The sequence below is a fragment of the Vibrio sp. 2-1-2a genome (assembly GCF_032648565.1).
Taxonomy (GTDB): Bacteria; Pseudomonadota; Gammaproteobacteria; order Enterobacterales; family Vibrionaceae; genus Vibrio; species Vibrio diabolicus.
The window spans coordinates 1-398,553 of record NZ_WBOH01000006.1 but is presented as its reverse complement, the minus strand read 5'-3'; the positions used below and the strand labels follow the sequence as shown (position 1 = coordinate 398,553).

Sequence of the window (398,553 nt, the reverse complement as noted above, 5' to 3'; positions counted from 1 at the left end):
TTGCTTGGCGACCATAGCGTTTTGGACCCACCTGATTTCCATGCCGAACTCAGAAGTGAAACGAAATAGCGCCGATGGTAGTGTGGGGCTTCCCCATGTGAGAGTAGGACATCGCCAGGCTTTAAATATCGCTTTCAAGTTTTCTTTTTAATTAAGATAACTGAAGGCAAAACTAAAAATTAGCATCGATAGTATAAGACTAAGTTTTAGTGACAATTTGTGGAGAGATGGCTGAGTGGTTGAAAGCACCGGTCTTGAAAACCGGCATACGTTAATAGCGTATCTAGGGTTCAAATCCCTATCTCTCCGCCACCTTTAAAAAACCGCTGTTCTTACAGCGGTTTTTTTGTATCTGCTGTTTTTTAACAGTTGTTATCGAAAACTTCTAATTGGCTTTTCTCCGGCCCTTTCTCTAAGTTCTTTAGCGTACTCACTTTGGGTGTAGTTTACGCAGTAATATCTTCAATCGAAGACATTTCCATAGGTCATTTGGGCTTTAAGTAGAGCTGTGTTAAGTCTCAACGTGGGATGCTTAAAAGCATTTTGATAGAGTTTCAGTCTAAATACTGCTGATGTACTTGGAGAAAAAATGAAGCTACTTTACTGGTTAGATGAATGGCAAGCGTTTACTCAAAAAGAGCAAAATGCTGCTTTACCAATTTCTGGCTACGATTTACTTGATGATGTTTTTGTGAAGTATGAATTCGTCGATCTTAACAAGCCATTGTTGTTCACATTTTCTCCTTCCGGTACTGATGCTCAGGTACAAGACTTAACTCCGGATTTTTCTCCTTGGGGCTACGACCTCGGAATACAACAACAAGTAAACATTATTGCCTTTCAACATTTAGGTAAAAGCAATTGGTTCCGTAGCCGGAATTTGATTTTCTTTCTGGAGCAGTTGTCTGAGTTGCTTAAGCCCTTCAAATGTCGTTTGGGTTATGGGCAGAGCCGAGGTGGTTTTGCTATTGGCGCATTCGCTGACTTACTGAAGTTGGATCATCTTTTGTTGTTTTATCCTGTTAGCTCAAAAAATAAAGCGTTAGTGCCATGGGATGATCGGCCCAGCACTGAGCTTGCTCAACAGTTCGATTGGGAAAGCGGCTACCATGATCGAGATTTGGGCAATGCCAAAGGTTACATTATTTATGACCCCACCAATCGTATTGATCGTCTTCATGCTGAACGTTACCCAGAGCTAACTCATTTAAAAGTCGTCGGTATGGGGCACGGCACTCAATCCACACAATTAGATAAATTAGAATTTTTTAATCTGGTGGCGAAGGAGTTTGTTCGTCATCAAACCATAGATATTGACCAATTTAATAAGCAAATTCACGCTTTGTTTTAAAAGAGGACTGATATCAGAGTCCCCTGTAACCAGGGGGAGATGATCACACACTAAAAACTAGATTTTTAACACAATTGCTAGGCGCAATTTAGATGGAGGATTAATGAAGTTACTGTACTGGTTGGATGAATGGCTGGCTCTTTCTCGTGAAGAACAGCAAACCAGGCTACCGATGTCCGGGGAGGACTTACTTGATGATGTGTTTGTTAAGTATGAGTTTGTCGACCGCAATAAACCGCTGTTGTTCACCTTTTCCCCAGCTGGTACGAATCTACAAGTACAGGACTTACACTCAGACTTTGCGCCTTGGGGCTATCGATTAGCCCAGAAACAAAAAGTAAATATTATTTCTTTTCAGCACCTTGGGAAAAGTAACTGGTTTCGCAGCCGTAATTTGATTTTCTTTCTAGAGCAGTTATCGACATTACTTGAGCCTTTTGAATGTCGTTTAGGTTATGGCCTTAGCCGCGGTGGTTTTGCTATTGGCGCTTTTTCCAATCTATTAAAGTTGGATCAAGTATTGATGTTTCACCCGGTCAGTACAAAAAACAAAGTGCTAGTGCCATGGGATGACAGGTCAAGTACTGAACTTGCCCAACAATTTGATTGGGAAGGAAAGTACCACGACCTCGACCTTGGAGATGCAAAAGGTTACATCATTTATGATCCAACCAATGAAATCGACCGCCTTCACGCCAAACGCTACCCAGAGCTCACTCACTTGAGAGTCTTCGGTATGGGACATGGTACCCACGCGACGTATTTGAATAAATTCGGTTTTTATAAGCAAGTGGCTGTAGACTTTATACGTTATCAGAAGATAGATATAGCGCAGTTTCGTCATCAGACTAAAACGCTGCGATTAAAAGAAGATTACTATCAGTGCCTTAACAAGGCGAATGCGAGTTCACAGCATCGTTTGAACTTACTGAGTACCGCTCATAATGTGTTAATTGAAGAAAAGAAAGAACATGTGAAGGAGCATCAAGCGCAAATCGATATTCAGCCACTTGTTGATATTGCGATGAAGCATGAGCATGACAATCCGCAAGATGCAGTACAACTTTTGGAAGTGGCTCAGCAGTTAGTTCCGAATGATCCCGTTGTGGAGCACAAGTTGCAGCAACTGTCGTAGCGTTGAGATGTAATGCAGACTGGCATTTTGAATTTGGTCAGTGGCTTTTGTCGCTGGCCTTTTTAAGAGCTTATGGGTTGATATTTCGATGAAATTTAATGAAGCAGTACAAAATAAAAAGCCCAAGCAAATTCTTAGGCTTAACGAGTATTAATATGAGTTTAAAACTCTTTTGGCGCAAAGCCTGTCATGACATCGAGGCGAAGCTCTTTACCAACTTTTGTTAGTGGGTGAACGATTACTAAGCCGCGTACGCGTTTTTTCAGTTTGCCGATGTCCGCTTGTTCTGCTTTGGTGATTTCACGAGAGAATGGCATATCAAGTAAGCTTTTACGTTCTTTGTTCAGCTCATAGTTTTGCTTATGCTTTAACTGGTTAAGCTTTTTGGTTAGCTGTTCTACTTCATCCGTGAACTTTGTAATCATTTCGTGATCACCACGAGAACGTGCCGCATCAAGTTTACGTTGGCATGTATCTAAACGGTTGTGCAGCTTTTGAATATCAGTTTTTATGCTCATGGTAATTTGGCTCAAATTTTAAATAGTCGAGAAGTATAGCATAGCTGAGATCACACGCTCTACTATACTTCTCAATTGTCTGGCTTTAGTTAATCAGCTCATTGCCCGATACGTTGCCAGAGAAGAAGGCTTCGACGTTATCAAGCGTCACAGAGGCAATGTTATTAAGTGCTTCGTGAGTCAAGAATGCTTGGTGGCCAGTAAAGAGCACGTTATGACAAGCCGATAAGCGACGGAAAACATCGTCTACAATGACATCGTTAGATTTATCTTGGAAGAACAAGTCTTTTTCATTGTCATACACGTCTAGACCAAGCGCGCCAATCTTACCTTGTTTCAATGCCTCTATCGCTGCTAGTGAATCCAGCAACTCGCCTCGACTGGTGTTAATGATCATCACACCATCTTTCATTTGCGCGAAGGCTTTTTCGTTCAATAGGTGATAGTTTTCTTCACTCATTGGACAATGGAGAGAGATAATATCCGCATTAGCGTAGATTTCTTCAAGCGAACAGTAACGCGCTCCCATTTCTAGTGCTAATGGATTTTCGTAAGGGTCATAGCAAAGCAGCTCCATGCCAAGCCCTTTGAAGATACGCATCGTCGCGATACCAATCTTACCTGTACCAATGACACCAACGGTTTTCCCGTAAAAGTTAAAGCCAACTAGGCCCTCTAGCGAGAAGTTGGCGTCACGTGTGCGTTGGTAGGCTTTGTGAAGGCGACGATTTAGGCACATCATCAAACCGACTGTGTGCTCTGCCACCGCCTCTGGTGAGTAAGCTGGAACTCGAACTACTTGTAAGCCAAGTTCTTTGGCAGCTTGTTGATCAACTTTATCAAAACCCGCGCAGCGCATGGCAATAAGCTTAGTTCCGCCTAGAGAAAGCTGTTTAAGAACGGGAACTGAAAGGTCATCATTGACGAAAGCACACACGACATCGCAACCATGTGCCATTTTGGCGGTTTTTTCGGTTAGCCGGAAGTCGTGATAGTGGAATTCAAAATCTCGGTTATTTTTAATTTTATTAAAAGAGGCCTCGTCGTAGGATTTTGCACTAAAAAAAGCAATATTAATCATGGTTCCCTCTCAAAAAGTGCGGACTTTATAAATAAATATACTTATAAAGTAATGCAACTTAGGCGGAATGAATAGAGAAATCTTCTCTTTAACTTTTGCCATATCAAACAACGATAACGATCACGTCTTTCAATGAGTATTATCTTACGACTCTGCACTTGTGCGTTCATCACATTAGCTCCTGGGGTAATACAGGTTCTACCCTAGATACTGTTTGCTTTACGGGCGCTAACTGACTAGCATAATCGCTCTTTTCTTGTTCACTTTAGTTAGGTTAGGCGTTCCGGCAATGTCAGTGAAATGGTGCTCTATGTTCTTGTGTTGCGTGTTGGCTTCTGGCGTCCATGCAGCTGTAGATCTTGTTAAAGTCGACAAGTCAAAGCGTCGAATGTATTTAATGGAACAAGGCACAATACTAAAAGAATACCGCATTGCTTTAGGGGCGAGCCCTAAAGGGCATAAACAAGAAGAGGGAGACAATCGTACACCTGAGGGCGAATACACCTTAGATTACGTTATAGAAGACTCTGCTTTTTATCGTTCTGTGCATATTAGCTACCCTGATGCGATTGATACGTTGGAAGCGAAGCGCCGAGGTGTGTCCCCAGGAGGGAACATCAAAATTCATGGTTTAAAAAACGGTGAGAGTCAGTTGCCGATTTATATCCAAAGCTTTGATTGGACCAATGGATGTATTGCGATTACCAATGAAGAGATGGATGAATTTATCCAGCTTGTAGAGATGGGGACACCAATTCAGATTGAGTGGTAACGAAATGGTGCCTCTAAAGCTCAAGGTGGTATGTGCTATGGCATAAAGCGTTGTGGATGATCACTGAATATACCGTCTAACTGAGGTAGGTACTTCAGTTTGTTTGGATTGTTCACTGTATAACACATCACTTTGTAACCCGCCTGCTGGAGTTTGTTTATTTGGCGCGAGCGAACCCAGTTAATGTTTAGGTTGCAGCTATAGGCGTTAACTTCTTCCAAAAGGCGTTTATCTTTTCTCGTTAAGAATTCACTCAATACACCTAATCGATACTCATTGCAGTATTTATGCAGCGCTCTAATGACATCATGACTAAAACTGGAGAGTAGTACCTTCTCTTGCGGCATGGGACTTTTTGCTAGTACGTTGGCGAGAGCTTGTGCCACTTCTTCTGCTGGGTGGCGATCTACCTTAACTTCAATATTCAAGTTAAGCTTGTGCTCAGTAGCTAAAGTGAGCAGCTCATCTAATGTCATGATTTTCTCACCTGAAAAATCTGCGCTGAACCAGCTACCAAAATTCAACGCCTTTAACTCTTCCAGAGTCAGTTCATCGACACGCCCTTGTCCATTACTGCATCGATTTATGGTGTGATCATGGCAAACCACTAAAACATTATCTTTGGTCGGTTGTACATCAACTTCAACCCAATTTAATCCGAGGTCAATGGCGGCCTGAACGCTCACTTTTGTATTTTCTGGGTATGAGCCAGCAACACCACGATGACCAATTACTAATGTTTCCATGTTCTTCATCTTCTGCTTTGTGTTGAGCAGATTGTACTCGTTTTTTGCTTTGAAGATATACCTCAAGGTGCATGTTGTCAGATCGTCTTAATAAAAGCCAAATCGCCCATTCGTCAAGGTAGGTCGTTGGAAGAACTCCTGTCGAATCATGAACCAAAGTTGGACTTTTATTCTCCTGCCGCTCATTTTTAAAGAGCAAGGTAGTTGCGAGTGCATCATGGTTATCGGGAGAGAGAAATATGAAGATCGGTGTTATTGGTGCAGGGGCTGTCGGTGTGGGGGTGTGTAATTACCTACTCACTCTGGGTGGTTTTAGTGAGCTTGTTCTACTTGATAAAAATTTAGAACGTGCCGAGGGTGAAGTGTTTGATTTTCGTCACACGATGGCACTGGCTTTTTCAAAAAACACACGCATTATGCCGTCGGATGATTACTTAGATTTACTCGAAGCCTCTCTTGTTGTTATCACCGCTGGTACGCAGATTAAACAAGGACAAACTCGTTTAGATATTGCTGAGGTTAATGCTCAAATTGGAGTTGATATTGCGCGTCAAATAGAACGCGTAGCGCCAAATGCGGTGTTGATTGTTGTGTCAAACCCATGCGATATCGTGGCGCACTTTATTGTCACCAACACCGGTTTTGAGCCGAGTAAAGTTATTAGCAGTGGCTGTGTAGTTGATACCGCTCGTTTAATGAGTATTGTTGCTGGCCGTGTAGACCTAGACCCGAAGAACGTGTTTGGTTATGTATTAGGAGAGCATGGTAGCCATTGCTTTACTCCTAAGAGCTTAATTTCTATCGCTGGGCAACCGGCCGACTATTACTGCGATACCCATAACATTGAGAGAATTGATCCGCACGCACTTCTTGAGGCGGTGAAACAGGCGGGATACGAAATCTTTCGGCGTAAGCAGAACACGGTTCATGGCATTGCCGCCAGTGTCTTTCGAATCATTCAAGCCGTGACGATTAACGAACGATCGGTGTTGCCCGTCGGTACGATGATGTCGGGGCAATATGGTTTGCATGATGTTGTTCTCAGCCTACCTACGGTTATTGGAAAAAACGGAGCAAATTCAGTTCTGATGCATCCCTTCACTGAAGAGGAGCTTGTCACATTAAAAACGATCAGCACCCATTTAAAACACATCGTGGAAAATGTCTCTAAGGAGACGAAGCTAAAGCCCTGATCTACCCTCATTATCAGGTGCTAGTTAGCTTAGCACTCCGGGCTACTGCTATAGAGCTATTTGTACTAAAGCCCTAGGGTGTGTAGTTGTTTAATTTGTAAATGAGTAATAGAATGCGAACCATTTTTATTTGAATGGTGAGTGGTAATGTCTCGAGTTTTGATAGTGGATGATGACGTTCCTTTGTGTGAGCTATTAGAAGCAGTTTTGCAAGAGGAGGGCTATATTGTCTCTTCTGTACATTGCGGTGAAAGTGCTTTGCAATATATGGAAAAAACGCCGGTAGATCTTGTATTGCTTGATGTCATGTTACCAAACCTTAACGGCATGCAAGTTGCCCGTAGAATCTGTCAACGCTTCGCGACACCTATTCTAATGCTTACTGCGCTTAATGATGAAAACTCGATGCTTGATGGCTACCAAGCGGGAGCCGATCAGTACATAGGAAAGCCTTTTAATGTTGCTGAGCTTCTGATGCGCATCAAAGCGATTCTTCGTCGTGTTGGTTTAGAGCGCCAACGTCAGGCGATGTGCAGTACCGTTCAAACGATCAGTGCTCAGCTCAATAGCTTACCACTCACAAGCACGGAAGCCGAATTACTGAGCTATTTAGTCAAAAACCAAGGTGTGGTGATTTCAAAAGCGGAACTCCAAACCGAAGTATTAAAGAAAGAGCTAAGCCCTTTTGACCGCAACCTTGATATGCACATCAGTAATATACGTCGCAAGCTAGTAGAAGCAGGGCTCTCTAAGCAACATATCAAAACCTTCCGTGGCAAAGGTTACAGCTACCTAGAGGCTGTAAACAATTAATGAAGCTCACGTGCCCACTTTTTATCGCGAAACGTAAAGATAGCTTAGCGTTTAAGTTGTTTAGTTATATGACTGCAATTGTGATAAGTATTTTGGTCGTACAAGCAATGGCTGAGCAAGCTCTCGTGAAAGCCATGCTAAAAGTGCCGGACAGTGTGCGAGAAGAAATGCTCGATCTTGCACATCAAGCCAATGTGCTGATTGAGCACGGAGATATGGACGAACTTGCGGATTGGGCGAACGCGCAAAACTTTTATCTGTTTGTGCTGAATGAGCACCAGCAACCCGTCACTCACCGTTTAATGCATCCACACTTCGAGTTCAAACTTCAATTTAAAAGAAGTATTGATGATCAACTTGAGGGAAAGGTAAATCGCCCGATTATCAATATCCCTTTGGTTAGAGATAATAGCTTGGTGATTCAACTGCCACATCGACTGCATCCCGCACATGACTTCATTTTATATTTCTCTATTCTCAAAGTGGTGATTGCGGTAGTTATTTTGGCGTTGTTCTCATTGCTAATGGCACGCAACTTACAACAGCCGCTTGATCGCTTAAGAGAAGCAAGCAAAAAGCTATCTAACGGAGACTTTAATGTCAGTGTGGTGAAAGAGTTAAAATCGAATACGCGCGAGTTTAACGAGCTGGCGCAAGACTTCGACCACATGACACAGCAAATTCATTCTCTTGCCGAAAAGCAGCGATTGCTTATAAGAGATGTCTCCCACGAGCTCCGAACGCCGTTAGCAAGACAGAATTTAGTTCTACACCTTTTACGGAAGCGAGTTGGGGAGAACGAGCAAAGCTTGGTGACCAGGCTAGAAGACGAAGCTAAAGAGCTAAACCATTTGATAAGCGATATCTTGGAGTTCAGTCGCTTGGAAAATGCGCGTTTCGACAAAGGTGCGAAGCGCCGTGATTTAGAGGTATTGCTCGCACCGCAAGTAGAGCGGTGCAAAATCGATTTAAAACCAGAACAAACATTGTCATTCCGTTCAGAAGCAACATGCGCCAAAGCTTTTTGCGAAGAAACGCTCATCATTCGTTGTTTGAATAACCTTGTTGGAAATGCCATCAAATATTCAGGGCAAGCATCTCAGATAGAAGTTTCTCTGGCTAATCATGTCAAAGATGGGCAGCAATTGATTTCCATGTCTGTATCCGACGATGGGCCTGGTATTCCAGAGAACAAGTTGGTCGATATTTTTGACCCATTTACTCGCTTAGATGCATCAAGAGATAAGAAGCTTGGCGGCTACGGCTTAGGTCTCGCGATTGTCAAAGAATCCATGCGCATTATGGGTGGATCCGTTACGGCGAAAAATCGTGAACAAGGAGGTCTGAGTGTTACTTTGGTGTTCAAGCAGTAAGTATGGTTAAGTCTTATTAACCGTGATGTTGATCACGTTATTGTGGCTCGTCATCAGAGAGTACTTTACAAAAGTTTGCAAATGCAAAGAATGTAAATTTAATGCAAATGGTAATACTTATCACTTATATTCACCCGCGAAATAATTAAGAGGGAATCGCATTCAACAAGCATGTGACCCGAAAAATAATAATCGGAGTGAAAGGATATGTTTACTAAGAGCCATTTGGCGCTAGTGATCGGTGCGGTGTTAGCAACACCTGCAGTGGCGGACGTTCAAACAGACGAACATGTAGTTGTAGAAGGTCGAGAGTTCGGCTACAAGGCGGATACAAACAGTACAGCAATGCGCATGGAAATGACGCAGCTGGAAACGCCAGGACAAGTAGCGGTTATCGATGAAACGGTAATTGATGAGCAGCGTGCAAGTACACTTGGTGAAGTGCTACGTAACGATGCAAGTGTTAGCGCGGGTGGTACAAGCCGTAACCGCGAACGTTTCTCTCTACGTGGTTTTGAGCTTAGCAGTTCAGACGGTTTTCTTCGTGATGGCCGTCAACACTGGTCACACTACCGTCAGCCAATTGAGCTTTTAGAGCGTGTTGAAGTGCTTAAAGGTCCATCAGGCCTGCTATACGGTAAATCTGAGCCGGGTGGCTTAGTAAACATGGTTTCGAAAAAACCAATAACTCAAACACAAGCTAGTTTGAGTCAAGATCTAGGTTCGAATGATCACTCACGTACTGTGCTTGATGTGAGTGGCGCGCTAAATGATGCAGAGACACTGCGCGCGCGCGCAATTTTTGCCAAAGAAAGCTACGGCTCTTGGCGCAGCTACGGCGATGGTACCGAGCCAGAAACGGATCGTACGGTTGCGGGCCTAGTGGTTGAGTACGACATCACCGACAACTTTATGGTGTCAGCGCATTACGATCGCACGAAAGACGATGGTAGCGTGGATTCTGGTGCTTACATTGTGGATGGTAAAGCGGTTCGCGGTGACAAGCACATCTGGGATGCCCAGTGGTCAAAGATTGACAACGAAGTAGAAAACTACGGTATCGATATTAATGCTCAAGTGACTGACAATGTAAACGTAAAAGCGGGTTACAACCGTCAAGACTTTAAGCGTTTTGATGTGGAGTCTTACCCTAAGTTTGACAATTATGACAAAGACGGTGTGATTCGACACAAAGGGAATGATCGCTCCGATAATTGGGTATTTGATACTGCATATATAGATGTGACGACGGACTTTACTTTGTTCGGTACGGAAAACACGTTGTTAGTGGGCGCTAACTACTTAGATTACAGTTATGATCGCTTTATGGCATTTCATAATGAGGCGAGTATTGCGCCAGGAGAAACGGTGCCTAAGCCTGGCTATCGTAGTTCGAAGAAATCACCAACAACTGAGTACGATACTTGGGGTATCTACGCGCAAAACATGATGACTATTAACGAGTCTTGGCAAGTACTTGCAGGGGTTCGTTATGATGAAAAGCGTGATGATGACCTGACAGAGAATCAAGTTTCTCCAAAATTTGGTGTAATTTTCCACCCAGCGACAAATGGCTCGGTTTACGTTCAGTACTCTGAAAGCTTTATGCCGCAAGGTGAAGTCAGCAGTGGTCGTGGCAAAACTTACGTGAACGATGGCGAGAAGCTAGACGCAGAGCGTGGTATCTCTTACGAGATCGGAACTAAGTGGGAACTGTTTGATCAGCGCTTATTTGTATCCGGTGCAGTGTTTGATATCACATTAGAGAACATCTCGCTGGATGTTGAAAGCGGCAAAGACGCGGGCGGTAACCTCCTATACAAGAAAACGCAAGGTGGTGAGCAAGTTCACAAAGGTGCTGAGTTAATGGCTCAAGGTTTTGTGACCCCAGAGTTGTCGCTAACGGCTTCTGCAATGTATTTGGATGCAGAGTTGACGAAAGCGGATAAAAAATTCGAGGGTAACCGCCCTGTAGACGTGCCAGAGTTCTCGGCAAGTCTATGGTCTAGCTACAAGGTTCAAGACAACACTAACTTAAACCTCGGTTTGATTTATGAAGGTGATCGCTACGGTGATGCAAAGAACACCTTCAAGAAAGATGGCTACGCTCGCGTTGATATGGGCGTGTCATACAAACATAAGTACGATGAAAACTTGGATATCATTGCTCGATTCAATGTCGAGAACTTATTCGATACCGACTACTTCGCAGGTGGCGGTAGCACGAATAGCGAGCAAAAAGGTGCGAGTGGGGTTGTGGTTGGAGAAGACCGCAACTACATGGCAACAATCCAGTTCAAGTACTGATAACAATTTGATTATTAAAGGGGAAGGGTAGTCTTCCCCTTTGGTCGTTTTTGGAACACAGAAATATAACTCGTATGAATCTAATGAAATCAAGTATCGCTCTGTTGATATCATCGGTTTTGATTCCCGCTCACGCGGCGAACTTAAACGATGCACAAGCTGTGCAGAGTAAAACAAACCAGTCGTCGGCGGTAAGCCAAAAACGTATTGATGCAAGCGCAGAAAAATCACTTACTCTAGAAGCTGAAATTGAGCAGCTGCAAGAGGAAGTCGGTAACTTGAAGATTTATCGCGATCATCTTGCAAGCCTTGTTGAGAGCCAAAATCAAGAAGTTGATAGCTTGAACGAGCAAATTGAGCAGATTGCTCAAACTCGTCAAGGTGTCGTGCCTTTGATGTATCACATGCTTGAAGGCTTAAAAGTGCTCGTCGCTAACGACAAGCCTATACGCAAAGCGCAACGTGAGGAGCGAATTGCAAAGCTGGATTCCATGATGACGCGTGCAGACGTTGCGGATGCAGAGAAGTTTCGTCGTATTTTAGAAGCGTACCAAATTGAAATGGATTACGGCACCAAGCTTGGCGTTTACCAAGGCAAGATTAACCTGGGTGACAATGAAGCTGTGGAGGCGGACATTCTCTATTTAGGGCGTTTGTCTTTGGTAGCACGTAGCTTATCTGGTGAGACATTCTGGAGCTGGTCACAGCAACAACAAGCATGGCAACAAGTGGGTTCTGAGCAAAAATCAGAGCTAGATAAAGCGTTCGCTATGGCGAATAAACAGATCGCGCCGAGTATGTTAACTCTGCCAGTGTCGTTAACCGCTGCGGAGGGCAAATAAATGATGAAAAAATGGTTATCGGTTGCACTAATCTCGACAGCCGCATTAATGCCTCATACAACTGTTGCTAGTGATGCGTTGTTACAAAAGGCGCAGCAAGAAAATCGTCAACAGCAATCGCACAATGTCACGCGTGAATCAGGTTTTAAGAAAACAGAGCAAGAGCTACAGGCTATAAAGAATAAATTGGCTGCAGAGCGGGCTGCTCTTCAAGCAGAAGCGGACTCATTAAGTGTTACTTTCGGTGAAAACGAAGCGGAACTGGCGCAGCTAGAAGAAAAGCTACGTCTAGAAACCGGGAGCTTAGGTGAGCTATTTGGCGTCGTTCGCCAGAACGCAAAAGAGCTAGAGTCAGAGCTCAAGAGTTCAGTAACGGGTGTAGATGCAAACTCATATCAGAAAGATATCGATGCTATTGTTGCGGCTAAATCACTGCCAACGTTGACCCAACTTCAGGCGATGTGGCACAGCATGGAAGAACAAATCAAAGCAAGTGGTGAGATGGCAAACGTCTCTTTCACACTGCTAAATGGCGAAGGTCGTGAACAAACGGTTAATGGTGTTCGTCTTGGTTCTATGGCGCTGCTGCATGACACTGGCTACGTTAAGTGGAATGGTCAACGCGGAGATGCGGTAAACTATCTTCGTCAGCCTGAAAGCGGTCCAACAGCGAATACTATTTCCTCTGGTGACATTGATGCGCTTGTCATTGACCCGTCACGCGGCATTCTTCTTGAGCAGCTCGCAAACTCACCGACTTTGGCTGATCGCCTAAATGCAGGCGGCGTTGTCGGTAAAATCATCCTTGGTTTATTAGCTATCGGCCTATTGATTGCTCTCGTACGTGGTGCATCTCTGATGATTTCGCGCCAGAAAATCATGAAGCAACTGAAAACTCCAGCACAGCCAGGAGACAACCCTTTGGGTCGTGTGCTTGCGGTGTATCAGAAAGATAAGCATCGCAGCGTAGAAGCGTTAGAGCTACGTCTTTTGGAAGCCGTTGTTGATGAGCAAACCCACCTAGAAAAAGGGTTGTCGATGCTGAAGCTTCTTGCTGCGCTGGCCCCTATGCTTGGTCTACTGGGCACGGTAACGGGTATGATCGAAACCTTCCAAGTCATCACTCAATTTGGTAATGGTGATCCGAAAGTAATGGCGGGTGGTATTTCGATGGCGCTTGTAACTACTGTACTTGGCCTTGTTTCAGCCATGCCATTGTTATTGGCGCACAACGTATTGAGCTCTCAAGCAGAAAATATTCGCAGTATCTTAGAAAAGCAAGGTATCGGTTTAGTTGCAGAACAAGCTGAGCGTGATATGCCGAGCAACAAAAGTCACTCTAACACCTTAGCGGAGAACGCAGCGTAATGGAGCAGATCCTACTCAACACATTGGGTTTGATCAGTGAGGATTGGGCCACAACCTTGATGAGCTTTATGCAACAAGGTGGTCAAATCCTATGGTGGCTGGCTGCCGTCGTGGCGGTGTGCTGGCTGTTGGTTATGGAGCGAGTTATTTATCTCACAACGGTTTTCCCTGGGGTAAAGAAACAGCTTTGTGAGCAGTGGCAAGAAAGATCAGAGCACCACTCTTGGTACGCACATCAAATCCGTGAAGGATGGATTGCAAAAGCGCAAATCGAACTGCGCCAAAACCTATCGACCATTAAGCTACTTGTGGCGGTTTGCCCAATGCTAGGGTTGTTAGGGACGGTGACGGGCATGATTACGGTGTTTGACGTAATGGCATCGCAAGGCAGCAGCAATCCGAAATTGATGGCTTCTGGTATCTCACTTGCTACGCTGCCAACCATGGCGGGTATGGTGGCAGCGCTGGCGGGCATGTTTATTCATGCTCGCCTTAGCAAAGTGTGTGAACGAAAAGCTATCCAGTTAGAACAATCTTTAAGGAGTCAAAAGTGAGACTCGGACGCAGACCTAACCAACAAGATGAAGCTCAAGTCGATTTAACGTCGATGCTTGATATCGTCTTCATCATGTTGATCTTCTTCATTGTGACCAGTTCGTTTGTACGTGAATCCGGTGTAGAAGTGAATCGCCCTCAGGCTTCTAATGTAGTAAGCCAAAAAGACGCGGGCATTTTTATCGCAGTAACGGCAGCGAATGATGTGTACATCGACAAACGAGTGGTTGATATTGAGCGTGTTGAGGCCTCTATTGAGCACCTGTTACTTGATCAGCCTGATGCCTCGTTAGTTATCCAAGCTGACGAGCATGCTTACAATGGCACTGTCGTGAAAGTGATGGACGCTGCAAAAGCGGCGGGCGTGAAAAACATCGCATTGGCGGCGGAGAAACCTTAATGGGCAGGCTGTTACTTGCACTACCAGCATCATTGTTAATTTCCGTGAGCCTGTTTAGCTTTATGGCGTGGATGGTTGATAAAGGCAACCAGCGAGCGCCAGAAGCTTCGGAAGCGGTTCGTTTTGATATGGTGATGGTAGAGAATGAAGCAGACGTGCAGCGTCGTCAACGTTCAGTGCCGGAGCAACCAGAACCACCCCAAGCGCCGGAGCCAATGGATCTGTCTCAAGCTGACACTCAAATGGAGCCAATGAGCCAGATGACGCCAGTCAGTGCTTTAGGTTTGAACACTGCTCTTGAAGGTATCGCGATCAGCGCGCCAAACTTGAAGGGAACAATGGGCAACCAACAAGCACTGCCGTTGTATCGTGTTGATCCTCGTTATCCAAGTAAGGCGCTGAAACGTAGAGTTGAAGGCTATGTCATTATGCGTTTCACGATCGATGCAACAGGACGACCAAAAGATATTGAAGTGATCGAGGCTGAGCCACAGCGTATGTTCGAAAGGGAAGCAATCCGTGCGCTTAAAAAATGGAAGTATCAGCCAAAAGTTGAGGATGGTGTGTCAATTGAGCAGTATGGACAAACCGCTAAAGTGGAGTTCAAGTTAGCCAAATGATGAAAAAATTCTTAATCGGTACGGTATTAAGCCTGAGTGCACTTTCAACCATTGCCAGTGAGTTAAGCCAATACACTGCCGCGAGAGTTCAACGAGCACACAACTTGGCTCAAGAGGAGAAACTAAAAGAAGCGATTTCATCTCTTGAAGCTATGGAGCTTTCTCGTGGATATGACCAAGCTTATGTCGCTCGAATGTTGGGTATTTTTTACTGGCAGAATGAACAAACTCAAGCAGCAATTAAGCAACTTGAGTTGGCAGTCAATAGTGGTTTGCTACAAGATGAGCAAGCATGGCAAACCCGAAAGATGTTGGCAGATATACTGCTGAACGAGCAACGCTTTTCTAAGGCGTTACCTCATTACTATGCCTTGAGCAAAAACATTCCTAAAGGTCAAAAAGCGCATGAGCTATGGCTGCGTATTTCCCAATCTCATTATCAACTGAGTCAGTGGCAGAAAGTGCTTTCAGCAATGGCTCGTTATGAGAAGTTTGGTCAGCCAGACAAGCTTGGCGCATTGTCGATAAAGCTTTCTGCTGAGCTAGAACTGAAAAAGTGGAAGCCGGCAATCTCGACCATCAAACGCTTGATCGCGATTGAACCTGAGCGAATTGAATGGTGGCGTCAGCTTGTTGCTCTTTACCTGCGTGTTGATGACAACAAACGTGCTCTGGACTCTTTGGCGTTGGCAAAACTGAAAGGATTACAACTTAGCCAAGATGACTTAAAGCTGCTGGCACAATTGTACGCGAAACGAGGTATTCCTGAGAGAGCTGCGTTGGTGATGAACGAGCTAGAGGATGTAAACTCGAATAGTAAACTGAAAGCTCAGCAAGCGACGTATTGGCAAATGGCAAAAGAGTGGGAAGAGTCTATCGATAGTTGGCGTGTTGCTGCTCAGTTAGACCGACAGTATTACTGGAACTACTCTCAATTATTGGTGCAAGAAGGCCACTATAAAGATGCCCTTGCCGCGCTCGATAAGGTCAGCGGTCGTAAAGCGGATGTCGCACTTATCAAAACTCGCGCTTACTACAAGCTTAAGCGGTTTGACGATGCACTTGTTAATGCCAAAAGAGCGGATGAGATAAAACCGTCGAATCAGGCAAAAAGTTGGGTTAAGTATCTATCTCAGCTACGCAAAGTAGAATCGACGCAAAACTCATAGCGAACATTTTTATTAAATACCCGAGCTCAGTCTCGGGTATTTTTTGTCTAAAGTCATAAAGGCTATTTACCGTATGAGCTTTTCATAAAAAGCTAATGCATCAAATGGTCGGGAGAAAAAAGGGCTTTTCTCTATATATTCTTGATGTACCTTGCTCAGTGTTTCAAACTTTTCTCTCGATGTAGGTTCGATATGAAAAGTAAGGCTTTCAGTCGATTCTACAAGCTTTAATGTTGAGGTTCTTGAAGCGTTATTTTTTGCTATTAATAGATAATATGCTAGCTCTTGCTTCTCTTTTAATACACAAGCCTCAAAAGCTTTCTCGCTTAAAAACGGCAGAACAGGAGTAAATGCTTCTATGTGCTTCTTTGAATACTCTAGAGTTTGTTTGTCAGGTGTATTCTGGTCTGCCATAGATTCGCACTGCTTTATTTTCGCACCATAATTATCGATAGATTGGCTTACGTTGTTAAACAAACTGGCTTCAAACTTTTCACTTGCGAAAGTGACACTTGAGAAAAGTGATAAGAGAATTATTACAACATTCTTGTTCATATTTTCCTTCTGAACTGCACCATAGCGTTTGGCTAGCATCAGAAAATCTTCTCTATCTAACCCAACACTAACTTCTTAGCTTACCTTTTTAATCTAGCTTATCGATAGCTTTTAAGTTTTTCATTAAATATACATAAAGGCGCATTTTGGTGGAGTCTATCCCACTTTTTAGTATTGGAAATATCATTAAATTTTGAGTCATTAAAATTGATAGGGTTATTATCTAGAGGGTAGGCAATCGGTAACTCACATTGGCTCAAATAGTTACAACATGCGCCAGCCAAGCTGAATTGAAAAAGTAAACAATGTAAATTAAATGCCAATACGAATGATTATCACCTAAATTATGCCCCACATTTATTGGTGATGATTGTTTCTATGTTGCTTAAAAGCAAAGGTGTTCAAACTTGGGCTCGCCGCCTACATATCTATATTTCGATGGCTCTTCTCTTAGTTACGCTGTTTTTTGCAATAACTGGTATTACCCTTAATCGCCCCGAATTATTTGAACGCCGTGAACCTATCATTCAACAACATACTCTTACGGTTCCACACTCAGTTCTATTCTCACATTCAGATACCTTTCAACCTAATCGTGAAGGGCTGGTGGCTTTCTTGACTAAAGAAACCGAGCTTCGCGGCACTCCCTCCGCACTAGATGTGTATACCGAAGTTGAGCAAGGTGAGTTGTTACTCGGAGAGCTGTCTATGGATTTTAAAGGCCCAGGTTATAACGCTACGGTCTTTATTGATATGACCACCGGTGCGGCAGAGGTTGAAACGACGCACTACGGTATTGTTGCGCTGCTGAACGATCTACATAAAGGACGCAACAGTGGTGGGATTTGGAAGTGGTTTATCGACGTCACTGCGCTTTTGATGGTGTTTTTTGTTCTAACAGGTGTGTGCTTATTACTGCCTAAGAAGAAGACGCTTAGAACGTCAATGCAATGGATGAGCTTTGGTACGTTACTGTCGCTCGTGATTTATTTTGTTGCTGTTCCATAACAGCTTTTTTAGAGAACACTTATGTTGAACACAGGAAGATTTTTCCGCCGTAATCACTTTTGTAAAGCCGCTTTGATCGCGGCTTTTGCTCCTTTCTCTCTTTCTGCGGCTCCTCTACCAGATAACGCGAAGATCGATTTCGAATTCGAACTTCCAAAGATAGACACTTCAATGTACGCACGCCCTTATGTGGCGGTGTGGGTTGAAAATGACCAGCGTAAACCGGTTAAAACCATTCAGCTATGGGTAGGAAAAGACGAATGGCTAAAAGACCTGCGCAACTGGTGGAGAAAAGCGGGTCGTTATGATCGTGAACTTGTTGATGCGGTGACGTCTGCAACGCGCCCTGCTGGACAGTACCGTTTTGTCTGGGACGGAACCAATGATGCAGGAAAGCGTTTGGAGCAAGGAAATTACACGTTGTACGTCGAAGTTGTTCGTGAACATGGTGGGCGAAACTACTTACGTCAAAAAATAACGCTAGCGGACAGTGACGTGCGCTATGAGCTTAAACCAACACAAGAGACGGGTGTCATCACCGTCAATTATCAAGTTAAGTGATTAAAGGACACAACAATGAAAACCAAAATCAAAGCAGTGGCATTGGCGAGTGTAATGGCAATGGGATTGGCTGCAACAACCACCGCACAAGCGCATCCACGTTGGGTTCTGCCTTCTCACTTTACGGTTTCAAAAGAAGGCGGTGACTGGCTGACATTTGATGTTACTGCTTCTCACGGAACGTTTGTTTTTGACAAGCCTGCGGGTAGTGACCAAGCATTCGTGGTGATGCCGGATGGCCGTTCTGAGCGTCCTAACTTTGTTGTTCGTGGCAAACGTCGTTCTATGTTTGATTTCTTTTTTACGGAAGAAGGTACGCACAAAGTCGCGATCAATAATCAGCCGAGTTACTACACCCAATACAAAGCGGGTCGTCGTGATACGGTGAAGTGGGCGCGAGCAAACAAAGCTGAGCGTGGTGATGTGCTTCCCGAGCAAGCACGTGATGTGGTTACTCAACTAAGCTACACCCGAGCAGAAAGCTACATTACGGTTGGTATGCCAACGGACAAAGCGTTGGAGATTGAAGGCAAAATGCTGGAGATGAAACCGATCACGCATCCATCGGACATCATTGAAGGTGAACCAGTCACTTTCCAGTTTTTCTTCAATGGTGAGCCACAAGAGGGCGTCACAGCGGAGATCACACGTGAAGGCACCATGTATCGAAACCATCAAGAACAAATCGATGTGGTGAGTGATAAAGATGGCAAAGTGATCTTCACGCCAGAGGTCGCAGGGCGCTACTTAATGAAAGCGAACTACAAAGGTGAATTAAAAGATAATCCATTAGCGGATAAAGCGAGTGCCAATGTTCACCTTACGTTTGAAACTCAACTTAACTAATCGAATTAGGCTCAGCAATCGCTGGGCCATTTTGGAATCATCATGAATAACACTTCTCTTCTCAAAGCTGCTTTGATTTTTTCTGGATTTACTTCTTTTCACGCTGCTGCACATTTCCCTCTGATGAGTTGTCACTTGGCGCAAGATAAAGTGATTTGTGAAGCGGGCTACTCGGATGGATCGACAGCGGTCGACTACGATGTCGAAATGTACGATTACGACGACAATCTGATCGCCAAAGAGAAAACAGATAAGCGTTCCATCGCAGAATTTAATCACCCTGAAACAGATTTCTATTTGGTATTTGATGCCGGACATGAAAGCCCGGTGGAAGTGGATATCGTTGAGCTGAAAGAGAAATGAGTGTACAGAAAGTTCGCCCTGATGATGGTAACCGAGAAGGAAAGTGGGTCGCACTGACTATAGCAGTGATTCTCGGTTCTGCAGCCATACTTATGCCCTACCATCAGGTCGCGACTGAAAAGCCAGACATACAGGCTCATCAAGTTTTAATCACGGACTTACATCAAAACGAGTTGGGCTTGATCGCTGAACTTAAGCTTGCTCATGAAGAGATTCGTGATTTGCAGCTAGAAACTGGAACTTGGCCTGAGGTCTCTGACATGGAGGCGCTTTGGATTGCTCCATTCGTAAAAGACCAAAATTGGAAGCGAAAAGGGTCTCATCAGTGGAAACGAATCGATGACGGAGTCTACATTGGCATGAAGAAAAATGCCCAAGGTTCTGCCTCTATGCTTCTGGATAGCCGTGGCTCTCAAGCTGATATTTGGTTTAGTGATTCTAGCCGATCGTTAAATGCGGAGGTACTAATCGATCTAGCAAAACGCCGCCAGCATGGCTGGCAACAAATCGTTCTGTCAGATTCCTCTTCTTCCCATTCTCACGCCCATTAAGACAACATAATTGATAAGTACTATGATCAAACGCACTCTTTTACGTCGTATTCTTACAGCCACCGTGTTATTGACGGTGTCTTCTACTGGCTTTGCTGCCGATAAACTCAGTATTGGTATTACGCTTCAACCTTATTACAGCTATGTCAAAGCTGTTGTTGATGACAAGGCGAACATCATTCCTCTGGTCGATGCTGGTTTTAACCCTCATAACTATTTACCGCAACCCAATGATCTTAAACGTTTGAATGAAATGGATGCGATAGTGATCAATGGTATTGGCCATGACGATTTTGCACTGAAAGTGATCAAAGCCTCTCAGCGTGATGATCTCTTGGTTATCGAAGCGAACAAAGAAGTGCCTCTGTTACCGGCGATGGGGCAGTCAGTTGGTCAAGGTGCAGTGAACCCTCACACCTTTGTTGGTCTATCGACCACTATTCAAAAGGTTTACACCATCGCGAGTGAGCTAAGTAAACTGGACCCAGACAACGCTACTTTTTATCGCCAAAATGCTCGTAAATACGCGAAAACTTTCCGCCTGATGAAGCGTGATGCAATGTTGTCTCTTGGAGAGTTGGACACGGCTGGTATGAAGGTGGCGACAACCCATAATGCTTACGGTTATATCCTTCAGGAATTTGGTGTTGACGTCGCAGCTGTCATTGAGCCTGCTCATGGTGTTGAACCAAGTGCCAGTCAGTTGCAGGAAACGATTGAGAAAATTCGTGAATCGGGTATTGATGTGCTGTTTTATGAGCTCAATATGCCGAACCGTTTTGTTGATACCATCGAAGAGGCGACTGGGGTGCAGCTTTATCGCTTTTCTCACATGACTCACGGTGAGTATGAGGCTGATAAAGTCGAACTTGAGATGCTAGATAACGTGGAAACGCTCATTGAGGCAATGAAGTTTGTTGCGAGCAAGCGAGCAGGGGAAAAGGCGTAATGACTGGACCTTCCGTTTCCTTAAGTAACGTGGGCCTAAAATACGCCGACAATATTATTTTGCAGAACATCAGCGCTGAATTCGAGAGCGCTAAATGCCACGTTATCATGGGGCCGAATGGTGGTGGGAAAACCTCTTTGCTTCGTTCGATACTTGGGCTAACACCATTTTCGGGAAACATTGCACTCAATTGGCCAGAGCAATCAGCTGCATCGGGTAAGATAGGATATGTACCACAAAAGGCGATGTTCGAGGCAAGCCTCCCGTTAACCGTGATGGATTTTGTGCTGCTTAATCAAACCCGTATCCCTCTATTTTGGCGACGTAAAACTAAACAAACTCAACATGCCCTGGCCCAGTTGGATCGCGTGGGCATGGCAACGCGTTGCGATCGTCGTATGGGGCAACTCTCTGGCGGTGAGCAACAGCGTGTTTTGTTTGCGCAAGCTTTACTGGATGAGCCCAATTTATTGGTTTTAGATGAACCTACAACTGGTATGGACGAGCAAGGTGTTCGGTATCTTGAAGGTTTGATTCATGAAGTCGTTGGAGAAGGCAAAACGGTACTGGCAGTACACCATGACGTGACCGCAGTGCGCCGTTTAGATGCTCAGGTCCATGTCGTAAATCGTCAAATTGTGGCGTCAGGTCACCATTCAGATGTGCTAAGCCCTGATCGTATAGAAACATTATTTAAGCACTACACAGCAAAAGTGGAGGCTGCATAATGGATTGGTTACGAGAGTTAGCGGTTAGCGGCGTTGAAGCTGGATGGTTAAGCGATAGCTTTTCTTATGCCTTCATGGTGAACGCAATTGTGGCTGCGTTGATATTAGGACCATTACTTGGTGGTCTTGGGACATTAGTCATCGCCAAGCGACTGGCTTTTTTCTCTGAAGCGGTTGGGCACGCTGCGCTTACCGGAATCGCGATTGGTGTGTTGCTCGGTGAGCCGCCAGAGAATCCGATCATCGGCTTGTTTAGCTTTTGTATGATTTTTGCGCTGTTGCTTCACTTTGTTCGTAATCGTACCAATGTACCTTACGATACACTGGTTGGGGTTTTTCTTGCACTAGCGTTAGCGGTTGGTGCTGCGCTGTTAATGTACGTCGCTCGTAAGATCAACATTCACATGTTGGAGAACGTGTTGTTCGGATCGATCTTGACCGTGACGGACAACGATATCCTTATTTTAGCGATCAGTTGTTTGATCATATTACTGCTTCTTATTCCTACGTTTAACCGCATTTTGCTGACTTGTATCAGCCCGGATATTGCACGTGTACGCGGCTTTAATACCAGCTTTTATGATTACTTATTTGTCATGATGATCACCTTGGTCACCATCGCCGCGGTAAAGATTATTGGCGCGGTATTGGTTGGTGCATTGCTACTGATTCCTGGTGCAACGGCTAGGTTATTGACTAAACGCATGGGCAGTTTCGTTCTCCTTTCTTCTTTATTGGCAACCATTGCGTGTTTAGTCGGAACCATACTGCCGATGGAGCTTGAGCTACCAGTGCCATCAGGCGCATCCATCATCATTGTTTCTGCGGCCTTTTTCCTAACTGCAACGGTTTACCGAATTATCCAAAAAGCGTAACCCTTTTTATAAAGTAATGAACATGAAGATAAAAAAATTAGCGATAACTTTTGGTTTGGTTATAGCGACGACACTTCCATCGTTGGCAAGCGCCAAAGACATTTTAACCAGCACTCCCGTCACGTACATGTTGTCTGAGCAACTCATGAAAGGTACAGGGATAGAGACTCAGTATCTGCCTCCAAAGCGTTACGGCGTTGAGCGTCTTGAGAACTGGTTCGCAAATAAAGGTACAGAGCAAGTTAAGCAAGCGGGTCAAGCCGCGACGGTTGCTATTACTCTTGGTGCGATTTGGAAACAAGACCCGACTTATGTTTACGCTCGACAGGGCAACATTCACTTGATTGAAATCGATGCATCGCAGGCCATTTCTCCTAGAGCTCAAGGAGTTGCAGCACTGACATTGGAAAACGGGTCAACATCGAAGTACGCGTGGCTGAACCCTACAAACTTAATCCGAATGGCGGGCATTGTTGGAGAGGATCTACAACGTGTATATCCTGAACACCAAAAGGCGATTCAAACGAATCAACAGGCTTTTATGCTCAATGTGCGTGAACTGATCAACCAACAACAGGCAGAGATCTTCGATAAAGGCATCGATTCAGTGGTACTGATGAGTGAGTCACTAGAGGACTTTGCCTCTGGCAACCAATTGTTTGTGGTTGGGCGCGAATTTAAGCCAGAACTCGAGTGGACAGAAGAAGACAAATTATCTTTAAAAGCTCAGTTTGAACAAGATAAAACGCTATGGTTAGTGACGGATAAACGACCGTCGAAAACCTTGACATCGCTTATTAAACCGAGTCGTATACTGCAAATTGATGTTATTGACCGCTGGGGCAGTAAGGGTATCAAAACTGAGAAGCCACTCGCACGTTGGGAGATGTGACACGTAAAAAGCCACAGATTTTATGATGGGGAATGAAAAGTTCCCTATTTTTTTGTGACTTAGTTCAAAACGTGAGCATTAATACCACTGGTTGCATAAGAAAGTGTTTGTTTCATTTCTATTTCATTACTACTTTGTTATGTGTTCGTTGCGATTGATTCGGATTTAATCTGTTTCTAAGCGAACCGGTACAAACAACTATACGGATGTTAACAATGAAAATGAAAACTCTAGCCGTTGCAGTGGCGGCACTAGCATGTGGTTCACAGGCCTTCGCAGCAGAAGTTTACAACAGCGATGGTACATCTTTATCGATCGGCGGTCACGTTTCAGTTGGCGTGGGTGAGTATTTCGAAGAAGAAGTAAAAGTTCACCAAGTATCTCCACGTATCAATGTTGCGGGCAAGAAAGACATTGGCAATGGTATCACTATCGACGCTAAAGGCGAATGGGCACTTAACTACCTTGACGGTGGTGATCAGTCATTTTCTACGCGTCTAGGTTACATCGGTGCAACTCATGAGCAGTACGGTCGCCTTGTTGCGGGTACTCAATGGTCACCGTACTACGATGTAGCTGGCGTTGCGGATCTACCAATCGCGTTTGCGAACGATTTCTTGTACAGCAACCACGGTAGCCTAGGTTCAGCTCGTGCTGATAAAATGCTTAGCTACCGTAAAGGTTTTGAATTTGGTGAAGGTTTTGCTTTCAACCTTGGTCTAGGTTGGCAGGGTAAGCAAACTAGCGAATACAAAGTAACAGACCAACTTAAGCCTAAAACAGTATTTGAAGATCGTGGTCAAATCGCACTAAGCGGTTCTGTTGCGGGCTTCGGTCTTGGCTACGTATACAGCGGCGGTGATGTTGAGAACTCTTCTATAGGTACTAAGACAGCTGAATCACACTTATTCTCTGTAAACTACGGTCAATACGGTTCAGGCCTTTACGCAGCGGTAGTATACGGTATGAACGAGTACTTCTACCAAATGCGTAAAGATACTTCTCAACTTGAAGCTCTTTTGGCATACGGTGTAAACGATTGGACATTCAGCGTTAACTACGAAGGCGTAGAAGACGAAGAAGACAACAAGACAGTTTCAAGCGAAACTGCGCTACAAGCAGAGTACGCAGTAACTCCTGCTTTCGTAACGTTTGCTGCTTACCAGTTTGACCTAGGTAACGATTACACTAGCGAAGAGAACGACTACTGGACTCTAGGTGCTCGTTACTACTTCTAATAAATAGGCCAGTTTCTACTGCCTAAACACATTTATTGTGTTAACGCCTACTCGTTGTGAGTAGGCGTTTTTCTTTCTGCTATCCGTTGGCTATAAGAGACACTGGTAATGATGTGCTTAGGTACCCCAACTCTCTGTTTAGAGAGCACGTCTATAAAAAATGCCCGCAACTGCGGGCATTTTGTTGTTAGAGATACAGTTCAATTGAAACGATTATTTTTTATCGAGTAAATCGAGAAAGAACGCATACTCTAGCGCATCTTCTTTTAAGCGTTTAAATCGACCAGATGCGCCGCCGTGTCCGGCTTCCATATCGGTTTTGAACAACAAGACGTTATCGTCTGTCTTCATTTCACGAAGTTTGGCGACCCACTTCATTGGTTCAAAGTACTGTACTTGAGAGTCGTGCAAGCCAGTCGTTACCAACATGTTTGGGTAGTTTTGTTCCTTAACGTTGTCGTAAGGCGAGTAACTCAACATATAGTCATAGTATGTTTTGTTATTTGGGTTACCCCATTCATCATACTCATTGGTGGTTAGTGGAATCGATTCATCGAGCATGGTGGTTACCACGTCCACAAACGGAACGTGTGAACCGATACCGCGATACAGTTCTGGTGCTTGGTTGATGACAGCCCCCATTAAGAGACCACCTGCAGAGCCACCAACGGCGAAGACTTTGTCTTTCGCGCCGTAGCCTTGCTCAACCAAACCTTTAGTCACATCGATAAAGTCGTTGAAGGTATTCTGTTTGGTGAGTTTTTTACCATCCTCATACCAAGGACGGCCAAGCATTTCAGAACCGCGAATGTGAGCGATGGCGTAAACAAAGCCGCGGTCTAATAGACTCAAACGTGTCGAGCGGAAAGTTGGCTCAATGGTTGCACCATAAGATCCATAACCATATTGGTAGAGTGGATTCGTACCATCCTTCTTAAATAAGTCTTTACGATACACCAAAGAAACGGGTACTTCTTTACCGTCACGGGCTGTGATCATAATGCGTTCTGATTGGTAATTGTCAGGATTAAAATCACCAAGTACAGGTGTTTGCTTCATGATTTCTGACTCGCCCGTTTTTAGATCGAAATCGTAGTAGGTTCCTGGAGTGGTTAAACTGCTGTAATAAATACGAACTTTCTCGTTATCCAGCTCTAGGTTACCTGTCAAATAGGCAGCAAACGCATCGTCATTAAATGTGAGGGGGAATTCTTTTCCTGTTGAGAGCTGACGTACAGTGACGCTTGCTAGGCCGTTAGAGCGCTGCTCATAGACGAGGTGATCATCGAATAGCTCGAAGTCTACAAGTTGAGTGTTGTCATCTGCGGCAATCACGTCTTGCCACTTAGAGCGATCGTGCATCTCTTCTTGCTTAACTTTCATCAAACGGAAGTTCACGGCTTGATAGTTGGTATAAATGTAATACCAATCGCCTAGCTTAGAAATGCTGTATTCAATGCCATTTTCACGAGGATAAAAAGGCTTCGCCTTTGCTTTAGGGTTGTTCGCATCGATGATGGAGACGCCGCTGGTTTCTGTACTGGAATGCCAGATATAAATATCTTCGCCATCTTTGCTTTTGCTTAGTGAGGTGTAATAGGCGCTGTCGGTTTCTTCAAAAATCAACTCATCACTGCTTTGTGGCGTGCCTAAAACATGACGATACACTTGGTAGCCCAGCAAGGTCTGTGGATCTTTTTTGATGTAGTAAAAGGCGTTGTTATCGTTCTGCCATGCAATCGCGCTTGAGGCGCCTTCGATTTCATCTTGTAGGTAATTGCCTGTTTTCAGGTCTTTGATCTTAAGAGTGTAAACGCGGCGGCTTAATGTATCTTCGCCATACGCTAGTAAGTTTTCATTCGGACTAACGTACAAGCCGCCAATACTGAAGAACTCATGTGCTTTTGCAAGTTCATTGACATCTAAAATGACTTGCTTGTCTTTGCCTCCAAAGTCTTTAGCTCGAAGGTGAACTTCGTATTCGTTATCTCCGGTCACTTCACTTGAGTAGAAGTAGTTGCCTTTACGCACAGGAACGGAGTTGTCGTCTTTTGCTATACGACCTTTAATTTCTTCAAATAGCTCATTTTGAAGAGCTTCAGTGTGCTTGAGAACGGTTTCCGCATACTGATTTTCTTGCTCTAGGTGCTGCAAAATTTCCGGATCTTTACGCTCGTCGTCACGCATCCAGTAGTAGTTATCAACGCGAGTATCACCATGAGTAGTCATCGCGTGAGGGACTTTCTTCGCAACCGGAGCTTGAGTTTGTTGAGCAACGATCTGTGATTGGGAGTATTGAGTCATGCTGGGGGTTCCTTGATTGCTGCATCCGGCGACAAGCGCGACCGAGACGGCCAACGTAGTTAAAGTGAAACGCATCTGTTTTTATCCTTATTGTACACCCAAGTGGCCTCATCCTGAGGGCTGGGCTTTCATTTCGTTAGTGGTTTTCAGTTGTCCATTCTTTGTTATGGGGTGTGCCGAAAAAGTGAGAATTCTCAATATTTCCGAGTTGGCTACTCAATTTGAAGGGAACTGAAAACACATTGTGTAAGCAGCTGTTATTTTTAACAAATATCAATTCGAAAGTTAAATCATTCTCATCGGTAAATCGATATAGTGTGATATGAAAAAAGGGACACACTTGTTGAGTGTGTCCCTTTTGGATTTTGAACGTTAGTCGATAATGATCAGATGACTTGCGGCACTTCGTTTGAGTGGTTGTGCGCTCGATTTACCCACATGAGCCCAAGCATTGCAATTACCGACATTGCCATCATCAAAACACCAAGCGGCATTTGGTTATGCGCTGGGAATAGCGATGCAAGCAAGGTTGCAATACCGGCGCCCAAGTTCTGCATGCCACCCAGAGTCGCACCAGCTGTCCCCGCGTGGTAAGGGAATGGCGCAATTGCTCCGGTTGTTGCGGCTGGGAATAGGATACCCGCACCCAAAAAGTACACGGTTGCGCCACCAACCAGCGTTAACGCCGTGGTTAAACCAAACAAGCCAGGGATGAGCACAATAGCAGAGCCAACAAAAATCGATACCAAGCCCACATTTAAAGCACGACGCTCAGAGCGACGCTGCGCGATGTAGCTAGATAAGCCGGCACCCACCAAGTAACCCGGGATCGGTAAGATAAACAGCAAACTTACCGTTGTTGCTGGTAATGCCAATACACCACCTAGCAATACCCCAGCTGCTGCCTCGAACACACCTACGCCAGCAAACGTCGCAACTAGGCAGATCAAAAAGCCTTGGAAGCGGCGGTCAGACAAAACGTGTTTGTAGCTTTTGGCTACTGGTTCGAACTTGCGTTTATCTTTTGGTAGCGTCTCCATCATGCTGGTCATCATGGTAATCACCACTGCAATGCCAAACAGCGCTAAGAATAGGTAGCTAGAGCGCCAGCCAAACGCTTCGGTTAAGTATCCGCCAAGCACGGGAGCCAACAATGGTGAGAAAATCACACACATGCTGATTAAGCTATTTGCTCTGTGTAGCTCAGAACCTTCAAAGCAGTCGCGAGTCAGAGTGCGTGACATCGCACCACCGCAGCCAATACCTAAACCTTGGATGAAACTACCAATCAAGAACCATTCAAATTGGTGTGCAAAGAGCGCCACCAATGTACCTACGATGTAGATAAGTAGGCCTGCTATGATGATTGGCTTGCGACCTAAGCGGTCCGATAACGTACCGTACACGAATTGCGATAAGCCATATGGAATTAGGTAACAAGCCATCACAGCTTGAAGTGATGACGCAGACACCAAAAACTCACCCGCCATATGACCGATTGAAGGCACGTACATTGTTTGGGTCATTTGACCCACGGCAGTCAATATTGCGATTAAAAAGGTAAGTTTCGCTAATGGAAACGAAGCAGACATTTGCGTATCTCTCCAAAAAATTTAAGACGTAAAAACCCTTAGCGCTCTAATGCAGAGTGCCAACAAACTTTTGGTGTTACGGGGCTATTTGCGCGAGATATTAGTCTTTGCGTGTACAATTAGCAATCGAAAAGTGTGAAGTTGAGCAAGATAAAAATCTATAATATGCATTAGAAAAACTAATCTTAATTTGCGTTCGGAAATAGGCTGCTTTTCTTTGTTGAATTACGTTAAATCTCTTATTTGTTGTGAATGTAAACCCACTTATAGGTCATTGGTTTTTATGGTTAAAACCGAGGGGAGAAGAATTGTTTTGGTTAGCCAGAGCAAGACATGGTTCGAACGAAGAAAAGACTGGAGAAGGCACCATGAACAAAAAGGGAGCCGAAGCTCCCTTAGAAATGATTATGTTTATTCGCGGCCAGATGCGTATGCGTAAAGCATTTCTAGCGCGATGGTTGCTCCCGCTAATGCGGTAACATCACTGTGGTCGTACGGAGGCGATACTTCTACAACATCCATACCCACAATATTCATACCGGCTAAGCCACGAATGATCTTCAGTGCTTTGTCTGAGTTCAAGCCACCACAAACGGGTGTACCTGTTCCTGGTGCGAAGGCTGGATCCAAGCAGTCGATGTCAAAAGTAACATACACTGGCTTGTCTGCGACGGTGCGACGAATCTCTTCTAAGATCTCGTTCACCGACATGTCATTCGCTTGCATCGCATTAATCACATTGAAGCCGTGATCTTGCTGTTTGTATTCAGTACGAATACCGATTTGTACTGAGTTCTTCGCAGAGATCAAACCTTCTTTCGGCGCATGGTAGAACATTGTACCGTGGTCGTATGAACTGCCATTTGCGTAGGTATCCGTATGAGCATCAAAGTGAATCAGAGCCATTTGACCATGATGCTTCGCGTAGGCACGCAGGATAGGCAGTGTGATGAAGTGGTCACCGCCCAATCCCAACATGGTTTTACCGCTTTTTAGAATTTCACTGGTTGCTGCCTCTAGACGGTAAGTGAAATCTTCCGCATCACCACAGTCAAACACGAGATCGCCCGCGTCGATCACTTTCAGCTTATCCAATACGTTGAAGTCCCAAGGGAACTTCTTACCTTCCCATGCCAAGTTGACTGAGGCACGGCGAATCGCATCTGGCCCCATGCGTGCGCCTGGACGACCAGATGTAGCCATGTCCAGAGGAACCCCTAGCACCACAACGTCTGCGTCTGCCGATACCGGATTACGAATGTACGGTAGACGTAAAAACGACATAGAGTTGGAGTAAAGCGAATAATCGGTTTTAGTAAACAAATCATTCATATCAGAAGTCCTCTAAATAGGTGTATCCCGCTAGACCTTGTTCTAGTTCTGCTAGGATTTGTGCTTGTTCATTGGCTTCAACTCGTTGGGAAACCAATTGTTTGTAATTGTCACGAATCGCATCCACGTCGATATGAACGTAGCGCATCATGTCTTCTACACTATCACCTTCATTGATGTAACTGATCTCAAATTGACCGTGTTCATCAACATTGACTACTGCACTGTGGGTGTCACCAAATAGGTTGTGCATGTCACCAAGGATTTCTTGGTATGCGCCTACTAGGAAAAAGCCCATTAGGTATGGTTTGTCTTTGCTCCAAGCTGGTACAGGTAGCGTGCTCTCGATGCCTTGACCATCAACGTAGTGATCGATCGCGCCATCAGAGTCACAGGTGATGTCCAACATTACCGCACGACGCTCTTCCGCATCGCCAAGGCCAGAAAGTGGTAGAACAGGGAACACCTGATCAATACCCCAAGCATCTGGTAGAGATTGGAAGAGAGAGAAGTTCACGAAGAACTTATCTGCAAGACGTTCGCTCAACTCGTCCAGAATCGGACGGTGGAAGCGATTTTTAGTGCTCATCTTGCGGCTTAGTTCGAAGTAAATGCGCAGTGACAGTTGTTCTGCCCACGCACGTTGCTCCAAGTTAAGCACGCCAGTTGCGAATTGAGAGTGTACCTCTGCCAAATCACTTTGGGTATCGTTGTAGATCTCAATTAACGCACGAGCGTCTGTACCATCTTGTAAGTTTTCCCAGTTTCGCCACATGTTTTGTAGTAAAAGTGGAGCATCTGCGCCAAGTTCATGCACTTCTTCCGGTTGGTATGTTTCTGTACCAATTACGTTAGAAATCAACACAGCGTGGTGCGCTGTCAGTGAACGACCGGATTCAGATATGATCACTGGCATCGGTTGTTCGTATTGCTGACACACGTCGCCCACTGTGTTGACGATATTACGTGCGTACTCTGCAAGGCCGTAGTTCATCGAGTTCGATGATTGGCTGCGTGTGCCGTCGTAGTCGACTGCCAAACCGCCGCCCACATCGAAGTATTCGATGTTTGCACCCAGTGCGCGCAGTTCGCAGTAGAAACGTGCAGACTCATTCACACCATTACGTACATCACGGATGTTTGCCATCTGTGAGCCAAGGTGGAAGTGAACCAGTTGCATCGCATCTAGGCTGCCTTCGCGTTTCAGACGTTCAATAACGCTAAGCACTTGCGATGCAGACAAACCAAATTTCGATTTTTCACCGCCACTTGCTTGCCATTTCCCCGCACCTTGAGAGGCGAGGCGAATGCGCAAACCAAGGCGCGGTTTTACGCCCAAGCTTTTCGCTTCTTCTAGCACCAGATCCAGCTCAGAAAGCTTCTCTAGTACGATGAATACTTTGTGACCCAGCTTTTCACCGATCAGTGCAAGACGCACATACTCACGGTCTTTGTAGCCGTTACACACGATCACGGAGCTGCCTTGTTGAGCCAATGCAAGTACTGCCAACAATTCTGGCTTGCTACCCGCTTCAAGACCAAGCTGTTTGGTTTCTAGTTGAGCTTGGCTCGCTAGAATTTCATCCACCACTTCACGTTGTTGGTTGACTTTAATTGGGTACACCAACAGGTATTTGTTTGGATATTGGTATTCTTCAATTGCTTGGTTGAAAGCGTGGCAAATTCCATGCACACGTTGGTGCACGATTTGCGGGAAGCGCACTAATACAGGCAGATTTAACTGCTGCGCTTCTAGCTCATTTACAATGGCACTGAAAGGGATTTGATGTGCACGATCACTACGAGGTGATACGTAAACCTCGCCTTGGTCATCAATACCGTAGAAACCTTGGCTCCAGTAGTGAACGTTGTAGTCCGCGCGGATGCGGTCTAATTTAGTTGCTTTTTCCAACTCGATTCTCACAAAAATGTACTTAAGTCCTTAATTAATTAGAAGGAAAAGTACAAAAAAGCAAATCATGAGGTATTAACCTCATACCCTGACACGAACTCCGTGTGCGCGCATTAACGGATAAAAGTGCCGCTGAGTCTAATGATTAAAATCTATCATCTCGATTATGATTTCTTGTCGTGCGCTGATGTGAACATTTGTTTACCAGTGCGTCCATTCAGCTGTTATAGTTGGTCTGACCAGCATGGAAGCGGTCATGAAAAATCTCACTCAAATAAGGACATATTTTGCAGCTGCACAGAATTCAGGGATACATTCAGACCATGTATCTCGCCGAATATCCCGATAAATTAATGTTGCTTGATGGTGCAAGTCGAGCAGATACTCCTCACCTTAAAGATTTTATTGAACATCAACTCCATCGTCCTTTTTCTGACCTAAAGTTGGTCGTTGTAACTCACATGCATCCAGACCACGCTGGCGGCGCACACAAACTGCGTGATTTAACGGGATGTAAGCTATTGGCCGCAAAGCGAGAGAGCCAATGGTATAGCGGTGTAGATGGTTGGCTAATGCATTTGACCGATTTGATGTTAGCGCGCTGGATGGCGAACCGGATGCGTAAACCAAAGCAAAACCTGTGGTATTCGCGCAAGTTAAAGCCCGATATCGAACTCATCGATGGTGAGTGTATTCCGGGGTTTGATGATTGGCAGGTGCTAGAAACGCAGGGACATACCGATAGAGATTTGTCGGTTTATCATTCTGAACAAGATGTATTGTATGTGGCGGATTTGATGGTGCAGGTTAAGAAACACCTGATTGCGCCGTTTCCCATATTTCATCCAAACCAATATCGCCAATCATTAAAGCGTGTGTTTGAGATGAATCCGCAATGTTTGCTTTTGGCGCATGGGGGAGAGGTGACTTTTGATGAGAAAGCGTATCAGCACATTCTGCATACTGCGCCGACTAAGCCGATGACCCATTGGCGCGTCACAAAGGTTAAAGCGAAGGGATTGTTGTTTGCGCTATTTCGTAGGAAGTAGGCGAAGATAAAGCCAGACGAGTGATGCTCAACAAAGATGCTCGATCACTCATCTGAAGCTACGGGGTTAAGATGCCAATAAGTGAGATTGGCTAGGGTCGACCAGCACTTTGTCTGCCATACCCTGACGGCCTAACAACATCATGTAAGTCATTTTTTCACGGTTGGTCAACGTAATGTCGATTGGCCATTGTTTGTCACCCATGCGCAGCATGGTGGTGATAACGCAGCGATGCTCAAAGGTACCGTTTGAAGATTTAACTTTACGGTTTGCCTTTAGCTTCGCTGTGCAGCGAACCACTTGTTCTAAATGATAAACATCCGGGTGTAGATCGAATGCAACGTAAGACTGACCATCTTTTTCAAAGCAATCAATGTTATCTACATGCAATGAAGAGGTTTGTGCGCCCGTATCAATGCGCGCTTCAAGGTGAGTAATCCCTAACTCAGGTAAGCAAATAGCTTCGGCGTTCCCAATGATCATTTTCTGATTCATAGTGTCATCCTAGCGATGAGTAATACGAGAGCCTACTGAGCAGGCTCTCACTCAAACAATTATCAACCTTTACCACGAGTACGGTTTGCGTGTGGTTTTGCGTTTTTCTCGATAAAGTCGAAAATCATACCAGCAACGTCTTTTTCTGTAGCGAGCTCGATACCTTCAAGACCTGGTGAAGAATTCACTTCCATTACCACTGGGCCGTTTTTAGATTGAAGGATATCGACACCGCATAGGTTTAACCCCATGACTTTTGCCGCGTTAATCGCAGTAGCGCGTTCTTCTTTGCTTAGTCGCACTAACTGTGCAGAGCCGCCGCGATGTAAGTTAGAGCGGAACTCACCTTCTTTCGCTTGGCGCTTCATCGCTGCAATCACTTTATTACCGACAACAAAGCAACGTATGTCAGCGCCTTTAGCTTCTTCGATGAACTCTTGCACCATGATGTTTGCTTTCAACCCCATGAATGCTTCGATCACGCTTTCTGCTGCTTTGTTGGTTTCAGCAAGCACAACACCGATGCCTTGAGTTCCTTCTAGTAATTTAATCACTAGAGGTGCGCCACCAACATTTTTGATCACGTCCTGAATGTTATCAGGGTGGTGAGCAAAGCCAGTGCGCGGCAAGCCGATGCCTTTACGCGATAACAGTTGCAACGAGCGTAATTTGTCACGAGAGCGGCTGATCGCGACCGATTCGTTGACACAAAATGTGCCCATCATTTCAAACTGACGTACAACCGCGGTACCGTAGAATGTGATGGATGCACCGATGCGAGGAATCACAGCGTCGTATTGTGGCAATTCTTCACCCTTATAGCGGATCTTAGGGTTGTTGCTCGTAATGTCCATATAACAGTGCAGAGTATCGATGACGTCTACTTGATGTCCACGCTCTTCACCTGCCTGTTTTAGGCGCATGGTTGAATATAAATTCTCATTACGAGAGAGAATAGCAATACGCATGGCAATTCCTTAGTAAGTCAGTACCAAATTAAAAATATAAGTATAGAGTATAGAATGCAGCAGGTATGTGATATTTAGGTGATATTACCTACTGACTTCAACGATTTAGATGTGTGGTTGGACAACCACTTCGTTAGAGGTGCGCACCTTAGGTTTTTTTCTCGCGAGAAGAAAACGAAAAAAACTCGTCGTTACGACAAAAATAATTTGTTGAATCATCGGGCATTCTCAGCGTCGTAAGCCGGAAGTTGTCTGTGGACTTTTTTAAGCAAACGGATTATGACGAGTTTAAAACGTTAGGCTATTCTGTAGTTTGTTTTGAGTTTGTGATGACGTCCAATAACACATCTTTAATTGTTTGATAGCGCAGTGGCAGAACACGGCTGCGTTTGCGAACTAAAAATAACTCTTCACACACGGTGTTTTTCAGTTGTGCGATGTGCAAGGTATCTTTTTGTGGGAAATTGTCGACAGCACTTTGAGGCAGTACGGTGAAGCCGAGTCCTTTACTCACAGGTAGTAAAATTTGGCTTAATTGATTCACGTAGCCGGATAATGGTAAATCGCTCATCTTAATTTCTTGGAGCTCTTGTTCCGCGCATTGGTCAAAAAACAGCGTCATGTAGTGCTTGGCATCAGGATGGGCAATGACACCACAGTCGTGCAAGAGTTGTGGTGTTATCTGCTTTTCGCGGTATTGATTAGGTAGGACTAAGCACAACTGCTCCTTACCAATTCTTTCACTGTGAAATAAACCTTTGTGAGGAACATCAGTTACGATACCAATATCAATGCTCCCTTCCGTTATTGCATTGAGAATCGAGTGATTGGGTGCGGCTTCTAAATGCAGCGATAAGCCTGGGTGCTGTTTTTGCTTTTCTAAAAGAGGGCCATACAGCATCAATGCCATTGCGCCAGAACAGGCCAGTTTACAGTGACCTGAAAATGCATCATCAAAACTGAGTTCTTCGAGCAACGCTTTCTCTCTTTCTTCTAACTCCAGCGCGTAGGCGTAAACAATCCGACCTTGCTCTGTTAATTCGAAGCTTTTGTTTTCACGTTTGATCAGCGCATGCTGACAACTTTGCTCTAACTTTTTGATGTGTTGGCTGACACCAGGTTGGGTCATAAAAAGTTTTTCTGCCGTTTGTGTGAAATGACCGACTTCAATCAATGTCTTAAATGTATGTAACCAAACAGGATTAAGCATAATGTGAGATTTGCTGTGAGCTTGCTGAAAGACGTAGAGAAAATGATAGCACGGCACGAAATAAATCGACGCAAGAGAATCGGGTGCCTCGCGAATAATAAATAGCAGACAAAATAAAACCCCGCCTGGTTTCCCAGACGGGGCTTATTCTTTTTCGCAGCAATCCGGCTACTATAGGTGCTCCCTGCATCTATCCTTGATTGTGGTTAAGTCCTTTAACCGAGTTCCTTGTTCATCGCCTTCCTAGCGGTGTCCATTCTTGCCTATCATCCTGACGGGCGAACTCTATCCTAGAGCTTAACTACATCCTTGCTGATAACTCATCCTAAGCTACCAAATCTTCATCCTGAAGATACCTAGTCCATTAGGTTTTTTTCCTGTTCCCGCCAACATCCTGTCGACACAATCAGTATTGATGTTTTGCTGATTACTCTCAATTAGCTAGGTAAAAAAACTTTGGCAGCGAATATTGTTTGAAATGATATAACTGATAATTTTCAATGGCTTATGTTAATTTTTCGATTTTGTCTTAGTCAATGATGGTCGTTTTGCTTACATTGCTTGTAAGAGATCTCGCACAAGGTGTCGAGCAAATGTCCGAATTGGCGTCGTTTACATCCTGTTTAAGAATTTGCTCAAGATCACAACTCGATTTGTAGCCATAAAATTTGGTGATAGTGTCAGGTGGAATTTCCATTTCTTTGATGGCGAATGTTGCCCATTCATCACGTGTTTTGTGCAGGGCTTGGCGTAGCTTGACAGTGAAGTGACTCATGAAAGCCTCCTTAGTTATCTTGTCTTTCAAGGCAACAATAAGGAGCGTGACGACACAAAGTTGATAGTATGCCGCTTAATATCAATACTATTTCGGCGTGATGAAGATTAAGCTGGCAATACTGATATTATTTGAGCGTGAAACAATACTATTTTGTGGAGTAGCCAATGGCACACATTGAAAAAGTACCACAAAGACCAGGTTTTTCTTGGCGCTATCGTCGCATTGATGAGCCAGAAAAAGAGTACGATCTCCATTTTCACGATGATGTGTTTGAATTAGTCATCCATCGCCACTTCACTGGCAGTTTGCATATTGGTCATCACGAATTAGAAGTGACTCACAACCAAATGCTATTGATCGCGCCAGGTGTGCCTCACTCTATTCATTCCACATTGGTCGAGAGCAAGTGCGAGACTCATGTGATCTGGTTTAAGCGTGAGTGGATTGCCAATTTGATGTTCTATTGCGCAGAGCTTAGAAAGCTTGATCCGCTTTTAAAGGCGGCCAACAAAGGTGTGGTGTTTTCTGAGCGGACAGCTCAGCACGTTGTGGATCTTCTGCATGAGCTCATAACGTTTCCTGCAATGGAGCAACTCTCGAGATTTCTCCATGTTTTGTCTTTGATTGCTCACGATGAAGGGGCGAAAACACTGATGACTCACTCTTACTTATCGATGAGTGAACACGAATTACAGGAAAGAGAACGAGTGGCAAGTGTCAACGCGTATCTCGAACAGCACTTTGCTAGCAAAGTGACGCTCGCGAACTTGGCGAACCATTTATCACTGAGTGACAGTGCGGTCACAAGATTGTTTCAAAAGCACTTTAAAGAGCCGTTTAGCCAACGCCTAATGAAATTGCGGATCAATCATGCCGCAGATTTGCTGCAATCAACGCCTTTGCCGATTGGAATTGTGTTTGAGAGAGTAGGGTATCGAAACCAAGCCCTGTTTAATCGTCACTTCAAAACGTATAAAGGGCTTACGCCACGCGAGTACCGTCAGCAATATCAGCAGCGAATCCAGCCTTAATTGGGTCGTACACAACTGCGATCACGAACGCGAAAAGAGTTACTCGGCTGAAAGTGATGGGCAATTGATATCTTACTTGCAAAATTTTTCAGGAATCATTATTAAGATTCAGTGACAGATAATCTAGGGAACTTGATTGCCATTTTTCTGTCATATCTGGTGAGTAAGTTAACCGTGTCAGAGAGATAATACGCCGTTTACTAGTCAAAGGTGACTGCAAGAAATCGGTAATTATCATTATGTTGTGAAATTGGTCACGGTTAAATAATTGGTTCCCTTATAGATTGAAGGGGATTCGACCTTAGACAATAAGCTCCATAAGGAGCGTTACTTATATAAGATGAGGGATTTTACTATGAAAAAGACTAGAAGAGCTCAGCTACATCGTGTGCGCATTCAATACTGGAAAGACACGAAAGACGCACCAGCTAAAAAATCATAGTTAATGATACCTAAAGGCATGAGCTGGCAGTGGAACGCCGTTTCCCGCTGATTGCCAGCTCAAAAACGCCACAATCACATTCACTCCGCACAACCTCCCAGCACTCTACTTTTACTATCACACACTTCCAAAAGTAAAAAAGCCAGTCCGGAGACCAGCTTTTTATTATTGTCAGTATGACTCTGTTACTTACAGGTAGTTTGCGTCAACCAAGTCGCCAGCTTTTGCGCTTTTCACTTCTGGACGTGCTTCTAACCATGCAATAACTTGTGTTTTTTGCTCTTCAGTAGCACTGCCGTAACGGTCAGTAGAGCATAGGAAGCCTTCAAACAGTTCTAGACCACCGCCGCCGAAGCAAAGGCCAAGCCCATCAATGTAGTCGATAAAGTCATCAACGAATGCATCGTAACGGTCGAAGTCGTTGATGTCTGTTTCACAGCTGATCTCGAAACCTAGGATTGCGAACTCACCTAAGAACAGCTTTTTACGGATACGACGGCTCTTGTTATCGATCTTGTCTAATTTCATGATTATCTCTCGTAGATGATTTGAATTCGTACACCTTATACCTTCTATCACACTTTAGCCCAAGTAAAATCAGAATGAAGCGATACAGTTGGTGATTATGTGACCAAAACTTAATTGCTCAATTGGTAACGCTGCTGAGTTTGCTGCACTGCTGAAACACAAGTTTCATATGTTTTAAGCACTTTTGTCATTTTTCTTCTCCAAACTTCTTGCCGTTCAACTAATCACTTATTTATTAATTAAACTATAAGATCGGGAAAGTAAAAATGAGCAAGGAAACCTTTGACGCGACGCGTTATAACCAAAGTGAAAACAAACCATTTGAAGAAGTATTAGAAGCGAGCCTATCTCGACGCAGCATTCTAAAAGGTGGTTTAGGTATCAGTGCGATGACAGCGTTTGGTGCTTTCGGATTGGCTGGTTGTAATTCGTCTGACTCAGGAAGTACAGTAAGCAGTGGCTCGGGCGTATCTAAAGCCGTTCTTAACTTTGAATCTATCCCTGGCTCACTCACTGACGCCGTTTCAATTCCACAAGGCTACACCGCACAAGTACTGGTACCTTGGGGTACACCGCTGAATGCTCAAGGCAGCGCGTGGAAAAATGATGGCAGCAATACCAGCTCAGACCAACTTAACGCGTTGGGCATGCACCATGATGGCATGCACTTTTTCCCATTAAATGACAGTACGACCGACGGTCTGCTTTGCATCAACCACGAGTACATTGATACATCAGCACTGCATCCAAACGGTCCGACGGTTGAAAATGGCGTACGTACCATTGTAGATGAAGTGCGTAAAGAGATTAATGCGCACGGTGTGTCAGTGGTTCGAATTCAACTGGAAGACAACATGTGGAAGTTGGTTGATACCGATCCACTAAACCGCCGTTACACTGGTGCGACAGCAATGGACTTATCTGGCCCAGTCGCGCACACGTCACTAACCGTCACTCGTTTCTCGCCAGATGGCAGCCAAGCACGTGGTACGTTAAACAACTGTGGCAACGGCTACACGCCATGGGGCACTTACTTAACTTGTGAAGAGAACTGGCCTGGTTACTTTGTTAACGCCGGGACTCGTACAGAAGAACAAGATCGCATTGGTGTTGATGACCAAAGCACACGCTACTTGTGGGAAACACTTGCAGGAAATGCAGAAGAGCGTCTTGATGAGTTCTCTCGCTTTAATGTGGCTCCAACAGGAGCAAGTGCAATGGATGATTACCGTAATGAAGCCAATGGTCACGGTTACATCGTCGAAATTGACCCTTACACGCAAAACTCGCGTGCGAAGAAGCGTACTGCACTAGGTCGTTTCCGTCACGAAGGCTGTACTTTTGGTAAGCTTGAAGAAGGCAAACCAGTGGTATTCTACTCTGGTCACGACTCTCGCTTTGAGTACCTATACAAATTTGAATCTGCGGCAGCGTGGGATCCAGCAGATGCAAACTCGGAAAACCGCCTAGCGACAGGCGATAAGTATATGGACGAAGGCACATTGTATGTTGCGCGTTTCAATGAAGACAGTACAGGTACTTGGTTGCCGTTGACGCTTGATAGCGTAACAAAATCTGGTGGTACGCTAGCGGAGCACTTTAACTCATTGGCTGAAATTATCATTAATACGGCAGGCGCGGCTGATCTCGTTGGGGCAACTCCAATGGATCGCCCAGAGTGGTGTACGGTTGATCCATTCACAGGCTCGGTTTACTTAACATTGACGAACAATACGCGCCGTACAGATGAAACCAATCCTGCGAACCCACGTCTGAATAATAAGTTTGGTCACGTTATTCGTTGGGATGAAGGGGCTTCAGCTACAGACTTTACTTGGGATATTTTTGTCTTTGGTTCGCCAGCAAATGGTGATGCAGATACCAACCGTTCTGGCCTGAATGAGCTAAACCAGTTTGCTAGCCCTGACGGATTAGCGTTTGATGGCCGTGGTATTTTGTGGATTCAGACCGATAACGGCGCAGATGAAGTTACGTCTTACACTAATGATCAAATGTTGGCCGTTGTGCCATCTAAGCTAACAGATGAGAATGGTGACCAAGCAGTGATTGGTGCGGATAACCAAGCAGAGCTTAAACGTTTCTTTGTCGGACCAAATGGTTGTGAAGTGACAGGCTTTACTATCAGCCCTGATTACAAATCATTGTTTGTGAATATTCAGCACCCAGGTAACTGGCCATACAGTGAAGATGCCGCCGAAGAAACGCCTGCTGGTGTTTCTGTGCGCCCAAGAGCGGCGACGGTTGTCATTCGACGTGAAGACGGTGGAGAGATTGCAGTTTAATCTCTAAATGCATTAAAACCTTAAAATTCAAGCCCTGCAAATGCAGGGCTTGATGGTTTAGGCGAATGCCTAGTCGCACTTTATATCCAGACAACAGGCTTAGCTTTTCAATGAACCGCCTGAAGTACGAATCACGTCTTGATACCAGTAGAAGCTCTTCTTGCGTTTACGTTCTAGCGTTCCTTGCCCATCATCATGACGATCGACATAAATATAACCGTAACGCTTGCTCATTTCGGCTGTTGAGTTAGCCACCAAGTCGATAGGCCCCCAGCTGGTGAAGCCCATCAACTCAACGCCATCAAGAATCGCTTCGTGTGCTTGAACCAAATGATCATTAAGGTATGAAATTCGATAATCGTCTTGGATTTCCCCGTTTTCATCGAATTCATCGCGAGCGCCTAAGCCATTCTCGACGATAAATAGCGGCTTTTGGTAACGATCGTGAAGGAAGTTAAGCAAAACGCGCAGGCCTTTTGGATCGATCAACCAGCCCCATTGGCTCTTTTCAAGGTATGGGTTTGGTACGCTATCGACGATGTTACCCACTTCTTTCTGTTTCGGATCGGCACTCGCACAGCCACTTGCGTAGTAGCTGAAGGAAATAAAATCGACACTTGCTGAGGCAATTTCTTCTAAGTCGCCAGCTTCCATTTGTATTTCAATGCCGTTTTCACGGAAGTAACGTTTCATGTAGCCTGGGTACTGACCACGAGTCTGCACATCACCGAAGAACAACCACTTATTGTTTTCATGCATAGCAGCAAGCACATCATCAGGGTTGCAGGTGTATGGGTAGTTGATTGCGCCAAGCAGCATGTTACCAATCTTGCCGTTTGGTACGATTTGCTGACACAGTTTTACCGCTTTCGCGTTTGCGACTAGCTGGTGGTGAATCGCTTGATAAATGTCTTGTTCACTGGCGTCTTCTTGCAAGCCCACTCCCGTAAATGGCGCATGCAGTGACATGTTGATTTCGTTGAACGTTAACCATAGCTTCACTTTGTCTTTGTAGCGTTCCAGCACGGTGCGAGCGTAACGCTCGAAAAACTCTATCACTCGACGATCGCCCCAACCACCATAATTCTCAACCAAGGCGTAAGGCATCTCGTAATGAGAAAGCGTCACAAATGGTTGAATGTCGTGTTTGGCTAGCTCATCAAAAATTTTGTCGTAAAACGCCAGTCCTTCTTCATTTGGCGCAAGCTCATCGCCATTAGGAAAAATACGGCTCCAAGCGATGGATAAGCGCAGGCAGGTGAATCCCATCTCTTTAAACAGGGCAATATCTTCTGGATAGCGATTGTAGAAATCGATAGCAAGATCTTTGATACCAGGCGTTCGTTCTTCACGCGTTTGATGCGGGCTCAGAATGCCGTTTGGCAACATATCTGATGTTGATAAACCTTTCCCCCCAAGGTTGTATGCCCCCTCTACCTGGTTTGCCGCAATGGCACCACCCCAAAGGAAATTATCTGGAAACTTAATCATGTTTCTCACTCTTTATATTTAGGAAATGTTTGTGGATTTATTGCTTGAGAATAGTGTAGGAGACATCTCGATACTTGTAGCGAGATCGTGTTTTTATCAGTTCATCACCAAACGTCAGTAATGATAAACATTGAGATATAGGATGGTTGTTAACAATGCCAACCTAAGTGAATTTAGGTTGGCATTCGTATTCAAAACGTAAATGCTAAATTCGCCGCCGCGCCAAACTGGTTATCGCCAGCGTAAGACCCTGCTAGGTCTACACTGATCACATCAAAAGGACTGATGCCAATGCCACCTGTCACCGAGTTATCGAGGTTATTTTCTAGGTCAACTTCATAACCAGCGCGGAGTTGAGCCCATCCCCAAGCATTCCCCTCGATACCAACGCGAATAAACTGCGTGTCATCGTCGAGCTCTTTAAAGCGCTTTTGTTTGGTGAGATCGGCGTCTAGGCTCAGAGCTATATAGTCCCCGACATAGCCGATACCAAGGGTCGCTTGTGGCGTGAGTTCGTAGGTATAGTTGCCTAGTTTTGTTTCTATATCTTGTTCGAAGACGTCTTTTAACGAGAGACCAGCTCTAAATGCGTTGTGATACCAAGCGACCCCAAGATCCATATTGAACGTGTTCTTTGATACTTCACTTTTGTCTTAATCCTCGATATCAAAGTCATCTAGTGTTGTACGCTGCGTATAGGTTTTAAGCTGTTGGTATTTGGGCGTAATACCAAATGCGAATTGCTGCCCACCTATCGTGTAAGCGCGAGCCAAGGCAACGCCATATTCCGCACTACCGAAAGCCGCTAGGTCGACGGCAGAATTGAGGTATCGATCTGCGGTGTTTGTTGAATCTGAGATATCGGGTGCCGCAAGTATCTCCACATAACCAGCGCTAAAAAGGTTTACCGACATGTAGCGTGTCGGAATCGCAATCGCGAGGCTCAGACCTCCGTTAATGACGACTGGAGCACTCTTATCTAATTGATCGAGTAGTCGATTAAGTTCGGCTTCGTTCGCAGGTGTGGGAATGCCCTGAATACTATCGTAAAGGTCTTGAACATCATCAACGGCTGATAAAGCTTCATCCTCATCGTGAATATTGACGCCGAGAGCAGGAATGAGTAGGCCGATATCGTCATTTTCTCGATAGAGAGCACCTAGGGCTGGGTTGTGTAGAGGAGCGGTTAAATAGTCAGCGGAAACGACGCCTGTATTTCCCATTCCGTGACTTCGAGCGTCTGCTGCGTAAGGTGCTGCAAAAGCGTGAGGTGATAAAATAAAAAGCGCCCCTGTTGCTGCTAAAGTTAGTTTTCTCATAACGCATCCATTCTTACTTTAAATAATTACTTATCAATAAATTAGATGGTGGGAGCTAAAACTTGGTGTCAACCACCAAAAATTGCGCTGATGAATAGCATGTGGCGATTCATCAAGTTAAGCGTAGGTTAGGCAACTCGCTTTATAAAGTTGATCAGGGTTTATTGCTCTTTAATTGCGTGGAGAAAAGCTGGAGAGGTAGATGGCGTTGGATTAGCTACGATGAGGAGCGAGCTCAAACATTAAGGTGAAGGACATGCCTTTATCAGCGTTGAGCTGCGCACTGACTTTCCCTTGCATATCTCGCATATTGTTGGCGGTAATGGAAAGCCCTAACCCCAGTCCTTCACCAATTTTTTTACTGGTTTGGAAAGGCTCGAACATGGTATCGAGTTGGTCTGAAGGTACCCCACACCCATTATCACTTACCACGACCTCGACATTATCGGAAGTGGGTGTAACGGCAATCATTAACTGTGGATCTTGGGTCTCTTTCATCGCATCTAATGCGTTGGAAATTAGGTTGCCGAGCACTTGTTGTAGGCGTTGCTCTTCGCCAATGATATTGGGTAAGTCGTTGGGAATGCGTACCCGAACATCTACCTTCGCGAGTTGAGATTGATAGACGCGTAGCGTCTCTTCTAAAGCGTTTGTCAGCGATATCTCGTGCAGTGTCTCTGGTTTATTGTAGGCAAACGTTTTTAGCTGACTGGTCATGCTTGCCATGCGGTCAATCAACTTTTGAATCAACTTGTTATTGGCTTTCATCATGTCTGTTTGTCCACGTTCTGCTAGCAACTCGTTGGTGGTTAAAAGGGTACGCAGGCCAGTCAATGGTTGGTTTAACTCGTGGGTAATCGCGCTCGACATTCTGCCCAATGCTGCCATTTTGCTTGATTCAATCAATTGCTCTTGGGCTTGTTTTAAAGCTTGAGTTCGCTCTTCCACTCTTTGAGCGAGCTCTTGGTTAATCAGTTGCAGCGATTGTTCCGCTTTTTTACGTTTGCTAATGTCGATTATGGTAGCAAGGAAATACTGCTCACCGTGCCATGGGAAGCTAGTGAGTGAAAATAGTACAGGAAATACGCTGCCATCACTGCGTCGCGCCATGGTTTCTACAGCGCTAATCTCTGCTAGTTCCTTATGCTTTGGCAGATCTCTAAGCAAAGTGAGTGTGGTCGAATTTGAATTACCCGCATCAAATAACTCCCAGGCGAAGGTATGACGATTCACACTTTCAGGAAGACAAAAAAGGCGTTTTGCCATTGGGTTGAGGTCGAACAATAGACCTTGTTCATCAATCAACAACAAACCAACATGTGTTTTATTGATCATCTGTTTAAGTCGGCGTTGCGATTCTTCTAGTAAGGCTTGAATACGCTGCTGATTGAGATGTTTTTGTCGACGCTGTAAACCAATGATGACCAACAGGATAAGGAGCAGGAGGAGCGCTGCGATGCTCCATCCAATGACACTAATCGTTTGCTGAACAGGTTTGGTCGGAATAAGGTAACTGACAAACCAGTTTAAGTCGTCCAGCTTTACTGTGTGTGCAAAGTAGCGCTGCTGATTGAGAGTCCAGAAATGAATCACCGTATTGTCATACAGCGTTTGAGTTTCGACTTTGACTTGGTTATTCGGTTCATTAAACCAGTCGGCGTTATAGTTTGTGCTGCTGGAGAGGAAGAAGCGTTGATGGCGATTTTGTAGCGTGATGATGTCTTGGCTGGTGATGGTCTGCTCTGTTAGCAAACTCAGGTTGATTTGAACAACAACGATGCCCGCTATCTCCAAACCATCAAAAATTGGTGCAGAGAGGTAGTAAAGCGGACTAGAACCTTTTGTTTTATTCACCAGTGAGACGCCTTCTCCCTGACGTTGTATTTGTTCGACAATCGCACGGCGGTCAGAGCGGCTGAACCGTTCATCGATCAGACTCGATACCAACACTTCTCCCGAGGTTGAAAGTATCAACCAACCCTCTGTATTCGCGGCTTTATCGAGCTGTGTCAGTTGTGCTTGAAGTGGCTCGTAGTAGTTTAAATTGCCTTTCACAAACGCAATTGTTTCTGGGTTATTCGTGACGAGATAGGGAAGGTGATAGAAACGTTTTAATGCTCGGCGGACTTCACCAATGTAGTCGAGGAGTTTCTGTTGTGCTTCTTGTTGAGTTTGGACGCTCAGCCATTGATGGGCCACCTCTCGGCTAGCACCGTAGAAAAAGATCACCAGCGCACTGATCAATACGGCGGTTAGCCACATTTTCCCATTCTTAGTGCGCTGCATACGAGCTCCGTTTGGCTGAACATAGTTATCGTAGTTGGTAGTGAAAGAGTGCGCTTAACTGATTGGATGTTAAAGAATTGTGATTAAGAAGTGGGATCTAGCTCCTTTTCTATAGCATGGTTTTTGCTAACTTTAGCAAAGACTTCTATCACCGATCAGGCAGTAACTCATGACTTTTGACGACATTCCGCGTATCGCCCTAATTGAAGATGATGACATCGTTCGTCAAGCAACAAGCCAATGGCTGCAATTGGCAGGGTTTGACGTCACAGCTTTTAGCTCGGGAGAGGAAGGCAAAACCGCCATTCTGAACCAAGAGTTTGATGCGATAGTTAGTGATGTTCGTTTGCCAGATACTGATGGAATTTCGATTTTAGAGAGCCTTATTGCGAATCACATTCCAACACCAATGATACTAATTACTGGTCATGGTGATGTGGATATGGCGGTGAATGCGCTACAAAACGGCGCGTTTGATTTTATTGAAAAACCTTTCCAGCCGGAGCGTTTGTCTCAACGCGTCACAGATGCGGTCGAGAGCCACCGCGCGCAAACATCGACGCTTCACCGCCAAGAGTATCTAGCTAGCGTGAGTGGTTTAGAAGAGGTGCTCATTGGTCAAAGTCGAGTGATGCAGCAATTACGCGAGCAAGTTGCGAAATTGGCGAAAATCGATACTAACGTGATCATTTACGGCGAAACAGGTAGTGGTAAAGAGCTGGTGGCGACCAGTTTGCACAATGAAAGCCAAAGAAAACCTCATCACTTTGTGCCGATAAACTGTGGTGCGATTCCAGAACACCTTTTCGAGAGTGAGTTGTTTGGTCACGAAGCTGGGGCCTTCACCGGTGCAAACAAACGACGCATCGGCAAGTTGGAATACGCCGATAAAGGCACGTTGTTTTTTGACGAGATAGAAAGCATGCCGCTGTCCATGCAGGTGAAAGTGCTGCGTTCATTACAGGAACATACAGTTGAGCGCGTTGGAGGCAATCAACAGATTTCGGTTGATTTGAGAGTGATCGCCGCCGCGAAAGAAGATCTCAATGATCATGATGAGTTTCGTCAAGATTTGTATTATCGACTCAATGTGGCGCAGATCTATTTGCCACCATTACGTGAGCGAGAAGAAGATTCACTGATTTTGTTTGAGCACTTCACCTTGCAAACTAACCCTGAAACCAGACCATTGAGTGATGCCGACAGAAACGCTGTGCTTTCCTACGCTTGGCCTGGGAATGTTCGAGAGCTGCGAAACGTGGCTATGCGTTTTGCTTTGGATGAAACGGTATCTGTGATGGAAATTCTCTCTAGCCGTCCTTCGTCAACCACGGAGGAGACGCAAGTGGGTGTTCCTCTGGTTATTCAATTACATAATTTTGAGCGTAAGGTGCTGCATGATTCATTGGTCAGGCATCACGGACGCATTAACGAGGTGATGCAGGAATTGGATTTACCTCGTCGAACTTTGAATCAAAAGATGCAAAAGTTTGGTTTAAATCGCTCTGATTATACTTAATGCAATTTTTAAGCTGATTTACCGCTATGGGCGTCACAAATATGATTATGCGCTTTTCGAGGGAGTCGGGACAAACTTATAAGTTAGGCCTTTCCCTTCTCCAAACAAGGTGACTTGGTTTCTGCCCGTATGTTTAGAGCTATACAGCGCTTCGTCTGCTTCAGCAACGACCTCGTGAAGCGATTGTCCCTCAGATAACTCACTGATTCCAAAGCTCATGGTGATCTCATTTTCGAATGACTGCAGTGAGGCTTCTGTTTCTACCGCTAGGCGAATTTGCTCGGCAACAATTTTGGCTCGGTGTGCTTTTTCAAGTAAAACAATCATGAACTCATCACCACCAAATCGTACTGTGCAAGCTGACTCCGGGAGGTGTTTCTTAAAGATAGCGGCAATCGTAGCCATGACGGAATCGCCTACCGTATGGCCGTAGTGATCATTAATTACTTTGAACTCGTCCATGTCGGTCATGATGATGCTTATTGATTGGTTCCGTTTGTGCGCTTGATTAACAAGGTTTGGAACAATTTCTTCCATCGCGCGACGATTATGAAGCCCTGTGAGAGCGTCTAAATGTGAGAGATCATTGATTGACTGTATCAAGCGGCCATTAATTAGCCACAACATGCTAAAGCTCATAGCGACAATCAGACAGATGCTAAGTAAAAACGTCATCTGGTGGATAAAACCTGCGGTCATAAAATTTGGCACTTCATTGGCGAAAGCGCTCCAAAGTGCTCTGAAGCCCATAAAAATACTGAAGCAAAAGAAGGAGCACGCCATCACTATGGTTGGGAGTTTTTGGTCTTGCTTGGTACCTTTCAGCATGGCGATCCCACTAAAAAACGTAACGATGCAGATATAAACACTTAAGCAAATGATACGGCTTTTAATTGAATGGTCATGGAAGGTGAAATAATAAAACGAACCGCTGAAAATGGGCGTTAAAAAAGCGAGTGAGTGGGCCAGTTTTAGAGGGAATTGACGAAAAATGCTCACGCTGTAAAGCGTAAGCAAGAAGCCGATTAATATGAGCGTATTCGCTATGACGATGGTAAGCCAATCTGGTGCGGAGCCTCTAAATCCCAGTAAAAAAGGCCCAAAGCCAATAAATAACAGCGAGAGAGAAAAAGTTTTTAAGCCTTTGATTTTTTTCTGTGTGTATTGGTAACAAAGTAGACTGATTGAGTAAATGCAAGAGAACAGAATAACGATAAAGTTGAGCGTTCTGATGTCTAAATACTGATTGTCCATAAGCGCTCCACATCAATCCATAGTTCAGGCAACTCCTTTGCCTGATATCAATAAGCGAACTACATATTAACTTACTTATTGAGTGATGTCTTATGTTAAACGGCTATTCATTTACCAGCTCGAATTGTTCGGTTTGGTTGGTTTTCGCCGTAAACAGCAGACCAACAATCATCATAAATACGCTAGGTATAATCCAGCTAGCAAAGTCATTGTACAGAGGCATGTAATTACCCATCCACTCATCGGTGGAATCTGGCATGTAACCTAGGATGTGCAGCGCATCAACACAACCAAACGCTAGAGCAGTGAACGCCGTCGCGACGACCATGATTTGCGACATCTTGTTGCGCACTGGTGCCATGATCATCAACGCAATCGCTACTGGGTGAAGCGCCACAACCGCTGGCAATGTGATAGCCAATAGTTGCTCTAGACCTACGTTAGCGATTAAACCTGCCAACACCATGGTCGTGATCACGCAGCCTTTGTAGTTCACTTTGCTGAAAGTGTTGTCGTAAAACTCACTGCCTGCGGTGGTTACGCCGATAGCAGTAGTCAAACACGCCAATACCATCACGGCACCTAGTAATAGTGAGCCAAATGCACCGAAGTGGCTGAAGGTGAACGCTGTTAAGATGTCGCCACCATTGCTGAACTCAGAACCCAAGTACGAGCTCGTCGAACCAATGTAAGCCAATGAGATGTAAACAAATGCCATGGCAACGGCGTACATCAAAGCTGCGATTAGCGTGTATTTTGCGGTGGCTTTCGGACAATCCACCCCCATGCTGCGAATCGCTCGGAAGATGATCCAACCAAAACCGATAGAACCTAACGCATCCATGGTCATGTAGCCTTGCGTCAAGCCTTCAGCAAATGCGCCAGATACGTATGGTCCCGTTGCGGCAGTTAGCTCGCCGGTTGGGTAAATCAGAGCGGTCACAGACATGATCACTAAAATAGCCATCAATGCAGGGGTTAAGATCTTGCCTAGGTTGTCGACCAATTTGCCCGGGTATAGCGCAAACAAAATGGTGATAACACAGAAAGCAATTGTGAAAGGCACCAAAGCGGCATCACCAAACATTGGTGCAAAGCTAAATTGGTAAGCCACGGTAATCGCGCGTGGTATTACGAATGCAGGACCAATCACGATAAATACCATTACCCAAAAACTGGTCGCCAAAGGTTTAGGTAGGGCTGCGGTTAATTTATCTGAACCGTTTACGATAGCGACCATCACCAGTGCCATTGCAGGCAGACCTACGCCCGTTAAGAGGAAGCCAGACATCCCGCTCAGAAAGTTTTCACCTGCTTGGTAACCCAAAAATGGAGGGAAGATCAGGTTACCCGCGCCTAAGTACATGGCGAAAGTCATGAAGCCCAAAGCGGCGATATTGCGTGCGCTTAACATTGTTATTCCTCTTATGTTTCGCTTGGAAGAAACTGAAAGGAATGGGAGGAGTATGTGGTGTTCCCGTCAGCTTCTTCTCAAGCTGACAGAAAGTTTAGATATAGCCTGTCAGCTCTGAATCAGTTTCAGAGAGAGCAGGAGGATCGCAGCAGCAACGCCAGATGGGCGTTTTAAAGCGAATTGTAATTGCGCAGTTGCTGACATGGGTGATCCTTAATGACGAAAAAATACCAAGGAATAGGTTTGCCTTGGCGTGTTGTTACCCTAACGAACATGAGGCTATTGGCACAACCCCGAAGTAGAAAATAAGTTGATACGGTTAATGTTTGTTTCTGAACTGGTGGATCGAACTGCTTTTTTAATTCAAAATTAGAATAAATGACTTATCAATTCTGTAACATGGCTTGTTTTGCTGTATTTTTGTGCTATTTGTAGTCGTTTAGGCTATAAACTTCCGCTGATAAAGTGAGCAGTTTAGAATGATGCGCTTTTTCTTCTTATTGTTAAGACGCTCATTAGTTGCAGTTCAATCCAAAATTGCATCGGCAAAATATTGCTTATCAGCCAATCGTGCATTTATTTTGTCTTGATCACATTTTATTAACCTTTTGCGCTCTAGGCGTGCAACCTCCTTCTCTTCAATGAGCAAGATCTTGCTCATTACTTTGCTATCAAATCAGCATGATTTTGCTCATTTTTGATGTCTTTCAGCGCTTAGTTCAATAAATACAAAGGGTTAAAAGTTGGCATTTCAATTGCTATAGGGAATTTGTTGTTAATAAGGATTTAACATGATGTAAATCCCCAATCGTGAAACGACTACACGGAGAGTAATAATGAAAATGAATAAGCTGGTAAAAGCTTTGGCTGTCGCTGTGACTTCTTTTGGTATTGCGGCTAACGCTGCGGCAGAGGACCGTAGCTACATTCTTGCTACGGCATCGACAGGTGGTACTTACTACCCTGTGGGCGTAGCGTTGGCGACGTTAAGCAAAGTGAAATTGGCACCAAAGCACCACTTCTCCCTTTCTGCAATCAGCTCTGCGGGCTCTGGTGAAAACGTCAAACTGCTGAACGAGAACGAAGCACAGTTCGCGATCCTACAAGGTCTTTACGGTGCTTGGGCTTGGTCTGGTGAAGGTCCTTATGAGAAGAGCGGTCGTCAAGAACAACTGCGTTCAGTCTCTATGCTGTGGCAAAACGTTGAGCACTTTATTGTTCGCTCTGACTTAGCAAAAACTGGCACGGTGACAGATCTGAACAACCTAGACGGTAAAAAGTTCTCTATCGGTAAGAAGAATTCTGGTACTGAGAACTCGGGTCGCCAAATCATGAAAGGTCTGAAGGTAGACCCTGATAAATTCAACCTTGCTTACATGGGTTACGGCGGCAGTGCGAGCGCACTTCAAAACGGCACCATTGACGGTATGAACACGCCTGCAGGTGTACCTGTTGGTGCGGTCACTCAAGCTTTTGCTGCGCTGGGTAAAGACATTTCGATCCTTTCGTTTACTGACGAGCAAATCAAAGAGGCGAACGGCAACTACAACCTATGGACGAAGTACGAGATCCCTGCGAACACGTATCCAGGTCTAGATAAGCCGATCACCACCATTGCACAGCCTAACTTCTTGGCAGTTCGTGAAGATATCTCGGAAGAAGACGTTTACCAGCTAACCAAAGCGATCTACGAGAACCTGCCTTTCCTACAAGGCATCCACAAAGCAACAAAAGCAATGGCGATTGAGAAAGCGATTGCTGGCTTGCCAGTGCCTCTTCACCCAGGTGCGGCGCGTTACTACAAAGAAATGGGCATCGAAATCCCATCAGACCTAATGGCGAAATAACGCCAACTTCGCCCTGAGTTTCGGCTCGGGGCATTTTATCCCTACCGATATCTAAGATGGAAAAAGCCGCCAGAGCTTGGAGTATGAGATGAGCGACTCAATAGAAAAGGAATTGCAGAAATTTGAGCTGCCCACGCGCACAGATTTTCCGTGGGTAACCACCACAATCACAGTGTTTGGCGTGGTGTTGTCTGCTTTGCACATTTGGTTTAATACCTTATCGACGTTACCGGAGTTATGGATTTCCGCGACCCACTTTGCTGGTTTTGCGGTGATTTGTGCGCTTTGGTATCCGGCTCATATCTCTCTCAAGCAGAGTAAGGTTGCGCTCGGCATTGATGTGTTAATTGCTACGGGCGCGGTCGCGTGTTTGCTCTACATTCCCTATGCCGAAGATGCGCTGTATGAACGTGGCGTCAAGTTCGTGACCAGCGATTGGGTCTTCGCCATCATGGCAATTTTGATTGTTATCGAACTGATTCGACGCACCATGGGTTGGTTTATTCCAGTGCTGATTGTGGTGTGTTTAAGCTACGTTGTGCTTTGGGGGAAGTGGGCGACAGGTATTTTCCACTTCCCGGGGTTGAGCATGGAAACCTTGCTCTACCGTAGCTTTTATTCTTCTGAGGGCATGTTTGGTTCTATCTCGCGCATCAGTTGGACTTTCGTATTCATGTTCATTCTGTTTGGTGCGTTTCTTGTTCGCTCAGGTGTTGGTGATTATATCATCAATGTGGCACGTGCTGCGGCTGGCAAAATCATCGGTGGTCCGGGTTTTATCGCAGTTATTGGCTCCGGTTTGATGGGCTCAGTGTCTGGCTCAAGCGTGGCAAATACGGTTTCAACCGGTGTTATCAGTATTCCTTTGATGCAAAAAGCAGGTTTTCCTTCGCGCTTCGCGGCGGGCGTTGAAGCTGCGGCGTCGACAGGTGGTCAGTTGATGCCACCAGTGATGGGAGCGGGCGCTTTCATCATGGCGTCTTACACGCAAATTCCTTATGTTGATATTATTGCCGTTTCTTTCATTCCTGCTCTTATCTATTTCTTGTCTGTGGCGTTCTTTGTGCGTATCGAAGCCAAACGCAGCGGCGTTCAAAAAATCACGACTAGCGATGAATCTCTACTGAAAGTGTTGATCAGCGGTTGGCACAACCTTATCCCACTGGCGGTATTGGTCACTTTGTTGGTTCAAGGTTTTACGCCAACTTACGCTGCGGGCTTGTCGATCATTTCAGTGGTGGTGGCTTCTTGGTTTTCGAAAGATCATAAGATGGGACCAAAAGCGATCATCGAAGCACTTTCGCAAGGCGCGAAAAACATGGCGACAACCGCTGTATTGCTGGTGGGTATTGGTTTGGTGATCAACGTGATCAGTACAACGGGCATCGGCAACACGTTCTCATTGATGATCGATGGTTGGGCGAATGGTGACTTGTTCATCATGATCGTTCTGATTGCACTCGCTTCTCTTGTTTTGGGTATGGGCTTACCCGTGACAGCGGCGTATATTGTATTGGGCACATTGTCTGCCCCTGCGCTTTACAAGTTGATTGCGGAAAACCAATTGCTTGAATTGATGGTGTCAGGTCAATTGCCAGAGCAAGCAAAAGCGATCTTTATGTTGGCAGCGCCAGAAAAGCTGGAACTGCTTAATGCACCAATGGCGTTGGAAACGGCGAAAGAAATGGTGGCGCTAGTACCTGCGGACTTTATGGAAACCCTACTAGAGCAAAGTTTGGGTATGGAAGCGGTAGGTTTAGCACTGCTGGCTGCTCATCTCATCATCTTCTGGCTATCGCAAGACAGTAACGTAACACCACCAGTGTGTTTGACCGCTTTTGCAGCAGCGACCATTGCTAAAACACCGCCAATGCGCACCGGTTTAATGGCGTGGAAAATCGCCAAAGGTTTGTATCTTGTACCGTTGTTGATTGCTTACACAGGCTTAGTCAGTTGGGATGTAACGTCGGTAATTACCGTGGGCTTCTTCGCCATCATCGGTACTTATGCATTGATTGGTGCGATTGAAGGCTACTTGGAAGGTCCTCTAAACATTCTGACGCGGCTCTTGTTGGTAGTGGTGGGTACATTGCTGGTTTGGCACGACATCCCAATGTTGGTTCGTGTGGCAAGCTGCGCGGTATTTGTCGCGGTGTTCATTTACAGTGGTCGCAAGTTCAAATTGCAACAATCTCAACTATCGGTTTTATAAGAGGTCGTATGAAATCAGTCTATGACTACATCATTGTTGGTGGCGGTATCGTTGGTGTGTCGACAGCATGGCAACTGCAGCAACGTCACCCAGACAAATCCATTTTATTGGTTGAGAAAGAGTCCGGTTTTGCCAAGCACCAAACCGGACACAATAGCGGCGTGATTCATGCCGGGGTGTACTACGCACCGGGCAGCTTAAAGGCGGATTTTTGTAAGCGTGGAGTAGAGCGAACCATTTCGTTCTGCGCCGAGCACGATATTCCGGTGGAGAACTGTGGCAAGTTACTGGTTGCGACCAACGAGCAAGAAGTCGAACGCATGAATGCCCTCTATGAGCGCTGCCATGTCAACGGCATCGACGTAAAGCTACTCGATGAAGTCCAACTCAAGCTGGCTGAACCAAACATCACAGGCTTGGGTGCGATTTATGTCAAAACTACCAGTATTGTCGATTATCGTTTGGTCACAGAGCAGATGGCGGAAGAGTTTAAAAAGCTCGGCGGTCAAATCAGTCTGAGAACCAAAGTGGTGGCTGCCGAAGAGAAGGATGAAGAAGTTCAACTGACCTGCATTTCAGACGGTCAAACCATGCAGCTTAATACCAAGTTCTTGGTTACTTGCAGCGGCTTGATGGCGGATCGTATGACTAAGATGATGGGTATTCCAACTGACTTTCAGATCATCCCTTATCGTGGTGAATACTACCGCTTAGATAGCAAACACGACCAAGTGGTGAATCATCTTATTTATCCAATTCCCGACCCTGATTTGCCATTCTTGGGCGTCCACCTGACTCGCATGATTGATGGCAGTGTGACCGTAGGTCCAAATGCGGTGCAAGGCTGGAAGCGAGAAGGGTACGATAAGGTCAACTTTAGCCTGCAAGATACCATGCAGATGCTCAGCTTCTCCGGTTTCTGGAAGGTGACACAAAAGCATCTAAAAACCGGATTGGATGAGTTTAAGAACTCGTGGTGGAAGCCGGGCTATCTCAAACTGGTCAATAAGTACTGCCCAAGCATCAAGGTCGAAGACCTCAAACCATATCCTGCGGGTATTCGCGCGCAAGCAGTGTTATCCGATGGCACTTTGGTTCATGACTTCCTGTTTGCCGAGAGCGCAAGAAGCCTACACGTTTGCAACGCCCCCTCTCCCGCAGCGACATCGGCAATGCCTATTGGGGAGTACATTTGCGATAAAGTGAATAAGAAGATAGAGGCGAAAGCCGAGTTGGTTTAACAGTAAAAAGCCATATTAAAATATATGAGCGAAAAGAATGCTTTTCTAGAATATTGACTGGTATGTCATTTGCCGCACAATAATGTAATTAGTATGTAAGAAATGGTTTTAAAGTGTCGTAATACAATGTCAACTTCAAATTTTATAGGTGATTTTTTGTTCTTTCAGTTTTAATCTTCATCAGATGGAGGGACTATGATTACAAAACGGCACCTTAGAAAAGTATGGAAGAATGAAACTAAAGTTTCAGAAGACTATTTAGTGATTATTAGCAAAGAACTTTCTATGAAGATCTCTGAATGTAAGTTAGACAGTGAACTGAGACTGTCACACTTTGTCGCTCAATTAGTAAAAGAGGTTGGTCCTGGAATGAGAATGGAGGAAAACCTGAATTATTCAGTTCAAGGATTGAAAAGCACTTTCAGAGTCTATCGGAATAGGCCGGAGTTAGCTGAAAAGCACGGGAGAAAAAATGCCATCAATCAAAAAGCAAACCAAGAAGCGATAGCAAATAATGCCTATGCCATGAAAATAGGCAATGGTGATGCAAGTACCGGAGATGGATGGAAATATCGCGGTAGAGGAATGATACAGTTAACAGGGAAAGGAAACTATTTAGCGACAGAAAGCATACACGCAAATATTTGGAACGAAAATACGAGCTTCTCTTCTTCGCCCCAGTTAGTTGCTCAACCTAAATATGCCATCAGGACTGCTATGATTTTTTGGCTGAAGAATAAACTATATTTAAAAGCCGATAAGGGAGCATCTAGAACGGTAACTGATAGTATTACTAGGGTTATTAATAAAAATACAGATTCATATGGACAACGACATGAGATATTTACCGAACTGTATAAAAAAGGTATTTTCAAAGAAATTTTTAAGTAGGGCTTTTGGAGCTTGTTTGATAGTACATTACCCTGCATTTTCCTTTCAGTTAACTAGTGTCGACGATGGTTATTTGCTGACTGATAATAAGTTTGAATCGGATTATATGGTATATACTCCGGGCGCGAAGGAAGCAGAAATTACTGATGCATATGACTTCGCTTGTGTTGGTAGCAAAATCGAAGTGGTTAAAATTAGAAGTGAAATTAACAATGCCGTGACTCATGGAGAGCAGCTCCAATATTACTTTTTTCTTGTTACTGAGAATAAAGCTTACTGGCCACTTAGAATTGTTGAATCTTTCCAGACCGTGGACAAAGATTCCCAGGAATTAGTATCAGAACATTTACCTTTCACAAAGCATGATGACCTTGGGTTAGCTTGTGATTTGATTAGACCTCAGGTTAAAAGCTATTACTTTTCCCAAGCTTTTGAAGCGATACCTAAACATACCCACAGTAAAGGCGACTGACTCAGTCGCCTTTACTGTTTTGACTGTAGAGCTGTAGTGTTTATTGCTCTTTGGAGCAAAGTTCGCCTTTCTTTGCGTGTCTTTCTATCATGTAATCGCCTCGGGCACTGTGCAATACAATTGCATTCCAGACTTGGCCATCTTGCAACTCGAACTCAAACGCATAATGGGTGCCGCCGACCATTTTCGTTCTCACCTCATGAATTGCTTTCAATTTATCATCGGCATTCATTTGATAAAGCACCATGTTGAGTGAGCGTCTTGCGTCAGGAGTTGCCTCAGCAAGTTGCCAATGGCTCTGTTCGTTTGTTGCGGAGCAAATAGACCGCATTTTACTTTTCATGGCGGATGACATTTGCTTGTCTACGGCCAATGCATTTGGTGAAAACAGTGGAACCGTCAAAAGAATCAAAGTTACCAGAAACTGCTTTAAGGTCATAAAAACACTCCGTTGTTTTACTCTTGCTTGAGTATAGACCTCAATAGCTTCAGATGTGGTGCAGTTGACTCCGGGCCTACAATATCGCAGTTCGTATCAACGAACTGATAACAAACAAGGCGACCACGCTTGCCAGCCAAATGCCAATGAACCACAAAATGGGTTTTAGTTTCATCAGTGATATCCTTCTCCACGTTTCATCTTGCCGCGGAAAACCCAGTACGAATAAGCCGTGTAGGCTATGATCAGAGGAAGTAATACCACCGCACCGGCAAGTAAAAATGCCAAACTTTTGTCTGGCGCGGCGACGTCTTGATAAGTGAGTGCGAATGGGACCAAGTAAGGGAATGTACTGACACCGAAACCCATCGCGGACACAAGAAACAGGCCGATCGCAAGAACGTAGGCTCGGACGGCTTTGTGGTCGAGTAAGGCTTTGAATAGCTGCCAAATGAGTGCCGCTGCAATAATTGGTAATATGAAAAACAGTAGTGAGTTTGGTAATGAGAACCAACGTTCAAAGACGATATTTTGGCTTAATGGCAGCCACAAACTGGCGATGAATATACAGGCTACCATCGCTAGTCCCCATCGTCGCGCGACCACGTAATAGCGCCCCATCAGCTCTTCTGGAAGCTTGATTAATAACCAGCATGAACCGAGAAGAATATAAGCACAAACAAGCGCCAGGCCACAAAATACGCTAAATGGTGAAAGCCAATCAAACCATCCACCTGCGTATGCTCGTTCACTAACCTCTATACCTTGGAGCAGGGTTCCGAGCATAATGCCTTGCATCAATGCCGCGGTGAGTGAACCAATGAAAAAAGCGCTATCCCATAAAAACTTTCCGCGTTGTGTTCGGAAGCGATACTCAAAAGAAACCCCGCGCAGAATTAACCCGAGCAGCATTAAAATCAGAGGAGCATAGAGTGCTGGCATAATGACCGCGTAGGCGAGGGGGAACACGGCAAAAAGCCCACCACCGCCAAGAACTAGCCAAGTTTCATTCCCATCCCAAACAGGAGCGATGCTGTTCATCATCATGTCGCGCTCTTCATCGTCATTCGCGCTGAGGAAGAGGATACCAATACCGAGATCAAAGCCATCTAACACGACATAAATCAGAACGGCGAGCCCAATCAAAGCGTACCAAATTAATGCGTAATCCATGAGTTAGCTCCTACGTTAGATGGTTAGAATGTGTGATGGCATCAGTTTTCGTGCCATCAGGAAGTCGGCTATCTAGACCTTCTTCATATCGAGTTGGAGACTTGCGCATCAAACGTAGGAGATAGAAGAAGCCAGCTCCAAAAACCACAAAGTAAACCACGATGAACGCCGTCAGGGAGACGCTCACCGCGGCGGCATCAATAGGCGATGCCGAATTGGCTGTGGTTAAAAGACCGTATACGGTGTAAGGCTGGCGACCGACTTCGGTGGTTATCCAGCCTGCTAAAACTGCAATGAACCCCGCTGGGGCAAACAGGACACAAATACGTTGAAGTGCCCTTGAATCAAAAAATTTGCGACGTTTTCTAAGCCATAGGCTCCACAAACCAATAACAAGCATGCCAAAACCAAGCGCGACCATTACTCGGAAAGACCAGAAAACGATAGAGACAGGAGGGTGTTCCTCCTCTGGAAAAGCATCTAATCCCTTCACTTCACCGTTGAGGTCATGAGTTAAAATCAAACTACCGAGTTTGGGGATTTCCAGTGCGTATTCCATACGTTTTTCGTCATCGTTAGGGATACCGAAGAGGATCAATGGCGCGCCTTGGTGAGACTCATAGTGCCCTTCCATCGCGGCGACTTTGGCGGGTTGATGTTCAAGGGTGTTTAATCCGTGCATGTCTCCAGCAACGATTTGAATTGGTGTCACGATGGCAGCCATCCACATTGCCATCGAGAACATAATTCTGGCTAGAGGGTTATGGTTTGATTTTAGCAAGTGATAAGCGGCAACGCCGGCTACAACAAAAGCAGTAGTAAGGTAAGCGGCGAGCAACATATGAACGAGCCGGTAAGGGAAGGAAGGGTTGAAGACAATCGCCCACCAGTCTTCTGGGATAAACTGTCCGGCTTCGTTGATACTGTAGCCCGCTGGTGTTTGCATCCAACTATTAACCGAAAGTATCCAAAACGCAGACAAAAACGTCCCGAATGCAACAATACAAGTCGCGGTGAAGTGAAGCTTCTTACCCACCTTATCCATACCGAAAAGCATCACGCCTAAAAACCCCGCTTCGAGGAAAAACGCAGTAAAAACTTCATAACCCATTAACGGGCCTAAGATTGGGCCTGTTTTGTCGGCAAATACGCTCCAGTTGGTCCCGAATTGATAGCTCAACACGATGCCACTTACCACACCCATACCAAAACTGATGGCGAAGATTTTGAGCCAGTATTTATAGATCTGCATGTACTGTTTGTTGCCCGTTTTTAAGTACAAGCCCTCTAACACGGCGAGGTAACTTGCCAAACCAATCGTAAACGCTGGAAAAATGATGTGGAAAGAGACAGTAAAGGCAAATTGGAATCTGGCTAAATCGATGGCGAGTGTGTCCATGGGCATTCCCTTTTAAGTTTCGAATTAACGGTTCGCCGAATTAGAAAATATGAGGGAAGAGCGACGAACAAAATGGAATACGAAGAGGGAAGGCTAAGAGATTAAAAAACGATCGCTTTTTACGGCAGTGCGTACCATCTTTTAGATAAAGGAGGAGTTGTTATGAGCCTTAAACACTACTTTGAGAAAGCGACACCTAAGTTTGGCCCTGGTGGGAAGTATCACAAGTTCTATCCATTGTTCGAAGCTGTCGAAACCATTTTTTACACGCCTGGTAAGGTTAACCAGGGCATGACTCACGTTCGAGATAGCATCGATTTAAAACGTATTATGATCATGGTGTGGCTGGCGGTCTTCCCAGCCATGTTCTGGGGTATGTACAACATAGGTCAGCAGTCCAGCGATGCTTTGTTGTATGGAATGGATCAAGCCTCAGCTCATCAAGCGCTGGCTTCTTCGTGGAAACTGAGTTGGGTATGGGGCTCGTTAGATGCGGTTTCACAGGCGGGGTGGGCAAGTAAAATGTGGCTTGGTGCTACTTACTTTCTCCCGGTTTATGCGACGGTGTTTATCGTTGGTGGTTTCTGGGAAGTTCTGTTTGCTATTGTGCGAAAGCATGAGGTAAATGAAGGCTTTTTTGTCAGCTCTATACTTTTTGCGCTGATCCTTCCACCGACAATTCCACTGTGGCAAGCGGCTTTAGGTATCACTTTCGGTATTGTTGTGGCGAAGGAGATTTTCGGTGGTACGGGGAGAAACTTCTTAAACCCGGCACTAGCAGGGCGAGCCTTCTTGTACTTCGCTTATCCCGCTAACATGTCTGGCGGGGCTGTTTGGGTTGCGGCAGATGGTTACTCTGGCGCAACACCGCTGAGCCAATGGTATGAAGGTGGACAAAGTGCCTTGATAAATAATATGACGGGACAGCCAATTTCATGGGGAGATGCTCTTGTTGGTAATTTGCCAGGCTCGATGGGTGAAGTCTCCACGTTATTGATTGCACTAACAGGCTTGGTTCTTATCTTTATGAAGATTGCGTCGTGGCGAATCGTTGCAGGCGTGTTGGTTGGTTTAGTGGCGGCTTCATTATTATTGAATGCGATCGGTTCGGACTCTAACCCAATGTTCTCCATGCCGTTTTACTGGCACTTCGTGATTGGTGGGGTCGCGTTTGGTACCTTCTTTATGGCGACAGATCCCGTCTCGGCGGCTTTTACCAATGGCGGTAAATGGGCATACGGACTATTAATCGGTGTGATGACGATTTTTATCCGAGTGCTGAACCCAGCGTATCCAGAAGGCATCATGTTAGCGATTCTATTTGCTAACTTATTCGCGCCACTTTTCGATTATTTAGTCAAAGAAAGTAATATCAAACGCAGAATGAAAAGGGCGAGACCTTCTTAAAATGAGGGTGACTTCACTGAAAGTTGATTGAAAACTGCACTATATTGAAAAGGTCAGAAACATGGGGTTTCTGGCTTTTTATTTTTATCAGGAGGACGAAGACGATGAGAATAAAGGATATTCTCGATAGCCGTTTGGTGCTGTCGTTCTGGTACAACCTAGACTACTGCTTGTCTCTTCTTAGTAAAATCTCTTCTCGTTGATTTCCTCAATGCAACCGCATTGAAAAGCATTTTATCTATTTGTTTTTTTAGTCTTACGTGATAGCGCGTAGGGCAATGCGTATAAGGAAATTAACAATGAAACGTATTCCAGAACCTTTCCGTATCAAAATGGTTGAGCCAATCAAAATGACCACTTTGGCAGACCGTGAAGTCGCGTTAAAAGAAGCGGATTATAACCCATTTCTTCTTCGTAGTGATGATGTTTATATCGATTTGCTGACTGACTCTGGCACTGGTGCCATGAGTGATAATCAGTGGGCTGGCATCATGATGGGGGATGAATCCTATGCGGGTAGCCGAAATTACTACAACCTGTGTGATGCAGTAGAGCACTTCTTTGGTTACAAGCTCACCGTGCCTGCGCACCAAGGGCGTGGTGCCGAGCAAATTTTGTTCCCAGCTTTGATTGAGCGTATGCGTCAAGTGCGTGGTGGTGAAACGCCAGTATTTATATCGAACTACCATTTTGATACCACCGCGGGTCACATCGAGCTCAATGGCGGTAAAGCAATTAACGTGGTAACGGAAGAAGCATTCGACACCACTACGCCTTATGATTGGAAGGGCAACTTTGATATCGATAAGCTGGTGGCAACAATTGAAGCGCACGGTTCACATAACATTTGTGCGATTATCACCACGATTACTTGTAATAGCTCCGGTGGCCAGCCTGTGTCGATGGAAAACATGCGCAGCGTGTACGAGATTGCAACCAAGTACGATATTCCAGTGGTGATTGACTCGGCTCGTTACTGTGAGAACGCCTACTTTATTAAGCAGCGTGAAGAAGGGTACGAAGATAAATCGATTCTGGAAATCATTCGCGAGATGTATCAATACGGCGATATGCTCACCATGTCGGCTAAGAAAGACCCGATGGTAAACATTGGTGGTATGTGTTGTATTCGTGATCATAAAGAGTTGTTCCAAGCAGTGCAGACACGTTGTGTACCCATGGAAGGGTTTGTGACATACGGTGGTATGGCTGGGCGTGATATGGAAGCGCTCGCTCGCGGTTTGTATGAAGCGGCGGATGAGGATTTTCTTCACTACCGAATTAGCCAAGTTCAATACTTAGGTGAGCGCTTACGTGAGGGCGGTATTCCAATTCAATACCCAACGGGTGGTCACGCGGTGTTTGTGGATGCCGCTAAGATTTTGCCACATATTCCAACGGATCAGTTCCCTGCGCAGGTATTGTGTAATGCCTTGTACTTGGAAGCGGGCATTCGAGCAGTAGAGATAGGATCGCTGCTGCTTGGTCGTGACCCTGATACGGGTAAACAAAAAGCGTCAGAGTTAGAATTAATGCGTTTGACCATTCCACGTCGTGTCTACACAAACGATCATATGGATTACATTGCGGATGCGATTATCGAGCTGAAAAATCGTGCACATGAGTTAAAAGGGCTCACTTTTGAGTATGAACCACCAGTGCTGCGCCACTTTACTGCTCGGTTTAAAGAAATCGATTAATTAAGGTTTGAATATAGAAAAGCAAAAGGCCGCGAGTTTCGCGGCCTTTTTCGATTTGTTTCTTAGCGTTACAGTTACGCCAACTCTAATGTAATGCGAACGAACTGATCGTCCTGGTACTGCACTTCATAATTGAAGGTTCCACTGGCGTAAATGCTGCCAAGGAAAAGTGAGCGTTGACTCATTGGTCCACGGAACAGCATCGAAATAGGAGCGATTAGGGCGTTATTATCATCGAAGTGCTGATTTAAGTTCTCAGAAAGCACACACAGCAAACAGCCGTGTTGGTCGTGAGATAAGTCGACGTCTTCCGGTCGAGATAATAATACGGTAGTCCCCAACTTCTTCTCAATCTCGTTAATCAACAGCAAGTAGCTATCTAGATCAGGTTGAGGGTTACTTGGTTTATCTGCACCCACGCAACGTTCGAGTAACGCTTCCAGATTTCCGTTCTCACCTTTTGCCTGTTGAGTCAAAGACTTTAACGGCTTTTTAATCAGCTTATAGCGATTACTCTTCAGTTTTGGCTTCAGCCATTTCTGCAGTAAGTCGTTACGCTCTTTAAGGGAGAGACCATCTGAGGACGCGTGAATTTTAAAGTGCAGGTGCAATAAAGCGTGAACCGCAAGCTCACTCAGAAGTTGGTTAGCATCTGTAGACTGTCTTGCCTGCTTAGAACTTTGCATTACACTCGAACAAAATTAGGGAAGAAGGATAATGGTGCCGAGAGAGGGACTCGAACCCTCACACCAAAGGCACTAGCACCTCATGCTAGCGTGTCTACCAATTTCACCATCTCGGCATCATGATGCTCTGAATACTCAGAGGCCTCGAAAAGAAGCACCGCGAATTGTATAACCAAAATCCATCTGTTGGCGAGAGCAAAATGACGAATTTTGGATCTTTCGAGTTTGATTGCGTATTTATTGGTCACTTTTGCGTTTTTTACCATCAAAGTCTGTCCTTATGCCCTTACTTTTATTAACAGTATGACGACAAAAGAACGTTTTTGCCTAAATTTTGAACGCTTGAACGTTTGCGTAAATAAATGTGATGAATATCTCTTTTTGTTGGCTATACTTGCGTCCCGTTTAAGCGGGAATTAGGGTTTAGTTGTTCAGGACCCTTACCCATACAAGCCGTCACATGGAGCAGGCCAAGCAATACGCTCGCCAGCAGTGAATGACCCCACGGACCGGACCAGCTACGTTCAATTGCTTGTATAAGGTAAAAATAAGATGTCGAACTATTCGTTCTGTCTACATTCTGGATCTGAAGGCGAGTTATCACTCGCTGCGTTGTCCCTTTCTTCTGCCAATTCCTTTGGCTCTTTTTTCTTTTTCAACGTTCAGTAGGTCCAGCTCATGAGTGTTCTATTTAGTCTATTTGGTATTGTTGCACTGCTAGGTTGTGCTTTCCTACTTTCTGAGGGCCGTTCTTCCATTAATTGGAAAACCGTATCTCGCGCCTTGATGCTACAAATGGGATTTGCTGCCTTAGTGCTTTATTTCCCGTTAGGTCAGGCGGCGCTGGCGAGTTTAAGTAATGGTGTCGCGGGGCTACTCAGCTTTGCTGATGAGGGGATTAAATTCCTCTTTGGTGACCTCGCTTCTTCTGGCTTTATCTTCGCTATTCGTGTCCTTCCTATCATCATCTTCTTCAGTGCTCTTATCTCCGCCCTTTACTACTTGGGCATCATGCAAAAAGTGATTCAATTTATTGGCGGCGCTATCCAGAAGTTCTTGGGCACTAGCAAAGCAGAGTCTCTGGTTGCAACAGGTAACATTTTCTTATCTCAAGGCGAGTCCCCACTTCTTATTCGTCCATTTCTTTCGAACATGACTCGCTCTGAACTGTTTGCTGTGATGGCTGGTGGTATGGCTTCAGTGGCGGGCAGTGTGCTTGGTGGTTATGCCGGTTTAGGTGTCGACCTAAAATACTTGATTGCGGCAAGCTTTATGGCAGCTCCAGGTAGTTTGATGATGGCAAAAATCATTGTTCCTGAACGCCAAACGCCAAGCGATTACAACGATATTGAGCTAGATAAATCAGAAGAAAGCAACGTTATTGATGCGCTAGCAAGCGGTGCCATGGGCGGTATGAAAGTGGCCGTTGCTGTTGGTACCATGCTTATCGCTTTTGTTAGTGTTATCGCGATGGTGAACACGGGACTAGAAAACTTAGGTGACATACTTGGCTTCTCTGGTGTGACGCTACAAGCGATTTTTGGTTACTTGTTTGCACCTCTAGCGTGGTTGATTGGTGTGCCAAGCCACGAAATCCTTGCTGCGGGTTCATACATTGGTCAGAAAGTGGTGATGAATGAGTTTGTTGCGTTCATCGATTTTGTACAGCACAAAGCGACGCTGTCTGAGCATACTCAAGTCATCATCACTTTTGCGTTGTGTGGCTTTGCAAACATTGGTTCAATTGCTATTCAGCTGGGTTCTATCGGCGTGATGGCACCTGAGCGCCGCAAAGATGTAGCAAGTTTAGGCCTAAAAGCGGTTGCTGCTGGCACACTCGCTAACCTGATGAGTGCGTGTTTAGCGGGTATTTTCATCTCGCTCTAATTTAGATTGAAGATGCGCACTAAAAACCCGCCTAAATGGCGGGTTTTATTATTTCTAAGGCTTAGGTATTAAGCCGTAGGGTATTGATTTAAAAGCGTCAGGGTGCTCTTGATAAGTTGGCGCTTTATGTACCCCTTTCCAATCGAGCAGCATGATGGCTAGCACGTTACGGTGCTCGCCGTACTTGAGAGCAAAACTCCCATCGACCGATGGAATCATTCCTTTTTCAGCGTTGATTGCGTGACGAATGGCTTGGCGGGTTTTCTCGACGACCGGATCGTGATCCAAGCCTGCTAACAAAAACGAAATGCCGACTTCTGCAATTACGTCTTCTTTGGCGCGCAGTAGGATAGTGTCGATGTTGTTGCGAAAGTAATCATAAATCCATTGGTGTTTCTTTTCGCTTACTCGTTCTTGATAGTACTGTGAGTCGGCAAAGATGATGTGCGTCATACCATAGAGTTTATTCCAATACTGCTGCGCTGAAAGCATCTTATCTTTATCGTCAGGGTAGGTGTTACGGAAGGTTTGAGTGAATTCGTCGACCACATCTTGCTCGCCTAGCTGGCGAAGCCAGTAGACTTGGTTTGCGAGCTGAGCTGCCCACGCCTCTATCATTTCTTTGTCCGTAACGTAACGCGAGAAATCGTAGCGCCTCAGGATCTTTCTTAGCGTCTTGTCTTGCTTATGTTTCAGACCATATTCGTTTGCTCTTGCCATTGCGCCAATCAAATCCACGCCAAGATAAAGATATTCAGGATGGTGCTTAGTGACGGTATAGCGTCGTTGCCCTCGCTCACTTTCTTTCTCTTGATACGCGGTCAATCTTTGTGATGAATAAAGAATAATATCTTCAGGTTCAACGACTTCATTAGCAAATCGGTTTAATCGGCTAGCCACTTGTGCCATGTCGGTCCAAACGGCAGCGTGATATTTCTCATCTAACGTCTGGCGGTACATGCGTAAGCCAAAGTGCCCCTCTTTAAACGCAGGTAAAGTGAACAGTTCCTGCTCGTAGGTATTACGAATCAACTGTGCTGATTGAGCATTATCTAGGAGCGGTATCTCTTCCTGTGATGCCTGAACAGCAAAGGTAAGTGAGCAAGAGAGTAAGACCGCTAAGCTAAGAGGTTTGATACGCATAAATCCATTCCCTATGAAGTCCTGAATCTAAACCTACCATCAATATTAATTAAGAATGTAAAAGCTGAGTCAATAGTTAAAAATCTGTCGAAAAGTCAGATTGATACGTTCACCTTTGGTTTTCGCGGTTTTTGGTACACAGTGTTTCCAGTGATGTTGGAGCTCGCCAGCCATAACCAGTAAGGAGCCGTGAGAAAGCTCATATTCAATCTCAGTTTTACAATGTAAATTTCTGAGCAAAAATCGACGTGTTTCACCTAAATTCAAAGAGGCGATAACCGGGTTTCTACCTAGCTCTGGTTCATTGTCTTGGTGCCAGCCCATCGAATCTTGGCCGTGTCGGTATAGGTTGGCAAGTACAGAGTTGAAGGCTACATCCGCAATCGACTCACAGCGCACTTTGAGCTGAGTTAATTCAGGAGTCCAAGGGTGAGGCTGCATGGTTAAGCCTGAGTAAGTATATGCTGCATCACCGTGCCACGCTTGTAAACGAGGTTGAAGTACTGACTTGCCGAACATGGTAATGCGCTCTTGATGCCATGGCAGTGTTTCCAGAAGTTGGTCAAAGTAGTGATCCGCTTCTAGATGGCTAAGAAAGTAAGGATCGTAATAGAGTTTACCCCTTTCTACTTCTTGCCACTGAGTACCGCCAAATAAATCGCCTTGTTGATGCATCATCTCATACCTAAAACATAAAAAATTTTAATCACTGTTACCTTTCCGATTGGGATTGGTTATTCTTGTGATAATAAGAATTTTAACAATAAATAAAAATCTCGTAACGATATACGAGTTGTGGGGAGAAAATGCGTTATTTACCCAGAAAGCGATGCTATTTTGCATTGTTCTTCCTCAGTTTTTTCGCTTTATGCGTTGGGGTTATTGAGCTGTTGCATCGAAATCAGCAAGAGCTTCACCAAGAGCGAGTTCAAGTTGAGGCCAAAGAACAACTTTCCACCCTCCGTTCCAATTTGGAAGCGGTACTTATGGCGGATATCTATAAAGCCAGTACCTTGGCGACACTCATTACTTTACTGCCTAAAAACCAAGAAGACGAATTGAACATTGCGGCTCACCGCATCCTGAGCAAAAGCAAACATATTACGATCATTGGCATTGCGAAGAATGATGTTATCAGTCATATATTTCCACGCCAAGGTAATGAGCGTTTAATCGGCCTCGATTACCGAACGGTGCCACAGCAGTGGGTACAGGTGCAAAAAGCTAAGGATATACAAGAAATATTTATAGCAGGGCCTGTCAACTTGATTCAAGGCGGCAAAGGCTTGATCGTGCGGGTTCCGGTTTTTCTTGATCCACCGTTGAACCAGGATTATTGGGGTGTGATCAGTGCGGTGATTAATTTTGATGCTCTGATGCGAGAAACTGGCGTGATCGATTTCTCTTATCGCTATCCTTTGATGATTCGTGGTTACGACAGTGGCGGTGCTTTTGGTGACGTTTTCTTTGGCGCACTGAGTGAAACCAAAACGCCATACGCGAAAGAAATGGTTCATTTTCCTTATGGTGGGTGGAGTATGGTGGTTTTCTCCGGAGACAAACTCGACCATAAAATTCCTTGGCATCAGCTTTATTTAGCAAGGCTCATCGGTTATCCCATTGTTTTTGCACTGAGCCTCGCGCTTATTGCGATTTATCGCTTGTACACCATTGCGGATGATAGAGCACTGCATGATGAACTGACGCACTTACCAAACCGTCGCTATTTTATGAAGTTTTACAAGCAGCAGTTTGAAATAGCGAAACGTTACAAAAAGCGTTACAGCTTCGCCTTAATCAATATAGATCTGGATAGGTTTAAACATATTAACGATACCTATGGTCATGACGCAGGCGACAAGGTCTTAGTCGCTACGGCTGAAAGAGTGAGAAGCTCTCTGCGTAAATCAGATATAGTGGCCCGAATGGGAGGTGATGAGTTTTTAGTTGTCGTTCATAACCCTGGGACGGAAGAAAATGTTCAGTCTCTGCTACAAAAGCTCAGGTTAGCTTTATGTTCGACGCCCGTGATTTACGATGAAGCGCTCATCTACCTGAGAACCAGCATTGGGTACGCGATATTTGATCCGGACATGTCATCTCCAGAGCAAATGATGAAAATAGCCGATGAGAGAATGTATCAACAAAAACATGGCGGATGAACCTGAGCCCAGTTTCAATCAGGGCTTTGGAGCAGTGGTAAGGTTAAGAATCCGAAATCTCACCATCATTTGGGTATAAGAATATATGACTTTACATGTCAATAGACTCTTTGCTGAGAGAGTCATTATTAGCAGTGCATAAAGTGGCATATTTGCATATTGTTGCATTTTGCAAATGCAGTTTGCGAAATTTATGGTTAATAAAGCAACGATATGCATCTGGTTCTATTAAAAAACGGCCTTTTTAAAGTTGGCACGCATCGTGCTTTATCTAGAGTGACCCTTATTAAGCCGAGGGTCACCTAGCCAACTGACGTTGTTAGTGAATACACATTGTTCACAAGTATATACCGCCAATCACGATTATTGTGATTGGCGTTTTTTCTTTCTAGAGACCAATAATATTCACGTCGTCACCTGTCTCATCGGCTTCTCCGCACTTACTGTAACAACTAGGCTGCCTTGGGCAAACGGCCCCTCTTGAGCAGATTAGCCTAGCTTGGGTTTGAATACCTCGTTCTATCCAATTGATGTTTAATATCTTAGCGATGGTTGTTAAGTCTTTTTTGATGTGGGGAGGAATGACACTACTTCCGCCGGAAGCGACACAAAGTGACTTCAGCTCTTCCGCAATAGAAACCGCATCACCACCTTGTGCAGAAATCGCAGGGTTTAAATCTATCCCCGCGCACAACACTCGGTTGTTCCCCGCAGGGTCAAATACGTTGACTGATTCACAACAGTAAATACGTGGCTCGTCGCCCACATTCAAAATCGAAATTTGCGCTGAACTGGTATCCAAAGGTTGGGCTAGACGTCTAAATACAGCCCAGTGTTGGCAAGGATCGTTCACTTTGCGCATATTGCCCCAAGGAAGCGGGATGCCATTTCCACGATATACCGCTTTCAACTTGCCCGGACCATAGGCATCAAAGTAGTGCCAATGAGGGTACGGAGAAACCACGGTCATACGACGCATCGCAACGGAAGGAGAAACGCCAGCCTTTTTGTGAACATCAATTTCATAACCGGAACGGTCAAGCAACTGACGAAATGGTACTTTGGGACAAAGCAGGGCACCAGCAAAAAAGCTGGACTCAAAATCGCGCCAAGCTTGTAGGATATCTTGCGAGTTGAGCTCAGAGTTGGAAACTGGGCTGTCCATTTGCTCCCAGTTGTTTTGATGCCCAATAGATAAAACGTTATTCATTGCATCACTGCTATGGAGCACGCGATGGCCGATGTATACCGCCAAGTCATATTTCAATCGGGTTGGGTAGTCTCGCATTCGTTTATTGAGATAAATAGTCCCAGGTGGCTCCATGAAAGACGTAATCAACTGTTTGGCGCTGACGCCCAGTTCATCAATCACATCCTGTGGTGCTCGGTCTACCCAGCGAATATCCAACCCCATGCTTTTCGCAATATCTATCAGATCTTCTACCGATAGATTCAGGCGTTTCAAGCCGACCTCTTCGGCTGCGCGTTCTAAATCAGGAAAATGGTTTTGATGGTTCTCTTGGTGCGCACGGATCAACAAGTGGGCGAATTGACGTCCAGTAATACCTGTTTGAGACAACATCTCTGGAATCGCGATTTGGAGAATATCATTGGAGAACAAAAAGCTCGGCTCCAATGCCATACCGTTGATACCGCCACGATTCCCTTTGTTGGGTGTAATGGCTTCTAATTCCGGTTCATCATCTAAAAACCACGCAGGATCTTTTTGAAAAACTTCCGCGATTACTTCGAGCATATCAATACTCGGAACGCGTTTTCCGCGCTCTATCATCGAAAGGTAAGATACCGACGGTGCGTACTCAGGATTGATCCTTACACAGCGTGCAGATAAATCCTCCATAGTTAAATGGTTGTTTTTCCTTAGGTTGCGAATTTTCGTACCTAGAAAATGGGACTGACGAATAAGGCTTTTTGACACAGACATTTTGTAAAATTCACATTGTAAAATTTTTGTTGTGAAATTGTAGTCAATATTTCGCTAGTCTACATAATAAGCAGGCAAGGAAATTAACCATCAACTTCACAGAATTGCCTGAAACTTAAACGAAGGAATTAAGTTTTTACTCTAGGACGAGTTTTTTTAAGTGCGAGGATATGACGATGAATATGCTGAACTTCGATAAAAAAGAGATGCAACAACAACAACGCCCATTTATCGCTGAAGCTGTATTTGCCGTCGAAGCGGTAAGTGCTGAGCAGCAGAGCGAGAAGCAAGTAAAAGCGAAGCAACTACTAGACCGCATGTTCCCATTGGAGAACGGGTCGCACCAAGATGTATCAAGTTACGTAATTGATTACCGCCATGTATTGGCTTACTTCAAAGACGGCACACACAGCGGCCTGAAAAGCCCAAAACACTTTGTGGCGTATACGGGTGAGAAAGAAGATCCAAAATCGATCTTGTTTAAAGACGATTCAGGTAACCACGTAGAAGTGCTATTTGGCTGTCATAAAGGCACCGGTTGTGTGGAGTTGATGGATATTGATGACATTCAACTGGAAACACGCACTACGTTTAATCCTGAACTAACGGGTAATGCGCCGACGGCGATGCGCCACTGGATCAGCTTAATCAAAGGCGACAAAAAAGGTAAGCCGATGGCATGCAGTGAAGATAAAGAATACACTGCGAAAAACGGTGACGACTATATTCTAAGCTACTGCTACAGTGTCGATTAAGATGTGAAGCGCCAGATAAATAGACCCCGCACTCAATAGTGCGGGTTTTTTATTCTATTTCGAAAAAGTCGGTCCTATTAACCAGCTTACATAACAAATTGATTTAAATGGGCATCACGCGGTTACGACCGAGTTGTTTTGCCTCATAAAGTTGCTTATCGGCTTTATTGACCAGAGCTTCAGGTGTATCACCCACCTCATATTCTGCTACCCCAAAAGAAGCAGTAATGCTGTGAACTTGTGTACCAGAACGCTTATCTCTGATGCGCAGTTTTTCTATCATGCGGCGTAGTGTGTCTGCATATTGGCGAGCAATTCGCAGAGATTTATTGGGCACAATTAAAGCGAACTCTTCACCACCAAAACGATACGCGCATATTCCATCTCGACAGCTTTGTTGTAGTCGACGGGCAATGGCTTTTAGTACCGTATCGCCGAAAAGGTGGCCATAATTGTCGTTAAATGACTTGAAATGGTCGATATCAAGCATGATCAAGGTCATTGCTTGATTTGATGCGATAAGCGAAGACAGATCTTTATCAAAAGCTCGACGGTTGTAAAGGTTGGATAGACCATCAAACAATGCGTCTTGCTGTACTTCAGCCAGCTGATTTTTGAGGCGAGAAATTTCTTCACTCGCATTAGTTAATTGGCTATTCAAAAACTTTGTCGAGTGACGAATTTCGTGTGACTCTGCGACAAGTTGACGAATCACCACCATCACTTCTTCAATACTTAAGCTGTTGTCTTCAACTTTTTCTAGCTTATTAAAACTTTTGTCTACCATTTCAGAAAAGGAAGAAGTATCTGAAAGTGTATCGCTCATCGAGCTGGACACTTCATGCAGCAGAACTTCTACATTGGTTCTAAGATCTTCAAGGCTAGTTTCTGCTTTACTGGCAACATAGTTGTTATAAAGCTGTTTATTGGTTGCAGGCGGGCAGATACCGTAGTTTTCTAACACCGTATCCAACTCAAAGTTGAGTTCAGGAATGGTCTTGTCAACGTAGGTATACCAAAGCGCATAGTTGGCTGGCGTGGCAGCAACATGATTTTTGATCATTAGTGGGACCGCTTTTTTCAAATTAGCGGTCGATTTTTTAAACTCGTCGGTCATTTCTGCGATGGTACTAGCAAAATGGAATTGGACTTAGATTAACGGATATTAACCAATATCGCTTTAATTTTTATCATTTTTGCATGGTTTATATAAAAAATGAGTGATTAAGACCGTTATCAATATCGCCAAATTTTAATTTTATAAAATCTTAGTATGAAACATGTGCAAACGATGTTTTGGTGTTAAGGGCTCTAAGATGACCAGCCAATTGGTTTAGTGAGATTGTCAGTAACCTAATGATCGTAAAGCTCTATTGCCCGTACAACAACGAGTGGAATAAAAGACTTAACGCTTAGGCTATTTGCAACAAGAACGCGGGACTCCGAGTTTACAAAAAACGAGTTTACAAAAAGAGGGTGCGACTTGGATAAGAAAATAGGACTGTATTGGTTCACTAATGACCTGCGTTTGCATGACAACCCGCTGTTGATAGACGCTTGTGCAGAAATGGATGAGTTAATTTGTTTGTATTGTCGCCCCTCGGTGACACCTTACTTGCAGCACTTTGCGCAGGAGACCTCTTTAGGGCGTGCGAAATTGCAGTTTCTCGAGGCATCGCTTAATGAACTTAATCAATCTTTAGCTAAATTGGGGCAACGATTATGGACGGTTGAACTGACGCCCTATCAAGCGATCAAATATGCCATCAGTCATTTCGGTATCACTCATATTTATGCTGATGCGTTTGCTGGTTCGGATGAGCAACAGGCACTAGAGCGTGCAATTGAAGGCACTCCTCATGTGAACATCAAACAGCAAGCGATCCGCACTTTGTTGTGCGAAGAACAGTTGCCATTTGAATTAAGGCAACTGCCTGTGACCTTCACGAAATTTAGAAAGCAGGTCGAAGGTTTAGACCTCTCTCAACCTTACGAGAGCGTTCATGCTTTACCGCCAGCACCTTCAGGTATGAATTTTCCTACCGCTACGACATATTACTTTGACACCAAACCAGCATTTGATGGCGGAGAACTGAGCGGTCTTGAACATTGTCGACGCTATTTTGCTTCAAGTTTAGCGAGCGAATATAAACAGACGCGCAATGGGCTCGATGGGATGGAGTATTCAACCAAATTTTCACCTTGGTTAGCTCATGGTTGCGTCTCGCCTACAATCATTTATGCCATGCTCAAACAATATGAGCAGAAGAACGGAGCAAATGATTCAACCTATTGGATCTATTTCGAGTTGCTGTGGCGAGAATACTTTTATTGGTACGCAAGAAAGTATCAACAGACGTTGTTTCGATTTGGCGGTATCGCCAACCAGCCACCACTGACCAGTTTTTATGCGCAACGCTTTAAGCAGTGGAAGAAAGGCGAGACACCTTTTCCAATCGTTAACGCATGTATGCATCAGCTTAATAAAACGGGTTATATGTCTAATCGAGGGCGCCAACTGGTCGCGAGCTGTCTGGTTCATGAACTCGGACTCGACTGGCGCTACGGTGCTGCTTATTTTGAAACTCAGTTGATTGATTACGATGTCGGCTCTAATTGGGGCAACTGGCAGTATTTGGCTGGTGTTGGCGCTGACCCACGTGGCTCACGTCAGTTTAATCTAGAAAAGCAGACACAAACTTATGATCCAGATTTTTCATTTATCGACAAATGGCAGGGGAGATGCGTAGGCGTACATCTTGATAGTGTCGATATGGTGGATTGGCCGATTGCGCCAAAAAAAGAGAGCGGGAGATAACCAATGCATTACGAGACGGTTCGGCTCATTCTTGGTGACCAACTTAATAGCGAGCATTCGTGGTTTCAACGTGTAGACGACTCGGTGCTTTACCTTGTTGCTGAGTTGAAACAAGAAAATACTTACGTTACGCATCACATTCAAAAGGTGTGTGCTTTTTTCTCTGCGATGGCGAATTTTGCCAACGAGCTGCAGGAAGAAGGGCATCAAGTTTTGCACCTTACGTTGGATGACACACAATCTTTCGAGGATCTTGCGCAAGTCTTACAACACTACGTTAGTGAAGTTGGTGCAAGTAAGTTTGAATATCAACGCCCCGACGAATACCGTTTACTAGAGCAGTTAGCCAAACTAAAGCTTGATGGGGTCGTGATGCGTAGCGTCGATTCGGAACACTTTTTGTTACCGTTTGAGGAAATAGAATCGCAGTTTCCTCAAGGTAAACACATCATGATGGAGCACTTTTATCGCCGGATGCGTAAGCGCTTCGACATCTTGATGCAAGACGGTAAGCCTATTGGTGGAAAGTGGAACTACGACGCCAATAACCGAAATAAACTTAAAGCAAAAGACATTGAACAGCTGCCAAAGCCATTAATGTTTAGTCATGACGTCAGTGATATTGTCGAGCGCTTAGGTCGGCACAACATTCAAACCATAGGTAAATTAAATGGTGATTTACTTTGGCCAGTAAATCGCTCTCAAAGCTTGTCTTTACTCGCGCATTTTTGTCAGGTCTGTTTGCCACTGTTTGGTCGTTTTCAAGACGCCATGACAGGTCAGCACGAGGCTAAATGGAGCTTGTATCACAGCCGGATTTCGTTCTCGCTGAACAGCAAGCTGCTGAATCCGCGAGAGGTGATTGACGCTTCACTAAAGGCATTTCATGCCAATGCCGATATAGACATTTCTCAGGTAGAAGGTTTTATTCGTCAGATCTTGGGATGGCGAGAGTACATCCGAGGCGTTTATTGGGCGAACATGCCTCATTACCCGAAAAAGAATGAACTGGAAGCGAGTAGAAAGCTGCCAGACTTCTTCTGGAACGGCGAAACCAAAATGGCCTGTATGCGAAACGCGATTGGCCAGTCTCTTGATTACGCTTATGCGCACCACATTCAGCGCTTGATGGTCACTGGTAACTTTTGTTTATTAACCGAGATCGACCCAGACCAAGTGGATGAATGGTATCTCGGTATCTACGTTGATGCGATTGAATGGGTCGAAATGCCGAACACGCGCGGTATGGCACTGTTTGCAGATGGTGGGATTGTTGGCACCAAACCTTACGCGGCGAGTGGCTCTTACATCAACAAAATGAGCGACTACTGTAAGGGTTGCCACTACGAAAATAAGGCTAGGAGTGGAGAAGGCTCTTGTCCGTTCAACAGCTTATATTGGCGCTTTATGAACAAACACGACAAACGCTTAGCAACGAATCCACGTATTGGGATGATTTTCCGATCTTGGGACAATATGGAAGAGCAGCAACGCCAAGCGATATTAGATACTGCTGAGCACTATATGGAAAACTTGGAGAGCTTGTAATGGACATACTGATCGTTGGTGGAAATGGCGGCATTGGATTGGCGATGGTTCAACAAGCGCTAGCTCGCTTTCCTCAAGCTCGCGTGCATGCCACTTATCGTAAGCATCAACCAGACTGGCAACACCCAAATGTAGTTTGGCATCAAGTGGATGTATCGCAGGATGAGCAGGTGAAAGCGTTCAGTGAGCAAATTGAACATGTTGATTGGTTGGTGAACTGCGTTGGTATGTTGCACACCCAAGATAAAGGTCCTGAGAAGAATCTTAGCTCGCTCGACGCAGACTTTTTTCAGCAAACCATCTTGGTTAATACTTTGCCGAGTTTACTGTTGGCGAAATACTTCACGCCCAAGTTAAAACGCAGTGCCAATCCTAAGTTTGCGACCATTTCGGCCAAAGTTGGCAGTATTAGTGATAATCACTTAGGCGGTTGGTACAGCTATCGTGCATCGAAAGCCGCGTTAAATATGTTCCTCAAAACCATGTCGATTGAATGGCGGAGAATGGTCAAACATGGGACTGTACTCGCTCTTCACCCAGGCACAACAGATACGGCTTTATCGGCACCTTTTCAAGCGAATGTACCTGAAGGAAAGCTGTTTAGCCCAGAGCGTGTCGCGCGAGACTTATGGGGATTGATTGACAAAGCAACCCCGCAGGATAGTGGGGCATTTTTGGCTTATGATGGTGCCTTGTTACCTTGGTGAAGCGCAGCTTGGCCTGAGCCACGTTACCTTGGAAAATAAGGCTAGCAGTGCGGCATAAAGTTTTTGTGGTTCTAACTTTTGACTGATTTGTTTCTTCGGCAGCGCTCAGAACAGTAAACGACTTCGTCCCAATTTCTTGCCCATTTCTTTCTCCATGAAAATGGGCGATGGCAAACAGAGCAGATTTTGGTTGGTAATTGTGTTTTAAAACCTTTCATCTGGTACTCCGCATTCGCCATCGTATGCCCTTGAAGTTGAATGAGTACGAATTATTTATCAAAGAGATACAGATACTCTTCATACCCCTGCTCTTTCATTTCACTTATAGGGACAAACTTCATTGCCGCAGAGTTCATGCAGTAGCGTAATCCTGTTGGCTTCGGACCGTCTTTAAACACATGACCAAGGTGAGAATCACCAAACTTACTGCGAACTTCCGTTCTTGGATAAATCAGCTTGTAATCGGTTTTTTCAACGATGTAACCTGGGTTGATTGGCTTAGTGAAACTTGGCCAACCCGTCCCCGATTTGTATTTATCGGTAGAAGAAAACAACGGCTCACCAGTTACGATATCAACGTAAATCCCCGCTTCTTTGTTGTCCCAATATTCGTTGTCGAACGGACGTTCGGTGCCTTCTTCTTGTGTTACGTAGTATTGCAACTCCGTTAAGTTTGATTTGATCTCGGACTTAGCAGGCTTACTGTACTCTTTCACTTTTGATAGCAACTTTTTTTCTTCGATCAACTGACGAAGCGTTTTTGGGGTCTCTTTACGATAATCACCAAATACTTCATCCAAGTATTTATCTCGACCAGACGCATAGCGGTAATACTTATACTTTAAGCTGCTCTTTTTGTAGTAGTCTTGGTGATACTCTTCTGCGGGATAAAACTTCTCAAACTCGATCAGTTCTGTTTTCAACGGTTTTGGATAGATCATCGCCTTGTCGATTTCCATTATAAACTGTTCTGCGATCTGCTTTTGTTCAGCGTTATGATAGAAAATAGCAGGGCGATACTGTGGGCCACGGTCGACAAAAGAGCCTTTATCGTCAGTAGGATCGATATGACGGAAAAAGTAGTCCAACACTTGCTCGTAACTAACCACTTTAGGATCGTACTTAACTTCGATCACTTCTATGTGACCTGATTTACCTGATGAAACTTGGCGATAAGTTGGGTTTTCAACATGACCACCAGAATAGCCTGATACGACATCGACTACGCCAGTCAACTGTTCCAAATCCGATTCTGTACACCAGAAACAGCCGCCAGCCAGTGTCGCGATTTCTGCATTCTCTGAAGCCTTCATCTTATCCATCGTATCGGCGGTGCCTGCTTTACTCAAAAGTAGGAACAAGACAGGAAGTGCGAAAGAGAATCCGACCAATAACTTAGATATATTCTTCATAGCTACCTCAACGTTGTTTTCCGTAGAAAGTGTGACTGAAATAAAAAGTGTTACGTATAGAGAAAGGCAACCGAGCGAAAAAATTACAGCAATGTTGAAAATTCCGTTGCCCTTTTATGCGAGAAAGCTAAAGTATCGACACGAAATACACCGCTTGATAGGGCAACGATGTCTTCAACGAGCGATGCTAAATGAGGTAAATCATGCAAGCAGAAGTTAAATGGGTAGAAGATTTTAAATTCCTTGGGCAATCTCAGTCGGGTCACTCCGTAGTGATGGATGGTAATGGCGGTGCAACGGCACCAAGCCCAATGGAAATGGTACTAATGGCCGCTGGTGGCTGTAGCTCTGTCGATGTTGTCGACGGTTTGAAAACGGCAGGCCAAAAGGTCTTGTCAGTTAATGCCAAGCTAACCACAGAGCGTCGTGAAACCGCACCACGTATCTTTACGCAAGTGAATATCCACTTTGAAGTTTCAGGTGACGAGCTTGACCCAGAAGTCGTAGCAAAGGTGGCGGCTGACTCGCTAGAAAAATACTGCTCGGTTTGCTTAATGCTAGGTGAAGGTGTTGAAATGACCCACAGCTGGGAAATCGTGTAAGTCGACAGACTCCACAAAATATAAAAACAGGAAAGAGAAAAGTGCAGGCTTTTCTCTTTTTTTATTCCGCAATTCACGTACCGTGTGACTAATCGAAAGTAGTAATTGCAGGTTGTAGGAGTCTCCCAGTGACAGAACTCGAAAAAATGATGTCTGGTCAAATCTTTGATGGCATGGACAAAGAAATTGACGCCATTAGAAGTCATGCTCTTCAAGCACTTAGAGCGCTCAATAACAATACCGACGAAAGTCAGCGCGACGAATTACAAAAACAGCTGTTTGGCAAAGCGGGTCTTTGCATTGTTCAGGCACCTTTCCATTGCGAGTTCGGTAAAACCATCGAAATCGGCGAAGAAACCTTTATCAACATGAATGTGGTCATGCTTGATGGCGCTAAAATTACCATCGGGAACCACGTGCTCATTGGCCCGTGCGTGCAATTGTATACCGCTTCTCATTCTGTTGATTACCGAAGTCGCCGACGTTGGGAGACGTTTTGTAAACCTATCACGATTGAAGATGATGTGTGGATTGGCGGAAATTCCGTCATTAACCAAGGTGTAACGATTGGTGCTCGCTCGGTGATTGCGGCGAACTCGGTCGTCAACCATGATGTGCCGCCAGATTGTCTATACGGAGGCACGCCAGCTAAGTTGATTCGTCGTCTCAACGAAGAAGAATTATTGTAAGAGAGCAAGCGTCGTTGTGACAATTATATAGCTTTCGAGAAGAATATAGCTTATTCGAGTTACATTAAGCCCAAATAAGCTATTTCTACATTATTCAACTTCAAAGTTTCAACTTGATCTTGAAAAACAATAAGGTATTAAGCATTTAAACTATCTACTAATGCTAGTATTCCAGCTGAAGAGAATACGACTATTAGCATAGAAGAGTTTATAATAATTATTCCTATTAATAGAATTGATAGTGAGCGGTACCATCTAGGCACTTCTTTGGATATATCGGGTAACTTTCGCTTTTTACCTGAGCTAGGTTGGACGATTAAACGAACAAACATCAATGTTCGGAAAAATGCGTAAGGCCATCCCGTAAATAGAGCTAGTTCGAAAGTGTTAAAATAAGGTTCTGTAAAGTAGCTATTGACAATTTTTTTTGGCATTAAAAAATGCATGATACCTATAAATAATGTCTGGATAAAAATAATCAATATTCCAGAAAACATTAAGTATCCAATAATATTCCAAATTAATTGCATATGGCGCCCAAGTGTGTCTTTGAAACTAAGTCAGGCTGAGAGCCAAAGTTATTGTATGCAAGTACAGCTGTTTTACCGGAGGCGTACCCAATAGCGGTAGTCCCCGCAGCGAGTACAATAGCAGTCCCCCAACCAATAGGATTTGATACTAAAAATAGACCGACTAACGCACTAGTGCCCATTCCTACAGCTGTGCTAGTTATTGACTCAACAAAAATTTCATTCTTCTCATGTTGGTCTTGTGTATTCGCGATCTGAATACAGGAAGCCGTTAGACCGACACCTACTAAAACATGTCCGCCAACTTTAGATGCCTGAGCTATTTTATTCAGTTTTTCGGCTTGTTTAACTATATGAGCATTAGCTGGTAATCCTCCACTTCGAGCAATACGAATAGACTGGTGAGTCGTTTTGTTGCCAAACAACAGCTTTTCCATAGGGCCAACATTTTTCTTTAGTAGGTCTAGATGTTTCTTACGTCGAGCATCATATTGTCCTTTACTTATTACTCCGTTTTTATAGTTTGCGTAAAGGTCGTTGATGTTCTCAATGAGCTTAATATTACCTTTACTCATCAAGTTTCCTGTAGCACCCATCAAGGTACCTCCTGGAATAGTAATCATATTGGCGTTGTTTTCTAACCATGCTAACGCCCAAAACATATCAGCATGTTGTGGTGGAACTTGATTTGAGATCGATTTTGGAGGTTGATTGTAGCTGAGAATATTGGGAGGCAAAACTTTATGGGGCGGAGAACTAGACATTTGAGGTTTAGACGCTGGGTATGTCCCTAGCTTCGCGATACTTTTAGGAGGTAAAGCATTGTTACGTTGAGTGTTAAGTTGGGTGCTTGATTTGGGTAGAGCTGATAACCAAATGATATCGCCTGCTTTAATGCGGTTAGGATCTGAAATATGCTTGTTCAATGTCATTATATGAGTCAGTACTCTCTGATAGTCCTTGCTACCATATGGAGCGCCATACATGTTTAATATAATTGATGATAAGTTATCATGAGTTTTTATTTTATACTCAAACAATCCCGACACAGAGCACCTCTAGCTAATAATTTATTTGTGCAGATACTAACAAAAAACCATATTTAGAAAGTTCATTTTTTTGAATTCTAGACCTTCATTTTAAAAATATAAAAAATTGCTGATATATTTGTTATTTTCATGAAAATGTTAATGTCATTATTTACATTCAAAGTGTGATGGTGGATTTAACTGGATAAGTCAATATCATATATCAACCGTTAGTGCTAAAAACCTGCGATAAAAAATATAAGCGCTAAAATTTAAGAGTTTATGACAATTACCCATATTAATACAAAGGATAATATGCGGTACTATTTAGGGAGCTTTTTAGAGATGCTGGGTAACTTTCGCTTTTCACCTGAGCTAGGTTGAACGATTAAACGAAAAAACATCAATGTTCGGAAAAATGCGTAAGGTCAACCTGTAAATAGAGCTAGTTAGAAAGTGTTAAAATAAGGTTCTTAAAAGTAGCTATTGACAATGTCTTTTGGCATTAAAAGATGCATTATACCTATAGAGAATGTCTGGAAAAAATAACTAATACACCAGAGAACATTAAGTATCTAATAATGTTCCAGATCAATTGCATATTGCACCTGTCCTTATAATAAACCGATGCTTTTTCAAGGTTTTATCCTAATCTTTATTATGAAGAAATAAAGAGATTAACAGATAACCTATATCTTATCTATGAATGGAAGGGCGCTTTAGAAGAATGTCGAGAATGAAAATAAGAACTATCTTATTGTTTTTTGTAAATATAGGTGGTCGTATATAAAATTGATAACGTGTAATGGCGAGATGTAAGCCTTGCGTAACTAACAAAGGTTGGTTAAACAAGGCTAATAGTCGGTTATGGATGAATAACGATTTGTTGCTCCTCTGTCATCACAAGTGTCGCTTTGCTTTGTTCGATAAGTTGGGCAGCATAAGAAGGGGTAACGGCCTGCATATCACCTTTAGATCGAAGAGTTAAAGACTCCCACGCTTGATCTCGATATTTCCCTGCTTGGGTGTATTGAATCAGTACTTTCATAGCTTCACGCTCCGGTGTGGTTGACGTGCTACTTAAGTTAACGATCTTAAGTTGGTTGCGCATCTGTTAAAAATGAAACATTAGTTTAACCAAATGTGCCTTTCCAAATATCGCGCATTGAGCAGAGCAATTTAGAATCCTTGTGATGGAGGGATGAAAAACACTCAATCTTTCGATTCATACTGCGCAATATAATGTTTGAGAGATTTGGTTTCCGCACTCTGAAACTCTTCATCGTGCATACGCAGTGCTTGGATACGGTCGAGGCGGAACTGGCGGTAGTCATCGCGCAATTCGCACCAGGCGACCAGCGTCCAGACTTTGCCCCAAAAGAACTGGCCTAACGGTTGGATTTTTCTTTCGGTCACTTGTCCGCTTTCATCTTGGTAATCCAAACTGACCTTAAACTGATGATCAATCGCATGGCGCAGAAGCTGCCCTCGTTTGGCAGTCTCGGATTGGGTGTGATAATCGGGCACAATCAGCGGACAATCTTCCACTTGTTGCTTGAGCTTATCGGGCAATACCGAAAGTATTTTGGTGGACGCAGAGTGAGACGCTTCGGCGAGTTCAACATCCGACCAGGCTCGAACCATCCGCATACCCAGTTCAAGCGCCATCATCTCTTTTTCTGAGAACATCAAAGGCGGCAGATGAGAGCCAGCTTGCAATAGGTAGCCAACACCTGCTTCACCCTGAATAGGAACACCAGAACTGAGCAACGACTGAATATCGCGATAAATCGTACGTTCGCTGACTTCCATTCTTTCTGCGAGCTCTTTCGCTGTCACGGCGTAACGCTTTGCGCGCAGAAGCGTCAGTAGCTCAAACAGTCGTTCTGATTTGCTCATGATGTTCCTTATCTAGACCTACTGGTTGTTAGTGGTAGTGTGGCTGATTACTTCTCTAGCTCACTGCACATTTTTAAGTTGTGATGTTTAAGCTCGAAGCTTTCGCAGTCAATCATTGATAACAGAGGCTGAAATTCAGCGGCTTGCTTAATCTGTTTTCCCGCCTGTTTTGCATCGTCCATTGAACGCCAGTAAATGATGTCTGTCCACACATCGTCCGTCGCTTCGTGACTGAGTGAGCGATACAAAAAGCCCGGCAGATTCTTCACAAACGTTTGTGACTGTTTGGCAGCGGCGATCACGTCTTGCTCTGTTGTGCCTGCGGTTAGACGAAATTGCACAGTTTCGATAACGGTTTCCATATTGTGATTCCTTATTGGTTTTGGCGGATTGCCTGTTGAGTTCCAAATAAGGTTACGCGGATGGAATGTCAGAACATGTCAGTAGTGAAATCTCACTCACTTATCATCAATATGGTTATTTTTCTGGGCTGTTGTAACGATCCCAATAAGGTAAATCTGTGCCGAGTTTTTCGCTGATAAAATCGATAAAGGCTCTTACTTTCAACGGCATGTGCTTGCGCTCAGGAAAAACCGCATAAATGGCGTGTTCTGGTAGAGAATACTCTTCCATCACCGGTTTTAGATTTCCTGCGGCAAAGTCTCTCCCTGCAATAAATGTTGGCAGTTGCGCAATGCCCGAACCTCTTAACAGCAACTGGCGAATGGCTTCGCTGTTATTGACGATAAAGTTTCCTTTTGGAAGTACCTTGTATTCGCTGCCGTTGTTGATGAACATCCATTCGACGCCGCCACGGAAATAGGAGTAGCGCAGGCAGTTGTGACTGACTAAATCACTTGGTTTTTGTGGTGTTCCAAACTCCGCTAAGTAATCTGGCGAGGCACAAAGCACACTTTTACAAGGGGCGAGACGTTTTGCGATTAGATTGGAAGAGGTGAGTTCACCAATACGGATCCCCAAATCAAAACCGTCTTTAACCAAATCGACCATTTTGTCTTCGAGGTTTAAATCCACTTCAATTTTCGGGTAACGAGCGAGAAACTCGCTGATCAAAGGCGCGATATGCAGCACACCGAAAGACATCGGCACGGTAATTTTGAGCCGACCTTGTGGAGAGCCTTGCAGTTCCGATACCGCGTCCACGCCTTGCTGGGCCAGATTGAGCGCTTGAGAAGCGTACTCAAAATAGCGTTCTCCCGCTTCGGTCAGGCTCAGCTTACGCGTGGTTCGGTTAAGGAGACGAATGCCCAAATCGTCTTCTAGTTGGTTGATGCGTTTGCTGATCGCCGATTTCGTCAGATTCAGCTGTTTGGCCGCAAGGGAAAAGCTGCCGCATTCGACAACAGCAACAAAAACGGGCAGGGAGGCAATCGCGTTCACATCAATCTCCTATTATCGTGAAGCATTTATTGTTGAGCACAAGGATACAATTAATTTCCAATTATAGAGATTATCTTCAAGAAGAAAACAATCTAGACTATGCACCAGTATTACGACCTTGATTTTGGGAAGAAGAAAATGAAGTACGATTGGATCCTGTTTGACGCTGACGAAACCTTATTCCACTTTGATGCTTTCAAAGGTTTGCAGCTTATGTTTTCTCGCAAAGGCGTAGATTTTACTGAACAAGATTTTGCTCATTACCAAACCGTAAACAAACCGCTTTGGGTGGATTACCAAGACGGCAAAGTAACGGCAGATGAGCTAAAACATAAGCGTTTTACCGAGTGGGCTGAGAAGCTGAATACCACAACAGCAGATCTCAATAGCGCATTTTTAGAAGCAATGGCCGATATTTGCAGCTTGTTGCCAGGTGCAAAAGAGCTGATGGAAGCGCTGCAAGGCAAAGCTAAAATGGGCATCATCACCAACGGTTTTACAGAGTTGCAAGCAATTCGCCTTGAGCGCACAGGGATGACTGAGTACTTCGATAAAGTGGTGATCTCTGAACAAGTGGGCGTAGCAAAACCGGACTTAGGTATTTTTGAATACGCGATGCAGCAAATGGGCAACCCATGCAAAACGCGCGTACTGATGGTGGGTGACAACCTGCATTCCGATATTCTGGGTGGTAATAATTTTGGTATTGAAACTTGCTGGTTAAATACCACAGGCGCAAGCGTCGATGAGCGTATCGCACCAAATTACACCGTTGAGTCTTTGAGTGAACTAAAGAACATTTTGGTGGCGTAACCGAATCGGGTATTATTCCGCTGTAACCCTCAGAAAAATCAAGGAATAACCATGTCAGACATCAAACAGTTAGACAGCAAAGTCGTTTACCAGAATAAGTGGATGACAGTGCGTGAGGACAAAATTTTACGTCCGAGCGGCGCAGAGGGCATCTATGGTGTGGTCGACAAACCTGATTGTGCTGCGATTCTGGCTATCGATAACGGGATGATTCACTTGGTTCAGCAGTACCGTTACACCGTAGGTCAACGTTGTTGGGAGATCCCACAAGGGGCGTGGGAATCAAATCCAGATGCGGATCATCTTGAGCTTGCCAAAGGCGAGCTGCGTGAAGAAACGGGCATGCAGGCGAGCGCCATGGCGTATGTCGGCGCACAGTTTATCGCATACGGCTTTTTGAATCAGACATGTCACGTCTACTTCGCCAGTGACTTAACGGACGTGGGCAATCAACTCGACAGTGAAGAAGAGGATTTGATCACTCGCGCTTTTTCTGTTGAGGAGTTCGAACAGATGATGATCGACGGTACGATTAAAGATTGTGTCACCATCGCTGCTTATGGTTTGGCGAAGCTGAAGAAATTCATTTAGTTATCCATGATGATTTTTTAATGAAAACAGCGGCCTAGTGCCGCTGTTTTTAGTTTGGGTGAGCTCGTTGAGCCATCGCTTACTCGTCGATTTTCTTACCTAAGATTTCCACTTGCGCTTTTTTGGTCACCCCCGCGACTTGCAGTGCAGTGCTGCCAACCGATTCATAGTTCAACTCGATTTTGTCTAATTTCGCGTTATCTTTTGTTGGTAGGCTTAAACTTCTTGATGACATGCCTTTAGTCAGAACAACTAAACTGTCGAACGTCTTTTCCTGACCATCTTTCATGATTACTTTAACGCTTTTCAGATCGACCGTACCTTGCGTACATTTGATTTTGATGTGGCTAAAACGAGCGTTAGCAAATGGGGACAGTGGATTGACTGTGTCGGTTTCCGATTTAAAACTGACGGTCTTATCTGCAATCTTATCCCAATCGTTGTCTCCTGCAACCGATTGAAAAGAGGCTACAGCCGCTAAAAGACAGAGTGCGATGGTGTTGAACAGTTTCATAGCTTTTCCTTACCTTAGGTTTAGATATTCTGTTTAATCAGTTCGATGACGTGTGTGACTTCGTCTTGAGTTAAAGCCCCTTCTTTCACGAATAAAATTTCGCCTTGTTTATTTTGTACGATAATCGCAGAACTTTCTTGCTGCAGATCCCAAGTTGTTGCTAATACGCCATTTTTGTCTAACACCATGGAAGACCAAGAGAATGTCTTTTTGCTGTCCTCTGCCGACGATTTAACAAATGTACCGGTTCCCCAAATGGCGTCTTCTTGGTTGATCACGGTTGTGGTCTGATACTGATCTTCAGGAAAGTGAGCGGCAGTGATTGCTGACATCAGCGGCGCGTTCATCTCTTTGGCTTTACTACGACCTGCAATGGCTTGTATCACACGGACTTTGCCTAACATCTGCTGAGTTGCCCAAGGTTGATAAGCCACATCGTCTCCTTGCAGCGTCATTTCGCCATAGGTATCAATGCTGACGGAAGGGGTGGTTTGACCGACAGAAAGGTTATGAGAGAAGGCGAGTGTCGGGGCGAGTGCGAGTAAGAGTGACAGAACAGATGGAGTTTTCATTGGGGGTTCCTGTAACGAAGTGAGGTTAGAGCGAATCAAAATAAGGGGCAAATACGATGCCCCTTATCGAATGTGGCGATTAGTTAGAAAGTACAACGCGCGCATTTAGCGGTTGCAGCGGACGATTGTTTTGTCCCATGACTTCCATCAGTTTCGCGGCTTGATCTTTGGATAAGGTTTGAGTGTCTTTAAGCACAAACCAGCGCACACCTTCTGAACATGGTGGTGTGGTTAAAGAGCCGTTAAATCGATAGTAGTTTGCAGTTTTTGGCAGTAAGTCGTTAATCTCAAACGTATCTTTAAAGAACGTGGTTTGATTCTCTTGTGGGATTGCGCTGATCAGTTTAGACAGTGCTGCGTTGTGATCGCCAGCATCAAACATCACCGAAATTACCGCCAACTCGCCGTCTGCGTTGGCGTGCACAAAGTGCGCTTCAAGTGGATACTGGCGGCCTTTGATTTGGTTTTCTGAAGGTGTGTGGAAATGGAACTGTTGCAGCTCGAACGTCTCGCCATCGATGGTGAAGCTGTTACGTCCGTTCACTTGCGCTTGCAGCGTATGACCATTGTTGGTTAAACCAATGACCTGACCAGTGTACGAAAGGTTCAGTGCTTCCAGTTTTGCATCGGCTGGGTTGTCGATGTTGATTGGGCTTTGGTTTTTCGTGGTTGCGCAGTCTTTGGCGATTTCTCCCCAGTGTTCTGGCCCGTGTTTGTCATTGCCATAGCCCCATTCAGAAGCCTGAGCAGCGCTTAGAGTGAGAAGTGAGAGTGAAAAAGCAAGTAGTGTTTTGTTCATAATAATGTCTCTGTTCGGTCGCTTTGATAAGCGTTGTTACAAGGCAATGACCTAGAGGTTTGATCACTGCCTGACAAATTAGAAACGGTGGCTGAGTTGGGCACCAATTAGGAACGCATTTGAATGGGTCACGCCCGTTACCATCGGTGCAGGAACACCTTCATACGCGTACTCTTCTACGTTGACATCTTCACCAATCAAGTACGTCATGCCGATGTCAACCGTGGTATCTGATGACCATTGGTAAGAGGCCCCCGCGGATAACCAGTGACGGTTCGAATCTGGGATAGAAAGCGAAGTCAGCTCATCGACAGGTGTTTTGTCGAACATGTAACCCGTGCGCAGTGTCCAACGTTCATTGGCGTACCAAGTCGCACCGATGGAGTAGTGCGCGGAGTCTTGCCACTGAAAATCTTTTAGCAACTGATCATCAGCTTTCAAGCTGTCAAATGCTGACCAACCAATCCACTGCACAGAATAGTGCAGGGCAAATTTAGGTAAGACGCGGTGATAACCGGAAAACTCCGCAATATCCGGTAGCGGCATAGCAAGCGAGTCGTACGATTCGCCAGCAAAGTGGATGTCACCCTTGGCATCTATGTTAGGGCTGTGCTTGTAGCTTAAACCTAAGCGATGACGTTCGTTAAACTCGTACATCATGCCAATGTTCGCGCCAAACCCAATGCCGCCAGCTTCCACATCAAGTGCGTTGCCTTTTACGGATCCACAGCGTTGTTCTAGTTCGTTTCCAAGTATGTTCCCACCAACGCAAACACCCACGTCCATATCGCGGTACAGCTCACCAGAGCCGTAAATCACATCAATACCACCACCGATACTAAAACGATCGTTCACCTTGTATGCCAAGCTTGCGCCAAGGTTGACACTCGCTACGCTGGTGACACCGCCAAAAACAGGTGCGCCATAGTTTGGTTTAAACTCCATGTCGGTTCCGAAGTTGGAGTATGCCGATAAGCCTAGATACCAGTCGTCGTTGATAGGGTGAATAAAGTAAAAATTGGGTACAACGGCTGGTTGACCAACGCCATCGACGTCATCAATGTCGGTCACGGTTTGAGAAAAGGACGGGGTAATGTCAACTTGAGGGGACGGAGGAAAACCGCCCATACCAACATTGACATCCGCATTAATGTTAGCTCGATGATATTGCGCATTTTTAACGGTAACGTCAGGTTTGACGTAAGTGACACCGAACGATAAGGCATTTTGTTTAAACAGCGTCATCGCTGCGGCGTTGCGGCTGACTACAGACGCATTATCACCAATAACAGCATCACCAGCAAAAGCACGACCAAGACCCGTCGCCGAATGTTCGTTAATTTGAAAACCACCGGCATACGCCGTCGATGAGGCTAAACCGATTAATAAATAAATCGGTGAAAGAGTTAATTGTCGCTGCATGTTTTTTCTCATGAATTAATTAGAGGTTGTATTGCAACGAAAAGCAGTAAAATAAACAAATCTGACCAGTATATTTAGGAGTAAAACTAACAGTATGTTGACAATAAATAAATTTAACTTAATAAATATTTATTGATAAATTTATTAATGGTTCATGTCGTGAATGTGGTGATTATTTTACGTGTAAATTAAACTCAGAGCCTCTATTTTTATTTTTGCGGTATTACTTCTCTATTTTTATTGTGCTGACTGTTCCCTAACAAACAGAGGCAAATCCAGCGATAAAGTGTCCGTGATGGAAACTCTGAGTCATTTGTATTTCCATTGCATCCCAACGTTGGTAGTTCGAATCAGCAAGAGAACTATCGTTTTAAACCCACATGACACACTCCTCTCGGTCTTACCTGTGTTATGTGGGTATTTTTTATTTAACTTGTCACTTAACTCCTCTTGAAATTCAACAATTTAAAAATGGCCATAATGAAATCTAAATGGATGGCATATTGAATAAGTTTAGATTTTACTGGTTTGTTGGTATTTGAAAGTTTTGTTTATAATGCTTATAACTTGAATTTTTGTATTTTAATTATTGTTCATCTATATTTAAATATAAAAGTAGACTCATGTATATGAAAACAAAATGGCCACGATATTTCGTGGCCATTTTTAATCATCAACGTATTTATGATGATTAAGAGTTTAACCTATAAGAAAGTCTTATTAAAAGCGAAACTCTTCTAAGTTATTGCTGCTTTCCAACATTTTTTCAGCAACATAACGATGCGTGGCTGTGGTTGGGTGAGTCACATCCCAGAACACAAACTTATCTGCGCCAGATGCCGCACACTCAGAGCGTAATGAATGGGTGTACATGTAATCCACAGAAGATGAGCGGTTGATGTCCAGACAAGGATCACTTGCATTCACGAACCCGTGTTCTTCTGGTGCCGAGGTTAACGTCTCAAACAGCGCGTGCGTATCAAACAATGAAATGTTGTAACCTTGAGCTTTATAGTACATCGCTTGTGCTTTGATGAACTCGTTCATTTTCAATACTTTCGCGCGAATCGTTTCAATTTCTTCCTGCGTTGAGTATTTGAACTGTGGTGCTTTGGTTGCGTCTGGCAGAGTCATCAACATGAAGTTCTTCGCGCCCGCGTCTGTTAGACGAATCAGAGCTTCAGCGTAATCCGCTTTTACTTCCGGCACGCTACGGTTGTAGTTCATGAAATCATTTAAACCAAACTCCAACGTAAACAATGTGTTTGCTGGGTTGTAGTTTTTCGCCAGTTTTGTGTAGGTCAAGTAAGAAGAAACTTGTTCGCCGACACCTGTTAGCGCAATGTATTGGTTCTCACCTGCTGCGCCGCCAACTGCCCAGTTATAAAGCGGTAAGTTTTTGGCTTTAGCAACGTATTCCGTCCAAACAAAACCGTTCGAGAAGTGACCTAAGAACCAGCTGTTTGGGTTAGGGAAGCGCCATTGGGAAGCGTTAAAGATGTTGCCTGTATCAGATAAGCTGTCGCCCAAAGCCACTACTTTGTTGATTTGATCTGGTTGCATTGCAGCATCATTGCTCCAGATCGTGTGGTTATAAGAATAGCGATTGTCAGCAGCAAAAAACGTAATGTCTGCGTTCTCGTTCGCCAGATCTAGTGTTTCTTCACAGCGCTGGCGAATCACGTTTTGTGAAGTGTTGGTGTAGAACATGTTTTTAAATGAAACAGAGCTCCACCAATAACCGTCGATAGTGAAGTCACTACCATCTTGGTTTTTCGCCCATTTCCAGTCGGTAGCCGCATCATCCTTAGAGTGGCTCGTACGATACCAGCAGCGAACGTAAGTATAGGTTTGATTTTCTTGCGTGCTGACCACTTCAGACGCAGAAACCATTTCTGGTGATAATGTTGGCTCCTCTGCAACGGCAGAGGCAAGCGGAAGTAATGCAGTTAATAGTGTGATTGTTTTTTTCATCATTCACTCTTCTTGTAATGGTTATGGTTCCGAATACGTGAATACGCTCGGCTATAACAGTATTTAGATGAGAATTTTTCTCACTAAACCTTCTAATTCTGAGTAAATACTCAAGACAGTCAACAACTAAATATTCAATATTTCAGTTTTGGCACCACGGTCAAAAAATCCATTCAGCATAGCAATCGATTAAATGTGTATTATTTAGAATAATTACTCACTAACATTAATTTAACATGCACTTTTTGTTAATTAAGTGATTGCTTTATAAGGCTTTGTTTATGCTTTTTGATGTTAACTAAAAATGTTTATTGAATGATCTTTTGTACAAAGTTGTATATTCATGAAACAAATTGTTTGGCATTTTTGGCCTATAAACTATAGCTGAAGCTCTCATGCGAACATCATAGTGATGACTTTTCATGAGAATATAGTGAATAAAAATTAGCTCAAATAAGGAATAGGGCAAATGCACTACACAACAAGTAAAAAACAAGGCTTATTTTCGTTGTCTGCCGTAGCGATAGCACTGACCACTTCTATGTCAGCGTTTGCGGCTCCACCAATGGGATTTGATGAATCTAAGTTACCGACGAAGTACATCGTCAAATTCAAAGAAGATGCAGTCAGCCGATCTTCAATGGGTGGTAACTCTTTTTGGGGACCACGAATCGCGCAGGAGTCTGTTTTAGAACAGGTGAAGGCACGTAAGGTGGAAAAACTGGGTAATCGCGCCATTTACAGCGTTGAGTTGGATGGTGATGACTTAGAACCACTTCGTAATCGCAGTGATGTGGAATATGTCGAAGTCGATCCGCCTCGCTATTTGCTCAGCGAAACTACCCCGTGGGGTTATGAAGCGGTTAATGCTCAACAGTTAGACGACTTCAATGCTGGTAATCGCACTGTATGTATTATCGATTCAGGGTACGACATCTCGCACAACGACCTAAGCGGTAACCGCGTTGCAGGTACCAACGATAGTGGTACAGGATCATGGAGCGATCCGGGTAACAATAACGCCCACGGTACTCACGTAGCAGGTACTATCGCAGCGATTGCCAACACCGAAGGTGTGAAGGGTGTGATGCCAAACCAGAATGTGAATTTGCACATCGTGAAAGTATTTAACGAATCAGGTTGGGGTTACTCATCTGGGCTTGTTAAAGCGATCCAAACGTGTGCAGATAATGGTGCCAACGTTGTGAACATGAGTCTTGGTGGTAGTCAATCAAGCCGAACTGAGCAAAATGCACTGCAAAACATTTACGATCAAGGCGTTCTGCTAATCGCCGCAGCTGGTAATGACGGTAACACCGCACACAGCTACCCAGCTTCTTACGATTCAGTTATGTCTGTTGCTGCTGTCGATAACCAAAATGATCATGCGGCGTTCTCGCAATCTACTGATCAAGTTGAGATCTCTGGCCCAGGTGTGGCGATCTTATCAACGGTTACGGTAGGCGAAGGTAAACTTTCTGATATTACCTTGAATGGCGTAAGCCAATTTGATCGCGGCATTGTCCCTCACAATCGTTTGATTAATAACGGCTCTTCGTATGTGCCAGATCCAATCGTTGGTTCAGTAACAGCAATGCTAGATAGCTGTGATGTATCTGGCGGTAACTTTAACTGTGGTGATATGTCGGGCAAAATTTGTTTGACTGAGCGTATTGGCAACCAGTCTTCAGGTAACTACCCAGAAGTGGATGCAGTTCAAGCTTGTTACAATGCAGGTGCACAAGCGGCAATCGTATACAGCAACTCTGAACTACCTGGTTTACAAAACCCATTCTTGGTTGACACAAACAACGCTTATCGTATGGTTTCGGTGACGGTTGACCGTGCATTTGGTCAAGAGCTGTTGGGGTATGTTGGTCAAGAAATTACGGTTTCAACCACCTCTGGTGAAGATTACGAGTACTACAATGGTACATCGATGGCAACACCTCATGTAACTGGCGTAGCAGGCTTGGTGTGGAGTTACCACCCAACGTGTACAGCAGCGCAAGTACGTAATGCCCTAGTTCAAACGGCAACAGACATTGATGTCGCTGGACGAGACAACCGCACAGGTCACGGCCTAGTGAATGCGGAAGCGGCGAAACTGTTCTTGGATGCGGGCTGTAACGGTCCTGACGGTGGCGGTAGCTCTTCGGACTCTAGCTTCTCAAACACCAGCCCTGTTGCGATTCCTGACAACAAATCTTCTGGCGCAATCAGCGCAGTAGATGTCGATCGCTCTGGTGATTCAGGTACAGTAAGTATTGACGTTGATATTAGCCACACTTACATCGGTGACCTACGAGTGACGCTAACTTCACCTACTGGTGGAGAAGTCGTGCTTCACGATAATACTGGCGGCAGCGCTAACGATATCAAAGCCACTTTCCAAGCGGATTTCTCTGGTTTTGAATCACAAGGTTCTTGGGAACTAAAAGCGGTAGACAGTGCCAGAAGAGACACAGGCACAATCAACAGTTGGACTCTGACTTTTCAATAAGGAGTGGCTATGAAGAAGTTGACCTTACTTTCTTTGTCTGCGGTGAGTGCTACCGCACTATTGGCAATCGGACTAAGCTCGGCCAGCTTGGCGAACAATCAAGGGTTTCCGCTCGTGGATGAACGTTCCGAACAAGCTGAGCAACAACCTACGCGTTACTTTGTTAAGTATCACAAAGGGAAAGAGAGCGAAGTGAGAGCGCTTCTTCGTCAACATAACCTTAAAGTGGTTGATGCGTTGGTGAAGCAACAGGTACTGGTGGTGAGCGGCGAACAAGCGGACGTCGATAAGCTATCTGGTAACGAATCCGTTGAATACACCGAGCAAGAACCAACGAGAAAGTTGTTGTCTCAATAAGATAGCCTCAATATGAAAAACGCCCCTCACGTGAGGGGCGTTTTGTTTGAGTGCTTTTCTTAGAGATGAATGCCGACGAGCCTAATTCTGCATTCATAAGAATAAAAGCTTAGCGCACAATCAGGCCAAGTAGGATACCTACAATGCCGAAGTCAGCATCACTGAATGTTGTGTTTGCAAAGCCAAGATCACCCAGTACTGGCATTAGGAAGACAGGTAGGAAAGTAATCAGTAGACCTTGTGCAAACGCACCTAGAATTGCACCGCGACGACCACCTGTTGCGTTACCAAATACACCTGCAGCCGCACCCACAAAGAAGTGTGGAACTACACCAGGGATAATCACAGTAAGACCCATCACGTACAGCAGGAACATGCCCACTAGACCGGCTGCAAAGCTCGATAGGAAGCCCACCAATACCGCATTTGGTGCGTATGGGAACACAACCGGACAATCCAGTGCAGGTTTTGCGTTTGGTACTAGCTTGTCTGAGATGCCTTTAAACGCTGGAACGATTTCTGCGATAACCATACGTACACCTTGCAGGATAACGTACACACCACCTGCAAATGTGATGGATTGCATTAGCGCAAACATAGACCAATGTTTACCGCCACTGACTTCACGGACAAAATCACCGCCAGCGAATAAACACGTCACCACAAAGATGATGCCCATGGTGAACGAGATTGCCACTGGCGTATCGCGTAAGAACAACAAGCTCTTAGGGACATTCATCTCTTCAGTTGAGTGCTCTTTGTTACCAAACTTGCTGCCAATGAAACCAGCTAGGACGTAAGAAAGCGTTGAGAAGTGACCAATCGCAACGTCGTCTGAGCCTGTTACTTGCTTCATGTATTTGTGCGCAATTGCAGGGAAGAACACCATTACAGAACCCACAACCACAGAGCCAAGAGCGATCAGTGGAACACCTTTCATGCCGCTAGAGGCCAGAATCGCCGCCACCATCATCGACATAAATAGCGTGTGGTGACCCGTTAGGAAGATGAACTTCCATGGCGTGAAGCGAGCGATCAAGATGTTCACTAACATACCGAAGAACATGATCATCGCCATCTCTTTACCAAACGCTTCTTGCGCGATAGAGACGATAGCTTCGTTGTTTGGAACTACGCCTGTGATGCCAAATGCGTGTTGGAAAATGGTCGCAAAGTCACCCAGAGAAGTCACAACTAGACCTGCACCCGCGCCAAGCACGATGAAACCAAGAATGGTTTTTACCGTGCCTTTAATGCACTCGGTGACCGGTTTTTTCTGGGCAATTAAGCCGATTAGAGCGATGAGACCGACCAGAACCGCTGGCTCTGATAGGACATCGTTCATTAAGAAACTGAAGAATTCCATAACGCCACCTTATAGAGCGCCAAGCTCTTGAAGTGCCACAGATAAACGCTCTTTCATTGCGACTTTGTCGACCATGTTATCAAGCGCTACGATACGTTGTTCAACGCCAAGTGCTTCCAACTGTTCTGCAATGTCTTTTGTGCCGATGAAAATGTCGCAACTTGTGCCTTTTGCTGAGCCAAGATCGATGTGATCTACAGCGGCATCGACGTTCAACTCTTTTACGATGCTTTTGATGCTCATTTCCATCATTAGGCTAGTACCAAGACCGTGACCGCAAACAACCATAATTTTCATAATTCAGACCTTTTCTTTTTTATAGGGGGTATACCCATTTGTGAATGGGGTATGTCAGGAGTAAAACTTAGTATTTGTCGATGATCGCAAGAACATCTTCTTTGCTTTGAGCGTTGCAGATGGCCTCTACATGCTCTTCATTCATAAACAATTCCGCCAGTTTCGAAATCGCATCAACGTGGCTATTACTGTCCGTTGCCGCTAGCGTGACCAGCATTTTTACTGGGTCATTTTCTTCAGAGTTAAAGTTGACGCCGTTTTGGATCACCGTGATCGCCAATGACAAGCGGTTAACGCCATCTTCAGGGCGAGCGTGTGGCATCGCCATGCCCGGACCTACCACGTAGTAAGGACCAAGCTCTTCGTGCGAGCGGTAAATTGCCTCAACGTAACTTGGTTCTATCGCGCCATTTTCAATCAAAGCTTCACAAGATTTGCTGATCGCATCTTTCCAGTCGGTTGCGTCAGAATGGATGCGAATGACATCAGAGGTAATCAGTTCACGTAGCATTGGAATGTTTCCGATTTGTTGTTTTGTTGCTGCGTACTTTATCGATCAATTTGCCATAAAAACCTGAGAGTGATCACAAATGGTAGCGCTATCTGATAGCGCTACCATTAATTGTGATAGCGCTATCATTTTTATCAGGCATCGAAGTTTCATGTGCTGGTGTTCGAGTTCTAATGCGCTAATATCAAAACCATTAAAGCGCTGTGATAAGATGTCGCAGCTGAAATTAGAGAACATTAAATAAAAACAATGAGCGAACCTCGCAAACGAAGAAGTACCGGCAATGTCACTTTGGCTGATGTCGCCAAACAAGCAGGCGTAGGCACTATGACGGTGTCGCGAGCATTACGAACGCCAGAGCTGGTATCCGATAAGCTGAGAGAAAAAATTCAACAAGTGGTTGATGAGCTCGGCTATATCCCGAACAAAGCCGCAGGGGCACTCGCATCTGCAGAAAGTTATTCCATCGCTCTTATCATTCCGTCACTATTTGAAAAAGCATGCGCGCATTTCTTACCAAGCTTCCAACAGGCGTTAAACAAAGCGGGTTATCAATTATTACTGGGTTACAGCGACTACTCGATTGAGCAAGAAGAAAAGTTGCTTTCGACTTTTTTAGAGAGCCGTCCTGCGGGCGTGGTACTGTTTGGAAGTGAGCATAGTCAGCGAACGCATCAACTGTTAGAGGCATCAAATACGCCAGTGTTAGAGATTACCGAACTGAGCTCAAAGGCCAGTTATCTCAACATTGGCGTGGATCACTTCGAAGTGGGTAAGGCCTGTACCAGACACCTGATTGAACAAGGTTTTAAGAACGTTGGTTTTATTGGGGCGCGCGGGAATCACTCAACGTTGCAACGCCAGTTACACGGTTGGCAAAGTGCGATGATTGAAAACTATCTCACCCCAGATCATTTTCTAACGACTCATGAAGCGCCATCTTCACAATTGGGTGCGGAAGGGTTGGCGAAGTTATTGCTGCGCGATTCAAGCTTGAATGCTTTGGTGTGTAGCCATGAGGAGATAGCAATTGGTGCGCTCTTTGAGTGCCATCGCCGCGTGCTCAAAGTCCCGACCGACATTGCCATTATTTGCCTTGAAGGCTCTTCTATGGGGGAGCATGCTTACCCAAGTTTGACATCGGCAGAATTTGATTACGAGCGCATGGGCACCAAGGCGGCAGAAAAACTGTTGCATGCCATCAAAGGTGAGCCAGAAGAAAGACCAACCAGTATGGGCTTTAAGCTAAAGCGTCGAGCAAGTACTGCGATTAACTGACACTTCCTCTTTCCATAAATGTAAAAAGCCTCTCAATATGGAGAGGCTTTTTACATTCTGAATTCGCGAGCGAAAACTACGGACGTTCGCCCGCGGCTAGGCGACGTTCGATATCTGCAACCACTTCTGGGAAGTCAGCAATGGTGTCGATGAGGTAATGCGGTGAGCTCTTGAGCAATTTTGCACGCGCCTTTTCACGAGCGGCATTAAGCGTTGCTTCATCCGCAGCTTGATATTCTTCAAACGTTAGGCCTGCTTCGTTACCAGAAAGCAGCAAACCAACGGTCCACATGCCCGCATTGTGACCTTCAAAGATGCCTGGTGCTGAGTCGTCCACTTTGACGCATGCTTTAACGTCGGTTACACCAAGCTCAATCACGTTTTTCAGTGCCATAAACGGCGCAGGGCGACCACCTTGTGGCAGATCGTCTGTCGCGACAACGTAATCTGGTTTGTAGCCGTAATCCGCTGCAACAGGAATCAGTACATCCATCACTTCGCGAGGGTAACCAGAACAAGAACCGATCTTGATGCCTTTGTCTTTCAGACCGTTTACCACTTCAACTGCGTTGAGGATTGGTTCTGCGTGGTCAGCCACTTTTGCTTTTTGCAAAGGCATAAAGGCTGCGTAGATAGCGTCGATGTCTTCGCTGGTCATTGAGCGACCAAACTTCTCATTCCAACGCTTATCAACGGCAGGGATGCGACCCACAGCTTGGATGTGATCCCACTTACCAAGACCCATTGGTTCGCGCGCTTCTTCAAGGTCGATATCAAAATCAAAGCCTTGTTTGAACGCTTCCACAAAGATACTGGTTGGCGCAAAAGAGCCGAAATCGACGATAGTACCAGCCCAGTCAAAGATCACTGCTTGAATTGGTGAGTTGCTCATGTTCAATCCTTTTTCTTGCTTGCCAGAGCGCTTGCCTACACGTTGGAATCGCGCTCTGGATAAATTGGTTTTGTTGAGGTCTATTGACTCTAGGTTTTGTTGACCTTTTGCGGTTAAATTTTGTTCGAGATAAAAGCGTTTTAATCGCGGCGAGAGGTTTGTAGCCTAGTCATTCTAAGCACAACACCTCACAACAAAGAGTAAAACGCTTTTAGCCGAACCCTTCGGGCAGCGTTTGTGGTTCCTTTCTTCTGCGTTATCGGCTTATCAGGTAGGACAGCTACAACTCAAAGCCTCTGCCTTGCATAAAGAACCCACAAACTGCTGCAAAAATCAGCTCAAAAGGTCAACAAAACCTAAATGTAGTTAAAGTCTTTACACACTTTGGCGATGGCTTCTTCGAAGATCGCCAACGCTTCTGTCAGTTGCTCGCGAGTGATGATCAGCGGTGGACTGAGTTGAATCACATTGCCTTGTGACACCTTGAAGCTCACGCCATTGTTGAGGCATTGGTACAGCACAGCTTCCGCTTCGTCATACGCGCGCGCTTTGCTTTCGTGGTCGGTGACCAGTTCAATGCCCCACAACATGCCGATGCCACGCACATCACCAATCACTGGGTATTTGGCTTTCATCTCTAACAGCTTTTCACGCATGAACTGGCTGTCGGCTTTGGCTTTATCTAGTAAGCCGTCTTGCTCAATGGCTTCCATGGTTGCCAGTGCTGCAGCACAACCGATAGGGCTTTTCTCATGAGTGTAATGACCCATGGAGATTTGCTCGGCAGTGTTGTATTTGTCTTTGGTTACCATGGCTGCGATAGGCACTAAGCCACCACCCAAACCTTTACCGATGCAGAGCATATCTGGCTCGATGTCGTAAGCTTGGTAGGTAAACCATTCACCGCTGCGACCCATACCGTTAGGGATGTCGTCGATGATCAGCATGACATTGTGTTTGTCACAGATTTCACGGATGCGTTTCCAGTAGGCTTTACTTGGCACTTGAACATCCGTGTTGCGAACCGCTTCTGCGATAAACGCGCCCACGCCACCTTCTTTCTCAATCACGTACTCAAGGTAGTCGGCATAATGCACATCGCTACCGTCGGCAACTGGGAAAGCGCCTCGGTAAGATACGGCTGGTGGAATGCGCTCAACGCCTGCCATTAATGGTCCCATGCCTTGACGGAAACACGCTTCACCACCTACTGAGATGGCATCCAACGATGCGCCGTGGAAGGAATCCCACAGAGAGACCACCTTATAGTTGCTCGTGATGTGGCGCGCTAGTTTAAGTGCCATGCCAACCGCAGATGTGCCACCCGGAGCAAACAGCACGCGGTTCAATTCGCCGCCACAGATTTGGGTGAGTTTTTCGGCACATTCAATCGCTGTCTCGTTGGTAAAACGACGTGGTGAAAACGGCAGTTTGGCAATTTGCTCTTGCACACGTTTAATCACATGCGGATGACCGTAGCCCAGCTGATGGACGTTGTTGCCATGGAAGTCCATGTACTTTTTGCCGGTAGCATCTTGGATGTAGATGCCTTCTGCTGCTTCCAATGTATCTAAGCAAGGCGTTGACATGGCTTGATGAAGAAAGACTTCCGAATCACGCTTCAATAATGCTTGCGTGCGTTCGTCGTCCATCGATGCATTCCAAGCTTGGCGCGCTGGCGTCGTGTTGACATCGCCTTCACTACGAAAATGAGTCGGTTTGATATTCTGAGTCATAACGCTTTCTCAATCAGAAGGCTGCTTTACGCAACTTGCCAATACATTGCTTTTTCAATCGCACCGATTAAGCGCTCGATATCTGCTGGGTAAACTTCACCAATGTTGCCGATGCGGAAGCAATCTGCGTTCGATACCTTACCCGGATAGATCACGAAGCCCTGCTCTTTCAAACGTGTGTAGAACGCTTTGAACTGGTAATCACTGTGCGTCGGAGAGTAGAAAGAAGTGATGATTGGCGAGTGAAGGTCATCACTCAGTAGTGGCTCGAAACCCAGAGAACGCATACCAGCAACCAGTGTTTTCTGGTTAGTTTGGTAACGATTATGACGCGCTTCAATGCCGCCTTCTTGTTCCAGTTCTAACAAGGCTTGATAGAAAGCGCGAACCGTGTGCGTTGGAGATGTGAAACGCCATTTGCCGTGGTTCACTTCCATGCACTGCCACTGGTCGTAAAGATCAAGACTCAAAGAGCGTGCCTGACCTTTGCACTTTTCGAGTTCAGTTTGTTTCGCAATCACAAAGCCAAAGCCCGGCACGCCTTGAATACATTTGTTTGCAGAGCTGATCATAAAATCGATGCCTAGCTCTGCGATATCAATAGGAATGCCACCAAAGCTCGACATGGCATCGAGAATCACCACTTTACCGTGTGCTTTTGCCGCGGAAGCAAATGCCTCAATTGGATTCAGCATGCCAGTGGTTGTCTCGCAATGAACAATTGCCACGTGTGTGATAGCAGGATCCGATGCCAATGCAGTTTCCACCTCGTTCAAGTGTGGCTGTGATGTTTCGCCTGGGGAAACTACATGGCATGGAATATTTAGGTATTCAGCGATCTGAGCGATACGTGCACCGTACGCACCGTTGTCGACAACCAACAATTTTCCATCTTTGCCAATGGCGCTGCCAATCGTAGCTTCTACTGATGCGGTGCCGCTACCTTGCATTAGTACACTGGTGTAGCCGTCTTGCTCCGTCGCCAGTTTTACAAGCTTAGTGCGGATCACTTCTACGATGTCTTTGTTGTATTCATCATCCCAAGTACACCAGTCTTTAAGCATGGCTTCACGTACCGTTTCAGAAGTAGATAGAGGACCTGGAGTCAGTAGTAGGTATTCGTTTTTCATCTCGATTTCCATTAGAATAGGCTAATTGGTCTACACCAAGTTTCGAGTTCACTTTAGCGAGGAAGAAAAGGGCAGTAAATAGGCGAATATCCAATTTCATAAAACTTTAATATCCAGAAAATGGCGGATCAATTGAACGATTATTCATCGCAAATTTTCGTAAAACTGCCATTTAATGGTCATGATTTCGTCACAAAGGCTCAGTAGGGTGTATATCGTCAACTGGTACAGACCAAATTTAAACTTAGCCAAATTAACTGGAGAAAATGATGAAAAACCGTTTGATGAAAGGAACGCTGGCTGCACTTGTCTCTCTGCTAGCTACGAATGCAATGGCAGCACAGGAAGTCACGGTTTACACCGCTTTCGAAACTGACATTCTTGCTAAATACAAGTCTGCGTTTGAGAAAGATAACCCAGATATCAAGATTAAGTGGGTTCGCGATTCCACCGGTATCATGACGGCGAAATTGCTGGCCGAAAAGAACAACCCTCAAGCGGAAGTGGTTTGGGGTCTGGCTGGCTCGTCAATGGCACTGCTTAAAGATGAAGGTCTTCTTAAGCCTTACACACCAAAAGGTTTGGAAGAGCTGCATGCGAACCTAAACGACCCTCAATCAAACCAAGCTTGGTTTGGTAACGATGCGTTCTTTAACGCAGTTTGTTTCAACGAAGCGGTAGCGAAACAGCTTAATCTGCCTAAACCAACGTCTTGGGAAGACCTAACAAAGCCGGTTTACAAAGGTCACATAGCAATGCCTAACCCAGCTTCTTCAGGCACTGGCTACATGCAGGTTTCTGCTTGGCTACAAAACATGGGTGAAGATCAGGCATGGAACTACATGCGTGACTTAGACAAGAACATTGCACACTACACGCACTCGGGCTCTAAGCCATGTGTTCAAGCGGGTATGGGTGAAGTGGCTATCGGTATTTCGATGGCGAGCCGCGGCGCGAAGCTGAAAACACAAGGTGCACCACTAGCGGTTATCACGCCAAAAGGCATCGGCTGGGAATCAGAAGCCGTTGGTCTAGTAAAAGAGTCTGATGCAGCGAAGCGTGTTGTCGACTGGTCAATCTCTAAAGCAGCAAACGAGCTTTACGTAGAAATGTACCCAGTGGTTGCACATAAAGAAGTGAAAGCGACCGTTTCTAACTTCCCGAACGTTCAAGAGAACATGGCGAAGATGGACTTCGCGCAAATGGGCAGCAAGCGTGCAGAGATTCTAGCGGCATGGTCTGAGAAATTTGACGCGAAATCAGAGCCAAAGTCTTAATGGAATTTGCTCTAATTTGAATGCTGAAATCCACCTCGGTTGAGGTGGATTTTTTGTTTTCTCTTTTATTTCAGAGTTTACTGCAAGTAGATTCCTAGTCTCACCTAGGTTCGTTGGAATGACGGACTTAAGAAAGTTGGGTGCTTCTATCCATCCGCACTCACAACGTCATTCTCGAGAGTGAGGAAGGAGTGAGTCGGGAATCTCTAATTACCACTTGAACAAACGTCATCGCCCTTCATCTATTTGTCATCTTCTGGCTATAAATTTGTCATTGGAACGTAACACTCCAAAACTAAAGTTGGTATATACCATTTGGAGCGTGTGTTATGTCAACTAACCAACATTACCTAAATATCGAAAATGTAGTGAAGCAATTCGGACAGTTCACTGCATTAAAGAAAATCTCGCTAGCGATTGAGAAGGGCGAGTTCGTTTGTTTTCTTGGTCCTTCTGGCTGCGGTAAAACCACTCTGCTACGTGCCATTGCAGGTTTAGACTTGCCAACGTCTGGTGCGATTTTTCAAAACGGTCAAGAGACCACATTCTTACCACCAGAGAAGCGTGATTTTGGCATCGTATTCCAATCTTACGCGCTGTTTCCGAACCTAACTGTGCAAGAGAACATTGCGGTGGGTTTGAAGAACCAAGGCATGTCGACCAAAGAAGCGTTAGAGAAGGTGGATTACTGGTTAGAAACCATTGGTCTTCCAACCTCTGGCGAGAAATTCCCTAACCAACTTTCTGGTGGTCAGCAGCAGCGTGTTGCTTTGGCTCGTGCATTGGCGTTGTCACCGGGTCTACTGTTACTTGATGAGCCGCTGTCAGCGCTAGATGCAAAAGTACGTGTTCACTTACGTGATGAGATTTGTAAGCTGCAACGTAAGCTTGGCATCACCACCATCATGGTTACGCACGATCAGGACGAAGCGCTGTCGATGGCGGATCGTATCGTGGTGATGAACCATGGCGTGATTGAGCAAGTTGGCACACCTCAAGAAATCTACCAACAACCAGCAACGCGCTTTGTCGCTGAGTTCGTCGGCAGTATGAACTTTATTGAAACCTCAGTCGCAACGGACTCCCAAGTACGCATTGCCGAAACCTTGATGCCAGCGCCAAGCTTGACCAATCGTAAGATCCAACGTGGTGACCGCTTCGACCTTGCGGTGCGTCCTGAAAGCATCAAGTTCGTTGAAAACTACAACAACTCTTTACCTGTGCGAGTTACGGCAACCGAGTTTCTAGGGGCGTTTTTCCGCATTGATTGCGTATTGCAAAACGACAGCTCAACGAAAACCATCGTCGTGGATGTGCCTGTGGAAACGGTTCAAAAACTCAATATCAAAGCGGGCGATGTACGTTACATCCAGTTTGCTGAAGAAGGGTTGCATGGTTACGCCGTGCCCTCGGTTGATAAAGCGCTAGCGGCGTAGGTGTAAACATGGATGCGAAGACAATGACGATGAATAGCCTGATCACACAAGACAAAGCAAAATCCCTACTCGGACGTGTTAGCCGCGATAACCTAGTGTTGTTCGGCTTGCTCGCTGGCTTGTCGACCATGATGGTGCTGTTCATCTTAATGCCGCTTTGGGCAATGTTGACCAAGAGTGTGCAAAATGCCAATGGCGAATTTGTCGGTCTGGCAAACTTTGCGACGTACTTTTCTTCTTCAAGCTTGTGGGTGTCGGTGGGAAACACCTTCACTTTGGGCGTGATTGTGACCTCGGTAGTGGGTGTGCTTGCGTTTGGCTATGCCTACGCGCTGACTCGTTCATGCATGCCCTTTAAAGGTTTGTTTCAAATCCTAGGTACCGCGCCGATCCTCGCGCCTTCGTTGTTGCCGGCAATCAGTTTGATCTTCCTTTTCGGTAATCAAGGTATTGCCAAAGAGATGTTGTTAGGAAACTCGATTTACGGGGTGATTGGTATTTCGATGGGTTTGATTTTCTGGACTTTCCCTCATGCATTGATGATTTTGACCACTTCGCTGCGTACTTCAGATGCCCGCTTGTATGAAGCAGCCCGCGCACTGAAAACTTCACCAATCAAAACCTTCTTTATGGTGACGTTACCTGCGGCGAAATACGGTTTGATCAGTACGCTTATCGTGGTCTTTACACTGGTTATCACGGACTTTGGTGTGCCGAAAGTGATTGGTGGCAGCTACAACGTTCTGGCGACTGACATCTTCAAACAAGTTGTGGGACAACAAAACTTTGCCATGGGTGCGGTGACCAGCATTATGCTTTTATTCCCTGCGGTAATGGCATTTGGTGCAGACCGCTGGGTACAGAAAAAGCAAAAAAGCTTATTTGACACTCGCTCGGTGCCTTATCAGCCAGAACCTAACAAAGCGCGCGACAGCATTTGTTTGGTTTACTGCAGCATCATTTCTATCGCAGTGCTGGCGGTGCTTGGCATGGCGGTGTATGGCTCATTAGTTACGTTCTGGCCTTGGAACAAAGCGCTGACGCTAAACAATTACAACTTTGCTGAAATGAGCACTTACGGTTGGAGCCCATTCTTCAACTCGCTAACGCTGGCAGGTTGGACGGCAGTTATTGGTACAGCCATCATCTTTGTCGGTGCTTACTGCATTGAGAAAGGGCGTGCGTTCGGTCCAATTCGCCAAGTGATGCAAATGCTCAGCGTGGTGCCAATGGCAGTTCCGGGTATGGTGCTTGGCTTGGGTTACATCTTTTACTTCAACGATGCGAACAATCCTTTGAATGTGCTTTATGGCACCATGGCATTCTTGGTGATTAACACGGTAGTGCATTACTACACCGTGGGTCACATGACCGCCCTGACAGCGCTAAAGCAGTTGCCATCGGAGATTGAAGCCACGGCGGCATCGGTGAAGCTTCCTCAATACAAGTTGTTCTTTAAAGTGACATTACCTGTGTGCTTACCTGCGATTTTGGACATTGCGACTTACTTGTTTGTTAATGCATTGACCACCACTTCTGCGGTAGTATTCCTTTACTCAACCGATACGATTCCGGCTTCGGTCTCGATTCTGAATATGGACGATGCCGGTCAAACTGGCGCTGCTGCGGCAATGGCGGTGATGATCATGATTGCTGCCGCAATTGCGAAGATTGTTCAGATGACTTTGGGTAAATTGTTAGAGAGTCGCACACAAGCTTGGCGCAAAAGATAAGGACACTTCGTGCAATACGTAAAAATTAAAGATTCGATTGTTGAACAGATTGAAGCGGGCATGCTATCGCCGCGTCAAAAACTGCCAGCAGAGCGTAAGTTGGCGGAGTCGTTCGATACTACACGTGTCACTCTGCGTGAAGCTTTATCACTGCTCGAAGCGGAAGGTCGAATCTATCGCGAAGATCGCCGAGGTTGGTTTATCTCACCTGAGCCATTGCGTTACGACCCTACCCAAACGCTAAACTTCCCGAACATGGCGAAAGCGCAAAATCGCGTGCCAAAAACAGAAGTGATAGCCGCAAAAGGCACCTTGGCTAATAAATTGGCCGCTCGTTTGTTGGACCTTCAGCCGTTTTCAGACGTATTTCGTGTCGACCGCGTTCGTTACCTAGAAGAGCGTCCGGTGGTTTATGTTACGAACTACATTCGACCAGACATATTTCCCAACTTATTGTCTTATGATTTATCAAACTCGTTAACCGACATTTATCGTGAACACTACGGTGTGACGTATCAAAAAATTCGTTACCGAATTTCGACTAGTACTTTGTTGGGTGAGGTGGCACAGGCATTGCGCGCGACTTCTGGTACGCCTGCAATGGTGGTTGAACGTATCAACTACAACCAACATGGCGAGTTGATTGACTGTGACATCGAATACTGGCGTCATGATGCCATCAGCATCGAGTCTGTCGCGGAGCTGAATTAATCTCTGTTTGCTGGGCATCTGTCTAGTTGGCGGCGAGCAATTTATATCTCAAATTCAAAGGCTCCATATTGGGGCCTTTGTTGTACCCAAGCACCTTGAGGGTATCTAAATATCATAAACAGGAAAACGGAATGGATCTCTTGGCAATCGCACTCGTTGTATTGTCTGCAGTTATGCATGCTGGCTGGAATATTCTTGGTAAAAGCAATGCTGGTTCAGGGCTCGCGTTTACGATGGTGGCAAGTTTATCTGCATGCCTTCTGCTCACGCCTTATCTTATTTGGTATCTCTTTAACATTGGCTGGACGACGTTGCCCAGCGTGTTTTGGGGAATGCTGTTTATCAGTGGTTTATCTCAAATCGTCTATTTGGTTGGTTTGATCGTGGCCTACAAGCACGCTGATGTGGGAGTTATTTATCCGATTGCGAGAGCACTTCCTGTAATGATGGTGGGCGCACTCACCGTCGCCTTAGGTTATGAGTTGAATGCTCAGCAGTGGTTGGGTTTCCTGCTTATTACTTTAGGTTGTGTCCTAGTTCCAGTGACCAGTTTTCGTCAAATTACTCTTGGGGAGTACCTGAATGTTGGTGTGTTTTGGGCCTTGATTGCGGCGTTTGGCACGACGGGTTACTCCGTTGTGGACAAGCAAGCACTGAATCTGCTAACTCAACAAACATCGACCATTCTTAACGACCACTATAGCGCGATTTTTTATCTAGGCGTGCAGTTTTGGGTTATGGGAGTACCGGTTTTATTGTGGTGTATTGTTTCGGGTAGCCAGCAAGAACTACAAACCGCTTGGATGATTCGCAAAAGTGCGAGCATGGCTGGCATCATGATGGCTTCAACCTACGGCTTGGTGCTGTTTGCGATGACTATGACTGATAACGTCAGCCTTGTTGTGGCTTTGCGACAAATCAGCATTGTATTTGGTTTATTAATGGGCGTTTGGTTGTTGGCTGAAAAATGGTATTTCACGCGAGGCGTCGGGGTGCTGTTGATCCTGAGCGGAATCATTCTGTCATTGAGCCCTGCTTGAGCTATAAGGCACCGATGTCGATTCGGTGCCTTGGCACAGCTAAATTTTTAAAATCGCAATTGTGCACCAAACATCACACCGCCAGAATCAAAATCGCTATTCTTGGCGTAGTTGTACTCTAAGTTCAAACCAAAGTGTTTATAGGCCCAAGCGACACCAGCAGCGGCTTCTCCGCCAAGACTAGACTCGTCATATTCTTTATTCTGACCATTGTTTTTAAGCGTGTAACTTAACGTGTAGTAAGTGATACCGCCTTTCCCGTAAAGCTCAAAGCCAGCTCCCAGAGGGTAACTTGCGTAACCGCTGAGTCGAGGTCCGCCATAACTGACATCGGTGATTTCTGTTAAGGGACTGATAAGTACGGAGCCAATGCCGTTAAATGCGCCCTTATAGCCAGCTTCAATGCCAAAGTTGTGATCGAACATGTAACGGTAATATACATCACCAAGGAACATGTCACCTTCATCATGGCTATTGTTCACATCGTAACTAACATTACCGTAGCCTAAATTTGCTCCAACAACATGTTGGGTTGGTTGTGCATGAGCCGTTAAGGAAAGTGCGGATAGTAAGCATGCAACGGCGTACTTGTAAGACATAAAAACTCCGAATCATAAAATGAAAAAACAAAACGTCATGTGGTGCGTTGGGTTAACGTAGCCTTGTCATGAACTCCGCTTTGGTATTGTCTAACCATTCGTAACGACGTCGATACATCGAACGCTTAGAACGCGACATGCCTTCGATATCACGACGCGGGGCATTCACATCGAGTGAGTAGAAATGACGGTTGTATTCGGTGCCGCCCAACTCTTGCCAGAGTGCATCGTAATCCGTTTTGATTCGTCCTTTACTGTAGCGTCGTGCAGCATAAGTATGGGATTGTGTTTTTACCGCTAGAATCGTATTCACCTCCCAAATTTGCGCGAGTAAAGTGAGCAAACTCACCATCAAGCTTTTTGGTCTTTGCCCGTAAAGTTTACGAGTTAACTTTTTAATTTTCGCGTTGTTCTCTTCACTGCTGCGTGGCCCTTGTAAGCCGCCAATCATAATGCTGCGTCCAGATTCGATGTGACCTAGCGTAAAAGAGAGCGTGTAGAAGTTGCCATCTTCAGCGCTGTGTAGCACTAGGCTCATGTCGCCTTCTTTTTGATAACGTGCTTCGTATACTAATCTCACCGAGTACAGTATTTCGTCAATTTCAAAAGAGGCTAATGTTAGGCCTTTCGAGTCTGTGTAGATTTCTTCGATTGTTTGTTTAGAAAACAGTTCTGAAATCGTTTTGTAGTGATCAACCACCAAGTTGGAGCGATCAAAGGCGGAGTTATTCTTGATGATGTAGGGACGAAACGGTTTTTCTAAAAATCGGTGCGTACGAGCACAAAGCATCTCTAGCAATGACGATTCAATATTATCTGACAGGTGCTTAAACGCTCGTTTGTAGTAAAGTGCGCGCAAGATGAACTTAGCTCTGTAGGTCCAAATTGGCTTATAGACATCAGCATAATCATCTGAGTAAATTGATTTGCTGTGGTAAAAAATGGATTTGTTCGCGGTCATTTTCACTCCAGATTAACGTGTGCTCAACAGCCACAATTAAGAACCGACGGACGAGCAGCGAAAAACCCGAAAAAGGGGAAATACAAAGCACTACTAAAAGGGGAGGTTTTGCTGTGCCCGACGTTTATATAAGGTTTTGAACACTGTTCTTTTGTTGGGATTCTAAGAGAAAATTGACCTTAGGTATTGTATGGGTTGGTAAGGAAATGTCAGTTTGGAAGCCACTTTGAACGTTGTGATTACGAGGTGGAAAAATGCTCGTGTTGGCAGAGTATGATGCCGTGTTGCTAAGTTAAAGTGAAATGAGTTGAACAAGAATTGAACGTTATTTGAAATTATTTTGACGTGTTTCTGGTCTTTATACGTACGTTATAAATATCGAGCCAATTTAGGTCCGATATAAAGGTAAGTAAGGAGAGGTTTATGAAACGCTTAATGACTTTAGCAAGTATGATTGCTCTGACTGCTGCACCTTCTGTTGTTTTTGCTGGTGGCTATCAGTGGACAAACGATACCGAAACGATCCATGGTGATGTTATGGATAGCAAACAAGCGGCTTATGAAATGGGTCGTGACATGATTCAGAACTATCAAAGCAAATCACCAGGTCAGCTTCGTGACGAGTTTACAAGCCTTACAGAGTATGTTGATCGCCAGTCGTTTTCTATCACTGACTCAAAAGTCATGGTGAATGAGTTCTTGCAAAGTGACGGGCAAGTTGTATACCAGCCTATTCTCAATGTTCAATACGAGTACCGCATGCGTGAAACCGGTAAATACTAACCACTAAGACGGTCTCGATTTTCCGATAATTTATATCCTTGCTGTTTGTTTTGGGGAGCGCTGCTCCCCATTTTTGTATTCATTGATAGCGGAAACTTCCACTCTCTCAGCGCAACATTTGCTATCGCTCAGCGTTAGATATTCTTGCTCGTTGATTGTGCTCATCGTTTGTAAAGTGTTTACAGAAACGATGCAACGCACTAACAAGGATATCCGATGACACATAGTTCATACTGGTTCAAACAGGCCATTGAAGCTGAACAGCCAGAAATGCCGCAACCATTACATCAAAATATTGATACCGATGTTGCTATTGTCGGTGGTGGCTACACCGGACTTTGGACAGCGATTATGATTAAGCAGCAATCTCCTGAAAAACAGGTGGTTGTTATCGAAAAGGGGTTGTGTGGCAGTGGGGCATCTGGCGCGAATGGCGGCTGTATGCTGACATGGTCGACAAAGTTTCCGACGTTGAAACGGTTATTCGGTGAAGAACATGCTGTTTGGTTGGTAAAAGAGTCGGAACAAGCGGTGTTGGAGATTGACGACTTTTGTCAGCAATACAATATCGATGCGCAATTATCTTTAAAAGGGGTTTATTACACCGCAACCAATCAGGCTCAGAAAGGTGGAATGCAGCCAGTTGTCGACGAGTTACAACGGCTAGATGTGAACAGTTGGCGTCGTTGCTCGGTGAAGGAACTGCGTGCCAATGCGGGTTCACCTCGCCATATTGAAGGCTATCACTCTCCGGTTGCTGCTAACGTACAACCCGCCTTACTCGCGCGAGGGTTACGCCGTGTTGCTATTGATCTGGGTGTAGAAGTTTATGAGAACACGCCAATGACGCGTCTAGATTATGGAAAACCTGCCACCGTCTGTACACCTAAAGGAAACATTCAAGCACAGCAGGTGGTGCTGGCATTGAACGCATGGATGGTTGAGCAATTTAAGCAGTTCAAAAACAGTATCGTGGTGGTGTCTTCGGATATGGTTATTACCAAACCGCTTGGTGATACTTTGTCTCAATCTGGTTGGCAAGCGGGTTCGAGTGTCTTGGACTCACGCATCTTCGTACATTATTACCGAGATACGCCAGATGGCCGTTTGATGCTAGGTAAAGGCGGTAATCAGTTCTCTTTCAACAACCAAGTTGATGCGATGTTTAACAAGCCGACGCGTTATCAAACGCTACTAAAAAAATCATTCGACAACCTTTTTCCTCGCTTAAAAGGGACTGAATTTGAGTACTCTTGGACTGGCGGTTCGGATCGTTCCGCAACTGGGTTTCCTTTTTTTGGCCAATTGGATGAGCAAAGTAATGTCTTTTACGGGTTTGGTTATTCAGGTAACGGCGTTGCCCAAACTCGAATGGGTGGAAAGATTTTATCGTCGTTGGTGTTAGGGCTAGATAACGAGTGGACGCGAAGTGGTTTAGCGCAAGGACCGCTTGGGTATTTTCCACCTGAACCAATACGTTGGCTGGGAGCAATGATGGTACGAAATGCTGTTCGCCGAAAAGAGGAAGCGGAAGACAATGAGAAACATCCGTTTGTTTGGGATAAATGGCTAGCGAAACTCGCAGGACCAGCAGGCAAAGCGGATAAGCTCGACTAAACTGAAGACTTTAGCCACAAACGAGACAGTTTGCAGTGAAAGTCATTGGGGGGCGATGTAGCCTTGTGTTAGCCTCTGTCTTTCAAGCTCAGATTTAAAAGGTGAGTAATATAATGAAAGTATTCAGCAACTTCGATAGCGGCAGCATTCACGTAGTGAAAGCGGACGACAAAAATGACATCCAACTTAAAATCCCTAATGACAATATGTCGGAATTCTACCAGTGGTTCCATTTCCGTCTAGAAACCGAAGCCGAGCAGTCGCACACGATCAAACTGCTTGATTTGGCTAAGTCGGCTTATCCAGAAGGGTGGCAAGGTTATGATGTCGTAGCGTCTTACGACCGTGAAGAATGGTTCCGTATACCAGCAGAGTTCGATGGCGACACGCTGACTTTCACTGTTATCCCTGAGCGTAGCTCAATTTACTTCGCGTACTTTGCGCCTTACACATACGATCGTCATTTAGACTTGTTACACATGGCACAAAGCGCGCACCACTGCCAACTAGAAACATTAGGCCACACATTAGACGGCAATGACATGAGCTTGCTAGCGTTTGGTGAGCCGGAAGAAGGCAAAAAGAAAATCTGGATGATTGCACGCCAACATCCGGGTGAAACCATGGCTGAATGGTTCATGGAAGGCATGATCCAACGTCTACTGGACGAAAATGACACGGTTGCGCGTGCATTACTGGAAAAAGCAGTGCTTTACGTGGTACCAAACATGAACCCAGACGGTGGTATTCGCGGCCACTTGCGTACGAACGCGGTAGGCGTGAACTTGAATCGTGAATGGCAAACGCCATCAATGGAAAAGAGCCCAGAAGTCTACCTTGTGCGTCAGCGCATGCTGGAAACGGGTGTTGACATGTTTTTAGATATCCATGGTGATGAAGCGATACCGTATAACTTCGTCGCTGGCTCAGAAGGTATTCCTTCTTACGATGAAAATCTTGCCGCTTTAGAGGCATCATTTAAGCAAGCGTTACTGACTATTACACCTGAGTTCCAAGATGAGATTGGTTATGATAAAGATGAGCCGGGTAAAGCGAATTTGACGGTAGGCTCAAACTGGGTCGCGGAGCAGTTCAAATGCCTGTCGTACACGATCGAGATGCCATTTAAAGACAACAACAATCACCCAGATCCGCTTTATGGTTGGTCACCAGAACGCAGTGTATTATTTGGGCAAGATGTCTTAGCTGCAACGCTTACCGTGGCGGATAAAATCTAGTTCGATAACTTAACGTCTGTTAATTATTTCGAAAACAGCTCATTTTAAATGAGCTGTTTTTTTATGCCTTCGATATCCATTCTCTCCTGTAAAAATTTGTTGCCATTCACAGGCTTAAATGTCGATTCTTAAATTTGAGAATATGGGTTTTTATGGTGATTTGCGTCACAGAAAACTGGCTATTTTGTGATATTCTCCGCAACGAATTGACTATGGCTAAACCAACGCAACGAGACTTTATTTCTCGGTTGGGTATGCGGATGAAGCTCATGAATAGATGGTCTTGAGGTTATCTTTCTCCGTTTTACGTCATTGGCGTTTGAATATCATTTTTTGATTCTTTCCTACGCTATTTAGCTATTTCTGTTCGAAGAAAAGAGAAAGTTACGGCTTCATATTTTACGGCAGTATGCTGTCTCGATGTGTTGCTTTGTGTACAAGAAAAAGGAAAAGAATAATGAAAAAAATCGCTATAGCAGTGGCTACTGTACTTGCTGGTGGTGTGATCTCAAACGTTGCACTTGCTGACACTTACATGGGCGGTAAAGTAGGTTACAACTCTCTAAATGATGCGTGTTACCTAAACGAACCTTGTGACGACGACAGTTTTGCAGCATCTATGCACCTGGGCTACAGCTTCAACGAGTACGTTGCAGCAGAGTACGGTGTTGATTACCTTGGTGACTTCACTGCAAACTTCAAAAAGCCGGGCCTAAACACCGTTGACGGTGATCTTTGGGCGTTGACTCTTGCTCCTAAATTCAACCTACCGCTAACGGATTCTTGGAATCTATTCGCGAAAGTTGGTGCTGCATACATGATGGCAGGTGATGAAAAAGATTTCGTACCAACAGGCTCTCTAGGTGCTGAGTACAAAATCAACTACAACTGGAGCCTACGTGCTGAATACCAACGTTACCAAGATATGTCTGATGACGTGATTGAAGATATGGATTCAGATTTCTTCGGTATTGGTTTTAACTACAAGTTCGGCTCTGAGCCAGTAGTTCAAGAAGAAGTGGTTGAGGAAGTAGTAGAAACACGCCCTGCAACACGTATTGTTGAGCATGTTTACCCTGCTCAAACAACAGCGACAGTACAATTCGACCTAGAAAGTGCAGAAGTGAAAGATGCATCGACCCTTTCTGGTACCGTTGATCTGATGAACACTTACCCACAAGCTCAAGTTGAGATCACGGGTTACAGTGATACGACGGGTTCTGCTGCGTACAACCAGCAACTTACAGAAAAACGCGCAAAAGCCGTTGCTGACGAGTTCCAAGCAAAAGGTATTGCGGCTGAGCGTATGACAGTGAAAGGCATGGGTGAAGCTAACCCAGTAGCAAGCAACGAAACACGTCAAGGTCGTCAAATGAACCGTCGTGTTGAAGTAGTTGTCCCTGCGTTTGAATACCAAACCACTGAGAAAGCAGAATAATTCCTGCTTAAGAGACAGTTCCAAAAGCCAGCGTGTATCACGCTGGCTTTTTTGATCCCACTTAACAAACTCAGCACTTTCATCAATTTGTCATCACCAGTTCATACCATGGCTGCCAAGTATTTGGGAGAGTGTTATGCAAAGTTTACCGCCGCTTAATTTGCTCCGAGCGTTTGAAGCCACGGCGCGATTACAGAGCTTCACTAAAGCCGCAGAGGAGCTAAATGTGACCCGTGCGGCCGTCAGTCAGCAGGTGAAATCGCTAGAACTGCAGTTAAATGCAACATTATTCGAGCGCAAGGGTACGCACCTTACGCTAACCAGCTCAGCAAAAGAATATTGGCCTGTGGTTAACCATGTGCTTCAAACCTTATCAACCTCGACCCATCATTTATTTACTCGCCCACAGAACAAGCAAATTACCTTACATGTCGCCCACAGTTTTTGCTCGCAATGGCTAATGCCAAGGCTGGCCGATTTTCAGCGTCAATTTCCAGATGTTTCCTTTAAGATCTCGACAACCGCGAATACGGTTCCAAACGCCAGTGCGATTGCAGATATAGAAATTATTAACGGAGATGGCGATTGGCAAGAACAACAAGCTATTCAGCTTACCCAAGAAAACTGGATCGTTGTAGCAAGCCCCGGCTTTATTCAGTTAAATCCGATTGATGACCTCACGAAGTTGTCTCAAACACCTAAAATCTGCACCGGCGGTTATCATGAATCTTGGCCGGTGTGGTTTGCGTACCAAGGTTATCAAGGCAAGGTGAGCAAAGTGATAGCCGAATTTGAACATTCACTGCTTGCTATTCAAGCTGCAACCAATCAACTTGGTGTCTTGCTGGTGAGAGACTTTCTTGTTGAGGATGAGTTGCAACAAGGGATATTAGTACAAATCGGAGATTGGCGTATGCCCAGCTCCGGCGCACACTATATGATGGTTAGAGCATCAGAAAAGTCACACGTAAACACCTTTGCCCAATGGTTAATACAAAGCCTTTGATGTTTACGGTCTATTTTTACAGCGGTACTTATTCTTGCGATTTACCTAACAAAATGCGCGGTTTCTTATAGGGTCAGTCAACCTTCTCTAAAAGCTTTGAGTGTATGATGATCTAGCTTTACGTTATCTGATGCGCACTTAATCCACACAGGATACTGTTATGGAAACAATGCAAGGCGGTAGAGAAAATGCCATCTATCGAAAAGGGAATTTGATATCTCGTCCTGCCAGTTATTGGACGATGACTATCCATCAGCTACTTACCTATCTTCATTCACGAGGCTTTACGGCATGCCCTAAAGCGGTTGGTATTGAGAAAGGAAAAGAGTGGGTTAGCTATGTCGAAGGAGAGACTTACAACTATCCATTGATTGGCAACATTGCTTCTGTTTCCGCGCTCCAATCTGCGGCAAAAATGTTACGCGATATGCACGATGCATCTGAGGGTTTCCTTAAGCAATATCAAAATGAAACGCTGCACTGGATGCTGCCACCACGAACACCACAAGAGGTGATTTGTCATGGTGATTTCATGCCATATAACGTGGCACTCCATGGAGAGTTTGTCGTTGGTGTGTTTGATTTTGATACGGCGCATCCGGCGCCAAGAGTTTGGGATGTCGCTTTTTCGGTCTATGGTTGGGCACCATTTAAAACCGATGAGCACGATAAAATGGGCTGTTTGGAGCAACAAATTCAGCGTGCAAAACTTTTCTGTGACGCTTATGGCTGTTCGAGATTGGAACGGGAAGAGCTGGTGGAGGTGATGACACATCGACTCTCCGCATTAGTTGATTATATGAGAGGGGTCGCAGCTCAAGGTGATGATAGGTTTCAAGCGAACCTAGAAGATTGCCATCATACCGCTTACCTCAACGATATCGAGTACCTAAGAAAACATAGACAAGTCATCACCCTAGGACTTTTAGGTTAGGGCTGGGCGATATCTTTAATGACATTGAATAACCACTGGTTTATCGGGGCTTGCTGTTGTGATCGACGACAGCTCATCACGTAGCGAACATCAAGCTCTAACCCGCCAGGAAGCGCGATACTTCGGCAGCCCTTAGGCACATGTCCACTCATGGTTATACCAAAATGATCCGTTTGTAGGAGCACTTTTTGAATCATCGCAGGGTGTTCAATTTCTACCTTAGGTGTGGTTCGGAACCCCATATGGTTGAGCCTTTCCAACAACGGGTATCGGTAGTCGTTCCATCCCGGCGTTTTGAAAAGTAAAAAGGGATAGTTTTCTAGCTCTTGGAAATGTTGAGCGGGATGCTCATCTCGAACAAAAAATACGGCTTTTCCTCGACCTAGTTCGTTTTGAATAATTGACTGCGGAAGATCCTCATCAAAATAATGAATCGCAATAGCGTTTTCACCCTCAGTTAATCGCTTTTTCGCGTCGCTCCCCCAACGTAAACAAGAGAACTTTGCTTTTGGGGCGTGTTTTAGTAATTCTAAGTAAAACTTGTCACCAAAGTAATCCCAAAACAATGTGTTCGCATAAATAGTGATCGAGCCGTCAAAATGAGCGGGTGAAAAACTCTGTGGTTTGATGGAATCAATACTGGTGAGTATTTGTTCAAAATGTGGCATGTTCGCTTCGACAAAAGCGGTCGGTTCAAAGCCATTTTTAGTCTGAATGAACAAAGGATCATCGAGCTGCGCTTTCATTTTTGTCAGGTTTTTGCTGATTGAACCTGAGGTCTTTCCGAGTGAATCTGCCACCAATCGGACGCTACGTAACTCATACATCCGTTTTAGTACCAATACGTTTTGAATGTCCAGATTAATGCTCATACATCGTCTCATTTATCTTCTGCCGAGAAATCATATCTCTGAATTTCTGAATAAAAGACAACGTTCGGTCAATTTAAGCATGCTGTCGTATCTTATGGTTTATTGAAGGCGACGGTGGACAGCAAATAGGCTTGGTCATATCAATTTAGTGGTTTGGATTTCCATTTGGTAAATGATGACTTTCCTCGTATGAACATGTTTCTGTTGTTACAGTTTTTTCATCGAAAGAAAGTAAGAACAAAAACAGAGGTGACGTATGAAAAAATTAATCGCACTTGGTTTGATGGTTTGCTCAACAAACATAGCATTAGCTGGCGATGGGTCATACACGGGCACGATTGATATGACGATGGCTACGAAAAATCAGGTCGACGTCGAGCGCGCAGATTCTCAACTGACGCTGAAAGGTCGGAATGAAACGGCCTATGGCGGGGTAATCATCCAAACGGATGCTGCTACACAAAAAATTGAACTTCGTGGTCGACGTGATTAATCGAACATGTTGTTGTTAAGAAAATGCCGCGAATATCGCGGCATTTTTTATATTTTGAGATAGGTAAATCATCAAACTCAGCTTTGAACTTCAACCCCAGCTTCGATCTCGACTGGTTGCGCTTGAGTATCGCTTTCTTTCGCCGCATCAAGCATCTTGCGAATAATGAGTGACGCTGCCATTGCGATAGCGACCATCACGACAGCAAGGACAGTGAGTAATTGGAAATAATCACCATATACGTTTTGTACAATGTCTTGTGTGATGGTCTGTCCTTTCTCTAACGCGATAGAGGTTGAGAATGCAGCACCAATAATACCGCTTAATGCGATTGCCACAGAAAATAGGCTAACAGAGAAGTTTTCGATGTGCTTCGGCGCGACGGAAAGAATAAACGCTACGACCATCGAACCCACGATGACTTCTGCAATCGCCTGGAAGAAGTGAATAGCGAGAAAGATTTCTGGCATGATCACGACATCTTCACCCACGGTAGTCACGGCAAACGTCAATATACCAAACGCTATCGCGGTCAGTACAAATGCCAAGGCGATTTTTGTCGCGGTAGAGAGGTAGATATCGCGCTTTTCCAGCAACCCAAAAAAGCCAGCTACGATAGGACCACCAACCATACACCAAAGCGGGTTCATTGCCATTGCTGCTTCTGGTTCGAGCGGAATAAAACCAAATAGAGAGCCTTTTAATGTGTTGATAGCAACCATGTTCATCGAGGTCATCATTTGTCCGTAGTAAACAAAGAAACAGGTTGTCAGCAAGGTCACAATTAAGATGGTCCCCATCTTCAAAGACTCAGCTTTGCTTGCTTTAAGCATCAGAGATATGAAGTATGCGATCGCCGCCCCTCCGATGGCGTATACGATATTTTGGCCAATATCCATGTTTGAAAACATGAAAAATACCAACGCGATCATTGCCAATGAAATCAATGCAAAAAGTACCCAGTTTTTTAAACTTACGGTTTTTTGATCAAGCTCAGAGGCTACGCCAACAAGATCTTTGCGGAATACCAATAGCATGATCAATGCCGCTGCTGCCATAACAGCAGAGATGGTAAAACCGCCATTAAAGCCGATCACAAGGACAATCATTGGGAACAAATATTGACCTAAAAAGGCGCCAACATTATTCACTGAATAATTGATTGGGTATCCTTTTTCAAAATCTTCTTGTGATTTGAACGTTCGTTTATAGAGGCTAGGGTAAGAGGGTGACATCAGGCCGCGGCCATAACTGGCGAGCGCAATACCACACATTGAAAGTGGAACGTTAGAAGCAGAAGCCCCCAACACGAGTAATACGTAACCGGATGCAAAAGCGAAATATGCGATAGAAAGTGAGCGATAAGCGCCTAAAAACTTATCTGCAATAAAGCCGCCCGCGATCGCGAAAAGTGGCCCGATCGCCGAAAAAGCACCAACGATCATCATCGTATCGGCTTCGTTGTAATTTAGATCCTCTAGAAAAAATCGAGTTAGACTTACTAATACACCGTAAAATGATAAGCCAAACATCATTTGGCAGAACATCATGGATTTATTGAGTTTATTCCACATAATTTTGTACTCACATTAGCGGAGAAAGGTAGGTATTGTTATTTCTATTAAATAGTAATGAAACGAAAGATTGAGTATTGAAATAATTGTCGCATAACGTGGAAATGCTGCACTATATTTTCTAATGCTTATATGGCTAAATGCTAATGTGTTGTTCTAGATCAATTTGAATAAAGCAGTGCTTAATTCTATTTTTGTTTAATTTTGTTGTATTTGTTACTGATTGGGGCTGGTGGGGTTTTATAGGATTACTGGCAAATAAAAAGAGGTCTTGCGAGAAAGGAAATTGCTGACGAAGTGCATCGCCAGCAATGATATAGCGGGCTTATTTGACTATTCGCATGGCGGTGCCATATGAATGACGGCCAAGCCACCTAAGGAAGTTTCACGGTATTTTTTGTTCATATCTTTACCAGTTTGATACATGGTTTCGATAACTTTATCTAATGAAATAAGGCATTTGCTCGTGCGCTTTAATGCCATACGTGAGGCATTAATGGCTTTCATTGCGCCCATGGCATTTCTTTCAATGCAAGGCACTTGAACCAAGCCGCCGATCGGGTCACAAGTCATTCCTAATGAATGCTCCATCGCAATTTCCGCAGCAATACAAATCTGCTCGTTACTGCCGCCTCTGAGCGCCGTTAAACCAGCGGCTGCCATGGATGAAGAAACCCCGACCTCTCCCTGACAACCCACTTCGGCGCCGGAAATTGACGCGTTAGTTTTGTATAAGATGCCGATAGCGCCAGCGACTGCGAGAAAGTCTTTCAGCTGTTTAATATCAAGCTCTTTGATGAAGCGATGGTAGTACATCAATACCGCCGGAATAACCCCTGCAGCGCCATTGGTTGGAGAAGTAACGACTTGTCCTCCAGCTGCATTTTCTTCGCTAACCGCAAAGGCAAAGAGGTTAATCCAATCCATGATCTCCATTGGATCATTCTCAACTGCAGCGTTGGCTTCGAGCTTTTTCAAAAGGTTTGGTGCACGACGAGTGACATTGAGACCACCTTCTAAAATCCCTTCCGTATCGAAACCACGTTGCATGCAGAGCGACATCACTTTCCAAATTTGTTCTGCTCTTTGGCTAATTTCTTCATCTGAGCGGAATGCCAGTTCGTTTTGTAGAATCATACCTCCCAAACTAAAACCGTTAGTCTCGGCTTTTTCCAGCATCTCATCCGCTGATGTGAAGGGAAATGGTACCGCGACTTCATCTTGTTGCGTGCCGTTTTCTAGTTCGTCAGCGGTGGCGATGAATCCGCCTCCGATGGAATAATAAATTTCAAACGCCACTTGGTCTCCCGCAGCGTCTAGTGCGGTAATCGTCATTCCGTTTTCATGCAGGGGAAGGTTGTCACTATGAAAGACGATGTCATGGTCGTAGCTAAACTCAATCTGGTGCGTACCAGCGAGCAGCAGCGTGTTGTTGTCTATAGTATTTTGTAGCGCACTTTTAGCGCTACTCATTTTGATGGTATCGGGTTTATTTCCCATCAAACCAAGGACAGTGGCTCGGTCTGTGTGGTGCCCTCTACCAGTAAGTGATAATGAGCCATAAAGGTCCACTTGCACCCGATGCACTTTCGCCATAGAGTCGCTAACTAGTTGAGTGAAATGGAATCCGGCAAGCATAGGACCATTAGTGTGGGAGCTAGAAGGCCCGACACCAATCTTAAATATATCGAAAATCGACAGCATAATTGACTTCCTTTAGCAGTGAACCTTTATAAAGGTCTCTAGAACAGTGTTGTTAACTAGATGTTAAGGCCTGTGGGCCGGGAGTGAAAGAAGATTTTTGTAACACTGCCAACTAAGCGCGAGATTTTGAAATGAAGTTAGACAATGTGGTCATCGTTTTAGGTAAACGCCTCGTCAATAGCAGATTGACCGTTGAGGGGGTAACAAGAGTCGAAGCGTTATCTAATGTGATTGCGTCATTGCCGACAGAGCGAACGGCGATTATTTTTTGTGGTGGATTAACGCAAGGTCAACGCATTTCTGAAGCAGATGCAATGTACAGTTATTTTAAATCTCTAAATGCGGCCGCTGTGCATCCGTTCCCTGAACATCAAGTACTTTTAGAAAATCGATCTTTGAATACGTTTCAGAACATGCGTTACGCTTCTCGCGTTTTGTGTGATAGTGGTTTGTTCCAGTTATGGTCAGCGCGTTCGGTTGAGATCACCTTGTTGTCGAATGACTACCACCTTGAGCGAATCATAGAAATCCAAACCTTGATGGATGAGCAGGGATTATTACGAGTACTAAAATCTGAGTGCGCCTCCATGGGCGTTACTCTCAACTTACCATTAGATATCAACAAACATATCAGCGTACCATACCCACATAAAGGGCCTGTGGCGGCGGCATTTTTATTACTGGATGAACTCACGACTTACCGAGTTTATTTAGAAGGAGTCAAGCAGGGAGCATTTTTACGAGACTTATCGGTTGTCCGAAAGAAGCCGCTTATGATCGCGAGACATGCCATTCAGCAATTGCTCGCTTTACCACTCGATAAAGATAGTTTGCAACAGATTGAAGACATGAAAAAGGCCGTCGAAATGACGGCCTTGGATGAATCTGTAGGAGCTGCGGAACAAGCGTTAAGGATCGTTCATCCGATATTAACTGCATTGAACCGCCGCTTGGATCCTGAGTCTATTCATTAAGTTCGCGTTTTGTACGGACTGCGCTCAATGCGATCAAACAGTAGCAAAGGAGTTCCATGCCTTCTTCCGAAATATTTTTAACATCACGGATGTAGTTCTCGTCCATCACTTGTTGCCAAAAACTGCCCATGCCATACAAGCGAGAGAAGACCAACAATAGCATCACGGCACCAATTAACAGTTTCATGTGGGGCACCGTTAAGATGGTCGCCATTTCGTTCATGGTACCTTTACCACCTTGGTAAGCTTTGGCGCAAGCCAGTGCGGTGACAGCGAGCGCAGGGAAAACCCAAGAACCATGACGAATCATGTCTGTCCAATAGTCTGTTTCACGAATAATGAGCACCGCGAAAAAGCCGGCAATCAAAATGGCCGCATGCTTTAGCTGAGGCTGTTGTTTAGATAGGCTAAAAAATGACCATGATGCAATCGCGAGCATCACAAGCTGGAGTGTTTCTGTTATGGAAAGCTCACCAAGGCTTGAACCCAACACGACATAATCAAGGCGAAGACTGAGGTTAACGAGAATACTGATAGCGACAATCATCAATGCACTTAAACTCGATTTATAAATGATGCGCTTTGACTCTTCAGTAACAACGTTGCTTGGGGCTGACTCGGCTTCTTTTACTATTTGTGTTTTCATCTTGCTCACCTGTTCCAGAAAATGTGGAAGAAATGTGAATTAGTGTGATCTGTGCTTGGGATTTTATTGTCCAAGTGGAAAGTTATGTCAGAGGAATGTCAAGAATAGAACACTGTTCGATATAGTATCGATGTGCGGTAAAGTCAGAGGTATGTAAAAATGAAGTGAGAAAGTTTTGATAAATCAAATAAAAAAGGAGCCTAAAGGCTCCTAAGTGATAGAGGGAATCTGACGTGTCGACAAAAAAATTTAGTAGTCGCCACTCTCACTTTCTTTATGATTGTCGCGATAGTATTCCCATTGCTCGACACGATTATCGTCAGACAGCACGCAGTAAGTCACACGTTCGCCATTTTCCGAAACGGTATCCAACTCACCACCTTGCTGAACACAGTAAACGGCTGCAGGATTTGCGACGGAGGTATACTCAGTCGAGCGAGTGGCACCTTCGTAAGTTGAACAACCAGCCAGTACCAACGTTGCAGCCATAGCCATCATTAAATTTGTCTTTTTCATTCTTTATCTCCGCATGGGGTGGGCGAGTATTGTATTGATTATAGGCAACTTTCAGAGATTATTGTCTTATCGATGTTAAAAGTAAGAGGGACGTATAAGAATTTAGATATTCTCATCTTTTACTGGTTATCATGTCACACTTCTATTTGTTGCGGATTGTTACGAAGGTTAGAACCGTTGCGTTCAAACCAATGTCTTGAACGCATTTGGACCGACAACGATGATTTAAAGCGTGAAGTTCGGTAATATGCGCGCAAAACATGACAGTGGTATTTTCGATGAGACACTTAAAATCGACCGTTCATCCGGACATTGAGCACTTGGACGACAAAATTATTTTCCAGCGCAATGCGGCACGCGCCATCGTACTAGATGGTGAAGATGTGTTGTTGCTCTATACAGAGCGTTACCATGACTACACTTTGCCTGGTGGTGGTATTGATGATGGTGAAGATGTGATTGCTGGACTAGTTCGTGAACTAGAAGAAGAAACCGGCGCGCAGAATATCCATGGTATTAAGCCTTTCGGGATCTTTGAGGAATTTCGTCCTTGGTACAAAGACGACGCTGACGTAATGCACATGGTGTCGTATTGCTATACATGTAAAATCGATCGTGAGTTAGGCGAAACGGCTTATGAAGACTATGAAGTTAAAAATGGAATGCGTCCAGTATGGATGAACATTCACGAAGCGATAGCGCACAATGAAAAGACCATGGCAGAAAGCCCGAAAAAAGGCATGAGCATCGAGCGCGAAACGTTTTTGCTTCAGTTGATTTCTAAAGAATTACTATAAATAACTTAGCTTGCCTCATAGTGACTTACCTACTCGTTGTTCTGTTAATAGGTCAGCTTTTAAATCGATAAAAAAAGTCCGGACTCCCCCCCGGAACCCGGACTTATTCCAGACGCGCAAGCGAAGCGTCATCTTGATATTTTAAATTTGTTTCGAACTATGAAAACAATAGCTGTTTTACATTTAGTGTGTAAATAATTATTAGGTCCAACCATTGGTTTTCATGTTTTTTGCAAACGCAATGTGACGCATATCTACCCAATTGGCAAGCGCAATTTGGGTACCTGTTAATAAACCACTACTCTTTCTTATCTTTGAGATACCTTACCTCAACTTTTTTGCACACGTTTGCATAGAGATCACGAGTTTTCAAATTGGCCGAACACGATCTTGTAATTTTACGTTTTTCTGACATTGGATTTTGTCGTGATTTTTATCACAAATTGACCAACGGAGGTAGTGGACTAAAGTCGATCAGCGGTTGCGAAACCATCGGAGCATCTGAAGCAAATAAGAGTAAAGGTTGAAATGATGAGGATTGTAACTGACCGATATCTATCAACTTTTCCAGCGCGAAGAATCGACTAACGTATTGGCGAGTCTCTTTAGGTAGTGTGAGCTTCTGAAAGTCGTTACTGCCTGCTCGCTGAATAGCGCGTGCGACACGCCCTTCGCCTGCATTGTAGGCCGCTAATGTCAGCGCCATGTTTTGATCGAATTTGTTGTATAAAAACGTCAGATACTTGAGTGCTGCAGCTGTGCTTGCTTCTGTATCAAAGCGATCGTCTTGTTTAGTATCTACAGTCAACCCGAATCGTTGAGCGGTTGCTGGTATCAGTTGCCAAAGTCCGGCGGCGTTGGCATGAGAAACGGCTTTGGGGTTGTAAGAGGATTCCAACATTGGCACTAAGGCTAGAGTCTTTGGTAAAGAGTGGCTTTGCAGTTGTTTGAAAATGTGATGAATCACCGAACTGGATGAATCGAGACGCTTGGCAATTTGTGGCTTGTATGGGGCTAAAACTTGATATTGCGTTTGAATATCAGCTGAGCTTGGTTTCGCCTGGCAGGTGATTGAAAGGCAGGATAGTAAGGCGATAAAAATAAAAAGGCCTACAGTACTCAGCCGAGATGGCGACTGAATCTGTAGGCAAGACGAACATCGTTTAGAACGATTTATCTTCATAAGTGTGTTGCACAGGTTGTTTGAGTTGACTGACCAACTCATGGAACGCCGCAGAGCTGTGGCCATTGCTCTGATTGTATTGTTGGCACTGACTTACCAACGTTTCCAATAGCGCCCATTGTTTTCTAGCTTGCATACCTATTTGGGCAGGCAAAGCATTGAAAATTCGTTTTACGCTGGCGTCATTACACGCTAACCCCAGCTCTCGCATACACTGGCTTCTATCACTGGCTGAGCGGCTAAGTTTATTGAGTATTGGCATTTGTTTCTGAACATTGTTACTCAGTGCCTCACCATCAAACTTTAAGTACAACGTTTTTTGCTGTTGAAGCAAAGGGATAAGTTGTTGATAGAGCTTGATATCCTCAGGTATTGAGCGAATAAATTGTTGAATTCGCTGCGATACTGCGCTTGCCATGATCTCTTCCTAGTGTGTTATTACTCGTGACCTGTATGGAATTGCATGATCGCCTTTGATAGTGCTTTTGTATCTAGGCTAAGTTCGCCACGCGCTAATGCGTTACGTACTTGTTCTACTTTTTCCATATCAACATCAGGTAGTGATGCCATTTCAGCTTGAGCGCGATCTATCGCTACGGTATTCGCTTGAAATGCAGGCTCGTGTACCTTGCTCTGTTCGACGACGTCGACAGGCTGTTTGTTTGCTTGCTGTAATTTTGTTTGTGGGACATGACCGCCCGCGACTTTGTCGATTTTCATGCTGTGGTCCTCATCATCATGTTCTAAATTAAGTAGGCGGTTAGGATGTGATAAACATTAAATATTTTTTTTGTACTCGAAATTCAGCGTTACTGACGAGAGCCAAAATTAAAAAATGTTACTCTGAGTCCAAAATCAAAATTGAGTATGAACCTGGTTTAACCCGGTTACGACAGCTCTAATGACCTTGCCAGAACTTAGGTTTTCTACTTCAATTTGTTGCCCTTTCGCACCATCTTCTAAGGCGACTCCTTTCGTGCTGGCGCTAAATCCATTTTTGCTCGCAATCACTATGACTTCATTGCCTTTTTCGATTAAAGGTGGAGCCGATAAATTGGATGGGTTGACCACTTGCCCTGCACGTAAACGGCGAGAGGTTTCTAAGCCTATTGCTTGTCCTGGGCGAGTATAAAAATCGTCTTGTCGCGAGATGGTGCGCGTTTCCAGTTTAACGTGCTTGGCAGTCACAACTTCATTTCGACCGACCGTGGTTGTGGCAACCAAGACAGGCAGTGTCAGAGAAGATTTTATCGTGACGTTAATTCGCCAGGGTGAAGCGATGTCATCGCAACTTACTGAGCGCTTAAGGTTTCCAACTGGCAACGCTTGATTGTCGCGACCAGTGATGACCAGAGGCGACTCACACTCAGGTAGGTGATTCGCCGAGCCTGGTACCCACATGCCGAAATCCAGTTGGTATTCTCCCCACTGGTTAGAGTGAGCATTTTGGGCCACTTCTTGTTTGAAATGCTCTGCTACAACAGATTTTATCTCCTCAACGCTTAGGGTTCTGCCAGAGGTGTTGGCGAAAGTTTGTCCTGGTATTAGAGCAAGCAGAGTTAGCATTAATGTTGAGGAAGTAAGCACTTTCCCCTTGCTTTTAATGCTTTCCGTGAGCCGGAAGTTTGGCTTCCATCCTTGTTTGTAAATCATTGATATATATAACTATTTTTTATGGCACGCATCTTGTTTGTATGTTGGCGTATTCGAGCCAACTGTAAGGAAGATGCATGGCGATCACATTTGAAAATGCTTTAGGTGTACATCCAGAGGTACTTAATTTTCGCGTTCAGCGTACCAAAGTCCTTGCCAGTAACCTAGCAAATGTTGACACCCCTGGGTATTTGGCGAAAGACCTAAGTTTCACCACCGTAATGAACCAGGTGGCTGCAGGCGGTGTGAACAAACCAGTGCCTAAGTTTCAGGTTCAGGCCCAATACTCGGTGCCTTACCAGAACAGCAAAGATGGCAACACTGTAGAACTGGGTGTTGAACAAGCGAAATTCACGCAAAACAACATGGACTTTCAAACTAGCCTGACGTTTCTCAACATGAAATTTAATGGCTTAACGAAAGCGATTGAGGGACGTTAATTATGTCATTCACTGATATTTACTCGATCACTGGATCCGCGATGACGGCACAAACTGTGCGTCTTAACACGGTCGCCAGTAACTTAGCTAACGCGGATGCGGTGTCTGCAAATCCAGATGACGCTTATAAAGCGCTGAAGCCCGTATTCGCGACTGTGTACCAAAAAGCGCAGCTGACAACGGAAAACGGGGTTTATCCCAATGCTGAAGTTCGCATTGTTGACGTTGTGAAAAATGCGGGAGAAGCCGAGAAACGCTTTGAGCCAAACAACCCGTTGGCCAATGGTGAAGGTTATGTGTATTACCCAGATATCGATGTCGTGGCTGAAATGGCAGACATGATGTCAGCGACACGTAGCTTCGAAACCAATGTTGAAGTGTTATCAAATGTGAAAAGTATGCAGCAAGGTCTGCTTAGATTAGGACAGGGCAGTTAATGAGTCTCGCACAATATACCCCTTTATCGTCTGATGCTCCTGTGAGCACTAAAGCAAAAGAGAACAATGGCATTGCACCAAATCCTAAAGATATGAACAGTGCTTCTTCATTAGAGAACGAATTCATTTCTTTGATGGTGGCGCAGATCCAAAACCAAGATCCACTTAACCCACTTGATGGCACGGAATACGTTGGTCAGTTGGCTCAATTCTCTCAAGTTCAAAGTACCGAGAATATGTCCAAGACAATGCAACAGAGCATGATTCTCCTCGACAACATGCAAGTGCTATCGACAGCGGGGCTCGTCGGACAAACTGTTTACGTCAACTCCAAAGAATTTGAGCTTGGTGAAGGCGTACAGAACGGAAAAATCGAACTCGCTCATAGCTCAAACCAAGTGACGTTAGTTGTGAAAGATGAGTTTGGTCAATCTACTAAAGTGCCATTAGGTGCTCACGGCAAAGGTGACGTCGACTTTTCAATTAATCCTGAAGAACTTGGTCTTAAACCAGGCAAATACTCAGTGGCAGTAGAAGTGCAAGAAGGGCAAGCAAGTCCAAATGTGCTCATGGCTGGCACTGTTGAGCAAGTGCGTATTCCAAATACTGGCGGCGCAGCATTAGTCAATGTCCATGGCGTTGGCAACGTTCCTTTCTATCAAATCACTCAGTTTGGTGCTTAACCAAATAGGGAAATCAGAGGTCTTTTTATGAGTTTTAACATCGCACTAAGTGGTCTGGACGCGACCAACACAGAGCTAAACACAATCAGTCACAACATTGCCAACGCATCAACGTATGGTTTTAAAGGTGGCCGCACAGAATTCTCCGCAGTATACAACGGCATGCAACCTGGTGGTGTAGAAGTCGCGTCAATTTCACAGAACTTCGACAAAGACGGCAGTATCTCAGGAACTGGCCGTGCGATGGACTTGGCTATCAACGGTGGCGGATTCTTTGTCACTAAAGACAATATGGGTCAAACGCTATACACGCGTTCAGGTGTATTCGCGACAGATAAAGATAACTTTGTTACCGCTAACAGTGGCGCAAAACTGCAAGGTTACAGTGTGGATAGCAACAACAACCTGATGACAGGCTCTGTGGGCAATATCCAAGTATCTACGTCATCACTGAATGCAAAAGCGACAGACGGTCTTGATTTTGTTGCAAACTTTGATGCAAGTGCGTCTGCCATTGATAAAACGGTAACGCCGTTTAATCCGGACGATCCAAACTCATTCAATTCGTCTTACACCACAAAAGTCTATGACTCGCTGGGTAACTCGCACACGGTAACCCAGTACTTCACTAAGACCGCTTCTAACTCTTGGGAAGTGAATGTTCAAGTGGATGGTGGCGCAACACCAGTGACAACGGTACCAGTAACGTTTGACAAAGACGGTTCGCTTTCTTCACCGACGGCTCCGTTTAATGTTTCATTCCCTGCGGCAGGCGCAAACGCGATGAGTGTCGACATTAACTTGAAAGGCAGCACGCAGTTTGGTGCGAAATTCGGCGTAAGTACTAACAGCCCGAATGGTTACACATCCGGTGAGCTTGCAGGTGTGCGCGTTGAAGGTAATGGCATGGTTTACGCGACCTACACTAACGGCCAATCACAGCTGCAAGGTCAAGTTGTACTTGCAGACTTCGCCAACACACAAGGTTTAGCAAAAGTGAGTGGTACGGCATGGACTCAAAGCTTTAGCTCTGGTGCGCCAATCACGGGTGTCCCTGGTTCAGGTACGTTGGGTGATTTAACCCCAGGTGCGCTAGAAGGTTCTAACGTTGACCTAACCAGTGAGCTTGTGGCGCTTATGACCGCACAGCGTAACTATCAAGCAAACGCGAAAACCATCTCTACCAGCGACAAGCTAACTCAAGCTTTGTTTAACGCGGTGTAATGGGAGTTTTGCATGGATAGCTTGTTATTTACTGCAACGTCAGGTGCGAGTCGAGTTCTTAAGGCTCAGCACGTGCGTTCAAACAACTTATCAAACGCTGATACTGCTGGCTTTCGAGCGGATATGGAGCGCGTGCGCAGTGTAGAAATGCAAGGCCCAGGTTTTGATGGTCGCACTATGGTTGTGACCAACTCTGCCTCAACACGCTTTGATTCTGGCGACATTATGAAAACGGGACGCCCGTTGGATGTCGCCATCATGGGTGAGGGTTATCTTGCTGTTGAAACCCCTGCGGGTAACGAAGCGTACACGCGAGCGGGCAATATCCAAGTCGACACTTTTGGTGCCATGACCATCAATGGTTTCCCTGTTCTTGGTGAAAATGGGCCTTTGGTTGTGCCTGATTATCAAAAGATTGAAATCAGCGAGCGTGGTCAAGTATCCGTGATTCCGCCAGGTGGTGGCGCAGAAATCGTCGCGGGAACGTTGAAGTTGGTTAAACCAGAAATGAACCAACTTCAAAAAGAGAGTGACAGCCTACTGCACAGTGTAGATGGCGTGCCATTCGCTGCCGATGAAACCGTGCAACTTTCTCCTGAGCACATTGAGGGCAGTAACGTATCTGCCATTGATGAGTTGATTAGCGTGATGTCGTTAACGCGTAACTTCGAGATGCAAGTTCGCATGATGAAAACGGCCGAGACGTTGGCACAAGCTGGTAATAAATTAATGGCGGCGAGATAAGTCTCGCCCCGCAAGGAGTAATAAAAAATGCATTCAGCATTATGGGTAAGTAAAACAGGCATGGCAGCGCAGGACACGAAGATGACTGCCATTTCTAACAACCTAGCGAACGTAAATACAGTTGGCTTTAAGCGCGACCGAGTTGTATTCGAAGACCTTTTCTACAGCATTCAGCGTCAACCTGGTGCTCAAGTAGATCAAGTTAACGAATTGCCAAGTGGTATTCAGCTAGGTAGCGGTGTTCGCGTAGTCGGCACGCAAAAAGTGTTTACGCAAGGTAACACTCAAAATACAACACAAGAGTTGGACCTTGCCGTTATGGGACAGGGTTTCTTTCAAATCGAAAACTCGGATGGACAGATCATGTACACACGTAATGGTCAGTTCCATGTCAACTCTGAAGGCTTGATGGTTAATAGCCAAGGCTTGCCGTTAGAGCCACAAATTCAGATCCCAGATAATGCCTCTTCATTCTCTGTTGGTGTTGATGGCACGGTAACAACAACGACTGCGGACGATCCAACGCCACAGCAGCTTGGTCAAATCACGCTCGCAAAATTCATTAACCCAGCAGGCTTAGAGGCCGTGGGTGGTAACTTGTTCCGTGAAACGGAAGCCAGCGGCCCGGCAGATGAACTGATTGCTGGTGAAGATGGCGCAGGCCTCATCAAGCAAGGTGCATTGGAAGGTTCAAACGTACAAGTAGTGGAAGAGATGGTCGACATGATCACGACTCAACGTGCGTATGAGATGAATGCGAAAGTGGTCTCTGCTGCAGATGACATGCTGAAGTTTGTTTCGCAATCAATGTAAGTATGAAATTGGTGATGATGAAGGAAAAAGCAATGAAATGGCTTTCTAAGAGTTGGGCAGTAGCCGCCGTGTTGCTGGTGGGATGTGCCGGCCGTCAGGAATTTATTCCGCCTGAGCCAAATGCCGAGGAATACGCACCACCAACGCTCGATTACACGTTGCCGGAAACCCAGTCTGGTAGCCTTTATCGTCACCAATACACGATGACCCTGTTTCAGGATCGTCGTGCTTACCGAGTTGGCGATGTGTTAACGGTTCAACTATCAGAAGAAACCTCATCGAGCAAAAAAGCGGGTACTAAGTTTGGCAAAAGCTCAGCGGTTAATTTCGCGGCGCCGACCATAGGAACGAAAACGTTCGATGAGTTAGGGGTTAGTGTCGATGGCAGCCGCAACTTTGATGGCAGTGCTTCAAGCTCACAGGGCAATAAGCTGCAAGGTGCAATCACCGTAACGGTACACGAGGTGTTACCTAATGGTGTATTGCGTATCAGTGGCGAAAAATGGCTGCGCCTAAACCAGGGAGATGAGTTTATTCGTCTCACTGGCATTGTTCGTGTGGATGATATTAATCGCAGCAACCAAGTTTCTTCTCAACGAATTGCTGATGCACGAATTACCTACGCAGGTCGCGGAGCTCTGGCTGACAGCAACGCAGCCGGATGGCTAACTCAATTCTTCAACAGCCCATGGGTACCTTTCTAATGAAGACAATGCAATCTTTCTTTACGTCTTTCCTATTGGTGTTGACCTTGGGATTACCAACCACTTCACATGCTGAAGTGGAAATTCCGATCATGGACTTGGTCGATGTACGCGGCATTCGAGAAAACCAATTGGTTGGTTATGGTTTGGTGGTTGGCTTAGCTGGCCAGGGTGACCGAAACCAAGTGAAGTTTACTTCTCAATCTATTACCAACATGCTCCGTCAGTTTGGGGTTCAAATTGATGACAGTATGAACCCTAAGCTACGAAATGTGGCTTCTGTGAGCGTGACAGCAACCGTTGATCCAATGGCGGGCCCTGGACAAACTTTGGACGTGGTCGTGTCTTCAATTGGTGACGCGAAAAGCCTCCGTGGCGGTACGCTATTGTTGACGCCTTTACGCGGTATTGATGGTGAAGTGTATGCCATTGCACAAGGAAACGTCGTGGTGGGCGGTTTATCTGCAGAAGGGCGAAGTGGCTCCAAAGTCGAAGTTAATACGCCAACGGCAGGTCGCGTCCCGAATGGCGCGACGTTAGAGAGAGAAATCAAAACTGATTTCAACCAGCGTGATGAAGTCACCTTAAACCTGCGTAAACCAAGCTTCACGACGGCAAAAAATATCGCGCGTGAAATTAACAATACTTTTGGGCCTAACGTTGCTGTTGCGATCAATAAAGCGCGCATTGATATGCGTGCGCCAAAAGATACCCAACAGCGCGTAGTGATGATGTCGATGCTTGAAGAAATGAGCGTCGTGGAAGGCCGCAAGCCGGCTCGAATTGTCTTTAACTCTCGTACGGGAACGGTCGTGATCGGTAAGAGCGTCAAAGTGAGTGAGGCAGCAGTGAGCCATGGCAACTTAACCGTGCGAATTTCTGAATCACAACAAGTCAGTCAGCCAAATGCGTTTGCAAATGGCGATACGAAAGTCGTTAACCAAACGGATCTTGATGTGAACGAAGATTTAGCTCAAATGGTGATTTGGCCTCCAGGCACGGAGCTCAACACTATTGTGACTGCGGTAAACAGCTTAGGTGCCACACCTACTGACTTAATGTCTATCCTGCAAGCACTGAGCGAAGCGGGTGCATTGAACGCTGAATTGGTCGTGATTTAAGGAGTTAAGGATGAAACTAGACAGTACCAATGAACAAACTCAACTGAATTCGATGCTGTATCACGACAACAGCGCACTTGCCAACATCAAGCAGAGTCGAGATCAGGAAGGCGCGCTTGAAGTAGTGGCGGGTCAATTTGAGGCGATGTTTTTACAAATGGTGCTGCGTCAAATGCGCAGCAGCAGCGATGTTCTAGCGGATAAAGACAGCCCGTTTGCGAGCCAACAGCAAGGTGTTTTCCGCGATATGTACGATGGGCAACTGGCAATGGAACTGGCAAAAAAGCAGAGCTCTGGCATTGCCAATATGCTCATCCAGCAACTTAGCCCCTCTATGCGCGAAGTCGCCTTTGATGCTGCGCGTAACATCTCATCTGCAAACGATGGTAAAGGTGCGAATTCTGAATCTATCTCACAGCTTGATGCTAACGAGATTGAGGGGAACTCAAGCTTATTTAATACCGCCTCTCAAGCCGTCGCCTCTGTAAAACAGGTGCTCGGTGAGGCCGGTATGACTACCGCGTTTTCTCAGCCGTTGATCAGGAAAATGGAGCTGTAAATGAACCTAGTTAATATTGCCCTTTCAGGTTTAGGCGCGAACCGCGTGGCCTTAGACGTAACGGCACAAAACGTGGCGAACGTGAATACTGTGGGCTACAGTCGTCAACAAGCGTTGATGGCATCAGTTGATGACGGAAAAGCCAACCGCTTAAGCCCTGGTTTAGGGGTAGAGGTCACCAGCATTCGCCGCGTTACAGACCAATTTCTGATTAAGCAAACGTGGTCAACTAACAGTATGGCGGCGTACGCTTCTGGTTACACCAGCAACATGAGCCAATTGGAAAATACGCTAGGGGCCGATGGCTTCAGTATTTCTGCTGGTTTGGACTCTCTAAACGCTGCGCTTAACGATGCTACGGTTAAGCCTGAGTCGATCCCTTACCGTCAACAAATCATCAACGAATCTGAAGCGTTGGCGCGCCGCTTTAATACGCTTACCGAGTCTTTGCACAACCAACATAAAGATATGAGCGACCAGCGTAATGCGGCACTCAACCACGCGAATAGCCTCATGGAAAACATCGCGAAGGTAAACAAGCAGCTGGTTGAAATGCAAGGAACAGGTGGCAACCCATCGCAACTTATGGATGAACGAGATAAATTGATCGGCGAGTTATCTCAAACCATCGAAATCAGAACAACAGAACAGCCTGACGGCAGTGTTCAGGTGACGTTGACCTCTGGTCAGCCACTTGTGATGGGCACGGACCATGGCAAACTCGCAGCCGTTCCAGACCCTAGCGACCCTTACGTAGCAGACTTACACGTAACATTCTCAAGCCAAAGTTTTGCGATTGGTGACTCTCTTGGTGGCAAATTAGGTGCGATTAACGATTATCAAACCGATGTATTAAAACCAAACCAATTGGCTTTGAATGACATGGCGAAAGCGTTAGCGGATGAATACAACGCTGTGCTCGCTACTGGACAAGATTTAAATGGTAACCCAGGTAAACCATTGTTCAGCTACGACCCTGCCAACCCAGCGGCAAGTTTGGATATCACTGAGTTAACTCCAGGTGAGCTTGCTTTTTCAAGTGATGGTACGCCAGGTAATGCGGATGTGTTGCAGTCGTTGATTAATTTAAGCAACAAGCCTGTTTCTGTGACTGGCTATGGCTCTGTGAGCTTGAATGACGCATTCAGTTCTATGGTGGGTCAAACCGCGATTAAAGCACGCCAAGCAGACGCCGATTACCAAGCTAAGTTAGCCATGAACAAGCAAGCACATGCGGCTCGTGACAATGTGAGTGCCGTTAACAGTGATGAAGAAGCGGCTAACTTAATGACGTTTGCTAATGCACACAATGCCAACATGAAAGTGATCAGCACAGCGAATCAGCTGTTCGATTCTGTATTGCAGTTATTCTAAAGGAAACCCAGATGCGAATCAGTGACAATCAATTTAGCCAAATGATGCTGCAAAGCCTGCAAGGTAACAATGCAGGTTTGGGGCACGTGCTACAACAAATGACGACAGGTGAGCGTCTAACTAAGCTATCTGACGATCCAATGGCATCGATTAAGCTGCTTAATTTGGATCGTGAAAACAGTGCCATCGCCCAATATCAAAACAATATCGCAAACGTCAAAACCACGCTTTCGAGTCAAGAAACACATTTAGACTCAGTGAAAGAGAGCCTAATGAGCATGCGTGATATTGCATTATGGGGCGCGAATGGCTCACTGACTGATCAAGACCGTACCGGTATGATCACGGAGCTAAAGAGCTATCGTGATTCAATTGAGTCGTCTTTCAATGCTCAGGATGAAGAAGGACATTACCTATTTTCAGGCACCAAAACTGACACCCCTGCTATAAACAGTGCAAGCGGTAGTTATGTCATCGAGGGCAACAGCGATAAACGTGTCGTGACGATTGCGAAAGGCGTAACGATGGATTCCAACATGACGGCAAAGGACATTTTGGACCTTGGTGGCGGCAAAAACGTACTGGATCAAATTAATAATCTAATTACAGAATTTGAGAACCCGAGTCCGAATTTCCAAGCTGAAGTGGACGCAAGCCTTAGTGCCATTGATGATACGTTGGCAAGCGTACTTGGCACGATGACGGAGATTGGTGGCCGACACAATAACCTAGATTTGGTTGGCGGTGCTCATGGTGAGAATAAACTGTTCGTCGATAAAGTATCAGGTGACCTCTCAGCTCTGGATTACGGTGAAGCATCGGTACGCTTGAGCAATTACATGGCGGCTTTGCAAGCAACGCAAGCGAGCTATGTAAAGATCAATGATCTATCGTTGTTTGACCGTCTATAAGGCTAGGAAGTTCTTTTATGGTAATGAGTACAGTAGAGGTTAGACCCCATAGCATACGCTTGGGTGGGCAAGAACAAGCCTCTATCATGCCGACCCGTTCTGCAGACTCAAGTACTGCAATTAAACCGCGCCCGGCGCAAGTTCAGGCTGACACTGCGTCAGCCTACTCTGTCTCTGGGATTCAACTGACCCAGGGTCAGCAGCAAGCGACGGCAGTGCAGATCGCATCGAAATCGTTGCAGGTGATAGGCAAAGAGCTGACTCAAATTAAACGTGGTTTGACGCAAGCGGTGAATCAAGGCGTGCAAAATGTACCTGGCTTGCAGGATACATTGGTTCGTTCTAAAGCCACCATTCAGAACGTTGTGGAGCATGCTCGGTTCGACGGCCAGAAAGTGCTCAACAACGAACTGCATTTAAAGCTAGATAAAGCAGACATTCGTCGCTTTTCTATTCCTGGCTTGAATGTGCATCGCTTAAGTGACAAAGCTGAGCAAATTCGTTTGGATTTCCCTCAGGGTCAAGCGGTAATGATTCAGTTCGATGGACAAGCCGATGGTGCTCGAACTGTCAAAATGCTTGACCGAAGCTTGATTGCTTTAGGGATGCGTGCCTCATTAGCTGACGATGGCAGCATTTTATTTGAAGCCAGAGACAACGCTTATCAGCAAATGCAGCAGAAAGTGATGGTCACGGGCGAAGGGCACCGTTTTCCTGCGGGCCAGCCGAACGTTCTAAATCTAAAGTCAGAGCCAGATGGTATTGCAGAACTTGGGTTCGATTTGGCATCACGCGATGGTATGAAACAGACGATTGCCAAAGTGAACCAGCACCTAAGACAAGTGCAAACGAGCTTGCAGGAAGCGAAAGCATTTCATGGAGAGTTGAATACTCAAATGCGCTCAATTCAAAATAAAACCGCGCAGCTTTCTGTGGATGATGTGAATGCAAAACTGGATGGTTTTGTGCAGAAGTCTGGTGAGTTTACCTCGACTTTTCAAGCGTTGAATGCACAAGCAAACGTGCGTCGTCATACGGTTGTTGCGTTGCTAAAATAACGAACACTCCAATGATTCCCGGCTTTGCATCGCTATCGCCCCCCAATAACGAGAACGGTGCATTGTCGGGAATCTCTCTTTAATTCGTTTATGGTTCGAGTGCTTTTGCCACCGAGCGATTCAATTTCTGGAATAACCACCCAAGCGCGATTAAAGATGCTCCTAAACCTAAGAAGCTGATTGCTCTCCAGAACCCATCCAGAGAACTAACATCCCATAAGAATACTTTGAGTGCGACAAAAGCTAAAACCACTAGACCCACGCGCTGCATCATCAACCCTCTGTGTGTCACACCGCGCCAAGTAAGCAATCCACCCACGAGCAAACCTGCTACTGAATAACTGAACAGTTCTGCCATGCTGGTCGGTTGGTACAACATCATGGATGTGGTTTGCCAGAATTGACGGATAGACATACCTAACCAAATAGCAGCAAGTGCAAAGCCTAGGCTAGCAACCGCAAATCGATGAACCTGTAACGTATTCCAGCCTCTAAAGGTTGCGATAAGTAGGATGCAAGCTGGCAGCAACCAGCCGACGCTTAGCATATTAATGACGGGAAGAGCTTGGGCTGAGACGTTGTCAGTCACCAATGGCGACTCTGCCGTATTAAGCAAAATTATCAGCAATGCGAAGGCACACCAAAGCAGGTAGCTGTAGGCTTCATAGATGCGGCTTAAGCGTTGTGCAAATTGGCTACGGTAGCTGTACACCAAACCCATAACCAACGCTTGGTTAGCAAAAACGATGGCGCTTGTGAAATCAAGGTGTCCCAAATAGCCGTACTGCCCAGTTAACCAGTAGTTGGTTTGGGTGAATAGCGCCATTAAGAATACATGCAAAAATGCACCTTCAAACCAGTTGGTCAGTTCGAGGTCCACTTGCTTTAGCGTTGCTCGAGCATAGAGCAGGATGATGAGAGACGGTAGGTAACTCACAATAACCCAAGCCCAATATCCTGCTTCGACGGGTTGCCATTCAGGGATGAAGGGTAAAAGTGTGAGGCGGATGACCAGTATCCCCATCGCCACTTTAATCGCCCAACTTGCGGGGCGAAATAACCCTGATTGCGTCTGCAACGCCATTACCGCAACTTGTATCGAGATTGCTGTCGTCAACCAGGTATCGCTTAACCAAACAAAGGCGACGCCTACGATTAAAGCGTGCATGACGGCAGAGCATTCCAATGCTAGCGAATGTAAGCGTTGACCAAGTACAACGTAATAAACGGTCACCAATGCGCAGAATGCAGTCCAGTGCCACAGGTAGCCTTGCATAAATTCGTCGACATAAAACAACGTAATCAAACTCATCGCAGGAGCCAGTACCAACAGAAGCACGCCACTGAGTTGCGATCGGTCACTGAGTGACTGGCAATAAGTTCGACAGCAGATCAGTGCAATACTGGTGGCCAATGCGAGTAAGATACTGGCACCATGTTCTGGCATATACAAAGCGTCAAACGCGACAGTAAGGACAACAAGTGCGGTCGCAGAGACCAATATGGAAGGCAAAAATACGCGCAATGACCAGCTTGTGCGAACTGCTGGGAGCCATACTGTCGCAACGAGCAGCGCATAACAGTACACCATTTGTAGTGTGTCCAATTCTGGCATTCTGGTGACAGCCGAAAAGGTCAATAACGCAATCGCGAGAGAGGTAGCGGTCGGCGGATTTGTCCACTTATTCTGGCAGTGATGATAACGAGGGTTAAGTGTCCAACCCAGTCTTGGAACGGCGAAAATAAGATAAAGAGTAATGGAGAGATAAATAGCCAGCCAAGAAAAAAGCGTCTCAAGCGGCATGCTTTCAATGAGCAACAGCATCCAAACAACATGTGGAAGCGCGATGCTTGGAGAAATCCATGCACTACGCACTTTTTGCATTAGCAATGTTGCCGCGACCGAGATCGCGCTGATATACCCAGCTAATAAGAAGTAATTAGGCTCGCTTCCACCAATCCATAACGGTGCGGTATATCCACCAATCAGACCAAGCACCGCCATCAACGGCCCTTGCTGTAAAGATAGAGCCAAGCTACAAAATGCAGCAGCGGCTAAGATGATAAGCGAGACACTAGGCGTCAGCATTTGATAAACAACAAACGCAAAGATAACCGTGCAGTAAATGCCAGTTAGCCCGGTTCCGGTAACGGCGGCAGGCACATAAGTAAAGCCTTGGGCTCGTGTTGCTCGTTGAGGATTTTGTTGTTCTTTGCGGTGGAACCATTCGCCAACAAGCACCATAAGTAACGAGAGTACAAACGCAAAGGACACACGCATAAGTGGCGAAAATTCAATGTGACTACCAATAACCTGTACTAGATACCCCCCACCAATTAGCATTGCCAGCGCGCCCACCCAAACCAACCAGTTTTCTTGAATGTTGTTAAGCAGGCTCTGAACTTTACTTGGCAATATAGACTCTTGTTCTTGACTAAAAACGTCCAGTTGAACTTCGCTTGCCTGGTATTGAGCTTGATGTGTTGTGTTTGGATAAGATGCTCGGTCGGTAATCGGGTCATGCTCCTTATAGGATGAGGAGTTTGCCTCTTTTGTTACCTCTTCAATGCTGGATTGTTGACGCGTTGGTTGGTTCGAGTCCTTATTTAGACTGACTCGCAGTGATGTTACCTCTTCACGAAGTTTGGTTAGCTCTTTTTCTAAAAGTGCTGCTCGGTTGGCGGCTTTCACTCCGATGAGGATGGCGAGCAACGCCATGAACAGTGCTAGTATTACGTACAATCCATTTCTCCTTGCGTACGTCGCGTGACACACGATTCTTAACTTTGAGCACGTACGCTAAAGCTTAGTCCAAGCGCTTTGCCTTAGCTTCATATAGTGCTAGGTTCCGCGCTTTCTTTAAGAATCATTCTACATAATGAAACTCAATGCGTAATGATGAATTCGACGAAGCGACATACTTGTGTGTCACTTTAAGATCTGATGAACAGAAATGAGTCGTTAAGTCATTGGGGTTCAACTATATTCATAATTCTGATGCGATACCCAAGTGACCTCAAAAATGTGCATTTCAGAGGCATGCTGTCGAAGAGTCGAAGGTAAGCCGTTTAGTCTGCATGCCAAGTCATGCTTATTGAACCGCACGCCCGAGGTTATTTGGGTATAGCGCATTCACGCGAAAAAAGACAAAACAGGTAAATGATTAATGCAAGTGGGTAATGAAGCGCTGGTGCTATCAGCGGTTGGGGTCATTGGTTTAGGTTGTCAGTGGTTGGCATGGCGATTGCGCTTACCAGCGATTTTATTTTTGCTGCTAGCCGGGTTGATTGTCGGGCCATTTATGCAGTGGTTAAATCCAGATGAGATTTTAGGGAATTTGCTCTTTCCGTTGGTTTCATTGGCGGTTGCGGTGATTCTTTTCGAAGGCAGCTTGACCCTAAACTTCAAAGAAATTCGCGGTGTGAGTGGCTCAGTCTGGAGTATCGTTTCCATCGGGGCCATCATTTCGTGGGCAGCAACCAGTATTGCGACGCACTATTTCCTCGGTTTTACTTGGGAGCTCGCCATGTTGTTCGGCAGCTTAACCGTGGTCACAGGTCCGACGGTGATCGTGCCACTTCTTCGGACGGTAAGGCCTAACAGTACGCTTGCTAATATTTTGCGTTGGGAGGGGATCTTGATTGATCCACTCGGTGCGCTTTTTGTTGTGATGGTTTATGAGTTCATCGTATCGCACAGCGCTATAAATAGCGTCGAAGTGTTCGGGACGCTCATTGCCGTGGGCGTCATTCTTGGTGCGGCCTCTGGCGCAGCAGTCGCAACGATTATGCGCCGTGCGTGGCTACCGGAATACTTGCAGCCATTTGCGGTTTTGATGATCGTGCTCGGCGTATTTTCCGTCTCCAACCATATTGAGTCTGAAGCCGGATTACTCACGGTTACTGTAATGGGTATGTGGCTTGCCAACGCAAAGGGCATCAATATTCAACAAATTCTGCACTTTAAAGAGCACTTGACCATATTGCTGATCACCGGCCTATTTATTTTCCTTGCTGCACGCATCAGCTTGGATGATTTTGCTGCGCTGGGTAGCGGCGCGTTATTGCTGTTTGTATTTATGCAGTTGGTGTCGCGTCCGTTGTCGATTTTCCTCTCAACCATCCGCAGTAACTTGAGACTTAAAGATAAACTGTTTCTGTCTTGGGTTGCACCGCGCGGTATTGTCGCTGCCTCTATTTCGTCTCTTTTCGCGATCAAATTGACCGAATACGGTATTGATGAAGCGATTTTACTGGTTCCTATGACCTTCATGGTGATCATCGGAACGGTTGTTTTACAAAGTGCAACGGCACGTCCTGTCGCATTGATGTTGGGCGTCGCGGAGCCAGCGCCACGCGGCTTCTTGTTGATTGGTGCTAACCGAGTAGCCAGAGAAATTGGTCAAGCGTTGGCACGCTATGACCGCCGTATATTGATGACCGATTCTAACTGGGAGTACATCAGTCAAGTTCGTATGTTGGGGCTGGATTACTACTACGGGAATCCGATTTCTAGTCACGCAGATGACAATTTGAACCTGATAGGGGTGGGACAAGTCGTTGCATTAACGCCTGACCAGCATTTCAACATTATGGCTTGCATGCAATTTGTCGACGAGTTTGGTGAAGATAAAGTTCACTGCTTGCAAAAAGTGAAAACCAACGGCAATGGTAGCGAGAAGCACTCCGTGGCTCAGGAGTACCACGGTAAATTGCTGATGGGCGGTAACGTAAGCTATACCCAACTGGCCAGTTTGTTGAGCCGCGGTGCAGAGATAAAACACACGAAATTGAGCGACAACTTTACGTATCAAGACTATTTAGCGCACCACAAAGGGAACTCGGTAGTACCGTTGTTCCACGTTGAAGAAAAAGGGAAAATTCAATTCTGTGATGATCCTGAGCAGTTTGCTCCAACCACCACAAGCACCGTTGTGTCTCTGATTCTGTCAGAAAGCGCAAAGTAAATTAGAGAAGTATGCGGCTCTTTTATCGTGGTTTCTCGCACGCTGATTACTTCAACTTGGAGAAACACTCGCCTGCTTGTTTAAAACAGAAGGCGAGTTTCTCTTTCTATAATGTCAGAGTAAGTCGTGATTCATTACTGGTTTCGGAAAAGTAATCTCGTGAATTCAGAAAATTCGCATTGACGTTACTGATAAGGATCGCAATACTGCGCGACTGTTTTACTTTAGGGTGACATTATGGCTCCGCAAACTAACCGAAAAGATTTACATCTAGACGCTGTTTTACATCATGACATGAGCATGAAGCATAAAACGGCGGGCTTTGAGTCTGTCGAGTTTGAACACTGCGCGCTGCCAGAATGTGACTTTCAGGCGATCGACCTGTCGACAGAGTTTCTTGGCCACCGACTGGCGCTGCCGTTTCTGATTAGCTCAATGACAGGTGGAGCAAAAGACGCAGAAGTGATCAATTGTCGTTTGGCTGAAGCTGCCAGTGAATTAGGCATTGCGATGGGCGTGGGTTCGCAGCGTATTAGCTTAGAAGAGCGCCAACACGCAGGTCTAGGCAAAACCATTCGTGATTTAGCCAAAGATGTGCCGCTTTATTCGAACCTTGGAGCCGCTCAGTTGCGCGACAAAGGTAAACTTGATAATGCGCAGCGTGCGGTTGAATCCATTCAAGCGGATGCGTTGTTTGTACACGTAAACCCAATGCAGGAAGCGTTTCAGAAAAATGGCGACCATAATTGGATTGGGGTCTTACACGCTATCGAGCAGCTTAAATCTCGCGTGAATGTTCCGATCATTATCAAAGAAGTCGGTTTTGGTATAAGTGGTCACGTTGCGCAGCGATTGGTTGATGCCGGTGTGGATGCTATTGACGTAGCGGGCGCGGGTGGCACAAGTTGGAGCGCGGTTGAAGGCTATTGCCAAGATAACCCGAAAATGCAGCGTGCAGCCGAGCTTTTCCGCGATTGGGGCATCCCAACGGCAAAATGTTTGACTCAAATAAGAGCACAGCATCCTACATTACCTTTGATCGCCTCAGGTGGTGTGCATAACGGACTTGAAGCGGCGAAAGCCATTCATCTGGGCGCCAATCTCGTTGGGCAAGCGGGCGCAGTCTTGAAAGCGGCTACCATAAGCACTCAAGCGGTGGTCGAGCACTTTGAGCAAATGGCGTTAGAGTTACGTTTAGCATGTTTTGGCACGGGGTCTTCTAAGATCAGTGCATTAACGCAAGCGCGCTGCCTATAGGTGTTTATGGTGTCATTTCCGCAGCTTGGCTCAATAATTTTTCGGTGTCTTAACACGTAGACTGATAATTTCGTTATAGTTGATACAAAAGTCACTTCAACAAGTGACTGCTTAGTTCAGACAGTTGAATGGGCATTTGTTGAAGCGATTGAGTTTTATTTTAATATTGTTTGCAACTGGAACCTTAAATTTATGAAAAAACTAGTCATGCTGATGTTGGCGGCTTCTGCTTTAACCGCTTGTAGTGATGAAGTGGGCACTGAAGGCTGGTGTAACGACATGCGCGATAAGCCAAAAACAGAATGGACAGCAGACAACGCAGTAGACTTTGCGAAGCACTGTGTTCTTCAAGATGGTGTGGGTAGCGAGCAATGGTGTGAGAACTTGAAAGATAAGCCAAAAGGTGACTGGAGTGCGAACGAAGCCACCAGCTTTACTAAGCACTGCATTTTCTAAGCACTACACTTTCTCAACACGGCGTCTCTCATTAAGAGTGATGACTGTGTTAGACAAAATATTAAGAAAACACCAAGCGTCTTGCTTGGTGTTTTTGTATCGACAATAGCTTGAGCTCTCACGTGCTGAGCACACCTATCTTTCCTCTGAGTAGAGTGTTTTACATTTTCGTTTCATTTTTGAAAACCTGTATTACCTGCCTTTAATTTTTCGCATTGCAGTGGCATGGTGTCGGTGTATTCGTCTAATTCAATTAGATTCATAACAAAAAGGGACTCAAATGGAAGTACTCAAAGGCTCATGTCTGTGTGGTAAGGTGAAATTGGAAGTGGCAGATGAATTCAAGTACATGGGAAATTGCCATTGCTCGGAATGTCGAAAATTTACTGGCTCTGACTATTCATCGGCGGGCGGTATTGCTCTAGATAAGTTGCTAATTATCCAAGGAAAAGAGGATATTCAAACTTATCAGAAAAGCGAAAATACCATGTTATGTTTTTGTCGCCATTGCGGGTCGAGCCTGTATTCGAAAAAGAACAATGGGATTGTCAATATTCGCCTAGGTGTCTTGGATGATGCACCATCCCACAAGCCAAATTTCCATATTTTTGTCGCGTCCAAAGCGCCGTGGCTTGAGATATCGGATAACCTGACTCAGTTTGAGGCCGGGCCCAAATAGAGTAGTAGCGGAAGAGAATTATTTAGTAACAGAGGGCGTTGCAATAAGTCTGCAACGCCCTCTGCGCTTTTATTTTTGAAATTAGAACAGAGATGATTATTTGGCGTCTTGCAGATCTTCTAAGCCACCTGCATTGTGCAGATTCGTGAACCCTTGTGATTGCAAATATTGATACGCTTTACCAGAGCGGTTACCACTGCGGCAGTACAATACGATCGCTTGATCTTTATCGACGTCTTGGAAATGTTTATCAAGCTCAGATAGAGGGAAATTGACCGCATTGTCTAAATGACCCTCAGAGAACTCTTGCGGAGTGCGCACATCGACGATCATTGCGCCTTGTTCTATCAGCTGCCATCCTTGTTCCGCGCGTTCAGAAGCCGCTACATTGGGAGAAAGCAAACCAACGCACAATGTTACAAGAAACAGAGATACGACCTTTTTCATTGTTTGATTATCCTTTTTAAGAGTATCTAACCACTCTAGATTTGATTGAACACATTTTCCATCATAAAGAGGTTTTAAGTGGTCGTGAATGTCAAAAGTTTCGATAGAAGATTTTATTCAATTCAATAAAAAATTTTTATGAAATCCACCTCTTGAACTCCAATTTTTCGACCTTATTATTCTCATCGAAAGCGAGCGGTCGACTCGCAAATCCATCTTGATGTTTATTCTGTCTTTTATTTTTGGTTCCAAGTAGGAGGCACTTAAAAATGAAAATTCGTCCTTTAAATGACAAGCTAATTGTTGAAAGACAAGAGGTGGAAAATAAATCTGAAGGGGGAATCGTTTTAACTTCTCAGTCGGTGAAAAAATCAAACCGCGGGAAAGTCATTGCTGTTGGTTTAGGTAAACGCCTTGAAAATGGCGAACGCGCTGCGATGGAAGTCAAAGTGGGCGACCAAATCATTTTCAATGACGGTTACGGCGTGAAAACCGAGAAAATTGACGGCGCAGAATACTTGATTCTGTCCGAATCTGATGTGTTAGCAATCGTTGAGTAATTATTTTTGTAGTAGTTTTTTGAGGAGATAATTATGGCTGCAAAAGACGTATTATTTGCTAATGACGCACGTCAAAAAATGCTGAAAGGTGTGAACTTACTGGCGGATGCAGTAAAAGTGACACTAGGCCCTAAAGGCCGCAACGTTGTGCTTGATAAATCTTACGGCGCGCCAACGATCACTAAAGATGGCGTGTCTGTAGCGAAAGAAATCGAACTGAAAGACAAGTTCGAAAACATGGGCGCACAAATGGTGAAACAAGTGGCGTCCAAAGCGAATGATGAAGCGGGTGACGGTACAACGACCGCTACTGTACTGGCGCAATCTTTCATCAATGAAGGTCTTAAAGCGGTAGCTTCTGGCATGAACCCAATGGACCTAAAACGTGGTATCGACAAAGCTACTGAAGCGGCGGTTGAGAAACTACGTGAAATGTCTAAGCCATGCAGCGACAAAGAATCCATCACCCAAGTGGGTAGCATTTCTGCAAACAGCGATCGCGCGATCGGTGAAATCATTGCAGAAGCGATGGAAAAAGTGGGTCGCAATGGCGTGATTACGGTTGAAGAAGGCCAAGGTCTAGACAACGAATTGTCTGTGGTTGAAGGTATGCAATTCGACCGCGGTTACTTGTCGCCATACTTCATCACTAACCAAGAAAATGGCAGCGTAGAGCTAGACAACCCTTACATCCTATTGGTGGACAAAAAAGTCAGCAGCATCCGCGAGCTATTGCCAGTGCTAGAAGAAGTGGCGAAATCTTCTCGCTCACTATTGATCATTGCTGAAGACATCGAAGGTGAAGCGCTAGCGACATTGGTTGTGAACAACATGCGCGGCATCGTGCGTGCGACTGCGGTGAAAGCACCTGGTTTTGGTGACAACCGTAAAGCGATGATGGAAGACATTGCGGTACTAACCGCAGGTACGGTCATCTCTGAAGAAATCGGCCTAGAACTCGAAAAAGCAACGCTAGAGCAACTAGGTAGCGCGAAGAAAGTGACCATCACCAAAGACACAACAACTATTGTGGGTGGCGCAGCAGAAGCAAGCGCGATTGCTGATCGTGTGGCTTCGATTGAAAAACAAATCGAAACAACCACTTCTCAATACGACAAAGACAAGCTTCAACAACGTGTTGCGAAGCTTTCTGGCGGCGTAGCGGTGATCAAGATCGGCGCTGCAACTGAAGTTGAGATGAAAGAGAAGAAAGACCGCGTGGACGATGCGCTACACGCTACTCGCGCAGCGGTTGAAGAAGGTATTGTTGCTGGTGGTGGTGTTGCCCTAACTAAGATCGCGAAAGAATTGGCGGATCTAAAAGGTGACAACGATGACCAAAACGTGGGTATCCGAGTTGCGCTACGTGCGATGGAAGAGCCTCTCCGTCAAATCGCAACCAACGCAGGTGACGAAGCTTCAGTCGTAGCGAATGCTGTCAAAGCGGGTGATGCCGATTACGGTTACAACGCTGCAACAGGTGAATACGGCAGCATGATCGAAATGGGTATCTTGGACCCTGCGAAAGTAACACGCTCAGCGCTTCAATTCGCGGCGTCTGTTGCTGGCTTGATGATCACGACTGAAGCGATGATCACCAACCACGTTGAAGACAAAGAACTTGATATCTAACGTCATCAATCGTTAGTGATTAAGTAGGCGTTAAAACAACAATAACATTGCAAAACCTAAGCGGGCTCGCTTGAGCCCGCGAATCAGTCATTTGAGGTAAGTGTTATGACCCGTTTACCTGCGTTTTCTTTCTCAATATCTGAGCCGGGCGTTAATGAAGCTTCGTCAACGTGGCCGACGGCTATTCACTTCCCCCTCGTTCCAGCTGGGCCAGAGTTTTCGATCGAAAATGCTCTGCCTAAACTTCCGACAGTGACGATATTCACTATCGATCTGTCTCAGTTATTTAAAGGGGACGCTCGGGTCATCCATTAACTGTATCGAAACAGCTAGCGTAAGTTGGCTGTTTTTTTTTATTTCTGGGTGTAGGTCAAATTATTGATAATGTGAATCGTTTTCGTTTGATTGTTGCTGCTTGTTCAATGTGTTAGCTTAAATTGGGACTGTTCCCAAGTAAGGTAATAAAATAATGAATAAGAAAATACTGCTTCCCTTAATGTTAGGGATTTCCGCTACTGCCGTTGCTTCTGATAACAAGGTTGTAGAAAGTGTCTTGATTGATGACATCGCGCTAGAAGGTTACGTGAAAAAAAGCTATGAGGTCGTGATGCAAAGCGAGCCTGAGCTTTTCCCGTACGCGTTTCGTGGTAGCCGTGTGCAAATGAAGTTACTGGTTGAGTTATTCCATAATTCAAAGAACGACAAAAAAGCGGCTCGCGTGATCACTCTAGGGAATGGTTATGTACCAGGTAATCCGGGTGTAAAACACACTTACGATGCTGCGATTGTGGATCGTTTTACTCAAAACTACCCAGTCGAGTTCGACTACAGTATCTATCAAGCTGGTGGCACGCCGGTATTTAGTGAGGATTACTCACCGCAAAACGAAGCCAATGATGTTTCCGTATCGACAACCACGGTTGCTCCGTCTATCGGCTTAACCGCGACTGCAACACCGGGCTCGGCACCAAGTTTTTCTGGCTCGTTGACGACCGACCTAGGTGTGGCTTATACGTCTCGCTACTCAAGTAAGGATTACGTCACCGCAGCCAAACCAAAGGCGTCCATGGAACGCGGTATGGGCGTTAAGTGGACCACCTCTCTTAGCCAAATTTACACCAACGATTACCAGTACTACGGTAAATGGGCGGGTGTTTACCACTACACAGGTTGTTCAAACGAAAACCTATTACCAGAAGAGAACTTGCCGCGTTTGATCTACGGTTTCAAACCGAAATTCCAGTACGTGTTCACACCAGAATTTGAGCGCGGAGAAGAGCCCAAAACGGAGATGATTGCGCGAGCGGGCATGAAAGAAGTTGACGAAGGTTTCTCTCGCAATGCGTGTAACTGGTACGATCAAGGCACAACGAGCCACTACACTGAGGCGCAAATTCGCTTCACGATTGATTGGGATAAGCTCACCGTTATCACTCAATAAACGTTTCACTTATCAGACCTAAGGTTTGTGGATTGTAATGCGGCTCCAGTAGCCGCATTTTTTGTGTTCAAACTCTGACCGAAAACGTATTAAGCCTTTAAGCCCAGCATCGCGCCGAAAATGACCAAACCCGCCCCACATATTTGATTGAGTCGATGCTTAATCTTCAACAAGAAGGCTTGTAATTGGGGGGACGTGAGTAAAACTGCAACGATAGAAAACCAAATGCCGTGCAGCGCAATCATATAAATCCCGTAAAACAAGGCGATATGTTGCTGACTAGAATCGGGAGAAATCACTTGGCTAAAAATACTCAGAAAAAACAGCATCGTCTTAGGATTGAGTAAATTACACAGAAATCCCTGCATGAAAAAACGCCACATTGAATGCTCGCTCTGTTGAATGGTTTCTGAGTTTGACGCAGGCTGCGAGGAGAATATTCCTTTAATCCCAAGGTAGACAAGATAAGCAGCCCCAAGATAGCGCACGAGATTAAACAACCATTCATTTTGTGAAATTAAGTAACTGATCCCCAGCATGGAGTAAGCGATGTGGATGCTTATCGCCATGCTGATACCAATCGCACTGTACACGCCAGCTTCTCGTCCTTGATTTAAACTGTTTCTTAATACCAAAACAAAGTCTGCGCCAGGGCTAATGACAATAAGCACACCCAATAGCGCAAGAGTTACAAATTCCATATCGGTTTCCTGTTTGAATGATGAAGTCTGTGATGTAGCGGAATTGTAGGCGTCTTTGTTACTGACTATAATCGAAAAATATTCCCATATTGGTGAGAAAAACTCACAGATGCGCCACCTAAAATCTTTCTATGTCTTTCACGTTGCGGCGAGCTCTTCAAGCTACACTGAAGCGGCTGAAAAACTGAACATCACCCACGGAGCCGTGAGTAAGCAGATAAAGCAACTTGAGCAATATCTGTCGCAACCTTTGTTTTTGAAAGAGGGCAGGAAAGCCGTGTTGACGGCAGAAGGTGAATTACTCAAGACATACACAAAAACGGCATTCCAAACGCTAGAAACAGGCGTGAATACACTCATTCAAGAAAAGCATCAGCATCTTGAAGTGTCTTGTGAACCGACATTAACCATGCGTTGGTTGATGCCAAGGCTTGCTGCGTTTAATGATGAACACCGTGCTGATGTTCGTTTGTCGATGGCTGGAGGCCCGGTAACATTAGGATCGACAGGGCTTTCGATGGCGATTCGTCGAGACGATTTTGCTCAGCAGCACGATTACAACAAAACCATTCTTGTGGAAGAGTGGGTGGGGCCAGTATTTTCTCCTGAGTATTGGCAATCCATTCAAGACGATTTGGATGCAGTTCGATTGTTGAATAGCCAAACTAGACCGCATGCTTGGGCGGATTGGCAGCAATCAACACGTTGTGAAACCTTCAACGGCAACACTCAGCAATCATTTGCGCATTTTTATTTTTGCATACAAGCCGCGGTGGATGGCTTAGGCGCGGCGATGGGATCGTATCCTTTTGTTATGGACGATATTAAGCGCGGTAATTTGGTCGCGCCATTTGGTTTTGTGCTATCAGGTTGCAATTATGTTTTATTGAGCCAAGATAAAAAGCGTACAGAACTCGAACATAAATTCATCACGTGGTTACAAACGCAAATGGTAGAGTGTGTACCACTACCATCGCAGCAAAATACGCAAGGCGAATAGAAGGCGTAGAGCGTGATTACGTCAGTCAGTTTGATGGAAAAGGGCTTAGGAAATTGGAAATGGAAAACCTCAATATTGTTGAAATCAAATCATTTGTTCCAGCGAAAGATTACGCGCTCTCAAAACGTTTTTATGAGGCGATAGGCTTTGATATGGCGTCAGACTTCGGTGATGTGGCGTACTTCTCTCAAGGCAGTTGCGCGTTTCTTTTACAGAATTTTTATGAGCCTGAACACGGCAACAACTTCATGATGCATTTGCTCGTAGAAGATGCAGAAAGCTGGCATCAACACTTATCCAAAGTAGGCCATGAGGAATTTGGTTCGCGTTTAACTGAGCTGGTCGAGCAACCTTGGGGTATGCGCGAATGTTGTTTGTTTGACCCTAGTGGCGTTTTATGGCGAATCGGTCAGAACATGAATACTGATTAACGCCAGTCCTCTTTTCACCACATCTATATCGCGCAGGTATTGAGATCTCGATACCTGCGCGTTTTGTTTTTGCTTAACCTTGCCAACGTTTCTCGCGCACTCACGCCTTTTTCGAGGTGGTGTGTGATGGACTGACCCCAAAAAGCTCCTCAAGCAGCATGGCTTTGAGTTCTGCTCTGACTTCTGCGCCACCGATTAACGCCAAAAGTGCGAGTCCTCCTGGAATAAGGATGACCATTAATATCGGTCTTAAAATATACGAAAAGCAGAAGATGGTCGGGAAGAAAATCAATCCTTGGCCTAGTTTGTTTAATACGTACATGAGTGATTCCTTTTGTTTTTATATAAAATGAGCATGCTCAATTTTATAAATGAGCGCGCTCAATTTGTCAATCTCAACCACGCAAGGTATGATCCTTTCAGGCTCATTAAGCAGACACATCAATGACGAAGCGACAACAAACCAGAGATAAAATTCTAAAAGCCGCATGGGCATCTTTTGCTCAAAATGGCTATGACATGACGACCACAAGGCAGATAGCGAGAGAAGCAGGAGTAGCCGATGGCACAGTGTTTAGCCATTTCCCGACTAAACTGTCGATTTTGCGCGAAGGGATGCTGGCGCAACTGCAACAGATCAGCCAAGAAACGCTAGTCAGTGTGGAAGGTAAGACAGATATCGACATTGGTTTGGCGCTGACGGAGAAATACTATCGCTACTATTTTGCGAACGTCGAGCTGAGCCGAGCCTTGTTGAAAGAGGTGATTTGGGATTTGGATTATTACCAGTCGTTTAACCAAGAGTTGTTTCAATCTGCGAGCGTAAGTTCTGTTCTTGAAGACAAAATGCCGTTGATTTTTGACTGCTACTTCATGACGCTAATCGCACATTTAAGCCGAGCAGAACCAGATGTTGAAGCCGCGCTTACAGATCTTCATGCTAAGTTTCAGCAAATCATTGCGACTGCATAACATGGCCCCAACGCAGGATCTGAAAGAATATACTGCCTGTCATTTTATTTGCTGGACTCCCATTTTCTCGTTTCAGTTGGCGTCTCACCAAATAGCCGCTTGTAGCTTTGACTGAACTGCCCGAGATGGAAAAAACCAAAGTCAAAAGCGATTTCTGCAATTGTTCGATTATCTTCAGGGCTTTGTAGCACTCTACGTACTTGATTCAGCCGCATTCGGTGTATGAATTGCTTTGGCGAAGTATTACAGCAATGTTCAAAGGTGTACTGCAGTGTTCGGCGACTGACGTGCACAGCGTCACACAGTTCACTGACGGTGATCGGAGTTCTGTAATCTAAGTCGTGTAGCTGTTGCTTTATGCGGCGCATCACATGCTGACGATGAGAGATGGATATCGGGTGGCTTGCGCTTGGTGAACTGATTGAGAACAACTCCAGTACAATATCTTTTAAGATTGCTTGATGTGTGGCTTCAGACCATCTTGGCTCGGCGGAACCAAGTAACGTGCCTAAGTAGTATTTAAGTTGTTGAATGTGTTTTTCCGTCAAACCCGTTAAGTGTAATGTGTTGTTTTGGATGCTCCCAAGCTCAAGTTGATTTTCTATGATGTGAACGAAGTTTTTGTCGAGCACTATCCCATAGATAGAAAACTGTTCAGGTGTCATTAACTCAAAATCTGCACCACCTTGTCTAAGCAAAAGCTGGCTTGCATTAAACTTGCTGTGATTTAGGTGTAGCGGTTTATTTTCCGCACTCAAACCCAACCAAATACCTCCCTGTTCAACCCTGCATTGCTGTCTTAGTGAGCGGTTACTGTCTTCACGAAATACATGGAAATTGGGAAATCGTCGTTCTCGAATTTGACCTAAAAATCGGCCATCGCTGAGTTGATCGTATTCCTGTTGCCAGTTTATTAGGCTTGCAGCTTGTTGGTTTGCATCCTTTGTGTGATGGATGCACAGCATTGGTGCGGTTTGGGGTGTTTGGTCACTCATCCTTGTGATGCTCATTCCTTTTTTGTGAGTCATGTTGGAGCAGTTTTTATGTAACTCATTGTTTATTAGTGTTTTATAAATGTTGCCAGTTTTTGATAACGCTACGGAACACATTTGGCAATACTTTCTTAAAGCTTATTGATAGTTCAGCAAAAAGCGAGCCAAATAGTGAAGAGGAAGAGCAATGACGGCAACTTATCGTCGGCAACAAGGAAGTAAAGTCTATACCTTTAAGTCATTAGCTGACTTGATGGCGAAAGCGACACCGGAGCGATCAGGCGATGCGTTAGCTGGGGTTTGTGCTCACTCAGCGGCAGAACGTGTAGTCGCACAAATGACGCTGTCTGAGTTACCACTTAAAACGTTTCTTAACGAGGCGGTCATTCCATACGAAAGCGACGATATCACTCGCCTAATTATCGATACGCATGACCTTGAAGCCTTTAAACCGATTGAGCACTTAACGGTCGGAGATTTTCGAAATTGGCTGCTGAGTGAAGAAGCCGATGGTGTAACGTTGGCTAAAATTCGTCAAGGTTTAACGCCAGAAATGGTGGCTGCAGTCAGTAAGATCATGCGCAACCAGGATTTGATTCTCGTTGCTAAAAAATGCCAAGTTGTCACGGCTTTTCGGAATACGATTGGTTTGCCGAGTCGCCTGTCTACTCGCTTACAGCCGAATCACCCCACTGATTCTCTCAACGGTATCGCAGCGACCATTTTTGATGGTCTGATGTACGGAAATGGCGACGCGGTTATCGGTATCAATCCGGCAACAGATAATGTGCCTCAAGCTATCAAGTTAATGAACTTAATGGATGAGGTGATTCAACACTATCAAATACCGACTCAGTCTTGTGTGTTAACTCATGTCACGAACACGATCGAAGCCATTGAAATGGGTGCACCAGTCGATCTCGTTTTTCAGTCGATAGGCGGCACGCAAGGAACGAATGATACCTTCGGAATAGACTTATCGATTTTGAAAGAGGCCCATGAAGCGGCATTGTCTTTGAATCGAGGTAGCGTAGGAAACAATGTGATGTATTTTGAAACCGGACAAGGTACAGCGTTGTCTGCGAATGCATTTCATGGGGTCGATCAACAGACTTGCGAAGCTCGTGCTTATGCTGTCGCGAAACAGTTCGATCCTTTGTTGGTTAATACAGTCGTTGGGTTCATTGGCCCAGAGTACCTGTTTGATGGCAAACAGATCATTCGTGCTGGGCTTGAAGATCATTTCTGTGGGAAGCTGCTTGGTTTACCTATGGGTTGCGACATCTGTTACACCAATCATGCCTATGCCGATCAGAATGACATGGATAACTTGCTGACACTATTAGGTGTTGCCGAGTGCTCGTTCATCATGGGTATTCCAGGGTCTGATGACATCATGCTCAACTATCAAACTACCTCATTTCACGATGCCCTTTATGCAAGAAAAGTACTCGGTTTGAAGCCCGCACCAGAGTTTGAACAATGGTTAATGGAGATGCAGATTTTCGAGAGCGTGCAAGACGTTCGGTTAAGTGAGCAAATCTCTCGCTCGTTTTCGGGAGCAATAAATCAACTGAATAAGGGGTATTCTCATGGGTAAAGTAATCACCATTGCTCAGTCCCCACAAGACGAGTCTGAAGTTGTCACACACAACCCTTGGGGCAAGTTACGCGACTTCACCTCTGCTCGGATCGCTCTGGGTCGTAGCGGGAACAGTGTACCAACCAACGAGTTACTCTCATTTCAGCTGGATCATGCCCAAGCTATGGATGCAGTGCATTGCAGTTTGAATATTGAGTCTCTCGTTGCTGGTTTGTCGGACTCTTACTCGATTCTTGAAAATACCTTAGAGCCTCCAGTGGTAGTGAGCAGCCAAGTGAGTGATCGGCTTATGTACCTGCAAAGGCCCGATTTAGGAAGGCAGCTCGATGAATCTTCTTGGCAAACGCTCAACTCGATAGCAAATGAGCATAACACTGACATTGATCTTGCGATTGTTATTGCTGATGGACTTTCTTCCGTCGCAATTCAAAACCATGCAGTGCCTGTTGTTACTCGATTGATTTCTCTTTTAAGCGCTGATGATGAACATCAATGGAAATTCGCACCTATCACAATCGTAAAGCAAGGAAGAGTAGCGGTAGGGGATGATGTTGGTGAATGTTTTAACGCTAAGGCCGTGCTGGTTTTAATTGGAGAGAGGCCAGGTTTAACTTCTCCGGATAGCATGGGTATGTATCTCACTTGGGGGGCTAAACGAGGCTCTAAAGATTCCCAAAGAAACTGCATTTCCAATGTGCGTCCCCAGGGGCTCAACTATGACGATGCCTGTGAACGCGCATTTTACTTGCTCAAGGAGGCTCGAAAATTACAACTGTCAGGAGTGAACCTGAAAGATCGCTCCGACATCAATGAGCCAAGTGGCGCAAGCGTTGAAGATAAACACAGCGACAACTTTTTAATTTCATCAAAGTAGAAGGATTTACTATGTCTAAACATCAGGAGTACTTGGCCAAAAGGCAGCTAAAAAGAGGCACCGCAGGTTGGATTTTACTTGCTGGCTTAGGTGTCTCGTATGTTATATCTGGTGACTTCGCCGGTTGGAACTTTGGCATCGCTCAAGCAGGATGGGGAGGCTTTCTTATTGCTGCTATCGCGATGGCAGTAATGTATTTCACGCTAGTATTGTCTTTAGCTGAAATGTCTGCGGCTATTCCTGCTGCGGGTGGTGGTTACAGCTTCGCAAGACAGGCGATGGGGCCGACAGGTGGCTTTTTCACTGGCTTATCAGTTTTGATTGAATATGCGCTCGCACCTGCTGCGATAGTAATTTTTATTGGCTCAGCAGTGAATGAATTGGTTGGTATCGATGGCCCTGTTGTTTACGCACTTTTCTACGCCGTCTTTATCGCTATTCACATGGCAGGTGTTGGCGAAGCTCTCAAAGTAATGATGATCATCAGCGGTTTGGCTGTGCTAGCTATTCTAATCACTGCTGCTGTGCTTATTGGTCACTTTGATGTTAATAACTTATTCGATATTGCTCCGGCGACGGCTCAGGCAACAGAAATCTTGCCGTTTGGGTGGTATGGCGTGTGGGCGGCGTTGCCATTTGCAATGTGGTTGTTTCTTGCGGTTGAAGGTGTACCTTTAGCGGCAGAGGAAGCAAAAAATCCGGCAAAAGATGTTCCAAAAGGCATCATTGGTGCGATGTTGTTTTTATTACTAACCGCAACTCTAGTAGTCGTTCTTTTGGCTGGTGCGGTTGGTTCACAGGTCATAGGCGATAGCTCGGTGCCATTAGTTGACGCGCTGAAGCTTACAGGCAATTCAACGGTAGCAATGGCCGTGAACCTACTTGGATTGGCAGGCCTTATCGCGTCTTTCTTTTCTATCATTTATGGTTACAGTCGCTTGGTGTTTGCGCTTTCCCGCGCGGGTTATTTACCGCAAACTTTGTCACTAACCAGTGACAAAAAAGTGCCTTCTCGTGCGCTTTTGGTTCCGGGCGTTTTTGGGTTCTTGGTTTCCCTTACGGGAGAGGGGGACTTAATCTTGGCGATGGCTGTTGTCGGTGCGACTGTATCGTACGCATTAATGTCCTTGAGCCATATTTTATTGCGAATTAAACAGCCGGAGTTAGCTCGCCCATATAAAACGCCTGGCGGGATAATTACTTCGAGTATTTCTCTGGTGCTTTCTTTGATCGCAATGACAGGTGTTTATGCTTTTGATCCCTCAGCCTTTTTCATGACAATGGGATTGTTTCTTATCGGTGGTGTTTATTATGGGTTGTACAGCCGCAACAAATTGGTTGCAGCAACCGCCGAAGAAGAGTTTGCCATGCTTTCTGTTGCAGAATTAGAGCTTGAATCAGATGTAGCACGATAGCCATTTCAATTCTTGTTCGCCACTATATCAAGGGAGCCATAGGCTCCCTTTGTCATTTCTATCAAAAGTGCATAGCGCACAAATGCATCACTTTAACTTTATAAGTGGTTAATCATGTGAAAGTCTAGTCTGGATAACTATGGCGCAGAGCCATCACAGGTAAAGGTTAAGTTTTCAAGGAAAGATCATGATAAACAAGGTATTTAATACACTTTTGGGAACAGAGTTACCGATTATTCAAGCGCCAATGGCCGGCGTGCAAGACAGCCAAATGACCATAGCTGTCAGTAATGTTGGCGGGCTTGGCTCGTTACCTTGTGGAATGCTGAACAAAGACGCCATCGTAAAAGAACTTCAACTTATCAAACAGGCAACCAACCGACCGTTCAACCTCAACTTCTTTTGCCATGAAATGCCGGAATATGACGCCAACAAGCACGAAGAGTGGCAAAAAACGCTGCAACCGTATTTTGCTGAAGTTGGTGCAACCGTACAGGCTCAGCCAAACGCTCCGACAAGAATGCCTTTCAATCATGATATTGCTGACGCGATTGAACCATTTGCACCGCCAGTGATTAGTTTCCACTTTGGTTTGCCAGACGATGAGCTGTTAGCTCGAATTAGAGGGTGGGGCGGGAAGATCCTTTCGTCAGCGACCACGGTGGATGAAGCACTATGGCTGGAAGCAAAAGGCGTTGACGGCATTATCGCCCAAGGCTTGGAGGCTGGTGGACACCGAGGCATGTTTTTATCGGATGATTTATCTACTCAATTAGGCTTGATGGCGTTGTTACCGAAAATCGTCAAGCGGGTGAATTTGCCCGTTATTGCTGCAGGCGGAATCGCTGATAGAAGTGGGGTGGAAGCCGCGTTGAGATTAGGAGCGAGTGCCGTTCAAGTTGGCAGCGCCTATTTGTTGTGTGATGAGGCGAAAACATCGTCTTTACATCGATATGCCATTGCCAGTGAACGCGCGCAACATACCGCTGTGACCAATGTTTTCTCGGGCCGACCAGCGAGAGGCATTGTGAATCGCGCGATGTCGGAGCTAGGTTACATCTGTGAGTCTGCGCCGAAATTCCCATATGCTTCCATTGAAATGACTCAGTTAAGAGCGCTTATGGAGAAGCAAAACCGAGATGAATTTACGCCGTTGTGGTGCGGACAAAATTCGTCGGGTTGCAAAGAAATTTCGGCGGCAGAAATGACACTGTCATTAGTGGAAGGGATTGATTTGAACTTATGTTCCTCAGACTGATTTGGCCTGAGGAACACATTTCAAGTGAAGGTTATTGAGGCGCTTTCATCGCTTCTGATTGATCGCCTGTCATCACGAAGTGCAACTCACCACCAGGTTTGAACTCGGAATGGTCGAAGAAGAAACCGTTATCCAAAGCTTTGCCATTGATGGTGACAGACTTGATGTACATGTTGTCATCGGCGTTGTTTTCTGTGGTGATGGTGAACGTGCCGCCTTTCACCGGAATTACCGCTTTGTCGAATAACGGGCGACCCACAGTGTAAATAGGTTCTGCTGCGTTCACTTGGTAGAAGCCTAATGCAGACATCACATACCAAGCGGACATTGCGCCCACGTCTTCGTTACCAATGACGCCTTCTGGCGCAGCGAAATACATGTCATCCAGAATGTGGTCGACGACTTGTTGTGTCTTCCAAGGTTCTGCTGTCCAGTTGAATAGGTAAGGAATGTGGTGCGAAGGTTCGTTACCAAACGCAACTTGACCAATCAAACCAGACATATCCGGTGTTTCTGTGCCTTGGCTTTCTGCGGTGAAGGTGGCTTCTAGGTTCTTCTGGAACTCAGCATCGCCACCCATGATGGTTTTTAAGCCTGCGATGTCATGCGGTACAAACCAAGTCCATTGCCACGCGTTACCTTCGGTGTAGTTGCCAGTCTCGTGTTCCGTACCGTATGGGTCGAATGGCGTCATGAAGGTTTCATCAATCATCACTGGGCGCATAAAGCCCGTCACGCCATGTTCTGCGTATTCCGTTAGGTTGTAATCGAAGTACTTCTTGTAGCCTTTCGAGCGTTCAAGGTATTGCTCTTCCGCTTGAGTATCACCGGCTGCTTTGGCGATTTGCGCGATAGCCCAATCGTAGAACGCGTTTTCTAGACCGTAAGAAACAGACTCAACCGTGTAGTCTTCAAATACTGGCTCACCATCGACACGTTGGATAGCTGGCGTGAAGCCGTTTTTCTCAATGTAATCGATGTGCTTGGTTAAAGTGCGATCCAATACGCCCTGATCCCAATCGGCTTGCAGTGCAGGGTAGTTGTCGTAAGTCGAAGAGTCGATCGCGGCTTTCAGCGCCAGGTCTTTCTCTTGTTGAGTAAACTCTTCTGGGAATTTGGTGATCGCATCCGCAATCACTGCTACCGCTGGGTAGCCGACCATGGTGCCTGTTTCGTCACCTAAGTGCTCCCATTTCGGCAGCAAGCCGCTTTCAGTGTACTTCTGAACTAGATTCTTCGCGTATTGCACCGCGCGAGTTGGCTCTGTGATGGTTTTTAGTGGGTGTAACGCGCGTTGGGTATCCCATAGAGAGTAAACCGAGAAGTTTGGCTGTTCTTCTGTTGCTTGACCGTAAGCGATGGAGTATTCCCCTTCGCCTTCACGAATTGAGCCTTTGCCCATGCCACGGAATCGACCATCTACGTCTTGATGCACCATCGGCGCAATTTTGGTGTGGTAAAGCGCAGTGTAGAAGATCTCTTTCTGATCTTCCGTGCCCCCTTCGATAGAGAAGTTGAGCGCTTTTGCCCATTTCTCACGTGCGTTGTTGCGCGCAGTATCGAAAGAGACATTCGCTTCGGCATCGTAGTTGTTTTCTGCACCTTGTGGGTCAACCGCAGATAACGCCACTTGCGCATTCAATTCTTGTGAGCCTTCATCTTCAAATTCGATGTAGGCAGTGACGTCCGCTTTGACACGCTTAACTGGATTACCTTGGTCATCGTAAATCAATTCAGAAACGTGCTCTGCCGTTAGGCCGTCAACAGGCTTACCATTAGCAAGGATGTAGACGTCTTTGATCTTCTTATCGAAAGTCGCATAGAAGAAGATTTTTTGGTTTTTCGCCCAGCCAGAGAAGTGCGCTGCATCGCGCTCGCCCGTGATGGTATGACCGTCTTCGCTCACCGTCAGTTTGTTGCGCAGAGAGGTCGAACCCCAGTCGCTGTTAAGGATGGAGTTGAGGTCTATCTTCAGACGTTGTGGTTGACCTTGCGGATAGGTGTAACGATGGAAGCCGACACGTTCAGAAGCTGTAAGCTCAGCTTTGATGCCGTTTTCTGCAATCTTCACAGAGTAGTAACCTGCTTCTGCCACTTCAGAGGTTTTGTCCATCTTGACCGAAATCGCTTCGCGGTAGTCGTCGCTGTCTTCGATGTATTTAGCTTTATCTTCGGTAAACGGCAGGAACAGAATGTCACCTAAGCCGCCCATACCCGTGCCAGATAGGTGAGTGTGGGAGAAGCCAAATAGGGTCTTTTTATCGAAGTGGTAACCTGATGAAGAGTGCCAGCCGATCAGCTCGGTATCTGGAGACAGTTGCACCATGCCTTCTGGCACAACAGGCCCCGGGAAGGTGTGTCCGTTAAAGCCGGTTCCAATGAATGGGTCGACGTATTTTAGGTTGGAAGTATCGACGCTTGGTGAGGTGTTATCGTCGTCATCGTTGCAGCCAGCCAAACCAATAACACTTGCAATCACTGCGGTGGCGATAGCGGTTTTCGTAAAGTTCATAATCTTGATTCCTTAGGCAGGAAGCGAGTTACGTCCTGCCTCTGAGTTAATCTATCTGTTTATTCTTTAAACACGAATTAAATAAAACGTTACTGAGCTTGAAGCGCTTCTTGCTTGTCACCCGTCATGACGAAGTGAAGCTCGCCACCCACTTTGATTTCGCTGTGTTTGAAGGTGAAGTTGGCATCCAGCGGTTTGCCGTTGATGGTTACGGACTTCACGTACTTGTTGTGTGGACTGTTGTTGTCTGCGATGACTGTGAATTCGCCGCCTTCCACTGGAATGGTGATTTCATCAAACATAGGACGACCGATGGTGTAGACCGGATCCGCAGGCGTCACTTGGTAGAAGCCCATGGCCGACATCAAGTACCAAGAGCTCATTTGACCTACGTCTTCGTTACCAATCAAACCAGTTGGTTCGCTGGTGTACATCTCTGACATGATGCGGTCTAGGTACTCTTGCGCTTTCCATGGCTCATCCGTTAGCGCGTATAGGTAAGGAATGTGGTGCGATGGCTCGTTACCGTGCATGTACTGACCGATGTAACCCGTTAGATCTGGCAGCTCTTCACCTGTGTTTGAAGAACGCGCATTGAATAGCTCGTCCAAGTCTTCACGGAAGGCTTTCTCTGGCGTGGTGTCTTTGCCTTGTGCCAAGTCTGCTTGGTAGATTTCTTGTTTCAGACGGTTGAAATCGTGCATTGGTTGGAACTTCCATTGCCACGCGTTCCCTTCGGTGTAGGCAAACTCGTCCACGTAGTAAGGGTCGAATGGTAGCAGTGGGCATTTCTCTTTCATCACACCTGAGCCTTCAGGCCATTCAACCATTTCACACTCATCCAAACGCTCTTCATCAATTGGTTGGTTGAACTCCAAAGGCGGTTTGTTTGGTGATGAGCTCAGCGGGTGGTTTTTCGGACGTAAGAAGCCTGTCTCTGCATCCCAATGGTTAAGCCAGTTGTCGGCACGAGTCATAAACTCTTCTTGCAGTTTTACATCGCCAGCCATGCGCGCGATTTCTGCCATTGCCCAGTCGCCATATGCAAACTCAAGCGTGTAAGATGCACTGTTCCAGTAGCCGTGATGAACAAAGCCGTTTTCTTCGTACACCTTCACTTGCACAACGTTTGCTGCGCCGATGTTGTTGTCTTCCGTCCAATCTGGGAATTCAGATGCCTCGTGGTAACGCACCGTAAACTCAGCCGCTTCTTTGGCCAGTTGTGGGTCGATGTCCAAACCTTTCGCCATCGCGTCAGCAATGATAGAGACCGCAGGGAAGCCGATCATAGTGCCAGTGTAATGGCTGTGCAGTTCCCATTTCGGCAAGATGCCACCATCTTCGTATTTACGAATCAAGTCGTTGGCAAACTCTTCGGCACGTTCTGGATCGATAATGGTTTTCAGTGGATGCGCTGCACGGAAGGTATCCCACATGGAGTACACAGAGTAGTTTGGTGTGTCGCCCGCGTCTTTTTGAATGCGAGTACGCATCGCAGGGTATTGACCGTCGACATCTTGGAAAATCATTGGCGCGATAGAAGCGTGGTAAAGCGCGGTGTAGAAGATTTCTTTTTGATCTTCTGTGCCGCCAGATACCATCATGCGGCTAAGCTCTTGGTGCCATGCGTCGTTGGCTTGAGCGCGCGCAGTATCAAATGACACGTCTTTTGCTTCTGCTTCTAGGTTTTTCTCCGCACCTTCTGTGCCTGTTGGTGACAAGCCTACTTGGATTTCTAGCGGTGTTGATGATGGGGCGAATTCTAGGTAAGCAATGGTTTTCACTGCGTCGATGTTGTCGTTGTTTACATCGATTTCCGTTTCTGCGCCGTCAACCAAAGCGATGGCTTTGACGATAGGTTGGTTGAAGGTGGCGTAGAAGTACACGTGCTGGTTGTTCGCCCAACCGTTCGAGCTACGTAAACCGCGAATGGTGTAAGCGTCGATGAACTCTAAATCACCCTTCATGGTGCGGTTGTTGAAGTGACCTTTGTTGAGGGTGTGGTCTAAATCGAACTTGATGTGTGGCGTGGTGCCTTCTTTGAAGGTGTAGCGGTGGAAGCCAACACGTTGCGTGGTAGTTAGCTCAGCTTTGATTTCGCCTTTGTTCAGTTCAACCGCGTAGTAACCCGCTTCTGCGGTTTCGTTGTCTTTATCGAAGGTGTTGAAAACGGCGTTTTCTTTCTTGGTGAAAGGCAGAACTAAGATATCACCAAGGTCGGTAATGCCTGTGCCAGAAAGGTGAGTGTGGGAGAAACCATACACTGGGATTTCAGTCAGCTTACCGTGGTCGAAGTAACCTGCAGCAGAGCCCCAGCCTTCCATTTCGGTATCAGGAGAAAGTTGTACCAAACCGTAAGGCACAACCGCCCCAGGGAAGGTGTGACCATCTGCACCTGTACCAATCAATGGATTGACGTATTGAGTTAGTGTGGTATCGAGGGATGGTGTACCAGATTTGCTGTTGTCGTCATCACTGTTACAACCAGCAAGACCAAACATGGCAGCGAGTATAGCGGTAGAGATAAGGGTTCTTTTTAGTTTCATTTTTATGGTTCCACTGAAGTGAAGTTTTTTAGGGGGCTAGATGCCCCCTTTCGTTATTTGGATAGGTCTCGACTACTGCGCTTTCATCGCTTCAGATTTGTCTGAAGTCATGACGAAATGCAGCTCACCACCGTCTTTCAAATCGCTGTGCGCGAAGCTGAAGTTGTCACTCAATTGTTTGCCGTTGATGGTCACCGACTTCACGTAGATGCTCTCTTGGCTGTTATTTTCTGAGGTGATAGTGAATTTACCGTCCGCGACTGGAATCACGGCTTTGTCGAACAGAGGACGACCGATGGTGTAGCTTGCTTCGCCCGGTGTGACTTGGTAGAAGCCCAATGCAGACATCACATACCACGCCGACATCTGACCGACGTCTTCGTTACCAATAAGACCTTCATGCGTTGGGTGGTAGAACTCGTTCATCGCTTGGTCGACAATTTCTTGTGTCTTCCAAGGTTCCGCCGTCCAGTTGTATAGGTAAGGAATGTGGTGATCAGGCTCGTTACCCATCACGAATTGACCGATGTAGCCAGACATGTCGTGTGATTGGCTCGTATCGGCGTTGGAGTCCGCATTAAACAGCGCATTCAAGTTGGCTAAGAATGCCGCTTTGCCTTGTTCGGTTACATCTTCTGGAAGAGAGAAGTCAGTACGGTCGATGTGCTCGCCACCCATCACGTTAGCCAGACCATTCAAGTTGTGCGGTGCAAACCATGTCCATTGCCATGTGTTGCCTTCGGTAAAGTCTTCACCACGGTGCTCGGCGCGGTAAGGCCAGAACACGTCACTTTCGTTGAGTGCTTTGCGGTCTTTACACGCGTTGTAGTCCATACCGTCTGGGATAGACAGCGCCATGTTCTCGTCCAAACATTCGGCTTTCAGGTTGTTTGCCCAAACTTTGCTGCCGCTGTTCATGTAAGCCGGACGCATAAAGCCCGTTGCTCCCAATGCATTGCCTTTGGTGTCTTGCAGTTTGCCGTATTGCTCTGGGTTGTAATCGAAGTAGTTCTTGAACGATTCAGAGCGTGCCATGTAGCGGTCGTACTGTTGGTCGTTGCCCGCAAGTTTAGCGATCTGAGCGATACACCAGTCGTAGTAAGCATTCTCAAGACCGTAAGACACCGATTCGTTCACGAGCTCGTCGTATTTGTCGACTTTCAAGCCTTCCACATAACCCGGTTTGTCGCCAGAATCCGGCGCCCATTTGGTATTGGCTGGAATAAAGCCGACGTCTTCTTGGTAGTCGTTATGACCCGTCATGACCGTGAAGCGTTTGTCACCGTTCCAAGCGTCTTGGTAAGGCACCCAGCTCTCTGTTTTATCAAGGTTGAAGTTGACTGTTTCGTCAGCGGCTTTCAGTGCCAAATCAAACTCAGCAGTGGTAAAGGCTTCTGGGTGTTTGACCATGATATCGGCAATAACCGAGACCGCAGGGTGACCGACCATTTCACCGGTGTAATCCGAGTGCAGTTCCCATTTTGGTAACACGCCGCCCGTTTGGTATTTGTTCAATAGATCGCGTGCGTGTTCAATCGCGCGGTCTTTATCAATGATGGTTTTCAGTGGGTGTGCGGCGCGGAAGGTATCCCACATTGAGTACACTGAGTAGTTCACTAAGCCATCTTCTGCTTGGTGCACTTTGCCATCCATGCCACGGTATTTTCCGTCTACGTCTTGGTATAGGAATGGAGCAACAAACGTACGGTAGAGCGAGGTATAGAACATGGTCTTGTCGGCTTTGTTGCCGCCTTCCAGTTCAAACTCGCCAAGGATGTTTTCCCAAGCCACGCGGTTTTGTTGTACGACGTTGTCGAAGTCCCAGCCGTTGGTGTCTGCTTCTAGGTTTTTCAGTGCGCCGTCAACGCCAGTGCCAGAAATCGCTACTTTGACGACCAATGGCTCATCGCTCTTACCAAAGTTCAAGTGCGTCAGGACATCGTTTGCGCGTTTTGCCAGACGTTCTGGATCAGGTTCTGGTTCGCCCGGCATTGGTTTGTGCTCTGCGTAACCACGGTAATCTTCCAAACCGACTTCGGTAGCGTCAGTTGGAGTGAGTTTGCTCTCAGAAGCCAGCTTGGTGTACAGGTTCTCTTCAATGATTGGATCAGAGAATTCTGCCGCGAAGAAGACAGTTTGCCATTGACCCCATTCGTTTGAGGTACGCGCGCCTACGACGGTAGTGTCGTTAACGCGTTTGTAGTAGATGCTGCGAGAGTGGTTGCCGTATTGCTCCAACAGTTCGTGTTGAAGATCGATACGTACTTTGCGGTCTTCACCCGGCTTGAAGGTGTAACGCTGGAACGCCACGCGGTCGGTTGCCGACAGTTCAGCTTTTACGCCAGTTTCTACAAGGTCAACCGAGTAGTAACCAACTTCTGCCACTTCCGAGCTTTTATCCATGGTCACGGCGTCGGTATTAAAACCTGTGTATGGCAAGAAGGCGAAGTCGTTTAGGTCGCCTTTACCTGCGCCGGAAATGTGGGTCATTGAGAAGCCAGAAAGCAAACTGTGCACAGGATCGTATTCAACAGGCGAGCCTTTGCCATTCCAACCGTTTGGATCGAAGTTATCTGGGGACGGTTGAATCATACCCTCTGGCATAACTGGAGACGGGTTGACGTTGCCAAGACCTTTAGTGCCAATCAAGGTATCAACGAATTCCAAAGTAGGGGTAGAGATAACTGGAGTTTCTGGGTCAGAGTCGCTGCCACAACCAGCAAGACCAAGCATGGCGGTTAACACTGCAGTAGAGAGTAGGGTTCTTTTTAGTTTCATTGTTTTTATTCCACGAGAAAAGGGGACACGAGGTCCCCTCAAAATCATTATTCGCCTAGGTTGGCTTGCATTGCTTCAGACTTGTCAGCCGTCATCACGAAGTGCAGTTCGCCGCCTGCTTTGAATTCGCTGTGCTGGAAGGTGTTGTACACATCCAGAGGCTTGCCGTTGATGGTCACTTCTTTGATGTACATGTTGTCTGGACCGTTGTTCTCAGCCGTTACCGTGAAGGTGCCAGAGCCAATGTCTACCGTCGCTTTGTCGAAGATTGGACGACCGATGCTGTAGGTTGGATCGGTTGGCGAGATTTGGTAGAAGCCCAGTGCTGACATCAAGTACCACGCCGACATTTGACCTACGTCTTCGTTACCGATGATGCCGTCTGGCGTCGGTTTGTAGAACTGGTCGTAAACTTGGTCTAGGTATTCCTGCGCCTTGTAAGACTCTTCAGTACGGTTGTACAAGTAGATGACGTGGTGCGAAGGCTCATTACCGTGAATGTACTGACCGATGTAGCCTGTCATGTCTTGGTGTGCTTCGCCGCCATTTGGATCGGCAGTAAATAGGTTGTTCAGCTTGTCGTTCAGACCTTGCGTGCCGCCCATGATTTCAGTCAGCTTGTCTAAGTCTTGCATGAATGCCCATTGCCACTGCCACGCGTTACCTTCTGTGTAGTAGAACGCGTCAGACTTGTAAGGGTCGAAGTCAGTTGAAGCGTATTTCAGTGCACATGGGTCGCCTTCTTTCAGTTCTGTTGGTACGAAGAAGCCCGTGCCGTCTGCGTTACCTGCTTTCGCATCCCAGTGTTTCAGAGAATTGTAAGAACGAGCTTTGAACTCTTCGTACGCGTCCATATCGCCAGCGGCTTTTGCCATCTCTGCGATCGTCCAATCGTAGAATGAGAATTCCAACGAGTACGACACTGAGTTCCAGTTCGGGTAACGAACACACTGTTCTTTCTCGTGGTAGTTCAACTGACCTGCCATGAGTGAGCTTAGGATGTCGTCATGAATCTGTGGGTATTCATGCGGCGTGTAACGTGCAGATTTTACTGACGCGGTGTAAGCTTGCTCTGCATCAATCAAGCCTTTGGTTACCGCATCGCCTAGAATTGCTGCCGATGGGTAGCCGATCATGGTGCCGGTTTCTGAGCCGTGACCTTCCCATTTCGGCAATAGACCAAACTCGTCGTTGGATTTACGAATCAAGTCTTTCACGTATAGCGTTGCTTGATCTGGGTCGATGATGGTCCACATTGGGTGAACGGCGCGGAACGTATCCCACGTTGAGTAAATCGAGTAGTTTGGTGTGTCGCCATCTTTCAGTGTGCGCACTGTGCTAAGCATATCCACGTATTGACCATCCACATCGTAGAACTCGATTGGTGCGATCATCATGTGGTACATGCCAGTGTAGAAGTTGGTTTTCTCTGCGTCAGTGCCGCCTTCAACTTTGATTTTCGCCAGCTTCTCAGCCCACGCGTATTCTGCGTCTTCTTTTACTTTTGCTAGGTCGAAACTTGGTGCTTCCGCTTCTAAGTTTTTCTGTGCGCCTTGCCAGTTAACTGGAGAGATACCCACGCGGATTTCAATTGGATCTTCGCCTGTACCGAAGTTTAGGTAAGCGGTCAGGTCATCGCCTGAGTAAACCGCACCATTACGCATTTCGCGCGTTGGTTCCAGGTCTTGTTCGCCCAACATTGCTTTGGCGATTGGTTGGTTGAATTTCGCGTAGAAGAAGATGTCCTGACCTTGGTGATCTTGCCCTTGGAACCAGCCTGTTGAGGTTTTACGACCGCGAATGGTGTATTCGTCCACCACTTCTACTTTGTTCTTCAAAGACTTGCCGTTGTTGTTCATTAGGGTATGGCCCAAATCGAACTTCACGTTGCGGTCTGCGCCATCAGCAAAGGTGTATTTGTGCAAGCCAACGCGCTTGGTTGCGCTCAGTTCCACTTCGATTTGACCTTGGTTTAGCTTGGTTTTGTAGTAGCCTGCGCTTGCTTCTTCATTGGCTTTGTCGAAAGAGTTCAGCTGTGTGTTCGCCATGTCTGCGTATGGCAGAACCAAGATGTCGCCTAAGTCCGTTGCGCCTGTACCTGAAAGGTGAGTATGGGAGAAGCCGTACAGCGGAACGTCAGTGTTAACCACTTCGCCAGTTTCGTAGTTGGATGAATCCCAGTAGCCAGAAGCCGAGTGCCAAGGGTTAAGTCCTGATTCATGGTCTGTGTTAGAGCCGATGAAAGTGTCTGGGGACAGTTGAACCATACCTGCCGGTACCGTCGCGCCCGGGAATGTATGACCAGAAGCTGCTGTGCCGATCATAGGATCGACGTATTTCAACACCGCAAGATCAACAATTGGATCGCCCGGTAGTGAAGAGGAAGAATCGTTGTCGCTGTTACAGCCAGCCAAGCCACCCGTCAGACCAACCAGGATAGCCAAAGAGATAAGATTACGTTTAAACATGTGCATACCGTTTTGTCGTTATTCGTATATAAAAGTGTTTATAAGAGACTGTTTCTAAAGAACTGCTTATAAAATTTGCTTGTAGGGATAGCCGGGAGATGCGCTCCCCCGGTTGAGTGGTCACTATTGGGATTAACGAGAACCTGCTGGCATCTCGTCTTCATGCAAGAATTCACCGATGCCTTGTGCTGGTGGAAGGTCTTGCTCTAGAGAGCCCCAACGTTGATTTGGTTTGTCGCCCATCACGAACTCCAACTCACCGCCGTACATGATTTCGTCATGAGTCAGGTAAGTACGGTTGAAGTCTTTGCCGTTGTAGCGAGCCGATTGAATGAAGATGTTTTCGCGGCTAACGTTTTTCGCGGTAACCGTGAACTTCTGGTTGTTGCCAACATCGATAGACGCGCTTTCGAACAGCGGAGTACCGATTTCGTAGATGCCAGAAGAAGCGTTCACTGGGTAGAAACCAAGCGCACGGAACACGAACCACGCAGAGAGCGTACCAAAGTCGTCGTTACCACAAATGCCGTCAGCGGTGTTCTTGTAGCAAATGTTGGTTGCTGCGGCGATGGCTGCCTGACCTTTCCAAGGTTGACCGACGTAGTTGTACAAGTACGGCACGTGGATATCTGGTTCGTTACCTTGTACGTGCTGACCAACGTTACCTGTGTTGAACACTGGGAATTGGTTGTCGCCTGCGTTGCGGTCTGGGTAGGTTGACCAGTACTCATCCAAGCGCGCTGCGAACAAGTCACCGTGTTCTGCTTCAGGGTTTTGTGTCTTGTCGAAGCGTGTCATCAGGTCAATCAAGCCATGAATGTCGTGCTGAACACTGAACGAGTATTGCCAGCCGTTCGATTCAGAGAATGCCCAGTTGAACATGTCTGGACGCCAGTCTTTACCCACCGCGCGACCAGTGATTGGGTCTACCCAACCTGCATCGATAAACTTGCCATCGTAGTCACGGGCTTTGAACCAACCTTGGTATTGCTTACCGCCGAAGTCGAACTGCGCTTGCCAGTTTTTAGAACGGTTAGCGAACTCGGTGTAGCGTGGGTCTTCTTCACCGAACACTTCTTTGATCGATTGTGCGATTGCCCAGTCATTCATTGAGTATTCAAGCGAGTAAGATGCTGTCCAAGAATCTTTAAATGGTGAGTGACCGCCGTAAGAATCTGGTGGAGTGTCGTGCAGTTGCGCTGGCACGTAACCTTGTTCTTCGTATTCTTTGATCCATGCTACGCCTTGGCTCGTTGCGGCACGCGCGTCAGTGATCATTGCTTCAACTAAGCGCTCTTTGACGTCTTTGCGTTCAGCTTCTGTGAAGCCAAGATCAATCATGCGTTTTTCTAGTGAGCCTTTCGACAACACATCATGAATCACAGGCGTTGAGTGCATGCCCATCATCATGCCGGTTTCGTTGCCTTTGAATGTCCACTCAGGCAGGCGACCTTTGCGCACGTTGCCTTTGTCATCCACCCATTCTTCTTCGGCGTAAGACAGCATAGACAGCACCACGTCTGCTAAGCGGTCTGGCTCAAGAATAGAAGACAACGGTTGAACTGCGCGGTAGGTATCCCACAAAGAGAAAGTGTCGTAGCGCGTGAAGTCTGCTTTGCCATCTTTGTTGGCATCGGCAGTGCGGATCGACTCTTTTAGCGTATCAATCTTATCGCCCCAAGGTGTGTTGCCATCTGGGTAAGCGTTACGACCTTGGTGAACTTGGCGGTAGCGACCATCTAAGTCAGAGTGAATGGTTTGACCTAGGTACGAGTGGTACATCGCGGTGTAGAACGTCTGTTTGTAATCCTCGTCGCCAGAGACTTGGATCTTGCCGAGTTCGTCTTCCCATTTCTTCGTTGCCGCTTCGCGTACTTGGTCGAAGTTCATGCCCGCAACTTCTGTCATGTTAAGAGAAGCACCTGACTTGCCGTTCTCGCCGATCTCAACGTTTGATAGCGCCAATTTTGCTTCAACCGTTAAGCCGTCTTTTGAGGTGTCGAACTCTACGTAAGCGCGCGCGTATTGGTACTTGCCGCGTGTCTCGTTACCGATTTCAGTGATGCCTTCTGGCACGTCCATGTAACGACCTTGCTCTTTATCGTAGTAAGCAAAGCGCACGTTTTTGATTGGTTGGTCGAATTCCATCACGAAGAATTCTTTTTGGCTTGGTGCCCAGCCGTCAGAGAAACGGTGACCTTCAAGACGGTTATTGTCTTTGTCCCATTTCAAGTAAGAATCTGAGGTGTAGTCCCAGTTAATTTTGAAGCCAGTGTTCACGATGATTTCTGACTTCTCATCACGAGGGAAGGTGTAGCGGTGAACACCAACGCGATCCGACGCCGTCAACTCGGCTTTGATGTCGTAATCCAATAGATCGACTTTGTAGTAGCCTGCCGTAGCTTGCTCGTCACGATGTTGGAAGCGAGACGCTTCTAGGTTTAGCGTTGCCGAACCTTCATCAATCATGTAATCCGAACGCGAGTTGATTGGCATGACGAGAATGTCGTTCAAGTCGCCAGCACCTGCTCCGGAAAGGTGGGTATGAGAGAAACCGGAAGTACGTGCGTCGTGGTAGTAGTAGCCTGAAATGTATTCCCAGCCGTTAGAACCGTTGTTTGGAGAAAGCTGCACCATGCCGTGTGGTGTGGTTGCACCAGGGTAGGTGTTGCCTAGGTTACCTGTGCCGATGAATGGGTTGACGTAGCGTGTTACGTCCATATCGGCGAAGTCTACTGGGATGTGAACGCCCATGTCGATTTCAGGTGTTTCTGGGTTTGGCTTGTCATCACAGTCGCCATCGCCAACTGGAGGACATACTGGCTTGCCGCCGTCAGGAATATCCGGCAGTGCAGGGTTGGTGTCACCGCCTTCATAAATGTTGGTTGTGTCGTCGTTACAGCCAGTCAGACCGACTAGACCACTGAGAACTGCGCAAGCGAGTAGGGAAGGTTTGAATTTCATTTTTAAAGCCTTGTAAGTTGTAGGTTTATGTAGTTGTTGAAAGCAGAGGTATTACTAAAACTTAAAAACTTGAAATAGAGCCCTTAGGGGGAAAGGGCTCTTAGGGGGAGGAGCTTAAGGTTTAAGCTTTCACAAGAGTCGCTGCGTTACGCATCGCTTCTTTCGTTGAACACTCAACAACGTTTGCTTTTGCAAAGCGGTGAGCGTCTTTTACTTGGATATCGTGAGCTAGAATAACCAGCTTCGCGTTTGCTACATCTAGGTCAGTGATGCGGTTCTGGATACCGTTTTGACCTTGAGTTTCTACTTTGATTTTCAGACCCGCTGCTGCACCTGCTTTCTCTAGTGCTTTCGCTGCCATGAATGTGTGTGCTACGCCAGATGGGCAACATGTTACTGCTACGATGTCGTACTCGCCTTCGCCTGCTGCTGGAGCCGCTTGAGCTTGTGCAGGTGCTGCTTCTGCGATTTCGTCTTCTGCTTCTTCTTCAGCAACTGGTTTCCAGAAGCCAACGATAACTGCTGTTGTTAGGGAGCCTAGTGCGATACCCACAACGTACATTGGGATGTTGCTTGATACAGGAGCTGTGATTAGACCGCCCCATGGTGCGTGTAGTAGTACGTCTGTTAGGAAGCCGAACACACAGCCAACGATACCACCAGCAACGATTGAAGGAAGAACGCGTACAGGGTCGTTTGCTGCGAATGGGATAGCACCTTCAGAGATACCGATAGAACCCATGATTGCTGCTGCTTTACCTGCTTCTTGCTCTTGCTTAGTGAACTTCTTCTTGAATAGGAATGTTGCTAGTGCCATACCTAGAGGAGGCGTACAGATTGCGATACCAACACCACCCATTAGCCATGGTTGAGTATCAACTTGAGTTTGTGCGAATAGCGTTGCTACTTTGTTGATTGGACCGCCCATATCGAATGCAGTCATACCACCAAGAATCGTACCTAGAACCACTTTAGAAGCGCCAGCCATAGAAGCTAGGAATTCGTTCATAGAAGCCATGAAGATCTTGATTGGCTCACCGATACCCCAAAGAACGATACCTGCAGAGATAAGCGTACCAACAAGCGGGTAGATAAAGTAAGCGCCCAACGCAGTCATGTTAGCAGAAAGAGGGATCTTCTTAAGTTGTAGAACTACACCACCAGCGATAAAACCAGCGACGATACAACCTAGGAAGCCGCCGCCCATGTCAGCCATGATGCCAGAAGAGATCATCGCTGGAGCAAGTGCCGGTTTGTCTGCAATTGAGTAACCGATGAAGCCACCAAGAATAATTGGGAACAACACCAGGCCTTTAATACCGATATTAGAAATATCCGCCAATAACCCGTCTGCAGGAACCGCACCTTTACCGGATGCCATTACCGCCAGCGCCAGTAGTACACCACCCGCAACGATAAATGGAAGCATGTGAGAAGTACCGAATAAAAGGTGACCTTTCATGGTACTTAGGAGTTTTTTGAAATCGCTATTATTGCTAGCTTGAGCTGTGATTGTACTCATAATTTCACGCCTTATGAATTAATTAAAATATTTAGTATTTGGTTTTCGTCTTTTGCGTTATGAATATCTTCAATAAACTCTTCGCTAAATTTTCCGAATAATTCTTGAAGAACATAAATATGGTGGTCGGCACCGTTATCAGGTGAAGCAATCATGAAGAATACGGTTGGTTTGACTCCCTCTTCGTCGCCATACTCGATGCCTTCGTGCTTTACGCCAACGGCGATTGCAGGCTCTGTAACCGCTTTGCTTTTTGCGTGTGGGTAGGCGATGCCGTCCATTGAAGTCACGCTTAATGCTTCACGTGCTTCGATGTCGGTTAAAAAAGCCTCTTTGCTACTGATTCGATTATTTTCGAATAGCATCTGTGCTAGCTCTTCAAAGACTTCTTTTTTATTATTTGCTTGAAGGTTGCCGTTAATTAAATTGACGTTTGTTAGTTCTGTAATCATTTTGTGACTCATTGGTACTGAAGTAATGAGTCAAATTTAATTAATGAAGTGGTTTTCGGAAATAGTAAAAAAAAACCAATAACTATACTTTTGTATCACTCAATCTTAAGTGTGATAGCCGTCATTAATAATGCGGAATATTATAAAATTTATTATGTGATTTATATTCCAGTTATTTTGAAATAAATAACTGGACATGAAAATGAACTGGAGGAGGATCAATAGCCCTGGTTAGGATGCAAAAAGAGGCGTTGCGCCTCTTAGTTTTGAGATAATAGAAACAGTGATAAAAGCTGGCCATTAATTTCTATATTTATGCAGCAAATCTAACGGGATATGGCAGTAGTCATTTGGAAAGCGCGTGAGTCGGTCTTGGTGCTCATCATCACTTGGCACGTAGTTTGTGAGTGGCAGCACTTCTACGGCGATTTTATCGGCATCCGGTCTTGCTGCGATAAACGCTTTAGCAATCGTTAGGTGTTGCTCGTTTTGGCTATAAACACCGGTACGGTACTTTTCACCGACGTCTTCACCTTGCTTGTTAACACTGTGCGGGTCGATGATCTCAAACAGATACCCCATTAAAGTTTCAACCGAAACTTGTTCAGGGTCGAATTGGGTTTTCACGCATTCTGCGTAGCCATCGTATTCGGATTGAGTGTTATCCGTCGTGCCATTTGCTCGTCCTGCTTCGGTGCTAATTACGCCGGGAAGGTGACGCATAAATTCTTGAACGCCCCAAAGGCAGCCGCCTGCGAAGTAAATCTCTTCCATCATTTTATCCTGTAAAACTTTGCGCCATTATGGACATCACTTTCGCTCAAACACAACTCCAACCATAGAGTTAATGACTCATCGATGAGCAGTTCGGACATAAAAAAGGAACAACTCGGTGATGATTTGCTCTCTTTTTTGTGCTGCTTTTCCTCGTTAGATTGAGCGCAGTTAAGAGCTAAGGGGAATCCTAATGAAAATTGAACATATCGCGATTTGGACAGAACGTTTGGAAGAGTTAAAAGCCTTCTATGAGAAATATTTTAACGCGGTGTCTAACGATAAATACCACAACCCAACTAAGCAGTTTTCATCTTACTTTCTTTCGTTTGAAAGTGGTGCACGATTGGAGTTAATGTCGATGGAAGGTGTGACCGCTTGTGAAAAATCTCATGCGATGCAGGTAACAGGATTAGCACACTTTGCCTTCGCTTTAGGATCAGAGCAGGCGGTGGATCAATTAACCAAAACCTTAGTAGATGATGGCTACCAATGGATCGACGGTCCGAGACAAACGGGTGATGGTTACTACGAAAGCTGCGTATTAGATCCGGATGGCAACCGTCTAGAGCTTACGGTGTAACGCGACTTAGCTTATTTCTATCGTTCACAGGCTGCTTTCATATGAAAGTGTTCGGGCGTATACTGCAAGCTCATTAATAAGGAGTGAGCCTGTGAACCCAAGACAAAATGAAATCCTGCAATTAGTGAATGATCGTAAACGCGTTCAAGTCACGGAGCTTTCTGACATTATCGGCGTGTCGGGCGTGACCATCAGGCAGGATTTGAATTTTCTGGAGCAACAGGGCTATCTAAAGCGCGTACACGGCGCAGCTACCGCATTGCAAAGTGATGATATTGATACCCGATTAGAAGTCCGTTTCGATATTAAACAATCACTTGCAAATAAAGCGGCGGACTTGGTATCACCAAACGAAACCGTATTGATCGAGGGCGGCAGTGCTAATGCGCTCTTGGCTCGCACTTTAGCTGAACGCGGCGATGTGACCATCATTACCCCATCGGCGTACATCGCCCATCTCATCCGTAACACCTCAGCTAACATCATCTTGCTTGGTGGTGTGTATCAGCATCAAGGTGAGAGCCTCGTTGGCCCGCTCACCAAACTCTGTATTGAGAACATTCACTTCAGCACGGCTTTCTTGGGTATAGACGGATTTCACCAAGACACTGGTTTTACTAGCCGAGACATGATGCGTGCCGACATCGCAGAGGCCATTCTGGCAAAGAATAGACGTAACATCGTACTGACGGACTCCAGTAAGTTTGGACAGATTTATCCTTCTTCAATTGGAAATACCAACGAAATATCGGTGTTGTTAACCGACAAAGCCGCTCCGAAAAGCGACCTTGAGCAAATCAAAAAGCTAGGTGTGGAAGTGGTGTTGGGGTAAGTACTAATTGCTCTCCGACCATACTGCGAATTCATTTCCACTTAGTTCGGTGAAGTGGAATCGGCAGCCGCCGGGAAATTCGAAAATAGGGCGGATAATTTTTCCACCATGCTGCTCAACTTTTATCTGCGTGGCCTGAATATCTGAGCTATAAAACACTAAAAGTGCGCCACCATTTGCGGTTTGGTTTACAAACTCAGATTTGAAGAATCCGCCATCTAACCCTTGTCCTGAAAATGCAGAGTATTCAGGACCATAATCGATAAAAGTCCAGTCAAAGGTACGCTCAAAAAATTGTTTTGTAGCGTTAATATTGGTGGAACCAAATTCGACGTAATTCAATTTTTCATGTTGATGCATAGTGAAATCCTTCTCGGTTACTATCGTCTCTAGGCGAATTTTTCTACGATGATGTTATCCGCTTTTTCGACAAATAATGCGCCTTGATCCTTGAGCTCTGTCAGCACATTTTCAACATTATCAGGCAGCACTGCGCGAGTTGAAGCAAGGTTGACCACCACATTGTAGCCAAGATCCAGTGCTTGCATGACGGATTTCTTCACACAAAAATCTAGCGCGAGACCACCGATCACTAGGGTATCAATCCCGTTGAATTTTAGAAATTCATGTGCACCTGTCGTTTTAGTATCGGCAATATCATGGAAGAAAATACCGTAAGGATGCGCATCAGGATCCATGCCTTTATTAACTTGAAAATCATAGTCCAAAACAGGTGGTAAACCGTCTAAAAGTTCAGAACCTGTTGTGCCAAGTACACAATGGCGGTTCCATTTTATATCCACATTGGGTAGACCGACGGGTTCAAGCATGTTGGCTGGTGTTTCGGCATCCCATTTTGCTTTTGGTGGGTGTAAGTCACGACTGACCAGTTTTAATCGGCCTTTGGCATGATTACTCAGAAGCTCCGGTACGATTTCCAACGCACCTGCAACGGGCAGTTCATTTGGACATAACTCGCTAAAGCCTTTCTCTGGATCAACGTCGATCACTGCTGTAGTTTGATAGTTTACTCGAACAGTCATGGCAGACTCCTTGTCTGTCTGATTGCCTGCGTTTATCCACGCAAACAGTTTTGAAAAAAGGTTACTTCGTCGCTGGTCAGCGTATATACCATTGCGGGTTTTCCACCTTTGCCTTTGTTGGTAGAAGCGACTTTATTGGTGGGCTTTAGTACGCCTGAATCTATCAAGCGGCGCTTAATCGTCATTCGGCTAATATCAATACCAAACTCTTGATAAGCAGAAATGATGTCCGCAACCAAAAACTCTTTGTCTAATGCAAACAAAAGAACCGATGTGTATTCAATGGATGCACGAAGCTTCTGCCACGCTTTTTCAATGGTTTTTTGATGGTCAAACGCGAGGGTCTCTTCTCCATTGAGTATAGCTTGTAGCGAAAACCATTTAAGTTGGCACTCTGGTACACCTGCATTGTTGATTTGCTCTACATTGTTACGATCGACTAAGGCGTAGTGCGTAATGTTTAAGCTCCAGTCTTCTGGATCACGTTTGGGATCGCCGTCGATAAACGCTTCACTAAAGTGACGAGGGTAGGTATGGATTTTCTCGCGGCAAATTCGGCGACGCGCCGCCTCAAAGTTTTCATCGGCCGGGCGTCCTCCTTCACTGGTTAAGTCTTTATCAAAGACAAATCCGCCCGGTAGTGCCCAGACTCCATGGTATGGCCGATTTGGATTTGAACGTTTAATCAACAACACTTCCAATCCCTTATCGGCACAGCCAGATAGCCTGAATGGAATAATGTCGACAGATACGATCATGGTTGGGTCCTAATATTGATTTGTAAGTAATCTAGCGCATAACAAGTGGTCAATCAATGGGTAAGTAACGAGTTGTGCGAAACGTTTTTGGTAGTGCTTCATAGTACGCCTTGAGTATAAATCTACGAATGAATCTGACTTATTCACAATCTGTGTGCGAATTCTAGACAGAAAAACCTTATAAAAATGAGTGGTTAGTAACAAAAGTTGACAAACTATAGATGGGTGTTTATTGTTTACGCAAATTAGTTAGTAACAAAAAGTTATATACCCAGGAAGGGCGTGTAGAAGGGCACCTAATGACCACCAAACTATTTTCTTCCCGCATCATTCAAAGCGCTTTGGATTTTGATGTTTACAAAGTCAATATGATGAGCGCAGTAACAGCGCTTTACCCTGATGCGATGGTGTCATACAAGTTTATTGTGCGTAGCGAGGAAGATCTCTCTGAACTGCTACCAGAGGTAAAAGCAGAAGTTCTTAAACTGCAAGACATTCAATTTACGCAAGAAGAAATCGAATATATTAAGCGTGTCGCGCCTTACCTGAATCCTGATTTTGTTGATGCATTGCGCCATTTCCGGTTTAACCCGCAAAGTGATGTCTCTTTCCATAATAAAGCCATGGCTGATGGCTCAAGCCAGTTACGCATTACTATCAATGGTTTGTGGCGAGATACTATTTTGTACGAAACGATCATCATGAGTATCGTGTCTGAAGTTCGTAGCCGTCAGCGTTGGTCTGATATCCCTGTAGCGCAATTTACCACCGTTTTAGAAGAGAAAGTTCGGTACCTAAAATCCGAACTAAAGCGTCGTAACATCACTAACTTTAAGTTTTCTGATATGTCGACGCGTCGACGTTTCTCTTTTCAAGCTCAGCGCACCATGCTGGAGTTCTTGTGCCAGGAGGTGCCGGAATGTTTGACAGGAACAAGCAACTACCACTTAGCAAAAGAACTGAATTTGACGCCTATCGGTACCGTTGCTCATGAATGGTTTATGGGCCATCAAGCTCTGGTGAATGTGCGAGATTCGCAAAAAGTGGCTTTGCAACGTTGGCAAAAAATGTTTAACGGTGCACTAGGTATTGCACTGACCGACACGATTGGTATTGATGCCTTCCTTAAAGACTTTGATGAAGAGCTAAGTAACGCGTATTTCGGTGTGCGTCACGATAGTGGTTGTCCTTATAGCTGGGGTGAAAAAATGATTGCACACTACCAGTCGCTTAATATAGACCCATTAACAAAAACACTGGTGTTTACCGACGGACTTAACTTCGAACAAGCGTTAGATATTTGCGAGTATTTCCAGGGACGTATTCAGGTGAGTTTTGGTATCGGTACTTTTCTTGCGAACGATATGGGTGATTATGTTAATAAAGAGGGTGAAGCCTACCAGCCACTTTCTATCGTGATCAAAATGGTCACGTGCAATGGTTCACCAGTCGCAAAAATCAGTGACGAACCTGAGAAAGCCATGTGTGAAGATATCTTCTTTTTGATGAACCTCAAGCGCCGCTTCGAGCAACCTCTTGATTTAAATGAGTGTCGTAAACTGATTGATCGTCTAGAAACTGAAGGTCAAAACTATCTCATCGACGCGTAGGCGTTATCCTCTCTCCTTGATAAGCACCCTCTATCGTTACGACAAATTTATATAGACAAACGTAGAGGGTGATTTCGTTATAGTAATACGCAGAAGTAACCAGATACAGCGTAGGAAAGCACTCGAAAATAAGGTTGTTTTTTTGATGTGCTATGTGCCTATGATTGGTGTAAATCGATACGTTACAGCATCGTGGAGGGTGTATTTTCATCGGACACTAAACTCAGTCTAATCACGTAGTTTATTCCCATGTACCATGAGGTCACTCGGGTATAGACGTCTATCTGCTTTTATGACTTTGGGCTTCGCGTAATTGCTTGAATCAGGAGTCAAAATGAACCTAGTAGTACATTTGCAAAAGAAAGCGATCCGAAAATATGGCTATGAGATGGCAACTCGGCAGGCATGGAAATGTGGCATCAAGGCAAATCTTGTTAAGCGCGTGATCGGCCTTTTTAAAGGACAAATTGTTTGTGTGGTTGAAGGCTGTCGCGCAGAGTTTTCTTCTCCTCTTAATAACCCCCTTCACGAAGATGACAAGCAAGGGCGATATGTGTTTGTTGGCGGTGTATGCTGGGAACCAAACAACATTATTGCTCCTGGTTTTCCTGACTTTATGTTTATGCACGTGCGTAACCTGAGTCACCGTCATAAGTATTTAACCGACGACGAACTGTTTTTAAGCTTGGCTTAAAAATAAGCCTCATAGGTTAATCAAGCCTAATCATAATCAGTAATGATACGGTTTTAGCTCAGTTGACATTCTGTTGAGTGTTTCTTGACGTACCTTTTATAAAACAGTGTTTCTTTACTCGTTAATGACAGAGGGTTTGTTTTCGCCTGATGTGATTTCCTAATTGCGATTTACTATACCGCTCATCAAAGCAAACCATACTGGGATGTAAATCATGAATATGAAATCTATCGCAATTGCAACGGCAGTTGTTGCTGTACTAGCAGGCTGTAAAGACAAAACGCCACCAGCTCCAACCCAAGCAAACATTACTTTGGTTGAAGCGGTGACTGAAACGGTGAAAAATCCACACCAAGTATGTAAAGACGTGGTAGTAACGGAGCAAGTTGCTCCTACGGATGATAATAAAATAATTGGTACGGTCGGCGGCGCAGCAGCTGGCGCGGCATTGGGTAACCAAATCGGTGGCGGCTCAGGTAAAGTGATTGCAACTGCAGCTGGTACGATCGCTGGTGCATTAACGGGTCGTAAGATTCAGGAGAACGTGCAACAAGGCGATGTAGTGACAACGACGAAAAAGCAGTGCCACACAGAATACACAACATCTGAAAAAGTAGTGGGTTACGATGTCACTTATGAAGTTTCAGGTGCGCCAACGACGGTTCGCTTAGCGAGCAAGCCAGCGACAAAAACGTTCCCAATTCAAGATGGCAAAGTTGTTCTTCCGCAATAACTAGCTCCTCAACCGAAGTAATTAACAAGCCCTTTTATCTTTGAGATGAAAGGGCTTTTTCACATAAGCGGTGTTTTCATCTATTTTCCCGCGGGAATGTGCAGCCAGAATTACCAGCTAATTTCAGCGTTCGATACAATCACTTTTCGAAAAGTACGAACGGAAAAAACATGGAAGATTTTTACCTGACCGATCGCGGTTTAGCTGGTTATTTCGAAGCGCAATGGTTCGACAAGTTCATCGAAGATAAGCAGATTGAGACGATAAACAGTCGCTCAAAACAAGTCCCACTCTCTTTTTTGTCATCACCTCACTGCTCCCAAGTTGCTGATTTTATTGCGCAGATGGCACTTGAGAGCGGCGTTCAGCCGTATTCCCTACTTGAGGTTGGCGCGGCGCTGGGAAGAAACTATTATGAGTTAGTGCAACGCTTACCTAACCTTAAAGAAGCGACGCTTGTGGAGCCTTCAAATAGGTTGATGGATGGCTTGAAGCAACTATTAATAGAAGAACAACGAGTCGAGCTAACTTATCTTCACGATGTGAACACCTTAAACGCTTTAGAGGTAGAGAATAGAGATATCGTACAGAAATGTGCTCATGTTGATTTGACGCTGATTAACCAACCTTTTGAGCACGATACTCTCCAGTCTAGCTTTGATTTAGTCGTATGTTTGAACGTGATTGATCAATGTGAGTCGCCACTTAGCGTGATCAACGCTCTAAAAGAAGCCACCAAGGTTGGCGGGCTGATGGTTGTCTCTTGCACTTATCAGTGGAACGCGAAACACATCAAAAATGAAGAAGAAGCGGTCGATGATATCAAAGAGTACTTTGCTGAAGGTTGGCGTTTAGTATCGGAAGCCGATCATGAATATCGCATCCGGTTTAATGATCGTTTTGCAAGGCAGTTTTTATCTCATGTGGTCGCTTACATCAGAATGGATTAGAGCTACATAAAAAAAAACGAGCACTTACGACTCGGTTTTTTTAGTCTTTGAGGTAGAGCGCGATTTTAAGTAACGTGCGCCTCTTTTTGTTCTCGCTCTTGCTGAGCTTGCAGCTTTTTCTTGCGACGTTCTCGTTTAGAAAGCCAAACCAGCGGCACAACAATCATTATTGTTCCTATCGCCATGAATATGTCTGGCACTTCTCCAAACCAGAATAATCCCACAAACACGGCACCAATTAAGCCACTGTATTCAGCGCTGGCAATTTTGTTGCTATCAATCGAGCGGTAAGCGATCACACATGTTGCCGCATAAATCATGATGAACAAACTTGAGCCAGCAGCGACAGGGAAAGCACTCCAGTCCCAAGGTTCCGCTTCGATCAGAACAAGTAAGAAAGCCACGGGAATACCTGCCAAGTTTGTCATCAATAACGTTTGCATGACAGATTGATTTTTTGGCAGTTTTCGAATGAGCAAGTTATTGATTGCCAGGGTAATAGCCACAACTAAAGCCGAAATCGCTGCCCAGTCGATTTGATCTGGGCGAATGATGACCAACACTCCAGCAAAGCCCATGATCGCAGCCGCGATCGATTGTTTAGACAGCTGTTCGCCAAAAAATATCGCGGCAAGCGGCAGCATGATTAATGGCGCGGCGTAGAAGATTGCGTTCGCAGTTGCGAGCGGTAAAGATGAAATCGCCAAAACCATAAATATAGCACCAAGCAACCACACGTGAGCGCGGACAGCATGCCATTTAAATCCTTCAAGAAAATGAGTCTTTTTTGTCAGCAAGCAGACAGGCAGTAGGAAAAGCACTGCGGAAATTTGTCGGAAAAAGACAAACTGAAAAATAGGCACTTCATTTCCGACACTTTTAATTAAAGAGTCCGAAAGCACCGCAATGAGATTCCCAACAATTAATAGCAGCATAGCTGCGCCGACCGATGTAACTTTCACTTATTTCCTCTCCTCTTTCTTTGCCAAAGAGTAGGTGATGTCATAGGATGAAGTGAAGTGATATTTATTAGTTTAAGTATGAGATTTTTAGATAATGAAATTGCCACCACTCAGAGCGGTTCACTGTTTTGAATCTGTCGCTCGAAACTCTAGCTTTTCGCTTGCGGCTGAAGAGCTCAATGTGACGCAAAGTGCCGTTAGTCATCAGATACGATTATTGGAAGATTATTTGGGCGAGTCATTATTTATTCGTCAAGGAAGAAAGCTCTCTTTATCGGATACTGGTGCTCGTTATTTAGAGGATATTAGCCCGGCAATTAGCTCTATTGCGATGGCCAGCCAAAAGGTGAGAGAAGGGGACAAAGGCAGCATACGTTTAGCGATTTATAGCTCGCTTGCCGTAAAGTGGCTTATTCCGCGTTTGTCTGATTTTAAGCGGTTACATCCGGAAATCGATCTGACACTCAATATGGTTGTTGGTGATCCTGAGCAGACAGATAGCGTTGGTGATTGTTTTATCACGGTAGAGAAGCCAAAGCGCAACTATATGTCGGTGAAGTTATACGCGGAAACGCTGTATCCGGTATGCAGCCATAAAATTTGGAAAGAGTTACAAGATCAACCCATTCCAGAAGCGCTTTGGCGATATCCTATTTTGTCGACAGACTCTATTTATCGTGAGAGAGGAAAAGACTGGGCAGAGTGGTGCAGAGCGGGTGGTTACACTTTGCCAAAAGATGTCGATGTTCAACATTTTAGTCATATGTTGTTGGCAATTGAGGCTGCACGTTATGACCAAGGCATCGCATTTGCGAATGATTTTATGCTCAATGAAAGAGATAAAGCGCATGATTTGGTGTATATCCCTTCTCATGGATTAGAGACGGGGGACAGCTTTTATTTTATTCATAAAAAGAGCCGAGCCAAGCAGGCGGAAATTATCAAACTCACTAATTGGTTGAAGCAACAGTGCTTGTGAAATGACTAAATTGTCATGATTAAGAAAGAAAGTGGCAAAGTTGTGTTTAAATATTTCATGTTTTATTGAGTTTTTATTCATTAACATCAACTTGGTTTTGAAACCGAGTGAAATGGATAGCATGACGTGCTTAAGGATGGGCAAAACACAACCTCAATAATTAACAGGCAGTGAAATACAATGTTTAAAAAAACATGGCTAATGACAGCCCTTCTAGCAACATGTTCTGTTGCAAACGCAGCTCCTTACGTTGGTGCATCGGTAGGTCAAGCATCGTTTGGTGATGTTAATGGCTCTATCAATGGTGGTGGTACCAACGCTAGCACTAAGCTTAAACTTGAAGATGACTCAAGCCTTTCAGGTAAAGTATTTGGTGGTTACAAGTTCAACGAATACATTTCTCTAGAAGCAGCCATTGGTGGCTACGACGCTTTAGACGGCAAAGTTGTTACTGTTGGTGATATGAAGTATCTATCGATTCAACCAAAGGCGACTCTACCTATTGGTGATCGTTTCAACCTTTTTGCTAAAGCTGGTCTTTCTTACTTCAATGCTGAATTCAAAATTAGCAACTCTGTGATTGACGGTAGCGCAGGCCATACCACCATTTCTGACAGCACTGTGACAGGCATGTACGGTTTAGGCGCAGAGTTCGCTATTACAGAAAATTTTGCTCTACAAGTTGAGTGGGAATACATGATGCCTGAGCTAGACATTGCGAAATTTGGCAATGAAAAAGTAACGGTTGATGCTGACATCAACGTGTTCTCTGTAGGTATGAGCTACCGTTTCTAAGAATACTTATTCAAGTTACCTCTTGGCTTAGTACACGTTTTTGACTTCTGTTGGTCGAGCTGAGTCCAAGCTTTGAATTTGTTTAGATATAGCACAGGAAGTTTAGTTGCTAAGCGTCCTGTGCTATTTTTTTGCTTTGGAATAACTCTTAGGAATCTTTGTGAACGATGTCAATCTTAGGTATCTGGATCTACTGTTAAAGCACTTTGAACCTCATCAATATCACTTCGTTACGCTGTCTGAGCTTGAAGTGGTAATTTGTACGTCAAGGCGCAATGTTTCTATTGTGATGAAAAAGCTTGCCTCTTACGGTTGGGTAGATTGGAAACCTGCAATTGGCAGAAGTAACGCCAGTCGTCTGAACATTACTATTTCCCTTCAACAAGCGATGACCGAGTTTTTGGTTGAGGAGCTTGGCAGAGGAAGAATGAACTCAATAACGAAACTTATTGATTGGTTCGGTCAAACCGCGGTTAGAGCACTGACTATCGCTTCTGAAAAAGTGAATCGATTGAACGAATCAAATAACGCTATTTTGATTTCTTCTTACCCTTGGGTATCCAAAATTGACCCTGCGAATACTTACCGTCACACTGAATTACACGTCGCGAAAAGCGTTTATGACGTATTGCTGACCCAAAATTCCAATGGTGGTATCGAGCCATCGTTAGCACACGAATGGAAAATGGAAGGCAAGGTAATGACGTTATGGTTGCGGCCAGGCATATATCGCCATGATGGCGAACCCCTTAACATACAGGATGTGGTTTGGAGTATAGAAAGACTCAGGGAGATAAAAGGACCAGTTCACGAGCTCTGGCAATGCATTGATAGCGTGGTTGCAGAAACATCTAACTGCTTAAAAATCATATTGAAGCATCCGAACAAGTTGTTTCCATACATGCTAGCAACTCCTCATGCGTCTATTCTGTGTCGAGATGTCGTCTCTTTCGGTTCTAGTTATTCCTACCACATAGGGACTGGGCCATTTAAAATCAGCGGCTGGAACCAGGAGAGTATGACTCTTGAAGCGCACAAAGAGTATTTTTCAGCACGCGCATTGTTAGATCAAATAACGCTGTCTCATGGTGATGTTAAAACCTTAAATATGTTGAGCTTTAACCAAAGCTCCGATCACGTTGAAGTGGAAAAAATTAGCGCATTTTCATATCTGACCTACCGCGAACGCGCGGAATCCCAACTCACAAAAGAAACTTGGTATCAACTCGCTGATTACATCCATGTGCAAAAGCGAATTTATGATGCGCCAAGTGCCGTTGACAGCATTCAGTTAGAGACTCATGAGCAAGATTTATCAATAACAGATGGTGGTGTGATACCTAAACTGAAAGGTAAAGTGGTATTAGCTGAACCTGTCTGGACGATACCGAGTCTAATTCGCCATTCCGAATGGTTGCACAGTGTGATTCGTGCAACGGGATTAGAGTTAGAGATCATTGTTATTGATGACATTAGTTTTCCTGAGGTAGTGTCTCACCAAGCAGACTTGCTCTTCATTGAGGAAGTCATGGAAGCACCATTTGAATATGGCATCTTCGAATGGCTGTCGATAGCAACTGGACTGCGTTTTAGTTTTGAGCAAAGCCAGATGTTAAGCCATAGAGAAAAGGTTCGCAGGGCGATGACAGATGATCACTCGCTACAGTCTTTATTAAACCTAGAGAAAGCGCTGCGTGATCAGTACCTATATTTGCCTTTGTTTGTTGGCTACGAAGAAGTGACAAAAACACAGCAAGTGCGAGGTGTGCAGGTGAAGAATACAGGCTATAGCGATTTACATAGGTTATGGATTGCTCATTCACACTAGAGTCTGTGTTCAAGATTATGCAAATGTCCAACGCATAAAGCCATCGAAATGATGGCTTTATAAGGGCGTATCGGATTAGAAGTTGTACGACACACTTGCGCCAACAACCCATTGGTTTGCACTATCAACAATCGAGGAATCGCTGATACCGCTGCCTAGGCGAGTGTATTGTGTCATTTGGCTCACTTGCCAGTTATCGTTGATTGGCATGACTAGCTTGTAGCCTAAACCATAGCTTACTGTTGAATCACCTTTGTACGCTTTGCGGTTTGCATTTGCTTCGCGTTGTTTTACGCCAAAGTAGTAATCTACGTAGTCTTCACTTTGATAAGTTAGGTTAGCAAAAGGAACAAAATCAACACTACCGAAGTTCATAATGTGGAAGTAAGTCGCGCCCGCTAAGTAACCTTTGTAAGCACCACTGATATCATGTTGAAGGTATGTTGAAATCACATTGTGTTGATCTAACGTAAAGTCAGTGTTCAAACCTAAATCGACAGCAAAGCGACGTTTATCCGTGCCTTTCAGGCTCTTTGCAATATCACCGTCACGCATGACACCACTGCCAACAAGGTAAGCACTCATGTTGATTAATTCATTGGTGTTACCGAAGAAGCGGTAGTTAATGCCACTTAGATCGGCGTTAAAGTCGTCACCATGGTAACCGCCATTTAGAATTGGAGCTGTATTGTATTTTTGATCTTTGAAAAGATCGCTGCCATGAGCCACTCCGACTTCCGCGTTCCAGCCACCTTCATTGTTGTAGATGTTACCGTTACGAATATAAGTATCACCAGCAACCGCTGAACCAGCAGCAGTCAGAGTTAGTAGTGCAATTAATGTCTTTTTCATCATTTTTCCGAGTTGTTCTGATTTGTTTTGAACACTGTACAAAATGAAGTTGTAAGCCTCTATCAGCAAAGCGTATGGAAATGTAATGAACCATCAGGATAAGAAGCGGAATGTAAGCTCAGAGAAGGAAGATAAGAAAGATAAGAAAGACAACCGCCGTCGATGGAAAGAAAAAATCCGAGCTGGGGTAGCTCGGATTTAGATTATTTATCAGGTATCGATACGAACTTATTGTTGTTTCGTTAAGTTGTATAACGGTGCTAGGTCACCTGTTACTTTTTCGCCATTCATGTCTAGTTTCATAAGTACATTTTCACCAACAAAGTATTGGTTTGGCGCATCTTCGTTTGTCAACGTTACGATGCTGCCGTTTGCATCCCAAGTGAACTGGCCTTCAGACTTTGAATGACCGTCTTCTTTGTCTTGGTTGCTTTCTTCAAGTACGTAAGTGCCATCTTGATTTAGTGTGATGGTCATGTCGATACCTGAACAATCCGCACATGGAAGCGTACCTTTGTATGTGCCGTTCCAGTCAAGGGCATTTTGTGCGTTATGCTCAGAGTCTACAAATGTTTCTTCAGTGATGACTTGTTCTTCTGCTACTGGCAGCGTGTCAATTGTCTCTGTAGTAACTTCTGCGCTAGTGGTGACTTCAGTTTCCGTCGCTTGAGGTACTTCAACTGCGCTTGTTTCGGCAGGTTTCTCATCTTGACAGCCTGCAAGAATGATTACCGCGCCTGTTAGTGCCAACATTGTTTTTTTCATTTTATCCCTCTTTAAATCAAGATTTTGTATGAGAGTAATAGTAGACATTTATCAGGTATTTGCGTCATCAAAAAGCAATAGAATGATCTATCTATGTCAATAAAACCGAATATGAGTATGAAATTGTCAGGAAAATCAGAACAATGTAAATGTTGATTGGGATATCAAGCTTGAGTCTACAAATAAATATCTAGAGGGGTGGGGGCAGAGATAGTGAAAACAGCCCACATTGCTGTGAGCTGTTTTATTAAATCAGTTAAGAGGCCTTATCGATGTTTGAACGTGAGGTGCTTCGTTTTGTGCTGTCTTCATCAGCGAATAAACCAGCAACAGTACGACGCTCTAATTCACCTTTCAAATGGCCATGCTCATCGACAACGGGCAGTGAGTATTCGCACGACATGGTTTCAGTCAATATTTGCTCAATGGCTGAATGGGGAGAGATGATAGGTACTTCTTCATAGATATCATCATCCCAGCTTGGGGTTTGAGCTAACTTCGTCGCGTCTAGTAACCCTTGTTGCGTTATCACGCCTTGATAGCCTGCATCGGTCACATGATAAGCATAATCACGTTTTACACGTTTCATCTCACTGAGCGCTTCTTCAATGGTTTTAGCGGCAATGCAATATGAAGGTGGCTGCATCACAGTCTCAACCGTCAATGCTCGCGCTCTGTTGACGTCTTTTACAAAGGCTTCAACGTACTCATCGGCAGGATGTAGCAATATTTCGTCTGGTGAACCTTGTTGGACAAGCTCACCGTCTTTAAGGATCGCAATGCGATCGCCAAGGCGCAGTGCTTCATCTAAGTCGTGAGTAATAAAAACAATCGTTTTGTGTAACTGCTGTTGCAGTTCTATTAACTGATCCTGCATTTCGCTCCGAATCAGAGGGTCCAATGCTGAGAAAGCCTCGTCCATCAACAGTATTTCGGCGTTGGTTGCCAATGCTCGCGCGAGGCCTACGCGTTGCTGCTGACCACCTGATAGCTGAGCGGGATATTGGTTCTCATAACCCGTTAATCCAACGGTATCCAACCATTCGTTTGCTTTTTCTAAGCGCGCTTCTTTACTTATTCCTTGAATTTCCAAACCGTAAGCGATGTTGTCGATAACAGTGCGATGAGGCAATAAGCCAAAACGTTGAAACACCATCGACATCTTATGACGACGAAACTGCTCTAACTCCTTGTTAGAAAGCTGCATGACATCTACCCCTTCCACCAAAATCTGTCCCATGGTTGGATCGATTAGGCGATTGAAGTGGCGAATCATGGTGGACTTACCTGAACCGGATAAACCCATGATGACGAAAATCTCGCCCTTTTTAATTTGGAGGTTGATGTCTTTTAGCCCGACCGTGTGCCCCGTTTCCGCCAACACGTGTTCTTTACTATGTCCCAACTTGACGCGCTCAATCACGCTGTTGGGTTTGGGGCCGAAGATTTTATACAGACCGCTGATTTCGATAAGTGGACTAGTCATGCTTTAAATCTCCTAGATGGGCTTGAGTGCGTTTCGCATACGCTTGTGAAGCGCGGTCGAAAAGAATCGCTAGGGCGACAATGGCTAGACCATTTAAAAGACCAAGAGTGAAATATTGATTGGTAATCGACTTAAGAACGGGCTGGCCCAAACCTTTTACCCCAATCATCGATGCGATGACAACCATCGACAGTGCCATCATTATCGTTTGGTTGATTCCCGCCATGATGGTTGGCATTGCGAGCGGAAGTTGGACCCCAAAAAGCCGCTGTTTACTGCTGGCACCAAATGCGGTTGCGGCTTCCAACACTTCTTTATCCACCAAACGAATACCCAAATTAGTTAAACGAATAACAGGTGGAATCGCGTAGATTACTACTGCGATGAGGCCAGGAATTTTGCCGATCCCGAGTAACATAACAACTGGGATGAGGTACACAAATGCCGGCATGGTCTGCATGACGTCGAGTAATGGCGTCACAACAGACTGAATACGATTAGAGCGCGCCATGGCGATGCCGATAGGGATCCCGAGTGTGATAGCCAGCATGGTACACACCGTGATAATACTGAGCGTGCGCATTGTGTCTTCCCACATGCCGAAGTAGCCAATCAGGATAAGTGAGCCAAAACATGCGATAGCCAGTTTCCAAGAGCGACTAGCGGCATAAACGAGGGCGGTGCAGACGCCTAAAACAACGACCCAAGGTGTTGAAATAAGCAGTTTTTCAAACCAGACAAGAAATGAAAGGAGCGGATCAAAGAGAGACTCGATAAGTTCACCATATTCACGAGAGAAATCTCGGTAGGCGCCATCGAGTGTTTTGCGAATCGCTCTAAGATCAGAGCGATCCATTTCTGGGAATTCGCTGAGCCAATTCGAGTCAGACATATTTACTTCCTTTTCTGATATATCTAGGTGCCCTCAAGAGACGTGATTCAGCAAGAATGGCTGGGATCGTAGACCAAGTAATGATTGGTGGTTCGATAGGTCCTCCATCTATTGTTTTACCCTTTAGGCTCATTTCAATGCAGTCGATCTGCACTTTATAGTTACTTAGGTAGACACCCTTTTAATAAAATAATCATTAGTGTTCAAATGAATGATTTGATCGGATTATAGTTTTTCTTCTCCAATAAAATGAATACATTAGCGCGTATTTGTATGAAAAGTCTGCGCAAACTAACGTTTTTATTATCTAGATAATTAGAATTGATCTTTTTGCTCGTTTGTCACCAAAGTTTGTAAATTTTTAGATGTCTAATTAATCCTGATGTCTTACGTATTTATCGTGTCGATTTTTGCAAACTTAGTTTATTGGCATATGCTAAAAATATTATTGGCATATGCCAGTTTAAGGCGTAATTTGACCCTGTGTTTTCGAGGGATAATGATGGCAAGACCAAAGATAGAAAGACGAATATGCGGACGTGCTGCACACCATTGTTTCAAACCCAATGGCGTGCCATTTCATCAGTTGGAGCAAGTCGCCATATTACCAGAAGAGCTAGAAGCACTGCGTTTGGCCGATTTAGAGGGTCTTAGCCAGCAGCAAGCTGCTGAACAGATGGGCGTCTCTAGACAAACTTTTGGTAACACAGTAAAAAGTGCAAGATTGAAAGTCGCAAAAAGTTTAGTTGAAGGTCATGCATTAGTTTTTCCGGATGAGGAGTCAAACTTATGATTTATGCTATTCCTAATGATGGTGAGCGGGTGGCAAGCCACTTTGTTAAAGCACCATATATTGCTATTTATTCTGATACTGACGGTATGCTAAAAAACTTAGCGAACATTGCTTCGATGCCACAAGCAGGTTGCAATGCGAAGTCTCAGTTAATTCAGTCTCTGCAAGAGTACAATGTGGATGCTGTACTTGTACGAAATATCGGTGAACGCGCACTAGCCAAATTACTTCGTAGTGGCACGCAAGTATTCAGGCTTTCTACCCGTAGCTCATTGGAAGATGTACTTGCGGTTCCAAGAGAGCCTCTCATTGAGCCGTCTCAAGGTCGTCCCTCAAACAATCATAAGAAAAGTGCTCACAAGCCAAAAGGCGGTTGCGGTTCCTGTGGTTGTGGTGGCAAAAAATCCAAACCCTCCTTGCTGGCAAGACCGAAAGCCCCAACAGGGCTACTTAAAGTGACATCTCGCCCTGCTATACTTAGGCTAAAGACGATGGCTAATAAGGCAGGTTAATATGGTTTGGTTATTTACCTTTCTTGGTTTTCTCGCAATCATTTTGTTGATGTCGCTTGGCGTCATTTTCCACAACAAGCGTATTCAAGGGAGTTGTGGCGGATTGAATAATGTCGGTGTTGATAAGGTGTGCAATTGTGAAACCTCTTGTGCAGAGCCTGAAAGACGTTTGTATCAAATATCCGAACCTAACTCGTCATCTGAGCGCTAAGATCTTTTGCCCATTTCGGTAAGGTTTGTTTAAACCAGTCAATGTATTTACTGGTCTGCGGGTTCTGTCTCGAGACCAGTATATTCACCACTTCTACCACCATCCACGTTTTAGCTATTGCAATCGTTCTTGCTAAATTACTCGCATCGCCTTGCTTTGCCGTCTTGGTATAGGTATGCGCCACACCAAGATAATCTTCGAATGTGCCCATGCCTTTGACTAGTGGCGCTAAATCTATCGCGATATGCCCTGTCGAAAAACGTTCCCAGTCGAACAGCACCAAATCGCCATTATCTCGTTGCCCCCAGTTCCCGGCATTGGTGTCTCCAGAGATCAAATTTTTGGCGTTGAAAAGCGGGCCGGATTGCTCTTGTAGCTGATAAAAGAACCGCTCTGTTTTTGCGTCTAGTTTGAGCGTGCTTAAAGCTTGGGAAGTGGCTGGTTGTGTCCACTGATGAGGATGATAAACACCATTTGATGTCGGAGATAGTCTATGTATTTTAGCTAGTTGTTCTATCACGCGCGGCTCTTCAAGCAGGAATTCTTGATTGACAGAGTGCGGGATATACTCGATTCGTAACGTATTTTGTTGGTGATCGTAATCAATGAGCTCAGGTACAAGAATGCCAAGTTCATTGAATGGTTTAGCCTGGTGTTGATAAAAAGCGACCTCAACCTGTTCTACCTGTTGCTTTTCAATGAATGAAATGCCGTGTTTTTCTACCAGATAAACTTTGGCACTGCCCATCTGGTTAAGCTCTTGCTTTGACATGAGACATCCTGTCTTTTGATGGTGGAATCTTCACTTACCTTAAACGCGAAAGGTGTGTGCTCCAAGAATACTTAAAGAGAACATTGAAACAAAATAATGCAATGGTTTGAGTATAAAATTGTCGCTGGTGTCTAAATTTTGCACAGTGGCTTTTACGCATCGTTAACCACGTTCTACGCTTAATATTCGATTTAAACAAGGAGAACCAATATGGCTGTAATAAAGCAGGATATTCCAAATCGTGTAACGGTTTATCATGACAATATCGACCAAGAACAAGAGCTGAAAAATGCGATGCTGCCAGAGAAACCGCGCTACTTTAACGGTGCTCCGACTTACAAAGCGAACAGCATCGAAGAGTTTGAAAGCAAAATCAGTCAGATCGGTTTGTCTCTCGATAAATAAATTTTAATTTACCTAAAAGCGCCCTCATTTTGAGGGCGCTTTTTTATTTGATTGATTTGAATCTTAGGGAATTAACCTTGTTGAGCACTGCCTTGGCAGACTTGTTTTTGCACTGCTGGTGGCGCGGGCTCGTAATGGCTCAAAGTCATACTAAAACTGCCTTCACCACCCGTGATAGCTCGCAATCGACGAGCGTAATCTTGCAACTCGTTTACTGGCGATTTGGCTTTCAACAACGTGAATTGGCTATCGATCGGTTCGGTGCCTTCTATTAATCCTCGATTACCTGACAAATCCCCAGACACGTCACCGACGTTTGTGGTTGGGACGTGTAACTCCATTTGGACAATGGGCTCCAGCACAATAGGATCAGCGTTGTTGATCGCATCTAAAAAGGCTTTCTTACCTGCGATGACAAACGCAATTTCTTTTGAATCGACGGAGTGATATTTACCGTCATAAACGGTGACTTCCACATCCTTGATTGGGTTGCCAGAAATCGCCCCTTCTTCGAGTACTTGTAAAATACCTTTTTCGACCGCGGGAATAAGCGCGGTTGGAATGGCGCCACCCACCACTTTGTTGATGAACTTAAATCCAGCGCCACGTTCGAGTGGACGAACCTTCAATTGCACTTCACCAAACTGGCCTGCACCGCCACTTTGTTTTTTGTGTCGATAATGCCCTTCGGCAGGCTTGGTGATGGTTTCAAAGTATTCTACGCTTGGTTGGCAGGTTTCGACGTCCAGTTTGTACACGTTAGCCATCTTTTCTAATGCGACTTTGAGGTGAAATTCCCCTTGGCCGCTGATGATGGTTTCGTTGGTGCGAGCGCGATGTTCGATGCGCAGCGAAGGATCTTCGCTGGCGATTTTATTCAGTACATCGCCTAATTTTTGCTCATCTCCACGCTTAAGAGGCTTCAAGCACAAAGAATACATGGAGTCAGGAAGGTCCAACGTCTTGAGTTGAACACCATCTTCTTCGTGAGAGTCATGAACGATTGAATCGAATTCGAGATCATCCACTTTGGCTAAAACGCAGAAGTCGCCCGCAAGCGCACGAGGGATCTCGGTTCTATCTTTGCCCTGCAGTTGATATAAGTGCCCAACTTTAAATGCCTTGTTGCTTTCGCCAATATAAAGCTGGCTGCCCGCATTGATTTCACCCTGATACACACGTAAGTAGGCAAGTTTTCCCATGTATGGGTCGACGCTGACTTTGTACACGTGTGCGACGGTGTGCTCTAAGGTTTCGCAATTTACTTTGATTTTTTTGCCGTTCTTTTCCAGTAGAGGAGGATTACCCTCGTTTGGCATGGGCATGATCTCCGCCAAGGTACGTAGCAGCAGCTCGACGCCCGCGCCGGTTTGTGCTGAGACAAAACAGACCGGAATCACATGTCCAGTTCTCAGTGCTTCTTCAAACGGATCATGCAGTTGCTCTGCGGTGAGTTCGGAGCCTTGTTCCAGATACAGTTCCATCAGTTCTTCATCGACTTCGATAACTTGGTCAATTAAGGTCTCATGAGCTTCATCTACCGTTGCAAGTAAGGTTTCTCGTCCCAATTCTGGTTCGAAATAGCAGTCAACTACAGATTCTCCGTCAGCCGAAGGTAAGTTGATCGGTAAGCAGTGGTCACCAAAATGCTCAACGATGTTCTCCATCAATCTTTCTAACTGATTACCGTGGTTATCGAGCTTATTGATGATGATCATCTGACATTTTTTCTGCTCTTTTGCAAAGGTGAATAAGCGATCGGAAGTTTGGTTTAGTGGTGTTTGAGGGTCGATAACAAGGGCGGATGTTTCAACGGCAGGAAAAAAGCTGATCGTACGGCCAAGTAACTCGTTTTGTCCCGGAGTGTCGATGATATTGAGCCGGTGTTTATTCCAGCGCAGTGCGACTGGCGTTGCTTCAATACTGTGTTGATATTGGATGGATTGAGGGTCGAAGTCGGTAACGGTATCGCCTTTTTCTACGCTGCCTAAATGGTGCGTGGCATCGCAGGTGAAGAGCAGTTTTTCTATCAGCGTGGTTTTACCGGTCCCGGTTTGGCCGACAAAAGCGATATTGCGTATTTTGTTGATAGGCATAGAGCCTCCTTGCAAGATGGCGTGAAAAACCTACGAATTGCTAGGAAGTGGGTCGCTATAGAAACCCACGCACTGCATTGGAGTAGGGCGGGATTACCGCCTATTCGTCTTCCATGTCATTTTCCGGATGACTCGATGCATAAGACCACCTTCTTGGACTACTGTAATCTTAGCATGCCGTAATAACCGTATAATTTATGTGACTTATTTCATGATGGGGCTGATTGTTTTTTAATCAAGATCATAAACTCAGAGGTTCTGACTTTTCGATCAAAACCTCGGGATTGTTTAGGCTACTTGGAAAGAACGATTTCGCCGTCGCTATAAACTAAGCTCGGCGTTACATCTTGTCCGAGCAACACCGGGCCATCAAGATCGACAACGCTTGCCTGAGCAGCAATGGGTAACGCAGTACGCATCGCCAGCGACGTCCCCAACATACAACCGGACATGAGGCTAAAACCGAGTTTTTTTGCATCGTCGGCCAGCAATAATGCTTCACTGAGCCCGCCTGTTTTATCTAGCTTAATATTCACCATCTCGTATTTTCCAAGCAGTTGATGCAATTGCTCTCTGGTGTGACAACTTTCATCGGCGCAAAGTGGAATGGGGTGCGGAATGCTGGCGAGTACGTCGTCGCAGTCTTGTGGCAACGGTTGCTCGATCATGGTGATATTAAACGGTTCGAGTTGAGCAAATACCGTCGCGAGGTCGAGGCTTTGCCATGCTTCATTCGCATCTAACACAATTTGCGCGTGCGGCGCGGCATCGCGTACTGCTGCAACGCGCTCAATCACGTTTTCACCATCCAGTTTTACCTTTAGCAGTTTTGCGCCTTGGCTAAGGTAAGCTTGCGCCTGTTTGGCCATTGCTTGCGGTGTGTCGATAGAAACCGTCATCGCCGTCACAATCGCCTCGGGTAACGTAAAGAGGTCGTGAACCTGCTGCTTGTGGCTCAAAAGCGCGCGAAGATGCCAAAGGGCGCAATCCAATGCATTTCTTGCCGCTCCTGCGGGCAATAACGATTGAAGCTGGCTTTTGAGAGCCATCACATCAGCTTCGCCTTTGGCGTACAAACTTTGCAGTTCATGCGCGGCGTGAGAAATCGCCTTAATCACCGATTCAACCGATTCACCATAACGTGGGTATGGTGTGCATTCTCCTTGGGCGATCATGCCTCGATGTTCAATTGTCACGCGGACTACGTGGCACTCTGTCCGACTGCCGCGAGATATGCGAAATGGTGTCGCCATGGCAATCGTGACGGGTTCTACATGAATTTTCATCTCACTAGTTTTCCCTAAACCGCAGTTATTTTCCAAACCGTAAATGTTTCTTAAATCGTAAGGAGCCTATCTGCAACCGCATCTACGCCAAAACGCACAGGGTCGGTGACGGGCACCCGATATTTGTCGCTCCAATCCTGGCATAACTGGGCAGCATCTTCTTCGCTGATCGCCGAAGTGTTTAAGCAAATACCCACTAATTGAGCTTTTGGATTTGTCAGGCGAGCAGCGGCCAGATTCGCTTCTATCGTTTGTTCAATGGTTGGCAAGCTCGCATGTGGTAAGTTGCGGATGTGCGGGCGACCAATCTCATGGCACAGTACCAGAGCGTCCGCTTGTGCGCCGTGAAGTAAGCCCAAACTTACGCCAGCAAACGAAGGGTTAAATAACGAACCTTGCCCTTCGATGATGTCCCAATCGTGGTCGGTGAAGTCGGGGCTGATCGCTTCTACTGCGCCGGAGATAAAATCGGCAACTACGGCATCAATTGAAATGCCACTGCCTGCGATGAGAATTCCCGTTTGACCCGTTGCTTTGAACTCTGCGCGACAGTTTTTACGCTTTAATGCATGCTCAATGGCAAGAGCAGAGTACATTTTGCCCACGGAGCAATCTGTCCCTACAGTAAGTACTCGCTTGCCTGCGCGTGCTTTGCCATTGCCGACCTTGAGCGGGGCATCATAATGGCGAACATCATACAGTTTGGTTAATCCGCGTCGTTCTAGATCGGCAAGAGGAGTAAACTCCGCCAGACGTTGGTGCATGCCCGATGCAATTTCAAATCCCATTTCTGCCGCTTCAAGTAAGGTAGCTTGCCAAGTTTCGGGAATGACTCCCCCCGGGTTTGCTGTGCCAAGTACCAGCGTTTTTGCTACTTGCTGCTGCGCTTGTTGTAGTGTCATGTCGGTTAAACCAAGTGATACGGTTTCTGGCGTCAGGCGGATTTGGCCAAGACAAATCTCAGGTCGCCATTGGTAAATGCCACGCGCAGTTTTTGCTGCGAGTGGATCGGTTACATCGCCAAGAAAGAGTAGGTAAGGTTGAGCAATTTGCATGATGGTTCCCTTCGTCATCGTTATTGCTCATTAATGTAGCCAGACTGATTTAGGAAACCGAATGCTTATTTGTTGGGCAGATATAACTTCAAGTTATACCTCTAAACCATCTGTTGTTTTAGGGCGGTGATAAACTGCTTTGTCGCAATGGATTGAGGCGTGTGCTCTGCGAATAAAATAGAGACAGAGAAGGACATGTTTGGCTCCAAAGCATGCACGGAAACGGCATCATCTTGGCGATATTGTTTTGCAGTCCATGGGTCTACAATGGCGAACCCTGCTTGGTGTTTCACCAGTTCAGCCGCCGCGGAGTAGCTGCGTACGGTGATGGCATGTTGATAATGCTCGTCACGCGCCGACAAGGTTTGATGCAGCAATAAGCCCAGAGGGTCTCGGCTATCTAAACCGATAATGGGTAAATCGTGACTGATGAGTTCTTCTAAAATAACGACTTTTTCTGCGGGTATCGCTGCGCTTTTAGGAGCGATCAGTGCTAAGTTTTCTTTCAATAACACGTGCCCCATGATCGCTGGTGGTGTTTCTTCACCGAACGCGATGGCGACATCCAATTCATGTTTCAGCAACCCGGAGCACAGCTCATCGCGATTGGCCGTTAAGAGCTCAAAGGAGATGCCGTGCTCTTTCGACAACAACGCGACAGTCGGCGCTAACAAGTGTGCGGCCAAAACAGGCGGGGCACCGACTCGTAAATGTTGAGTTCCCTGTTTGACTTTGTTGGTCAGAGAGCGAAATTGTCCGAGTTGTTGATAGACTTTTTCTGCCTCTGGCAATAAGGCTTTGGCTTCTTGAGTGGGAACGAGACGCCCCTTTACACGCTCAAATAAAGCGAAGCTCAGTTGTTGTTCTGTATGGGCGAGAACTCGAGTGACATTAGGTTGGGAAACGTGCAGTAAGCGAGCCGCGCCAGACACCGTTCCTGCTTGCATAATGGCGTAAAAGACTTCCAATTGTCTTAAGTTCACTGCGAATTCCTTCTGCTCATGTTGGTCACCTCAGAATACCCAACCTTGCTGATGAGCGATAGAGAAAAAAGTACTGGTGTAGAAAATTAGGAAGACGATTTTGGTTATCTTCTTATCTCGCTTTTTCAATTTCTCTACTTCTCAATTTCTATGCTTCACTTTGCCGCTGCATGAAGGGGCAGGTCGTTAAACGGCTCGACGTCTCGGCTGAGTAATCCCATCAAAACCACTGCTAACACCATGACAACAGCTGCTATTGCAAAACCGTATTGTGTTAGCTCGTAATGACTCAACATCGCGATTAATACATAACTGAGAGATTGAATGGTGGTGGAAAACATGCTGATGCCGCCATCAACACGACCACGTTGATGAACCGCTACGGTGTGATGCATCCAGTTGACTCTCGCAATGCGATTTAGCGCGTTAAACACACCAAACAGAGCCGTAAACAATAAGATGGTCAGCGGGCTTATCGCAAAACTCATTCCGATAAACGCCAGAGATACCATGACCATCGAAGCAAACATAATGTGGCTATGGGAGGCGCGACTCAGCACTTTGGTGACAATGAAGCCAGTTAGCAACGAGCCGAGACCAAAACTGATGTTGAACCCTGCAAACCAATCGCCAGAGATGCCTTGTTCAGAAAACCAAATCGGCACCAATTTGCTCAAAAACGTCAATGCAGGATAAGAGAGGCAAGAGAGCAGAATAAAGCCATAAAAGCGGGGTTCGAGACGGAATATTTGTTGGCTCTCTTTGAGTTGTGCGATGAAAGCGACAGATTTTGATGCTCTTAATTGTTGGGTATACGGCGTCAGAATATAAAACATCGCCGCCAAAGCGGATGCGCTGGCTGCAAACAAAGCAAACTCTTTCATTCCCCACATTTCAAGCAAAACAATACCCAACGCACCAGCGCCGAGGGTCGTGGATTGCATTACAATTTCTTGCTGCCCCGAAATTTTTGCGTATTCGTGATGCTGATAATTTTCTTGAGTGAAGGCGTTGTTGGTCGTCCATGCAAAGTTACTCGAAACCCAATACACCAATTGCGCAAAAGCCAGCAGCCAGTGGGACTCAAACCCTAACCAATAAGCAATGAACACCACCAAAGCCATTCCCGATTGAATCCATTGATTGAGTACGAGGAGTGCTTTGCGTGAGTTTCGGTCAACTAAAGTGGAAAAGAAAGGCGTTGCCAGAAAAGAAATCGCGGTGCAGCTCAGAGAAACTAAAGCGACGAATGTGCCCATTTGGGGCTCGGAAAGCATGACCCATGGCAGTGCCATCATAAACAAGCCAGAGGATATACTGTCGAAGAAGCGGCCTGCTAAGTACGGCTGAGTTTTATTTTTCATTATGTTTGCCTCAAATTCCCAATGGATTTCAAAACGTTGGCTTCTAGCGGTGCTGTGTTTGTCAACCAAGTTATGCGTCCTGAACGCAATCTTTCGAGACCGTCTGGGTTTAGCGTTAATTAAGATGGTGCAACTTTAAAACCTCAAGTAAACTTGAGGTAAAGCATTTTTTTAACAAAATTGATACACAGGGAGTCAAGTATGGAAATCAGCGTAGGAGAAGTGGCAAAACGTTCCGGAGTGAAAGTCTCTGCCCTGCATTTTTATGAACAAAAAGGACTGATTTCGAGCTGGAGAAATCAAGGCAATCAGCGCCGCTACCACCGTAGCGTTTTGCGCCGTGTTGCGGTGATTAAAGCGGCGCAGCAAGTGGGGTTGTCGTTAGAAGAAATCAAACATGCGCTAGATGAGCTGCCGAAACATCAAGCGCCAAACAAACAGCAATGGGAAGTCATGGCGAGCCATTGGCATGAACAGTTGGAGCAAAAAATTCAAAAGCTCAAAGCCCTGCAAAACGATTTGGGCGGATGCATTGGCTGCGGGTGTTTGTCGTTAGAAACCTGCGCACTGCGAAACCCAGAAGATGTGTTAGGCAAAGACCACTCGGGTTCTAATTTAACGTTAGAAGAGTAGGTGCTATTCCTATTCTTTGTCGAAACTGTCCACCACAATTGCACCCATTGACGCCGGCATTGTGATGACGATGACCCGTTTTATCGCAACCAAAGGCTCATTCATTAGTGGCAGCTTATCAAGACAGAAAAGAACTAACGCCACCACAACGGCCGCAATGAGGTACGCGATAACCACACGAAAAATAAAAATGGATACGCGATTTTTTATGTGGCTTTGGAACACGCTTTGATAGGCGAAAAAACTGAGGAAAATGACAGAAAGGCTTAACAGCATGAGCAGGTTTGCCATTGGCAAGCTTTCACCTAGTCGCCACGCCTCTTCAGAAAAAGAGATGGGGACGGCTAGGGCAAAAGCGCCAACCAACACTTGGCTGGCGTCTTCTAAATTAAAGTGGCTACTCATGCTGCTCATTCCATTATTCGTTTGCTAGGTGTAAGAGCTTTTCAAAGCGCTCGTTACCATGCAGCAATTCGAGGTCTCGCTCTTCGGCAAGCAAGTCACGAATAGATGGACTGTATTCAATAGCGCGTTCCAAGTCTTCAATGGCTTGCTCTTCAATGCCAAGACGAGAGTATGCACAAGCACGTTGATACAGTGCCGGACCATTGGTGTAATCGACTTCAAGTACGCGGTTACAGATGCTCAGTGCCCAGTGGTATTCGTTGATTTCCATCGCGGCGTCTGCTTTGTAAGTCAACGCTTCTAAATCACCTGGGCGAATCAGCAAGATCTCATCATAGATTTCAATACGTTGCTCTGGTGTTTGTGAGCTTTGCGCACGCAACCATAAGTTATGGATCTCGTTGATTTTCTCAATTTCTTTATTGTTTTCACTGATAATGCGAGTTTTGCGTTTTAAATCTCGCTCCAGTGCTACAAATTTCTTCTCGTATTCTTGGGCGATCTTTTCTAATCGTTTATCCGCCATCTCTTTGGTGTTGTGTTTAAACTCACGCAGAGATTGCCAGCCTACAAAGGCGATCAGCGATGCGACACCTGCGATGATGTAGAAGAAGTAGGTTACGGTCACGTTGGCATAGTTCAACGATTTATCCGCAACCGTCAGCTCGCGGTCGGTGATCTCTGTGATCATTCGTTTTTCTAGGCTCTGATAGTCCTGACGCAGTGCTTTTAGCTCATCTAAAATATAGCGTTCCATTAATGGTCTATCTAACAGATCCGATTCTGAATACTTTTCGTCCGATGCCATCGTCGGCAAGGCAAGTATCAGCGAGAAAAAAATACCAATAAATAAGCGCATAAAACGTCCTTTCACGAGAAGAGTACAGATAGACCATGCAACAATAGCAAATAGCACAAACGTTTAGCAAAGTTATTACAAAAGAAATAATTGTCGTCTACGTAAAAGTCATATTCTTGTTGTTTTTCAGTTTGTTCCTGGTGGTTATTTGCCGTGATATCTTTTATCCTCCTTGCGAATTTATGATTAATGGAGTGAGCATGGACGCGCGAGCTAAGGATTACTTAGAGCAGTATCTAAAATTATTGTCACCAGAACAAAGAGCAGCCGTACCATCAGTTAGTGCTGACTATTATTGTGCCGATGAATACAACGCCAACGTATGCGCCGATTTGGTTCGAATTGGACAGAAAACCGCCTCTTGCAGTATGGAGCTTTGGTATCGAGAGCATGGCGAAAGCATGCCACAAGTGGGCCATTTACAAGTCGTCACGAATTGGAACGGGGACCCCGTTTGTGTGATACGAATTACTGATGTCAGCACATGCAAATATGAGGATGTAACCGCAGAGTTTGCCTACGCAGAAGGCGAAGGTGATAGAACCTTAAACTGGTGGCGTGACGCGCATACTGCATTTTTTAAAGCTGAATGCGATGAGTTGAACATAGATTGGCATGAGAAACGTACGCTAGTTTTGGAGCGTTTTGAAGTGGTGTATCCAGTCAATTAATCGCTGATAGCAGCACTGATTTGAAGTGCTGCTTTCTTGAGAGACCGCTTTTAGCGCTTGCGAGCGGTCACACTAAACATGTGCCAGTGTTTTGGGCTTCCGACTACCGTGGTTCCGTCTTCATCTCTTTCATTCAATGAAATGAGTTCGTAATCCTCGAATAAACTTTCCACTTCCTTTTTCGTTAATGCGGTAATGTTCGGATGCATTTCTGATGCAACCCAGGAGTCTTTTACTCCTAAGAAATCACCGCAAAAGATACCGCCAGGTTGTAAGGCACTGTCTATTTTGGTCCAAACTTGCTCAAAGCCTTCGTCCGGGCAAAAGAACAAACTGGCATTCGCGATAACCAGGCTGCATTGAGGATAGTCAAACTCAGTAAAACAGCACTGTGAAATTGAGAAACGCTTGTGGCCTTCAAAGCGTGTTAAACAAGTTTTTACTGCATCTTCATGGCTATCAAATGCGTGAACGTTAAACCCCTGTTCGAGGAGAAAATGACTGTCTCGACCTATTCCGCAGCCAATATCAAGAGCGACTTTGCTCTCGAGTTTCAGTAGGTTTACGGCATTTTCTACGTTTGGGCGGTGAGGTTGGTTTAAAATTTTCTGATAGTACTCGTTCCATTGTGCTGACATTGAACTTCCTTGTATTTATTGTGTTTCCCCAAATCTAGTGTCCATTCTTGTATTGCTTTATCGGGGAGGTTTTGAAACATTGGCAATTGTTATAGCTGATCTTCAATTGGCAATATGCCGGAGAACCAAGCGCCCATTTTTCGCCATACTCCGGCCTCTGGTTCAGAATCATATTCTTTGCCTGTTTTTATGTCAGTCCAGACAATGTCTCCGTCGTGCAGAGTTAAGGCATAGGCGTTATTCGACAATTGATTCGGCAGTTGTTCTAGAAACATTTGCACATATTCTGGCTGTTCGATAACAACGGCCATTTCGGTATTCAAAGCGGCTGAACGTGGATCCCAGTTCATCGAGCCAACAAACAGAGTTTTGTCATCAATCGTCATTGCTTTTGCGTGTAAACTTGCTCTGCTGCTCCCCGTGAGGCTCCACTTGCTTTTGAGTTTCGCGCTCGCTTTTACTTCCCATAGCTTGACCCCAGCTTCGAGTAGGTCTGTTCGATATTTTGCGTACCAACCATGCACGGCAAACACGTCGTTAGAGGCGAGACTATTGGTCACTATCGTGATATCAACACCTCGCTTGGCCGCGTTACGCAATGCTTGAGTGCCGACTTCGGTTGGGACGAAATAGGGGGAGATAAGAACAAATGAATGTTCAACACTTTTAACCAGCTCCGTTAAATTATCAATAAGTTGGCTCTCTCGGGTCGCAACTTTATCGGGTAAGTCAAACCATACTTTTGCTTCTCCCCAGTAGAGCTTGAGATTGCCTTGTTTGAGAGCTTGGTACATATCCAGTTTAGTGAAGTCATAACGGCCGGTTGAGAACTTTTCCTCTAGCTGGAGTTTGTCGACCTGCTTTTGAATCGCCAGGTCGGTAATTTGCTGTGAGTCCGGTGTTATCCATTCCATTGGTATCGCATAGGCGCTATTCCAATAGAGGTCGAACTGATCTGCAGTTTGTTGTACCGCCTCACCATAGAGCAGTAGATCAAAATCACCAAATTCGACCTGTGATTCAAAAGAAAAGTACTCATTGCCGATATTCCTACCCCCGACAATGGCAGAAACACTGTCTGCAATCAGAGACTTATTATGCATACGACGATTAAGACGTTCAAAATCGCTAGCAAGAGCGAACCAGCGGGAGTCGCGATACTGATGCGGATTGAATAAGCGGATTTCGATATTAGGATGTGCATTGAGGGCAGCCATCACGTCATCGTTTCGCTTTTGCATATCGTCAAGCAACAGCCTTACTCGGACTCCACGCTTTGCCGCTTCATACAAGCGCCACGTTATTAGCTGACTCGTTTCGTCACCACGGTAAATATAGTATTGAAGATCAAGGCTTTTTTGTGCGGACTCGATTAAAGAGGTGCGAGCAAGAAGGGCATCGTGTCCTTGATTTAACGGGGAAAAGCCAGTTATTGACTTTGGGTCTTTCCCGTAAGCTTCAAAGTACTGTGCAAGCACAGAGTCACCTTGATACCCAAGTTGGAAGCTAGTGGATTTTTCACTGGGATCGTTCAATGACACGGATGAACATGCCGATAAAATTGTGAATAAAGAAGGGAAGAGCAGCTTAGCGAGTGTATGTAACAAAGTACATTTCCTTGTCTTACAGAGTGTTACTTATCAGAAATTATAGACCTAAGTTGCCGCAGCGTGCATCCAACAAGGTTGGATAACGGGCTATTAATCAATGAATTGTCATGTTCTCGGGATTAAGTTCACCTTTTTGAACGCAGATAATCATTTATTTTAATTATGATTGTGTCTGAATTGGTCATAATCACTAATATCTGGTGATTATGACCAATAGCACACTGGTTAAAATAGTTGAGTGATAATAACTATTTGAATTTTAATAAATAAATGCCTGGCACGTCCCTTGCTATTTAAAAGAAGAGTTAAGTCAGGGCAACTTGCGAAGTTAGTTAATTTTTTGTTAATTTTATTAACTTTGAATTGGCAATAACTCTGTAGTTAGCAACCGAAAAAGCAAGGTACGCGCTGCTTTGACGTCTATTCAAATGTAATTCCCTCACCATCATGCTTACAGGGAGTCAAAGATTTAATAAAAGCATGGTGATGAAAACAACAATAAAAAAGGATTTTCGATGTTAGCAAAACCCGTATTACGTTGGCTTTTACCTTTCGTTGTCGTTGGTGGCTCTTATGCAGGATATGCCGCAATCGCCGCGACAGCTCCGGAAAAAGAGTCAACCAAAGATGCCATTACAGAGCCTACCGTTCAGGCTTCTTCTCTTTTTCCTACCGATCATAAAGTGGTGATAACCAGCCATGGTGAGTTAGTCCCTTTTGAAAAAACACACCTTTCCGCGCAAGTCAGTGGTGAAGTGATAAGTTGGCACCCTAATTTTGTAACGGGTGGGATCGTGAAACGAGGAGAAGTGCTGTTCACGATTGAAAGTGACAACTACGAAGCGTCGGTTTTGCAAGCCGAAGCCAATTTAGCTAGCGCACGTGCGAGCTTGATTGAGGAGCAAGCCAAAGCGGAAGTGGCAAAACGCCAGGCCAAGAGACTGAGCGATAAGCAAGTGACAGACCTGTATTTACGTAAGCCTCAGGTTTTGAGCGCGCAAGCGCAAGTGAAGTCGGCTCAAGCGGCACTCAAACGAGCAAAAAGAGATTTAGAAAATTGCAAAGTCGTTGCACCTTACGATGCGCTGGTTGTTGAGCGTGATATTGGTGTTGGTCAATTTGTCACATCTGGCTCTCGAGTTGCCACGCTAAACAACATTGAAGTGGCGGAGGTGCACATACCAATTGCCGGTTTTGATAGTGCATTTTTACCCGAATCCATTGGTGAGCTCACTGCGACAGTAACGCAGCAAGGTGTGTTTTCTACCACTAGAGAAGGTCGAGTGGTTCGTGATTTAGGCATGATTGATAGCGCTACCCGAATGATTAACATGGTCATTCAAATCGCAGACCCATATGGTATTGATAATCAGCAGCCTCCAATTAAATTTGGCTCCTACGTTGAAGTGAGCTTTACAGGTAAGGAGCTAAAGCATATCTATCGCCTGCCACAGGAATTAGTCAAAAATCGCACGGTATGGGTAGTGAATGGTGAGAATCAACTTCAACCTCGGACGGTAACGGTCTTGAGAGCAGAAGGTGAGTTTTTACTTGTGGGGGAAGGCTTAGAGCAAAGTGATAAGTTGGTACTTACCTTGCCGGAGTACCCTCAAAAAGGCATGGCGGTACAAATCGCAAAAAAGAGTGACGACTCCGAAACCGTCGTACAGTAAGTAGGAGTTTGTCATGGAAGATACTAAACAAAAGGGCTTAATTGCCTATTTTGCGAATAACCCCGTCGCTGCCAACCTTTTGATGGTGTTCATCATCATCATGGGTGTGGTGAGTTTTCTCTTTATTCAAAGGCAGATGTTTCCGAACATTGAGGTGAACTACATTGATGTTCGTGCGACTTATCCTGGCGCTTCACCTCAAGAAATTGAAGAAAGTATTCTCGTTAAGGTTGAGGAATCGATTAAAGATGTCACCGGGATTAAAAAAACGGTCTCAACGGCCTCTAGAGGTAGCGCGTATGTCTCTATCGAGGTAGACGTTAATGCTGATATCAAGCGTGTCTTGGATGATGTAAATCAACGCATTGATACTTTATCCAACTTACCTGCCGGTATGGAACCGATCAATGTCTACCAAGTTGAGTGGCGTCAAGATGTGATAGAAATGGGGTTAGTTGGGGACCGACCGCTTGAAGAGCTCAAACCCATTGCTAAGCAAGTCGAGGATGAATTACTTCAACTCAAAAATGTCATGTTGGTGTATTTGAGTGCACCAGAAGAAGAGATAGCGATTGAAGTTGATCCACTTGTTCTTCGTAAATACGACTTGACGTTGAGCGATATCAGCAGCGCGATCAGTCGTTATTCTGCCAACTTTTCTGCGGGCGAAGTCAAAACAAACTCAGGGATGATCGCAGTAAGGATTGAAAATCAGTACTACCGTGGTGATGAGTTTAGGAATATTCCTGTAAAGCTTGGCGCAAATGGTGCGAAGGTTTTACTGCAAGATATCGCCACGATCAAAGATGGCTTTACGGAAGAAGAGCGCTACTTTGAGTACTCAGGGCAAAATGCGATCTACATGTCTGTTGAAGCGACTCGTGATCAGAACATTATCCCTGTTGCCGAGTCTGTTCGTAATTATATCGAAGCAAAAAATAAGACATTGCCGCAGGACGTTAAGCTCAAAGTCTTAGTGGATACGACCTATTATTTAAATGGTCGTCTCGACATGATGTTGAAAAACTTGCTGCAAGGCGCAGCTCTAGTGGCGATCATGCTGACCATTTTCTTGCGCTTTCGCTTGGCAATGTGGGTAATGATTGGGCTGCCAGTGTGTTTTCTTGGCGCGGTGATGATGATGCCTGCATTAGGGATCACGGTAAACATCGTATCTCTTTTTGCCTTCATTATGGTGCTCGGTATTGTGGTCGATGACGCCATCGTGATGGGAGAGAGCGCCTACAGCGAAATTGAAGAAAAAGGCGGTGGCGTCGAAAATGTGGTTCGCGGTGTCAAACGTGTTGCCACGCCAGCTACTTTTGGTGTTTTGACCACAATTGCCGTGTTTGCCCCTTTCTTGTTGTCTAGCGGTATTGACAGTGCTTTCTTCTATGGTATCGCGGGTGTTGTGATTCTTTGTTTGATCTTCAGTTTGATTGAATCAAAGTTAATCCTTCCTGCTCACCTCGCACATACCCACTTTAAGCCAGTTAAACCTGGTGGCTGGCGTGACCGATTTAACCAACGCTTTTTTGGCTTTGTAAACGGCACTTATCGTAATTTTGTCACGACATGTACGCATTGGCGCTGGACAGTGTTTGCTGTGTTTTGCGGTTTACTGCTGATCAGTGCGGCTTTGGTCAACGCGAATTATGTTCGGGTGATCCCTAACCCTAAAGTGCCTACTGATTATCCTGCGATCACTATTGAAATGAACGATACCGTTTCAAGTGAGCAAACAATCAGCGCTCTTAAGACCATCGAACGTGTGATGCAAAAAATTGAATCAGAGACCATCGCAGAACATGGTCAAGGCATGATTCGTGATGTGCTTTCGTACAACCGAAGCCGTACCGAAGGCCGTGTTTTAGTGCCATTGGTTGATGAGGAATTACGCCCGTTCAATACATTTGAACTTGCTCGACGTTGGCGTGAAGCTATGCCAGTTATTCCTGGAATGAAGAGCATCAAAATCCGCGAGCAGAGCGCGGGTGGCGGTGACAGAGATGAGTTTGGTTACTTGCTGTTTGGTTCTAATATTAATGAATTGAACGAGGCTGGGCGTTACTTGATAGAGCGTTTACAGCAGGAAGAAGGGCTATACGATATTTCATCTTCTATTGATTCAGGAAGCAAAGAAGTGCTCCTTTCTCTTGCGCCTGTAGCGTACGATCTCGGACTGGATCTCACCATGATCGCAGAGCAAGTGGGTGGCAGCTTCTACGGTGGTGAAGCACAGCGTCTTATTCGTGATGGTGAAGAAATCAAAGTTATGGTGCGTTACCCGCAACTGACACGTGAAGCATTTTCATCATTACGTTACGCTGTGATTACCACGCCAGCAGGTAAGAAGGTCATGCTGGGTGATGTGGTGAAGATTAACGAGCAGCCGGGCGTGAGTAGCATTCGACGTGAAGGTGGGTATCAAACCGTTTATGTCTATGGTTCGATAGACGAAGAATTGGTTGAACCTCAAGAAATCGTGAAGGTCATCGACGACAATATCTTACCGGACATGAAGCAAGCCTTCCCGAGTGTGAAAACGGAATTAGGTGGTGATATTGAAGAGCAGGCAGCGCAGCGTAATGAACAGATTTTGTTCTTTATTGCAGGCATGATCATCGTCTACATCTTGTTAGCCGTACCGTTAAAAAGTTATACCCAACCTTTGATTGTAATGTCAGTCATTCCATTTAGTCTGACGGGGGCGATTTGGGGCCACTTCTGGCTAGGTTTGGATATCAGTATGATGTCGACATTTGGTTTGATCGCCGCTGCTGGCGTGGTTATCAACGACTCTCTAGTTATGACAGATTACGTAAACCAAGTGAGAGAAAAGGGTATGAACATCAAACAAGCGGTGGTTGAAGCGGGCTGTGCACGCTTTCGAGCGATCACGCTCACCTCAATAACGACGTTTGCGGGTGTATTGCCGATTATGTTTGAAACGAGCTTGCAGGCGCGTTTTGTCATACCAATGGCTGTAGCTTTGGGCTTTGCGGTGTTGTACGCAACGGTTCTGACTTTAGTGCTGGTGCCTTGTTTGTATTTAATGCTTGAAGATATTAAAAATATTTTCAGATCGATTAAGGGGCTTCTTCATCGCTTTATCAATCGTTTCAGAAAGTCGCCAGTGACGTCGAGCGTTGAAGTAAATATATAGAGTTAACAAGCTTGATGTTAACGATTAGGAGCAGCCTTCGGGCTGCTTTTTTATTTCTGTATTTTGATTCAAAGCAGTTCTAGAGTGGGTTGTTACGTAATTTATTCGATGAAAGAACAGCGAGAAAATCTCCTGATAAGTTATTCTTTTTATGAATACCTTTTGCGTGTTTGATTCCATTGGTTAATTTAACACTTGGTTAGCGAAATTTACCAGAGGGAGATAATGATGAATATATGGATTTATTTAAGTTATTGAAAAATAACAAAATAAAAGTTGGCATCGTATGTGCAATATATAAATTGTAACTAAAACGAACTGCTAATCCTCAAGGAGCTTATTATGAAAAGCGTATTTCTATCTACTCTAAGTCTTATTGTTGTAATGTCATCACCAATCGCTGCTGCTAACACTTTAGACAAAGAGGAGTGGAGCTTAGATTTACGTCAGGACTTTTCTGAAATGAAGCATGAAGCTGTAGCAGATATTCAGCAAATGAATATGGATGCCATCCACGCACGCGATGAGCGTATCGTGAAAAACATTAAAGATGAGCAAGAACAGTTAGTAAAGGTAACGTGCCACAAAGAGAAAGCAAGCAAGTCATAACCGCCGATAAAGAGACTAACAGACGAAAATGAATCCAATACGAGTTCAGTGCTAGTTAGCAGTAAGCACTGACCTTGTTGCTCTACTTGCCAGCCTTTTAAGGCTGGCTTTTTTGTTTCTCATTTCATAGGTGGTCTCAGAGCCTCAAGCTTATTATCAATCGTTGGCGTGTTTGATGAGCTATCGCTGGAGCGGATGTAACTTTTAAAAGTGTAGATTTCAGTAAACTGGAGGCGATGTTAGATATTTTAAATTTAGAAAAGATCCGTTCTCCTTTTTGACCTTCATCATACCTTAGTATGTGCCTTACCTTTACTTGAATTAGAACTCATATTGCAGGCTCTCGTTTAAAGGTATTGATGCATATTTAAAGAACAAGAGTTAGAAATATGGGCCTTATTAAAACTTGTAAAGATGGCTTTCGAGGAAAACCAGATTTTTCAAACTTGCTACATAATGTATTCCAGATAGATGACTTAGTATTGTCATTTGAGTGTCCGAACAATATATATGAAGGGCATGTATACCAAGATCTTGTGGAGTTAAAACAATTCGATGTTGACTCAAAAGAAGAACGGCATGAAAAGTTAATAAAATTGGCTTCTATTTATTTCTCATTTCAAAAAAAAATATTAAACCCTCTATTACCTATAAATAAACAAGGTGGTTTATATATTAGACTAAGGATCAAGTCTGCCAATGAGAATATTAGATCTGTCAATCAATTATCTTCATTCATAGAAAAAGAGTATGTGGAGTTTTATCATGCTCTAGAGTCTCCTGAAGGATCTAAGAAAGGAGATCATACAGAGATGATGAATGATGCTAACGATTACGCAAATCATCGCTGGGGATTAGAGCCGATAAACGAAGAAAAAAAGAGAGCGAAAGAAGAGTTTCTCGTAGGAGAGTTTCTTCGCGGCTACCCCCCAATTAAATGCCAGGCTATTGATGTTGGAGAGAAAACGTACTCAAAATACGTAGAAGGTAACTTGGAGTATAAGAAGGACTATCGAAGAGTCTACAATTTGCATATCAAAAATGAGTTTTACTTTAGTATCGAGTTTTTATACGAAATCGAGCCTATGTTTGCTCAAAAAAAGTTTTTAGATTGGGTGAGAAGTGCTGATGAAACCTTTGAGAAAAAGGTGTTAGAGTTACTAGAATTGTCTCCGCTTGTTGATTCGTATACTACCTCCAAGGTAGAGAGATTGACCAAATAAAATTGATCCTGTGCGCTCTGACTTTCAACTTAAAGAAAAAAGCCCGCAAAGAATTTCCTCTGCGGGCGTAATAAAGGGCACCAAATTGGGTGTCTATTCATTTTGGAGGTGGTCGAACGTCCATATAAAACTGACAATAGGCTTGGTGAGAGGCTTACCACCAGCGCGACCAACGGAGCTAAAGTTAACATTGTTGCAATGATTGTTAAAATGTTAATTCTTCAATCAATGTTTTCATTATCGTTAGTCTGGATTGTGAATATGTTGTTCTATTGTTCCTGGAATGCTTGACTGTCGGATTTGAATACATCATGAGATATAGATGGCCCTTTCTTTATCCATTTTGGTTATATAAATCTTGTCATATCACACTGCTAAATCTTCATTATTTTTAATAATTCGACATGGATTACGCCATTTTGTTACTGGTGTGTTTGTTTTTCGATGGTCTCAAATTTGAGTTCACGTATAACCAGGCAATTAAAGGAAAAGAGCAGCAGTTCGCTGCCCTTTATTGCTATAAAGACCGAAGGCTAATTCCAACGTAATAGCGTCCAATGTGATCGATTCGCGTGTTCTTTGAGGCGTGGGCATGGATTTACCAGGTAGGTGTAATCTGCGTATTCACATAAAGGCAAATCGTTGATTGAATCGGTATAGAAATGGATTTCAGAATAAGGCTCAGGCTGATTTTCTAGCCACTGTTTTAAGCGCGTGACTTTACCTTCACGATAACTAGGGACACCGTCGATTTCAGCGGTATAACAGTTGTCTTTCTCAATTAAATCAATTCCGAGTACGGTTGGAATATTAAGACGGCGACCAACGGCTTCCACCAAAAAAGTGACGCTGGCAGAGATGATAACCATATCTATACCATCACGAGACAGTTGCTCAATCAGAGTTTTGGCTTGAGGAAACTGTTTAGCCAGAATATGGCTTTCAACACATTCTTCAACCAAGGCGTTTACTTCTTCAATCGGCATGTTTTCTAGTGGCTTCATGGAGAACGCTAGGTAATCTTCCATGTCCATTTTGCCTTCAGAGTACAAGGCCATTAGACGCTGATCTTCCTTAATAAATAAAGGATCAGTCGCGATGCCTCTCTCAACCATAAACTCGTTCCAAATCATTGCGCAGTCAGCGTTTATTAGGGTTTCATCCATATCAAAAACATACAAAGGTTTGGACATGTTTAGGCTCTCACTGGTTGTATTTCGTTTAGGTTAAAGAGTAGCTCTAGTTGGCTGCCATTCGCTAGTAAGCGTTCTGAAGAGCGGTTAAGTAAGTCAACAGTGAGCTCACACTCTTCAACGTTCACTTGATAGCGAATAACATTACCTAGAAGCTGGTGGTTGGTGATCGTACCTACTTGTGGCGCTGAGATGTGGCTATCATATTGACGACCTTGCTCTTTTACATATATAGACTCTGGGCGAATCGCTACTTTCCATTCGGTATCAATGTTGAAGAGTTGCTTGGCTTTATTGGCTTCTACAAGGTTGTAGTGTCCCATGAAACCGGCCACAAACTCGTTAGCAGGATGAGTATAAATTTCTTCAGGTGTTCCTGCTTGAACAATTTCCCCTTTACTCATTAGGAAGATACGATCAGACATAATCATCGCCTCTTCTTGGTCATGAGTTACGAAGATAGTGGTGAGATTCATCTCTTTCTGAATACCTCGGATTTGCTGACGAAGATGTTTGCGGATTTTGGCATCAAGCGCAGAAAGTGGCTCATCAAGCAATAATATGCGAGGTTTCACCACCAACGCTCGGGCGAGTGCGACACGCTGGCGCTGACCGCCAGAAAGTTGATGCGGATAATGTTTTTCTTTACCTGCCAGATCCACCAGTTTGATTACTTTAGCTACTTCACGTCGAATATCATCATTCGCAAGCTTTTTCATTTTTAAGCCAAATGCAATGTTGCCTTCAATGGTCATATTGGGAAACAGCGCATACGATTGAAAGACCATCCCAATACCACGCTCTTGCGGGACTTGATGCGTGATATCTTCTCCGTTTACCCAAATCTCGCCGCCATCGACAGGGTTAAGCCCTGCAAGGCTGCGAAGTAGCGTCGATTTACCACAACCGCTAGGGCCCAAAAGCGTAATGAATTCACCTTGCTCGATGTTAAAGTGAATGTCCTCAAATACGGTGTTATCACCAAAACGTTTAGTCAGATTTTTCGCTGTTACGTAGCTCATTGTTTGACTCCTCGGCTGAAACGACTTGCCAACCAAGTCAGGAAAAAAATAAATAGGAAGTAGGTCATCACTAAGGCAGACGTAAAGTGGCCGCTCGTCTGGCGCATGTTATACAAGTAGATTTGCAGGGTTTCATAACGTGTGCCAACTAAAATATTGGCGAACACAAACTCTCCCAACAGAAATGAAAATGAAAGGAAAAGCGATGCCATCAGCCCTTTCTTGAGGTTAGGTAAAATGACCATCAAGAACGCTTTGGTTGTGCTTGCCCCTAGTAAGTGTGCCGCGTCCATTAAATCATTGAGGTTAATAGCTTCGAAGCTATTGGAAATCGCACGATACATGAACGGTAACGCGATGGTGAAGTAAGTGCCTATTAAAATCCAAGGGGTACCGATAAGAGATATTTCACTGTCAGCATAAAGTTGAAGCAAGCCGACGGACGACACCACTGGTGGTACAGCGAATGGTAGCAAAATCAATACGTTCATGAGCTTATCGAGCTTCGGGAAGTAGTAAAACACCACGAATATCGCTGGCAGAACCAGAATCACACTGAGGGTTAGCGAAGCAATACAAATAAACAGCGAACGCCCAAATGCTTGCAAAAAACGTGGGTCGGTCAGCAATTTAACGTACCAATTAAAAGTGAAACCATCCGGAAGTACCGTGGCGCCCCAGCGTGATGAAAGCGAATAGACAAAGGTCGCTAAAATCGGGATGAGCATGATCCCAACAATGGAATAAACCACTGTTTTATGGAATCGTGTATTAACGTTGTGCATGACTACTTCCTACCTGCATAGCTTTTCGAAATGAGCCATTGGTTAATCACTGTGATAAAGGCAAGTAACGCCATTAGAATCACCGAAATCGCAGCGGCGAGATTAGGTTCAAGGAACAGATCTCCCGATACCAGACTCGCGATTCGAATTGTGATGACGTTATAGTTACCGGAGGTCAACGCATAAACACTCGCATATGCGCCAATCGCGTTGGCTATTAAGATAATAAAGGTACCGAATAAGGCTGGTGAGAGCACTGGCAGAGCGACTTTCGCCCAATACTGCGATGTTTTGGCTCCCAATAGCGCAGCAGCTGCTTGCCAATCATCACTCAACGCGTCGAACGCAGGGTAGAGCAACAACACCGCCAGCGGGATTTGGAAGTAGATGTAAATGGCCAGCAGGCCCCATTTACCATAAAGGTCGAAATCACCGAGTAAGCCATACTGCTTGAGCAAAAGGGTAATTGCCCCATTGGTGCCTAAAATAATAATAAAAGCGAATGACAGAGGTACGCCTGCAAAGTTGCTGCTCATGTTCGTAAACGCAATCACACCGTCGCGGACTTTAGAATCGACTCTGCGTAGAGAAGAGACCAACAAAGTCGCAATGGCTAAGCCAAAAATGCTCGACCACACAGCTAACCACAAGCTGTTGCCAAACGCCTGCATCATAAAGGCGGAGTCGAGCACTTCAATGTAGTTATCTAAGGCAAGCTCGTCATCGTAGATAAAGCTGTTTAACAATACCCAAATCATAGGTGCAAGTTGAAATAGGTAGAAAAACAGCGCGAAAGGCGCCAACCAAACGGCTGGCTTAAAGCGCTTTAACCAAGTACTTGCCAAATTTGAGCGTGATTCGCTAGAGCTTGGGGAGAGGACAGAACTGCTCATAGTGCTAACAATTCCTGAGTGTATGGCTTGGTGTGGTCAAGGTTTAGCAATTGACAAACGGTGCCACAAATATCAGTTTGCTTAATATGACAATCTTGATGGGTAAACTTATCACCAATGACAAACAGGGGAACTTCTCGCTCTTCAGGTAAAATCCCACCGTGAGAAAGATCGTTGTTCATGCCATGATCGCTGGTCACAATGATTTGATACCCATCAGCAAGCCATTGTTTGATGTAGTTGGAAAGAATAATGTCTGCACCTCGCGCACAATTGCGGTATTGGCGAGAGTCTAGGCCAAATTTATGTCCTGTATCGTCGATATTCATGGGGTGGATCAGTAAGAAATCAGGTTGATAGTTTCGACGTAAATACTCTGCGTCCAGGAACAAGGCTTCATCAGGATAATGATCCCAATGGTAAAAGCAGCCGTGCTGGATATTCAGAGTTTCATCATGCGTGAAACGATCGCGAACAGGTTCAAATGGCGCGCGATTATAAAGCTCACTTACCCAGTGGTAGGCAGCCGCAGCGGTCACTTTGCCTTGGGCTTTTGCCAAACTGAAAATGGAATCGTGTTTGGATAGACGAACGATATTGTTGTTTACGATGCCGCTTTCTACAGGGTGAACGCCCGTTAAAATGCACTCATAAAGTGGGCGAGACATAGAGGGCAGCTCACATTGCACAGGATAAAGCGTTGCGCGAGTTTCTTGTTGGGAGCGACTTTGTTCTAGAAGACCATTGAGGTAGCCCATGCAATCACGGGCTACCTGATAGTTCAGTCCATCTAGAACAACAAGGATGACCTTATTGCTCATAACGACTTACTCTTATTGCTGGTGGATTAAGACACTTTCTTGCCATTGACGTGGCAGCTTACGCGCGGACTTTTCCCAAGCTGAGAAGTCAGTCACTGGGTGAACATTGCTGTATTGGTCGTTAGCAATTAGCTTGTCTTGCACTGCTTGAGGCAGTGTGATGTTGGTGCGGATTGGACGCGCATAACCTTCTGCTAAGTTGATTTGCCCTTGATCGCTGAAGATGTATTCACGAGCAAGCTTTGCTGCATTAGGGTTCTTCGCATATTTATTGATTATGGTTGTATAACCAGAAATCACAGAGCCATCTTGAGGAATGCTCACTGTAAAGCGGTCGCGGTCAATTTTGTCGCGATAGTTCAACGCATTGAAGTCCCACATGATCGCCACTTCAACTTCGCCTTTTTCTAAGTTGGCGATGTTCGGATCGGTAAATGAAAGACGACCTTGCTTCGCGAGTTCAGAAAAGAACTTGAGCGCAGGCTTGAGGTTGGATTCGTCCCCACCGTTGGCGAACGCTGCGGCGAGAACCGCGTTGTTTGCCTGTGCTGCTACGCCGACGTCACCTACGGTCACTTTGTAGTCGCCTTTTAATAGGTCATCCCACGTTTTTGGCGCGTCTTTTACGAGGTTATTGTTGGAGATAAAAGAAATAGTGCCAGTGTAAGCAAGTGCCCAATGACCATCTTCGTCTTTTGCCCAATCTGGAATGTCATTCCAAGTTGTTGGTTTGTATGGTTGAGTGACGCCTTTTTTAACCGCTACACGTGCGAAGGCAAAGCCTACGTCACCAATGTCTGCGGTCGCGTTTTTCTTCTCAGCTTCGAATTTTGCGATTTCTTGAGCCGAGCTCATATCCGTGTCTTGGTGCTTAAGGTTGTAATTTGACTTTAAATCAGCCCAAGTGTCTTTCCAGTTCGCCCAACTGTCAGGCATACCTACACTGTAAACCGCCCCTTCTTTTTGTGCTGCGGTAACCAATGACTCAATATCGGCTTCTTTCGCTACTGTTGGTGCTGCGAGCGTTACCGCGATGATTGCCGCTGGTGCAGTAATTGAACGACTTAGCAAAGTTTTCATTGTCTCCATCCTTCTGGACTAGGTCAGTAAGTTCGCTTTGTATGCTATGGATGGAATGTGACGATTTAGAGCAAGTAATTTGACAGTTTTTATGAATTTCTATGGCACTTATATTTCATACGCTCAATATGTGTTCTGTTGATTAATGTCATATTTTTGTTACTTACACGCCTTATGTTGTTCATCAAATTATCGTTGGACTAGATCAGAATGAGAGCGACAGGCACCGGACAATTTGGTACCCAATTAGGAAAAATTAGAAGCAGCTTAAAGCAGCAGATTCTTTCCGGCATCATGTCGGAAGGACAAAAATTGCCATCAGAAAGAGAGCTCAGTGAACTATTTTCTACGACTCGAATCACTATCAAAGATGCATTGGTGTCTTTAGAAACTGAAGGTCTGATCTACCGAGAAGAGCGTCGTGGCTGGTACGTATCTCCAGAGCGGATCTGTTACAACCCGTTGTCTCGTTCTCACTTCCATCAAATGATTAGAGAGCAGCATCGTATTGCAGAAACCAAGTTACTCAACGTGCGAAGTGAAATGGCCGCAGGTGAGTATGCAAAATCGTTAGAGGTTGAGCGAATTACCCCAATTTATGTGATTGAACGGTTACGTTTTATTGATGGGCGAGCGGTATTGTTTGTTGAAAATATACTCAAATCAGCACTGTTTGAAGGTATATTGTCCGAGAACCTCATCATGTCACTGACGGGTATTTATCGTGAGAAGTATGGCTACGAGACAAAGCGCTCTCGTTTTGATGTGATTCCAACGTCAGCACCTGCTCATGTCGCTAAAGCGTTGAACTTGGCTGAAGGACAGCCGGTTCTGAAAATTCGTCGAGTAAACTACAAACAAGATGGCAAATTAATGGACTGCGAATTCGAGTATTGGCGTCCAGATGCAGTGATGATTCGCATTGATAGCGTAGGATAAAGTGCAGAATTAAAAAGAGCCCAATGAAGGGCTCTTTTTCGCATATTGGTTAGAGAGGCGGTTTAAACTAGTCCTTGCTCTTTTGCCATTTTACTTGCTATGCCAGGCGCTTTCCAAATGCTTGGCAGCAAAATGAAAGACACAGGTACGGCGGTAATTACAATGAAAGACTGCAATGCAGAAATACCACCAGAGCCCATTGATATAAGCGCAATAGCGACAATACCCATCATCAAGCCCCAGAATGAGCGAATCACTGCGTTTGGTTCCGTAGAGCCCGTCATTACCACACTGATTGTGTAAGTCATCGAGTCACCTGTCGTCACGATAAATGTTGTCGTTAAGATCAGGAACAGAACCGAAATGATCATTGGGTAAGGTAATTCACCGGTAATCGCTAGCAGTGCTGCAGGCAAGTTAAAGCCTTCAAACGCAGATGAAATCAAGCCAGGGTTATCAAGCTCAAACGCAAGGCCACTGCCGCCAACAATACTAAACCAGAAGCAAGTAATCAGCGGTGCTGCGATGCTAATAGACATGATCAGCTGGCGAATTGTACGACCACGAGAGATACGAGCAATAAAGATCGCCATCATTGGGCCATAACCGATAAACCAACCCCAGAAGAATACTGTCCACCAGCTTAGCCAGCCCGTATCACCACGGTAAAGCGCCATTGGGAAGAAGTTATCTACCATGCGACCAACGCCTTGTACATAGCCATCAACAATAAAGCTTGTCGGTCCAAAGAACAGGATGTAACCAATTAACAGCACAGACAAAATAATGTTGTAACGACTGACGATTTGAATACCTTTGCTCAAACCGCTTAGTGCGGAAAGGGTATACATCAGGATCGCTGCCATGATAACCATGCTTTGAGTTACGAACGTATCTGGCAGGCCAAACAATGAGTTTAGCGCGTAGCTAATTTGTAAACCTAAGAAGCCGATAGGACCGATGGTTCCTGCTGCTACGGCAATAATGCTACATGCGTCAGCAACATCACCAATCCAGCCTTTAATGGCTTTATCGCCAAACACAGGGTAAAGCAGAGTACGCGGCTTAAGAGGCAGGCCTTTATCGTAATGCAAGTGCATTAAGACAATGGAAGATAGACCACCAAGGATCGCCCAAGCTAAGAAGCCCCAGTGCATAAAAGACTGAGATAGAGCATTGATTGCGGCAGTTTTCGGAGAGGCTTCACCGTATAAAGGTGGGGCAGTCACAAAGTGCGCGATAGGCTCAGCAGCGGCCCAGAACACACCACCACCTGCAAGTAGGGTACAGAGTACAATTGACAACCATTTAAAGTTATCAATATCAGGTTTCGCTAGACCACCTAGACGCACATAACCAGTGCGACCAAACGCAAGAGCCAAACCAATAAGGAAATTCAGAAGAAGCAGTACTTGCCAGTAAGCTCCGAAATATTTAGTAGCAAAGCCGAAGCCGGTGTTAACCATTGCGGTTAGAGAGTCGGTATTCGTTAGGGCAAGTAAAACGAATAGAGTGAGGAAGCTACCACTTAACCAAAAGACAGGATTGGTGAGTTCGAGGCGCTTGAGCAGAGATGGGGGATGAATCGCAGAATAGTCAGCATCCTGAATAGGCGCTGTGTGGGAGGCGGCATTCGTCATATTTGACATAATTACTTCGCTTTTTAGGGCTATGAAGCCGTGCATTTCCCCTCACATCGTTTCGACGAAAAGTGTGAGGATGTTCAAAAAGCCGATGATGTTAACATGTCGAAGTTGCAAATATAACCTTAGATTTCGATTAATTTTTAACAGGTTAGCCAAGTTGCTGATTTTTGGGTAGAGATCAAAGGAAAGTGTTTTTACGTGAAGTGCACCGCATTTCGTATGTAAATAACATTTCCCTTGTTTTTGCATGGATTACTCAGGATTACATTGAGAAAGCATGTTTTTTCTCCAAACTGAGGTTTACTCAATGGCTCACTTCGAACTTAATGGACAGTGGTTACTTACCTCGCCACAGCGTCCCGATATTGAAATTCCAATGTCTATTCCGGGCGATAATATTTCGGCGCTTTTACAAGCAGAGCGCATTCCGGATCCTTATTTTGCCGATAATGAAAACAAAGTTCGTTGGATTGAAGAGTGTGAGTGGCATATCTCGCGTGAGTTTGAAGTCGACGCGTTTACGTTGTCTGCCAAGCAAGTGTGGATGACGCTAACTCGTGTCGATACCTTGGCAACTTTCTATGTTAATGGTGAGTTAGCACTAACTTGCAGCAACATGTTTACCCAGCAACGTGTGGATATTAAACCGCATTTAAAGCAAGGTACTAACACGATTCAGGTTGAGTTTTCTCGGGTGGATTTAGAAGGTATCGCAAGAGCAAAAAAACTACCATTTCCTATTCCATCGGCAATGGGCAACAACCAAATTCCACACATGAACTTGATCCGCAAAACACAATGCCATTCCGGATGGGACTGGGGCATTTGCTTGATGGTATCGGGTATTTACGACCCCATTCAAATCGACATTGTGAATGAGCTTTGGCTCAAAGGCTTCTCGACAGAGCAGCAATGGCAAGCCGATGAGAGTGTGTTTCTTGATGTATTAGTTGAAGTGGAAACGGACAGTCAACGCCATGAAATGATGGTTGAATTTAATGGCGAGCGTCAATGCATTCAAACAAACGGAAGTGGTCACTATCATTGCCAGTTCCACATTTCGGAGCCTCAACGCTGGTGGCCATCGGGTTATGGCGAAGCTTATCTTTACCCCATTACCATTTCTTGCATAGAGCAAAAGTTAACGCGCAACGTTGGTTTGCGTCAGTTAACCCTAAATAACCAAGCTGATGAACATGGCTCTGCGATGGAATTCATCGTCAATGGCGTACCAATTAATGCCAAAGGTGCCAACTGGATCCCTGTTGACGCAATGCCGGGGCGAGAATGCGAAACACGTTATCGCAACCTTTTGCAAAGTGCGGTTGATGCTAACATGAATATGATACGTGTGTGGGGCGGAGGTCAGTACGAGAGCGAGATCTTTTACAATCTGTGTGATGAGCTAGGCTTGTTAGTATGGCAAGACATGATGTTCGCATGTTCACTGTACCCATCTGATAATGACTTCTTAAAAGAGGTCGAAGATGAGCTTCGATACCAAATCTCGAGGCTTAAGGAGCACCCATCAATAGCACTTTGGTGTGGTGATAATGAAGTGATTGGTGCCATTGGTTGGTATGAAGAATCCAAGCACAACAAAGTCAAATACACGGTTAACTACGATCGCCTCAACCGCATGATTGAGCAGGTGATTACCGAACAAGATAGCGTTCGTCGTTTCTGGCCAAGTTCCCCGTGTAATGGTGAACTGGATTTCGGTGACGCGTGGCATGATGATAGTAAAGGTGATATGCACTTTTGGGACGTTTGGCACTCAGGAAAATCATTCAATGCCTACCTTGACGTGAATCCTCGTTTTTGCTCTGAGTTTGGTTTTCAATCTTGGCCATCTTTTGCAGAAGTTAAGCAGTTTGTCCCGGAGCAAGATTGGAATATCACGTCCCTAACCTTTGAACAACATCAGAAGAATCCTCGTGGTAACAGTATCATCACAGAGATGTTCACGCGTTATTTCCGTTTTCCCTCTGGATTCGAGAACATGCTGTATTTAAGCCAAGTTCAGCAGGCAATCGCGATCAAAACTGCGTGCGATCATTGGCGTGCCATTTCTCCAGTTTGTCGCGGCATGCTGTACTGGCAACTCAACGACAACTGGCCTGTCAGTTCTTGGTCTAGCTTGGAATACAGTGGTCGTTGGAAGCAGTTGCACTACCATGCAAAACGCTTTTTTGCGCCGCAGTATTTGGTATTTTCCGAGCATACAGGCAAGTTGAGCCTGCATTTGCTCAATGATGCCAAAGAGCCCGCAAGCGTCAACGCACTGCTCAAGTGGGTAGATTGGCAAGGGGAAGAAAAGCAATGTTGGGGCTTAGAACAAACGGTCATAGCAGACAGCAATACGATTTTGTGGCAATTGGATGAATCGATTGAGAAGGATGAACTTACGTCAGGCTTCCTCTATGTTGAAGCGCAAATCGGTGAAGACAGAATAAGCAACACATGGTTTAGTACTCACGAGCTAAAAACCTTGCCGATAGCGAAAGCCAATATTGATGTCTCGATTGAGGGTAGCCAAATTACATTGGTTGCGGATAAGCCTGCGTTTTTTGTTCATTTGGAGAGTGATGTTGATGGAAGGTTCAGTGACTCCAGTTTTACTCTGCTGACCAACGTTCCAATGACGGTTGAGTATTTAGGTGATGATGTTTTCGGCATGCAACAGTCGTTGAGGGTATACCACCTTAATGATTAAAACGGGCATAGAGCATCTATATGCTGATAACTAAAAAGGGAGCGTTTGCTCCCTATTTTGTGCTCTTTGTAGCCACGAAACTGTATACGGTTGCCTCTCTCACAACAATTTATGATTCATCTCTATTTTTTATCATTTATAAATTGTCGTTTTTGAGGTGTTGTCCAGAATGGCATTATCCACGTGCAACATAAGATTGCCGGGAATAAAAATAATTACAATACTGCCTTACTGGAAGATACATGAAAATCAAACCCCTCCCACCTTTAAATAGCCTCGTTGCGTTTGAAGCGTCGGCGCGGCACTTGAGTTTTACGTTAGCCGCTGACGAGCTAAACGTGACTCAAGGTGCTATCAGTCGCCAAATTAGACAATTAGAAGAATACTTAGGCAAGGCTATGTTCACGCGAGCCAACCGAAGCATTAACTTAACGCCTACAGGTCTTCAATATTATCAAGCTGTCAGTCAATCTTTGCTCGATATTGCTCAAATCACGGGTGAAGTGAAGAAATGGCAGGGCGAACAAAAGATCACGGTTGCGACGACAAATGCAATGGCAGCCTTGTGGTTGTTGCCTAAGGTTGCTCAATTTCAAAATGAACATGATGACATCGATATAAGGATATTGGCCTCAGATAATGTGTTGGACTTACGCCGATTAGATTGCGATATCGCCTTGTTTTATTGTCGCACTCCACCTGCGGAAATGGATGTGACAACGCTATTTTCAGAAGAAGTATTCCCTGTGTGTAGCCCGCTTTATTTAGAGAAAATAGGCCAGCCTAGTGAGCCAGAAGAAATCTTCAATAAAACGTTACTCTATCTGGAAGAGTCTCAAAGAGATTGGGTGAATTGGGAGCAGTGGTTTGCGAGTGTTGGATTGCCAAATATTTCGCCTCGTAATCGCATGAACATTAATAACTATCCAATGCTGTTACAAGCGGCTATTAATGGTCAGGGCATCGCGTTAGCCTGGGGCTCATTAGTGGACGACTATTTACAAAGCGGCGCTTTGGTTAGGCCAGTCGAGCATGTTCTTTCAACACCTTCCAATTTTTCTATGCTTGAACCTAAAAATAGAGGTTTAATCCCAGCCAGCGTCAAACGTTTTAGAGAATGGCTTTTGCATCAGTTGCCAGATGAGGTGGGTGATCGAGGCTTAGCTTAAATCAATAAGCAGAGAAAATAACAGAGTTTGGTAATGTTAAAAAAGCGGGAATATCAGTTCCCGCTTTTTTAATTGATTGATGAAACGACGCACTAACTTAGTACTGGTCCCTGATTAAGTGTGGAATCATCTTTCAGCGAGGATGTTGAAGCGATAGGCTCGGAAGCCACAGTTTTGCTTTCAACAAGCGGTTCAACAGGACCATCAAGTTTCTCTTGCTCTGGGTGAACATGCTCAGGAAGCATTGCCCATGGCTTAGGTTCGCGTCGAATACTATGGAACAGCGTTAAGCTCATCACCGCGATAAAAATCGCGATAGGGAAACCGGCAATAATGGAGGCCGTTTGCATTGCTTTTAACCCTCCTGCATATAGAAGCACTCCCGCAATGGCAGCGATCATGATTCCCCACAATACGCGTATAGACGTAGGAGGCTCACTGTGTCCAGCGGCATCGAGGGTACATAGAACTAAGGTACCTGAGTCAGCGGAGGTAATGAAATAAGTACCGAGTAATAAACACGCAAGCACGCTAAGGAGTTTACCAAACATACCTGTATCTAGGTTGTCGAATAGCGTAAACAAAGCGCGTGTCGTATCGGCTTTAGTCGCTTCAAGAATCGGGCCGCCAGAAAAATCCGCAGGTGGTGTTTGTTTAGCTTCTTGTGCCGTAGTGACTTGCTCTTGATGAGCAACACGAGCGTCTTGCTCTACCTTCAACGCTGCACCACCAAATACTGAAATCCATAAAAAGGTGATCAGCGTGGGTACGATGAGAGCACCGCCGATAAGCTCACGTATTGTGCGTCCTTTAGAGATACGAGCTACAAACATGCCAACGAAAGGGGCCCAAGTCATCCACCAAGGCCAGTAATAAGCCGTCCACCAGTTTTGCCAGCCAGAGTCATTCTGTGCATCGCTCCATAAGCTCATACCGATAATGTTTTGTGCATAAAGCCCCGTGCTTTCAAGTAGCGTATTTAAGATATAGCGAGTTGGGCCAATGTAAAGTACGACTAGCACGAGTGCGAGTGAAAGCAGCATGTTCCATTCTGATAAACGGCGAATACCTTTCCCTACACCAGATAGCACCGATGCAACCGCACAAGTACAAAGGGAAACGATAATAAAGAGTTGAATCCCCAAACTAATGTCTAGACCAAAGGCTTGATTCAAACCAGAGTTTATTTGGATAACTCCCATCCCCAAGGTTTGAGAGATACCGAAAGCAGTCACCGCGACTGTTAGGATATCAACCGTGTGCCCGATAGGCCCATAAATACGATCGCCAATCAAAGGGTACAAGATAGAGCGTAGGGTAAAAGGCAGATCTTTACGGTAGGAAAAGTAGGCTAATGCGAGTGCAACAATAATAAAGACAGACCAAGGATGTAGACCCCAGTGAAAGAATGTCAGTTTCATTGATGTTGTTGCGGCTTCATTGGTCAGGCCTTGAGTAAATGGGTTGTCAGCGTAATGCCACATCGGTTCGGCGACCGACCAGAAAATTAAGCCTATCCCCATGCCTCCGGAAAAAAGCATGGATACCCAAGACAAATAACTAAACTCTGGTTTTTCGTCATCTTTACTCAAACGAATATGTCCATATCGACTAACCATAAGATAAAGAAGAAAACCGACAACGAGTGAAACAAGTCCGATGTAAAACCACTTCATATTCTGTAACAAAATGCCGGAAATCGTTTCGAAGTATTGGCCCGCTTGGTTGGCGAGAATGGCGCAGAAAAGTACAAAACCGATAACGACGATCTTTGATGCGATAGTCACAGTCGGATTGAGTCCTTTCAATATCCCAGATGTTGCTCTCATAGGCATCCCTCACAGTGCTTTTGTTTTAGCGTTATTGTTTGTTGCGTTATTGTTAATTTTTGAAAGAGAGTAGAGAGAGGGCTTTTGTGTTTCAACTGATTAATACTCATCGGTTAATGAGTATTAATCATGACAAGAAGAACCTTGTTAATTAAAAGGTTATTTTGTTGTTTGAGATCAATGCACGAATGATAAAAACTCATCCAAACCCGGCGAAAAAGTCGTTTGTTTGTTGCTGGGTTGTTAATCAAAATCATCCCCACTAACACAACACGATGTTGTACGCACTGGATGCAACTCGACTCTCGGAGATAAGAATATGAGCAATGTCAACCAAACCATTATTCCTGTTGAACTTGTTGATAATGTACTGAACCCAATCAGTGAAGCAACAGGAATGCCGAATCAGGCCTACACCAGCGAAGAGTATTTTACCTTTGAGCGTGATCAGGTGTTTGGTAACACTTGGGTATGCATTGGTTTTGCATCAGACCTGCTTAAAAATGGTTATGTGATGCCACTTGATTTCATGAATCTTCCACTACTCATGATGAGAAATCGTCAAGGTGAAGTCCAAGTCTTCCACAACGTGTGTAGCCACCGAGGTATGAAGCTGGTGCATGAAGCAGGCGAAGTTCAAGGCATGATTCGCTGTCCTTACCATTCATGGACGTACGATCTTGATGGCAATCTAAAAGGCACACCACACATTGGTGGTATCGCAAAACACAAAGATGATCGATTTAAGTGTGAAAAACACGGCCTTAAGCCACTTCGTTCAGCCGTTTGGATGGACATGGTATTCGTTAACTTATCGGGCAATGCAGAAAGCTTTGAAGATCATATCGCGCCGCTAGAGCAACGTTGGCAGCAGTTCTTAGGTGAAGATGGGTTAGGGCTTCTTCGCCGCGTGAACATGGGTGGCAACTTAGAGATCGAAGTGAAAAGTAACTGGAAGCTTGCCGTAGAAAACTACTGCGAGGCTTACCACTTACCTTGGGTGCATCCGAGTTTGAACAGTTATTCTCGCCTAGAGGATCACTACAACATCATGTTTGCAGAGCGCTTTGCTGGTCAAGGTAGTCTCGCGTACAACCTTTCTGATACAGCAGGAACACACTTACCTAAATTTCCAAGCTGGCCAGAAGATAAACTGCGTCATGCAGAATACGTTGCACTCTTTCCAAACGTGTTGCTTGGTATTCAAGCCGATCATGCCTTTGCAATGATGATTGAACCAATCACTGCGAATAAGAGTGTTGAGCACCTACGTGTTTTCTATGTGGGTGATGAAGCAACGAAAGATGAGTTTGCTGCGTGTCGTACCGCTACCGTTGAGTCGTGGCGAGTCGTATTCGGCGAAGATATTGGAGCGGTCGAAGGTATGCAGGAAGGTCGTTACTCCCCTGGCTTTAGTGGTGGCGTGTTCTCACCAGAAATGGATGTTCCGACGCATTTCTTCCAAACCTGGTTGGCAAAGCAAGTGAAAGCGGCACTGGAGCAGTAATATGATGCATTACCTTAATTATATTGATGGTGAGTGGTGCGATTCAGAGCAAGCGCTGACCGTCATGAACCCTGGCACAGCCGAAGCGTATGCGACGATTGCAGAAGCCACTATCACCGATGCCGATCGCGCAATGGCAGCGGCACGCCGAGTGGTCAATCAAGGCCTTCTTTCGGACGTTCGTCCAGCCGTCAGAACCGAGTGGATGTTAAAAGCCGCCGCAGCTATTCGTGAAATGGTTGATGAAGGTGGGTTAGTTGCCTGTCGTGAAAATGGGAAATCTTTGCAAGATGCCAAAGATGAGTTTTTAGAGTCGGCACGTTACTTTGAATACTACGCAGGCATGGCCGACAAGCTGGAAGGCACGTCAATTCCGTTGGGTAAAGACTATGTCGACTTCACTCAATATGTGCCGTTTGGCGTGTCAGTGCAGATTGTGCCGTGGAATTTCCCTGTCTCTATTTGTGCACGCTCATTGGCACCTGCATTAGCCGCAGGTAACGCAGTAGTGATCAAATCGCCAGAGATTTCCCCACTTGCCATGACGCTGTTGATTCAAGCGATTGAAAAAGCGGGCTTCCCGAAAGGTACGATTAACCTTCTATGCGGTAAAGGCTCAGTCGTTGGCAGTCATTTGGTGCAGCACCAAGAGGTCGATCAAATTGTCTTTACGGGTTCCGTTCCAACCGGCCAACGCATCCTGCAAGATTCAGCGCAACGCGCTACTCCATCGGTGATGGAGCTGGGTGGTAAATCGGCTGCTATCGCGCTGAAAGATGCGAACCTCGAAACACTTTTGAAAAGCGTTCAGGTCGGTATTTTCTTTAACGCTGGTCAAGTGTGTTCGGCAATGTCTCGTTTGCTGATTCAAAAAGAGCGTTATGAAGAAGTAAAAGCGGCAGTAGTGGAAATGGCAAAAAGCCTAACCATTGGCCAAGGCGAAAGCCAGCCGGACATCACACCGTTGGTATCTGCTGATCAACAAGCACGCGTGCTTGAAATGATAGAACAAGCAAAAGCCGACGGCGCGAATATCCTAACGGGTGGCTATGCACCTGATCTATCGGGTTACTTTGTGGCACCAACAGTGATTGAAGCCACGCCAGATATGCGCATTGCACAAGAAGAAGTGTTTGGTCCTGTATTGGTGATTACACCGTTTGAAACTGAGCAAGAAGCAATCGAGATCGCGAATGGCACCGATTTTGGCCTGGTTGCTGGTGTCTTTGGTGAAAGCCTAAACCAAACATTGCGTGTGGCGCAGCAACTGCGTGGTGGGCAAGTGTTCATCAATGAATGGTTTGCTGGTGGTATCGAAACACCATTTGGTGGCGTGGGCTTGTCCGGTTTTGGGCGAGAAAAAGGACAAGAAGCGATTTATAGCTATGTCCAGACACGCAATATTGCCATTCGTTTGCAGCAAGACAGCAACGTATAGCTACCGTGTAACTTGATTTTCATCACCTCGCACCGGCTTGGATTTCAGACCACAAGCTAGGGCGAGGTTGATGGAATCGCTACAAATCTGACAGCGGTTTGTAAACACGGAAATTCTGAACAAGGTAGTTGGAGTAAAAGTGATGAGAAAGTGGCTCTGTATTATTTGCGGCTTAATCTATGATGAAGCACAAGGTTGGCCATCCGATGGCATTGCACCAGGAACAGCATGGGAAGATGTGCCGGATGATTGGTTATGCCCCGACTGTTTAGTGGGTAAGGCCGATTTTGAAATGATCGAAATCACCGACGATGAGCCAGTAGAAGAGGTCGCGGCAGTGTCTTCGGTGTCGGTAGGATCGTCTGTTCAGCCAAATGCGACTCAGCCACTTCCATCTGAAGTCACTCAGCCTATATTTTCAGCTGACCCTATTGTTATCATCGGTAGTGGCCACAGTGGTTACCAGTTGGCAGCGGCACTTAGAGCGCAATCTGAAACGGTTCCGATCACTGTCTTTACCGCTGATGATGGCGCACTGTACAGCAAGCCTGCCTTGTCTAATGCACTGGTCATGAATAAAGACGGCGACGCGCTACAAAGTGAAAGCGCGTTGGAGTGGGAAAGTCGTCTCAATATCCGCGTTTACCCGCATACCCGCGTTGAGCATATCGATCGTGCCAATTCAACGCTACACACCTCTATCGGCAAATACGCCTATAGCCGCTTGGTACTGGCAACAGGTGCATCACCGATTGAAATCCCAATTGAGGGAGATCGCTCTTGTGTTATGAGTGTGAACGACTTAGTTGATTACCGCCGTTTCAGAATTCAGCTACAGAACAAAAAGCGCATCGCAATCCTCGGCGATGGCTTAATTGGCTGTGAGTTCGCGAATGACCTGATCGAAAGCGGTTATGAAGTGACAGTTATCGGGTTAGGTCAATGGCCAATGGAGCGTTTGATCCCGCAACAGTTGGGTGAATCATTACAAAGTGCACTTGCAGATCGAGGCGTGCAATGGGCTCTACAAGACAGTATCGCCAGAATCGAGCCAATGTCCGAATCAAGCGCGGTTTTGCATCTAAACAGTGGCAAGCAAATTGAAGCAGACCTAGTGCTAAGCGCGGTTGGACTCAAGCCAAATGTATCGCTGGCTGAGCAAGCAGGGCTAGAAGTGAGCCGCGGCATTAAAGTGAATCAATTCGGCCAGACGAGTGATGAGAATATTTACTCGCTAGGCGACTGTGTTGAAACCGAGCAAGGTTGGCAGCCGTATATTGCGCCGATTAATCAAATGATTCCTTCCGTAGCGAAAAGCTTGCTAGGCGATGTCGCGTCAATCTCGTTAACGCCAACTCCTGTGATTGTAAAAACGCCGATTCTTCCACTCACTATTTTCCCGGTTGCCCCGAACGAACTGGGACAATGGTATATCGAGAGTCAGGCAGATGAATTGACCGCTGCGTTTTATTCTCCTGAGGGAACGATGCTTGGCTTTGCGTTGCTAGGAAGAAAAGTACAGTCATTACGTAGTCCTTGGCTAGATCAATTGTCATTGAAACTTTCAGCAGCGTAACGGAGAAAGAAGATGATTCATTTACCCAATGATGATGCAACATGTGGTTGGTACCATGCGTTGCCAAGTATTGCAGAAAAACCAGCGTTAAAAGGTAAACAAACTGCTGACTATGCCGTGCTAGGTGCCGGTTTCGCTGGACTAGCTATGGCAAGACGTTTAGCTGAACTTCAGCCTAACGCACGAATTATACTGATTGACGCACAACGTATCGGCCAAGGGGCGTCAGGGAGAAATTCGGGCTTTGTGATCGATTTGCCCCATAAGTTTTCACTTGAGCATCCCGATCCTGAGCACAAACAAAAGTTATTATCGCTCAACCGTTCTGCGATTGCTCAGCTAGACACTTTAGTGTCGAAGCACAGTATTTCTTGTCAATGGTCAGCAAAGGGCAAATATCAAGGAGCCGTAGGGGCGCGCGGTGAAGCGTATCTCGATCACTTTGAGCACCTAATGAAAGACCTTGGCGAACCATACTTCCATGTTAATGGCAGTGAGCTGGCGAAAGTCTTAGGGACAAATTACTACAGCCGCGCAATTTACACGCCAGGTGGTTATTTAATGCAACCTGCTGCTCTGGTGCGTGGGCTAGGGGAAAGCCTTCCAGAGAATGTCGAGGTGTTAGAAAACTCGCCAATCCGCAAACTCAGTAAAGAAAACGGTTACTGGGTATTACATGGAGATAGTGGTTCTGTTGAAACCACTGAACTGTTACTTGGCACCAGCATTTTTACTCGGGAGTTTGGTTACCTTAAAAACAGATTACTGCCAGTGATGACGTTTGCAAGCTGGACGCGTCCATTGACCGACGCAGAAATGCAACGATACGGAGGTGAGCTGAATTGGGGCCTAACCCCAGCTGATCATGCGGGAACGACGTTACGTATGACCGCTGATCGACGTATTTTGATCCGCAATACTTACAAACACGTGCCGAAGTATGGCTCAAGCATGAACGATAAAGTCAGAGAGCAAATCCGAGACGATCATCGTCAAGTCTTTTTGGCGCGTTACCCCGAGCTGGCCGACGTACCATTTACTCACACATGGGGTGGGGTATATGCCATCTCTCGTAACTTTACTAACTTTTTTGGTCAATTAAATGAAGGTGTTTATGCCAGCGCTTGTGACAATGGTGTTGGTGCTGCGTGGGGAACCATTTCTGGAACGCTGTTAGCTGACTATGTCGTTGGTGCGACATCTAAATCATTGGATGACATACAGCAAGTGACAGGAATGCCTTGTTTGAATCCGCCAGAGCCTTTTTTAGGCATGGGAGTAAAAACGCGTATCCAATTAGCAAAATGGCAAAGCCGGAGTGAATTATGAAGCAAGTCAAACTCGTTGATAGTAAAAACCTAGATTTTAATGTTCGTGGTGATACGCCGGGAATGGCGTACGTAGCCCGAGCGTTAAGCCCGGAAATTTCACCAAACATTGGCGTAGGCTTTGCTAAATGGGAAGGCGCTCAAGTGGCTTGGACGGTGCTTTATGATGAGGTTATTTTTGTGATTGAAGGTTGTTTCGAGCTGACCGCAAATGGTGAGACACATTTTGTGCACCCAGGTCAAATGTTGTGGATCCCGGAAGGAACCGAATTGGTTTATGGTGGGCATGCTCTATTCGGCTACGTGGTTCATCCAGGAAACTGGAAAGAGCTACACGGGATTGAATGATTTGTTTTACAGACGAGACAACGACTTGAAGTTCTACTCGTGCTAAATCAAAAATCGTTCACAGTGTATGTGAGCCAAATCAACTCGCCCGTCAAGGGCGTGTCACCGAAGCCTCCTTCTTGAAGTCATTTGGGTATATACATCAGTTTTAACGATAGCCATATCGAGATGCTTGGTATGGCTTTTATCGTTAAGGATAATAATCTCATTGGATCAAGGGGTATATAATCGTTAAATTGCACTTGCGACATCTTTGCGCTGTGACTGGCAATTCAAACTATTGTTTTAGCCAATAGAAACACTAAAAATTATCCACCAAATAATACGTTACTGAGTCTGGCCGTTGCATTTACGGCTGCCTATTTCGCAGCCGATGATTATTACTTAATATAAGAACTCACCATGCACACTCGTCGTGAACGCGTACTTGATCCCTTTCATCGTCTAACGGTATTTACAGATAAATGGCGACTTGGATCTAAATCTTATCTTACTGATCTCGCATCTATTGCCTTATTGCTGTTACCGCTGACGCTATCTAACGCACTTGCCATCTTTCTTGGTCACGCTTCTAGAATCCTAGGGATGTCAGAGGTTTCTCAGTTATTGTTCCATCTTTCTGATATTTTAATCAACTTATATCCCACAGCGTTTTGCATTGTGGCTGGTTACTATTTATCGCATAAAGTGAATGTGTCGAGCGCGATTATCATCATTTATTCGTTGGTCATGTTCTATTTAATTTCAATAGAGAATGACAGCCTTTCTAGTAATTACATGTTGCCGAATAACCCGTTATTAGCACTCTTTAGTGCAACGGTGTCATACGTTTATTGTAAAAGTTTCCGAATTGAGTTGCTTGATCCTCAAGCAATGGACTTCTCTTCTCGTCTTTTTAAAGATGTCTTACATTTTTTCGTATTCGTTTTATTTGCGGTTTGCTTATCTCACGTCACCGCAGCGGTGATGAATGCTTTTACTACAACAGTGGCTGGACTTAACTTTGATCCGCTGACGTTCACAGGAGGATTATTTTATCAATCCATCTTGAGCTTATTAGGAGCAGCGGGCATTAATGGTCACAACATGTTGTTTGCCATCAAGCAGCAAATATACGCTGCGACCGAAGCCAACATGGCTGCTTGGCAAACAGGCGAAGCGTCGCTTAACGTTATTAGCCAAGGTTTTTACGACGCATTTTTATCCATGGGCGGGTCAGGGAATAGCATTAGTTTACTCCTGTGTCTGTTATTGTTCGCTAAAGAGCGCAATCATATTTTACTGGCGTTAGCGGCAGCACCATTGGTGATGTTCAACATCAATGAAGTGCTGCTATTTGGCTTGCCTATCATCTTTAACCCTATTCTGGTCGTCCCATTTGTATTAGTGCCGCTGGTCAGTTTTATCATCACTTACTGTGCGATTGCCTCCGGCTTAATTGCGCCTGTTGAAAATATTGTGAACTGGATGACACCGCCTCTGTTGAGTGGTTATGTTGCAATGGGACATCATGCACAGGGGGCGATACTTCAACTGGTGGTGATTGCGATTGGTGTACTAATTTATCGACCTTTTTATCTAGCCTATGCAGGCAAATATGTGGGGCAGCTTGGTGTAAGTAATACTTACAATGGTTTAGAACAATCCCTATTTAAATCACTACTCAGTAGTGTGAAAGATGCGAACACATCGAGTATCAGCAAGTCATCCGCGCAGAAGCGTTTAACTTCCATTCTTCGTGAAGGCGAGTTGGTGATGTTTTATCAAAAGCAGCACTCAACAAAGGATGCGGAACAGTATTCTTACGAAGCGCTTATTCGATATAAAGATGAAGATGGAAACTTACTTTCACCAACGTTTATTGAAGATTTTCACCGGTTAGATGCCATGCCACTGCTCGATAAATTAGTACTCGAAAAGGTGTTGTCGGATATGAAGGAAATGGGATTATCTGAGCAGCGAAGAGTGGCCATTAATGTTTCTGTTGCTACCATTCAACAAGTGGATTTTGTTCAGCATTTACAAGACAGGTTGGTCTATTTTGGAATCCCGGCTGAATGGCTTGAAATTGAAATTACTGAAGAAGCCGTATTAGACAATGAAGTTTCTTTAACTAACACCATGAAAGCTCTACAGAGTATGGGAGTTCGTATTACAATGGATGATTTTGGTACGGGCTACGCATCGTTTCCTCATTTGTTCAAGTATCCATTTAACAAGATTAAGCTAGACAGATCGCTGCTATTGGACGCTAACGATCATCGTGGACGTCAACTGTATCGATTGGTTGCTAAGTTAGGACATATTGCAAATTGCGAGGTCGTAGCGGAAGGGGTGGAAACGCAGTCTGACTATGACTTTGTGCGGTCAAGTGGGGTTGATAAAGTTCAAGGATTTTACTTAGCAAGGCCTGTACCTTTGGATGAGATTATCCATCGACGTGCTTAACTAACGTGCAATAAAAAGGGAAGCGATGGCTTCCCTATAGTGAGTCTTGTTTTGACTTAGTTAGCTCTTATTTGAACTCAAATTTACCCTGCATGATCGCCCAGTGACCAGGGAACGAGCAGAAGAATGAGTAGTCGCCGCCAGCTTTCATTTTTTCAGTGCTGAAAGTAATGCTGGTGCTTTCACCGCCGCCAATCACTTTTGTGTGAGCGTATACACGGTCGTCATTTGGCTTCACGTAATTGTTTTCTGCACCTGCTGCCATGCCGTCCGTACCTACTGCTTGTAGATTAGCGGTATCTGCGATAACGACGTTGTGACCCATTGATTGTGCAGGCATTTTACCTGTGTGGTTTAGCGTCAGTTTTACTTCTTTACAAGTGGCTGGAACGCTCAGTGTTTTAGTAGAAAACTGCATCATATCGTTAGCATCTAGGGACACTTCACACTCGGCACTGGCTTGGGCACCAAAGCTCATTCCTACTAATGCGAAGGTTGCTGCTAATAAACGTAAAGACATATAACACTCTCCATTTTATATTTTGGGCTGACTTGGATTAATCTCATCCAATAGTTCTCATTATCAGCCAATTTTCACTCGAAAAACGTGCTTCAAGCGGTATATTGACGTTTTGTTGCAAAGTTGTACTGGTTAGTTCCACTATTTGATCACTCATAGGCCCTATTTCATGCGATGGCGTGAGGTAAATCAAAAAAGAAAGGAACACGCCCCGTACAGAGATAAGGTCTATCTTATTAAGCCTTTGGAGCAGTATCTTGGCATTTATTAGAAGTAGATTAGAGAAGGTGAGAGGAGAGGCTCAAGCATAAAAAAGCTCAGCCAAATTGCTGAGCTTTAACAGTTAGAGCGGCAGTTTACGTTTAGCGATTTTGCTTCAACGCATCTAACGCTTCATGTAATGACGGCACGATGGAATGACCAAATTGTTTTACCTCTTCGCAAGGTTCAACTAAATCCGGAATCTGATAAGTAACCATATTCGCTGCCACCGCTGCGCGAACACCGTTATTGGAATCTTCAAAGGCCAAACATTGGCTTGGTTCTACATCCAGACGATTCGCTGCCAACAAATAGATTTCTGGATCGGGTTTACCGTGGTTTACCTCGCAGCCTGTGGTGAGGTTGTCGAAGTACTTACTCAAACCCGCTAATTCCAGTTTGATTTTCGCCACCTCTTTTGCCGTAGAAGTCGCTACTGCGATTGGTAAGCCTTGTGCTTTCAGCCATTCTAGCAGCTCAACAACACCATTTTTCACTGGGATGGCTTGGTGTTTGACGACAGCATTGTAACGAGTACGCCATTCATGATGCAGGCGGTCTAGGTTCTCACCGTAGGCTTTGCGGAAAATTGCTTCAATACCTGCCGCATTGCGACCAATGATTGACAGGTAAACATCTTCATAAAACGGAAGGTTTTGGACTTCACATGCTTCTTGGAAAATACGCATACAGACGCGCTCAGTATCAAGGAGCAAACCATCCATATCAAAAATAGCAGCTTGGTAGTTCATTACATTACAGACTTTTCGATTGTGATGCTGCATTTTGACATAAGCGAGATAGATTTTCTTGCGGAATTCAAACCGTCCGTATCCTTTTTTACTTTATACCTAGCCGTTTGGCTAAGCGGTGTAAATTACCATTATCGAGTTCTAACTGACGTGCTGTTGCAGCCCAGTTTCCTTGATTCTGCTCTAGTGCTTTTAGAATCATGGCTTTTTGGAAGGTGTCAGTGGCTTGCTTTAAACCAGCGTCTGACAGTTCAAATGAAGAGCTAGGTATACCTGGCTCTTCAGTGATGGGCTGATTGTTCGACGCTTTGATATCGAAATCTTGTTCCACCAATTCGATATCCAGCGATTGAGTTCTAGCTTTGGCAAGCACGCCCGCTCGTTTGATGACGTGTTCCAGTTCACGCACGTTGCCCGGCCAAGAGTAATCTTTAAGTGCTTGAACTAGAGTGGGAGAGAGTCGAACACTGTTCAGCCCCAACTTGCTGCGTAGTTGCTCTGCAAAGAAACCAGCCAGTAGCACGACATCGTCTTCACGTTCACGAAGTGGGGGAACATGAAGAGGGAATACACTCAAACGGTGGTACAAATCTGCTCTGAAACGGCCAGCTTTTACTTCTTCATGCAGAACACGGTTCGTTGCCGCCACAATGCGTGTGTTGACTCGAATATGTCGGTCATCCCCAACACGCTGGATATCGCCATATTGCAATGCGCGAAGTAGCTTGGCTTGCAACTCCAGAGAAAGTTCGCCAACTTCATCCAAGAATAGTGTGCCGCCGTCGGCTTGCTCGAACTTACCTTTCCGATTACTGATAGCACCAGTAAAAGCACCTTTGATATGACCAAAAAGTTCACTCTCTGCGACAGATTCAGGTAACGCGGCACAGTTTAAGTACACCAAGGTATTATTGGCTCGGTGAGAGCGATGATGAATTGCGTTTGCGACGAGCTCTTTACCAACCCCTGTTTCACCCATTATCAACACTGATAGCTCGGTATCTGCCACCGCATCGATTTGCTCTTGAAGTGCTTTCATCCCAGCAGATTTGCCAATGATTTCGTTGCTTAGCGTACGTTTCTCAGTGTAAGACCCACGTGGCAAGCTTGCTTGTGTTTCTAACTGCTCCAGTAGTAGAGCTGTGTGCAAGCCCCCCGCGGCTAACGCACTTACAAAGCGTAGTTCTTGATTGAGTAAACCATCGAACTGATTCGGGTCGAAGGCATCAATAGTGATCGCGCCAATCAATTGATCGTCGATCAGCAAAGGGAGACCAATACATGAATGGACGTGCAGCTTGTCGTCGTGGTTCGGAATTAACCCGTCATAGGGATCGGGTAAGTCGCTATTCGATGGAAACCGTACGATATCGCCAGCGCGTGCAATGGCTTCCAATCTCGGGTGTTGGTTTATAGAAAAACGGCGTCCCAATACTTCCTTTGCTAAGCCATTGATAGCCAGCGGCTTAAAGTGCTGATCTTCATACAAAAGAAGAGCAGAAGCATCACATTTTAATATCTCGCGAATCGTTGTTAATAAGGTATCAAATCGAGCTTGCCGAGTGAGCGCTGAATTTAGGTCTTGCGTGATGTGTAGCCATTGCGCGATTAAAGAAGTCATAGCCAATACCAATTGTGTCAATATGACTATTGTAGTGTCTTAATGACAATTTTCAAATGTGTCTTAATGACAGTTGTTAAAGTTGTGTTTTAATTAAATTATTGAAATATATAGCAATTAAAAGTTGGCATGCCCAGTGCAATGCAAGAAGAAATTATTTTTGTTTATCCCGTCATTCAAGGTAGTAATTATGACAATTCACGTAAAAAACAACATCCACTGGGTAGGTCAACGCGATTGGGAAGTTCAAGATTTCCATGGTACAGAATACAAAATGACAAAAGGTACCAGCTACAACAGTTATCTAATTCGTGAAGAAAAAACGGTGCTGATCGATACGGTCGATCATCGATTCAGCCAGCAATTTATCCAGAACCTAGAAATGGAAATCGATCTTAAGACGATCGATTTTATCGTCGTGAACCATGCAGAAGAAGATCACTCAGGCGCATTGTCTGCATTGATGGAGAAGATTCCGAACACGCCAATTTACTGTACGGAAGCGGCGATTGATTCGATTGTTGGCCATCACCACCATCCCGAATGGAACTTTAAAACGGTAAAAACGGGTGACAGCATCGATATTGGTAACGGTAAGCAATTGGTGTTTGTGGAAGCGCCAATGCTGCATTGGCCAGACAGCATGATGACATACCTAACTGGCGATGCAGTGTTATTCAGTAACGACGCATTTGGTCAGCACTACTGCGATGAACGCTTATTCAATGATGAAGTGGATCAAAATGAGCTGATGGAACAGTGTTTGCGTTACTACTCAAACATTCTAACGCCGTTCAGCAGCTTGGTAACAGCCAAAATCAAAGAAGTACTGAGCTTCAACTTGCCTGTCGACATGATTGCAACTTCACACGGTATTGTGTGGCGCGATAACCCAGTCCAAATCATCGAACAGTATCTAGAGTGGGCGGATAACTACCAAGAAGATCGTATTACCATCTTCTACGATTCTATGTCGAACAATACCCGAATGATGGCGGACGCGATTGCACAGGGCATTCACGATGTCGACCCGGGTGTCGCGGTTAAAGTCTTCAATGTGTCTAAGCACGATAAGAATGAAATTCTCGCCAATGTGTTCCGCTCAAAAGGCATCTTGGTTGGTTCGTCTACCATGAATAACGTCATGATGCCGAAGATTGCTGGCATGCTGGAGGAGATCACAGGTCTTCGTTTTAAAGCCAAGAAAGCCGCTGCCTTTGGTAGTTATGGCTGGAATGGTGGTGCGGTAGACCGTATCCACGCACGGTTGACCGACGCGGGTTTTGAAACGGCAGTCAGCCTGAAAACTAAATGGCGACCAGATGGTAAAGCGATGCGTGAGTGTCGTGAACATGGCAAGAGCATCGCGAAATTGTGGGCGAAACATTCACTAACAAGTCCTGTTGCGTCTCCGATGATGGCTGCGTCTGCACCGCAAGTTCAATCACAGCCCGTTGTACAAGTAGAAACGCAAGCCGTGGTCGAAAGGGAGCTTATTAATCCAAGCTCAGAAGCACATCCATCAGATTGCCAGTGCATGATTTGCACCGTTTGTAACTGGGTGTATGACCCTGCTCAGGGTGAGCCTAATCAAGGAATTGAAGCGGGTACCACGTGGTCAGACGTTCCGGACTACTTCCTCTGCCCTGAATGTCACTTGGGTAAAGATGTATTTGTTGAGTTCAAGGGGTGAGGAGCTGTGATGCAAGCACCAATTGTAATTATAGGCAGTGGCTTTGCTGCCTATCAACTGGTTAAAACTGTGCGTCGAATGGATGCACAGGTGTCAATTCAAGTATTCACCGCTGATGACGGTGCGGAGTATAACAAGCCTGATTTGAGCCATGTGTTCAGTAGAAAACAGACCGCGAGGGATCTGGTGGTAAAAACGGGAGAAGCGTTTGCTCAAGAGCATCATATCGAGTTATTAACCCACACTAAAATTGATAGTGTGGATACGCAAGCCCAACAAGTGGTAGCAGATGGACAAGTTTATGCGTACTCCAAACTGATTTTTGCAACGGGCGCGAAAGCCTTTGTTCCTCCAATGCGAGGTGATGCTTCTGGCGATGTCCTAACGCTCAATTCGTTACAAGAGTATCAGCTCGCAGAAGAGAGAGTCAGTCAAGCAAGGCGCGTAATGGTTATCGGTGGTGGTTTGATTGGCGTTGAGATTGCCATGGATATTGCGAGCAGCGGTAAAGCCGTTACGGTGGTTGAGCCAAATTCCCGTTTGCTCGCTAACCTGATTCCTGAATTCGTCGCATTGCCGCTCGAAAACCAACTCAAGCAGCAAGGTATTCAACTTGCCTTGGAGACTGGAGTTGTCGCGATCAATCACTCGGATGATTCGCTGGTGGCAAGCTTGAGCAAAGGTAAAGCAATCGAAGCCGATGTAGTGATTTCAGTTGCGGGTTTACGTGCTAACACTTGGTTAGCGAAGGCTTGTGGGTTAGAGGTTGGGAAAGGCATTGCTGTCGACGCTAAGCTGCAGACTTCTACGAACAATGTATTCGCTCTGGGCGATTGCGCCGAGATACAAGGGCGCATGCTTCCATACCTTCAGCCAATTGTGTTGAGCGCTAATGTTTTAGGTAAGCAGTTGCTTGGGCAGGAAGCGCAATTGAAGTTGCCGCCAATGATAGTAAAAGTCAAAACGCCGAGTTACCCAATTCAGCTTGCCGGGGACTTCAGTGCTGTCGCGAATTGGAATGTGCAGATTTCTCAATCTGGCATCGTGGCAAAAGCTGAAAATGAACAAAGCATACTGACAGGGTTTGTTGTGACGGGTGAGCAAGTGGCTCAGGCTTTTCCGTTACTGCGTGAACTGTCTCAAGTCGCGCAATCGTAACTCGCTTCAAGCAGCACAATTTTATATTCAAAGAGGGTATAACCATGTCACATCTTCGTATTCCGAAAGACTGGACGGTTCAACGTTCGACGCCATTTTTTACCAAAGGCAGTGTGCCTCCAGCTCTTCTAACTCATCACAACACAGCCGAAGGCGTGTTTGGGCAGTTATGCGTAATGGAGGGGCAAGTCACCTACTATGGTTTTGCTGATGAATTCACGACAGAGCCTGAAATGGTCGTCGTGATCAACGCAGGTCAGTTCGCGACAAGCCCGCCACAGTATTGGCATCGTATTGAAATGAGCGATGATGCACAGTTCAATATTAACTTTTGGTCGAATAAAGATAAAAGTGGACAAGCGATGTTCCACGCTAAGCAGTAAACCTTTCTAGACAATTTGATTATTGCGTGAATTTATCGGGAAAAGCGCATATTAAGTAAAAGAGCAGAGACGTTTCTCTGCTCTTTTTTGCTTATTGGCAGTAACGACATGCAAACTTAATCAGCGATATTAACTGTAAGCCCGCGCCACACGACCTTCGCAATTCAAACTGTATTGTTTGGCGTAAGCTGGGATGAAAACAGATTGGCCTTTGTCTGCTACACACGTTTCACCATTTGCGTGTGTAATCACGAGCGGGGAATCTAGCGGCAACAGGATTTCTGCGGTTCTTACATCAAGCGTTCGTTGGTTGGCTTGTTTTACAATCGCGAATTTGAAATCGTCGACGGGAATTGGGTATTCCAACATGTCGTCGTTTTCGATTGGCGCAAGCAGTAGGGTGTCGAATGGCTTTTCTTCGAAGCGTGTGCATGCAACGAGTTCTTTTACGTCCATATACTTCGGCGTTAAACCGGCACGTAGCACGTTGTCTGAGTTCGCCATGATCTCAAGCCCCGTACCTTTCAAGTACGCGTGTGGCGTTTCTGCATTCAAGAACATCGCTTCGCCTGGTTTCAGCGTGATGACGTTGAGTAGCAAGGGCGCAAACAAACCAATGTCGCCCGGGTATTGCGTTTCTAACTCCAAGATCAGGTTGAACAGAGGTAAGTCGGTGATGCGAGCTTGTGCCAATAGCACCGTCAACGCCATCTCTTTCTGTTCGCCTTCTAGTGACAGTAGACCGGAGAAGAAGGTCGCTAAGCCCGTTGGCGTTTGGTTTGCGATAAGGTCATTCACCAAGCCTTGCAGCTCAGGAATCGCCAGCTCAGAGAAGAAGCTGATGATTTCACTTGTTGGGCGGAAGCCATTCATCGCTTGGTATTCGGTTAGCGCGTAAACCAATTCTGGTTTGTGGTTTGGATCTTTGTAGTTACGGTTTGCAGCGGTTAGGGGAATGTCTTGTTTTTCTTCCAGTGCAAAACCTAGTTCTGCTTGTTGCTTGTTTGGGTGCACCTGAATCGACAGCGCTTTCTCGGCGGCAAGCACTTTAAACAGGTATGGAAGTTCACCAAAACGGTTTGCGACTTCTTCACTCAGAAAAGCATTCATGTCTTGAGCAATCAGTGAAGAGAGTTTGGTCTCCTCACCGTTTACCATCACCAATGAGCAACCGTTTGGATGCGCGCCCATCCATACTTCTGCTTGTGGTTCGCCCGTTGGGTTTTCAATGCCAAACAGTTGGTTAACAGAAGTAGTACTTCCCCAAGCGTAGTTTTGAATCACGTTGTTCATCAGGAAAAACATCGGATGCTTAGCTTGAGTTTGAATCGTTTGTGTATCGGACATCGTTAAATCAGACATAGAGTGTCACCATGAGAGAAAATCATGGCTTGGGCGACATTGCCCAAGCCATAGGAGCCATTTGGGGTAGGGGTGATTAAGCGGCTGCTTGCATCATTTTTGCTTTGCGAACTTTCTTCAGAGTTACACACGTTACTGCGGTAACTACTGCGCCAGCTGCCATACAAATCAGAGCAAGGACTGGGTGGTTCATCGCACCAAGTAGAGCGACAACTGGACCGCCGTGAGCAACGCTGTTGGTAATGCCGAATGAGAACGCCATTACTGCCGATACCATTGAGCCAAGTACGTTTGCAGGAATCACTGACATTGGATCTTGCGCTGCGAACGGAATCGCACCCTCAGAGATACCAACCAGACCCATAGCGCCTGCTGCTTTGCCCGCTTCGGTTTCTGATTCTTCGAACAGGTTGAACTTACGACCAAGCGCCGTTGCCAGTGCCATACCTAGAGGCGCAACAGGGATTGCACACGCCATCGCACCCATAAATTGAGTTTGACCGCTCGCAATCATGCCCACAGAGAATAGGAAGGCTACCTTGTTGAATGGACCACCCATATCGAAGCCAGCCATACCTCCAAGTACGATACCTAGTAGAACGACGTTACCTGTACTCATGCTCGTTAGTAGCGCAGTCAGACCGTCCATTAGGCTTGCGATTGGCGCGCCGATAACGAAGATGAATAGACCTGCGATGAACAACGAACCTGTGATTGGCGCAATCATGATTGGCACCAAAGGTTGAATAAACTTGTGGTAGTTAATCGACGTAATCCACTTCACGAAGTAACCCACAAGCAGGCCTGCGATGATGGCACCGATAAAGCCTGTACCTGCGTCTGCGCCGTAGAAAGAACCGTTGTTTGCAATCCAACCACCGATCAAGCCAGGAGTTAGAGCAGGGCGGTCAGCAATCGCGTAAGCAATGTAACCCGCTAGAATTGGGATCATCAGCGTAAAGGCAACCACACCGACGTTGAGGATTTGGTTCCACATGCTGCCTTCAGGGATGGCCATGCCGGCTTCACTTGGCTGACCGACGATTGCAAGAGCAAGTGCAATCAACAGACCCCCCGTTACGACGAAGGGGATCATGTGTGATACGCCGTTCATCAAGTAGCGATATAAGTCAGAACGGGCTTGAGAAGCTTTGTTTGCAACTGACGCTTGCGTATTGCCATTGGACTCAGCTTGGTACGTCGGTGCGTTTAACGCTTCATTAATCAGTCCTTGAGCATCGCGGATTGGGGATTTTACGTTGGTTTTAACCACGCGTTTGCCCGCGAAGCGGTTCATGTCGACTTGTTTGTCACAGGCGACGATGATGGCATCTGCACGCTCGATTTCTTCTGCGGTTGGGCTGTTTTTCACACCGATTGAACCGTTCGTTTCAACCTTGATTTCGTAACCCATTGCCGCGGCGCCTTTCTCTAGCGCTTCTGCTGCTAAGTAGGTGTGCGCAACGCCCGCAGGACAACCAGTAACACCAATGATGAAACCTTGGTTTGCTGGAGCATCTGTCACTGGTTGCGGTTCTTCTTTAGCAAGAAGGAGTGCCAGTGCGTCTTGGCTGTTTGTTGCGCCTAAGAACGCATCGATGAAACCATCTTCAATCAGTTTTGAAGACAGCTCTGCAAGTACTTCGATGTGGTGGTTATCACCACCGTCTGGAGAAGCGATCATGAAGAACAGTTTTGAAGGTAAACCGTCTTCTGCGCCGTATTCGATACCTGATTTGCTTACGCCGATCACAACCGCCGGCTCAATCACAGCGGCGCTTTTCGCGTGTGGAATTGCCACGCCATTTTCAAATCCGGTATTTCCTAATTCTTCACGTTCTTTTATATCTGCAAGAAATTGTGTTTGGTCAGAAATACGACCTTGGGCATGAAGAACGGCAACCAGTTCTTTAAATACGTCTTCTTTTGAAGACGCTTTAAGATCAAGCTTAATTAAGTCTTCATTTATTAGTTTGGTGATCATTGTAGAACCCCTATAAATATAATTTTTATTTCAGGGATATTTTTAAATTAGTGAGAAAAAGACTGTAGTGAAGAAAAAATGCATTTACTGGAGGATTGTAACCGACTCACTATATTGTGATTTAGATCGTTCATTAGACAAATCTAGCTGTATATCTGTGACATGATGGATAAGAAGCTAAACGATAAGTGAAATGTGGCTTTGCTCCCATTTGAAAAGGGATTTAGTGTTGTTGATAGAGTTTTTGTCACTGGAAATTTGATGCGTTAACTGGATTTTTGTAACATTAAAATGGAAGTGTGATTTTGCTCAATAGCACAAAAATCCAGTCCGGTGTATATCTATAGTAAATAGCATCATTGATGCATATATAGAGTGTGAGACAATGATTTTTCATGATTTAATTTCAGCGGTATTAAATGAAAGAGAGCCATTTCATAATATTTGGTTTGCAGGAGATTTTCATACGCCGCCTGAATTTAGCTATCAAGTTAATTTTCCTCGCCTAGAGTTAGTTCTGGATGGGGAATATATTAATGAAATGGAAAGCCATGATCGAAAAGTAACGCACATCGTTGCTAAAAAAGGTGATGCGATATTTATTCCACCTAACTGTTGGAATAAACCAGACTGGGATACCAATTGCTCAGTGTTAAGTATTTTGTTTGGGCGTCGACAACTTGGGTTAAGTTTGGTGAGTAAACACAAAGGTGAGGCAAACTTTTACGATATTCAAAAGCATAGCATCCAAACGCGTTCAGGATTTGCGATAGATAACATCTTAGAAGCGCTGAGCTCACTGGCTCGTGAGAATACTAAAAAACCAATGGATGAGCTTTTACTGCAAGCATTGCTGCAATACGCGAAGACGATGTTGGATGCGCCAGTCGAGCAGCAGTCACATAGCCGTGTGCAAGATCTCTATCAAGGGATCTGCATCTACATTCAAGAGAACTTCCATCGCCCAATCACGCGTGACAGCATTGCGTCGAGATTCAGTATTTCCTCGAACCATTTGTCGCGCTTGTTCCGTCAGCAGGGGCACATGACCTTGGCAGACTACATTACTTGGGTACGCGTGGATCGCGCGAAGTTTATGCTCAAGAAATACAACTTCAAACTCAATGACGTGTCAGTGCGCTGTGGATTTAAAGACGTGAACTATTTCTGCCGAGTATTTAAGAACCGTACAGGCAGAACGCCGACGGAATATCGTGGTTCGATTTAAGCCTTCAGTCAGAGAGCGTAAATCATAGAGAAGTTTAGGCAAGCAGCCTCGACATGGCGTACATCAGCAGCGCTTGTAAGTCGACGCTGCTTTTTGTTAGTAGTAGGCGTTCCGCCATTTGATCGGTAAGCAGATTTCGTGTGAGGTTAGTAGCCGCAATGATCTGATCTCGGGTCGGCCTTTCTGGCATCACCAGTGCTATAGCCAGATGAACATCACCCATCTTTGAAGCCCAATCCATCGACTTGTCATTTGCAATAACGGCAATGGAAATATGGTCAACACCTGAAAACATCACATGCGGTAGAGCGATCCCCGGAGTCACGCAAGTTGATGAACGTTCTTCGCGTTTAATAAAAGCAAGAATCAGTTCGTCGGGATGAATGGGGTGGATCAGCTGAGCTAATCCTTTAAGGCATTCAAACTTGGTGAGCGCGGTATGCGCTTTGGCGTAGTGCCATTTGATTTCACAAGGTGGGCAAATTTGCGGTAAACGCTCGGCCAGTTGGCTAGAAAACTCATAGTTGATATGAGATCCCACCACCGTAAAGTGTTCAGCAATCATGTCTTTGATGACGAAGCAGGCCAGCTCTGCGTCAATGCCAATCGCTGTGATTTGACACAAATCACCTTGTTGTAGGCCTGCTTGCAAAATCGCCACGGACTTGGTGAGTTCCGCAACACGATTTTGCGTTACATTAATGATATGTAAGGTACTTTTGAACTTCTTTGCCACTCGATTGAGTGGCTGAGCAAGGTGCGCACTGGCATTTGCATTATCGACGAAAAAGGTGATTTGGTATTCGTTCATCTGCAAATTTAGTCGCGGCAGTGGACGAGGAATACTTTGTCGACGTTCAGCAAAACCTCTTCAATGGGGATTTGAATTTTGCGCGTCCCTTCGAATCGGCCAGGTTGTTCTATCTCAATATCCGACACAATCAAAACCCGATCCGCTTGAGCGATATCGTGAGGAGTGAGCTGATTCTCTATCCCCATCGCACCTTGCGTTTCTACTTTAATTTGCACGTTATGTTTTGGCGCAGCTTTCATTAGTGCATCTGCCGCCATATAAGTATGAGCGATGCCTGTAGGGCATGCTGTCACCGCTACGATTTTCATGTTCTATCCATTTTATTTTTTGTGGATATTAGCACAGCCACCGCAGATTGAATTGATTTGAGCTGGATTAACGCAAGAGCTCTATCACAGTTTGAATCTCATGTTACATTAATCCAGTTAATGCACTTTTAGTCCTATATATCAAAGGGTAGGCACTGGTTAATCTATGCCCAAATAAAATGAGTAGGAACGCACACGAGCCAAGGGATCCTGTATCTCAAACTCACTTGGGTATATATTCGAGCGTGAATATTGGAAGGTAAAACAATGGACATCACAAACCTAATTGAGCTGGAAACGATATGTTTAGATCTAAAAGCTCAAACCAAAGATGAAGCGCTCAAAGAGCTGGTCGAGATGCTAGAGGCCGCCGGCAAGCTCAATAGTCAAAGCCAGTTCTTGGCAGATATCTGGAAACGAGAAGAGATCGGTAACACAGGATTTGATGATGGTATTGCGATCCCTCATGCCAAAAGTGATGCTGTAGCGAAACCGGCTGTCGCGGTCGGGATCAGCCGTAATGGGATTGATTATGGTGCCGAAGATGGCGAGCTGTCCGATGTGTTTTTTATGCTGGCGTCTCCAGATGGTGATGATCATCATCACATTGAAGTATTGGCACAAATTTCCACCAAAATTATCGAAGACGGCTTTGTTGAAAAGCTCAAACAGGCTCAATCGCGAGAAGAAGCGCTTGAGATGCTGACTGATATTCAAACCCAATCCAATGAATTTCTCCCAACTTCTTTAGAATTTACATCAGAACCCCTGAGCCCTTGGGCGCAAAAACTTGGCCGCATTAAAGAGCACTTGCTGTTTGGCACATCTCACATGATCCCGTTTATCGTTGCGGGCGGTGTGTTGTTGTCGTTGTCGGTGATGATCTCTGGTCACGGTGGTGTACCACAAGAGGGCATTTTGGCCGATATTGCCCAAATGGGGATTGCTGGCCTGACATTGTTTACTGCCGTGCTTGGTGGTTACATTGCTTATTCCATTGCCGACAAGCCGGGCCTTGCGCCGGGTATGATTGGATCTTGGATTGCGGTCAGTCATTACAATACGGGTTTTTTAGGTGCGATTGTGGTCGGCTTTTTTGCTGGCTTTGTCGTTTGGCTACTAAAGAAAATTCAGCTACCAGACAGCATGAGTTCGCTTGGCTCGATTTTTATTTATCCGCTAGTCGGTACGTTTGTTACTTGCGGCGCGGTGATGTGGGTGATAGGTGCTCCGATTGCCAGCGCAATGACCACCATGAACGAAGTGCTGACGGGCATGGCGGGCTCAGGCAAAGTAATGCTCGGAACTGTGCTTGGGGCAATGACCGCGTTTGATATGGGCGGCCCAATCAACAAAGTGGCGACGTTGTTTGCTCAAACCCAAGTGAACACGCAACCATGGTTGATGGGTGGGGTCGGTATTGCGATTTGTACGCCGCCATTGGGTATGGCACTAGCCACGTTTTTGGCGCCGAGTAAATTCAAGCGAGATGAACGTGAAGCGGGGAAAGCCGCAAGTATTATGGGGATGATCGGTATTAGCGAAGGTGCGATTCCTTTTGCCGCTGGCGACCCTGCACGAGTATTACCCGCTATTGTGGCGGGTGGCATCGTCGGTAACGTGATTGGCTTTATGTTCCACGTAATGAACCATGCACCGTGGGGCGGTTGGATTGTTCTCCCTGTTGTGGATGGAAAAATTGGTTATATCATCGGCACGATTGCGGGCTCTGTTACCACGGCGTTGATCGTGATTGCACTAAAGAAAACCGTCACCGAAGATGAAAGCTACACTGGTCATTCTCAAGTATATGGTTCCGTTCAAGGCGAAGGTGAGGCGGATGTTTTGGCGGTCACATCTTGTCCATCAGGAGTGGCACATACGTTCTTAGCGGCTAAGTCATTGGAAAAAGCAGCGTGTGCACTCGGCATTAAGATTAAAGTCGAAACCCAAGGCGCGAATGGCATCATCAACCGAATTACCGAGAAAGACATCGAGAAAGCGAAGTTTGTGATTTTTGCTCACGATGTGGCGATTAAAGAACCGGAACGTTTTCGAAAAATCCAAGTCTTGGATGTCAGTACCAAGGATGCCATGTTGAACGCCACGGCTTTGTTGCAAGCTCGTAGAGTGTCTTAACATTTAACTTCTGAGAAATGTCGCCTCGATGACCCTGATGAATGCTTTTGGTATTTACTCCGACATCGCGGTTCGCTTTTATTTGTGCCGCGAGTGAAGGATAAATCACGAGTAATGTTTTCAATTCTTTAGTAGCATGTTACAAAACATTTCAGTCAGGTGAATTAAGGGAAGCGTGCAATGGAAAAACAACGAGTAGCATTTATTGGTTTGGGTGTTATGGGTTACCCAATGGCGGGCTATTTGAGCAAAGCGGGGTATGAAACCAAAGTATACAACCGCACTAAAGCCAAAGCTGATAAATGGGCTGCAGAATACAACGGCATTGCGTGTGAGACACCGCGAGAAGCGGCAGAAGGTTGCGATATCGTATTTACTTGTGTCGGTAATGACGATGACGTGCGCAGCGTTGTATACGGTGAAGAAGGCATTCTAGTCGGTCTAAAAGCAGGCGCGGTACTGGTTGATCACACCACGACTTCCGCTGATTTAGCCGTTGAATTGGCCGATGCTTGTACCAAATATGGCAATCACTTCATTGATGCTCCGGTATCTGGTGGTCAAGCAGGCGCAGAAAATGGCGTACTAACCATCATGTGTGGTGGCGAGCAGAACATTTTTGATCGTGTGTCTCCAGCGATGGACGTATATGCAAAGCAAATGACGCTTCTGGGTGAAAATGGCCAAGGTCAACGTTGTAAAATGGTAAACCAAATCTGTATTGGTGGTGTGCTTCAAGGCTTGAGCGAAGCGTTGTTACTCGCGCAGAAATCCGGTTTGGATATTGAACAAGTAGTTGAAACACTCAAGCACGGTGCTGCAGGGTCATGGCAAATGGAAAACCGCGCCAAGACGATGGCGCAAGATAAGTTTGATTTTGGCTTCGCGATTGATTGGATGCGCAAAGACTTAGGCTTCTGTCTGCAAGAAGCAGAGCGAGTGGGTCTAGAGCTCCCATTGACTAAGAAAGTGGATGAGCAATACGCAGACCTTCAACGCGATGGTTTAGGTCGCATGGATACATCTGTTCTGATTAAAGCCGTCGCTAAGAATCAGTAGTAGATAAACAGTTCTTTAGTATCAAAGAGCTTGAAGAAATTTAAGTTGATCATGATCGTTCCCCTTGAACATTAGTGTGTGATTAACGAACTTGAATGAGGAGGTGCTTTGGGGCACCTCCTTTTTTATGTCTTCTTATCACAGCATTTGCTGGTGCAGTGTCCGTTTACTTGTTTAAGCCTAGCGCAATCTCAAGGCCTTTGCCGTAAGCTTCGTCCGCTTGGTAGGCGTGGTTAACGTGACGTTCTTTGATGAAGTCTGGCACACCATCCATTGCACGAGCGGTGTTGTCGAATAGAGTTTGACGCTGTTCTTCGCTCATAAGACGGAATAGGTCACCCGCTTGGCTGAAGTAGTCTTCGTCTACACGGTGATCGTAATGATCAGCATTGCCGTTGATGCGTAGAGGTGGCTCAGAGTAATCTGGTTGCTCTGCCCATTCTTGTTTGTAGTTTGGCTCGTAACCTAGTGTTGAACCAAAGTTGCCATCAACGCGCATTGCGCCATCGCGGTGGTAGCTGTGTACCGGACAACGAGGCGCGTTAACTGGAATTTGGTGATGGTTTACACCTAGGCGGTAACGCTGCGCGTCTCCGTATGCAAACAGACGGCCTTGCAGCATTTTGTCTGGCGAGAAGCCAATTCCAGGAACGATAGCTGCCGGGTTAAACGCGGATTGCTCAACTTCCGCATAGAAGTTTTCTGGGTTACGGTTCAGTTCAAACTCACCAACTGGGATCAGTGGGTAGTCTTTTTGAGACCATACACGTGTTAGGTCGAATGGGTTGAAGTTGACCTCATCCGCCTCTAGCTCTGGCATGATCTGTACGTACATCTTCCATTTAGGGAAGTCTTGACGCTCAATCGCTTCGTAAAGGTCGCGGTGATGGCTTTCGCGGTCTTTACCTAAGATCGCTTCTGCTTCTTGGTCAGTCAGGTTTTTGATGCCTTGCTGAGTTTTAAAGTGGAATTTCACCCAGTAACGCTCGTTTTCTGCATTGATAAAGCTGAATGTGTGGCTACCGAAGCCGTGCATATGACGGTAAGACGCAGGAATACCGCGATCACTCATAACGATCGTAACTTGGTGGAATGCTTCTGGTAGTGATGTCCAAAAATCCCAGTTGTTTGTCGAGCTGCGCATGTTTGTGCGTGGATCGCGTTTTACTGCGTGGTTTAGGTCTGGGAATTTTAGTGGATCACGGAGGAAGAACACTGGCGTGTTGTTACCAACCAAGTCCCAGTTGCCTTCTTCGGTGTAAAACTTTAGCGCAAAACCACGGATGTCGCGCTCTGCATCGGCGGCACCGCGCTCACCCGCAACGGTTGTAAAGCGAGCAAATAGCTCGGTCTCTTTACCAATCTCCGAGAAGATCTTCGCGCGCGTGTATTTGGTGATGTCGTGAGTCACAGTAAAAGTGCCGTAAGCGCCTGAGCCTTTGGCGTGCATACGACGCTCAGGAATCACTTCACGATCAAAGTGTGCCAGTTTTTCAAGGAACCAAACGTCTTGCAGGAGTTGGGGACCACGAGGACCTGCAGTCATCACATTTTGATTATGGGCGACAGGACAGCCTGCGGCGGTGGTTAATTTCTTATTTGTCATTTTTCTTCCCCTCCAGGGATCAATACCTTAGCAACTGCAGAGAAGATTATTACGGAAAAGCTGGAAGCAAAAACTGATACTGCTTATCAATTCAATAGGTGGGAACGATGATGAAAAGTAACTTAGAATCAGATTCTTAGCTGATTTTTATGATTGGTTTATTAACGTATTGGCGAAAAGGGTAAAAAGAGCACGCTGGCATTTGCATGAATTGCGCTTTGTTGACAAGGTTAATGTCGGAAATCGCCCCTTTGATATCGCTTTATTGATCATCAAAGGGGCGGAGTGATTAGGAGTACTTCACTTCAATTTGCTCAGCTTTTTCAAACGCTGGATGCGTTGCAAGTTGTTTTCCATAACGTTCAATATTCGGGAAGTGACCAGCCAAACCGAACTTATGCACGAGCTCGACAATAAATGACATCATGATGTCTGCGCCAGTTAAACGTTCTTCTACTAGGTAAGTTTTGCCTTCTAGCGATTGCTCGAAGTAACCCAGAACGTTCATCGCTTCTTTGTCAGCATAGCCTGATAGAAATTGAGTTTCGTTTGGCTCTTTGCTAATAAAGATTTTTAACAACATTGGTAAGATTGCTGAACTTTCAGCAAAATGCATCCATTGTAGGTACTCAGTGTGCGCCTTCGTTCCACGCTCAGGAGCCAACGCACCATCACTATACTTCTCAATCAAATATTCGGTCATCGCGCCAGATTCAATGATGAACTCGCCATCATCTTCAAGCAGAGGCGATTTACCGAGCGGATGAACGCTCTTTAGCTCAGGCGGTGCCATGAAGGTCACTTTGTCACGAACATAAGGCACGATTTCGTAATCCACATTTAGCTCTTCAAGTAACCAAATGATGCGCTTTGAGCGAGACTGATTGAGATGGTGAAGTTTAATCATTTATTTATCCCTTCCTTATAATGGGTCGTTAATCTGTACTACAAGCTTGCCGAAGTTCTTACCTTCCAACAGACCGATAAATGCTTCTGGTGCATTCTCCAGTCCTTGTACTAGATGTTCACGGTATTGGATCTTTCCTTCTGCCAACCATTGATTAATATCTTGCGCAAATTCACCGTAACGATGTCCGTAGTCATCAAAAATGATGAAGCCTTGCACCTTGATTCGTTTAGTCAGCAGCTTACCCATTAATAATGGAAGATGGTCGGTACCTTCAGGCAGTTCTGTTGCGTTGTATTGAGAAATTAAACCACAAAGTGGGATACGTGCGCTGGTATTCAGAAGTGGCATTACAGCTTCGAATACTTTGCCACCTACGTTTTCGAAGTAAACATCGATACCTTGATCACAGGCGTTTTTCAACTGTTCTGCAAAGTCGTCAGCTTTGTGATCAATACATTCATCGAAGCCAAGGACTTCTTTGGCGTAACGACACTTTTCTTCTCCGCCTGCAATACCAACAACTCGGCAACCTTTGATTTTGCCAATTTGACCAACAGTCGCGCCCACAGGGCCCGTCGCGGCCGCTACCACAATGGTTTCACCTGGTTTTGGCTGACCGATATCGAGCAAGCCCATATACGCGGTAAAACCTGGCATGCCAGCAACACCTAGAGCGTATGATGGGTTTTGTGGTTCTTTGCCAAGTTTAATCACCATCTCACCAGTTGAGATGGCGTAGTCTTGCCAGCCAACAGTGTATGCAAGAACCCATTCACCCGCTTCATAATCTGGGTGGTTCGATGCTTCTACCTGACAAACTGTGCCAGCGATCATTACGTCATCAACCGCAACAGGATCGGCGTATGACTCGGCATCGCTCATGCGACCGCGCATGTATGGGTCGAGAGATAAGTAAACGGTTCTCAGTAGCATCTCACCATCTTGAGGAGTCGGTTTCGCCACTTCTTCTAGACGAAAGTTTTCTTTTGTTGGTGCACCGTGGGGACGTGACGCGAGTACGATTCTGCGATTTGTTGCGTTAGTCATATTTATCTCACTTATTGATTAGACCGGTCGTCTAGTTTTGATTTCAAAATATCCCGCTCATAGAGCGGGAAGGTGTATTGTGCAATCACAGGAGTTATTACCAACTGTGAAACACATGTAGGGTGTTCATCTTACTTTTACGCTACCTACTATGGGCAAGTTCGCGTGTTTTGCAGTAGATGTTGAGTATAGGTCAGACTTTGCGTTAATGCTGCCTGATCTTGATACAGTTTGTTCAGCAAGCTTGCGCCGTTCCAAAGGTAGTATATCTGCCTTGCCAATAAAGCACTGTCACCATTTGGGATAGAGCCATCTTGAATGCCTACGTCAATGCAATCCGCCATTGCTTGAATGGTTTTGTCTGCACCTTGGCGTAACGCTAGACGCATGGGCTCTGAGAGATCGGAGACTTCCGCACTTAACTTGACCAACAAACATTTGTTCGCATTACATACGTCGTCTTCTACTTTGACCATTTCTTCAAAGTAGCTCATTAGGCGTTGGTAGCCATTCAGATCGGTATTGGTAAAGCGTGCGTTTAAACGCTCAAAATACTTAGTAAAGTAGTCTTGAATCATCGCTTCACCAAATTGTTCTTTGGATTTGAAGTAATGATAAAACGAGCCTTTCGGCACCGCGGCCTTTTTTAAAAGCTCTGAAAGGCCAACACTCGTAAACCCTCGGTTTACGATTAACTCGTATCCGACGTCGAGAATATGTTGGCGTGTGTCGTTCGTCTTTGCGTTCATGAAGCGTACTATAGAATGAATTAGACCAGTCGTCTAGTGTTTGTTGTAGGTTATTTGATTAGCTCGTACTCAATCACAAATAGCGTATCGGTGTTTGGGTAGATTTCTCGAATTAACTGCTTGAGTTTTGGTAGTTCGATGGCTTCTTGTTCAGCATGAAACTCATTGATATCTTCAAAGTTGAGTGGTTCTACAGAGCGTATTTTGATGTTGCAGACTTTACGATCCGTCTCTAGGGTAAAAACTTCGACCTCTGTATTTGGAACGTAGTGACTTTCTGATTCATCTCGAATCGTAATCGTTTTTTTGCCTGATGTGATCAACGGGGTTAAGAATTCAAAAAAGGTAATCTTGGTTGGGTGGGATGACATGATGTACTCGTTAGTCTGATTGTTTGGCGTAATTATATACCCAAATAACCTTGAGGTGCTTATTTCAAGAGAACGAGCGAGTGCGCAGGACGCGGATCAACTTGGCACTAAAGTAACCCGAGATAATGCCTATCCAGTTGGTACTGAGATCATCAAAACTAAATGAGCGACTTGGAATAAAAAGTTGGCTTATTTCTTCCATTGAAACGATAGCCAACAGCAGCAGCAAAAGGCGGATGCCAAAGACGTCGGCTTTACTTGAACTAACTAAAGAGGGAAAGGTGAAGACCGATAAAAAGCCGATCAATAAACTGAAAGTAAAGTGAAGCGTACTCGATCCACCTAAGTAGGTTTCCATTTGCAGGTAAGTGGCATGGTGTAAGTCAGAGCTTTTCCACAAAGAGAGTGAAGCCGTAAGCGTCAGAACGAAAACAAAACTTATCCGTGTCAGTATTGAAACCATAATTAACCTATTGGAAAGAAGCCTAAGTAACGTTTTACAAAGTACAACGCTGCTAGATTCTGAATTGCCATGCCAATTGCCATCGCCCATGCTGCACCAATAACACCGAACGTTTGGCAAAGCGCAATGAGCAAGCAGATAGAGATTGTGCCGGAGGAAATTGTAATGTATTTCATGGTTCTTTCGTGACCGCTCATGAGTAATAAAAATCCTACAGAGCCAGTCGCAACATTGACTAACTGCCCTAAAGACAGGACGACTAACAGTGGCGCAGCAGCAAGAAACTCTTCACCAAAAAAACGCATCACAAACTCTGGGAATAGAGTGCAAATAATCACGGGCACAATGGCCAAACCAACGTTGGCTCGGCAAGCTAAACGGCTCAGGCTTTGCAGTTTGATCATTTGGCGTTCTTTGTAGAGAGAGGCAAACATAGGGGCGACCACAAAGTTAATGGTAATCAGCACAAAGCCAATCAGTAGTGATGTACGTTGAGCTGCAGCTAATAGACCGAGTTCCGCTGTTGAGATAAAAAAGCCCGCAATGACAAGGCTTCCCCATTGAAGAACGTTCGTGAAGATACTGCCAATCCAGACTTGCTTGGCAGAAGCGACCATTTTTTTGTTTGGTACGAAAGCTGATGTCTGATACTGACCTGAACCTAGCCAATTAACACTGGATATTACCGCGACGCTCATACTCGCCAGAAGCAGTGCGGTCATCAGATTGTTTATATTTTGCTGACCGATATAGTCCAAGCCAAAGACAAAAAAGACCATCAACATACTCACGCCAAGCTGTAAAGCGAACAGTGATGACACGACCTTTCTACACGCTTGAAGCACACGACTGTTGGTCTGTGCAAGCACCAAAAACGGTATGCAGAACAAGCCTAAAGTAATCGCATGCATTGGCGATTGGGTCTGGTTTAGTTGTTCAGGAAACAGATTAAATCCTGCTAACAAAACGGCAATGGCTAGCAAGCAAAGCGCCATACTTCGATAAAGTGCCGTTTTATAGTTGTGGCTTTGTTGAAGTGTCTCTTTGTTGTTAAAGGCGATCGCATTGTAGCGAACTAATGAGACATCAAAACCTAGCTGAGAAACGATCGCGAGTAGTGAGACTAGGTTGAATAAAAAGAAAAATTGACCGGAAGTCGAAGCGTCACTGGCCTTCGATACAATCAGTGTCAGTAAAAAAGCAAATAGCGCACTCAACACACGCGTGATTGCGGTTTTCAATCCAGTAGATAGCAAGCTTTTTTTACCGCTGGGCATCAACAGTAATTTTTGTTGAATAGTGTGAAACATAGAGGTATTTAACCGTAAATATTATTGAGTGCGAGGCGCTGTTTTTCTTCACTGAAGGCGTCGTTTAACGCTGTTGTATATTGGCAAAAATCAATTTCATCATAATGATTGACACAGTGCGCGATCTGCTTGGCCATTTCTTCAGGTGTTAGCGCTAAAAATGGGTAGTTTAGATCTTGGGTCGCGCCGATAGTTCGAATCACCATAGGAAGATGTAATTTGGCTGCTTCTAGAATAGTTAACGGCATCCCTTCCCATGCTGCAGTATGTAAGTAAAGGTCTGAACCCTTGAGCTTTTTAACCACTTCATCACGAGGCAACATGCCAGTCACATCCACATTTTCTGTACGCAATTTTTGTTCGAGTGTGTGGTCACCGCCACCTATCCAAGTGATATCTAATGGGCGGTTAAGCGCATATCGATTAAGGTGTTGCAATGTGTTGATGAGAAATTGCGGATCCTTTTGGGGCGCGACACGACCAAGCACAACAAGTCGCAGCGCTTCTTGTCTGTTTCGCAATAAACGCTCTTCACTTTGATAGGACACGTAGTTGTTGAGCAGTTCAGCACGTTTCGCGCCAATACTAATCGCCAAGTCACATTCTCGTTGGCTACAGCCTGCCACCACATCAATTTTGCTTAGTTTTACTTTCTCTAGCGCTCTATAGAGCTGGCGCGCGAATTCGGAGATATCTTCACGTTCGAAAGCATAACAGTGCGGCGTATAAACCAAGCGCGCCTTGCCAAGTTTTAGAAATCGCCCGAGAAATCCCGCTTTACTCGAGTGCAAATGCACAACGTCAGGCGTAAGTGATGCAATCATGTGGTTTGCATCGCGAACAAATTGAAGTAAGCCGCCTTCCACCCATTTGGTCTGTGTGAAAATATGATGGTTGTTCTCATTGGTTAAGTCGTTTTCTCGAGCTCTGGCTAGCAAGAAATGTTGATAGGGTTCGTCTCGAGAGGAGTGAGCATAACTATAGAGGGCGGTTTGAACGCCACCTCCGAAGGCTTCTGTAATATGGAGCACTTTTTTCATGATGATTTTGTTCCTGGTGTCTGTATCCATTTATGCTTGAAAGCATCACGTTCTTGTTCTGAATAAACGTGGCGATATAAGGGAAGATCGTACATATAGAACAGCTTTGAAAAGTCGTAGTGATGCTTAAAGTGCTGGTGGATATTGGAGTACCACTTGTTTTTCGCTTCATTGCTGTTTTTCAGCACGAAGTCTTGCAGCCCGAGAAACTCGCCAATTTCTTTATCGAGAGAGCTGAGCTTTTCGCATTTGATTAGCATGACGTTGGCTTGCTCGTTCTTGAATGTGAAGAAAGGTTGAGTGTTGTCCAATTCTTGACGCATCACATCGATATTGAAGTTACGTTTTAACTCGTTGTCGAACCAGTTCGCAAAATAGTTGAGATTGATATAGTTATCGAAACAATGTTCGAGGTGCTGATACGTGACTGCCATATCTCGGTGAATTGCATCATTCTTTTTGCCTTCGATAAATTGCAAATGGAGGTCTTGAAAGAAACGAGAAAAGACTGTTGCGATTGGATCACGGACCAGTGTGACGATTTTGATCTGTTCGCGTTTTTGTAAGATACGTTTTCGTTGCTTGAGCACTAAGCGATAGAGCGCACGGTTTTTGAAATCGAAAAATTTACTCACGTCTTTTTTATTGTGATACATGTGAAATTCTTCGTGATCATCAAAGGTGTGGATGTGATAGCTCGGGATATTTCTTTCTCCCAGCGTGTGCTCAATTGACGATGAGCCAACTTTGCCCATTTGGTAAACTAAAACAAAATTGTCAGCTTGGAGTTCTCGGTTCTTTTCAAATTGTCGAGAGATTGAATACTTCATCTATCCTATCCTTGATTATTCAAATTCGTGGTGATGGTTTACCGGAAAAGTATGAGCAATGGTGTTGACCGTTGACTCGCGGCTCATGCTTATCATGACGGGTAATAAGAGTATTAAAATGATGGTGGTATTTACCGCAACGAAGAACACCATGATGAGGGCGTATATCGCGAGTAAGAGGCTTTTCCTGTTGTCATTGAGACTACGGAAGCAAAAGCGAATAAAAAGAAAATAACCACCAAATAATAGGGCGATACCGAGCAACCCGTATTCAATTGCGGTATCTAACACAAAGTTGTGGGTGTAGATCGCCAGCTCATCATAGTTAAAGTAACTGATCATAAAGTTGGGCAGCATCTTCGCGCCGACACCTAACACCGGGTGTTGAAGTAAAATATCTAGCCCATTGGCAAGTAAGAGTTTTCTATGAAGGTTCGACACCCAGCGAGCTTCACTTTGGTTGGCAAATAAGACGTCTTCTTGGGTTATTTCCAATGTGTCTGCTAACGTTTCAAACCCAACATAGAGTGTAGTTGCGACGGCAGTGAACACCATAAAGCTTAAGGCCAATAAAATGGTCCACGTATACGTTTCATTAAGCGATTTTCTCATCAGGTTTTTTACGAGCAGCTGGTCAAAGAAGAAAAGCAGACAAAAACCAAGTAGTGCTTTTCTTTCTTGCGACAACACCAGTAATACCAAAGCAACGAGCATTAAAAGGTGGAAAGCGCGAACTTTATCCCGATAAAGGTATAGTAGTGAGCAAAGTACACCGAACCCGTATTTACTCACTCCGAGTAACTTAAACCCGCTTTGATATCCCTGAGCAAAGTGCCATAAGGCAACGAGCGTGCAGATCAAAAACAGCAGGTAAGTGAAATAAACCATAACCCTTTCATCATCAAACACGCCATAGGCGTACATTAGGCTAAGCAAGCAGAGAATCGCCAGCCATTGCACGGTTTCTATAACTAGCGGCATTAAGGGGACGCGATTTAGCAGGCCATTTAAGAACACATACCCAGTGAACAATACGAGGAACCCCATACAGGGATGCATGAGTTTTTCAGCTTTTCCTTCCAATACCACTAATGCAGTAAAACCAATGGACAAAAGGCTTGCGATGTCTGATGGTGCTAGTGCTATTCCTCCAGCACGAAACTTCATAGGAATAAAGAACAATGTTAGTAAGCACGCAGCTATTATCGGAGTGTGGTTATTTATCGGTACAGAGTTCATCATAAATTTTGTAATAGCTATTCCTAAAATTATTCAAAGTAAACTGGCTACAACGTTCGACAAAAAAACAGGAAGCAGCTTCATAGGAATTTTTATTACCCACTATGTGAAGTATTTTTTTAATTAAATCATCGACTTGACCTTGTTTAAATAAATAAGTTTTATCTCCGATTACTTCATTTAGTCCGGGGACATCCGAGCCTAGAACTGGTAACCCTTCAGCCATGGCCTCTACAGCCGCAAGACCAAAACCTTCTACTTTTGAAGATTGTACATAAAGATCTAGACTAGACAGGAAGCGAGGAATATCTGAGGTGATACCATACCAATGGATACGATGATCGCAGTTTAAATCTTTTGCTTTTTTTCTAAGAACTTGTTTTTTTTCTCCGTCTCCAGCCAGGTGAAGGTGGTAGTTTTCTGGTAATTTAGCTATTGCACATATTAATGTTTCGTGGTCCTTATAGTGATGAAGCCTACCAACCATTCCTATATTTATAACTCTTTTTTTTTCTAGTTCCTTATATAATTTGGGTTGTCTAGAGAATCTATGAAGATCTACACCATTGAATATTACTTCATAGCGGTCTTTGTATGTAGGTATAAATTTAACTAATGCTTCTTGAACCTTGTGAGTAATGCAAATAGTTTTGTCATTATTCATATAAAGAAGGTGCTCCATAAACTTCAATAACGGATAGTCCCTGCGTCGGTTAGTTGTATTATGTTCTGTTTGTATTCTCCTTTTCCCAAAGGAAAATAGAGCGAGGTATATAGAAGGAAATAAATGACTATGTACTAAATCGGGCCATTGAAGTATTTTCCATTTTTCAATTAGAGACAATGACTTCCAAACATAGCACTTCACTTCACTTTCTTTCAGTTTGTCCTCGAAATCATTGTCTGGATTAAGAATGAGAACTCGTATTTTATATTGAGGCATATGTTGGACTACTAGATCTACAAGAAAGCGCTGCGCTCCACCATTACTCGATAAATCATTAATTATATGTAGTATTTTCATTTAAATATTTGTCCTTGAGTGATAGGATTTCAGAGTTTGAAAAGAAATGTTGTGCTAATTTTGATGAGAACATTTCTTCAACGTACTCGGGTGTAGGTTGAAATTGCGTTTTGAATTCTTTCATTAGTGGCGAGTACCATTTGTTGTCTGACTGATTTTCATAAACGACATCCACGGGGTAACCTAAAAAGCCTTCGATTGCGGAGTTAGCCTGCTTTAGCTTGTCACTTCGAATTACCAACAGTGAAAAGTTATTGTTATGGTATGTCTGATAGCCTACTTCGTGATTAAAAGGTTCGTTAAACACATCAATCCCTGTTAGTTGTTTGATTTCGTTGTCAAACCACTGCAGCGCATATTGATGATTCATGTGCTTATCAAATGCCTCTTGGAGTAATTGCGGTCGTTCGGTACGTATTGCGCTGTCATCTTTTAGATATTTGTCCGCCATCCAAAACGGAAGTGCTTGAAAGAACATTGAGACATTTCGTCCGATCGGTTCACGTACCAGCGAGATAATTCGAACTTTTTTCTTGCGCTTTAACATACGGCTCATCGCTATGCGCTTGAGTCGTCGCTTTAACGCATTGATCTGAGGTTTATGCAATTGCGCTCTTACAGGGGATATCTGTTTTTGCGCATCGACAGTCATAAGATCGTGCAAGTGAATCGAGTTAGGAATGGAATGTTCTAATGCACTCGAACCTACTTTGCCCATTTGATAGATCAATACCGGTTGTTCTTGGCTTTTCAACGTTTGGTACCAAGATGCGTTTGAGTTAGTAGGCGTATTTCTGGACATAAAGCGTTTCTCCTTCCTTAGTCTTGGCTTGTGTGATTAAGACGCCAAGAGATGGAACTGAGTGTTGTATTTGTTTAGATAACGCAAGGTTAACCAGTGATGATTTTGTCGATTCTGAGCGAATGACGGTAATCAGACCATTGGCATACTGACCAAGAATAAGTGCATCACTCACTGACAGTAGGGGCGGTGTATCGATAATGATCCGGTCATACTTATTTTGAAAATGTTCGAGCAACTTTTTAAAGCGTTCAGAAGCTAGCAGTTCCTGTGGGTTTGGCGGAATTAGGCCTGCCGGTAATACATCTAAGTTGGCTTCTTCTATATGTGTAACACAATCTTTGATTGGCGTATCCATAGTCAGGATATGCGTTAAGCCTGGGCTTGATTCAGCAATACCAAACCGTTTTGCGATGGAAGGTCGGCGTAAATCGCAGTCGATGATCAATACCTTTTCCATTTTTGAAAACGACACCGCCATATTGATACTGGTCGATGTTTTTCCTTCTTCTGGAATGGCAGAAGTAAAGGGCAATATCTTTTGCTTCGTGTTGGTTAGTCTGAGCAGAAGCGAGGTTCTGACGGAGCGGCAAGCTTCACTAAATAGCTTTTCTTCATCATCTAAATACGCGGTATAACTGACGCCGTTTTTACGCAAGTTGCGTTTTTTGACCATAGGAATCACACCTAAACACGTAACACCAAGTTTTTCCTGCACATCGGCTGTGCTTCGGATAACTTCTCGCATCGTTTCTAAGATGATGATCAGAGCGCAAGCAATGGCAAAGCCAAAAAAGGTGGCAATCAGTACCAGTTTGATTCGTTGCGGTGCTACCGGAAATAGAGGGATGATGGCTTTGTCAGTAAAACGCGCAGTGACATTTTTGTAGTCGCTGGTGGCGTTGGTCTCTTTCTCACGATTTAAGAACGCTTCATAGAGTGCCTTATTGGATTCAACCTCGCGTTTTAACTGTTCATAACGCGCTTTTTGTGACCCTAACGATTGGAAGTCAGACTTTTTGTTATCGAGTTCTGCTCGAAGCATGTCCTCTTGCGCCTTTGCAGCAAGAAGGTCTTGTTGCTTGCTGAAGGAAATGTCACGAATGAGTTGCTGGGTTCTTGCTTGAATTTCAGAAAGCTGCGCTTTCGCCTGAATCATTCGGTCATGCTTGGGGCCGTAGCGCTGTGCCAGCTCAGAGAGATTTTTGGCTGCTTGGGCTTCTGATAATTTTAGGTCGCGGATCTGCGCTTGATTAGCGAATTCATCAATTGACAGCAAGCTGTCTAAACTTTGTGAAGATTTACGTCTTAACAGTTGGATTAACGTCTGTGCTTCAATACGCTTATTAACAGCGACATTCAGCTTGCGAGTGAGTTCTTCTAGCTCATTTGCGTAAATTTCATCAATACCGTTTATATCGATCAACCCTTCTTTTAACAAGAACTCTTGCAGCGCTTGCTCAGAGTTACGTAATCGCTCCTCCAATTTTTGTGAGTTATTTGTCAACCAAGTAGCCGCATTTTGTGTAACGACCAATTTGGCTTCAAAATTTGCGTCAATGTAGGCTTGGCCGACAGCGTTAGCGATTGTCGTAGCAAGCTTAGGATCGGTAGAACGAAAGCGAATTCTGACTAATTGGGTGTTACGTACTGGCTCAATATCGAGTTTACTTCTGAAAGCTTGAAGCGCTTGATAATAGGACTCTGAAAACTGGGCAGTTTCTTTTGGGCTTGGTGCCACATTCAGTAGGTCTTGAACAAAAGGGATCGACTTTATTTGGTCGATCTTTTGATTTAATCCACCTGAGCGTGTGAACTCCGGTAGTTGAGTTAGGTTCAGCTCTCTAATGACCTTATCTGCGATATGATTCGATTTTAAAATAGCGATTTGCGTTTGAAAGTACTCTTTTTTTGTCGTGTCGACGCCATATACTTCCTCGATTGAAAGGGCGCTTTTTTGTTCTTCTTGGATGAGTAGCGTTGCTGTAGCTTGGTATATCGATGCTTTGGAGTAGATATACCAAGTACAAGTTAATGAAAACAGAAGCGTGAAAGCTGCGATGCTTAGCCAATTCTTTTTAATCGCTTTGAAGTGATGACCAAAACGAATCAGTTCTACTTTGTTCATCTGGAGATTATTTGGATGAGTCCCGTTCATTTGATTCCCTGTCACTTAAAAGAAGCTCTGGTCAATAAATACAATGTCACCAGGTTCCACGTTGCGGTGCATACTGACCCCTTCCATCGTTTGACCCGTTTTATGTTTGGTGAGGTTAATGCCTTTGCGTGAGGCTCGGTCGGTCAAGCCACCAGCTAAAGCGATGGCCTTTTCGATAGTTAATCCTGGTCGATATTCAAATCCACCTGGTTTCCTGACTTCGCCATTGACATAAAACAGACGAAAGTTATTGATAGTGACCATCACTTTTGGGTTGATGAGATAATCGCCTTTTAAACCCGTTTCTATTTCGTACTTGAGTTGTTTCGGTGTTTTTTTGATTGCTTTGATTCGGCCAAGGTAGGGGTAATCAAAATAGCCATCTGACGTTATTAGAATATTTTTAATCGTAAGATCTTCTTCACCGTAGACCTGCACGGAAATGGTATCGCCCGTGTCGAGTAAGTAATCTTCCTCGTTTGAGTCAGCGTTGACCAAAGTGCTAAATAGCAACAACGCTACACTCATGAATGTGATGAATGCCTTCATTAATAATCCTTGTTACAGAGAAAACTGTGCGCTTAAAGTCCAAATGTTCTGTTCGAAGCTATAACCTAGTCGGTTAGAGGTTTTATCTTGGTATTGCCAGTCGGCTTGCAGCTGTACCCAGCGTTTAATTTGATAATCGATACCAAAAGATAGGGTGTAGCGATCGTCGTTTCTGGTGATCCCCGTATAGTCATCTTGTTGATAAATAGCACCTAAGCGAGTTGCAAGGTAACTATTCCAATCGTGCTTGAGGTTCAGTCGATAACGAGTTTGTAGGTTGTAATCGCCATCTTGATCTGGGTTAACTGCCGCTTGAGTGGTTTTCACGCTGACTAGAGTTTGTTCTTGAGGCAGCCATTCAAAGCCGATATCCCAACTGAAGCCTTTAAATGTCTCTCGTTGAGCGCTGTCAAAATCTTTGATTTGATAACCGAGTCGAGCGATGCCTTTGGTTTTTCCTGTGACTTCCCATTCGGCACCGGTGTAATAGAAACTGGTGACGTTATCTTTGGAAGGAAGAGCAGAATTTCTGTGTTGATAGTCGGTTACTAGTTGTTTTGTCCCAACCAACCAATAGGTTCTTGGCGTCGCCCTTAAATAGAATTCCAAGTGTGCATTGGGGGCTCGAAAATCGTTGTATTTTGTTTTAGCATTTGTGCGCCCAGGCAAGCCGTCACGGTAGTTTTGATAGGTTTTATCACTGTAGCCTAAACCGAATTCGAGTCTGCCTTTTGCACCGTTAGAGCCAAAGACATAATTGGTTTTGATATCGTTACGGTTGAACTCAATTGGTGAGTCTATTGCGCTACCATTACCTTCGGTAATGTCTTCCCCTCTAATTTCATGCTGGGCGCGAAAACGATAATCAACCACTAAACGATGACGATGATTGAACTCAAAGAAGTTGGAAAACTGAAAGGTATGATCGTCGAAGTCGTTGCGGTCATCGGATGAAAAACCTGCTTTCAACTTGTATAAAATATCTGCGCGATAGCGATTCCTTTCTATACGTGCTAATAAGCTTGGCTCTATACCCCAAATATTGACCGATTCTACATTGCCGGATTCCTCCGCTTTGTTGATGTTGTCATCGCCCTCGTAGAAAGTTCTTACGAGGGGAATAAACTCAATGCCAGACTCGGTTTGGTAAGCCATCGGTTCTGCGAGTAAGCCAGTTGAAAACAGACTCAATGCTATTGCCATTGTCAGTTTCTTCATAATCTCAACCTTAGTAAACGTTAGCACCAGTGAACCCTTTGAAAACGGTCATGAAGATGATTTTGATGTCCATCCAAACCGACCAGTGGTGGATGTAATCCAAATCAAACTCGACTCTCTTTTCCATTTTTTCTAAGGTGTCTGTTTCGCCGCGATAGCCATTAATTTGCGCCCAGCCAGTAATGCCCGGTTTTACTTTGTGACGTAGCATGTAGCGGTCAACAATCTGGCGATACTCTTCATTGTGCGCCACGGCGTGAGGGCGTGGACCAACAATAGACATGGTCCCTTGCAGTACATTGATAAATTGAGGCAGTTCGTCCAAAGAGGTGCGACGCAGAAAACCACCAAAAGGCGTAATGCGTGGGTCGTTCTTTGTCGCCTGTTTCACGTGAGGGCCTTGATCCATAGTGGTCATTGAACGGAATTTCCAGACTTCAATCTTGCGTCCATCGAGGCCGTAACGATGCTGTTTAAAAATGACCGGACCTTTAGAGGTCAGCTTAATGCCAATCGCAATGGCGAGCAGGACTGGAGAGATCAAGGCTAAAATAATGCTCGAAAACAAAATGTCTTCAAGCCGTTTTACCCAGGAAGAAATTCCAGCAAATGGCGTATCAAATACGCTGAGCGTTTGAACTTGGCCGATTTGCGCCCAACGAGAATGCAAAAGGTTATAGGTAAAGAAGTCGGGAATCAGATACGTATTTGCGGTGGTGTCTGAGAATTGGTTAAGAAGCGATGCAATACGTTCTTTTGCGTGCATTGGCATTGCGATATAGACGTAATCCACTTCCCCTTTCTTGGCTCGCTCAAGAGCGTGGTCAACTGCCCCTTTAATAGGGTAAGCAGAATTTGGCAATCTGTCGGAAGAACGCTCATCGTAAAAGCCATCAAAAAGTACACCGTGTTCAGTGTGGTTTTGAATTTCGTTAGCAAGGGTAATGCCGTGAGGAGTTTGGCCGATGATGATCGCAGTACGAGTGTTGAATCCTTTTTTTCTTAAATAGGCTAATCCGGTACGGAATGTCACTCGCCATGCCAAAAGTAGAGCGGGCGTAATCGCAAACCACAATGCCAGAATAGTGTTATCAAATAAGTCATAGACTTCCGAAAAATACAGAACAATAAAGATAAGCGCGGAAGTTACTGCCCAGGCCACACAGACAATAATCATCTGCTCTTTAAACGAACTGGTTCGCCAAGAGCGGTACAGGTTGCCGCTTTCTGCCATAAATAGAAAGGAGATGCCTCCAACAAAAGCCAGTATGACGTAATCTTTCCCCATCGCAGTATTCATGTCTTTGAACACTAAAAGCAGCATAAAAGAGACGATGACAGCAAGATCTGAGATGCGATATAAAAAAGCGAACTCCATCTCGTGAGAGCGGATAAGTCCTTTTTGTTTCATGACTCAGTTTCCTTTCTTACACGCTACCGCCCTTGGGTGTCTCCCCCAATTGCCGTGTCGTGAGCGTTATTAGTAGTTGGTGAACAGAGCATTCTGTTGAATGCTTCTGAGTTTTTTGTCACGTGTAATTTCGTTGATAAGTGTAAAAATTTGCGTTGTTGAGGTAAGTGGAAATAAGAATGAAATTTAGACCTTTGGCTAAGTTTGGCGGGTTAGGAAAAAGCTGGTACTTACTCATGAGGGATGAGGAAAAGTATTAAAAATGAAGTATCAGTACAAAGACAATGGTTTATGTGAAGGTAGAAGAAACGGGTGATCTTATTGGTTAACGATTAATGATTTAGTATCGAATTACTTATATTTATTAGGATAAAAAAAATCCCTCTCAAGTGAGAGGGATTTTTTGTGAGTAAGGACGAATGAATTATTCGACTTCTACGCCGTTTTCTTTGTATAGGCGGCGGCATGCACGACCATCACTGTGGAACAGGTGACAACGGTGTGCTGGAATACCAATCTCGATTTTATCGCCGGTATCGACTGCGAGCGTGTCAGGCTGACGGAAAATAACGTCGGCGTCTGCGCCTTCTAGGTTTAGGTATACTTGAGTTTCGTTACCTAGCTTCTCTACAATCATCACTTCACCGTGAATGCTTGCATCAGCTTCAGAAGCGGATAATAGGTGCTCAGGGCGAATGCCTAAAGACATGCGGTCGCCACGGTTAACAGTTGTGCCATCCACTGGAATCCAGAAAGATACGCCATTAGATAGTTGAACTTTGACGCGCTCTGCTTCTACTTCATCAATGAATACGCTCATGAAGTTCATTTTCGGAGAGCCGATAAAGCCTGCTACAAAGCGGTTTTGTGGGTAATGGTAAAGCTCAAGCGGCTTACCAACTTGCGATACATAACCGCCGTCTAGTACAACGATTTTATCTGCCATTGTCATTGCTTCTACCTGATCGTGCGTTACGTAGATCATGGTACAACCAAGTTGACGTTGTAGCTTAGTGATTTGCGCACGCATGTTTACACGCAGTGCGGCATCCAAGTTTGATAGTGGTTCATCCAGAAGGAATACATTAGGTTGCGATACCAGTGTTCGACCGATAGCCACACGTTGACGCTGACCACCTGAAAGCGCTTTTGGTTGGCGTTCAAGTAAGTGACCCAGTTGTAGAATTTCTGCAGCCTGTTCAACACGTTTGTCGATTTCTGCTTTGTCTGCTTTTGCTAATTTTAAGCCAAATGACATGTTGTCATATAAGTTAAGGTGTGGGTAAAGAGCGTAAGACTGGAATACCATACCAACACCACGTTTGGATGGTTCGACGTCATTCATGCGCTGGTCACCAATATACAAATCACCTGAAGTAATGTCTTCAAGACCGGCAATACAACGTAAAAGGGTAGATTTACCACAACCTGATGGACCTACGAAAACAACAAATTCACCTTCGTTGATTGTTAGGTCTACGTTCTTAGAAATCAGTACGTCGCCATACGCTTTACAAACATTTTTTAACGTGACACTCGCCATGTAGCTCGTCCTCGATCAATTTTTTATTATTCACCGCTCATCATTATATGAATTATCTAGCGAGCAGTAACAGTAGGAATCGGTAAGTTATTGCGGTTGGTAAGAAAAGTAGGGTAGCACTTCAATAAAATGTCCTGAATAGAAGTGCTACCCATCATAGCCAAGTACGAGTTTCTCTCCCCCACATTATTCGTGTTGTCTCCCCCGTGAAATAATTACCACAAACAACACCAATAATGACATTCCACTCGTCTGGCAATGCAAAACCAGCAAATCTTTTTCCTAATACGTAGGCACTGCTGGGAAAGGGTTCTTACCATCCACTCTTGGATGACTGAAGTTTGTAAGATTGTGCGAGGTGCGACATCCTCCTAATAGAAATAATTGTAGGGGGAGTAGGTAGGGAGGAGTAAAAAAGGAGGAGGAATAAAGCAGTTGGTCGGAAATCACATTATTGCACCACCTAAAGTTGAAACCGATCACAGGAAGTATCCGTTTTGTGATTTGAGTCTCTTACCCTTGGCGATTTAGATCACGAAAATACGTCATAATTGTAAGGGCGTAGGGATTAGGAGGATGAGACATATTGGATTATTTCAGATGATATATGTCGAAATACGGCTGAACCTCAATGGACTAGCCCTACATCAAAAATATAAAAAGGATACGAACATGAAAAAGTTAAGCGCTGTAGCACTAGGTACTCTTGTTGCTTTGGGTTCTTTTGGTGCTAATGCTGCCATCGAAGAAGGACAACTTACTATCTGGATCAACGGCGACAAAGGTTACAACGGCCTTGCTGAAGTTGGTAAAAAATTCGAAGAAGACACTGGCATTAAAGTGACAGTGGCTCACCCAGATGGCCTTCAAGACAAATTCCCTCAAACTGCAGCGACTGGTGACGGTCCTGACATCGTATTCTGGGCTCACGACCGTTTCGGTGGTTACGCAGAAGCTGGCCTGCTAGCAGAAATTAAACCTTCTAAGAACATTCAAGAAGGTATTGTTGATTTCGCTTGGGATGCAGTACGTTACGACGGCAAATTGATCGGCTACCCAGTTGCGGTTGAGTCTCTATCTCTAATCTACAACAAAGACCTAGTTCCAAACCCACCGAAGTCTTGGGAAGAAGTTGCAGCGCTAGATGCAAAACTTAAAAAAGACGGCAAGTCTGCAATCATGTGGAACCTAAAAGAACCGTACTTCACTTGGCCACTAATGGCTGCTGATGGCGGCTACGCGTTCAAATACACTTCTGAAGGTTACGATGTTAAAGACGCTGGTATCGCGAAAGAAGGCGTTAAAGACGCAATGAGCTTCGTAAAAGGCTTGGTAGACAAAGGCGTAATTTCTGCAGATATGGACTACTCAGTATCTGAGTCTGCATTCAACCAAGGCAAGACAGCGATGACGATCAACGGTCCATGGTCTTGGGGCAACATCGAGAAGTCTGGCGTTAACTACGGCGTGACTACGCTACCTAAGTTCCAAGGTCAATCTTCTAAGCCATTCGTTGGTGTTCTAACGGCTGGTATCAGCACTGCGTCTCCAAACAAAGACCTAGCGGTTGAGTTCATTGAGAACTACCTACTAACAAACGACGGCCTACGTATGGTTAACAACGATAAGCCTCTAGGTGCGGTAGCGCTTAACTCGTTCCAACGTGAACTAGATTCAGATACTCGTATTGCTGCGACAATGGACAACGCGATGAACGGCGAAATTATGCCAAACATTCCTCAAATGAACGCATTCTGGGGCGCGGCTAAGAACGCAATCATCAACGTAGTTGATGGTCGTCAAACTGTCGATGCAGCATTGGCAGACGCAGAAAAACAAATGACTAAATAATTAAGTAAGACCTTTTTAAGGAGGGGGCAACTCCTCCTTACTTTTCTATATTTATTCTATATTCGCTAGCAGGTTCCCTATGCAGTCAGTTCAAGGTACAAATGCTATGACAGCACCAGAAGCCAGCCTTCCGAGCAGCAAAAAAGTGTTCATGAAATGGTCACTTTTAGGCACAGTCGGCATTATCAATGGCTACGCAACAATCCTTATGTATTCACGCGGTGAGATTGCGTTTGCACTACTTACGATCATTCTTACCGCTTTAGCGTTGTTCATCTTTGGTAGTAAAAAGACGTACGCACACCGTTACATCTACCCTGGTATCGCAGGGATGATCCTTTTCATTCTTTTCCCTCTGGCGTACACCATAGGTTTGGCGTTTACCAACTACAGCGCGAAAAACCAACTCTCTTTTGATCGTGCGCAGAGCGTACTTTTGGACAGAACTTATCAAAGTGGTGATAGCTACCCGTTCACTTTATATAAAACGGATCAAGGACATCAGCTTGTGGTTGAAAAAGATGGGGAGCTACTTGCTACGCCCACTTTTCAACTAGATAGCCTTTCAGCATCGGATCTTGACCTGTCGCCAATTGAAGAAGCTACGGGCGAGAAAGAATCAATCAAGACGATTGTTAAGAGCCGTAATACGTTGAGCAGTGTTGATTTGCATCTGCCGAGCGGTGAAGACATCCGCATGAGCGGGTTACGTAAGTTTGCGGCAGTTGTGCCTTTGTACACGCTGCAAGAAGACGGCGAAACGCTTTACAACAATCGTACTGAAGAGACGTTACGTCCAAATATGGAAGTAGGTTACTACCAACCTGTCGATGAAAACGGTCAGTTTGTTGGTAGCACAGTGTCTCCTGGCTTTGTGGTGAACATTGGCACACACAACTTTGAGCGTGTGTGGAAAGATGATGGCATCAAAGAGCCGTTTATCAGTATCTTTATCTGGACGATTGTGTTCTCAGCACTCACCGTACTATTTACGCTTGTAATTGGTCTTGTTCTAGCAAGTGTTGTTCAGTGGGAAGCATTAAAAGGCCGCTCGGTTTACCGACTCTTACTGATTCTGCCTTATGCGGTACCGGCGTTTATTTCTATCTTGATCTTTAAAGGTTTGTTTAACCAAAGCTTTGGTGAGATCAACATGCTTCTGGAAGGTTTGTTCGGTATTAGCCCTGCTTGGTTCTCAGACCCGTTCATGGCGAAAACCATGATCCTGATTGTGAACACGTGGCTTGGTTTCCCTTACATGATGATTCTATGTATGGGTCTACTAAAAGCGATTCCTGATGATTTATATGAAGCGTCAGCAATTGATGGTGCGAACTTTATTACTAACTTTACTCGTATCACGCTACCAATGATGTTGAAGCCGTTAACACCACTGTTGATTGCGAGCTTTGCCTTCAACTTCAACAACTTCGTGCTTATCCAGTTGTTGACAGGCGGTGGTCCAAACATGATTGGTACGTCAGAACCTGCGGGTTACACAGACCTATTGGTAAGTTACACCTACCGAATCGCATTCGAAGGTGCGGGCGGTCAAGACTTCGGTCTAGCAAGTGCAGTAGCAACACTTATCTTCCTATTGGTTGGCGCATTGGCACTTATCAACCTACGCGTAACTAAAGTAGCTCAGGACTAAGGAGAGATTACAATGGCAATGGTACAAGGTAAGTCATTAAAGTATCGTGTTTGGGCTACTCATATTGCGATGTGGGCATTCTTGGCACTGATTATTTTCCCTTTACTGATGATCATCGCGATTTCATTCCGTGAAGGTAACTTTGCAACGGGTAGTCTGATCCCAGACAACCCAACGCTTGATCACTGGAAATTGGCATTAGGTTTCTCGGTGACTAACCCAGACGGTACAGTTACACCGCCACCATTCCCAGTCATGACATGGCTGTGGAACTCAGTAAAAGTGGGTGGTATTTCTGCAATCCTAATCGTGGCGCTATCAACCACATCAGCTTATGCGTTTGCTCGTATGAAGTTCAAAGGTAAGAACACCATCCTAAAAGCGATGATGATCTTCCAAATGTTCCCAGCGGTATTGGCATTAGTTGCTCTATACGCGTTGTTCGACAAATTGGGTCAGTACATTCCATTCCTTGGCCTGAACACGCACGGCGGTCTGATATTCGCTTACTTAGGGGGTATCGCCCTGCACGTTTGGACGATTAAAGGCTACTTCGAAAGTATTGACTCTTCGTTAGAAGAAGCGGCGGCACTGGATGGTGCGACACCATGGCAAGCATTCCGTTTGGTATTGCTTCCATTGTCTGTGCCAATCCTAGCGGTAGTATTCATCTTGTCGTTCATCATGGTAATTGGTGAAGTTCCTGTAGCATCACTACTACTTTCTGATGTAGACTCGTACACACTTGCAGTGGGTATGCAGCAATACCTATATCCACAAAACTACTTGTGGGGTGACTTTGCTGCAGCTGCTGTACTTTCAGCAGTGCCAATCACTGCCGTATTCTTACTTGCTCAACGCTGGTTGGTTGGTGGTCTAACCGCTGGTGGTGTGAAAGGATAATCTCTTGTGGTCTGAGATTGATAAGAATAACTAGAAAAGGGCGACCACATGGTCGCCCTTATACGTAGCACGGATATTACAATTTTGGTTTGGCCGCCGATCAGTAATATCTTGGCTTTTATTGGCGTTACGCATAGCTGGCTGTTAGCTTAGTTCCTTACGATTCAATCACTAACAGTTTTTGTAACCATAACCTGAGTTTTGACTCAGGTTTTTTTATACCTGTTAAATACAGTTGTTCAATAAGCAGGTAAAGATTAGCGGCTTTGCAATGGATTACACAGGGCTAGGAGAATGCCCTGCGTAGCACTTCACATAAATAACCTGAGTTCAGGTATCAGTAAAATTGAGGTAGGTAAGGATTAAAACTCTCGACTGGAGGGGGCACATCCAACGTATTGAAGCAGCGTGTATAAGCTTTCTTGCTGTAGTGCGACGCGACGAAATAAATTTGCAAAGGTGACATCACCGCCAAAGCAGGTTTGAATGTAATGGTTAATTTCTGTTTCGTTATACCCCTCGACGTACATGGTTCTTACCCACTGGTACTCGACCGCTTTTAAATTGGTCAACGTCTCTTCACTTAAGGTCGTTTCTTTTAGTCTCAAGATCCAAACTCTATCCAACTCCAAAATAGTGGAAGGATTTAAGCAAAGCTAGGTGAAGGATTTATGACAGAGGAGGCCGAGTGTGAAGCAAATGGCAAAACCATGATGTTGCTCCACACTCTGGTTATAAGTAACGTTGAGGTAGTCAATAGCGTTCTTAACGGATGTAGGTTACTTGAGATACTTTACGTGCGCTTCCATCTCTTCCCCGATTTCTTTGCGCATGTTCATAAGGCGGATAGCGGATTGTTCCAAGGCTTTATCTTCATCAGACTCTGGAACCCATTTCGGCACGTCGGTTGGTTTTCCGTTCTCATCTACAGCAACCATAATAACGATACAGTGGGTGGTGAGTCTGTTTTTCATTTGTTTTGGGTCACTGGCTTGCACGTCAATCGCGATGTGCATTGAGCTTCGTCCGGTATAAATGACTTTCGCGCTAACTTCGACTAAGTTGCCGACATGAATCGGCGCAACAAAACGAATACCACCTGCGTATGCAGTAATGCAATATTTGCCACTCCACGCTGCAGAGCAGGCGTAGGCTGCTAAGTCGATCCATTTCATTACGGCACCGCCGTGCACTTTTCCGCCGAAATTGACGTCACTGGGTTCTGCTAAAAAGCGAAGGGTAATGTCTCTTTGACCACTGCTCATCTGTCTTTCCTTGGTGAGTTATTGTTTTCCCAATTTAGCAGCAAGATGAATTTTCGGGAATAGCGAATGAAACAAAATATTAACTTTTATTCGAACGCTGGAAGTGACAAGCCACAGCGTAGTTCTGTGGCTTGGGGAACTGGGATTAATTGGCAGTGGAGGCAATCTCTGAATTGGGCAATGGCTTTCTGTGTTGTATTTTTATTTGCGACAGGATAACGCCAGAGATGACTAACAGCCCGCCAATAATGTGGTAAGCGTAAATTTTCTCACCAATCAACGTGGAAGCAAGTACGACAGAAACCACGGGCATTAAGTTCATGAACATAGCACTTGAATCAGCGCCAATTGAATCAATCGCTTTCACCCACATTAACGGCGCAAAAATGGAAGCCGCAATGCCAGCATAGGCGATTAATGGTAGCGCGTCTTGGCTTGGTAACAGTTGCTCACTAGAGAGCCAAAGTGGTGTAAGCATCACAACCGAGAAGAAGCCTTGCATGTAAACCAGAGTCAAACTACTGAAAGGCATCTTCCAGCGTTTTAGCAGCACGCAATAAGCCGCGTATACCATGGCTGCAATCAGCATAAGGCTATCACCTTGGGTCATATCTTGATGTAAAAAGTAGGTGATATCACCATGACCAAGCATAAACGCCAAGCCGCCGAGCGAAATCACACCACCGACGATACTTAACATTGATATAGATTTACCTAGCAATGGAACACTTAAAAACACACTGATCAAAGGAACCAAAGAGGTAATCAGTGCCATGTTGGAAGCCGTTGTCGTTAAACCAGCGTAGTAGCCAAGTGATTGGTTGAGCACCATGCCAAGTAACGCAAGAAATGCCAGCTTAGTTAAGTAAGGTCGAATAATGTGTCGTTGTTTGATGATCGCCGGCAGACAAAATGGAGTTAGAAGTACCATTGCGACAAACCAACGATAGAAACTCATCGCACTTGGTTCAATGGCGCTTGCTGCCATCTTATTCACAATTGAGTTACCACCCCAAATCATAACGGTGAAAAACGGAAGTAAATAAATCATGAGAACCCTATAGCACAATTATTGATGGCGCTAGTCTGGCAGGTCTTTATAATAAAAAGTATCTCTTAAAAGACATCGTAAGCGATAGGAAGACAATTTTGAAAAAGAGCGCCAGAAATCTTCATCCCTCATTATCAATCGACCGCGCACCATCGGATGTATTTATGAATTTTGAAGCCTTTCTCTCTAATACAGAAACGCGAATTCATAGCCATCCTTGGGGGCAAGTGCAGCTGATCAGCGGTGGGATCCTAGAGATGGATGCAGAAGATACAAGATTTCTAGCGCCTCCGCATCTTGCAATTTGGGTTCCCGCCGGAATCCGTCACACGAGCTACAACCGTAAGCCAATCGAATATTGTTCTTTGAATATTGCCCCTGAATTGACGGCGCATTTCCCAACTAAAACGAGCTTGATCAAAGTGACTCCAATCGTGTCATCGATTATTGAGGACTTTCGTCAGCGAGACATTAACGTGGCGCAAACTGATGAAGACAAGCGATTGGTACAAGTGTTATTGGACCAGCTCGCAAAGCAAGAAGTGGAACACCACTTTTTGCCAACGACCGATAACAAGTATCTTGAACCGATCTTAAAAGCAGTAGAAGAATCGCCGACGGATGAGATCAGTTTGGCGGAGTGGGCGGAAAAAGTGCATACCACAGAACGCACGTTGGCGAGACACTGTCAGAGTGAGTTGGGCATGAGCTTTACTGAGTGGCGTTTACGTGTACGCTATTTGCATTCTATGGAGTTGCTGCGTAAAGGGCAGACCGTGAAAGAAGTCGCGCTAACGTTAGGTTATAACCAAGCCAGCCCTTTTATCGCGATGTTCAAGAAATACTCCGGCATGACACCGGAGCAATATAAGAACCGCTTATTATAACTGAGCCAGAACGTAATTCAGACCACCGACCACGGCTGCAACTTGCGCATCGTTGCACTCTTCGTCGGTCACTGTTGGGCTGTCTGGGTACACTTCCGTTGTCGTGCCGTAAACGCAATTTGTTACGCCGCCACACAGACCCAGCTTCACCATTGGGTAGTTGATAACGCCAAACTGTACGACTGGTGAACCAATGATTTCGCCATTTTCATCTGCAGGTGCAATGTGAGTCACTTTCGCAACCGATTCAATCACCGCTTTTTGAAACTCGGGTTGAGGGTTTTCACTATCTCCAACTGTGTAAAAACCGTCTGGGATCATGCCCTCGATGTACTCAATGCCATCACGAGCGGCAAGCGCAGGACGGAACTCTGTTTCATCGGAGTCTGTCGTTTCATGTAGATCAATGTGCATTAACACATCGCCTAAAGTTGCAACGAGCTTCATGAGGTTAGCGGACTCTTCGGCAGGGCTGTCTTCATAGAAAGAGCGGTTTGGATCAATCGCGTTTGGATTCCAGCGGTTGATCACCTCGTAACCCCAAGGGCTCACGCAAGGTGCAACGACAATATTGAAATGCTCTGCGTAGCGCTCTGCTTCTGTTTCTACAAACTTTAAAGCGCCATGTACACCGCTGGTTTCATAACCGTGTACGCCGCCTGTGACCAAAACAACAGGCTTCGTTGAATCCCAGTTGCGAGTTTTGATACAAAACAGAGGGAAACGTGCCTCGTTGTATGAGAGCGCACCGTATTGTTCAACATCAAAACACTCGCGTAGGGCATCGATTTTACTGACGACTTCATCTTGGTAGCTACGTTTTACTTCTTGCGTTGCTAACCAAGCTTTACGTTCCTCTTCGCTCCAAGGTTGGCCAGGGGTACCGATTGGGTAAATGTATCCACTTTTCATCTATACTTTTTCTTTTGACTGCTGAAAGGTACCACAAGACTAGACCTGTCTTATCTTAACGGCAATATAAAACACCATTTGGGATAGTATTCTTTGCAAAATCATCACTTTGATGAGTGATTTATTGGTGTTACATTTTGTTACTTACTCAATTTCATATAAGAGACAAAAAATGGCTGGAGCAAGTTTACTCACACTGTTGGATGATATTGCCACGGTACTCGACGATGTCGCCTTAATGTCGAAAATGGCGGCAAAGAAAACCGCAGGTGTGTTGGGTGATGACCTAGCGTTAAACGCTCAACAAGTGTCTGGTGTTGCATCTGAGCGAGAAATTCCAGTGGTTTGGGCGGTTGCGAAAGGCTCGTTCAAAAACAAATTGATTTTAGTTCCTTCAGCATTGCTAATTAGCGCGATTATTCCATGGCTTATCATGCCACTATTGCTAATTGGCGGCTTGTTTCTCTGCTTTGAAGGGGCAGAAAAGGTGCTTGAGAAAGTATTCCCTCACTCCCATCCGCACGAAGAAAAAGAAGAGTTAGTTAATACTGGCGAGTCGATAGAAGAGTATGAAAAACGCAAAGTTGCTGGTGCGATTCGAACGGACTTTATTCTTTCAGCGGAAATCATTGTGATTGCGTTGGGTACCGTGACTGGGGCGAGCCTTGTGACGCAAATCTTAGTGGTGAGCTTAATTGCAGTCATCATGACCATTGGTGTTTATGGCTTAGTAGCAGGCATCGTGAAATTGGATGACTTGGGCTTCTACCTTGAAATTCGCTCAAAAGGTAAGGGCTGGATGGCGAAAGTCGGCAGTGCTTTAGTTGCTTTTGCACCAAAGCTGATGAAGTTGTTAACTATTGTGGGAACTGCCGCGATGTTTTTAGTCGGCGGGGGGATTGTAGTGCACAACGTACCTGCCATTCATCACTTTGTAGAGCCGATTATTATGAACTTTAGTGGTCATTCGGTTGCTACAGCGATTCTGCCTATTTTGCTCAACGGCATTATCGGCTTTGTGGCGGGGTTGATTGTGGTTGCTGTGTGGGCTGCTGTAGAAAAAATTCGCGGCCACTAGTAATCACAGCCCAAAGCAAGACAAGAACAACAAGGGTCATGACTTCTTTTCACAGAAAGGCATGACCCTCTTTTATGGATGGAACGTCAGTAAAGTGGTTACTTCACTTTCCACTCAATTTGTTCATTTGCTCGAATAGGCACAACGATATCATTGCCAAATGGCATCGTTTCCGGCACATCCCAAGCGGATTTTTCTAACGTTACCGTATCTGTGTTGCGCGCAATGCCGTAAAAATCAGGACCATTGAAGCTTGCAAACGCTTCCAAGTTTTCCAGCTTGCCTTCATTCTCGAATACTTCTGCATAAAGCTCTAGCGCTGCGTGTGCAGTGTAAGAACCAGCACAACCGCAAGCGGACTCTTTTGCCCCTTTCGCATGTGGTGCCGAGTCTGTACCTAGGAAAAACTTCTTGCTACCACTAGTTGCTGCTTCGATCAGCGCTTGCTGGTGGGTGCTGCGCTTAAGAATTGGCAAACAGTAGAAATGAGGTTTAATACCACCCACAAGCATATGGTTACGGTTGAAAAGAAGATGGTGAGCAGTGATGGTAGCAGCTACGTTATCTGAGGCGTTATTAACGAAGTTTGCTGCGTCGGCGGTAGTGATGTGTTCTAGAACGATTTTAAGATTAGGGAAGTCATTGACGATAGGAGCGAGGACAGTATCAAGGAATTCTTTCTCTCGGTCGAAGATATCAACATCGTGATGTGTTACTTCGCCATGAACCAGAAGTAACATTCCGACTTCTTCCATTGCTTCGAGAACGTGGTAAATGTTCTTCGCATTGGTCACACCGGAATCTGAGTTTGTGGTAGCGCCTGCAGGATAAAGCTTGGCAGCAACAATGTTTCCGGTGGCTTTAGCCTTACGTATTTCATCTGGTGTGGTGTTGTCTGTGAGGTAAAGCGCCATCAAAGGTTCAAACTGTTCGCCATGTTGCTCTTTTAGAATTCGGTCACGGTAGGCTAGGGCGAGCTCAGTTGTAGTAACTGGTGGGACGGTATTTGGCATGATCAGCGCACGGCCATTGTAGCGGCTGATGTCGCGAACGGTGTCTTTAAGAACTTCCCCATCGCGTAAGTGAACGTGCCAGTCGTCAGGACGAGTGATTGTCAGTGTTGTCATTAATTGCTCCCACCATTGAAAAGTTGTCTGATTGGAGCCCAAGCGCCGTATTTGCTTTTGAGCAAACGCTTGCGCTTAGGCGACAGGATGATAGAGGAATTGCCCTCACATTTCATCCCATTTTTCACTTTTCTACAGAGTGAGAGTGTAAGTGATTACTTCATTGTTAACCAAAGCGCGTGGATCGTACCCGGCAGAAAGAAGAAACACGTCAATATTAGGTTAATCAAAAAGTCTTTATTTAGACCTTTCTCCATAAACACCGCGACAGGCGGAAGAAAGATACATAACAAAATCAGAACCAGTTTTCTTGTATCCATAATTAAGCTCCAAATCAATAAATGGGGGCAGTGATAACTCAGATGAATTATGTGTGCCGTATCACACTTTATCAAACGGTATTTGGTCAGAACGATGTTAAAAAACGCGAATGTTGAGTGTAGTAAATACTTGTCGCTCAAACCAAATTTATAAGAATAGCATTCAGAAAAAATTGAGTTGGATGAAGCGGCAATAGACTCTGCACCTTAATGTGATTTGGGTATACAATACTGCAACAAATAAAAAACACCCTGTAGGAAGAAGGCTATGTCGCAACCCATTTTGTCCCAAATTAATGTTTTTCCGGTTAAGTCAGTTGGCGGATTATCGCTGTCGTCAGTATGGGTTGAGAAGCAAGGATTGAGCTTCGATCGTCGCTTTATGATTGCGAAAGCTGATGGCTCGATGATCACTGCGCGAAAGTATCCGCAAATGGTAACCATTAAGTCTGCCTTATTATCCGATGGGGTTGTGTTTAGCAGTTTGGGGATGGAGCCGCTTAAAATCCGTTATCAAGACTTTAAAATGCAGGAAACGCCAGCAACAGTTTGGAAAGACACCTTTACTGCATATACCACCACAGATGATGCAGATGATTGGTTTAGTCGTGTATTGGGTCAACGTGTTGAGTTGTTGTTTAGTGGTGAGCAATCGAATCGTGTTCGCGAAAAGCTAGGACAAAACGTTAGCTTTGCCGATGGTTATCCGGTGTTAGTGATTAGCCAGGCTTCCCTTGATGAACTGAACCGAAGAAGCTCTGAGCAACACTCTATGGATCAGTTCCGTACTAACTTAGTGGTCTCTGATACCAAGCCGTTTGAAGAAGATTCATGGAAGCGCATACGAATCGGTGAGGTAGAGTTTGAGTCTCTCAAACCTTGTGAGCGCTGTATCCTGACTACGGTGAATACCCAAAGAGGCACATTCCGTGAGAGCAAAGAGCCGCTCAAAACCTTGCAACAGTTCCGTGCAAACGATGTCGGTGGTGTGTTCTTTGGCCAGAATCTTGTCGCGCGAAATGAAGGCATTATTCGTCAAGGCGATAAAGTTGAAGTATTGGAGTACAAAGAGCCGGAGTTTTACGCGGATAACTCGCCAGTGCGCATGACGTTAACATGTGTTGAGCGTGAAGAAATCGCCCAAGACTTCGTGACCTTATGGTTAGAACCAAACAAAGGTTCTTTACCTAATTACTTGCCAGGACAACACCTGCCAATAGAAGTGAATATTGATGGTAAGAAAGTAGGTCGACGCTATACGCTATCATCCAGTCCGTCTCGTCCGGGTCGCTATGCTATTTCTGTTAAGCGTATTGCAGGTGGAAGAGTCTCTAATTCGCTCTTAGACAATTTACAAGTCGGTGATGTTTTAGAGGCAGAACAACCTGATGGCCAGTTCCACCTAAAAACTCATGAAGCGCAGCCTCTATTGTTACTCTCTGCAGGCAGTGGAGTAACACCAATGCTATCGATGGTACGTTTCTTAGCGGATCACAATCAGTTGGAGAACGTGGTTTTCTACCATCAATGTCGTACCGAAAATGATATTCCTTGTCGCTCAGAGTTGGAGCAGTTAAAGCGTAAGCACCCGGGGTTAGAAGTGAAAATCTGCTTGACGCAGCCTGCCGTTGATTGGTTTGGGTTAAAAGGGCGTTTAAGTTTGTCACACATTAAGCAAATCAAAGATGTTGAACAGCGCCAAGTGTTTGTGTGTGGTCCTGATGGTTTTATGGAGAAAGCGAAAAATCTCCTACTAAGAAAAGGGCTGCCAGAAGAAAACTACCATCAAGAAGCGTTTGGCGTATCTTCAGTCACTTCAAGACCAGAGAAGAGCATAGCGATCGATTTTAATGGGACGAAAGTTGTAGGGAATAATCAGAAAACGTTGTTAGATCAGCTTGAAGACGCAGGGAAGGTTGTTAGCAATAGCTGCCGTGCTGGCTTATGCGGCGCGTGTAAGGTTCAGCTTACGTCGGGTCAAGTACATCATCCGGACGTGCCTGCGTTGACAGATGAGGAACGTGCGATGGGAACCGTATTGGCGTGTTGTGCTGTTCCAGAGACGGACGTGACGGTAACAAACTAAGCGAGAAGGCTCCCCGGTTCTCAATAAAAACGCTGCTAACTTTAGCAGCGTTTTGAGTTTAAAAGTGAACGGAAAATATCGCTTAGTCGTAAATCGTTGGGATTGGCTGACGTTTGTGCTGCGTTGCTTTGTAAATCGCTACCAGACGATCACTCACTTGCTGTGGAACGGGTTTGCCTTCTAAGAAGTCATCGATCTGTTCATAAGTTAAGTTCAGAGCATCTTCATCTGCTTTTTGCGGCTCTAGTTCTTCTAGATCTGCCGTTGGTACTTTCTTAACAAGTAGTTCTGGTGCGCCTAATGTTGCAGCCAACTCGCGGACTTGACGTTTGCTTAAACCAAATAGAGGGGCAAGGTCGCACGCGCCGTCACCAAACTTAGTGTAAAAACCGGTGATGTTCTCTGCTGAGTGGTCTGTTCCCAATACTAAGCCGCCAACGTAACCAGCGATTTCATATTGTGCAATCATACGAGCTCGCGCTTTTACGTTACCTTTTACGAAATCAATTTTGTCGGCTTCAGTCGGAAGCAGGCCCGTCCCTTGCAATGCGGTATCAGTCGCCGCATGCAAACCGTCAACACCATCTTTAATGTTCACAGACACAGAGTGTGTTGGCTTGATGAAAGAGAGTGCCAGTTGCGCTTCATCTTCATCTTTTTGCTCACCGTAAGGCAGACGTACTGCGATAAACTGATATTTGTCAGTACCAGATTCCGCATTCAATTGTTCTACTGCAAGCTGGGCAAGGCGACCTAACGTGGTTGAGTCAACACCGCCACTAATGCCAAGCACCAGTGACTTACAACCTGCTTCTTGTAGCTTACGCTTAATAAAAGCAATACGGCGTTCAATTTCAAAATGCGGATCAATTGAAGGGAGTACACGCATTTCATCACGGATGGATTGTTCCATTTAGGGTTCCTTTTCCTGCAAATATTTCAGACACCAAAGCCCGCTTGCTCAAATGGTGATAAACCATGCAATTGAGACTGATAAACACGACTTTAGGGTCAAAAGCTGTAAAGATTAGTAGTATCATACCGAAATCATCAGATTAGAAAACTCTCTTCAACCAGGTAATCACCGGATATGAAAAAAATCGCCATTTTTGGTAGTGCATTTAACCCACCTAGTTTAGGGCATAAAAGTGTTATTGAGTCATTGAGCCACTTTGACCTTGTGCTACTTGAACCTAGCATTGCACACGCTTGGGGCAAGAATATGCTCGATTACCCAACTCGGTGCAAAATGGTTGATGCATTCATCAAAGATATGGGGCTTTCTAATGTTCGGCGTTCTGATGTAGAGCAAGCTTTGTACCAGCCCGGACAAAGTGTGACAACCTATGCGTTGTTAGAAAAAATTCAAGAAATCTACCCAACAGCCGATATAACTTTTGTCATAGGTCCTGATAATTTCTTCAAATTTGCTAAATTTAGTAGAGCAGAAGAGATTATGGAACGTTGGACTGTTATGGCGTGCCCTGAAAAAGTAAAAGTCAGAAGCACGGATATACGTAACGCATTGGTTACGGGTGAAGACATAAACGCCTACACAACCCCGTCCGTCTGTGAATTGTTGCTTAACGAAGGCTTATACAAAGAAACATTATCTGGGAACTGAGAGGTCAGATTTTCATGGTCAGATTAGCCGTATTTAGTGCATGTGCGCTGCTTGTGGTAACACAAGCTCATTCTGCGTGTAACTATTTTTCTGATCGTTCTGTTGTGTTTGAAGATAACACCCTTCCTATCTGTGAAGAAATTTTAGATTCCATTGGCGTATTAAGTACGGATGCGTTGATTTGGTATGCTGCGGAAGCGAAATTCGAAGGGCCAACAGAAAACTATTGGGAAGAGTGGGCGATTAAGCCGGAAGACACACCACTCCTAACCCAAAATCTAGAAAAGAATTATTTTGGGCTTGGTTTTTGGATGCCGGAAGAGCTCCGAGACGAAGAGAGCAAAATGGACACAGAAGAGTGGCTCCGTAGTCATGGCCTGATGTTTAGCGTGGGTTTTGGTGATAAATCCGACGGACAGCCAAGAATGCGATTTGATTATCGTTGGCACGAATATTACGACGCTGACTGGATGATGCAGATTGAAGTTCCCTTCTAGTCACCTTGAGCGAACATAAAAAGGGCGTACATCATCCATGTACGCCCTTTTTATTTTTATCTGAGTCTCTATTTTCTGCGCGCGTTACTCTGCGTAATACTGAAAAGATGGCTCGTTAGAATGCGAGTTATAGCGCTTCTCCAAAGACCAAAAAGCAAAGTTGCTCATATTCTTCTGTATTACCCGCAAAAAGCGTATCGACAATCTGCTCTTCTTTCTTTCCCGACAGCTTCATTTTTCTTGCTTCACGGAGTGTCAGTACCAAGCACAGCTCCTTAGAAATGTCCATGTCACAACCAGGCGTCCACTGATTGATGGTTTTTGTTAACGTTGAGTGCGCTAGTTTCGGAGAGAGAGTCAATACTTCATGTCTTACTACCGTCAGTAGATCGGTTTGCAGATCTGAGCGCTCGGCTGTTGTTGCTAGTTTCTCGACGAGGGCTTTTAGCAGCGGTGAAGGTTTCACAAAACCTGCTTGTTGTGAGAAGTCATCATTTAAACGCACAGAAAAATCACAACGATATACACGAGAATTAGGTAAAAAGGTGAGGGAGCTCAAACATCCTTGAGGAATCCAAAAATATTGGCCTGGTTCAATGGCATACTCCTGCTTACCCAATTTAATGACGGCTAACCCTTCTACGACAGACAGTAGACTGTGCTTCAGTGCTTTTTTGCGCGCAGCTACTTCAAGAAAGGGGTATTTAGCGTCGTGAAATTCAATTGCGTAGTTCATTATGAGTACCAGTGTTTTTTGGCGCTAAGGGTAACGTTAAACCTATACGATTCCAACCAGCTGAGAGAATTTTTTAGCATGAGAAATTGTAGCCTAACTGGTATGACCATGTTAAAAGTATGGGTTGAAATGCTGCTTGTCAGCAAAACTATGCGTAAAATGTGCCAGCTTTTTTTGATATGTAATGAACAATGACTGCCAATACCGATCCTTATATTGAAATTCGTCCTTACAATGACGAAGAAATTCCAGCAGCGCTGGATCGTCTAATCCAAGATGATGAATTTATCACTGCTATTCTCGATCATCGCTTTGCTAATAAAGCAGCGTGGTTTAAAACGCTAATGAGCCCGATCCTGCGCATCTACCTGAAAGCTAAATGGAGCAAGCTTGATTCTGTAGAAGCGATTCAGATTGAAGTGAAGAAGTATCTGAAAGATACATTGAATAAGACAACGGATGGCGTCACTTTTTCTGGTTTGGATAAGCTGGATAAAAACACGTCGTACTTATTCGTTTCTAACCACCGTGATATTGCGATGGACCCTGCGCTAGTAAACTATGGCTTGTACCAAAGTGGGCACCGTACAGTTCGTATTGCGATAGGTGACAACCTGCTGAAGAAGCCATGTGCGACAGAATTGATGCGACTCAATAAAAGCTTCATCGTTAAGCGCTCTGCTAAGGCGCCTAGAGAAATGATGAAAGCATTAGGACAACTGTCGAGCTACATTAAACACTCGCTTGATACCGGTAATTCAATTTGGATTGCCCAAAAGGAAGGTCGTGCTAAAGATGGAAATGACTTTACTGATCCTGCGATTTTAAAAATGTTCCATGTTGAAGGCCGCAAGCAGAAGATCAGCTTTGGTGAATACACGCGTTCTTTGAAAATCGTTCCTGTCTCGATTGCCTATGAAAATGATCCATGTGACATTGCCAAAGCAAAAGAGCTGTACGAAAAAGCAGAAAATGGCCGTTATGAAAAAGGTGAATTTGAAGATATCGAAAGCATCATTCAGGGCATCATTGGTTATAAAGGCCGTGTGCATGTCGCGTTTGGTGATGTGATTGAGCAAGAGTTTGAAACGCCAGAATCTCTTGCCGGTGAAATCGACCGCCAAATTCACAACAACTACAAGTTGTACCCAATCAACTTGCTAGCTGCTGGACGCGAAGATTCAAGCATCATCACAGAGGCGGTGAAGCGTCACCTCGCGGATAAATTGGAGCAGTTACCTGAAGGGGCAAGACCTTATTTGGTGGCGAGCTATGCCAACCCAGTGAACAATCAAGAGTAATATTCATCACTGAACTTGATGGATTATGAACGCCATAAAGCCTCGGTTTCCCGGGGCTTTTTCTTGTCTGCTTTTTAAGGTGCAACAGCCCCGCCAAGGGTTAAATTGCTAGGCCACTTGGTGATCTTGTTACCACCTAAAAAGATATTCCCTTTCACCGTCATCGTGTCTGGAAATACTTGTAGCGCGGATCCTCCTATATAAAGGTTACCATCAACCACCAATCCTTCAGGAAGAGCAGAGATAGGAGTGCGAATAACACTTAAATCGCCTTTGACTCGAAGTTTAGCTGGGAGCGTTTTTAATGGTGTATCCGTCAAGTTCAGATAACCGCCGAGTTTGATGCCCCTAGGCCAGCTTTCGATCTTACTACCTAGTAGATTCGCATAACCTTTTATCTTTGTACCTGAGCGAATGGTTTTGAGCGCGCTGTTGGTTGCTTCCAAACTGCCTCCAACATCAAGCCCCTTAGGCAGCTTTTTGATCGGGGTTTGCGAGATATTTAAGTTGCCTTTGACCACTAACCCAGAAGGTAATTGGGTGTAAGGTTTGTTTCGTAGATCAAGATTACCGTAATTATCGGTGTGACCAAACTTAGAGTAGTAATCTAGCTCATATGCGTAAGATGAGAAGCAGAGCAGCATCAAAGTAAGGAAAAGGGAAACAATACGCATAGCCAGAGACTTAGTTAAACATAGAGATCTTAAGTGCTCATCTTATACGTAAATAGACTCATTATGCATACTTTGTTAACAGTTTTTGATTTTTAGCCCAAGAACTTCAAATTAGGGCTTTATCTGAAAGCATACACGCTCTCACGATGCCGAGCTGCTTCAGTGTGCAAGTTAGGGAATGATTAAGTGATTGATTATATAGTTTATTTAAAAGTAAATGTGAGAAAAATATCAGTAGAGATATGAAGAATATGAGGTTCTGCCAAGAACTGAACAAGCGTCCTTGTTAGTATCATGAGCGTCTGAGGGAGATTTTCATGAAGTTAAAAAGAGTGTCTATTTTTGTCGCTGGTGTTGTAGCAGTACTACTATCTGGGGCCGCTTTTGCTAAATCATACAGTACGCCAGAAAGCAAAGCGCTGGTGGTCGCTGACGGCAAGGTAGGTCAGCGTATCTGTTACTACGATGATAAAGCCTACACCACCGGAGCCGTGATTAATGTTGAGGGTGTATTACTGATGTGTACAGCTGAGAACGATTTTGAAACGAATGGTTCGTTAAAGTGGGTGGTATTCAAAAAAGATAAATAAACGCCAAAAAACGGTCTGTTTAATATTAGGATAACGGAAAAATAAAAAAAGCGAGCACAGAGCTCGCTTTTTCCATTAACGCGCGAGTGAGCGAGTTTTTAATTCAAAGATAAGCTTTTCAGCACTTACTTCAAATTTGAATCGAGCCGTCGCTTGGTTTGACTCTTCTGTTATTTCAGAAACATTGTATTCAACATCAGCACATACTGATTTAGCGAGCTCAATGTATTTTTGTAGTTCAGACTCTAGCTCTATTTTTGTCTGTGCGAAAACCGTTACGTCGGCAACTTCGTCACCTTCTTTGATGATGAAGCCAATCTCGCCTGCGCAGCCGCAAGCTTCACATACTTGGTTTTTTTCTAATTCGACACTCATAACGAATCCTCTTGTAAATACTAAGGGTATTCTATCAGGTATTTGATCTGTATCTACAAAAATGACGAGTTTTGAATAAAAAAAGAACAGAATAGGCGCTTGTTAAGTAAGGGTTAAAGATTGGATTACTAAATCATCAAGAACGTTAATGTGATATATATCAACATTTAAAATCAATTAACGAACATAGTGACGAGATTTCGCTCAGCCCAGTTGAACTAATGGACAATTTATAAGACTATTTCTTGATTGATTATTTTTAATAATTATCATTCTTGGTCTTTGAATAGTTTCGATGAATAATTGGCGCAAGGTTTTGATGAGACTAACTTTTCGCCTTATTTTGAGTAGCATGTATTGACAAAAACATAACTGCAAATTGCACATTACGCAGTGTAAAGACGTTATGATTTGGAACTTAACTTTATATTAAGTAGTCGCAGTACATATATCCAAATGGCCTTAATGCGCAGGTGTTAGCGGTTCAATTTTTAGGTTTCGCTTAACGAAGTGCCTTGGGCTACTTGGGTATAATGCTAAGAATGATTTCATTCTGGCCTCATTTAATAGTGAGTTAGATGGATTTACAAAGAGAAGAGCTTAAAATATGCCAAAGCGTAGTAAAGAAGATACCGAAATCACTATCCAAAAGATCATGGATGCCGTTGTTGATCAGCTACTAAGACTAGGTTACGACAAAATGTCGTACACGACTCTAAGTCAGCAGACAGGTATATCTCGTACCGGTATTAGCCATCACTTCCCTAAGAAAACGGACTTCACCGCCGCACTGGATGGCCGTATCTTTAAAATGTTTATTGAACACCTAGAGTTTGATAAAGGGCTAAGTGCATTTTCACAAAGTTGGATTAAAGCACTGGAAGATGCTGAGTTCCTCGCGATTTTACGACTGCTATTCCATCACATTGTCACGGCCGAAAATGCGCAAGAATTTGCTGCTAACGGAATTGACCGTTTATACAAAATGGTTGAAAGCCAGTTTGGCGCAGGTGGTGACAAAGAGCTCGAGTGGTTGATTGGTCGTTCATTGATCCAAATGAGTAAGTAATCGCAATTGAGAGCGATAGATGAACACTTGTTTGCTGCTTTGGTTGTAAAGCCAAGGCAGAACACAGTAATTTTCTCGCCGCTCTTTTGAGCCCAAGCTTCGATTAAATATCAAAGCAAAGGCCCGCAATATGATTATTGCGGGCCTTTGTCGTTTGGAAAGCAGAAGATACGGCTCAGAAGAGATACACGCTAAGCGGCGGCGTGAACTTGAGGAAAGTCTAAAGTTGGATGTTTTGTCACGATGGAGCGGTAGCCATAAACGTGCTCAATGCGCTCTGGCGTCAGTGCATTCCATGGTGTGTCATCACAAACCAGTTTTCCCTTATGCAAAAGTACAAGTCGGTCTGCGTACTGGGAGGCTAAATTCAAGTCATGCAACACGACAACGACTGCGGCGTTCTGTATTTTCGCGGCCTCACGAGCAGTCTTTAACGTGTTGTGTTGGTGGGCGAGATCTAACGCAGAGGTTGGCTCATCAAGCATCAAGATTCGTTCCTCGCCAGATTGGTGTAGCTGTGTCATCACGCGTGCTAGATGTAATCGTTGCTTTTCGCCACCAGATAAAGATGGGTAGAGGCTTTCTGCCAAATGCATTACATCGGTTTGTTCCATGTAATGTAAAGCTAACTTAGTTGTTTCTTTATTGGACAGCGATAGCGGAATCGCGCCTAATTCGACCACTTCTCTGGCTAAAAATGGGAAGGTCAACGTACTGTGCTGTGGGAGCATCGCAATGTGTTTTGCGCTTTTTTCAGGCTCCCAATCATGCTTTTGTTTACCGAAGTAGGCGATGTCATGATTTGAAGAGATTTCACCACACAGAAGCTTGAGCAAAGTACTTTTGCCCGCACCGTTGGGGCCGAGTAGGGCGGTCACTTCACCAGCTCGGATATCAATATTGATGTCATCGAGAACAATTCGCTTGCCAAATTTCATCGAAATGTTTTTACCCGATAAAACGATCTGGTTCATTACAAAATCTTCCCTTTCTGCTGGAACAATAAGTAGATGAAGAAGGGTGCACCGATCAAGGCGGTCACGATACCGACGGGTAATTCTGCTGGTGCCACGGCAATACGAGCAAACATATCAGCAGCGGTAAGAAGCAGCGCTCCCATGAGTGCAGAGATTGGCAGTAGCGTTCGATGGTCGGGGCCTGCTAGCATGCGTCCTAAGTGAGGAATCACGAGCCCGATAAAACCAATTGCACCACTAATACTCACCGTAATACCAACCCCCAATGCAGAGAGCAAAATAAGCTGTCGTTTGAGTTTTTGGACCGGAACTCCCAAGTGTCTTGCTTCTGATTCCCCTAGCAGAAGAGCATTCAGCGCCATCGATTTTTTCTGGAACCAGAATAATAGGACGACCAGCGTGACAGCGGATAGGCCTATCCCCGACCAATTTGCGCCAGCTAATGAGCCCATCGACCAAAGTGTTAGATCTCGTAGCATCTGATCATCAGCAATAAAGTTCATGTAACCGATCGCCGCTCCTGAAAGCGCGCTGATGGCAACACCAGCTAACAACATAATCGTCACTGAGGTACCAAATTTACTTGTGCCGAGCTTATAAACGAGAATGGTCGTCAACGCACCACCTAGGAAAGCAAAAAGAGGCAGTGCAGCTAAGTTCATTAGCTGCGGATAGTTTTGGCTAAACTCAGCAAATACAACAATAGCGAATGCACCACCAAGAGCAGCGCCAGCAGACACGCCAATGATGCCGGGTTCGGCCAACGGGTTGCGGAATAAGCCCTGCATAACCACGCCACAAATCGCCAAAATAGCCCCGATGAACATACATAAAATGGTGCGAGGTAATCGGATCTCATTAATCACCAACTGAATGTGAGGAGCGAGATCAGAACTGCTTCCTGTTAGGCTACGCAAACTGTCAGTGAAACTAATGCTCATTGGACCAACGGTAATAGAGGCGATAGCAACAAATGCTAAAAAGCCACTAAGTACGGATAACGTCGTTGAAAGGGAGATACGTCTTAACAACATGCCATGTCTCTATGGGTAAAGCAGCGTATTCAAACGCTCGGCTTCTGCAAGGCTTTTAAGACCCAAACCACCAACAAGGGCGTGACCGTCAATCGTGATGATATTTTTATTCATTCCCGCAGGTGTTGCGGCGAGAAGTGGCATTGCTTTTAAAATCGCATCGGCACCGCCCAGCGTTTCATAGCTGCGACCGCTAACGAGAATAACGTCAGGCTGCATCTCTACCATGGCTTCTGTGGATAAAGGCTTGTAAGAAGACAGCTGATCAGCAGCTGGGTTTTGTCCTCCTGCTAGCTGGATAATTGCATCGGGTGTGGTTTCTGATCCTGCAACGTTCGCAGGTCGACCTTCATGGATGAGTAGAAACAGTACTTTCTTTTTCTGAGCTTGAGCAGGTTGATTTGCATTGAGTGCTTGAACTTGTGCTTTCACATCTTGCTTTAAATCTTCCGCTTTAGCCTGGCGATTCATAAGGTTCGCAATTTGATCGATACGTTGGTAAAGGCCCTCAACGTTGGCATCGGTATTGACGATTTCTACATCTACCCCCGCTGCTTTTAATTGGTTCAATGCCGTTTTCGGTCCCATCTCATCAGAGCCAATGACTTTTGTCGGACGTAAGGCGAGCAACCCTTCTGCTGAAAGGCGGCGATGGTAGCCTACTTTAGGCAGCTCCATGCCTTTTGGTAACTGACTGGTTACGTCGATAGCAACCAAGCTATCTTTGGCGTCGAGTTCAAGCAACAGTTCAGTGACGGCACTGCCTGCACTAACAACACGCTCTGATGATGGTGTTTCATTGGCAAAAAGTTGGCTACTCGCAAGTAGGGAAATGGCAGCCGTAACAACAGCATGAATGGTGGCACGTGTGTTCTTCATTTTGAAAGGATCTCTATCTTACTTATTTTTATGATGGCTCTTCAGTGAGTAACTGAGTTGCCTGAATTCCGTTTTCTTGTAAAAAGCCGAGAAGTTGAACTAGCGACTGAATGTTCGCGGTTTTTTCTGCTCCAATCACAATCGGTTTATCGCTTGATTTACTCTCTTCTAGCAGCGCGAGGGTAAAGTTGTCCCAATCGATGTATGTCTTGCCGTTAATGGCCCAGTAAGGCTCGTCTTTGAGAATATTTACCGTGATGGATTGCTTATCGACATCTGCAACGGCCTGAGATTCTGTACTCGGTAAATTGACATCTAATGAATCGAGCTTGACCGCTGCAGTTAACATCAGGAAAACCATTACGATAAAAATGATGTCCAACAGCGGTGTTAAATCTGGAGTTAAGTCGTTACGAGTGTTGTCTTGTGGCGTTTTAATCATTGTGCTTCTGCCTCGACCTTTGCAGAAGAGCGCACTGCTAATGTTGAATTGTCTGGCGACACGTGTTGCAGAGAGATACCTTCAAGCCATAAGTTGACATAGTTTAATGTGTGTTCGAGTTTGGCGATCACACGATCCGCCCACAAACCAATGATTTGTGCTCCTGAAATCGCAGGAAGGGCGATAATAAGACCTGCTGCAGTAGTGCGCATGGCCAAGCCTAGACCGTCTGCCAAATCATTCGGGGTGATATTCCCCGTTGAGACAGCGATGCCTTTGAACATCTCAATTAAGCCAAGTACCGTACCAAGCAAACCAATCAAAGGGCTAATGACGCCAATCAACGTCAGTAAGCGAAGGCCAGAATGCAGCTGATGACGTTTTTCTTGTAGCCAAATGCCTGCGGCATCTTCTCTTAGAGACTTTGAGAAAGAGTGATGGGCAAGCAACATGGCAACGCCACGATAAAGGAGCGGTCGCTTATGCGACAATTCTTCTGCAAGCGTCTCAAGATCGTTTCCATTCGTTGGGTCTAACCCAATGAGTTTTTGGCGAATGGCTCGTTTCCCGACGCCAAGGCTAATCAAAACGTGGAATAACCGCTCGGTAATGATCATGACGGTGAGGGCTGAGCAAATGATCAAAGGCCATGTCATTAGGCCAAGTTGAGTTTGTAATTCTTGTAGTTGTTCCATTATCCATCCAACTTAAAACGAACAGGTACTTGTACTCGGTGAGCCACTTTTAGCCCGCCCGAAATATGTGGTGTAAATTGCCACTGTTTGATGGCACGAAGCGCTGAGGCGTCCAGCGATTCTGTGCCGGAAGACTCAATCAAAACCTGTTTAATTTGATTGCCATTTTCATCGAGCCATATTTCATATAAGGCTACGCCTTCGATACCGCGTCTTTGTGCAGATCTTGGGTAGCGAGGCTGAGTTGGTTGATTCACAAACGTTGGTTTGTCGACCAAAATAGGTTGAGACGTTGCCCCTTTGGATTGGCTCGCTGGCGCGGTTTGCTGAGCGACCATCTCTTTCTTCGCCGGTTCCGTTTTTTTCTTCGGTTTGGCTTCGGGCTGATTCTCTTGTTTTGTTACGGCTTTGGCTGGTTCCACCGTCTTAGGCTTAGATTGTTTGACCGGCTCTGTTTTTTTCTTCACTACCTTTTTCTTAACAGCGTCTTTCTTAACGACCTGTTTCTTTACGATCTTCTTTTCCGGCTCAGGCTGCTCCTGAGGCTGCGGTTCTTTTGGTGGCGCCACATTTTCTGGCGTGGATGTTTCGACGGTAGGTGGTGGTGCCGATACAAGGTTTAAACTTACCGAACTTGCTGGATTTCCAGCAGGCATCGCGAACACTTTCGTTTCTTGAGAAACAAAAAGAAGTGCGGCATGGATTGCAAGGGAAGCACCTCCTGCAATGACATATCTTTGTACGTTCACGGAATATCTCGGGAAACTATGAAAACTTGAGCAGATTATTACTCACAACCGAAATAAGATCAATTATCAATTGCATTATCATTACGCTCAAATTATGATTCTTGCAGATTTTTAAAGACCAGCCTCTACCCCTTATATGGTGGGAGCTAAGCGAGTATATATGAGCGTCGATATCGATAAATTTGACGAATCAGTGTTGGGAAGCAATAGCCCTGACCCATTGCGATTTGCCTTTGTTAAGAAACATTCGGCACACGCTGGCGGAGCGAGCGTGCCTGTACCCCCACCTCAGCAGCAGGCGATTTTTTCAAGCGTTACCGCTAACTCGGTTAAAGCGACCAATAAACGTTGTCTTTATATTCACGTTCCATTTTGTCGCGTACGTTGCACCTTTTGTAACTTCTTTCAAAATGCTGCGAGCCGCGCACTGGTTGATGAGTACTTTGACGCACTGATGCAGGAGCTCAAGGAGAAAGCTGCATTGTCTTGGACACAAAACGGTATTTTCCATGCTGTGTATATCGGTGGTGGAACGCCAACGGATCTGTCTCCAGCACAGGTTCGCGTGTTAGGTCAGGCGATTCATGAGCACTTTCCTTTGGCCTCGGATTGTGAAATCACCTTAGAAGGTCGCATCAACCGTTTTTCTGATGAGCTATACCAAGGCGCTCTAGACGGTGGATTTAATCGTTTCTCTTTTGGTGTGCAAAGTTTTAATACACAAGTGCGTCGCAGCGCGAAACGATTAGATGATAGAGAAGATGTGCTCAAGCGAGTTAGCGAGATTGCCAACGAAGACAAAATTCCTGTCATTATCGATTTACTCTACGGCTTGCCTTATCAAACCAAAGAAGTGTTAGAGCAAGATTTAAATGATTTTCTCTCGACTGGCGCACACGGACTGGATTTGTATCAGTTGGTGGTTGGTGGGTCAGCTCCCATGCTCAACCTTGTAGAAAAAGGAAAAATCCCCCCACCAGCTACCACGCCAGAAAAAGCAGGCATGTATGAGCTCGGTGTGAACTTTATGGCCAAACACCATATGAAGCAACTGAGTGTGAACCATTGGGCAATCGATAACCGTGAACGTAGTTTATACAACAGTTTAGCCAAGACATATGCAGAGGTACTGCCAATTGGCTGTGGCGCTGGAGGTAATATCGGTGGTTACGGAATGATGCAACATCGCACATTGGCGACCTATATTAAAGCCATCAAAGAAGGGCAAAGCACCATCGCTATGATGATGAAGCAAAGCCCTCTAGAGCCACTATTTGCTGCACTCAAATCCGGGTTTGATCGCGGTATCGTTCAGGCAAACCAACTGCCATCGTTTATGGGGGAGGACACGTTCGGATTTTTAATGCCTCTATTTAAAGTGTGGCAGCAAAAAGGTTTAGTGGAACTGCATGAACGCAGCCTAGTTCTTACTCTTGCTGGTAGTTTCTGGGCAGTTTCGTTGGCTCAAGGTTGTATTCAGGTACTTACGTCAGAGACGAATGAAACCGTACCGAAAGTATCCAATAATTAATGAAAAAGTTGAACAAAGACGGAAAACATATGGAATCAATCAAACAACAAGTTGAAGCATTACTAGAGCAAGAACCGCAATTATTGCCAGCAGCGATGGCAGAACGTCTCAGCATTTCTGAATTTGAGGTTGTTGCGGCTTTGCCGCAGGAAATGGTGGCCATCGCTCCAGGAGCGCAAGCACAAAACATTCTAGAAGGTTTGGTTGGTTTCGGCCCGGTGACGACTATTGTTCACTCTTTTGGCTCTATTTTTGAAGTCAAAGCACCATTCCCAAAAGGAAAAGTGGCGCGTGGCTATTACAATTTAATGGGCAGAGAAGGTGAGCTACACGGTCACTTGAAGCTAGATAATGTTAAAAATGTAGCGTTGGTCAGCAAACCGTTTATGGGTAGAGAGAGTCACTATTTTGGCTTTTTCTCTGAGTGCGGAAGCAATATTTTCAAAGTTTATTTAGGCCGTAACGAAAAGCGCGAGCTACTTGAAGATCAAGTCACCGCATTCCGCGCCCTACAAGCCGAATTGAAAAAGTAATCACAAACATAATCGAGGCTCAACTCGAATACTAATTAGTAAAGTCAGGTATCAATATGGATCAACAAGTTAAACAAGAGCGTTTGCAAGGTCGTTTAGGGCCAGAGATCAAAGAGTTTCGTCAGGAGCGTCGTACGCTTCAGCTTGCAACTGTCGATGCAGAAGGTCGCCCTAATGTAAGCTACGCGCCTTATGTCCAAAATCAGGAAGGCTACTTCGTACTCATTTCTAAAATCGCTCGTCATGCTCGTAACCTTCTAGAAAATCCTAACGTTTCTTTGATGATGATCGAAGATGAAGAATCTTCAAAGCAGTTGTTTGCTCGTAAGCGTTTAACTTTTGATGCTGTGGCAAATGTGGTTGAGCGTGACACGGAGATGTGGCACCAAGTTGTTGGACAAATGAAAGAACGTTTTGGGGAGATAATTGATGGTCTCAGCCAACTAGAGGATTTCGTGTTGTTTAACTTAAAGCCAGAATCGGGGCTATTTGTTAAAGGCTTTGGTCAGGCGTATCAAGTGTCTGGTGATGATTTAGTAGATTTTGTTCACCTTCAAGAAGGTCACAAGAAAATCGAAAGTGCTTGATTGTAAATCGGTCATGTAAATATCGATCATTCGGAATAATGAACGCATAAGGGGAGTTAGGTTATACTGGCTCCCTTTTTTATATTGGAACAAAAGCATGAAGCCTGTGAGCAAGGAATTGAGCGAGATTTGCTATCCGTTTATTTACGAGGACAGTCCGGTTTGTGACTTTGAAATCACGGCTGATGAACTTTGTAGTCGTATTGGTTTAGTTCTCGCGATGGATCTGGACGAGTTTAGCCGCGACATACTGACAAGAATGCAGCCTAATGTTTATCACCTAAATGGTTCGGTTCGCGGAAAGCTGGCGATTACAGAAGCGGAAGTTGAAGAGCTAAAGGCAGATTATGAATTGCTTAAGCAACGCATTGATGGTGGATTCAAAGGTTTCGTTCTACCCGGAGGGCACCCTGCATCCAGTCAATTGCATTTGTGCCGTTGCCAAGCTAAAAAAACGGTACGAGCATTAGTTGCGATCGAACATGCAGGTAAGAAACAACCTGCCCCCATTCTATTTCGTTACGCGAACTTATTGGCGAATGTACTTTATAGCTTGGCTTCTTATATTAATCACATCAATCAAGTCGAAGAGACAGAGTTTGTATCTCGTAGTTACTCGATGCCAAAGAAGTGACCTGAGAAATTAGCAGCTGCGAACATCAAAGCTTCTGCGCGAAAAAATGGCCGCAAAACACCATATTCGACAATTTGCTTCTTGGCTGTTTAGTTAAGAGTTAAGAAGCCATAGCTTTGGCTTCTAGTTCTTTTGCACCGCGCAGCATGGCTTCAATCAGCTCACCAGCATTGAACTTCTCAAGCGCCTCGTGTGCGCCAACTTGGTGAGCTCTGTCTACACAGATTTCGCTCGATAACGACGTATGCAAAATGCGGTATGAGTGATTAAGAGCGGAGTCATTTTGTACTTCGAATGCTAGCTCGTAGCCGTCAAGCCCTGGCATCTCAATATCACTGACCAAAATATCGATTGGTCGATGAGCCTCAGCCTCGCTTTTCATCAGCTCTAGTGCGTCTAAACCATTTTTACAAATTTGGTATCCGATATTGATACTATCAAGAGCATCACACAGCTGTTTACGAGCGATGGAAGAGTCATCCACCAAAAGAATGCTTAATGCTTTTAGGCGCTCACGTTCAACATCTGTCAGCATCGGGATCTTTGAGTTTTCGTATTGCGGATAAATTTTGGAAAGCAGCAGTTCTACATCCAGCATCTGAACCGTTTTGTCTTCGTAGCGAGTAATACCTGTTACGAAAATATTTTTCCCAGCGCTCGCTGGTGGGGTTTCAATGGCTTTCCAATCGCATTCAATGATCTTCTCAATACTACGAACCATAAAGGCGACCACGGTTCGCAAACAGTCTGTCACGATCAAGTAGCAATTCTTGTATTCTTCTTCACTGATAGGACGAAAGCCGACAGCCGCTGACATGTCGATCACAGGCACTGTTAAGTTACGTATTGTAACGGTGCCAATGACGTGATGATGCGAGTAAGGGATCTTCGTGGTTGGCATATACGGAACGATTTCACGGACTTTTAGCGTGCCTATCGCGAAACTCTGTTGCAGGGTGAGTTTGAACATCAACATGCCCTGAGATTGATTCGCTTTACTAACGACTTTTGCCATGAAATAACCTTATAAATACCACCGAATTGTGTCTAATCTAATCTTATCAGACGAAGGCTTCAACCATCGGAGAGACAAATGTGAGCTTTTTAGACAATCTCTTAAAGAATAGTGATTAACTGAGCAAAACTTGGTTGTATTTTAATCTTGTTATGCCGAAAGTTTTATAGTCCCATGTATTTGAACCTTGAAGCCGCCTAGGTATAAACAAGAAATGTTTGGCGTGTTAAAAGGGATTGGGTACACTTGCGCGACCAGAATAGTGAGAGATAGATCAATGGCAAATACAGCAGCCGCATTACATATTCTTGTGAAGCACAAAGAGCAAGCAGAAGACATTATCAAGCAACTGAAAAAAGGCGCAAAGTTTCAGACACTAGCGAAGAAGTATTCCACTTGCCCGTCAGGTAAGCGCGGTGGTGATCTTGGTGAGTTCCGCCGTGGTCAAATGGTACCTCAGTTCGACAAAGTGTGCTTTTCTGGCGAGGTTCTGACGCCACACCTAGTCAAAACCAAGTTCGGCTGGCATGTTGTAAAAGTGCTTTACAGAACGTAGTGATTTCTTACAGGTAAGCTTGAGCTTTTTAAATATTACCTGTTTCTGCATATTGTGAGTAATACATGACAGGCATAAGTTAAAACCTTGTATTACTCATAAATTTTCTCTATTTTCCCTACTGTTAATCAGTACAAATAGCTGCCGCATCAAGTTTGATTTGGCATGAGTAAGGTTTTGGGGAGTTCCAATAGATCTTATCAAATTCTGAGTTGCAACCTGCATCTTCCATTAATGCTATATCTCCGTCACATATCAACATAACTGCATTATCATCTTGAAACTCTGAAAGAATTCGATAATTAGAAATGTTTCCATCGATAGCTAACTGTGAGAGTTTAGTGATTTGAGCTGGATTAGCTGACATCGCATTTTCGAAGATTTCTTTTTCTGTTAGTCCTGCTGTTTCTCCAAACTTGAGCTCACCGTCAACAGCTTGGGCTACATCTTTTAAAATCGAGGCCATATCAAACATGACTTCTTCAGAATATTGAGATTTGGTGGCGCAAGAAGTCAATGAGAGAAGAAGGGTGATAACGATGATTAGCTTCATAGATTTCTCCAAGCACTAAGCTGTCCGTTTTCATTTCGACCAGTGTCTAAATTCCAATTTTCAAAAAAGCCAGTATCTTGGTTTTCATAAATGGAAGCTGCCAGCTTTTCCCAAAATATTTGGATTGTCTTAATCGCCTTATCAAAAATTTCATCGTAGTGCTTAATACCATCTGGCGTTTCTAAATCCTGAATATAAGTAGAGTCAACTTCGTTTGGAAGCGGGTAAGTTAACCCTAGTTTGGAAGCCACATGCCTCGCCCAGGGAAATAAGCGATGCGACTCCTCAGCATTATCCACAACGGATTGAAATCCTTCGTGCCAGACGTTTACGTCAGGTTCGCATTCTTTAGCATATTCAGGGTAAGTAGCTGAAAGGGCACTAGACCAAATAGTACGAATAACTGGATCTATTAGGTTGTTGTTACTCTGGTCCACACAACTGCCGATGTTTTCTCTGACTCTATCTGCAAGGCCAATACTTCCGAGTTGCATCCTGGACGGCCAAATATAAGCATCTTGGTGCATTTCACAAATTCTGTGTTGCTGGGCGTTTTCTGCGTAAGGGCCCACTTTTAATTCAACAACAGGATGAAGAGTAATATCGGTTGCTACATGTGCTACAAAGCCACATAACCATGAGAAGGTTTTTTCAAAGTGTTCGTTATCTGCGGCCTTTACCTGCTGAATAAGAGCATCAATTAGCTTACCAACGTGGTTGTAATGCATTTTATCTGCCCACTTATTTTGCGCAGAATTCATTAGAGCAAGGTAAGGATAGTCGGGGCTTACACAACCGAGCTCTAAATACCGTTTATTTTGAGCTAAAGCCTTTTTTGCTTCTCGAGGTATGTTTAACTTCATCAATGCATTATTAGCAGAAGCTTCATTTACCGCTGTGATATGTGCGAAAGCACCAGGCATAGTAACCTCCATGTACAGTTTAAATGCATGGAGTTTACTATGCAGGCAATATGTTCGTTGCGACTCGAGTCTTATAAAAATAAATGTTTATGTATTGGATATCGAGCGAGGCATTTGCAAATTATCGCCTTAGGACTTGCGTTATCTATTTTAATGAAAATCGATAATGGCACTTCAAAAAATTAATGAAATCGTGTTATTTGATATAGGAGTCCAACACTTTCAGTACAACTTCCATATCAGCTTCACGCTTTTCTAATTCTTCCTCCAATACGACGTGTTCGATGAGATGGCCTTTTATCACCTCTTTCATTAAGCCATTTACAGCCCCTCGAATTGCAGCGATTTGTTGCAACACATCTTGGCACTCATGTTCTTCTTCCAGCATTTTTTTAAGACCATTCACCTGACCCTGTATTTTGCTGACACGGGTATTGAGCTTCTTTTGATCTCTGGTTGTGTGGGACATGACTTATCTTCATTAAGTTACTGACTGCGAGATTCTAACTGATAATGTAGCACTCATCTTATACTGGGGGGTAGTATTAAATACTAGGGGGGAGTATAGTTTAGGGCAACTTTAGAAGAGCATATTGAGAATAACAATGGATTTCGTCACATTATTACAACAAGGTAACGGATGGTTTTTTATACCCAGCGCCATTTTATTAGGAGCGTTACATGGATTAGAGCCAGGACATTCAAAAACGATGATGGCCGCGTTTATTGTGGCCGTAAAAGGAACAGTGAAGCAGGCGGTGATGTTGGGGTTGGCTGCAACGCTTTCCCATACGGCGATCGTATGGATAATTGCTGCGGGTGGGATGTATATAAGTCAAAGATTTACTGCAGAAGCTGCGGAGCCATGGATGCAGCTTATCTCTGGGGTGATTATCGTTTCGACGGGTTTATGGATGTTCTGGAGAACGTGGAGTGATGAGCGAGCTTGGCACAAAGCTCATAAGCAAGCTCGAGACTGGAGAACGCAAGTTGTCGATACTGGTCATGGGCATCTATCGCTTTCTATCGTAGATGAAGGGCATCATTGCCGTTTTCAGTTACGCACACTTAATGGTAAGCCTTTAACGGCTGAAAGCGTTAAACTAGTGCTACCCAACGCAATCAGACAGCCTTCTGATATTTATCACTTTATTGAGCGCGATGGCTATTTGGAATCCGCCTCCTGTATTGAAGCCTCTGATGATTTTTTCGTCACGTTGATGGTCGGGCACCATGATCACACCCACGATTTCGAGGTGCATTTTCATGCGGATTCCCACTCGGAAGGTGAGAATAAAGAGTACCAAGATGCTCATGAGCGTGCTCACGCTCTAGATATTCAAAAGCGCTTTGGCGATCGAGATGTTACCAATGGACAAATACTTCTGTTTGGTCTGACGGGTGGGATAATACCATGCCCGGCGGCGGTCACTGTTTTACTCATTTGTTTGCAACTTAAGGCCATGACACTTGGTGCAACCTTGGTGGTGTCGTTCAGTATTGGTCTAGCGTTAACTTTAGTTGCGGTTGGTGTTGTCGCGGCAGTGGGCGTTCAAAAAGCAACATCGAAGTGGAGTGGTTTGAACGATGTGGCTCGTCGTGCACCTTATCTATCGGGGATCTTGATTAGTGCCGTTGGTGTATATATGGGCATGCACGGGTTTACGACGTTAATGAGCTAAGCTCTGTTGTAATTATTACGTCGCTTTTTGTTTATTAAAGGTAGCTCTTTCATGTTGTGGATGATTACTAAGTACGCGTTAACCGCAGGAATAGTGGTGCTTATATCTGAAGTTGCCAAGAGAAGTGATAAAGCGGGAGCGCTGATTGCCGCGCTCCCGACGGTCACTATTTTAGCTTTAATTTGGATGTATATTGAAGGGCAAGGTCAGGAAAAGCTCGCGAACCACGCGTTTTATACTTTTTGGTATGTACTGCCTACATTGCCGATGTTTCTAGTTTTTCCTTTCTTACTGAGCCGATATTCGTTTTGGTTCTCTTTGGGAATTTGCGCCATTATTTCAATCGTTTGTTTCTTCATTGTGACCATCGTTATTAAAGAGTTTGGAATAGAATTAACTTAATTGAGCAAAGGAGAATTGTAAGAATATAGGTCGAAGCGCTCGCTTATTTATATTTTCAAGGCTCTAACTAGAACTCTTTTTTTAACTCTCGATGCTAGTGTGGCCGCTTACTTGAAGTTATCGATTACTCTCTTGTTTTTCAGTCAAACCTCGTAGAAATGTGACGTTTTGAAGACTTTTCTTCCTTCATTCTAAAGTTATCGGTAATCAGGCAGATACAGTGGCTACAAAGTTACGTCTAGCTTTGCCAGACAGGCTAAAAATACAGTTTGTGTTGGTTATAAGAGGCGAAAGGCTTAACGCTCTGTCGTGAGCATCACATTGAATTGTACCGAGACAATTAAAATGAAAAGAATCATCTTATTAGCCGTTTGCGCCATGTTTGGTATTGCTGTCGTGGCAAGTATGGCATCAACGTACCTAATTTCGAGTCAGAAAATCGATGACATCATCTTAAACAAATCCCAAGTTCAAGCTGAGTTTTTAGCAGGAAATGCAAGTTATATTTTGGAGAACTCAGCCAACCCAATGCAAGACTTACAATCGCTTGTTGAGGGTTTGAAACAACGTTCAGACGTAAGCTATGCAGTCGTAATTGATCGCAATGTGACGGCGGTTGCTCACAGTGATAAGCAAAAGCTAAATAAAACCTACAATGATAACTACACCGTTGAAGGTGCAACCAAAGGTGTACAACAGTATTCAAAGTGGTATGCCGATGTCCAGAAAGTGTGGGTGTTTGATATCATGGCGCCGATCTACGTGAATGGTCAGTTGTACGGTACGTTTGATATTGGTATTCCTATTACAGAAGTAAGCCAAGCGACGAATGGAATTATTACTTCCCAACTGATTTCCATGGTGGTGATCTTCGTTCTGTGTGTTTTGGCTCTATCGCTGCTACTCAACAAGCTGATGCGACCGCTATCTGCGCTTAAGGAGGCGTTGCAAGACATCTCGAAAGGTGACGGAGACTTAACGGTTCGTTTACCAGCAAAAGGTAATGACGAAGTCGCACAAATTTCTTCGGCGTTCAACGTGTTTGTTGGCAAGGTACATGAAATCATTACACAAGTTGTAAATACTGGTGTAGAGCTGAATGGTTCCGCTGTCGCGCTGCGTGGACAATCTCAACAAGCGCTTGCAAGAGGGCAGGAGCAGAATGAGCAAACCATGCTGGTTGTCACGTCTATGAACGAAATGATCGCGACCGTCAACGAAATTGCGTCAAATGCTGCTGGTGCAGCGAGTGCTGCGAGTACGGCAAGTAATGAGACTCAAGATGGCTACAAGACGCTAGAACGCACCAAGACGGCGATGACGAATCTTGAAAACGAGATGAACAGTACTTCCAATATTATCGTAAGCCTTGCGGACAACACTCAGTCGATTGGTAGTATTCTCGAAGTCATTAGAGGGATCTCTGAGCAAACTAATCTACTAGCGTTAAATGCCGCTATTGAAGCAGCGCGCGCCGGTGATGCCGGACGAGGTTTCGCCGTAGTGGCAGACGAGGTTCGTAATCTTGCAACTAAAACGGCTCAGTCCACTGATGAAATTGACAATATGATCCATCAGTTGCAAACCGAAGCCCAAAGTGCGGTTAATTCAATGAGTAATAGTAGAACCCTAATTGAAGAAGGCACTGCAGAAACGGAGCTCGCTCGACAAGCACTAGAGGCAATTGCTGATCAAGTTACTACTATTTTGGATATCAATACTCAGGTGGCAACGGCAACAGAACAGCAATCGACGGTAGCAAATGAAATTAACATGAATATGGATACCGTCAGTCACTCCGTGAAAAACGCGCTAACGGCGAGTGAGCAATTGGAAGAATCAAGTCAACAACTTGCGGAATTATCGAGAACTCTCGATCGTCACGTAGGAGCGTTTAGAATTTAAACGCCAACTGAAATCCTTTTGCAAAAGCCAGTAAATCTCGATTGCTGGCTTTTTGGCTTTTTTATTTGAGAAAATCTCATGTCGAATTGCTCTACTATGCCAGTTTTTATATTTATTGGGATAAATGATTAGTGATTAACTAGGCGTTAAGTTTCGCGAGTTGTTTTAAGTGCTCAACAAACATAGAGGTTTTCTTGGCTAAGTGCTTTCTAGAAGAGTAAAACGCATAAAGCACTAAATCTTCAGGTTCGTATTCTAGAGGGATGACTTCAAGCTTGCCGCTCTCGATCTCGTCTTTGCATGACTCTATTGGAAGTATTGCGTATCCAAGCCCTGATAACGCGCCAGATTTAGCGAGATGGCCACTGTTTACTTTGAATGATGATTGTACTGTTTGCGTAATATGACCTCCGTCGGGGTTTTTAAACACCCAGGGAGCACCATTTACTGCGGTAAGTGTCGTGATACAGGGAACATGATTTAAATCCGTGATTTTGTAAGGACGGCCGCACTTATTAAGCAGTTGAGGCGCAGCCAAAATAGCACTGGGCCAGCGTTTGATTTCCCTCGCCACCCAATTGCTGTCAGACAAAGTCCCTCTATGAAAACTCAAAATGACATCAAAGCTGTCAATAACCTCATCTTTAGGGTTTAGCGTTGTATCGCAAGACAAAGAGATTGACGGGTATTGCGTGCAAAATGTGACAATCGCTTTGGCCAGTACAGGTGTGTCTGGCATAAGAATACGTAGCTCTCCTGTTACGGTGTGCGAGTGGCGAGTCACGGTTTCTAGCGCGTTGTTGAGTTGTTCCAATAATGGACGAGTGCTGCTATAGAGCTCTTCTCCAGCCTCGGTAGGCGTCATTCGCCTTGTCGTTCTATTGAACAACCTGATGTTTAACTTTTCTTCAAGCAGGGCAATATGTCGGCTGACATTCGACGTTGGTATATTCAAACACTCAGCGGCTCGCTTAAAGCTGTTGTTTTCATAGACACAGTGAAAACTTTTTAACCAGATTTGGTCGACGTTATCAAACATTCTATTGTCCCACTTTATTGGATTATCAAGCCAGCATATCGCACTTTATCCTCAGACTGAGTTGCATACAATTTTATTTAAAAGTCAGAGCGGGCAAACGATGCAGATGTCGTGCTACGAGGTGATCAATAATGAGGTACTCATGAGTTGGCTAGAAAGGTTATTTGAGAATAAGAATATAATAGGTTCGCGCAAAGCGTCTATTCCTGAGGGCGTTTGGACAAAATGCCCTGAATGTGAACAAATACTTTATCGCGCGGCATTAAAAGAGAATTTGGAAGTATGTCCTAGGTGCTCTCATCACATGAGAATGGCTGCACGTCAAAGGTTGAACGCTTTTCTGGATCATGGAACACAGCAAGAGTTGGCAAGTGAGTTGGAACCGCAGGATATTTTGGGTTTTAAAGACTTAAAGCGATATAAAGAGCGAATTGCCATCGCGCAGAAAACGACTGGAGAAAAAGATGCCTTGGTTGTGATACAGGGGAAGTTACTAGGCTTGCCTGTTGTAGCTTGTGCGTTTGAATTCTCTTTCATGGCTGGCTCGATGGGGGCGGTGGTTGGCGAGAAATTTGTCCGCGCCGTTGAAACTGCGATTAATACAAAATCTGGGCTAGTGTGTTTTTCTGCTTGCGGAGGGGCGCGCATGCAAGAGTCTTTGGTAGCACTAATGCAAATGTCAAAAACCAGCGCCGCGTTAAACCATTTATCTGAGCACAGATTACCCTATATCTCAGTATTGACGGACCAAACTTATGGTGGCGTCTCGGCGAGTTTAGCCATGTTGGGAGACATCAATATTGGTGAGCCTAAAGCAAGCATCGGCTTTGCGGGAAGGCGTGTTATTGAACAAACGGTACGTGAAAAGCTACCAGACGAGTTTCAAAGAAGTGAGTTTTTATTAGCACATGGTGCATTAGATATGATTGTAGACAGACGTGAAATGCGTGATCGCGTTGGCGGCTTATTGGCTAAGTTAACCAACGCGAGGGTGGTTTCAGAATAGGTGGTATTAAAGTTAGACTTAGTACTTGCGTTTATTGAGCCGTAATCATTACAAACCGTTCATTTTGCCCCCATCTTGGTTCCGCATTCATTAGGCTGAGATCCAACGCCGTTTGGTATGGGTCAACAGCAAAATGGTCGCTTACTAAACCCCAGAGCATCCAGTTGATTGCGGTTTCATTCTCGGTAAGCTCTTCGAGTGGCGCTCGGAGGAAAAAGTACTCATCTTCGCCATCGTAACCGAGCCGATCATAGATAATGTTGCGTAGCTCTCGATCCAAATCATGTTGGAGATTGATTGAGTCGCACAGTTGCTCTTCTGTTGGGCTATTCTCATGGCGATAAACATTGCGTTTTGACTCTTTGCGTAAAGTACCTGCGCCAGTTTCAATGCTTACTTTCTTTTGCGAGTGTTGCTCAAGAACTTGAATGATTTCATCCTCTAGTTGATCGAGTTTACTCAGCAAAATTTGATCGTTTATGTCACCAGCGTGGGAGGCCATCGTTTGGAAGGCTTTCACTCTCTCGTAGACTGCTTTCCCGTGAGGAAGGGCTGCAAAACACTGTTCTCGGAGCGCTTCATTGGCTTGCCAAATGCCCGAGTAGAGCTCGTAATCATGTGGATATGGTGGAAAATCTTCAGTATCTTCCCCTAATAATTCTCGCCAGCGCTTTTGCCACTGTTCTTCTTTTGCGTGTTTTACACGCGCGTATTGCTTAACCCAGCGGTTACGAAGTTTTACCCCAAAAATGGCAAGTCCCCATGGAGCGAGCAAATAAAAATAATAGTGAGAAGAGTTATCCCAAAAGTAACCGTAAACGTAAACACCAAAAGCAAGCACCCAAGTTCCAATAGTACAAGCAATAACACCGGACATTATTGATGATTGGCGCTTTGTTTCTCTTAATGTATTACCTTCAGCACATAACCAAAAAATGCCGCCAAAAACAAAGGCAAACGTTATCATGAAGTAGGCAATCCCCGCTCCCAAAAATCCCCAAAGTGACATGTATTATCCCTAGCCAAATATCTGCTTTATTCACTCATCAATGACTCGAGGAGTAAATGTGTTTGATTTGGCGGAGAATTTACCATTAATGCCAACCTTTTTATATGCACTCGATGACTTATTGGGAATGAGTCACAAATAAAAATAGATGGTATCAAGCATCAAAATTTAATTTAGAACCTTTGATTGTCGTGAACTCTATCTGGAAGAGTTAAGGGGGGCGTTTAAGGGCAATTTTCCTCATAAAGTCGTTATTTAGAAAAAGGTAAATTAATGTTTTTATTGATAATTGTGAGAAATCTTGGGTTGGGATTGATCCCATAAATTTAGAGTAAAAAGCCTGTTTTTGGGAGCGATTTCATAAATTTTATGATACTGATTTCACTGTTTGAGCTGTAAAGAATATAAACCCCCACTCAATGTATGTTAATAATCAATGAGTGTTGTTATGTCTCATATCCGTTTTTTCCCGCGCCATCGTTTGGCGCTTGCTTGTATGCTAGCGAGTGTGTCTAGCTTCTCTTTTGCACAAAACCAGTGCGCTGTTGCTGATTTACAACAATCGAGAGACTTGGCTGCTGCCGTTTCTGGTGCTGAGTATGATTGCTACCACGCTTGGTTTTCAGCTCCTTCCGCAACGCTTAACGATATTTACAGCGAAGCGAGCTTAAGCCGTATCCAAGTCGCGTTGGATCAAGAAATTGCCCGCTATCGTGGAGAAGCAGAGCAAGCTCGTGTTCTAGAAAATCTGGGCGAGTTTATTCGTGCTGCATACTACGTTCGTTACAATGCTGGCACTGGTACACCTGAGTTTTCGCAAGCGTTGAGTCAGCGTTTTGCTCAGTCGACGAACCTATTCCTTAACAACCCTCATGCTTTGGATCAAGGCCGTGAACAAGTTGGCGCAATGAAGAGCTTGACTTTGATGGTTGATAACGTGAAGCAGTTGCCGCTGACCATGGATAGCATGATGGCCGCGTTGATGCACTTTAACCGTGAAACCGCGCAGGACACGCAATGGGTCGATGGTTTAAACAACCTGTTCCGTTCTATGGCAGGTCATGTAGCAAACGATGAGTTCTACCGCTACATGGCAAACAATACTCACCATATTGATACATTAGCGAGATTCGCATCTGATAACGCTTGGGCATTGGATACGGATGCGAGCTTTATTGTTTTCAATGCATTACGTGAAACTGGTCGTTTGCTTGCGAGCCCAGATCAGGAGACCAAACGCAAAGCCTTGGCTGTGATGCAACAAGTGATGCAGCGTTACCCACTGGGTAGTGAGCATGACAAACTGTGGCTTGCTGCCGTAGAGATGATGAGCTACTACGCACCTGAAGGTTTAAACGGTCTGGACCTAGATCAAGCGAAGCAAGATCTAGCAGCGCGCGTGATGCCAAATCGTTTTGAGTGTCAGGGACCTGCCATCATTCGCTCTGAAGATCTAACCGATGCTCAAGCTGCGAAAGCGTGTGAAGTACTGGCTGCGAAAGAAGCCGACTTCCATCAAGTGGTGAATACGGGCAATCAACCTGTCGCTGATGACTTGAATGATCGTGTTGAGGTGGCGGTGTTTGCTAGTAACGACAGCTACGTTGATTATTCTTCGTTCCTGTTTGGTAATACAACGGACAACGGTGGTCAGTACCTTGAAGGGAATCCATCAAAAGCGGACAATACCGCCCGTTTCGTGGCTTATCGCTATGCGAATGGCGAAGATTTATCGATCTTGAATCTAGAGCATGAGTACACGCACTATTTGGACGCGCGATTTAACCAGTACGGCTCGTTCAGTGATAACTTAGCCCACGGTCATATCGTGTGGTGGCTGGAAGGTTTTGCTGAATACATGCATTACAAACAAGGCTACCAAGCGGCGATCGAACTGATTGCAGGCGGTAAACTGAGCCTTTCAACTGTGTTTGATACCACATATTCTCACGATACTAATCGTATCTATCGTTGGGGTTACTTGGCCGTTCGATTCATGCTAGAAAATCATCCGCAAGACGTAGAAAGCTTGTTGGCGTTGTCGCGCACTGGTCAGTTTGAACAGTGGGCGCAACAGGTGACGACATTAGGTCAACAATATGACGCAGAGTTTGAGCGCTGGTTGGATACGTTAGAAGTGGAGCCAGAGCAACCAGGTACTGACCCAGAAGAGCCAACAGAACCTGAAGCACAAGTGACTGAATTGACGGCGAACCAAAGCCTTCAACTCAGTGGCGAAGCGTACAGCGAAAAACTGTTCTACGTTGACGTACCAGCCAACACCGTTCGCTTTAATGTATCTATTGAAGGTGCGGGGGATGCGGATCTTTACATGAGCTACAACAAAGTTGCGCATTACTACGACTTTGAAATGAGCCAGTATGGCGATGGCAGCAATGAAGAGATTGTATTTGAGCCAGAGCAGGATGGTTACGTGAAAGCTGGTCGTTACTACATCAGTTTAACTGGCCGTGATAGCTATGACTCTGTGAATCTTGTGGCTGCTTTAGACGTTGAAGCGCAAACACCGCCAACACAAGTGCAAGACGATTTGGCACCGGTGGTACTAGAGTCTGGTGAAGCCAAAATGCTGACCGTTCACAAGCAGCGTTATGCGGCAGTGTATGTACCTGAAGGTGTTGAAGAGATTCGTGTATGGCTAACGGCTCACTCTCAAACGGGTAATGTCGATCTATACGCCAGCAGAGAGCATTGGCCTACGGTTGAGCAACACGAGTACGTGTCTAACTATGCAGGTAGCAACGAATACCTTGCGATTCCTGTTACTGAAGCGGGCTATGTGCACTTCTCTCTTCAAGCACCAGAACAAGGTGATGACGTTGAAATGTTAGTGCACTTCAACTAAAACATGCTCGATTAGCTGAAATCGAGATAAAAAACGTCGCTCATAGAGCGGCGTTTTTGTTTGTATCGGACGCTATTGTGATCAAACAGCGGCGAATGCCAGTTAATCGGCTAATTTATCGAGTTATCCTTTGCTCTTTTTCTAAACGGCTTTAGGTTTGTATTACAATTTACCGCGCACATAAACTTTTTTAGCGACGCGTTCTGTGACCTAGCTTCTGATTTGTGCTTCCCAAACGGATACAATATATATGCACCCCGTGCAATAAAGTGAAAAGGGAATGACATGAAAACGCTTATTTATGAAACGTTGATTAGCCTTGCTAACCAAGAACCAGAACAACATGCAAGAATCCGACAAAATCTATATGAACAGTTGGATCTGCCGTTCGATAAGCAGCTGGCTTTGTATTCTTGTGCCCTTGGTCCTGCAAGTTCAGGCAAGTTGGAGAGTAGTCAAGGCATTAACAACGCGGTAGATTGCGCGGTTAAACTGCTTGAAACCCCTGAGCGCTAATTCACTCGTTGTTTAAATCACGGCCCGATCCCCAAGGGCCGTTTTTAATTGCCTTTAAATTGATTTCAACGTCGTGATTACTCTGCTCTTTCCGCCAGCACTTCTTTGAAGGCAAACATGCCGTTTAATGCCGCTGGAAACCCTGCGTAGACGGACATCTGTAAGATGACTTCCTTAATTTCAGCCTCGCTGCAGCCTACATTAAGTGCTGCATTGAGATGTACTTTCAGTTGTGGCTCACAATTCCCCATTGCCGTTAGCGCGGCGACAGTTGCGATTTCTCTCGATTTTAGGTCTAAGCCTGGGCGAGCATAAATATCGCCAAACGGATACTCAATGGTGTACTGAGCTAAATCTGGGCAAACATCTTGTAAGCTTTCGATGACGTTATGACCAGCGTCGCCATCAATGTGAGAGAGTAGTTCTAATCCTTTGTTAAAGCGTGATTGTTCCATCGATATGTTCCTAGTGAATAAATGCACACATACCTTAATCGTTAGAGTTAACTCTAAGTCAACGAACTTTTCCGCTTTTATACAAGGCAATTTTTTCTTCTAGAGCCGTTAAGTGCTTTTGCTGCTGTTCAATGTGGAGCTTGAGGTTTTCTTGGTGTTGCTCTAGCAAGGCTTGGCGTTGTCGTACAGACTCTGAGCCGACTTCCCTTAATTTTGCATATTCCAGAATCTCTTCAAGCGGCATTGCAGTTTCTTTTAATCGCTTTACGAAGCTAATCCAGCTTAGATCTTTCGCACTATACACTCGATGCCCACTCGCGTTTCTATGGACATGTTTAAGTAAGCCAATTTTTTCTTAGTATCGAAGTGTATGAGCAGACAAGCCGACGAGGCTAGAAAACTCTTTGATATTCATGATTACCCTCCAAGGTAATTCATACCAATAGGCATAAGCTAAGTTCCGCATTTTGAAGTCATTTCGGGATAGATACAAACGGTAATCTTCCATGTTTTAAGGTGGGATACGCAGAAGGGGGCTGTTTTGAATACGCGCCAAACGTGATCCACCTGCCAGTTTCACTTTATTAAAAATTAGTTACTCAATAGAGTGGTTTGGCTGTTTTTAGTCTTTGGCCTCCTTTAGGGCGTACCCGGATATTTTCTTTCATATATTTTTAATGCATTTTTTTCAATACAAAACAATGGTTTAGTGTGTTTTATGTGCGGTGTACTTGAATGTCATCTACTCGTTTACGTCCAGAATCGTTTCTACTTATGCAATGGAGGAGTCACTACGCCTTCATTTTCAGCCTTGAGTTAGGGCGAAAAGGGTGAGGGCGTCTGATGAATAGCTCTTATAATTTCGACTATTGAATTCACTCACAAAAAAATGCAAACAAGTAATCGTGAGTGAAAACGAGTAGGAGAACAACATGAGTGGCTCACAGGAAATACAATCATTCGGTGCGAATGTTATCTTACATGCGTTTGATTGGAAGTATGCTGACATTGCCCAACGAGCAAAAGAAATCCACGAGCTAGGTTACGGCTCCGTGTTGGTTTCGCCACCAATGAAAAGCGCCCACGATGATCGCTGGTGGCAGCGCTATCAACCTCAAGATTACCGTGTCATCGACAATGCGTTGGGTGATACCAAAGACTTTATCCGTATGGTTCGTGAACTGGAGCAAGTTGGCGTGTGGGTTTACGCTGACGTGGTGTTTAACCATATGGCAAATGAGGCCCACCTTCGCCGAGACCTCCAATATCCAAGGCAAGAGATCTTGGAGGAATACCAACAAAACAAACAGAAATATCAGTCGCTAACGTTATTTGGCGACTTATCTCAACCGCTTTTTGATGAAGAGGACTTTGTTGAAGCGTTCGGTATTAAAGACTGGAAAGATAAATGGCAGGTACAAAATGGACGCATCACTGGTGGACCAACTGATCCTGGCTTGCCAACCCTCCGTGTTTGTGACCATGTCGTTGAGCAGCAACGCGCTTACCTAAAAGCACTGAAAGCCATTGGTGTGAAAGGTTTTCGTATTGATGCCGCGAAACACATGACGTTAGAGCATCTTAAACGTGTTTGGACAGACGACATCACGCGCGATGTGCATATATTTGGCGAAATTATTACCGATGGCGGTGCGACAGAGGAAGAGTATCAGTTGTTTCTTGAGCCGTATTTACAGGAAACTCGCTTAGGCGCTTACGATTTCCCTTTGTTCTCAACCATTTTTAAGGCGTTTGCTAAAAAGGGCAGTTTCAAGTCGTTGATTGACCCATACTGTTTCGGTCAGGCCCTTTCGCCTGGTCGCGCGATTACATTTGTTGTCACGCATGACATTCCTAACAATGACGTTTTTCTTGATCTGATCATGGATGAGGAAAATGAATGGTTAGCTTATGCCTACATTCTAGGCCGCGATGGTGGTGTGCCATTGGTTTATACCGACTTAAACACTAGCGGTATTACAGATAAAAATGGCAAGCCAAGATGGCAAGGCGCATGGAACGATCCGCGAATGGCGAAAATGATCCAATTCCATAATATGACGCATGGCGAGTCGATGAGTGTTCTTGAAGGTAACGATGATATGCTGGTATTTAAGCGAGGGAGCAAAGGCATTGTCGTGCTTAATAAATCGCAGCGTCAGCAGTCTTTGGCATTGAAAATGGATGGCGACTGGGTGGATTTGATGACGGATCAGGACGTTCCATCTGACGGTAAGTTAATTGTGCCACCTAAAGCCTCAATGTTGCTCGTCGAAAACTAAAAAATAAAACACCGAGCTTAGCGAGCTCGGTGTTTATGTTTGTCGGCGGTCATTCAAGAACGGGTAAAGTCTAATGTAAAACCGAAGTCTTTCGCCTCTGCTATGAGGTTATGAGCACTCATTAACGCAACATTCAGCCTTTAAAAAGCCGATCACATCATCTAAACATTGGTACTCTGCAACGCAAAAAAGGGTTCGCCCCTCACGACGTTGGGTGAGAAGCCCGGCTGAGGCTAGACTAGAAATATGATGAGAGAGAGTGGATGCAGGAATGCCAAGCTTTTCTTGTACGCCGCCTACCGCGATACCTTTGTATCCCGCTTTGACAACTTCTTTGTAAATACTTAAACGAGTAGGATGCCCTAACTCTTTTAGTGCTTTAGCGACGGCTTCAAGCTCCATACTGACCTCTAAAGAATGACTACAGTAAATTTGTTTCGATAATAGGGAAAGTCTCGGTAAATGCCAACTCTTGTGATCTAGGAACGATTTAAATCAGATGAGATTCATACCAGCACAACAATAATTGTCTACTCCAATGAGACAGATCAATCTTCATTATTATTTCACCCCACGTTCAAACTCCCTCGTCTACACTCATGGGTGAGTTGTCAGTTGGCAGACCAAGGAGGCGGCCATGATTGCGGTTCATAGAGATTATTGTTTGTCTAACAGTTCAGATTTACATGCTCACGTTAAAGTTAACCCTGTCGGTAAATTAGAAGTTGAGATTGTAGAACTTCAAGAGCGCCATACCACAGAGTTTGATGATTTGTCTTTTGAGAGCCGTGGGTGTGAAACTCGAATCTGTGGTAAAGAAGACACAACTCCGTGGCAGTTCAATCTTGCAGTTACTGATGCGTTAGAGCTTTCTCACTTAGTGGAAGAAGCAAACGAAGAGTATGAGATTTTAATGAATGATCTTATGTAATCTCGTGAGAAGATCATTTTATCCTGCACGGCATGTGACTCGGTACTGAAAAAGAAAAACCTCCCAAACGGGAGGTTTTTAATATTGAGCAAGTTACCGTCAGAGCGGCTCTTCTCTCGGCGGTGTTAGTTCTTGAACGTTATCTTCATTGAAGTCATCGGCGTAACCTTTCGGCGGTGGCGTCCAACCACGTTCTGAGCGCGAGAGTTTGTCATGGCGATCTTTTTGCATCTCTTCCGCCATTTTTTCCTCTAACTGAATAAACAGTTGTCGGAAATTGTTGTCATAACGTTCGCCTTCAGAATCATCTTCCCAAGCTTTGTAGAGTATCTCGGACTTGCGCGCTTCAACACGCTTGTATGTCGCTTTTTGCTGCTCAACAAAGAAGGGATGAATACCAAGTGCTTTCATCGTGTGACCGCCCATCTCCAATGCGGAATGGTAGGTTTCCGATTCAATAATATCAGCCCCAGCTTGACGCAAAAGATAGCCGTGCCCACGGTCAAAGGCGCGTGCGATCACCGTTACTTTGGGGTACGTGTGTTTGACGTACTTCACCAGTTCCACACTCGATTCTTGGTTATCAATTGCGACGACCAACGCAGCCGCATGCTCGATGCCTGCAGTGTGCAGCATATCTGGTCGAGTCGCATCGCCAAAATAAGCACGAGTGCCAATCTGGCGCATGTTATCAACTTGGTTGGCTTGGTGATCGAGCACCACTGTTGTTACACCATTAGAAACAAGCAAGCGGTTAACAATCTGACCAAAACGGCCGATACCAGCGATGATTACTGTGCCTTTTTCTTCAATCGTATCGCTTTCCCTTTCGTTTGATTGAGTTTCAAAACGCGGCAGTATTAATTTGTCAAATAGAATGAACAAACCTGGCGTTAAGAACATTGAGATAGCAACAACCAGCGCAAGCGTTTGCGAGAGTTCAAACGGAATGACGTGGTTTTGCACAGAGAAGCTTAGCAACACAAAACCAAATTCACCCGCTTGAGCCAAGCTTAAGGTAAACAGCCAGCGGTTGCTGCCTTTCACTCTAAATATCAGCGCGAGAATAAATAGCACCAAGGCTTTCAATACCATCACGCCAATGGTCAGTGCCATGATCAACCAGAAGTCACCAAATAGAACTGAGAAATTGATCCCAGCTCCGACGGTGATGAAGAACAGACCCAGCAACAACCCTTTAAATGGTTCGATATTGGACTCTAACTCGTGGCGAAATTCGCTGTTCGCCAATACAACGCCAGCCAAGAAAGTTCCTAATGCAGGAGATAAGCCAACCAAACTCATCAGTGCTGCGATGCCGATCACCAGCATCAATGCGGTGGCGGTAAAAATCTCACGCAGCCCAGAGCTAGCAACATAGCTCAGCAGAGGTCGACTTAAAAAGTGACCACCAACGACAACAATCGCTATCGATGCTGTGATGACTATTCCGTACGCCCAGCCTGGTAAATCGGCCACGAGGTTTAAATCGTCATGATGCTGCGCGGCCGTTTGAACAGCATTTTGTGCTTGTTCGACTAACTCCGGCAGGGCCAGCAATGGAATAAAGGCCAACATCGGGATAACAGCGATATCTTGGAAAAGCAAAACAGAGAACGCGTTTTGTCCGCCTTCTGTCTTCGTTAACCCTTTTTCGCTAAAAGTTTGCAAAACAATCGCGGTAGAAGAAAGGGCGAAAATCAAACCGATGGCTAAGGCAATAGTCCAAGGCTGCTCAAAGTACAGGGCAATACCCATAATCGCCGCGATGGTACCGCCAACTTGAAGACCGCCTAAGCCCATTAAACGATTTCGCATTGACCAGAGCATTTTAGGCTCTAGCTCTAACCCCACTAGGAATAGCATCATCACCACGCCAAATTCGGCAAAGTGCTGAATTGTCGTTGTTTCCTCACCGACTAAACCGATAATTGGACCAATTACCACACCAGCGATGAGGTAACCTAAAACGGAACCGAGCCCTAAACGCTTGGCAAGTGGCACCGCGATCACAGCGGCAATCAAATACACGAAGGCTTGTAAGAATATCCCTGTCATGAAGCCTCCTTGATGAGCTTCGGAAGTGCGCTGTTGAGTTTGATTAATGACGCAGCTGCTTCAACATCCAGTCTATCTTCGACTAATGCTGTTAGCAGGCTTTTGTACCGTTCGACATGACGGGGAATTCGTCCTTCCTCTTCGGCTGTACGTGCGCCGAACAAAGCAAGAGGCGCAATATAGTGCATGCCCGTGAGCGCTGACATTTGCTCGATAGGAGCGAGCAGTTCCCGAATCGTAAAATGGTTGTAGCCTTCGGCTTTATAGGCTTCTTCTTTGCCGCCGGCAGAAAGCACGCACAGCATGGTTTTACCTTGTAGTTCGGTTCCTTCAGTGCCGTAAGCAAAGCCATACTCCAAAACCAGATCTTGCCACTCTTTTAAAATTGCTGGGGTTGAATACCAATATAGTGGGAATTGAAAAACCACTACATCATGCTCACGCAAGCGTTGTTGTTCACGGTCGATATTGATATCGAAACGAGGGTATTCACCATAGAGATCAACACATGTCACGCCTTCAATTTTTTGAGCTTCTTTGAAAAGTGGAGTATTCACTTCTGAACGATGCTGGGAAGGATGAGCAAAGAGAATTAATACTTTTTTATTCGCCATAAGGATCCTTGCTATCTAAATAACCATGCCCGGTAGGAGCGCAGGTTGGTTAGAAAATGTAACTCATAAATGGCCGTCAAGCTAGCTTGGAAAAGTGCTTAAGCTGTTTCAATATCAATAAAAAACCACCAAATAAGTTGGTGGTTTTGGCAAGCGTCAAATTTTAATTAATCATGAATAGGAACGACTAAAATATCGACTGGTGACTTGTTGATAAGATGTCTTGAGTAGGAAATGATTTTGCTCCAGAAATCTTGGTGATGGCCACAAATCAGCAAGTCCACTTCTTGCTCTTTGATGGTAATTTCGAGCTTATCGGCTAAATCACCAGTACCCACGAAGAAGTGTTTGAGTGGATAATCCATGTACTCACTGAATGTTCTCAAACATTCCATAGAGTGCTCATTCAGCGGCCTTTGGTCTGGGTTCTCTTTAATGTCTACGAGCTCACGATAAATTTCCCCGTGAGTTCCATCAATATGGATGAATGAAATATCGGAGTCGAGATAGTTAGCCATCGCTACGGCTCTGTCGATCAGAACAGTGCTCTCATCGGACAGTTCGAGTGCAACAAGGATATGTTTGTATTTCATTACCACGCCCTTATGTGGATTAGCTTTACTGTAAGCATAGTATGGCTTGGGCAAAATTTGTGTAGATAAGATCTCGAAATCGTTCAAAGTTTTGATAAATAATGCTGCTTGCTTTTTAGTCAGAAAACCCGCTAAACTTCGCAAATCATTTCTCTAGGAGATTACGCCAACATGAAGAACTAAACCTGTTATCCATATTTTTACTTATTTTTTGGATCTGCAGGGTTAGTAGGCGTAGCTCACTTTCCGATATTTCTTTGCAACAAGACGACTTTTTGATTTGACGTTTATCGTCGAGCTTTACATAGAGCTTAATGCGTTTGTGCACGCGTTTTGTTGCAATCTCAAATCATAGCTACGGCTGTTGTCCCTGTCATACAGGAGGCAAATTATGCCAGTTTTACAAGCTTTTAATGTTAGCCATCAGTTTGATAATGGCGAGACGCTATTTCAGTCTATTTCTTGTTCCATGACTAAACGACGTGTTGGTTTGATTGGGCGCAATGGCATCGGTAAGTCGCTTTTGGCTTCCATTTTGGCAGGCGAAACTCAGCCAGCCAGCGGTGTTGTGACTTCTCCCTCTTCTTTCATGATGTATCGCCAGCAGCCGTCTGATCTGCTTTCAGGTCAGCAATCGATCGCCCAGTTTCTGGGAACAGACTCGGTCTTGCATGCTTTGAAGCAGATTGAACAAGGTGATGTTTCTGAGCATTGGTTCGAACTGGTTGGCGAACAGTGGGATATTGAACCGAAACTCAAACAGCAGCTTGCTGCGATGGGCTTGCCGCAAGACCCTGATTTCTCATGTGCTCGGCTCAGTGGTGGTCAGTTGGCGCGTTTGCAGTTATGGCAGTTGTTTGAAAACGAAACGGAGCTTTTGATTCTCGATGAGCCATCCAATCACCTCGATACCGAGGCGAAACAATGGCTGATAGAGTCTATGACGCATTTCGGTGGCGCGATTTTACTCATCAGTCACGATCGTGAGCTGCTGAGAGCAATGGAGGAAGTTTGGGAACTATCGGGCCTAGGTTTACAGGTTTTTGGTGGAAATTACGATGTGTACGCCGAGCAAAAACGCACTGAACTGCAAGCGGTCGAGAGGCAGTTAGCGCAAGTCGATAAACAGAAAAAACGGTTAGCCGAGCAAGCCCAGAAAAATCGCGAAAAAGCAGACCAACGCGCCGCGCAAGGGAACAAACTGCGCAAAGACGGCAGTCAGCCCAAAATTTTGCTTGATGGAAAAAAGGATAGCGCGACCGCCAGCGCCTCAAATCGCAATAAGAATGAGCAACTCAGACAAGTGCATTTACAAGCCAAAGAGCGGGCGTTGCAATCGCGACATGAGCAGCTCAAAGCGCAAAAGCTTTATCTTGCAGATAATCCGAACCGTTCGAGAAAAGTGTTGTCGATACAAGAAGGTATATTGCCTTTTGGGGATTCTACTCCTATCACTTTGCAGATTTTTGCGAACGATAAAGTCCATCTCAAAGGGAAAAATGGATGCGGAAAGTCAACCTTGTTAAAGACGTTGCTTGGCGAGTTGTCGTTGCTCAGTGGTGAGCTGCAAGTGAATACGCCCTTGTATTATCTCGACCAACACTTTGGCGCAGTGAATCCAAATCTTTCGTTACTTGAGAACGTAATGGAGACCTGCCAAGAGATGACGGAAAGTGAAGCGAGAACCTTACTGGCGGGGATCGGTTTTCGTCGAGACGCTGTGTTTCGGTTGGGATGCGTACTAAGCGGTGGCGAGAAGATGAAGCTCGCAATGCTGATCGTCAGCCATCAACACTCCCAGCCTTTGCTGCTGCTCGATGAACCAGATAACCATCTCGATCTCGAGTCAAAAATAATGCTTAGTCAGGCGTTAAATGTATACAAAGGTGGATTTGTTCTGATTAGTCACGACCAAGATTTCGCTTCTGAGTCTGGGGTTTTGCGTCAAATCGAACTGAATTAAACGAAAGAGAGTAAACGCCATCGTAGCTCTTCAGCGTTGTTCCTAAGCTCTACACCGCCACTTACCGATATGTAGAATTGGTAGGAAATGAGGGAGTTAGGATGGCTTTCACAACTCGTTTAATGAAATTAGATTCATTTTGTCGATATATAGTAGAGTTCTGATGTATTGCACAAAAAGACAACAGAAAAATAAAAAGGAATTTCATGAAAAAGAACACCCTAGCATTAGCAACGGCTCTCGCACTCGGAAGTGTGTTGTCTGTGGCGCATGCAAATGAAGCGGCGCAGTCGTCGGTTGAACAAGTAACCCCGAAAGCCATCACGTATCCAATCACACAAAAAGTGGATGTTGTCGATGACTACTTTGGTACAAAAGTGAGTGATCCTTATCGCTGGTTGGAAGACGATCTCAGCCTAGAAACCGCAGAATGGGTGAAGGCACAAAATGCAGTGACGTTTGATTATCTGTCGAAAATCCCTTACCGCGAGCAGATTGAAGAGCACATCACTAAGCTCATGGACTACGAAAAGCAAAGCCAACCGTTCAAAGAGGGTAAGTTCACTTATTTCTACAAAAATGACGGGTTACAAAACCAAGATGTGCTTTATCGGCAGCTAGGTGATGGTGAAGCAGAAATTTTCCTCGATCCAAATACTTTTAGTGAGGATGGCACCACATCGTTAGCGGGAGTGAGTTTTTCACGAGACGGTTCTTTGGTCGCATACAGCATTTCGGAAGGCGGTAGCGATTGGCGCAAAGTCATTGTGTTAGACACAGAAACCAAAAAGCCAGTCGGTGAAACGCTGGTGGATATGAAGTTCAGCGGCATCAGTTGGCTCGGCAATCAAGGTTTCTATTACTCAAGTTTGACAAGCCACAGGGGAGTGAACTCTCCGCGAAGACAGATCAACACAAGCTCTACTTTCATAAACTTGGAACGAAGCAAAGTGAAGACCAGCTGATTTTCGGCGGCTTTGAGGAAGAGAAATACCGTTATGTTGGCGGCTATACGTCGGATGATGAACGCTACTTGTTTATCTCAGCCAGCGTATCGACATCGGGTAACAAACTGTTCTTTAAAGATCTGAGTAAGCCAAATAGCCCGCTTAAAACCATTTTAGATAACACCAGCTCTGATACTTGGGTGATAGACAACCAAGGCACGAAACTGTACTTGGTTACGAACCTTAATGCGCCGAACAAACGCGTCGTGACGGTGGATGCGAGTCAGCCGCAGCCCAAAAATTGGAAAGATTTGATCTCTGAAACAAAGAACGTGTTACGTGTTTCTACCGCGGGTGGCAACTTGTTTGCGAGTTATATTGTTGATGCGATCTCGATGGTGAAGCAATACGACATGAACGGTAAACTCATTCGAGAAATCAAATTGCCTGATATTGGCAGCGCATACGGTTTCTCGGGTAAAAAAGAAGAAACCGAAGTCTACTATTCTTTCACCAACTACAAGATGCCAAGCACTACGTATCGTCTGAACATCAAAGATGGTGATAGCGAGGTGTACTACAAATCTAAAGCGCCATTTGATCCAGCTTTGTATGACTCTCGCCAGGTGTTTTACACCTCAAAAGACGGAACAAAAGTGCCGATGATCATCACCTATAAAAAAGGGACACCGATGGACGGCAGTGCACCAACCATCCTATATGGTTATGGTGGTTTCAACATCAGCCTCACACCATCTTTTAACCCGACACGTGCGGCTTGGTTGGAGCTTGGTGGTGTTTACGCGGTAGCGAACATTCGTGGCGGTGGGGAGTATGGTAAAGAGTGGCACAACGCTGGCATTCAAATGCAAAAGCAAAATGTGTTTGATGACTTTATTGCGGCGGCTGAATACCTAATTGATGAAAAGGTAACGTCATCAAACAAGTTAGCCATTAACGGTGGATCGAATGGTGGCTTGTTAGTGGGGGCAGTTATGACGCAACGTCCAGAGCTGTTTAAAGTGGCGCTGCCAGCAGTCGGCGTACTGGACATGCTACGTTATCATACTTTTACCGCAGGTGCTGGTTGGGCGTATGACTACGGTACGGCAGAGCAAAGTAAAGAGATGTTCCAATATCTGAAAGGTTATTCGCCAGTGCACAATGTAAAAGCGGGGGTGGAATACCCAGCAACATTGATTACAACGGGTGATCATGATGATCGTGTTGTTCCTGCTCACTCTTACAAATTTGCTGCTGAGTTGCAGTCAAAACAGGCGGGTTCAAATCCGACCTTGATTCGCATCGAAACCAATGCAGGACATGGTGCTGGCACACCAACGCGTAAAATAATTGAGACAAATGCAGATATTTACAGCTTTGCACTGTTCAATATGGGGATAGAGAAACTGCAATAGTGCGAATCGTTTGCGTTTTTAGTTAACGAAATGCATTGGTGCTTTTGCACTCGAAAATAAAAGGAGATCACAGAGTGTGATTTCCTTTCAATTTATTGTGGAGTAACTATTCTAAATTGACCGCAAGGCTAATTAAATTAAGGTATTTGCAATTTATTACAACTCTCTTCTTTACCTGAAGAGTAATATACGATAAAAATAAAACTTGATCGCGATCACCTAACACCATTGCACTCCTTATTTATATGGTAAATTTAATTAATCATTTGTTCTAATGATAATTGAATTTTCATAAGTTTTAATATTCCCTTCTTCGTAAAGCTTACCAAATTTCAAGTTATATAAGATATAAGTAGCAGTGATTGAACTTTTACGATGCTTTATTTTATTTTAATTAAAACGTTTAATGTTTCGTCATTATTAAATTTGCTTTGATAATTTATATTATCCAAAGCGAGTTGTGTTGCTTGCTATTTATGATGATCTCATGACGTGAATAATTTTATAATCATTAAAATGGATACAGTTTTATGAATTTAGTGAAACCGTCTGTTGTTATCATGGCAGCAGCCCTTCAACTCGCGTCTTCTGCTTATGCTCAGACAAATAATGACGAAGAACTACAAGACATGTCTGACCCACTTGCGGTTTACACCCAAGCGGGCTTTGGTATTACTGACAAAGGCGCGAACATCAAAATCGGTCAAACTTACCAATCTAGCCAGCCTGGCACCATGGCGATGAACATCATCGAAATGAAAGGCATTGGTGGTGAGCTACTTGGCATTCGCGACAATGACGATCCAATGTATGCCAATGTTGATGACAGCATTGACTCTTTCCGACTACGTAATTTCCAAGTAGAAGTCGCAAAAGGTCTAGGCCGTCAATTAGATGTAAACTACGATGTTGATAACGATAAATTAGATGCATCTTATAGCTTTATTCAAGGTCTACCTAAGTTTGGTATGTTGCAGCTATTTCCTTTGGCTGGTGCGGGTGTCACTATTGCTAATGATTTTAGTGGTGATGACAAAGGTTATGAAATTCCAGGTACTTTCACTGTTGTCGGTATGTACTCAAAAATTGAATTAACCGATAAAATCTGGATTAACTACAACCCAATGTATATGCATACATTGTCAGGGTCTAGTCAATATAAAGATACTTATTACGCGGGTGAAGATAATATCTTAACTCATGAGTTTGCGTTGTCTTATCAAATTAATCCTCGCGCAAATATTCGTTACTTTGCAAACTGGAATGAGCATGTTAATTTCGGTGATGGTGATCACCGTATCGAATTTAACTACCAATTCTAACTCCCTCGTTTATTTCCAGAATAGAAAGTGCGTTTATCCATATATTTAAATATTTAGGCTAGGGCACTTTCTACATAAAGTAGGTTTATCATGAAAGCCAAATATAAATTTGCGTTGGTATCTATTGCTATATCTTCTGCATTACTATCAGGATGCAAAACGGGCGATATCGCAACGAAAACTGCCCAAGCACCCTCTGTTGAAACCGTTACCCTAACCGAAACAAAAATCACTCCTTATCATACTTTTATCGGTCGAACTGAAGCGGTAAATGACGTTGATATTATGCCTCGAGTCGGTGGCGAATTAACCGCGATTCATTTTAAAGATGGCGATATGGTCGAAAAAGGCCAATTGCTGTTTGAAATCGACGACCGTCCTTACAAAGCGGCACTGGCGTATGCAAAAGCGTCGTTGCAAAAAGCAAAAGCACAACTCGTTCAAACTACGCGTGATGCAGAACGTGTGAAGAAACTCATCAAAGATAAAAGCATCAGTGAGCAGCAATACGATGACGCCATTGCTGCGCACGCCGCAGCGATTGCTTCGGTAGAAGAGGCGAAAGCGACGCTGGTTTCAGCAAGGCTCGATCTTGAATTTAGCTCTGTGCGTGCTCCTTTCTCTGGCCGCGTGGGTTTCAGCAACTTCCGAGTGGGTGACCGTATTTCGAAAATTCAACTCGTTCCTCTTGTTTCGATCACTCAAATCGACCCAATTCGCTTTGGCTTTGATGTGGATGAGAAGCTCTACCGCCGAGTAAGAAGTGCGATTGATGTGGCTCATCGTAACGATGACAAACTGGATGTTGATTTAACACTGACGCTTTCAGACGGTTCATTGTATCCACTTGATGGCAAGATCTACGCCGTTGGCAATAAGATCGATTTAGAAACAGGCTCAATTCGAGCAGAAGCACAATTCGATAATCCAACTTACGCGCTTATGCCGGGTGAATATGGCAACTTGACCATCAAGCTGCGCAACAAAACCATTGATGGTTTGCTTATCCCATCGGCGGCTGTTCAGCAAGACCAAGCGGGTGACTACGTCATGGTGGTTGGTGATGATCACGTGGTGTCACGTCGTAACGTTGAACTCGGTCAGACCTACGGTGTGAAACGTGCTGTGCTGACTGGCTTGGCGGCTAACGAAAAAGTCATCGTCAATGGTCTACAAAAAGTGCGTCCGGGTGCAACGGTGAAAGACGTTGAACTACAGAGTGAACAAGGCTGAGTGAGTACTGATGTTAAGTAAATTTTTCATTCACCGGCCGAAGTTTGCTTTGGTGATCTCACTGGCGATGACATTGATGGGTATGATCGCCCTGAAAGTCTTGCCAATTTCTGAGTATCCTCAAATCTCTCCAACGGTAATTACGGTGAGCACCATGTATCCGGGTGCAAACGCGGACGTGGTTAAAAAGACGGTAGCACAACCGATAGAAGCAAAAGTCAACGGCGTTGAAGACATGATTTACATGTCTTCTGTGATTGGTAACGATGGCTCATACACACTGCGTATCTACTTCCGAGTGGGCGCAGATGGCGATATGGCGCAGGTTCGTGTGAACAACTTGGTGGCACAGGCGACGTCGTCTCTACCACAAGAAGTAAACCAAATCGGTGTGACGGTTAAGAAGAAATCTTCCGACATGCTGGGCGTTATCACACTGCGTTCTCCGAAACAGTCTTACGACAGTATCTACCTTTCTAACTATGCGGATCTCAATATCGTTGAGCGTCTAAAACGTATCGAAGGTATGAGTGACATTACGCTGCTGGGTAAGAAAGACTACTCAATGCGTATTTGGTTAAACCCAAATAAACTGGCCACCTTGAAGCTTTCTGCTAGCGATGTTATTGGCGCAATTAAAACGCAAAACATCCAAGTGGCAGCAGGTAAGATCGGTGGTATGCCAGCTCCGGGTGACCAGCAATATCAATATGTTTTGCAAACCAAAGGCCGCCTTACTTCTGCGGAAGAGTTCGAGAACATCATCATCCGCGCGAGCAAGAAAGGTTCTTTGATTCGCTTGAAAGATGTGGCTCGTGTGGAAGTTGGTGCACAAGGTTACGAAGCTGATGGTCGTATGAATAACGAACCAGCCGCCGTTCTGGCCTTGTATCAGTTGCCGACAGCGAACGCGCTAGACGTGATGGAACGCGTGAAAGAGGCCATGAAAGAGTATGAGAAATCGTTCCCAGATGATTTGGTCTACGACATCGCGTATGACTCTACCGAATACGTAGAGACATCGATTGATGAAGTGTATGAGACGCTGGTGATTGCGGTACTTCTTGTCACCTTCGTGGTGTACGTTTTCTTGCAGAACTGGCGAGCGACCATCATTCCAACCTTAGCGATTCCGGTTTCTATCATTGCGACGTTCGCAATCATGGGCGTGATGGGCATGACCATTAACACGATCTCGTTGTTTGGCTTGATCCTCGCCATCGGTATCGTGGTGGATGATGCGATCATCGTGGTGGAGAACGTGGAGCGGGTTATCCATGAAGAGCATTTAGATCCGATTCCGGCCACGATCCAAGCCATGAAAGAAGTGACGGGGCCAGTATTGGCAACAACGCTTATTTTGTTGGCGGTATTCGTACCGGTTGCGCTATTGCCGGGTATTTCTGGTCGAATGTTCAACCAGTTCGCGGTCACCATCTGTGTGTCGGTGCTGATCTCTGCGATCAACGCATTGACGTTAACGCCAGCGCTTTGTGCGTTGATGTTGAAATCTACTCACTCGCAACCTATTGCGCCTTTGCGTGCGTTTAACCGAGGTTTTGAAGCAATAACGCGCAAATACCAAGGTTTAGTTGGCTTCTTGAGCCGTCGTATTGTGCTGAGTATCGGTGTTTATGGCGCGCTTATTGCGGTACTGGCGTTTGCGTTCATGACCGTACCTTCTTCTTTCGTACCGAACGAAGATAAAGGCGTGTTCATGGTCGAAATGCGTTTGCCAGATGCAGCAGCATTGCAGCGTACTGCGCCATTAATGAAGAAGTACGTTGATGAGCTAAAACAGATGGAAGGTGTGGAGAACGTGGTTTCGGTTGCGGGCTTCTCGGTAATTAACATGGCGTCGATTCCAAACTCGGGCATGTTGATCATCAAACTGGATAACTGGAGCAAACGTAAAGACCCTGAGCTACACCAACGCGCATTGATGAATAAAGTTAACCAAATGCTGAACTCAACGCCAGATGCCGCTTCGTTCGTTTTCGCGACGCCGGCAATCAAAGGCATGGGTGCGGTGGATGGTTTCAACCTTGTGCTGCAAGACAACTTGGGCCGTTCTCCACAAGAGTTGGCAAAAACAACCGCTGATTTTGTTGCCCAAATCAATCAACTGCCAGAAGTGGCGCGTGCGTTCTCGATTTTCCGTGCGAACATTCCGCAACGTTACATCGATATTGACCGCGATAAAGCGATTTCGATGGGCGTACCGTTGAATGAAATCTTCAGCACACTACAAGCACAGTTGGGCGGCGCCTACATTTCTGACTTCAACTTGTTTGGTCGTTCGTACCAAGTGAAAGTGCAAGCAGAAGAGCAATACCGTGACAACATCGACGACATCGACCATCTGTTTGTTCGTTCTAGCTCTGGAAAAATGGTGTCACTGGCAACGCTAGTGAAAGTGAAGCCGATCTTCGGCCCGGATACCTTGTCGAACTACAACATGTTCAGTTCTGCAACCGTGAACGGTGCGCCAGCGCCAGGTTACAGCTCGGGTGATGTTGTAAAAGCCATTGAAAAACTGGCTGCGGAATCTTTGCCAAGTGGTTACTCGTACGAGTGGTCAGGCTTGACTTACCAAGAGATGAAAGCAGGCAACATGGCGCCAATCGCGTTCGCATTGTCTTTGCTGTTCACCTACTTGTTCTTGGTGGCTCAGTACGAAAGTTGGACCATTCCTGCTGCAGTAATGATGGCGGTTCCAGTCGCGATTCTCGGCGCAATGGGGACGTTATTACTGGTGGGACAACCGTTCGATTTGTACGTGCAGATTGGTGTGGTCATCTTGATCGGTATGTCCGCCAAAGTGGCGATTCTTATCGTGGAATTTGCCAAAGTTCTGCGAGAAGAAAAGAGCTTATCCATCATTGATGCTGCCAAAGAAGCTGCTCGAATCCGTTTCCGTGCAGTACAGATGACCGCATTCGCCTTCATCTGGGGGGTATTCCCGTTGGTGATTGCATCGGGTGCTGGTGCGGCATCTCGTCACTCACTGGGCTTTGCGGTATTCGGCGGCATGATTCTCTCTACGTTTGTAGGCACGTTACTGACGCCGGTGTTCTTCGTGATGATGCAATCTCTGCGCGAGAAGTTTAAGCGAAAGAAACCCACTGAACTTGAGGTGAGCGAGCAATAACGCTGATTTCAACTGACTGACTCCACAACACCCCCACGCTGTGTGCGATTGGCCAATGCCTTTCATTGATATACAACCACCGTCGCAGCGTGGGTTCCCCAAATAATAATAGGTTTTAGCATGAAAAATCTTTCAAAAATCGTCGTTGCGAGCTCTCTACTGACGTGTGCTGCTGCGCAAGCGGGTGGGTTATACCTTTACGAAACTACAGCATCGGATATTGGTTTGGCATCCGCTGGTATGGCGGCTCGTGCGCAAGATGCCTCAGTAATGGCAGCAAACCCGGCTGGTCTGGCGAATGTTTCTGGTAAATCTTTCTCTGGTAACCTGATTGGCCTTTACGGTGACGCGCAACTAGACACGATGACTGGCGATGCGGGCAACGTGATTGGTTTTGTTCCTATGGCGTCGGCATTTTACAGCCAACAAGTAAACGACAAATGGACGCTGGGTATTGGTCTGTATGGCAACTACGGTCTTGGCCTCGAGTACGAAGGTCTTTTGAATAATCATTTAGATATTCCTACAGCAACGACGCAAGCCTTAACCATTCAACCTTCCGCTTCTTACCGCATCAATGATCACTGGTCTATGGGTGCGGCGCTTGGCATTCAGTACGGTATGTATGAAGTGGAAACGAAGGGAGCCTTGAACTTCAATGACGAAGACCAAGATACTCAGCTCAACGGCCGAGTAGGTGTACTTTATGAGGCAACACCAGGCACGCGTCTTGGCCTGTCTTACTCTTCTGAAACCGAATTTGAATTCGACAATAGCAACTCCATTGCTCCGCAACAACTGATCTTCAGTGCTTACCACGAAGTGAATGATGACCTAGCAGTGATGTGGAACGTGAACTGGCAAGACTGGAGCGAATACACAACCACGCTGAACGTAGAGACACAAGACACTTACCAAATCGCATTGGGTACTCAGTACAAACTGAATGAAAAAATGATGTGGAATGCAGGTTTTGCATTCGATACCAGCATGTATGAAAGCCAATCAAACGGTGACATTACCGTTCCTACTGGCAAGGCATACCGCATTGGTACAGGCATTGATTACAAATTGGATTCAGAAAACTCAATTGGTTTCGCTTTTGAAGCGATCTTGATGGAATCGTCAGAAACGCCACGCTTACAAGCTGGTTTTGATGAGCCTGCTCTGTACTTCATGAGCATGAGCTACAACTGGAAAAACTAATCATTCCTAATCGCTAAAACGCCTTCCTTACAGGCCATTCTACCCTAACTACCTGCACTGGATGCTGTCATGCCATCTAAGGTAGTTAGGGCGCTTCTGTCACATCCAGTGAGTGATGATTCAAAAAGTATCTGCGCAGCTAAGTGCGGGTATTCAACATCTCAAAGGACTAAAAAATGAAAAATAAACTAGCGTTAGTGTGTACGACTTTGTTGGTCAGTACGCTGGCTCATGGTGCCGAGCACCGAGTAAAAGACAATAAAAACAAGTTGGCGGATGACCCAACAAAAGTCATCACGAAATTTGGCGCGTCTTACGCAAACAACTACGATTTTGATGATCAAAACATCTCCTTCTCGGGCTCACTTGCGCTTGACCAAGCGCGCAAAATCAACCTGCGTATCAATGATGATGCGAGCGAGTGGCGTATTGGTGGCTCGTGGTTGTTTCCGGTCGGTATCGTGAACTTCAACTTCGGTAAAAATGAATACGTAAACGGCGCGGATCAAACCAACTACAGCGTTGGTACCTTTATGCCGCTAAGTTATTTCGGGATTGAGCCAGCAGGCTTCCAAATTTTCCCAATGGCAGGCTATACGTACAACACTGGTGATGTTCCCGTATGTGACGGTGCAGAAAGTAGCCACTGTAGCGAGCCTAACTTTACGGGCACTCCAAGTGCAGAGAATGGCTTCAATCTGATGAGTTCTTCTGGCAGCAGTGGTTACGTTGGTGCATTTGCGCTGAAATCGTTTACCAAAGAGCTGACGTTAATCAGCTTCGCAGCAGGCACTTACGGCTCAGAAAACAGTGAAGGAGAGAACTACAAAGGCTTCTTTGGTGGTATCGGCCTTGGTTATCTCGTGAATAAACGTCACTCGTTTAACGTAATGACGTTTGTCATGGACAACAACACGTATTTAGATGAGGCAGATAGGCGCGTCGCATTATCTTACCAATATCAATTTGAGTAAATTGAAAACGCAGCAACGATGGCTGCGTTTTTACTTTGATGGAATAAATTAGTGAATCGCGTTCTTTTCTTCGATCTTTTTCTGATATTGGTGTTTTAATATATACATACGCTTAACATCGCTATAGGCTCCGTTAATAAAGTATTCTTCTACTAAATGGCCTTCTTCAATAAAACCACATTTCTTATATAAATGAATAGCGACTTCATTATCCACTGCGACCAATAAGTATATTTTACGTAGATTAAGAATCGAGAAGGAGTAATCCAATGCTCGATTAATCATCTCTGTCGCATAACCTCGTCCTTGATGCTCTGGGGCGATGATTATCTGAAACTCAGCGCTTCGGTGAATGTAGTTGATCTCAATAAGTTCGACCAATCCAATCACTATGCCGTCTTCATCTTCAACCACAAAGCGTCTTTCTGCGTCATCATGTATATGTTTTCGGTACAGTTCTTCGAGCTCATCATAAGATTCATAGGGCTCTTCGAACCAGTAGGCCATGATATTTCGGTTGTTATTTAGTTCGTGAATAAAGCGCAAATCAGAGCGTTCTAGTGCACGCATTTTTAGGCCTTTCTTCATCATTTATCTCCAATGAGGCGAAGTAAACCTCCGCAATTGATGCTAGAAAATCTTAACGTATTTAACAAGAATAGCGCATCTGTTTTTGGGAAATATTGTGGTTTTTTCAATATGGAAACTTAGAGTTCACGCCAAATAAAAATTAATCTTTACGATAAAAAATTCGATTAGGTGGTTTGCCTAATATCATATTAAATACCGCGCAACGACTTAGTGTCTTAATCTAAATAAACAAGGTATTCAATATGTTTTCAATCGGTGACGTAGTAGTAGCGACTAAAGGTATCGATCTTGGCGAAATGGTTGTTACAGGTTTAAGCAGTGGCGGTTTTTACACACACGTAAAAGCAGGCGAGAAAACGCTAACTTACCCAGCTAAAGATCTTAAGAAAGCATAATTAAATTTGCTCACTCTTATTTCTAAACTGGCTTAAAGTTCGTATTACTTATTTTAGGCGGGTTAGAATTTATAAAAGGTAGCGCAACAAGTCGCTACCTTTTTTATCACTCTCTTTTCTAGTTTTCTTCTGTTTTATGAACCTCAACACGGTTTCTACCGGTTTCTTTGGCTTTGTAAAGGGCTAAGTCGGCGCGTTTTACGAGTGGTTCAAACGAGTCATCCAAGCTACAGACTTGAGTTACACCAATACTAGCGGTAAAGCTCATATCACGACCTGAATGTTGAATCGTCGTAGTTTCTAGCGCATTGCGGATCGTTTCTAATGTGTTTAGGGCTTCTTGCGATGAGCGGCTTCTTAGTACGATGGCAAACTCTTCACCGCCAACTCTGGCAAGTAAGTCACAGTCAAGTAGATGGCTTTGAATGGTGTTGACTGCATGGATCAGAGATTTATCGCCAGCATCATGACCAAACCGATCATTAAGGCTCTTAAAGTTGTCTAAATCTAGAATAGCAACATGGAAGTCAATGCCTTGGGTACGGTATTCAGTCAAGCGGCTTTCGATTTGTCGCATGAATTCTCTGCGGTTTGGAATGCCAGTCAGATCATCCGTTGTGGCGAGATGCTCCATTTTCATAATTTGTATATGAAGGGCAATGTTTAAAGCAATCCAGTTAGCAATGCACTGAAGCTGTGCCGCTTGTTCATTTGTATAAGTGTGCGTTTGGTGATGTGCAACATTGAGCGTGCCCAAACAGACTTTACCGTGCATTAAAGGCGCATCCATACACGTTCCCATGCCATTGGATGCCAGCATCACACAATCGACCTCATCAGATTGAGTGACATCGTCACAGATCATCAGTTGTTGTTTTTTGAACACTCGGCCAACAAAAGCTCGGTGAATAGGTACCAAGAATTCAGCCGGAATCGCTTTATTACCAGAGAAAGAGTAGACCTTCAGATGATCATCATTTTCATAAAGCGTGATACTCGCGCGGTCGGAATTGAATATACGATTTATCCATTCTGCGACCGTATCAAGCACCTGCTGCAATGTTTCCGATTGAGCTAAAAAGTGAACAAACCCTATCGGCATACAGATCGGACTTTCCATGTTCTGCATCGATAAGTCATCAGGGTTAAAAGTTCTTTCAAGTCTCAATAGACATCTCCTTGCGATGTTGCAAATACCAACAATAAGTTACACGAAGCTATTTTCAAGAAAAATGCGTTTCTACGTAAGATTATGGTTTATTTATCGCCATCTATGTGTGTTCAATTGCTTAATGTGGGCGTTAACTCACGCCTAAATGAATAAATGTTATACCTATTTATAAGTAAGTCATTACTCAATAAGGGGTGTTTTTGAGGTAGAACCAAAGAATAGGAAAGCCCTTCAGGGAAGAGAAGGGCAAAGAGGGTAAACTTAGGAAAGTAAATATGTACGCAGTGAATTAATTATCTTTGTATTTCTGTAAAATCAACTGACTGATTTGCGCGATGAGCTGGTCTCTGGCTTGCAGTGATAGCTCGGTTTCTGTGACATAGATACTAATGTAAACAGGACGATGGTTTTCCTTCCATATGATTGCGTTAATACCACGCGAACCGTGACCACCCGCACCAGAGCGGTCGGCGATAGACCAACCTGTTGGTAATACTGAACGCATTAACGAGTCTGAAACCTTGTTGTCCTGCATCCAGATTTTTAATTGCACGCGAGACTCGTAAGACAACGTTTCTCCTTCAATCAAGGTTCGCAGAGTGTTTACTATGGCGTTAGGTGTGGTTGTGTCGCGGTTGTCTCCCGGTGTCGCTTCGTTTAAACGTGGTTCTAATCTATCTAGGCGCGTCGCTTTATCACCAATAGTTCGCAGAAACATTGTCACGGCCTTAGGACCACCGATTTCATTCAATACTAAGTTGGCAGCAGTATTATCACTCATCAACATCGCGGCTTCACAAGCGTGTTCTACGCGTGTGTTTTGGCCTGCGAGTTTGTCCATCACTGGAGACCACACAACGATGCTGCGCTCATCGACTTTCGCGGTCGCATTTTTACTTAGCTTACCGCTGTCCATATCACTTAGCATTGTGGCGCAAGCCAAGGTTTTGAATGTGCTCATGAGTGGGAAGCGTTCATCGCCACGGTAATCCCAGCGCTCATCGGTTTGCGTATCCCAAACCGAGACTCCAATTCTGCTTGAGGTTTGTTGTTCGATGAGAGAAATGTCTTCATTCAGTTGGGAAGCGTAACTTAGGGTTGAGCAAACCATTAGCCCAGCCAACAAAAATAACTTTTTCATGCGTCGTGTTCTTCATTTTGGTTTTGGTTCGCACTGTGGCGATGTTACGCAAACTATAACGAGCGAATACTCTAACCACTGTTAAATCCATGTCGATTTTTTGTAGGATTCTGCGCAATACCTCCAAGTTTGTTATTGACCTTAGGTATATTGTGGGTTTACTCAACTTTACGAATATTGACGTTGCATTACGCTAGAAAAACTAAACTAGAGTTGTCGTCAATTTGAGAGTGATGTTCATGAAAACTGTACGAAATTTTGTATGGATGATAATTGCCGCCGTGTCTGTGTTGTGGTGGATGAGTGAACCGCAACTGCTTTCCTCGACCCAATTCTTCCAATGGCGCTCCGCGCTTATTCAATATTCTGGTATTTTGTCGTTAGCTTTGATGTCTATTGCGATGGTGCTGGCGCTGCGCTTACCTGTGATAGAGCAATGGGTTCATGGCATGGACAAGGCATATCGAGTACACAAGTGGTTAGGTATAGCAGGCGTCAGTTTGGGTGTGATCCATTGGCTTATGTATAAAGTGCCGAAGTGGCTCGTTGCTGCTGGTTGGTTGGAAAAACCAGTAAAACACACTGGAGCAGGGCCATCAGGCAATAACTTCGTTGGTTTGGAGTTATGGGTTAAAGAACTGCGTGATGTAGGCTTGGATTTAGGTGAGTGGGGCTTTTATTTGCTATTGGCATTGCTGGTAGTGTCACTCTGGACGGTTGTTAAATACAAACCGTTTAAGTTATCCCATCGTTTAATGGCTGTGGTGTATTTGATGGTTGCTGTTCACTCCGTTTTGCTGATCAAGCACGCGTACTGGGGCGGTCCCATTCATTTTATCGCTTTTGGTTTTGCATTGATGGGCTCTGCGGCTGCCGTTTATAGCTTGTTTGGCTTTGTCGGACGAGCGAATCGCTATCCCGCCAAAGTTGTGTCGACTCGCTACTTCCCTCAAGCACGCGTTATGGAGCTGGTTTTAGCGCCAGGCATCAACGACCAAGGGAAGCCTTGGCAAGAGCACAAAGCCGGACAGTTTGCTTATGTTCGCTTTGGTAATGAAGATCCGCATCCGTTTACGATTGTTTCAGGTGAGCACGATCCAGAGATTCGCTTTTTGATCAAAGAGCTAGGCGATTTCACGACCAATTTGTACCAGCGCGTGAAAGCGGGTAATGAGGTTGTTGTTGAAGGGCCGTATGGACGTTTAGAGTTTGATGTCAACAAGCCGCAAGTTTGGATTGCTGGTGGTGTCGGGATAGCGTCGTTCTTTGCTATCTTATCTTCATTGAAAGCGTTAAAAAGACATCCGCCAGTGCATTTGTTTTATTGCACACGTGGCTTAGATAGTCATTTAGTGGATGAACTGTGGAATGCCGCGCGTCAGGCACAAGTGAAACTGAACGTGATAGATACTGCGGTTTCACCTCGACTTAATGTTGAACGAATCGCGAGGGAATGCGGCGACTTATCGCGTTATGAGTTTTATTTCTGTGGACCGGAGGTATTCTCTCGAACCCTGAAAAAAGAGTTAGAGGCATATCGTTTTGATACAGAACATCACTATCATGAAGAGCTGTTTGTGATGCGATAATCTAGTATTTGGAGCGAAATAAAAAGGAGCTGAATCAGCTCCTTTTGTATTTACATTTAACGTCTATGAACCGTGTGAATACGTAAATCCGGTTTCACTACAGTTCCACTTTTTTGACCATGCCGGCTTCTGCATGACCGGGAATATTACACGCGAACTCTACATTTTTATCGCCATGGAAGTGCCACAGGAGTTGTTTCGCTTTGCCTGGTTCAACAGTGACCGCATTGCCGGAGTCATGCATGTGATCGCCAGACATGGTTTTCATCATTTCACGGTGTTTAAGCTGTTCTTCTGCTGAGCCAATGGTAAATTCGTGATTGATTTTGCCAGTATTCATTACCACAAATTGAACCACATCATCCGGTTCAATTGTCACGTCTTTTTTGAATGTAATTTTCATATCATCCGTTAAGAGTACATGAACGACTTTGTCTGGTTTTGCGCCATTTGCAGGCATACCAACCGCTGACATGCCCGGCATGCCGCTCATACCAGAATGATCCATTTTACCGTGGTCCATTTTTCCATGATCCATCGGCATATTATCCATGTTCATGGAACCGTGATCCATTTGACCATGCTCCATGTTGTCGTGGTTCATGTTTGAGTTATCCATTTGAGCAAATACGCCACCCGATACCATGGTTAGAGCAAGAGTGATAAGAGTCTTTTTCATGTTGATTTCCTTTACTATCAATGAGCTATCGCGCCATTACTCTCTGAATAATGGCGCTCGTTGTTATTTATCTTGGTGTTGAGTTGATTTCACTTCACGCTGTTTCCACAGCTTGAAGATGGCAGGTAGCACAAGCAGCGTTAACAGCAGGGCAGAGGCCATGCCACCAATCATCGGTGCAGCGATGCGTTGCATCACTTCAGAGCCTGTCCCCTCGCCGTACATGATTGGAATAAGACCAATGATTACCGTTAATACGGTCATCATGACAGGCCGCACACGCAAGCCAGCGCCTTCGCGAATTGCGTCTGTAAGATCCCGTGCTTGAAGCGGTCGTTGTTTCTCTTCTGCATCCAGTTTTCGGTGGTGCCACGCTTGGTTGAGATACACCAGCATGATGACGCCTATCTCCACCGCAACGCCGGCGAGGGCGATAAACCCAACCCCCACGGCAATAGAGAAGTTGTAGTTCAGATAATGCATCAGCCATAAGCCACCAACCATTGCTAAAGGCAGCGTCAGCATGATGATCAGCACCTCACCCACACGGCGGAAGCTGAAGTAAAGCAGCATCATGATGATCGCAATAGTGATTGGTACTACGACACTTAAGCGGTCTTTGGCGCGTTCCATGTATTCGTACTGACCTGACCAAGCCAGCGAATAACCCGCAGGTAATTCAAGTTGATCTGCTACTACTTGTTGTGCTTCCACGACGTATGAGCCTAGGTCACGACCTTCGATATCCACGAAAACCCAACCGTTTGGACGCGCGTTTTCGGTTTTGATCATCGGTGGACCATCTTCATAACGAATATCTGCCACGTCTGCGAGTGCGATGCGTGCGCCGTTGGGGGTTACCAGTGGTAGGTTTTGCAGTTTAACAACCGAGTCACGGTAATCTTGCGGATAGCGGACGTTGATAGGGTAGCGCTCTAGCCCTTCAATGGTTTCTCCAACATTCATACCACCGACCGCGGTTGAGATAACTTGTTGAACGTCTTTGATGCTCAATCCGTATCTCGCAGCTGCGCGGCGTTTGATATCAATCGTTACGTAACGGCCACCCGCGACACGCTCCGCATATACAGATGAGGTGCCGTGAACGCTATTAAGAATAGGTTCCAGCTGAGCTCCAATTTTTTCGATCTCTTTCAGGTCTGGGCCTGCGATTTTGATCCCAATTGGCGTTTTAATACCGGTCGCCAGCATGTCGATACGCGTTTTGATCGGCATTACCCAAGCGTTGGTGAGTCCCGGAAACTGAATCAGTTCATCGAACTCTTTGCGTAACGACTCTGTCGTCACGCCTTCACGCCATTGATCGTGAGGTTTTAGCTGAATAACTGTTTCAATCATGGTAAGTGGTGCAGGGTCGGTGGCCGTTTCCGCACGGCCAATCTTGCCCCAAACCGTTTTGACTTCCGGTACGGTTTTGATCAGTTTGTTAGTTTGCTGAACTAGTTCACGTGCTTTACCAATCGAGATTCCCGGATACGTAGTCGGCATGTACATCAAGTCGCCTTCATCCAATGGTGGGATGAATTCGCTACCCAGTTGACTGGTTGGATAGTAAGCTGACGCCATTAGGCCTAAAGCGATAACGATCATACTCTTAGGATACTTGAGGCTGGTATTCAGTAACGGGCGATACAGCGCAATTAAGCCTCTATTTACTGGATTCTTATGCTCTGGTAATACGTTGCCACGGATGAAATAACCCATGAGCACAGGTACGAGGGTAATTGCCAAACCTGCCGCTGCGGCCATTGCATAAGTTTTAGTAAAGGCGAGAGGGGAGAACATCTTGCCCTCTTGACCTTCCAGTGCAAATACTGGCACAAAGCTTAACGTGATGATAAGCAGTGAGAAGAACAGGGGCGCGCCCACTTCTTCAGCGGCTTTGCCAATCACTTGCCAGCGGTTCTTATCCGTGAGAGGCGTTCGTTCAATATGCTTGTGGACGTTTTCTATCATTACGATGGCACCATCCACCATTGCACCGATGGCGATGGCAATCCCCCCGAGCGACATGATGTTGGCGTTAATGCCTTGAGAATGCATGACGATAAACGCGGATAAAATACCGACGGGCAAGCTCAGCGCGATAACCAAAGACGAACGGATGTGAAATAGGAAGAGGGCACAAACAATCGCCACGACGATGAATTCTTCCGCCAATTTCTTCCACAAGTTTTCTACGGCAGCGTTAATCAGTGTGGAGCGATCGTAAGTAGGCACGATTTCTACACCATCCGGTAAGCTGCGCTGTAAATCTTCCAGTTTGTCTTTAACTTTGCTGATGACTTCACTCGCGTTTTCGCCGAATCGCATGACAATAACGCCACCAACCGCTTCACCTTCGCCGTTAAGCTCAGAGATGCCGCGACGCATTTGCGGACCTAAGTTGATGTCGGCAATGTCGCCCAGTAAGAGCGGTGTACCTTTCTCTGTCACTTTGAGCGGAAGTGATTCAATATCCTCAATACTCGTTAGGTAACCTGTAGTGCGAACCATGTGTTCCGCTTCTGCTACTTCAACAACAGAGGCGCCCGTTTCCTGATTGCCGTTTTGGATCGCCATGTTCACTTGTTGCAGTGTCAGGTTGTAAGCACGTAGCTTAGCTGGGTCAATCTGAACTTGATATTGCTTCACCATACCGCCAACGGTTGCGACTTCAGAGACGCCATCGACGGTTTGCAGCTCATATTTCAAGAACCAGTCTTGCATACTGCGTAGATCAGCAAGATCATGGTTGCCAGTTTTATCTTGCAGTACATAGCTGTAGACCCAGCCCACACCCGTTGCATCTGGTCCTAATGTCGGTTTTGCACTCGGTGGTAATTTAGGTGCTACTTGGCTTAGGTACTCTAAAACGCGCGAACGTGCCCAATACATGTCGGTATCATCGTTAAAAATGATATAAACATATGAGTCACCAAAGAATGAATAACCACGAACGGTTTCTGCACCCGGTACGGCGAGCATCGCGGTGGTTAGCGGATAAGTAACTTGATCTTCCACCACTTGAGGTGCTTGGCCTGGGTAGCTTGTTTTGATGATCACTTGAACATCAGAAAGATCCGGAATGGCGTCTACAGGTGTATTCTTTACACTGTAAAGTCCGGTTAAAACAAGCGCTAAGGTAGCGATCAAAACCATGAAACGGTTTTTGATCGACCAGCGGATTATTGCTCCAATCATAGTTAGCCCTCAACCGCTTCAAGTTGCTTCAATACGTAGTCAGCTCCTTGTTTTTCAACTAGAAATCGGACTTTCTGACCTTCTTTGAATCCGGATAGATCCACTTCATTACCTACAGAGAAGTTCATCTCTCCTGCCTCCCAGTTCCATTCTGCAACTGGGAGGTGGTTGAGAGTTATCATCCCAAAATCCGCCATCAACATGCTGATATCTCCGGTAATCCATACGTCAGTCACGACAACGCTGTCATCGGCTTTGTAGTCAACGACTTCATATTGACCGGACTCTGTTTTCTGAATTTCAAACTCGATAGCTTGGCCTTTTTGCAGAGTGCCCACATCAACGTCATCTGCGAGGGTAAAGTTCATGACCATACCTGGCCAATTCCACTCTGCTACGGGCTGATGATTAATGGTCAACATACGGTGATCTTTCATCACATCGGTGATTTCACCCTTTGCCCAAACTGTTTCTACTTTGGCTTCAGTAGGTGATGAAATACGGGATAGATCAGCCGTTTGGCTCGATTCCGAATCCAACATAAAGTGCGCAGAGGTTACGATGCGATCATCTTGAGACAGACCTTGCAGCACCTCGATTTTTTCGTCGGCTTCACGCCCAACTTTGATGCGCGTTGAGCGGTATTTACCATCGCCTTCAGACAACACGACTCGGGTCATACCGCCGGATCGAATAACGGAAGACTTAGGAATCGTCATAACTGCGTTATCAGTGACTGGTTGAAGGGCAATGTTGGCAAACATATTAGGTTTAAGATCGCCATTCGGGTTAGGGAACTTGAGGCGTACACGCAAGGTACGAGTTTTAGGATCCAGAATAGGGTATACGTAGTCGACAACCCCTTTCCATTCATTGCCTGGAATAGCATCAAGCGTCATAGTGGCGCTACTTCCTGCTTTCATCCAGTGAGCTTGGCGCTCAAATACTTCGGCATCCACCCATACGTTTTCAAGTGGGCCCGCGCTGATTACCGCTTGAGCAGGGGATAGGTAACCACCTTCGCGAACGTTCAAACTCGCGATGACGCCATCTTCCGGAGCTTTAATTTCAATAGTTTGCGATGCTTTCCCGCGTTGAGTGATGGCTCTGATTTGAGATCGATCAACACCCAGTGTCACTAAACGTTCTGTCGCGCCTTTCACCAGGCCATTACGCCCAGTTCGGTAGGCGTTCAGCAGCTCTTCTTGTGCTTTGACTAGCTCAGGCGAGTACAGCGTGAACAGCACATCGCCTTTTTTGACCTTTTCACCCACGGCATTGATGTAAAGCTTTTCAACCCAGCCGGCCACGCGAACGTTGGTTTGCCACAAATGACTTTCGTCAAACGCGATATAGCCGACAGTTTCAATCCGAGGTGAAAGTTGCTCTAAAGAGACTTGAGCAGTTTTTACACCTAAGTTGTTTTCAACTGATGGGTCAATTTTTACCGTGCCGGGTTTGTCTTGTTCACCCGCGAGATCTTCAGCGTACACTGGGATCAAGTCCATGCCCATTGGCGATTTGCCCGGTTTGTCGCGCTTATAATTTGGATCCATTGGAGCAACCCAATAGAGTGGCTCGTTTGAGCTGCTTGCAGCGTTAGCGCCTGAGCCACTCATGTCGTGGTTTGCACCAGATAGGTACTGATTAACGCCAAACCCTAGTGTCCCGCCAACAAGCAGAGCGATGGTTGCTATCTTGATTGAATTTGAACTCATTCCTAATTCCTTATTTTCCCCATGAGGCATGACAGCGATGTTGATTGTTTATTGGTGTGCATTCGCCATCGTCCCCAAACTTGGGTTCTCTCATGTTTTGTTTTAGTTCGCGCTTGCTTCAGTCGTGATGTTGGGTGCGGATACTTGATATTCGAAACCACCCAATAAAGCCGCTAAGTTGCTGTTTACGATGTTTAAATCGGTAATAAGACGTTGCTGTTCGAGCTTTAGCGCCAGCTCGTCTGTGCTTGCCATGATCACGTCGTTAAACTGTGCGGTGTTGTTTTGATAACCCCTTTCTACCGCGTGAATACGAGCTTGAACTTGGGGAAGTAAGGTGGATTGATAACGCTCTAAACGCTGACTCAAGTTGGCGCGATCAACCAGCAATGTGTTGACCTTCGCGTTCATCTGAGTCAGTAACGTATCTTTTTGTGAGCGAGCAGCACCCACTTGATACTGAGCGGCGGCTAAGTTGCGGTCTTGGCGATTGCCAGTGAACAGGGGAATGTCCATTGTTAGATACGCGCTCACCAAATCCGATGCAGGTTCGCCTTTCATATTGTTGGCTTGACGATAGGCGTACATCACTTCCACACCGAATTGAGGCGTGTAAGCTTGCTCTGCAATGTCCACTTGAGTTTCATTGGCAGAAATACTTACGTCTGCCATTTTCACCATCGGGTGCTCACTCAACTGTTGGTAGTGCTTGGTCGTTTCGTTATTTGCAGACAACTTTTGGTTTAATGACGCCCAAGTCAGTGTGTTGCTGGCTTGAAGTGTTGAGCGTCCGTTTTGGGTATAGGTATTGAGCCAGTCCGAGCCCAACCATTCTGAGAGTTGCGAGACCAAACGGCGCTGCATTTGTGCGTTGGCTTGCAGCTTTTCATCCAACTTACTCACTTGAAGCTGTGCATTCAGTAAATCTTGCGCTTCGCTTTTGCCGATTGAGTAATTGGTTTGAATGAAGTTTTCCATTTCCGTCATGAGCCGACGGTTTTCTAGCAAAATTTGCTCTGCTTTCTGCTGATAGCCCAGCTCCAACCAAAGCTGAGTCATGCTGTTTGCCACTTCAAGCTCCCGTGCGTGAACTTGCAACGACAAACCATCGGCTTGTTGATTGGCTTTCTTTTGTTGAAGGTTGAGCGTCGAGCCACGTTCGAATTGTTGCATCAAACCGACGGAGATATTGGTCATCGGATCTTCGTCAAATTTGAAGCTATCGACAGGCAAACCACCAAAACCGACTTTCAGTTTCGGGTCCATCAAGGTTGCGCTGGCTACGCCTGTTTCACGCATCGCTTCCGATTGAGCATAGAACTGCTTACGGTTGCCATCGTTACTCAACGCAACGCTAATGAGGTTTGCTAGCTCATTGGTTGACTGAGCTTGCGCTTCTTGTTGTGCTTTCGTATTGGCTGGCGATTGTGCCACCACATTGAAAGCAGGTAGGGCAACCAGAGCCAGTGAGCATACTGGTGCCACTAAGCGATTTGGGTTGAATTCCATAATTTACATCCAAATTGATACCAAGCTCTTTTGCGTTTCGGGATCGATTGAACCGAGCGGGAGAGCGTTGGTATTTGCCAAACGGATGACGCACTTTTTTATCGCTAAATAGCAGGTAACAAATGGAGTTACGAGCGAATAGCTGAGGTGAGCACGCTATCAGTTGGGCGCAAAGAAACTGCCTGCAAAGCGATGCAGGGTCGAATGCTTTGTATGGATTAAACTATCGGAGGCCGATACAAATCATGGGTGACTTGTACCACTGGTGCGGTAATTTCTGAGGCAATGGATGCGCGACAAGCCAATGGGGAGAGCTGGCTGTCAGTGACTGGTAATGGGACAAAAACGAATGAGCAAGATGCTGTACAGCAATTGTGGATCATACCGGAGCCATCAACACAGCTCATGGTAATCTCTGCAGAGTCGGAGCTCAACGATGAGGCCATCTCCATGCTCATACTCGGGGAGCCGCAGTGATCGTTCTCGCTTGCCATTTCCGTCATGTGAGCAGACATCATGGCATCACTCGACATCATTTTTAGGCTCATTAAAGGCGCACTATTTACCACGCTAGATACCAGCAGTATCAGCGTTGTACATAACGTTAGCCAAATTGTATGCAATGATTTCAGACGCATACGGTTTCCAGTCAAAATGAGCTTATATATCGAGTAACCACTAAATAATAAAGGTTACCCTAGGGGTAAAGTCAAGGATTATACCGACCCCACTTCGAGATAATGAGTTCTACATCTTAAAGTCAATTGGACATATTAATCGCTAAGAAATATCTCGCTAGTGAGTTTTTTGTCACACGAACTTTCCATGGTAGGGTTTATCCTTATAGAATGTAAGGTTTAGTGTGCCTGCTTCGGGGGTTGTATGATAGAAATTGTCATCGATGGAAAATATAGAATTGTAGAAGAGGGGCTAACCCTTCTGGAAGCAGCCAAAGTGTGCGGGGTCGAAATCCCTTCACTGTGCGGAATGAACAAAAGTAACGAGAAAATTCCGTGTGATTTGTGTGTGGTCGAAGTGGAAAGTGGCGGAACTAAGCGCGCCTGTGATCTCAAAGTGTACCGCGGTCTCAATGTCGTCACACAATCAGAACATCTGAGTGAGCACCGCAGAAAAGCGCTCAACCGAATCATGACGGACCACTACGCCGACTGTGAAGCTCCATGCAAAACGGCGTGTCCTGCTAGGGTAGACATCCAATCTTATCTCTACCATATCTCGCAAAACGATCATCAAAAAGCGATTGAAGTTATTAAACGCACACTACCAATGCCGTTATCGATTGGGCGTGTGTGTCCGGCATTCTGCGAAAGTGAGTGTCGCCGTTCTTTGGTGGATGAGCCGATTGCCATTCGCCAACTCAAACGCCATGCCGCAGACGCAGATTTAGCGGCGCATGAAGCGTATGTCCCAGAGAAAAAACCAGCGAAGCATCGCAAGATCGCCGTTGTTGGTAGTGGCCCCGGTGGCTTAACGGCAGGTTATTACTTGTCGAATGAAGGTTATGACGTCACCGTATTTGAGTCCATGCCCAAAGCAGGCGGTTGGCTACGCTACGGCATTCCTGAATATCGCCTACCCAAAGACATTCTAGACAAAGAAATCGAACTGATGTGCCGCAACGGCATGCAAGTTGAAACCAACAAAAAGCTTGGTGTTGATTTCACGCTGTCTCAATTGAGTGAAGACTACGATGCCGTCTGTTTGGCTGTGGGGGCGTCTCAAGCGGTAGAAATGAATTATCCTGGTAGCGACTTGGACGGCTGTTATCTCGGTGTTGATTACCTGAAAGATTACGTTACAGGACAAAACTACGTTACGGGCAAAAAAGTTGCCGTGATTGGTGGTGGTAACACTGCGATCGACTGTGCGCGTACGGCGCGTCGTGCGGGTGCCGATACCACTTTGATCTATCGTCGAACTCGCGACGAAATGCCAGCCGAAGACTACGAAATCGTCGAAGCTGAACATGAGGGTGTGAAGTTCCATTTCTTAACGAATCCGGCGGAAAACATCGCGGATGAAAACGGCCGCGTGAAGGCAATTCGATTAGAACGAATGGCGTTAGGTGAGCCAGATGCGTCTGGTCGTCGTAGCCCGAAACCAACGGGTGAGTTCTTTACTGAAGCATTTGATACCGTGATTGCAGCGGTATCGCAAAAGCCGGATCTCAGCTTCTTAGAAAACGATGAGCTGTCCATTCCTCTAACGCGTTGGAACACATCTGAGTCCGACTCGCAAACCATGCACACGGGTACGGGCAATATCTTCAGTATCGGTGATTTTCGTCGTGGTCCTGCAACAGCGGTTGAAGCAGTGGGAGATGGGCGAGTTGCGGCAAAAGCGATTGATCTGTTCCTCAATGGCGATATGGCGGACATGCCGAAACCAGCGTTCAACTCTCGTAAAGAGAAAAAACTGGCGCAGGTTGACCCACTTCATTTCGAAAATATCCAAAAAGTTGCTCGTTCAATCATGCCGGAATTGACGCCAGCACAGCGTGAGCAGAGTTTTGCTGAAGTGGAACTGGGCTTTGATAACGAAGAGGCCATGAAAGAAGCGGCGCGCTGCTTAGAGTGTGGTTGCCAAGCGAATACCGACTGTGCCTTGCGAGATTACTCAACGGAATATCATGCCGAGCAACATTTCGATGTTTCCGTGGACGTTTCCTCTGCTAACGTGATTGGTCATCAAGATTGGCTCGATTTACGTGCGAAAGATCTTCGTCATAAATACGAAGTAGACCGCAGTTCTGAGTTCATTGAATTTGATGCTAACCGCTGCATCAGTTGTGGTCAGTGTATTCAAGCATGCCGCGAGCAAGCGGTACATGGTGTGTTGAGTTTTGTGTCGGATAAAAATGGCCGACCAGCTTTAAGACCAGATGATCGTCCACGATTCCGCTCCGATGAAAAAGGCGTAGGTTGCAGCGGTTTGACGCTCATGGGCGATTCAAAATGCGTGCAATGTGGGGCGTGTGTTCAGGCATGTCCAACGGGCGCGATGGTGGACAGCCGTGACCGCTCTCAAGGCAGAACCGAACAGCTAAAAGCCGTCGATACCATTTGTACCTATTGTGGTGTGGGTTGTAAGTTGACCATGTTTGTCGATGAGCAACAAAACAAAATCCGCTATGTAAAAGGGGCGGATTCGCCGGTTAACCAAGGTATGCTGTGCGTGAAAGGCCGTTTCGGTTTTGATTTCATTAGCAGCGAAGAGCGTTTAACGACACCACTGATTCGTAAAGATGGTTGGTTGCAGCCAGCAAGTTGGGACGAAGCGATTCAGCTAGTGGCTTCGAAGCTTTCGACCATCAAGCAAGATTTTGGTAGCAACGCACTGGCTGGATTCTCTTCAGCGAAAACCACTAACGAAGATAACTACGCGTTTCAAAAATTCATCCGTCGTGAACTTGGTACGAACAACGTTGATCACTGCGCACGTTTGTGTCACGCATCAAGTGTGACAGGGCTTGAAGCATCGTTGGGGAGTGGTGCGATGACCAACGACATTCCGAGCATTAAGCATTCCGATGTGATCTTTATTATCGGTTCTGACACCACATCTGCGCACCCGATCATTGCTTCGCACATCAAACAGGCGATTCGTCATCACGGGGCACGCTTGATTGTGGCAGACCCGAAACGAGTAGACATGGCCGAACATGCAGAGCTGTACTTAGCGCATCGACCGGGTACGGATGTTATGTTGCTCAACGGCGTGATGCAGCAAATCATCAAAAATGGTTGGTACGATCAAGAATACATCGAAGAGCGCGTCGACGGCTTTGATACCTTGCTTCAAGAGGTGATGTCGCCAGCGTACAACCTCGACAAAGTTGAGTTAGTGACGGGCGTAAAAGCGGACGATATTTTCGCGATGGCGCGAATGATTGGTACGGCAAAACGCACGGCGGTGTATTACTCAATGGGTATTACCCAGCATACAACAGGGCACGACAACGTTCGTTCGATTGCAAACCTGCAATTGTTGTGTGGCAACATCGGTATTGAGGGTGGTGGTATTAACCCACTGCGCGGTCAATCAAACGTACAAGGTGCGTGTGATATGGGTGCTTTGCCGAACTGTTATCCGGGATATCAAAAAGTGTATAACCCGATTGTTCGTCAGAAATTCGCGATTGAGTGGGATGCGCCGAACTTACCTTCTGAGCAAGGGCTTACCCTAACGGAAATCATCGATGCGGCGTGCAAACGAGAAGTTCGTGGAATGTACATCATGGGCGAAAACCCAGTACTGAGTGATCCAAACCAAGCACACGTGATTGAAGGGTTGGAAGCACTCGACTTCTTGGTCGTGCAAGACATCTTCCTCACCGAGACGGCGCAGTACGCCGATGTGGTATTGCCTTCTTGTTCATTTGCGGAAAAATCCGGTCACTTCACCAATACTGAGCGACGCGTGCAGCGCGTTAATGCGGCAGTGAAAGCGCCGGTTGAGGCGAAAGAAGATTGGTGGATCATTCAAGCGATCGCAAACGCGATGGGTAGCGATTGGCATTACCAGTGCGTTTCTGAAATCACTAGCGAGATCGCGCGTGTAACGCCGCAATATGCAGGGTTGCGTTGGGACGCGATCACGCCGAACGGTGTTCAATGGCCAAGTAACAAGAACAATCCAAACGGTACTCGTATTATGCATCAAACCCAATTTACCCGAGGGAAAGGGCAAATGGTGGGCGTGCCGTTCCGTTATGCAGCCGAGTTGCCTGATGAAGAGTATCCTCTGGTGCTTACAACAGGGCGTGTGCTAGAACAGTTCCACACCGGTACGATGACACGCAAAACGAAAGGGTTGGATAACCTTGCTGGGCCAAGAGCGATGATCAGTGTTGAAGATGCCGAAGCAATTGGTATCCATAATGGTCAGCGCCTAAAAGTGTCGACCCGTCGTGGCAGCATCGATATTGATGCGTTTGTTACCAAGCGAATGCAAAAAGGCGTCGTGTTTATCCCGTTTCATTTCGTTGAATCGCCGGTCAACCGCTTGACGACTACGGCAACGGACCCGCATGCGAAAATTCCTGAATTCAAAGTCGCAGCGGTGAAGATTGAAATCAGTGAAACGGCTGCTCAACCAGAGCCTGTCGAGGAAGCGGTACACCACGTCTAACATCAACGCTTCACGCACTGGCGAGTTGAGAAATTGCATTTAAGCTTATGATATGTAATAGCGAAACGAGCAGTGCGTGTGCCGAGCGTTTTTAAGTGGATCATATTGCTTCTACCCGCTCTTATTTGGCTGGCGGTCAGGCAAATTGAACATATTTGGTGGGCGGAGAATCTTACCTCGATTCCCGCCCTCATTGTGTTCACTTACGTTGCTTTAGCCTCGGCGTTTTTCATCACTCGTCGATGGTTGCAAAGTGCATTTTCTGCCTTTGTCGCTATTTTGTTTGTCTCGTTACTTGTTCCGTCGCAGCGCAGCCATGTGGCATCTTGCTCGCACTCGTTGAGCGTCATTCAATTCAATCTTTTTTACGAAAACTCGGACATCAATCAGTTCATCAACTATCTGTTGAGGCATCCTGCTGATTTGGTGGTGATGCAAGAGCTGACGCCGCGTGTTGGCAGCCTTTTGCACATGTTGGATGATGTCTATCCGCATTATTATGGTGGCCAACGTGACGTGGGGTATCCATCAAATTTGATGATTCTTAGCCGACACCCCATCACGGAGGTTTCGGTTTATCGTGCGCCAAATGGACAAGAAGTCATCAGAGCGGTTTGGTTGCCTAAAGGTCAAGCACCGATCACTTTGTTTGCGGCTCATCCACCGTCACCAAGAACCAGCGAGCTTTGGCATCAAAGAAATGCGCTGGTGCGAACCATAGAAATGCTGACCGCGCTTTATCCCGAGCCAGAGGTGTTGGTTGTGGGGGATTTCAATCTCTCCTCGGTTAGCCCTCGTTTTTCTGCGCTATTCCCGAGTTTCCAAACCGCGCCAGTGACGAGCTGGCCAACTAACATCAAAGGCATCAACGTGCCAGAGCCGATGATGATAGGTATTGATCATTTGTGGCTAAAATCTGAGCAAGGACAGCGAATCATCTGCTCTCGTGAATCCTCTGCTTTTCCTCAAGGCTCAGATCACCGCATGGTGACAACCCAGATCGGTGTGCATATCCCATAGTTCAAGCCCTTAGAGTTTGTCATGTTTCATAAGTAAAACCGGTACTGAGCTTTTCATAGAATTGACTGTCTCTGACTATTCTCTGTTATTTGAGCAAGTTCCATGACCTAAACTTTGCTTGCTTCCTATACTGAACTAACGAAGCAGGATTTTTATAACAACAAGAGGCAGCTTGCATGACAAGAACAACCTCATTTGCACTCGTTCTATTACTGATGTGCGCATACTTTGGTTACAACCGTTATTACGTGTATCCGCAGCAGTTGGAAACACAGGCCAAATCCATGTTGATACAAATGGCAAATCGTGAAGAGTGGATGGATGTGTTTGAAATGATGAATAGCGTAGAGGCGCACAAAGGGCATTTAGAGCTCGTGGCCGATGTTACGTCTTCTGATGGCAAACGTGCTTACAGTGAAGGCTTTATTACCTATACTGATCGTGAAGGTGTCGTCTGTAAACAGGTGGTGTTTAACTTTAAAATCAACTCTTTGAAAAACTACAGTATTTCAGACTTACGAGACTGCTCGTACGGCGAATATTATTAAGGTGAGTTGCTTAGTTAAGCCCGGTAAAACTAAATTTGAATATCCAAACAAAAATAGCCTCATTGTCGAGGCTATTTTTGTTTCTGCAGAAGAGAAAAAATTGGCAACTTTAATCGAGCGATTTCTTAAACCTTAGTGACGCGACGACCAATCCAAATACGGTAAACCCGAGCAACCAAAGGGTATCTCGCCATAAGTCCATCAGATCCGCTCCTCGCAACACTATGCCTCGAATCATGCGCATAAAGTGAGTGGCGGGCAGGGCTTCTGAAATCCACTGTGCTGCGACTGGCATACCCTCGTAAGGGAACATAAATCCAGACAGCAGAATCGAAGGCAGAAGAATGAACACCGTCATTTGCATCGCTTGAAGCTGTGTTGTAGCGATGGTGGATATGACCAATCCTAAAGTTAGGCTGGCGGCGATAAACAACAAGGTTCCAAACAGAATTTGGCTGATTGCACCGTTAATCGGTACGCCGAAAATCCAATGTCCCAACCCTAGAATGATGAAAACCTGAATTAAGCCGACAAAGATATACGGCACGATTTTCGCCACCATTAGCTCTATCGAGTGGATGGGCGTGGTGATCAATAGCTCCAAATTTCCCCGTTCACGTTCTCGTACAATCGCGGCACTGGTGAACAAAATCATCGTCATTGTGAGAATCACACCGAGTAAGCCGGGTACGATGTTGACCGCAGAACGCCGACTTGGGTTGTAGTAGAGTGCGACTTCGAATGTTTTGCTTGGCGCTGGGCGAATCTCGAAATCAAAATCGGTCAATGGCATGGTTTGCAACGACAATATTGCCGAGCTGATCATGGTATCTGATCCATCCACAATCCACTGCCCAAGCTCCCGACCTTGCATCATGCGTTGTGTGAGATCGCTTGGCAAAATCAGCACGGCGCGCACAATACCATCTTGAATCGCTTGTTCAGCCTCTTGCGCGGTGGCATAGGTTTCTTTGATATCCACCACTTGAGTGACTTTGACGGACTGGGTAATGATCCTCCCGGCGGTACTGCCACTTTGGTCGACAACACCTACCGGAATGTTGCGAATGTCCGTATTGATTGCGAAGCCGAACAGCAAAAGCTGGATAAGCGGGATCATCACCACCATGCCAAACGTGATTCGGTCACGGGAAAGTTGGCGAATCTCTTTGATCATGACGGCTTTCATGCGAGCGATAGGTTTCATCATTGGCGGCCTTTCCCTGTCACGCTGACAAAAACATCTTCTAAGCTTGGGCGAGCGTGGTTCATTTCAGCGTTTTGAAGTTCAGGAAACGTCTGCTTTAACCATTCAATCGGCTGCTCGACATGCTGGTGGATAAGGATGCGTAAACGAATCCCCAACTGCGCCGCAGAGCGAACTTCGTCACGTTGAATCAGCTTTTCTTTGAGTTCACGAAGTTTGTCGGCTTTCACCTCAATGATATTAACGCCCATCTGTCCCATTAACTGTTCGGGTTCGCCATCGGCACGAATTTCGCCCGATTCCATGATCGCCAGACGGTGGCAGCGTTCCGCTTCGTCCATGTAATGCGTGGTGACCAAAATCGTCGTACCTTGATCGCACAAGTCGAACAACTGCTCCCAAAAATCGCGTCGATTTTCGGGGTCAACGGCGGATGTCGGCTCATCCAAAAATAGCAGTTCGGGTTTGTGCATGGTCGCCGCGGCGAGTGAAAGGCGCTGCTTTTGACCGCCGCTCATGCCGCTTACGCGCTGTTTGCGCAATTGATCCAACCCGTAAGTGGTGAGCTGCTCTTCTATCCGCTCTTTCAGCGACTTGCTGCTTAAACCAAAAATTTGCCCAATAAATTCGAGGTTTTCTTGAACGGATAGGTCGTCGTACAACGAGAACTTTTGTGTCATGTAGCCAATTTTGAGCCGCAGTTGTTCGGATTGTTTTGGGATGTCTAACCCAAGCACATCCACACTGCCTTCACTTGGGCTGAGAAGGCCGGTGAGCACACGAATGGTGGTCGACTTACCACAACCATTTGGCCCCAAAAATCCGTAAATACTGCCTTTGGGCACGTTGAGTGTGATGTTATTGATAGCAGTAAAGTCGCCGAATTTTTTGACCACATTTTGAGCTTGAATTGCATACTCGGTCATTGGCTTACTCCACCAAATCTACTTGGGCAGGCACACCTGACGGCAAGGTTTTTGCAGACTCAGGTAAATCAACTTCTGCTAGATACATCAATCGTGAACGTTCTTCTTCGGTTAGTGCGAAGTAGGGTGTGAATGAAGGCTCACTAGCCACCCAACGAACGGTGCCTTGTAATGGACTCTCAAGTCCATCGACATTTACCGTCACGGTTTTCCCAGGAATAAACCCGATTCGATAATCGGCAGGAACATACACTCGCGCATACGGTACGCGGTTGGCTTGAATCACGGCAACCACACCGTTCACTGGTACGCGTTCGCCAAGATTGTAAGGCAAATTATCGAGCGTACCGTCACGCGTAGCCGTGATGGTGAGTTCTGCCAGTTTTTGCTCTTGCAACGCTACTTCGGCTTTTGCCGCCATTAAAGCGGCTTTAGCTTGTTCGATGTCTTCGAGGCGAGAACCTGCGGTGAGCTTACTGAACTCTTCTTTTGCTGAGTCTAATTCGGCTCTCGCCGAGTCCCTTGCCGCAAGAGCGGAATCTTTTTCGGATTGACTGATGAGCTTTTTACGCACCAGTTCTGCTTTGCGTTGATAGTTTTTCTGCGCTTCGGTGAGCTGCGCTTCCGCTCGGGCTACGCGAGCCGATGCAGCAGCAATGTCTTCTGGGCGTTCACCATTGGTCAATTTAAGCAAATACGCTCCCGCTTTGGCTTGCTCGGCAACGGCGTGTGCAAGAACTGCTTGTTGATTCTTAGTATCGAGCTGAACCAACACTTCCCCTTCACTGACCAAGCTGCCTTCTTTGACTGGAAGGGCTCTAATTATCTCATTAGATGTGGCAGTAAACGTTACGCGGTCACGCTCTAAGGTGCCAAGCGCTTGGTGCGTGTTATCTTTCGAACAGGCGCTTAAAAGGGAAATAATCAATGTGCCAAAAATGATTCGCTTCATAGTGCGGTGCTTCCTTTGAAGAAGTAATGCATGAATAGATAACTTGCGAACGGGAGCGTGTTGATTGAGCCCGCCAACCCGTCGCTAACCGCCATCCATAACGATTTCTTTTTAGAGCTTAGCATTTTATCTACAAGCGATTCTTTTTAAATAGAGAGGCTTAGCGTTGGAAGAGGGCTATGAAGGCCTCAATTTAAAGAACCTTGACCAAGCTCCGGTTTTTATCGGCAAATGACATTAAAAAAGCCCAGCGATGAGCGCTGGGCTTGAATAGATAAGAATGACGTGAGTGACTATGCAGTTTTGAATTGACCGACGATCTCTTGTAGACCTACCGCCAGCTCACTTAAATCGCGACATGCAATTGCTGTTTGGCGTGAACCTGTCGCCACTTCGCTAGAGAACTGGTTGATGTGTTCCACGTTACGATGCAGCTCTTCTGTTACCGAGCTTTGCTCGCTGCAAGCACTCGCAATTTGAATGCTCATTTCAGCAATGTTATCTGCGCCTTTTTCGATTTGGTCGATGGTTGCACCGGCTTTTTGTGCTTGCTCAACGCACTCTTGAATCAAATCGCTGCTGTTATTTGTTGCTGAAACGGCACTCTTCGAACAATTTTGCAGTTTAGAGATGATCGTGATGATCTCTTCGGTTGAAGCTTGAGTACGGCTTGCTAGCGTTCTCACTTCATCCGCTACGACGGCAAAACCACGGCCTTGTTCACCTGCGCGCGCAGCTTCAATGGCAGCGTTAAGCGCAAGCAAGTTGGTTTGTTCCGCGATGTCTTGGATAACGTCAACCACAACACTGATGTTAGACGCATCTTGTTCCAGTTCTGTCACCATGTTGCCAACCGATTGAATCGCCAATGACGCTTCGTGGATTTGGTTAATACATTCCTGAACGACACCGCGGCCTTCTTTCGCATCGTGAGAAGCACTGTTTGCCGTTTCTGACGCGGCTTCGGTGTTGCTGGCGACTTCATTTACTGTCGCTTGCATCTCGTTCATTGCTGTTGCGATAAGGTTTAGCTGAACTTGTTGTTCATCCATGCCGGTTGAAGTCTGTTCGGAAATCGCGCTCACTTCTTCAATGGCGGTGCCTACTTGAGCTGTGGTTGACGAGATACTGTCGACCAAAGTAAGCAACTTCGCTTGCATATCAACGCAGGCATCTGCCAAGATGCCAAGCTCATCATGACCAATTTTGTTACGTGGAAGCTGGTAAGTTAGATCGCCTGACGCGATTTTTGATGCCATGTTTACCACGTAATTTAGTGGTGTGCAGATCTGTTTGGTTAGGAATAGGCCTAGCGTAAAACTCAATGCCAATAGCGCGACGATAGCAATAATGCTGTAGGTGATTGCGCTGCGCACTGCTTCATGAGCGCTGGCAATATCTTCTTGTACGTAGGTTTGGTTTAGTTCCACTAAATCACGAATCGCATCGGATAATTGTGTGAATGTAGAAAATCCGTTTAACAATGTTTCATTTGCTTCGTCGATTTTATTATTCAATAGCAACTTCGCGTATTCATTGTTAAACGCACTGTATTTAACCCAGGCACTTTTTACTTTATTGAAAGCGTCTCGGTCGCGTTGATCCCATAGTCCTTTCTCATATTGGTCTAGATATTTATCAATTTTCTGTTCAGATTTTTCTAATCCGGCTACCCATTCCATGAATTGAGGGTGATTGACATTGGTTAATAAAGAGAATTCATCCTTTCTTAAAATTCCGAGTTCAATTTCGGTATTTTTCACGAGCAATACGCTAGGTACGGTGGTTTCAGAAAATACGGTAAGATTTCCTTCTATCATCTTGATTTCAGATGTAAAGAAAACGGAGAGAGCGATAACAGATAACGAAATGATCAAAATCAGCGCACTGATTTTATACTTGATACTTAAATTAGAAAGTTTCATAGACTCACTGATAATGGGGGTTTGAAAGGCTCGGAGTCTATTACTGAGATTTGAAATATAGTGTGATTAATGTCTCAAATAAATTTATCGTGAATAAAATTAAGTCGTAATCTAAATATTCATAATTAAAATAAATCCTTGTTATTTATAAAATTAATTATAATTTATAAATAAATGGAAATTAATAATGTGTTTCAATTTGGTGTTTATAGGGAAATTAACTGTTACATGATTATTATTTATTTTATCCCGATTTTTGTTTCTTATTATAGCGTTTGCTAATGAAACTTAGATCTTGAACATAAAATACATTCTTCGTCTTTAATATAACACTTGAAAGTAACCGTAAGTCGAGGCTTTCATGCTCAAGTCTGACATACTGTTTAAAACGCCAAACCACTTTAACTGCAAACGGCGATGTCGTTGCGGTTTTAAATGAGCAATTGCTTCACATTTTAAGTGGCTGATTCGTAAAATGGATTGCGGTCTGCCATGACAATAGGCAAGGTGTTGAATAATACGAATCACTCATATAAGGCCATCCATGACAACAACTGGTCACGTGCATTTTTATATTGGCACTTACACCAACCCACCGAGTACGAGCACGGGCATTGCGCGTCTATCGTTGAACACTGAAACGGGTGAACTGACTCGGCTTGACGATGTTGTAGTTCAACGTAATCCGTCCTATCTCACGACTACCGAACACGGGCTGTATACGTTTAGCGAAATGGATAGAAATGAAGGTGCAGAGCTTGCGTTTTTTCGCGGTAGTGAATCCGTCTCTTTGCCGATTAATGGCGATTATCCGTGTCATTTGGATATCAAAGAACCTTTGTTGGCGGTTGCTAATTATGGCTCTGGAAATGTTAGCGTATTTCAATTGGATCGCGATGGTAAACCGCTTGGTTTATTGGCGGATTTATACGTTGATGGATGCGGGCCGAATTTAGAGCGCCAAACTTCTCCTCACGCTCATCAAGTCACGTTTTTAAAGCACAGTCATCAATTGGTTGTCGTAGACTTAGGCAGCGATAGCGTCCTTATTTATGATTACGATGCCCAGCCGCCGGATTTTTCACTGTCGCAAGTGATTCATTTGCCCGCAGGTTCGGGACCGCGCCATGTGGTGTTTAACCAACAAGAGTCGACAGCGTATGTGGTTTGCGAACTGTCAGAAACCTTGATTGTGCTGGTGAAGCACCAAGATAAATGGCTTATCTCGAGTCAAACAGAATTATTAGAAGGGGAAGAGAATCAGCAAGCGGCGGCGGCGATTCGTCTTTCGCAAGATGAAACGTTTTTGTATGTCTCTTGCCGAGCTCAGAACAAAATTAGTGTGTTTGATGTGTCTGGCGATACGCCGAAAAGGCGAGCAGCCATTCACTGTGAAGGGGCTTTTCCACGAGATTTTGTGTTGTCTCATGATCAAAAGTGGTTGTTGGTTGCCAATCAACATTCCAACAATGTGGTGAGCTTTCGTCGAAATCCTCAAACAGGGGAAATTACTGCAACGGGTTATGACTGTGAGATAGGCTCTCCAGTGTGTATTGTCGAACACCTTTGTAACGATTAACGCAGAAGCAGCAGGAAATAGAAAAGCCTAGCGGGCGGCTAGGCTCTCAAGGATAAAAACAGTTAACGCCAATCTTCGAGGCACACTTAGACGTAAATTTTGCCTTTCATATACAACACACCATCACCAGATACATTGACGCAATCCTCTTTGACTTCGCAGTACAGAACGCCACCACGCGCTGATGCTTGATACGCCACTAAAGATGCTTTGCCGAGCTCTTGCGCCCAATATGGTGCTAAGCCTGCGTGGATTGATCCTGTGACAGGGTCTTCATCTCCGCCGTTTGCTGGCCAAAAGTAGCGAGATACAAAGTCGTATTGACTGCTTTTTGATGTGACGACGACATCGTAAGGGGCGAGTTGTTTCAGTTGGTCGGATCGATATTGAACATCGAAAACGGTTTGCTCATCTTCCACGATGACGAAGTAAGATTGCGGGCTAAGCAGTACGTGTGTTACTTCGCAGTTTAATCCCTCAATTAATTGCGTAGGAATGGCGTTGACGGGGTGTGGCGCTCTTGTCGGAAATGTCATTTCAATCTTGCCAAGTGCGTTCTTAATTACGGTTAAGGTGCCCACTTTTAATGTGTGAAACTCAATACTTCCTGTAACGCCGAGTTGATCGAACAACACCATAGAAGCGGCGAGCGTTGCATGTCCACAAAAGTCGATTTCTGTGAGTGGCGAAAACCAGCGTACTTCATATTGATTCGTACCAATCGCTTTAACAAACGCGGTTTCAGAGAGGTTGTTTTCCGCTGCAATGTTTTGCATTAGATTTGGTTCTAACCACTCTTGCAAGGGTACAACTGCGGCTGAGTTGCCTTTAAATTGCGTGTCTGTAAATGCGTCAACGACGAAGATATCCAGTTCCATTTTGTCTTCCTTGTTCTATAAGTGGTTAGTTAGCATAAACCAGATGCAACTCAGAAAATAAGAAATTTATGTTAGAATCTTAAAGTTTCAAAATAGACGATGATTTTATGTTTTATGATACTTATTGGTGTGCCCTGGCTTGGGTTGATGAATAGACTTGAATTGAACTCATTGAAAGGAAGAAACACATGAAAGCGATTCACAAGTCTGTTTTGGCCCTTAGCGTTTTGGTTATCGGCTCTGCCCATGCTTTTGAACTAACGAGCAAAGATATTCAAGAAGGTCATCCAATGGCGAAGACATTTGAATATTCAGGTTGGGGATGTGATGGTGCGAACCAGTCTCCACAACTGATGTGGAAAGACGTTCCAAAGGGTACAAAAAGTTTTGCGATTACCGCGTACGATCCTGATGCACCAACAGGCAGTGGTTTTTGGCATTGGATAGCGTTTGATATTCCAGCCTCAGTTAACGAGCTGCCTCGTGGCGTTGATATCAGTAAGCTCGGCGGTAAGGAGTCTCGTATCGATTACGGTACTACTGGTTTTGGCGGCGCATGTCCGCCAGAAAAAGATGGTATGCACCGCTACCAGTTTACCGTTTGGGCGCTGCCGAGTGATAAGTTGAACTTGGATGAGAACACGCCAGCGGCGGTTGTAGGATTTACGTTGAATAGTGTTGCATTGGACAACGCGAAGTTAACCGCGACTTACACACGATAATTGAATACGAAAGGGGAGAAGATGGGGCATCAATATCAAGTGACGCTGTTTCGTGCGGAGCAGCAGCAAAAGCTACGTAACGTCAGGATTCACTCCCCGAGTATTATCCAGATCATTAAAGGGAGTAAGCGTCTGTTTTGGAAAAACGAAGCGTTTGATATTCTTCATCCTAACATCATGCTTTGTGAAGCAAACGCTTCGCTGAATTTTGAAAACCTTCCTCAACAAGGGCGTTTTCTTTCACGAATGTTCAGTTTTCACTGCGTACCTAGCGATGAAATGTTAGAGCTGAGTATGAGTAATGCATTGGGAAATTACGTCCCAGCGGTGGAGACAGACAAAGCACTGCAAGCGACATTAAATGCCTTGTTTTCTTTTGAACGGGAAAGTTTAAGTGAAGCGACGCAACGTTATTGGATGATGGGGTTGTATCAGCAGTTAGCAGAGCGAGGACTATTGCATCGGCTTTTCTCGAGTTCCAATACCTCGTTCAGTCAGAAACTCAGCCGCTATCTGTCACGCTCTCCGGGCGATGACCACCCTTTGGAATTTGTTGCTGAGCGCTTTGCTATGAGCCGAGCAACGTTGATACGCAAACTCAAGCAAGAGGGCACTCAGTATCGCGAAGTGCTGGCAGAAGTGCGCTTAAATCACGCACTCTACCTGATGCAAAATGGTTCATACAACGTTGCGTTACTCGCGCAGTTGTGTGGCTATCAATCGGAAGGCCGTTTTAGCCAACGATTTAAAGGGAAGTTTGGTTTAACGCCCAGTGAGTACATAAAAACTGTCGTCAGTTAGTACTTAATATTGCTGTTTGGCTCGATCTTTATGTTTCCAATTTTAGCTCTGGTATTTGGTTTTCATCCTCAGTGCGACGTTAACCAAAGCAATCAGAACAGGAACCTCGATTAGCGGACCAATCACGCCAGCGAATGCTTGATCGGAGTTCAGGCCAAATACAGCAATGGAAACCGCGATCGCCAGCTCGAAGTTGTTGCCCGTCGCCGTAAAAGCGATGGAGGCATTTTTATCGTAGGGGATGCCCATTCTCTTCCCGATAAAGAAGCTGGTAAAAAACATCAATACGAAGTAGATCGCTAGTGGGACTGCCACGCGGAACACATCCATTGGTAGCTGTAAAATCATCTCTCCTTTGAGGCTGAACATCAGCACGATGGTGGCGAGCAAAGCGATCAAAGTAATGGGTGAAATTCGAGGAATAAACACATCGTTGTACCACTTCTCACCCTTTGCAGCGACTAACCATTTACGACTGAGAAAACCAGCGAGGAACGGAATGCCTAAGTAAATCAATACGCTTTCCGCAATGTCTCCCATGGAAATATCAACCACAAAACCTTCATAGCCAAAGAACGGTGGAAGTACGGTGATGAATAGCCAAGCCATAACGCTGTAAGTCAGAATTTGAAATGCGCTATTTAATGCCACCAAGGCCGCGCCATATTCTTTGTTGCCGCCGCCAATATCATTCCACACTAAAACCATAGCGATGCAGCGTGCAAGGCCAATCAAAATAATACCGACCATGTAACCTGGATGATCACCAAGAAAGGTTAAAGCAAGAACGAACATCAGGATTGGGCCGATGATCCAGTTCATAACCAGAGACAGCGTGATGGCTTTTTTATCTCTCGTTACCGTTCCTAATAGACCGTAGTTCACCTTGGCGAGTGGTGGGTACATCATCAAAATCAAACCAATGGCGAGTGGTACGTTCGTACTACCAACGGACATTGCTTCGTTCCATTCTGCTACTTGCGGGTAGGCTGCGCCTATCCCCACGCCGATGGCCATTGCGACAAAGATCCAAACCGTTAAGTAGCGGTCAAGAAAGCTCATTTTTTCGCTGGCACTATTTAAAACTTCAGTCGTCATAGTGATCTCTATTCGTTTATCGTCGAAAGGCGATATATAAGGTTATAGTTTATCTTTGCGCGCATGGAAAGCGCGCAATGTGTCTTAGCTAAATAAACCGGAAAATTGAGCGTTAAACGCGTTCAGTTTTTCACGTTGAATGCGGTAACAAACCTTTGGCGGGTTAGGTTCTGCACTGATAAACCCGGCCTGTTTTAGAATACGTAAGTGTTCTGATACGGTCGATTGCGCTAAACCTAACTCAGAGACTAAATCGCTATTTAAGCAGCCGCCCATAGTGTCTAAAGTGTGAAGAATATGCAGAATGCGTAAGCGAGCAGGATGAGACAGCGCTTTTGCTTGAGCGGCGAGTGCTTGCTCTTTATCCAGTTGTTTTTGTGTGGCTTCAAAAGCAATTTCGCATGTTTCGCTGCATTTGTTGCTCATGAGCAGACCTTTATAGTTAATCGTCGAATTACGATTAAGTGTACGTGTGCTTTTTCTAAGGCGCAACTGTTGGCAGTAAAAAAGCAGAACTTAAAGATACGACGAATTGGGGGTGTGGTATCAGGAGCTAAGTTCTGCTTGGGGGTTAGGTTGTGAGCAATTTTCTATATTTCCTGCGAGCCAAATCAGTATGGTGAAAAAAGGGGAGGTAAAAAAGAGATTAGATTTCTTCGCTTTATTCCTGATAAGACCAAATAGGTGGGTTTTTCCTACAATATAGGGACGAAATGCTAGTAAAAGGGGAACAAAGTGTTTGGAAGTTTTCTTATTTTATTGCCGCTAAGTTCAGTAAAATACGCCTATTCAATGACCTCCTAGAGTTAAGGTACGTGCGGTGTCTGATCTCAACTTATTTCGTTATTACCAACGCTTGCTCTCTTTTGGTGTTGGTAATGAAGCAAAAACTACGCTGCAAGAAATCGCCGATTTGTTGTTTACTTCGCCTCGTCATGCGCGCAGTTTGCTAGCGCAGATGCAAGAGATAGCGTGGTTAAGTTGGCGACCAAAACCGGGACGGAACCAACGTTCAACATTGTTGTTAAATGTTGAACTCAGCGCGCTAAAAGAAAGCCTTGCACTAGAGCGAATCAAGCTTGGTAAGTACGAGAAAGCGCTGTCGATTCTGGATGAAGATGAAGCTGCATTTGGGCGACTCCTCAAAACAACGTCGGGCGCATCGGTAAAAGAGGGGCGGCTCAATATTCAGCTGACCTACAAACGCATGTTCGAGCGTGTGGTTCCGCATCAACTGCAGCGAAGTAGTGAACGTTTTTTGCTTCGCCAAATTTATTGTTGTTTGGTTTCGAGCGATTACAACGGACAGGTGCAGCCAGAGTTGGCTCATCATTGGCGTTATGATGACAGCTTGTACGAATGGACATTTTATCTTCGTCCGGGTCTGACTTTTCATAATGGCAACCCAATTGATGCTGAAACGGTTGTCAGTTTGTTCGCCAAATTAAGCTCTTTGGAATACTACGAAAAAGAGCTGGAGCATGTTGCCAACATTACGGCACTTAATCCGTTGAAGGTTGTTTTTAAGCTTAATCGACCTGACTTGGGTTTTGCTGGACTTATTTCTGGCGTGAAATATGGCATTCAGCCCGTGAGTCAGGTGAACGTTGCTAACAACAAGTTGGTGGTGGGGAGTGGCCCATTTTCCGTCGTTGAGCACAGTGAAAACCGTTTGAAACTGCAAGCGTTTGATGGCTATTACGCGTGTCGAGTATTAACGGATTTTGTGACGATATGGATCGTCAACGATGAACAGATGGAAAATCCATCGCTTGCCGCAAACACATTGCAACCAGAACCTGATTCTGCTGATGACATGTGCAGCCACTATATGTCGACGCCAAACAGTGAAGTATCACCAGCGAGTAAACGCAGTCGAACGGAAGACGGTTGTTTGTTCGCACTGTTTAACCATCATGCAAAGCACGCTTTGTCTCAGGCCCAGCGCCGATACATCAGTGAATTGATTCAACCTGAACTGCTAGCTGACGTGATGCGTAATGAAAACATTATATTTGGGAGCATACCTGCTTATAACTTATTGCCTAACTGGAAGCCAGTGTTGCGCCCCTTTGGAGATGCGGTCAAGTTGCCAAAGCTGATCACCATCGCAGGGTACAATTACACGGCGCTACGCCGGTGCGCACGAGCGATTTCTTCGCGTTTAGAGCGTGCGGGCAGCCGAGTGGAGATCGTTATGTACTCCTACCGTGAACTGAGCGAGAAAGCTAAAAACGGCACGCTTGATGAGACTCTGGTTGTCACCAATATTAACTTGGACGATAACCGTCATGCGTCTGCGTTTAGCAACTTCTTTAGCAATGCAGTGCTTTACCACACCTTAGGGGCGCAAAATGCGGCGTGGTTGGATGCTCAAATGGAAAATGTCCGTGCATTCTCACTGCTTGAAGATTACCTGAGCGCGTTAGAGCCGATTGCGTCCACTTTGATCAGCGAATATTGGATTGCACCGATGTTCCACCATACTCAGACGCTACGTTTTCAAGGGGTCTTGGAAGATGTCGCACTCACAAACTGGGGATGGCCAGACATACGATCCGTTTGGTCTGCGGACTGATCAAAACCGCCTGAATGGCGGTTTTTTTGTGTCTGCAATTTGGTGAAAGCCAGTGACGTTTTTATTTCTTCTAGCCAACAAATGTGATGTTTATCTACGTTTTAGTGTGAGCTATCAATAAATGGCCCGAAATGAACTTTGAAATTAATCACGAATTATATTGAGTCAATAGGTCTAATGTGATCTGATTTAAATAATGTAACTTTAAGAATATTTTCGAGAAAGTGATTTTATTCAAAATTCGTCTATTGATTTGTTGCTCAAATAAAATTTGTAGATTTTTTACGTGTGAGATTTTTGAGCTCTATCCATTTAAACAAATTGACAGGCTTTAAAGTGTGATTCGAAGCACAAAAGTAGCTCGGTTGCGCGGTTGGGACTCTGTTATTGATAATTAACCCATCAGATGACGAACTGTTGATAGGGTTAAATATGCTGTACGAGTTAATCGACCACGAACTAGTAGATGTAATTAATGATCGCGCTTACCAATGGCAAGATGCGGTTAAAAAGACCACTCAATACCTAGAAAATAAAGGTTACGTCTCCCAGCACTATGCTGATGCGATCATCCGTTCAACGGAAGAAAACGGTCCTTACTATGTGTTATGCCCTGGATTAGCTATGCCTCATGCCCGACCTGAAACTGGCGTTTTAAAAACAGGCTTAGGCATCCATATTTTCCCATCACCTGTTGATTTTGGATCGGATCTCGGTCCGGCCAATATTCTTATTACCTTAGCTGCGAAAGACTCTGATACCCACATTGAGGTGATTCAAGCGTTGAGCGAGATGTTTGTGGATGAAGAGAACATTGCAAAACTGGCACAAGCCTCTTCCAAAGAACAAGTGCTAGACATAATAAAAGCATACTAAAAGGAACATAACGTGAAAGCAAACATGCGAGCCAATGTGCAAGCCTTCGGAGGTCATTTGACCGCCATGGTGCTGCCAAATATCGGAGCCTTTATCGCTTGGGGCTTTATTACTGCACTCTTTATTCCTACGGGCTGGATGCCAAACGAAGCCTTTGGCGAACTCGTGGGGCCAATGATCACTTACTTGCTGCCACTTTTAATTGGTTACACTGGTGGTCAGATTGTTGGTGAAAAACGCGGCGCGGTAGCGGGGGCTATCGGTACGATGGGCGTGATTGTCGGGGCTGACATACCGATGTTTGTTGGCGCAATGATCATGGGCCCACTGAGTGCTTGGGTTGTGGTGCAAGTGGATAAACGTATTCAACACCGCATCCCTTCTGGTTTTGAGATGGTGGTCAACAACTTCTCGTTGGGTATCGTCGGTATGTTGTTGTGTTTGTTCGCCTACGAGATTGTTGGCCCTTCAGTCACCGCAGCAAACTTGTTTGTGAAATCAGGCATCGAAGCGTTGGTTGCGACGGGTTTCCTGCCTCTGTTAGCGATCATTAACGAACCAGCAAAAGTGTTGTTCCTGAACAACGCCATTGACCAAGGTATTTATTACCCACTAGGCCTGCAAGCGGCCGCAGAAACGGGCAAGTCCATTTTCTTTATGGTGGCGTCTAACCCAGGCCCAGGTCTTGGTATGCTGCTGGCTTACGCAAAGTTTGGTCAGGGTTTATCTAAACGCTCTGCGCCAAGTGCCATCATCATTCACTTCTTTGGTGGCATTCATGAGCTGTACTTCCCATATGTACTCATGAAACCAATCATGATTGTGGCAATGATTGCTGGTGCGGCGACAGGCATCGCAACCTTCAACCTATTTGATGCCGGTTTGGTCGCGGGTCCAAGTCCAGGCTCTATCTTCTCTTACCTTGCTCTTACTCCGAAAGGTAGCTTCATTGCGACCATCGCAGGTGTGACAAGTGCAACGATTGTCTCTTTCTTGGTAGCAAGTGCGATTCTGAAAGTAAGCAAATCAGAAGAAAAAGAAAGTGAGTTTAAGAAATCAGTTTCTGACATGAAAGAGATGAAAGCAGAAGGCGCAGTTAAGCCAGTTGCGGCAGCTGCGACGACGCAAGAGCCGAGCAAGCCAATTTCATTTGTCGCATTCGCATGTGATGCGGGTATGGGCTCTAGTGCAATGGGCGCATCGACCTTCAAACGCAAGCTAGTACAAGCTGGGATAGAGATTGAAGTGAAGAATTTCGCCATCGAGAAAGTCCCGAGTGAAGCCGACATCGTCGTGACGCACGAGAGCTTAGAAAGCCGCGCAGTCAACGCGACAGGTTTACCAGTCGTAACGATCAAGAACTTCCTCAACGACCCAGCGCTTGACGAGCTGATGGATAAGATTAAGCAACAAACGGTCGCGACTGAGCAACCAGCCTAACAATGCAGTATTGGGTGGCACCTACCACCCCATTTAGGAGATAAATCATGGTACAAACAACGGCAGCGGTTATCTGTGGTGAGAAAAACGTTCAACTAAGAACCTTTGATTTACCAAACATTTCAGCCGACGAACTTCTGGTTAAAAACATTTCAAACAGCATTTGTCTATCCACTTACAAAGCAGCATTGTTAGGTAGCAAACACAAACGCGTTCCTGAAAACATTGACGAAGTGCCAGTGATGACGGGCCACGAATACGCAGGTGTGATTGTTGAAGTCGGTGAGAACCTAAAAGACCAATACAAAGCAGGCGATTACTTTGTACTGCAACCTGCAATGGGTTTGCCTAGTGGTTACTCGGCGGGTTACAGCTACGAAACCTTTGGTGGCAACGCAACGTATTCCATCATACCTAAAATCGCTATCGATTTAGGCTGTGTGCTGCCTTACCACGGTGACTACTTTGCAGATGCGTCTTTGGCTGAACCAATGTCATGCATCATCGGTGCTTACCATGCGAGTTACCACACCACGCAATACGTGTACGAGCACGATATGGGCATCAAAGAGGGCGGAGCATTAGCGCTACTTGCGTGTGCTGGCCCAATGGGCATTGGTGCGATTGACTATGCGATCAACGGCCCTGTAAAGCCAAAACTGATCGTGGTGACGGACATCGACGCCGCGCGTTTAGACCGAGCTGAAAGTCTCATTCCCGTTGCAAAAGCCAAAGAGCAGGGCGTAGAACTGCACTACGTGAATACCGCTCAAATCGACGACCCGGTCGCGTATCTCAAAGCACTCAACGGTGGCAATGGTTATGACGATGTAATGGTCTACGCGGCGGTTGCTCAAGTGCTAGAACAAGCCGATGAGCTACTTGGCAATGATGGCTGCCTCAACTTCTTTGCTGGCCCAACGGATAAGAACTTCAAAGTGCCGTTTAACTTCTACAACGTGCATTACGAATCAACCCATATTGTAGGGACGTCTGGTGGTTCAAAGGGTGACATGGTGGAATCTATTGAGCTTTCCTCACAAGGCAAGATCAACCCATCTTTCATGATAACCCATGTTGGTGGCTTACAAGCTGCACCCCATACGATTTTGAATCAGTTGGATATTCCGGGCGGTAAGAAGTTGATTTACCCGCATATTGACCTGCCATTGACCGCGATTGATGATTTCTTATCGTTGGTAGACCAAGACCCGTTCTTCGCCGAATTAGACGCAATTTTGAACGCTAATAACTATGTGTGGAACGCACATGCAGAAAAAGCGTTACTTGAGTTTTATGACGTGAGCTTAACGGTTTAGTTGCAACGAATTTGTGTGGTAGCCTTTGCGCTGCCACATAATGGAGAGGTCATAATACGTTGTCACGTGAAGACGAATTACTGGAGAAACTGGACGAGTGCGAAAATGCCACTGCGTTTCTTCAGGTTTCTAACAAAATAATTAACCTCAAGTTAAAAGCATTACTTCCGAGCGTGTTCGTCCAAGACGATCTAGTGAAGGAGTATGCTGTGGATCCTCTATTGAAAGAAGATGGTCCGTTGGTGACGACCGATGTGGTATCGAAGCTGATGTTTGCGATGGGCAAAATCTCTTTAGAAACTTACGCCGATATCGGGTTGTACGATCAGGTGTTGGAGTATGTGGTTAGCCAACCGGAGAAAGTCGAATTCGCGGATGACGTGATTTATGACTTCATCAAAAACCAAGCGGTACTCTCTTCTCAGCAAGACAGCTTTTATCTTGAGTCGATCAATCAGCTTAAGTTCTCTTCGTTTGAGTCCTTTTCGCAAATGAGATACGAATCTCTCATCAAAACAGTGTTGAAGCTGTCGTGTGAAATGTTGATAGAAAGAATCGAAGGGGAGATCAATCAATAAGGGTTCACCATGAAAGTGAATTTAAACGTCAGTGGTTTTGAAACCGAAGCTACCTTTCCTGATGCCGACGTAAAGCGAATCCATCAACCTCTTATCGAAAAATTTACCCGTCTTTATCATGAGAAGCAGGAACGCATTGTGGTGTTCTTGTGTGCTCCTCCGGGCAGCGGTAAGTCAACCCTTGCTGCGTTCTGGGAATATCTCTCTGAACATGATGAAAGCCAAGAGCCTTTACAAGTGCTGCCGTTTGATGGTTTCCACTATCCAAATGAGATCCTCGACAACAATACGATTGAACGAGATGGCGAGCTCGTGCCTCTGCGCAGTATTAAGGGGGCCTATCAAACATTTAATCTGACGGAGCTTATCGACAAGCTCAAACAGCTCAAAATGAAAGATACAAAATGGCCATACTACGACCGCAATTTGCATGATCCAGTCGGCGACGCCATTTTGGTAAATCGGAATGTGGTTGTCGTTGAGGGGAATTGGTTACTGCTTAATGAACCAGTGTGGAATGAACTGCATCGTTTGGCAGATTTTACCGTCTTCGTCGATACACAGCCTGAGTTTCTGCAAGAACGCTTAGTAAACCGTAAGATTCGTGGTGGTACAGATCCAGAAGCTGCATTAGCGTTTTATTTGAACTCAGATGCCGTAAATGTAGATAAGGTTTTAAATCACTCAATTCCAGCGGATCTCACGCTGTTTCTCAATCAAAACGGTTCGTTCGAAATTCGATAATTCGTCCACAACTTAGGAGGTCACCATGGATATCGTCGTTGATAGCCACACCCATACTATTGCCAGTGGACATGCCTACAGCACCATTTTAGAGAACGCATTGTCTGCCAAGAATAAGGGGCTAAAACTTCTTTGTATCACCGATCATGCTCCCGAGATGCCAGGAGCCCCTCACTACTGGCATTTCAACAATCAAAGAATTTTGCCCCGTTTTTTACACGATGTAGGTATTCTCCGCGGTGTAGAAGCCAACACGCTGAATGTGAAAGGGGAGATAGACTTACCACCTTCCTCTGACCAACATCTTGACTGGGTGATTGCGAGTTTCCATGAACCCGTATTCAAGCCCGCGACCGAAGCTGAGCATACTGCCGCTCTGATAAGTGCTATTAAAAGCGGCAGGGTGGATGTTCTCGGTCACTTAGGTAACCCAAATTACCCATTCGATATGGAACAGGTGCTGCGCTGCGCGAAAGATCACAATGTTGCGGTTGAAGTTAACAATACATCTTTGACAGGCAAAAGCCGTAAGGGTAGTGATTCCCGTTGTGATCGCATTGTCGAGCTGGGCAAAGAGATTGGCGTTTACTTCAGTACCGGATCTGATGCGCACTTCTGTGAAGAGATCTCTAAGTTAGATTTGGCGATTGCTTTGCTGGAAAAACACGGTGTGGAAGAAGAGAAGATACTCACTACGTCGACGAGCCGATTCTTGAACTTCTTATTGCTGAGAGGTAAAGCGAGGATTTCAGAGTTTAAGGATTTTTACTAAGTAAAATCCCAAACACATTAAATGAAGTATTTTCTTATACAGCCCTAAAACCCGCCAAGCTGCGGGTTTTATTCGTTTTGGGGAGGCGTAGAACAAACAACGCGACTGTGATTTAAAGCGTGAAAAGAAGAATCAATGAAAAAGGGAACGAAGGCCATAATTCGAGAATATTATAGGACGAGCGGGAATTTTATGGCTCTTAATCAGTCATAAGGTTATGAGCCGCTTTTTGTGTTCCGCTGTTCAATAACGAGCGATAACAGGCGAACAAGTAGGGACTGAGCTTCAGGAGACAGTAAGCGTGCTACGGCCATTAGATCACCTGCTGTTACGTGTTGAACGTCTCTTATATCCAATGCGATGTCGAGATCGGTCAAATGCAGAGAGCGCAGTATGGAGCGATATTGGGAAAGTTTCAGGTCGGATTCTCCACGCTCTATCCGTTGATACGTTTTCACGCTCATCCCTGCGATGTTTGCCATTTGTTCACGGGAGAGGCCACTCGCTTTTCTTCTCGCAATTAGTGCTTCAATAATAGGGTCGACCTGCATGTGCTCTCCTGAAAGGACAGTTTTGACCTAAATAAAGCAAGAAGTGGACCAGTTTAACCATCTCATATTTACCTGTTTTGCAATCAGTATAAGAATAGCTATCTAATAAAAATGTACATATTTTAGTCAGTTATAAACTCAATGGAAAAGTATCAATCATACAAATCAATCGAGACAAAATCTTCAATTCGCAAAATGCAACGCATTTTAGATCAATTATTTAGCGAGCTTAATGAGCAGCATCGTGTCACTAAAGAAAATGTTGTCGCTCTGACTCGACAGTCTCAACAGAGGTTGATGAACTACAAAGAGCTTTATCTTCATAAAGAATCGATAGGTGAGGTAGAGTTGCAGATTGCGTATGAAAATATGAGTGTGACTGAGAAGCAGGTCGCGGATATGGGCGTTTCAGCATTAACTTATATCATCGGAGCGTTAGATAAAGCGTATTAATAGAATGGGCAAGCTAGCTTAGATTTAGACAGTTTGGATAACACCTAAAAGAAAGGATGCAAATGCTGGGGAACCACACCCAGCATTCGGACACTCATTTACCTATAGTTTCGAACCGTAAATCAGTGTTTAGAGGTATGTGAACCGAACAGTGTCGGTACGCAGCGAATAATAGCGATATTGTCCGATCTAGGCTACGCCCCTGGAATCTAACACCTTTACTTGAACTGTAAATTAATTTGTACACCCATCCAAAATTGAGCGGTTGAGCACGTTCTTACTCTCATTAGGCGATAAAAGACTGATTAGTGATGAAAATAACAACACATCTTAGGTGAATGAGGAGAGTTGTTAAAATATATCGCTATAAGATTGACCTTTTGCTTTTCAATCGTCCTGCTTATGCCTTACAATCTTTTCGAACCAAATCCATTCACAACGAATGGGGTTGATGAATTAAGATGAACAATTTTGCTTCGAACCCAAAGTTGTGCGCATTTCATCAACGATGACATCGCCCAAAACGACTCTCAAGTGTTCATGTGCAATTGAATTAACCACCTTTTGCTGCATGTTTTCTTAGCCATATAGGGTTCTTGTAACCAAATTTTGGTTGAGTAGAGCGTTTTGTTGGGTGTGCTTTGGATGTAGCACAACTGGCGAGAAATAAACGGATTGAATTTAGAGGTATTAACCGTGAACCTAAAACTTGTCGGCAGCTCCCTGATCGTTGCAGGTACTGCTCTTGGCGCTGGTATGCTTGCTATACCAATGGTGCTTGCTCAATTTGGCCTCCTCTGGGGCACTCTTCTTATGTTGTTCATCTGGGCTGGGACGACTTACGCTGCGCTGCTCCTTCTTGAGGCCAGTTGCAAAGTAGGCGGCGGCGCTAGCATGAATGCAATTGCTCGCGAAACGCTAGGTAAAGGTGGCCAGTTGGTAACCAACAGCTTGCTTTACGCCCTGTTAGTTTGTCTATTGATGGCTTATATCATTGGTGCGGGTGATCTCGTACAAAAAGTAACAGCCTCAATTGGGCTGCCAACATCTACGATCGCAAGCCAAGTCGGTTTTACTCTTTTAGTCGGTATCATTGTTTCGGCAGGCACAGGGGCTGTAGATAAGCTTAATCGCGGTTTGTTCCTAGGCATGATCGTGGCGTTGATCCTGACACTTTTTGCGCTTGCACCAAGCGTCTCGTTTGAGGGACTTGATGAAGTCGTGAGTGACGATAAGATGGCGCTAATTAAGACAAGCTCGGTGCTTTTCACCAGTTTCGGTTTTATGGTCGTGATCCCATCGCTTGTAACTTACAACAAAGAAGCGAGCAAAACTCAACTGCGTAATATGATTATCGTGGGTTCAACTATTCCGCTTGTTTGTTACTTATTATGGTTATTAGCAGTTGTCGGTAACCTACCACCTCATGAGCTTGTTCAATACTCCAACGTAACGGAGTTGATCTCGGTATTAGGTCAGCAATACGAGGGTTTGGAGTTTATCCTATCCATGTTCACTGGGTTAGCACTGTTAACATCGTTCTTAGGTGTGGCAATGGCGCTATACGATCAAAATGCAGACCTACTGAAAGCAAGTAAGCCAGTGATTTTTGTTACTACTTTTGTGCTACCACTACTAGGTGCTGTATATGCGCCAGAACACTTCTTGGCTATTCTTAGCTACGCGGGGATTATTCTTGTGTTTCTCGCGGTCTTTGTCCCATTATCAATGACAATGAAAGTGCGTCGAGTGCCAGTAGAAGATGACAGTATTTATGAAGCTGGTGGCGGCGTAATGGGAATGAGCATGATCTTCCTATTCGGCTGTTTCTTGCTGTTTGCCCAAGCAGTATAAAATCACGCTAGCTTATTTAAAAACTGAGCCGCCCGTTGTATAACGGGCGGCTTTTTTGTGTTTATAACCCAAACACAGAGGACTTAAAAAGTTATCAATATCAGTGATACTTTACCTTTCTCTGATAATCACGATAAGCTTTGACCTTGTAGTAAAACTCCTTGGCGAAAGGCTGACATGTACAGTGATTCACCCTTCTATTATATCGATGTTGATATGAATAAGAGGCTCTGTTGTGTCAAAGCAATTATCTTTTGCCATGGTTGGCGTTATATTGTCTTTAGGTGTGTTCAGTACAGAAGTGATGGCTGACCCGAAACATAGGCATGGTCATCGATATGATCACCATCATGAGCATCACCATCATCATAAACGCAAGCACAAGCACAAGCACAAGCATAAACATAAGTATAAACATCGTGACGTTATTTATGTGGAGTCTCGACGACCAAGACGCAGTTACTACTACCACGACCGAATTCCTCGTAATAGTACCTACATAAAGATTGGAGATTTCACCTATTTAAAAGTGGATGATCGTTATTATCGTCGCTCCAATGACCGCTATATCCATGTTGAATTCAATTAGAGTGGGAAAGGCAGCATAGCAAGCGTGATAACAGTTTTGAGCCGAGTGGCGACAACACTAAAAACTAGGCGCTCTAAGTCTAGATACCACTGCGATAGAGGTCTAAAAACAAAAACAGCGAGCATTGGCTCGCTGTTTTTGTTTAGGCGAAGACTAGACTGTAAATCGGTTTAATATTTGATCTTGTTTATGCACATCTTCTTGCTGTGCCTGCATAGCATCGTTAGTTCGATTTGCAGATTCGGCGACTTGAGTCGATAGGTCTTTAATATTCACCGTATTGTTGTTGATCTCCTCCGCAACTAAGCTTTGTTCTTCCGCCGCTGAGGCGATTTGTAAGTTCATATCAGAAATACGCTGAATCGCATCACGAATACGTTGTAGCGCGTTGTTTGCCAAGTCTGCTTTTTCTACGGCTTCTACAGCGCTACCCTTGCTTTGATGCATAGCATTTGCCACAGATGATGCGCCAGATTGCAGCTGCTCAATCATAGTACGAATTTCTGTTGTTGATTCTTGAGTTCGTTGCGCCAGTGTACGAACTTCATCAGCAACGACGGCGAAGCCTCGGCCAGATTCTCCCGCACGTGCAGCCTCAATTGCGGCATTCAACGCGAGTAAGTTCGTTTGGTCCGCAATATCGTTGATGACTTTTAGAATCGTTTCGATGTTGGCGGTTGCAGATTCAAGCACTTGCACTTCTTCGACAGCAAGGTCAATGCTATCGGAAAGCATATTGATCGTTTGTGTCGATTCACCGACCACAGAAGAGCCCTCAACCGTTGCTTGATCAGCTTCTTTGGCTGCACTCGCTGCGCCTTGCGCATTATTGGCAACTTCAGTCGCGGTAACAGACATTTCGTGCATCGCGGTGGCTAATTGTTCTAGCTCTTGTAGCTGAGTTTGAATAGCACCTGCCGAATCTTTTGCACCCTCAGCGGTGATTTGAGTGCCATTCAAAATTTGATCAGAAATACTCTTCGACTCAATAATTTGCTGTTGCAAGTTTTCCATGAACGTATTGAAGTTTGTAGCAAGCTCTGAGAATTCTTGGTCAGTATCAGTTTCAAGGCGCTGTGTAAGATCGCCTTTCCCAGACGCAACACCTTTAATCGCGTTGTTTAAAGTGTCCAGCGGACGCATGAGCGTGCGAATGAGTAGAGTCAGTGCAATAACAGAAGCAATCACGGCAATGATTGAATAAATAATAGCGCTGTTGCGAAGCTCTCCTACGGCAGAGTAGGCGATAGCTTCATCAATAACTGAACCCACGTACCAGTTCTCGCCCGGGATGTGAGTCAAGTTAACCATATAACGATCGCCATCGATCTCAATGTGTTGCGTTGATTGTGTAAGATCGACCTGTGGTAGGTAGCTACCAACTTTTTCACCGTTGTACTTACTTTGAGGGTGGGCAATGGTAGTTCCATCAGCGGTGACCAAAAATAAGTAACCAGCGTCAAACAGATTCACTTGGTTGACGAGGTCAGAAAGGGTAGTTAGTTCGAGGTCATAAAACATACCAGCTAAGAACTGGCCGTTTTCTTTTACTGGTGTACCAACAGAGATGATGACGTTTTTTGAAGACGCATCGACGTATGGGTCTGTTACGACCAAATCGCCTTTGTTTTTAGCTGCGATGAACCAAGGACGTTGACGCGGATCGTAGTCTGGTCCTGCTTCCCAGCCGTCGTCATTTTCAATCACGAAGCCATTGCTTTCATAACCAAAGCCAATCGCAAGAAAGCTGGCTTTTGGTGTTGGTCGCTCAAGAATGTTCTGAACGTAGTTGTGTGAACTTGGATTAAGTTCGATAACTTCAGTAATAGAACGAGCGAGATCCTTTTTAGCATTCATTTCTGATTGCACGGTATTGCCAACACTGGTCAATATCTCGTTCACACTCGAGTCAATGTGCTCCTGCGTTTGGGAGCGGATCGTCATAACTTGTTGCGTCGACAGTAGTGACACGGTAATTAGCAGCAAAAATGACGAGGCTGTGACAACCTTATGTCTAAATTTCATGAGCTTTCCTCTGATTCTCCCGGTTGGCTTCACTATGCTTTCACCTCTTTTTAAACGGGCGAATTCGGCATCAAGAGAAACCTATTGTGTTTGGTTATCTTTTTTATCGACATCTTTGTCAAAAACATGAGTCTATTTGTTGTCTTTTTTAACCAAATTTAAACAAAACGGTAAGTTACGACAAAAACCGTGAGTTTGATCAGATTTGTGCGCTCTGTTAATGAAAGCGTCATAATGAAAAGAATTGCGTAAAGCATAGTGTTTCAGGTTGGCGTTATTGGTGAGATGAGAGCGACTTAACTGTCGTGAAAGGGGGCGTGATTGGAGCTGTTCGTTATAAGTTATGAGCGTTTGCTAATTAAGTGATCTGAATAGAGCTGTAGATAGAGTTTTAGACATAAAAAAGGCCCCGACAATGCGGAGCCTTTGTTGATTGATGCTTTGATTTTAGAAAATCAGATGAGCAACACCAGCAATCACAGGTAATGTGATTAGCGTACGCAGAATGAAAATAACGAACAGTTCTACAATGTTTACTGGAATTTTGCTGCCTAGTAGTAGGGCGCCAACTTCTGACATGTAGATAAGCTGAGTTACTGACATTGCTGCAATAACAAAACGTGTCATTTCATTATCAATTGATGCCGCTAAAATTGCCGGGATAAACATATCCGCAAAGCCAACAACGATAGTCTGTGATGCGGCGACAGCTTCTGGAATTTGCAGTAGCTCTAGGTATGGAATGAATGGCTGACCTAGAATTTCAAATACAGGAGTGTACTCTGCAATCACTAATGCCACGGTACCCAGACCCATAACCACAGGCAGTACACCAAACACCATGTCGATTGCGTTATGTACGCCTTCTTTAAATACAGACTGAACAGATGTTACCTGACCCGCGCGCTTAAGTGCTAGATCCATACCCCATGAGAATGTGGTGTGGCCTTCTGGTACGGCGTCAGCATCTTTATCTGGGTTGCTGCCATCAATGTAGCGATCTTTCTTCAGGCTTAGCGGCGGTAAGCGAGGAATGATAACCGCAGCGACAATACCTGCTAAACAGATTGCGCCGTAGAAAGGTAGGAACAGATGCTCTAACTGTACCTGAGCGATAACCACTAAGCTAAACGTGATTGATACTGCTGAGAACGTTGTCCCGACAACAGCGGCTTCACGCTGAGTATAGAATTTATTTTCGTACTGTTTGCTGGTTAGCAAGATACCAACACTGCCGTCGCCTAACCAAGACGCCATACAGTCAATTGCGCTACGTCCAGGCAGGTTGAATACCGGGCGCATTATTTTACTCAGTAATGCGCCAAACAGCTCAAGAAGACCAAAGTTCAGAAGAAGCGGAAGGAGTAGGCCCGCAAAAATGAACACCGCAAACAAAGTTGGTAGAAGACCGGTAAGAACAAGGCCACCTGTGTTTTCTTCCCAAATCGCTTTTGGACCCACTTGGAAGAATGTCATTAATACGGCTGCACCGCCGATTAAGCGAACAACAAGCCAAAGTGGCGATGGATTGAAAAGACCGTTTAAAAATCCATTACGTAAAATCGCTGCAGGCTTGAAAATTTTGCAAAGAACAGAAGCGACTGCCATGAAAGCGATGATACTGGTGACGATAGCGATCAAGGTATCGCCTAATACTGCCGGGATGACTTTTGCCATAACCGCAACAGGGATAGTTAGGCCGCCATCGTATGAGATCGGAGCCATAAAGAGTAGAAGACCGATTAGGGAAGGGATGAAAAACATCCAAAAGTTGCCCTTAGGAGCTTCAGTAGCATTAGTGGTGTTATGCATAGTTGTCTCGTGTTACTACTAGTCAATACTTGCCATTTCCATGACATAAATATTCACTAAACATCCGTATTTAATCACAGTTTTGCGGAGGGTACCCGCAAACTGCATCCATTGCAATACTATTCATTAAATACATCTAGTTATTCAGCCGATTTGTCGGGTAATTGGTTAAATAACGTATAAGTGTATACGAATATGTTGCTTGTGTTAGAAAATTGTAGCGCGGAGCGCGGGCAGCGCAGAGAATTATGGGGCGCATTGTGACTGGAATAATAAAACGGTAAACAAATGTGACTTTGATCTAACTAACTTTTTACCTGAAGCCCTGTTAGCCCTAGCTGCTATAAGGTTTTTAGCTGCGTTACAACACGATAAAACGTTTATTATGATGTGCAGCGGTGAGAGAGTTTAGCTACAACCGATTGAAGCATTCGGCCTCAATCGGTTCGAGATTTTATGCTTTTTGTTGGCGACTAAGCACGTAAAGGTAACTCCAGTAGATCAGAGCCGTAGCGAAAGCCAATATTGCAGGGAAAACGAGCGTATATAATCCATATACCACGAATAGTGCGGCTCCTGCGACACCGCCCAGCAAGAATCCGAAGAAAATGAATAGGAATAGCTTTGCTTTACGTCGATCAAATTGACGACCTCTTAAGCTTTCTCCAATCATAATCCCCAGATCGGTGATGATCCCAGTCATATGTGTGGTTCTGACTACTGCGCCGCTGAATGTAGTGATCATTGCGTTTTGTAATCCACATGCTGCTGACGCTAGATATTGGCCGTACAAATCCCCTTGCACCAAAAAGCCCAAACTGAGTAGGAGCAAGCTCCCTTCTATGCACAGTGCAACACCATATCTTCGCCCTAGTTTTAACGCACTGCTCTCAATAAAAAAACCGCTAAAGGCAGCACCGATCAAAAAGCTAAATACGATGAAGAGCAGGTGAATGGAGCTATCCACACCTGTTAACAAGCTGTTCCCTAGCTGAGTTACGGTTCCCGAAAGATGTGTTATCGCTTGATGTTGAAAGCCGAGAAGACCAACGGCATTGACGCAGCCCGCGAGAAGGGCAAGTAGAAACGCGCCATATTCCACCCAACGAGGAAGTCTGGAAATCACAATAAAACCCCACCAAATGTTAGGAGCCGATTATAACGCTCACACCGCGTTACGAAACCCCTTACAGTAAAACTCGGTTGATCATTCTCAAAAAAATCTCATTTATCGAGCTTTTGCTTTGACCATGATAACGACATAGAGGGGGATTTCCCCTACCTGATGTGTTCCATTGTACATTCGAAACTCACCCATCCATGTTTCCTCTGTTCATAGATTGAAACCGTTGGTTGGTGGAACTCTTTATCAGTAAAAAGACCGACGGGAATGATCATGATTTCAGGAAATGTAGAGACCAATAAGCGCATTGTCGTGCCGCAAGAAGGGCAAAACTCATACTGAACCTCGCTGCCATCATCCCCCATTCGGGTATAGCAGGTGACTTCACCGTTTAAGGTTACGTGCTCTTTATCAAAGCGAGCCTGTACCCCAAACACACTGCCAGTCCGCTTTTGGCATTCAAAACAATGGCAGACAGATGTACGGATGGGTTCTCCCTTACAACGGATCTCAACTAAACCGCAGGCGCATTCGCATGTATGAATGGTTGTTGTCATCGTGATTACCTATTCTTCCCAATACACCAATGAATTTGGAACACTGAGAGCAGTGTCAGTGGCCAGTTATGAAATCTGGGCTTGAAAATCATTTGGATACAGTCAGTTTAGTTTAATTTTGAAACACTTGAAGGGATGAAATCATTTGGGTATACAATGCTATACTCGCTTTTCATTTATACCTTTAAACAAGGAAGTCTTCATGGCTCACAAAAGAATCCTGCCGATACCACTTATTCTTCTTATTCCGATCGTATTATTGGTCGTGGTTGTGATCGCGGGTGTTTATCGCTTTAGTTTGTCTGATGAAGAGATCATGGCTAAGTTCCCTCAAACGGAAGCAGAAACCAATGTTATTGTGCAAGAGACGCTGGGAATTACTTCACGCAACCCATGGACGATTCAAGTACCAGAGCAGGGAGCGGTCACTTTTCTTGATGAGTGGGATAAAGAAAACGGCTATTTGATAGGCGATTATGATGCAGGTGTGACAAAAGGTCAGGTACTCGTTCCAACTGCGTTTATTAGTCAGCGTGAGATTGAGGGTGTTTCATGGATTGCTGCACCGATGATTGTAACGACACAAGGTAGCGGTTCGTTTAACTATGTTGGCTTGTTCAAGTTTGACCCCGTGCCGAGCCGAGTTGTCCTTTTAGACAGTATTTTTGTCGGTGACCGCGTTAAATTTACCCAAATTACATGGGAAAGTGATGCCATTATCACGCTTTCATATTTAGCGCATGGTGACGATCAAGCAATGGCAGATACGCCAAATCAATTAAATTCATCCACATTAAAGCGTGTAGGGAATAACTTACATATGCAACAGTGATGAATTTTTTTTGAGTTCTGTAAAAATTCAGTGTTTTCTGCGCTAGATCTCGAAATTTCATAGTGATTTCTTATACGGGAATGCATAAGCTATGAGCCTTGTTTGAAAGGAGATAGTAATTCCCGTGTCTACAAATGAAATTACAAGACGGTTGCCGAATCTGACAAGTCGTAGAGCGCTGCTGTTATACTCCTTGCCAGTTTTAGTTGCGATTGGTGTTTCTCACTCTCTCAAAGAGTCATCTTTAACCAAAACCATCGCATTGAACCTGCCTGAATCTCAGGTCGTTGAAAAAATTCTTGATGCGACAACTGCCGAAGTTGTCACTCCCCCGAACTTCGAATATCAAATCCAAGCTGGTGACAACCTAAGCACTATTTTTAGCCAGCTCGGTTTCGGTTACAGCTCGTTAATGAAAGTAATGGAAACGGATTTGAACTACCTTGCACTTGATACACTAAAGCCGGGCAATACGCTCCGTTTTTGGCGTGATGATGCGACAGGCGAGTTAGAGAAAATGGAACTGCAATTTTCTATTGCAGATAAAGTGGTCTACCAACTAAATAGTGATGGTAGCTATGACTTTACCGATATCTCGATTCCTGGCGTGTGGAGCCAAGAACCATTGGTTGGTGTTATTCAAGGCAGTTTCTCTTCTTCTGCAAGTCGATTAGGTCTAACGTCGGCAGAAGTGAGTCAAGTTGTGAGCTTACTCAAAGAGCAACTCAACTTTGGGCGTGATCTTCGTGCAGGTGATCGATTTGAAGTCGTTCGTCGTTCGCAAAGCATCAATGGTGTGCCAACGGGCAAGAACGAAATTGAGGCGATTAAGATCTACAATCGCGGACGTGAAATCACGGCTTACCTTCATACGGATGGTCAATTCTACAATGCTAAAGGCGAGAGCTTGCAGCGCGCATTCCAGCGTTATCCTGTAAGTAGCCGTTGGCGTATCAGTTCTGGCTTCAATCCTAATCGTTTACATCCAGTAACGGGGCGTGTCGCGCCGCACAACGGTACTGACTTTGCCGTACCAACCGGTACTCCAGTCGTTTCTACTGGTGACGGTACAGTGATCATGACTCGTAAACACCCTTATGCGGGTAACTACGTGGTTGTTGAGCACGGCAGCAAATACAAAACCCGTTACTTACACCTAAGTAAGATTCTGGTGAAGAAAGGGCAAAAGGTTTCTCGAGGCCAGCGTATTGGTCTTTCAGGTAAAACAGGTCGAGTGACAGGGCCACACCTTCACTATGAATTGATTGAATACGGCCGTCCAGTTAACGCTATGCGAGCAAACATCCCAATGGCGAGCTCTGTTCCTAAGAAAGAGATGGCAACCTTTGTCGCGAACAGAGATGAAATGGATAAGCTATTACGCGATAAAGAGAAAGCAGTGCTGTAACAAAGTACTTCGCTCAAAAAATAAAAAGAGACTAAGCATAGCTTGGTCTCTTTTACTTTATGCATTAGCTAGATTTACATTCCATGACCGTCGCTTGTTTAGAGCTCTTAGGCGCTCCGCACTTCACGTTCATTTATCAGGTGTACGATTTCATCAACACTGTGTGGGCGAGAGTAGAAATAGCCTTGAATGTAGTGGCAGCCCATTTCAATTAACTTTTGTAGTGCTCTATCGTCTTCTACGCCTTCGGCAATCAAATCCACATCAAGCAGTTCTGCCAATTGCGCTATCAAAAACACCACTTGTTCAGAGGTTGTATTTGAGAGCATGTTTTGAACGAAGGTTGCATCGATTTTAATGCTATCAATCGGATAATTGTGTATATAGTTCAAGCTTGAGTATCCCGTACCAAAATCATCCAACGCGACCTTAAAACCTAAGTAACGCAATGAGTTAAGTACCATTTGTTCACGGCCACTTTGCGAGAGTAAAACGGTCTCGGTGAGCTCTATAACAAAGTCTTTTGCTTCATGCTGATACTTTTCAACCATGTTAGTTAGGTGGTTAATATAGCGGTTAGAGTCGACCAGCTCATACGCAGAGCAATTGATAGAGAGTTTGACTTTGTATCCTAAGTTGGCTTCTAGCTCTTGTTTTGCGATACATGCGAGTTCAATAATACGTTCACCCAACTCGATAATCAGGCCTGATTGTTCGGCAGCTTCAATGAATTCCGCAGGTGAGATGTTTCCGTAAACATTGCTGTTCCAGCGGGCTAGGATTTCAAAGTAATTCCAGCGATCGCTTGTGATATCTACGATTGGCTGAACAACGACATACAACTCTTCGCTATCATGTATGTCAGCGCTTAGTTGAATGCGCATAGCTTCAATAAGCTGAGTTCTACGGTGATAAAGGGCGCTAAGATGTGTGTCGTAATGCTGAATTCGTGTATCGCGATGTTTTTTACAGTCTTTGAGAGCGAGGCTAGCATTCAAAATCAGCTCATCACTGTTCAACATATGTACTGGTGCGCGCGCGATACCAATACTAACAGTGAAAGAAATTCGGTTAGATTTGTCGCTGTAGCCGCTTTCAATTTTGTCGAGTACTTCCTGACACACGGCGACAGGATCTTCGTCGTAAGTAATGAAGGCGAATTCATCTCCTGCGACACGAAAAGCGTTGTTTGGCGATGACAAGCTTTGTTGAATGGCGTTCGCCGTAAACTTAATGATTTGGTCGCCGATGTAGTTTCCGTTGATATCATTGATCGATTTAAAGTTATCGATGTCTAGGTAAGCCAAACTGAATGGACGAGTGGCCTGTTGCGTCAATGTCTCCAAGGTATCAGCTAAACAGCTACGGTTGAGCAGTCCAGTTAGGTTATCATGCGATACTTCATAGCTAAGCTGATTAAGAAGCTTATCTGAACGTTCACTGACCCACTTTTCACGTAAGCTGTGAATAATGACATTGGCATAAAAGCGGTGGAAGTCGAGGATATCTTGCGCTTCCTTAGCGTGGATGCTTCGGGTAAAGGTGGACAATAAAATTCCCAGAACCTCGCCATTTTGTGTCTTTAATGGCAGACCAATGTAAGCTTGAATACCATCCTCTTGAAACATCTGATCTTCTGGAAAGCGTTTGTAAACCTGGTCCTGATAGAAAATATGTTCGCCAATGTCTTTTGCCACTTTTTCACAGGGTGTGCCTGAAAGGTGGTAGCTTAGATTGTCTGTAATTTTTCCATTGCTAGCGAAGGAGATGGTATGAGCCGAATGCTGAAGATGCGCAACTTCTACAACGCAAGTGCAATGGCTCTGCAATTGTTGATGAATATCTAACGTGACTCGGTTTAGCTGAGCCGTGCCGTTTAGCTTCAATATTTCATCAATTTTGTGGAAACTGATTTGTACCTGACCCATTGAGCATTTCACCTAGCGTTGTGATTACCATATCGTGTGAGACACGAAGAATTATTATTTGATATGCATCAAATAAACTATCGGTTACTAAGGCGAATTTTTCAAATTTTGTGAACGAACAAATCATTATTTTCATGTTTTTATGCTTGAAGCTTTTAAAGGTATAGCGATAAAAACGCTAAGCTAGGCGCGCTTCTCCTCTTCTAATCGCGATTTGAGATAATCGAGGAACAGCTTAGTTCGGGTATGCTGATAATCCAGCTTTGGATAGTAGGCATATACAGTGGCTTTATCCGCTGTGATATCGGGCAAGATAGGCACTAAAGCTCCGGATTTGAGATCATCTTTGATCATGACGTTATTCGTCATCAGAATACCCATGCCTCTTTTGGCACCATGAAACAGCGCTTCTGGGTTGGTCGTGGCAAAGTTACCGGACAAGCTGATACGTTTGCCTCGATTGGTTTTGATTTCTCGTGAGGGCTTTTCACCCCAAATCAGGACATTATGCTCTGTCAGATCCTCAACGCATTGTGGGGTGCCATATTTTTTTAGGTAACTAGGCGCGGCGTAAAACTGGGCTTTATGTTCGAAAAGTGCGGTGGCTTTGAAACTCAGAGAGTTCAGTTGCTCTAATTCCCGGCTAATAAATAAGTCTAAGCTTAGCTCTGGCAATTGGCCTGGTAGCGTTGTCGTTAATTGAAGCGTGATGTCTGGATATTTCTCAAGAAAATCATCTAGGTAATGCACCAAAAACTTAGAACCAACCGCCAGTGTCGCGCCAATTTTCAATAACCCCGCTGGTGATTGATTGACTGAGCGAGTTTCATCTAATACCGATTGCCATGAATCCAACTGATTTTTTGCTCGTTGATAAAACAGCGCACCAGCTTCAGTTTGGCTAATAGAGCGGGTCGTGCGTTTAAGTAGTTGAACGCCAATTTTATCTTCTAGCCATTGAACTCGTTTACTGATAGCTGAGCTGGTGGTATTGAGTTTCCGCGCTGCTGCATTAAAGCTACCTTCTTCGACCACACGAATATAACTCTTCACGCTTTGAATCCAGTCCATTATGTCTCCTTGGGAATTAATTCCTTTCCAACTTAGCTGATTATCATCTTTGAGTATCAAATATACACTGTTTGCCATCAATCTGTCACAAAGTAGGAGGAACGTTTGCGTAAAACACCATTGTTATTAGCGATGATGATCATTGCCACAGGCCAAGTTGGCGTTAGTATTTATCTTCCTTCTTTGCCATTGATTGGTCATGACTTGAATTTGCCGCAACATTCGATTCAGAATCTCGTCACACTATTTCTCGTTGGTTTCGGTATCTCTCAGCTTTTTTATGGCCCATTGTCTGATGCGATTGGTCGTCGACCAGTATTTATTCTGGGCCAAAGTGTGTACCTAGTTGGTACGGTTATTTGTATCGCCTTTTCGGACAACATTATTGCTCTTGAAGCGGGGCGGTTACTTCAAGGTTTGGGAGCGGGCAGTGCCTCGGTGCTTGGTCGCTCCGTATTGCGTGACAGTTATGACGGTATGCAATTAACCAAAGCGCTATCTTATATTTCAGTCACGGCATCTGTGATGCCAATTATTGCTCCGCTGTTTGGTGGTTGGATTGCTTTTCACCTGAGTTGGCATGCTGTCTTCGTGTTTGTGCTGATTTACTTAATGGCAATTTTTACACTTGGTTTATTGGTGTTGCCAGAAACGCTGCCTTACCCGAAGCGAAAATTTAAAGTAGGCCAAGTCAGCGCGAACTATTTGCGTCTGTTAACGAATACACAAGTGATTGGTAGTGCGAGCTACAACTGGCTTAGTTATTTATCGGCTCTGGTTACGCTCTCCTTGTATCCATTTTTAATGCAACAAAAGTTAGGATTAACGGCGGCGGATTATGGCTCGTTGATGATCATACCGTCAGTTGGTTTGCTGACGGGTAGCTTGGTGCTTAATTTGATCAACGCTCGTTACAAAGCTCAGCAAATCTTGCTGATGAGTTTCGCGATTGTTGCTATTGCTGGCTTCATGTTGTTGGTTACACCCTTCAGTGTATTTTCATTACTAGTGGCATTTACGTGTTTAAGTTTTGCCCAAGGCATGTCGTTTCCGGTATCAATTAGTTTGTTGCTGTCGCCACATAAGCAACAGGCTGGAGCGGTTTCTGCGCTATCTGGATCAATTCAAATGTGTTTAGCCGGTTTGTTTGGCGGATACTTGGTAGATTCTTGGGTCACGAATCAAAGCCAACTCGGGGTGTTTTATTTGTTTATTGCGTTACTTTCTTGTTGTGTGCTTGCATTGAGTCAATTTCGTAAAGTACCCAAAGGGACGATTCAAGCAGAAACTTCCACCTGAATATACTTGCAACGAAAGAGGCAGCTTTCTAAAATGCGCTGCTAAATTAAGTCAGGATCATTGTGTATATTGAATGACTCAGTTTGAGAGGAAGAGGGCAATGCCTGATGCTCCTCTCAAGCTTGGGGATACATTTCTGCCCAAATGACTATCCGATCTCTAATCGTTAGGTGAAAGAATGCAACAAAACGAATTTGAAACACTGGTAAAAGAAATTACTCAGCAAGAAAGCATGCCAAAGGCACTCGAAGTCTTGAAGGCGTGTGAGGAAGAAGAAGTTGCACAAGCGGCACAATCCCTAACGGGTCAGTTTGGTCTTGCAGAAGTTGATGGCGAGAAACGTATTTACCATATTACCACTCAAGAAGACGAGTCCGGAGAAGAGCAAGAATACGTGGAGCACGTCATGAATGAAGGCGATCACTTGATCAAATTTGCTGCGTGGTTCTTTGAAACATTCTTTGAAATCAAACAGAAAGATACGTACGTCGCAGCGGGTAAAACATACCAGCAACCTAAGCGATAGGCGCCCGTTTCGAAAAAGTAATCAGAACTAACCTGAAAGTTAATTACAAAATAAATGTGACACCAGTCTTGTTTTTATCTAATTGTGATGTAAAATTACAACATAGTTAAGTCAATACATTCAGGAGAAGGTCATGGGTAACGAACTTGGTGGTGCTTATATTGGCCAGATGATTGCAAAAGACGCGATGCACAAAGCGCTTTACGGTAAAGCGAAGAAGAAAAAAGCTTCTGTTTTTGCTCGTGTTATGAAAAAACTGGCGAAATAATTTAAAAAGCCCTGATTGAAGAATCAGGGCTTTTTGCTTTTATCTGTCTTGTTTTTAGTGGCAGCCTACATATTGAACAACATTGGTAAACCACTACTCAAAGACGGATGGCATTTGAATCAAACGCTAAGCGGATTGGCTTGGTATTTCCACGACATTATTAGGCACTTTATCTAGCCCCTTTGCTGCTAACCACTTTTCTAAATCGTCAGCGCCTCCAACATACTTTCCATCCAACCAGATCTGCGGCACTGTTACCGGCGTTTTTTCTCCAATGATGGCCTTTACTTCGGGGATCATGCGATACAAAGCAGCGCTGTCTTTAACCACGTCATGATACTCGTATTGAACACCAGCATCGTCAAGTAGTTGTTTCGCTTTGACACAGTAAGGGCAGGTGGCTTTACCATAAACAATGTTGCCTTTTAGCTCATCGCGTTTGACCCATTCAGCGATAACTGATTGCACAAGCACGCCCCGGTTTAGCGCTTCTCCTTGGCTGACCACTTTTCCTTCGACAATAAGAATCGGTGCATGCCAGGCCCCTGCTTTTAATGGTTCCCACCAATGTGATAACCAATCTTTTACTTCCAGTTCAACGGGGACATCAGCGAGTTCGTTTTTAAAAGTATCCGTCAAAATATCTTTAGTTAACGTACATTCACCACAAGGAATATTGACTTTGAATGGACCCCAACTACCAGCCCAGCGGTACAGTGTAATTTTGATTGGTTGACTCATATGGTGTTCCTCATTTCCTTTCCTGAAAATATAGAACCTTGAAATTAGACTTTTCTTTCAACTAGCTTTGTCTTTTTCGCTTCCCAGTGTGTAATAAACGCAATGGAGGCAATAATAATCGCGGCGCCTAGCCATAAACGACCAGGTGGTACCCAGCCAAACACCAACCAGCCAGCAACGACATTCAAGGGCAGTTTTGCGTGATCAAATGGTTGCACAAACGAGGCGTCTGCTACTGCATATGCTTTAACGATAGCCCATTGAGCGAGTGCAGTAAGCGCGCCTGCGGCTAAAAGTACGCCCCATATCGTCCAGGTATTTGGCATAGTAAATGTCGGTATTGCCAATAAGATATTAAACGGCGTTATCAGCAGTAATAAATAGACAACCATGGTTGAGGGCGGATCGTTGACCGACATTTTCTTTACCATCAGAGAATACGCTGCCCAGAAAAATGCGGCGCCAACAGGAAGCAGGGTCGCCCATGTAAATGAATCTGCCCACGGCTCAAGAATGATCATAGCACCAACGAACCCTGTTAATGTCGCTAACCAGCGTGCAGTACCTACTTTCTCTTTGAGTAACAAGCCAGATCCAACCGTTGCAAATAATGGAGAGGTCATCAGCAGCGCAATGCCTTGCCAAATCGGAACTGGATAAGCGAGTGCCCAAAGCCAAAGCTGAATCCCGATAACAGAGAGAAAAATACGGAAGGTATGCCAACCAAAGTGTTGGGTTCTTAGTGAGCGTCTAATTCCAAGTGTACGCAGATAGGGCAGAATGACAAATAAGGCAATAGCGTATTGGAATAATGCGAATGTGGTGGAAGAGACACCAAAGTTGATGCTAGCAATTTGGGCGAAGCTGTTCACTATGGCGAATGCCAAGCCAGCTGTTAGCATCCAGGACGCACCTTGAACAGGATGATGATTCAATTGAAAAATTCCAGTTTGATAGAGGTGGCGGGATCATACGTCCTATTGTTTTTCGCGCCAATAAAAAAATGCCTCCCAGAGGGAGGCGACATTACCAATTCAAAGGACGTGCCTGTTATAACAGGTACAAAGAACGAGAAGCACAAACGCTGCCATGCATTTGCATAATTGGTATTGCAGAACGCGTGCCAGTTTTTATCTATTTGATTTTAATTGTCTTTTTTATTTTAGTTCGGTTGGCTATTAGGAGAAATGCACTAACTTAGTGACAAATCGCATTAAAAGAGGGCAGAGGCAGGAGTCACTACGCTCGTTTTTCATTGCAGAGCGACGTTTGGATAGTGTGAAAACTTATTGAGTTATGTTGGGTTACACAAAAAATGGCCAGCAAGCATGCTGGCCAAGTGGACTCGCTCTTAGGACAAGAGTGAATTAGAAATCGTAACGTACGCCTAGGCGCAGTGTATCTTCGCCTTCTGTTACTAGACCTGTTGTTGCATCTTTTGCTTCATCAAGTTGGTTGATGTAGTAAGACAGGTAAGTACGGAAGTTGCTGTTTAGTTTGTAGTAACCAACAAGCTCGATACCTTCAACGGTGTCGTACTTTGAACCGTTGTCTGGATCATTCTCTTGAGCTGTGTATAGCGCAGCAAGTGTCACTTTGCTCGCTACTTTGTAGCTTGCGACTAGCTCGTAAGCCGTAAAGTCTTCAGCGTCAGTCAATGAACCTTGAGAGTAAGTACCTGCTAGGTAAAGGTTATCCATCGAGTAAGCGATACCACCTAGAATTTGATCTTCAGAGTTGTCTTTATCTACGTCACCACCAGAATATGCAAGACCGAGGTCTAGGCCCATTGGCAGTGAGTACATTCCAGAGATGCCGTATTTATCTTCGTTATCACTAGAGTTTGCTTGGTAGGTTGCTTGCAGTTGTAGCGCATCAAACGCACCACGGTATGCGAAAACGCTGTCTTGCTTATCAGAAGAGGAATCGATAACTTGCTGAACACCAGAGAACTCAGTGATATCCGTCATGTCAGAGATGATGACTGCAGCCATGTCTTGACGACCTACAGAGAAAGCACCGATATCAGAGTCGACACCCGCATACATGTAGCGGTTTTTGAATTCACTCTTGCCCGTTTTTTGTTCGGCTTCGTAAACACCGAATGCAGAAAGGCCATTGCCGATGTCCGTTTTACCTTTTAGATTAAGACGAGCGCGGCTTTTATCTTCCATTGAGCCTTCAACTTCAGCACCACCTGAACCGATGAAGTCACCACGGAACTCAACGCGGCCGCCAACTTTTAATTCAGTACCGTCGTTTTTGTATACTGTTGCTGCGAATGATGGTGCTGATACCAATGCTGTAAGAATTGCAGTAGTTAGTGCTGCCTTTTTCATTTTCTTATTACCCTAGTTGTAATCGATGGGCTTTCTTGCCCGATGTGTTGATGACGCTAAGGTAAACGCTGAAAATGAAAGATAGATTTCTGTTAAGTTATGATTTGATTGCACTTTTATTGCTGGCGAGAATAAGTGCCCCTTCTTATATCTCTTATAAAAAGAAAGGTTTTATCTTTTTTGAGGTTTTTCTGCCTTCTATTGGAGACCGTGCTTTTTTCAAAAAGTTCCTGAACCTATTTTTGTTCCAAAATGTAAGTAAATATTTCATTTTGACGGGAAAGTTATTTTCAAAAGTTGGGGTTCATCAAGTATTTGTGAGCACTATCTCGTTAAAGCATTTCTTTTTGTAAGGTTTTTACGCCTGGATTTTTTTTCGGATAAGTAAACGTTTGCTTTTTAGTTTTTTGCTGAGAATTTTTCACTCGGTTATCAGGAACTAATCAAATAAAGTGTCGGCAGTTGTTACACAAAGGTAAATCCATTCTGGCGGAAAAGATGCCCCAGAGGGCCTTTGTATTCCTTTCTGTGTTCATCATTTCGTTTTACGAAAGTGAATCAGAGCTGGGTCTAAAACTGACTAACCAACTAATAAGTAATGGATTTAGAAATGAATAAAAAATTATTAGCAGCGGCAATCGCAGCAGCAACTTTCGGCACTCAAGCAGTGGCAGTGGAACTTTATAATAACGATGGCACAACATTTTCGATGGGCGGCCACGTTTCTGTTAACTTAAATGGTTCAGAGCAAGGTGACACGGATGTTGGTACTAACTCTCCTCGTATCAATATCTCTGCGACACAAGATTTAGGCAATGGCTTCACCGCAGACGCACGTGGTGAATGGGCTCTAAACTACTTAGATGGCGGTGAAGAGTCGTTTAAAACTCGTCTAGGTTACTTAGGTTTAACACATGAGGTTTACGGTCGTGCAGTAGGTGGTACGCAATGGTCACCTTACTATGATGTTGCAGGCATCGCGGATATGCCAATTGCGTTTGCGAATGACTTCATTTACGACGATCACGGAAACCTAGGCACAGGTCGTGCGGATAAAATGCTGTCTTATCGAAATGGCTTTGATTTAGGCGAAGCAGGTGCGATTAACGTTGGTCTTGGATGGCAAGGCGCAAATGATGAATACACGCGTAACGACGCAGGTACTATCACTGGTGGTCTTAAATACGATGACCGCATGCAAGTTGCGCTTTCTTACGCAATCATGGGCGCGAAAATTGGCTACTCATACAACGGTGGTGACTTCCAACACCCTGCTTACACAGGTAAACACACCGCAGAATCACATGTTGTGTCTGCATCTTACGGCGCTTACGGCCAAGGTCTGTTCCTTGCCGCGGTATATGGTTCAAATGAAAATATGAACTTCAGTGTAAATGGCGACCGTTTGGCGGAAAGTGATGCGTACGAAGCGATCATCGCATACGCTCTAGCGAACAGCTTAAACTTGAGCGTTAACTACGAGATGGTTGAAGGTAAAGAGTTCAAAAATTCTAAAACAGAAACCGCTCGTGAGGAAATGGCACTGCAGGCAGAGTACAACTTCACGCCTAAATTTGTTGGTTACGCGGGTTACCAGTTTGACCTAAATGATGACCATGGTCGTGAAACTGATGACAAATGGGCGATAGGTGCTCGTTACTACCTATAATAGGATTTAGCGAGAACAATCATTCACCCTTATTGATTTAAAGCCAGCCTCGTGCTGGCTTTTTTGTCTATTTGTTTTGTAAATACCGTGATGTTTCAATTAGATGATACAAAACTCAAAACGGGGTGAATGTCTTATTTTTCACACTAGAGGATGGGATTTAGTGTCGTTAAGTCAATAGGTTAGATTATGATGGGGTTTTTGTTTTGCAGGGAAGAGCGATGAGCGTTATTCAAGTTGAAGAAAAGAAAGTAGAAGTGGGTAAAGTGCTTTGTGTTGGGCGAAATTACGTTGAACATATTCATGAGCTTGATAATGCGATACCTGAGCAAATGGTGGTATTTAATAAACCCGCGACTTCCGTATCGACGACTCTGCGTTCATTTCATCAAGAGCCTCTTCATTACGAGGCTGAAATCTGTTTTCTGATCAAAGATGGACGTTATTCAGCGGTCGGTTTGGGATTGGATCTGACCAAGCGCGGTTTGCAGTCTTCACTTAAACAACAAGGGTTGCCCTGGGAGCGTGCTAAAGCGTTTGATGGCTCCGCAGTGTTTAGTCGATTTGTCTCTTTGGATAACATTGATATTAATGATCTTAACCTAGAGCTCTTGATTAACTGCGTTCGTGTACAAAAAGGTCACGTTGACCAGATGCTCTATCCGCCGCTAACCATTTTGGATGAATTAACGAGTTACACAACACTTCAAGATGGCGATGTGGTAATGACCGGCACACCAAAAGGAGTTGGTGAGGTGCATAAAGGTGACATCTTCCTTGGACGATTAAAGTGTGGTGATGTCACCTTGTTGGAGATTGAGTGGGTGGCGAATTAAAGCCAAATTCGCAGAACGAGAAATACCACCATGCTGATCACCGTCGTTAAAAGAACATTTTTAGTAAAGTACGCGATTAACGCAGCCAGCAAGGCAGCCAATAAAAATGGGTTGTGCACATTCACGCTGAGTGCTCCATCGGGAATGAAAACGATAGGCGCCCAGATCGCAGTGAGTACCGCAGGGCTGGCGTAGTTGAGCACTTTTTGAGTGCGCGTCCCTAATCGCAGTGGTAGCTTGGGTTCTAAAAACAAGTAGCGGCTGGTGAAAACAAGTCCCGTCATCAGTAAAATAGACAACATGATCATTAGTGTTTCTCCTGTACTTGTTCCACAAAGTAGCCTGTAAGCATGGCTAAAATGCTCGAAATCATCAAACTTCCTTCCACTTGGTAATAGGTTAGGGCGACCGAGCTCACTAATGCCACGACAACACTCGCGAGCACCGCCATATTTTTAATAGTCGGAACTACAATTGCGATAAAAGTCGCGGCCACAGCAAATTCCAATCCCATTTCGTTCAGTTCAGGGATCAGGCTTCCCGCAATAATGCCCGTCAATGTCGCGATATTCCAAAACAGGTAAAAACTCAAACCAGCCCCAAGCGCATACCAGCGATTAAATTGTTTATCGGAATGATGACCTACAATCGCAAACAGCTCATCAGTGAGTAAGAATCCGAGTGATAACCGCCATTTAAGAGGAAGTGGTGCAATTTTACTGCGCATCGATACACTGTAGAGGAAGTGTCGAGAGGTGATAAAAAACGTTGTTAGTAACATGGTTACTAGGCCTGCCCCCGATTTAATCATCCCCATCGCGACGAGCTGCGCGGAACCTGCGAACAGAATGGCGGATAGTGCTTGTCCTTCCAAAGGGTGAAGCCCAGTATCAATCGCGAATGAGCCTGCGAGCAAACCCCAAGGTAACACCGCGATACTCAGTGGCATCATCGCAAGTGTGCCTTGCCAAAATAGCGTGGCTTTTGATTCTTCTTGTAACGGCAAAGTGTGGTCCATAGTTTCTTCTTAGTTATTCCTAAATCAGGCTACCAAGATAGCTCGGTAGTCGCATAACGCCTTGTACAATATTGCTGCTTTAGCTGTGACGGACGTATTGGCCGGGAGTGACGCCCATGGCTTTTTTAAAGTGTCGATGCAGATGGCTTTGATCATGGAAGCCACATTCTTGTGCCACATCTGAAATTTTTTGTCCCATTTTTAGTAGCTTCTTCGCCATACGTAAACGTTGCTGAATTTGATAAGCATGGGGAGGGAAGCCAAACTGTTTTTGAAACTCTCTTAGCAAATGAAAAGGGCTTAACCCAGCCAGTTTTGCGAGCTCTTCTAGCGAGACGTCCGTTTGCGGGAAGTCTTCCAAAAACTCTTTGACCAACTGTATTTGTCGCTGAGCTCTGGTTGATTCTTTGAGCGGTGCCCGGTGGGTGCTGTGTTTGCTGGCTAGTTTGATCAACGTGCCGTAAATCAAAGTTTCTCTCAATAAACGGTTGTCTGATTTTTCTAGTGTTTCAAACACCAATCGTAACTGACTAGCCAGCTCAGGATCGTAAACCACAGGTTGAGGAAAATAGGGCAGCGCGACATTTGGTGAACCAAGCTCTTGTCCTAAAGTTTGAAACTGCTGAGGTACGGGGTACATTGCTTTGTATTCCCAGCCGCCTTCCGAGGCTGAATGCCCGTTGTGTACTTCATCTGCATTAACAAGGATGATGCTGTCCTGTGGCGCGATATGATTCCCGCCCGTCCTAAAAAATTGTTGTGCCCCTTTTTCGATGACACCAATAGTGTAACCTTCGTGGCTATGGCGTGAAAAATTCTGCTTCTCGTACTTTGCATCGAGAAGCTCTAAACCGCCGAGCTCTTGAGCTATCTTGAAGGTAGCGATTTCCTTATTCTTTTCTTTCATCTTTATCCGGTCTGCTCAAGAAAGTCATCTTAGAAGTGTAACGGATCCATCGTGCTTATTTTTGTACAAAATTGCTATTCGATTTTTATAAATAGGCGAATTGATTGTTATTTTTCGTCCTAGCAAACTATGATTTTTATTTTCTGAATTATCTTGGTGATTTTGGGCTGGCTGTTGTTATTTTGTTGGTATAACATTCGCCGCTTTGTTGTAGAAAAAGCGGTTCCATCATGATTGATTTATCTGTACTTCCTGTTTATCTCACCGCAGTAGTGGCTTTGTTGCTGTTACCAGGGCCCGATATGTTGCTTATCGCGAGCTCTAGTATGAGTTACGGTAAGAAGGTCGGTCTGTTTGCTAGCTTAGGCAATGCGACGTCTGGTGTTATTCTTACTTTGCTTGCTGCAATGGGAGTATCTACCCTGATTGCAATGAGCCCAATCGCCCTTAAAGTCCTTCATCTATTAGGTGGCGCATACTTGCTAAAAATGGGCTGGGACTGCTTACGAGCTGAGGCATCTTCGGCTCCAGAGCTTGATGGTCAAAACAAAATGGCGTCAACTTATTATCAACGTGCTTTGATGAGTAATTTGCTTAACCCTAAAGCGTTGGTATTTTTTGTGATGTTTTTGCCGCAGTTTGTCTCAAGCAATATCACAGCGTCTTCTGGTGAGCAGATGCTAGCACTAGGGTTATTGTTAAACGTCCTTGGCTTATCATTCAATTTATTGCTTGTTGCGCTGGCAGGTACATTGGGTAAGGGGCTGATCGAGAACGAAAAATTCCGCACTTATCAACATAAACTAATGGGTTTAGTGTTCGTTATTCTCGCGTTGTGGATGCTGAGCAGTTTCGCCTTATAAAGTTATCATATTCCATCAGAAAGCCAGCAATTGCTGGCTTTTTGTTTTAGGATATTGGTGTTTCCTAAGGAGAGGATGTATGAAGCTTGAATTTTGTTTAAATCCAGATCAAACAGACCTTGATTCTGTTCGTCAAGGTATTCGATCTTATAACCGGATGCATTTGCCTGAAGGGGAAGTGCATACTGTAGGCTGTTTCGCAAAAGATGAGAATGGCAAGATCATGGGTGGTCTGACTGGCGAAATGTTTAAAAACACGGTGTTTGTTGAGTTTTTGTGGGTAGATGCTGAAAGTCGAACCTCCGGTCTCGGTAGCCAGTTAATGTCAATGCTAGAAGACAAAGTAAAGCCTCACGGGGTTACCCATGTTTATTTGGATACCTACAGCTTTCAAGCTCTTGATTTTTATCTTAAATTAGGTTTTGAAAAAGTAGGGCAGTACTCAGGCTATCCTGCAGAGGGCATCCACAAGTACTTTCTACAAAAGGAAATTGTAAGCTAGGGAAAAGCACTGGTTAGCTTGACTTGTTCTAGTCAAAATCAAAAAAAGAGGCGCGAATTTGCGCCTCTTATCATATCAGATGTCTCTGCTTCTCTTTGACTTACAAACTTGTCTGATGCGCGTCGATAAGTTCGTTCATCTTCGCCTCTGCCGCTTGCTGTGCTTGTGCATAGCTCATATCCGCAGGGAAAAGGTTGATGACTTCGTAGTAACATTTTAGTTTTGGCTCAGTACCCGAAGGGCGAACAATCACACGAGACTGATCTTCTAGGTGATAAATCAATACGTCACTTGCTGGTAAGTCAATGGATTCTTCTGAGCCGTCATCAAACATGCGAACTGATGTTTTTAGATCTTCAGTTACTGCGACTTTTTTACCAGCAATCTCTGTTGGTGGGTTTGCACGGAGTTTGTCGCCGATTGGTGGAGAGTTCGGGTCGAGAGCGATACTGCGCTGCGCGTTAAAGTAGAAACCGTGCTCGCGGTACAGTTCTTCCAATTTATCCCATAGTGTTTTGCCTTGAGCTTTAAGTTTTCCTGTTAGCTGGGCAAATGCGACGATTGCAGATAAACCATCTTTATCCCACACCTTGTTACCCACGGTATAACCGAGCGCTTCTTCATAAGCAAACAAGAATGGATTGGCTTCTGTCTCTTGCTCCATTGCAACGTTAGTAAGCCATTTGAAGCCTGTTAACGTTTGGTAGTATTGGGCGCCATGCGCTTTGGCAATGCTACTCAGCATTCTTGATGATACGATGGTGTTGCCAACCAGAGCGTTAGGTTGCTGTTCTAGCAAGTAATCGCCAAACAGTGACCCCACTTGGTCGCCGGTTAACATTTGGTATTCGCCATCTGGGCGTTTGACCGCCACTGCAAAACGGTCGGCATCTGGATCGTTAGCACAAGCGATATCAGCATCTACGGACTTACCTAACGCCATCACCATATCCATTGCTCCCGCTTCTTCAGGGTTTGGGAAGTTGACGGTTGGGAAGCTACCATCAGGTTCGCGCTGTTCCTTAACACTTGCCACTTTTTTGAAGCCAGCGTCTGCGAGGAGCGTTTCCGCCATATTCGCCCCAACGCCATGCATCGCAGTGTAAGCGATAGAAATATCGGTGTTGTTGTCAGGAGTAAGCAGCGCGTTTTCGTTCATCGTTTTACGGTAAGTTTGGTAGTAGTCGTCTTCCAACCAAACTAACAAACCGTGCTGTTTTGCATCATCGAGAGACATTAAAGGTAATGGCTTCGTTGTTGCGTCATCAATTTTCGCTGCGATTCCAGAGTCGTGTGGAGGAATGATTTGTGCGCCATTCTCCCAATATACTTTAAAGCCATTGTACTCTGGTGGATTGTGGCTGGCGGTAACGACAACTGCGGCAGCAGCATTCAATGTACGGACACCAAATGCAACAATTGGGGTTGCTGCAACGTCATACGTTAGGTAAACCTTGATGCCAAGGGCAGTCAGTACGGAAGCGGTATCATGCGCGAATTGTTTCGAATCAGGACGACCGTCGTAGCCAATAACGACCCCACGACTTGCGGCATCTTTGACTTGCTCTAGCAAATAGTTTCCTAGGCCAGTGGCTGTCTCTTGAATCACCAAACGGTTCATTCGGTTTGGACCTGCGCCCACTTTGCCGCGTAACCCTGCTGTACCAAAGGCAAGGCGTGATCCAAAGCGATCAGTAAGCTCTTGTTCATTATTTGTATCGACGAGGTGTTGTAGCTCTTCGCGAGTCTTAGGATCAGGGTCTCGTTCTAGCCATTGAGTAATTAGTGCTGTCATATCAATCATTCCTTAGTAGGGGGCGCCTACTTTCTTGGACACTTCGTTTTGTAAGTATCTCAATGTTTTCTTTTAAATTAATGTAAATGGTTCTCAATTACATTTCAAAGAGGGCAATCGATAAACCGAATTAATTTTTCTTATCCGAACAAAATTTAATCATATTTAATTTCTTGAAGAACCTTGGAACTATAACTAGCCTTTTAACATAAATATAACAAACCGTGTCGAAATCGTAGTTTTTGTGATTTTTCGTAAAGTTGTTCGATATTTGCATCGGGACGCAAGGAAGCTCGCGCAAGCGTAGCGGCTGAGCAGAGGAGAGATCTTTTGAAAAGATTAACGACTACTCTAGCCTTATCACTGAATGTGATTTTAATCACATTCTCCTCTTTCAGTTGGTCAAAGGAAAGTGACTACAACATGACCAAAGGGGTCACAGCGATAAGTGGGCAAGTGTATGAATTACATATGCTGATTTTCTATATCTGCTGCGTAATTGCTTTGATTGTATTTGGCGTCATGTTCTATTCCATCTTTCGTCATCGCAAGTCAAAAGGAGCAGTTGCCGCACATTTCCACGAAAGTACAAAAGTGGAAATTATTTGGACGGTCATACCTATCATCATTCTTGTCGCCATGGCGATTCCCGCAACGAAAACTTTAGTCGCAATGGAAGACACAAGCCAATCAGATATCACGGTCAAGATCACAGGCTCGCAATGGAAGTGGCATTACAGCTATTTTGGTGAAGATGTTGAGTTCTTCAGTTTGCTTGCTACCAGCCAAAAGCAAATTGATGGTATCGAGACAAAAGGCGCGCATTATCTATTGGAAGTAGACAACCCTTTGGTGTTGCCTGTGAATCGCAAAGTGCGTTTTTTGATGACTTCTGATGATGTCATTCACTCATGGTGGGTGCCAGATTTTGCTGTCAAGAAAGACACCATTCCTGGTTTTATTAATGAAGCATGGACAAGAATTGATGAGCCAGGTGTATATCGCGGTCAATGTGCGGAGCTATGTGGTCGTGCTCACGGGTTCATGCCGGTGGTGGTGCATGCGATGGAAGAAGAAAAGTTTGATGAATGGTTAGCGAGTAAGAAGGAAGAAATCGCACTTCAAAAAGCGGCGGCACAAGAAGCGCTCTCTCAAGACTTATCCATGGATGAGTTGATGTCGCAGGGCGAATCGATATACACGGCGCGTTGTGCTGTGTGCCATCAGGCGAATGGTGAGGGGATTCCGGGTGCATTTCCCGCGATTAAGGGCAGCCCTATCGCAACAGGCCCAATTTCAGAGCACATTGATGTGATTGTGAATGGCCGTCCGGGCACTGCAATGCAGTCTTTTTCGAACCAGTTAAGTGACAAAGAAATTGCTGCGGTCATCACATATCAGCGAAATGCATGGGGCAACGACACTGGTGATAGGGTGCAAGCATCCGATGTGAATGCCTTTAAGGCACAAGGCAGTGCTAAGGAGGAAATATGAGTAAGCCAATAGATAAGGCAGTGAAGTCTGCGCCAGCGGAAGCCAGTGCAAACAGTACCATTGCGATTGATGATGGCCATGATCATCATGCTCCCCAAGGTATTGCTCGTTGGCTGTATTCCACAAACCATAAAGACATTGGCACCCTGTACCTTTGGTTTAGTTTCGCGATGTTTCTGACTGGTGGTGCGATGGCGATGGTCATTCGTGCCGAATTATTCCAGCCTGGACTTCAGCTGGTTGATCCACAGTTTTTTAATCAAATGACTACGGTACACGGTTTGGTGATGGTGTTTGGTGCTGTGATGCCAGCATTTACGGGCCTTGCTAACTGGATGATTCCAATGATGATCGGTGCTCCAGACATGGCGCTACCTCGCATGAACAACTTGAGCTTTTGGATTCTACCTTTTGCATTTCTTATTTTATTGAGCTCGTTGTTTTTACCTGGCGGCGGCCCCGATTTTGGCTGGACGTTCTATGCTCCGTTGTCCACGACTTATGGCCCAGATAGCACCGCGCTGTTTGTATTCTCTGTTCACATCATGGGTATCAGCTCCATCATGGGCGCGATAAACGTTATCGTGACGATAGTAAATATGCGAGCTCCGGGAATGACTTGGTTCAAGTTACCAATGTTTGTTTGGACTTGGTTAATCACCGCTTTCTTATTGATCGCGGTTATGCCGGTATTAGCGGGTGCGGTGACGATGGTTCTTACTGACAAATATTTCGGGACTAGCTTCTTTGATGCAGCTGGTGGCGGCGATCCGGTGATGTTTCAACACATCTTTTGGTTCTTTGGTCACCCAGAAGTGTACATCATGATTTTACCGTCGTTTGGCATCATTTCTGCCATCCTTCCTGCTTTCAGTGGCAAGAAGCTGTTTGGTTATCATTCGATGGTTTACGCGACGTGCAGCATTGCGTTGTTGTCTTTCCTTGTGTGGGCGCATCACATGTTTACAACGGGGATGCCAGTTTTTGCAGAGCTTTTCTTTATGTATTGCACCATGCTGATTGCGGTACCAACCGGGGTGAAAGTCTTTAACTGGGTCGCCACCATGTGGCGTGGGGCTCTGACATTTGAAACGCCAATGTTGTTTGCCGTTGCCTTTATTGTACTCTTTACGATTGGCGGTTTCTCAGGGTTGATGCTGGCGATTGTGCCGGCGGATTTCCAATATCATGACACTTACTTCGTGGTTGCGCATTTCCACTATGTGTTGGTATCTGGTGCTGTATTCTCGATTATGGCGGCTGCGTACTATTGGCTACCTAAGTGGACAGGCAATATGTACGACCACAAGCTGAGTTTGTGGCATTTCTGGTGCTCGATTATTTCAGTTAATGTTTTGTTTTTCCCGATGCACTTTCTAGGTTTAGCGGGTATGCCAAGACGTATCCCGGATTACGCTATTCAGTTTGCTGATGTCAATCAAATTGTCTCCATTGGTGGATTTGCGTTTGGGTTGTCACAATTGATCTTTTTATGGGTGGTGATTAAGTGTATTCGTGGCGGTGAAAAGGCTGCTGCAAAACCGTGGGAACGTGCGGAGGGCTTAGAATGGACGGTGCCAAGCCCGGCGCCCCATCATACGTTTACTACGCCGCCTAAAGTCGATTAGAAACGAATAGGGTGAGTGAGATGAAACCGAATCCATCAAACAAAAAGCTCACAGTGAAGTTGCTTTTAGCGACCCTTTTGATGTTCGGGTTTGGCTACGCACTTGTCCCATTGTATGACGTAATGTGCGACGCACTGGGTATCAATGGAAAAACAAGTGAAGTGGCCGCCATTCAACCAACTGGTATGCAGCCAGATATGAGCCGAACCATTCGCGTGGAGTTTATGGCGCATGTAAGCCCCGATATGCCTTGGGAGTTTAAACCCAAAGTGATTTCGATGGACGTTCATCCCGGTGAAGTTGTGCAAACCGAATACCTTGCATTTAATGAAAGCGGGCAGAAGTTGGTGGGGCAAGCCGTTCCTTCTGTTTCTCCCGGGAATGGCGCTGCTTATTTCAATAAGATTGAGTGCTTTTGTTTTAACCAACAGCCTTTGGATGGCAAACAACAAGCTCAAATGCCGTTGATTTTTTATATCGAACCGGACTTACCGGAGTCGATACACACGTTAACGCTGTCATACACACTCTATAAACTTCCCCCTCCTACAGGTTCTTAGCCACTCAAGGAGAGAGATACAGACCAAGGCTGGTCAGTAAGGAGAGAAATTATGAGTAACAAGCCAGGAACATATTATGTTCCCGCTCAAAGTAGCTGGCCGATCATCGGTGCATTTGCTCTATTTTTAGTTGCCGTTGGTGCAGGAATGACCGTTCAGGGGACACAAAGTGAAGGGGCTGTGGGAACCATTGGTAGCATTGTGCTAGCGGTAGGTTTTCTCTTCTTGCTTTACATGTTGGCGGGCTGGTTTAGTAATGTGATTACTGAGTCTCTGAGTGGAAAGTACAGCTCGCAAATTACTCGTTCTTTTCGCCAAGGGATGAGCTGGTTCATCTTCTCTGAAGTGATGTTTTTTGGTGCCTTTTTTGGTGCGTTATTTTACGCCAGGATGATTTCTGTGCCTTGGTTAGGTGGGGCAGATAACAACTTCATGACCAACGAGGTTTTGTGGCCAACCTTCGAAGCGATGTGGCCACTCACACTGACTCCGGGTGGAGAAACAACACAAGCTATGCCGTGGCAGGGCATTCCCCTTACTAATACTATTTTGCTGTTATTGTCGTCGATTACGCTACATATGGCGCACATAAGCCTTGAAAAAGACAAAAGAACAGCACTGATTGTTTGGTTGGAAATCACCATCGTGCTTGCGGGCTTTTTCCTATATTACCAAGCGGTCGAGTATGCTCATGCTTATCAAGAAATGGGGCTCACGTTGCAATCTGGTATCTACGGAAACACCTTCTTTATGCTGACTGGTTTTCACGGTTTGCACGTCTGTCTTGGGACGATTTTCTTAATCGTATTATTGCTCCGAATCGCTAAAGATCATTTTTCGTCTAACAACCATTTTGCCTTCCAAGCAGGTAGTTGGTATTGGCACTTTGTGGATGTGGTTTGGTTATGTCTGTTTGTGTTTGTGTACGTGCTGTAGGTGCATTGGGCGATTAGTAAGGACGGGGATTCGGAGCCAGCCAGCCTGAACTGAGCGCAATAAGTAGAAGGATAACTACTAAAGCGGAGAACATGACTCGACGGCCTAAGTAATGACTCATAGGTTTGTCTCTTTTTTCGGGATTATCGGGGTCTTCACGAACCATTTCGATAAGCGCTTTTGCGAGGTTGAAGATAATGAAAAGCAGCAAAAGGACAAGCGTCAGTTTGAATAGAAATACGGTGGACATAGCACCTCCGGTTTCATCGTTGTTGTTATCGAGACAATTATGGCTATCGAAACGGTTTTGGGTTGCAGTTGGTTTAACTGTGGTTGTGTTTTCTCTTTTGGTCAAACTGGGTTTTTGGCAGCTTGAGAGAGGGCAAGAAAAACAGGCTTTGGAACAAGCCATTCTTGCGCGAGCGGATAGTGCGTACCAAGCATTAGGCGAAGTTCTTGAAGAAAACGATTGGAGAGAAGGCAGCATTCTCGGGAAAAAAGTGGAAGCTAATGTTGTTCCTCAGGCGTTTCCCGTGATTTTACTGGATAACCAAACGCATCAGGGCAATGTGGGCTATTTAGCATTTCAGATTGTCTCTATGAGTGATGAATCAGGAACCTATGCATTATTAGAGCTTGGTTTTGTGGAGGGAATAGCAGATCGTTCAATATTACCAACCGTCACAACACTCGAAGTGTCGACCTTTATCTCGGGACGTCTGTACCGAAAATCTGCTAACCCGTTGAGCTCTGAATTAATGCCAGAAGTTGGCGATGCCATTCGTGTGCAGAACCTTAATATCGTGCATCTGAATCAGCTACTTAATATTGAACTTATGCCCGCAGTCTTGCAGCCAGACAATCTAAAAAATTGGCCTTACGACTTTCCTTGGAACCCATTGCCGCTCAACAGCGCCAAGCATTTCGGTTATTCGATTCAGTGGTTTTCGATGGGGGGCGTTTTCTTATTATTGACCTTAATTGTTTTTGTTCGTTGGCAAAGAAAGTTGCGTCACATGGAGGTGAAGCATGACATCTAAAGTAACCAAAGGGCGGCTAATGTTGATTGCGTTGGTGTGTACGTTTGCGCTTCCTGCCGTCATCGCTAAGGTCATTCTCACCCAAGGGTGGTATCAAAGCGGTGTGACCAATAGAGGTGTGTTAGTTGAACCATACACCACGTTAGAGCTACTTGGTCAAGAGTCACCACTCAAGGAGCACGGGTGGCAACTCGCTTATGTTTTACCTAATGAGTGCACAGAACAATGCAGGCAGCAGCTTTACCTGCTTCAGCAAAGCCATGTCGCTTTAGGAAAATATCAAGAGCGTGTGGTGCCGGTGCTTTGGCAGACAGAGTTGTCCGGTACCGTAGATGTATCGATGACGACAATGCAAATGAATCAATCGGTTACCGCCAAAGTGAAACCCGGACAAATATTAATCGTTGATCCTCTGGGGCAATTGGTGATGTCTTACTCGCCGAAACCGAATGAAGATTTAGTCTCGTTCAACAAAGGTATGTTGGCGGATTTACGCAAGCTCTTAAAATTGTCACGAGTTGGTTAGAAAGGGGCGTATATGAAGTTAATTCAGTTGGTTAAATTCAGTTTGCTCCTAACTTTCGTGGTGATCATGTTAGGCGCGTATACTCGCCTTTCTGATGCAGGGTTGGGTTGCCCTGATTGGCCCGGCTGCTATGGGCACCTTGGTGTGCCTCATCAAGAAGAAGACGTAATACGTGCCAATCTTAATTTCCCTGAACGGGCTGTCGAGCATGAGAAAGCATGGCTTGAAATGATTCATCGCTATTTTGCAGGAACGTTGGGTTTGGTCATTTTTGCCATGACAGTGATATCAATGAGGTCTGAGCGCGTGAATCCTACTATTCCGATGCTTCTCAGTGTACTGGTGAGCGGGCAAGCACTTTTGGGGATGTGGACCGTGACGCTCAAATTAATGCCAGTCATCGTAATGCTTCATCTGCTTGGTGGCTTTACTTTACTGGTTCTGCAGGCGATTTTTTACTGCCAGTTAAAAGCGCAAAATAATCTCTATTTTTCTCCATCTTCCAGCTCGCTACGAGGCTTCTCATTATTGGTTTTTCTGGTTGTTTTTATGCAGGTGCTGCTCGGAGGGTGGACTTCGTCAAACTATGCCGCGCTCATGTGCACCTCACTGCCTATTTGTGAGGGAGATTGGATGAGTTATCTCTCATGGAAAGAGGCGTTTTCTTTCTGGCAAACCGGATTCGAGAATTACGAGTTTGGTGTATTGGAGTATCCGGCAAGAATGACCATACATGTTACGCATCGCCTCGGTGCGATGGTCACCGCCACCGTCGTATTGGCTTATAGCATTATGCTCATGAGGCAAGATTCCCATCATTCACAGCGCATTGGAGGATGGTTACTACTCACTTTAGCGTGTCAAATTATGTTGGGCGTGAGCAACGTTGTATTCCAACTTCCTATTTATGTCGCCGTGGCACATAACTTGGGTGCCGCCATTATGTTGAGTCTTGTTTGTGTGAGTCAGTTTTATTTGTGGCAGGGCAAAAAAGCTTGGAGTTACACCGCGAAAGGAGTTCGCTATGAGTAAAGAAATCGCACTGTCGTTAAATGAGCGAAAGCGACTAAGTTCCGTTTATTTGAAGTTAACGAAGCCTAAAGTAGTCGCATTAATGCTGGTGACGGCCGTTGTAGGGATGAGTTTAGCGCCTGTTACTGAGTTTCCTTGGTTGCAGGCGGCGGTTGGCCTAACAGGCATTGGTTTGATGGCAGGCTCCGCGGCAGCGTTTAATCACCTGATTGACCGCCGCATTGATGCGAGAATGGCTCGCACACACAAACGTCCGTTGCCATCGGGTGAAGCTAAGCCGTTATCGGTGATAGCCTTTGCGACGGCTTTAGGCGTCATAGGGTTTGTTCTTTTGTATGCGCTGGTTAACCCACTGACGGCATGGCTGACTTTGATGAGTTTACTCGGCTATGCGATGGTGTACACCATGTACCTCAAACGCGCTACTCCGCAAAATATCGTAATTGCAGGTATTGCGGGTGCGATGCCGCCTCTTCTCGGTTGGACTGCCGTAACAGGGCAGTTGCATGCGAATGCTTGGCTGCTTGTGATGATCATTTTTATCTGGACGCCACCACACTTTTGGGCACTCGCAATTCATCGCGTAGAGGACTATCGTAAGGTGGATATTCCAATGTTGCCTGTGACACATGGTACCGAGTACACCAAAACTTCTATTCTGTTGTATACGGTGTTGTTGACGTTGGTTTGTGTGCTGCCTGTAGCGCGCCGAGATAATTCTCCGATTTTTTCAAGATAAAACGAAAAAAGCCCATCCTACACAATGAGACGATCAACTCTAAATATAGACTGAAAAGCGATGTACGTTATAGATAGAAGATCGCCT

At 45.1% G+C, this 398,553-nt stretch carries 362 protein-coding genes, 2 tRNA genes, 1 rRNA gene and 5 pseudogenes; 192 read left to right on the top strand and 178 right to left on the bottom strand.

The annotated features are described in order from the left end of the window. Positions 1-3 precede the first annotated feature (3 nt). From rrf to F7Y48_RS18205, 4 genes are all read left to right on the top strand, one after another. Positions 4-120 (top strand): 5S ribosomal RNA (gene rrf / locus F7Y48_RS18220). A 101-nt stretch (positions 121-221) separates the two neighbouring features. After that, positions 222-312, top strand: a tRNA-Ser gene (locus F7Y48_RS18215). Between the two features lie 277 nt (positions 313-589). After that, positions 590-1,351: a cytosolic protein gene (locus F7Y48_RS18210; RefSeq protein WP_237309322.1), complete on the top strand. Its 762-nt coding sequence runs from the start codon at positions 590-592 to the stop codon at positions 1,349-1,351. A gap of 103 nt (positions 1,352-1,454) precedes the next feature. After that, the gene (locus F7Y48_RS18205; protein WP_316685204.1) at positions 1,455-2,486 is read left to right on the top strand and encodes a cytosolic protein; all 1,032 of its coding nucleotides are present in this window, start codon (positions 1,455-1,457) and stop codon (positions 2,484-2,486) included. 161 nt (positions 2,487-2,647) lie between these two features. Here the strand turns inward: F7Y48_RS18205 and F7Y48_RS18200 are convergent, their stop codons facing one another. Then, positions 2,648-3,004: a YibL family ribosome-associated protein gene (locus F7Y48_RS18200; protein WP_005374274.1), complete on the bottom strand. Its 357-nt coding sequence runs from the start codon at positions 3,002-3,004 to the stop codon at positions 2,648-2,650. 85 nt (positions 3,005-3,089) lie between these two features. Further along, positions 3,090-4,085, bottom strand: a complete 996-nt coding sequence (locus F7Y48_RS18195; RefSeq protein ID WP_316685203.1) for a 2-hydroxyacid dehydrogenase — start codon at positions 4,083-4,085, stop codon at positions 3,090-3,092. Between the two features lie 289 nt (positions 4,086-4,374). On the opposite strand from F7Y48_RS18195, the gene F7Y48_RS18190 reads away from it, so the two are divergent. After that, a complete protein-coding gene (locus F7Y48_RS18190; RefSeq protein ID WP_041853100.1) occupies positions 4,375-4,857 on the top strand; it encodes a murein L,D-transpeptidase family protein in 483 nt (160 codons plus the stop codon). 35 nt (positions 4,858-4,892) lie between these two features. On the opposite strand, the gene F7Y48_RS18185 is transcribed toward F7Y48_RS18190, so the two are convergent. After that, positions 4,893-5,603, bottom strand: coding sequence for a glycerophosphodiester phosphodiesterase family protein (locus tag F7Y48_RS18185; RefSeq protein ID WP_109169002.1), 711 nt, complete (start codon positions 5,601-5,603; stop codon positions 4,893-4,895). Between the two features lie 239 nt (positions 5,604-5,842). Here F7Y48_RS18185 and F7Y48_RS18180 point away from each other — a divergent pair, with 239 nt between their 5' ends. The 10 genes from F7Y48_RS18180 to F7Y48_RS18135 all read left to right on the top strand — a co-directional run bounded on the left by F7Y48_RS18180 (position 5,843) and on the right by F7Y48_RS18135 (position 16,243). Then, the gene (locus F7Y48_RS18180) at positions 5,843-6,796 is read left to right on the top strand and encodes a lactate/malate family dehydrogenase (RefSeq protein ID WP_316685202.1); all 954 of its coding nucleotides are present in this window, start codon (positions 5,843-5,845) and stop codon (positions 6,794-6,796) included. Between the two features lie 147 nt (positions 6,797-6,943). Next, a complete protein-coding gene (locus tag F7Y48_RS18175; RefSeq protein WP_005393531.1) occupies positions 6,944-7,609 on the top strand; it encodes a response regulator transcription factor in 666 nt (221 codons plus the stop codon). Next, positions 7,609-8,982 carry a sensor histidine kinase gene (locus F7Y48_RS18170; RefSeq protein WP_253651409.1) on the top strand — a complete coding sequence of 458 codons (1,374 nt, stop codon included), beginning with the start codon at positions 7,609-7,611 and terminating at the stop codon, positions 8,980-8,982. Before F7Y48_RS18175 ends, F7Y48_RS18170 begins: the two co-directional genes overlap by 1 nt. Positions 8,983-9,189: 207 nt before the next feature. Beyond that, the gene (locus F7Y48_RS18165) at positions 9,190-11,289 is read left to right on the top strand and encodes a TonB-dependent siderophore receptor (RefSeq protein WP_316685201.1); all 2,100 of its coding nucleotides are present in this window, start codon (positions 9,190-9,192) and stop codon (positions 11,287-11,289) included. 74 nt (positions 11,290-11,363) lie between these two features. After that, on the top strand, positions 11,364-12,131 hold the full coding sequence (locus F7Y48_RS18160; RefSeq protein WP_053807981.1) for a DUF3450 domain-containing protein: 768 nt from the start codon (positions 11,364-11,366) through the stop codon (positions 12,129-12,131). Then, positions 12,132-13,499, top strand: coding sequence for a MotA/TolQ/ExbB proton channel family protein (locus F7Y48_RS18155; RefSeq protein WP_193448164.1), 1,368 nt, complete (start codon positions 12,132-12,134; stop codon positions 13,497-13,499). It abuts the gene before it with no gap. Then, entirely contained in the window at positions 13,499-14,053 is a 555-nt protein-coding gene (locus tag F7Y48_RS18150; RefSeq protein ID WP_005393540.1) for a MotA/TolQ/ExbB proton channel family protein, read from the top strand. The genes F7Y48_RS18155 and F7Y48_RS18150 overlap by 1 nt, the downstream gene beginning before the upstream one ends. Beyond that, positions 14,050-14,454 (top strand): ExbD/TolR family protein, encoded by a 405-nt coding sequence (locus F7Y48_RS18145; RefSeq protein WP_005374257.1) that lies wholly within the window; start codon positions 14,050-14,052, stop codon positions 14,452-14,454. The genes F7Y48_RS18150 and F7Y48_RS18145 overlap by 4 nt, the downstream gene beginning before the upstream one ends. After that, positions 14,454-15,074 carry an energy transducer TonB gene (locus F7Y48_RS18140; RefSeq protein WP_006741220.1) on the top strand — a complete coding sequence of 207 codons (621 nt, stop codon included), beginning with the start codon at positions 14,454-14,456 and terminating at the stop codon, positions 15,072-15,074. The genes F7Y48_RS18145 and F7Y48_RS18140 overlap by 1 nt, the downstream gene beginning before the upstream one ends. Next, positions 15,071-16,243 (top strand): hypothetical protein, encoded by a 1,173-nt coding sequence (locus F7Y48_RS18135; RefSeq protein ID WP_316685200.1) that lies wholly within the window; start codon positions 15,071-15,073, stop codon positions 16,241-16,243. Before F7Y48_RS18140 ends, F7Y48_RS18135 begins: the two co-directional genes overlap by 4 nt. Before the next feature lie 66 nt (positions 16,244-16,309). Here F7Y48_RS18135 and F7Y48_RS18130 read toward each other — a convergent pair whose 3' ends face one another. Continuing rightward, complete coding sequence (locus F7Y48_RS18130; RefSeq protein ID WP_316685199.1) at positions 16,310-16,837, bottom strand: hypothetical protein; 528 nt, start codon at positions 16,835-16,837, stop codon at positions 16,310-16,312. Between the two features lie 339 nt (positions 16,838-17,176). On the opposite strand from F7Y48_RS18130, the gene F7Y48_RS18125 reads away from it, so the two are divergent. From F7Y48_RS18125 to F7Y48_RS18080, 10 genes are all read left to right on the top strand, one after another. Beyond that, entirely contained in the window at positions 17,177-17,806 is a 630-nt protein-coding gene (locus F7Y48_RS18125; RefSeq protein ID WP_085344263.1) for a PepSY-associated TM helix domain-containing protein, read from the top strand. Positions 17,807-17,827: 21 nt separating this feature from the next. Then, positions 17,828-18,367 (top strand): DUF2271 domain-containing protein, encoded by a 540-nt coding sequence (locus tag F7Y48_RS18120; RefSeq protein WP_316685196.1) that lies wholly within the window; start codon positions 17,828-17,830, stop codon positions 18,365-18,367. 15 nt (positions 18,368-18,382) lie between these two features. Next, complete coding sequence (locus F7Y48_RS18115) at positions 18,383-19,213, top strand: DUF4198 domain-containing protein (protein WP_114323508.1); 831 nt, start codon at positions 18,383-18,385, stop codon at positions 19,211-19,213. A gap of 42 nt (positions 19,214-19,255) precedes the next feature. Next, positions 19,256-19,576 carry a hypothetical protein gene (locus F7Y48_RS18110; protein WP_316685195.1) on the top strand — a complete coding sequence of 107 codons (321 nt, stop codon included), beginning with the start codon at positions 19,256-19,258 and terminating at the stop codon, positions 19,574-19,576. Continuing rightward, complete coding sequence (locus F7Y48_RS18105) at positions 19,573-20,127, top strand: DUF6162 family protein (protein WP_316685194.1); 555 nt, start codon at positions 19,573-19,575, stop codon at positions 20,125-20,127. The genes F7Y48_RS18110 and F7Y48_RS18105 overlap by 4 nt, the downstream gene beginning before the upstream one ends. A gap of 22 nt (positions 20,128-20,149) precedes the next feature. Continuing rightward, entirely contained in the window at positions 20,150-21,076 is a 927-nt protein-coding gene (locus F7Y48_RS18100) for a metal ABC transporter solute-binding protein, Zn/Mn family (RefSeq protein ID WP_316685193.1), read from the top strand. Then, positions 21,076-21,804, top strand: coding sequence for a metal ABC transporter ATP-binding protein (locus F7Y48_RS18095; RefSeq protein WP_053807975.1), 729 nt, complete (start codon positions 21,076-21,078; stop codon positions 21,802-21,804). Before F7Y48_RS18100 ends, F7Y48_RS18095 begins: the two co-directional genes overlap by 1 nt. After that, on the top strand, positions 21,804-22,679 hold the full coding sequence (locus F7Y48_RS18090; protein WP_005393560.1) for a metal ABC transporter permease: 876 nt from the start codon (positions 21,804-21,806) through the stop codon (positions 22,677-22,679). The genes F7Y48_RS18095 and F7Y48_RS18090 overlap by 1 nt, the downstream gene beginning before the upstream one ends. A 22-nt stretch (positions 22,680-22,701) precedes the next feature. Beyond that, entirely contained in the window at positions 22,702-23,571 is an 870-nt protein-coding gene (locus F7Y48_RS18085) for a metal ABC transporter solute-binding protein, Zn/Mn family (protein ID WP_114323503.1), read from the top strand. 215 nt (positions 23,572-23,786) lie between these two features. Beyond that, a complete protein-coding gene (locus tag F7Y48_RS18080; protein ID WP_256951432.1) occupies positions 23,787-24,809 on the top strand; it encodes a porin in 1,023 nt (340 codons plus the stop codon). A gap of 213 nt (positions 24,810-25,022) precedes the next feature. Here F7Y48_RS18080 and F7Y48_RS18075 read toward each other — a convergent pair whose 3' ends face one another. The 4 genes from F7Y48_RS18075 to speA all read right to left on the bottom strand — a co-directional run bounded on the left by F7Y48_RS18075 (position 25,023) and on the right by speA (position 31,949). Beyond that, positions 25,023-27,188 (bottom strand): S9 family peptidase, encoded by a 2,166-nt coding sequence (locus F7Y48_RS18075; protein WP_316685192.1) that lies wholly within the window; start codon positions 27,186-27,188, stop codon positions 25,023-25,025. Between the two features lie 311 nt (positions 27,189-27,499). Beyond that, positions 27,500-28,705, bottom strand: coding sequence for a multidrug efflux MFS transporter EmrD (gene emrD, locus F7Y48_RS18070; protein ID WP_256951434.1), 1,206 nt, complete (start codon positions 28,703-28,705; stop codon positions 27,500-27,502). Positions 28,706-29,116: 411 nt separating this feature from the next. Beyond that, on the bottom strand, positions 29,117-30,037 hold the full coding sequence (gene speB / locus F7Y48_RS18065; protein ID WP_005393578.1) for an agmatinase: 921 nt from the start codon (positions 30,035-30,037) through the stop codon (positions 29,117-29,119). Between the two features lies 1 nt (position 30,038). Continuing rightward, on the bottom strand, positions 30,039-31,949 hold the full coding sequence (gene speA, locus F7Y48_RS18060; protein ID WP_168187783.1) for an arginine decarboxylase: 1,911 nt from the start codon (positions 31,947-31,949) through the stop codon (positions 30,039-30,041). Positions 31,950-32,272: 323 nt separating this feature from the next. Between speA and F7Y48_RS18055 the strand changes: the two genes are divergently transcribed. Beyond that, the gene (locus F7Y48_RS18055; protein ID WP_316685209.1) at positions 32,273-32,998 is read left to right on the top strand and encodes an MBL fold metallo-hydrolase; all 726 of its coding nucleotides are present in this window, start codon (positions 32,273-32,275) and stop codon (positions 32,996-32,998) included. Positions 32,999-33,064: 66 nt separating this feature from the next. On the opposite strand, the gene F7Y48_RS18050 is transcribed toward F7Y48_RS18055, so the two are convergent. From F7Y48_RS18050 to F7Y48_RS18035, 4 genes are all read right to left on the bottom strand, one after another. Continuing rightward, positions 33,065-33,493: an ATP-dependent zinc protease gene (locus F7Y48_RS18050; RefSeq protein WP_005393584.1), complete on the bottom strand. Its 429-nt coding sequence runs from the start codon at positions 33,491-33,493 to the stop codon at positions 33,065-33,067. Between the two features lie 62 nt (positions 33,494-33,555). After that, on the bottom strand, positions 33,556-34,461 hold the full coding sequence (gene rimK, locus F7Y48_RS18045; protein WP_005393586.1) for a 30S ribosomal protein S6--L-glutamate ligase: 906 nt from the start codon (positions 34,459-34,461) through the stop codon (positions 33,556-33,558). A gap of 301 nt (positions 34,462-34,762) precedes the next feature. Further along, entirely contained in the window at positions 34,763-35,671 is a 909-nt protein-coding gene (locus F7Y48_RS18040; RefSeq protein WP_065645588.1) for a LysR family transcriptional regulator, read from the bottom strand. A gap of 529 nt (positions 35,672-36,200) precedes the next feature. Then, positions 36,201-36,446: a hypothetical protein gene (locus F7Y48_RS18035; RefSeq protein ID WP_316685190.1), complete on the bottom strand. Its 246-nt coding sequence runs from the start codon at positions 36,444-36,446 to the stop codon at positions 36,201-36,203. A 167-nt stretch (positions 36,447-36,613) separates the two neighbouring features. Here F7Y48_RS18035 and F7Y48_RS18030 point away from each other — a divergent pair, with 167 nt between their 5' ends. Then, positions 36,614-37,480: a helix-turn-helix transcriptional regulator gene (locus F7Y48_RS18030; RefSeq protein WP_316685189.1), complete on the top strand. Its 867-nt coding sequence runs from the start codon at positions 36,614-36,616 to the stop codon at positions 37,478-37,480. Positions 37,481-38,111: 631 nt separating this feature from the next. Here F7Y48_RS18030 and F7Y48_RS18025 read toward each other — a convergent pair. Beyond that, complete coding sequence (locus F7Y48_RS18025) at positions 38,112-38,450, bottom strand: YggL family protein (protein ID WP_074189730.1); 339 nt, start codon at positions 38,448-38,450, stop codon at positions 38,112-38,114. A gap of 266 nt (positions 38,451-38,716) precedes the next feature. Between F7Y48_RS18025 and F7Y48_RS18020 the strand changes: the two genes are divergently transcribed. Continuing rightward, complete coding sequence (locus F7Y48_RS18020) at positions 38,717-40,753, top strand: PhoX family protein (protein ID WP_258642634.1); 2,037 nt, start codon at positions 38,717-38,719, stop codon at positions 40,751-40,753. 99 nt (positions 40,754-40,852) lie between these two features. Here F7Y48_RS18020 and F7Y48_RS18015 read toward each other — a convergent pair whose 3' ends face one another. The 3 genes and pseudogenes from F7Y48_RS18015 to F7Y48_RS18005 all read right to left on the bottom strand — a co-directional run bounded on the left by F7Y48_RS18015 (position 40,853) and on the right by F7Y48_RS18005 (position 45,849). Further along, the gene (locus F7Y48_RS18015) at positions 40,853-42,244 is read right to left on the bottom strand and encodes a glycoside hydrolase family 1 protein (protein ID WP_199804174.1); all 1,392 of its coding nucleotides are present in this window, start codon (positions 42,242-42,244) and stop codon (positions 40,853-40,855) included. A 191-nt stretch (positions 42,245-42,435) separates the two neighbouring features. Continuing rightward, positions 42,436-43,563 (bottom strand): annotated as a pseudogene (locus F7Y48_RS18010) (conjugal transfer protein TraF). Positions 43,564-43,776: 213 nt separating this feature from the next. Further along, positions 43,777-45,849 (bottom strand): ATP-binding protein, encoded by a 2,073-nt coding sequence (locus F7Y48_RS18005; RefSeq protein WP_253651396.1) that lies wholly within the window; start codon positions 45,847-45,849, stop codon positions 43,777-43,779. A 169-nt stretch (positions 45,850-46,018) separates the two neighbouring features. Here F7Y48_RS18005 and F7Y48_RS18000 point away from each other — a divergent pair, with 169 nt between their 5' ends. Then, on the top strand, positions 46,019-47,368 hold the full coding sequence (locus tag F7Y48_RS18000) for a sigma-54-dependent transcriptional regulator (protein WP_258504699.1): 1,350 nt from the start codon (positions 46,019-46,021) through the stop codon (positions 47,366-47,368). A gap of 45 nt (positions 47,369-47,413) precedes the next feature. Here F7Y48_RS18000 and F7Y48_RS23615 read toward each other — a convergent pair whose 3' ends face one another. Next, complete coding sequence (locus F7Y48_RS23615) at positions 47,414-48,622, bottom strand: diguanylate cyclase (RefSeq protein ID WP_410483275.1); 1,209 nt, start codon at positions 48,620-48,622, stop codon at positions 47,414-47,416. A gap of 103 nt (positions 48,623-48,725) precedes the next feature. Further along, complete coding sequence (gene brnQ, locus F7Y48_RS17990; RefSeq protein WP_316685188.1) at positions 48,726-50,036, bottom strand: branched-chain amino acid transport system II carrier protein; 1,311 nt, start codon at positions 50,034-50,036, stop codon at positions 48,726-48,728. 836 nt (positions 50,037-50,872) lie between these two features. Between brnQ and F7Y48_RS17985 the strand changes: the two genes are divergently transcribed. The 5 genes from F7Y48_RS17985 (at position 50,873) to F7Y48_RS17965 (ending at position 56,699) form a co-directional block, all read left to right on the top strand. Continuing rightward, positions 50,873-51,883 (top strand): TAXI family TRAP transporter solute-binding subunit, encoded by a 1,011-nt coding sequence (locus tag F7Y48_RS17985; protein ID WP_005374185.1) that lies wholly within the window; start codon positions 50,873-50,875, stop codon positions 51,881-51,883. A gap of 88 nt (positions 51,884-51,971) precedes the next feature. Beyond that, on the top strand, positions 51,972-54,095 hold the full coding sequence (locus tag F7Y48_RS17980) for a TRAP transporter permease (RefSeq protein ID WP_316685186.1): 2,124 nt from the start codon (positions 51,972-51,974) through the stop codon (positions 54,093-54,095). Between the two features lie 8 nt (positions 54,096-54,103). After that, on the top strand, positions 54,104-55,336 hold the full coding sequence (gene lhgO, locus F7Y48_RS17975) for an L-2-hydroxyglutarate oxidase (RefSeq protein ID WP_258504709.1): 1,233 nt from the start codon (positions 54,104-54,106) through the stop codon (positions 55,334-55,336). Positions 55,337-55,531: 195 nt separating this feature from the next. Next, complete coding sequence (locus tag F7Y48_RS17970) at positions 55,532-56,227, top strand: glycoside hydrolase family 19 protein (RefSeq protein WP_048624675.1); 696 nt, start codon at positions 55,532-55,534, stop codon at positions 56,225-56,227. Continuing rightward, the gene (locus F7Y48_RS17965) at positions 56,172-56,699 is read left to right on the top strand and encodes a hypothetical protein (RefSeq protein WP_258504712.1); all 528 of its coding nucleotides are present in this window, start codon (positions 56,172-56,174) and stop codon (positions 56,697-56,699) included. Before F7Y48_RS17970 ends, F7Y48_RS17965 begins: the two co-directional genes overlap by 56 nt. A 40-nt stretch (positions 56,700-56,739) precedes the next feature. On the opposite strand, the gene F7Y48_RS17960 is transcribed toward F7Y48_RS17965, so the two are convergent. The 3 genes from F7Y48_RS17960 to F7Y48_RS17950 form a co-directional block, all read right to left on the bottom strand. Continuing rightward, complete coding sequence (locus F7Y48_RS17960) at positions 56,740-57,138, bottom strand: cystatin (RefSeq protein ID WP_316685185.1); 399 nt, start codon at positions 57,136-57,138, stop codon at positions 56,740-56,742. Between the two features lie 174 nt (positions 57,139-57,312). Further along, a complete protein-coding gene (gene cydB, locus F7Y48_RS17955; RefSeq protein ID WP_005374173.1) occupies positions 57,313-58,311 on the bottom strand; it encodes a cytochrome d ubiquinol oxidase subunit II in 999 nt (332 codons plus the stop codon). Positions 58,312-58,321: 10 nt separating this feature from the next. Then, a complete protein-coding gene (locus F7Y48_RS17950; RefSeq protein WP_316685184.1) occupies positions 58,322-59,710 on the bottom strand; it encodes a cytochrome ubiquinol oxidase subunit I in 1,389 nt (462 codons plus the stop codon). A gap of 162 nt (positions 59,711-59,872) precedes the next feature. On the opposite strand from F7Y48_RS17950, the gene F7Y48_RS17945 reads away from it, so the two are divergent. Next, positions 59,873-61,117, top strand: a complete 1,245-nt coding sequence (locus F7Y48_RS17945; RefSeq protein WP_109168841.1) for an NADH:ubiquinone reductase (Na(+)-transporting) subunit B — start codon at positions 59,873-59,875, stop codon at positions 61,115-61,117. A 299-nt stretch (positions 61,118-61,416) separates the two neighbouring features. After that, on the top strand, positions 61,417-62,817 hold the full coding sequence (locus F7Y48_RS17940; RefSeq protein WP_316685183.1) for a tryptophanase: 1,401 nt from the start codon (positions 61,417-61,419) through the stop codon (positions 62,815-62,817). A 74-nt stretch (positions 62,818-62,891) separates the two neighbouring features. Here F7Y48_RS17940 and F7Y48_RS17935 read toward each other — a convergent pair whose 3' ends face one another. Both F7Y48_RS17935 and F7Y48_RS17930 read right to left on the bottom strand, forming a co-directional pair. After that, positions 62,892-63,503, bottom strand: coding sequence for a DUF2913 family protein (locus F7Y48_RS17935; protein WP_005393639.1), 612 nt, complete (start codon positions 63,501-63,503; stop codon positions 62,892-62,894). A 32-nt stretch (positions 63,504-63,535) separates the two neighbouring features. After that, positions 63,536-63,619 (bottom strand) — tRNA-Leu (locus F7Y48_RS17930). A 562-nt stretch (positions 63,620-64,181) separates the two neighbouring features. Here F7Y48_RS17930 and F7Y48_RS17925 point away from each other — a divergent pair. Continuing rightward, complete coding sequence (locus F7Y48_RS17925) at positions 64,182-65,390, top strand: NupC/NupG family nucleoside CNT transporter (RefSeq protein ID WP_005393641.1); 1,209 nt, start codon at positions 64,182-64,184, stop codon at positions 65,388-65,390. Positions 65,391-65,444: 54 nt separating this feature from the next. On the opposite strand, the gene F7Y48_RS17920 is transcribed toward F7Y48_RS17925, so the two are convergent. Together F7Y48_RS17920 and F7Y48_RS17915 are read right to left on the bottom strand one after the other, a co-directional pair. Continuing rightward, complete coding sequence (locus F7Y48_RS17920; protein WP_258504723.1) at positions 65,445-66,533, bottom strand: DUF3541 domain-containing protein; 1,089 nt, start codon at positions 66,531-66,533, stop codon at positions 65,445-65,447. 69 nt (positions 66,534-66,602) lie between these two features. Beyond that, the gene (locus F7Y48_RS17915; RefSeq protein ID WP_048624683.1) at positions 66,603-67,208 is read right to left on the bottom strand and encodes an alpha-ketoglutarate-dependent dioxygenase AlkB family protein; all 606 of its coding nucleotides are present in this window, start codon (positions 67,206-67,208) and stop codon (positions 66,603-66,605) included. Positions 67,209-67,339: 131 nt separating this feature from the next. Here F7Y48_RS17915 and F7Y48_RS17910 point away from each other — a divergent pair, with 131 nt between their 5' ends. Further along, complete coding sequence (locus tag F7Y48_RS17910) at positions 67,340-68,695, top strand: sensor domain-containing diguanylate cyclase (RefSeq protein ID WP_258504725.1); 1,356 nt, start codon at positions 67,340-67,342, stop codon at positions 68,693-68,695. 388 nt (positions 68,696-69,083) lie between these two features. Here F7Y48_RS17910 and F7Y48_RS17905 read toward each other — a convergent pair whose 3' ends face one another. Then, positions 69,084-70,640 (bottom strand): DUF3612 domain-containing protein, encoded by a 1,557-nt coding sequence (locus F7Y48_RS17905; protein ID WP_080955914.1) that lies wholly within the window; start codon positions 70,638-70,640, stop codon positions 69,084-69,086. 176 nt (positions 70,641-70,816) lie between these two features. Between F7Y48_RS17905 and F7Y48_RS17900 the strand changes: the two genes are divergently transcribed. Next, positions 70,817-71,395 (top strand): malate synthase, encoded by a 579-nt coding sequence (locus F7Y48_RS17900; protein WP_005393653.1) that lies wholly within the window; start codon positions 70,817-70,819, stop codon positions 71,393-71,395. 103 nt (positions 71,396-71,498) lie between these two features. Here F7Y48_RS17900 and F7Y48_RS17895 read toward each other — a convergent pair whose 3' ends face one another. Continuing rightward, positions 71,499-72,512, bottom strand: a complete 1,014-nt coding sequence (locus F7Y48_RS17895) for a GGDEF domain-containing protein (protein ID WP_005393654.1) — start codon at positions 72,510-72,512, stop codon at positions 71,499-71,501. 366 nt (positions 72,513-72,878) lie between these two features. Between F7Y48_RS17895 and F7Y48_RS17890 the strand changes: the two genes are divergently transcribed. From F7Y48_RS17890 to F7Y48_RS17880, 3 genes are read left to right on the top strand one after another with little or no spacing between them, the layout of a single operon-like run. After that, positions 72,879-74,213 carry a DASH family cryptochrome gene (locus F7Y48_RS17890; protein ID WP_258504728.1) on the top strand — a complete coding sequence of 445 codons (1,335 nt, stop codon included), beginning with the start codon at positions 72,879-72,881 and terminating at the stop codon, positions 74,211-74,213. 3 nt (positions 74,214-74,216) lie between these two features. Further along, the gene (locus tag F7Y48_RS17885) at positions 74,217-75,761 is read left to right on the top strand and encodes a cryptochrome/photolyase family protein (RefSeq protein ID WP_316685182.1); all 1,545 of its coding nucleotides are present in this window, start codon (positions 74,217-74,219) and stop codon (positions 75,759-75,761) included. Continuing rightward, a complete protein-coding gene (locus F7Y48_RS17880) occupies positions 75,761-76,468 on the top strand; it encodes an SDR family oxidoreductase (RefSeq protein WP_316685181.1) in 708 nt (235 codons plus the stop codon). The genes F7Y48_RS17885 and F7Y48_RS17880 overlap by 1 nt, the downstream gene beginning before the upstream one ends. A gap of 71 nt (positions 76,469-76,539) precedes the next feature. On the opposite strand, the gene F7Y48_RS17875 is transcribed toward F7Y48_RS17880, so the two are convergent. Together F7Y48_RS17875 and msrB are read right to left on the bottom strand one after the other, a co-directional pair. Beyond that, positions 76,540-76,686, bottom strand: a complete 147-nt coding sequence (locus F7Y48_RS17875; RefSeq protein ID WP_074189751.1) for a DUF2256 domain-containing protein — start codon at positions 76,684-76,686, stop codon at positions 76,540-76,542. A gap of 51 nt (positions 76,687-76,737) precedes the next feature. Continuing rightward, entirely contained in the window at positions 76,738-77,880 is a 1,143-nt protein-coding gene (gene msrB, locus F7Y48_RS17870) for a peptide-methionine (R)-S-oxide reductase MsrB (protein WP_316685180.1), read from the bottom strand. A gap of 203 nt (positions 77,881-78,083) precedes the next feature. Between msrB and F7Y48_RS17865 the strand changes: the two genes are divergently transcribed. Beyond that, complete coding sequence (locus tag F7Y48_RS17865; protein WP_005393675.1) at positions 78,084-78,482, top strand: OsmC family protein; 399 nt, start codon at positions 78,084-78,086, stop codon at positions 78,480-78,482. Positions 78,483-78,610: 128 nt separating this feature from the next. Continuing rightward, the gene (locus F7Y48_RS17860) at positions 78,611-79,171 is read left to right on the top strand and encodes a sugar O-acetyltransferase (RefSeq protein WP_316685179.1); all 561 of its coding nucleotides are present in this window, start codon (positions 78,611-78,613) and stop codon (positions 79,169-79,171) included. A gap of 137 nt (positions 79,172-79,308) precedes the next feature. Here the strand turns inward: F7Y48_RS17860 and F7Y48_RS17855 are convergent, their stop codons facing one another. The 6 genes from F7Y48_RS17855 to F7Y48_RS17830 form a co-directional block, all read right to left on the bottom strand. After that, on the bottom strand, positions 79,309-79,668 hold the full coding sequence (locus tag F7Y48_RS17855; protein WP_244190856.1) for a hypothetical protein: 360 nt from the start codon (positions 79,666-79,668) through the stop codon (positions 79,309-79,311). A 23-nt stretch (positions 79,669-79,691) separates the two neighbouring features. Further along, positions 79,692-80,633 (bottom strand): glycine zipper family protein, encoded by a 942-nt coding sequence (locus F7Y48_RS17850; RefSeq protein ID WP_316685178.1) that lies wholly within the window; start codon positions 80,631-80,633, stop codon positions 79,692-79,694. A gap of 961 nt (positions 80,634-81,594) precedes the next feature. Next, entirely contained in the window at positions 81,595-81,777 is a 183-nt protein-coding gene (locus F7Y48_RS17845; protein ID WP_021035913.1) for a hypothetical protein, read from the bottom strand. Positions 81,778-81,941: 164 nt separating this feature from the next. Continuing rightward, a complete protein-coding gene (locus F7Y48_RS17840) occupies positions 81,942-82,628 on the bottom strand; it encodes a helix-turn-helix transcriptional regulator (RefSeq protein WP_005374113.1) in 687 nt (228 codons plus the stop codon). Positions 82,629-82,675: 47 nt separating this feature from the next. Next, positions 82,676-82,990: a hypothetical protein gene (locus tag F7Y48_RS17835; protein ID WP_021452372.1), complete on the bottom strand. Its 315-nt coding sequence runs from the start codon at positions 82,988-82,990 to the stop codon at positions 82,676-82,678. Positions 82,991-83,105: 115 nt separating this feature from the next. Continuing rightward, the gene (locus tag F7Y48_RS17830; protein WP_005384329.1) at positions 83,106-84,029 is read right to left on the bottom strand and encodes a LysR family transcriptional regulator; all 924 of its coding nucleotides are present in this window, start codon (positions 84,027-84,029) and stop codon (positions 83,106-83,108) included. A 138-nt stretch (positions 84,030-84,167) separates the two neighbouring features. Here F7Y48_RS17830 and yjjG point away from each other — a divergent pair, with 138 nt between their 5' ends. Next, positions 84,168-84,842 (top strand): pyrimidine 5'-nucleotidase, encoded by a 675-nt coding sequence (yjjG, locus tag F7Y48_RS17825; RefSeq protein WP_005374109.1) that lies wholly within the window; start codon positions 84,168-84,170, stop codon positions 84,840-84,842. Between the two features lie 51 nt (positions 84,843-84,893). After that, entirely contained in the window at positions 84,894-85,433 is a 540-nt protein-coding gene (locus F7Y48_RS17820) for an NUDIX domain-containing protein (RefSeq protein WP_020834877.1), read from the top strand. Positions 85,434-85,512: 79 nt separating this feature from the next. On the opposite strand, the gene F7Y48_RS17815 is transcribed toward F7Y48_RS17820, so the two are convergent. The 5 genes from F7Y48_RS17815 to F7Y48_RS17795 all read right to left on the bottom strand — a co-directional run bounded on the left by F7Y48_RS17815 (position 85,513) and on the right by F7Y48_RS17795 (position 90,717). Beyond that, complete coding sequence (locus F7Y48_RS17815; protein ID WP_316685176.1) at positions 85,513-85,947, bottom strand: hypothetical protein; 435 nt, start codon at positions 85,945-85,947, stop codon at positions 85,513-85,515. 20 nt (positions 85,948-85,967) lie between these two features. After that, the gene (locus F7Y48_RS17810) at positions 85,968-86,519 is read right to left on the bottom strand and encodes a YtfJ family protein (RefSeq protein ID WP_005374105.1); all 552 of its coding nucleotides are present in this window, start codon (positions 86,517-86,519) and stop codon (positions 85,968-85,970) included. A 79-nt stretch (positions 86,520-86,598) separates the two neighbouring features. Next, a complete protein-coding gene (locus F7Y48_RS17805; RefSeq protein WP_025588852.1) occupies positions 86,599-87,318 on the bottom strand; it encodes a carbonic anhydrase in 720 nt (239 codons plus the stop codon). A 78-nt stretch (positions 87,319-87,396) separates the two neighbouring features. Further along, a complete protein-coding gene (locus F7Y48_RS17800; protein ID WP_180793935.1) occupies positions 87,397-88,740 on the bottom strand; it encodes an OmpP1/FadL family transporter in 1,344 nt (447 codons plus the stop codon). A gap of 720 nt (positions 88,741-89,460) precedes the next feature. After that, on the bottom strand, positions 89,461-90,717 hold the full coding sequence (locus F7Y48_RS17795) for a type 2 secretion system lipase (protein WP_005395362.1): 1,257 nt from the start codon (positions 90,715-90,717) through the stop codon (positions 89,461-89,463). A 466-nt stretch (positions 90,718-91,183) separates the two neighbouring features. Here F7Y48_RS17795 and F7Y48_RS17790 point away from each other — a divergent pair, with 466 nt between their 5' ends. Together F7Y48_RS17790 and F7Y48_RS17785 are read left to right on the top strand one after the other, a co-directional pair. Further along, the gene (locus tag F7Y48_RS17790; protein ID WP_258504738.1) at positions 91,184-93,217 is read left to right on the top strand and encodes a S8 family serine peptidase; all 2,034 of its coding nucleotides are present in this window, start codon (positions 91,184-91,186) and stop codon (positions 93,215-93,217) included. Positions 93,218-93,226: 9 nt separating this feature from the next. After that, positions 93,227-93,574: a hypothetical protein gene (locus F7Y48_RS17785; RefSeq protein ID WP_005395359.1), complete on the top strand. Its 348-nt coding sequence runs from the start codon at positions 93,227-93,229 to the stop codon at positions 93,572-93,574. A 109-nt stretch (positions 93,575-93,683) separates the two neighbouring features. Here F7Y48_RS17785 and F7Y48_RS17780 read toward each other — a convergent pair whose 3' ends face one another. The 3 genes from F7Y48_RS17780 to F7Y48_RS17770 form a co-directional block, all read right to left on the bottom strand. Next, positions 93,684-94,940: a PTS ascorbate transporter subunit IIC gene (locus F7Y48_RS17780; protein ID WP_074189780.1), complete on the bottom strand. Its 1,257-nt coding sequence runs from the start codon at positions 94,938-94,940 to the stop codon at positions 93,684-93,686. A gap of 9 nt (positions 94,941-94,949) precedes the next feature. Beyond that, positions 94,950-95,237 (bottom strand): PTS sugar transporter subunit IIB, encoded by a 288-nt coding sequence (locus tag F7Y48_RS17775; protein ID WP_005463968.1) that lies wholly within the window; start codon positions 95,235-95,237, stop codon positions 94,950-94,952. A 67-nt stretch (positions 95,238-95,304) separates the two neighbouring features. Then, positions 95,305-95,748: a PTS sugar transporter subunit IIA gene (locus F7Y48_RS17770; RefSeq protein ID WP_005463973.1), complete on the bottom strand. Its 444-nt coding sequence runs from the start codon at positions 95,746-95,748 to the stop codon at positions 95,305-95,307. A 249-nt stretch (positions 95,749-95,997) separates the two neighbouring features. Between F7Y48_RS17770 and F7Y48_RS17765 the strand changes: the two genes are divergently transcribed. Further along, the gene (locus F7Y48_RS17765; RefSeq protein WP_025501411.1) at positions 95,998-97,026 is read left to right on the top strand and encodes a LacI family DNA-binding transcriptional regulator; all 1,029 of its coding nucleotides are present in this window, start codon (positions 95,998-96,000) and stop codon (positions 97,024-97,026) included. A gap of 76 nt (positions 97,027-97,102) precedes the next feature. Here F7Y48_RS17765 and phnX read toward each other — a convergent pair whose 3' ends face one another. The 3 genes from phnX to phnW form a co-directional block, all read right to left on the bottom strand. Further along, entirely contained in the window at positions 97,103-97,918 is an 816-nt protein-coding gene (gene phnX / locus F7Y48_RS17760) for a phosphonoacetaldehyde hydrolase (RefSeq protein WP_258504740.1), read from the bottom strand. A gap of 356 nt (positions 97,919-98,274) precedes the next feature. After that, complete coding sequence (locus F7Y48_RS17755; RefSeq protein ID WP_316685172.1) at positions 98,275-99,654, bottom strand: aspartate aminotransferase family protein; 1,380 nt, start codon at positions 99,652-99,654, stop codon at positions 98,275-98,277. 26 nt (positions 99,655-99,680) lie between these two features. Then, complete coding sequence (phnW, locus tag F7Y48_RS17750) at positions 99,681-100,784, bottom strand: 2-aminoethylphosphonate--pyruvate transaminase (RefSeq protein WP_257889925.1); 1,104 nt, start codon at positions 100,782-100,784, stop codon at positions 99,681-99,683. Between the two features lie 266 nt (positions 100,785-101,050). On the opposite strand from phnW, the gene F7Y48_RS17745 reads away from it, so the two are divergent. The 5 genes from F7Y48_RS17745 (at position 101,051) to F7Y48_RS17725 (ending at position 106,981) form a co-directional block, all read left to right on the top strand. Beyond that, entirely contained in the window at positions 101,051-102,061 is a 1,011-nt protein-coding gene (locus F7Y48_RS17745; RefSeq protein WP_167427226.1) for a putative 2-aminoethylphosphonate ABC transporter substrate-binding protein, read from the top strand. A 329-nt stretch (positions 102,062-102,390) separates the two neighbouring features. Beyond that, positions 102,391-103,497 carry a putative 2-aminoethylphosphonate ABC transporter ATP-binding protein gene (locus F7Y48_RS17740; protein WP_005395343.1) on the top strand — a complete coding sequence of 369 codons (1,107 nt, stop codon included), beginning with the start codon at positions 102,391-102,393 and terminating at the stop codon, positions 103,495-103,497. An 8-nt stretch (positions 103,498-103,505) separates the two neighbouring features. Continuing rightward, on the top strand, positions 103,506-105,230 hold the full coding sequence (locus F7Y48_RS17735; RefSeq protein ID WP_258504747.1) for a putative 2-aminoethylphosphonate ABC transporter permease subunit: 1,725 nt from the start codon (positions 103,506-103,508) through the stop codon (positions 105,228-105,230). 9 nt (positions 105,231-105,239) lie between these two features. After that, positions 105,240-105,941, top strand: a complete 702-nt coding sequence (gene phnR / locus F7Y48_RS17730) for a phosphonate utilization transcriptional regulator PhnR (protein WP_053808131.1) — start codon at positions 105,240-105,242, stop codon at positions 105,939-105,941. A gap of 131 nt (positions 105,942-106,072) precedes the next feature. Next, complete coding sequence (locus tag F7Y48_RS17725) at positions 106,073-106,981, top strand: EamA family transporter (protein ID WP_316685171.1); 909 nt, start codon at positions 106,073-106,075, stop codon at positions 106,979-106,981. 47 nt (positions 106,982-107,028) lie between these two features. Here the strand turns inward: F7Y48_RS17725 and F7Y48_RS17720 are convergent, their stop codons facing one another. Beyond that, positions 107,029-107,580, bottom strand: a complete 552-nt coding sequence (locus tag F7Y48_RS17720; RefSeq protein ID WP_047008000.1) for a porin family protein — start codon at positions 107,578-107,580, stop codon at positions 107,029-107,031. Positions 107,581-107,632: 52 nt separating this feature from the next. Next, the gene (locus tag F7Y48_RS17715) at positions 107,633-108,541 is read right to left on the bottom strand and encodes a VirK/YbjX family protein (protein WP_256951462.1); all 909 of its coding nucleotides are present in this window, start codon (positions 108,539-108,541) and stop codon (positions 107,633-107,635) included. 423 nt (positions 108,542-108,964) lie between these two features. On the opposite strand from F7Y48_RS17715, the gene F7Y48_RS17710 reads away from it, so the two are divergent. From F7Y48_RS17710 to F7Y48_RS17685, 6 genes are all read left to right on the top strand, one after another. Next, the gene (locus F7Y48_RS17710; protein WP_005395335.1) at positions 108,965-109,324 is read left to right on the top strand and encodes a DUF3316 domain-containing protein; all 360 of its coding nucleotides are present in this window, start codon (positions 108,965-108,967) and stop codon (positions 109,322-109,324) included. Between the two features lie 216 nt (positions 109,325-109,540). Continuing rightward, a complete protein-coding gene (locus tag F7Y48_RS17705) occupies positions 109,541-110,941 on the top strand; it encodes an FAD-dependent oxidoreductase (protein ID WP_316685170.1) in 1,401 nt (466 codons plus the stop codon). A 113-nt stretch (positions 110,942-111,054) separates the two neighbouring features. Then, entirely contained in the window at positions 111,055-112,179 is a 1,125-nt protein-coding gene (locus tag F7Y48_RS17700; RefSeq protein WP_225460843.1) for a M14-type cytosolic carboxypeptidase, read from the top strand. A 457-nt stretch (positions 112,180-112,636) separates the two neighbouring features. Next, on the top strand, positions 112,637-113,617 hold the full coding sequence (locus F7Y48_RS17695) for an OmpA family protein (protein WP_005395330.1): 981 nt from the start codon (positions 112,637-112,639) through the stop codon (positions 113,615-113,617). Positions 113,618-113,753: 136 nt separating this feature from the next. After that, positions 113,754-114,623 (top strand): LysR substrate-binding domain-containing protein, encoded by an 870-nt coding sequence (locus tag F7Y48_RS17690; RefSeq protein ID WP_005395328.1) that lies wholly within the window; start codon positions 113,754-113,756, stop codon positions 114,621-114,623. A gap of 160 nt (positions 114,624-114,783) precedes the next feature. Beyond that, a complete protein-coding gene (locus F7Y48_RS17685) occupies positions 114,784-115,557 on the top strand; it encodes a phosphotransferase enzyme family protein (protein ID WP_253651369.1) in 774 nt (257 codons plus the stop codon). On the opposite strand, the gene F7Y48_RS17680 is transcribed toward F7Y48_RS17685, so the two are convergent. Continuing rightward, positions 115,554-116,429, bottom strand: a complete 876-nt coding sequence (locus tag F7Y48_RS17680) for a LysR family transcriptional regulator (protein WP_074189789.1) — start codon at positions 116,427-116,429, stop codon at positions 115,554-115,556. The two genes, F7Y48_RS17685 and F7Y48_RS17680, sit on opposite strands and share 4 nt — an antisense overlap. A gap of 256 nt (positions 116,430-116,685) precedes the next feature. Between F7Y48_RS17680 and F7Y48_RS17675 the strand changes: the two genes are divergently transcribed. Beyond that, entirely contained in the window at positions 116,686-116,922 is a 237-nt protein-coding gene (locus tag F7Y48_RS17675; protein WP_005395322.1) for a hypothetical protein, read from the top strand. A 77-nt stretch (positions 116,923-116,999) separates the two neighbouring features. Here the strand turns inward: F7Y48_RS17675 and F7Y48_RS17670 are convergent, their stop codons facing one another. Both F7Y48_RS17670 and F7Y48_RS17665 read right to left on the bottom strand, forming a co-directional pair. After that, the gene (locus F7Y48_RS17670; RefSeq protein WP_005395321.1) at positions 117,000-118,496 is read right to left on the bottom strand and encodes a peptide MFS transporter; all 1,497 of its coding nucleotides are present in this window, start codon (positions 118,494-118,496) and stop codon (positions 117,000-117,002) included. 333 nt (positions 118,497-118,829) lie between these two features. Further along, on the bottom strand, positions 118,830-120,200 hold the full coding sequence (locus tag F7Y48_RS17665; protein WP_005395319.1) for an L-serine ammonia-lyase: 1,371 nt from the start codon (positions 120,198-120,200) through the stop codon (positions 118,830-118,832). A 131-nt stretch (positions 120,201-120,331) separates the two neighbouring features. On the opposite strand from F7Y48_RS17665, the gene F7Y48_RS17660 reads away from it, so the two are divergent. Beyond that, complete coding sequence (locus F7Y48_RS17660; RefSeq protein ID WP_316685169.1) at positions 120,332-121,174, top strand: YdcF family protein; 843 nt, start codon at positions 120,332-120,334, stop codon at positions 121,172-121,174. Here F7Y48_RS17660 and F7Y48_RS17655 read toward each other — a convergent pair. Both F7Y48_RS17655 and F7Y48_RS17650 read right to left on the bottom strand, forming a co-directional pair. Then, on the bottom strand, positions 121,164-121,820 hold the full coding sequence (locus F7Y48_RS17655) for a hypothetical protein (protein ID WP_048624711.1): 657 nt from the start codon (positions 121,818-121,820) through the stop codon (positions 121,164-121,166). The genes F7Y48_RS17660 and F7Y48_RS17655 overlap by 11 nt on opposite strands. A 249-nt stretch (positions 121,821-122,069) precedes the next feature. Further along, positions 122,070-122,336, bottom strand: a complete 267-nt coding sequence (locus F7Y48_RS17650) for a DUF333 domain-containing protein (protein ID WP_005395313.1) — start codon at positions 122,334-122,336, stop codon at positions 122,070-122,072. Positions 122,337-122,614: 278 nt separating this feature from the next. Between F7Y48_RS17650 and F7Y48_RS17645 the strand changes: the two genes are divergently transcribed. Beyond that, positions 122,615-123,133, top strand: a complete 519-nt coding sequence (locus F7Y48_RS17645) for an NUDIX hydrolase (RefSeq protein WP_005395311.1) — start codon at positions 122,615-122,617, stop codon at positions 123,131-123,133. 436 nt (positions 123,134-123,569) lie between these two features. On the opposite strand, the gene F7Y48_RS17640 is transcribed toward F7Y48_RS17645, so the two are convergent. The 4 genes from F7Y48_RS17640 to flgA form a co-directional block, all read right to left on the bottom strand. Further along, positions 123,570-124,316 (bottom strand): lytic transglycosylase domain-containing protein, encoded by a 747-nt coding sequence (locus F7Y48_RS17640; RefSeq protein WP_316685168.1) that lies wholly within the window; start codon positions 124,314-124,316, stop codon positions 123,570-123,572. Beyond that, on the bottom strand, positions 124,297-124,734 hold the full coding sequence (gene flgN, locus F7Y48_RS17635) for a flagellar export chaperone FlgN (RefSeq protein WP_006741304.1): 438 nt from the start codon (positions 124,732-124,734) through the stop codon (positions 124,297-124,299). Before flgN ends, F7Y48_RS17640 begins: the two co-directional genes overlap by 20 nt. A 20-nt stretch (positions 124,735-124,754) precedes the next feature. Beyond that, positions 124,755-125,036 (bottom strand): flagellar biosynthesis anti-sigma factor FlgM, encoded by a 282-nt coding sequence (gene flgM, locus F7Y48_RS17630; protein WP_316685167.1) that lies wholly within the window; start codon positions 125,034-125,036, stop codon positions 124,755-124,757. Between the two features lie 135 nt (positions 125,037-125,171). Then, positions 125,172-125,969 carry a flagellar basal body P-ring formation chaperone FlgA gene (gene flgA / locus F7Y48_RS17625; RefSeq protein WP_316685165.1) on the bottom strand — a complete coding sequence of 266 codons (798 nt, stop codon included), beginning with the start codon at positions 125,967-125,969 and terminating at the stop codon, positions 125,172-125,174. A 77-nt stretch (positions 125,970-126,046) separates the two neighbouring features. Between flgA and flgB the strand changes: the two genes are divergently transcribed. From flgB to F7Y48_RS17565, 12 genes are read left to right on the top strand one after another with little or no spacing between them, the layout of a single operon-like run. Continuing rightward, positions 126,047-126,409, top strand: coding sequence for a flagellar basal body rod protein FlgB (gene flgB, locus F7Y48_RS17620; protein WP_316685164.1), 363 nt, complete (start codon positions 126,047-126,049; stop codon positions 126,407-126,409). 2 nt (positions 126,410-126,411) lie between these two features. Next, a complete protein-coding gene (flgC, locus tag F7Y48_RS17615) occupies positions 126,412-126,846 on the top strand; it encodes a flagellar basal body rod protein FlgC (protein ID WP_005395305.1) in 435 nt (144 codons plus the stop codon). Continuing rightward, on the top strand, positions 126,846-127,529 hold the full coding sequence (gene flgD / locus F7Y48_RS17610; protein ID WP_005395303.1) for a flagellar hook assembly protein FlgD: 684 nt from the start codon (positions 126,846-126,848) through the stop codon (positions 127,527-127,529). The genes flgC and flgD overlap by 1 nt, the downstream gene beginning before the upstream one ends. Before the next feature lie 27 nt (positions 127,530-127,556). After that, positions 127,557-128,753 (top strand): flagellar hook protein FlgE, encoded by a 1,197-nt coding sequence (gene flgE / locus F7Y48_RS17605; protein ID WP_005395301.1) that lies wholly within the window; start codon positions 127,557-127,559, stop codon positions 128,751-128,753. 12 nt (positions 128,754-128,765) lie between these two features. After that, the gene (gene flgF, locus F7Y48_RS17600) at positions 128,766-129,497 is read left to right on the top strand and encodes a flagellar basal-body rod protein FlgF (protein WP_006741308.1); all 732 of its coding nucleotides are present in this window, start codon (positions 128,766-128,768) and stop codon (positions 129,495-129,497) included. Positions 129,498-129,524: 27 nt separating this feature from the next. Next, positions 129,525-130,310, top strand: a complete 786-nt coding sequence (flgG, locus tag F7Y48_RS17595) for a flagellar basal-body rod protein FlgG (protein ID WP_005395297.1) — start codon at positions 129,525-129,527, stop codon at positions 130,308-130,310. Positions 130,311-130,342: 32 nt separating this feature from the next. Beyond that, positions 130,343-131,014 carry a flagellar basal body L-ring protein FlgH gene (flgH, locus tag F7Y48_RS17590; protein WP_005395295.1) on the top strand — a complete coding sequence of 224 codons (672 nt, stop codon included), beginning with the start codon at positions 130,343-130,345 and terminating at the stop codon, positions 131,012-131,014. Then, positions 131,014-132,135: a flagellar basal body P-ring protein FlgI gene (locus F7Y48_RS17585; RefSeq protein ID WP_031780462.1), complete on the top strand. Its 1,122-nt coding sequence runs from the start codon at positions 131,014-131,016 to the stop codon at positions 132,133-132,135. Before flgH ends, F7Y48_RS17585 begins: the two co-directional genes overlap by 1 nt. A 10-nt stretch (positions 132,136-132,145) precedes the next feature. Further along, positions 132,146-132,694: a rod-binding protein gene (locus tag F7Y48_RS17580; protein ID WP_005395292.1), complete on the top strand. Its 549-nt coding sequence runs from the start codon at positions 132,146-132,148 to the stop codon at positions 132,692-132,694. Then, positions 132,695-134,068, top strand: a complete 1,374-nt coding sequence (gene flgK / locus F7Y48_RS17575) for a flagellar hook-associated protein FlgK (RefSeq protein WP_005395291.1) — start codon at positions 132,695-132,697, stop codon at positions 134,066-134,068. It begins immediately after the preceding gene. A gap of 11 nt (positions 134,069-134,079) precedes the next feature. Further along, entirely contained in the window at positions 134,080-134,979 is a 900-nt protein-coding gene (flgL, locus tag F7Y48_RS17570) for a flagellar hook-associated protein FlgL (RefSeq protein ID WP_005395290.1), read from the top strand. A 17-nt stretch (positions 134,980-134,996) separates the two neighbouring features. After that, positions 134,997-136,037 (top strand): hypothetical protein, encoded by a 1,041-nt coding sequence (locus F7Y48_RS17565; protein ID WP_012842382.1) that lies wholly within the window; start codon positions 134,997-134,999, stop codon positions 136,035-136,037. A gap of 88 nt (positions 136,038-136,125) precedes the next feature. On the opposite strand, the gene F7Y48_RS17560 is transcribed toward F7Y48_RS17565, so the two are convergent. Beyond that, positions 136,126-138,756 (bottom strand): DUF2339 domain-containing protein, encoded by a 2,631-nt coding sequence (locus F7Y48_RS17560; RefSeq protein ID WP_410483276.1) that lies wholly within the window; start codon positions 138,754-138,756, stop codon positions 136,126-136,128. A 448-nt stretch (positions 138,757-139,204) separates the two neighbouring features. Between F7Y48_RS17560 and F7Y48_RS17555 the strand changes: the two genes are divergently transcribed. The 4 genes from F7Y48_RS17555 (at position 139,205) to F7Y48_RS17540 (ending at position 143,396) form a co-directional block, all read left to right on the top strand. Beyond that, the gene (locus F7Y48_RS17555; protein WP_005395287.1) at positions 139,205-141,004 is read left to right on the top strand and encodes a cation:proton antiporter; all 1,800 of its coding nucleotides are present in this window, start codon (positions 139,205-139,207) and stop codon (positions 141,002-141,004) included. 237 nt (positions 141,005-141,241) lie between these two features. Next, on the top strand, positions 141,242-142,261 hold the full coding sequence (gene fni, locus F7Y48_RS17550) for a type 2 isopentenyl-diphosphate Delta-isomerase (protein WP_074189797.1): 1,020 nt from the start codon (positions 141,242-141,244) through the stop codon (positions 142,259-142,261). 192 nt (positions 142,262-142,453) lie between these two features. Beyond that, positions 142,454-142,717: a DUF3012 domain-containing protein gene (locus F7Y48_RS17545; protein WP_005395285.1), complete on the top strand. Its 264-nt coding sequence runs from the start codon at positions 142,454-142,456 to the stop codon at positions 142,715-142,717. Between the two features lie 280 nt (positions 142,718-142,997). After that, entirely contained in the window at positions 142,998-143,396 is a 399-nt protein-coding gene (locus tag F7Y48_RS17540; RefSeq protein ID WP_005395284.1) for a GFA family protein, read from the top strand. A 96-nt stretch (positions 143,397-143,492) separates the two neighbouring features. Here the strand turns inward: F7Y48_RS17540 and F7Y48_RS17535 are convergent, their stop codons facing one another. Further along, positions 143,493-143,843: a rhodanese-like domain-containing protein gene (locus tag F7Y48_RS17535; RefSeq protein WP_316685160.1), complete on the bottom strand. Its 351-nt coding sequence runs from the start codon at positions 143,841-143,843 to the stop codon at positions 143,493-143,495. 269 nt (positions 143,844-144,112) lie between these two features. On the opposite strand from F7Y48_RS17535, the gene F7Y48_RS17530 reads away from it, so the two are divergent. From F7Y48_RS17530 to F7Y48_RS17515, 4 genes are all read left to right on the top strand, one after another. Then, entirely contained in the window at positions 144,113-144,403 is a 291-nt protein-coding gene (locus tag F7Y48_RS17530; RefSeq protein WP_005373989.1) for a co-chaperone GroES, read from the top strand. A gap of 33 nt (positions 144,404-144,436) precedes the next feature. Continuing rightward, positions 144,437-146,035, top strand: a complete 1,599-nt coding sequence (gene groL / locus F7Y48_RS17525) for a chaperonin GroEL (protein WP_005395280.1) — start codon at positions 144,437-144,439, stop codon at positions 146,033-146,035. A gap of 105 nt (positions 146,036-146,140) precedes the next feature. Beyond that, a complete protein-coding gene (locus F7Y48_RS17520; protein WP_316685157.1) occupies positions 146,141-146,350 on the top strand; it encodes a hypothetical protein in 210 nt (69 codons plus the stop codon). 154 nt (positions 146,351-146,504) lie between these two features. Then, the gene (locus tag F7Y48_RS17515; protein WP_316685156.1) at positions 146,505-147,476 is read left to right on the top strand and encodes a hemolysin; all 972 of its coding nucleotides are present in this window, start codon (positions 146,505-146,507) and stop codon (positions 147,474-147,476) included. A gap of 89 nt (positions 147,477-147,565) precedes the next feature. Here the strand turns inward: F7Y48_RS17515 and F7Y48_RS17510 are convergent, their stop codons facing one another. Then, entirely contained in the window at positions 147,566-148,177 is a 612-nt protein-coding gene (locus tag F7Y48_RS17510) for a LysE family translocator (RefSeq protein ID WP_316685155.1), read from the bottom strand. Between the two features lie 109 nt (positions 148,178-148,286). Between F7Y48_RS17510 and F7Y48_RS17505 the strand changes: the two genes are divergently transcribed. After that, positions 148,287-149,177, top strand: a complete 891-nt coding sequence (locus F7Y48_RS17505) for a LysR family transcriptional regulator (RefSeq protein WP_316685154.1) — start codon at positions 148,287-148,289, stop codon at positions 149,175-149,177. A 59-nt stretch (positions 149,178-149,236) separates the two neighbouring features. Beyond that, positions 149,237-149,608 carry a VOC family protein gene (locus tag F7Y48_RS17500; RefSeq protein WP_005395273.1) on the top strand — a complete coding sequence of 124 codons (372 nt, stop codon included), beginning with the start codon at positions 149,237-149,239 and terminating at the stop codon, positions 149,606-149,608. A 100-nt stretch (positions 149,609-149,708) separates the two neighbouring features. On the opposite strand, the gene F7Y48_RS17495 is transcribed toward F7Y48_RS17500, so the two are convergent. Next, entirely contained in the window at positions 149,709-149,930 is a 222-nt protein-coding gene (locus F7Y48_RS17495; RefSeq protein WP_017819779.1) for a hypothetical protein, read from the bottom strand. A 122-nt stretch (positions 149,931-150,052) separates the two neighbouring features. Here F7Y48_RS17495 and F7Y48_RS17490 point away from each other — a divergent pair, with 122 nt between their 5' ends. Continuing rightward, on the top strand, positions 150,053-150,580 hold the full coding sequence (locus F7Y48_RS17490) for a helix-turn-helix domain-containing protein (protein WP_316685153.1): 528 nt from the start codon (positions 150,053-150,055) through the stop codon (positions 150,578-150,580). A gap of 44 nt (positions 150,581-150,624) precedes the next feature. Here F7Y48_RS17490 and F7Y48_RS17485 read toward each other — a convergent pair whose 3' ends face one another. Next, positions 150,625-151,575, bottom strand: coding sequence for a helix-turn-helix domain-containing protein (locus F7Y48_RS17485; protein ID WP_316685151.1), 951 nt, complete (start codon positions 151,573-151,575; stop codon positions 150,625-150,627). Between the two features lie 184 nt (positions 151,576-151,759). Here F7Y48_RS17485 and F7Y48_RS17480 point away from each other — a divergent pair, with 184 nt between their 5' ends. The 4 genes from F7Y48_RS17480 to F7Y48_RS17465 all read left to right on the top strand — a co-directional run bounded on the left by F7Y48_RS17480 (position 151,760) and on the right by F7Y48_RS17465 (position 156,722). Continuing rightward, positions 151,760-153,172: an ethanolamine ammonia-lyase subunit EutB gene (locus F7Y48_RS17480; protein ID WP_316685150.1), complete on the top strand. Its 1,413-nt coding sequence runs from the start codon at positions 151,760-151,762 to the stop codon at positions 153,170-153,172. After that, on the top strand, positions 153,165-154,049 hold the full coding sequence (eutC, locus tag F7Y48_RS17475; protein WP_213895808.1) for an ethanolamine ammonia-lyase subunit EutC: 885 nt from the start codon (positions 153,165-153,167) through the stop codon (positions 154,047-154,049). The genes F7Y48_RS17480 and eutC overlap by 8 nt, the downstream gene beginning before the upstream one ends. A gap of 11 nt (positions 154,050-154,060) precedes the next feature. After that, on the top strand, positions 154,061-155,464 hold the full coding sequence (gene eat / locus F7Y48_RS17470; protein ID WP_316685149.1) for an ethanolamine permease: 1,404 nt from the start codon (positions 154,061-154,063) through the stop codon (positions 155,462-155,464). A gap of 187 nt (positions 155,465-155,651) precedes the next feature. Beyond that, positions 155,652-156,722, top strand: a complete 1,071-nt coding sequence (locus tag F7Y48_RS17465; RefSeq protein ID WP_316685148.1) for a nitronate monooxygenase — start codon at positions 155,652-155,654, stop codon at positions 156,720-156,722. Positions 156,723-156,753: 31 nt separating this feature from the next. Here the strand turns inward: F7Y48_RS17465 and F7Y48_RS17460 are convergent, their stop codons facing one another. From F7Y48_RS17460 to F7Y48_RS17425, 8 genes are all read right to left on the bottom strand, one after another. Then, a complete protein-coding gene (locus tag F7Y48_RS17460) occupies positions 156,754-159,234 on the bottom strand; it encodes a GH92 family glycosyl hydrolase (protein WP_316685147.1) in 2,481 nt (826 codons plus the stop codon). Positions 159,235-159,323: 89 nt separating this feature from the next. After that, a complete protein-coding gene (locus tag F7Y48_RS17455; RefSeq protein WP_193447444.1) occupies positions 159,324-161,780 on the bottom strand; it encodes a GH92 family glycosyl hydrolase in 2,457 nt (818 codons plus the stop codon). Positions 161,781-161,852: 72 nt separating this feature from the next. Then, complete coding sequence (locus tag F7Y48_RS17450; protein ID WP_316685146.1) at positions 161,853-164,558, bottom strand: GH92 family glycosyl hydrolase; 2,706 nt, start codon at positions 164,556-164,558, stop codon at positions 161,853-161,855. 47 nt (positions 164,559-164,605) lie between these two features. Beyond that, the gene (locus tag F7Y48_RS17445) at positions 164,606-167,026 is read right to left on the bottom strand and encodes a GH92 family glycosyl hydrolase (protein ID WP_316685145.1); all 2,421 of its coding nucleotides are present in this window, start codon (positions 167,024-167,026) and stop codon (positions 164,606-164,608) included. A 132-nt stretch (positions 167,027-167,158) separates the two neighbouring features. After that, on the bottom strand, positions 167,159-169,990 hold the full coding sequence (locus F7Y48_RS17440; protein ID WP_316685144.1) for a GH92 family glycosyl hydrolase: 2,832 nt from the start codon (positions 169,988-169,990) through the stop codon (positions 167,159-167,161). Between the two features lie 121 nt (positions 169,991-170,111). Next, a complete protein-coding gene (locus F7Y48_RS17435) occupies positions 170,112-171,512 on the bottom strand; it encodes a fructose-specific PTS transporter subunit EIIC (RefSeq protein ID WP_006741333.1) in 1,401 nt (466 codons plus the stop codon). Between the two features lie 11 nt (positions 171,513-171,523). After that, entirely contained in the window at positions 171,524-171,964 is a 441-nt protein-coding gene (locus tag F7Y48_RS17430) for a PTS sugar transporter subunit IIA (protein ID WP_006741334.1), read from the bottom strand. Positions 171,965-172,264: 300 nt separating this feature from the next. Then, entirely contained in the window at positions 172,265-172,738 is a 474-nt protein-coding gene (locus tag F7Y48_RS17425) for a peptide-methionine (S)-S-oxide reductase (RefSeq protein ID WP_193447441.1), read from the bottom strand. A gap of 193 nt (positions 172,739-172,931) precedes the next feature. Between F7Y48_RS17425 and F7Y48_RS17420 the strand changes: the two genes are divergently transcribed. Next, the gene (locus F7Y48_RS17420; protein ID WP_005429448.1) at positions 172,932-173,321 is read left to right on the top strand and encodes a VOC family protein; all 390 of its coding nucleotides are present in this window, start codon (positions 172,932-172,934) and stop codon (positions 173,319-173,321) included. A 91-nt stretch (positions 173,322-173,412) separates the two neighbouring features. Continuing rightward, positions 173,413-174,153, top strand: coding sequence for a DNA-binding transcriptional regulator YciT (locus tag F7Y48_RS17415; protein ID WP_053808097.1), 741 nt, complete (start codon positions 173,413-173,415; stop codon positions 174,151-174,153). A gap of 3 nt (positions 174,154-174,156) precedes the next feature. Here the strand turns inward: F7Y48_RS17415 and F7Y48_RS17410 are convergent, their stop codons facing one another. The 3 genes from F7Y48_RS17410 to F7Y48_RS17400 are packed head-to-tail and all read right to left on the bottom strand — an operon-like array spanning position 174,157 to position 175,954. Further along, a complete protein-coding gene (locus F7Y48_RS17410; protein ID WP_316685142.1) occupies positions 174,157-174,513 on the bottom strand; it encodes a VOC family protein in 357 nt (118 codons plus the stop codon). A gap of 29 nt (positions 174,514-174,542) precedes the next feature. Continuing rightward, the gene (locus F7Y48_RS17405; protein WP_316685141.1) at positions 174,543-175,196 is read right to left on the bottom strand and encodes an isochorismatase family protein; all 654 of its coding nucleotides are present in this window, start codon (positions 175,194-175,196) and stop codon (positions 174,543-174,545) included. A 32-nt stretch (positions 175,197-175,228) separates the two neighbouring features. Further along, positions 175,229-175,954, bottom strand: a complete 726-nt coding sequence (locus tag F7Y48_RS17400) for an NUDIX domain-containing protein (protein ID WP_005373953.1) — start codon at positions 175,952-175,954, stop codon at positions 175,229-175,231. A 299-nt stretch (positions 175,955-176,253) separates the two neighbouring features. Here F7Y48_RS17400 and pncB point away from each other — a divergent pair, with 299 nt between their 5' ends. The 4 genes from pncB to F7Y48_RS17380 all read left to right on the top strand — a co-directional run bounded on the left by pncB (position 176,254) and on the right by F7Y48_RS17380 (position 179,941). After that, positions 176,254-177,564: a nicotinate phosphoribosyltransferase gene (gene pncB, locus F7Y48_RS17395; protein WP_074190011.1), complete on the top strand. Its 1,311-nt coding sequence runs from the start codon at positions 176,254-176,256 to the stop codon at positions 177,562-177,564. 334 nt (positions 177,565-177,898) lie between these two features. Beyond that, complete coding sequence (locus tag F7Y48_RS17390) at positions 177,899-178,258, top strand: hypothetical protein (RefSeq protein WP_005373947.1); 360 nt, start codon at positions 177,899-177,901, stop codon at positions 178,256-178,258. Between the two features lie 214 nt (positions 178,259-178,472). Further along, positions 178,473-178,991, top strand: a complete 519-nt coding sequence (locus F7Y48_RS17385) for a glycine zipper 2TM domain-containing protein (protein ID WP_005392659.1) — start codon at positions 178,473-178,475, stop codon at positions 178,989-178,991. Between the two features lie 170 nt (positions 178,992-179,161). Continuing rightward, complete coding sequence (locus F7Y48_RS17380; protein ID WP_316685139.1) at positions 179,162-179,941, top strand: class I SAM-dependent methyltransferase; 780 nt, start codon at positions 179,162-179,164, stop codon at positions 179,939-179,941. 65 nt (positions 179,942-180,006) lie between these two features. Here the strand turns inward: F7Y48_RS17380 and F7Y48_RS17375 are convergent, their stop codons facing one another. Beyond that, positions 180,007-180,903, bottom strand: a complete 897-nt coding sequence (locus tag F7Y48_RS17375; protein ID WP_316685138.1) for a DMT family transporter — start codon at positions 180,901-180,903, stop codon at positions 180,007-180,009. A 94-nt stretch (positions 180,904-180,997) separates the two neighbouring features. Here F7Y48_RS17375 and F7Y48_RS17370 point away from each other — a divergent pair, with 94 nt between their 5' ends. The 3 genes from F7Y48_RS17370 (at position 180,998) to F7Y48_RS17360 (ending at position 184,505) form a co-directional block, all read left to right on the top strand. Further along, positions 180,998-181,882 carry a LysR family transcriptional regulator gene (locus tag F7Y48_RS17370; RefSeq protein ID WP_005392662.1) on the top strand — a complete coding sequence of 295 codons (885 nt, stop codon included), beginning with the start codon at positions 180,998-181,000 and terminating at the stop codon, positions 181,880-181,882. A 180-nt stretch (positions 181,883-182,062) separates the two neighbouring features. Beyond that, positions 182,063-182,677 (top strand): outer membrane beta-barrel protein, encoded by a 615-nt coding sequence (locus F7Y48_RS17365; RefSeq protein ID WP_005373936.1) that lies wholly within the window; start codon positions 182,063-182,065, stop codon positions 182,675-182,677. A gap of 160 nt (positions 182,678-182,837) precedes the next feature. Beyond that, the gene (locus F7Y48_RS17360) at positions 182,838-184,505 is read left to right on the top strand and encodes an ABC transporter substrate-binding protein (protein ID WP_316685137.1); all 1,668 of its coding nucleotides are present in this window, start codon (positions 182,838-182,840) and stop codon (positions 184,503-184,505) included. Positions 184,506-184,580: 75 nt separating this feature from the next. On the opposite strand, the gene ompV is transcribed toward F7Y48_RS17360, so the two are convergent. From ompV to F7Y48_RS17340, 4 genes are all read right to left on the bottom strand, one after another. Then, positions 184,581-185,357: an outer membrane protein OmpV gene (gene ompV, locus F7Y48_RS17355; protein WP_005392665.1), complete on the bottom strand. Its 777-nt coding sequence runs from the start codon at positions 185,355-185,357 to the stop codon at positions 184,581-184,583. A 228-nt stretch (positions 185,358-185,585) separates the two neighbouring features. Next, positions 185,586-186,122, bottom strand: a complete 537-nt coding sequence (locus tag F7Y48_RS17350) for a copper resistance protein NlpE (RefSeq protein ID WP_316685136.1) — start codon at positions 186,120-186,122, stop codon at positions 185,586-185,588. A gap of 256 nt (positions 186,123-186,378) precedes the next feature. Continuing rightward, entirely contained in the window at positions 186,379-187,608 is a 1,230-nt protein-coding gene (locus F7Y48_RS17345; RefSeq protein ID WP_301645529.1) for a glycine betaine/L-proline ABC transporter ATP-binding protein, read from the bottom strand. After that, positions 187,601-188,500: an ABC transporter permease gene (locus F7Y48_RS17340; protein ID WP_046873819.1), complete on the bottom strand. Its 900-nt coding sequence runs from the start codon at positions 188,498-188,500 to the stop codon at positions 187,601-187,603. Before F7Y48_RS17340 ends, F7Y48_RS17345 begins: the two co-directional genes overlap by 8 nt. Before the next feature lie 502 nt (positions 188,501-189,002). On the opposite strand from F7Y48_RS17340, the gene F7Y48_RS17335 reads away from it, so the two are divergent. The 3 genes from F7Y48_RS17335 to nqrM are packed head-to-tail and all read left to right on the top strand — an operon-like array spanning position 189,003 to position 190,016. Continuing rightward, positions 189,003-189,293: a DUF134 domain-containing protein gene (locus F7Y48_RS17335; protein WP_005392669.1), complete on the top strand. Its 291-nt coding sequence runs from the start codon at positions 189,003-189,005 to the stop codon at positions 189,291-189,293. Continuing rightward, positions 189,290-189,805 (top strand): NifB/NifX family molybdenum-iron cluster-binding protein, encoded by a 516-nt coding sequence (locus F7Y48_RS17330; RefSeq protein WP_316685135.1) that lies wholly within the window; start codon positions 189,290-189,292, stop codon positions 189,803-189,805. Before F7Y48_RS17335 ends, F7Y48_RS17330 begins: the two co-directional genes overlap by 4 nt. A gap of 1 nt (position 189,806) precedes the next feature. After that, positions 189,807-190,016, top strand: coding sequence for a (Na+)-NQR maturation NqrM (gene nqrM / locus F7Y48_RS17325; protein WP_005392671.1), 210 nt, complete (start codon positions 189,807-189,809; stop codon positions 190,014-190,016). On the opposite strand, the gene F7Y48_RS17320 is transcribed toward nqrM, so the two are convergent. Then, a complete protein-coding gene (locus F7Y48_RS17320; RefSeq protein ID WP_316685134.1) occupies positions 189,994-190,788 on the bottom strand; it encodes a phosphotransferase in 795 nt (264 codons plus the stop codon). The two genes, nqrM and F7Y48_RS17320, sit on opposite strands and share 23 nt — an antisense overlap. Before the next feature lie 210 nt (positions 190,789-190,998). Here F7Y48_RS17320 and F7Y48_RS17315 point away from each other — a divergent pair, with 210 nt between their 5' ends. Further along, positions 190,999-191,193 (top strand): hypothetical protein, encoded by a 195-nt coding sequence (locus F7Y48_RS17315; protein WP_053808086.1) that lies wholly within the window; start codon positions 190,999-191,001, stop codon positions 191,191-191,193. Positions 191,194-191,264: 71 nt separating this feature from the next. On the opposite strand, the gene fusA is transcribed toward F7Y48_RS17315, so the two are convergent. From fusA to F7Y48_RS17290, 5 genes are all read right to left on the bottom strand, one after another. Then, on the bottom strand, positions 191,265-193,289 hold the full coding sequence (gene fusA, locus F7Y48_RS17310) for an elongation factor G (RefSeq protein WP_316685133.1): 2,025 nt from the start codon (positions 193,287-193,289) through the stop codon (positions 191,265-191,267). A gap of 293 nt (positions 193,290-193,582) precedes the next feature. Beyond that, a complete protein-coding gene (gene dgcA / locus F7Y48_RS17305; protein WP_316685132.1) occupies positions 193,583-194,575 on the bottom strand; it encodes an N-acetyl-D-Glu racemase DgcA in 993 nt (330 codons plus the stop codon). Between the two features lie 50 nt (positions 194,576-194,625). Beyond that, on the bottom strand, positions 194,626-195,630 hold the full coding sequence (gene dgcN, locus F7Y48_RS17300) for an N-acetyltransferase DgcN (RefSeq protein ID WP_316685208.1): 1,005 nt from the start codon (positions 195,628-195,630) through the stop codon (positions 194,626-194,628). A 101-nt stretch (positions 195,631-195,731) separates the two neighbouring features. Continuing rightward, a complete protein-coding gene (locus tag F7Y48_RS17295; RefSeq protein WP_085343285.1) occupies positions 195,732-196,613 on the bottom strand; it encodes a LysR family transcriptional regulator in 882 nt (293 codons plus the stop codon). A gap of 155 nt (positions 196,614-196,768) precedes the next feature. Then, positions 196,769-197,977, bottom strand: a complete 1,209-nt coding sequence (locus tag F7Y48_RS17290) for an MFS transporter (RefSeq protein WP_316685131.1) — start codon at positions 197,975-197,977, stop codon at positions 196,769-196,771. A gap of 201 nt (positions 197,978-198,178) precedes the next feature. Here F7Y48_RS17290 and soxR point away from each other — a divergent pair, with 201 nt between their 5' ends. Further along, positions 198,179-198,610: a redox-sensitive transcriptional activator SoxR gene (soxR, locus tag F7Y48_RS17285; protein ID WP_005392679.1), complete on the top strand. Its 432-nt coding sequence runs from the start codon at positions 198,179-198,181 to the stop codon at positions 198,608-198,610. Positions 198,611-198,619: 9 nt separating this feature from the next. Here soxR and F7Y48_RS17280 read toward each other — a convergent pair whose 3' ends face one another. Continuing rightward, positions 198,620-199,015 (bottom strand): DUF2391 family protein, encoded by a 396-nt coding sequence (locus tag F7Y48_RS17280; RefSeq protein ID WP_005373896.1) that lies wholly within the window; start codon positions 199,013-199,015, stop codon positions 198,620-198,622. A gap of 13 nt (positions 199,016-199,028) precedes the next feature. Next, the gene (locus F7Y48_RS17275) at positions 199,029-199,874 is read right to left on the bottom strand and encodes a tetratricopeptide repeat protein (protein WP_005392681.1); all 846 of its coding nucleotides are present in this window, start codon (positions 199,872-199,874) and stop codon (positions 199,029-199,031) included. Positions 199,875-200,074: 200 nt separating this feature from the next. Between F7Y48_RS17275 and F7Y48_RS17270 the strand changes: the two genes are divergently transcribed. Continuing rightward, entirely contained in the window at positions 200,075-200,545 is a 471-nt protein-coding gene (locus tag F7Y48_RS17270) for an ASCH domain-containing protein (RefSeq protein WP_170901926.1), read from the top strand. A 50-nt stretch (positions 200,546-200,595) separates the two neighbouring features. On the opposite strand, the gene F7Y48_RS17265 is transcribed toward F7Y48_RS17270, so the two are convergent. Further along, positions 200,596-201,183, bottom strand: a complete 588-nt coding sequence (locus F7Y48_RS17265) for a class I SAM-dependent methyltransferase (RefSeq protein WP_005392683.1) — start codon at positions 201,181-201,183, stop codon at positions 200,596-200,598. An 89-nt stretch (positions 201,184-201,272) separates the two neighbouring features. Beyond that, the gene (locus F7Y48_RS17260) at positions 201,273-202,790 is read right to left on the bottom strand and encodes a phospholipase D family protein (protein WP_316685130.1); all 1,518 of its coding nucleotides are present in this window, start codon (positions 202,788-202,790) and stop codon (positions 201,273-201,275) included. A gap of 518 nt (positions 202,791-203,308) precedes the next feature. Between F7Y48_RS17260 and F7Y48_RS17255 the strand changes: the two genes are divergently transcribed. The 4 genes from F7Y48_RS17255 to F7Y48_RS17240 all read left to right on the top strand — a co-directional run bounded on the left by F7Y48_RS17255 (position 203,309) and on the right by F7Y48_RS17240 (position 209,464). Continuing rightward, positions 203,309-204,466, top strand: a complete 1,158-nt coding sequence (locus tag F7Y48_RS17255; RefSeq protein ID WP_316685128.1) for an efflux RND transporter periplasmic adaptor subunit — start codon at positions 203,309-203,311, stop codon at positions 204,464-204,466. Positions 204,467-204,479: 13 nt separating this feature from the next. Beyond that, the gene (locus F7Y48_RS17250) at positions 204,480-207,632 is read left to right on the top strand and encodes an efflux RND transporter permease subunit (protein ID WP_203347642.1); all 3,153 of its coding nucleotides are present in this window, start codon (positions 204,480-204,482) and stop codon (positions 207,630-207,632) included. A gap of 342 nt (positions 207,633-207,974) precedes the next feature. Further along, a complete protein-coding gene (locus F7Y48_RS17245; protein ID WP_316685127.1) occupies positions 207,975-208,241 on the top strand; it encodes a hypothetical protein in 267 nt (88 codons plus the stop codon). A gap of 389 nt (positions 208,242-208,630) precedes the next feature. Then, on the top strand, positions 208,631-209,464 hold the full coding sequence (locus F7Y48_RS17240; RefSeq protein WP_256898444.1) for a DNAase: 834 nt from the start codon (positions 208,631-208,633) through the stop codon (positions 209,462-209,464). Positions 209,465-209,997: 533 nt separating this feature from the next. Here F7Y48_RS17240 and F7Y48_RS17235 read toward each other — a convergent pair. Genes F7Y48_RS17235 through F7Y48_RS17210 form a run of 6 tightly spaced genes read right to left on the bottom strand, consistent with a single transcriptional unit; the run spans position 209,998 to position 215,258 of the window. Further along, on the bottom strand, positions 209,998-210,657 hold the full coding sequence (locus F7Y48_RS17235; protein WP_243328042.1) for an HAD family hydrolase: 660 nt from the start codon (positions 210,655-210,657) through the stop codon (positions 209,998-210,000). Between the two features lie 2 nt (positions 210,658-210,659). Beyond that, positions 210,660-211,679, bottom strand: coding sequence for an ABC transporter ATP-binding protein (locus tag F7Y48_RS17230; protein WP_316685125.1), 1,020 nt, complete (start codon positions 211,677-211,679; stop codon positions 210,660-210,662). Then, positions 211,676-212,464, bottom strand: coding sequence for an ABC transporter permease (locus F7Y48_RS17225; protein ID WP_316685124.1), 789 nt, complete (start codon positions 212,462-212,464; stop codon positions 211,676-211,678). The genes F7Y48_RS17230 and F7Y48_RS17225 overlap by 4 nt, the downstream gene beginning before the upstream one ends. A 2-nt stretch (positions 212,465-212,466) precedes the next feature. Continuing rightward, a complete protein-coding gene (locus F7Y48_RS17220) occupies positions 212,467-213,357 on the bottom strand; it encodes an ABC transporter permease (protein ID WP_316685123.1) in 891 nt (296 codons plus the stop codon). After that, a complete protein-coding gene (locus tag F7Y48_RS17215) occupies positions 213,354-214,178 on the bottom strand; it encodes an alkaline phosphatase family protein (protein WP_316685122.1) in 825 nt (274 codons plus the stop codon). Before F7Y48_RS17215 ends, F7Y48_RS17220 begins: the two co-directional genes overlap by 4 nt. A gap of 12 nt (positions 214,179-214,190) precedes the next feature. After that, positions 214,191-215,258, bottom strand: coding sequence for an ABC transporter substrate-binding protein (locus tag F7Y48_RS17210; protein WP_005392695.1), 1,068 nt, complete (start codon positions 215,256-215,258; stop codon positions 214,191-214,193). Positions 215,259-215,468: 210 nt separating this feature from the next. On the opposite strand from F7Y48_RS17210, the gene F7Y48_RS17205 reads away from it, so the two are divergent. After that, positions 215,469-216,197: a UTRA domain-containing protein gene (locus F7Y48_RS17205; protein WP_053808071.1), complete on the top strand. Its 729-nt coding sequence runs from the start codon at positions 215,469-215,471 to the stop codon at positions 216,195-216,197. 62 nt (positions 216,198-216,259) lie between these two features. Here F7Y48_RS17205 and F7Y48_RS17200 read toward each other — a convergent pair whose 3' ends face one another. Further along, positions 216,260-217,846 carry a BCCT family transporter gene (locus F7Y48_RS17200; RefSeq protein ID WP_005392697.1) on the bottom strand — a complete coding sequence of 529 codons (1,587 nt, stop codon included), beginning with the start codon at positions 217,844-217,846 and terminating at the stop codon, positions 216,260-216,262. Positions 217,847-218,150: 304 nt separating this feature from the next. Here F7Y48_RS17200 and F7Y48_RS17195 point away from each other — a divergent pair, with 304 nt between their 5' ends. Continuing rightward, positions 218,151-220,559 (top strand): beta-mannosidase, encoded by a 2,409-nt coding sequence (locus F7Y48_RS17195; protein WP_316685120.1) that lies wholly within the window; start codon positions 218,151-218,153, stop codon positions 220,557-220,559. A gap of 242 nt (positions 220,560-220,801) precedes the next feature. Further along, entirely contained in the window at positions 220,802-221,728 is a 927-nt protein-coding gene (locus F7Y48_RS17190; protein WP_005392445.1) for a LysR substrate-binding domain-containing protein, read from the top strand. Positions 221,729-221,820: 92 nt separating this feature from the next. Here the strand turns inward: F7Y48_RS17190 and F7Y48_RS17185 are convergent, their stop codons facing one another. Then, on the bottom strand, positions 221,821-223,557 hold the full coding sequence (locus F7Y48_RS17185) for a BCCT family transporter (RefSeq protein WP_258504836.1): 1,737 nt from the start codon (positions 223,555-223,557) through the stop codon (positions 221,821-221,823). A 319-nt stretch (positions 223,558-223,876) separates the two neighbouring features. On the opposite strand from F7Y48_RS17185, the gene F7Y48_RS17180 reads away from it, so the two are divergent. The 7 genes and pseudogenes from F7Y48_RS17180 (at position 223,877) to F7Y48_RS17150 (ending at position 232,202) form a co-directional block, all read left to right on the top strand. Further along, positions 223,877-225,064, top strand: coding sequence for an aromatic ring-hydroxylating oxygenase subunit alpha (locus tag F7Y48_RS17180; protein ID WP_005392447.1), 1,188 nt, complete (start codon positions 223,877-223,879; stop codon positions 225,062-225,064). 1 nt (position 225,065) lies between these two features. Next, positions 225,066-226,502: an aldehyde dehydrogenase family protein gene (locus F7Y48_RS17175; RefSeq protein WP_046873799.1), complete on the top strand. Its 1,437-nt coding sequence runs from the start codon at positions 225,066-225,068 to the stop codon at positions 226,500-226,502. Positions 226,503-226,644: 142 nt separating this feature from the next. Beyond that, positions 226,645-226,806: pseudogene (locus tag F7Y48_RS17170) on the top strand (rubredoxin); the annotation flags it as partial. Further along, on the top strand, positions 226,795-228,078 hold the full coding sequence (locus tag F7Y48_RS17165) for an NAD(P)/FAD-dependent oxidoreductase (protein WP_316685207.1): 1,284 nt from the start codon (positions 226,795-226,797) through the stop codon (positions 228,076-228,078). The pseudogene F7Y48_RS17170 and the gene F7Y48_RS17165, both read left to right, overlap by 12 nt. A 12-nt stretch (positions 228,079-228,090) precedes the next feature. Beyond that, the gene (locus F7Y48_RS17160) at positions 228,091-229,407 is read left to right on the top strand and encodes an FAD-binding oxidoreductase (protein ID WP_316685119.1); all 1,317 of its coding nucleotides are present in this window, start codon (positions 228,091-228,093) and stop codon (positions 229,405-229,407) included. Next, a complete protein-coding gene (locus F7Y48_RS17155) occupies positions 229,404-229,754 on the top strand; it encodes an ethanolamine utilization protein EutQ (RefSeq protein WP_025768531.1) in 351 nt (116 codons plus the stop codon). The genes F7Y48_RS17160 and F7Y48_RS17155 overlap by 4 nt, the downstream gene beginning before the upstream one ends. A 402-nt stretch (positions 229,755-230,156) precedes the next feature. Continuing rightward, the gene (locus tag F7Y48_RS17150) at positions 230,157-232,202 is read left to right on the top strand and encodes an EAL domain-containing protein (RefSeq protein ID WP_316685118.1); all 2,046 of its coding nucleotides are present in this window, start codon (positions 230,157-230,159) and stop codon (positions 232,200-232,202) included. A 67-nt stretch (positions 232,203-232,269) separates the two neighbouring features. On the opposite strand, the gene azu is transcribed toward F7Y48_RS17150, so the two are convergent. The 3 genes from azu to norR all read right to left on the bottom strand — a co-directional run bounded on the left by azu (position 232,270) and on the right by norR (position 235,356). Beyond that, positions 232,270-232,722: an azurin gene (gene azu / locus F7Y48_RS17145; protein ID WP_005392455.1), complete on the bottom strand. Its 453-nt coding sequence runs from the start codon at positions 232,720-232,722 to the stop codon at positions 232,270-232,272. 362 nt (positions 232,723-233,084) lie between these two features. Further along, on the bottom strand, positions 233,085-233,735 hold the full coding sequence (locus tag F7Y48_RS17140; RefSeq protein ID WP_005392456.1) for an HAD family hydrolase: 651 nt from the start codon (positions 233,733-233,735) through the stop codon (positions 233,085-233,087). A gap of 88 nt (positions 233,736-233,823) precedes the next feature. Then, positions 233,824-235,356, bottom strand: a complete 1,533-nt coding sequence (gene norR / locus F7Y48_RS17135; protein ID WP_316685116.1) for a nitric oxide reductase transcriptional regulator NorR — start codon at positions 235,354-235,356, stop codon at positions 233,824-233,826. A 190-nt stretch (positions 235,357-235,546) separates the two neighbouring features. Here norR and norV point away from each other — a divergent pair, with 190 nt between their 5' ends. From norV to F7Y48_RS17120, 3 genes are read left to right on the top strand one after another with little or no spacing between them, the layout of a single operon-like run. Beyond that, positions 235,547-237,049, top strand: a complete 1,503-nt coding sequence (norV, locus tag F7Y48_RS17130) for an anaerobic nitric oxide reductase flavorubredoxin (RefSeq protein ID WP_316685115.1) — start codon at positions 235,547-235,549, stop codon at positions 237,047-237,049. A 9-nt stretch (positions 237,050-237,058) separates the two neighbouring features. Next, on the top strand, positions 237,059-238,207 hold the full coding sequence (norW, locus tag F7Y48_RS17125) for an NADH:flavorubredoxin reductase NorW (protein ID WP_316685114.1): 1,149 nt from the start codon (positions 237,059-237,061) through the stop codon (positions 238,205-238,207). Between the two features lie 44 nt (positions 238,208-238,251). Then, positions 238,252-238,590 carry a DUF1971 domain-containing protein gene (locus F7Y48_RS17120; RefSeq protein ID WP_114322822.1) on the top strand — a complete coding sequence of 113 codons (339 nt, stop codon included), beginning with the start codon at positions 238,252-238,254 and terminating at the stop codon, positions 238,588-238,590. A gap of 129 nt (positions 238,591-238,719) precedes the next feature. Here the strand turns inward: F7Y48_RS17120 and manA are convergent, their stop codons facing one another. After that, positions 238,720-239,952 (bottom strand): mannose-6-phosphate isomerase, class I, encoded by a 1,233-nt coding sequence (manA, locus tag F7Y48_RS17115; protein ID WP_316685113.1) that lies wholly within the window; start codon positions 239,950-239,952, stop codon positions 238,720-238,722. Between the two features lie 76 nt (positions 239,953-240,028). Beyond that, positions 240,029-241,936, bottom strand: coding sequence for a fructose-specific PTS transporter subunit EIIC (locus F7Y48_RS17110; RefSeq protein WP_316685112.1), 1,908 nt, complete (start codon positions 241,934-241,936; stop codon positions 240,029-240,031). 385 nt (positions 241,937-242,321) lie between these two features. Between F7Y48_RS17110 and F7Y48_RS17105 the strand changes: the two genes are divergently transcribed. Further along, positions 242,322-243,164 (top strand): helix-turn-helix transcriptional regulator, encoded by an 843-nt coding sequence (locus F7Y48_RS17105; protein ID WP_065645709.1) that lies wholly within the window; start codon positions 242,322-242,324, stop codon positions 243,162-243,164. 34 nt (positions 243,165-243,198) lie between these two features. On the opposite strand, the gene F7Y48_RS17100 is transcribed toward F7Y48_RS17105, so the two are convergent. Beyond that, entirely contained in the window at positions 243,199-243,975 is a 777-nt protein-coding gene (locus F7Y48_RS17100) for a PTS sugar transporter subunit IIA (protein WP_164665831.1), read from the bottom strand. A gap of 8 nt (positions 243,976-243,983) precedes the next feature. Continuing rightward, complete coding sequence (locus tag F7Y48_RS17095; protein WP_005463048.1) at positions 243,984-244,286, bottom strand: PTS fructose transporter subunit IIB; 303 nt, start codon at positions 244,284-244,286, stop codon at positions 243,984-243,986. A gap of 267 nt (positions 244,287-244,553) precedes the next feature. Here F7Y48_RS17095 and F7Y48_RS17090 point away from each other — a divergent pair, with 267 nt between their 5' ends. Together F7Y48_RS17090 and F7Y48_RS17085 are read left to right on the top strand one after the other, a co-directional pair. Continuing rightward, positions 244,554-246,425, top strand: coding sequence for a fructose-specific PTS transporter subunit EIIC (locus tag F7Y48_RS17090; protein ID WP_316685111.1), 1,872 nt, complete (start codon positions 244,554-244,556; stop codon positions 246,423-246,425). A gap of 180 nt (positions 246,426-246,605) precedes the next feature. Beyond that, positions 246,606-247,484 (top strand): NAD(P)-dependent oxidoreductase, encoded by an 879-nt coding sequence (locus tag F7Y48_RS17085; RefSeq protein ID WP_085344112.1) that lies wholly within the window; start codon positions 246,606-246,608, stop codon positions 247,482-247,484. 166 nt (positions 247,485-247,650) lie between these two features. Here the strand turns inward: F7Y48_RS17085 and F7Y48_RS17080 are convergent, their stop codons facing one another. From F7Y48_RS17080 to malK, 17 genes are all read right to left on the bottom strand, one after another. Beyond that, a complete protein-coding gene (locus F7Y48_RS17080) occupies positions 247,651-249,090 on the bottom strand; it encodes a catalase (protein WP_316685109.1) in 1,440 nt (479 codons plus the stop codon). A gap of 289 nt (positions 249,091-249,379) precedes the next feature. Beyond that, a complete protein-coding gene (locus tag F7Y48_RS17075; RefSeq protein ID WP_006742223.1) occupies positions 249,380-249,997 on the bottom strand; it encodes a glutathione S-transferase family protein in 618 nt (205 codons plus the stop codon). A 15-nt stretch (positions 249,998-250,012) separates the two neighbouring features. Beyond that, positions 250,013-251,047 carry an NADP-dependent oxidoreductase gene (locus F7Y48_RS17070; RefSeq protein ID WP_006742222.1) on the bottom strand — a complete coding sequence of 345 codons (1,035 nt, stop codon included), beginning with the start codon at positions 251,045-251,047 and terminating at the stop codon, positions 250,013-250,015. Positions 251,048-251,196: 149 nt separating this feature from the next. Further along, positions 251,197-251,796, bottom strand: a complete 600-nt coding sequence (locus tag F7Y48_RS17065; protein ID WP_046873784.1) for a TetR/AcrR family transcriptional regulator — start codon at positions 251,794-251,796, stop codon at positions 251,197-251,199. A gap of 50 nt (positions 251,797-251,846) precedes the next feature. After that, entirely contained in the window at positions 251,847-252,167 is a 321-nt protein-coding gene (gene yqfB, locus F7Y48_RS17060) for a N(4)-acetylcytidine aminohydrolase (RefSeq protein WP_005392475.1), read from the bottom strand. Between the two features lie 64 nt (positions 252,168-252,231). Then, complete coding sequence (locus F7Y48_RS17055) at positions 252,232-252,630, bottom strand: VanZ family protein (protein ID WP_005392476.1); 399 nt, start codon at positions 252,628-252,630, stop codon at positions 252,232-252,234. 2 nt (positions 252,631-252,632) lie between these two features. Further along, positions 252,633-253,940: an oligosaccharide flippase family protein gene (locus F7Y48_RS17050; protein ID WP_316685108.1), complete on the bottom strand. Its 1,308-nt coding sequence runs from the start codon at positions 253,938-253,940 to the stop codon at positions 252,633-252,635. 8 nt (positions 253,941-253,948) lie between these two features. Further along, positions 253,949-254,980: a glycosyltransferase family 4 protein gene (locus F7Y48_RS17045; RefSeq protein ID WP_104973054.1), complete on the bottom strand. Its 1,032-nt coding sequence runs from the start codon at positions 254,978-254,980 to the stop codon at positions 253,949-253,951. Next, positions 254,977-255,810: a putative capsular polysaccharide synthesis family protein gene (locus tag F7Y48_RS17040; RefSeq protein WP_258504871.1), complete on the bottom strand. Its 834-nt coding sequence runs from the start codon at positions 255,808-255,810 to the stop codon at positions 254,977-254,979. The genes F7Y48_RS17045 and F7Y48_RS17040 overlap by 4 nt, the downstream gene beginning before the upstream one ends. Before the next feature lie 15 nt (positions 255,811-255,825). Then, positions 255,826-257,049, bottom strand: coding sequence for an O-antigen ligase family protein (locus tag F7Y48_RS17035; RefSeq protein WP_316685206.1), 1,224 nt, complete (start codon positions 257,047-257,049; stop codon positions 255,826-255,828). Continuing rightward, positions 257,027-258,073: a glycosyltransferase gene (locus F7Y48_RS17030; protein WP_226421379.1), complete on the bottom strand. Its 1,047-nt coding sequence runs from the start codon at positions 258,071-258,073 to the stop codon at positions 257,027-257,029. The genes F7Y48_RS17035 and F7Y48_RS17030 overlap by 23 nt, the downstream gene beginning before the upstream one ends. Continuing rightward, a complete protein-coding gene (locus tag F7Y48_RS17025; protein WP_316685107.1) occupies positions 258,051-258,875 on the bottom strand; it encodes a putative capsular polysaccharide synthesis family protein in 825 nt (274 codons plus the stop codon). The genes F7Y48_RS17030 and F7Y48_RS17025 overlap by 23 nt, the downstream gene beginning before the upstream one ends. Next, positions 258,853-261,033: a polysaccharide biosynthesis tyrosine autokinase gene (locus F7Y48_RS17020; protein WP_316685106.1), complete on the bottom strand. Its 2,181-nt coding sequence runs from the start codon at positions 261,031-261,033 to the stop codon at positions 258,853-258,855. The genes F7Y48_RS17025 and F7Y48_RS17020 overlap by 23 nt, the downstream gene beginning before the upstream one ends. Positions 261,034-261,048: 15 nt before the next feature. Further along, complete coding sequence (locus tag F7Y48_RS17015) at positions 261,049-261,582, bottom strand: polysaccharide biosynthesis/export family protein (protein ID WP_145472145.1); 534 nt, start codon at positions 261,580-261,582, stop codon at positions 261,049-261,051. 12 nt (positions 261,583-261,594) lie between these two features. After that, positions 261,595-262,800, bottom strand: a complete 1,206-nt coding sequence (locus F7Y48_RS17010) for an outer membrane beta-barrel protein (protein ID WP_316685105.1) — start codon at positions 262,798-262,800, stop codon at positions 261,595-261,597. Positions 262,801-262,810: 10 nt separating this feature from the next. Beyond that, positions 262,811-264,211, bottom strand: coding sequence for an undecaprenyl-phosphate glucose phosphotransferase (locus tag F7Y48_RS17005; RefSeq protein ID WP_316685104.1), 1,401 nt, complete (start codon positions 264,209-264,211; stop codon positions 262,811-262,813). Positions 264,212-264,635: 424 nt separating this feature from the next. After that, on the bottom strand, positions 264,636-265,754 hold the full coding sequence (gene malK / locus F7Y48_RS17000; protein ID WP_005375271.1) for a maltose/maltodextrin ABC transporter ATP-binding protein MalK: 1,119 nt from the start codon (positions 265,752-265,754) through the stop codon (positions 264,636-264,638). Positions 265,755-266,426: 672 nt separating this feature from the next. On the opposite strand from malK, the gene malE reads away from it, so the two are divergent. The 3 genes from malE to malG all read left to right on the top strand — a co-directional run bounded on the left by malE (position 266,427) and on the right by malG (position 270,162). Next, positions 266,427-267,605, top strand: coding sequence for a maltose/maltodextrin ABC transporter substrate-binding protein MalE (gene malE, locus F7Y48_RS16995; protein ID WP_005375272.1), 1,179 nt, complete (start codon positions 266,427-266,429; stop codon positions 267,603-267,605). A 79-nt stretch (positions 267,606-267,684) separates the two neighbouring features. Beyond that, entirely contained in the window at positions 267,685-269,259 is a 1,575-nt protein-coding gene (gene malF, locus F7Y48_RS16990) for a maltose ABC transporter permease MalF (RefSeq protein WP_031780258.1), read from the top strand. A gap of 12 nt (positions 269,260-269,271) precedes the next feature. Then, positions 269,272-270,162 carry a maltose ABC transporter permease MalG gene (gene malG / locus F7Y48_RS16985; RefSeq protein WP_005375275.1) on the top strand — a complete coding sequence of 297 codons (891 nt, stop codon included), beginning with the start codon at positions 269,272-269,274 and terminating at the stop codon, positions 270,160-270,162. A gap of 362 nt (positions 270,163-270,524) precedes the next feature. Here the strand turns inward: malG and F7Y48_RS16980 are convergent, their stop codons facing one another. The 3 genes from F7Y48_RS16980 to F7Y48_RS16970 form a co-directional block, all read right to left on the bottom strand. Next, positions 270,525-270,770, bottom strand: coding sequence for a hypothetical protein (locus F7Y48_RS16980; protein ID WP_005375277.1), 246 nt, complete (start codon positions 270,768-270,770; stop codon positions 270,525-270,527). A gap of 171 nt (positions 270,771-270,941) precedes the next feature. Continuing rightward, positions 270,942-271,427 (bottom strand): acyl-CoA thioesterase, encoded by a 486-nt coding sequence (locus F7Y48_RS16975; protein WP_005392490.1) that lies wholly within the window; start codon positions 271,425-271,427, stop codon positions 270,942-270,944. 145 nt (positions 271,428-271,572) lie between these two features. Further along, positions 271,573-272,478, bottom strand: coding sequence for a DMT family transporter (locus tag F7Y48_RS16970; RefSeq protein ID WP_316685103.1), 906 nt, complete (start codon positions 272,476-272,478; stop codon positions 271,573-271,575). A 98-nt stretch (positions 272,479-272,576) separates the two neighbouring features. On the opposite strand from F7Y48_RS16970, the gene F7Y48_RS16965 reads away from it, so the two are divergent. Next, positions 272,577-273,365, top strand: a complete 789-nt coding sequence (locus tag F7Y48_RS16965; protein ID WP_005375282.1) for an AraC family transcriptional regulator — start codon at positions 272,577-272,579, stop codon at positions 273,363-273,365. On the opposite strand, the gene F7Y48_RS16960 is transcribed toward F7Y48_RS16965, so the two are convergent. Next, positions 273,360-274,277 (bottom strand): M14 family metallocarboxypeptidase, encoded by a 918-nt coding sequence (locus F7Y48_RS16960; protein WP_316685102.1) that lies wholly within the window; start codon positions 274,275-274,277, stop codon positions 273,360-273,362. The two genes, F7Y48_RS16965 and F7Y48_RS16960, sit on opposite strands and share 6 nt — an antisense overlap. A gap of 172 nt (positions 274,278-274,449) precedes the next feature. Here F7Y48_RS16960 and F7Y48_RS16955 point away from each other — a divergent pair, with 172 nt between their 5' ends. Then, positions 274,450-275,355 carry a DUF808 domain-containing protein gene (locus F7Y48_RS16955; RefSeq protein WP_005392495.1) on the top strand — a complete coding sequence of 302 codons (906 nt, stop codon included), beginning with the start codon at positions 274,450-274,452 and terminating at the stop codon, positions 275,353-275,355. 98 nt (positions 275,356-275,453) lie between these two features. Here the strand turns inward: F7Y48_RS16955 and pyrC are convergent, their stop codons facing one another. After that, the gene (pyrC, locus tag F7Y48_RS16950) at positions 275,454-276,482 is read right to left on the bottom strand and encodes a dihydroorotase (protein ID WP_046873770.1); all 1,029 of its coding nucleotides are present in this window, start codon (positions 276,480-276,482) and stop codon (positions 275,454-275,456) included. A gap of 155 nt (positions 276,483-276,637) precedes the next feature. Continuing rightward, positions 276,638-276,802 (bottom strand): YqaE/Pmp3 family membrane protein, encoded by a 165-nt coding sequence (locus F7Y48_RS16945; RefSeq protein WP_005375297.1) that lies wholly within the window; start codon positions 276,800-276,802, stop codon positions 276,638-276,640. A 268-nt stretch (positions 276,803-277,070) separates the two neighbouring features. Here F7Y48_RS16945 and F7Y48_RS16940 point away from each other — a divergent pair, with 268 nt between their 5' ends. Then, the gene (locus F7Y48_RS16940) at positions 277,071-278,888 is read left to right on the top strand and encodes a hybrid-cluster NAD(P)-dependent oxidoreductase (protein ID WP_316685101.1); all 1,818 of its coding nucleotides are present in this window, start codon (positions 277,071-277,073) and stop codon (positions 278,886-278,888) included. Positions 278,889-278,970: 82 nt separating this feature from the next. On the opposite strand, the gene nadE is transcribed toward F7Y48_RS16940, so the two are convergent. Next, positions 278,971-279,801 (bottom strand): ammonia-dependent NAD(+) synthetase, encoded by an 831-nt coding sequence (nadE, locus tag F7Y48_RS16935; protein ID WP_006742205.1) that lies wholly within the window; start codon positions 279,799-279,801, stop codon positions 278,971-278,973. A 177-nt stretch (positions 279,802-279,978) separates the two neighbouring features. Between nadE and F7Y48_RS16930 the strand changes: the two genes are divergently transcribed. Both F7Y48_RS16930 and F7Y48_RS16925 read left to right on the top strand, forming a co-directional pair. Then, positions 279,979-280,512, top strand: a complete 534-nt coding sequence (locus F7Y48_RS16930; RefSeq protein ID WP_316685100.1) for a nicotinate-nicotinamide nucleotide adenylyltransferase — start codon at positions 279,979-279,981, stop codon at positions 280,510-280,512. Between the two features lie 14 nt (positions 280,513-280,526). After that, positions 280,527-281,009, top strand: coding sequence for a hypothetical protein (locus F7Y48_RS16925; RefSeq protein ID WP_006742203.1), 483 nt, complete (start codon positions 280,527-280,529; stop codon positions 281,007-281,009). 127 nt (positions 281,010-281,136) lie between these two features. On the opposite strand, the gene F7Y48_RS16920 is transcribed toward F7Y48_RS16925, so the two are convergent. Then, positions 281,137-281,745: a hypothetical protein gene (locus F7Y48_RS16920; protein WP_047008435.1), complete on the bottom strand. Its 609-nt coding sequence runs from the start codon at positions 281,743-281,745 to the stop codon at positions 281,137-281,139. Between the two features lie 191 nt (positions 281,746-281,936). Between F7Y48_RS16920 and F7Y48_RS16915 the strand changes: the two genes are divergently transcribed. After that, positions 281,937-283,046 (top strand): 1-acyl-sn-glycerol-3-phosphate acyltransferase, encoded by a 1,110-nt coding sequence (locus F7Y48_RS16915; RefSeq protein WP_005392503.1) that lies wholly within the window; start codon positions 281,937-281,939, stop codon positions 283,044-283,046. Between the two features lie 74 nt (positions 283,047-283,120). Here the strand turns inward: F7Y48_RS16915 and F7Y48_RS16910 are convergent, their stop codons facing one another. Then, positions 283,121-283,720 (bottom strand): hypothetical protein, encoded by a 600-nt coding sequence (locus F7Y48_RS16910; protein ID WP_046873766.1) that lies wholly within the window; start codon positions 283,718-283,720, stop codon positions 283,121-283,123. A 317-nt stretch (positions 283,721-284,037) separates the two neighbouring features. Here F7Y48_RS16910 and F7Y48_RS16905 point away from each other — a divergent pair, with 317 nt between their 5' ends. Continuing rightward, entirely contained in the window at positions 284,038-284,310 is a 273-nt protein-coding gene (locus tag F7Y48_RS16905; protein ID WP_046873765.1) for a YnjH family protein, read from the top strand. Positions 284,311-284,385: 75 nt separating this feature from the next. Here F7Y48_RS16905 and F7Y48_RS16900 read toward each other — a convergent pair whose 3' ends face one another. Further along, positions 284,386-284,685, bottom strand: a complete 300-nt coding sequence (locus F7Y48_RS16900) for a YfcZ/YiiS family protein (RefSeq protein ID WP_253651314.1) — start codon at positions 284,683-284,685, stop codon at positions 284,386-284,388. Positions 284,686-285,292: 607 nt separating this feature from the next. On the opposite strand from F7Y48_RS16900, the gene F7Y48_RS16895 reads away from it, so the two are divergent. After that, positions 285,293-285,754 carry a TetR/AcrR family transcriptional regulator gene (locus F7Y48_RS16895; protein WP_005392508.1) on the top strand — a complete coding sequence of 154 codons (462 nt, stop codon included), beginning with the start codon at positions 285,293-285,295 and terminating at the stop codon, positions 285,752-285,754. A gap of 191 nt (positions 285,755-285,945) precedes the next feature. On the opposite strand, the gene F7Y48_RS16890 is transcribed toward F7Y48_RS16895, so the two are convergent. From F7Y48_RS16890 to F7Y48_RS16865, 6 genes are read right to left on the bottom strand one after another with little or no spacing between them, the layout of a single operon-like run. Further along, entirely contained in the window at positions 285,946-286,728 is a 783-nt protein-coding gene (locus F7Y48_RS16890; RefSeq protein ID WP_316685099.1) for a heme ABC transporter ATP-binding protein, read from the bottom strand. Beyond that, on the bottom strand, positions 286,728-287,765 hold the full coding sequence (locus tag F7Y48_RS16885; RefSeq protein WP_012842435.1) for a FecCD family ABC transporter permease: 1,038 nt from the start codon (positions 287,763-287,765) through the stop codon (positions 286,728-286,730). The genes F7Y48_RS16890 and F7Y48_RS16885 overlap by 1 nt, the downstream gene beginning before the upstream one ends. A 9-nt stretch (positions 287,766-287,774) precedes the next feature. Next, positions 287,775-288,644, bottom strand: coding sequence for a hemin ABC transporter substrate-binding protein (locus F7Y48_RS16880; protein WP_237311258.1), 870 nt, complete (start codon positions 288,642-288,644; stop codon positions 287,775-287,777). 28 nt (positions 288,645-288,672) lie between these two features. Beyond that, on the bottom strand, positions 288,673-289,086 hold the full coding sequence (locus F7Y48_RS16875; RefSeq protein ID WP_005392512.1) for an ExbD/TolR family protein: 414 nt from the start codon (positions 289,084-289,086) through the stop codon (positions 288,673-288,675). Then, entirely contained in the window at positions 289,083-289,781 is a 699-nt protein-coding gene (locus tag F7Y48_RS16870) for a MotA/TolQ/ExbB proton channel family protein (RefSeq protein ID WP_005392513.1), read from the bottom strand. Before F7Y48_RS16870 ends, F7Y48_RS16875 begins: the two co-directional genes overlap by 4 nt. After that, entirely contained in the window at positions 289,781-290,530 is a 750-nt protein-coding gene (locus F7Y48_RS16865; protein ID WP_237311254.1) for an energy transducer TonB, read from the bottom strand. Before F7Y48_RS16865 ends, F7Y48_RS16870 begins: the two co-directional genes overlap by 1 nt. 160 nt (positions 290,531-290,690) lie before the next feature. On the opposite strand from F7Y48_RS16865, the gene hutW reads away from it, so the two are divergent. The 4 genes from hutW to F7Y48_RS16845 all read left to right on the top strand — a co-directional run bounded on the left by hutW (position 290,691) and on the right by F7Y48_RS16845 (position 293,815). Further along, positions 290,691-292,061, top strand: coding sequence for a heme anaerobic degradation radical SAM methyltransferase ChuW/HutW (gene hutW / locus F7Y48_RS16860; protein WP_316685098.1), 1,371 nt, complete (start codon positions 290,691-290,693; stop codon positions 292,059-292,061). Positions 292,062-292,090: 29 nt separating this feature from the next. Beyond that, positions 292,091-292,594 (top strand): heme utilization cystosolic carrier protein HutX, encoded by a 504-nt coding sequence (gene hutX, locus F7Y48_RS16855; RefSeq protein ID WP_164665812.1) that lies wholly within the window; start codon positions 292,091-292,093, stop codon positions 292,592-292,594. A 56-nt stretch (positions 292,595-292,650) separates the two neighbouring features. Next, entirely contained in the window at positions 292,651-293,181 is a 531-nt protein-coding gene (gene hutZ / locus F7Y48_RS16850) for a heme utilization protein HutZ (protein WP_006742192.1), read from the top strand. 97 nt (positions 293,182-293,278) lie between these two features. Beyond that, complete coding sequence (locus F7Y48_RS16845) at positions 293,279-293,815, top strand: ATP:cob(I)alamin adenosyltransferase (protein ID WP_048625311.1); 537 nt, start codon at positions 293,279-293,281, stop codon at positions 293,813-293,815. Positions 293,816-293,915: 100 nt separating this feature from the next. Here F7Y48_RS16845 and F7Y48_RS16840 read toward each other — a convergent pair whose 3' ends face one another. Then, positions 293,916-294,830 carry a chemotaxis protein gene (locus F7Y48_RS16840; protein ID WP_005392519.1) on the bottom strand — a complete coding sequence of 305 codons (915 nt, stop codon included), beginning with the start codon at positions 294,828-294,830 and terminating at the stop codon, positions 293,916-293,918. A 214-nt stretch (positions 294,831-295,044) separates the two neighbouring features. Here F7Y48_RS16840 and ppiC point away from each other — a divergent pair, with 214 nt between their 5' ends. Further along, positions 295,045-295,386, top strand: coding sequence for a peptidylprolyl isomerase PpiC (gene ppiC, locus F7Y48_RS16835; RefSeq protein WP_074189873.1), 342 nt, complete (start codon positions 295,045-295,047; stop codon positions 295,384-295,386). A gap of 124 nt (positions 295,387-295,510) precedes the next feature. Here ppiC and F7Y48_RS16830 read toward each other — a convergent pair whose 3' ends face one another. The 3 genes from F7Y48_RS16830 to rcnR form a co-directional block, all read right to left on the bottom strand. Further along, a complete protein-coding gene (locus F7Y48_RS16830) occupies positions 295,511-295,939 on the bottom strand; it encodes a hypothetical protein (RefSeq protein ID WP_053809613.1) in 429 nt (142 codons plus the stop codon). Then, positions 295,936-296,862 (bottom strand): zinc dependent phospholipase C family protein, encoded by a 927-nt coding sequence (locus F7Y48_RS16825; protein ID WP_316685097.1) that lies wholly within the window; start codon positions 296,860-296,862, stop codon positions 295,936-295,938. The genes F7Y48_RS16830 and F7Y48_RS16825 overlap by 4 nt, the downstream gene beginning before the upstream one ends. 196 nt (positions 296,863-297,058) lie before the next feature. Next, positions 297,059-297,331, bottom strand: a complete 273-nt coding sequence (gene rcnR / locus F7Y48_RS16820) for a Ni(II)/Co(II)-binding transcriptional repressor RcnR (protein ID WP_046873754.1) — start codon at positions 297,329-297,331, stop codon at positions 297,059-297,061. Between the two features lie 136 nt (positions 297,332-297,467). On the opposite strand from rcnR, the gene F7Y48_RS16815 reads away from it, so the two are divergent. The 3 genes from F7Y48_RS16815 to F7Y48_RS16805 all read left to right on the top strand — a co-directional run bounded on the left by F7Y48_RS16815 (position 297,468) and on the right by F7Y48_RS16805 (position 300,851). Further along, positions 297,468-298,544, top strand: a complete 1,077-nt coding sequence (locus F7Y48_RS16815) for a nickel/cobalt efflux protein RcnA (RefSeq protein ID WP_316685096.1) — start codon at positions 297,468-297,470, stop codon at positions 298,542-298,544. A 51-nt stretch (positions 298,545-298,595) separates the two neighbouring features. Next, entirely contained in the window at positions 298,596-298,946 is a 351-nt protein-coding gene (locus tag F7Y48_RS16810; RefSeq protein ID WP_005392525.1) for a DUF3147 family protein, read from the top strand. Positions 298,947-299,291: 345 nt separating this feature from the next. Then, positions 299,292-300,851 (top strand): methyl-accepting chemotaxis protein, encoded by a 1,560-nt coding sequence (locus F7Y48_RS16805; RefSeq protein ID WP_048625305.1) that lies wholly within the window; start codon positions 299,292-299,294, stop codon positions 300,849-300,851. A gap of 139 nt (positions 300,852-300,990) precedes the next feature. Here F7Y48_RS16805 and F7Y48_RS16800 read toward each other — a convergent pair whose 3' ends face one another. Continuing rightward, a complete protein-coding gene (locus F7Y48_RS16800) occupies positions 300,991-301,890 on the bottom strand; it encodes a LysR family transcriptional regulator (RefSeq protein WP_316685095.1) in 900 nt (299 codons plus the stop codon). 142 nt (positions 301,891-302,032) lie between these two features. On the opposite strand from F7Y48_RS16800, the gene accD reads away from it, so the two are divergent. Further along, positions 302,033-302,896: an acetyl-CoA carboxylase, carboxyltransferase subunit beta gene (accD, locus tag F7Y48_RS16795; protein WP_316685094.1), complete on the top strand. Its 864-nt coding sequence runs from the start codon at positions 302,033-302,035 to the stop codon at positions 302,894-302,896. 31 nt (positions 302,897-302,927) lie between these two features. Here accD and F7Y48_RS16790 read toward each other — a convergent pair whose 3' ends face one another. Further along, positions 302,928-303,905 carry a hypothetical protein gene (locus F7Y48_RS16790; protein ID WP_316685093.1) on the bottom strand — a complete coding sequence of 326 codons (978 nt, stop codon included), beginning with the start codon at positions 303,903-303,905 and terminating at the stop codon, positions 302,928-302,930. Positions 303,906-304,353: 448 nt separating this feature from the next. Between F7Y48_RS16790 and F7Y48_RS16785 the strand changes: the two genes are divergently transcribed. Both F7Y48_RS16785 and F7Y48_RS16780 read left to right on the top strand, forming a co-directional pair. After that, positions 304,354-306,771: a M9 family metallopeptidase gene (locus F7Y48_RS16785; protein ID WP_316685092.1), complete on the top strand. Its 2,418-nt coding sequence runs from the start codon at positions 304,354-304,356 to the stop codon at positions 306,769-306,771. 285 nt (positions 306,772-307,056) lie between these two features. Next, entirely contained in the window at positions 307,057-307,287 is a 231-nt protein-coding gene (locus tag F7Y48_RS16780) for a PAS factor family protein (protein WP_005375384.1), read from the top strand. Positions 307,288-307,364: 77 nt separating this feature from the next. Here F7Y48_RS16780 and F7Y48_RS16775 read toward each other — a convergent pair whose 3' ends face one another. Both F7Y48_RS16775 and F7Y48_RS16770 read right to left on the bottom strand, forming a co-directional pair. Beyond that, a complete protein-coding gene (locus F7Y48_RS16775) occupies positions 307,365-307,742 on the bottom strand; it encodes a carboxymuconolactone decarboxylase family protein (RefSeq protein ID WP_316685091.1) in 378 nt (125 codons plus the stop codon). A 58-nt stretch (positions 307,743-307,800) separates the two neighbouring features. Then, positions 307,801-308,157, bottom strand: a pseudogene (locus F7Y48_RS16770) (MerR family transcriptional regulator). 517 nt (positions 308,158-308,674) lie between these two features. On the opposite strand from F7Y48_RS16770, the gene F7Y48_RS16765 reads away from it, so the two are divergent. After that, on the top strand, positions 308,675-310,024 hold the full coding sequence (locus F7Y48_RS16765) for an alpha-amylase family protein (RefSeq protein ID WP_316685090.1): 1,350 nt from the start codon (positions 308,675-308,677) through the stop codon (positions 310,022-310,024). A 108-nt stretch (positions 310,025-310,132) separates the two neighbouring features. Here the strand turns inward: F7Y48_RS16765 and F7Y48_RS16760 are convergent, their stop codons facing one another. Further along, entirely contained in the window at positions 310,133-310,426 is a 294-nt protein-coding gene (locus tag F7Y48_RS16760) for an ArsR/SmtB family transcription factor (protein WP_005375388.1), read from the bottom strand. A gap of 235 nt (positions 310,427-310,661) precedes the next feature. Between F7Y48_RS16760 and F7Y48_RS16755 the strand changes: the two genes are divergently transcribed. Further along, positions 310,662-310,955 carry a hypothetical protein gene (locus tag F7Y48_RS16755; protein WP_005392536.1) on the top strand — a complete coding sequence of 98 codons (294 nt, stop codon included), beginning with the start codon at positions 310,662-310,664 and terminating at the stop codon, positions 310,953-310,955. 99 nt (positions 310,956-311,054) lie between these two features. Here F7Y48_RS16755 and F7Y48_RS16750 read toward each other — a convergent pair whose 3' ends face one another. The 3 genes from F7Y48_RS16750 to F7Y48_RS16740 all read right to left on the bottom strand — a co-directional run bounded on the left by F7Y48_RS16750 (position 311,055) and on the right by F7Y48_RS16740 (position 314,220). After that, the gene (locus F7Y48_RS16750) at positions 311,055-313,013 is read right to left on the bottom strand and encodes a monovalent cation:proton antiporter-2 (CPA2) family protein (protein WP_065645746.1); all 1,959 of its coding nucleotides are present in this window, start codon (positions 313,011-313,013) and stop codon (positions 311,055-311,057) included. Further along, positions 313,010-313,627: an NAD(P)H-dependent oxidoreductase gene (locus F7Y48_RS16745; RefSeq protein WP_005392538.1), complete on the bottom strand. Its 618-nt coding sequence runs from the start codon at positions 313,625-313,627 to the stop codon at positions 313,010-313,012. Before F7Y48_RS16745 ends, F7Y48_RS16750 begins: the two co-directional genes overlap by 4 nt. Positions 313,628-313,794: 167 nt before the next feature. Continuing rightward, a complete protein-coding gene (locus F7Y48_RS16740) occupies positions 313,795-314,220 on the bottom strand; it encodes a universal stress protein (protein WP_005392539.1) in 426 nt (141 codons plus the stop codon). A 391-nt stretch (positions 314,221-314,611) separates the two neighbouring features. On the opposite strand from F7Y48_RS16740, the gene F7Y48_RS16735 reads away from it, so the two are divergent. From F7Y48_RS16735 to F7Y48_RS16705, 8 genes and pseudogenes are all read left to right on the top strand, one after another. Continuing rightward, entirely contained in the window at positions 314,612-316,183 is a 1,572-nt protein-coding gene (locus F7Y48_RS16735) for an ATP-binding cassette domain-containing protein (protein WP_316685089.1), read from the top strand. 206 nt (positions 316,184-316,389) lie between these two features. Then, positions 316,390-317,651 (top strand): annotated as a pseudogene (locus F7Y48_RS23610) (S9 family peptidase); the annotation flags it as partial. Between the two features lie 3 nt (positions 317,652-317,654). Next, the gene (locus F7Y48_RS23605) at positions 317,655-318,548 is read left to right on the top strand and encodes a prolyl oligopeptidase family serine peptidase (RefSeq protein WP_395206012.1); all 894 of its coding nucleotides are present in this window, start codon (positions 317,655-317,657) and stop codon (positions 318,546-318,548) included. 530 nt (positions 318,549-319,078) lie between these two features. Beyond that, the gene (locus tag F7Y48_RS16725; RefSeq protein WP_025532673.1) at positions 319,079-319,870 is read left to right on the top strand and encodes a hypothetical protein; all 792 of its coding nucleotides are present in this window, start codon (positions 319,079-319,081) and stop codon (positions 319,868-319,870) included. Positions 319,871-319,960: 90 nt separating this feature from the next. Next, a complete protein-coding gene (gene vmeP, locus F7Y48_RS16720; RefSeq protein ID WP_005391278.1) occupies positions 319,961-321,103 on the top strand; it encodes an efflux RND transporter periplasmic adaptor subunit VmeP in 1,143 nt (380 codons plus the stop codon). A 10-nt stretch (positions 321,104-321,113) separates the two neighbouring features. After that, positions 321,114-324,254, top strand: coding sequence for an efflux RND transporter permease subunit VmeQ (gene vmeQ / locus F7Y48_RS16715; protein ID WP_316685078.1), 3,141 nt, complete (start codon positions 321,114-321,116; stop codon positions 324,252-324,254). A 120-nt stretch (positions 324,255-324,374) separates the two neighbouring features. Further along, positions 324,375-325,460: an OmpP1/FadL family transporter gene (locus tag F7Y48_RS16710; RefSeq protein WP_258504947.1), complete on the top strand. Its 1,086-nt coding sequence runs from the start codon at positions 324,375-324,377 to the stop codon at positions 325,458-325,460. A gap of 176 nt (positions 325,461-325,636) precedes the next feature. After that, a complete protein-coding gene (locus F7Y48_RS16705; RefSeq protein ID WP_074189888.1) occupies positions 325,637-326,434 on the top strand; it encodes a hypothetical protein in 798 nt (265 codons plus the stop codon). Between the two features lie 48 nt (positions 326,435-326,482). Here the strand turns inward: F7Y48_RS16705 and speG are convergent, their stop codons facing one another. Next, complete coding sequence (speG, locus tag F7Y48_RS16700; RefSeq protein ID WP_041853120.1) at positions 326,483-327,022, bottom strand: spermidine N1-acetyltransferase; 540 nt, start codon at positions 327,020-327,022, stop codon at positions 326,483-326,485. Between the two features lie 245 nt (positions 327,023-327,267). Between speG and F7Y48_RS16695 the strand changes: the two genes are divergently transcribed. Next, positions 327,268-327,420, top strand: a complete 153-nt coding sequence (locus tag F7Y48_RS16695) for a hypothetical protein (protein WP_005375418.1) — start codon at positions 327,268-327,270, stop codon at positions 327,418-327,420. Between the two features lie 118 nt (positions 327,421-327,538). On the opposite strand, the gene F7Y48_RS16690 is transcribed toward F7Y48_RS16695, so the two are convergent. Then, entirely contained in the window at positions 327,539-328,588 is a 1,050-nt protein-coding gene (locus F7Y48_RS16690; protein ID WP_006742172.1) for a sensor domain-containing diguanylate cyclase, read from the bottom strand. 292 nt (positions 328,589-328,880) lie between these two features. After that, positions 328,881-329,732: a CARB family carbenicillin-hydrolyzing class A beta-lactamase gene (gene blaCARB, locus F7Y48_RS16685; protein ID WP_150917829.1), complete on the bottom strand. Its 852-nt coding sequence runs from the start codon at positions 329,730-329,732 to the stop codon at positions 328,881-328,883. 239 nt (positions 329,733-329,971) lie between these two features. On the opposite strand from blaCARB, the gene F7Y48_RS16680 reads away from it, so the two are divergent. Continuing rightward, positions 329,972-331,321 (top strand): ferric reductase-like transmembrane domain-containing protein, encoded by a 1,350-nt coding sequence (locus F7Y48_RS16680; RefSeq protein WP_316685077.1) that lies wholly within the window; start codon positions 329,972-329,974, stop codon positions 331,319-331,321. A gap of 97 nt (positions 331,322-331,418) precedes the next feature. On the opposite strand, the gene copI is transcribed toward F7Y48_RS16680, so the two are convergent. The 5 genes from copI to F7Y48_RS16655 form a co-directional block, all read right to left on the bottom strand. After that, the gene (gene copI, locus F7Y48_RS16675) at positions 331,419-332,000 is read right to left on the bottom strand and encodes a copper-resistant cuproprotein CopI (RefSeq protein WP_085344512.1); all 582 of its coding nucleotides are present in this window, start codon (positions 331,998-332,000) and stop codon (positions 331,419-331,421) included. Positions 332,001-332,063: 63 nt separating this feature from the next. Further along, positions 332,064-335,204 (bottom strand): efflux RND transporter permease subunit, encoded by a 3,141-nt coding sequence (locus tag F7Y48_RS16670; protein ID WP_006742108.1) that lies wholly within the window; start codon positions 335,202-335,204, stop codon positions 332,064-332,066. Positions 335,205-335,206: 2 nt separating this feature from the next. Beyond that, positions 335,207-336,922: an efflux RND transporter periplasmic adaptor subunit gene (locus tag F7Y48_RS16665; protein ID WP_316685076.1), complete on the bottom strand. Its 1,716-nt coding sequence runs from the start codon at positions 336,920-336,922 to the stop codon at positions 335,207-335,209. A gap of 102 nt (positions 336,923-337,024) precedes the next feature. Further along, positions 337,025-338,431 (bottom strand): TolC family protein, encoded by a 1,407-nt coding sequence (locus tag F7Y48_RS16660; RefSeq protein ID WP_316685075.1) that lies wholly within the window; start codon positions 338,429-338,431, stop codon positions 337,025-337,027. A gap of 218 nt (positions 338,432-338,649) precedes the next feature. Further along, on the bottom strand, positions 338,650-339,069 hold the full coding sequence (locus F7Y48_RS16655; RefSeq protein ID WP_005391253.1) for a hypothetical protein: 420 nt from the start codon (positions 339,067-339,069) through the stop codon (positions 338,650-338,652). Between the two features lie 244 nt (positions 339,070-339,313). On the opposite strand from F7Y48_RS16655, the gene fdhF reads away from it, so the two are divergent. From fdhF to F7Y48_RS16640, 3 genes are all read left to right on the top strand, one after another. Then, on the top strand, positions 339,314-343,582 hold the full coding sequence (gene fdhF / locus F7Y48_RS16650; RefSeq protein WP_316685074.1) for a formate dehydrogenase subunit alpha: 4,269 nt from the start codon (positions 339,314-339,316) through the stop codon (positions 343,580-343,582). Between the two features lie 72 nt (positions 343,583-343,654). After that, entirely contained in the window at positions 343,655-344,602 is a 948-nt protein-coding gene (locus F7Y48_RS16645; protein ID WP_410483274.1) for an endonuclease/exonuclease/phosphatase family protein, read from the top strand. A 176-nt stretch (positions 344,603-344,778) separates the two neighbouring features. Beyond that, positions 344,779-345,150 (top strand): hypothetical protein, encoded by a 372-nt coding sequence (locus tag F7Y48_RS16640; protein WP_157626556.1) that lies wholly within the window; start codon positions 344,779-344,781, stop codon positions 345,148-345,150. Positions 345,151-345,259: 109 nt separating this feature from the next. Here F7Y48_RS16640 and F7Y48_RS16635 read toward each other — a convergent pair whose 3' ends face one another. The 4 genes from F7Y48_RS16635 to F7Y48_RS16620 all read right to left on the bottom strand — a co-directional run bounded on the left by F7Y48_RS16635 (position 345,260) and on the right by F7Y48_RS16620 (position 350,160). Beyond that, on the bottom strand, positions 345,260-346,357 hold the full coding sequence (locus F7Y48_RS16635; protein ID WP_005498311.1) for an ABC transporter permease: 1,098 nt from the start codon (positions 346,355-346,357) through the stop codon (positions 345,260-345,262). Continuing rightward, positions 346,357-347,283, bottom strand: a complete 927-nt coding sequence (locus F7Y48_RS16630) for an ABC transporter ATP-binding protein (protein WP_316685072.1) — start codon at positions 347,281-347,283, stop codon at positions 346,357-346,359. Before F7Y48_RS16630 ends, F7Y48_RS16635 begins: the two co-directional genes overlap by 1 nt. Before the next feature lie 4 nt (positions 347,284-347,287). Next, positions 347,288-348,235: an HlyD family secretion protein gene (locus F7Y48_RS16625; RefSeq protein ID WP_316685071.1), complete on the bottom strand. Its 948-nt coding sequence runs from the start codon at positions 348,233-348,235 to the stop codon at positions 347,288-347,290. A 293-nt stretch (positions 348,236-348,528) separates the two neighbouring features. Continuing rightward, positions 348,529-350,160 carry a methyl-accepting chemotaxis protein gene (locus F7Y48_RS16620; protein ID WP_316685070.1) on the bottom strand — a complete coding sequence of 544 codons (1,632 nt, stop codon included), beginning with the start codon at positions 350,158-350,160 and terminating at the stop codon, positions 348,529-348,531. Between the two features lie 544 nt (positions 350,161-350,704). Here F7Y48_RS16620 and F7Y48_RS16615 point away from each other — a divergent pair. Next, positions 350,705-351,739, top strand: coding sequence for a lactonase family protein (locus F7Y48_RS16615; protein WP_316685069.1), 1,035 nt, complete (start codon positions 350,705-350,707; stop codon positions 351,737-351,739). Between the two features lie 86 nt (positions 351,740-351,825). On the opposite strand, the gene F7Y48_RS16610 is transcribed toward F7Y48_RS16615, so the two are convergent. Beyond that, positions 351,826-352,617 carry a PhzF family phenazine biosynthesis protein gene (locus tag F7Y48_RS16610; protein WP_316685068.1) on the bottom strand — a complete coding sequence of 264 codons (792 nt, stop codon included), beginning with the start codon at positions 352,615-352,617 and terminating at the stop codon, positions 351,826-351,828. Positions 352,618-352,805: 188 nt separating this feature from the next. Here F7Y48_RS16610 and F7Y48_RS16605 point away from each other — a divergent pair, with 188 nt between their 5' ends. Beyond that, on the top strand, positions 352,806-353,339 hold the full coding sequence (locus F7Y48_RS16605) for a YbhB/YbcL family Raf kinase inhibitor-like protein (protein WP_005391235.1): 534 nt from the start codon (positions 352,806-352,808) through the stop codon (positions 353,337-353,339). A 21-nt stretch (positions 353,340-353,360) separates the two neighbouring features. Beyond that, on the top strand, positions 353,361-354,140 hold the full coding sequence (locus tag F7Y48_RS16600) for a helix-turn-helix transcriptional regulator (RefSeq protein ID WP_005391234.1): 780 nt from the start codon (positions 353,361-353,363) through the stop codon (positions 354,138-354,140). Between the two features lie 42 nt (positions 354,141-354,182). Here the strand turns inward: F7Y48_RS16600 and arsB are convergent, their stop codons facing one another. Both arsB and F7Y48_RS16590 read right to left on the bottom strand, forming a co-directional pair. Then, positions 354,183-355,238: an ACR3 family arsenite efflux transporter gene (gene arsB / locus F7Y48_RS16595; RefSeq protein ID WP_005391233.1), complete on the bottom strand. Its 1,056-nt coding sequence runs from the start codon at positions 355,236-355,238 to the stop codon at positions 354,183-354,185. A gap of 84 nt (positions 355,239-355,322) precedes the next feature. Continuing rightward, a complete protein-coding gene (locus tag F7Y48_RS16590) occupies positions 355,323-355,664 on the bottom strand; it encodes an ArsR/SmtB family transcription factor (RefSeq protein ID WP_005391232.1) in 342 nt (113 codons plus the stop codon). Between the two features lie 394 nt (positions 355,665-356,058). On the opposite strand from F7Y48_RS16590, the gene F7Y48_RS16585 reads away from it, so the two are divergent. The 7 genes from F7Y48_RS16585 (at position 356,059) to F7Y48_RS16555 (ending at position 363,545) form a co-directional block, all read left to right on the top strand. Then, on the top strand, positions 356,059-357,816 hold the full coding sequence (locus tag F7Y48_RS16585) for an SgrR family transcriptional regulator (RefSeq protein ID WP_109169126.1): 1,758 nt from the start codon (positions 356,059-356,061) through the stop codon (positions 357,814-357,816). Between the two features lie 432 nt (positions 357,817-358,248). Then, the gene (locus F7Y48_RS16580) at positions 358,249-358,692 is read left to right on the top strand and encodes a PTS sugar transporter subunit IIA (protein ID WP_005391226.1); all 444 of its coding nucleotides are present in this window, start codon (positions 358,249-358,251) and stop codon (positions 358,690-358,692) included. A gap of 12 nt (positions 358,693-358,704) precedes the next feature. Further along, positions 358,705-360,132, top strand: coding sequence for a PTS mannitol transporter subunit IICB (locus F7Y48_RS16575; RefSeq protein WP_309303508.1), 1,428 nt, complete (start codon positions 358,705-358,707; stop codon positions 360,130-360,132). A gap of 47 nt (positions 360,133-360,179) precedes the next feature. Then, positions 360,180-361,451: a zinc-binding dehydrogenase gene (locus F7Y48_RS16570; RefSeq protein WP_316685066.1), complete on the top strand. Its 1,272-nt coding sequence runs from the start codon at positions 360,180-360,182 to the stop codon at positions 361,449-361,451. A gap of 59 nt (positions 361,452-361,510) precedes the next feature. After that, the gene (locus F7Y48_RS16565; protein WP_005435522.1) at positions 361,511-362,029 is read left to right on the top strand and encodes an MltR family transcriptional regulator; all 519 of its coding nucleotides are present in this window, start codon (positions 361,511-361,513) and stop codon (positions 362,027-362,029) included. A 9-nt stretch (positions 362,030-362,038) separates the two neighbouring features. Beyond that, positions 362,039-362,773, top strand: a complete 735-nt coding sequence (locus F7Y48_RS16560; RefSeq protein WP_316685065.1) for a nucleoside/nucleotide kinase family protein — start codon at positions 362,039-362,041, stop codon at positions 362,771-362,773. 25 nt (positions 362,774-362,798) lie between these two features. Next, on the top strand, positions 362,799-363,545 hold the full coding sequence (locus F7Y48_RS16555) for a phosphatase (protein WP_253644327.1): 747 nt from the start codon (positions 362,799-362,801) through the stop codon (positions 363,543-363,545). 215 nt (positions 363,546-363,760) lie between these two features. Here the strand turns inward: F7Y48_RS16555 and F7Y48_RS16550 are convergent, their stop codons facing one another. Further along, the gene (locus tag F7Y48_RS16550; protein ID WP_145472102.1) at positions 363,761-364,096 is read right to left on the bottom strand and encodes a helix-turn-helix domain-containing protein; all 336 of its coding nucleotides are present in this window, start codon (positions 364,094-364,096) and stop codon (positions 363,761-363,763) included. 141 nt (positions 364,097-364,237) lie between these two features. On the opposite strand from F7Y48_RS16550, the gene F7Y48_RS16545 reads away from it, so the two are divergent. The 3 genes from F7Y48_RS16545 to F7Y48_RS16535 all read left to right on the top strand — a co-directional run bounded on the left by F7Y48_RS16545 (position 364,238) and on the right by F7Y48_RS16535 (position 366,992). After that, positions 364,238-364,549: a hypothetical protein gene (locus F7Y48_RS16545; protein ID WP_006742087.1), complete on the top strand. Its 312-nt coding sequence runs from the start codon at positions 364,238-364,240 to the stop codon at positions 364,547-364,549. Between the two features lie 696 nt (positions 364,550-365,245). Continuing rightward, positions 365,246-366,403: an amino acid permease gene (locus F7Y48_RS16540; RefSeq protein WP_316685063.1), complete on the top strand. Its 1,158-nt coding sequence runs from the start codon at positions 365,246-365,248 to the stop codon at positions 366,401-366,403. A gap of 235 nt (positions 366,404-366,638) precedes the next feature. Next, positions 366,639-366,992, top strand: a complete 354-nt coding sequence (locus F7Y48_RS16535; protein WP_237309001.1) for a hypothetical protein — start codon at positions 366,639-366,641, stop codon at positions 366,990-366,992. A 153-nt stretch (positions 366,993-367,145) separates the two neighbouring features. Here the strand turns inward: F7Y48_RS16535 and F7Y48_RS16530 are convergent, their stop codons facing one another. The 4 genes from F7Y48_RS16530 to F7Y48_RS16515 all read right to left on the bottom strand — a co-directional run bounded on the left by F7Y48_RS16530 (position 367,146) and on the right by F7Y48_RS16515 (position 372,509). Beyond that, complete coding sequence (locus F7Y48_RS16530) at positions 367,146-369,017, bottom strand: methyl-accepting chemotaxis protein (RefSeq protein WP_104970164.1); 1,872 nt, start codon at positions 369,015-369,017, stop codon at positions 367,146-367,148. 447 nt (positions 369,018-369,464) lie between these two features. After that, complete coding sequence (locus tag F7Y48_RS16525) at positions 369,465-370,829, bottom strand: YjiH family protein (protein WP_041853121.1); 1,365 nt, start codon at positions 370,827-370,829, stop codon at positions 369,465-369,467. A 454-nt stretch (positions 370,830-371,283) separates the two neighbouring features. Next, on the bottom strand, positions 371,284-371,955 hold the full coding sequence (locus F7Y48_RS16520) for a YoaK family protein (protein ID WP_005391213.1): 672 nt from the start codon (positions 371,953-371,955) through the stop codon (positions 371,284-371,286). 152 nt (positions 371,956-372,107) lie between these two features. Continuing rightward, on the bottom strand, positions 372,108-372,509 hold the full coding sequence (locus tag F7Y48_RS16515; RefSeq protein WP_080955925.1) for a GFA family protein: 402 nt from the start codon (positions 372,507-372,509) through the stop codon (positions 372,108-372,110). 202 nt (positions 372,510-372,711) lie between these two features. Between F7Y48_RS16515 and F7Y48_RS16510 the strand changes: the two genes are divergently transcribed. Together F7Y48_RS16510 and F7Y48_RS16505 are read left to right on the top strand one after the other, a co-directional pair. Next, positions 372,712-373,341 (top strand): hypothetical protein, encoded by a 630-nt coding sequence (locus F7Y48_RS16510; RefSeq protein ID WP_104970161.1) that lies wholly within the window; start codon positions 372,712-372,714, stop codon positions 373,339-373,341. Between the two features lie 124 nt (positions 373,342-373,465). Further along, entirely contained in the window at positions 373,466-374,749 is a 1,284-nt protein-coding gene (locus F7Y48_RS16505) for a peptidoglycan DD-metalloendopeptidase family protein (protein WP_031780190.1), read from the top strand. A gap of 107 nt (positions 374,750-374,856) precedes the next feature. On the opposite strand, the gene F7Y48_RS16500 is transcribed toward F7Y48_RS16505, so the two are convergent. Then, positions 374,857-376,677: a putative bifunctional diguanylate cyclase/phosphodiesterase gene (locus F7Y48_RS16500; protein ID WP_006742077.1), complete on the bottom strand. Its 1,821-nt coding sequence runs from the start codon at positions 376,675-376,677 to the stop codon at positions 374,857-374,859. A gap of 183 nt (positions 376,678-376,860) precedes the next feature. After that, positions 376,861-377,748 carry a LysR family transcriptional regulator gene (locus F7Y48_RS16495; protein WP_005391202.1) on the bottom strand — a complete coding sequence of 296 codons (888 nt, stop codon included), beginning with the start codon at positions 377,746-377,748 and terminating at the stop codon, positions 376,861-376,863. A gap of 105 nt (positions 377,749-377,853) precedes the next feature. On the opposite strand from F7Y48_RS16495, the gene F7Y48_RS16490 reads away from it, so the two are divergent. The 3 genes from F7Y48_RS16490 (at position 377,854) to F7Y48_RS16480 (ending at position 379,841) form a co-directional block, all read left to right on the top strand. Beyond that, positions 377,854-379,047: a multidrug effflux MFS transporter gene (locus tag F7Y48_RS16490; protein WP_104970160.1), complete on the top strand. Its 1,194-nt coding sequence runs from the start codon at positions 377,854-377,856 to the stop codon at positions 379,045-379,047. A gap of 178 nt (positions 379,048-379,225) precedes the next feature. After that, positions 379,226-379,573: a hypothetical protein gene (locus F7Y48_RS16485; RefSeq protein WP_005391198.1), complete on the top strand. Its 348-nt coding sequence runs from the start codon at positions 379,226-379,228 to the stop codon at positions 379,571-379,573. A 133-nt stretch (positions 379,574-379,706) separates the two neighbouring features. Beyond that, the gene (locus tag F7Y48_RS16480) at positions 379,707-379,841 is read left to right on the top strand and encodes a hypothetical protein (protein WP_005391196.1); all 135 of its coding nucleotides are present in this window, start codon (positions 379,707-379,709) and stop codon (positions 379,839-379,841) included. Positions 379,842-379,967: 126 nt separating this feature from the next. On the opposite strand, the gene F7Y48_RS16475 is transcribed toward F7Y48_RS16480, so the two are convergent. The 3 genes from F7Y48_RS16475 to F7Y48_RS16465 form a co-directional block, all read right to left on the bottom strand. Beyond that, positions 379,968-380,582, bottom strand: a complete 615-nt coding sequence (locus tag F7Y48_RS16475) for a glutaredoxin domain-containing protein (RefSeq protein WP_053809571.1) — start codon at positions 380,580-380,582, stop codon at positions 379,968-379,970. 44 nt (positions 380,583-380,626) lie between these two features. Continuing rightward, on the bottom strand, positions 380,627-381,484 hold the full coding sequence (locus F7Y48_RS16470) for a DMT family transporter (protein WP_170902660.1): 858 nt from the start codon (positions 381,482-381,484) through the stop codon (positions 380,627-380,629). A gap of 465 nt (positions 381,485-381,949) precedes the next feature. Next, positions 381,950-382,921: a porin gene (locus F7Y48_RS16465; protein ID WP_048625262.1), complete on the bottom strand. Its 972-nt coding sequence runs from the start codon at positions 382,919-382,921 to the stop codon at positions 381,950-381,952. Positions 382,922-383,531: 610 nt separating this feature from the next. On the opposite strand from F7Y48_RS16465, the gene F7Y48_RS16460 reads away from it, so the two are divergent. Then, a complete protein-coding gene (locus tag F7Y48_RS16460) occupies positions 383,532-384,590 on the top strand; it encodes a porin (protein WP_046873713.1) in 1,059 nt (352 codons plus the stop codon). Positions 384,591-384,811: 221 nt separating this feature from the next. Then, entirely contained in the window at positions 384,812-385,426 is a 615-nt protein-coding gene (locus tag F7Y48_RS16455; RefSeq protein ID WP_316685060.1) for a fumarylacetoacetate hydrolase family protein, read from the top strand. Here the strand turns inward: F7Y48_RS16455 and F7Y48_RS16450 are convergent. The 3 genes from F7Y48_RS16450 to F7Y48_RS16440 form a co-directional block, all read right to left on the bottom strand. Further along, positions 385,423-385,734, bottom strand: coding sequence for an AzlD domain-containing protein (locus F7Y48_RS16450; RefSeq protein WP_006742072.1), 312 nt, complete (start codon positions 385,732-385,734; stop codon positions 385,423-385,425). The two genes, F7Y48_RS16455 and F7Y48_RS16450, sit on opposite strands and share 4 nt — an antisense overlap. Then, positions 385,734-386,444: an AzlC family ABC transporter permease gene (locus F7Y48_RS16445; protein WP_046873712.1), complete on the bottom strand. Its 711-nt coding sequence runs from the start codon at positions 386,442-386,444 to the stop codon at positions 385,734-385,736. Before F7Y48_RS16445 ends, F7Y48_RS16450 begins: the two co-directional genes overlap by 1 nt. Positions 386,445-386,523: 79 nt before the next feature. Continuing rightward, positions 386,524-387,351 (bottom strand): AraC family transcriptional regulator, encoded by an 828-nt coding sequence (locus tag F7Y48_RS16440; protein ID WP_006742070.1) that lies wholly within the window; start codon positions 387,349-387,351, stop codon positions 386,524-386,526. Positions 387,352-387,581: 230 nt separating this feature from the next. On the opposite strand from F7Y48_RS16440, the gene F7Y48_RS16435 reads away from it, so the two are divergent. After that, positions 387,582-388,214 (top strand): LysE family translocator, encoded by a 633-nt coding sequence (locus tag F7Y48_RS16435; protein WP_053809567.1) that lies wholly within the window; start codon positions 387,582-387,584, stop codon positions 388,212-388,214. Positions 388,215-388,293: 79 nt separating this feature from the next. Continuing rightward, the gene (locus F7Y48_RS16430) at positions 388,294-388,716 is read left to right on the top strand and encodes a GNAT family N-acetyltransferase (RefSeq protein WP_316685059.1); all 423 of its coding nucleotides are present in this window, start codon (positions 388,294-388,296) and stop codon (positions 388,714-388,716) included. A gap of 100 nt (positions 388,717-388,816) precedes the next feature. Here the strand turns inward: F7Y48_RS16430 and F7Y48_RS16425 are convergent, their stop codons facing one another. After that, the gene (locus F7Y48_RS16425) at positions 388,817-390,511 is read right to left on the bottom strand and encodes a phospho-sugar mutase (protein ID WP_047008374.1); all 1,695 of its coding nucleotides are present in this window, start codon (positions 390,509-390,511) and stop codon (positions 388,817-388,819) included. A 330-nt stretch (positions 390,512-390,841) separates the two neighbouring features. On the opposite strand from F7Y48_RS16425, the gene coxB reads away from it, so the two are divergent. Genes coxB through F7Y48_RS16405 form a run of 4 tightly spaced genes read left to right on the top strand, consistent with a single transcriptional unit; the run spans position 390,842 to position 395,129 of the window. Then, positions 390,842-392,005, top strand: a complete 1,164-nt coding sequence (gene coxB, locus F7Y48_RS16420; RefSeq protein WP_006742066.1) for a cytochrome c oxidase subunit II — start codon at positions 390,842-390,844, stop codon at positions 392,003-392,005. Then, complete coding sequence (ctaD, locus tag F7Y48_RS16415) at positions 392,002-393,633, top strand: cytochrome c oxidase subunit I (protein WP_258505002.1); 1,632 nt, start codon at positions 392,002-392,004, stop codon at positions 393,631-393,633. The genes coxB and ctaD overlap by 4 nt, the downstream gene beginning before the upstream one ends. Positions 393,634-393,653: 20 nt before the next feature. Continuing rightward, positions 393,654-394,193: a cytochrome c oxidase assembly protein gene (locus F7Y48_RS16410; RefSeq protein WP_005391173.1), complete on the top strand. Its 540-nt coding sequence runs from the start codon at positions 393,654-393,656 to the stop codon at positions 394,191-394,193. A 51-nt stretch (positions 394,194-394,244) separates the two neighbouring features. Further along, positions 394,245-395,129, top strand: coding sequence for a cytochrome c oxidase subunit 3 (locus F7Y48_RS16405; protein WP_114322885.1), 885 nt, complete (start codon positions 394,245-394,247; stop codon positions 395,127-395,129). Between the two features lie 13 nt (positions 395,130-395,142). On the opposite strand, the gene F7Y48_RS16400 is transcribed toward F7Y48_RS16405, so the two are convergent. Then, on the bottom strand, positions 395,143-395,379 hold the full coding sequence (locus F7Y48_RS16400) for a DUF2909 family protein (RefSeq protein ID WP_005391169.1): 237 nt from the start codon (positions 395,377-395,379) through the stop codon (positions 395,143-395,145). Here F7Y48_RS16400 and F7Y48_RS16395 point away from each other — a divergent pair. From F7Y48_RS16395 to cyoE, 4 genes and pseudogenes are all read left to right on the top strand, one after another. After that, on the top strand, positions 395,327-396,169 hold the full coding sequence (locus tag F7Y48_RS16395; protein ID WP_258505005.1) for an SURF1 family protein: 843 nt from the start codon (positions 395,327-395,329) through the stop codon (positions 396,167-396,169). The genes F7Y48_RS16400 and F7Y48_RS16395 overlap by 53 nt on opposite strands. Next, positions 396,159-396,695, top strand: a complete 537-nt coding sequence (locus F7Y48_RS16390; protein WP_104972784.1) for a cytochrome oxidase biogenesis cluster protein — start codon at positions 396,159-396,161, stop codon at positions 396,693-396,695. The genes F7Y48_RS16395 and F7Y48_RS16390 overlap by 11 nt, the downstream gene beginning before the upstream one ends. A gap of 12 nt (positions 396,696-396,707) precedes the next feature. Continuing rightward, positions 396,708-397,727 (top strand): COX15/CtaA family protein, encoded by a 1,020-nt coding sequence (locus F7Y48_RS16385; protein WP_316685057.1) that lies wholly within the window; start codon positions 396,708-396,710, stop codon positions 397,725-397,727. Further along, positions 397,720-398,430 (top strand): annotated as a pseudogene (cyoE, locus tag F7Y48_RS16380) (heme o synthase); the annotation flags it as partial. The gene F7Y48_RS16385 and the pseudogene cyoE, both read left to right, overlap by 8 nt. Positions 398,431-398,553 lie beyond the last annotated feature (123 nt).

What these genes read in the sequence shown, in the direction of transcription:
- F7Y48_RS18210 (WP_237309322.1), top strand. Translation starts at nt 590, where the DNA reads ATGAAGCTACTTTACTGGTTAGATGAATGGCAAGCGTTTACTCAAAAA.
- F7Y48_RS18205 (WP_316685204.1), top strand. Translation starts at nt 1,455, where the DNA reads ATGAAGTTACTGTACTGGTTGGATGAATGGCTGGCTCTTTCTCGTGAA.
- F7Y48_RS18200 (WP_005374274.1), bottom strand. Translation starts at nt 3,004, where the DNA reads ATGAGCATAAAAACTGATATTCAAAAGCTGCACAACCGTTTAGATACA.
- F7Y48_RS18195 (WP_316685203.1), bottom strand. Translation starts at nt 4,085, where the DNA reads ATGATTAATATTGCTTTTTTTAGTGCAAAATCCTACGACGAGGCCTCT.
- F7Y48_RS18190 (WP_041853100.1), top strand. Translation starts at nt 4,375, where the DNA reads ATGTCAGTGAAATGGTGCTCTATGTTCTTGTGTTGCGTGTTGGCTTCT.
- F7Y48_RS18185 (WP_109169002.1), bottom strand. Translation starts at nt 5,603, where the DNA reads ATGGAAACATTAGTAATTGGTCATCGTGGTGTTGCTGGCTCATACCCA.
- F7Y48_RS18180 (WP_316685202.1), top strand. Translation starts at nt 5,843, where the DNA reads ATGAAGATCGGTGTTATTGGTGCAGGGGCTGTCGGTGTGGGGGTGTGT.
- F7Y48_RS18175 (WP_005393531.1), top strand. Translation starts at nt 6,944, where the DNA reads ATGTCTCGAGTTTTGATAGTGGATGATGACGTTCCTTTGTGTGAGCTA.
- F7Y48_RS18170 (WP_253651409.1), top strand. Translation starts at nt 7,609, where the DNA reads ATGAAGCTCACGTGCCCACTTTTTATCGCGAAACGTAAAGATAGCTTA.
- F7Y48_RS18165 (WP_316685201.1), top strand. Translation starts at nt 9,190, where the DNA reads ATGTTTACTAAGAGCCATTTGGCGCTAGTGATCGGTGCGGTGTTAGCA.
- F7Y48_RS18160 (WP_053807981.1), top strand. Translation starts at nt 11,364, where the DNA reads ATGAATCTAATGAAATCAAGTATCGCTCTGTTGATATCATCGGTTTTG.
- F7Y48_RS18155 (WP_193448164.1), top strand. Translation starts at nt 12,132, where the DNA reads ATGATGAAAAAATGGTTATCGGTTGCACTAATCTCGACAGCCGCATTA.
- F7Y48_RS18150 (WP_005393540.1), top strand. Translation starts at nt 13,499, where the DNA reads ATGGAGCAGATCCTACTCAACACATTGGGTTTGATCAGTGAGGATTGG.
- F7Y48_RS18140 (WP_006741220.1), top strand. Translation starts at nt 14,454, where the DNA reads ATGGGCAGGCTGTTACTTGCACTACCAGCATCATTGTTAATTTCCGTG.
- F7Y48_RS18135 (WP_316685200.1), top strand. Translation starts at nt 15,071, where the DNA reads ATGATGAAAAAATTCTTAATCGGTACGGTATTAAGCCTGAGTGCACTT.
- F7Y48_RS18130 (WP_316685199.1), bottom strand. Translation starts at nt 16,837, where the DNA reads ATGCTAGCCAAACGCTATGGTGCAGTTCAGAAGGAAAATATGAACAAG.
- F7Y48_RS18125 (WP_085344263.1), top strand. Translation starts at nt 17,177, where the DNA reads ATGTTGCTTAAAAGCAAAGGTGTTCAAACTTGGGCTCGCCGCCTACAT.
- F7Y48_RS18120 (WP_316685196.1), top strand. Translation starts at nt 17,828, where the DNA reads ATGTTGAACACAGGAAGATTTTTCCGCCGTAATCACTTTTGTAAAGCC.
- F7Y48_RS18115 (WP_114323508.1), top strand. Translation starts at nt 18,383, where the DNA reads ATGAAAACCAAAATCAAAGCAGTGGCATTGGCGAGTGTAATGGCAATG.
- F7Y48_RS18110 (WP_316685195.1), top strand. Translation starts at nt 19,256, where the DNA reads ATGAATAACACTTCTCTTCTCAAAGCTGCTTTGATTTTTTCTGGATTT.
- F7Y48_RS18105 (WP_316685194.1), top strand. Translation starts at nt 19,573, where the DNA reads ATGAGTGTACAGAAAGTTCGCCCTGATGATGGTAACCGAGAAGGAAAG.
- F7Y48_RS18100 (WP_316685193.1), top strand. Translation starts at nt 20,150, where the DNA reads ATGATCAAACGCACTCTTTTACGTCGTATTCTTACAGCCACCGTGTTA.
- F7Y48_RS18095 (WP_053807975.1), top strand. Translation starts at nt 21,076, where the DNA reads ATGACTGGACCTTCCGTTTCCTTAAGTAACGTGGGCCTAAAATACGCC.
- F7Y48_RS18090 (WP_005393560.1), top strand. Translation starts at nt 21,804, where the DNA reads ATGGATTGGTTACGAGAGTTAGCGGTTAGCGGCGTTGAAGCTGGATGG.
- F7Y48_RS18085 (WP_114323503.1), top strand. Translation starts at nt 22,702, where the DNA reads ATGAAGATAAAAAAATTAGCGATAACTTTTGGTTTGGTTATAGCGACG.
- F7Y48_RS18080 (WP_256951432.1), top strand. Translation starts at nt 23,787, where the DNA reads ATGAAAATGAAAACTCTAGCCGTTGCAGTGGCGGCACTAGCATGTGGT.
- F7Y48_RS18075 (WP_316685192.1), bottom strand. Translation starts at nt 27,188, where the DNA reads ATGCGTTTCACTTTAACTACGTTGGCCGTCTCGGTCGCGCTTGTCGCC.
- emrD (WP_256951434.1), bottom strand. Translation starts at nt 28,705, where the DNA reads ATGTCTGCTTCGTTTCCATTAGCGAAACTTACCTTTTTAATCGCAATA.
- speB (WP_005393578.1), bottom strand. Translation starts at nt 30,037, where the DNA reads ATGAATGATTTGTTTACTAAAACCGATTATTCGCTTTACTCCAACTCT.
- F7Y48_RS18055 (WP_316685209.1), top strand. Translation starts at nt 32,273, where the DNA reads ATGTATCTCGCCGAATATCCCGATAAATTAATGTTGCTTGATGGTGCA.
- F7Y48_RS18050 (WP_005393584.1), bottom strand. Translation starts at nt 33,493, where the DNA reads ATGAATCAGAAAATGATCATTGGGAACGCCGAAGCTATTTGCTTACCT.
- rimK (WP_005393586.1), bottom strand. Translation starts at nt 34,461, where the DNA reads ATGCGTATTGCTATTCTCTCTCGTAATGAGAATTTATATTCAACCATG.
- F7Y48_RS18040 (WP_065645588.1), bottom strand. Translation starts at nt 35,671, where the DNA reads ATGCTTAATCCTGTTTGGTTACATACATTTAAGACATTGATTGAAGTC.
- F7Y48_RS18035 (WP_316685190.1), bottom strand. Translation starts at nt 36,446, where the DNA reads ATGAGTCACTTCACTGTCAAGCTACGCCAAGCCCTGCACAAAACACGT.
- F7Y48_RS18030 (WP_316685189.1), top strand. Translation starts at nt 36,614, where the DNA reads ATGGCACACATTGAAAAAGTACCACAAAGACCAGGTTTTTCTTGGCGC.
- F7Y48_RS18025 (WP_074189730.1), bottom strand. Translation starts at nt 38,450, where the DNA reads ATGAAATTAGACAAGATCGATAACAAGAGCCGTCGTATCCGTAAAAAG.
- F7Y48_RS18020 (WP_258642634.1), top strand. Translation starts at nt 38,717, where the DNA reads ATGAGCAAGGAAACCTTTGACGCGACGCGTTATAACCAAAGTGAAAAC.
- F7Y48_RS18015 (WP_199804174.1), bottom strand. Translation starts at nt 42,244, where the DNA reads ATGATTAAGTTTCCAGATAATTTCCTTTGGGGTGGTGCCATTGCGGCA.
- F7Y48_RS18005 (WP_253651396.1), bottom strand. Translation starts at nt 45,849, where the DNA reads ATGCAGCGCACTAAGAATGGGAAAATGTGGCTAACCGCCGTATTGATC.
- F7Y48_RS18000 (WP_258504699.1), top strand. Translation starts at nt 46,019, where the DNA reads ATGACTTTTGACGACATTCCGCGTATCGCCCTAATTGAAGATGATGAC.
- F7Y48_RS23615 (WP_410483275.1), bottom strand. Translation starts at nt 48,622, where the DNA reads ATGGACAATCAGTATTTAGACATCAGAACGCTCAACTTTATCGTTATT.
- brnQ (WP_316685188.1), bottom strand. Translation starts at nt 50,036, where the DNA reads ATGTTAAGCGCACGCAATATCGCCGCTTTGGGCTTCATGACTTTCGCC.
- F7Y48_RS17985 (WP_005374185.1), top strand. Translation starts at nt 50,873, where the DNA reads ATGAAAATGAATAAGCTGGTAAAAGCTTTGGCTGTCGCTGTGACTTCT.
- F7Y48_RS17980 (WP_316685186.1), top strand. Translation starts at nt 51,972, where the DNA reads ATGAGCGACTCAATAGAAAAGGAATTGCAGAAATTTGAGCTGCCCACG.
- lhgO (WP_258504709.1), top strand. Translation starts at nt 54,104, where the DNA reads ATGAAATCAGTCTATGACTACATCATTGTTGGTGGCGGTATCGTTGGT.
- F7Y48_RS17970 (WP_048624675.1), top strand. Translation starts at nt 55,532, where the DNA reads ATGATTACAAAACGGCACCTTAGAAAAGTATGGAAGAATGAAACTAAA.
- F7Y48_RS17965 (WP_258504712.1), top strand. Translation starts at nt 56,172, where the DNA reads ATGAGATATTTACCGAACTGTATAAAAAAGGTATTTTCAAAGAAATTT.
- F7Y48_RS17960 (WP_316685185.1), bottom strand. Translation starts at nt 57,138, where the DNA reads ATGACCTTAAAGCAGTTTCTGGTAACTTTGATTCTTTTGACGGTTCCA.
- cydB (WP_005374173.1), bottom strand. Translation starts at nt 58,311, where the DNA reads ATGGATTACGCATTAATTTGGTACGCTTTGATTGGGCTCGCCGTTCTG.
- F7Y48_RS17950 (WP_316685184.1), bottom strand. Translation starts at nt 59,710, where the DNA reads ATGGACACACTCGCCATCGATTTAGCCAGATTCCAATTTGCCTTTACT.
- F7Y48_RS17945 (WP_109168841.1), top strand. Translation starts at nt 59,873, where the DNA reads ATGAGCCTTAAACACTACTTTGAGAAAGCGACACCTAAGTTTGGCCCT.
- F7Y48_RS17940 (WP_316685183.1), top strand. Translation starts at nt 61,417, where the DNA reads ATGAAACGTATTCCAGAACCTTTCCGTATCAAAATGGTTGAGCCAATC.
- F7Y48_RS17935 (WP_005393639.1), bottom strand. Translation starts at nt 63,503, where the DNA reads ATGCAAAGTTCTAAGCAGGCAAGACAGTCTACAGATGCTAACCAACTT.
- F7Y48_RS17925 (WP_005393641.1), top strand. Translation starts at nt 64,182, where the DNA reads ATGAGTGTTCTATTTAGTCTATTTGGTATTGTTGCACTGCTAGGTTGT.
- F7Y48_RS17920 (WP_258504723.1), bottom strand. Translation starts at nt 66,533, where the DNA reads ATGCGTATCAAACCTCTTAGCTTAGCGGTCTTACTCTCTTGCTCACTT.
- F7Y48_RS17915 (WP_048624683.1), bottom strand. Translation starts at nt 67,208, where the DNA reads ATGCATCAACAAGGCGATTTATTTGGCGGTACTCAGTGGCAAGAAGTA.
- F7Y48_RS17910 (WP_258504725.1), top strand. Translation starts at nt 67,340, where the DNA reads ATGCGTTATTTACCCAGAAAGCGATGCTATTTTGCATTGTTCTTCCTC.
- F7Y48_RS17905 (WP_080955914.1), bottom strand. Translation starts at nt 70,640, where the DNA reads ATGTCTGTGTCAAAAAGCCTTATTCGTCAGTCCCATTTTCTAGGTACG.
- F7Y48_RS17900 (WP_005393653.1), top strand. Translation starts at nt 70,817, where the DNA reads ATGAATATGCTGAACTTCGATAAAAAAGAGATGCAACAACAACAACGC.
- F7Y48_RS17895 (WP_005393654.1), bottom strand. Translation starts at nt 72,512, where the DNA reads ATGACCGACGAGTTTAAAAAATCGACCGCTAATTTGAAAAAAGCGGTC.
- F7Y48_RS17885 (WP_316685182.1), top strand. Translation starts at nt 74,217, where the DNA reads ATGCATTACGAGACGGTTCGGCTCATTCTTGGTGACCAACTTAATAGC.
- F7Y48_RS17880 (WP_316685181.1), top strand. Translation starts at nt 75,761, where the DNA reads ATGGACATACTGATCGTTGGTGGAAATGGCGGCATTGGATTGGCGATG.
- F7Y48_RS17875 (WP_074189751.1), bottom strand. Translation starts at nt 76,686, where the DNA reads ATGAAAGGTTTTAAAACACAATTACCAACCAAAATCTGCTCTGTTTGC.
- msrB (WP_316685180.1), bottom strand. Translation starts at nt 77,880, where the DNA reads ATGAAGAATATATCTAAGTTATTGGTCGGATTCTCTTTCGCACTTCCT.
- F7Y48_RS17865 (WP_005393675.1), top strand. Translation starts at nt 78,084, where the DNA reads ATGCAAGCAGAAGTTAAATGGGTAGAAGATTTTAAATTCCTTGGGCAA.
- F7Y48_RS17855 (WP_244190856.1), bottom strand. Translation starts at nt 79,668, where the DNA reads ATGTTTTCTGGAATATTGATTATTTTTATCCAGACATTATTTATAGGT.
- F7Y48_RS17850 (WP_316685178.1), bottom strand. Translation starts at nt 80,633, where the DNA reads ATGACATTGAACAAGCATATTTCAGATCCTAACCGCATTAAAGCAGGC.
- F7Y48_RS17845 (WP_021035913.1), bottom strand. Translation starts at nt 81,777, where the DNA reads ATGAAAGTACTGATTCAATACACCCAAGCAGGGAAATATCGAGATCAA.
- F7Y48_RS17840 (WP_005374113.1), bottom strand. Translation starts at nt 82,628, where the DNA reads ATGAGCAAATCAGAACGACTGTTTGAGCTACTGACGCTTCTGCGCGCA.
- F7Y48_RS17835 (WP_021452372.1), bottom strand. Translation starts at nt 82,990, where the DNA reads ATGGAAACCGTTATCGAAACTGTGCAATTTCGTCTAACCGCAGGCACA.
- yjjG (WP_005374109.1), top strand. Translation starts at nt 84,168, where the DNA reads ATGAAGTACGATTGGATCCTGTTTGACGCTGACGAAACCTTATTCCAC.
- F7Y48_RS17820 (WP_020834877.1), top strand. Translation starts at nt 84,894, where the DNA reads ATGTCAGACATCAAACAGTTAGACAGCAAAGTCGTTTACCAGAATAAG.
- F7Y48_RS17815 (WP_316685176.1), bottom strand. Translation starts at nt 85,947, where the DNA reads ATGAAACTGTTCAACACCATCGCACTCTGTCTTTTAGCGGCTGTAGCC.
- F7Y48_RS17810 (WP_005374105.1), bottom strand. Translation starts at nt 86,519, where the DNA reads ATGAAAACTCCATCTGTTCTGTCACTCTTACTCGCACTCGCCCCGACA.
- F7Y48_RS17805 (WP_025588852.1), bottom strand. Translation starts at nt 87,318, where the DNA reads ATGAACAAAACACTACTTGCTTTTTCACTCTCACTTCTCACTCTAAGC.
- F7Y48_RS17800 (WP_180793935.1), bottom strand. Translation starts at nt 88,740, where the DNA reads ATGCAGCGACAATTAACTCTTTCACCGATTTATTTATTAATCGGTTTA.
- F7Y48_RS17795 (WP_005395362.1), bottom strand. Translation starts at nt 90,717, where the DNA reads ATGATGAAAAAAACAATCACACTATTAACTGCATTACTTCCGCTTGCC.
- F7Y48_RS17790 (WP_258504738.1), top strand. Translation starts at nt 91,184, where the DNA reads ATGCACTACACAACAAGTAAAAAACAAGGCTTATTTTCGTTGTCTGCC.
- F7Y48_RS17785 (WP_005395359.1), top strand. Translation starts at nt 93,227, where the DNA reads ATGAAGAAGTTGACCTTACTTTCTTTGTCTGCGGTGAGTGCTACCGCA.
- F7Y48_RS17780 (WP_074189780.1), bottom strand. Translation starts at nt 94,940, where the DNA reads ATGGAATTCTTCAGTTTCTTAATGAACGATGTCCTATCAGAGCCAGCG.
- F7Y48_RS17775 (WP_005463968.1), bottom strand. Translation starts at nt 95,237, where the DNA reads ATGAAAATTATGGTTGTTTGCGGTCACGGTCTTGGTACTAGCCTAATG.
- F7Y48_RS17770 (WP_005463973.1), bottom strand. Translation starts at nt 95,748, where the DNA reads ATGCTACGTGAACTGATTACCTCTGATGTCATTCGCATCCATTCTGAC.
- F7Y48_RS17765 (WP_025501411.1), top strand. Translation starts at nt 95,998, where the DNA reads ATGAGCGAACCTCGCAAACGAAGAAGTACCGGCAATGTCACTTTGGCT.
- phnX (WP_258504740.1), bottom strand. Translation starts at nt 97,918, where the DNA reads ATGAGCAACTCACCAATTCAAGCAGTGATCTTTGACTGGGCTGGTACT.
- F7Y48_RS17755 (WP_316685172.1), bottom strand. Translation starts at nt 99,654, where the DNA reads ATGACTCAGAATATCAAACCGACTCATTTTCGTAGTGAAGGCGATGTC.
- phnW (WP_257889925.1), bottom strand. Translation starts at nt 100,784, where the DNA reads ATGAAAAACGAATACCTACTACTGACTCCAGGTCCTCTATCTACTTCT.
- F7Y48_RS17745 (WP_167427226.1), top strand. Translation starts at nt 101,051, where the DNA reads ATGATGAAAAACCGTTTGATGAAAGGAACGCTGGCTGCACTTGTCTCT.
- F7Y48_RS17740 (WP_005395343.1), top strand. Translation starts at nt 102,391, where the DNA reads ATGTCAACTAACCAACATTACCTAAATATCGAAAATGTAGTGAAGCAA.
- F7Y48_RS17735 (WP_258504747.1), top strand. Translation starts at nt 103,506, where the DNA reads ATGGATGCGAAGACAATGACGATGAATAGCCTGATCACACAAGACAAA.
- F7Y48_RS17725 (WP_316685171.1), top strand. Translation starts at nt 106,073, where the DNA reads ATGGATCTCTTGGCAATCGCACTCGTTGTATTGTCTGCAGTTATGCAT.
- F7Y48_RS17720 (WP_047008000.1), bottom strand. Translation starts at nt 107,580, where the DNA reads ATGTCTTACAAGTACGCCGTTGCATGCTTACTATCCGCACTTTCCTTA.
- F7Y48_RS17715 (WP_256951462.1), bottom strand. Translation starts at nt 108,541, where the DNA reads ATGACCGCGAACAAATCCATTTTTTACCACAGCAAATCAATTTACTCA.
- F7Y48_RS17710 (WP_005395335.1), top strand. Translation starts at nt 108,965, where the DNA reads ATGAAACGCTTAATGACTTTAGCAAGTATGATTGCTCTGACTGCTGCA.
- F7Y48_RS17705 (WP_316685170.1), top strand. Translation starts at nt 109,541, where the DNA reads ATGACACATAGTTCATACTGGTTCAAACAGGCCATTGAAGCTGAACAG.
- F7Y48_RS17700 (WP_225460843.1), top strand. Translation starts at nt 111,055, where the DNA reads ATGAAAGTATTCAGCAACTTCGATAGCGGCAGCATTCACGTAGTGAAA.
- F7Y48_RS17695 (WP_005395330.1), top strand. Translation starts at nt 112,637, where the DNA reads ATGAAAAAAATCGCTATAGCAGTGGCTACTGTACTTGCTGGTGGTGTG.
- F7Y48_RS17690 (WP_005395328.1), top strand. Translation starts at nt 113,754, where the DNA reads ATGCAAAGTTTACCGCCGCTTAATTTGCTCCGAGCGTTTGAAGCCACG.
- F7Y48_RS17685 (WP_253651369.1), top strand. Translation starts at nt 114,784, where the DNA reads ATGGAAACAATGCAAGGCGGTAGAGAAAATGCCATCTATCGAAAAGGG.
- F7Y48_RS17680 (WP_074189789.1), bottom strand. Translation starts at nt 116,429, where the DNA reads ATGAGCATTAATCTGGACATTCAAAACGTATTGGTACTAAAACGGATG.
- F7Y48_RS17675 (WP_005395322.1), top strand. Translation starts at nt 116,686, where the DNA reads ATGAAAAAATTAATCGCACTTGGTTTGATGGTTTGCTCAACAAACATA.
- F7Y48_RS17670 (WP_005395321.1), bottom strand. Translation starts at nt 118,496, where the DNA reads ATGTGGAATAAACTCAATAAATCCATGATGTTCTGCCAAATGATGTTT.
- F7Y48_RS17665 (WP_005395319.1), bottom strand. Translation starts at nt 120,200, where the DNA reads ATGCTGTCGATTTTCGATATATTTAAGATTGGTGTCGGGCCTTCTAGC.
- F7Y48_RS17660 (WP_316685169.1), top strand. Translation starts at nt 120,332, where the DNA reads ATGAAGTTAGACAATGTGGTCATCGTTTTAGGTAAACGCCTCGTCAAT.
- F7Y48_RS17655 (WP_048624711.1), bottom strand. Translation starts at nt 121,820, where the DNA reads ATGAAAACACAAATAGTAAAAGAAGCCGAGTCAGCCCCAAGCAACGTT.
- F7Y48_RS17650 (WP_005395313.1), bottom strand. Translation starts at nt 122,336, where the DNA reads ATGAAAAAGACAAATTTAATGATGGCTATGGCTGCAACGTTGGTACTG.
- F7Y48_RS17645 (WP_005395311.1), top strand. Translation starts at nt 122,615, where the DNA reads ATGAGACACTTAAAATCGACCGTTCATCCGGACATTGAGCACTTGGAC.
- F7Y48_RS17640 (WP_316685168.1), bottom strand. Translation starts at nt 124,316, where the DNA reads ATGAAGATAAATCGTTCTAAACGATGTTCGTCTTGCCTACAGATTCAG.
- flgN (WP_006741304.1), bottom strand. Translation starts at nt 124,734, where the DNA reads ATGGCAAGCGCAGTATCGCAGCGAATTCAACAATTTATTCGCTCAATA.
- flgM (WP_316685167.1), bottom strand. Translation starts at nt 125,036, where the DNA reads ATGAAAATCGACAAAGTCGCGGGCGGTCATGTCCCACAAACAAAATTA.
- flgA (WP_316685165.1), bottom strand. Translation starts at nt 125,969, where the DNA reads ATGATTTACAAACAAGGATGGAAGCCAAACTTCCGGCTCACGGAAAGC.
- flgB (WP_316685164.1), top strand. Translation starts at nt 126,047, where the DNA reads ATGGCGATCACATTTGAAAATGCTTTAGGTGTACATCCAGAGGTACTT.
- flgC (WP_005395305.1), top strand. Translation starts at nt 126,412, where the DNA reads ATGTCATTCACTGATATTTACTCGATCACTGGATCCGCGATGACGGCA.
- flgD (WP_005395303.1), top strand. Translation starts at nt 126,846, where the DNA reads ATGAGTCTCGCACAATATACCCCTTTATCGTCTGATGCTCCTGTGAGC.
- flgE (WP_005395301.1), top strand. Translation starts at nt 127,557, where the DNA reads ATGAGTTTTAACATCGCACTAAGTGGTCTGGACGCGACCAACACAGAG.
- flgF (WP_006741308.1), top strand. Translation starts at nt 128,766, where the DNA reads ATGGATAGCTTGTTATTTACTGCAACGTCAGGTGCGAGTCGAGTTCTT.
- flgG (WP_005395297.1), top strand. Translation starts at nt 129,525, where the DNA reads ATGCATTCAGCATTATGGGTAAGTAAAACAGGCATGGCAGCGCAGGAC.
- flgH (WP_005395295.1), top strand. Translation starts at nt 130,343, where the DNA reads ATGAAATGGCTTTCTAAGAGTTGGGCAGTAGCCGCCGTGTTGCTGGTG.
- F7Y48_RS17585 (WP_031780462.1), top strand. Translation starts at nt 131,014, where the DNA reads ATGAAGACAATGCAATCTTTCTTTACGTCTTTCCTATTGGTGTTGACC.
- F7Y48_RS17580 (WP_005395292.1), top strand. Translation starts at nt 132,146, where the DNA reads ATGAAACTAGACAGTACCAATGAACAAACTCAACTGAATTCGATGCTG.
- flgK (WP_005395291.1), top strand. Translation starts at nt 132,695, where the DNA reads ATGAACCTAGTTAATATTGCCCTTTCAGGTTTAGGCGCGAACCGCGTG.
- flgL (WP_005395290.1), top strand. Translation starts at nt 134,080, where the DNA reads ATGCGAATCAGTGACAATCAATTTAGCCAAATGATGCTGCAAAGCCTG.
- F7Y48_RS17565 (WP_012842382.1), top strand. Translation starts at nt 134,997, where the DNA reads ATGGTAATGAGTACAGTAGAGGTTAGACCCCATAGCATACGCTTGGGT.
- F7Y48_RS17560 (WP_410483276.1), bottom strand. Translation starts at nt 138,756, where the DNA reads ATGGCGTTGCTCGCCATCCTCATCGGAGTGAAAGCCGCCAACCGAGCA.
- F7Y48_RS17555 (WP_005395287.1), top strand. Translation starts at nt 139,205, where the DNA reads ATGCAAGTGGGTAATGAAGCGCTGGTGCTATCAGCGGTTGGGGTCATT.
- fni (WP_074189797.1), top strand. Translation starts at nt 141,242, where the DNA reads ATGGCTCCGCAAACTAACCGAAAAGATTTACATCTAGACGCTGTTTTA.
- F7Y48_RS17545 (WP_005395285.1), top strand. Translation starts at nt 142,454, where the DNA reads ATGAAAAAACTAGTCATGCTGATGTTGGCGGCTTCTGCTTTAACCGCT.
- F7Y48_RS17540 (WP_005395284.1), top strand. Translation starts at nt 142,998, where the DNA reads ATGGAAGTACTCAAAGGCTCATGTCTGTGTGGTAAGGTGAAATTGGAA.
- F7Y48_RS17535 (WP_316685160.1), bottom strand. Translation starts at nt 143,843, where the DNA reads ATGAAAAAGGTCGTATCTCTGTTTCTTGTAACATTGTGCGTTGGTTTG.
- F7Y48_RS17530 (WP_005373989.1), top strand. Translation starts at nt 144,113, where the DNA reads ATGAAAATTCGTCCTTTAAATGACAAGCTAATTGTTGAAAGACAAGAG.
- groL (WP_005395280.1), top strand. Translation starts at nt 144,437, where the DNA reads ATGGCTGCAAAAGACGTATTATTTGCTAATGACGCACGTCAAAAAATG.
- F7Y48_RS17520 (WP_316685157.1), top strand. Translation starts at nt 146,141, where the DNA reads ATGACCCGTTTACCTGCGTTTTCTTTCTCAATATCTGAGCCGGGCGTT.
- F7Y48_RS17515 (WP_316685156.1), top strand. Translation starts at nt 146,505, where the DNA reads ATGAATAAGAAAATACTGCTTCCCTTAATGTTAGGGATTTCCGCTACT.
- F7Y48_RS17510 (WP_316685155.1), bottom strand. Translation starts at nt 148,177, where the DNA reads ATGGAATTTGTAACTCTTGCGCTATTGGGTGTGCTTATTGTCATTAGC.
- F7Y48_RS17505 (WP_316685154.1), top strand. Translation starts at nt 148,287, where the DNA reads ATGCGCCACCTAAAATCTTTCTATGTCTTTCACGTTGCGGCGAGCTCT.
- F7Y48_RS17500 (WP_005395273.1), top strand. Translation starts at nt 149,237, where the DNA reads ATGGAAAACCTCAATATTGTTGAAATCAAATCATTTGTTCCAGCGAAA.
- F7Y48_RS17495 (WP_017819779.1), bottom strand. Translation starts at nt 149,930, where the DNA reads ATGTACGTATTAAACAAACTAGGCCAAGGATTGATTTTCTTCCCGACC.
- F7Y48_RS17490 (WP_316685153.1), top strand. Translation starts at nt 150,053, where the DNA reads ATGACGAAGCGACAACAAACCAGAGATAAAATTCTAAAAGCCGCATGG.
- F7Y48_RS17485 (WP_316685151.1), bottom strand. Translation starts at nt 151,575, where the DNA reads ATGAGTGACCAAACACCCCAAACCGCACCAATGCTGTGCATCCATCAC.
- F7Y48_RS17480 (WP_316685150.1), top strand. Translation starts at nt 151,760, where the DNA reads ATGACGGCAACTTATCGTCGGCAACAAGGAAGTAAAGTCTATACCTTT.
- eutC (WP_213895808.1), top strand. Translation starts at nt 153,165, where the DNA reads ATGGGTAAAGTAATCACCATTGCTCAGTCCCCACAAGACGAGTCTGAA.
- eat (WP_316685149.1), top strand. Translation starts at nt 154,061, where the DNA reads ATGTCTAAACATCAGGAGTACTTGGCCAAAAGGCAGCTAAAAAGAGGC.
- F7Y48_RS17465 (WP_316685148.1), top strand. Translation starts at nt 155,652, where the DNA reads ATGATAAACAAGGTATTTAATACACTTTTGGGAACAGAGTTACCGATT.
- F7Y48_RS17460 (WP_316685147.1), bottom strand. Translation starts at nt 159,234, where the DNA reads ATGAACTTTACGAAAACCGCTATCGCCACCGCAGTGATTGCAAGTGTT.
- F7Y48_RS17455 (WP_193447444.1), bottom strand. Translation starts at nt 161,780, where the DNA reads ATGAAACTAAAAAGAACCCTTATCTCTACCGCTATACTCGCTGCCATG.
- F7Y48_RS17450 (WP_316685146.1), bottom strand. Translation starts at nt 164,558, where the DNA reads ATGAAACTAAAAAGAACCCTACTCTCTACTGCAGTGTTAACCGCCATG.
- F7Y48_RS17445 (WP_316685145.1), bottom strand. Translation starts at nt 167,026, where the DNA reads ATGTTTAAACGTAATCTTATCTCTTTGGCTATCCTGGTTGGTCTGACG.
- F7Y48_RS17440 (WP_316685144.1), bottom strand. Translation starts at nt 169,990, where the DNA reads ATGAAATTCAAACCTTCCCTACTCGCTTGCGCAGTTCTCAGTGGTCTA.
- F7Y48_RS17435 (WP_006741333.1), bottom strand. Translation starts at nt 171,512, where the DNA reads ATGAGTACAATCACAGCTCAAGCTAGCAATAATAGCGATTTCAAAAAA.
- F7Y48_RS17430 (WP_006741334.1), bottom strand. Translation starts at nt 171,964, where the DNA reads ATGATTACAGAACTAACAAACGTCAATTTAATTAACGGCAACCTTCAA.
- F7Y48_RS17425 (WP_193447441.1), bottom strand. Translation starts at nt 172,738, where the DNA reads ATGGAAGAGATTTACTTCGCAGGCGGCTGCCTTTGGGGCGTTCAAGAA.
- F7Y48_RS17420 (WP_005429448.1), top strand. Translation starts at nt 172,932, where the DNA reads ATGAAAATTGAACATATCGCGATTTGGACAGAACGTTTGGAAGAGTTA.
- F7Y48_RS17410 (WP_316685142.1), bottom strand. Translation starts at nt 174,513, where the DNA reads ATGCATCAACATGAAAAATTGAATTACGTCGAATTTGGTTCCACCAAT.
- F7Y48_RS17405 (WP_316685141.1), bottom strand. Translation starts at nt 175,196, where the DNA reads ATGACTGTTCGAGTAAACTATCAAACTACAGCAGTGATCGACGTTGAT.
- F7Y48_RS17400 (WP_005373953.1), bottom strand. Translation starts at nt 175,954, where the DNA reads ATGATCGTATCTGTCGACATTATTCCATTCAGGCTATCTGGCTGTGCC.
- pncB (WP_074190011.1), top strand. Translation starts at nt 176,254, where the DNA reads ATGACCACCAAACTATTTTCTTCCCGCATCATTCAAAGCGCTTTGGAT.
- F7Y48_RS17390 (WP_005373947.1), top strand. Translation starts at nt 177,899, where the DNA reads ATGAACCTAGTAGTACATTTGCAAAAGAAAGCGATCCGAAAATATGGC.
- F7Y48_RS17385 (WP_005392659.1), top strand. Translation starts at nt 178,473, where the DNA reads ATGAATATGAAATCTATCGCAATTGCAACGGCAGTTGTTGCTGTACTA.
- F7Y48_RS17380 (WP_316685139.1), top strand. Translation starts at nt 179,162, where the DNA reads ATGGAAGATTTTTACCTGACCGATCGCGGTTTAGCTGGTTATTTCGAA.
- F7Y48_RS17370 (WP_005392662.1), top strand. Translation starts at nt 180,998, where the DNA reads ATGAAATTGCCACCACTCAGAGCGGTTCACTGTTTTGAATCTGTCGCT.
- F7Y48_RS17365 (WP_005373936.1), top strand. Translation starts at nt 182,063, where the DNA reads ATGTTTAAAAAAACATGGCTAATGACAGCCCTTCTAGCAACATGTTCT.
- ompV (WP_005392665.1), bottom strand. Translation starts at nt 185,357, where the DNA reads ATGAAAAAGACATTAATTGCACTACTAACTCTGACTGCTGCTGGTTCA.
- F7Y48_RS17350 (WP_316685136.1), bottom strand. Translation starts at nt 186,122, where the DNA reads ATGAAAAAAACAATGTTGGCACTAACAGGCGCGGTAATCATTCTTGCA.
- F7Y48_RS17345 (WP_301645529.1), bottom strand. Translation starts at nt 187,608, where the DNA reads ATGACTAGTCCACTTATCGAAATCAGCGGTCTGTATAAAATCTTCGGC.
- F7Y48_RS17340 (WP_046873819.1), bottom strand. Translation starts at nt 188,500, where the DNA reads ATGTCTGACTCGAATTGGCTCAGCGAATTCCCAGAAATGGATCGCTCT.
- F7Y48_RS17335 (WP_005392669.1), top strand. Translation starts at nt 189,003, where the DNA reads ATGGCAAGACCAAAGATAGAAAGACGAATATGCGGACGTGCTGCACAC.
- F7Y48_RS17330 (WP_316685135.1), top strand. Translation starts at nt 189,290, where the DNA reads ATGATTTATGCTATTCCTAATGATGGTGAGCGGGTGGCAAGCCACTTT.
- nqrM (WP_005392671.1), top strand. Translation starts at nt 189,807, where the DNA reads ATGGTTTGGTTATTTACCTTTCTTGGTTTTCTCGCAATCATTTTGTTG.
- F7Y48_RS17320 (WP_316685134.1), bottom strand. Translation starts at nt 190,788, where the DNA reads ATGTCAAAGCAAGAGCTTAACCAGATGGGCAGTGCCAAAGTTTATCTG.
- F7Y48_RS17315 (WP_053808086.1), top strand. Translation starts at nt 190,999, where the DNA reads ATGGCTGTAATAAAGCAGGATATTCCAAATCGTGTAACGGTTTATCAT.
- fusA (WP_316685133.1), bottom strand. Translation starts at nt 193,289, where the DNA reads ATGCCTATCAACAAAATACGCAATATCGCTTTTGTCGGCCAAACCGGG.
- dgcA (WP_316685132.1), bottom strand. Translation starts at nt 194,575, where the DNA reads ATGAAAATTCATGTAGAACCCGTCACGATTGCCATGGCGACACCATTT.
- dgcN (WP_316685208.1), bottom strand. Translation starts at nt 195,630, where the DNA reads ATGCAAATTGCTCAACCTTACCTACTCTTTCTTGGCGATGTAACCGAT.
- F7Y48_RS17290 (WP_316685131.1), bottom strand. Translation starts at nt 197,977, where the DNA reads ATGAAAAATAAAACTCAGCCGTACTTAGCAGGCCGCTTCTTCGACAGT.
- soxR (WP_005392679.1), top strand. Translation starts at nt 198,179, where the DNA reads ATGGAAATCAGCGTAGGAGAAGTGGCAAAACGTTCCGGAGTGAAAGTC.
- F7Y48_RS17280 (WP_005373896.1), bottom strand. Translation starts at nt 199,015, where the DNA reads ATGAGTAGCCACTTTAATTTAGAAGACGCCAGCCAAGTGTTGGTTGGC.
- F7Y48_RS17275 (WP_005392681.1), bottom strand. Translation starts at nt 199,874, where the DNA reads ATGCGCTTATTTATTGGTATTTTTTTCTCGCTGATACTTGCCTTGCCG.
- F7Y48_RS17270 (WP_170901926.1), top strand. Translation starts at nt 200,075, where the DNA reads ATGGACGCGCGAGCTAAGGATTACTTAGAGCAGTATCTAAAATTATTG.
- F7Y48_RS17265 (WP_005392683.1), bottom strand. Translation starts at nt 201,183, where the DNA reads ATGTCAGCACAATGGAACGAGTACTATCAGAAAATTTTAAACCAACCT.
- F7Y48_RS17255 (WP_316685128.1), top strand. Translation starts at nt 203,309, where the DNA reads ATGTTAGCAAAACCCGTATTACGTTGGCTTTTACCTTTCGTTGTCGTT.
- F7Y48_RS17250 (WP_203347642.1), top strand. Translation starts at nt 204,480, where the DNA reads ATGGAAGATACTAAACAAAAGGGCTTAATTGCCTATTTTGCGAATAAC.
- F7Y48_RS17245 (WP_316685127.1), top strand. Translation starts at nt 207,975, where the DNA reads ATGAAAAGCGTATTTCTATCTACTCTAAGTCTTATTGTTGTAATGTCA.
- F7Y48_RS17240 (WP_256898444.1), top strand. Translation starts at nt 208,631, where the DNA reads ATGGGCCTTATTAAAACTTGTAAAGATGGCTTTCGAGGAAAACCAGAT.
- F7Y48_RS17235 (WP_243328042.1), bottom strand. Translation starts at nt 210,657, where the DNA reads ATGTCCAAACCTTTGTATGTTTTTGATATGGATGAAACCCTAATAAAC.
- F7Y48_RS17230 (WP_316685125.1), bottom strand. Translation starts at nt 211,679, where the DNA reads ATGAGCTACGTAACAGCGAAAAATCTGACTAAACGTTTTGGTGATAAC.
- F7Y48_RS17225 (WP_316685124.1), bottom strand. Translation starts at nt 212,464, where the DNA reads ATGCACAACGTTAATACACGATTCCATAAAACAGTGGTTTATTCCATT.
- F7Y48_RS17220 (WP_316685123.1), bottom strand. Translation starts at nt 213,357, where the DNA reads ATGAGCAGTTCTGTCCTCTCCCCAAGCTCTAGCGAATCACGCTCAAAT.
- F7Y48_RS17215 (WP_316685122.1), bottom strand. Translation starts at nt 214,178, where the DNA reads ATGAGCAATAAGGTCATCCTTGTTGTTCTAGATGGACTGAACTATCAG.
- F7Y48_RS17210 (WP_005392695.1), bottom strand. Translation starts at nt 215,258, where the DNA reads ATGAAAACTTTGCTAAGTCGTTCAATTACTGCACCAGCGGCAATCATC.
- F7Y48_RS17205 (WP_053808071.1), top strand. Translation starts at nt 215,469, where the DNA reads ATGAGAGCGACAGGCACCGGACAATTTGGTACCCAATTAGGAAAAATT.
- F7Y48_RS17200 (WP_005392697.1), bottom strand. Translation starts at nt 217,846, where the DNA reads ATGTCAAATATGACGAATGCCGCCTCCCACACAGCGCCTATTCAGGAT.
- F7Y48_RS17195 (WP_316685120.1), top strand. Translation starts at nt 218,151, where the DNA reads ATGGCTCACTTCGAACTTAATGGACAGTGGTTACTTACCTCGCCACAG.
- F7Y48_RS17190 (WP_005392445.1), top strand. Translation starts at nt 220,802, where the DNA reads ATGAAAATCAAACCCCTCCCACCTTTAAATAGCCTCGTTGCGTTTGAA.
- F7Y48_RS17185 (WP_258504836.1), bottom strand. Translation starts at nt 223,557, where the DNA reads ATGAGAGCAACATCTGGGATATTGAAAGGACTCAATCCGACTGTGACT.
- F7Y48_RS17180 (WP_005392447.1), top strand. Translation starts at nt 223,877, where the DNA reads ATGAGCAATGTCAACCAAACCATTATTCCTGTTGAACTTGTTGATAAT.
- F7Y48_RS17175 (WP_046873799.1), top strand. Translation starts at nt 225,066, where the DNA reads ATGATGCATTACCTTAATTATATTGATGGTGAGTGGTGCGATTCAGAG.
- F7Y48_RS17165 (WP_316685207.1), top strand. Translation starts at nt 226,795, where the DNA reads ATGATCGAAATCACCGACGATGAGCCAGTAGAAGAGGTCGCGGCAGTG.
- F7Y48_RS17160 (WP_316685119.1), top strand. Translation starts at nt 228,091, where the DNA reads ATGATTCATTTACCCAATGATGATGCAACATGTGGTTGGTACCATGCG.
- F7Y48_RS17155 (WP_025768531.1), top strand. Translation starts at nt 229,404, where the DNA reads ATGAAGCAAGTCAAACTCGTTGATAGTAAAAACCTAGATTTTAATGTT.
- F7Y48_RS17150 (WP_316685118.1), top strand. Translation starts at nt 230,157, where the DNA reads ATGCACACTCGTCGTGAACGCGTACTTGATCCCTTTCATCGTCTAACG.
- azu (WP_005392455.1), bottom strand. Translation starts at nt 232,722, where the DNA reads ATGTCTTTACGTTTATTAGCAGCAACCTTCGCATTAGTAGGAATGAGC.
- F7Y48_RS17140 (WP_005392456.1), bottom strand. Translation starts at nt 233,735, where the DNA reads ATGAACTACCAAGCTGCTATTTTTGATATGGATGGTTTGCTCCTTGAT.
- norR (WP_316685116.1), bottom strand. Translation starts at nt 235,356, where the DNA reads ATGACTTCTTTAATCGCGCAATGGCTACACATCACGCAAGACCTAAAT.
- norV (WP_316685115.1), top strand. Translation starts at nt 235,547, where the DNA reads ATGACAATTCACGTAAAAAACAACATCCACTGGGTAGGTCAACGCGAT.
- norW (WP_316685114.1), top strand. Translation starts at nt 237,059, where the DNA reads ATGCAAGCACCAATTGTAATTATAGGCAGTGGCTTTGCTGCCTATCAA.
- F7Y48_RS17120 (WP_114322822.1), top strand. Translation starts at nt 238,252, where the DNA reads ATGTCACATCTTCGTATTCCGAAAGACTGGACGGTTCAACGTTCGACG.
- manA (WP_316685113.1), bottom strand. Translation starts at nt 239,952, where the DNA reads ATGTCTGATTTAACGATGTCCGATACACAAACGATTCAAACTCAAGCT.
- F7Y48_RS17110 (WP_316685112.1), bottom strand. Translation starts at nt 241,936, where the DNA reads ATGATCACCAAACTAATAAATGAAGACTTAATTAAGCTTGATCTTAAA.
- F7Y48_RS17105 (WP_065645709.1), top strand. Translation starts at nt 242,322, where the DNA reads ATGATTTTTCATGATTTAATTTCAGCGGTATTAAATGAAAGAGAGCCA.
- F7Y48_RS17100 (WP_164665831.1), bottom strand. Translation starts at nt 243,975, where the DNA reads ATGAACGAATACCAAATCACCTTTTTCGTCGATAATGCAAATGCCAGT.
- F7Y48_RS17095 (WP_005463048.1), bottom strand. Translation starts at nt 244,286, where the DNA reads ATGAAAATCGTAGCGGTGACAGCATGCCCTACAGGCATCGCTCATACT.
- F7Y48_RS17090 (WP_316685111.1), top strand. Translation starts at nt 244,554, where the DNA reads ATGGACATCACAAACCTAATTGAGCTGGAAACGATATGTTTAGATCTA.
- F7Y48_RS17085 (WP_085344112.1), top strand. Translation starts at nt 246,606, where the DNA reads ATGGAAAAACAACGAGTAGCATTTATTGGTTTGGGTGTTATGGGTTAC.
- F7Y48_RS17080 (WP_316685109.1), bottom strand. Translation starts at nt 249,090, where the DNA reads ATGACAAATAAGAAATTAACCACCGCCGCAGGCTGTCCTGTCGCCCAT.
- F7Y48_RS17075 (WP_006742223.1), bottom strand. Translation starts at nt 249,997, where the DNA reads ATGATTAAACTTCACCATCTCAATCAGTCTCGCTCAAAGCGCATCATT.
- F7Y48_RS17070 (WP_006742222.1), bottom strand. Translation starts at nt 251,047, where the DNA reads ATGACTAACGCAACAAATCGCAGAATCGTACTCGCGTCACGTCCCCAC.
- F7Y48_RS17065 (WP_046873784.1), bottom strand. Translation starts at nt 251,796, where the DNA reads ATGAACGCAAAGACGAACGACACACGCCAACATATTCTCGACGTCGGA.
- yqfB (WP_005392475.1), bottom strand. Translation starts at nt 252,167, where the DNA reads ATGTCATCCCACCCAACCAAGATTACCTTTTTTGAATTCTTAACCCCG.
- F7Y48_RS17055 (WP_005392476.1), bottom strand. Translation starts at nt 252,630, where the DNA reads ATGGTTTCAATACTGACACGGATAAGTTTTGTTTTCGTTCTGACGCTT.
- F7Y48_RS17050 (WP_316685108.1), bottom strand. Translation starts at nt 253,940, where the DNA reads ATGTTTCACACTATTCAACAAAAATTACTGTTGATGCCCAGCGGTAAA.
- F7Y48_RS17045 (WP_104973054.1), bottom strand. Translation starts at nt 254,980, where the DNA reads ATGAAAAAAGTGCTCCATATTACAGAAGCCTTCGGAGGTGGCGTTCAA.
- F7Y48_RS17040 (WP_258504871.1), bottom strand. Translation starts at nt 255,810, where the DNA reads ATGAAGTATTCAATCTCTCGACAATTTGAAAAGAACCGAGAACTCCAA.
- F7Y48_RS17035 (WP_316685206.1), bottom strand. Translation starts at nt 257,049, where the DNA reads ATGAACTCTGTACCGATAAATAACCACACTCCGATAATAGCTGCGTGC.
- F7Y48_RS17030 (WP_226421379.1), bottom strand. Translation starts at nt 258,073, where the DNA reads ATGAAAATACTACATATAATTAATGATTTATCGAGTAATGGTGGAGCG.
- F7Y48_RS17025 (WP_316685107.1), bottom strand. Translation starts at nt 258,875, where the DNA reads ATGTCCAGAAATACGCCTACTAACTCAAACGCATCTTGGTACCAAACG.
- F7Y48_RS17020 (WP_316685106.1), bottom strand. Translation starts at nt 261,033, where the DNA reads ATGAACGGGACTCATCCAAATAATCTCCAGATGAACAAAGTAGAACTG.
- F7Y48_RS17015 (WP_145472145.1), bottom strand. Translation starts at nt 261,582, where the DNA reads ATGAAGGCATTCATCACATTCATGAGTGTAGCGTTGTTGCTATTTAGC.
- F7Y48_RS17010 (WP_316685105.1), bottom strand. Translation starts at nt 262,800, where the DNA reads ATGAAGAAACTGACAATGGCAATAGCATTGAGTCTGTTTTCAACTGGC.
- F7Y48_RS17005 (WP_316685104.1), bottom strand. Translation starts at nt 264,211, where the DNA reads ATGAAACAAAAAGGACTTATCCGCTCTCACGAGATGGAGTTCGCTTTT.
- malK (WP_005375271.1), bottom strand. Translation starts at nt 265,754, where the DNA reads ATGGCGAGTGTCACGTTAAAAAATGTTTGTAAAGCGTATGGCGACGTA.
- malE (WP_005375272.1), top strand. Translation starts at nt 266,427, where the DNA reads ATGAAAAAGTTAAGCGCTGTAGCACTAGGTACTCTTGTTGCTTTGGGT.
- malF (WP_031780258.1), top strand. Translation starts at nt 267,685, where the DNA reads ATGCAGTCAGTTCAAGGTACAAATGCTATGACAGCACCAGAAGCCAGC.
- malG (WP_005375275.1), top strand. Translation starts at nt 269,272, where the DNA reads ATGGCAATGGTACAAGGTAAGTCATTAAAGTATCGTGTTTGGGCTACT.
- F7Y48_RS16975 (WP_005392490.1), bottom strand. Translation starts at nt 271,427, where the DNA reads ATGAGCAGTGGTCAAAGAGACATTACCCTTCGCTTTTTAGCAGAACCC.
- F7Y48_RS16970 (WP_316685103.1), bottom strand. Translation starts at nt 272,478, where the DNA reads ATGATTTATTTACTTCCGTTTTTCACCGTTATGATTTGGGGTGGTAAC.
- F7Y48_RS16960 (WP_316685102.1), bottom strand. Translation starts at nt 274,277, where the DNA reads ATGAAAAGTGGATACATTTACCCAATCGGTACCCCTGGCCAACCTTGG.
- F7Y48_RS16955 (WP_005392495.1), top strand. Translation starts at nt 274,450, where the DNA reads ATGGCTGGAGCAAGTTTACTCACACTGTTGGATGATATTGCCACGGTA.
- pyrC (WP_046873770.1), bottom strand. Translation starts at nt 276,482, where the DNA reads ATGACAACACTGACAATCACTCGTCCTGACGACTGGCACGTTCACTTA.
- F7Y48_RS16945 (WP_005375297.1), bottom strand. Translation starts at nt 276,802, where the DNA reads ATGGATACAAGAAAACTGGTTCTGATTTTGTTATGTATCTTTCTTCCG.
- F7Y48_RS16940 (WP_316685101.1), top strand. Translation starts at nt 277,071, where the DNA reads ATGTCGCAACCCATTTTGTCCCAAATTAATGTTTTTCCGGTTAAGTCA.
- nadE (WP_006742205.1), bottom strand. Translation starts at nt 279,801, where the DNA reads ATGGAACAATCCATCCGTGATGAAATGCGTGTACTCCCTTCAATTGAT.
- F7Y48_RS16930 (WP_316685100.1), top strand. Translation starts at nt 279,979, where the DNA reads ATGAAAAAAATCGCCATTTTTGGTAGTGCATTTAACCCACCTAGTTTA.
- F7Y48_RS16925 (WP_006742203.1), top strand. Translation starts at nt 280,527, where the DNA reads ATGGTCAGATTAGCCGTATTTAGTGCATGTGCGCTGCTTGTGGTAACA.
- F7Y48_RS16920 (WP_047008435.1), bottom strand. Translation starts at nt 281,745, where the DNA reads ATGAACTACGCAATTGAATTTCACGACGCTAAATACCCCTTTCTTGAA.
- F7Y48_RS16915 (WP_005392503.1), top strand. Translation starts at nt 281,937, where the DNA reads ATGACTGCCAATACCGATCCTTATATTGAAATTCGTCCTTACAATGAC.
- F7Y48_RS16910 (WP_046873766.1), bottom strand. Translation starts at nt 283,720, where the DNA reads ATGCGTATTGTTTCCCTTTTCCTTACTTTGATGCTGCTCTGCTTCTCA.
- F7Y48_RS16905 (WP_046873765.1), top strand. Translation starts at nt 284,038, where the DNA reads ATGAAGTTAAAAAGAGTGTCTATTTTTGTCGCTGGTGTTGTAGCAGTA.
- F7Y48_RS16900 (WP_253651314.1), bottom strand. Translation starts at nt 284,685, where the DNA reads ATGAGTGTCGAATTAGAAAAAAACCAAGTATGTGAAGCTTGCGGCTGC.
- F7Y48_RS16895 (WP_005392508.1), top strand. Translation starts at nt 285,293, where the DNA reads ATGCCAAAGCGTAGTAAAGAAGATACCGAAATCACTATCCAAAAGATC.
- F7Y48_RS16890 (WP_316685099.1), bottom strand. Translation starts at nt 286,728, where the DNA reads ATGAACCAGATCGTTTTATCGGGTAAAAACATTTCGATGAAATTTGGC.
- F7Y48_RS16885 (WP_012842435.1), bottom strand. Translation starts at nt 287,765, where the DNA reads ATGTTGTTAAGACGTATCTCCCTTTCAACGACGTTATCCGTACTTAGT.
- F7Y48_RS16880 (WP_237311258.1), bottom strand. Translation starts at nt 288,644, where the DNA reads ATGAAGAACACACGTGCCACCATTCATGCTGTTGTTACGGCTGCCATT.
- F7Y48_RS16875 (WP_005392512.1), bottom strand. Translation starts at nt 289,086, where the DNA reads ATGATTAAAACGCCACAAGACAACACTCGTAACGACTTAACTCCAGAT.
- F7Y48_RS16870 (WP_005392513.1), bottom strand. Translation starts at nt 289,781, where the DNA reads ATGGAACAACTACAAGAATTACAAACTCAACTTGGCCTAATGACATGG.
- hutW (WP_316685098.1), top strand. Translation starts at nt 290,691, where the DNA reads ATGAGCGTCGATATCGATAAATTTGACGAATCAGTGTTGGGAAGCAAT.
- hutX (WP_164665812.1), top strand. Translation starts at nt 292,091, where the DNA reads ATGGAATCAATCAAACAACAAGTTGAAGCATTACTAGAGCAAGAACCG.
- hutZ (WP_006742192.1), top strand. Translation starts at nt 292,651, where the DNA reads ATGGATCAACAAGTTAAACAAGAGCGTTTGCAAGGTCGTTTAGGGCCA.
- F7Y48_RS16845 (WP_048625311.1), top strand. Translation starts at nt 293,279, where the DNA reads ATGAAGCCTGTGAGCAAGGAATTGAGCGAGATTTGCTATCCGTTTATT.
- F7Y48_RS16840 (WP_005392519.1), bottom strand. Translation starts at nt 294,830, where the DNA reads ATGGCAAAAGTCGTTAGTAAAGCGAATCAATCTCAGGGCATGTTGATG.
- ppiC (WP_074189873.1), top strand. Translation starts at nt 295,045, where the DNA reads ATGTTTGGCGTGTTAAAAGGGATTGGGTACACTTGCGCGACCAGAATA.
- F7Y48_RS16830 (WP_053809613.1), bottom strand. Translation starts at nt 295,939, where the DNA reads ATGAAGCTAATCATCGTTATCACCCTTCTTCTCTCATTGACTTCTTGC.
- F7Y48_RS16825 (WP_316685097.1), bottom strand. Translation starts at nt 296,862, where the DNA reads ATGCCTGGTGCTTTCGCACATATCACAGCGGTAAATGAAGCTTCTGCT.
- rcnR (WP_046873754.1), bottom strand. Translation starts at nt 297,331, where the DNA reads ATGTCCCACACAACCAGAGATCAAAAGAAGCTCAATACCCGTGTCAGC.
- F7Y48_RS16815 (WP_316685096.1), top strand. Translation starts at nt 297,468, where the DNA reads ATGGATTTCGTCACATTATTACAACAAGGTAACGGATGGTTTTTTATA.
- F7Y48_RS16810 (WP_005392525.1), top strand. Translation starts at nt 298,596, where the DNA reads ATGTTGTGGATGATTACTAAGTACGCGTTAACCGCAGGAATAGTGGTG.
- F7Y48_RS16805 (WP_048625305.1), top strand. Translation starts at nt 299,292, where the DNA reads ATGAAAAGAATCATCTTATTAGCCGTTTGCGCCATGTTTGGTATTGCT.
- F7Y48_RS16800 (WP_316685095.1), bottom strand. Translation starts at nt 301,890, where the DNA reads ATGTTTGATAACGTCGACCAAATCTGGTTAAAAAGTTTTCACTGTGTC.
- accD (WP_316685094.1), top strand. Translation starts at nt 302,033, where the DNA reads ATGAGTTGGCTAGAAAGGTTATTTGAGAATAAGAATATAATAGGTTCG.
- F7Y48_RS16790 (WP_316685093.1), bottom strand. Translation starts at nt 303,905, where the DNA reads ATGTCACTTTGGGGATTTTTGGGAGCGGGGATTGCCTACTTCATGATA.
- F7Y48_RS16785 (WP_316685092.1), top strand. Translation starts at nt 304,354, where the DNA reads ATGTCTCATATCCGTTTTTTCCCGCGCCATCGTTTGGCGCTTGCTTGT.
- F7Y48_RS16780 (WP_005375384.1), top strand. Translation starts at nt 307,057, where the DNA reads ATGAAAACGCTTATTTATGAAACGTTGATTAGCCTTGCTAACCAAGAA.
- F7Y48_RS16775 (WP_316685091.1), bottom strand. Translation starts at nt 307,742, where the DNA reads ATGGAACAATCACGCTTTAACAAAGGATTAGAACTACTCTCTCACATT.
- F7Y48_RS16765 (WP_316685090.1), top strand. Translation starts at nt 308,675, where the DNA reads ATGAGTGGCTCACAGGAAATACAATCATTCGGTGCGAATGTTATCTTA.
- F7Y48_RS16760 (WP_005375388.1), bottom strand. Translation starts at nt 310,426, where the DNA reads ATGGAGCTTGAAGCCGTCGCTAAAGCACTAAAAGAGTTAGGGCATCCT.
- F7Y48_RS16755 (WP_005392536.1), top strand. Translation starts at nt 310,662, where the DNA reads ATGATTGCGGTTCATAGAGATTATTGTTTGTCTAACAGTTCAGATTTA.
- F7Y48_RS16750 (WP_065645746.1), bottom strand. Translation starts at nt 313,013, where the DNA reads ATGACAGGGATATTCTTACAAGCCTTCGTGTATTTGATTGCCGCTGTG.
- F7Y48_RS16745 (WP_005392538.1), bottom strand. Translation starts at nt 313,627, where the DNA reads ATGGCGAATAAAAAAGTATTAATTCTCTTTGCTCATCCTTCCCAGCAT.
- F7Y48_RS16740 (WP_005392539.1), bottom strand. Translation starts at nt 314,220, where the DNA reads ATGAAATACAAACATATCCTTGTTGCACTCGAACTGTCCGATGAGAGC.
- F7Y48_RS16735 (WP_316685089.1), top strand. Translation starts at nt 314,612, where the DNA reads ATGCCAGTTTTACAAGCTTTTAATGTTAGCCATCAGTTTGATAATGGC.
- F7Y48_RS23605 (WP_395206012.1), top strand. Translation starts at nt 317,655, where the DNA reads ATGCCAAGCACTACGTATCGTCTGAACATCAAAGATGGTGATAGCGAG.
- F7Y48_RS16725 (WP_025532673.1), top strand. Translation starts at nt 319,079, where the DNA reads ATGAATTTAGTGAAACCGTCTGTTGTTATCATGGCAGCAGCCCTTCAA.
- vmeP (WP_005391278.1), top strand. Translation starts at nt 319,961, where the DNA reads ATGAAAGCCAAATATAAATTTGCGTTGGTATCTATTGCTATATCTTCT.
- vmeQ (WP_316685078.1), top strand. Translation starts at nt 321,114, where the DNA reads ATGTTAAGTAAATTTTTCATTCACCGGCCGAAGTTTGCTTTGGTGATC.
- F7Y48_RS16710 (WP_258504947.1), top strand. Translation starts at nt 324,375, where the DNA reads ATGAAAAATCTTTCAAAAATCGTCGTTGCGAGCTCTCTACTGACGTGT.
- F7Y48_RS16705 (WP_074189888.1), top strand. Translation starts at nt 325,637, where the DNA reads ATGAAAAATAAACTAGCGTTAGTGTGTACGACTTTGTTGGTCAGTACG.
- speG (WP_041853120.1), bottom strand. Translation starts at nt 327,022, where the DNA reads ATGAAGAAAGGCCTAAAAATGCGTGCACTAGAACGCTCTGATTTGCGC.
- F7Y48_RS16695 (WP_005375418.1), top strand. Translation starts at nt 327,268, where the DNA reads ATGTTTTCAATCGGTGACGTAGTAGTAGCGACTAAAGGTATCGATCTT.
- blaCARB (WP_150917829.1), bottom strand. Translation starts at nt 329,732, where the DNA reads ATGAAAAAGTTATTTTTGTTGGCTGGGCTAATGGTTTGCTCAACCCTA.
- F7Y48_RS16680 (WP_316685077.1), top strand. Translation starts at nt 329,972, where the DNA reads ATGAAAACTGTACGAAATTTTGTATGGATGATAATTGCCGCCGTGTCT.
- copI (WP_085344512.1), bottom strand. Translation starts at nt 332,000, where the DNA reads ATGAAAAAGACTCTTATCACTCTTGCTCTAACCATGGTATCGGGTGGC.
- F7Y48_RS16670 (WP_006742108.1), bottom strand. Translation starts at nt 335,204, where the DNA reads ATGATTGGAGCAATAATCCGCTGGTCGATCAAAAACCGTTTCATGGTT.
- F7Y48_RS16665 (WP_316685076.1), bottom strand. Translation starts at nt 336,922, where the DNA reads ATGAGTTCAAATTCAATCAAGATAGCAACCATCGCTCTGCTTGTTGGC.
- F7Y48_RS16660 (WP_316685075.1), bottom strand. Translation starts at nt 338,431, where the DNA reads ATGGAATTCAACCCAAATCGCTTAGTGGCACCAGTATGCTCACTGGCT.
- F7Y48_RS16655 (WP_005391253.1), bottom strand. Translation starts at nt 339,069, where the DNA reads ATGCGTCTGAAATCATTGCATACAATTTGGCTAACGTTATGTACAACG.
- fdhF (WP_316685074.1), top strand. Translation starts at nt 339,314, where the DNA reads ATGATAGAAATTGTCATCGATGGAAAATATAGAATTGTAGAAGAGGGG.
- F7Y48_RS16640 (WP_157626556.1), top strand. Translation starts at nt 344,779, where the DNA reads ATGACAAGAACAACCTCATTTGCACTCGTTCTATTACTGATGTGCGCA.
- F7Y48_RS16635 (WP_005498311.1), bottom strand. Translation starts at nt 346,357, where the DNA reads ATGAAACCTATCGCTCGCATGAAAGCCGTCATGATCAAAGAGATTCGC.
- F7Y48_RS16630 (WP_316685072.1), bottom strand. Translation starts at nt 347,283, where the DNA reads ATGACCGAGTATGCAATTCAAGCTCAAAATGTGGTCAAAAAATTCGGC.
- F7Y48_RS16625 (WP_316685071.1), bottom strand. Translation starts at nt 348,235, where the DNA reads ATGAAGCGAATCATTTTTGGCACATTGATTATTTCCCTTTTAAGCGCC.
- F7Y48_RS16620 (WP_316685070.1), bottom strand. Translation starts at nt 350,160, where the DNA reads ATGAAACTTTCTAATTTAAGTATCAAGTATAAAATCAGTGCGCTGATT.
- F7Y48_RS16615 (WP_316685069.1), top strand. Translation starts at nt 350,705, where the DNA reads ATGACAACAACTGGTCACGTGCATTTTTATATTGGCACTTACACCAAC.
- F7Y48_RS16610 (WP_316685068.1), bottom strand. Translation starts at nt 352,617, where the DNA reads ATGGAACTGGATATCTTCGTCGTTGACGCATTTACAGACACGCAATTT.
- F7Y48_RS16605 (WP_005391235.1), top strand. Translation starts at nt 352,806, where the DNA reads ATGAAAGCGATTCACAAGTCTGTTTTGGCCCTTAGCGTTTTGGTTATC.
- F7Y48_RS16600 (WP_005391234.1), top strand. Translation starts at nt 353,361, where the DNA reads ATGGGGCATCAATATCAAGTGACGCTGTTTCGTGCGGAGCAGCAGCAA.
- arsB (WP_005391233.1), bottom strand. Translation starts at nt 355,238, where the DNA reads ATGACGACTGAAGTTTTAAATAGTGCCAGCGAAAAAATGAGCTTTCTT.
- F7Y48_RS16590 (WP_005391232.1), bottom strand. Translation starts at nt 355,664, where the DNA reads ATGAGCAACAAATGCAGCGAAACATGCGAAATTGCTTTTGAAGCCACA.
- F7Y48_RS16580 (WP_005391226.1), top strand. Translation starts at nt 358,249, where the DNA reads ATGCTGTACGAGTTAATCGACCACGAACTAGTAGATGTAATTAATGAT.
- F7Y48_RS16570 (WP_316685066.1), top strand. Translation starts at nt 360,180, where the DNA reads ATGGTACAAACAACGGCAGCGGTTATCTGTGGTGAGAAAAACGTTCAA.
- F7Y48_RS16560 (WP_316685065.1), top strand. Translation starts at nt 362,039, where the DNA reads ATGAAAGTGAATTTAAACGTCAGTGGTTTTGAAACCGAAGCTACCTTT.
- F7Y48_RS16555 (WP_253644327.1), top strand. Translation starts at nt 362,799, where the DNA reads ATGGATATCGTCGTTGATAGCCACACCCATACTATTGCCAGTGGACAT.
- F7Y48_RS16550 (WP_145472102.1), bottom strand. Translation starts at nt 364,096, where the DNA reads ATGCAGGTCGACCCTATTATTGAAGCACTAATTGCGAGAAGAAAAGCG.
- F7Y48_RS16545 (WP_006742087.1), top strand. Translation starts at nt 364,238, where the DNA reads ATGGAAAAGTATCAATCATACAAATCAATCGAGACAAAATCTTCAATT.
- F7Y48_RS16530 (WP_104970164.1), bottom strand. Translation starts at nt 369,017, where the DNA reads ATGAAATTTAGACATAAGGTTGTCACAGCCTCGTCATTTTTGCTGCTA.
- F7Y48_RS16525 (WP_041853121.1), bottom strand. Translation starts at nt 370,829, where the DNA reads ATGCATAACACCACTAATGCTACTGAAGCTCCTAAGGGCAACTTTTGG.
- F7Y48_RS16515 (WP_080955925.1), bottom strand. Translation starts at nt 372,509, where the DNA reads ATGACAACAACCATTCATACATGCGAATGCGCCTGCGGTTTAGTTGAG.
- F7Y48_RS16510 (WP_104970161.1), top strand. Translation starts at nt 372,712, where the DNA reads ATGGCTCACAAAAGAATCCTGCCGATACCACTTATTCTTCTTATTCCG.
- F7Y48_RS16500 (WP_006742077.1), bottom strand. Translation starts at nt 376,677, where the DNA reads ATGGGTCAGGTACAAATCAGTTTCCACAAAATTGATGAAATATTGAAG.
- F7Y48_RS16495 (WP_005391202.1), bottom strand. Translation starts at nt 377,748, where the DNA reads ATGGACTGGATTCAAAGCGTGAAGAGTTATATTCGTGTGGTCGAAGAA.
- F7Y48_RS16485 (WP_005391198.1), top strand. Translation starts at nt 379,226, where the DNA reads ATGCAACAAAACGAATTTGAAACACTGGTAAAAGAAATTACTCAGCAA.
- F7Y48_RS16480 (WP_005391196.1), top strand. Translation starts at nt 379,707, where the DNA reads ATGGGTAACGAACTTGGTGGTGCTTATATTGGCCAGATGATTGCAAAA.
- F7Y48_RS16475 (WP_053809571.1), bottom strand. Translation starts at nt 380,582, where the DNA reads ATGAGTCAACCAATCAAAATTACACTGTACCGCTGGGCTGGTAGTTGG.
- F7Y48_RS16470 (WP_170902660.1), bottom strand. Translation starts at nt 381,484, where the DNA reads ATGCTAACAGCTGGCTTGGCATTCGCCATAGTGAACAGCTTCGCCCAA.
- F7Y48_RS16465 (WP_048625262.1), bottom strand. Translation starts at nt 382,921, where the DNA reads ATGAAAAAGGCAGCACTAACTACTGCAATTCTTACAGCATTGGTATCA.
- F7Y48_RS16460 (WP_046873713.1), top strand. Translation starts at nt 383,532, where the DNA reads ATGAATAAAAAATTATTAGCAGCGGCAATCGCAGCAGCAACTTTCGGC.
- F7Y48_RS16455 (WP_316685060.1), top strand. Translation starts at nt 384,812, where the DNA reads ATGAGCGTTATTCAAGTTGAAGAAAAGAAAGTAGAAGTGGGTAAAGTG.
- F7Y48_RS16450 (WP_006742072.1), bottom strand. Translation starts at nt 385,734, where the DNA reads ATGATCATGTTGTCTATTTTACTGATGACGGGACTTGTTTTCACCAGC.
- F7Y48_RS16445 (WP_046873712.1), bottom strand. Translation starts at nt 386,444, where the DNA reads ATGGACCACACTTTGCCGTTACAAGAAGAATCAAAAGCCACGCTATTT.
- F7Y48_RS16440 (WP_006742070.1), bottom strand. Translation starts at nt 387,351, where the DNA reads ATGAAAGAAAAGAATAAGGAAATCGCTACCTTCAAGATAGCTCAAGAG.
- F7Y48_RS16435 (WP_053809567.1), top strand. Translation starts at nt 387,582, where the DNA reads ATGATTGATTTATCTGTACTTCCTGTTTATCTCACCGCAGTAGTGGCT.
- F7Y48_RS16430 (WP_316685059.1), top strand. Translation starts at nt 388,294, where the DNA reads ATGAAGCTTGAATTTTGTTTAAATCCAGATCAAACAGACCTTGATTCT.
- F7Y48_RS16425 (WP_047008374.1), bottom strand. Translation starts at nt 390,511, where the DNA reads ATGACAGCACTAATTACTCAATGGCTAGAACGAGACCCTGATCCTAAG.
- ctaD (WP_258505002.1), top strand. Translation starts at nt 392,002, where the DNA reads ATGAGTAAGCCAATAGATAAGGCAGTGAAGTCTGCGCCAGCGGAAGCC.
- F7Y48_RS16410 (WP_005391173.1), top strand. Translation starts at nt 393,654, where the DNA reads ATGAAACCGAATCCATCAAACAAAAAGCTCACAGTGAAGTTGCTTTTA.
- F7Y48_RS16405 (WP_114322885.1), top strand. Translation starts at nt 394,245, where the DNA reads ATGAGTAACAAGCCAGGAACATATTATGTTCCCGCTCAAAGTAGCTGG.
- F7Y48_RS16395 (WP_258505005.1), top strand. Translation starts at nt 395,327, where the DNA reads ATGAAAAGCAGCAAAAGGACAAGCGTCAGTTTGAATAGAAATACGGTG.
- F7Y48_RS16400 (WP_005391169.1), bottom strand. Translation starts at nt 395,379, where the DNA reads ATGTCCACCGTATTTCTATTCAAACTGACGCTTGTCCTTTTGCTGCTT.
- F7Y48_RS16390 (WP_104972784.1), top strand. Translation starts at nt 396,159, where the DNA reads ATGACATCTAAAGTAACCAAAGGGCGGCTAATGTTGATTGCGTTGGTG.
- F7Y48_RS16385 (WP_316685057.1), top strand. Translation starts at nt 396,708, where the DNA reads ATGAAGTTAATTCAGTTGGTTAAATTCAGTTTGCTCCTAACTTTCGTG.